This window comes from Bradyrhizobium sp. NBAIM03, from assembly GCF_020194055.1.
Lineage (GTDB): Bacteria > Pseudomonadota > Alphaproteobacteria > Rhizobiales > Xanthobacteraceae > Bradyrhizobium > Bradyrhizobium yuanmingense.
Genome location: NZ_JADYVS010000006.1, coordinates 1 through 347,719, shown reverse-complemented (window position 1 = coordinate 347,719; position 347,719 = coordinate 1). Strand labels below are relative to the sequence as shown.

The 347,719-nt window shown below is 64.9% G+C and carries 316 protein-coding genes, 1 pseudogene and 3 riboswitches; of the genes and pseudogenes, 189 read left to right on the top strand and 128 right to left on the bottom strand.

The genetic code is table 11. The annotated features are described in order from the left end of the window. Positions 1 to 113: 113 nt before the first annotated feature. Positions 114 to 1,106, bottom strand: a complete 993-nt coding sequence (locus I6F21_RS12130) for a tripartite tricarboxylate transporter substrate binding protein (protein WP_225139504.1) — start codon at positions 1,104 to 1,106, stop codon at positions 114 to 116. A gap of 217 nt (positions 1,107 to 1,323) precedes the next feature. Between I6F21_RS12130 and I6F21_RS12125 the strand changes: the two genes are divergently transcribed. Then, the gene (locus I6F21_RS12125) at positions 1,324 to 1,803 is read left to right on the top strand and encodes an SRPBCC family protein (RefSeq protein WP_128262638.1); all 480 of its coding nucleotides are present in this window, start codon (positions 1,324 to 1,326) and stop codon (positions 1,801 to 1,803) included. 7 nt (positions 1,804 to 1,810) lie between these two features. Here I6F21_RS12125 and I6F21_RS12120 read toward each other — a convergent pair whose 3' ends face one another. The 10 genes from I6F21_RS12120 to I6F21_RS12075 all read right to left on the bottom strand — a co-directional run bounded on the left by I6F21_RS12120 (position 1,811) and on the right by I6F21_RS12075 (position 10,294). Next, positions 1,811 to 2,590, bottom strand: a complete 780-nt coding sequence (locus I6F21_RS12120) for a DUF3298 and DUF4163 domain-containing protein (protein ID WP_225139503.1) — start codon at positions 2,588 to 2,590, stop codon at positions 1,811 to 1,813. Between the two features lie 22 nt (positions 2,591 to 2,612). Further along, positions 2,613 to 2,909 (bottom strand): nucleotidyltransferase domain-containing protein, encoded by a 297-nt coding sequence (locus I6F21_RS12115; RefSeq protein WP_225139502.1) that lies wholly within the window; start codon positions 2,907 to 2,909, stop codon positions 2,613 to 2,615. A 35-nt stretch (positions 2,910 to 2,944) separates the two neighbouring features. Continuing rightward, positions 2,945 to 5,101, bottom strand: coding sequence for a methylmalonyl-CoA mutase (gene scpA / locus I6F21_RS12110; protein WP_109145873.1), 2,157 nt, complete (start codon positions 5,099 to 5,101; stop codon positions 2,945 to 2,947). Between the two features lie 23 nt (positions 5,102 to 5,124). Further along, the gene (locus tag I6F21_RS12105) at positions 5,125 to 5,589 is read right to left on the bottom strand and encodes a GFA family protein (RefSeq protein ID WP_057027174.1); all 465 of its coding nucleotides are present in this window, start codon (positions 5,587 to 5,589) and stop codon (positions 5,125 to 5,127) included. After that, a complete protein-coding gene (locus I6F21_RS12100) occupies positions 5,586 to 7,457 on the bottom strand; it encodes a methylmalonyl-CoA mutase family protein (protein WP_225183151.1) in 1,872 nt (623 codons plus the stop codon). Before I6F21_RS12100 ends, I6F21_RS12105 begins: the two co-directional genes overlap by 4 nt. An 82-nt stretch (positions 7,458 to 7,539) precedes the next feature. Continuing rightward, positions 7,540 to 8,031, bottom strand: a complete 492-nt coding sequence (folK, locus tag I6F21_RS12095; RefSeq protein ID WP_036042932.1) for a 2-amino-4-hydroxy-6-hydroxymethyldihydropteridine diphosphokinase — start codon at positions 8,029 to 8,031, stop codon at positions 7,540 to 7,542. A gap of 1 nt (position 8,032) precedes the next feature. Continuing rightward, positions 8,033 to 8,401, bottom strand: coding sequence for a dihydroneopterin aldolase (folB, locus tag I6F21_RS12090; RefSeq protein WP_036005989.1), 369 nt, complete (start codon positions 8,399 to 8,401; stop codon positions 8,033 to 8,035). After that, a complete protein-coding gene (gene folP, locus I6F21_RS12085; RefSeq protein WP_225127230.1) occupies positions 8,398 to 9,258 on the bottom strand; it encodes a dihydropteroate synthase in 861 nt (286 codons plus the stop codon). Before folP ends, folB begins: the two co-directional genes overlap by 4 nt. Before the next feature lie 238 nt (positions 9,259 to 9,496). Further along, the gene (locus tag I6F21_RS12080) at positions 9,497 to 9,904 is read right to left on the bottom strand and encodes a DUF4332 domain-containing protein (protein WP_036005985.1); all 408 of its coding nucleotides are present in this window, start codon (positions 9,902 to 9,904) and stop codon (positions 9,497 to 9,499) included. 24 nt (positions 9,905 to 9,928) lie between these two features. Continuing rightward, on the bottom strand, positions 9,929 to 10,294 hold the full coding sequence (locus tag I6F21_RS12075; protein ID WP_225139500.1) for a DUF2267 domain-containing protein: 366 nt from the start codon (positions 10,292 to 10,294) through the stop codon (positions 9,929 to 9,931). A gap of 337 nt (positions 10,295 to 10,631) precedes the next feature. Between I6F21_RS12075 and I6F21_RS12070 the strand changes: the two genes are divergently transcribed. From I6F21_RS12070 to I6F21_RS12060, 3 genes are all read left to right on the top strand, one after another. Then, positions 10,632 to 12,260: a helicase HerA-like domain-containing protein gene (locus tag I6F21_RS12070; protein ID WP_057027177.1), complete on the top strand. Its 1,629-nt coding sequence runs from the start codon at positions 10,632 to 10,634 to the stop codon at positions 12,258 to 12,260. Between the two features lie 170 nt (positions 12,261 to 12,430). Further along, positions 12,431 to 13,777, top strand: a complete 1,347-nt coding sequence (locus I6F21_RS12065) for a glycosyltransferase family 87 protein (RefSeq protein ID WP_036042936.1) — start codon at positions 12,431 to 12,433, stop codon at positions 13,775 to 13,777. A 5-nt stretch (positions 13,778 to 13,782) separates the two neighbouring features. After that, a complete protein-coding gene (locus tag I6F21_RS12060) occupies positions 13,783 to 15,177 on the top strand; it encodes a M20/M25/M40 family metallo-hydrolase (protein WP_225139498.1) in 1,395 nt (464 codons plus the stop codon). A gap of 297 nt (positions 15,178 to 15,474) precedes the next feature. On the opposite strand, the gene I6F21_RS12055 is transcribed toward I6F21_RS12060, so the two are convergent. Continuing rightward, a complete protein-coding gene (locus I6F21_RS12055) occupies positions 15,475 to 16,254 on the bottom strand; it encodes a class II aldolase/adducin family protein (RefSeq protein ID WP_036005973.1) in 780 nt (259 codons plus the stop codon). Positions 16,255 to 16,462: 208 nt separating this feature from the next. Next, positions 16,463 to 18,112 carry a glycosyltransferase family 39 protein gene (locus I6F21_RS12050; RefSeq protein WP_074447486.1) on the bottom strand — a complete coding sequence of 550 codons (1,650 nt, stop codon included), beginning with the start codon at positions 18,110 to 18,112 and terminating at the stop codon, positions 16,463 to 16,465. A 329-nt stretch (positions 18,113 to 18,441) separates the two neighbouring features. Here I6F21_RS12050 and I6F21_RS12045 point away from each other — a divergent pair, with 329 nt between their 5' ends. After that, positions 18,442 to 19,308 (top strand): hypothetical protein, encoded by an 867-nt coding sequence (locus I6F21_RS12045; protein ID WP_074447485.1) that lies wholly within the window; start codon positions 18,442 to 18,444, stop codon positions 19,306 to 19,308. A 147-nt stretch (positions 19,309 to 19,455) separates the two neighbouring features. Further along, complete coding sequence (locus I6F21_RS12040; protein ID WP_036005917.1) at positions 19,456 to 19,872, top strand: MucR family transcriptional regulator; 417 nt, start codon at positions 19,456 to 19,458, stop codon at positions 19,870 to 19,872. Between the two features lie 111 nt (positions 19,873 to 19,983). Here the strand turns inward: I6F21_RS12040 and I6F21_RS12035 are convergent, their stop codons facing one another. Both I6F21_RS12035 and I6F21_RS12030 read right to left on the bottom strand, forming a co-directional pair. Continuing rightward, complete coding sequence (locus tag I6F21_RS12035) at positions 19,984 to 20,412, bottom strand: SufE family protein (protein ID WP_225139497.1); 429 nt, start codon at positions 20,410 to 20,412, stop codon at positions 19,984 to 19,986. Positions 20,413 to 20,482: 70 nt separating this feature from the next. Next, a complete protein-coding gene (locus I6F21_RS12030; RefSeq protein WP_036023185.1) occupies positions 20,483 to 20,941 on the bottom strand; it encodes a DUF5330 domain-containing protein in 459 nt (152 codons plus the stop codon). A 413-nt stretch (positions 20,942 to 21,354) separates the two neighbouring features. Between I6F21_RS12030 and I6F21_RS12025 the strand changes: the two genes are divergently transcribed. From I6F21_RS12025 to I6F21_RS12010, 4 genes are all read left to right on the top strand, one after another. Beyond that, on the top strand, positions 21,355 to 23,220 hold the full coding sequence (locus I6F21_RS12025) for an ATP-binding protein (RefSeq protein WP_225139496.1): 1,866 nt from the start codon (positions 21,355 to 21,357) through the stop codon (positions 23,218 to 23,220). Next, positions 23,213 to 23,917 carry a peptidoglycan-binding domain-containing protein gene (locus I6F21_RS12020; protein ID WP_036005910.1) on the top strand — a complete coding sequence of 235 codons (705 nt, stop codon included), beginning with the start codon at positions 23,213 to 23,215 and terminating at the stop codon, positions 23,915 to 23,917. The genes I6F21_RS12025 and I6F21_RS12020 overlap by 8 nt, the downstream gene beginning before the upstream one ends. A gap of 147 nt (positions 23,918 to 24,064) precedes the next feature. Next, on the top strand, positions 24,065 to 24,277 hold the full coding sequence (locus I6F21_RS12015) for a hypothetical protein (protein ID WP_024339804.1): 213 nt from the start codon (positions 24,065 to 24,067) through the stop codon (positions 24,275 to 24,277). Positions 24,278 to 24,323: 46 nt separating this feature from the next. Then, a complete protein-coding gene (locus tag I6F21_RS12010) occupies positions 24,324 to 24,668 on the top strand; it encodes a DUF1491 family protein (protein ID WP_036005907.1) in 345 nt (114 codons plus the stop codon). Between the two features lie 84 nt (positions 24,669 to 24,752). Here I6F21_RS12010 and I6F21_RS12005 read toward each other — a convergent pair whose 3' ends face one another. Continuing rightward, positions 24,753 to 25,727, bottom strand: a complete 975-nt coding sequence (locus I6F21_RS12005; protein WP_225139495.1) for a DUF2336 domain-containing protein — start codon at positions 25,725 to 25,727, stop codon at positions 24,753 to 24,755. A 255-nt stretch (positions 25,728 to 25,982) separates the two neighbouring features. Between I6F21_RS12005 and I6F21_RS12000 the strand changes: the two genes are divergently transcribed. The 6 genes from I6F21_RS12000 (at position 25,983) to I6F21_RS11975 (ending at position 32,017) form a co-directional block, all read left to right on the top strand. Continuing rightward, entirely contained in the window at positions 25,983 to 26,171 is a 189-nt protein-coding gene (locus tag I6F21_RS12000) for a hypothetical protein (RefSeq protein WP_036005903.1), read from the top strand. 16 nt (positions 26,172 to 26,187) lie between these two features. Next, positions 26,188 to 26,949, top strand: coding sequence for a hypothetical protein (locus I6F21_RS11995; protein WP_036023191.1), 762 nt, complete (start codon positions 26,188 to 26,190; stop codon positions 26,947 to 26,949). A 273-nt stretch (positions 26,950 to 27,222) separates the two neighbouring features. After that, entirely contained in the window at positions 27,223 to 30,564 is a 3,342-nt protein-coding gene (locus I6F21_RS11990) for a CHAT domain-containing protein (RefSeq protein WP_225139494.1), read from the top strand. Between the two features lie 24 nt (positions 30,565 to 30,588). Further along, positions 30,589 to 31,032: a hypothetical protein gene (locus tag I6F21_RS11985; protein ID WP_057027189.1), complete on the top strand. Its 444-nt coding sequence runs from the start codon at positions 30,589 to 30,591 to the stop codon at positions 31,030 to 31,032. Positions 31,033 to 31,040: 8 nt separating this feature from the next. Continuing rightward, a complete protein-coding gene (locus I6F21_RS11980) occupies positions 31,041 to 31,250 on the top strand; it encodes a hypothetical protein (RefSeq protein ID WP_036005954.1) in 210 nt (69 codons plus the stop codon). Between the two features lie 2 nt (positions 31,251 to 31,252). After that, positions 31,253 to 32,017 carry a hypothetical protein gene (locus I6F21_RS11975; protein ID WP_036005895.1) on the top strand — a complete coding sequence of 255 codons (765 nt, stop codon included), beginning with the start codon at positions 31,253 to 31,255 and terminating at the stop codon, positions 32,015 to 32,017. Positions 32,018 to 32,049: 32 nt separating this feature from the next. Here I6F21_RS11975 and arsC read toward each other — a convergent pair whose 3' ends face one another. Genes arsC through I6F21_RS11955 form a run of 4 tightly spaced genes read right to left on the bottom strand, consistent with a single transcriptional unit; the run spans position 32,050 to position 34,031 of the window. Next, complete coding sequence (arsC, locus tag I6F21_RS11970) at positions 32,050 to 32,451, bottom strand: arsenate reductase (glutaredoxin) (RefSeq protein ID WP_225139493.1); 402 nt, start codon at positions 32,449 to 32,451, stop codon at positions 32,050 to 32,052. Continuing rightward, positions 32,448 to 33,149, bottom strand: coding sequence for an MIP/aquaporin family protein (locus I6F21_RS11965; protein WP_225139492.1), 702 nt, complete (start codon positions 33,147 to 33,149; stop codon positions 32,448 to 32,450). Before I6F21_RS11965 ends, arsC begins: the two co-directional genes overlap by 4 nt. Next, a complete protein-coding gene (locus tag I6F21_RS11960; protein ID WP_225127215.1) occupies positions 33,149 to 33,676 on the bottom strand; it encodes an arsenate reductase ArsC in 528 nt (175 codons plus the stop codon). Before I6F21_RS11960 ends, I6F21_RS11965 begins: the two co-directional genes overlap by 1 nt. Then, on the bottom strand, positions 33,669 to 34,031 hold the full coding sequence (locus I6F21_RS11955) for a metalloregulator ArsR/SmtB family transcription factor (protein ID WP_225139491.1): 363 nt from the start codon (positions 34,029 to 34,031) through the stop codon (positions 33,669 to 33,671). Before I6F21_RS11955 ends, I6F21_RS11960 begins: the two co-directional genes overlap by 8 nt. Before the next feature lie 129 nt (positions 34,032 to 34,160). Here I6F21_RS11955 and I6F21_RS11950 point away from each other — a divergent pair, with 129 nt between their 5' ends. The 9 genes from I6F21_RS11950 (at position 34,161) to I6F21_RS11910 (ending at position 44,554) form a co-directional block, all read left to right on the top strand. Further along, a complete protein-coding gene (locus tag I6F21_RS11950; protein ID WP_109145872.1) occupies positions 34,161 to 34,478 on the top strand; it encodes a metalloregulator ArsR/SmtB family transcription factor in 318 nt (105 codons plus the stop codon). A 48-nt stretch (positions 34,479 to 34,526) separates the two neighbouring features. Next, positions 34,527 to 35,888 carry an NAD(P)-binding domain-containing protein gene (locus tag I6F21_RS11945; RefSeq protein WP_225139490.1) on the top strand — a complete coding sequence of 454 codons (1,362 nt, stop codon included), beginning with the start codon at positions 34,527 to 34,529 and terminating at the stop codon, positions 35,886 to 35,888. Then, a complete protein-coding gene (locus tag I6F21_RS11940) occupies positions 35,873 to 37,060 on the top strand; it encodes an MFS transporter (RefSeq protein ID WP_085968926.1) in 1,188 nt (395 codons plus the stop codon). Before I6F21_RS11945 ends, I6F21_RS11940 begins: the two co-directional genes overlap by 16 nt. Positions 37,061 to 37,120: 60 nt before the next feature. After that, positions 37,121 to 38,308, top strand: coding sequence for an MFS transporter (locus I6F21_RS11935; protein ID WP_225183152.1), 1,188 nt, complete (start codon positions 37,121 to 37,123; stop codon positions 38,306 to 38,308). A gap of 53 nt (positions 38,309 to 38,361) precedes the next feature. After that, entirely contained in the window at positions 38,362 to 38,823 is a 462-nt protein-coding gene (locus I6F21_RS11930; protein WP_346276206.1) for a hypothetical protein, read from the top strand. Between the two features lie 94 nt (positions 38,824 to 38,917). Beyond that, positions 38,918 to 39,310 (top strand): FixH family protein, encoded by a 393-nt coding sequence (locus I6F21_RS11925; protein ID WP_225139489.1) that lies wholly within the window; start codon positions 38,918 to 38,920, stop codon positions 39,308 to 39,310. A gap of 81 nt (positions 39,311 to 39,391) precedes the next feature. Then, entirely contained in the window at positions 39,392 to 40,813 is a 1,422-nt protein-coding gene (locus I6F21_RS11920; RefSeq protein ID WP_225139488.1) for an efflux RND transporter periplasmic adaptor subunit, read from the top strand. Further along, a complete protein-coding gene (locus tag I6F21_RS11915) occupies positions 40,810 to 44,001 on the top strand; it encodes an efflux RND transporter permease subunit (RefSeq protein ID WP_225139487.1) in 3,192 nt (1,063 codons plus the stop codon). The genes I6F21_RS11920 and I6F21_RS11915 overlap by 4 nt, the downstream gene beginning before the upstream one ends. A 73-nt stretch (positions 44,002 to 44,074) precedes the next feature. Next, positions 44,075 to 44,554, top strand: coding sequence for a DUF411 domain-containing protein (locus tag I6F21_RS11910; protein WP_225139486.1), 480 nt, complete (start codon positions 44,075 to 44,077; stop codon positions 44,552 to 44,554). Between the two features lie 237 nt (positions 44,555 to 44,791). On the opposite strand, the gene I6F21_RS11905 is transcribed toward I6F21_RS11910, so the two are convergent. The 6 genes from I6F21_RS11905 to I6F21_RS11880 all read right to left on the bottom strand — a co-directional run bounded on the left by I6F21_RS11905 (position 44,792) and on the right by I6F21_RS11880 (position 51,011). Further along, positions 44,792 to 45,199: a GFA family protein gene (locus I6F21_RS11905; RefSeq protein ID WP_225139485.1), complete on the bottom strand. Its 408-nt coding sequence runs from the start codon at positions 45,197 to 45,199 to the stop codon at positions 44,792 to 44,794. 130 nt (positions 45,200 to 45,329) lie between these two features. Further along, a complete protein-coding gene (locus I6F21_RS11900) occupies positions 45,330 to 46,409 on the bottom strand; it encodes a Cj0069 family protein (RefSeq protein WP_225139484.1) in 1,080 nt (359 codons plus the stop codon). A 142-nt stretch (positions 46,410 to 46,551) separates the two neighbouring features. After that, the gene (locus tag I6F21_RS11895; RefSeq protein WP_225139716.1) at positions 46,552 to 47,334 is read right to left on the bottom strand and encodes a sulfite exporter TauE/SafE family protein; all 783 of its coding nucleotides are present in this window, start codon (positions 47,332 to 47,334) and stop codon (positions 46,552 to 46,554) included. A gap of 218 nt (positions 47,335 to 47,552) precedes the next feature. Next, positions 47,553 to 48,137, bottom strand: a complete 585-nt coding sequence (locus I6F21_RS11890; protein WP_036005846.1) for a DUF1254 domain-containing protein — start codon at positions 48,135 to 48,137, stop codon at positions 47,553 to 47,555. Next, positions 48,134 to 48,712 carry a DUF1214 domain-containing protein gene (locus tag I6F21_RS11885; protein ID WP_036005844.1) on the bottom strand — a complete coding sequence of 193 codons (579 nt, stop codon included), beginning with the start codon at positions 48,710 to 48,712 and terminating at the stop codon, positions 48,134 to 48,136. The genes I6F21_RS11890 and I6F21_RS11885 overlap by 4 nt, the downstream gene beginning before the upstream one ends. A 10-nt stretch (positions 48,713 to 48,722) precedes the next feature. Continuing rightward, complete coding sequence (locus I6F21_RS11880; RefSeq protein ID WP_036005842.1) at positions 48,723 to 51,011, bottom strand: PBP1A family penicillin-binding protein; 2,289 nt, start codon at positions 51,009 to 51,011, stop codon at positions 48,723 to 48,725. Positions 51,012 to 51,304: 293 nt separating this feature from the next. Here I6F21_RS11880 and I6F21_RS11875 point away from each other — a divergent pair, with 293 nt between their 5' ends. The 5 genes from I6F21_RS11875 (at position 51,305) to I6F21_RS11855 (ending at position 58,249) form a co-directional block, all read left to right on the top strand. Beyond that, the gene (locus I6F21_RS11875; protein ID WP_036042979.1) at positions 51,305 to 51,814 is read left to right on the top strand and encodes a YcgN family cysteine cluster protein; all 510 of its coding nucleotides are present in this window, start codon (positions 51,305 to 51,307) and stop codon (positions 51,812 to 51,814) included. A gap of 137 nt (positions 51,815 to 51,951) precedes the next feature. After that, positions 51,952 to 53,085 (top strand): patatin-like phospholipase family protein, encoded by a 1,134-nt coding sequence (locus I6F21_RS11870; protein ID WP_109144373.1) that lies wholly within the window; start codon positions 51,952 to 51,954, stop codon positions 53,083 to 53,085. Between the two features lie 11 nt (positions 53,086 to 53,096). After that, positions 53,097 to 55,118, top strand: a complete 2,022-nt coding sequence (locus tag I6F21_RS11865; RefSeq protein ID WP_225139483.1) for a S8 family peptidase — start codon at positions 53,097 to 53,099, stop codon at positions 55,116 to 55,118. Positions 55,119 to 55,129: 11 nt separating this feature from the next. Continuing rightward, positions 55,130 to 56,467 (top strand): hypothetical protein, encoded by a 1,338-nt coding sequence (locus I6F21_RS11860; RefSeq protein ID WP_225139482.1) that lies wholly within the window; start codon positions 55,130 to 55,132, stop codon positions 56,465 to 56,467. A gap of 198 nt (positions 56,468 to 56,665) precedes the next feature. Next, positions 56,666 to 58,249 carry an MDR family MFS transporter gene (locus I6F21_RS11855; RefSeq protein WP_225139481.1) on the top strand — a complete coding sequence of 528 codons (1,584 nt, stop codon included), beginning with the start codon at positions 56,666 to 56,668 and terminating at the stop codon, positions 58,247 to 58,249. A 1-nt stretch (position 58,250) separates the two neighbouring features. On the opposite strand, the gene I6F21_RS11850 is transcribed toward I6F21_RS11855, so the two are convergent. From I6F21_RS11850 to I6F21_RS11815, 8 genes are all read right to left on the bottom strand, one after another. Next, complete coding sequence (locus I6F21_RS11850) at positions 58,251 to 59,900, bottom strand: alpha/beta-hydrolase family protein (protein WP_225139715.1); 1,650 nt, start codon at positions 59,898 to 59,900, stop codon at positions 58,251 to 58,253. Positions 59,901 to 59,983: 83 nt separating this feature from the next. Further along, positions 59,984 to 62,476, bottom strand: a complete 2,493-nt coding sequence (locus I6F21_RS11845; RefSeq protein ID WP_225139480.1) for a GAF domain-containing protein — start codon at positions 62,474 to 62,476, stop codon at positions 59,984 to 59,986. Between the two features lie 104 nt (positions 62,477 to 62,580). Continuing rightward, complete coding sequence (locus I6F21_RS11840) at positions 62,581 to 64,248, bottom strand: thiamine pyrophosphate-requiring protein (protein ID WP_225139714.1); 1,668 nt, start codon at positions 64,246 to 64,248, stop codon at positions 62,581 to 62,583. A gap of 75 nt (positions 64,249 to 64,323) precedes the next feature. Then, positions 64,324 to 67,245 (bottom strand): winged helix-turn-helix domain-containing protein, encoded by a 2,922-nt coding sequence (locus I6F21_RS11835; RefSeq protein WP_225183150.1) that lies wholly within the window; start codon positions 67,243 to 67,245, stop codon positions 64,324 to 64,326. A 161-nt stretch (positions 67,246 to 67,406) separates the two neighbouring features. Then, a complete protein-coding gene (locus I6F21_RS11830; RefSeq protein WP_225139478.1) occupies positions 67,407 to 67,817 on the bottom strand; it encodes a putative quinol monooxygenase in 411 nt (136 codons plus the stop codon). Positions 67,818 to 67,896: 79 nt separating this feature from the next. Beyond that, complete coding sequence (locus tag I6F21_RS11825; protein ID WP_225139477.1) at positions 67,897 to 68,730, bottom strand: VOC family protein; 834 nt, start codon at positions 68,728 to 68,730, stop codon at positions 67,897 to 67,899. Positions 68,731 to 68,760: 30 nt separating this feature from the next. After that, entirely contained in the window at positions 68,761 to 69,774 is a 1,014-nt protein-coding gene (locus I6F21_RS11820; RefSeq protein WP_225139476.1) for an aldo/keto reductase, read from the bottom strand. Positions 69,775 to 69,825: 51 nt separating this feature from the next. Continuing rightward, positions 69,826 to 70,581 (bottom strand): alpha/beta hydrolase, encoded by a 756-nt coding sequence (locus tag I6F21_RS11815; RefSeq protein WP_225111739.1) that lies wholly within the window; start codon positions 70,579 to 70,581, stop codon positions 69,826 to 69,828. A gap of 337 nt (positions 70,582 to 70,918) precedes the next feature. Between I6F21_RS11815 and I6F21_RS11810 the strand changes: the two genes are divergently transcribed. From I6F21_RS11810 to I6F21_RS11790, 5 genes are read left to right on the top strand one after another with little or no spacing between them, the layout of a single operon-like run. Then, the gene (locus I6F21_RS11810) at positions 70,919 to 71,917 is read left to right on the top strand and encodes an AraC family transcriptional regulator (RefSeq protein WP_225139475.1); all 999 of its coding nucleotides are present in this window, start codon (positions 70,919 to 70,921) and stop codon (positions 71,915 to 71,917) included. An 18-nt stretch (positions 71,918 to 71,935) separates the two neighbouring features. After that, complete coding sequence (locus I6F21_RS11805; protein ID WP_036023261.1) at positions 71,936 to 72,400, top strand: (2Fe-2S)-binding protein; 465 nt, start codon at positions 71,936 to 71,938, stop codon at positions 72,398 to 72,400. A 1-nt stretch (position 72,401) separates the two neighbouring features. After that, positions 72,402 to 74,657, top strand: a complete 2,256-nt coding sequence (locus I6F21_RS11800; protein ID WP_225139474.1) for a molybdopterin cofactor-binding domain-containing protein — start codon at positions 72,402 to 72,404, stop codon at positions 74,655 to 74,657. Between the two features lie 8 nt (positions 74,658 to 74,665). Continuing rightward, a complete protein-coding gene (locus I6F21_RS11795) occupies positions 74,666 to 75,298 on the top strand; it encodes a hypothetical protein (protein ID WP_036023264.1) in 633 nt (210 codons plus the stop codon). 58 nt (positions 75,299 to 75,356) lie between these two features. Then, positions 75,357 to 76,046, top strand: a complete 690-nt coding sequence (locus I6F21_RS11790; RefSeq protein ID WP_036005815.1) for a type 1 glutamine amidotransferase domain-containing protein — start codon at positions 75,357 to 75,359, stop codon at positions 76,044 to 76,046. An 833-nt stretch (positions 76,047 to 76,879) separates the two neighbouring features. Here the strand turns inward: I6F21_RS11790 and I6F21_RS11780 are convergent. The 5 genes from I6F21_RS11780 to I6F21_RS11760 all read right to left on the bottom strand — a co-directional run bounded on the left by I6F21_RS11780 (position 76,880) and on the right by I6F21_RS11760 (position 81,848). Beyond that, positions 76,880 to 78,475 (bottom strand): MBL fold metallo-hydrolase, encoded by a 1,596-nt coding sequence (locus I6F21_RS11780; RefSeq protein ID WP_225183149.1) that lies wholly within the window; start codon positions 78,473 to 78,475, stop codon positions 76,880 to 76,882. Between the two features lie 3 nt (positions 78,476 to 78,478). Next, positions 78,479 to 80,005: a thymidine phosphorylase family protein gene (locus tag I6F21_RS11775; RefSeq protein WP_225139471.1), complete on the bottom strand. Its 1,527-nt coding sequence runs from the start codon at positions 80,003 to 80,005 to the stop codon at positions 78,479 to 78,481. Positions 80,006 to 80,126: 121 nt separating this feature from the next. Next, the gene (locus I6F21_RS11770) at positions 80,127 to 80,291 is read right to left on the bottom strand and encodes a Flp family type IVb pilin (protein WP_036005811.1); all 165 of its coding nucleotides are present in this window, start codon (positions 80,289 to 80,291) and stop codon (positions 80,127 to 80,129) included. Positions 80,292 to 80,550: 259 nt separating this feature from the next. After that, the gene (locus I6F21_RS11765; protein ID WP_036023267.1) at positions 80,551 to 80,787 is read right to left on the bottom strand and encodes a hypothetical protein; all 237 of its coding nucleotides are present in this window, start codon (positions 80,785 to 80,787) and stop codon (positions 80,551 to 80,553) included. 59 nt (positions 80,788 to 80,846) lie between these two features. After that, positions 80,847 to 81,848 (bottom strand): Ku protein, encoded by a 1,002-nt coding sequence (locus tag I6F21_RS11760; protein ID WP_036005804.1) that lies wholly within the window; start codon positions 81,846 to 81,848, stop codon positions 80,847 to 80,849. Positions 81,849 to 82,065: 217 nt separating this feature from the next. Between I6F21_RS11760 and I6F21_RS11755 the strand changes: the two genes are divergently transcribed. The 21 genes from I6F21_RS11755 to I6F21_RS11655 all read left to right on the top strand — a co-directional run bounded on the left by I6F21_RS11755 (position 82,066) and on the right by I6F21_RS11655 (position 107,613). Further along, positions 82,066 to 82,221: a hypothetical protein gene (locus I6F21_RS11755; protein WP_167361642.1), complete on the top strand. Its 156-nt coding sequence runs from the start codon at positions 82,066 to 82,068 to the stop codon at positions 82,219 to 82,221. A 241-nt stretch (positions 82,222 to 82,462) separates the two neighbouring features. Further along, positions 82,463 to 83,137 (top strand): response regulator transcription factor, encoded by a 675-nt coding sequence (locus I6F21_RS11750; protein WP_036035233.1) that lies wholly within the window; start codon positions 82,463 to 82,465, stop codon positions 83,135 to 83,137. A gap of 109 nt (positions 83,138 to 83,246) precedes the next feature. Continuing rightward, positions 83,247 to 84,623, top strand: a complete 1,377-nt coding sequence (locus I6F21_RS11745; RefSeq protein WP_109144361.1) for a sensor histidine kinase — start codon at positions 83,247 to 83,249, stop codon at positions 84,621 to 84,623. A 161-nt stretch (positions 84,624 to 84,784) separates the two neighbouring features. Further along, positions 84,785 to 86,185 (top strand): hypothetical protein, encoded by a 1,401-nt coding sequence (locus tag I6F21_RS11740; protein WP_036023270.1) that lies wholly within the window; start codon positions 84,785 to 84,787, stop codon positions 86,183 to 86,185. Between the two features lie 99 nt (positions 86,186 to 86,284). Continuing rightward, positions 86,285 to 86,554, top strand: coding sequence for a hypothetical protein (locus tag I6F21_RS11735; RefSeq protein WP_057027207.1), 270 nt, complete (start codon positions 86,285 to 86,287; stop codon positions 86,552 to 86,554). Between the two features lie 131 nt (positions 86,555 to 86,685). After that, positions 86,686 to 87,792 carry a c-type cytochrome biogenesis protein CcmI gene (gene ccmI, locus I6F21_RS11730; protein WP_036005789.1) on the top strand — a complete coding sequence of 369 codons (1,107 nt, stop codon included), beginning with the start codon at positions 86,686 to 86,688 and terminating at the stop codon, positions 87,790 to 87,792. Between the two features lie 37 nt (positions 87,793 to 87,829). After that, positions 87,830 to 88,339, top strand: a complete 510-nt coding sequence (ccmE, locus tag I6F21_RS11725) for a cytochrome c maturation protein CcmE (RefSeq protein ID WP_036005786.1) — start codon at positions 87,830 to 87,832, stop codon at positions 88,337 to 88,339. Then, the gene (locus I6F21_RS11720) at positions 88,336 to 90,318 is read left to right on the top strand and encodes a heme lyase CcmF/NrfE family subunit (protein WP_225139470.1); all 1,983 of its coding nucleotides are present in this window, start codon (positions 88,336 to 88,338) and stop codon (positions 90,316 to 90,318) included. Before ccmE ends, I6F21_RS11720 begins: the two co-directional genes overlap by 4 nt. Positions 90,319 to 90,322: 4 nt before the next feature. Next, positions 90,323 to 90,805, top strand: a complete 483-nt coding sequence (locus I6F21_RS11715; protein WP_036005780.1) for a cytochrome c-type biogenesis protein — start codon at positions 90,323 to 90,325, stop codon at positions 90,803 to 90,805. Between the two features lie 112 nt (positions 90,806 to 90,917). Next, entirely contained in the window at positions 90,918 to 92,261 is a 1,344-nt protein-coding gene (locus I6F21_RS11710; protein WP_036005777.1) for a HAMP domain-containing methyl-accepting chemotaxis protein, read from the top strand. Positions 92,262 to 92,482: 221 nt separating this feature from the next. Then, a complete protein-coding gene (locus I6F21_RS11705; RefSeq protein ID WP_036035199.1) occupies positions 92,483 to 94,063 on the top strand; it encodes a Do family serine endopeptidase in 1,581 nt (526 codons plus the stop codon). 276 nt (positions 94,064 to 94,339) lie between these two features. Then, a complete protein-coding gene (locus I6F21_RS11700) occupies positions 94,340 to 95,020 on the top strand; it encodes a response regulator transcription factor (protein WP_036023302.1) in 681 nt (226 codons plus the stop codon). 181 nt (positions 95,021 to 95,201) lie between these two features. Then, positions 95,202 to 96,428 carry a TetR family transcriptional regulator gene (locus I6F21_RS11695; RefSeq protein ID WP_082641338.1) on the top strand — a complete coding sequence of 409 codons (1,227 nt, stop codon included), beginning with the start codon at positions 95,202 to 95,204 and terminating at the stop codon, positions 96,426 to 96,428. Positions 96,429 to 96,703: 275 nt separating this feature from the next. Next, positions 96,704 to 97,936: a branched-chain amino acid ABC transporter substrate-binding protein gene (locus I6F21_RS11690; protein ID WP_036005770.1), complete on the top strand. Its 1,233-nt coding sequence runs from the start codon at positions 96,704 to 96,706 to the stop codon at positions 97,934 to 97,936. A 114-nt stretch (positions 97,937 to 98,050) separates the two neighbouring features. Next, positions 98,051 to 98,998 (top strand): branched-chain amino acid ABC transporter permease, encoded by a 948-nt coding sequence (locus tag I6F21_RS11685; protein ID WP_036005767.1) that lies wholly within the window; start codon positions 98,051 to 98,053, stop codon positions 98,996 to 98,998. After that, positions 98,995 to 100,299: a branched-chain amino acid ABC transporter permease gene (locus I6F21_RS11680; protein ID WP_225111756.1), complete on the top strand. Its 1,305-nt coding sequence runs from the start codon at positions 98,995 to 98,997 to the stop codon at positions 100,297 to 100,299. Before I6F21_RS11685 ends, I6F21_RS11680 begins: the two co-directional genes overlap by 4 nt. After that, positions 100,296 to 101,045 (top strand): ABC transporter ATP-binding protein, encoded by a 750-nt coding sequence (locus I6F21_RS11675; RefSeq protein ID WP_036005761.1) that lies wholly within the window; start codon positions 100,296 to 100,298, stop codon positions 101,043 to 101,045. The genes I6F21_RS11680 and I6F21_RS11675 overlap by 4 nt, the downstream gene beginning before the upstream one ends. Beyond that, positions 101,045 to 101,740 (top strand): ABC transporter ATP-binding protein, encoded by a 696-nt coding sequence (locus tag I6F21_RS11670; RefSeq protein WP_036005758.1) that lies wholly within the window; start codon positions 101,045 to 101,047, stop codon positions 101,738 to 101,740. Before I6F21_RS11675 ends, I6F21_RS11670 begins: the two co-directional genes overlap by 1 nt. A 366-nt stretch (positions 101,741 to 102,106) precedes the next feature. Continuing rightward, entirely contained in the window at positions 102,107 to 103,567 is a 1,461-nt protein-coding gene (locus I6F21_RS11665) for an ATP-binding protein (RefSeq protein ID WP_036005755.1), read from the top strand. After that, positions 103,564 to 106,533, top strand: a complete 2,970-nt coding sequence (locus tag I6F21_RS11660) for a bifunctional [glutamine synthetase] adenylyltransferase/[glutamine synthetase]-adenylyl-L-tyrosine phosphorylase (RefSeq protein ID WP_225183148.1) — start codon at positions 103,564 to 103,566, stop codon at positions 106,531 to 106,533. Before I6F21_RS11665 ends, I6F21_RS11660 begins: the two co-directional genes overlap by 4 nt. Positions 106,534 to 106,719: 186 nt before the next feature. Beyond that, positions 106,720 to 107,613: a LysR family transcriptional regulator gene (locus tag I6F21_RS11655; protein WP_225139468.1), complete on the top strand. Its 894-nt coding sequence runs from the start codon at positions 106,720 to 106,722 to the stop codon at positions 107,611 to 107,613. A 227-nt stretch (positions 107,614 to 107,840) separates the two neighbouring features. On the opposite strand, the gene I6F21_RS11650 is transcribed toward I6F21_RS11655, so the two are convergent. The 15 genes from I6F21_RS11650 to I6F21_RS11580 all read right to left on the bottom strand — a co-directional run bounded on the left by I6F21_RS11650 (position 107,841) and on the right by I6F21_RS11580 (position 125,347). Continuing rightward, positions 107,841 to 110,171, bottom strand: coding sequence for a PAS domain-containing sensor histidine kinase (locus tag I6F21_RS11650; RefSeq protein WP_225139467.1), 2,331 nt, complete (start codon positions 110,169 to 110,171; stop codon positions 107,841 to 107,843). Between the two features lie 215 nt (positions 110,172 to 110,386). Beyond that, positions 110,387 to 111,760: a cation-efflux pump gene (locus I6F21_RS11645; RefSeq protein WP_225139466.1), complete on the bottom strand. Its 1,374-nt coding sequence runs from the start codon at positions 111,758 to 111,760 to the stop codon at positions 110,387 to 110,389. A 208-nt stretch (positions 111,761 to 111,968) separates the two neighbouring features. After that, on the bottom strand, positions 111,969 to 112,940 hold the full coding sequence (locus I6F21_RS11640) for a zinc-binding dehydrogenase (RefSeq protein WP_225139465.1): 972 nt from the start codon (positions 112,938 to 112,940) through the stop codon (positions 111,969 to 111,971). Between the two features lie 25 nt (positions 112,941 to 112,965). Further along, positions 112,966 to 113,961 carry a nitronate monooxygenase family protein gene (locus tag I6F21_RS11635; protein WP_036005739.1) on the bottom strand — a complete coding sequence of 332 codons (996 nt, stop codon included), beginning with the start codon at positions 113,959 to 113,961 and terminating at the stop codon, positions 112,966 to 112,968. Positions 113,962 to 114,273: 312 nt separating this feature from the next. Further along, the gene (locus I6F21_RS11630) at positions 114,274 to 114,936 is read right to left on the bottom strand and encodes a hypothetical protein (protein ID WP_225139464.1); all 663 of its coding nucleotides are present in this window, start codon (positions 114,934 to 114,936) and stop codon (positions 114,274 to 114,276) included. A 54-nt stretch (positions 114,937 to 114,990) separates the two neighbouring features. After that, a complete protein-coding gene (locus I6F21_RS11625) occupies positions 114,991 to 115,194 on the bottom strand; it encodes a hypothetical protein (protein ID WP_109145865.1) in 204 nt (67 codons plus the stop codon). A 562-nt stretch (positions 115,195 to 115,756) separates the two neighbouring features. After that, positions 115,757 to 116,539, bottom strand: coding sequence for a fumarylacetoacetate hydrolase family protein (locus tag I6F21_RS11620; RefSeq protein WP_225139463.1), 783 nt, complete (start codon positions 116,537 to 116,539; stop codon positions 115,757 to 115,759). Beyond that, positions 116,539 to 117,558 carry a 2-dehydropantoate 2-reductase gene (locus I6F21_RS11615; protein WP_225111762.1) on the bottom strand — a complete coding sequence of 340 codons (1,020 nt, stop codon included), beginning with the start codon at positions 117,556 to 117,558 and terminating at the stop codon, positions 116,539 to 116,541. Before I6F21_RS11615 ends, I6F21_RS11620 begins: the two co-directional genes overlap by 1 nt. 180 nt (positions 117,559 to 117,738) lie before the next feature. After that, positions 117,739 to 118,167, bottom strand: a complete 429-nt coding sequence (locus tag I6F21_RS11610) for a CBS domain-containing protein (RefSeq protein ID WP_036005729.1) — start codon at positions 118,165 to 118,167, stop codon at positions 117,739 to 117,741. A gap of 175 nt (positions 118,168 to 118,342) precedes the next feature. Next, complete coding sequence (oxlT, locus tag I6F21_RS11605) at positions 118,343 to 119,665, bottom strand: oxalate/formate MFS antiporter (protein ID WP_225111763.1); 1,323 nt, start codon at positions 119,663 to 119,665, stop codon at positions 118,343 to 118,345. A 244-nt stretch (positions 119,666 to 119,909) separates the two neighbouring features. Further along, complete coding sequence (oxlT, locus tag I6F21_RS11600; RefSeq protein WP_036005723.1) at positions 119,910 to 121,202, bottom strand: oxalate/formate MFS antiporter; 1,293 nt, start codon at positions 121,200 to 121,202, stop codon at positions 119,910 to 119,912. A 408-nt stretch (positions 121,203 to 121,610) separates the two neighbouring features. Next, positions 121,611 to 123,110 (bottom strand): tripartite tricarboxylate transporter permease, encoded by a 1,500-nt coding sequence (locus I6F21_RS11595; RefSeq protein ID WP_036005721.1) that lies wholly within the window; start codon positions 123,108 to 123,110, stop codon positions 121,611 to 121,613. A 42-nt stretch (positions 123,111 to 123,152) separates the two neighbouring features. Further along, complete coding sequence (locus I6F21_RS11590; protein WP_036005718.1) at positions 123,153 to 123,650, bottom strand: tripartite tricarboxylate transporter TctB family protein; 498 nt, start codon at positions 123,648 to 123,650, stop codon at positions 123,153 to 123,155. 85 nt (positions 123,651 to 123,735) lie between these two features. Next, a complete protein-coding gene (locus I6F21_RS11585) occupies positions 123,736 to 124,740 on the bottom strand; it encodes a tripartite tricarboxylate transporter substrate-binding protein (protein WP_036023325.1) in 1,005 nt (334 codons plus the stop codon). 469 nt (positions 124,741 to 125,209) lie between these two features. Continuing rightward, positions 125,210 to 125,347: a hypothetical protein gene (locus I6F21_RS11580; protein ID WP_167361641.1), complete on the bottom strand. Its 138-nt coding sequence runs from the start codon at positions 125,345 to 125,347 to the stop codon at positions 125,210 to 125,212. A 252-nt stretch (positions 125,348 to 125,599) separates the two neighbouring features. Between I6F21_RS11580 and zigA the strand changes: the two genes are divergently transcribed. Both zigA and I6F21_RS11570 read left to right on the top strand, forming a co-directional pair. Beyond that, positions 125,600 to 126,805, top strand: a complete 1,206-nt coding sequence (gene zigA / locus I6F21_RS11575) for a zinc metallochaperone GTPase ZigA (RefSeq protein ID WP_225111764.1) — start codon at positions 125,600 to 125,602, stop codon at positions 126,803 to 126,805. A 123-nt stretch (positions 126,806 to 126,928) separates the two neighbouring features. After that, positions 126,929 to 128,254: an Hsp70 family protein gene (locus I6F21_RS11570; RefSeq protein ID WP_225111765.1), complete on the top strand. Its 1,326-nt coding sequence runs from the start codon at positions 126,929 to 126,931 to the stop codon at positions 128,252 to 128,254. A gap of 41 nt (positions 128,255 to 128,295) precedes the next feature. Here I6F21_RS11570 and I6F21_RS11565 read toward each other — a convergent pair whose 3' ends face one another. Continuing rightward, on the bottom strand, positions 128,296 to 128,874 hold the full coding sequence (locus I6F21_RS11565; RefSeq protein WP_225111766.1) for a c-type cytochrome: 579 nt from the start codon (positions 128,872 to 128,874) through the stop codon (positions 128,296 to 128,298). 156 nt (positions 128,875 to 129,030) lie between these two features. Further along, complete coding sequence (locus I6F21_RS11560) at positions 129,031 to 129,474, bottom strand: SRPBCC family protein (protein ID WP_225111767.1); 444 nt, start codon at positions 129,472 to 129,474, stop codon at positions 129,031 to 129,033. A gap of 260 nt (positions 129,475 to 129,734) precedes the next feature. Between I6F21_RS11560 and I6F21_RS11555 the strand changes: the two genes are divergently transcribed. Then, on the top strand, positions 129,735 to 129,980 hold the full coding sequence (locus I6F21_RS11555) for a hypothetical protein (protein ID WP_036005707.1): 246 nt from the start codon (positions 129,735 to 129,737) through the stop codon (positions 129,978 to 129,980). Between the two features lie 109 nt (positions 129,981 to 130,089). Here the strand turns inward: I6F21_RS11555 and I6F21_RS11550 are convergent, their stop codons facing one another. Together I6F21_RS11550 and I6F21_RS11545 are read right to left on the bottom strand one after the other, a co-directional pair. Then, a complete protein-coding gene (locus I6F21_RS11550; RefSeq protein WP_225111768.1) occupies positions 130,090 to 130,776 on the bottom strand; it encodes a hypothetical protein in 687 nt (228 codons plus the stop codon). A gap of 283 nt (positions 130,777 to 131,059) precedes the next feature. Then, positions 131,060 to 132,037, bottom strand: coding sequence for an AraC family transcriptional regulator (locus I6F21_RS11545; RefSeq protein WP_109144350.1), 978 nt, complete (start codon positions 132,035 to 132,037; stop codon positions 131,060 to 131,062). Positions 132,038 to 132,421: 384 nt separating this feature from the next. Here I6F21_RS11545 and I6F21_RS11540 point away from each other — a divergent pair, with 384 nt between their 5' ends. From I6F21_RS11540 to I6F21_RS11515, 6 genes are all read left to right on the top strand, one after another. Further along, on the top strand, positions 132,422 to 135,724 hold the full coding sequence (locus I6F21_RS11540) for an outer membrane beta-barrel protein (RefSeq protein WP_225152804.1): 3,303 nt from the start codon (positions 132,422 to 132,424) through the stop codon (positions 135,722 to 135,724). Positions 135,725 to 135,848: 124 nt separating this feature from the next. Then, the gene (locus I6F21_RS11535) at positions 135,849 to 136,679 is read left to right on the top strand and encodes an outer membrane beta-barrel protein (RefSeq protein ID WP_225183147.1); all 831 of its coding nucleotides are present in this window, start codon (positions 135,849 to 135,851) and stop codon (positions 136,677 to 136,679) included. A 224-nt stretch (positions 136,680 to 136,903) separates the two neighbouring features. Next, the gene (locus I6F21_RS11530) at positions 136,904 to 137,626 is read left to right on the top strand and encodes a hypothetical protein (RefSeq protein WP_225128827.1); all 723 of its coding nucleotides are present in this window, start codon (positions 136,904 to 136,906) and stop codon (positions 137,624 to 137,626) included. Positions 137,627 to 138,287: 661 nt separating this feature from the next. After that, positions 138,288 to 138,674, top strand: a complete 387-nt coding sequence (locus I6F21_RS11525) for a hypothetical protein (RefSeq protein ID WP_050995893.1) — start codon at positions 138,288 to 138,290, stop codon at positions 138,672 to 138,674. 245 nt (positions 138,675 to 138,919) lie between these two features. Beyond that, on the top strand, positions 138,920 to 139,792 hold the full coding sequence (locus I6F21_RS11520; RefSeq protein ID WP_225141312.1) for an ABC transporter substrate-binding protein: 873 nt from the start codon (positions 138,920 to 138,922) through the stop codon (positions 139,790 to 139,792). A gap of 204 nt (positions 139,793 to 139,996) precedes the next feature. After that, complete coding sequence (locus I6F21_RS11515) at positions 139,997 to 140,560, top strand: group 1 truncated hemoglobin (RefSeq protein ID WP_225141313.1); 564 nt, start codon at positions 139,997 to 139,999, stop codon at positions 140,558 to 140,560. 432 nt (positions 140,561 to 140,992) lie between these two features. Here I6F21_RS11515 and frc read toward each other — a convergent pair whose 3' ends face one another. The 3 genes from frc to I6F21_RS11500 form a co-directional block, all read right to left on the bottom strand. Further along, a complete protein-coding gene (frc, locus tag I6F21_RS11510) occupies positions 140,993 to 142,270 on the bottom strand; it encodes a formyl-CoA transferase (RefSeq protein WP_036005670.1) in 1,278 nt (425 codons plus the stop codon). A 62-nt stretch (positions 142,271 to 142,332) separates the two neighbouring features. Further along, positions 142,333 to 144,066 (bottom strand): oxalyl-CoA decarboxylase, encoded by a 1,734-nt coding sequence (gene oxc / locus I6F21_RS11505; RefSeq protein ID WP_225111776.1) that lies wholly within the window; start codon positions 144,064 to 144,066, stop codon positions 142,333 to 142,335. A gap of 74 nt (positions 144,067 to 144,140) precedes the next feature. After that, positions 144,141 to 144,836 (bottom strand): GntR family transcriptional regulator, encoded by a 696-nt coding sequence (locus tag I6F21_RS11500; RefSeq protein ID WP_157282741.1) that lies wholly within the window; start codon positions 144,834 to 144,836, stop codon positions 144,141 to 144,143. 351 nt (positions 144,837 to 145,187) lie between these two features. Between I6F21_RS11500 and I6F21_RS11495 the strand changes: the two genes are divergently transcribed. The 10 genes from I6F21_RS11495 (at position 145,188) to I6F21_RS11450 (ending at position 157,553) form a co-directional block, all read left to right on the top strand. Beyond that, positions 145,188 to 147,317 (top strand): acetate--CoA ligase family protein, encoded by a 2,130-nt coding sequence (locus tag I6F21_RS11495; protein WP_036005664.1) that lies wholly within the window; start codon positions 145,188 to 145,190, stop codon positions 147,315 to 147,317. Positions 147,318 to 147,512: 195 nt separating this feature from the next. Then, positions 147,513 to 148,355, top strand: coding sequence for an IclR family transcriptional regulator (locus tag I6F21_RS11490; RefSeq protein WP_225141472.1), 843 nt, complete (start codon positions 147,513 to 147,515; stop codon positions 148,353 to 148,355). 105 nt (positions 148,356 to 148,460) lie between these two features. Beyond that, positions 148,461 to 149,429: a tripartite tricarboxylate transporter substrate binding protein gene (locus tag I6F21_RS11485; protein ID WP_036023339.1), complete on the top strand. Its 969-nt coding sequence runs from the start codon at positions 148,461 to 148,463 to the stop codon at positions 149,427 to 149,429. Further along, a complete protein-coding gene (locus I6F21_RS11480) occupies positions 149,426 to 149,911 on the top strand; it encodes a tripartite tricarboxylate transporter TctB family protein (protein WP_225141314.1) in 486 nt (161 codons plus the stop codon). The genes I6F21_RS11485 and I6F21_RS11480 overlap by 4 nt, the downstream gene beginning before the upstream one ends. Next, positions 149,911 to 151,410, top strand: a complete 1,500-nt coding sequence (locus I6F21_RS11475) for a tripartite tricarboxylate transporter permease (RefSeq protein WP_036023341.1) — start codon at positions 149,911 to 149,913, stop codon at positions 151,408 to 151,410. The genes I6F21_RS11480 and I6F21_RS11475 overlap by 1 nt, the downstream gene beginning before the upstream one ends. Before the next feature lie 120 nt (positions 151,411 to 151,530). Next, positions 151,531 to 153,333: an adenine deaminase C-terminal domain-containing protein gene (locus I6F21_RS11470; protein WP_225141315.1), complete on the top strand. Its 1,803-nt coding sequence runs from the start codon at positions 151,531 to 151,533 to the stop codon at positions 153,331 to 153,333. A 152-nt stretch (positions 153,334 to 153,485) separates the two neighbouring features. After that, the gene (gcl, locus tag I6F21_RS11465) at positions 153,486 to 155,270 is read left to right on the top strand and encodes a glyoxylate carboligase (protein WP_225141316.1); all 1,785 of its coding nucleotides are present in this window, start codon (positions 153,486 to 153,488) and stop codon (positions 155,268 to 155,270) included. Positions 155,271 to 155,283: 13 nt separating this feature from the next. Further along, positions 155,284 to 156,069, top strand: a complete 786-nt coding sequence (hyi, locus tag I6F21_RS11460; protein ID WP_036005630.1) for a hydroxypyruvate isomerase — start codon at positions 155,284 to 155,286, stop codon at positions 156,067 to 156,069. A gap of 100 nt (positions 156,070 to 156,169) precedes the next feature. Next, positions 156,170 to 157,057: a 2-hydroxy-3-oxopropionate reductase gene (locus I6F21_RS11455; RefSeq protein ID WP_225141317.1), complete on the top strand. Its 888-nt coding sequence runs from the start codon at positions 156,170 to 156,172 to the stop codon at positions 157,055 to 157,057. 112 nt (positions 157,058 to 157,169) lie between these two features. Beyond that, positions 157,170 to 157,553, top strand: coding sequence for a DUF1236 domain-containing protein (locus I6F21_RS11450; RefSeq protein WP_036005622.1), 384 nt, complete (start codon positions 157,170 to 157,172; stop codon positions 157,551 to 157,553). A gap of 38 nt (positions 157,554 to 157,591) precedes the next feature. On the opposite strand, the gene I6F21_RS11445 is transcribed toward I6F21_RS11450, so the two are convergent. The 3 genes from I6F21_RS11445 to I6F21_RS11435 form a co-directional block, all read right to left on the bottom strand. Then, complete coding sequence (locus tag I6F21_RS11445; protein ID WP_036005619.1) at positions 157,592 to 157,963, bottom strand: antibiotic resistance protein VanZ; 372 nt, start codon at positions 157,961 to 157,963, stop codon at positions 157,592 to 157,594. A gap of 77 nt (positions 157,964 to 158,040) precedes the next feature. After that, entirely contained in the window at positions 158,041 to 158,637 is a 597-nt protein-coding gene (locus I6F21_RS11440) for a thiamine pyrophosphate-dependent enzyme (protein WP_225141318.1), read from the bottom strand. Positions 158,638 to 158,645: 8 nt separating this feature from the next. Then, complete coding sequence (locus I6F21_RS11435) at positions 158,646 to 159,197, bottom strand: thiamine pyrophosphate-binding protein (protein WP_225141319.1); 552 nt, start codon at positions 159,195 to 159,197, stop codon at positions 158,646 to 158,648. A gap of 242 nt (positions 159,198 to 159,439) precedes the next feature. Between I6F21_RS11435 and I6F21_RS11430 the strand changes: the two genes are divergently transcribed. Together I6F21_RS11430 and I6F21_RS11425 are read left to right on the top strand one after the other, a co-directional pair. Then, positions 159,440 to 160,489 (top strand): hydroxyacid dehydrogenase, encoded by a 1,050-nt coding sequence (locus tag I6F21_RS11430; protein WP_036035094.1) that lies wholly within the window; start codon positions 159,440 to 159,442, stop codon positions 160,487 to 160,489. Positions 160,490 to 160,605: 116 nt separating this feature from the next. After that, positions 160,606 to 161,046, top strand: a complete 441-nt coding sequence (locus I6F21_RS11425) for a flagellar basal body protein (protein ID WP_036005608.1) — start codon at positions 160,606 to 160,608, stop codon at positions 161,044 to 161,046. 36 nt (positions 161,047 to 161,082) lie between these two features. Here the strand turns inward: I6F21_RS11425 and I6F21_RS11420 are convergent, their stop codons facing one another. After that, positions 161,083 to 162,024, bottom strand: coding sequence for a dehydrogenase (locus I6F21_RS11420; RefSeq protein WP_225141320.1), 942 nt, complete (start codon positions 162,022 to 162,024; stop codon positions 161,083 to 161,085). A 164-nt stretch (positions 162,025 to 162,188) separates the two neighbouring features. Here I6F21_RS11420 and I6F21_RS11415 point away from each other — a divergent pair, with 164 nt between their 5' ends. Further along, positions 162,189 to 162,401, top strand: coding sequence for a hypothetical protein (locus I6F21_RS11415; RefSeq protein ID WP_036005605.1), 213 nt, complete (start codon positions 162,189 to 162,191; stop codon positions 162,399 to 162,401). 3 nt (positions 162,402 to 162,404) lie between these two features. Here the strand turns inward: I6F21_RS11415 and I6F21_RS11410 are convergent, their stop codons facing one another. From I6F21_RS11410 to I6F21_RS11385, 6 genes are all read right to left on the bottom strand, one after another. Then, positions 162,405 to 162,980: a GNAT family N-acetyltransferase gene (locus I6F21_RS11410; RefSeq protein ID WP_036023349.1), complete on the bottom strand. Its 576-nt coding sequence runs from the start codon at positions 162,978 to 162,980 to the stop codon at positions 162,405 to 162,407. Positions 162,981 to 162,986: 6 nt separating this feature from the next. Beyond that, on the bottom strand, positions 162,987 to 165,344 hold the full coding sequence (locus I6F21_RS11405; protein ID WP_036023350.1) for an Orn/Lys/Arg decarboxylase N-terminal domain-containing protein: 2,358 nt from the start codon (positions 165,342 to 165,344) through the stop codon (positions 162,987 to 162,989). A gap of 96 nt (positions 165,345 to 165,440) precedes the next feature. Then, complete coding sequence (locus tag I6F21_RS11400) at positions 165,441 to 167,645, bottom strand: xanthine dehydrogenase family protein molybdopterin-binding subunit (RefSeq protein WP_225141321.1); 2,205 nt, start codon at positions 167,643 to 167,645, stop codon at positions 165,441 to 165,443. A gap of 7 nt (positions 167,646 to 167,652) precedes the next feature. Continuing rightward, a complete protein-coding gene (locus I6F21_RS11395; RefSeq protein WP_225141323.1) occupies positions 167,653 to 168,669 on the bottom strand; it encodes a xanthine dehydrogenase family protein subunit M in 1,017 nt (338 codons plus the stop codon). Next, entirely contained in the window at positions 168,666 to 169,151 is a 486-nt protein-coding gene (locus I6F21_RS11390) for a (2Fe-2S)-binding protein (protein WP_225141474.1), read from the bottom strand. Before I6F21_RS11390 ends, I6F21_RS11395 begins: the two co-directional genes overlap by 4 nt. A gap of 140 nt (positions 169,152 to 169,291) precedes the next feature. Further along, a complete protein-coding gene (locus tag I6F21_RS11385; RefSeq protein ID WP_025035213.1) occupies positions 169,292 to 169,771 on the bottom strand; it encodes an Lrp/AsnC family transcriptional regulator in 480 nt (159 codons plus the stop codon). Between the two features lie 143 nt (positions 169,772 to 169,914). Between I6F21_RS11385 and ald the strand changes: the two genes are divergently transcribed. The 3 genes from ald to I6F21_RS11370 all read left to right on the top strand — a co-directional run bounded on the left by ald (position 169,915) and on the right by I6F21_RS11370 (position 172,687). After that, on the top strand, positions 169,915 to 171,030 hold the full coding sequence (ald, locus tag I6F21_RS11380; RefSeq protein WP_225141325.1) for an alanine dehydrogenase: 1,116 nt from the start codon (positions 169,915 to 169,917) through the stop codon (positions 171,028 to 171,030). Positions 171,031 to 171,298: 268 nt separating this feature from the next. Next, entirely contained in the window at positions 171,299 to 171,517 is a 219-nt protein-coding gene (locus tag I6F21_RS11375) for a hypothetical protein (protein ID WP_225141327.1), read from the top strand. 111 nt (positions 171,518 to 171,628) lie between these two features. Next, positions 171,629 to 172,687, top strand: a complete 1,059-nt coding sequence (locus I6F21_RS11370; protein ID WP_225141329.1) for a putative sulfate exporter family transporter — start codon at positions 171,629 to 171,631, stop codon at positions 172,685 to 172,687. Positions 172,688 to 172,819: 132 nt separating this feature from the next. On the opposite strand, the gene I6F21_RS11365 is transcribed toward I6F21_RS11370, so the two are convergent. The 5 genes from I6F21_RS11365 to I6F21_RS11345 all read right to left on the bottom strand — a co-directional run bounded on the left by I6F21_RS11365 (position 172,820) and on the right by I6F21_RS11345 (position 177,370). Beyond that, entirely contained in the window at positions 172,820 to 173,692 is an 873-nt protein-coding gene (locus tag I6F21_RS11365) for an ABC transporter ATP-binding protein (protein WP_036005639.1), read from the bottom strand. Continuing rightward, complete coding sequence (locus I6F21_RS11360) at positions 173,689 to 174,561, bottom strand: ABC transporter permease (protein WP_050995895.1); 873 nt, start codon at positions 174,559 to 174,561, stop codon at positions 173,689 to 173,691. The genes I6F21_RS11365 and I6F21_RS11360 overlap by 4 nt, the downstream gene beginning before the upstream one ends. Positions 174,562 to 174,596: 35 nt before the next feature. Next, positions 174,597 to 176,018 carry an ABC transporter substrate-binding protein gene (locus I6F21_RS11355; protein ID WP_225183146.1) on the bottom strand — a complete coding sequence of 474 codons (1,422 nt, stop codon included), beginning with the start codon at positions 176,016 to 176,018 and terminating at the stop codon, positions 174,597 to 174,599. Between the two features lie 182 nt (positions 176,019 to 176,200). Continuing rightward, a complete protein-coding gene (locus I6F21_RS11350; RefSeq protein ID WP_036023359.1) occupies positions 176,201 to 176,974 on the bottom strand; it encodes a Crp/Fnr family transcriptional regulator in 774 nt (257 codons plus the stop codon). A gap of 99 nt (positions 176,975 to 177,073) precedes the next feature. Next, positions 177,074 to 177,370 carry a gamma-butyrobetaine hydroxylase-like domain-containing protein gene (locus I6F21_RS11345; protein ID WP_036023361.1) on the bottom strand — a complete coding sequence of 99 codons (297 nt, stop codon included), beginning with the start codon at positions 177,368 to 177,370 and terminating at the stop codon, positions 177,074 to 177,076. Positions 177,371 to 177,575: 205 nt separating this feature from the next. Between I6F21_RS11345 and I6F21_RS11340 the strand changes: the two genes are divergently transcribed. The 13 genes and pseudogenes from I6F21_RS11340 (at position 177,576) to mmsB (ending at position 191,115) form a co-directional block, all read left to right on the top strand. Next, the gene (locus tag I6F21_RS11340) at positions 177,576 to 178,349 is read left to right on the top strand and encodes a ferredoxin--NADP reductase (RefSeq protein WP_036035046.1); all 774 of its coding nucleotides are present in this window, start codon (positions 177,576 to 177,578) and stop codon (positions 178,347 to 178,349) included. A gap of 101 nt (positions 178,350 to 178,450) precedes the next feature. Next, positions 178,451 to 180,193, top strand: a complete 1,743-nt coding sequence (locus I6F21_RS11335) for a fumarate reductase/succinate dehydrogenase flavoprotein subunit (RefSeq protein ID WP_225141333.1) — start codon at positions 178,451 to 178,453, stop codon at positions 180,191 to 180,193. A 32-nt stretch (positions 180,194 to 180,225) separates the two neighbouring features. Continuing rightward, a complete protein-coding gene (locus tag I6F21_RS11330; RefSeq protein WP_007593252.1) occupies positions 180,226 to 180,459 on the top strand; it encodes a ferredoxin family protein in 234 nt (77 codons plus the stop codon). Between the two features lie 2 nt (positions 180,460 to 180,461). Then, positions 180,462 to 181,439, top strand: coding sequence for a HEAT repeat domain-containing protein (locus tag I6F21_RS11325; protein WP_036023369.1), 978 nt, complete (start codon positions 180,462 to 180,464; stop codon positions 181,437 to 181,439). 112 nt (positions 181,440 to 181,551) lie between these two features. Continuing rightward, a complete protein-coding gene (locus tag I6F21_RS11320; RefSeq protein WP_225141335.1) occupies positions 181,552 to 182,724 on the top strand; it encodes a fumarylacetoacetate hydrolase family protein in 1,173 nt (390 codons plus the stop codon). Between the two features lie 299 nt (positions 182,725 to 183,023). Beyond that, a pseudogene (locus I6F21_RS11315) lies at positions 183,024 to 183,161 on the top strand (sugar ABC transporter substrate-binding protein); the annotation flags it as partial. Between the two features lie 145 nt (positions 183,162 to 183,306). Beyond that, a complete protein-coding gene (locus I6F21_RS11310; RefSeq protein ID WP_036005559.1) occupies positions 183,307 to 184,083 on the top strand; it encodes a FadR/GntR family transcriptional regulator in 777 nt (258 codons plus the stop codon). Further along, positions 184,080 to 185,006 carry a Gfo/Idh/MocA family oxidoreductase gene (locus I6F21_RS11305; protein ID WP_225141337.1) on the top strand — a complete coding sequence of 309 codons (927 nt, stop codon included), beginning with the start codon at positions 184,080 to 184,082 and terminating at the stop codon, positions 185,004 to 185,006. Before I6F21_RS11310 ends, I6F21_RS11305 begins: the two co-directional genes overlap by 4 nt. Before the next feature lie 2 nt (positions 185,007 to 185,008). Beyond that, a complete protein-coding gene (locus I6F21_RS11300) occupies positions 185,009 to 186,085 on the top strand; it encodes an aldose epimerase family protein (protein WP_225128864.1) in 1,077 nt (358 codons plus the stop codon). Beyond that, positions 186,085 to 186,963, top strand: coding sequence for an SMP-30/gluconolactonase/LRE family protein (locus tag I6F21_RS11295; RefSeq protein WP_225141476.1), 879 nt, complete (start codon positions 186,085 to 186,087; stop codon positions 186,961 to 186,963). The genes I6F21_RS11300 and I6F21_RS11295 overlap by 1 nt, the downstream gene beginning before the upstream one ends. Positions 186,964 to 187,034: 71 nt before the next feature. Continuing rightward, positions 187,035 to 188,105, top strand: coding sequence for a multiple monosaccharide ABC transporter substrate-binding protein (gene chvE, locus I6F21_RS11290; protein ID WP_036005529.1), 1,071 nt, complete (start codon positions 187,035 to 187,037; stop codon positions 188,103 to 188,105). A 245-nt stretch (positions 188,106 to 188,350) separates the two neighbouring features. Further along, complete coding sequence (gene mmsA, locus I6F21_RS11285; protein WP_225141340.1) at positions 188,351 to 189,928, top strand: multiple monosaccharide ABC transporter ATP-binding protein; 1,578 nt, start codon at positions 188,351 to 188,353, stop codon at positions 189,926 to 189,928. Next, positions 189,925 to 191,115, top strand: coding sequence for a multiple monosaccharide ABC transporter permease (gene mmsB / locus I6F21_RS11280; RefSeq protein WP_036005525.1), 1,191 nt, complete (start codon positions 189,925 to 189,927; stop codon positions 191,113 to 191,115). Before mmsA ends, mmsB begins: the two co-directional genes overlap by 4 nt. A gap of 100 nt (positions 191,116 to 191,215) precedes the next feature. Here mmsB and I6F21_RS11275 read toward each other — a convergent pair whose 3' ends face one another. Further along, positions 191,216 to 191,383: a hypothetical protein gene (locus tag I6F21_RS11275; protein WP_085974376.1), complete on the bottom strand. Its 168-nt coding sequence runs from the start codon at positions 191,381 to 191,383 to the stop codon at positions 191,216 to 191,218. Positions 191,384 to 191,553: 170 nt separating this feature from the next. Here I6F21_RS11275 and I6F21_RS11270 point away from each other — a divergent pair, with 170 nt between their 5' ends. The 15 genes from I6F21_RS11270 to I6F21_RS11200 all read left to right on the top strand — a co-directional run bounded on the left by I6F21_RS11270 (position 191,554) and on the right by I6F21_RS11200 (position 206,583). Then, positions 191,554 to 192,129, top strand: a complete 576-nt coding sequence (locus I6F21_RS11270; RefSeq protein WP_225111792.1) for a cytochrome c oxidase subunit 3 family protein — start codon at positions 191,554 to 191,556, stop codon at positions 192,127 to 192,129. 2 nt (positions 192,130 to 192,131) lie between these two features. Continuing rightward, positions 192,132 to 192,392, top strand: coding sequence for a cytochrome C oxidase subunit IV family protein (locus I6F21_RS11265; protein ID WP_225141342.1), 261 nt, complete (start codon positions 192,132 to 192,134; stop codon positions 192,390 to 192,392). Between the two features lie 95 nt (positions 192,393 to 192,487). Continuing rightward, a complete protein-coding gene (locus tag I6F21_RS11260; protein WP_036005521.1) occupies positions 192,488 to 192,940 on the top strand; it encodes a cytochrome c in 453 nt (150 codons plus the stop codon). A 41-nt stretch (positions 192,941 to 192,981) separates the two neighbouring features. Next, complete coding sequence (locus I6F21_RS11255; protein ID WP_036023400.1) at positions 192,982 to 194,328, top strand: cbb3-type cytochrome c oxidase subunit I; 1,347 nt, start codon at positions 192,982 to 192,984, stop codon at positions 194,326 to 194,328. A gap of 63 nt (positions 194,329 to 194,391) precedes the next feature. Then, positions 194,392 to 195,204, top strand: a complete 813-nt coding sequence (locus I6F21_RS11250; protein WP_225133530.1) for a CbbQ/NirQ/NorQ/GpvN family protein — start codon at positions 194,392 to 194,394, stop codon at positions 195,202 to 195,204. A gap of 10 nt (positions 195,205 to 195,214) precedes the next feature. Next, positions 195,215 to 197,131 (top strand): VWA domain-containing protein, encoded by a 1,917-nt coding sequence (locus I6F21_RS11245; RefSeq protein WP_225141344.1) that lies wholly within the window; start codon positions 195,215 to 195,217, stop codon positions 197,129 to 197,131. Positions 197,132 to 197,195: 64 nt separating this feature from the next. Next, entirely contained in the window at positions 197,196 to 197,858 is a 663-nt protein-coding gene (locus tag I6F21_RS11240; RefSeq protein ID WP_225111795.1) for an HAD family hydrolase, read from the top strand. 6 nt (positions 197,859 to 197,864) lie between these two features. After that, the gene (locus tag I6F21_RS11235; protein ID WP_057030032.1) at positions 197,865 to 198,815 is read left to right on the top strand and encodes a sugar-binding domain-containing protein; all 951 of its coding nucleotides are present in this window, start codon (positions 197,865 to 197,867) and stop codon (positions 198,813 to 198,815) included. Between the two features lie 216 nt (positions 198,816 to 199,031). Next, positions 199,032 to 200,345: a sugar ABC transporter substrate-binding protein gene (locus I6F21_RS11230; RefSeq protein WP_225141346.1), complete on the top strand. Its 1,314-nt coding sequence runs from the start codon at positions 199,032 to 199,034 to the stop codon at positions 200,343 to 200,345. An 84-nt stretch (positions 200,346 to 200,429) separates the two neighbouring features. Beyond that, the gene (locus I6F21_RS11225) at positions 200,430 to 201,302 is read left to right on the top strand and encodes a sugar ABC transporter permease (RefSeq protein ID WP_225141348.1); all 873 of its coding nucleotides are present in this window, start codon (positions 200,430 to 200,432) and stop codon (positions 201,300 to 201,302) included. A 1-nt stretch (position 201,303) separates the two neighbouring features. Continuing rightward, on the top strand, positions 201,304 to 202,134 hold the full coding sequence (locus I6F21_RS11220) for a carbohydrate ABC transporter permease (RefSeq protein WP_036005504.1): 831 nt from the start codon (positions 201,304 to 201,306) through the stop codon (positions 202,132 to 202,134). Between the two features lie 14 nt (positions 202,135 to 202,148). Continuing rightward, complete coding sequence (locus I6F21_RS11215) at positions 202,149 to 203,156, top strand: ABC transporter ATP-binding protein (protein ID WP_036005503.1); 1,008 nt, start codon at positions 202,149 to 202,151, stop codon at positions 203,154 to 203,156. A gap of 31 nt (positions 203,157 to 203,187) precedes the next feature. Continuing rightward, positions 203,188 to 203,961, top strand: a complete 774-nt coding sequence (locus I6F21_RS11210) for an SDR family oxidoreductase (RefSeq protein ID WP_036023419.1) — start codon at positions 203,188 to 203,190, stop codon at positions 203,959 to 203,961. Between the two features lie 34 nt (positions 203,962 to 203,995). Next, positions 203,996 to 205,642 carry an FGGY-family carbohydrate kinase gene (locus tag I6F21_RS11205; RefSeq protein ID WP_225141350.1) on the top strand — a complete coding sequence of 549 codons (1,647 nt, stop codon included), beginning with the start codon at positions 203,996 to 203,998 and terminating at the stop codon, positions 205,640 to 205,642. 5 nt (positions 205,643 to 205,647) lie between these two features. Further along, positions 205,648 to 206,583: a carbohydrate kinase gene (locus tag I6F21_RS11200; protein WP_225141352.1), complete on the top strand. Its 936-nt coding sequence runs from the start codon at positions 205,648 to 205,650 to the stop codon at positions 206,581 to 206,583. 6 nt (positions 206,584 to 206,589) lie between these two features. Here the strand turns inward: I6F21_RS11200 and I6F21_RS11195 are convergent, their stop codons facing one another. Beyond that, positions 206,590 to 207,477 (bottom strand): LysR substrate-binding domain-containing protein, encoded by an 888-nt coding sequence (locus tag I6F21_RS11195; RefSeq protein ID WP_225141478.1) that lies wholly within the window; start codon positions 207,475 to 207,477, stop codon positions 206,590 to 206,592. A 124-nt stretch (positions 207,478 to 207,601) separates the two neighbouring features. Here I6F21_RS11195 and I6F21_RS11190 point away from each other — a divergent pair, with 124 nt between their 5' ends. The 8 genes from I6F21_RS11190 (at position 207,602) to I6F21_RS11155 (ending at position 216,976) form a co-directional block, all read left to right on the top strand. Then, on the top strand, positions 207,602 to 209,023 hold the full coding sequence (locus tag I6F21_RS11190; RefSeq protein WP_225183145.1) for an amidase family protein: 1,422 nt from the start codon (positions 207,602 to 207,604) through the stop codon (positions 209,021 to 209,023). Between the two features lie 84 nt (positions 209,024 to 209,107). After that, positions 209,108 to 210,058 carry an ABC transporter permease gene (locus I6F21_RS11185; RefSeq protein ID WP_036005490.1) on the top strand — a complete coding sequence of 317 codons (951 nt, stop codon included), beginning with the start codon at positions 209,108 to 209,110 and terminating at the stop codon, positions 210,056 to 210,058. Continuing rightward, positions 210,055 to 210,942 carry an ABC transporter permease gene (locus I6F21_RS11180; RefSeq protein WP_036005488.1) on the top strand — a complete coding sequence of 296 codons (888 nt, stop codon included), beginning with the start codon at positions 210,055 to 210,057 and terminating at the stop codon, positions 210,940 to 210,942. The genes I6F21_RS11185 and I6F21_RS11180 overlap by 4 nt, the downstream gene beginning before the upstream one ends. Before the next feature lie 2 nt (positions 210,943 to 210,944). Then, entirely contained in the window at positions 210,945 to 211,958 is a 1,014-nt protein-coding gene (locus tag I6F21_RS11175; RefSeq protein ID WP_225141354.1) for an ABC transporter ATP-binding protein, read from the top strand. After that, on the top strand, positions 211,955 to 212,959 hold the full coding sequence (locus tag I6F21_RS11170; protein ID WP_225128876.1) for an oligopeptide/dipeptide ABC transporter ATP-binding protein: 1,005 nt from the start codon (positions 211,955 to 211,957) through the stop codon (positions 212,957 to 212,959). The genes I6F21_RS11175 and I6F21_RS11170 overlap by 4 nt, the downstream gene beginning before the upstream one ends. 56 nt (positions 212,960 to 213,015) lie before the next feature. Further along, on the top strand, positions 213,016 to 214,512 hold the full coding sequence (locus I6F21_RS11165) for an ABC transporter substrate-binding protein (protein ID WP_225141355.1): 1,497 nt from the start codon (positions 213,016 to 213,018) through the stop codon (positions 214,510 to 214,512). Positions 214,513 to 214,738: 226 nt separating this feature from the next. Next, a complete protein-coding gene (locus I6F21_RS11160) occupies positions 214,739 to 216,379 on the top strand; it encodes an amidase family protein (protein WP_225141356.1) in 1,641 nt (546 codons plus the stop codon). A 210-nt stretch (positions 216,380 to 216,589) separates the two neighbouring features. Continuing rightward, complete coding sequence (locus I6F21_RS11155; RefSeq protein ID WP_036035076.1) at positions 216,590 to 216,976, top strand: nuclear transport factor 2 family protein; 387 nt, start codon at positions 216,590 to 216,592, stop codon at positions 216,974 to 216,976. Positions 216,977 to 217,112: 136 nt separating this feature from the next. Here the strand turns inward: I6F21_RS11155 and I6F21_RS11150 are convergent, their stop codons facing one another. Both I6F21_RS11150 and I6F21_RS11145 read right to left on the bottom strand, forming a co-directional pair. Continuing rightward, on the bottom strand, positions 217,113 to 217,355 hold the full coding sequence (locus I6F21_RS11150) for a hypothetical protein (RefSeq protein WP_051056887.1): 243 nt from the start codon (positions 217,353 to 217,355) through the stop codon (positions 217,113 to 217,115). A gap of 464 nt (positions 217,356 to 217,819) precedes the next feature. Continuing rightward, positions 217,820 to 218,716, bottom strand: a complete 897-nt coding sequence (locus I6F21_RS11145) for a LysR family transcriptional regulator (protein ID WP_225141357.1) — start codon at positions 218,714 to 218,716, stop codon at positions 217,820 to 217,822. 92 nt (positions 218,717 to 218,808) lie between these two features. On the opposite strand from I6F21_RS11145, the gene styA reads away from it, so the two are divergent. The 3 genes from styA to I6F21_RS11130 all read left to right on the top strand — a co-directional run bounded on the left by styA (position 218,809) and on the right by I6F21_RS11130 (position 220,958). Beyond that, entirely contained in the window at positions 218,809 to 220,059 is a 1,251-nt protein-coding gene (gene styA, locus I6F21_RS11140; protein ID WP_225141358.1) for a styrene monooxygenase subunit StyA, read from the top strand. Between the two features lie 69 nt (positions 220,060 to 220,128). Next, the gene (locus I6F21_RS11135) at positions 220,129 to 220,431 is read left to right on the top strand and encodes an EthD family reductase (RefSeq protein WP_225141359.1); all 303 of its coding nucleotides are present in this window, start codon (positions 220,129 to 220,131) and stop codon (positions 220,429 to 220,431) included. Continuing rightward, the gene (locus I6F21_RS11130) at positions 220,431 to 220,958 is read left to right on the top strand and encodes a flavin reductase family protein (protein ID WP_225141360.1); all 528 of its coding nucleotides are present in this window, start codon (positions 220,431 to 220,433) and stop codon (positions 220,956 to 220,958) included. The genes I6F21_RS11135 and I6F21_RS11130 overlap by 1 nt, the downstream gene beginning before the upstream one ends. 27 nt (positions 220,959 to 220,985) lie before the next feature. Here the strand turns inward: I6F21_RS11130 and I6F21_RS11125 are convergent, their stop codons facing one another. Further along, entirely contained in the window at positions 220,986 to 222,005 is a 1,020-nt protein-coding gene (locus tag I6F21_RS11125; RefSeq protein ID WP_225141361.1) for an arginase family protein, read from the bottom strand. A gap of 84 nt (positions 222,006 to 222,089) precedes the next feature. On the opposite strand from I6F21_RS11125, the gene I6F21_RS11120 reads away from it, so the two are divergent. Beyond that, on the top strand, positions 222,090 to 223,064 hold the full coding sequence (locus tag I6F21_RS11120; protein ID WP_036005440.1) for a magnesium transporter CorA family protein: 975 nt from the start codon (positions 222,090 to 222,092) through the stop codon (positions 223,062 to 223,064). Between the two features lie 40 nt (positions 223,065 to 223,104). Here I6F21_RS11120 and I6F21_RS11115 read toward each other — a convergent pair whose 3' ends face one another. Together I6F21_RS11115 and I6F21_RS11110 are read right to left on the bottom strand one after the other, a co-directional pair. Beyond that, a complete protein-coding gene (locus I6F21_RS11115) occupies positions 223,105 to 223,731 on the bottom strand; it encodes an alpha/beta hydrolase (protein WP_225141363.1) in 627 nt (208 codons plus the stop codon). Continuing rightward, positions 223,728 to 224,666: a ring-cleaving dioxygenase gene (locus I6F21_RS11110; protein ID WP_057030006.1), complete on the bottom strand. Its 939-nt coding sequence runs from the start codon at positions 224,664 to 224,666 to the stop codon at positions 223,728 to 223,730. Before I6F21_RS11110 ends, I6F21_RS11115 begins: the two co-directional genes overlap by 4 nt. A gap of 128 nt (positions 224,667 to 224,794) precedes the next feature. Between I6F21_RS11110 and I6F21_RS11105 the strand changes: the two genes are divergently transcribed. Further along, positions 224,795 to 225,724 carry a LysR family transcriptional regulator gene (locus tag I6F21_RS11105; RefSeq protein ID WP_225141365.1) on the top strand — a complete coding sequence of 310 codons (930 nt, stop codon included), beginning with the start codon at positions 224,795 to 224,797 and terminating at the stop codon, positions 225,722 to 225,724. Positions 225,725 to 226,133: 409 nt separating this feature from the next. Next, a complete protein-coding gene (locus I6F21_RS11100; protein WP_036005431.1) occupies positions 226,134 to 226,610 on the top strand; it encodes a hypothetical protein in 477 nt (158 codons plus the stop codon). 189 nt (positions 226,611 to 226,799) lie between these two features. On the opposite strand, the gene I6F21_RS11095 is transcribed toward I6F21_RS11100, so the two are convergent. The 5 genes from I6F21_RS11095 to cobU all read right to left on the bottom strand — a co-directional run bounded on the left by I6F21_RS11095 (position 226,800) and on the right by cobU (position 232,565). Further along, positions 226,800 to 229,493: a hybrid sensor histidine kinase/response regulator gene (locus I6F21_RS11095; RefSeq protein WP_225111816.1), complete on the bottom strand. Its 2,694-nt coding sequence runs from the start codon at positions 229,491 to 229,493 to the stop codon at positions 226,800 to 226,802. Then, a complete protein-coding gene (locus tag I6F21_RS11090; RefSeq protein ID WP_225141369.1) occupies positions 229,490 to 230,524 on the bottom strand; it encodes an ABC transporter substrate-binding protein in 1,035 nt (344 codons plus the stop codon). Before I6F21_RS11090 ends, I6F21_RS11095 begins: the two co-directional genes overlap by 4 nt. A gap of 121 nt (positions 230,525 to 230,645) precedes the next feature. After that, positions 230,646 to 231,278 carry a 5,6-dimethylbenzimidazole synthase gene (bluB, locus tag I6F21_RS11085; RefSeq protein ID WP_036034966.1) on the bottom strand — a complete coding sequence of 211 codons (633 nt, stop codon included), beginning with the start codon at positions 231,276 to 231,278 and terminating at the stop codon, positions 230,646 to 230,648. A gap of 4 nt (positions 231,279 to 231,282) precedes the next feature. Further along, positions 231,283 to 232,065: an adenosylcobinamide-GDP ribazoletransferase gene (gene cobS / locus I6F21_RS11080; protein WP_225141371.1), complete on the bottom strand. Its 783-nt coding sequence runs from the start codon at positions 232,063 to 232,065 to the stop codon at positions 231,283 to 231,285. Next, complete coding sequence (gene cobU, locus I6F21_RS11075) at positions 232,062 to 232,565, bottom strand: bifunctional adenosylcobinamide kinase/adenosylcobinamide-phosphate guanylyltransferase (protein ID WP_036035070.1); 504 nt, start codon at positions 232,563 to 232,565, stop codon at positions 232,062 to 232,064. The genes cobS and cobU overlap by 4 nt, the downstream gene beginning before the upstream one ends. Before the next feature lie 120 nt (positions 232,566 to 232,685). Between cobU and cbiB the strand changes: the two genes are divergently transcribed. Beyond that, positions 232,686 to 233,627, top strand: a complete 942-nt coding sequence (cbiB, locus tag I6F21_RS11070; protein ID WP_225141373.1) for an adenosylcobinamide-phosphate synthase CbiB — start codon at positions 232,686 to 232,688, stop codon at positions 233,625 to 233,627. Positions 233,628 to 233,638: 11 nt separating this feature from the next. Then, positions 233,639 to 234,604: a threonine-phosphate decarboxylase CobD gene (gene cobD / locus I6F21_RS11065; protein ID WP_225141375.1), complete on the top strand. Its 966-nt coding sequence runs from the start codon at positions 233,639 to 233,641 to the stop codon at positions 234,602 to 234,604. On the opposite strand, the gene I6F21_RS11060 is transcribed toward cobD, so the two are convergent. Together I6F21_RS11060 and cobO are read right to left on the bottom strand one after the other, a co-directional pair. Next, a complete protein-coding gene (locus I6F21_RS11060; protein WP_225141377.1) occupies positions 234,593 to 236,041 on the bottom strand; it encodes a cobyric acid synthase in 1,449 nt (482 codons plus the stop codon). The genes cobD and I6F21_RS11060 overlap by 12 nt on opposite strands. Positions 236,042 to 236,046: 5 nt before the next feature. Then, on the bottom strand, positions 236,047 to 236,682 hold the full coding sequence (cobO, locus tag I6F21_RS11055; RefSeq protein WP_225141378.1) for a cob(I)yrinic acid a,c-diamide adenosyltransferase: 636 nt from the start codon (positions 236,680 to 236,682) through the stop codon (positions 236,047 to 236,049). 40 nt (positions 236,683 to 236,722) lie between these two features. Then, a riboswitch (cobalamin riboswitch) is annotated at positions 236,723 to 236,945 on the top strand. 93 nt (positions 236,946 to 237,038) lie between these two features. Here cobO and I6F21_RS11050 point away from each other — a divergent pair. From I6F21_RS11050 to cobJ, 7 genes are read left to right on the top strand one after another with little or no spacing between them, the layout of a single operon-like run. Beyond that, entirely contained in the window at positions 237,039 to 237,413 is a 375-nt protein-coding gene (locus tag I6F21_RS11050; RefSeq protein ID WP_036005458.1) for a DUF1636 domain-containing protein, read from the top strand. Continuing rightward, a complete protein-coding gene (gene cobW / locus I6F21_RS11045) occupies positions 237,410 to 238,459 on the top strand; it encodes a cobalamin biosynthesis protein CobW (protein WP_109144295.1) in 1,050 nt (349 codons plus the stop codon). Before I6F21_RS11050 ends, cobW begins: the two co-directional genes overlap by 4 nt. Beyond that, a complete protein-coding gene (cobN, locus tag I6F21_RS11040; protein WP_225183144.1) occupies positions 238,459 to 241,704 on the top strand; it encodes a cobaltochelatase subunit CobN in 3,246 nt (1,081 codons plus the stop codon). Before cobW ends, cobN begins: the two co-directional genes overlap by 1 nt. Continuing rightward, positions 241,701 to 242,864, top strand: a complete 1,164-nt coding sequence (gene cobG / locus I6F21_RS11035; RefSeq protein ID WP_225141382.1) for a precorrin-3B synthase — start codon at positions 241,701 to 241,703, stop codon at positions 242,862 to 242,864. Before cobN ends, cobG begins: the two co-directional genes overlap by 4 nt. Further along, on the top strand, positions 242,864 to 243,493 hold the full coding sequence (locus I6F21_RS11030) for a precorrin-8X methylmutase (RefSeq protein WP_036005374.1): 630 nt from the start codon (positions 242,864 to 242,866) through the stop codon (positions 243,491 to 243,493). Before cobG ends, I6F21_RS11030 begins: the two co-directional genes overlap by 1 nt. A gap of 2 nt (positions 243,494 to 243,495) precedes the next feature. Continuing rightward, positions 243,496 to 244,227 carry a precorrin-2 C(20)-methyltransferase gene (locus I6F21_RS11025; RefSeq protein ID WP_036023524.1) on the top strand — a complete coding sequence of 244 codons (732 nt, stop codon included), beginning with the start codon at positions 243,496 to 243,498 and terminating at the stop codon, positions 244,225 to 244,227. Beyond that, positions 244,224 to 244,958: a precorrin-3B C(17)-methyltransferase gene (gene cobJ, locus I6F21_RS11020; protein WP_225141383.1), complete on the top strand. Its 735-nt coding sequence runs from the start codon at positions 244,224 to 244,226 to the stop codon at positions 244,956 to 244,958. The genes I6F21_RS11025 and cobJ overlap by 4 nt, the downstream gene beginning before the upstream one ends. On the opposite strand, the gene I6F21_RS11015 is transcribed toward cobJ, so the two are convergent. Continuing rightward, entirely contained in the window at positions 244,934 to 245,680 is a 747-nt protein-coding gene (locus tag I6F21_RS11015) for a cobalt-precorrin-6A reductase (RefSeq protein WP_225141384.1), read from the bottom strand. The genes cobJ and I6F21_RS11015 overlap by 25 nt on opposite strands. On the opposite strand from I6F21_RS11015, the gene cbiE reads away from it, so the two are divergent. The 8 genes from cbiE (at position 245,679) to cobT (ending at position 252,874) form a co-directional block, all read left to right on the top strand. Further along, positions 245,679 to 246,860, top strand: a complete 1,182-nt coding sequence (cbiE, locus tag I6F21_RS11010; RefSeq protein ID WP_225141385.1) for a precorrin-6y C5,15-methyltransferase (decarboxylating) subunit CbiE — start codon at positions 245,679 to 245,681, stop codon at positions 246,858 to 246,860. The two genes, I6F21_RS11015 and cbiE, sit on opposite strands and share 2 nt — an antisense overlap. After that, positions 246,857 to 247,225 carry a cobalamin biosynthesis protein gene (locus tag I6F21_RS11005; protein ID WP_036023534.1) on the top strand — a complete coding sequence of 123 codons (369 nt, stop codon included), beginning with the start codon at positions 246,857 to 246,859 and terminating at the stop codon, positions 247,223 to 247,225. Before cbiE ends, I6F21_RS11005 begins: the two co-directional genes overlap by 4 nt. Beyond that, positions 247,222 to 248,004 (top strand): precorrin-4 C(11)-methyltransferase, encoded by a 783-nt coding sequence (gene cobM, locus I6F21_RS11000; RefSeq protein WP_036023536.1) that lies wholly within the window; start codon positions 247,222 to 247,224, stop codon positions 248,002 to 248,004. The genes I6F21_RS11005 and cobM overlap by 4 nt, the downstream gene beginning before the upstream one ends. After that, positions 248,004 to 249,314 (top strand): cobyrinate a,c-diamide synthase, encoded by a 1,311-nt coding sequence (locus tag I6F21_RS10995; RefSeq protein WP_225141386.1) that lies wholly within the window; start codon positions 248,004 to 248,006, stop codon positions 249,312 to 249,314. Before cobM ends, I6F21_RS10995 begins: the two co-directional genes overlap by 1 nt. Continuing rightward, the gene (cobA, locus tag I6F21_RS10990) at positions 249,311 to 250,042 is read left to right on the top strand and encodes a uroporphyrinogen-III C-methyltransferase (RefSeq protein WP_036005341.1); all 732 of its coding nucleotides are present in this window, start codon (positions 249,311 to 249,313) and stop codon (positions 250,040 to 250,042) included. The genes I6F21_RS10995 and cobA overlap by 4 nt, the downstream gene beginning before the upstream one ends. Positions 250,043 to 250,087: 45 nt before the next feature. After that, positions 250,088 to 250,307: riboswitch (cobalamin riboswitch) on the top strand. Positions 250,308 to 250,343: 36 nt separating this feature from the next. Next, positions 250,344 to 251,021 (top strand): energy-coupling factor ABC transporter permease, encoded by a 678-nt coding sequence (locus tag I6F21_RS10985; RefSeq protein ID WP_036023541.1) that lies wholly within the window; start codon positions 250,344 to 250,346, stop codon positions 251,019 to 251,021. Between the two features lie 45 nt (positions 251,022 to 251,066). Continuing rightward, positions 251,067 to 251,816: a precorrin-6A synthase (deacetylating) gene (cobF, locus tag I6F21_RS10980; RefSeq protein ID WP_225141387.1), complete on the top strand. Its 750-nt coding sequence runs from the start codon at positions 251,067 to 251,069 to the stop codon at positions 251,814 to 251,816. A 5-nt stretch (positions 251,817 to 251,821) separates the two neighbouring features. Then, on the top strand, positions 251,822 to 252,874 hold the full coding sequence (gene cobT / locus I6F21_RS10975; protein ID WP_225141388.1) for a nicotinate-nucleotide--dimethylbenzimidazole phosphoribosyltransferase: 1,053 nt from the start codon (positions 251,822 to 251,824) through the stop codon (positions 252,872 to 252,874). Between the two features lie 6 nt (positions 252,875 to 252,880). Here the strand turns inward: cobT and I6F21_RS10970 are convergent, their stop codons facing one another. Further along, positions 252,881 to 253,453 carry a histidine phosphatase family protein gene (locus I6F21_RS10970; RefSeq protein ID WP_225111830.1) on the bottom strand — a complete coding sequence of 191 codons (573 nt, stop codon included), beginning with the start codon at positions 253,451 to 253,453 and terminating at the stop codon, positions 252,881 to 252,883. Positions 253,454 to 253,525: 72 nt separating this feature from the next. Then, a riboswitch (cobalamin riboswitch) is annotated at positions 253,526 to 253,729 on the top strand. A gap of 112 nt (positions 253,730 to 253,841) precedes the next feature. Between I6F21_RS10970 and I6F21_RS10965 the strand changes: the two genes are divergently transcribed. From I6F21_RS10965 to I6F21_RS10930, 8 genes are all read left to right on the top strand, one after another. Continuing rightward, positions 253,842 to 256,199, top strand: coding sequence for a TonB-dependent receptor (locus tag I6F21_RS10965; protein WP_225141389.1), 2,358 nt, complete (start codon positions 253,842 to 253,844; stop codon positions 256,197 to 256,199). Positions 256,200 to 256,211: 12 nt separating this feature from the next. Further along, a complete protein-coding gene (locus I6F21_RS10960) occupies positions 256,212 to 257,648 on the top strand; it encodes a PepSY domain-containing protein (protein ID WP_225141390.1) in 1,437 nt (478 codons plus the stop codon). A gap of 463 nt (positions 257,649 to 258,111) precedes the next feature. Continuing rightward, entirely contained in the window at positions 258,112 to 260,121 is a 2,010-nt protein-coding gene (locus tag I6F21_RS10955) for a hydantoinase/oxoprolinase family protein (protein ID WP_225141391.1), read from the top strand. Beyond that, positions 260,118 to 261,698 (top strand): hydantoinase B/oxoprolinase family protein, encoded by a 1,581-nt coding sequence (locus I6F21_RS10950; protein ID WP_225141392.1) that lies wholly within the window; start codon positions 260,118 to 260,120, stop codon positions 261,696 to 261,698. The genes I6F21_RS10955 and I6F21_RS10950 overlap by 4 nt, the downstream gene beginning before the upstream one ends. A gap of 10 nt (positions 261,699 to 261,708) precedes the next feature. Continuing rightward, on the top strand, positions 261,709 to 263,004 hold the full coding sequence (locus I6F21_RS10945; protein WP_225141394.1) for an aminotransferase class III-fold pyridoxal phosphate-dependent enzyme: 1,296 nt from the start codon (positions 261,709 to 261,711) through the stop codon (positions 263,002 to 263,004). Continuing rightward, on the top strand, positions 263,001 to 264,683 hold the full coding sequence (locus tag I6F21_RS10940) for a long-chain-fatty-acid--CoA ligase (protein ID WP_225141396.1): 1,683 nt from the start codon (positions 263,001 to 263,003) through the stop codon (positions 264,681 to 264,683). Before I6F21_RS10945 ends, I6F21_RS10940 begins: the two co-directional genes overlap by 4 nt. A gap of 103 nt (positions 264,684 to 264,786) precedes the next feature. Beyond that, positions 264,787 to 265,719 carry an N-carbamoyl-D-amino-acid hydrolase gene (locus I6F21_RS10935; protein ID WP_225141398.1) on the top strand — a complete coding sequence of 311 codons (933 nt, stop codon included), beginning with the start codon at positions 264,787 to 264,789 and terminating at the stop codon, positions 265,717 to 265,719. Positions 265,720 to 265,723: 4 nt separating this feature from the next. After that, positions 265,724 to 266,383 carry a flavin reductase family protein gene (locus I6F21_RS10930; protein WP_225141400.1) on the top strand — a complete coding sequence of 220 codons (660 nt, stop codon included), beginning with the start codon at positions 265,724 to 265,726 and terminating at the stop codon, positions 266,381 to 266,383. On the opposite strand, the gene I6F21_RS10925 is transcribed toward I6F21_RS10930, so the two are convergent. Continuing rightward, positions 266,380 to 267,042, bottom strand: coding sequence for an aspartate/glutamate racemase family protein (locus I6F21_RS10925; RefSeq protein WP_225141402.1), 663 nt, complete (start codon positions 267,040 to 267,042; stop codon positions 266,380 to 266,382). The genes I6F21_RS10930 and I6F21_RS10925 overlap by 4 nt on opposite strands. 56 nt (positions 267,043 to 267,098) lie before the next feature. Here I6F21_RS10925 and hydA point away from each other — a divergent pair, with 56 nt between their 5' ends. The 13 genes from hydA (at position 267,099) to I6F21_RS10860 (ending at position 282,701) form a co-directional block, all read left to right on the top strand. Continuing rightward, positions 267,099 to 268,568 (top strand): dihydropyrimidinase, encoded by a 1,470-nt coding sequence (gene hydA, locus I6F21_RS10920; protein ID WP_225141404.1) that lies wholly within the window; start codon positions 267,099 to 267,101, stop codon positions 268,566 to 268,568. Between the two features lie 16 nt (positions 268,569 to 268,584). Further along, a complete protein-coding gene (locus tag I6F21_RS10915) occupies positions 268,585 to 269,559 on the top strand; it encodes an NAD(P)-dependent oxidoreductase (RefSeq protein ID WP_036023563.1) in 975 nt (324 codons plus the stop codon). Between the two features lies 1 nt (position 269,560). Further along, positions 269,561 to 270,310 carry an SDR family oxidoreductase gene (locus I6F21_RS10910; protein WP_036023565.1) on the top strand — a complete coding sequence of 250 codons (750 nt, stop codon included), beginning with the start codon at positions 269,561 to 269,563 and terminating at the stop codon, positions 270,308 to 270,310. After that, positions 270,307 to 271,743: an NAD(P)/FAD-dependent oxidoreductase gene (locus tag I6F21_RS10905; protein WP_225141406.1), complete on the top strand. Its 1,437-nt coding sequence runs from the start codon at positions 270,307 to 270,309 to the stop codon at positions 271,741 to 271,743. Before I6F21_RS10910 ends, I6F21_RS10905 begins: the two co-directional genes overlap by 4 nt. A 119-nt stretch (positions 271,744 to 271,862) precedes the next feature. Then, entirely contained in the window at positions 271,863 to 273,482 is a 1,620-nt protein-coding gene (locus I6F21_RS10900; protein WP_225141408.1) for an ABC transporter substrate-binding protein, read from the top strand. 28 nt (positions 273,483 to 273,510) lie between these two features. Beyond that, complete coding sequence (locus I6F21_RS10895; RefSeq protein WP_036005288.1) at positions 273,511 to 274,545, top strand: ABC transporter permease; 1,035 nt, start codon at positions 273,511 to 273,513, stop codon at positions 274,543 to 274,545. Then, positions 274,542 to 275,390, top strand: a complete 849-nt coding sequence (locus I6F21_RS10890; RefSeq protein ID WP_036005271.1) for an ABC transporter permease — start codon at positions 274,542 to 274,544, stop codon at positions 275,388 to 275,390. The genes I6F21_RS10895 and I6F21_RS10890 overlap by 4 nt, the downstream gene beginning before the upstream one ends. Further along, positions 275,387 to 277,057 carry an ABC transporter ATP-binding protein gene (locus tag I6F21_RS10885; protein ID WP_057029970.1) on the top strand — a complete coding sequence of 557 codons (1,671 nt, stop codon included), beginning with the start codon at positions 275,387 to 275,389 and terminating at the stop codon, positions 277,055 to 277,057. The genes I6F21_RS10890 and I6F21_RS10885 overlap by 4 nt, the downstream gene beginning before the upstream one ends. Before the next feature lie 150 nt (positions 277,058 to 277,207). After that, entirely contained in the window at positions 277,208 to 278,812 is a 1,605-nt protein-coding gene (locus I6F21_RS10880; RefSeq protein WP_225127728.1) for an ABC transporter substrate-binding protein, read from the top strand. Between the two features lie 17 nt (positions 278,813 to 278,829). Then, positions 278,830 to 279,771 (top strand): ABC transporter permease, encoded by a 942-nt coding sequence (locus tag I6F21_RS10875; RefSeq protein WP_225141410.1) that lies wholly within the window; start codon positions 278,830 to 278,832, stop codon positions 279,769 to 279,771. Next, the gene (locus I6F21_RS10870) at positions 279,768 to 280,691 is read left to right on the top strand and encodes an ABC transporter permease (protein WP_036034858.1); all 924 of its coding nucleotides are present in this window, start codon (positions 279,768 to 279,770) and stop codon (positions 280,689 to 280,691) included. The genes I6F21_RS10875 and I6F21_RS10870 overlap by 4 nt, the downstream gene beginning before the upstream one ends. Before the next feature lie 31 nt (positions 280,692 to 280,722). Then, positions 280,723 to 281,712 carry an ABC transporter ATP-binding protein gene (locus tag I6F21_RS10865; RefSeq protein ID WP_192893254.1) on the top strand — a complete coding sequence of 330 codons (990 nt, stop codon included), beginning with the start codon at positions 280,723 to 280,725 and terminating at the stop codon, positions 281,710 to 281,712. Then, positions 281,709 to 282,701: an oligopeptide/dipeptide ABC transporter ATP-binding protein gene (locus tag I6F21_RS10860; RefSeq protein ID WP_225141412.1), complete on the top strand. Its 993-nt coding sequence runs from the start codon at positions 281,709 to 281,711 to the stop codon at positions 282,699 to 282,701. The genes I6F21_RS10865 and I6F21_RS10860 overlap by 4 nt, the downstream gene beginning before the upstream one ends. 249 nt (positions 282,702 to 282,950) lie before the next feature. On the opposite strand, the gene I6F21_RS10855 is transcribed toward I6F21_RS10860, so the two are convergent. The 11 genes from I6F21_RS10855 to I6F21_RS10805 form a co-directional block, all read right to left on the bottom strand. Next, positions 282,951 to 283,238 (bottom strand): YciI family protein, encoded by a 288-nt coding sequence (locus tag I6F21_RS10855; RefSeq protein WP_036005205.1) that lies wholly within the window; start codon positions 283,236 to 283,238, stop codon positions 282,951 to 282,953. A gap of 76 nt (positions 283,239 to 283,314) precedes the next feature. Then, a complete protein-coding gene (locus I6F21_RS10850) occupies positions 283,315 to 284,289 on the bottom strand; it encodes a sugar ABC transporter substrate-binding protein (protein WP_036005202.1) in 975 nt (324 codons plus the stop codon). 41 nt (positions 284,290 to 284,330) lie between these two features. Next, positions 284,331 to 285,308 (bottom strand): ABC transporter permease, encoded by a 978-nt coding sequence (locus tag I6F21_RS10845; RefSeq protein WP_036005199.1) that lies wholly within the window; start codon positions 285,306 to 285,308, stop codon positions 284,331 to 284,333. After that, entirely contained in the window at positions 285,305 to 286,255 is a 951-nt protein-coding gene (locus I6F21_RS10840; RefSeq protein WP_109144269.1) for an ABC transporter permease, read from the bottom strand. Before I6F21_RS10840 ends, I6F21_RS10845 begins: the two co-directional genes overlap by 4 nt. Next, positions 286,248 to 287,771 (bottom strand): sugar ABC transporter ATP-binding protein, encoded by a 1,524-nt coding sequence (locus I6F21_RS10835; RefSeq protein ID WP_109144268.1) that lies wholly within the window; start codon positions 287,769 to 287,771, stop codon positions 286,248 to 286,250. Before I6F21_RS10835 ends, I6F21_RS10840 begins: the two co-directional genes overlap by 8 nt. Before the next feature lie 10 nt (positions 287,772 to 287,781). Then, positions 287,782 to 289,176 carry an FAD-linked oxidase C-terminal domain-containing protein gene (locus tag I6F21_RS10830; protein WP_225141414.1) on the bottom strand — a complete coding sequence of 465 codons (1,395 nt, stop codon included), beginning with the start codon at positions 289,174 to 289,176 and terminating at the stop codon, positions 287,782 to 287,784. Between the two features lie 55 nt (positions 289,177 to 289,231). Continuing rightward, complete coding sequence (locus I6F21_RS10825) at positions 289,232 to 290,116, bottom strand: intradiol ring-cleavage dioxygenase (protein ID WP_225127740.1); 885 nt, start codon at positions 290,114 to 290,116, stop codon at positions 289,232 to 289,234. Between the two features lie 14 nt (positions 290,117 to 290,130). Further along, positions 290,131 to 291,033, bottom strand: a complete 903-nt coding sequence (locus tag I6F21_RS10820) for an NAD(P)-dependent oxidoreductase (RefSeq protein WP_225141416.1) — start codon at positions 291,031 to 291,033, stop codon at positions 290,131 to 290,133. 20 nt (positions 291,034 to 291,053) lie between these two features. Further along, positions 291,054 to 292,418 (bottom strand): amidohydrolase family protein, encoded by a 1,365-nt coding sequence (locus I6F21_RS10815; protein ID WP_225141418.1) that lies wholly within the window; start codon positions 292,416 to 292,418, stop codon positions 291,054 to 291,056. A 4-nt stretch (positions 292,419 to 292,422) separates the two neighbouring features. Further along, the gene (locus I6F21_RS10810) at positions 292,423 to 293,502 is read right to left on the bottom strand and encodes a maleylacetate reductase (RefSeq protein ID WP_225141420.1); all 1,080 of its coding nucleotides are present in this window, start codon (positions 293,500 to 293,502) and stop codon (positions 292,423 to 292,425) included. Continuing rightward, entirely contained in the window at positions 293,499 to 293,822 is a 324-nt protein-coding gene (locus I6F21_RS10805) for a Dabb family protein (protein ID WP_036005173.1), read from the bottom strand. The genes I6F21_RS10810 and I6F21_RS10805 overlap by 4 nt, the downstream gene beginning before the upstream one ends. Before the next feature lie 107 nt (positions 293,823 to 293,929). Between I6F21_RS10805 and I6F21_RS10800 the strand changes: the two genes are divergently transcribed. From I6F21_RS10800 to I6F21_RS10770, 7 genes are all read left to right on the top strand, one after another. Further along, positions 293,930 to 294,853: a LysR family transcriptional regulator gene (locus I6F21_RS10800; protein ID WP_036023604.1), complete on the top strand. Its 924-nt coding sequence runs from the start codon at positions 293,930 to 293,932 to the stop codon at positions 294,851 to 294,853. 13 nt (positions 294,854 to 294,866) lie between these two features. Continuing rightward, positions 294,867 to 296,312 carry a xylulokinase gene (gene xylB / locus I6F21_RS10795; RefSeq protein ID WP_225141422.1) on the top strand — a complete coding sequence of 482 codons (1,446 nt, stop codon included), beginning with the start codon at positions 294,867 to 294,869 and terminating at the stop codon, positions 296,310 to 296,312. A gap of 138 nt (positions 296,313 to 296,450) precedes the next feature. Continuing rightward, positions 296,451 to 297,974 (top strand): sugar ABC transporter ATP-binding protein, encoded by a 1,524-nt coding sequence (locus tag I6F21_RS10790; RefSeq protein ID WP_225141424.1) that lies wholly within the window; start codon positions 296,451 to 296,453, stop codon positions 297,972 to 297,974. Continuing rightward, positions 297,967 to 299,007: a ribose ABC transporter permease gene (locus tag I6F21_RS10785; protein WP_036005162.1), complete on the top strand. Its 1,041-nt coding sequence runs from the start codon at positions 297,967 to 297,969 to the stop codon at positions 299,005 to 299,007. The genes I6F21_RS10790 and I6F21_RS10785 overlap by 8 nt, the downstream gene beginning before the upstream one ends. Positions 299,008 to 299,108: 101 nt before the next feature. Further along, positions 299,109 to 300,056 (top strand): ABC transporter substrate-binding protein, encoded by a 948-nt coding sequence (locus I6F21_RS10780; protein ID WP_036023609.1) that lies wholly within the window; start codon positions 299,109 to 299,111, stop codon positions 300,054 to 300,056. Between the two features lie 150 nt (positions 300,057 to 300,206). Then, on the top strand, positions 300,207 to 300,674 hold the full coding sequence (locus I6F21_RS10775) for a MarR family transcriptional regulator (RefSeq protein WP_036005156.1): 468 nt from the start codon (positions 300,207 to 300,209) through the stop codon (positions 300,672 to 300,674). Positions 300,675 to 300,741: 67 nt separating this feature from the next. Next, complete coding sequence (locus I6F21_RS10770; protein ID WP_225141426.1) at positions 300,742 to 302,448, top strand: FAD-dependent oxidoreductase; 1,707 nt, start codon at positions 300,742 to 300,744, stop codon at positions 302,446 to 302,448. Here I6F21_RS10770 and I6F21_RS10765 read toward each other — a convergent pair. From I6F21_RS10765 to I6F21_RS10755, 3 genes are all read right to left on the bottom strand, one after another. Next, a complete protein-coding gene (locus I6F21_RS10765) occupies positions 302,413 to 303,948 on the bottom strand; it encodes a hypothetical protein (RefSeq protein WP_225141427.1) in 1,536 nt (511 codons plus the stop codon). The two genes, I6F21_RS10770 and I6F21_RS10765, sit on opposite strands and share 36 nt — an antisense overlap. A gap of 29 nt (positions 303,949 to 303,977) precedes the next feature. Continuing rightward, complete coding sequence (locus tag I6F21_RS10760; protein WP_109144259.1) at positions 303,978 to 305,153, bottom strand: glycosyltransferase family 4 protein; 1,176 nt, start codon at positions 305,151 to 305,153, stop codon at positions 303,978 to 303,980. A gap of 206 nt (positions 305,154 to 305,359) precedes the next feature. Further along, entirely contained in the window at positions 305,360 to 306,706 is a 1,347-nt protein-coding gene (locus I6F21_RS10755; protein WP_225141429.1) for a polysaccharide biosynthesis C-terminal domain-containing protein, read from the bottom strand. A 409-nt stretch (positions 306,707 to 307,115) separates the two neighbouring features. Between I6F21_RS10755 and I6F21_RS10750 the strand changes: the two genes are divergently transcribed. Further along, positions 307,116 to 308,333 carry an NAD(P)/FAD-dependent oxidoreductase gene (locus tag I6F21_RS10750; RefSeq protein WP_225141431.1) on the top strand — a complete coding sequence of 406 codons (1,218 nt, stop codon included), beginning with the start codon at positions 307,116 to 307,118 and terminating at the stop codon, positions 308,331 to 308,333. A 20-nt stretch (positions 308,334 to 308,353) separates the two neighbouring features. Here I6F21_RS10750 and I6F21_RS10745 read toward each other — a convergent pair whose 3' ends face one another. Beyond that, positions 308,354 to 309,490: a GNAT family N-acetyltransferase gene (locus I6F21_RS10745; protein WP_225141433.1), complete on the bottom strand. Its 1,137-nt coding sequence runs from the start codon at positions 309,488 to 309,490 to the stop codon at positions 308,354 to 308,356. A gap of 313 nt (positions 309,491 to 309,803) precedes the next feature. Then, positions 309,804 to 309,926, bottom strand: coding sequence for a hypothetical protein (locus I6F21_RS38810; RefSeq protein WP_260346694.1), 123 nt, complete (start codon positions 309,924 to 309,926; stop codon positions 309,804 to 309,806). Positions 309,927 to 310,162: 236 nt separating this feature from the next. On the opposite strand from I6F21_RS38810, the gene I6F21_RS10740 reads away from it, so the two are divergent. Then, positions 310,163 to 310,423, top strand: coding sequence for a hypothetical protein (locus I6F21_RS10740; protein ID WP_128262436.1), 261 nt, complete (start codon positions 310,163 to 310,165; stop codon positions 310,421 to 310,423). Between the two features lie 136 nt (positions 310,424 to 310,559). Then, positions 310,560 to 311,801 (top strand): c-type cytochrome, encoded by a 1,242-nt coding sequence (locus I6F21_RS10735; protein ID WP_225141480.1) that lies wholly within the window; start codon positions 310,560 to 310,562, stop codon positions 311,799 to 311,801. 30 nt (positions 311,802 to 311,831) lie between these two features. On the opposite strand, the gene I6F21_RS10730 is transcribed toward I6F21_RS10735, so the two are convergent. After that, positions 311,832 to 313,802: a 4Fe-4S binding protein gene (locus I6F21_RS10730; protein ID WP_225141435.1), complete on the bottom strand. Its 1,971-nt coding sequence runs from the start codon at positions 313,800 to 313,802 to the stop codon at positions 311,832 to 311,834. A gap of 164 nt (positions 313,803 to 313,966) precedes the next feature. Between I6F21_RS10730 and I6F21_RS10725 the strand changes: the two genes are divergently transcribed. The 10 genes from I6F21_RS10725 (at position 313,967) to I6F21_RS10680 (ending at position 323,137) form a co-directional block, all read left to right on the top strand. Then, complete coding sequence (locus tag I6F21_RS10725; RefSeq protein ID WP_225141437.1) at positions 313,967 to 314,707, top strand: biotin/lipoate--protein ligase family protein; 741 nt, start codon at positions 313,967 to 313,969, stop codon at positions 314,705 to 314,707. Further along, positions 314,704 to 315,243, top strand: coding sequence for a DUF6505 family protein (locus I6F21_RS10720; RefSeq protein WP_036005125.1), 540 nt, complete (start codon positions 314,704 to 314,706; stop codon positions 315,241 to 315,243). The genes I6F21_RS10725 and I6F21_RS10720 overlap by 4 nt, the downstream gene beginning before the upstream one ends. After that, positions 315,240 to 316,247 carry a DUF6352 family protein gene (locus I6F21_RS10715; protein ID WP_036005122.1) on the top strand — a complete coding sequence of 336 codons (1,008 nt, stop codon included), beginning with the start codon at positions 315,240 to 315,242 and terminating at the stop codon, positions 316,245 to 316,247. Before I6F21_RS10720 ends, I6F21_RS10715 begins: the two co-directional genes overlap by 4 nt. After that, positions 316,244 to 316,759: a DUF3305 domain-containing protein gene (locus I6F21_RS10710; RefSeq protein WP_036005120.1), complete on the top strand. Its 516-nt coding sequence runs from the start codon at positions 316,244 to 316,246 to the stop codon at positions 316,757 to 316,759. The genes I6F21_RS10715 and I6F21_RS10710 overlap by 4 nt, the downstream gene beginning before the upstream one ends. After that, positions 316,756 to 317,379 carry a DUF3306 domain-containing protein gene (locus tag I6F21_RS10705; protein WP_225133613.1) on the top strand — a complete coding sequence of 208 codons (624 nt, stop codon included), beginning with the start codon at positions 316,756 to 316,758 and terminating at the stop codon, positions 317,377 to 317,379. The genes I6F21_RS10710 and I6F21_RS10705 overlap by 4 nt, the downstream gene beginning before the upstream one ends. Positions 317,380 to 317,508: 129 nt before the next feature. Next, positions 317,509 to 318,288: a molecular chaperone TorD family protein gene (locus I6F21_RS10700; protein ID WP_225183143.1), complete on the top strand. Its 780-nt coding sequence runs from the start codon at positions 317,509 to 317,511 to the stop codon at positions 318,286 to 318,288. Between the two features lie 30 nt (positions 318,289 to 318,318). After that, positions 318,319 to 318,528 carry a twin-arginine translocation signal domain-containing protein gene (locus I6F21_RS10695; RefSeq protein ID WP_225141439.1) on the top strand — a complete coding sequence of 70 codons (210 nt, stop codon included), beginning with the start codon at positions 318,319 to 318,321 and terminating at the stop codon, positions 318,526 to 318,528. A gap of 14 nt (positions 318,529 to 318,542) precedes the next feature. Continuing rightward, positions 318,543 to 321,485: a formate dehydrogenase subunit alpha gene (locus tag I6F21_RS10690; protein WP_158284415.1), complete on the top strand. Its 2,943-nt coding sequence runs from the start codon at positions 318,543 to 318,545 to the stop codon at positions 321,483 to 321,485. A gap of 13 nt (positions 321,486 to 321,498) precedes the next feature. Beyond that, entirely contained in the window at positions 321,499 to 322,095 is a 597-nt protein-coding gene (gene fdh3B, locus I6F21_RS10685) for a formate dehydrogenase FDH3 subunit beta (protein WP_036005105.1), read from the top strand. Between the two features lie 40 nt (positions 322,096 to 322,135). Next, the gene (locus I6F21_RS10680; protein ID WP_225183142.1) at positions 322,136 to 323,137 is read left to right on the top strand and encodes a formate dehydrogenase subunit gamma; all 1,002 of its coding nucleotides are present in this window, start codon (positions 322,136 to 322,138) and stop codon (positions 323,135 to 323,137) included. A gap of 15 nt (positions 323,138 to 323,152) precedes the next feature. Here the strand turns inward: I6F21_RS10680 and I6F21_RS10675 are convergent, their stop codons facing one another. Then, complete coding sequence (locus I6F21_RS10675) at positions 323,153 to 323,353, bottom strand: hypothetical protein (protein ID WP_225111860.1); 201 nt, start codon at positions 323,351 to 323,353, stop codon at positions 323,153 to 323,155. Positions 323,354 to 323,425: 72 nt separating this feature from the next. Next, positions 323,426 to 323,578 (bottom strand): hypothetical protein, encoded by a 153-nt coding sequence (locus I6F21_RS10670; protein ID WP_225141442.1) that lies wholly within the window; start codon positions 323,576 to 323,578, stop codon positions 323,426 to 323,428. Positions 323,579 to 323,686: 108 nt separating this feature from the next. Between I6F21_RS10670 and I6F21_RS10665 the strand changes: the two genes are divergently transcribed. Both I6F21_RS10665 and I6F21_RS10660 read left to right on the top strand, forming a co-directional pair. Further along, positions 323,687 to 324,766, top strand: coding sequence for a HoxN/HupN/NixA family nickel/cobalt transporter (locus tag I6F21_RS10665; RefSeq protein ID WP_225141446.1), 1,080 nt, complete (start codon positions 323,687 to 323,689; stop codon positions 324,764 to 324,766). Then, positions 324,747 to 327,059: a TonB-dependent receptor gene (locus I6F21_RS10660; protein ID WP_225141447.1), complete on the top strand. Its 2,313-nt coding sequence runs from the start codon at positions 324,747 to 324,749 to the stop codon at positions 327,057 to 327,059. The genes I6F21_RS10665 and I6F21_RS10660 overlap by 20 nt, the downstream gene beginning before the upstream one ends. A 48-nt stretch (positions 327,060 to 327,107) precedes the next feature. On the opposite strand, the gene I6F21_RS10655 is transcribed toward I6F21_RS10660, so the two are convergent. The 15 genes from I6F21_RS10655 to I6F21_RS10585 form a co-directional block, all read right to left on the bottom strand. Beyond that, on the bottom strand, positions 327,108 to 328,172 hold the full coding sequence (locus tag I6F21_RS10655; protein WP_036034790.1) for a UDP-glucuronic acid decarboxylase family protein: 1,065 nt from the start codon (positions 328,170 to 328,172) through the stop codon (positions 327,108 to 327,110). An 11-nt stretch (positions 328,173 to 328,183) separates the two neighbouring features. Continuing rightward, on the bottom strand, positions 328,184 to 329,308 hold the full coding sequence (locus tag I6F21_RS10650) for a glycosyltransferase (RefSeq protein WP_225141449.1): 1,125 nt from the start codon (positions 329,306 to 329,308) through the stop codon (positions 328,184 to 328,186). Then, positions 329,305 to 330,393: a glycosyltransferase gene (locus I6F21_RS10645; RefSeq protein WP_225141451.1), complete on the bottom strand. Its 1,089-nt coding sequence runs from the start codon at positions 330,391 to 330,393 to the stop codon at positions 329,305 to 329,307. The genes I6F21_RS10650 and I6F21_RS10645 overlap by 4 nt, the downstream gene beginning before the upstream one ends. Continuing rightward, positions 330,390 to 331,520, bottom strand: coding sequence for a glycosyltransferase (locus I6F21_RS10640; protein ID WP_225141453.1), 1,131 nt, complete (start codon positions 331,518 to 331,520; stop codon positions 330,390 to 330,392). The genes I6F21_RS10645 and I6F21_RS10640 overlap by 4 nt, the downstream gene beginning before the upstream one ends. After that, on the bottom strand, positions 331,517 to 332,629 hold the full coding sequence (locus I6F21_RS10635) for a glycosyltransferase family 4 protein (RefSeq protein ID WP_225183141.1): 1,113 nt from the start codon (positions 332,627 to 332,629) through the stop codon (positions 331,517 to 331,519). Before I6F21_RS10635 ends, I6F21_RS10640 begins: the two co-directional genes overlap by 4 nt. Further along, the gene (locus I6F21_RS10630) at positions 332,626 to 333,912 is read right to left on the bottom strand and encodes a TIGR04295 family B12-binding domain-containing radical SAM protein (RefSeq protein WP_225141458.1); all 1,287 of its coding nucleotides are present in this window, start codon (positions 333,910 to 333,912) and stop codon (positions 332,626 to 332,628) included. The genes I6F21_RS10635 and I6F21_RS10630 overlap by 4 nt, the downstream gene beginning before the upstream one ends. Next, positions 333,909 to 334,970 (bottom strand): SDR family NAD(P)-dependent oxidoreductase, encoded by a 1,062-nt coding sequence (locus tag I6F21_RS10625; protein ID WP_225111869.1) that lies wholly within the window; start codon positions 334,968 to 334,970, stop codon positions 333,909 to 333,911. The genes I6F21_RS10630 and I6F21_RS10625 overlap by 4 nt, the downstream gene beginning before the upstream one ends. Next, positions 334,970 to 336,082, bottom strand: coding sequence for an NAD-dependent epimerase/dehydratase family protein (locus I6F21_RS10620; RefSeq protein WP_036023669.1), 1,113 nt, complete (start codon positions 336,080 to 336,082; stop codon positions 334,970 to 334,972). Before I6F21_RS10620 ends, I6F21_RS10625 begins: the two co-directional genes overlap by 1 nt. A 209-nt stretch (positions 336,083 to 336,291) precedes the next feature. Beyond that, the gene (locus I6F21_RS10615; RefSeq protein ID WP_225128989.1) at positions 336,292 to 337,497 is read right to left on the bottom strand and encodes a phosphopentomutase; all 1,206 of its coding nucleotides are present in this window, start codon (positions 337,495 to 337,497) and stop codon (positions 336,292 to 336,294) included. Then, a complete protein-coding gene (locus I6F21_RS10610; protein ID WP_225141460.1) occupies positions 337,485 to 338,435 on the bottom strand; it encodes a beta-xylosidase in 951 nt (316 codons plus the stop codon). The genes I6F21_RS10615 and I6F21_RS10610 overlap by 13 nt, the downstream gene beginning before the upstream one ends. Next, positions 338,432 to 339,199 (bottom strand): TIGR04290 family methyltransferase, encoded by a 768-nt coding sequence (locus I6F21_RS10605; protein WP_074448197.1) that lies wholly within the window; start codon positions 339,197 to 339,199, stop codon positions 338,432 to 338,434. The genes I6F21_RS10610 and I6F21_RS10605 overlap by 4 nt, the downstream gene beginning before the upstream one ends. Beyond that, entirely contained in the window at positions 339,196 to 339,996 is an 801-nt protein-coding gene (locus I6F21_RS10600; protein ID WP_036023674.1) for a nucleotidyltransferase family protein, read from the bottom strand. Before I6F21_RS10600 ends, I6F21_RS10605 begins: the two co-directional genes overlap by 4 nt. A 2-nt stretch (positions 339,997 to 339,998) precedes the next feature. After that, positions 339,999 to 341,102, bottom strand: a complete 1,104-nt coding sequence (locus I6F21_RS10595) for a glycosyltransferase (protein WP_225141462.1) — start codon at positions 341,100 to 341,102, stop codon at positions 339,999 to 340,001. Continuing rightward, positions 341,099 to 341,695, bottom strand: a complete 597-nt coding sequence (locus I6F21_RS10590) for a histidine phosphatase family protein (RefSeq protein WP_225141464.1) — start codon at positions 341,693 to 341,695, stop codon at positions 341,099 to 341,101. The genes I6F21_RS10595 and I6F21_RS10590 overlap by 4 nt, the downstream gene beginning before the upstream one ends. Then, positions 341,695 to 342,795 (bottom strand): inositol-3-phosphate synthase, encoded by a 1,101-nt coding sequence (locus tag I6F21_RS10585; protein WP_225111874.1) that lies wholly within the window; start codon positions 342,793 to 342,795, stop codon positions 341,695 to 341,697. Before I6F21_RS10585 ends, I6F21_RS10590 begins: the two co-directional genes overlap by 1 nt. 340 nt (positions 342,796 to 343,135) lie before the next feature. Between I6F21_RS10585 and I6F21_RS10580 the strand changes: the two genes are divergently transcribed. The 5 genes from I6F21_RS10580 (at position 343,136) to I6F21_RS10560 (ending at position 347,050) form a co-directional block, all read left to right on the top strand. After that, positions 343,136 to 343,423 (top strand): hypothetical protein, encoded by a 288-nt coding sequence (locus tag I6F21_RS10580; protein WP_057029924.1) that lies wholly within the window; start codon positions 343,136 to 343,138, stop codon positions 343,421 to 343,423. Between the two features lie 10 nt (positions 343,424 to 343,433). Next, positions 343,434 to 344,351 (top strand): hypothetical protein, encoded by a 918-nt coding sequence (locus I6F21_RS10575; protein ID WP_225141466.1) that lies wholly within the window; start codon positions 343,434 to 343,436, stop codon positions 344,349 to 344,351. An 87-nt stretch (positions 344,352 to 344,438) separates the two neighbouring features. After that, a complete protein-coding gene (locus I6F21_RS10570; RefSeq protein WP_225183140.1) occupies positions 344,439 to 346,205 on the top strand; it encodes an SDR family oxidoreductase in 1,767 nt (588 codons plus the stop codon). Between the two features lie 126 nt (positions 346,206 to 346,331). Next, a complete protein-coding gene (locus I6F21_RS10565; protein ID WP_036005044.1) occupies positions 346,332 to 346,550 on the top strand; it encodes a hypothetical protein in 219 nt (72 codons plus the stop codon). 14 nt (positions 346,551 to 346,564) lie between these two features. After that, on the top strand, positions 346,565 to 347,050 hold the full coding sequence (locus I6F21_RS10560; RefSeq protein ID WP_225141470.1) for a metallophosphoesterase family protein: 486 nt from the start codon (positions 346,565 to 346,567) through the stop codon (positions 347,048 to 347,050). Here I6F21_RS10560 and I6F21_RS10555 read toward each other — a convergent pair. After that, positions 347,047 to 347,235 (bottom strand): hypothetical protein, encoded by a 189-nt coding sequence (locus I6F21_RS10555; RefSeq protein WP_036005037.1) that lies wholly within the window; start codon positions 347,233 to 347,235, stop codon positions 347,047 to 347,049. The genes I6F21_RS10560 and I6F21_RS10555 overlap by 4 nt on opposite strands. A 184-nt stretch (positions 347,236 to 347,419) precedes the next feature. Here I6F21_RS10555 and I6F21_RS10550 point away from each other — a divergent pair, with 184 nt between their 5' ends. Further along, on the top strand, positions 347,420 to 347,593 hold the full coding sequence (locus I6F21_RS10550) for a hypothetical protein (protein ID WP_192893250.1): 174 nt from the start codon (positions 347,420 to 347,422) through the stop codon (positions 347,591 to 347,593). The last annotated feature ends 126 nt before the right edge of the window (positions 347,594 to 347,719 follow it).

Genomic DNA, 347,719 nt, shown 5'->3' with positions numbered 1-347,719 from the left:
CTCTCCCCGCTTGCGGGGAGAGGGTTGGGGTGAGGGGAAGTCTCCGCGGGGGAGGTGAGAGATGGACTCGCGGAGAGTTCCTCGCACCCCGATCACGGCGTCGCAGGTGCGGATCACGCCTTGCTCAGGCCCGCGGCCTTCATCGCCTGGCCCATCTGAGCGTCGCCCTTGTCCATGAAGCCCGCGAAATGGGCCGCATCGCCCCACACGGTGCCGAAGCCGCGATTGCTCATGAAGTCCTTGAACTCGGCGGAGTCGTAGACCTTCTTCAGCGCCGCCGTGAGCTTGGTTGCGATCTCCGGCGGCAGATTTTTCGGCCCGGCAATGCCGCGCCAGGCGCCGGTTGCGTAGTCGATGCCCATGGCCTCCTTCAGCGTCGGCACGTCCTTGAACACCGGATTGCGCGCGGGCGCCATGATGGCAAGGCTCCTGGCCTTGCCGGCCTCGATGATGGCGCGCGCTTCCGGCACCGAGCAGGTGGTGAGATCGACACCGCCGGCCGCGAGATCCTGCATTGCGGGTGCCGCGCCGTTCGACGGCACCCAGGCGACCTGGTTGGCGGGCAGGCCCATCGCCTGCATCCAGCCGACCAGCGCCAGATGCCAGATGCCGCCCTGGCCGGTGCCGGAAGCCTTGAACTTCCCCGGAGGCGCCGCCTTGATCGCGTCGGCGAGCTCCTTGACCGTCTTGTAGGGCGAGGAGGAGGAGACCTGGATGCCGGGCGGATCCTCGTTCATCAGCGCCAGCGGCGTGTAGCTCTTCGGCGTCAGGTCGGTGAGACCCTGCCAGTGCATCATTGAGATTTCGACGGTCAGCATGCCGATGGTGTAGCCGTCGGGCTGCGCGGTCGCGATCGCGCTATGGCCGACCACGCCGGAGCCGCCGGTGCGGTTGACCACGTTGAAGGGCTGGCCGAGGTCCTTCTCCAGCAGCGCTGCGACGATGCGCGCAGTGGCATCGGTGCCGCCGCCGGCGCCCCAGGGCACGATCACGGTGACGGGCCGCGCCGGATAGGCTTGTGCGAGCGCGGGCTTGAAGCCGAAAGCGGCGGAGGCCGCGATAGCGGCGGTGGAAGCCGCAAAGCTGCGGCGCGAAATCTTGGACATTTAATGCCTCCCAGCGGCGCCCGTGATGTCGGGCGCTCTTGTCAACTCCGGCATTCTAGTCGGCTTTACGTCGCCGCCGCAAGGTAGCGCTACCAACTGGAATCGCCATGTTGTGTGAAAGCAGACGGCCCGTCGAATGGGCGGTCGGAAATCGGGTGGGTTTTGTCCGCGCGCCTAGCCAACCTGTGCGCGCAACGAAACCAAAGGCAAGCCACCGATGACCCAAGCCTATTACAGCGCCGTGCTGGACCACCCGCTCGACGACGTCTGGTCCCTGATCCGCGATTTCAACAACTACCCCGCCTATATCGACGGCGTGAGCGAGAGCGAGATCGAAGACAACAGGCGCGGCGATGAAGTCGGCGCCGTCAGGCGCTTCTGCTATCTCGGAAACTGGATCCGCCAGCGCCTGGTCGATCACTCGGACCTGCAGCACAGCCTGACCTATGCCGGTCTCGAAGCGATACCCTATCCGCAAGACGACGCTAGCCCGAGTCCGGCGCCGACGCGCTACCAAGGCACCATGCATCTGCGTCCGATCATCGAGGGCAACCGAACCTTCATCGAATGGTCGGTTGCGCTCGAAACTGAACCTGCGGACGCCGAGCGCTGGAAAGCGCTGTTTGCCTCCTGGATTCCCGATTGGACGGATTCCCTCGCGCGGACATTGGCCCGGACCCGTTTGCGATCCCGTTAGCCTCAGCTCACGGCTCGTCCGCGTCGCCCTTGGGCCGCGCGCCGCCGAAGATGCGGGCGCCCTCCGATGTGAGGTGAGGTTTCAGCGTCTCCCACGGCACGAAAGCGACATACTCGCCCTCAGCGTAGGGGCCGACGGCATAGGGCGGATAGTGGAAGTTGAGGCCGGAACTCCTGCCGGCCTCGGTGGAGGGCGCGAGCGTCACCGCGCCGATCTTGAGGAGGCGCGGCTCCACGGACTTGAACCACTCGTCGGTCGCGGTCTCTCCGGCGCCGCGCTTCTTCTTCTCGTCCGTCAGCGAAGCGATGATGGCCTTCACCATCGCCTTCATGGTGGGGCCGCCATCGGCGGTCTCGGTGAAGAATGGACGGATCGAGATGCGCTTGTTGGCGGCCTTGTCCCACAGGATCGTGTTCACGTCCGAATTAGGATGGGCGCCGCGTGTGTTCATGTAGTCGTTGCGCAGGACGCTGACATAGCGGTCGGTAGCCACGGAGCGGATTTCATATTTGCGCTCGAACTCCCAGCCGCCCTCCTTGAAGAACTGCGGGTCCGCTTTGCGCGCGGCAGCGGCTTCCGCGGCATTCTTGTCGAGCCACTTCTTGCCCTCCGCGAGGCAGTCCGCCGCCAGCGCCGCATCCGCCTTGATCCTGTCGCCGAGGAAGACGCGCGCTTCGATGCTCTTGGTCTTGACGATCGCATCGGGTTTGGGATCGGCGGCGTGGGCGGAAAACGCACATGTTGCGCTCAGCGCCAGGGCGACGCTCAAACCGGCGATGAACTTCAAGGTTAGTGCTCCTGCGTGAGCGTCAGAATATTTCGACAATATCGACTGCGATCCGCTCCGCAAAGCGGGGAGAGATGGAGCGGCGAACAGTTGCCTGTGCTTGCAAGCCAGTCGCATCCTCGATGATGTGCTCGACATCGATCAAGTTGAGCAGGGAAAACGAGGTGTCCGGCTCGATCTCGACGAGCACGTCGATATCGCTATCAGGCCGATAATCGTTGCCGGCTCGCGAGCCGAAGATGGCAAGCTTTGCTACGCCCTTGCCTCGGATGGCATCCGCGTTCTTGCGTATCGCAGCGACGATTTCGTCACGCGTCATGGACACACCTGGCCGTCACACGGCCAGTCTATCATCTACTCCGCCGCCTCGCTATGCCCCAGCCGGGCGTTCAGCTTGCGGATCAGCTCCTCGGCGGCGTCCGCGATCACCGTGCCGGGCGGGAAGATCGCCTCGGCGCCGGCGGCATAGAGCGCATCGTAATCCTGCGGCGGCACCACGCCGCCGACGATGATCATGATGTCGTCGCGGCCCTGCTTCTTCAGTGCGGCTTTCAGCTCCGGCACTGCTGTGAGGTGGGCGGCGGCCAGCGAGGAGACACCGAGAATGTGCACGTCGTTCTCGACCGCCTGCCGCGCGGCTTCGTCGGCGGTGGCAAACAGCGGCCCGATGTCGACGTCGAAGCCGATATCGGCGAACGCCGAGGCGATCACCTTCTGGCCGCGGTCATGGCCGTCCTGGCCGATCTTGGCGACCAGGATGCGCGGGCGGCGGCCCTCGGCCTCCTCGAAGGCGTCGATCAGCGCCTGAACCTTTTCGACCTGGGTGCCCATGCTGGACGCCTCCCGCTTATAGACGCCGGTGATGGATTTGATCTCGGCGCGATGTCGGCCGAACACTTTCTCCATTGCGTCAGAAATTTCGCCAACGGTCGCCTTGGCGCGGGCCGCATCGATCGCGAGCGCCAGCAGATTGCCGTTGCCTTCGCCGGCCGAGCGCGTCAGCGCGGCGAGGGCGGCATCGACCTCCTGCTGGTTGCGCTCGGCTTTCAGTCGCTTGAGCTTGTCGATCTGAAGCCGGCGCACATTGGTGTTGTCGACCTTCAGGATCTCGATTTTGTCCTCGTCGGTCGGCTTGTACTTGTTGACGCCGATCACCGCCTGCTTGCCGGCGTCGATCCGCGCCTGCGTTTTGGCTGAGGCCTCCTCGATGCGCAGCTTTGGCACGCCGGCCTCGATCGCCTTCGCCATGCCGCCGAGTTCCTCGACCTCCTGGATGTGGCCCCAGGCTTTGGCGGCGAGGTCGCGCGTGAGCCGCTCGACATAATACGAGCCGCCCCAGGGATCGATGATGCGGGTGGTGCCGCTCTCCTGCTGCAGGAACAGCTGGGTGTTGCGGGCGATGCGCGCCGAGAAATCGGTCGGCAGCGCCAAGGCCTCGTCGAGCGCGTTGGTGTGGAGCGATTGGGTGTGGCCTTGGGTGGCCGCCATCGCCTCCACCGTAGTACGCATCACGTTGTTGAAGACGTCCTGCGCGGTCAGCGACCAGCCCGAGGTCTGGCTGTGCGTGCGCAGCGACAGTGAGCGCGGGTCTTTCGGGTTGAACGGCTTGAGCAGCTTGGCCCAAAGCAGGCGCGCCGCGCGCAGCTTGGCAACCTCCATGAAGAAGTTCATGCCGATCGCCCAGAAGAACGACAGCCGCGGCGCGAAGCGGTCGACGTCGAGCCCTGCGGCAAGGCCGGCGCGCAAATATTCGACGCCGTCAGCCAGCGTATAGGCGAGCTCGAGATCCTGCGTCGCACCGGCCTCCTGCATGTGATAGCCGGAGATCGAGATCGAATTGTACTTCGGCATCTTTTGAGAGGTGTAGGCGAAGATGTCCGAGATGATCCGCATCGAGGGCGCCGGCGGATAGATGTAGGTGTTGCGCACCATGAACTCTTTCAGAATGTCGTTCTGAATGGTGCCCGACAGCTTCTCCGGCGGCACGCCCTGTTCCTCGGCGGCGGCGACATAGAGCGCGAGGATCGGCAGCACCGCGCCGTTCATGGTCATGGACACGCTCATCTGGTCGAGCGGAATCCCTGCAAACAGCGTGCGCATGTCGTAGATGGAATCGATGGCAACGCCGGCCATGCCGACATCGCCGCCGACGCGCGGATGATCCGAGTCATAGCCGCGATGGGTGGCAAGATCGAACGCGACCGAGAGGCCCTTTTGCCCCGCCGCGAGATTGCGGCGATAGAACGCGTTGGAATCCTCCGCCGTGGAGAAGCCGGCATATTGCCTGACCGTCCAGGGCTGGTTGACATACATGGTCGGGTAGGGGCCGCGCAGATACGGCGCGATGCCCGGATAGGTCTCGAGGAAATCGAGCCCGGTCAGATCAGCCTCGCCATAAGCGGGCTTCACCAGGATGCCCTCCGGTGTCAGCCACGGCTCGGCGCTGCCAGTGGGCGCGGCGGTTGCGGTCCGCTCGAAGGCGACGTCGGCGAAATTCGGAATGCGGCTCATGGCTTCAACCATTTCATAAGCGCTCAATCATGATCCGGATGCTGATGGCTGACGATGGTCGCCATCTTCTCCGGTCCGTAGTTCTGTTGCGTGGTCTGGCTCGGCAGGTTGGCGATGCCGACCACCCAGCCGAGGCGGGATTCGATGCCGAACTGCCGCGTCGGCACGACCCGGTCAGGGCGATCGAAGGTACCGGTCATGATCTCGATGCGATCGCCGTCGATGCGGCCGAAGCTCAGCGGCGTGCCGCAGGCGGCGCAATAGCCGCGATCGGCGATCGAGGAGGAGCGGAAGAACGACGGCTTGCCCTTGGTCCAGGCGAAATCGGTCTTGTTGATGTCGGCCAAAGAGGCGAACGGCGCGCCGCTCGCCTTCTGGCACATCCGGCAGTGGCAGATCGAAATCCTGGTCGGCGCCGTCATGACCGCAAATCGCACGGCGCCGCATTGGCAGCCGCCGGTGAGAACGGGTTTGCTGGTGTCAGTCATCGCTGTTCCATCCGTCGGTAGGCGTCCTGCAGTGCCGCAAGCGCATCGCCTCCGGCGAAGACAAAGCCCGTGACGCCGGCGGCTCGCAGCGCCGCCTCGGCCTCGGCCGGCCGGCCCGCTAGGTAGATATGTCGCCCGCCGGCCAATTGCAGGGCCTTTGCCGCGGCTTCGGCGTGTTCCGCATAGACCTTGTCGCTGGAACACAGACAGGCCAGCTCGGCGCCGGAGGCCTTGAAGGCCGCAGCCAGCTTGGCCGGATCGGCAAAGCCCTCGCTGCCTGTGGCCTCAATGCCGCCCGCCTCGAAGAAGCTCTTCGCGAACGTCGCGCGCGCGGTGAAATCGGCGGGCGTGCCGAGATTGGCCAGGAACACCTTTGGCCGTGCGCCCCGAGCCTTCAAACTCGCGTCGGATTTGTCGCGCAGAGCCTCGAACGGTTCCGCGAGACGGATCGGAGGCAGCGCCTCGAACTTGTAGGTCTCTCCGCCGTAGGGCGGAAGCGCGATCGGCGCTGCCTTCAGGACAGTGGCTTCGCTCTCGTGCAGGTTCGGAAACTCGCTGGCGCCGGTCAGTATGTCCCGGCGCTTCGCGATATTGGCCTCGCGCGCCTTTCGCGTGGCCGCGACCTTGCTTTGGAACACACCCTGCTGAAGCGCCGCGAACGCGCCACCGGCGCTCTCGCTCTCCTGGAACAGGGCCCACGCGGCATCGCACAGCTGCGCCGTCAGCGTCTCGATGCCGCCAGCCCCCGCCGCGGGATCGCTGACCTTGGCGAGGTTGCATTCTTCCAGCAGCAGAAGCTGCGTGTTGCGCGCCACGCGCCGCGCGAACGGATCGGGCAGGCCGAGCGCCAGCGTATGCGGCAGCACGTTGATGGCGTTGGCACCGGCCAGTCCCGCGGCGAACGCCGCCATCGTCGCGCGCAGCATGTTCACGTAGGGATCGCGTTGCGTCAGCATGCGCCAGGCGGTATCGGCCGCGATGAACAGCGGTTTCGGCGTCAGTCCGCAAGCGGTCTCGATGCGCGCCCATAGCAGCCGCAGGGCGCGGAACTTGGCCATGGTCAGGAATTGGTCGGCATCGGCGGCGAGCCGCGCATAGACCATGTCCTGCGCGGCTTCCAGCGGAATGCCCGCGCCTTCGATCGCGCGCAGGTAAGCGACGCCGCAGGCGAGCACGAAAGCGAGCTCCTGCACCTCCGAGCCGCCGGCATCATGGACCACGCGGCCGTCGGCGGAGGCGAACGGCCCCTTGAAGCCGAGCCCGGCGAGGCCCTTGATGGCGCCCGTAATCGCGGGAGCAATTTCGTCCCAGGTATAGGGGCTGTGGCCCCACACCGCGCCCGCCGCGAGCGGATCGAGCCCGAAGCGGATGTTGCAGGTGCCGGGATCGAGGCCGTTGCTCTTCACATATTCCGCGACATGGATCGCGGCCATCCGCGATTGCGGTCCGATCTCGAGCTCGATGCCGATGCCGGCGTCGAGGTGAATGTCTTTCAGGATCTTTGCCACCGCCTCGGCCGACGGTTCCAGGCCGAAACCGCGCGCGCCATTGGCGCCGGCGAACACCAGCGCGAGCCCGGTCGCACCGTTCTCCAGATCCTGCAGTGCCTGCGCATTCGCGAGCGCCGCATCGGGATGGTCGATCCGCTGCACGACCTGCCACGGTGCGGCCGGCGGCCGGCCCATCACCGGCGCAACGCCCTTCGCGCGCGGATAGAGCGGTTCGATCTTGATGCCGTCATAGGTCTTGCCGACCAGCTTCTCGAACGGCGCGCCCTTCAGCACGCCGTCGACCAGCTTGCGCCAGTCCTCAGGCGTGGCCTTGGGAAAATCCGCCGCCAGCGGCAGGTCGTCAGTCACGGAGGTCATGCGGCGCGGGGCTCCCGAAACGTCTTGTTATTCGCAGGCGAAATTGCCACGGCGGACCGTTCCTGCAAACGGTTGTTTTTGGTTAACCGGTATCCGGAAGCCGCTCAATGCCTTGCGTCGAGACGCCGGCGAGCCCGTCACGCACACGAATGCCCGAGATCACGCGGTCAGGTGCGATTTCGGCCAGCGGCACCAGCACGAAGGCGCGTTCGAACAGGCGCGGATGCGGCAGCGTCAGGTCGGGCTTCCGCAAGGAGACATCGTCATAGGCGATCATATCGAGATCGAGCGTGCGCGGACCCCAGCGCCGCGCCTTGGTTCGCGCGCGGCCGAACTTCTGCTCGACTTTCTGCAGCACGAACAATAGCGCATGCGGATCGAGGCTGGTCTCGATCTCGATGCAGGCATTGATGAAGGGATCCTGGTCCTCGTCGCCCCAGGGCGGGGTCGTATAGTCGGACGAGCGCGCGATCAGCGCCGCCTGTGCCATGCCGCAGATATGAGCGATCGCCTTCTTGAACGTCGCGCGGACATCGCCGACATTGCCGCCGAGTGCGATCAGCACGCTCGCCATGCTAGGGATGCCGCGAGCGCGTCAGCACGATGCCGACATCGTCGAAGATCGCGGCGATCGGCGCATGCGGCTTGTGCACGGTGACCTTCACGGCGCGGATGCGCGGAAAGTGCGACAGGATGGCATCGGCCACCGCGCCGGCCGCGCGCTCCAGGAGTTTGTAATTGGTGTTCTTGAACGCCGCCGTCGTCGTCGCCACGACATCGGCGTAGGACACCGTGTCCGCGAGCCGGTCGCTGCGCGCAGGCTCGGACAGGTCGGTATAGAGCTCGAGATCGATGACGAAACGCTGGCCGACCTCGGTTTCGTGATCCATCACGCCGTGGCGGGCATGGATCGACAGGCCGGTGACGAAGATCGTGTCGGTCATTGCTTGCTCTCGATGGCCTGCGCCACCCGCAGGGCCTGCAGGGTTTCGGCGACGTCGTGGGTCCGGATGATCTTGGCGCCGCGCTGCGCGGCGATCAGATGCGCGGCGATCGAGCCGGCGAGCCGCTCCGATGGTTCCGACGGCGACACCGAGGCGATGAAGCGTTTTCGCGAGGCGCCGACCAGGATCGGCAGGCCGAACATGTCGAGCTCGCGCAAGCGCGCCAGCGCGGTCATGCTCTGCTCGGCGGTCTTGCCGAAGCCGATCCCGGGATCGAGCACGATTTTTTCGCGCGCGATACCTGCCTTCGCGGCAATATCGAGCGAGCGCAGGAAGAATGTCTTGATGTCAGCGACGATGTCGATGGCGGGATCGACGCTGTCGCGGTTGTGCATGACGATGACGGGCACGCCCCTCGCGGCGATCAGCGGCGCCATGGCGGTGTCGTTTTGCAGGCCCCAGACGTCGTTGGCGATCCCCGCGCCCTGGTCGAGCGCGAAGGCCACCACCTCCGCCTTCATGCTGTCGATCGAGACGGGCACACCGAGCGCCACGACGTCCGAGAGCACCGGCTTCAGCCGCGCGAGCTCTTCCGCCGCCGTGACTGGCCGGGCGCCCTTGTAGGGCCGGGTGGATTCGGCGCCGATATCGATGATGTCGACGCCGGCGGCGATCATCGCCCGCGCCCGCTCCAGCGCGCGCGCTGGCGCGATGAACTCGCCGCCGTCGGAGAAGGAATCCGGGGTGATGTTGAGCACGCCCATCACCGCAGGAAGCCGCCGGCCCACGAGCGTCCGCAGTGCGCCGATCCCGGCCGAGCCGGCCGGCGGGACGGAAGGGGAGGGCGAGGCATTCATGCGCGTGGCATTGCGCTGTCGGGCAGGGGGAGTCAAGACGGGATTGGGGCCATTCGCGGCCATTCCGATGCGTGCAGACGGCCGAGAGGATGCGATGTTCTTGCTCACCCTCCGTCATTGCGAGCGCAGCGAAGCAATCCAGACTGTCACCGCGGCAAGATTCTGGATTGCTTCGCTGCGCTCGCAATGACGATCTGGGAGCAGTGGTACCCCAACCTCTCCAGCTTGGTCCGCAGCGCTAATACGTAATCTTCGGCGGCAGCTTCTTGGCCTTGGCGATGATGTCGCCGACCGACTTCTCGGAAGGCAGGACGCGGACCAGCTTCTTCTTCTCGTTGGCCTCGCGCATGCTCTGCGCCAACCTTGCCGGATTTCGATAGGCGAGCTCCCGCACCGTCGTGACGCCGGCGGCGCGGACGAGCCCGACCTTGGCCCTGCCCATGCCGGGGATGCGCATGTAGTCGGAGACGTTGGCCCATTCCAGCAATTGCTGCTCGCTGATGCCGGTCTTGGCCGAAAGCGCCTTGCGGCCCTTCACGGTGGACGCCGCCTCGAGCAGCGCGTCGGTGGTGCGGATTCCTTGCGCCTTCAACTTGTTGGCGGCAAAGGCCGGCAGGCCCTCAATCTCGGAAATCGGATATGTCATGATGCTCGATGTGAAAAGCGTCGCTCAGGCGAACTGGCTGAGGCCCGGCGTCCCCGCGATGATCTTGCCCATCTGATCCGCTCCGATTTTGTCTCGCCCGTAGCGGAAAAGTTCACGGGCGACGTTTTGAATCTCGGACATGCCGAGCCCCAGGCTCATCAGGCGGGTGCCGACGGCCATCAAGCCGCCGCCCATCAGCCGCGACAGACCGCCACCGCTCTTGGAGGCTTCGCTCGCAGCTTCCGCTCCGGGGATCTGGTCGATCAGGGCCTGCACACTGTCGGAAGGGCCCTCGTTGCGAAGGAAGGCCAGGATAATGCCGACGGTCTTTTCAGCGACAGCACCATCTATGCTGGCGTTTGTCGCCAGCCGTCCGATCAGCTCGTCCATAAGACCCCGCCCCTCAGCCGGTTTGCATGCCGGAATATTGCTTTCGAGAATGATCTTGAGCCGGTGTGACGTGAAATACAAGCGATGAACGCAGGCGCCGTCGCGAACGCGCGAAAAGTGTTGCCGCCGTGCAAGAGCCTAGAACGAATCGGCGAAAAATTGCCGCTATGCGAACGCCTCGTTGCTACTTTGGGCTGATCGCGTCCGTCCGGTCCGACAATGTCGCATGCGCAGGAGCCGCTGAACCGATTTAATCGGCGCACGAGATGCGTTAAACTACGGATTGGTGCATTCGGGTTTCGCGACGCGAAACTCGGCAGAAAGATCAGAGAGAATAATGACCGCACAGGACAGCAAGCTCGGCGATACCGACGACAAGATCTTCGTCGGCAAGGGAGACGAGCAGGCTTGGCTGACGCTTGCGCTGGCCAATCGCCACGGCCTCGTCACGGGTGCAACCGGAACCGGCAAGACCGTGTCGCTGCAAGTGATGGCGGAAGGATTTGCGCGCGCCGGTGTTCCGGTCTTCGCGGCCGACATCAAGGGCGACCTCTCCGGCATCTCGGAAGTCGGCGAGGCCAAAGACTTCATCCTCAAGCGCGCCGGCGAAATGGGTCTCAAGTTTCAGCCGGACCAGTTCTCGACCGTGTTCTGGGACGTGTTCGGCGAGCAGGGCCACCCGGTGCGCGCGACCGTCACCGAAATGGGGCCGCTATTGCTGGCGCGGATGCTCGACCTGAACGAGGTGCAGGAAGGGGTTCTCAACGTCGCATTCCGCGTCGCGGACGAGAACGGCCTGCCATTGTTGGACATGAAGGATCTGCGATCGCTGTTGGATGCGATCGTGCCCGCCAGCGGCAAGAAGGGACCGGATGCTGAGGAAGATCCGTTAGCCGAGATCCGGAAGGCCGCGCAGAGCTTCGGCAATGTGAGCAAGGCGACGGTTGGAACCATTCAACGCCAGCTGCTGGTGCTGGAAAACCAGGGCGGAACGAAATTCTTCGGTGAGCCTGCACTGGAGCTGAAGGATTTCATGAAGACCGATAGCGACGGTCGCGGCATCGTCAACATCCTGGTTGCCGACAAGCTGATGGAGAGCCCCAGGCTCTACGCTACCTTTCTGTTGTGGTTGCTGTCGGAGTTGTTTGAGGAATTGCCGGAAGCCGGCGACCTGCCGAAGCCAAAACTAGTGTTCTTTTTCGACGAGGCGCATCTGCTGTTCAACGATGCGCCGAAGGCGTTGATGGACAAGATCGAGCAGGTGGTTCGTCTGATCCGTTCCAAGGGCGTCGGCGTCTATTTCGTCACCCAGAATCCGATCGACGTGCCGGACAAGGTGTTGGCCCAATTGGGTGGTCGCGTGCAGCATGCGCTGCGCGCCTTCACGCCGCGCGACCAGAAGGCGGTCGCCGCTGCGGCGCAGACCTTCCGGCCCAACCCGAAACTCGACACCGCCAAGGTGATCACGGAGCTCGGCAAGGGCGAGGCGCTGGTGTCCTTCCTCGAGGGCAACGGCACGCCTTCGATGGTGGAGCGGGTGATGATCCGGCCGCCGACGGCGCGGATCGGGCCGATCACGCCCGAGGAGCGCAAGGCGATCATGAGCAGGAGTCCGGTGAAGGGCAAATACGATACCGCGGTGGATCGTGAGTCCGCCAATGAGATGCTGCAGAAGCGCGTAGCCGGCACGGCTGCGCCTGCCGACGCACAAAATGGTGGAGCCGGCGCAGGCGGCGGAATCCTTGGCCAGATCGGCTCGATCGTGGGCACCATCTTCGGCACCAACGTCAAGCGGGGTCGTCTGTCGACCGGCCAGGTCATTGCCCGCGACGTGACGCGATCGGTCACCAACCAGGTGATCGGCGGGATGGCCGCCAATATCGGCAAGTCGCTCGGCGGCCAGCTCGGCGGCTCGATCGGCCGTACGCTGGTCCGCGGCGCGCTCGGCGGATTGCTACGGCGTTAGGCAGAGCGCCCGGTTTGAGGCAGTCGTCGTATCCGGTGAAGCTCTAGAACGTTGACCGTCGCCTGATATCTGCTCGTCCGAGCTACCACGGCGCACAAATTCAGGTGAAGGGCTCTGCAAGCCTTCGCCGGTCTGCTAGGTCCTGTGTCGTCGCCGCTCAGGACTACATCGTGACCCCGCCCGCCCCGTTGGCCAAGCCTGACGCACCCAGACGCCCGTCGCTGGGTGCGCCGCTGGATCTGCTTTTTCTGCTCTGCTGCGTCCTCCTGATCGCCGACGTGCTCGTCCCCGAGATTTTCGGCCGCGGCAAGACCAAGGACTACTCGCTCTGGTACTGGGCCGGACAGCAGGTCCTGGAGGGTGGGCCGCTGTATCCTGCCACGGCCGTCGAGCATTTCGATTTCATCTATCCACCGCTGCCGGCAATCCTGCTGGCGATCCCGAGCTGGTTCGGCAAGATCCCGCTCTATGTCGTCCTGTCGATCTTGAACGCCGTGGCGTGGTGGTACACCGCGGCGTTCTCCCAGGTCATGACCGGCTCGGACCGCGCGCCGGGTCGTTGGCTCGAGGCGCTGCCGGTCGTCGCCACCGTGACCTTCGTGTTCGACATGTTCGACCTCGGCCAGCCGAACCTCCTCCTTCTGGCGATGATGCTCTACGGCTTCTGGAGCTTGCGGCATCAGCGATCGTGGCTGGCCGGCTTCATGTTCGCGCTCGCCGCCGCCATCAAGGTGTTCCCGATCGCCGTGCTGCCCTATCTGGCCTGGCGGCGCAAATGGGCGGCCCTGGTCAGCGCGATCGTCTTCACCGGCATTCTTCTCTATGTCGTGCCGGCACCGATCCGCGGCTTCGAGCGCAACGCGGCCGAGCTGGCGACCTGGTACCAGGGCATGGTCGGGACCAGCTCGGAAAAGGGCTTTGGCCAGCGTGACGAGCAGAACTGGTCGTGGGTCAACCAGTCCCTCATTGCCGTCACGCATCGGCTGGTCCGGCCGATCAACTACAATCAGGACGATCCCAGCAAGCCGCCGCGCACCATGAATCTGATCGAGGTCGACTACAGGACGGCGAACTGGATCGTGCTCGCGCTGTCGGCGCTGCTCGGGCTCGGCTTCGTTGCGATCATGCCGCGGCAAGCGCGGCGGACGGCGCACTCGGATGCCGAGGAGCTCGGCATCTTGTTCTGCCTCATGACGGTCGCCTCGCCTCTGGCCCGGCAATACTATTTCATGTGGCTGTACTTCCCGGTGACGGTGTTGATGCATCGGGCCGCCTTCGACGAGCGAGCGCATGTGCGCCTGGGAACCTGGCTTGCCCTCAGTGCGGCCGGCATCCTCATGCTGTTGTCGCTGCCGTGGTTTCCGCTCGCCTTCCAGGCTTGGGGCAACAACCTCGCTGCGACCGCCATCCTCGCAGGGTGTCTCGCCTGGCACATCCGGCATCCGCCGCTTGCGGCTAGCCCTAAGGCCGCACCGGCGCTAAAACCCGGACCTCTTGAGACTCAACAATCAGGATAGCAATCATGGCCAACGCGCAGCTCCAATCCGTGCTCGACCACATCGACAAGGATTTCGATAACAGCCTGCAGCGCCTGTTCTCGTTGTTGCGGATCAAGTCGATCTCGGCCGATCCCGCCTTCGCCGATGATTGCAAGGCTGCCGCCGAGCATCTCGCCAGGGACATCGCCAGCCTCGGTGTTGCCACCGAGGTGAGGCCGACCGCGGGTCATCCCGCCGTCGTCGGCAAGACCCGCGCGGGCGGCCGGCCGCACGTGCTGTTCTACGGCCATTACGATGTGCAGCCGGTCGACCCGCTCGATCTCTGGCACCGTCCGCCGTTCGAGCCCGTCGTCACCGATCATGCCGACGGCCGCAAGATCATCGTCGCTCGCGGCGCCGAGGACGACAAAGGGCAGGTGATGACGTTCGTCGAGGCCTGCCGCGCCTGGAAGAAGGTGACGGGCTCGCTGCCGGTCGACGTCACCTTCCTGATCGAGGGCGAGGAGGAGGTCGGCTCGAAGAACTTCGTGCCCTTCATCGAGGCCAACAAGGACGAGTTCAAGGCCGATTACGTGCTGGTGTGCGACACCAGCATGTGGGACCGCAACACGCCGGCGATCACGACCTCGCTGCGCGGCCTGCTCTATGAAGAGCTCAAGATCACCGCCGCCAATCGCGATCTGCATTCCGGCGTGTTCGGCGGCACCGCGATGAACCCGATCCGCCTGCTCACGAAGATCCTGGGTGGCCTGTTCGACGACGACAACCGCATCACCATCCCCGGCTTCTATGACGGCGTGAAGGACACGCCGCCCGATATCCTGGAGCAGTGGAAGAAGCTCGATTTCACGCCCGAGACCTTTCTCAAGCCGGTCGGGCTGTCGCTCCCGGCTGGCGAGAAGGGCAGGCTGCTGGTCGAGCAGGCCTCGACGCGCCCGACCTGCGACGTCAACGGCATCTGGGGCGGCTATATCGGCGAGGGCTCCAAGACCGTGATCCCCTCGCATGCTTCGGCCAAGGTCTCGTTCCGCCTGGTTCAGGGCCAGGACCCGCAAAAGATCCGCAAGGCCTTCCGTGATTACGTGACGGCGCGCATTCCCGGCGACTGCAAGGTCGAGTTCGGCGACCATTCCGCCGCGCCCGCAGTCGCGCTCGACTGGACCATGAAGCCACTCGCCGCCGCCAGCAAGGCGCTCGCGGAGGAATGGGGCAAGGAGACCGTGCTGATGGGCTCGGGCGCCTCGATCCCGATCGTCGCCGACTTCAAGCGCACGCTCGGCCTCGACTCGCTGCTGGTGGGGTTTGGCCTCGACGACGACAACATCCACTCGCCGAACGAGAAATACGACCTGCAGAGCTTCCAGAAGGGCATCCGCTCCTGGGCAAGGATCCTCGCCGCGCTGGCGGAGGTGAAATAGGCACGGTGCGGTAGGGTGGGCAAAGGCGCAACGCGCCGTGCCCACCATCTCTCCGGAAGAAGACGTGGGCACGCTTCGCTTTGCCCACCCTACGAGAGTATTCGCTACGAAGACTCTCTCCCGTCATTGCGAGCGCAGCGAAGCAATCCAGACTATCTCCGCGGAGGGATTCTGGATTGCTTCGCTGCGCTCGCAATGACGGCTCAAACAAAAACGCCGCCCGGAATTGGGCGGCGTTTCATTCCAATACGTGCAGAGGTAGTTCGACGGAAACACTACCTCAATTTCGTGAATATCTCAAGACCGGTAGCCGGGATTGACGCGGTCGAGCTTGCGCAGCAAGGGCGGCCACACGAGGTTGTTTGCGCGCAGCTCGGCGCGGTCGCGGTTGGCGAGCAGCTCGGTGTTCTTCTCGATCGCGATCTCCTCGACCGGATAGACCGGCGTGCCGAGCGCGCGCGTGCGCACCTGCATCGAGCAGGCGCGCTCGAGATGGTACATGCGCTCGAACGCGGAGGCGACCGAGCGGCCGACCGTCAGCGTGCCGTGATTGCGCAGGAGCATGTGGTTGTGGTCGCCGAGATCCTTCTGCAGCCGTGGCCGCTCCTCGTGGTCGAGCGCGATGCCTTCATAGTCGTGATAGGCGAGGTCGTGGGTGACGAGCTGGGCGGTCTGGTTCAGGGGCAAGAGCCCTTCCGCGCTGCTCGACACCGCGGTTCCGTCGAGGGTGTGGAGATGCAGCACGCAGATCGCGTCCTCGCGCACCTCGTGGATCGCCGAATGGATGGTGAAGCCGGCAGGATTGATGCTGTACTCGCTCTCGGAGAGCTGATTGCCGTGCAGGTCGACCTTGACGAGGCTGGAGGCCGTGATTTCCTCGAACATCAGCCCGTAGGGATTGATCAGGAAGTGATGGTCGGGACCGGGCACGCGCGCGGAGATGTGGGTGTCGACCAGATCGTCCCAGCCGTACAGCGCGACCAGGCGATAGCATGCGGCGAGATTGACCCGTTGCTGCCACTCCGCCTCCGTCATGTTGGAGGGGACTTCCCTCAGGCGGGCTTCTGCTGGCGACATGGCTGATCTCTCCGAACCTCGTTGTTGCGGAGGAGGAGCGTAGTCGCGGGAGAGACTTGCGGCAAGGCGCGAGGAGCGTGGCTGTCAAGCGTGGCCCGCATGGAGCGCGTAGCCCGCATGGAGCGAAGCGGAATGCGGGGCAGCTCGCACGATGCCACAGGTCCCGGATTACGCTTCGCTCCATCCGGGCTACGGATACGGAGAAATCCTACGGTGCCGGGATCGACAGCAGGCTGGAAATGCCGCGCCCCCGGATGTCGTAGACGCGGGCGAACACCACGTCGTCGCGCTTGATCTCGACCATGACCGGGGCGGTGAGGCCCTTGCAGTAGAACTCGCCGAGCGTCATGGCGAAATCGGCCGCGTTGGAATCCCAGCCGATGGTGAAGTCGGGCCCGAGCGCCACCTGGGCCGGGCGCTGCGGACCGCACACCGCCACCTTCCATTTGCGGTTGCCGGGCGGCACTTCCTGGCGCTCGACGAGCTGCTCGCGCAATCCGTCGGAGGCCTGCTTCAAGGCGAGGCCCCAATAGTCCAGCATGAAGCGGTCGTCGGCGCCGCGCACGGTGCCGGCAATGTGGTTGAAGTGCGTGTATTGATAGGGGTGCAGCCGGATCATCTCGGCGAGCGACAGCGCAAGGCCGAAGCAGAAGGTGGCGAGCACGACCGGCTGCCAGGTGCGGTGATTGGCCCGCAGGCGCTCCATGGTCCAGGCGAAGGCGACGCCGCCGAGCACCGCCATCGGCGGGATCACGAAGACGAAATGGCGGATGCCGTTGTAGAGCGCCGGGCGCTTCACCATCGCGATCGCGAGCGGCAGGGTAGCAGCCAGCGTCAGCATCAGGAGGATGGTCTTGCGGCGTGCCGGAACCTCGCGCCGCGGCAGCATGGCGAAGGTGCTGACGATCGCACCGCCCATCAGAACCAGCATCACCTCGGGCAGCTGCAGGGCGAACAGCGTCGGCAGATACGACCAGGGCATGTCGGGCACCGACACGATCGCACCGTCGAACATCTCCTTCCATGGCTTCTCGAAGAAATGCGAGAAGTAGGTCAGCGCCGCCAAGGGATTGCCGGGCTCCATGATCGACCACGGCCAGATCAGGCCCATCACGAGGTAGCCGAGCACGAGGCCTGGCAGCAACACATAGACGACATGGGCGAAGCGGCGAACGGATTCGCGCGGACCTTCGGTGCGCAATTCCTCCAGGAACAGCGGCACGAAGCCGACCACGGCGTAGACCAGCGCGAGTCCGCCGAGAACACGGCAGCCGAGCGAAAGGCCGGCCCCCAAGCCGACGATCAGGATCGTGCGCGGCGATGGCTGCGGATATTCCTCGGCGAGCCGGACGAGGCCGAGCATCAGGACGACCATGGCGACCGCGAAGGGTGCATCCTTCGGGTTCATGAACATGTGGCCGTAAAAGGTCGGGCAGAGCGCAAGCAGGAGGAGGGAAGCCAGACCGGCAAGCGGTCCGCCGATGCGGCGGCCGAGCCGCCATGTCACGGCAAGCCCGATTACGCCAACGATGGCGCCGACCAGACGGCGGGTCTCGAACAGCTCGAGCGGAATGACCTTGTGCAGCAGGGCCGCGACCATGTCGAAGCCGCCGCCATACATGTAGAGATTGGCGAAGGAGAGCGCCGCGGTGTCCTTGAAGCCGGAACCGAACATGCGCAGCAGCAGGTCGGCATATTCGGCGTGGGTGTAGTCGTCCCAGCCGAGCCCGTAGTCGCGGAAGGTCAAGCCTGCAATGACGGCGACCGCGGCCAGCACCAGCATGGCGAGATCGTCGCAAGTCCGTTCGATCGAGCGCCGCTGAGGCGTGTCGATCGCCGAAGTCGTGATGGATGTCATGGCTATCGGTGCCCCGGAATCCCCTTTTGGCCCTGCTGGCGCGCGCGGGCCTCAACCCCGGACTCCCTATAGCGCAGTTCCATTACCAAGTAATTGGGCATTATGGCTAAATTCCTGATGCGACGCAGCAATTCCGGTTGGCACCCATTCAGATGACTTTGCGAGCAGCTTTAGCAGTAGCGAGCCCCGGCTGAAGGGAATGTGAATAAGTCCCTGATTTCCTTCCCTTTAGGAACACTGCCCAGAATTGGCCGTTGGCGTGGAACAGCGTATGACGGTATCGTGGCGTAGCGGTTCTCGCGCGTGATGCGCGGCCGGGGGTGAGTTCGATGAATTTGGCATTGCTGATCGTGGGGATTTGCGCCGTGCTGGCGGGTCTCCTCGCGGTGATTTTCGGCATGACGATCAGGGAATTCAGCCTCGGTGGGACTCTCATAGTCTCCGGCACCATTGGCGTCTGCTCCGGAATGTTACTGGTCGGCCTGCATCTGGTGCTGCTCGAGCTCAGGGGCATCGCACGCCGGCTGGCCGGTGCGGTCGCGCCATCGGAGGTTCGGGTCAGGCCCGCGCTGCCGGGCCTCGCTGTGCCTGGCGTAGTCGCGCCCGAGCCGGTGCCCGCTGCGGCGGTGAGAGCCGAGCCGGCGCCGCCGCCACCGCCCGCAAGTCCGCCGCCGTGGCAGAGCGAAGCTGCAGCGCGCGAGCGGCCGCGTGCCGAGGCACCGCAGCAGGAGCCGGAAGCCCCGACACCGCCTCCCGCTCCGGAAGCGTCGCGCCGGCGCAACCTGCTGTTCGCCTCGACCTCGCGCAAGGAGCGCGAGCGCGCGGAGGCAAAATCCACTGAAACTGCCCCGCCGTCTGCGGAGCCCAGCGAGGCCCCGAACCTTTCGCCCCCTGCGAGCTTCGACGTCGCCTGGCCGAAGCCGGACCGTGCGCGCCCGCCGGAGCCGCCGGCCGCCCAACGCCGTCCGCCGCCGCCGCGCTCGCCGTCGACCTTGGCGGAGACCGCTCCTGCGCCAGCGCCCGAGCCGCCGCCGCCCGTGGAGCCCCCGCCGGTGACGGTGCTCAAGTCCGGCGTCGTCGATGGCATGGCCTATTCGCTCTATTCCGATGGCTCCATCGAGGCGCAGATGCCGGAGGGCATGATGCGCTTTGCCTCGATCGACGAGCTCCGTGCCCATCTCGACCAGCGCGGTTAAAGCGACCGCGCGCTCAAGTAGACCGGCGCCTTTCACCAGTAATCAGTGCGTCGCCGTCAGTCATCGTGTTTCAGCCGAATGTATTCTTGACAGGGAATACTTCGGTGTCGTCAATCCTGTAAGCCACAAGCGGACAAGGGAGGGCGCATGTCGGATGCGGGGGCGAAGAATTTCATCGAGCTGACCGCGAGCATCGTGTCGGCCTATCTCAGCAACAATCCGACGCCGGCGGCCGAGATTCCGAACCTGATCAGTCAGGTGCATGGCGCCTTGGTGCGGGTTTCGTCAGGCCGCACCGAGACCGCGCCGCTGGAGCCGGCCAAGCCCGCCGTCTCGCTCAAGAAGTCGATCGCGCCCGATTATCTCGTGTGCCTCGAAGACGGCAAGCGCTTCAAGTCGCTGAAGCGCCATCTGCGCACGCAGTACAACATGACGCCGGAGCAGTACCGCGAGAAGTGGGGCTTGCCGGCCGACTATCCCATGGTCGCCCCGAACTATGCGGTGGCGCGCTCGCAACTGGCCAAGCAGATGGGCCTCGGGCAGCAGCAGCGGAAGCGGAAATAGTAGGAGGATTTCGTAGGGTGGGCAAAGGCGCAAAGCGCCGTGCCCACGCGTTTACGTTGATTGCACACAGAAGGTGGGCACGCTCCGCTTTGCCCACCCTACGAGAGCATCTTAGGTCGCTTCCGCGAGCGCCTCTCTCGCATCGGTCTTGATGCGCTCGACCATCGAGCGCAGGCCATTGGAGCGCTGCGGCGTCAGATGATCGCGAAAGCCGAACTCGTTGAACACGGCGATCGCGTCGGTATCGAGGATCTCCCGCGGCGTGCGGCCCGAATACAGCGCGAGCACGATCGCGACCAGCCCGCGCACGATATGGGCGTCACTGTCGCCGCGATATTTCAGGACCGGCTCGCCATTGCTGCGATCGACCGTCTTCTGCAGCCAGACCTGGCTGACGCAGCCCTGCACCTTGTTCTCGGCCGAGTGTTCCGCCTCCGGCAGCGGTTCCAGAGTGCGGCCGAGCTCGATGACGTACCGGTAGCGGTCGTCCCACTCGTCCAGAAGCTCGAAATTGTCCCTGATGTCGTCAATCGTCGTCATATCGGCCCGCAGTCCCCGCCTACCGCCAATATAGAGACGCGAAGCCCTGAAATCGATAGGGCCTGGACGCTTAATTCGCCGGCCCCGGTCCGCGCCATTCGAGCGCAAGGTCGTCCTGGGTCAGGGTATCGCGCGGCGCCTCGCTCGCTGCAAAATCGCCTTCGCCGGCCAGCGCGATCGAGCCGGTATGGTCGGGCGCCTTCTTGCTGTCGGTCTTGCTGCCGTCGTTCCTGCCGCCGTCGTTCTTGTCGTTGGTGATCTGCTCCTTCTTGTCGTTGATGATCTGATAGAGCTTCTTCGCGCCGTCCTGGGCGCGCTGGCCGATGATGGTCGCGGCCTGGCCGCCGACCTCGCAGGCCGCCGGCTGGCGCTTGCAGAATTGGGTCACGTCGGAAACGGCCGCGGTCGCGGCTTGCACCGCATCGGCGGCGCCGATCTGCGGCAGCTTGTCCGATTCGGGCGTCTTGTCCCGCGGCAGGAGCACCAGCACCAGCCCGAGCCAGAATGTGATGCGGAGCAGAAAGCGCATCTTATCGACCTGTCCGTTAGACTCCGCCCGCGGCGATCTCCCCGCGGATGTCGGACCTAGCGATCCTCGATAAATCGCAAGTGATTGCCTTGAGCTTAATTCGCGGAAAATTGACGCAAGATTCTTCGGGAGCGACGTTCCGGTAAATTTTCGATTGACGCCCGTACCCATGGTTCTGCCGGCCGCCCCCATCCACCAATTCGAAACCATGCGGAGCAGGGTGAAACCCCGCGTTCACCATTCGCAGCGAAGACGTCGCCAAATCGTCTAAAAAGCTCCGCGATAACGCGGTGTCCGGCCACACGCTGTGCCGCCTTAGCACTCGTTTAAGGTCGCTCTGACACGGTGGCTCAACGACAAGGAGGCGTTCCGGCGCGTCTTCCAAGAGACGATTGAGCCGAAGCGCGAGACCCGTGACAGTTTTGAGTATCATCCGCGATTGTCTCGATGCACTGCTGCATCCCTCTGCGCGCTACGATGCGCTGATGCGCGCGCGCCATCGCGCCTTCATGGCACCGCGGCTGCTCGGCAGCCTTGCCGCCTTCGCTGCATTTCCGGTCTATCTCGCCATGCGCGGCGCGCCGAGCGCGATCGAGGTCGCGGCCTTTGCCTGGCTGATCGCGCCGATCATGTTGTCCTGGTTCCTGTCGCGCACCGGCCGTTACGAGGGCGCACACGTGCTGTCGTCGCTGGCGCTCGCCGGCCTGATCATGGCTGTCGCGATCACGACAGGCGGCATCGAATCCTTCGCCGCGGTCTGGCTGATCGTGGTTCCGCTCGAAGCTGCGCTGTCGGCCTCGCGCCGCGTCGCGGCGTTTGCCTCGCTGCTTGCGCTGTCCTGCGCCGGAATGCTGATTCTGGTCAGCCAGCTCGGCTGGCTGCCGGTGGTTGAGCCGAGTGCCGCCGAGCGCGGCGTGCTGATGGCTTTCGGGGTCACGTCTGCCACTCTTTATGCCGCCGGCCTCGCCTTCGGCGCGGAATCGCTCGCGCGCACCAGCGTCGCGCTGTTGTCGCGCGAGGAGGAGCGTTACCGCCTGCTGGCGCGCAACATGAGCGATGTCATCTCGCGGCATCAGCGCAACGGTGCGGTGCAATTCATCTCGCCGGCGGTGGAGGCCATGCTCGGAGCGCAGGTGGCGCAACTACTCGGCCACGGCCTGTTCGACCGTGTCCATGTCGCCGATCGGCCGGCCTATCTCACGGCACTGTCCGACGCGGCGCGCGGCGAGGTGCGCAGCGTCGAGTTCAGGCTGCGGCGCGAGCCCGCCGCCGAGCGCGGCCAGGTCGATTTCATCTGGGTCGAGATGCGCTGCCGTCCGCTCGATCAGGACAGCGCGCGTGACGTCACGTGCGAAGCCGAAGTCGTCGCGGTGATGCGCGACGTCACCGACCGCAAGCTTTTCGAGCAGGCGCTGGACCAGGCGCGCAGCGCCGCCGAGGCGGCCGATGCCGCCAAGACGCGCTTCCTCGCCACCATGAGCCACGAGCTGCGCACGCCGCTCAACGCCATCATCGGCTTCTCCGAGATGATCGCGCAGGAGCAGGCCTTGATGCTGGGTGCTGCGCAGCGCAAGGAATACGCCCAGCTGATCAACGATTCCGGCCAGCACCTGCTGTCGGTCGTCAACGGCATCCTGGACATGTCGAAGATGGAATCGGGCAATTTCGAGATCGCGTCCGAGCCGTTCGCGCCGCGCGCTTCGCTATTGCATTGCTGCAATCTGCTGGCGCTGAAGGCGCGGGAGAACGGCATCGACCTGATCACCGACGCGCCGCAGGACCTGCCCGTCATGACCGGCGATCCCAGGGCCTTCAAGCAGATCGTGCTCAACCTCGTCGCCAACGCCATCAAGTTCACAGAGCGCGGCGGTCAGGTCTGCGTATCGGCCGCGGTGTCCGGCTCGCAGCTGACGCTGCGCATCAGCGACACCGGCGTCGGCATCGCGCCCGACGATCTCAAGCGCATCGGCGCGCCGTTCTTCCAGGCCGGCACGACCTATCAGCGCCGGCACGAGGGCACCGGCCTTGGACTTTCGATCGTGAAGAGTCTCGTGGCGTTGCATCTCGGCGAATTGACGGTACAAAGCAGGTTGGGCGAGGGCACGGCGGTCACCATCAAGCTGCCGCTCGTCTACACGCCGCCGCAAGCCAAGCCGGCCGAGCGCAAGATTGCGACGCTGACGCCTGTGCTGCGCCAGGATCTTCAAGACCAGGATCTTCAAGACCACGCTCACGACCAGTCTCAGGACCAACCCGCTCTGGTGAAGAAAAGTGCCTAAGAAGTCTGCCAAGGACGAAGCCGCTCCGCGCCGCCGTGGTGCCAAAGCTGCGGTTGTCGACGTCGAGACCGAGCGCAACCTCGTGATGCGCGTGCTGCTGCACAGCCCCAAGGACACGCTGGCCGGCCTCGTCGCCGTCGCCGCGATCGCCGCGATCGTTGCCAATGCGCTGTTCCTCCAGACCGGCCGGCATCCCGCGCCGATGTTCGGCACGGTGATCAATCTTCCCGCGCCGTCATCCGTGCCGCTGTCGAATCCCATGCCGCGTCCGCGCCCCGTCGGCGCCGATACCTCGCCGCTCGAGCCGCGCGCGACCGAGTTCCGTGTCGAGCCTAAGCCTGCCGAGCCCAAGCCCGCCGAGCGTGCTGCCGAAAAGCCGGTCGAGGCGACCGCCTCGACGCGCTCGAATGATCCGATGACCAATCTGGTCAAGGCGACCACCTCGACGCCGCCCGCGGCCCTGCGTCCGCCGGCGCCGATCCCGGCGCAAAGCCCGGCCGCACGCCGCATCGCCGGCGTGCAGCGCGCGCTGTCCGAATACGGCTACGGCAATCTGAAAATCACGGGCACCATGAGCGGCGAGACCCAGGCCGCGATCCAGAAGTTCGAGCGCGAGCACAAGATGCAGGTCACCGGCCAGGTCTCGGACCGGCTGCTGCGCGAGCTCGCCGCTGCGATCGGCCGCCCGGTCGAATAGCCGCACGTCGAGTGTCGTTGACGCAGGTCAATTGCCGGCGCCGGCACGATGGACCGGATCCGATACGATTGCGATTTGAGTGGGATCAATGACGGCCGGCGGCCGCAGGAACAAGATGGCTCATCTCATCAAGGAAGAGAGGTCGTCATGTTCAAGGTCTCGATTCTCGTCTGGATCATGCTCGGCACGACGCTGGCGGGCATCAGCCTCATCGTGGTGCTGATGGTCCCGAGTTTTGCCGCCGACGCCATCAGGAACATCCCCTATGCCGTGGCGGTAGGATTTGCACTCGCTATGCCGCTGTCATACTTCATCGCAACGCAGATTCGCGGTGGTCAGGACGGCACGCGCAAGGCGTGAGACGTAAAGCTGGCGTGAGGCCTCGCACTGGCCTATCGTCGAATTCATGCGTTTGAAATCCAATATTTGGGTGGCGGCTTACTTGCGCCGGTGCCAGACCGAGGGCGTGTTCGGCGCCGTGCGGCGTCGCGGTGCCGAGGAGGCGGGCGCGGTGTTCGTCAAGGTGTCGCTGCTCGACGGCCATGCCATGCTGTATGCGCCGGCGCCGCAGACCGTCTATGACGACGGCCGGCCGGTCGACCGCTTTTTCGTCCCTGTCGCGCCGCAGCCTCTGCCGGATCACACGATCGAGGAGCGGCTGACCAAGGAAATCCGCTTCGATCCGGATGCCTGGATCGTCGAGACCGAGGATCGCGCGGGCCGGCATTTTCTGGAATTGGCCAAGGCGTAGCCTCAACCGTCATTGCTCGCAATGACGGGGTTGGAGTTCGTTGCGTGCCTCACCGCTGCCGCTCGCTGAGGCGGCGTAAGCAAATCAGCGATCCGACGGATTAGTCCCCGTCCGCACCGCCGGGCTCGAGCCGGGCTGCACGCCCGGCCACGTCTGGCTCGCGCCGGCGCGTGCGCGCTGGCGCTCCCCGTCATGCAGCGAGGACTGATACTTCGCGCGGGTGACCGCGAGCGTCGAGCCGCGCCAGGCCGCCAGCATCACCAGCGCCGATCGCTCGGCGAGACGGTCATAGAGCCGCGACAGGCGGTACACGGCGTTCACGGACGTTCCGATCTCCGGCTTGAAGAACAAGAGAATGCGCTGGAACACCGGGCTCGGCATGTCGAGCGCGCGTGCGGCAACGGCAAGCGCCTCGCCGCCGGCATCGTCGACGATCTGGGCTGCGACGCGCGAGGGCAGGATCAGGCTGTCGCCGAGCTCGAAGGTGAAGCTTTCGATATCGCCCGCGATCGCCGCCATCTCCAGGATCTGGATCGCGCGCTTGGCGCGCACGGTCGGAATACGGGGGGCGGCTTTCAGCGGGGTCTGCGCCAGATTATGCAGGATCAGCGCGCGCTCGGAGGCGCCGGCGCGGAAGAACATGTCGTGGATCTCGGCCGCCTCTTTCGGCTGCATCGCCAAGTTGGCGGCCATGCATTGCTCGGCCTCGGTCGGCACGCGCGCCGGAGCAGACGCGCGCGGCGGGGCGGGGATCTCCCGGGCCAATGGAACCCTGCGGCCTTCCTGGGTCGCGACCAGGCCGAGCTTCTGCAGGATCGGGACGGGCGTCTGCGGATAGACCGCGAGGCGGGCCTTGACGGCCGCGCGCGTCGCATCGTCGACCTGGTCGATCAGCCGCGTGGCGAGCTCGACGAATTGCCGCTGCTCGTCGTCGCTGTGGGTGCTCGTCTGGACATAGAGGTCGGTCAGCACGCGCAGCAGCGTCGGACGGACATCGACACCTTCGCGACGGGACAGGGTCATCAGCCCGTCGAATCCGGGAAACAGCGACTTGGTCATGGAGGCGTACGCAACTCGGGAAAGATACTTGGGGGCGAGCCTAGCGCAGCTTCGTTTAAAGCCTCGTTAAGGAAAACGAGGCGTGAAGCCGGCCCTGCAATTTGAGGCGTTGTCGTGCCGCAACGGGACGGCGCGGCGCGGTCCGTGCGGCTACGGTTGAAGCGGCCCGTTTACACCCCGTTAACCATGAGCTGATCTTAATGAATGCATGTTGCTGGGGCGCGTTCGGTCGCGCGGCAATTGAAGAGAGCTGACATGGGGACCATCATCGAATTTCCGGCCGGTCGCCGGGTGGGCTCGTCCGGGGATGTCGCTCCGCGCGCGGACATGGGAACGGTTCTGATCCTTCCCGTGATTCGAATCGAGCGCGAGGCGGACGAAACCAGCGGCGATCGCGGACCGGAGCAGGGCACAGCGCCGGGGCGCCGTCGTCGCCGCCGCTGACATCCGGCTTCATGCAATGCCGGACGTCATCCGCCAGATCCGGCCTGTCCTATCGGCCGTCCTGCTCACGCTGCTGGGCGCTTTGCTCGCGGCGTGTAGCGGCGGCGACTTCGGCCGCACCCGCGAGAGCATGCGCAGCGACGACATGCATCGCTGGCTCGGTGCGGAGGTCACCTCCAGCGTCGGCCTGAGACCATCGCAGTTCCAGCTCACCGACGAAGAGCGCCAGCTTCGCGATCTCGCCTATCCCATGATCGAGCCGCCGCTGTCGCGCCCCGCATGGAAGAGCGTGTTCGGCGACTACAAGGCGCTGCCCTCGCCGTGGCGGCAGAAGGTCGTGTTCGACCGCACCATGTACGGGCGCACGCTGATCGACGAGCCGCACCGCTCGCATTCCTCGCGCTATGCGCAGCTGATCGAGGACGTGCGCAACGACATCACCCGATTCGAGCCGTTCTTCGCATCCGCGATCCGCGTCATCGATCTCGACAGGAAGCGCGATGCCAGCATGGCGCGCGTCTCCGCGCTGTCGCCTAGGGAGAGGGACGACGCGGTCGCGCGCATGCAGGAGAACTCGCTGATCATCCAGTGGGTGCAGCAATGCCTGGAGCAGCGAATCTCGTCCTACCGCTGGGCGCTGGAGCGCCTGGTGATCCAGGCCCCCGACGGCATGGCCGCCGATGCCGACCGCCTGATCGGCGAGCTCGCCGCCCAGACCGCCAATCCGCCGGTTCAGGGGCAACCGCCCTATGGTCGCGCGGTGGTCTCGAAGGGCTAAGCACGCGTCCTCAGCCCTTTGAGCGCGGCCGCCCCGCGGCCGATCGGCCCGATTCCCCGGGCCGCCTGACCGGTTCCACAGGAGTGCGCCGCCTGTCGCCGCCCACCAGTTGAGGTCCTCCGGGAACCGCATTGATTGCCCTTGTCCTTCCGCGCAGGCCGGATAGGATCACCACGTTTCTTTCGAATTCATTTTGTCCAAAGGTCCTTCGAGATGAGCTTAGACGCCGCGCGTCTGCGCAAGTGCCGTCGGGACATTTCCTCGCGCCGCCTGTTGGCAGTTGCCATTCTGCTCGGATCGACCGGCTCCGCAGCCGCGCTGACCAAGGAAGCAGCGCTCGAGAATTGCCGGATGAGCGTCGGCAAGCCGATCGTGCAGGCCTGCATGCGCGCTGGCGGCGCCAATCTCGAAGCTTGCCGCGCCAAGGCCTCGCCCCAGGTCAGGGCCTGCGTAATGGCGGCGCTGAACGCCGCCAATGGCCGCGCCAATGTCGCCGTCGAGCTTCCCAAGGAAACGGCGCCCAAGCTCGAGGCAGGCACGGCACTGCCGAAGGATTTCGTCGCCCCGCCGCGCAGCATCTCCGACATCACGGCGATCCTCGACGGCGACAAGCCCAACGAGAAGATGATCGCGGAATTGAAGTCGGAGGCCGACGCCGTGCCCACGGGCAAGGAGTCCCGCCAGGACCTCGCGCAGCTCTATTTCGATCGCGCCAATGCACGCGCGCAGCTCGGCCGGCTCGCCGAAGCGATGGCTGACGCGGACAAGGCCGTGGAGGTCGGGCGCGGCGCAGTCGGCCCGAATTTGCTGGGGCGCATGTTGCAGCTCCAGTCCCTGCAACACTCGCTCGCGGGCGATCCGAAGCGCGCGCTCGAGATCATGCAGAGACTTTTGCGCGAATCGGCCAGCATGCCGGGCGCCAAGGGATTTCAGTTCGTGACAAACCGCGGGATCGCGGTCGTTCTCATCCAGATGGGCGACCTCGCACAGGCCGAAGCCTATCTCCGCCGCACCCAGACCGCGATCCAGGAGGCCCGCACCAGCGGCCATCCCAATTGGCGTGCGGCCTATGCGAAGTTCGGCCAGAGCTGGGAAGGCGAGCTGGAGCTCACTCGCGCCGCGATCTTCGAGGCACGCGGACAGTTCGCCGATGCCGAGGCCGCCTATCGCACCGCCGAGCTGCGCAAGCGCGCAAGCACGAAGGCCATCATGGCGTCGGACAGTGCGCCGGCCGAGACCCTTCTGCTGCAGGCGATCGATGGCACCGTGTTGAGCCAGGCGCGCATGAAGGCGAAGCAGGGCAAGCTGGCCGAGGCCGAGGTGGATGCGCGCCGCGCGCTGCTGTCGCGCCTGAAGGATACCGGCAAGTACAATCCGGTCACGCCGCGCTTCGTCATGGGGCTGGCGGGCATTTTGGTCGACCAGGGCCGCTACGAAGAGGCCGAGAAGCTCGGCCGTGTCGCCCTCGACATCAACAAGACGGTGGGTGTGCCCGAGGATTCGCAGGCGACGGTGCAGTTGCTGTCGCAGCTTGCGGGCATCCTGACGCTTCGCCGCCAGAACGCCGAAGCGGGCGAAATGTTTGCGAGGATAGAAAAGGCCGTCGCCGGCTGGGACCCGCAGCGCCGCCAGGTGTTCGAGCTCAATCCCTCTCGCATCCTGTCCCTCTATGATTCCGGGCAGCTGGACGCCGGCATTGCCGCCGCGGAGCAGCTCGTGAAGAGGCAGATCGCGCGGGTGGGGGAGAATCATTTCGACGCCGCCTCGGCACGCGGCACGCTGGCGGTCGGATTGATGCGCGCCCGCCGCGATGCCGACGCGATCAGGGAGTTCAAGGCCGCCATTCCGGTGATGATGGCGAGCGCCAACGATAACGCCGACGACGAGAACACGACCGTGGTGGCCGCGCGCAGCCAGCGGCTGCAGACCATCGTCGAGAGCTATCTGCTGCTGCTCGGCAGGGTGGAAGGAGGCGGCACCAATGTCGGCGAAGAGACATTCAGCCTGGCCGATGCCGTCCGCGGCCGCTCGGTGCAGCAGGCGCTGGCTGCCTCGAGTGCGCGTGCGGCGGCAAAGGATCCCGCGCTCGCCGAGCTCGTGCGGAAAGAGCAGGATCTGAGCAAGCAGGTCAACGCCCAGCTCGGTACGCTTAACAACGTGCTCGCGCTTCCCGCAGCGGAACGCGACGAGAAAGGCGTGCAGCAGATACAGGCCTCGATCGCAGCGTTGCGCGGCCAGCGCGACAAGGCGCGCCAGGAGATCAAGCAGAAATTCCCGATCTATGCCGATCTCGTCTCGCCCAGGCCGCCGAGCGTCGCCGAGATCCGCGCGACGCTGACCGACGGCGAGGCCATGCTGTCGTTCTATTTCGGCCAGAACGGCAGCTTCGTCTGGGCCGTGCCGAAGTCGGGGCCGGTGGCATTCGCCGCCGTCCAGGCCAGGATCGGCGACATCGAGAGCAAGATACGCAAGCTGCGTGAAGCGCTCGAGCCGCAGGCCGCGATGATCTCGGACATTCCGCCCTTCGATCTCAAGCTCGGCCATGAGTTGTACGAGCTGCTGCTCAAGCCGGTCGAGAGCGGCTGGAAGCCGGCCAAGAACCTGATCGTTGTCACCAACGGTGCGCTGGGCCTGCTGCCGCTCGCCTTGTTGCCGACGGCACCGGCGGAGGTGGCCGCCGACGAAGACCCGCTCTTCGTCGGTTATCGCAACGTGCCGTGGCTGGCGCGAACCCATGCCGTGTCGACGGTGCCGTCGGCGGCGGCGCTGCGCACGCTGCGGCAGTTGCCGCCCGGCAAGCCCGGCCGCGGCGACCTCGTCGCGTTCGGCGATCCCTATTTCAACAGCGATCAGCACGCCGAGGCGGAAGGCACAGGTGAGAAGATTCAGCTGGCCGATGCCGGCGGCAACATCACGCGCGGCGGGCCGCTGAAGCGGCGCAACAGTCCCAAGCTCGACGGCGTCGATAGCGCCGAACTCGGTCTGTTGCCCCGTTTGCCCGACACCGCGGACGAGTTGAAGTCGATCGCGCTGGCCTTGCAGGCGGATCCCTCGAAGGTGCTGTTCCTCGGCAAGAGCGCGACCGAGAGCGCGGTGAAGACGATGAATCTCTCCGGCTTCAGGATCCTGGCCTTTGCGACCCATGGCCTCGTCCCGGGCGAGCTGAATGGGCTGACGCAGCCGGCGCTCGCTCTGTCGTCGCCGGTGGTGACGGGCGAGGGCGGCGACGGACTGCTGACGATGGAAGAGATTCTCGGTCTCAAGCTCGATGCGGACTGGGTCGTCCTGTCGGCCTGCAATACCGGCGCCGGCGCAGGCGCAGGGGCCGAGGCGGCCTCCGGGCTGGGCCGCGCGTTCTTCTACGCCGGCACGCGCGCCCTGCTGGTGACGAACTGGTCGGTGCACTCCCAGTCGGCGCGGCAATTGGTGACGGACCTGTTCAAGCGACAGGCCGACGATCCCAAGCTGTCGCGCAGCGAAGCGCTGCGCCAGGCGACGATGGCTCTTGTCGATGGTCCCGGCTATCTCAACAGCGAGGGCAAGACCGAGTTTGCCTATGCGCATCCGCTGTTCTGGGCGCCTTACACGATCATCGGCGATGGCGGCTTGCGTTGACGAATGGGAAAGGGGGCAAGGAAAATGAAGCGGAATGCTCTACTGGCTCTGGTGGTTGCAGGTCTGTTGGCCGCGGGATCCTCGCGCGCTGCGCCATTGATCACGGAAGAGGAGGCCAAGCTGCCGCCTCCCAAGGGCGCGGTCGCCGTCGATCAGCGCGGCATCATGCGCGGCCCGAAGATCGAGTTCGTCTCGCCGGGCGCTCCCGCGAATTCTCCTCTGCGGCTGGTGTTGAAATTCCAGTCCTATGGCGGGGCCAAGATCGATCCGGAATCGGTCAAGGTGATCTTCCTCCGAACGCCGAACGTCGACCTGACGCCTCGGGTCAGGCCCTTCGTGCAGCCAGATGGCATCAACATGCAGGATGCGGAGTTGCCGCCGGGCGAGTACACGATGCGTGTCGACATCAAGGACAGCGATGGCCGGCCGGGCACGACCGTCTTCACCCTGAAGGTTGCGCCCAAGTGAGCTCGCAGGTGAACTCGCAAGTGGCGTGCCTCTACTGCCGGTCGGAAAATGCCGAGGGTGCGCTGGTCTGCGCCTCGTGCGGGCGCGACATCGCCGTTCCCGCCACGTTGCTTGCCGAGCGCGACGATCTCTTGCGCAAGCGCGAGGATCTGCGCGATGAACTGAAGCGGGCCAGAGGCGAGATCGAAGCCATTATGAGGCGAGGGAAGTCGCGCTAGCGATGGAATGTCCGTTCTGCGCCGAGACGATCAAGGACGAAGCCATCGCGTGCAAGCATTGTTCGCGCGACTTGCGCGTCGTGCGACCGACGCTCCTCGAGATCGACGAGATCGTTGCCGAGCTGGACAAGCTCAGGCGGGATCTCGATCGCGTCAACGTCCGTCTCGAGCGCTACAACAATCCGCTGCGCTATTACGGAACGCATGCGGTGCTCTATGTGGTCATTCCAGCCCTGCTGCTGGTGATCGCGCACGTGCTCGTGACCATCACCTTCAACGTGTCCCCGATCCCGCTCCGGATTGCATCGATCGCCATACCGCTGCTGTTCGGCTTCGTGGCTTATCCGTTGCACCGGGTATCCGCCCTGACGGCGTTCGTGCTGGCGTTCCTGGCAGCGGCCGTCAGCGTCCTGTCAATGCTGACGGTTACGGGGATCCATGACCATGTTCCGATCCTTCCGACGATCTGGATCGAATGGCGTGAAGTGTTCGAATATGGCGCGAGCATCCTGCTCGCCTTCGTCTCCGGCAACATTCTCAGCGTCGTGATCTTCCAGATCCTGCCGCGTGTGCTGACGCAGGGAGGCAAGCCGAACGCTTTCGCATTCAGGGTGGCGCGGCTGCTCGGGCAGCATGTCGGCGAGGAACAGCTGCGCCGTCGTGCCCGCTTGATTCAGGATCTCATGCAGACCGTCGGGCCGCTCGCGGGCGTTGCTGCGACCGGTATCGGCTCGATCTATGCGGGGTTGAAGGGCTTGCTGGGATAGCTCGACTGCACCTTCGCAGGCGCGCTTGCAGCCTAGCGCGCTTCCACCACTTCGCCGTCCTCTTTCACGAACCGGCCAACCGGATTGTCCAGGAGATCGACCACGGCTTCCGACGGCCGGCACAAGCGCGTGCCCTTTGGCGTCACCACGATCGGCCGGTTGATGAGGATAGGGTGGGCGATCATGACATCGAGGAGCTGCTCATCGCTCCATTTGGGGTCGTCCAGGCCGAGCTCCTTGTAAGGCGTTCCCTTCTCGCGCAGCAGCGCGCGGACCGGAATGCCCATGCTCGCGATCAGTTCCTTGAGCTTGTCCAGCGAGGGTGGAGTCTTCAGATATTCGATGACATCAGGCTCGACGCCGCTCTGCCGGATCATCGCCAGCGTGTTGCGCGAGGTGCCACAGGCGGGATTGTGATAGATCGTGACGGTCATCGAACTGTCTCCGTGATTGCGACCGAGGCGGACGCGCGTGAGCGGCCGAGCAACCAGTTCATCAGCAGCATGCCCGCGAAGGCGCCGCAGAGTTCCGCGAGGATGAATCCGGGCAGGTCAGCGGGGCGAATGCCGGCGAACGTGTTCGTCAGCGACCTTGCGATGGCCACCGCAGGGTTGGCAAACGACGTGGAAGCCGTGAACCAATAGGCGGCCGTGATGTAAAGGCCGACCAGCCAGGGGATGGCCGTCCGCTGAAACCGGATGCCGGCCAGGATCGTCGCGACCAGCCCGAACGCAGCGACCGCTTCGGCGAACCATTGCGGCCCTCCGGTTCGGACCTTCGTCGCGAGGTCGAGCAGCGGCAGGCCGAACATCAGATGCGCCGCCAGCGTTCCCGCGATGCCGCCAGCGATCTGCGCGATCACGTAAAGCGCGGCCTCGTTGACCGGCAGCTCGCGCTTGCCGGTGAAGACGAGCGTCACTGCGGGATTGAAATGTGCGCCGGAGATCGGACCGAGCACCGTGATCAGGACAACCAGGATGGCCCCGGTCGGCAAGGTGTTGCAGAGCAGCGCAAGGGCGACGTCCTTGGTCAGCGTTTCCGCCATGATGCCGGAGCCGACCACGGTGGCGACCAGAATACCCGTGCCGAGCGCTTCAGCCGCGAGGCGCCGCGGGAGATCGAAACTGTCCATCAGCCGGCCTTCGGCGCCAAATCGGTTGCACCTTCGGAGCGGCCGATTTCGCGCAGCTTGATGCCGAGCGAAAGCTTGTCGATGCTCCTCAGCGGGAGGTTCACGAATGTAGCGATGCGGTTTCTCAGATAGCGAAACGCGGTGACGAATGCCGCCTGTTTCTCCAGTTCTGAACCCTCTGCCGCGGCAGGATCCTCGATGCCCCAATGTGCCGTCATCGGCTGGCCCGGCCAGATCGGACAGGACTCGCCCGCTGCGTTGTCGCAGACGGTGAAGACGAAATCCATCACCGGTGCATCCGGAGCGGCAAACTCCAGCCAGCTTTTCGAGCGCATTCCGTCGGTGGGATAGCCCGTCTGTTCCAGCGTGCGCAACGCCAGCGGATGAACTGCGCCTTTCGGGGCGCTGCCGGCGGAGAAGGACTGAAAGCGGCCGCCGCCGTCCTTGCGCAGGATCGACTCAGCCAAGATCGATCGCGCCGAGTTGCCGGTGCATAGGAACAAGACGTTAAACCTGTGATCAGACACGGCTTCGCTCCTTTCGTTTTGGCGAGCAGCACGATTGCAAGGTCTCGACGACGGGCTCGCAAACCTCCGGCCGTCCGCCGCAGCAATCGCGCAGCAGGAAGAGCGCGACGTCGCGGAATTCGTCGAGATTGGCGCGGTAGACGATCGAGCGACTGTGCCGCTCGGAGGACACGAGGCGGGCGCGGCTCAGAATCGACAGATGCGCCGACAGCGTGTTTTGCGGGACTTCCAACAGGCGGGCGAGATCGCCGGCCGCAAGACCCTCAGGCTCGTGCCTGACCAGCGTCCGGAACGCCTCCAGACGGGTCGATTGAGACAGCGCGGCGAGCGCCAAGACGGCTTGTCCTGTTTCCACATATCCAGATCTATGGAATTATAAGCGCCGAGTCAATGTGGAAGCCTCCGGTCACTGCGCGAACGGAAATTTCCAATATTCTAGAAATATCGTTTGACAGGGGAGCTGCACCGGCGCACCGTGTCGCTCATGAAGATCGACGACGCAGCAGCACGCCTGGAAGCCCTGGGGAATCGGACCCGCCTGCAGATTTATCGCGCGCTGGTTCGGGCCGGGCACGCGGGCATGCCGGTCGGCCGCTTGCAGGACAAGCTGAAGGTCCCGGCCTCGACGTTGTCGCACCACATCAAGACGCTGGTCTCGGTCGGATTGGTCAGTCAGATCAGGGAATCGACCACCCTGATCTGCCGCGCCAATTTCGACGCCATGCGCGGGCTGGTCGATTTCCTGGCCGCGGAGTGCTGTGCGGAAGAAGCGGGATGCAAGGCTGCGCAGACCGCAGCCTGACTCATTTGATCAGTTATTCCATAATTCTAGAAGGATGGAGAGTTCGGAATGGACAAGACGGTAGCCATCATCGGGGCGGGGCCGGTCGGCCTCGCGGCCGCCGCTCATGTGCTCGAACGCGGCATGTCCCCTGTCCTGCTCGAAGCCGGACCCGAGGCCGGGCATGCGGTACGGCAATGGCAGCACGTCCAGCTCTTCTCGCCGTGGGAATACAACGTCGACAAGGCCGCGGCGCGCCTGCTTGCGCCGACGGGATGGAATTCGCCGGATCCAAGCTCCTATCCGACCGGCGGCGAACTGATCGAGCGCTATCTCGCGCCGCTGGCAACGCGAACGCCGCTGCGCGAGACGATCCGGACCTCGAGCCGCGTCACGGCGATCAGCCGCGCCGGCTTCGACAAGGCGAAGACGAAGGGGCGGGACCAGACGCCGTTCGAAATCCGCTACCAGAACGGCAAAGGCGATGAGGTGCTGCGCGCCGATGCCGTCATCGACGTCTCCGGCACGTGGTTCTCGCCCAATCCCGCCGGCAGCAACGGTCTGCCGGCGCTCGGCGAACGCGAATGCGCCGGTCGCATCGCCTATGGCATGCCGGCGGTGCGCGGCTCCGCTCGCAGCAGATATGCGGGCAAGGCCGTGGCTGTGCTCGGTGCCGGCCATTCCGCGCTGGGCACGCTGATCGATCTCGCGCGGCTCGCCGAGGAGGCGCCCGGCACCAGGCCCGTTTGGCTGCTGCGCGGCGACGATCCGGCAAAGGCCTTTGGCGGCGGCCGCAACGACAAGCTTGCCGCGCGCGGCGAGCTGGGGTCAGCCTTCGCCGCGCTGGTGACTGCCGGAAAGATTGCGGTCGAGACCGGCTTCGCTGTCACTCACATTTCGGAGATCGAAGGCCGCCTCAGGATTTCGGCAGGCGCCGGCGTGGCTGCGCGGAGTGTGGTTGCCGATGAGCTGGTGGTGTCGACCGGCTTCCGGCCCGATCTCTCGCTTCTTTCCGAGCTGCGGCTGCGGCTCGATCCGGCGATCGAGGCGCCCCTCGCGCTCGCGCCGCTCATCGACCCCAACGAGCATAGCTGCGGAACGGTGCGGCCTCACGGCGCGCGCGAGCTGGCGCATGATGAGCCGGGCTTTTATCTCGCCGGCATGAAATCCTACGGACGTGCGCCGACCTTCCTGATGATGACCGGATACGAGCAGGTCCGATCGATCGTCGCCGACATCGCCGGCGACAAGAAGGCCGCGGCACGGGTCGAGCTCGTGCTCCCGGAGACCGGCGTCTGCACACGCGCCGGCGTGGAGTCCTCCGCCGCAGCGGGATGTTGCGGCGGCCCGGCCAAGGCCGAACCTTCGGCCTGCTGTGCCGCCGATGAATCCGCCAGGAAGGCGGGCGGTGCGGGGTGCGGCTGCTCATGAGCCGAGGCACTGCGGGCCCGCTCACCGTCGTCATCGCGCTCGGCACCGCGCAGACCATCGCGTGGGCGTCGAGCTACTATCTTCCTGCGATCCTGGCCGCGCCGATCGCGAGCGATCTCGGACTAGCGCCGACTTACGTGTTCGGCGCGCTGTCGGGAGCGCTCGTCATCTCCGGCCTGCTTGGTCCGCGCGTTGGGCACGCCATCGATACGTTCGGTGGGCGCGGCCTGCTTGCCGTCTCGAACCTCGTTTTCGCGGCGGGCTTGCTGCTGCTGTCCGTGGCCTATGGCGTAGCGGTGCTTATCGCAGCCTGGATCCTGCTCGGGATCGGCATGGGCATGGGCCTCTATGAAGCCGCGTTCGCGACGCTTGCGCGCATTTACGGCGCCAATGCGCGACGAACGATCACCGGCATCACCCTGATCGCCGGTTTCGCCAGCACACTCGGCTGGCCGCTCACGACATGGCTCGCCACGGAGTACGGCTGGCGCGCGGCCTGCCAGCTTTGGGCGGTGATCCACATCGGCCTTGCCTTGCCGCTCAACCTTGCGCTGCCCCGTGCCGCTCCGTTGCATCAGGAGGCCGGACCGAGCACGGGCGCAAGCCAGCAATCCGGCCGCCAGAGCGAAACCTTTGCAATGATATTGCTGGCGTACATGTTTGCGGCCGCGAGTTTTGTCAGCTCCGGAGTCTCGGCCATTCTGCCCACCATGCTGGTCGCGTTCGGTGCCACGCCGGCACAGGCGTTGCTGGCGGGAGCACTGGTCGGACCGGCGCAGGTCGGCGCCCGCCTTCTGGAAGCAGGATGGCTTGGCCGGTTTCATCCGCTGCTGTCGGCGCGGCTCGCCATGCTCATGAATCCGATCGGGGTGCTTGCGCTGGTTGCGGGCGGCCCTTTGCTCGCACCGCTCTTCACGGTGCTGTATGGCGCGGGCAACGGCATCATCACCATTGCCCGTGGTACGCTGCCGTTGGCGCTGTTTGGGCCGGTCGGGTTCGGCAGACGGGTCGGGATGATTTCGCTGCCTTCGAGGGCAACGGGCGCCTTCGCGCCGCTTGCGCTGGGACTGATGGTGGAGCATCTCGGCAGCAGCGCGCTCTGGATCGGCGCGCTGGCCTCGGTCTCTGCATTCTTCGCGCTTCTGCTGCTCCGTGGGGATCACACGACATGAGTCGCTGTCCGATGGGAGGGGAACATTCGTAGCTTGCGCGGCTGGCCGCTGATTGCGGTGATGTGTATCGGCCAGCTCGGCAATCTGCTGCCGCACGTGACGTTGTCCGCGAATTTGGCCCAGCATCTGATGCCGATGTGGGGATTGTCCGCCGCCGAAGGCGGGATGATGGCGAGCGGCTACGCGTTTGGCTACATGCTGGCGGTGCCCGTGCTGACGACACTGACCGATCGCATCGACGCACGGCTCGTGCTCCTCGGCGGCTCTGTCGTCAGCGGACTTGCGACCGTCGCGTTTGGCATCTTCGCGCAAGGCTTCTGGTCGGGGACCATCATCTGGTCGCTCGCCGGCCTTGGTTTTGCCGGTGCCTACATGCCGGGGATCAAGGCACTGACGGACCGGCTGCCCGCCGGCGACACCTCGCGGGCGGTCACGCTCTACACGTCGAGCTTCTCGGTGGGCGTCGGCCTGTCGTTCCTGATCGCCCAAGTCCTCGCCGACGGCTGGGGATGGCGGACCGCGTTCTACGTGACCGGCATCGGTCCCATCGCGATGGTGGTCGCGTGTCTCTTGATCGAGAGCCGCAGTCCCGCTCCAAGATCAGGACGCCTTTTGAACTTTGCGCCCGTCTTGGCCAACCGCAAGGCGCTCGGTTACATCTTCGGCTACGGCGCGCACTGCTTCGAGCTCTACGGCATTCGCACCTGGCTGGTCGGGTTCTGGACCTACGTCGTCGCGCATCAGGGTGCGCCCTCATGGCTGAGCCCGGTCCTGATGAGCTTCTGCTTTGCAGTGATCTCCATGCCGGCCAGCATCCTCGGCAACGAGGCCGCACTGAAATTCGGGCGACATCGGGCGATCACGGTGGTGATGATCGCCTCGGCTTGCGTTGCCCTCGTCATCGGCCTGAATGCGACGGCTCCGGCATGGGTGTTGGCGCTGCTGCTGATGATCTATGGCCTGACAGTGCCGGCGGATTCCGGTGCATTGACAGCCGGGATGTCGGCCGCGGCTGTCTCGGAGCATCGCGGGGCGACTCTGGCCCTGCATTCGACGGTCGGGTTCGGCCTATCGGCGATCGGAGCCTGGGGAACCGGGGTTGCCCTCGATGCCGCTGGCGGCCCGCAGAGTGCAGAGGGCTGGCTGCTGGCCTTCATCGTGCTCGCGGCCGGGATCGCGCTCGGCCCGCTCGCCTTGCTATGGTCGCGGACGGCGCGGTCCGGCGAGCTGGTATCGAAGTCGCGATAGGCGAGGCAGGATGCGGGCGGTCGGCCTGACAGGCCTCGGAGCCTCGGTCACGAATGCTTGACTTTGATCAAAGAATGCATTCGGCCGCAGACTATGGTACTCAGGCAACGTTGCGGTTCCCAAAGGTATCCAAAAGGTTAAAAGCACGTTTCATGCGGATCGTTCGGACCATCCTGGCATTCGCCATCGCCATCTCCCTGGCGATGCTGCCGGCTGGCGTGTCCGCTTCCGGCGTCGCGATGTCATCGGGTGACATGCAGGCGGCCATGCAGGTCGGCGGCGACGACGATATGTCGGTGCACGATTGTTGTCCCGACATGAAGGGAACGGGCTCCGACACCGGCTACCAATGCGGGATGGGCTTCTGCTGTGTCGGCGGCACCGTCGCACTGGCGGACATTCGTCCCCTGGCGTTCGAATTCCTTGCCGTCGCGGCAGCGGAAACCGCTATTCCTGCCGATCAAGTCGTCGACTCGCGCGGCGGCAGTCCTCCCTTCCGGCCTCCTCGAATCTGATCTCTCAAGACGCGCGCGGGCACGCCCCGCGCGGCGATGACTGGATGTGCGCATTCAAGCGTCGCGGTCGAGATCAATTCATGAGGACAGGACAATGCTTTCCAAGTTCAGCACCGCGGCTGTTGCCGCCACCCTTTCGCTCGCCGCTTCAGTCGCCTTGGCGGGTGCCGGCGATTACGCTTTCGAGCCGGTCAATCCCGAGATGAAGAAGGGCGACGACGTCACGCTCGCCATTCGCTTGACCAACAAGCAGACCGGCAAGCCGGTGCTTGATGCCGTCATCTTCAAGACGCGCGTCGACATGGCTCCGGACGGCATGGCCGAGATGGAATCGGCGGTCGCGCCACTGCCCTCCAAGGAGCCGGGCGTCTACGCCTTCAGGACGGACCTGCCGATGGCCGGCCGCTATCAGGTCACGCTCTCGGCGAAGGTGCAGGGCGAGCCTGAGACGGTCACCGGCAAGGTCATCGTCAAGGCGATCAAGTGAGCTTTCGGGCGCCGTCGGACGGTGCCCGAACTTTCTCTTTCCCATTCACATGGACGCGCGCTCCGAGCGCGCGAAACAACCATGAAGACGTTGCGTCTCTTGACGACTCTCGCGCTCGGCAGTGGCCTCGCCCTTGGCGCGTACTGGTTCTCGAACGAGGGGCGCTGGTCGGTCCATGCCGAGGTGACCCCGGCTGCGGCGCCAGCGGACCGGACTCCGCTCTACTATCGCGATCCGAGCGGCGCGCCGCTTTGGTCCGCCGGGCCAAAGAAGGACGACCGCGGGCGGGACTATCTGCCGGTCTACGATGACGACAAGGCCGCCCAGGCAGAGCCGAAGCCACCGCAGGCGGCTTCATCGCGAAAAATCCTCTACTACCGCAATCCGATGGGGTTGCCCGACACCTCGCCGGTGCCGAAGAAGGACCCGATGGGGATGAACTATGTCCCCGTCTACGAAGGCGACGACGCCGATGACGGCACGGTGAAACTGTCGCCCGGCAAGATCCAGCGCAGCGGCGTGAAGTCCGAGCCGGTGGCGCGGCGATCGGTCCAAGTCCTGGTCAAGGCGCCCGGTACGATCCAATTGGACGAGCGCCGCGTCTCGGTGATCGCGATGCGGGCCGAGAGCTTCGTGCAGAAGATCGCGGACGTCACCACCGGCTCCCGCGTCAAGGCGGGCCAGCCGCTGATGGAGATCTACAGCTCGGCGGTCGCCTCCGCGGCGGCCGACTATCTTGCGACCATCACCTCCAAGACCGTCGGCGGGGTCGAGATCTACGGCCGCGGCTCGCGGCAACGGCTGATCAATCTCGACGTCCCCGAGCGGGTGATCGCCGAGATGGAGAGAACGCGTGTCGCGCCCGTCACCATCCATTGGTCGGCGCCGCGCGACGGGATCGTGCTCGAGCGCAACGCGATCGAAGGCATGCGCGCCAATCCCGGCGACGTGCTGTTCCGCATCGCCGACACCTCGCTGGTCTGGGCGCTGGTCGACGTCGCCGAGCGCGATCTCGGCAACATCGCGGTCGGGCAGTCCGTCGCGGTGCGCGCGCGCAGCTTCCCCGGCCGAAGCTTCACCGGCAAGATCGCGGTGATCTATCCGCAGGTGAACCGCGAAACCCGGACGGTTCGCGTCCGCATCGAGCTCGCCAATCCCGAAGCGTTGCTGCTGCCGGACATGTATGTCGATGCCGACGTCGACACGGCCGATAGCGCGCTTGTCCTGACGATCCAGGACAGCGCGGTGCTCGACACCGGCACGCGGCAGGCCGTCCTCGTCGACAAGGGGGACGGGCGCTTCGAGCCGCGGGAAGTGAAGCTCGGCCGGCGCGGCGGCGGCTTTATCGAGGTGCGCGACGGCCTTGCCGAAGGCGAAGCGGTGGTCACATCAGCCAACTTCCTGATCGATGCGGAAAGCAATTTGAAGGCCGCGCTCAAAGGCTTTGCCGAGGCTGCGCCTCAAGCCTCCGACGCCGGCCATGCGACGGGAGAGCACAAATGATCGCCCGCATCATCGCCTGGTCGGCGCGCAACCTGCTGCTGGTGCTGTTCGGCACCGGCTTTGCGGCGGCCGCCGGCTTCTACGCGCTGCTGCATCTGCCGCTGGATGCGATCCCCGACCTCTCGGACACCCAGGTCATCGTCTACACCGAATATCCTGGCCAGGCGCCGCAGGTGATCGAGGACCAGGTCACCTATCCCTTGACGACGGCGATGCTGACCGTGCCGAAATCGAAGGTGGTGCGCGGCTTCTCCTTCTTCGGCGTGTCGTTCGTCTACGTGATCTTCGAGGACGGCACCGACATCTATTGGGCGCGCTCGCGCGTGATGGAGTTCCTGAACGGCGCCACGTCGCGGCTTCCCGTCGGCGTCACCCCGACCATCGGGCCCGATGCGACCGGCGTCGGCTGGGTCTACCAATACGCCGTGATGTCGAAAGAATTGAACCTCGCCGACACGCGCACGATCCAGGACTGGAATCTGAAATTCGCGCTCGCCAAGGCCGAAGGCGTGGCCGAGGTCGCCAGCATCGGCGGCTTCGTCAAGCAGTACAACGTGGTGCTCGACCCGCAACGCATGCGCGACCGCGGCATCAGCATGCAGAAGATCCGGGAGGCGATCCGTGCCAGCAATGCCGACGTCGGCGGCCGCACGGTCGAGCTGTCGGAGTTCGAATACGTCATTCGCGGCAAGGGCTACATCAAGAGCATCAACGATCTCGGCAACATCGTCCTGAAGACCAGCAACGGCACGCCGGTGCTGCTGCGGGACGTCGCCAATGTCGAGCTCGGACCCGACGAGCGGCGCGGCATTGCGGAGCTGAACGGCGAGGGCGAGGTCGCAAGCGGCATCGTGCTGCAGCGCTTCGGCGTCAACGCGCTCGACGTCATCGAAAACGTCAGGAAGCGTTTCAAGGAGATTGCGAGCAGCCTGCCGAAATCGGTCGAGATCGTCCCGGTCTACGACCGCTCGGGCCTGATCTATTCGGCGATCGACACGCTCAAGCACACGCTGTTCGAGGAGAGTCTCGTCGTCGCGCTCGTCTGCATCGTGTTCCTGCTCCATGTCCGCAGCGCGCTGGTCGCGATCCTGATGCTTCCGGTCGGCGTGCTGATGGCGTTCGGCGCCATGAAGCTGCTGGGCCTGGGATCCAACATCATGAGCCTCGGCGGCATCGCGATCGCGATCGGCGCCATGGTGGATGCCGCGATCGTCATGATCGAGAACGCGCACAAGCACCTTGAGCGCGCCGAGCCCGGTCAGTCGCGCGTCCAGATCCTGATCGACGCGGCATCCGAGGTCGGGCCGGCACTGTTCTTCAGCCTGCTCATCATCACTGTCTCGTTCATGCCGATCTTCACGCTGGAATCGCAGGAGGGGCGGCTGTTCAGCCCACTGGCGTTCACGAAGACCTTCGCGATGGCGGCCGCGGCCCTGTTGTCCGTCACGCTGGTGCCGGCGCTGATGGTGATCTTCGTCCGCGGCAGGATCGTGCCGGAGAGGAAAAACGTCATCAACCGCTTCCTGATCTTTATCTACCGCCCGGTCATCAAGGGCGTGCTGCGCGCCAAGACGCCGGTGATCCTGGCTTCGCTGGTCGTGCTCGCTGTTACGATCTGGCCGGCGCGGCAGCTCGGCACCGAGTTCATGCCGACGCTGAACGAGGGCACGCTGCTCTACATGCCGACGACGCTGCCCGGTATCTCCGTGACCAAGGCGGCCGAGCTGATGCAGACGCAGGACCGCATCATCAAGTCGTTCCCGGAGGTCGAATCGGTCTACGGCAAGGCGGGACGGGCGGCGACCGCGACCGATCCGGCCCCGACCGAGATGTTCGAGACGGTGGTCAGCCTGAAGCCAAAGGAGCTTTGGCGGGAAGGCGTCACCATCGACAGCCTGATCGCGGAGATGGACAAGGCGCTGCAATTTCCGGGCGTCTCCAACGCTTGGACCATGCCGATCAAGGCGCGCATCGACATGCTGTCCACCGGCATCCGCACCCCCGTCGGCGTCAAGGTGATGGGCACCGACCTCGTCGAGATCGACCGGCTGGCGAAGCAGGTCGAACGGGTGATCAAGACGGTGCCGGGCACCTCATCGGCCTATGCCGAGCGCGGCATCGGCGGCTACTATCTCGAGATCGTCCCGGATCGCGAGGCGCTCGCCCGCTATGGCATCCTGATCCAGGATGTTCAGGACACCATCGCGGCGGCGCTCGGCGGCCAGACCGTCACGACGACGGTGGAGGGGCGGCAGCGGTTCACGGTGAACATGCGCTATCCGCGCGACCTGCGCGACAATCCCAAGGCGATCGCCAGCGATATCCTGGTGCCGATGCCCGCAGGCGGCGCGGTGCCGCTCGGCGAGGTCGCGAAGGTCGAGCCGGCGCGGGGGCCGACCTCGATCCGGACCGAGAACGGCCAGCTCGCGACCTACGTCTACGTCGACATCCGCGATCGCGACATCGGCAGCTACGTCGCCGATGCGCAACGCGCCGTGACTGACAGCATCCAGTTCCCATCAGGATATTACGTGGTCTGGAGCGGTCAGTACGAATATCTCCAGCGCGCCGCGGCGCGCCTGAAGATCGTGGTGCCGGTGACGCTGACGATCATTTTCCTGCTGCTGTACCTGAATTTCAGGGCCATGACCGAAACCCTGATCGTGATGCTGTCGCTGCCCTTCGCGCTGGTCGGCGGCATCTGGATGATGTGGTGGCTCGGCTTCAACATGTCGGTCGCCGTCGCCGTCGGCTTCATCGCGCTTGCCGGCGTCGCCGCCGAGACCGGCGTCGTGATGCTGATCTATCTCGAGCATGCCCTGGCCGAGATCAAGGCGACGTGCAGCGCCGAGGGCAGGGGCCTCACCCGGCAGGATCTCCACGAGGCGATCATGGTGGGCGCGGTCGAGCGCGTCCGTCCCAAGATGATGACGGTCGTCGCCATCATGGCGGGCCTGCTGCCGATCATGTGGAGCACCGGAACCGGGTCGGAGATCATGCAACGAATCGCGGTGCCGATGATTGGCGGCATGATATCGTCGACGCTGCTGACGCTGATCGTGATCCCGGCGATCTTCGGGTTGGTGAAGGGTGTCCGCCTGCCGCCCACGCGCGAGGACAGAGAACAACCGGCTGAGATGCCCAAGCCGATCGGCGCCAGATTGCGCGTCGTGGAGCCGGCCGGATGAGGCGAGCCGTGACGCACGATCATATGTCAGGGCGACGGAGTGACAGAAGAGGAAGCCGAAGATGAAGCCGAAGATGAAGCAACGCGCATATCTGATGACCCGCCGGTCCCTTGTCGGGCTGATGGCCGCGGCAGCTTTTGCAAGGCCCGCCGCGGCAGCATCCGACGCAGCCGCGCTCACGGTGCACCGGGATCCGAGCTGCGGCTGCTGCGCCGGCTGGGTGCAGCATCTGCGGGACGCAGGATTTACCGCCCAGGTGGAGGAGACTCCCGACCTCGAGCCGATCCGGGCGCGTCTCGGCGTCCCCTCGAACCTGGTCGCGTGTCACACGGCAGAGGTCGCTGGCTATGTCGTCGAGGGGCACGTGCCGGCTGCGGCCGTGCGACGCCTCCTCGCGGAGCGTCCGAACGCGAAGGGAATAGCCGTGCCGGGCATGCCGGTCGGATCGCCGGGCATGGAAGGCGGCAAGTCGCAGCGTTACGAGGTCGTGCTGTTCGGTGCCGACGGTCAGAAGCCGTTCATGCGCTTCATCGGCGCGCAGGAAATTGATTGAGAGTGCTGCGCGAGGCTAGAGTGCGATGACATGAGCCCTGATCGCGCAACGACGGAGGTGCGCTCCCTCTCCCGCTCGCGGGAGAGGGTTGGGGAGAGGGTGCTTCCGCAATGGGACAATCCCCAAGAGGAGAAAGCCCTCACCCGGCGCTTCGCGTCGACCTCTCCCGCAAGCGGGAGAGGTTGCACCGAGCCCGTGGCAATCGATTCAACCTAAGGTCATTCCGCCTAGCCACCACTACGGCTGCGGCGGATAGCGCTCGAAGGTCGGCAATTCATGCGCATGCTCCATCCAGCGCAGGCGCTCGGCGACCTGGATCTGCATCGTGGCAGGCACGGCCTCGGGATCGTCGTAGGTCGCGCTCTGGATGTCGATGACCCCCGGCAGCATGCTGGCATTGACGTAGAACAGTCCGGTTCCGCACGCGCTGCAAAAGTGCCGCCGCCCGTGTTCCGAGGAGCGGTAAACCTTCGATTCGCCCTTGGTCACCTTGACCGCGCCGTCCGGGTACATCGTCCAGCCGACGACCGGAGCCCCGGCGTGTAGCCGGCAATCGCGGCAGTGGCAAAGCGCGTGCACGATCGCCTCGCCTTCGACCTCGTAACGGATTGCACCGCAGTGACAGCCGCCCGTGATTTTGCTCATGCGTTCCTCCGATCGAAGATAACTTCAGATCGATAGCTCTCGAGCGTTTTGGCTTCAACAATGCAACCAATTCGAGATTGCGTCCTACTGTCGCTGACAGCTGCTGCCATTTCCGACGAGCGCGACCAGGCTAAGTTCGCGCCCGTGTGCGCTCGATCCGCATCAGCCGTTGCTTCACCGTCCGCGCGATCGCAGCCGGCGCCTCCTCGGGGATCGCAAAGCACGAGCTCGCGTTGATCTCGCAGAGCACGTAGGTGTCTGCGCCGGCCGCATCTTTCGGCCCGTACAGGAAGTCCGCATCCCAGATCACCGGCAATGACGACTCATCGATGCCGAGCGTTGCCATCATCTGCGGCGTCCATTCGTCCTCCATCGCTCCTCGCAGCGCCTGGAATGGCGGAGCATCAGGCCCGTGCATGATCCGCGGCCCGGGCTGCGCCTCAGGCGCCTCCGGTCCCTCCGGCGGCGGCGGGATCAGCGCCTTGATCTTCTGGTGTCCGAAGCCTGCGACTTTGGCGCCGCTCATGTAGCAGCGGATCATGCCGTCGGGCAGGCGCGGTTGAAACGCCTGGTCGATGATGCAGCCGCCCCAACCGAAATAGCGCTCGCACCGTGCGAGCAGCGCATCGATCGGCATGTCCTCCGGCGTGCTGCCGCGCTGCGCATGCAGCACGCGAACCATGCCTTCGGTATCGGGCAGGGCCTCAACCTTCCAGACCCCTTGGCCGCCATTGCCGCGGTTCTGCTTCAGCACGCGCGGGCCGCTGGCACGAAGGCGCGCCGGAAACTGGCTGCGGAAGCTTATGGCGGTGTCATAGCGGTGCGTGTCGGCGCCCCAGCCCAGATGCCGTGTCCGGTAGAGCACCTCCTTGACGCCCATCTTCAGAATGATGTCCGGATGCGCGCTCACCCATGGCCCTTGCGCCGCGACGTCGCGCAGCAGGGCGTCGAGCTCGGCGCGGGTCTTGCCCTGGTGGATCGGATCGACCCAGACCAGCACGCCGTCGGCTGCAAGCAATTGGTCGCGGACCGCGCCCGCAAAGCTCTCGTCATAGATCACTGGGAAGGCGTCGATGCCCGCGGCGGCGAGCGCTTCGAAGACGCGGACGAAGCGGCTGTTCTGCGCCGTCGCCTCGCGCCGCGCGACAATGTCGCCGCGCGAGAGGATGGAGATGGTTCGGAGGGGAGAGGAGTGACGTTCGGTGTCCATGCGCAAGCTCCACGGAATTGCGTGCTGCGCAGAGCTTGGACCTGGGTCTCACGGGGAGTCTGCATCGTCCCCACGCGGACCATTTTACGTGAGATGGCCTTCAAGTTTCAAGAGTGGTCCCGCATAGTCACCCTGAGGCAGCCTACTCATGCCGCCAGATTCTCACTGCCGAAATGACCAGGATCACAGCCAATCCCGGCAGAAGAATCGAATTCGGGACGACGCCCAGAAGCAGGCCGCCTATGAATGTGCCGGTGATGGACCCGATGGCCATCGCAAGCATGAACTGCCAATTCGCGCGGAGCACCGAAAAGCTCTGGTCGCGACTATAGCGCGCAAATCCCACCAGCATGGTCGGCAGGCTCACCGCGAGTGAGAGACTGCCTGCCAGCTTCACGTCCGCGCCGAACAACAGGATGAGGGTGGGGATCAGGAATTCCCCTCCGGCAACGCCGAGCAACGATGCCACGATCCCGATCGCAAAGCCCGCTGCTATGCCCCCGACGATCAGGCTCGCGCCTGTCAGCGCCGGTGGGGTTGCCGCCTCGTTGCCATGTGCGAACAGAAGCATGCCGGCGATCAGGAGCAGCAGGACGGCAATGATCCTGTAGAGCGTCCCGGACTCCAGACGCGTCGCCCAGGATGCCCCCGCATAGGCGCCGACGAGGCTGCCCGCCAGCAGGTTCAGGATGATCGGCCAATGGGCATGTATCTCCGCGAACGGAACGGCGCGTGCGCGAAACGGCAGTGCGCTCGCCACCACGATCAGGCTCGTCGCCTTGTTCAGAATCACGGCCTCGAGGCCGCGAAATCCGAACAGGCTGATGAGCAGGGGCAGCCGAAATTCTGCACCGCCGAGACCAATCAAGCCGCCCAGAGTGCCGATGATTGTGCCCGAGCCGAACGCGGCAGGATTGTTTCGCATGGACACGGAAAGATGCGCCAAAGACAACACCCGCGACGGACGGCTCCGTGCGGGTGTGATCAACTCTCGATGATGCCAGTATGCCCCTGTTTTGCCCGACGAGTCAAAGGTACGCACGCGTCCCCGGCGGTATCGTTGCGGTCGGCGGAAGAGCGTAATGATTTCAACGCCCCGCTACTGTGCATGGGGTTGTTTTCGCACTTTGTTGGCGGCCGCGCTCACCGCCGGCTGCGCGGTGCCTCGGCCTTGGCCGGCGGCTCGGTCTGCGGGGCGCAGGTCGCAGCCTGGAGCGAGCCTTGCGCCTGCTGCATCAAGCCGGGCTCGGGCGCGAGCGCCTTCATCAGGATCAGGCCGGTCGTGGTCGGGGAATCGATGATCAGGCGGTCGGCCGCGGTGACCTCTTCGTCCTCCGGCAGCTCGCTATGCTGCGCTTCCGTCATCAGGTCGAGCTCGATCACCTTGCGGCCCGCGGAGCGGTCGTTGATGGCGTAATAGGCGATCTCGTTGCGGGTGTAGAACGACACCGAGGTGTAGGCCTGGCTCACCGGCACGGTGAGCTTGATCGGCCCGCCAGACAGATCATAACGACAGATCGCCAGCGCGAAGGCCGGATCCATGAACGGCATCGGCGAATTGTTGGGATCGGCGAGGGGAAGCTGGGTGACGGCGTTCACCCTGGTCATCGGCGTCAGCCGCGAATAGGCATCCTGTGTGGCAATCCGCGGCAGCGCCAGCACGCTGACGAGATGGACCACGAGGCCCAGCACCACGCCGGCGACGACGGTGAAGACGAGCCGGATCATGAGCAGCCCACCGTGGTGATGCTCGGCATCGGCGCATCGCGCTGGGTGCGCGTTCCAACGCCGACCGGCGTGTCGTAGAGACGCAGCATTAAGGCGTAGCGCTCGATGCCGCCGGTCGGCAGCCAATTGCCGGCGCGCGAGCGCGAGGCGATCCGGATCTCGAACGAGCCGTCGGAGGAGCGCACGATCTCCTGGCTGGTGAAGCCGTAGCGCTGCAGCGAATTGGCGACGAGATGGCCCTTGCGGTCGTAGAGCGTCAGCGTCCAGAACCGCGCCGGCGGCGTCACGCCGGAGACGACCACGTCGCAGCGGCCGTCGAGCGCCTTCTTCCTGTCGTCGGTGGTGGCGGTGAAGGCGACACCGTCGCCGGTGCCGATCGGCAGCTCGCCGTTGCGGACGATGGTGGCGCGCGAATAGGGATCGACGTCGGCGGTGCCGGTGCGCGGCCGTGCGGTCCAGGGGCCGATGGTCAGCGCGCCGATCTCGGTGCCGCGCGTCGTGGTCATCCACGTCGCGCCGACGCCGACGACCGTCGCGAGAAGAAGCGCCGTCAATGTGGTCAGGATCAGCCGCACTTGCTTTCGATCAGTTCTTGCGCGGGGCAGAGGTGTTGGCGTTGTCTTCCGCATAGTTCTGCGGGAAGGCGAGCGCGCTCGTCGACGAGGACGGCCTGGCCGGCTTGCTGTCATTCGCCGTCGATTTGTTCGCGGCCTTTGCCGCATCATCCAGCAGCTTCTCGACCCGCACCAGGATGTCCGCGCCGCGCTTGGTCAGCACCGGCGGCGGACCGGGCTTGGTCTCCAGCACCTTCGGCGCTGCGTTGGCCTGCGCGTTGCTCACATGCTGCGGCGGCAGCTTCTGGCCCATGCCGATGCCGGGAATCTCCCGGACCTCCACGCCCTGATGCGCCACGAGCATGATGTCGTGCCAGGTCTGCGCCGGCAGCGAGCCGCCGGTCATGCGGTTGGTCGGCGAGTAATCGTCGTTGCCGTACCACACCGCGCAAGTGAAATTGCCGGTGAAGCCGACGAACCAGGCGTCGCGATAGGCATTGGTCGTGCCGGTCTTGCCCGCGGTCGGAATGCCGTCCAGCGCGGCGCGCCGTGCGGTGCCTTCGCTGACGACGTGGCTCATCATGCCGGACATGTCGGCGGCGACGGAAGCGGGGATCGCCTGCCGCGGCTTCGGGCCGTCGCGGTCCCAGCGCCAGACCAGGTCGCCCGCGCCGGTGCGCACTTCCAGCACCGCATGCGGCGTCACCGCCTTGCCGCGATTGGGGAAGGTCGCGTATGCGACAGCGTGCTCGAGCACGTTGACCTCGTCCGAGCCGATCGGCAGCGACGGCGTGTCGGGCAGCGGCGCCTTGATGCCGAAGCGGCGCGCGACCTCGACGATCTTGGCGCGGCCGACCTTGGCGGGGTTCTGCGTCTTGGGCTCGTTCTTCCGGCCGATCTCGATCGACAGCTTCACCGGCACGACGTTGATCGAACGGGTGATCGCCTGCGTCAGCGTCACCGAGCCGGAATAGGAATGGCCATAATTCTGCGGGCACCAATTGCCGATGCAGACCGGGCCGTCGACCACGATCGAGTTGGGCGTGTAGCCGTTCAGCAGCGCGGTGGTGTAGACGTAGGGCTTGAACGAGGAGCCGGGCTGGCGATAGGCGTCGGTGGCGCGGTTGAACTGGCTGGCGCCGTAGTCGCGGCCGCCGACCATCGCGCGGATGCCGCCGTCGAGATCGGCGACGACGGTCGCGGCCTGCGTCGCGTGATAGTCGCGGCCGAACTGGCGCAGCTGGTTCTCGACAGCGTCTTCGGCCGCCTTCTGCACGTTGGCATCGATCGCGGTGCGCACCACGAAGACGCGCTCGGTGTAGGACTTCGGGAAGGTATCGACCAGCTTGCGCATCTCGTCGAAGGCGTAGTCGAGATAATAGTTCGGCGAGGCCTCGTCGCGGCGGTCGACCGCGAAGGCGGGGTTGCGGCGGGCGCCGAACACCTGGCCCTCGGTCATGAAGCCGGCATCGACGAGGTTGTCCAGCACGACGTTGGCGCGCGCGCGGGCGGCGGGCAGGTTGATGTGCGGGGCGTACTTGGTCGGCGCCTTGAACAGGCCGGCGAGCATCGCCGCTTCCGCCAGCGTCACGTCGCGCGCGGACTTGTTGAAGTAGAAATGCGCCGCGCCGTCGACGCCGAAGGTGCCGCCGCCCATATAGGCGCGGTCGAGATAGAGCTTGAGGATCTCGTTCTTGGTCAGGCGCCATTCCAGCCAGATCGCGAGGAAGGCCTCGTTGACCTTGCGCTCGATGGTGCGCTCGTTGCTCAGGAACAGGTTCTTGGCGAGCTGCTGGGTGATCGAGGAGCCGCCCTGGCGCACGCCGCCGGCTTGCGCGTTGGTGACGAGCGCGCGCGCAGTGCCGGCGATGTCGATGCCGAAATGCTCGTAGAAGCGGCGGTCCTCGGTCGCCAGCGTCGCCTTGATCAGCACGTCCGGAAAGTCTTCCAGCGGAATGGAGTCGTTGTGCTTGATGCCGCGGCTGCCGATCGGGTTGCCGTAGCGGTCGAGGAAGCTCACCGCGAGGTCGGACTTCTTCAGCCAGTCCTCGTCCGCGGTCTCGCGGAAGGCCGGAATGGCGAGGGCGAGCATCACGACAAGGCCGCCAAGCCCGAGGGTTGCGGCCTCCGAGAATGGCTCGATGAACACCCAGCGCTTCCACCGCCCGACATAGAAGCGGTCCATGAAGGTCGAGTAGCGCTCGTAGAGCTCGCGGATGCCCTTGGCCGAGGAGAACAGCGAGGAGTCGATGCGCGCATCGAGATCCAGGAAGAAATTCCGGATCCTCTGCTTCCAATGCGGTGGTATGATCTGGCGCACCTAGAACCCTTGCGGCTTGCTTCGAAAGCGTTCAAGCACCCGGCCGGGGCGGCATCGAGACGTCTTGCGGGTATGTTGCGGCAAACCCAAGGCGCCCGGCCAGCATCCGAGGGACTTGCTGTTCCTTCTAGCCGAGCGGGGCTCATAAACCAATGGCCACGCTCGCTATTTTGAACAACAGGCCTAATTGACCCCCGGTTCATTACGGGCCTCAAAGGGGCCTCGCTTGCACCATTGCCGCCGCGCGCCCTAGATGGCGTTGCCGTAGCTCTTTCGAACTGTTGTTGAGGCGCATGACCGCAGCTCCCAAACGATCTCAAGGCCAGGAAGGATTCTTCTGGAAAACCAAGACGTTGGAACAGATGTCGGAGCGCGAGTGGGAAAGCCTGTGCGACGGCTGCGGCCGCTGCTGCCTGAACAAGCTCGAAGACGAGGATACCGGGCAGATCTACTTCACCCATATCGGCTGCAAGCTGCTCGACGGGACGAGCTGCGCCTGCAAGGACTATCCGAATCGTTCCGACAAGGTTCCGGACTGCGTCCGCCTGACCCCGGCCAATGTCCGCACCCTGAACTGGCTGCCGCCGAGCTGCGGCTACAAGCTCGTCGCCGAAGGGCGCGACCTCTATTGGTGGCATCCGCTGGTTTCGGGTGACCCCAACACCGTGCACGAAGCCGGCGTCTCCGTGCGCGGCCGCGTGGAGGGCAGCGAGGAGGAGGTCCCGGACGAGGAGCTCGAGGACCACATCGTGCAATGGCCGGCGACCTTGCCGAAGCGGGCGCGTCTGAAGAAGCGACCTTGAACAGCTGTGCGCAGCGGTCGCATGCAGATGCGCTTCACATTCAGGGGTTGAGGTGCTAAGCTGGTTGTAGATTCTGCTATGGCTATATTCAGGTTGTTTTGAATTGCTGAAGGTACCCTAGGATTTTTGGGGGCCCCATGATTACCGATCCGGTTCACCCGATACCGACCGACGACGAGAACAAGCCGCTGAAACCAACCACTGCGCTCTGCCTTTCCGGCGGAGGATATCGCGCGATGGTGTTTCATGTCGGCGTCCTGTGGCGCCTATATGAAACAGGACTGCTGAAGAACGTCAGGCGCATATCGAGCGTTTCCGGCGGGTCGATCACTGCCGGCATGTTGGCGCTGGCGTGGCCGGGCCTCAGCTTCACACCCGACAGCGTCGACAGCGATTTCATTCCGAAATTCGTCGCGCCGTTGCGCGCCTTCGCCGGCATCACAATCGACGCCGAGTCGGTCATCCTGGGCGCACTGTTACCAGGCAGCATCGGCGACCGGATTGCCGAGGCGTATGACGATCACCTGTTTCGCGGCAAGACTCTGCAGGATATGCCTGACGAGCCGCGCTTCGTGATCAATGCGACGAACGTGCAGTCAGGCGCGCTCTGGCGCTTCATGAAGCCCTATATGCGCGACTACCGCGTCGGCGAGGTGAAGAATCCAGAAATTCTGCTGGCGCAAGCCGTGGCGGCGTCCTCCGCTTTTCCTCCGGTCCTCTCTCCCTTCGAATTGCGCCTCAAGGACAGCGATTTCGTGCCCGGTACCGGGCTCGACCTGCAGCGGCCTCCATTTACAACGCGCGTCGTTCTCAGCGATGGCGGCGTCTACGACAATCTCGGCCTCGAGACCGCATGGAAGCGCCACCAGACCGTTCTGGTCAGCGACGCCGGCGGCAAGATCGAGGCTGAGGAGGAGCCGGAGACGGACTGGCCGCGGCATTCCTACCGGATCCTCAATCTGATCGACAATCAGGTGCGTTCGCTGCGCAAGCGCCAGGTCATCGACTCCTTCAAATCGGGAACGCGCAAGGGCGCCTATTGGGGCATCCGCACCGACATCGCGAATTACGGGCTGGCCGATGCTCTGCCGTGTCCTTTCGAGCGTACATTGCAACTTGCGGAAGTGCCGACACGTCTGAAGCGGTTGGACGCGACGACGCAGGAAAGACTGATCAACTGGGGCTACGCCGTGTGTGATGCAGCCCTGCGCAAGCATCTCGCGGCGGTCGGGCCGCCGCCCGCCTTTCCCTATCCGCAGTCTGGTGTCTGAGGAAGACGACAATGGCGGACGACAAGGGGCGTAAGCGGCGTGCAAAACCGCAAAGCGGCACACCCAAGAGCCGCGGGCCGACTTGGCCGGTCTCGGCCGACGGAAGACCCAAGCAGTTCTCTGTTCCGCCCGAAGTGGTCGAACATATCCTCCTGGGTCCCCGCGACGACAGGCGCGTGCTGCAGGACTCGCCGCTGCTCGGCGATGTCTGGGCGGCTTACGCTCTCGATCCGGGCATCGCCCAGGACGTTCTGATTACGCCGCACAAGAATGCGACCGCGGTGAGCGTGGCCCGTACCATCGCAAGCGCGCTGAAAGTGCCGGTCGAATCTGCGCCGCCTGGCCGGCCTCCAACAAAGGCCAAGGTCGCCTATTTGCAGGGGCTCGTCGGTGCGCGGCTCTATTTCGACCAAGTGCTGCGCATCCTGGTGCCGCGGACACAATGGTGGCGCGAGCCGAAGGTGGCCGAAAGGATCGAAGGCGTGGATGCCGGCGATAATCAGGGGACGATCAAAAAGTTGCTCCAGCAAGGGCCGAAGAGATCCAACGCGCTGCGCGAACGCACATTGGACAATGCCACGTCGCTCCAAAGGTATATCGCGCTCGCCGGATTGATTTACTGGATTTGCAAGCTGGAACGTCCCGTCGGTTGGGACGAACCACTGGAGCCACTGACCTTTGAGCAGGCATTGGAACGATACCGGGACTATGCTGACGAGATTCTCTCCGGCATGTTCGCACTTTATGAAGTAGTCAAAGCGGACGAGAATGCTCGGCAGCAGAACGACGGCGTCGATACCAGGAGCGAGCCGGCGGAAGAGAGACCAACTTGTATTTTCCAGGTATCGCTCAACCGATCGGCCGTTCCCGCGCTCGATCGGTCGGTGCCAGCGGTCAAGGCCGACGCTGCGAGGTCGCTGTTCAACGTCCAGTGCAAGAACATCGTTTGGGCAGTTCTTGATTCCGGTATTCAAAACAATCACGACGCGTTCATGACGTCCGGCGAGAAGCCGACGTCGCGTGTCAGGAAAATCTTCGACTTCACGAATATTCGCGAGATCGTTAGCAGTGAGACGGGTGACGTCGATGCTCAAACCCGCGAAAAGCTGATCCGAACGTCCGGGCTCGCTGGAGCCGAGGTGGACGTCAATCTAGAGAAGATTGCCGAAGACTTCGAGAAGGAGCGCCCCATCAACTGGGCGACCGTCGAAAGGCTAATCACGGTCAAGAGGCCGGATCCAAACGACAAGTCTGAAAAGCTGCCCAGTTCGCACGGGACCCACGTTGCCGGAATCATCGGAGCGGACCAGAAGGACGGCAAATACGCTGGCGGCATGTGCCCGGACATCGGACTGTACGATTTCCGCGTGCTGGGTGCGAGCCTGGAGGAGACCGAGTTCGCCGTTATCGCTGCCATGCAGTACATCCGTTACGTCAACGAGCGGCACAACTACATCATGATTCACGGCGCGAATCTCAGCCTCTCAATTCCCCATAACGTGCGCAATTTTGCATGTGGGCGGACGCCGATTTGCAACGAATGCGAGCGTTTGGTCGAAAGCGGAGTGGTGGTCGTGGCCGCAGCGGGTAATCGCGGCTTTCAGAAATTCGAAACGAAGGACGGTCCGTTCGAAAATTACGCCGCCTTCAGTATTACCGATCCAGGAAACGCCGAGGGCGTCATCACGGTTGGATCGACCCACGGGAATTGGCCGCATACATACGGAATCAGCTTCTTCTCGAGCCGCGGTCCAACTGGCGATGGCCGCGCGAAGCCGGATCTCGTCGCGCCCGGTGAGCGAATTCTATCGACCGTTCCGAATGATGATTGGGCTCCGGAATCGGGCACCAGCATGGCGGCTCCCATGGTCAGTGGAGCCGCGGCGATGCTGCTCGCCCGATACGAAGAGCTGATCGGGCAGCCGCGTCGGGTCAAACGCATCCTGTGCGAGAGCGCGACGGATCTTGGCCGCGAGCGCAGCTTTCAGGGGCACGGCATGCTCGACGTGTTGCGGGCTCTTCAATCGATCTGAGGAGGAATGCGATGCATTTTAGCCTTGACGTCTTGCGTGCCCGCAAGGGCGATTGCCTGATCCTTCATTTCGGAACAGCTGACGATCCGCATCTGATGCTGATCGATGGAGGACCTGCCAAGGTCTATAAGCCACATCTGGCGCCGAGAATCGCGCAGATTCACCGTTCGCGCGAATTGGAGCCGAATGATCCCTTGCCGATAGACGTTGTGATGATCAGTCATATCGACGACGATCACATCAGGGGCATTCTCGAACTAACGGCGGATCAGCTGGGCAACAGTCCCGATCTCCGTCTCAAGGTCGCCAGCCTGTGGCACAACAGCTTTGACGATCTGCTTACGACTGCGCCTGAAGAACTGTTGTCCGGATTTGGGCCGGCGTCATTCGAGGCAGGCACTGCGCGCAGGCCGGATTTTGACGCAATTGAGCCCGACGAAGAATTCGACGAGGAAGAGGTGCATCAGACGGTGGATGTTCTCGCCGGCATTTCGCAAGGCCGTCAATTGCGTGATGATCGCGAAGTGTTGCAACGGCGCTCGCCAGCGCGTCGGCAATGGAAACTGAACCACAAATTCGACGGCGAGCTGATCGTCGCAACCGAGGATACGGAAGCGGTGACGTTGGATGGCGGTCTCAAGATGACCGTGGCAGGACCGATGCAGCCGGAATTGCTGGCCCTTCAGGAGGCCCATGACAAATGGCTGAGGGAGCAAAAGCAGGGGAAGAAAAACCCGGAAGCAATGCTGGCGGCATTCGTCGACAAGTCGGTGCCCAATCTCTCCAGCATCGTCGTTCTGGCTGAAATGGGCGGCAAGAGCATGCTGCTGACCGGCGACGCGCGCGGGGACAAGATTTTGGAAGGAATGGAGCTGGCGGGGCTCTTGGACGCGGACAAGAAGAAGGAGAACTGGAAACGGCATGTCCACGTCCTGAAAGTTCCTCACCACGGCAGCGACAACAATATGGAGACGATCTTCTTCGAACGTCTGCCTGCCGATCACTACGTCTTCTCAGGCGATGGCGAGCACGGTAACCCCGAACGAGCGACCCTGGAAATGCTGCTGAAAGCACGGGGCGTCGACGCCGAATACACAATCCACCTGACCTACCCGATTGACGAGATCGATATCGAGCGCCAAGCCGACTGGGAAAAGGAGCAGGCGAAGGAAAAGGCGCGCAAGAAGAAGAATCCGGCAACCAAGAAGCCGGTTCGAGAAAATTGGTCGCCGGAAAAGCACAGCCTCGGCGCTCTGTTCCGGAGCAATCCCAAGTTCGGCAAGAAAGTGGTCATCGTTGATCCCGGCAAACCGCATCTGATCAACTTGCTGGACCCCATTGAGCTTTAGTGGGCTTGGGGGCGCTCAGGCCCCAAGTAGTACCTCATACGGCGCCGCTCCGCCTGTCGATCACGGAGCCGCGAGGATGCGTCGGCGGGATGCACCCATGCGTCGCGGTGCCTGCCTGGGAAGAAATTTCCCCTCTACATTGGGCTGCATAGTACGAATCCTTCGCGGTATTGCACCGCGTCACGACGCCCGATCGAGATGAACAAGTTCGACCGGCAGAGCGATTCTGCCGACATCCAGGCCTTGCCCGACGACATTGCCGAAGAGCTGTCCCGCCTGCCGAGCGAGGTCATCAGCGTCGACGACGCGCCCTCGATCGCCCCGCCGGTGCCGCTGAGCTCCGACGAGGTCCGCACCATCGTCATCAGCCTGATGCTGACGATGTTCCTGGCCGCGCTCGACCAGACCATCGTGGCGACGGCGCTGCCGACCATCGGACGCCAGTTCCAGGACGTCTCCAATCTGTCCTGGGTGATCACCGCCTATCTGCTCGCCTCGACTGCGGTTGCGCCGGTGTTCGGCACGCTCAGCGACATCTACGGCCGCCGCGTCATGATCATCATCTCGCTCAGCCTGTTCGTCGCGGGCTCGGTGCTGTGCGCGATCGCGCCGAACATGCCGATGCTGATCCTGGCACGCGGGCTTCAGGGCCTCGGCGGCGGCGGCATCATGCCGGTGGTGCAGACCGTGATCTCCGACGTGGTGAGCCCGCGCGAGCGCGGGCAGTACCAGGCCTATTTCTCGAGCGTCTGGATGGTCGGCGGCATCCTCGGCCCGGTCATCGGCGGCGTGTTCGCGGAGCATCTGCACTGGTCGATGATCTTCTGGATCAACCTGCCGCTTGCGGCCGCAGCACTCGCATTGCTGCTGCCGAAGATGAAGAAGATCCCGGTGTTCCACCGCAAGCGCAAGGTCGACTGGCTCGGCGGCCTCTTGCTGATGGCGTCCGCCGTGGTCTTCATGCTGGTGCTGACCTGGGGCGGGACGCGCTATGCTTGGCTTTCGCCGACGGTGCTGGCGATGGTGGGCGGTGCCGTCGCGCTCGCGGTGACCTTCGTGTGGCACGCCCGGCGGGCCGACGAGCCGTTCTTGCCGCTGCCCTTGTTGACGGGATCGGTGGCGCCGTTCGCGCTGACCGCGGGCGGCTGCGGCCTCGGGGCGATCACCGGCCTGACCGTGCAGCTGCCGCTCTATTACGAGCAGGTCTATCATCTCACCGCCAGCGAGGCGGGGCTTGCGCTGATCCCGCTCGCGGCGGTCTCGACCGTCGGCGCGGCCGTCGCCGGCCGCACCATGGCTCGGGCCAAGCACTACAAGCGCGTCGCCATCATTGGCACGTCATGGGCCGCGCTGTGCGGTCTCGTTCTCACGGTCACCACCTTGCCGCTCTGGGGCCTGCTGCTGCTGATGGCCGCGTTCGCGCTGGGACTCGGCACGACTTTTCCGGTGTGCGTGGTCTCGCTGCAGAATTCGGTGGCGCGTCCGCAAGTCGGCACCATCACCGGCGCGATGAACTTCTTCCGCTCGCTGATGTCCTCGTTCACGGTGGCGGCCTTCGCCGCGATCCTGCTCATCGCGCTCGGCACCGACGTCCCGCTCGCCGGCGAGCATCACGCCGCGGGCGCCGTCGCGATACCCGCCGACGACATGCGGCACGCCTTCCGCTACGTGTTCGGCGCCGCCACCGCGCTGATGACGATCGCTGCGCTGTGCCTGATCGCGATGGAGGAGCGGCCGCTGGCCGGACCGTCGGCCAAGCAGCCCGTGGAGATGGCCGAGTAGGCTAGCCGCCTCGATCGGCGTAAGGCTCGTTTGCGACATTGCCCTCGGCGGCCTTTCGCGCCGCCGCTGCAAGATGGGTCTTGAGCTGCGCCAGCGCGTCGGGGGACCAATCATGGACATCGGTGACGGCGACCCAGGCATCGACGTAATGTTCGGGCGCATAGACATGGCCAAAGCCCATCGGCGTATTAGTCGCGACCGCCATGTCGAGGGCGAGCTGCAGCATCGTCACGACTGGATACCATCGCAGCTCCGGTGACACATCCGGCCCGCGCGGCGCCGTCATCCAGTCAGGGGGCCGATAGGCGTCGTGATAGGCGAAGAAGGTGATCGCGTCGCTCGCATATTGCAGATAGACGACGCGCATCGGACCCCAGGGCGCATCTGCCGGCACCGACGGTCCATTCTGGTTCATGAAGCGCACGAAGCGGCCGTCGCGGAATTCCGGCAGCCAGGCCGGCGTGCCCGGATTGCGGTTTGCCGTGATCGAGCGCCAGATGCGACTTTCGAACGGCGCGCCGCTCAAAAGTGCCCCCGCAATCGGATCGCCGATCATCTCAAACAGCTCTGCGGATTTTTCCGAGTTCATCGCGCCGAGGCTCAGTCCGTGCAGGTACAGCTTCGGCCGCCGGTTCTTCGGCAGCGTCGTCCAGTAGCCGTAAATTTCCGAAAACAGGGCGCGCGCCGCTTCTGCACCGGATTTGGGCTGAAACAGCAGCGTCAGCGGACTGTTGAGATAGGAATACTGCATCGCGACACTGGCGACGTCGCCATGGTGGAGATATTCGACGGTGTCCATCGCGGCAGGGTCGATCCAGCCGGTTCCGGTCGGCGTAACGACGATGAGTGTGTCGCGTTCAAACCCGTGCTGCCGCTTGAGCTCGTCGAGCGCAAGCCGGGCGCGCGCTTGCGCCGTCTCGGCGCCGCCAAGGCCGACATAGACCCGCACGGGCTCCAGCGCGGGCCTTCCTGTAATGGCGCTGATCTCCGTTGCGGTCGGCCCCGAGGCAATAAATCTGCGCCCCATGCGTCCAAGCTGCGTCCACTTCACCAGCGAGGCGGCACTTCCCGTTCGTTCGGGCGCGGTCGGCTGCGGCCGCTCGGGCTCGAGCAAGGCGTCGACTTCGCGAAAGGACACATCGAGCGCGTTGAACGCCGTGCGGATCAGGACATTGCTGGCGATTGACCAAAACAACAGGCCCGCGGCGAGCACGCCGATGACGTTCGCGATCCTCCGCGGAATGACGCGCCTCGCACGCGCGGCGATGAGGCGCACGGCAAGCGCGAACAGCCGCGCCAGCACCAGCAGCACGACGAACGTCATCACGGCGATGGCGCAGACCTTGAGCGGATGGGCGGTCTCGACTGGCGCCATCTTCATCACGGTGCGGATCGAGTTCTGCCATCCGGCCGCCCGCCACAGAAAAACAATGACGACGAGCAGGCAGGCGGCCGCCACCAGCGCGTTTGCGGTCGATCTCAGGCGCGCCGGCGGCTCGGGCAATTCCAGATAGTGCCACAGCCAGCGCCAGACGTTGCCGGCGAGATAGCCGATCCCGAAGCAGGCGCCGGCGATGGCGCCCTGCGTGAGATAGCTCCGCGGGATCAGCGTCGGCGTCAGCGCGGCTGCGAAGAACAGGGCACCGAGCATGAGGCCGACGCCGGAGAACGACAGCAATTGCCGCCGAATGAGCCACGCCAGTTTGCCGAAAGCACCCACCGCGCGATTCAACCTCAGCTATTGCCTGACAGACCACTCTTGCGCGGCAGCACGATCGTGAATTCAGTAAACTTGCCCGGCTCGGTCGCGACGTCGATCGTGCCGCCGTGCTGCTTCACGACGATGTCGTGGGTCATCGACAGCCCGAGGCCGGTGCCTTCGCCGGCTGGCTTGGTGGTGAAGAACGGATTGAACATTTTCTCCTTCACATCGTCGGCAATGCCGGTGCCGTTGTCGCGGATCGTGATCTCGACGTCATCGCCGCGATCGCGCGTCGCGGCGGTCACAATCGGCTCGTAACCGGCGGCACCGTCGGCCTTGCGCCTGATGACCGCGTGGAAGCCGTTCGAGATCAGGTTCAGGAGCACGCGGGTGATTTCCTGCGGAAACACTTCGGCCTGTCCGGCCGCTGGATCGAGCGCGCGCTTCAGCGTCACGTGGAATCCGGGCTTCTCGGCGCGTGCGCCGTGATAGGCGAGATTCAGGCTCTCCTCGACCAATGCATTGATGTCGCTCAGCCCATGCTCGCCGCCGCCTTCGCGCGAATGCAGCAGCATGTTCTTGACGATGGAATCGGCGCGGCGGCCGTGCTGCACGATCTTGCCGAGGTTGTCCTGCAGAAGCCCCGTCAGCTCGTCGACCTCGCCGCGGACGTTCTCGGGGAGCGGGACTGGCGCGAGCACCCCGTTCAGCTCCTCGGTCAGCTCGGCAGACAGCGAGGCGAAATTGTTGACGAAGTTGAGCGGGTTCTTGATCTCGTGCGCGATGCCGGCCGTGAGCTGGCCCAGTGACGCCAGCTTCTCGGTCTGGATCAGGCGGTCCTGCGCGGCGCGGAGATCATCGAGCGATCTGGCGAGCTCGCTGGTGCGGTCCTGAACCTCGTTGAACAGGCGCGTGTTCTCGACCGCGATCACGGCCTGGTCGGCAAAGGTCTTGAGCAGGTTGATGGCTTTGTCCGGAAAATAACCGGGCTCCCGCCGCGTGACGGCGATGGTGCCGATCGCAAGGCCATCGCGCAGCATCGGCACCACGAGGATGCTGCGATAACCGCGTGTTCGCGCCAGCTCCTTCATGGCCTCGGTAAGATCAGGCTCGTTCTGCATGTCGCTGCGGAAGGCATACTCGCCGCTGCTCGCCACCCGGCTGTGAATGCCCGATGAGGACAGCGGCGTCGGAAATGAGTTCAGCAGATCCGCATTGCCGGCCTCATTGTCGGTCGTGAAGGCGGCCAGATGCAGCATGCCGTCGACGACGCGGGTGACGGTGGAGGAGTGCGCTCCGATCAGCGCCTTGGCGCTGTCGGAAATGGCCTGGAACACCGGCGTGACATCGGACGGTGAAGCCGCGATCACCTTGAGAATGTCGGCAGTCGCAGTCTGACGTTCCAGTGCTTCCTTGGTCGCGTTGAACAGGCTGACATTCTTGATCGCGATCACGGCCTGGTCGGCGAAGGTCTGCAGCAGGCGCACATGATGCTCGGCGAAGTTGCCGGTCGCGCGTCGCGTCGCGATGATGATGCCGATGGCTTCGCCTTCGCTCATCAGAGGCGCGAACAGCATGCTGCGATAGCCGCGGGCCCGCGCGATGTCGCGCGCGGCCGGCTCGACCTCGGTGTCGGGCAATTGCGCCGCGGTACCATTGGCCACGAGCTGATAGGGCGGGAATTGTGCGAACGGCACCGGGAACGAGGCCTGGAGCACGCGGTCGCCCGCGGGATCCGTCGGGGTGAATGCCGCAAGGTGCACGGCGCCGTCGACATAACGCAGCACCGCGGTGGAGAAGCCGCCGATCAGCCGGTTGGCGTTGGTGGCGATGGCCTCGAATACCGGCTGCACGTCGGACGGGGAGGCCGCCATCACCTTCAGGATATCGGCCGTCGCGGTCTGGCGTTCCAGCGCCTCCTTCGTCTCGTTGAACAGGCGCGCGTTCTCAATCGCGATCACGGCCTGGTCGGCGAAGGTCTGCAGCAGCTGGACGAGGTCGGGCGCGAATGATCCTGGCTCGGCGCGGGTGACGCTGATCATGCCGACCGGCGCGCCCCGGTTCATCAGCGGCATGAATAGCACACTGCGGAAGCCGCGCAGCCGCGCCAGCTCCCGGTTCAGTTCAGGGACGTCGGCCGCCTCGCTGTCGGGAAACTGGATCGTCTGGCCCTCCCGCACGAGGCCAAAAGTCGGGAAGTCCGCGATCTTGCGCGGGAACGACGCCTTGAGCCCCGCGTCCGCCTCCGGATTGGTCGGCGTGAACGCCACGAGGTGAAGCTCGTCGCCGATGAACTGAAGCACGGTGGCGGAGAAGCCGCCGAGCAGGCGCTTTGCGCTGGCGGCGACCGCCGTAAAGACCGGCCGCGCATCGGACGGCGAGGCCGCGATGGTACGCAGGATCTCGGCGCTGGCGCTCTGGCGATCCCGAGCCGTCGCAAGCTCGGCCCGCAGCTGCGCAATCTCGGCGGTGGCCGACCGCAATCGGCGCTCGAGTTCCTCGATTTCCTGCAAAACGGTCGTCATTCCCGGTCCAGCTTGATGCCGCGGCGTGCGCGGCACCGGGCCGGATTATCACAACTTCTGCGGCCGGAGCCAGCGGCTCGCAGCCGTGCCCGCACCGGCTCCGCTCACGTGCCGGGCCGCGACACCTCGGTCTCCTTGGCTGTGATGAACTCCAGCAGCACCGGCACGCCTTCCCTCGTCTTCGCGATGCCGCGCTTGATCGCGGGCACGATGTCCTCCGGCCGCGTCACCCGCTCTCCGTAGCCGCCGAAGGCGCGGGCCATCGCGGCGTAGTCGCCGGAAATGTCGGTCGAGCGATATTTTTCGGTCGAGATCGGCATCACCTTCAGCTCGATCGCCATCGAGAAATTGTTGAGCAGGATCGACATGATCGGGATGCGCTCGCGCACCGCGGTCTCGAAATCCATGCCGGTGAAGCCGATCGCAGCATCGCCCCAGACGTTGATGCAGAGCTTGTCGGGCTTTGCCAGCTTGGCGCCCATCGCAAGACCGAGGCCGTAACCAAGCTGCGTGGTTTTGCCCCAGCCGAGATAGGTGAGGGGCTCGACCGATCGCCAGAACGGCGAGAGCTGGTCGCGCGGGCTGCCGGCATCGTGGGTGATGATCGTATTCGCGATGTCCACGGTGTGCTGGAGATCCCACAGCACGCGATAGGGGCTGAGCGGCGCGTCATTGCTGGTCAGCTTCGGCATCCATTTCGCCAGCCATTCCTTGTGCGAGGCTGCGATCTCGGCCGCGACGGCGGATGCATCGCGATCCGCGGTGACGGTCTTGCCGATCTCCTCCAGCAGCGCGTCGAGCACGAGGCCGGCATCGCCGACCAGGCCGATCTTCGCTTCGACGTCCTTGTTGAGATGATTGGGATCGAGCGTCGAATGAATGATGGTCTTTCCCTTCGGCATCGCGATGCCGAAATTGGTCTCGGTGAAGGAGCAGCCGATGCCGAAAATGACGTCGGCCTCGGCCAGAAATTTCGGCACCGCGCGCGGCACTGCAAGGCCGCCGGAGCCGAGCGACAGCGGATGCGTCTCCGGAAACGATGATTTGCCACCCAAGCTGGTGGTGACGGGGATCGCCAATCGCTCGGCGAGCCGTTTCAGCTGCGGCCAGGCCTGCGCGTAATGCACGCCCTGGCCGGCATAGATCACCGGCCGTTTTGCGTTCACCAGCAGGCTGGCGGCTTCCTTGACGTGAACGGGGTCGGCGCCGTAGCGGGTGCGCAACACCGGCGTATAGTTCAGTGGCTCCGACACCTCCTCGTTCCACATGTCCGAGGGGATCTCGACGATGACGGGCCCGCCGCGGCCGTTCTTCAGCTTGGTGAAGGCGCGGCGGAAGATGTTGACGACTTCGCTCGCGAGGATAATCGGCTCGGACGATTTCGCGAACGGCTTCATCGTCTCGCTGGAATTGAAGTTCGGCTCGATATGCGCCAGCCTGCGCTGATAGCCCATCGGCAGCACCAGCACGGGAACGGATTCGCCGAAGCACTGCGCCACGCCGCCCATCGCATTCTCCGCGCCCGGCCCGTGCTGCATGCAGAAGGCGCCGATGCTGCGCCCCGACGTCACCCGCGAGATGGCGTCCGCCATGTGGATGCCGACGCGCTCCTGCCGCACCATCACCGGCCGGATCTCGGCCTTGGCCGCGTGCTCGATCAGATGATTGACCGGATAGCCGCAGAGGATCTCGATCCCCTCGCGCCTCATGATTTCCGCAATGGCGGTGCCGAGCTTCATGGCGTCTCTCTCTCCCTGGCAAGGCCGGTTGATCCGGCTTGTTGGGAGGAGAGGATCAGGAATTTCCGGAAGCGTAAAGCGCGGGCGGCGAGCGCGGCGGTAGGCCAGCTATGCGTCGCGAGCGTGCACCGGCTCCATCCTGCGATGGTCGCTGCAGCCGCTCGCGGTCGGCTGCAGCAGGCGCTGGGCCGCAAGCAGATCCGGTGTCCCGAACCCCTCGGTGAACTCGTGATAGATCGGCGAGAGCAGCCGGACAGCCTTGGATCTGCGGTAGGTGGCGATCCAATGTGCCGCGAGATCGGTCGCGATCCGCAATTGGAACGTCAGCGCGCCTATCCTGCGCGCTTCCGCGAGCGCTTGCTGAAACCGCTTTTCGGCGCGCAGCGGCTCGCCGGTGTGGAGAAGGATCGCGGCGTCAACTCTCTGGAGCTCCGGACGGCACCAGCGCTCGCCTTGGCGTTCCTGATGCTCGATCGCCCGCGTGATGGCTTCTTGCGCCTCCGCGATCCGCCCTTGCCTCAGATAGGCGCGGGCGAGGACCGCGAGATAGCTGCCGATCCGCATCAAGAACCGGCATTCTGTCAGTTCGTCGATCGCGGCTCGAATATCCTCCACCGCGCGTGGATCGCCCCGCAGGTCGCGAAGGCATGCGGAGAAATAGCGCTCGACCGGAACCCAGCGTGAGATGCGCTCGCGTTCAAGGTTGCGACGCAATCGCTCAGTGTAGCTCGCGAGCGCGTCAAGATTGCCGGTTTCGAGCGCAACGGGAAGGGCGGCGAGCCCAAATGCGTTCGACTGTGACACCCAATGGCCGCTGCGGTCCGCGGCATCGATGGCGTCCTTGGCGAGTCTCGCCGCGTAGTCCGCTTGCCCTTGCATCCACGCGACGAAGGGCAGATTGAAGCGGACGGTGATGAACCGATAGACTTCGTTCGCGTCCTTGCGCGAACGCCCTTCGGCCAGCGAGTAGGTCGCTGCAAGACGGTCGAGAACAGGGCGGCTCCTGCTCAATTCGCCGGCAAAAGCGCGAGCCCAGGCCAGCGCGCGATCGGCTTCGGACGTCGCCGTCAGATCGCGATCGCGGTCGGCGAGCTCGGTGGCCTCTTCAAGATAAGATATGGCGCGCTCGACCTGGCCGATCTGCAGCAGGTAGAAGCCGAACCCGACCAGCGCCCGCTGCTGATATTCGATGTTGCCGGCCCGCTTTGCAAAGAGGATGGCATCGAGCCAGGCAATCTCGTTCTCATTCGACATCTTGCGGGCGTAGAAGAGGCTCCACCCAAGGGCGCAGGCGAGTTTTGTCTTCGACAGATCGTCGCACGGGACGGTCTTGGCCAATGCGAGCGCGTCCGCATACCGCGCCTGCGCTTCCGACAGGATCGACGTCTCCGACCACAAGGTGATCGCCGCAACCGTGAGCCTGATCCCGAGTACGGCATCGCCGTGCTCGCCGAACGCCCATGAAAGAGCGGCGCGCAAGTCGGCGATGCGGCCAAGGTAACGCTGGGTCCAATCGGCCGGCTCGCGCCAGTTCCACTCCTCCTCGGACTGCTCGAACAGCGTGAGGACACGTTGCGCATGACGGCGCAGCGCCTGGTCGCAGGCAGGATCGGCCCGGCGCCGCTCGCTCGCATAGCGGCATGTGCTGTCGAGCAGGCGATAGCGCAGGCTCGCGCCATGTGCCTGCGCGCTCAGGAGCGATTTGGCAACGAGACTGCCGAGGCCGGTGACGACGTCGACCGGCGTGAGCCCTGCCGCTTCGGCGACGAAGACCGCGTCCTCGACCTCGAATGCGTCGCTGAACACCGAGAGCAGGCCGAACAGTCTGGCTTCCCGCTGCGACAGCAGTCTGAAGCTCCAGTCGATCGTCGCCATCAGCGTTTCATGACGCGGCGGCGCGCCATCGGCGGCGGGGGCACGAAAACCCAAATTCTGGTCGAGCAACTCCACCAATTGGTGAGGATTGAACCTGCCGATCTGGGCTGCCGCCAATTCGATGGCCAGCGGGAGGCCGTCGAGCGAGTGGCAGATTGTGGCAACGGCCTCGCAATCATCATCGACGAATTGGTAGTCCGCCCATTCGGCGGCGCGGCTGACGAACAATTGCACTGCCGGAAACCTGACGGCTTGATCTGGGGTCAGGGCGTGGCCGGGTTTGGGTGAGACCAGGGAGCCGAGCCGGACGACGTGCTCGGTGGCGGTGCCGAGCGGTTCGCGGCTCGTCGCAAGCAGCTTGGACGGCGATGCCTCCGCCATGAACCTGCCGGCGAAGATCGTTGCGGCTGGCAGGACGTGCTCGCAATTGTCCAGAATGACCAGCATCTGCCGCGGTTTCAGATAGTCGATGGCCGCAGCCAGGCTGTTGTCCGGATTGCCCCTGATGCCCAATGCCGTCACCAGTGCGGCGCCGAACAGCGTCGGGTCGGAGATCGTTGCGAGATCGACGAAGCACACGCCGTCGCGGCACTGTGGCGCAAACGCCTGGGCTACAGCCAAGGCAACCGTCGTCTTGCCGATTCCTCCGGCGCCCGCCAGGGTCACGTGCCTGTTGCCGGTCAACAGACCGGTAATTTCGTCGATTTCCGCTTCACGACCAACGATGCCGCGCAGCAATGGCGGACTGGACGAGGGGAGCGGTTCGGCGAGCGCAAGATCGTCGTCGATCTCGCCGATGCTGATCTGCACCTGCGCGATGAACTTGTATCCACGGCGCGCCACGGTCGCGATGTAGAGGGGCTCGATCTGGGTGTCTCCCAGCGAACGCCGCAAGCTCCACATGTTGACCTTGAGATTGCTGTCGTGGACGAAGGTGCCCGGCCAGGCCGCCGCCATCAGTTCGGTCTTGCTGACCAGCTCGCCGCAGCGCTGTACCAGCACATGCAAGAGTTCGAATGCGCGTCCGCCCAGCTTGACCGGACGCCCGTCGAGAAGCAGCAACTGGCGGCGCGGAATCAGCCGAAAGGGGCCGAAGCAGTAAGTGAGCTCCCGTCGGTCCGTGCCCCGTTGGCGTGTCTCCGTGGCAGCCCGCATTGCTCATTCCAGTCGATCAATCAGATCGCCAGAATTATCATGCACTGCACAATAGTTAAAGAGAGCCGTTCGGAATTCGCCCGATTGCGCGGCTTTGTCCGAAACAGGGCTGCGACAAATTCGCTCGCGTGCTGCGGCGTGCTCGCTTGCGCAGCCTTCAGCTAATTTTTGGGCTTGCCAAGAACGGCCATGTGCATGACCTCGACGCCGCCGTCGGCGAGTTCTGGCAGCCTGGCGAACCAGTCCTTTACGTATGGCATCGCGTTGTGCGCGTCGAAATCGGCTCGGGTGGCGAAAATCTCGTAGAAGATGAAATGACCCGGCTTGGTGCGATCTTCCTGAAGGAAATATACCAGGTTTTTGGGATCGCCACGGACCAGCTCGATCAGCGGCAGGGTGGCCGCGCGCAGCAGATCCTCCTTTCCAGGCTTGGCTCGCACCTGCGCCACGACGGAATATGCGCCTTCCTGAACCTGTTGATAGCGAACGCCTGGCGCTTCCTGCACTGCGGCGGAAAGTGTCGTCGTGACGAGCAACAAGGCGGTTAGCAAGAAAAATCGGACAGTTTGCATGACGAGGTCCTCTGCAGGTAAGTAAGCCGCGGGCGGCCGGGTCAGGGGCGCTGACCGGTCGCCTGCCGCGTCCAAGGAATTAGCGCACGATCTTTTGCTGCCGCTTCGCCAAGGCCTCGCTGAAGCGCTTCTTGACGGGGCCGAGCGCCTTGACGAACTCGAGCTGTTCGCCTTCGGGCCCCTTGCAGTAGATCAGCTCCCAACCGTTCGAAGGTTCGGCGGTCACCCGGTTCGTGTTGGTGCTGCGGGGCGCGGCCTTGCGATCCGCTTCCGTCATGAGACGGATGGTGCGGTTCGCTCTCACCTGCGTCATGCCGCGGCGCGCCGATTCCGCTTCGAGATCGGCAATGAACTTGTTGAAGTCCACATCGTCGCGAACATAGAAGCAGATGTGCATCATGCGCGGGAAAGCAGGACTCATGTGCTCCAGCGGTTCGGCGAAGCTCTTGGCGCTGCCGACGGGCTGATCAGCCTCGCGATATTGCAGCAGCTCCAGCACCATGTTGTCGAACTGGATGAAGCGGACATCGAGCCGCTGTGCCCCGCTTCGCAAGTCGGGCACGCCGATGGTTCGCGGATTGACCCCACGTGCATTCGCCTCGATTTCCTGGTCGGCCAACAGCGTGTTCTGCACCCCGTCGCCCTGGAAGTCGCCGTGCCGGAACACCTCGGTGCCGCCAAGCACCTCCGTGTAGAACTGGTAGGCCCGCTCCATGTTCTGGACCGTCAGCCCGAAATGCTGGACGCCCTGGAGCCGCGCCCCGAGCGGCGCCTCGTCGCGCTCGCCATCCTGTGTCGCGGCCCGCGCGTCGATGGCCGTGCCGGCTATGATGCCGGTGACGACGGCGGCGCCGGCGGTCTGAAGCAGGGCGCGGCGGTCCATGCCGGTGGGGTTGTTGGTTTCATCTGTCATGTTGCTCTCCTTGGTCATTGGGTGGATTGGTCAATCGGCGGCGGGAAGCGGAGCTGCGGGGCTGACCAGCCCCTCGGAGCGCAGCTCGCGCCAGAACTCCGCCGGGATGGCTTCCTCGAGCGCCGCGCGATCCTCGGCGATGCGGCTTGGGCGGCTCGCACCGGGAATGACGGCGGCAACCACGGGATTGGCGAGCGCGAACTGCAGGCCGGCCGCCTTCATGCTGATCCGATAGCGGTCTGCGATCGCCTTGATCCGCGCCACCTTCTTGAGGATTTCGGGAGGCGCCGGCGCATATTCGAAGTTCGGGCCGCCGACGAGCGCGCCGGAACTGTAGGGGCCGCCGACCACGATCGCGAGCTCGTGCTCGGCGGCCATCGGCATCACCCGCTGCAGCGCCCTTGCGTGGTCGAGCAGCGTGTATCGGCCCGCGAGCAGGAAGCCGTCGGGGCGCGGCTCTTCGAGCGCGAGCAGCAGCTCGATCGGCTCGACCCGGTTGACACCGAGTCCCCACCCCTTAATCACGCCCTCGTCCCGCAGCTGGTCGAGGGCCTTGAACGCGCCCTTGCGGGCGCTTTCGAACACCGAGAGCCACTCGTCGCCGTAGAAGTCCTGCGCTACGTCGTGCACGAAGACGACGTCGATGTGGGAGGTGGCGAGCCGCTTCAGGCTGTCCTCGATCGAGCGCAACGTTCCGTCCCGGGAATAGTCGTTCACGATCCGATTCGGGCGTCCGTGTCTGAAGACGCCGCCCTTCTCGCCGAGGTCGCGGGCACCAACATCCTCGATCTCGTCCAGGATCAAGCGGCCGACCTTGGTGCTGAGCACGTAGTCGCTCCGCTTGCGGCCGGCGAGCGCGGCGCCGATGCGGATCTCGGCAAGCCCTGCGCCGTAGAACGGCGCGGTGTCGAAATAGCGGATGCCGTCCTCCCAGGCTGCGTTCACTGTCGCGAGCGCTTCCTGCTCCGGGATGTCGTGGAACATGTTTCCGAGCGGCGCTGCGCCGAACCCCAGTTTTCCCGGCAGAATATCCTTGAGCGCCATGGTGCGAATCCTTGTCTGCGACGGGCATGTCCGTGGGGGGCGCGGCCGATCTCACTGCGTCGCTGACGTGTCTGCGCTTCTGATGAACTCCGCGACCTCGCGCGGATGCGACAGCATGACCGCGTGGCTGCTCTTCATCTCCGTCACCTTCGCGCCCGAACGCTTGGCCATGGTGCGCTGTGCGGTCGGCGGGATCATGTGATCCTCGCTCGTCACCATGTAATAGGTCGGCTTGGTCTTCCAGGCCACGCGATCGACCTTGGTCTGCACCGCCTGCAATCCCCAGGGCAGCTGCGCGGCGCCCATGAAGCGGGTCGTGGCCGGGTCGACATCGGCCGCGAAAGAGGTGGGGAATTTTGCGCGGTCGACGAGCAGATAATTGCCCTCGGTGACCAGCGGAGCTTTGTGCTCGCCGGCGGGCACCGGGGCTTCCGCCAGCGTGCTGACGGACTCTCCGGCGTCAGGAGCAAAGGCAGCGAGATAGACCAGGCTGCGAACCTTGGGATTGTCGCCGGCTTCCGTGATGACCATCCCACCATAGGAATGCCCGACCAGAATGACGGGATGCCGCGCCTTGGCGATCACGCGCTCGGTCTCGGCGACATCGTCGCGAAGCGTGATCGTCGGCTGCTGAACGACGAGCACCTCATAGCCCGCCTCCGAGAGGATGCCGTAGGTGTCCTTCCAGCCCGAGCCATCGACGAAGGCGCCGTGCACGAGAACAATCGAAACATTTCGGTCGGCGGCGGCCGCGGGGACGGCGGTTGCGATCGACAATGCGGCAAGCGCGGAGGTAAGCGGCTTCATAGCAGGCTCCTATCCTCGATACGGCGACATTGCCGTTGATGCGCCTTTCACTAGCGCAGGCCCGCATTGCGATATTTCCGATTCCTGCGCGATGACGCACGCATCTTGCTGAGGTGCGAGGAGATCAAGCTTGCGAAGCCGAACACGTCTGGCGCCAAGCCTTTGCCTTGGCTGGCTTTTACCTCTTTTAACCGTGCCGCCTCTGGACTTCGCTGGCGCAGCTTGTGAGTAATTCGCGATCGGCGTGGCAGTGACCGGGGCTGCAACTCACCACCGGATGGAATGATCGCTCGCGCGATACGGGGCCGGGAATCGCCGCAACGAAGCGGAGGTCGTAATGGCGCTCGTGACGCATGGAGATCACAAGTACAAGAACAGCGAGAAGCTCGCGGGGGTCAATGATTGGCCGGGGCTGAGCATCGAGCATCGCAAGTTCGAGGCAGGCTGTCAGGCAACGCCCGTTCCCATCTGCACCGAGCTCGTCATGCTGCTGTCGGGCGGGGGCATGGTGTGCCGTGCCGGCAACGGCGAAATCCAGAAAAGTCTTGCGCGTCCGGGCATGACTTATCTCGTGCCCGTGGGGACGCAGGAGAGCCATCTCGAGCTTTCGGACCGGATGGAATGTCTTCATCTCTATCTGCCGTCGACACTGCTTGACCACAGCGCGCTTGCGGATTTCGGCATCGATCCGGCCAAGGTCGAGATCGCCTATGCTCACGGCCTGGCGGACCAGGTGCTCTTCCACATCTGCTCGCCGCTTCGCGATCTGCTCCATCGCCCGCGCCACCCGACCGACGCGCTGTTCGTGGAGGGGATCCAGGTCACCCTCGCGGCGCATCTCCTGGGCAATTACACGATCGACCGCTGGCGCGCGCCCGACAAGTCGCCGGCGCTCGACGCGCGACGCCTGCAGCGCGTGCTGGACTATATCGAGGCGTCTCTCGGCAGCGATATCAGGTTGGAGGATCTGGCGACCCAAGCCTGCCTCAGCCCCTATCATTTTTCCCGGCTGTTTCGCGAGGCGACCGGACTGTCACCGCACCGTTATGTCACCGATCGCCGCGTCCACGCCGCGCGAGAGGAGCTCGCGCGCGACCACCTGTCGCTGGTCGAGATTGCCCTGGAGTTCGGTTTCGGCTCGCAGGCCAATTTCACGCGCGTATTCCGCAAGGCCGCAAATCTCACCCCGGGGCAGTATCGCGAATTGTGCTGTGGCCAGGTCGAGGTGAAAGCCGATTGGCTCGAAAGCCATTCCGCAGGGATTGCGCATGATCCAGCAGGATTCGGAAATACGGCGCAATGGGCGTCGAGCATTGCTGTTGCAGCGACCAGGTAGGCGAGAGGACATATCGGCATGATCGAGCTCAAGGTGAACGGGATCAAGCGCCAGGTCGACGTCGTGCCCGAGATGCCCCTGTTGTGGGTGCTGCGTGACGAACTGGGCATCACCAGCGCCAAATACGGCTGCGGGGTCGCGCAATGCGGGGCCTGCACCGTTCACATCGACGGCAAGGCGGTGCGGTCCTGCCAGGCCCATATCGGCGAGGTCGCGGGCAAATCGGTCGTCACGCTCGAAGGCCTGCACAACAAGGACCAAAATCCGGTCTTGCAGGCCTGGATCGCGCATCAGGTGCCGCAATGCGGCTACTGCCAGACCGGTCAGATCATGCAGGCCATCTCGCTTCTTGCATCGATCCCAAAACCGACTGACGAGCAGATCAACCAGGTGATGTCCGGCAATCTCTGCCGCTGCGGCACCTATCCGCGCATTCGTGCGGCGATCCATGCGGCCGCCGCAAACAAGATGGCGGAGAAGTGAGATGGGCGACATGCAAACCCTTTCGCGTCGGGCTTTCGTGTTCGGCTCTGCCGCGGTCGCCGGTGGCATCGTTTTCGGTGCCTATGGTCCGGCCGAAGCGACCGCGCCGAGTGCCGATGGCAATCCGCTGGCCGCCGGACTCGGCCCGAATTCCGTCACCTTCAATCCATGGGTCGAGATCAGCCCCGACAAGATCACGCTGATCGCGCAACACGCCGACATCGGCCAGGGCGTCGGCTCGGTGCAGCCGATCATGATCGCCGAAGAGATGGACCTCGACCCCGGCCAGTTCGAAGTCCGCTTCGCCGGCCCGAGTCCCGCTTACTTCAACACCGGATTCAAGGAGGAACTGGCGCCGTTCCTGGCCGCGGACCAGAGTCCTGAGGCCGAAGCGGCACGCGCTGCTGCGCTGGAAAGTCTTCGAAAATCCGGCCTGCAGATGACGGGCGGCTCGAGCACGATCCCGGACACCTATGACAAGCTGCGCGTGGCAGGGGCAGTTGCGCGTGAGACGTTGAAGGCAGCTGCGGCCAAACGTTCGGGCGTCGCCGTCGCCGACATCCGCACGCAATCCGGCCACGTGATCCTGCCTGACGGAAGCAAAATTCCGTACGTCTCACTGGCGGCCGAGGCCGCAAGAATTCCGCCGGTGCTCGATGCGCAGCCGCGCGATCCCTCGACATGGCGCATGCTGGGCAAGCCGATGACGCGCCTCGACGTGCGCGCCAAAGTGATGGGCGAACTGCAATTCGGCATCGACCTGAAGATGGAGGGCATGCTCTACGCCTCCGTCAAACTGAACCCCGGCAAGGGACAGCCGCTGAAATCCTACGACGCCAGCAAGGCGCGCGCGATGCCGGGCGTGAAGAAGATCCTCGAGATCAAGAACGGCGTTGCGGTGATCGCCACCAACAGCTGGTACGCGATGAAAGCCGTCGACGCCATCGCTTGCGAGTGGGCGCCTTCGGCCTATCCCGCCGAGCAGGCCGATCATTGGAAAGTGCTGGAATCATCGTTCAAGCCCGAATTCCTCGGCAAGGAGTGGCGGACGATCGGCGACGTCGGAGCCGGCCTGAAGACGGGCAAGCTCGTCGAAGCCGAATATCGCGCCCCTTACGTGGCGCATCAGCCGCTCGAGCCGCTGAACGGGATCGGTCTCGTCACCGACAAGGGCATGGAAATCTGGGTTGGCCATCAGAGCCCGCAGGCGGTGCAAGCCATCGCGGCGAACGCTATCGGCCTCAAGCCGGAGCAGGTCACCTTCCACAATCAATGGACCGGCGGAAGCTTCGGCCATCGTCTCGAATTCGAGAACGTCCGCGTGCTCGCCGAGATCGCCAATCAGATGCGCGGGACGCCGATCAAGCTCGTCTTCTCGCGCGAGGAGGATTTCCTTCAGGATATTCCGCGGCAGATTGCGATCGCGCGTCACAGGGGAAGCGTCGCCAACGGCAAGATCGTTGCGACCGACCTGCAATTGGCATCGACGGCGCCGTTCAAGGGACTGCTCGAGCGCATGGGTGCACCCTCGAAGGATCCCGATCCTCAATTGGCCGCCGGCACGTGGAACGTCTATTACGACATCCCCAACTTCCGCGCCATCAGCTACGAGGCGCAAGGGCTGTCGCCGTGCACCACCTGGCGCTCCGTGGGAGCGTCCACGGCCGGCTTCTTCACCGAAAGCTTCATTGACGAATTGATCCACGCAGCCGGCCTCGATCCCATGAAGGCGCGCATCGCGATGTGCAATGTGCCGCATTATCGCAAGCTGCTGGAGACGGTCGCGGAGATGTCGACCTGGAAGGGGCCGCTCGGCAACGGCAGGGGCCGCGGCGTCGCCTTCGTCGAGTCGTTCGGGACACCGGTTGCCGAGGTCGTCGAGGTGACGGCGACGGACCGTGGCGTCCGGATCGACAAGGTCTGGGTCGCGGTCGACGTCGGCAAGGTGATCGATCCCGTCAATTTCGAGAACCAGGTCCAGGGCGGCGTCGTCTGGGGCCTAGGCCACGCGATCAATTGCGAAATCACCTACTCAAAAGGCGCGGCGCAGCAGACCAATTACAATCACCATGAGGCGATGCGGATCCACCAATGCCCGGTCATCGAAGTTCGCGGGCTCGAGAACGATCCGAAGGTGAGGGGCCTCGGAGAGCCGCCGGTGCCACCCGCCGCGCCTGCGCTTGCCAATGCGATCTTCGCGGCGACCGGAAAGCGCATCCGCGAAATGCCCTTCAACAAGTTCATCGATTTCGTGTGAGACACGCCATGCAGAGATCTCTGATCGCGTTGGTCTTGGCAGCGTCGGCCGTCGCCGCCCTGACCGGGATCGTCGCCGCGAAGGACGAGGCCGCCAAGGACCTGCTGCCGCCCGGTAGCGTCAGCCGCGCCGAGGGGCTGGAGGCGTGGAAGCGGATCGAAGCCGTCGTGACCCATCCACGGTGTGCCAACTGCCATGTCGATGCCAAGGCGATACCGATCTGGACGCCGGCCGGCGAAACCAAGCCTCGCCCGCATGGCATGAACATCCATGGCGGCGAGAGCCGCATCGGAGCGGAAGCGATCCCGTGCTCGACCTGCCACATGACCTCGACCCAGGCGAACGAGCCGGCGCCGTCGCCGCCGCGCGCCGGCATCGATTGGCAGCTCGCCCCGGTGGCTTTCATCTGGTTCGGCAAGAGCGGCGCCGAGATCTGCGCGCAGATGAAAGATCCCAAGCGCAACGGCGGTCGCGACGCCGCTGGTCTCGTCGGGCATTTGCGGCACGATGCCTCGCTGAGCGGCTTCATCCCGCGCGGCTGGGCGCCCGGAGCCGGCCGCTCAACGCCGCCCGGCACCTTCGAGGATCACGTCAAGGACATGGCGATGTGGGGCGCGGCCGGACAGCCCTGTCCGAATTGAGGCGGTCTCCGCACCGCGGCAAGGCGATCCCAGATAGCATTATCGAAAGGAGAAAACCATGACCCAACACGTCCTCTTCATTGTCACCAACGCAGCCGTGATCGGACCGCATAGTCGCAAGACCGGCTTCTTTTTCGCCGAGGTTGCCCATCCTTTCGAGGTGCTCGACAAGGCTGGGATCGCGGTGGAGTTCGCGTCGCCGGCCGGGGGGTGGACGCCTTACGATGCATATGACGAGAAAGATCCTGCTCAGAAGGATTTCCTCGCCAGCAAAGCCTTTCGCCGCCTGAATCACAGCCGTAAATTATCCGAGGTGGATGCCGCCGACTACGACGCCATCCTGATACCCGGCGGTCTTGGTCCCATGGTGGACATCCAGCGCAATGCGGCGGTCCAAAGTGCCGTTGTGCGAGCCTGGAGCACCGGCAAGCTCGTCGCCGCTGTCTGTCACGGGCCGTGCGCGCTGCTTGGCGTCGACCTCGGCGATGGCGTCCCGTTCGTGCGCGGCAAGAAGCTGACATCCTTTTCGAAGAAGGAAGAGTACGACTATGCGCGCGATGACGTACCTTACGAGCTCGAGGATGCGTTGAGGGCAGAGGGTGCCGAGTACTCGTCCGCGGCCAATTGGCAACCTCACGTCGTCGTCGATGGCCGGCTCATCACGGGCCAGAACCCCGCCTCTGCCGGAGCGCTCGGAAAAGAGTTGCTGGCCGCCCTCAAGGATAGGAGCAGCGGCGCGAAAACCTGAAGATTCGCAAGGACGAATTCGAGCGGGATGGGCGCGGCATCTGAAGCTGTGCTTACATCCCTCTTTGCAGCAGGGCTATCGCATTTGGGAGTTTCCCCGGCGGCCATCCTTCGAGACGCCCGCTATGGGCGGGCTCCTCAGGATGAGGGCGGAGTGCGCGGCAGCCATTTCAACGAGCACTGATGCTGACTAGCCTCATTCTGAGGAGGCGCGTCAGCGCCGTCCCGAAGGACGAGGCGTGCGCGCAGGCCGCCGCCACAAGTCATATCCGATTGCTCTGCTATTTGCAGCTCTGGCAGATCATCAGCTTTCGCTTCAACGCCTCATCTTCTTGATCGAGACCATCCGGATTGGACCTGGCGTCCCTTGCTGCGCGTGAACGCACGGCCGGCGTCACGCGGCTCGGAGTGCCAACGTCATCGACGGTGCCGACGCTGAAGCCATCGTAGTCGGCGGCTGGATTCGGTTGAGGCCGGCCAATCACGGAAGGCTCCCTGCTGGACGTCGCTGCTGGAGTTCCGTTCGTCGTTACCCGGGGGGGCTTGGTGGCACCCGGGCGTGGCGGCGCTGCATCGGGCCGAGCAAGCGAAACCGGCGGCGCGGCCGAAGTTTGGCCTCTGGCGCTGTCGTGCGGCCAGGCGACGACAGACATGAGGCCGATCGTCAGGAGCATCACGCGTCTCATCCGCATTCTCTCGGCAGCGCTGGTTGATCGATTGGCGGCATGGCTCGTCGAGCCCGTTCCGCCGGAGAATATCAGCACCCAGAGGGCCGTCAAAGCGCCGTAGCCTGGATGAAGCTAGGCGCAATCCGGATTATTGTTTCCGCGAGCGCTACGCCGTTTCCTGCAGCGCCCGCCGCAGCCTTCGGATGATGACGCCGCGGGCGCGGTCGTCGGCGGCGGCTGCGACGCGATCGTTGATGTCGAGCATCAGCTCGGACATCTCGTTGTGCCAGTCGAGACGCGTCACGGCCTCCGGCGACAGTCGCCGGCGATGATCGGCGTCGAGCACGCGCGGTTCGGGTGCCGCGAGCTCGAAAGTGTCGTCCAGCATCGGCTGGTAGATCCTGGCCGCGGGAATGATGCGCTCGGCGACGCGCTCGGCCAGGCCCGCAACCGCCGCTTCCTCGCCGTGGACCAGGAACAGCCCGCGCGCGATGGGACGACGCGCCGCGATCCAGCTGGCCATGCCGGCGCCGTCGGCATGACCCGAATATTCGTCGATCATGCGGATGCGGGCGGCGACCTTGATCTCGTCGCCCTGGATGCGGACGGCCTTGGCCCCGTTCTGAAGGAAGCGGCCGAGCGTGCCGTTGGCCTGGAAGCCGGCCAGAAGCACGGTCGCGCGCTCGTTCCACAGCCAGCGCTTCAGATGATGGCGGATCCGGCCCGCATCGCACATGCCGCTCGCAGCGATGATGATGTGAAATCCGGACAGACGCATGATCGCCTTGCTCTCGTCCGCGGTCTCGGTGAATTTCAGATGCGGCGAGTTGAGCAGGCGCGTGGCGTCGACCGACGGATCGAGGCTCTCGGAATGGCGGCGGAACACTTCGGTCGCGCGGATCGCGAGCGGTGAATCGAGGAAAATCGGCGCCGTCGGAATCTCGCGGTGCTCCATCAGGTCGACGAGATCGACGATCAGCTCCTGGGTGCGCTCGACCGCGAAGGCCGGCAGCAGCAGCGCGCCGCCGGCCGCCGCGGCATCGCGCACCTCGGCCGCGAGGTGCTTGCGGCGAAGCGCAGGTGTCGTGGCCTCGCGCGCGCGGTCGCCATAGGTCGATTCCGAGATGACGTAGTCGAAATCGCTCGGCGCTTCGGGATCGGGCTGGAGCAGCTTGGCCTCCGGCCCGACGTCGCCGGAGACGAGCACGCGCAGCGGCCGCGCCGCGCCTTGCTCGGCGATTTCCAGCTCGATCGACGCGGAGCCGAGCAAATGGCCGGCGTTCCAGTAGCGTGCGCGGACGCCGGGGATCACGTCGGTCCATCGTTCGTAGTCGACGGCGCGGAACGATCGCAGCGATGCGATCGCGTCGGCCTGCGTGTAGATCGGCTCGACCTCCTTGCGCCCGCGCGAGGCGTTGCGCCGGTTGAGCTGCTTGACCTCCGATTCCTGGATGTTGCCGGCATCGGGCAGCATGTAGGAGCAGAGGTCGATCGTGCCGCGCGTCGCCAGGATCGGCCCCTCGAAGCCCGCGCGCACGAGCTTCGGCAAGAGACCGCTATGGTCGATGTGAGCGTGCGTGAGCAGCACCGCATCGATGTCGGCGGGGCGAAACGGAAAGGCGCGATAATTGAGCTCCTTCAGCGTCTTCTGGCCCTGGAACAATCCGCAATCGACCAGGAAACAGCCGCTTGCGGTCTGGAACAGATAGCTCGAGCCGGTCACGGTGCGGGTGGCACCGCAGAATCGAACGGTGATGCTCATCTGTCATTCTCCGAGAGGCTTGCCGTTGATCGCATAGCCGTTGTCGGCCGCAGTCGCGCTGGCCGCCAAATCGTGCTCCGACCGGCCGAACGTGTAGACGCGATAGAGTGGCTCGCCCTGCTCGACGCGGTCGCCGATCTTCTTGAACAGGCGGATGCCTGCGCCCTTGTCGAGCGGCGCGCCGGCGGTGCGGGCGAGGCGGTTCAGACGCAGGCAGTCGATTGCGGACACGATGCCGTCATGCCTCGCCTCGACGTCGAAGCTGAGCGGTCCGAGCTCGTTGCTGCATGTCGAGGGGCCCTGTGCGTCGATGATCTTCTGCATCTGCTTCAGTGCCGCGCCGCTATCCAGCAGTTCGCGCGCCCGGGCATAGCCGGCCCCGCCGCGCAGCTTGGGATCGTATTCCAGCAGATGGGCGGCGAGCCGGAGCGACTTCTCGCGCAGATCGCGCGGCGCATCCTTGTCGTTGCCGAGCACCGCCATGACGTCGTTGGCCTCCAGCACCGGCCCGATGCCGTTGCCGATCGGCTGGCTGCCGTCGGTCGTGATCACCTCGACCGTCCGGCCGAAGCGGTCGCCGACGAATTCGAACAGCTTTCGCAGCCGCATGGCCTCGACGCCGCCGGTGACCTTCGCGGTCGGCCCGACCGGAATGTCGATCAGCAGATGGGTCGAGCCTGCCGCGATCTTCTTGGACATGATGGACGCGACCATCTGCTCGCGAGTATCCAGGCTCAGCGGGCGCTCGACCGAGATCAGGACGTCGTCGGCCGGCGACAGGTTCACGTGCCCGCCCCAGATCAGGCAGCCGTTGCAGGAGGAGACGATCGCCTTCATCTCCTCGACGGAGATATTCACCCGCGCCAGCACCTCCATCGTGTCGGCGGTGCCGGCCGGCGAGGTGATCGCGCGCGAGGAGGTCTTCGGGATCGGCAGGCCATGCGCGGCGACGATCGGCACCACCACCATCGAGGTGCGGTTGCCGGGGATGCCGCCGATGCAATGCTTGTCGACGACGACAGGGGTCGGCCAGACCAATTGCGTGCCGGCCTGCGCCATGGCCCCCGTGAGGGCGAGCAGCTCGTCGCTGGTGATGAAGCTCGCCGATCCGATCAGGAAGGCGGCGATCTCCATGTCGGAGTAGCGATAATGGGCAAGGTCGCTGATGATCGCGCCGATCTCGGCCTGGCTCAGAGTTCGTCCGCGGATCTTCGCACGCACCGCTTCCAGGCTCTCCGGAGGCGAGGCGGGCCTGACCGTGACCTCCGTTCCGACCGCTTCGGCGAAGCGCCGGAACGCAGGCTCGGAGAGGCCGATCTCGTCGGGAGCCGCGAGCGTATCGTCGTCCGTGATCAGCAGGGTCGCCAGCAGAACCTTGCCGCCCTGACGAAGCTCGACGCGGCTGAAACCGCGGAAGATCTCCGCGCGCAGCGCCTTGGAGCGCCTCGAGACGACGACGACGTTCTCACGGCCGGTGTCGAGGCGGACGCGGCGGATCTTCAGTTGGGAATGCGGAAGGTCTGGATGCATGGACGGGCCGGCAGCAGGGAGTCGGACCTCCATGCTTAGACGTCGCCGTCCCGATGCTGTTGACCCAGATCATGGCCCGCCGCTCCGGCGGGCAGCCGCTGCGCAGGCCGTTGGCCGGCGGTTACTTCATCGCCGTGCTGACCGAGTTGAACTTGTTGTTGAGCAGCGCAGCGCCCGTGCTGTTGACGATGGTCACGATTGCCAGAGCGATCCCTGCGGCGATCAGGCCGTACTCGATTGCGGTTGCGCCATTCTCATCGGCAAGGAAGGACCTAAGCAGACGCATTGCCAACTCCTGTTCATCCGATCCGATGGATGGTCGCGTCGTTATCGGACTTGCAAATCGATCGAATAAATCTCCGAGCGCGCCAGAACACGGCGATCGCACCTTACCTCGTACGACGGCATTCATTAAATTAGGGTTCCGTCGATCCGTTCAAATGAAGTCAAACCGACAGCCCGGTGCATTGCCCCCATTGGCTTGACCGCTTAACCGATTGTTGAGCCTGTTCGTCAACGAATAGGCAAGGATGTCTCGATCGCGCTCATCCGCGCCGGCCGTCCGTATTCAGCGCCCGCAACATCGCGATGCGGGCGAACATCACCCAGCCGCCGCCGGTCTCGGCCGCATTGATCAAGGTCTCGATCGCGGTCTGCCAATGCGCCTCGTGCTGGGCGTCCTCGGGCAGCTCCATGATGTAGTCGGCGGCTTCTTGAAGCGTGAGCAGCTTGCGCTTGTTGCTCACGCGAACGGGATCGTCGAACGCCGTCGACCAGGGCATGTCAGGCCGGCCGATCGGCGAGGAGAGACATCACGGCGTGATCGCGGGGCGTGGTGCTGTCAGCCGGCCTTCTTTGCCCGCGCCGGCGCGCGCACCGGCTTGTCGGCGGCCTTCTTCGGCGTGGTCGCAGCCTTCGCCGCAGCGTCCTTGCCGCCCTTGCCTGATATCGGCAGCAGCATCTCGCGCTGGCCCTCGACGCGCTTCTTCGGCTTCTTGGCCTTGGTGTCCTTGGCGGTCTCCTTGTCCGTGTCCCTGGCGACCTTCGCCGCGGGGGCCGCGTCCTTCTCGTTCGCGATGCTCTTCTTCAGCGCGTCCATCAAGCTGATGACGTTGCCGCCGGTCTTCGGTGCGGCCTTGGCGGTGATCGGCATGCCGCTGCGCTTCTTGTTGATGAGATCGATCAGAGCGGTCTCGTAATGATCCTCGAACAGCTCGGGCTCGAACGCGCCGGACTTCTTCTCGACGATGTGCTTGGCGAGGTCGAGCATGTCCCTCGTCAGCTTCACGTCCTGGATGTCGTCGAAATATTCCTTCTCGCTGCGGACCTCGTAGGGGTAGCGCAGCAGCGTGCCCATCAGCCCGTTCTCGAGCGGCTCCAGCGCGATGATGTGCTCGCGGTTGGTCAGCACCACGCGGCCGATCGCGACCTTGTCCATGCTGCGGATGGTCTCGCGGATCACCGCATAGGCGTCGTGGCCGACCTTGCCGTCCGGCACGAGGTAGTAGGGGCGGATCAGATAGCGGTTGTCGATGTCGGCCTTGGGCACGAACTCGTCGATCTCGATCGTGTGGGTGGAATCGAGCGCGATGTCGTCCAGCTCGTCCTTGGTGACCTCGATATAAGTGTCGGTGTCGACCTTGTAGCCCTTGACGATGTCCTCGGACGTCACCTCGTCGCCAGTCTCGGCATCGACCTTGAGATACTTGATGCGGTGGCCGGTCTTGCGGTTGATCTGGTTGAACGAAACCTTCTCCGTATCCGAAGTGGCCGGATAGAGCGCGACCGGGCAGGTCACGAGCGACAGACGCAGAAAACCCTTCCAATTGGCGCGGGGGGCCATGGGCTACTCCAGACGCAACAGCGGACAAGCTTTGAGGATACCATCGCCCAGTTGCGAATCATAGCAACCGCCGGCGCGGAATCTTGCAACGGCGTTAATCGCCGCCTGCGCCGTGTTTGCTGGACCGGAACATCGCCCGAGATGACGCGTTGCCCCGGCAATTCATCGCCGAGGAGGTCGCGGCCATCCGACGCGACAGCCACAGATCGAGGTCACCATGGCAACCAGGCGAGAGCAGAACCGGATCGTCGAAACTCCGACCGAGGCACGCCAGGGCGAGCCCGGACCATCGGTGGCGGCGCTGCTCGCCATCTCGACCGGGCTTGCGATCCTGATCCTCGCCGTCGTCTGGTTCGTGTTCTTCCGGACCTGACGGCCGGATCAGCACGCCGGCACCTTCCGGCTCGCCGCGCGATGCGGCACGTTGCGCCCACCATGCCACCGGCTCCTCCGGCGGCATGGTGGGCGCAGTCGCATTTGCGCGCGCCGGGTCGTATATGACCAAAAAGTAACGTAGCCCGGTTCCCTGCGTTCATATTCAGTTCACGCCGGAATTGCTCATCTGTGGCGGTGTTCATGTCGCCTGTTCTTGCAGCCTATCCTTGGAGAGAAGCGTGCGCCTGCTCGTTGTTGAGGACGACCCCGATCTCAATCGCCAGCTCACCAAGGCGCTGACCGACGCCGGCTATGTCGTCGATCGGGCTTTCGACGGGGAGGAGGGGCACTATCTCGGCGACAACGAGCCGTATGACGCCGTGGTGCTCGATATCGGCCTGCCGAAGAAGGACGGCATCTCGGTGCTGGAAGCCTGGCGCCGCAACGGCCGCACCATGCCGGTCCTGATCCTTACCGCACGTGACCGCTGGAGCGACAAGGTGCAGGGCTTCGATGCCGGCGCCGACGACTACGTCGCAAAGCCGTTCCACCTGGAGGAGGTGCTGGCGCGCATCCGCGCCCTGCTGCGCCGCTCCACCGGCCACGCCCAGAGCGAATTGACATGCGGGCCGGTGACGCTCGATACCCGAACCGGCCGGGTCAGCGTGTCGGGCAATCCCGTCAAGATGACCTCGCACGAATATCGGCTTCTGGCCTACTTGATGCACCATTCCGGGCGGGTGGTCTCGCGCACCGAGCTGGTCGAGCATCTCTACGACCAGGATTTCGACCGCGACTCCAACACCATCGAGGTCTTCGTCGGCCGCATCCGCAAGAAGCTCGACGTCGACATCATCCAGACCGTCCGCGGCCTGGGCTATCTCCTGACCCCGCCGCCGGCCCCGGGCGCCTGAGGCGTTCCGGCCTTTGAAGTATCTTGGCTTGACGGGAGGCCGAACAGGGCCCTTGGTCCGGTCATGACGTCCGACCACCTGCCATCCTGCGCCGCCCGGGATCATTCCGATGGCCGCTAGCTCGCTTGCGAACCGACTGTTCCTGTCGGCGACCGCCTGGCTCGTGGTGATCCTGGCCATCACAGGCGTGGTGCTGTCGTCGGTCTACAAGAACGCCACCGAGCGCGCCTTCGACCGCCGGCTCAATCTCTATCTGCGCACCCTCATCGCCGAGGTCGCAACGCCCGACGAGCCGCCGGACCGCCAGTTCCAGTCGCTTGGCGAGCCCCTGTTCGACCTGCCGCTGTCCGGCTGGTACTGGCAGATCACGCGGACCGACACCGAAAAGCCGGAAGTGCGCTCCTCGCGCTCGCTTTGGGACAAGAAGCTACCGAAGCTCGAAGAGCAGGGTGCCGAGCTCACCGCCGCCGGCATCCGCCTCGCCTATGTCGACGGGCCGGAAGGGCAGAATCTGCGCATGGTGGAACGGCCGGTCGATCTCGGTGCCGACGGCAAATTTCTGGTCAGCGTCGCCGGGGACGATACCGAGATTTTCGACGAGACACGCAGCTTCGACTACTATCTCGGCGGCACCTTCACGGCGCTCGGCATCGTGCTGCTGCTGACGACCGTGTTTCAGGTCCGTTTCGGCCTTGCACCGCTCAAGCGCATCTCGGACGCGATCGCCGACATCCGCTCCGGGCGGGCGGAACGGCTCGAGGGTGAATTCCCGGTCGAGATCGCGCCGCTGGCGCGCGAGACCAACGCGCTGATCGACGCCAATCGCGAGATCGTCGAGCGGGCGCGCACCCATGTCGGCAATCTCGCTCATGCGATCAAGACGCCGCTTTCGGTCATCGTCAACGAAGCCAGCGCGCATGCCGCCGATCCGTTCGCGGAGAAGGTGATGGAGCAGGCGGATGTGATGCGTGATCAGGTCGCCCATCATCTGGAGCGCGCCCGCATCGCGGCACGGGTCTCGGTGGTCGCGACCGTGACGGAGGTGGCGCCTGCCATCGAGGGACTGCGGCGGACCATGGAGAAGATCCATCGCGACCGCGGCATCGTGGTCGAGGCCAAGGCCGATCCATCCGCCAAGTTCCGGGGCGAGCGGCAGGATCTTGAGGAGATGGTCGGCAATCTCGTCGACAATGCCTGCAAATGGGCGGCCTCCCGCGTCCTCATTGAGGTCCTGGTCGAGCCGCAACAGCGGGCCGGCGCCGGCCCGCGTTTGCGGGTCATCGTCGACGACGACGGCCGTGGTCTGTCGGAAGCCGAGCGCGCCCAGGTCGCCCGGCGCGGCAAGCGCCTCGACGAGTCCAAGCCCGGGTCGGGACTGGGGCTGTCGATCGTGACCGACCTCGCGGCCCTCTATGGCGGCAGCCTTTCGCTCGGCAGCGCTCCGACTGGGGGTCTGCGCGCCGAGCTGGTTCTTCCCGGACTATAATCCCTTGTTTCGACGACAATTTTCGGCGCGGCCGAGGCTCCTCCAGCGAAGCATGGGAGGCATTCGAGGCAGCTTCCTAAACGGCTTCTTAAGTGGGGACCCCCTATGATCGCGCCGGACCCATCCCATGTCCGCCATTTTACCGTGCATTACCCGGGCGCATGAGCCAGACATCGATCGAGCGGCTGAGGGAATATCTCGCGCAGCTCCCGCCGCAGTCGCAGGCACTGCTGATGCGGGAGTTCGAGCGTGCGCTGGAGCGCGGCCAGGACACGGCGGTGGCCACCCTCGTGCTCGAGCAGCTGCGCAAGATCGTCCGCAAGAGCGAGGCCGACGAGGCTTTGCCGCCGCGCACGGACGATCTGTCGCGGCTCCTATTCCAGGTGTTGGAACCTTTCCTCGTCGAAGCGGGCACTCCTGTCAGGGCCGGCCAGATTCGCCGCTCCTCGCTGCAGCCAATCTGGCAGTGGCTTGGCCGTGACGGCGCACCGGACAAGGTGAACGAATTCGAGGCGGCGCTGGCGCGCATGCCGGCGGACAGTGCTGGGCAGGTCGAAGCCCTGGCGCAGAAGCTTCAGGCGGTGGCCGCGGACGCCATCTTCGAGCTGACGGGGCCGGGCGGCGGCGACAAGTCGCGGGCGCTGGCCCGGGTCGGACCGCCCAACGTGATCGAGGATCTCTATTCGATCGGTGCGGTGCTCCAGGTCCGGGACGCCATTGCGACATTGAACGAGAAATTACCGCGCACCTTGCGGGCCTTCGGGGATTCCCAGATCGCCTCGGTGACGTCGGCGCTCAACATTCCGGCGCTTCAGACGCCGCAGATGCTGCCTTTCGCCTTGTCGATCGTCGTGCAGCGGATGACCGCGCCCTGGCAGATCATCCGCCTTGCGGTCAAGATAGCGGCGTCCGATGACGAGATCCGCGTCGCGGCGACGCCCTACGGTATGGCCGTCACGATGGCCCTGCACGATTTGTCCTGCGTCGCCGCGGTCCTGCGCATGGACATCAAGCGCGGCCATTTCGACAATGTCGCCGGCAACCTCAAGACGCTGCACGACGGCGTGCGCGGACTGCGCACCGAGCTCGACCTGCGCAACGATTCGACCTGGGGCAAGCAACTGACGTCGATCCGGGCCGACATCTCCAATGCGCTGCAGTCCGAGATCGACAGCGTTCCCGGCCGCGTCCGCCGCATCCTACGCCAGCGCCCCGAAAAGGACATTCCGCCGGGCGCGCGGATCGACAGCACCGAAGTCGAGGAAACGGTGGCACTGATCGACTTCGTCGCGACGTGCCGCAACTATGCGAGCGAGCTTGCGATCAACGAGGTGACGCTGCGTACCTTCTCCGATCTCCAGCAATATGTGGAACGGTCGACCGAGCAGCTGGTGCAGTCGCTGCGTGCCGCCGATCACAAGGTTCGCACCTATCGGCAGCAGCAGGTGCAGGCCGCGATCCGCTTCTGCCAGGTGCTGTTCGGCGACGATTACGCCTCATTGATGAGCCGGGCCGCCGAAAATGCACTCACGGGCGAGCGCAAATCGTCGCGCGCAGGCTGATCGGCGCGCATTTTTCCTGATCACAATTTTAAGTTGACGACGCCGATGGCGCACCGTACTTTCGCGGGTGCAAGTCTGGAAATTTCCATCTGTAGGCGCATGAAACCGGTCATCAGCTCGATTGAAATTGAGAACCGCGTCATCGTTGCCAAGTATCAACGGCTGATGGTTGGAGCCAAGGTGGTGCTGGTCGAGAAGGCCAGCGATCGGCAGCTGCCTGAGACCGCCACCAGGGTTGCATCTCGGGTTCCGGTCGGAGCGCTGCGCATCAGATTGCCGGATGCAATCAAGCCGGGAACATACTTCCTAAAGGCCTTCGACGGGCACGGCGAGCAGGCCGCGCAAAGTGTCGACTTCGAGATCGGCTAAGGCGTTGGATTTTCACCTTTTCGGCACTACATGCGGTTGCGCCGCCTTGACAATTGTCAATTGCCGCATCGTCCGGCCGTGGTGTAAAGGCACCTACAGGCGCGGTTCGGGCGCCGCCGGAAGCTTGCCAGATGACGCTATGGTTCGTGTTCGCGCTGATGACGGTCGCGGCGATTTTCGCCGTGCTCTTGCCGCTTGGCCGCACCAGCCGCGCACAAGATCAGGGCAGCGAGGTCGCGGTCTACAAGGACCAGCTGGCCGAAATTGAGCGTGATCTCGCCGCAGGGTTGATCTTGGCGCCGGAGGCGGAGGCTGCGCGCGTCGAGGTCAGCCGCAGGCTGCTCGCGGCGGCGGCCAGCGAGCCGGCAACGGCGCCGAAGTCGAACCTCAAATGGCGCCGTGCGGCGGCCGTGCTGGCGCTTGCCGGACTGCCGCTCATCGCGGCCGGCGTCTACATGCCACTCGGCTCGCCCCGGCTGCAGGACTTTCCCCTTGCGCAGCGGGAGCGCGGGGGTGGCATGGCGCAGTCGCTCGAGAACCTCGTCGTGCAGGTCGAGCAGCATCTTGAGAAGAATCCGACGGACGGGCGCGGCTGGAACGTGCTCGCGCCGGTTCTGGAGCGGCTCGGCCGCTTCGACGACGCGGTGCGCGCCTATCGCAACTCGCTCACCTACAATGGCGAAAGCGCGGAGCGCAGGTCCGATCTCGGCGAAGCGATCTCGGCTGCCGCCGGCGGCGTGGTGACCGCCGAGGCCAAGGCCGAATTCGAGCGCGCACACGCCTTGAACGCCGACGATCCCAAGGCGAATTACTTTCTGGGCCTTGCCGCCGAGCAGGACGGCCGCAAGGACGACGCGGCCAATATCTGGCGCGCGCTGCTTGCGAAAGCGCCTGCGGATGCGCCGTGGCGTGCCCTGGTGCAGTCCTCGCTGGCGCGGGTCGGTGGCGGCGGCACGCTGCCGGCGCTGTCCGACGAGACGATTGCTGCCTCCAAGGACATGGCCGAAACCGATCGCAACGCCATGGTGCGCGGCATGGTCGATCGTCTCGCGACGCGGCTGAAACAGAACGGCGACGATGTCGAGGGCTGGCTGCGTCTCGTGCGCGCCTATCTGGTGATGGGCGAGCGGGACAAGGCAATGGGCGCTTCGGCCGATGCCCGGCAGGCGGTTGCCAGCAACGCCGAGCGGCTGCGCCAGCTCAACGAAGGCCTGAAGACTCTCGGGATCGGCGGATGATGATTTCGGGACGAGAGATGCGGAGAACGGATACGCCATGACGCGCAAGCAGCGACGTATGACCATCATCGGCGGATCGCTCGCCGTGCTCGCGCTCGCCGCCGCGCTGGTGCTCAACGCGCTGCGCGACTCCATCGTGTTCTTCTCGACCCCGACCATGGTCGCCGAGAAGCATGTCGAGCCCGGCAAGCGGTTTCGCCTCGGCGGCTTGGTGCAGCCCGGCTCGCTCCAGCGCGGCGACAATCTCGCGGTGACGTTCGAGGTCGCCGACGGCAACGCCAAGCTGCCGGTCGCCTTCAAAGGCATTCTGCCCGACCTATTTCGCGAAGGGCAGGGCGTCGTGGCGGAAGGCGCACTCGATGCCAACGGCGTGTTCAAGGCCGATACCGTCCTTGCCAAGCACGACGAGACCTACATGCCCAAGGACGTCGCCGATGCCCTGAAGAAGCAGGGGCACTGGAAGGACGATTACGGCGCCCAAGCTTCTGGCGCTGCCAAACCCGCGGCGACGACCGCCCAGGGCAATCCGCAGGGAGCGGTGCGGTGATCGCGGAATCAGGACATTACGCGCTGGTGCTGGCGCTCGCCCTCGCACTGATCCAGTCCGTCGTGCCGCTGGTCGGTGCGCGCCTTGGCGACGCCGCCCTGATGAACGTGGCGCGCTCCACCGCGCTCGCGCAGCTGCTATTCGTCGGCGCCTCGTTCACCGCGCTGGTGATGCTGCACGTGAACTCGGATTTCTCCGTCGCCAACGTCTACGAGAATTCCCACTCGATGAAGCCGCTGCTCTACAAGATTACCGGCGTGTGGGGAAACCATGAAGGCTCGATGCTGCTGTGGGTGTTGATCCTCGCGCTGTTCGGCGGCTTGGTCGCCAGCTTCGGCAATAATCTGCCGCTCTCGCTGCGCGCGCATGTGCTGGCTGTGCAGGCCTGGGTCGCCAGCGCGTTCTACCTCTTCATCCTGATGACATCGAACCCGTTCCTGCGCATCGCGAGCCCCCCGATCGAGGGACGCGATCTCAATCCCGTGCTCCAGGACATCGGTCTCGCCGTGCACCCGCCGATGCTCTATCTCGGCTATGTCGGCTTCTCGATCTCGTTCTCCTTCGCGATCGCGGCGCTGATGGAGGGACGGATCGATGCGGCCTGGGCGCGCTGGGTGCGGCCCTGGACGCTGGTCGCCTGGATCTTCCTGACCCTCGGCATCGCCATGGGCTCGTATTGGGCCTATTACGAGCTCGGCTGGGGCGGCTGGTGGTTCTGGGATCCGGTGGAGAACGCTTCGCTGATGCCCTGGCTCGCCGGCACCGCGCTATTGCATTCGGCGCTGGTGATGGAGAAGCGCAACGCGCTGAAGGTCTGGACCATCCTGCTCTCGATCCTGACCTTCTCGCTGTCGCTGCTCGGCACCTTTCTGGTGCGCTCGGGCGTCATCACCTCGGTGCACGCCTTCGCCACCGATCCGACCCGCGGCGTGTTCATCCTCTTGATCCTGTGCCTGTTCATCGGCGGCAGCCTGTCGCTGTTCGCGGGCCGCGCCACCTCGCTGAAGCAGGGCGGCCTGTTCGCACCGATCTCGCGCGAGGGCGCGCTGGTGCTGAACAATCTGCTGCTCACGGTGGCTTGCGCCGTGGTGCTGTTCGGCACGCTTTATCCGCTCGCGATGGAGATGCTCGCCGATTTCAAGATGTCGGTCGGCGCACCCTTCTACAATCTGAGCTTCGCGCCGCTGTTCGCGCTGCTGCTGCTCGCGGTGCCGTTCGGGCCGATGCTGGCGTGGAAGCGCGGCGACCTGCTCGGCGTGATGCAGCGCCTGCTCGCGGCCGGCGTTGCCGGGCTGGTCGTGGTCGCCATCGTCTGGGCCTGGGTGCGGGGCGGCAGCGCGCTGGCACCGCTCGCGATCGGGCTCGGCGTCTTCGTCATCGCCGGCGCGGTCACCGACCTCGTCGAACGGACGGGCCTGGTGCGCCTGCCGTTCGCAACGGTGCTGCACCGGGCGCGCGGCCTGCCGCGCTCGGCCTGGGGCACCGCGTTCGCGCATGCCGGCCTCGGCGTTGCGCTGATCGGGATCGTCTGCGAGACCACCTGGAACAGCGAATACATCGCGACCATGAAACCGAACGAGACTGCCCATGTCGCCGGCTACGATCTGAAGCTCGACGGGCTGTTTCAACGCCAGGGCCCGAACTACCGCGAGATGATCGCAGAGTTCAAGATCAGCCGCGATGGCGAGGCGGTCACGGTGATGACGCCGTCCAAGCGCAGCTTCACCACCCGCGGCTCCTCGACGACGGAGGCCGCGCTGTTGACCAGCGGCGCGAGCCAGCTCTACGTCTCGCTCGGCGACGCCACCGCCGAAGGCGCCATCGCCGTGCGCATCTATCACAAGCCGCTGGTTCTCCTGATCTGGTGGGGACCGGTGCTGATGGCGTTCGGCGGCGTGCTCTCACTCTCCGACCGCCGTCTGCGGGTCGGCGCGCCGAAGCCGGCGCGGGCCAAGCAGCGCCTCCAGCCCGCGGAATGACCCGATGCGCCGGATGATGGCCGCGTTCATCGCGTTGGTGTTGCTGGCTTTGCCGGCGGCCCACGCCGTGCAGCCCGACGAGATCATGCCGGATCCGGTGAAGGAATCGCGCGCGCGCGAATTGTCGCGCGAGCTTCGCTGCATGGTTTGCCAGAATCAGTCGATCGACGATTCCGATGCGCCGCTGGCACGCGATCTCAGACTGCTGGTGCGCGAGCGCATCGCGGCCGGCGACAGCAATTCGCAGGTGCTCGATTTCCTGGTGGCGCGGTACGGCGAGTTCGTGCTGCTCAAGCCGCGCTTCGAGCTGCAGACCCTGCTGCTGTGGCTGCTCGGGCCGGTGCTGCTGATCGGCGGCGGCCTGGCGCTGTGGCTGCAAATCCGCCGCCGCTCGCGAACTGGTGTGGACGTACCGGCACCGCCGCTCACGCCCGACGAGAAGGCACGGCTCGCGGCCTTGATGTCGGACGAACCCAAATCGCCCTGAAGCCGTCTACGTCGTGCACGCAGTGCGCGGCAACGGCTGCGTGGTTCATGCTAAATTGACCTTTGTCTGGAAGCTTGTCGCGAGATTTGATTCCAGCTCCTGAGTCCCCCCGATGTTCGCGAACAGCAATCTGACGATCCGCTTCCTGGTCGGCGCCGTCGTCGCTGCGTTATTGTTCCTGCTTGGCATCGGCGGCGGCACCGGCTTCATCGCGGTCCTCTATCTCAACAACGAGATCACCAGCCTGTCCTCGAACTTCGCCGCGCTGAGCGGCCCGGCGCGCGACCATGCCATGCAGATCTACCAGCAGGCGCAGACCGCGTTTTCTTATTTCCTGGTCGCCTGCGGCGTGATCGCCGTCGTCGCTTTCGCGATCTGCTTCACCACCTGGTTCGCCGTGCGCAACGGCATCCTCAATCCCCTCGCGGCCATCGTGCATGCCATGCGCGAGGTTGCCGACCAGAAGTTCGAGACATCAGTTCCGGGGCTCGGCCGCACCAACGAGATCGGCCTGCTCGCCGGTGCGCTGGAGGTGTTCAAGACCAACGGCATCGAGCGGCGCCGCCTCTCCGAGCAGCAGCTGCATGAAGCGCAGCATCAGGCCGAGCGGTCGAAATTCCTCGATAACAGGATCAAGCGCTTCAACGATCTCGTCGCCAGTGTCGTCGCCAGCGTGGCGTCATCGGCCGTGCATCTGAAGACCAACGCGGAGACGCTGTCGCGGACCGCCAACGACACCAGCACCAAGGCCAATGCGGTCGCGAGCGCGGCGAGCCAGGCCAGCGCCAGCGTGCAGACGGTTGCAGGGTCCGCCGAGGCGATGACGAACTCGATCGGCACGATCAGCCGCCGCGTCACGGACGCGACCCAGCGCGCCGAGGGCGCTGCAAGCCAGGCGGAGAAGAGCCGCGATACCATTCACACGCTGTCGGATGCCGCCGAAAAGATCGGCGAGGTCGTCCAGCTCGTCCAGGCGATCGCATCGCAGACCAATCTCCTGGCGCTCAACGCCACCATCGAGGCGGCACGGGCCGGCGAAGCGGGCAAGGGGTTTGCGGTGGTCGCCTCGGAAGTGAAGAACCTGGCGCATCAGACCAGCAAGGCGACGGAGGAGATCACCTCGCAGGTCGCCAGCATTCAGGGCATCACCGCGGAGACCCGCGGCGCGATCGACGGCATTTCCAGGACGCTGTCGGAGATCTCGTCGATTATGTCGGGCATCGAGGTCGATACCGCCCAGCAGCGCAACGCCACACAGGAGATCACGCGCAGCGCCCAGGACGCCGCGCGCGGAACCCTCGACGTCTCCAACCATATCGTCCAGATCACCTCCACCTCGGCCGAGACCGGCCGCATGGCGGCCGAAGCCAGGGATTCGGCCGTCGATCTGTCGCGGCAGGCCGAGACCTTGAAGCGCGAAGTCGACGAGTTCATCGTCAGTGTCAGGGCGAGCTGAGGGGCCAGAATTCGCGCCTGCCGCTTTGTCGGGGAACTCGATTAAGTTCCTGTAAGGCCACGATTTTTGGCCTGTGCTAAACTGCCGCATCCGCCTCGACACATCATTACGAAAGTTTAACCCCGCCGCCAGCGCGCGGTAAGGCGGGAGTCCCCATGTTCAGGTCCGCAAGGTGCCGGCATCCGGCACCAACAGGAATTCAGGGCTCTGGAGATTTCCGCATGAACGATCGTATCGACCTTTCGAACCTCCCGTCCTACCGGCAGCCGCGCCGGTCGGTGTTTTCCGCGCGCAAGCTCGCGCTGATGGCTTCGGTCGTCGCCGGTCTCGGCGCGGCTGTCTATGGCTTCAGCCCGTCGACCTCGCCGGCCGACCTGTTCTCCAGCCCGGCGCATGCGCAGGTCAACAACGAGGTCCGCAAGGTCGAGCGTCCGGTCGGATTCGCCGACGTCGTCGAGCGCGTGAAGCCTTCGGTGATCTCGGTCAAGGTCAACATGAAGGAGAAGACCGCCAGCAATGACGACGGCGACGATTCCTCCTCGCCGTTCCAGCCGGGCTCGCCGATGGAGCGCTTCTTCCGCCGCTTCGGTGGTCCGGATGGTTTGCCCCCCGGCCTGAAGGGCGGCCGTGGCCGCGTCGTGCAGGGGCAGGGCTCCGGCTTCTTCATCTCGGCTGACGGCTATGCCGTGACCAACAACCACGTGGTCGATGGCGCCGACAAGGTCGAGGTTACCACCGACGACGGCAAGACCTACACCGCCAAGGTGATCGGCACCGACCAGCGCACCGACCTCGCGCTGATCAAGGTCGAAGGCAGCACGAACTTCCCGTTCGCCAAGCTCGCCGACAGCAAACCGCGGATCGGCGACTGGGTGCTCGCGGTCGGCAATCCCTTCGGTCTCGGCGGCACCGTGACCGCGGGCATCGTCTCGGCGAGCGGCCGCGACATCGGCAACGGCCCGTATGACGATTTCATCCAGATCGACGCGCCCGTGAACAAGGGTAATTCCGGCGGTCCGGCCTTCGATACCAACGGCGAGGTGATGGGCGTCAACACCGCGATCTACTCGCCCTCCGGCGGCAGCGTCGGCATCGCGTTCTCGATCCCGGCCAACACCGTCAAGAGCGTGGTTGCGCAGCTCAAGGACAAGGGCTCGGTCAGCCGCGGCTGGATCGGCGTCCAGATCCAGCCCGTCACCTCCGACATCGCCGACAGCCTCGGCATGAAGAAGGCCGAAGGCGCGCTGGTGGCGGAGCCGCAGGCCAACGGTCCGGCCGCGAAGGCCGGCATCGAGTCCGGCGACGTGATCACCGCGGTCAACGGCGACCCCGTCAAGGATGCCCGCGAGCTCGCCCGCACGATCGGCGGCATGGCGCCCGGCGCGTCCGTGAAGCTCAACGTGCTGCACAAGGGCCAGGACAAGATCGTCAATCTCACCCTCGGCCAGTTGCCGAATACGGTCGAGGCCAAGGCCGATACCGACAAGGACAGCGGCAAGGGCGCCAGCAAGGGCACCGACGTGCCGAAGCTCGGCATGACCGTTGCGCCGGCCAATTCCGTGGCCGGTGCCGGCAAGGAAGGCGTCGTGGTCACCGAGGTCGATCCGAAGAGCGCGGCGGCCGAACGCGGCTTCAAGGAAGGCGACGTGATCCTCGAGGTCGGCGGCAAGAGCGTGGCGACCGCCGGCGAAGTCCGCGACGCCATCAATGCGGCGCGGACCGACAACAAGAACAGCGTCCTGATGCGCGTGAAGAGCGGCGGCCAGTCGCGCTTCGTCGCGGTGCCCATCGCCAAGGGCTGAGGCCTTCAGGAGGCCCACGAGATGAAGGGTACCGCCGGCATCAGTCGCCCCCGCCGCCGGTGCCCTTCGGGGAAGCAGCGCAACGCTGGCTTCCCTCATCTACCTTCCGGTGGAATTACGCCCCCCTCCGTCGGAAGGCCTAGGGCGGTGAGGTCCCCCCAGCTTCACCGCCCGCCTTTTTCCCCGCTTCGAGCCTCTCCTGCTCGGCTTGCATGCGGTCGCCGCTCGCGCCATGTTTAGAGAAGGTTGACCTCCTTGACCGCCGCCGAACGCACGATGCGCCTCCTCATCATCGAAGACGACCGTGAATCCGCCGATTACCTCGCCAAGGCGTTTCGCGAAGTCGGACACATCGCCGACCACGCCGCCGACGGCGAGGAAGGCCTCGCCATGGCAGAGAACGGCGAATACGACGTGCTGGTGGTCGACCGCATGCTGCCCAAGCGCGACGGGCTGTCGCTGATCGGCGCATTGCGCGACAAGGGCAATACGACGCCGGTGCTGATTCTCTCCGCGCTCGGGCAGGTCGATGACCGCATCAAGGGTCTGCGCGCCGGCGGCGACGATTATCTGCCGAAGCCCTATTCCTTCGCCGAGCTGCTGGCCCGCGTCGAAGTGCTGTCGCGCCGCCGCGGCGGTCCCGCCGAGGAGACGCTTTATCGCGTCGGCGATCTCGAGCTCGACCGGCTCTCGCATCGCGTCGCCCGCGGCAAGGACGAGCTGACGCTGCAGCCGCGCGAATTTCGCTTGCTCGAATACCTCATGAAGCACGCCGGCCAGGTGGTGACGCGGACCATGCTGCTGGAGAATGTCTGGGACTATCATTTCGATCCGCAGACCAACGTCATCGACGTGCACATCTCGCGGCTGCGCTCCAAGATCGACAAGGGCTTCGAGCGCCCGCTGCTGCACACGATCCGCGGCGCCGGATACATGATCCGTGACGGCATGAGATAGGGCGTTCGGCGTCGATCTACGGCGCGCCTGCAATCATCGGCTGCGTCTTCATTTGCACCGCCGTCCGAGGGTTGCGGGCGATACTGGCCTAACGCCTCGTCCGATGGCAAGAATATCCGACGTGTGGTAGTGGACGTTTCACCGGGGTGAATCCGTCCACGATCAGGAAGGATATTCAAGCTTGCAAGTCGCCGCCTTCCCGTCCGACCGAGCTGAAGAGATCCTCGTGTCGGCTTCCAAGCTGTTTGCCCGCCATAGCTATGCGAATGTGACGATGGAGCAGGTCGCAGCATCGGTTCGATCGGTGCCGGGAGCGCTGTACCACTACTTCCGCGACAAGGAAGACCTGATCTTTCACTGCTACCTGCGCGGTCTTGCGATCTACAGGCACGAAATCGAGACGGCGGCCGAACCCGGGATAGACGGGCTCGAAATCGTCAGGCGCTTCATAAGAGCCCGGCTGCGGCCTGAAGGCCAGCGCATGATCCTGTTCTCCGACATCGATGCACTGGCTGCGTCTTACAGCAAAGACGTGCATGCCAGGCGCTGGCAGAATGCCGCGCTGCTCGCCGACTTTCTGAAGCGTGGCATTGCCGACGGCTCGATTGCCTGCGAGGAGCCGCTCCTTACGGCCGTCGCCCTCATCTCCATCCTGGATTGGGTTCCGTTCTGGTTCTCCGAGCGCGACTATTATTCGCGCCAGCAGGCGATTGATGCCATTGACGACATCATCACGCATGGGGTGTATCGGCGTGAGATTGCCTTACCGGACATGCCTGAAGCGCCGAGCCTGGCACCATTTCTCCAGTCCCGCTCGAAATTGAACAAGCGCGCCGCGAAGCTGGACAGGATGCTCTCGATTGCTTCGGACAGTTTCAATCGAAGGGGCGCGTCCGGTACGTCGCTCGAGAGCATCGCGGCGGAGGCAGGCATGACCCGCGCCGGCATCTATTATCATTTCAGCGAGAAGGAGCGCCTCTTGCTGGCTTGCCTGCGAAGAGGTCTGGCCGGTGAGATCGGGATTCGAGAATATTTGCAGGACCTGAGGCTCGGGGCGTTCGATTACGTCGTCCAGAGAGTCCGCCTGTTGTTGATGCTGCACGATACCCCTTGCGGCCCGAAGGCGACCTACCACAACATCAACTATCTCAACGACGTTGACCGCAAGCACTATGTCAGGCAGGTGCTCGCAACGATCCAGCAGGACCAGAGAAACCACCAGTGTTGGATCGACGAGGGATACTTCCGCAGCGTCGACACTTACTTCGCCGAACGCGTTCTGACTGGAATGGGCCACTGGTACCCGATCTGGTTCAGGGACGAGCGGAGCTGGTCTCCGATGCAGATTGCCGATTATTTTTCGCGGCTGTTCCTTTTGGGGCTCAAGCCCCGTCGGGGAGTGGTATAAAGCAACCAATCTGAGACCCTGATCGCGCTCTTCATCCTTTCCCGTTCGGACTTGATGTCAGCCGCAGATTGAGCGCGGCTTTGATCCCAAAAGTTGCCTGTGAATTCAATATTCCGGACGGCGCGCGGCAATCTTCACGTTGAGGCCGCAATTACTTCTTGCACCAAAACTTTACACAGTATTCAATATTGGAGTAGCGAAGAGTGGGCGCGACCGACGTTGTGAGTCAGCTTCGATCGCCAAGGACAAGAACATACAAAAGGGAGAAGGCCAGGATGCACAAGCTCGCAATTGCTGCGGCGGCAGCGCTGACGATGCTCGGAGGAGCGGCATTCGCGCAGGAAACAATCAAGTTCGGCTACATCGATCCGCTGTCCGGCGGTGGCGCCAGCATCGGTGAAGGCGGCTTGAAGACGTTCCAGTATCTGGCTGACGAGATCAACGCCAAGGGCGGCATATTGGGCCGCAAGATCGAGATTCTGCCTCTCGACAACAAGACCAACCCGCAGGAAAGCCTGGTGCAGGCGCAGAAGGCCATCGATGCCGGCGCCCGCTTCATCACGCAAGGCAACGGCTCGTCGGTCGCCGCAGCGCTGTCCGACTTCGTTACCAAGAACAACACGCGCAATCCCGGCAAGGAAGTGCTCTACTTCAACTATGCCGCCGTAGATCCGAGCCTGACCAACGAAAAGTGCAGCTACTGGCATTTTCGCTGGGATGCGAGCTCCGACATCAAGATGGAAGCGCTCACCAGCTACATGAAGGATGTCCCCGCGATCAAGAAGGTGTACCTGATCAACCAGGACTACTCCTTCGGCCAGTCGGTGCGTGCGGATGCGCGCAAGATGCTGGGCGCCAAGCGGCCCGACATCCAAATCGTCGGTGACGAACTGCATCCGCTGTTGAAGATCACCGACTTCTCGCCTTATATCGCCAAGATCAAGGCTTCGGGCGCCGATAGCGTCGTGACCGGCAACTGGGGCCAGGACATCGCACTGCTGCTCAAAGCCGCGGCGGACGCCGGCCTGAAGGTCAATTGGTACACCTACTATGCCGGCGGCGCTGGTGGTCCGACCGCAATCAAGCAGACCGGTCTCGACCATCAGGTCTTCCAGATCACCGAGGGCTTTGCCAATTCCGGCCACCAGCCGGCGATGGACTTCGAAAAGACCTTCCGTGCCAAGGTCAACATGTCGCTTTGGTATCCGCGCGCCGTCAACGAGATGCGTATGTTCAAGGCCGCGGCCGAGAAGGCCAACTCGCTCGACCCGGTGAAGGTCGCGGCTGCCCTCGAGGATCTCAAGTTCGAGGTGCTGGATGGCGGTGAGGGCGTCATGCGCAAGGACGATCACCAGTTCTTCCAGCCGATCTACATCTCGTCCTTCGGCAAGCTCGCTGCAGACGAGCCGTTCGACGAGGAAGGCACCGGCTGGGGATGGCATCTGGTTTCCAAGATCGACACATCCAAGACGATGGTTCCCACAACCTGCAAGATGACCCGGCCGTAAGCCTGGAATAGCTTTGCCTTCCCGCAGCCGACAGCGGCTCGCGGGAAGGTTGCTGCTCGCATCCGGACCGACTTCGCCGGGGCCGTTTCTGTCCCGGCCAGAGGTGTGATTACTGTGCTTGAACTGATCGTTATATCGACGCTGAACGGTCTGCTGTTCGGCATGCTGCTGTTCCTGCTGTCGAGCGGCCTGACCGTCATCTTCAGCATGATGGGCGTGCTCAACTTCGCCCATGCCAGCTTTTACATGCTCGGCGCCTTCTTCGGTTTCCAGCTCACCAAATGGATTGGCTTCTGGCCGGCCCTGCTGCTGGCTCCGCTGCTGGTCGGCGCGATCGGCATGGCGGTCGAGCGCTACGGCCTGCGCAATACGCACAAGCACGGCCATGTGGCGGAGTTGCTCCTGACCTTCGGTCTTGCGTTCGCGATCGAAGAAATCGTGGCGATGATGTGGGGCAGGAGCCCCGTCGATTACCGCGTGCCGGCGCTGCTCGACTTTCCGGCCTTCACGATCTTCTCGACGAATTATCCCGCCTACAAGATTTTCATGCTGGCTGTGTCGATCCTGATATTCATCGTGTTGCTGATGGTGCTCAAGCGCACCAGGGTGGGCCTGATCGTTCAGGCCGCGCTGACGCATCCCCATATGGTGGGGCATCTCGGTCACAATGTCGGACGCATATTCATGCTGGTGTTCGGCGTCGGCAGCGCGCTGGCGGGAATTGCCGGCGTGATCGCCGGTCCGGCGCTGGTGACGCAGTCCGACATGGCCGCGGCGCTGGGACCGATCCTGTTCGTCGTCATCGTGTTTGGCGGCCTCGGCTCCTTGCCGGGCGCCTTCATCGCCTCGCTGGTGATCGGCCTGATACAGACCTTCGCGGTGGCGCTGAACGGTTCGTTGGCGAGCGCCTTCGGTCCGCTCGATCCGTCGGCAGGGCCGTCCGTGCTCACCGACATCTGGAACGTCACCATTGCCCAGGTGGCGCCGATCGTACCCTACCTGCTGCTGGTGATCATTCTGATCGTACGCCCCATGGGCCTGATGGGGACGCGCGAGACATGAACGCCAAAACGACATCGACGCCGACATCGACAATCGCAGGGAAGCCGGCCGGCGACGGCCTGCGCTTCTACGGCATATGGCTTGCCGGCATCGCCGTGCTGATCGTGCTGCCGCTGATCTTCTCCTCCGGCGGCTCGCTGACGTCCTTCAGCCTGATCGGCATCGCGATCGTGTTCGCGCTGTCCTACAACATCCTGCTCGGCCAGACCGGCCTCTTGTCGTTCGGCCATGCGGTGCATTACGGCCTCGGCGGCTTCGCAGCGTGCCACATGATGAATGCAGTGGTCTCGCACGGCTGGCCAATCCCGCTGCCGTTCATACCGCTGTTCGGTGGACTCGGCGGCCTCGTTTTCGCGATCATCATCGGCTGGCTGATGACCAAGCGGGCTGGTACCGTGTTCTCGATGATCTCGCTCGGCATTGCCGAACTGGTGGCGTCGTCCTCGCTGATCCTGCGTTCGGTGTTCGGCGGCGAGTCCGGAATATCGACCGACCGCACGGCTTTGCCGAAGATCTTCGGCTTGAGTTTCGGCCCGCAGCTTCAGGTCTATTATCTCATCGCGTTCTGGCTGGTGATCTCGGCCGTCGCGATGTATGCGCTGACGCGGACCCCGCTGGGGCGAATCAGCAATGCGGTGCGGGACAACCCCGAGCGCGTCCAGTTCATCGGTTATGATCCGCACGTGGTGCGCTACATCGCCTTCTGTTTTGCCGGCTTCTTCGCTGGCGTGGCAGGGGGCCTGGCCGCGATCAACTTCGAGATCGCCAACGCCGCCTATCTCGGCGCGATCCAATCCGGCCTCGTGCTGTTCTCGACCTTCATTGGCGGCGTCGCGTACTTCTTCGGACCCATCCTGGGTGCAATCCTCGTGACCTATCTTCAGCTCGGGCTGACCAGCGTCACCGGCGTGTGGCAGCTCTATTTCGGCATTATCTTCATCGGCATCGTGATGCTGTCCCCCGGCGGCATCGCCGGGCTGGTCATGATGCACCGGCCGCTGGTTCGCGCCGGAACTCTGCCGACGGTGATCCCTTCCTATCTGATCGCGGCGGTGCCGACCTTGGCACTGGCTTGCGGTGTGATCCTGACGATCGAATCGATCGCGCGCACGCATAGCGGTCAGGGCAATCCGATCAACCTGTTCGGCGTTGCCTTCAGTCCGGCGTCGCCGCTGACGTGGGCGAGCGCGGCGGTCCTCCTCATCGGCGGCTTCTTCGTCGCGCGCCTGAGCTGGCGGCGCGTCGCCGAGGCATGGGACCGCGCGGCGACGGTCGCGCGCGATCGGGGGTACTTGGCATGACGGCAGCGATCGAAGTCCGCGCCGTTGAGAAGCGCTTTGGCAATGTCGGCATCATCCGCGATCTCAATCTCAGCGTCGCGCAAGGTGAGCGTCACGCCATCATCGGTCCGAACGGTGCCGGGAAATCGACGACGTTCAATCTCATCAGTGGCCACATCAAGCCGACCTCGGGCGAGGTGAGACTGAACGGCGATGTGATCTCCGGCCTCAGGCCGTTCGAGATCAACCGGCGCGGCCTGTCGCGGTCGTTCCAGGTCACCAACGTATTCGCGCGCATGTCGGTCTGGGAGAACGTCCGCTGTGCCGTGCTGTGGGCGACGGGGCACCGATACGCCTTCTGGAAGAACGTCGATAGCCTGCCGGAGGTGCGCGAGCGCACGGCGCAAATCCTCGACGACATCCATCTGACGCATCGGCGCGATGTTCCGGCCGGCTTGTTGACCTACGCGGAGCAGCGCGAACTCGAGATCGGCATCACCATCGCCAGCGGCGCGACCGTCGTGCTGCTGGACGAACCGACGGCGGGCATGAGCCACGCCGAGACCGACCGCGCGGTGTCGCTGATCCGGCGCCTGACCGAGGGCAAGACCCTGGTCATCGTCGAACACGACATGAGCGTTGTGTTCGGCCTGGCCGACCGCATTTCCGTGCTGGTCTACGGCCACATCATTGCTTCCGGCACGCCGGAGGAGATCAGGCGGGACCCGAAAGTTAAGGAAGCCTATCTCGGCGAGGAGGCGCACTGATGCTGGAGGTCAGGGACCTGCACGCCTATTACGGCAAGAGCCACATTCTCCAGGGCGTCGATCTCGACGTTGCGGCAGGCGAGGTCGTCAGCCTGCTCGGCCGCAACGGCGTCGGACGTTCGACCACTGTCAAGGCGATCATGGGCGAGGTTGCGCCGCAAGGCACGATCCGCTTCAAAGGCAAGGACATCGCGGGGCTGCCGAGCTACAGGATCGCGCGCCTCGGTCTCGGCTATGTGCCAGAGCATCGGGACATCTTTCCGGGGCTGACGGTCCGCCAGAATCTGCTCCTCGGCATCAAGGATACGCGGCGTCCCGGCAAATGGCAGCTTCAGGACATGCTCGACATGTTTCCGAATCTTGCCGCGCGGGCAGATACGCCTGCGGGGGTGCTGTCAGGCGGCGAGAAGCAGATGCTCACGACGTGCCGGACCCTGATGGGCGACCCCGATCTCATCATGATCGACGAGCCGACCGAAGGTCTTGCGCCCTTGATCGTGCAGCAGGTCGGCGATCTCATCGCCCGCATTGCGCAGGCCGGCGTCGCAATTTTGCTCGTCGAGCAGAAGCTGTCGATTGCGATGAAGATCTCCAACCGCGTCTACGTCATGGGGCACGGTCGTGTGGTCTTCGAAGGTACGCCCGAGCAACTGAAATCAAACAGCGACGTTCGGGCGCAATGGCTGGAAGTGTGAGGGAAGCCGGCGGGTTTGACCGCAATGGCGCGATGCCCTCGACAAGGACGTCCGCCCGTAACGGCTGATGTTCCTCAGCGTGGTCGGAAGGGGAGGCCCACAGCGGATCACTGCTCCCGCAGGCTCCGTCCGGTGTCCGCATGGCCCGAGCTTGCGGGGATTTAACTTGGTTCCGATCGAGTGCCCCTTTAACGTTCCGCGTGCGCCTATCACGTGTGGTCACGAATGCCTTTCGCGTTGCTCGTTCCACAAGGGACCTAGGCGCAGGTGCGACAATCTATAGGCTATGTTATTGTAAACAAAGCGAAATACGTGAGTTTCGATGCTCGTGATGCAGGCGCGTGGCTGAAACTGGGTACATGATCCGTGACGGCATTCGGTAAACTCGTCCGCACCACGGCGTTCCGGCTGACGCTGGTCTATCTGCTGCTGTTCGCGATGTTCGCGGCCTCGCTGCTGGCCTATTTCGCCTGGAATACGCGGCGGCTGATCACCGAGGAGATCACGCAGACCGTCAATGCCGAGACCTCGGAGATCAACGAGATCTACGACCGCCGCGGCCTAGTCGGTCTCGTGCGCACGATCGAGTATCGGGCGCTGCGGCCAGGCGCCAATCTCTATCTCGTGACCACGCCGACGGGCCAGGCGATCGCCGGCAATGTCGGCTCGCTGGCGCCGGGCGTTATGGCGACGCGCGGCTGGTCGGAGACAGCCTACCGGCGGATCGAGGACAGCGATGACCGCGATCATCGCGCGCTCGTTCGCGTCACCGAATTGGAGAACGGCTTCCGGCTTCTGATCGGCCGCGACTTGGCCGAGCGGCGGCGCCTGTTCGGCATCGTCGCCAAGGCGGCGCAGTTTTCGGTCTTGATCGTCGTCGTGCTCGGCCTCGGCGGCGGCATCTTCGTCGCGCGGCGGGTGCTGAGGCGCATCGACGCGATGACCGGCACGGCGCAGCGGATCATGACCGGCGATCTCAGCGAGCGCCTGCCCGTGGGGCGCAGCGGCGACGAGATCGATCGCCTCGCCGAGAACCTGAACGCCATGCTGGAGCGGATCGAGGCGCTGATGGCGGGGCTGAAGGAGGTTTCCGACAACATCGCCCACGACCTCAAGACGCCGCTGACGCGGCTGCGCAATCGCGCCGAGGAGGCGCTGGCGAAATCGGGCTGCGAGGCGGATTATCGCGCCGCGCTGGAGCGGACCATCGAGGAGTCCGACGGGCTGATCCGGACCTTCAATGCGCTTCTGATGATCGCGCGCGCGGAATCCGGACAGGCGCGCGGCAACATGGACGACTTCGATGCCGCGGAGGTCGCGGAGGGCATCCACGAGCTCTACGAGCCGCTCGCCGAGGACGACGGCATGACCCTGAAGGTCAAGTGCGAGCCGACGCCGGTTCATGCCAATCGCGAGCTGATCAGCCAGGCGCTTGCCAATCTTGTCGAGAACGCGATCAAATACGGCCAGCCCGCGGCACAGCCGGCGGGAACCGTGGTCAGCATGGACGCGAGGCAAATCACGATCGAGGCGAGGCGCGAGGGCGACCAGGTGCTGCTCAGCGTCACCGATCGCGGCCCCGGCATCCCCGAAGCCGACCGCAAGCACGTCATCGAGCGATTCGTGCGGCTGGAGGCCAGCCGCACGCTGCCGGGCTCGGGCCTCGGCCTCAGCCTCGCCTCGGCGGTGGCGACGTTGCACGGCGGCGAATTGCGCTTGGGCGATGCCCATCCCGGCCTCGTCGCCACGCTCGTGCTGCCGGCGCGCGCGGGCGCCGGCGACAGGGTTGCTCCGCCAACACCGGATGTGCCACAGAAGGTGGCATGAACCACTCCGCGCCGGGAAACGCGGACAAGCATGGTGAGAGGCTGGCCGCACGCTTCGCGGAGGCTCCCCATGTTGCCGCTTCCGCAACCGATGAACCCCGTTTCGAAAGCTGGCTGGCCGAGCTCGAGCCGGCACAATCGGCCCGTCTCGAAACGCATCTCGGCCATCCCTTCGCCCGCGAGATCCTGACCGGGATTGCGGAATTCTCGCCCTATCTGTTCGAACTGGTGCGCGCCGATACCTTGCGCCTGATCCGGCTGCTCGAATGCGATCCGGATGCGCATCTGACGGCGCTGATCGCGGAGGCGCGCAGCGCGGTGCTCGCGGCTTCGGAGGAGGCCGAGGTGATGCGGCTGCTCCGCCGCATGAAGGCTGAGGCTGCGCTCCTGATCGCGCTGTGCGATATCGGCGGTGTCTGGCCGGTGATGCGGGTGACGGCGGCGCTGACCGATGTCGCGGTGTCCTCGGTGCAGGCGGCACTGCAATATCTGCTGCGGCAGGAAGCCGCACGCGGCAAGCTCTCACCGCCCAATCCCGAGGCACCCGAAGAGGGCTGCGGGCTGATCGTGCTCGCGATGGGCAAGATGGGTGCGGGCGAGCTGAACTATTCCAGCGATATCGATCTCATCGTGTTCTTCGATCCCGATGCGACGACCCTCGCGCCCGATATCGAGCCGCAGCCGTTCTTCGTCCGCGTGACGCAAGGCATGGCGCGCATCCTGCAGCAGCGCACCTATGATGGTTACGTCTTCCGCGTCGATTTGCGGCTGCGGCCCGATCCGTCCTCGACGCAGGTGGCGATCTCGCGGGACGCCGCGCTGAACTATTACGAGCGGGAAGGGCGCACCTGGGAGCGCGCCGCGATGATCAAGGCGCGGACCTGTGCCGGCGATTCAAAAGCGGGCGAGGCATTGCTCGCCGAGATCGGGCCGTTCGTCTGGCGCAAGCATCTCGACTTTGCCGCACTTGCCGACGTACACGACATGAAGCGGCAGATGCAGACCTATCGCGGCCAGAGCGAGGTTGCGGTCGAGGGCCACAACGTCAAGGTCGGACGCGGCGGCATTCGCGAGATCGAATTCTTCGCGCAGACCCAGCAATTGATTGCCGGCGGCCGCCATCCGGAATTGCGGGTGCGGCCGACACTGCGGGCGCTTGACGTGCTCGCCGCCAGCAACTGGATCACTGTGGCGGCGCGTGACGAGCTGGCGACCGCCTACGAATTCCTGCGCCGTGTCGAGCATCGCCTGCAGATGATCGCCGACGAGCAAACCCACACGCTGCCGGAGGACAAGCAAGCGGTCGAGCGCTTTGCGTGGTTCTTCGGCTATCGGACTCGGGAGGCCTTTGCGCGCGACCTCTTGCGCCAGCTCCAGATCGTCCAGGGCCATTACGAAAAACTGTTCGAGGGCGATGACCCCACCGGCACGGCGAGGCTGCCGGCGCTCGACTACGGTGCGGGCCCCGATGATCCGCGCCTGCTGCAGCACCTCGCGACGCTCGGCTTCAAGAAGCCCGCCGCGGTCGCGCAGACGGTGCGCGACTGGATCACCGGCGACTATCGCGTCTTCCGCGTTGAGGCGACGCGAAGCGCCTTCGTCGAGTTCGTGCCGGCCTTGATCGACGGCCTTGCCCATGCCGAAGAGCCGGATCGCGCCGTCGTTTCGTTCGATCATTTCCTCGGCGCGCTGCAGCGCGGCGGCCGGCTGATCACGCTGCTCGGCCAGAACCGCGATCTCGTCGCGCTGGTGGCGCTGGTGCTGGGAGCCGCGCCGCGGCTCGGCGACATGCTGGCGCGGCAGCCTCAGCTGATGGACGGCCTGATCGATCCGCGCTTCTTCGGCGCCATGCCCGACAGGCAGGAATTGTCGGGGCGGCTCGCGACCACCGTGCAGGACGCCGGCTCATACGAGGAGTTCCTCGATCGCCTGCGCCTGTTCGGGCAGGAGAGCCTGTTCCTGATCGGCACGCGCATCCTCTCCGGCACCGTCTCGGCGCAGCAGGCGAGCACGGCCTTCGCCGACGTCGCGGAGGGAATCGTCCACACCGTGCACGGTCTCGTCGCCGATCGCTTCGCCGCCCAGCACGGCCGCATCAAGGGTCAGGAGACCGCGATCGTCGCGATGGGCCGGCTCGGCAGCCGCGAGATGACGGCCTCGTCCGATCTCGACCTGATCCTGCTCTATGATTTCGACGGCGACCATCCGGACTCCGACGGGGTGAAATCGCTTCACGGCGCACACTATTTCGCCCGTTTCACCCAGCGCCTGATCAGCGCCTTCACGACCCGCACCAATTACGGCGTGCTCTACGAGATCGACATGCGGCTGCGGCCCTCGGGACGCGCAGGTCCGGTGGCTTCGAGCCTCGTCTCGTTCGCGGACTACCAGGCCAACGAAGCCTGGACCTGGGAGCACATGGCATTGACGCGTGCGCGCGTGGTCTCGGCTTCGCCCGAATTCCGGGAACGGATCGAGCGCGTCATCCGCGATGTCCTCACCCGCCGCCGCGATCCCGCCATCACCGCCAACGACGTCGCCGACATGCGGCGCGCGATCGCGCAGGAGAAGGGCGAGGCGGATTGCTGGGATCTCAAGCATGCCGCCGGCGGCATGGTCGATATCGACTTCATCGCGCAGTATCTCCAGCTCGTGCACGCGCACGACAAGCCCGAGATTCTCGACGTCAGCACCATGCAGGTGCTGGAGAACGCCTGCAGGATCGGCGTGCTCGCACAATCGGAGACGGAGATCCTGCGGGCCGCGGCGCGGCTCTATCACGACCTCACCCAGATCCTGCGGCTCTGCGTCAGCGAGCGCTTCAAGCCTGATACCGCCGGCACCGACCTGCAACGCGTCATGGCGCGCGCCGGCGACGCGCCGGATTTCTCCTCGCTGGAGGCGCGGGTGAAGGAGACCCAGAGCGAGGTGCGGCGCGTGTTCAGGGCGCTGCTGGAAGGGTCATAGCCTGCTTCAGCGCGGTGACCGAGCTCATCGCTCAGAAGCTGCGATTGCGGATTCTGATCGATTTGCAACCGCAATCGATCGATACGGATTGGTCATGAAAGTTCGGTCGGCTGCGGGTTTTTGCGTGTTGGTGCAGGCCCGGCGTGCTAGCTTGCGTGCCACGATGGAATCCGAGGGGACGGCCGGTTGATCGACAAGCTTGAACTATTGCTGGCGCTGGCGAAGGAGCGTCATTTCGGACGCGCGGCCGAGGCCTGCGGCGTGACGCAACCGACGATGTCGACCGGGCTCAAGCAGCTCGAGGAGATTCTCGGCGTGATGCTGGTCCAGCGCGGCTCGCGCTTTCAGGGATTTACCCCCGAAGGCGAGCGGGCGCTGGACTGGGCGCGGCGGATCGTCGGCGATGCCCGCGCAATGCGCGACGAGATCAACGGGCTGAAGCATCAGCTCTCCGGCGAGATCCGGATCGCGGCGGTCCCGACCGTGCTCGGCATGGTCGCCGCGCTGACGACGCCGTTCCGTGCCAAGCATCCGGACGTGCGCTTCCGCATCCAGTCCACCACCTCGTCCGAGGTGCTGGGGCTCTTGGAAAATCTCGAGGTCGATGCGGGGCTGACCTATATCGAGAACGAGCCGATCGGCAAGGTGCGCACCATCCCGCTCTACAACGAGAGCTATCGCCTGCTCACCGCGCCGGACGCGATGTTCGGCGATCGCGAGACGGTGACCTGGACCGAGGTCGGGCAAGTGCCGCTGTGCCTCTTGACGCCCGACATGCAGAACCGCCGCATCATCGACCGCGCGCTGCGATCGGTCGGCGCGGAGGCGACGCCGACGCTGACGTCGAATTCGCTGCTGGTGCTGTTCACACACGTCAAGACCGGGCGCTGGGCGAGTGTGATGCCGGCCAAGCTCGCCGAGACACTCGGCCTGTCCGACACCGTGCGGTCGATCCCGATCGTCGACCCCGAAGTCACTTACAGCATCGGCCTGGTGATCCCGCAGCGCGATCCCATGACGCCACTGATTGCAGCTCTGGTCAACGTCGCGCGCGAAGTCGCGCCGACGCTGCAATCGTAAGCGGAAGGTCTTTTGGCTGAGCCGAGTGAACCGAGAGCTCTTCTTCCCCTCTCCCCTTGTGGGAGAGGGTGGCTCGCCGCGTAGCGGCGAGACGGGTGAGGGGTATCTCTCCTCCCGAAAGTATTGCGCGTGGATAGACACCCCTCATCCGGCGCTTCGCGCCACCTTCTCCCACAAGGGGAGAAGGGCATCCCAGATCGAAACTGACTCGATCGTTGCTCGCGGTTTTAAGCCGCAGCCGATATCCCCGATCCCGCCTTCACCGCATCCCGCGGCAGGGTCACGCGCACGACGGTGCCGACGTCGATCTTCGAGCGCAGGCGCATCGAGCCGCCGTGGAGCTGCGCCAGCGAGCGGGCGATGGCGAGGCCGAGGCCCGAGCCGTGATAGGTCTTGGTGAGCTGGCTCTCGACCTGCTCGAACGGGCGCCCGAGCCGCGCCAGCGAATGCGGCGCGATGCCGATGCCGGTGTCGGCGATCATCAGCACGATCCTGTCGTCGAGCTGCCGGCTGCGCACCACGACGCGTCCGCCGTCCGGCGTGAACTTCACGGCATTGGAGAGCAGGTTGACGATGATCTGCTTGGTGGCGCGGCGGTCGGCGACGACCGAGATGGATTTTGCGATGTCGGCATCCAGCGTCAGGTGCTTGTCCTGCGCGCGGCCGGTGACGACGCGCAAGGATTCGGCGAGCGTCTGCGCGAGGTCGAGCTCCTCCATGTCGAGCTTCATGCGGCCGGCCTCGATCTTGGACATGTCGAGGATGTCGTTGATGACCTCGAGCAGATAATGGCCGCTGGTCAGGATGTCCTGGCAATATTCCTGGTACTTCTCGCTGCCGAGCTCGCCGAACATGCCCGAGCCCATGATCTCGGAGAAGCCGATGATGGCATTGAGCGGCGTGCGCAGCTCGTGGCTCATATTGGCGAGGAATTTCGACTTGGTCTGGTTGGCTTCCTCGGCGCGGGTCTTCTCGCGCTGGTACTTCTCGGCGAGGTCGGCGAGCTCGACCGCCTGGCGCTCCAGCGCGGCCTGCGAGCGCTTGAGATCGATGACGGTGGCGCGCAGGCGCAGATCATTGTCGACCAGCTTCTGCTCGTGCTCTTTGATACGGGTGATGTCGGTGCCGACCGAGACGTAGCCGCCGTCCTTGGTGCGGCGCTCGCTGATGTGCAGCCAGCTGCCGTCGTCGAGCTGCGCCTCGAAGGTGCGCGCCCCCGGGCCTTGGGCCGCGGTCTCGTTGTGGCGGGTGCGCACCTCCGGCATGCGGCCGACCTCGAGCACGGTCTCGTAGGAGGTGCCGGGGATGACGGCGCTGTCGGGCAGCTTGTGCAGGCGCTGGAAGTGCGAGTTGCAGAGCACCAGGCGGTCGCTCGCATCCCACAGCACGAAGGCCTCCGGAATGGTCTCGATCGCGTCGCGCAGGCGGAGGTCGGCTTCCACGGTCTTTTCGGCGAGGCTCTTCTGCTCGGTGATGTCGACGGCGATCCCGATCAGGTGGACGCTGGAATCGGTCGCCCCGCGCGTCTTCTCGCAGCGGACGCGGAGCCAGATCCAGTGGCCGTCGACATGCTGCATGCGGAAGGTCTGGTCGATATGGTCGATCTTCTCGGAGATGAGCTGGTCGGCGATCGCGAACAGGTCGATGTCGTCGGACTTCACCAGCGCATTGACCTCTCCGAAGGTGAGGAGTTCGTGACGGCCGTCGAGACCGAGGATCGAGAACATCGACTGCGACCAGAAGATCCGGCCGCGCGACAGGTCCCAGTCCCACAGCCCGCAGCGGCCGCGGTTGAGCGCCGTGTCGATGCGGCCGCGCACCGCGTCGTTGATGAGGTCGCCTTCGCGGGCGCGGGTCGACTGCCAGTGGAAGGCGAAGCCCAGGATCAGGACGACGAAGCCCGTGGTCGCCGACAGCGTCACTGAAAGCGCGGCGTCCGAGCCCCAGATCGGCTCGTTGCGCTCCTGGATCACGGTGACGAAGCCGGGCAGTGACTTGATCTGCCGCGAGGTCGCCATCGCCGCGTTGCCGCTCGGCAGCGTCAGGTCGGAGACGTTGGCGTCGCGTGGCGGCGCCGCGACCAGCTGCGCGGTCGTGATCGCATCGAGCAGGCGGTCGTTGCCGATCGGGTCGCTGTCGGCCGGGATGCGCGCGAGGATGCGGCGGTCGATGCCGGCGGAGGTGACGATGACGTGCCGGCCCGAGGCCGTGGCCCAGGACGGAATGAGATCAGGCAGCAGCGTCGGCAGGCCCTCGATGGTCTTGAGCCGCTCCTGGCGAACCGAAGTGAGGCGGTCGATGCGCTCGGCGAGCAGGTCGGCGAGCGCCGAAATGTCGTGTCGGATCACCAGCCGCTTCTGGCGCGTTTGATCGACCACCTGCACGAAGGCACCGAGGCAGATCGTGATCAGGAAGGCGATGATGAGCGTCGGCACGGCGCGACGCAGCGCCGGCTCCGCGATCAACAGCCGATGATAGGCAGGTTTCGCGATCGATTGCGCCAATCCCTTGATCGAATCGGATTGGACGCACGCGTTCGCGGCGTCTGCACGCGACATGCCTTCGGCCCCCTGAAAAACGAGTTCCGGAAGCAGCCCCACGTCACTTCCGAATCACACCGATTTGAATCCAGTTTTCGCGGGCTGTCGAGAGTCAACGAATCGTTAACGCGAAATTATTCTTATCCAACACGCAGTTTGTGCGTCGCGCGTCCGCAAAGGCACGGGTGCAACGAGTCCGAAACGAGAACGTGTGACTCGTCGCGCATTCTTCATCACGCCCGCGGCGGCTCGGCGTGGCTGATGACGCGCTTCACGCTCGGGAACGCGCGCCGCAACGCACGCTCGATCGCGTCGACATGCTCGTGCACCTTGATCACGCTCATCGACGGTGTTGCGCGGCAGTGGAAGTTGACGATCTCGCCGGCATCCGTGTTGCGGACGCGCACATTGTGGATGTCGTGGATCTCGCCGCCGGCGGCATATTCCGTCAGCGCGGCGGCGATGGTCCGCACCCGGTCCGGCGTGGCATCGACCCCGAACGGAAGTTCCGGTTCCAGCGGCTCGATGTGAACGTCGACCTCGACGTCCTCGCCAAACTCCTCCTGGATGTTGCGCTCCAGCGTGTTGGCGATGTCGTGCGCGGCCTCGAGCTGCATGTTGGCATCGACCTCGAGGTCGATGCTGACGATCAGCTTGACGCCGAGATCGTGCACCGTGACGTGGTGGACGGCGAGGGCGGAATTGCGCGCGATCACCATGATGCGGTCGCGCACGGTCTCGTTGTCGCGCGCGACGGGCACTGCGGCGAAGGTAAGGTCGGCATCGCCGAAAGCCTTGGCGACGGCGGCCTGCGCGTTGCGCTTGATGTCCTCGACCCGGTCGATCGGATAGGTCCGCGGCACCTTCGCAATAGTGTCGATGAACGTGGTCGCTCCGACCATGCGCACGCGCAAGCGTTCGACGTCGATCACGCCGGGCACACTGCGGATCGCCGCTTTGGCCTTCTCCTGCGCGCCTTCGGGAGCGCGATCGACCAGCGTCTGCACGGTCGAGCCGGCCATGCGCAGGCCGAGCGCTGCGATCATCACGGCAACCGCTGCGGCCGCCGCGGTGTCACCCCACCAGAAGCCGAGCCCGGCCAGGATCAGGCCCACGATCACGGCGCAGGAGCCCATCACGTCCGAGGCGAAATGCAACGCGTCGGCCGCCAAGGCCTGGCTTCTGGTCTCCCGCGCGGCACGGTGCAGGGCGCGGGCGCGCCAGAGATTGACGGCGATATCGATCACCAGCACCACGAACGGCACGGCCGAGATGGTCGGCGGCGGGGTTCCTTCGCGCAGCCGGCTATAGGCCTCGACCAGGATGCCCCCGGCCAGCACGTAGAGCAGGGCGGTGACGCCGAGCGCGGAGATGCTTTCCAGCTTGCCGTGGCCGTAATGGTGCTCCTCGTCGGCGGGCTTGTCGGACACCCGCACCACCGCCCAGGTGATGATGGTCGCAACCAGGTCGATTAGGGAATGCAGGGCTTCCGAGATCAGCGCCAGTGAGCCGATCGCGATCCCGACCGCGAACTTGGCCGCCGCCATGCCGCCGCTGGCGAAGATCGAGATGGCCGCGACCGAGGTTTTGTCATGCTGGGAGGTCATGGGCGGGGATTTAGCAGCCCCGTGTGGGACATCAAGCGATGATCCACAGGATGTAGTCGCTAGTGAGTTGCAGGAGCGGTCTACGCCTTGCTCCGGCCCCGTAGGGTGGGCAAAGGCGCGTTAGCGCCGTGCCCACCATTCGTCCGCGATGGATGCAGATCGTGGGCACGCTTCGCTTTGCCCACCCTACCGGGCCGCTGCCGGCGCCCTACGGCACCGTCACCACGATCTTCCCCAGATGCTTGTTCGCTTCCATGTGCTCGAACGCCTTGTCGATGTCGTCGAACGCGAACACCTTGTCGATCGGCAGTTGCAGCTTGCGCGATTCCACCGCGCCCCAGATGTCCCTGCGGACCTCGGCAAAGATCTCGCGGACCTCCTCGATGGTACGGGTACGGAAGGTGACGCCGACATAGTCGATGCGGCGGGCCGCGTGCAGGTCGAAATTGAAGTCGGCGTGGGTGCCGCCGAGGCGGCCGACATTGACGATGCGGCCCTTGATCTTCGTCGCGGCGAGGTTCTGGTTGGCGACCTTGCCCGAGACCTGGTCGACGACGAGGTCGACGCCTTCGCCGTTCGTCGCCTTCAGCGCCTCGTCGACCCATTTCGGATCGGAGCTGTCGACGGCGAGGCCGGCGCCATACTCCTTCAGCCGGCCGCGGCGATACGCGTCGGTGGACGAGCCGATCACCAGCTTCGCGCCCTTGAGCCGGGCGATCTGCATTGCCATCAGCCCGACGCCGGAGCTCGCACCCTGGACCAGCACGCTCTGGCCAGCCTGCACCCCGCCGATCGTGACGACGGCGTTGTGCATGGTCGCGAGCGCGACGGGGAGGGTGGCGGCCTCCTCGAAATTCATGTTCGAGGGCGCGTGAAACAGCCGGCCGTGATCGGCCAGCGTATATTCGGCGAACGCCGCGCCGCCCGATCCCATGATGCGGTCGCCGATCTTCACGCCCTTCGCATCGGGCCCGAGCTCGGCGACCTCACCGGCCCATTCCATGCCCAGCACGGTGCCGACGCCGCCGGCCGCGCCATGGGCGTGGCCCTTGCGCATGCCGGTGTCGGCGCGGTTGAGGCCGCAGGCGCGAACGCGGACGAGCACCTGCGTGCCTTTGGGCTTTGGTTGAGCGACGTCGGAAATCCTCGCGCCTTCAGGGCCGTAGACGTAGGCTTTCATGCAATACTCTCACGTCTTGCAGTGATTATTCCGCCGCTTCGCGTTGTGACTGAACGATCATCCCCTCGAGCCGGCTGCGAATGATCGCCTCCGCCTCGCGCACGATGCGGGAGACGAGCTCGGCACAGCTCGGGATGTCCTGGATCAGGCCCTGCACCTGGCCGGCCGACCAGATGCCTTCGTCGGAATTGCCGGTGGCATAGACCATCTTGCCGCGGGCACCGGCGACGAGCTCGCGGATGTCCTCGAACTTGGCGCCTTCCTTCTCCATCGCGACGACCTTGGTCGAGACCGCGTTCTTGGCCACGCGCGAGGTGTTGCGCATGGTGCGGAAGATCAGCTCGGTCTCGCGCTCGTCATTGGCGACGATCTTCTCCTTGATGAGCTGATGGATCGGGCTCTCCTTGGTGGCCATGAAACGGGTGCCCATGTTGATGCCCTCGGCTCCCAGCGCCAGCGCCGCGACCAGGCCGCGGCCATCGGCAAAGCCGCCCGAGGCGATCATCGGAATCTTGATCTTGTCGGCGGCGGCCGGGATCAGGATCAGGCCGGGCGTGTCGTCCTCGCCGGGATGGCCGGCGCATTCGAAGCCGTCGATCGAGATGGCGTCGACGCCCATCCGCTCGGCCGAGAGCGCGTGACGGACGCTGGTGCATTTGTGCACGACCTTGACGCCGTGTTTCCTGAATTCGTCGACATGCTCCTGCGGCTTGTTGCCGGCGGTCTCGACCACCTTGATGCCGCTCTCGATGATCGCGGCGCGGTATTCGGCATAGGGCGGCGGCTTGATCGCCGGCAGGATGGTGAGGTTGACGCCGAACGGCTTGTCCGTGAGGTCGCGGCAGCGCGCGATCTCCTTGGTCAGGTCCTCCGGCGTCGGCTGGGTCAGCGCGGTGATGAAGCCGAGCGCGCCGGCATTGGCGACGGCTGCGACCAGCTCGGCGCGTCCGACCCATTGCATGCCGCCCTGAACGATCGGGTGCTGGACGCCGACGAGCTTGGTGAACCGTGTCTGCAACATGATCTGTTTCCCCCCGCGCCCCGCGTGGCGCTTTGTTCTCGGTTGATGGCGGCAGGATGCCGCTGGGGGTGGGAAAAGTCTATTGCGCCGCCCGGCGGGGCGACCATGCGGAAGGCGAGGAGATTCCGCGGGGCGGATAATTGGGGTGCGCTGCTGCCTGATGAGGGCAAGCTCTTTCCTCAAACTCCGCCGTCATACCCCGCGAAGGCGGGGTATCCAGTACGCCGCGACCTCTCGGCTCTACCCTCGCAGTCTCTGGAATACTGGATTGCCCGCCTCTGCGGGCAATGACACCGAGTATGGGGCGAAGAGCTACTTCGCCGACAGCCGCACCATCTGGCGCCCGCCGTTGATTTCCTTGAGGCTGTTGACGAAGTTTTCCGGGCGCTGCCAGCGATGGGGGACCTTCAATCCCATGAACTCCGCGATGTCGCCGATGAAGCCGGTACAGTTTATGGTCTCGGCATTCCAGACTGGCGAGCTGGCCTGCAACTCCTTGATGTAGGCGAACACGCGCTTGGCGTCGGCTTCGTTGAGATAGACCCGATAGCTCGCGGTCAGATATTCCGGATCGAGATCGCCGTAGCTGGCGCCGGTCTCGGATGGCACAAAGGTAATGTGACCGAGCACGTAAGCGAGCGTATCGCCGGCCGGTGTCAGGCCCGCAACCTCGACGGCCTTCTCGCTGGTCTTGCCGTACCAGACGAAGGCATGGCCCCAGCTCGCGGCCGTGCGGGCGCGGAAGTCGACGTAATAGGGGCCTTTCTCTGCACGCGCGACGGAGCGCCGCGTCGATTGCGGCTGTGGCCGCGAGGCAGTGTCGGTCGTAGCAAGCGCGTTCGCATCGGCAACGCGCCTGTCGGTCTGCTTGTCGGTCTCATGGGCCGAGGCCGAGGGCGTCGTGCATGAGAGCATAGCTGCAAGAGCGAAGCCCGCGAGGATGCAGGATCCCGATCGACCAGCTTTGTTCGTCACGCTATTCCCCCTCGACCATCGAGCGCAAATGTCTGACGCGTATTTCGCTGCGCGTCAGTAGCGCGCGGCGACCGGGCCCGGCGCCTTGCCGATCGGGGCCTTTCCAATCGGGCTCTTGCCGATCGGCATCTTGCCGATTGGCGCCTGCTCGCCCGGATAAGCTGGCACCGGCTGCCGGCGCGGCAGATCCGCAGCGTTTGCAGCCGTCGCAAAAGCAAGCGTGGCACCCAGAGCAAATACAATCTTCTTCACAGTGATACCCCTAGAAGGTTTGGTCCAAACACGGTCATGCCGTGCCCCCAGACACGCCTCCCAAAAGGGCGGCCGAATGCGTCCAAGTTGCGGCGCGCACGGGACATGTTGGCGGCATTGCTCGGGCGCGCGAAGATGTGATGTGTCTGGATGTTTCGGAGCGCGACCGACCCTTGGTGCCGACAGGGGCCCGCTGGGCTTGCCGGGAGCGCGCAGCACCGGGATTCCGTCAACGCCAGGCGCTGCGGGAAGATGCGAGGTGGCGCCCACGTCCCTGTGCCGGCCCGCTTGCACCCAGGCCAGCCGCCAGCGCTAGGACGAAGCAACGTGCCCTGGGGCTATCGCTTCCCGAGCAAGTTCGACCGAATCCTATCGGCGAACCAGACCACGAAGATCGCGGCGAACGAGAGAGCGAAGTACAGCACGGTCCACAGCAGTGCGTTGCCGGCATTCGACATGTGCGTCCTCCCTTGCATCAGAAATCAATCTTTTGCCGGGGAGGGTAGCCTTGGCCGCGACGGCGGGTTTGCGCCAGATCAATTTTGCTGCTCTGCGGCGGCGAAAAAGTCTACAGCCGAAACTCGTTGGTGAGCTCGCCGATGCCGTCGATCGCGACGGTCACCGTGTTGACGGGCTCCTTCATCACGCCGACGCCGACCGAGGTGCCGACCGCGATGAGGTCGCCGGGCGAGAGGGTCATGTCGTGGGAGATCCTGCTCACCAGCTCCTGCGCGCTGAAGATCATGTCCGAGATCGGGTAGTTCTGCCGCTCCGCGCCGTTGAGGATGGTGCGAACCGTGAGTTTTGCTGGATCGAGACCGGTCGCGATCACAGGGCCGAACGGACCGTAATCGTCGATGCCCTTGGCGCGGGCCCATTGGGCGAAGGTGGGGTCGCGCGTCAGGATGTCGTTGGCGGTAATGTCGTTGACGCAGGTGTAGCCGAAGATGTAGCCGTCGGCCTCATCTGGCGAGACACGGGCGCAGGTCCTGCTGATGACAATGCCGAGCTCGCCCTCATAGGTGGTCTTGCCGTCGTAATAAGAGGGGCGGCGGATCACGGCGCCGGGTGCGGCGATGCTGGTGGTGGCCTTGAGCAGGTACAGCGGCTCCGGCGGTTCAGGCTGGTTCAGCTTGGCCGCGAGCGCGTGGAAATTATTCCAGAGCGCGACGATCTTGCTGGGCACGCAGGGCGCAAGCAGCTCGACCTCCGAGAGCGCCAAAATCTTGCCCGTTGCGGCGTTGCGACCGAACATGTCGCCCTCGTGCACGGTGATGCCGGAGGACGTCAGCGTGCCGAAGCCCGTCGTCCCGGCATGGCGGAAGCGCAGCCATTTGGTCACGCTCGTCATCACGCCACCGCCAGTGCGCGCGGATCAGCCGGTGTCGAGACGCCGTCATAGAGGCCGGCGATGCGGGCGCGCTGCGTCACCATGGCCAGCACCGAATCGAGCGCGGGCGTGGCGATGCCGGTGAGCCGGCCCATCTCCTGCACCACGGTGACGAGCGGATCGATCTCCATCGGGCGGCCGCGCTCGAGATCCTGCAGCATCGAGGTCTTGTGCGCGCCAACCTTGCGCGCCCCCTCGATGCGGCGCTCGACGTCGACGCGGAACTTGACGCCGAAGGTCTCGGCGATGGCTTGCGTCTCCACCATGATCGCGCGCGACAGCGCGCGCGTGGCGGGATCGGTGCAGATCACGTCGAGCGTGGCGTGGGTCAGCGCGCTGATCGGGTTGAAGCAGACATTGCCCCAAAGCTTCAACCAGATCTCGTCGCGGATGCGGTCGAGCACGGGAGCCTTCAGGCCGGCGGCGGCGAAGAGATCGGCGAGGCGCTGCACGTCGGAGGTGATCTCGCCCGAGGGCTCGCCGAGCGGAAAGTTGTTGCCGTAGACGTGGCGGATCACGCCGGGCGCCTCGATCTCGGTGGCGGGATAGACGATGCAGCCGATGGCGCGCTCGGCCCCCAGCTCACCCCACTGCCGGCCGCCGGGATCGATGCTCTCCAGCGTCGAGTTCTCGTATTGGCCGCCGTGCTTGTAGAAGTACCAATAGGGAATGCCGTTGACGGCGGTGACGATGCGGGTGTGAGGCCCGAGCAGCGGCTGCATCTTTTCGATTACGCCGGTGATCGAATGGGCCTTCAGCGTGATGATGATGAAGTCCTGCACGCCGAGCTCGGTGGGGTCATCGGTGCAGCGCGGATGAACGGTGTGCTTTTCCTCGCCCGCGAGCAGCGTCAGGCCGCGCTCGCGCATGGCGGCAAGGTGCGCGCCGCGTGCGATCAGGCTGACGTCGGCGCCCGCGCGCGCGAGCTGAACCCCGAGATATCCGCCGATCGCGCCGGCGCCGTAGATGCAGATCTTCATGAAATCCTCGCGAGCAGAGACGGATTTTGGGACGAAAGATCCGGTCCGGCTCGGAAGGATCCGAGCCGGGGCCGGCAGTCGCAGGGGGAAGTTTTGCCGCTCTAAAGCGCGATGCGCTTTAGTCTATTGTTTGAGCATGATCTTGTCGGAAAACCGCTGCGCGCTTTTCCGGATCATGCTTTAAGCCGCCGCTTGCGGCGTGCCGTTGAGCGCCTCGTCCATCGCCGCGGCGATGTCGCGCATGCTGATGACGGAGACGAGGCTGTAATCGTCGATCACGGGCAGATGGCGGATATGATGACGGTTCATCAGATGCCGGACGTGCTCGATCGTGTCGGTGGAGGTGCAGGACACCAGCTGCTGCACCGAGACCAGCTGGGAGACTTTGACGTTGACGGCGCCCGCGCCGTGCTCGGCGACGGCGCGCACCACGTCGCGCTCGGTGAACATGCCGACCGCGGTGTTGCCCTCGGAGCGGACCACATCCTTGACCACCAGCGCGCTGATATTGTTGGCGCGCATCAGCTTGGCCGCGATCCCCACCGTTTCGTTCATACGCACCGTGACAACGCGCGGCGTCTTCTTGCGCAGAATGTCTCCGACCAGCATTGCAACCTCCCTGGGTGAGTGGTGAGGAAGTGTGGTATACATAATGCCAATCGTCAAGCGCTGGATTTGGCGGATCCGAAAAATCTTGCGACAGGCGTACTGACATTATCGCCGTGCCCCAAAAAGAAAGGGGCGCATCGCTGCGCCCCTTCGCAAGCCGGCAAGGTTCAGCAGCTCACGCCGTCTCGGTCTTGGCAGTGCCGGTCGCTTTGTCCGTGCGCTCGGCTTCCTGGCCGTGGATGAAGGCGCGGCGCAGCGGCTTGATCACGAGCAGCGCCATCAGCGCCGCCATGGCATTCAGTGCCACCGCCAGCACGAACACGGCCTTCCAGCCATAGGCGGTCGAGATCACGCTCGCGAGCGGGACGAGCAGGGAAGCCGTGCCCTTCGCAGTGTAGAGCATGCCGTTGTTGGTGGTTGCGAACTTCGCACCGAAGGTATCGCCGCAGGTTGCGGGGAACAGCGAATAGATCTCGCCGAACACGCCGAAATACACCGCGGTCGCCAGCACGAAGACGACAGGCACCCGGCCATAGGCCGAGAGCGTCAGCAGCATCAAGGCGGCGGTGCCGAAGGCGATGAACATGGTGGGCTCGCGGCCGATCGTGTCGGAGACCCAGCCGAAGAAGGGTCGCCCGAATCCGTCGAAGATGCGGTCGAGCGAGATCGCGAAGGTCAGCGCCGCCATCTGGAAGCCGGCGAGCGTCACCGGCGTGTTGGCAATCCCGAAGTCGCGTGCGATCGGGGCGATCTGCGCCGCAGTGATCAGCCCGCCGGAAGCGACCATGACGAAGACGAGATACATCGCCCAGAAAACAGGGCTGCGCAGCACTTGCGGCGGGGTGAAATCGATCCTGGTCTGCGGCAGGTTGATCTGCTTCTTCTTCGGCGGAATGGAGAGGCGCGGCGGCTGGATGAAGAAGGCGAGCACGAACACGACGAGGCCCTGGGCGATGCCGAAGGTGAGGAAGGCGTGCTGATAGCCGCTCGAGGCGATCATGCTCGCGATCGGCACGATGGTGATCGCGGCCCCTGCGCCGAAGCCGGCAGCGGTCGCGCCCGCCGCGAGGCCGCGGCGGTCGGGAAACCATTTCAGCGCGTTGCCGACGCAGGTGCCGTACACGGCACCCGCGCCCATGCCGCCGACGATCGCCGCCGCATAGAGCAGGGTGAGGCTGTCAGCGGAGGCGTTGAGGATCCAGGACAGTGCGATCATCACGCCGCCGAACATGATGACGATGCGCGGGCCGTATTTGTCGACGAACCAGGCCTCGACCGGCACCAGCCAGGTCTCGGTGACGACGAAGATGGTGAAGGCGAGCTGGATCGCGGTGCGCCCCCAGTGGTGGGCGGCATCGATCGGATCGACGAACAGCGTCCAGCCATATTGCAGATTGGCGATCATCGCCATGCAGACGATGCCCATGCCGAGCTGGAGCCAGCGGAAACCGGTGCGAAGCGGCGCGGCGGTGACGGCGCCGTCCGGGCTGGAAATCATCGAGAACCTCCCAGCGCCTGATTGTCCGTGACACAGGATCGCAAGACGACCTGGTGTCGCGAGTATTGTGGCTTATCGTCGCAGGCGCGACGCGGAGATTGGTATACGATATTCCACATTGCAAGCCCTAACTTGTCACTTCTTGGTGGCTCCGCTCGCGCCCCGGCGAGGCGATGCGACGATCGCCAAAGAAAAACGCCCGGCCGTGAGGCCGGGCGTCGTGCTTGCTGAATTGTATCGCCGGTCAGATCGTCGATTTCGCGACCACGACCTTGCGCCAGGGCTTGAGCACCGCGATCGCCAGCACCGAAGCCAGGATGTTGGCGCCGGCCGCGATGATGAACACGCTGTCCCAGGTCCCCGATGTCTGCTGCATGTAGTTGGCGATCGGCACCAGCAGCGCGGCGGTGCCCTTCGCGGTGTAGAGCAGGCCGGCATTGGTGGTCGCGAACTTGGTGCCGAACGTGTCGGTGCAGGTCGAGGGGAATAGCGAGTAGATCTCACCCCAGGCGAAGAACACGAAGCCCGAGAGCAGCACGAACCAGACCGGATCGTGGCCCCAGAGGTAGAGCATCCAGATGCCGAACCCTTCCATGCCGAAGGCGATGAACATCGTGTTCTCGCGGCCGATCATGTCGGAGATCCAGCCGAAGAACGGACGCGTCAGGCCGTTGAGCACGCGGTCGATCGTGGCCGCGAAGGTCACCGCCGTCATCGTCACCGCCATCAGCGTCACAGGGACGCTGTCGACCTTCCAGTCAACCGCGATCGGCTTCAGGTTCGCGGTGACCATCAGTCCACCCGCGCCGACGATCACGAACATGAAGTACATCAGCCAGAAGATCGGCTGGCGCAGCACTTCGGTCGGCTGATAGTTGCGCCGGGTCTGGATGATATTAGCATTCGCCACCACGTGCGGCACCTGGCCCGCTTTCGGCGCGAGCAGGAAGAAGGCGAGGAGGCAGATGATGATGCCTTGCCCGAGGCCGAAATAGAGGAAGGTGGTCTGGAATCCGCTGTCCTTGATCATGGCCTGGATCGGCGCCACGGTCAGCGCGGAGCCTGCCCCGAAGCCGGCCGCCGTGATGCCGGCCGCAAGACCGCGCTTGTCCGGAAACCATTTCAGCGCGTTGCCGACGCAGGTGCCGTACACGCCGCCGGCGCCGATGCCTGCGATGATCATGCCGAGATAGTAGCCGTTCAGCGAGGTCGCCTGCGCGTTGATCGCCCAGCCGATAGCGCAGAGCACGCCGCCGACCAGCACCACGATGCGCGGGCCGTATTTGTCGACGAACCATCCTTCAACCGGCACCAGCCAGGTCTCGAACAACACGAAGAGCGTGAAGGCCCATTGGATCGAGGCACGATCCCAGCCGAACGTCTTCTGGATGTCGGGGACGAAGAACGTCCAGCCATATTGGTAGTTGGCGATCATCACCATCGCCGCCACACCGATCGCCAATTGCGCCCAGCGATAGGCATCGCTTACGCGCGCGGCACTCGGGGCCGCTGCTGCCGACTGCACCATGTCCGTCATCAAAAACCCTCCCAAACGCGCCCATCATTTTTATGCATGCGCTGGCGCGCACTCTGGTATGCAATATGCCAAGATTCAAGCGAGGACGGGAGGGTGCGGCGAAATAGCGCGGGCTTGTTCACATGCGCTATGAGCGCGGAAATGTAAAGCCCGATCGCGTCGGCGTGATGGCGGCGATTGCAGTTGATTAAAGCTAAGAGGCTGTTTTTACAGCGCTTTATCTCGGATCGTCGACGTCGCGGGGCGTTGTTGAAAGCCTATGCACTTGGCGTTCTTGCAGGCCTGCATTGGTCGCGTGCGCCGAGGCGCCGTCGGCGGGGACGGCGCAATCTCTGGAATTCTATATTCCAGAAGTCTGGAGTGCGGCAATTTGGCGTCGGTACCGATGCGGATTGCGCAGATCCCGCCTCACGCCATCGACGTGCGCAGCCGGCTGTAGCCTTCCTGGATCGCGGACCAGAACAGGGCGACCAAGCCGAGCGCCATGATGGTGCTGACGAGGCCGTTGGAGAAGAACACCCCGAGCGATCCTTGCGAGCCCAGCAGCGATTGTCGGAAGGCTTCCTCGGCCTTGTCGCCGAGCACGATGGCGAGCACCAGCGGCGCGAGCGGGTAATTGCACTTCTTCAGGAGATAGCCGATCACGCCGAACACCAACATCAGCATCACGTCGAAGGTGCTGTTGTGCACCGAATAGGCGCCGATCGCGCAGAGCACCAGGATCAACGGCGCGATGATGCCGAAGGGTACGCGCAGGATCGCGGCGAAGATCGGCACGCAGGTGAGTACGACGATGAGCCCGACGAGATTGCCGAGATACATCGAGGCGATCAGGCCCCAGACGAATTCCTTCTGCTCGACGAACAGCATCGGGCCAGGCTGCAGGCCCCAGATCAAGAGGCCGCCGAGCAGCACGGCGGCGGTCGGCGAGCCCGGCACGCCGAGCGACAGCATCGGCAGCAGCGCCGCGGTGCCGGCGGCGTGTGCGGCCGTCTCCGGCGCGATCACGCCCTCGATCTCGCCCTTGCCGAAATTGTTGCCGCGTCGCGCCAGTCGCTTGGCGATGCCGTAGCTCATGAAGGAAGCAGGCGTCGCGCCGGCCGGGGTGACGCCCATCCAGCAGCCGATCAGGCAGGACCGCAGCGATGTCATCCAATAGGCGGGCAACTCGCGCCAGGTCTGGAGCACGACACGAAGGTTGATGCTGGCTTTGCCGCCGCGGAAGGCGAGCCCTTCCTCCATGGTCAGCAGGATCTCGCCGATGCCGAACAGGCCGATCACGGCGATCAGGAAGTCGAAGCCGTTGAGCAGTTCGGTGATGCCGAAGGTCAGCCGCAATTGTCCGGTGATCGAGTCCAGCCCGACCGCCGCGAGCGCAAAGCCGATCATCATTGCGGCGATGGTCTTGAACGGCGGCTCCTTGCTGAGGCCGACGAAGGAGCAGAAGGCGAGGAAATACACCGCGAACTTCTCCGCCGGCCCAAATCGAAGCGCAAAGCCCGCGACGAGCGGCGCAACCAGCGTGATCATGACGACGGCAAACAGCGCGCCGACGAAGGAGGAGGTAAAGGCCGCCGTCAGGGCCTCGCCGGGCTTGCCCTGCTGGGCCATCGGATAGCCGTCGAAGGTGGTCGCCACCGACCATGGCTCGCCAGGGATGTTGAACAGGATCGAGGTGATGGCTCCCCCGAACAATGCGCCCCAATAGATGCAGGACAGCATGATGATGGCCGATGTCGGCGGCATGCTGAAGGTCAGCGGAAGCAGGATCGCGACGCCGTTGGCGCCCCCGAGCCCCGGCAGCACGCCGATGAGGACGCCGAGCGTGATGCCGATCACCATCAGCATGATGTTGTAGGGCTGCAGGGCGACCGCGAAGCCGTGAAACAGATTGGCCAACTCTTCCATGTCAAAACGTCCTGCAGCAGCAATTGAATGGGTGGATGGGTCTCACAGGCCGAGCCATTCCTCGAGCGGCCCCTTGGGCAGAGGGACGAGGAACCAGCGCTCGAAAACGAGGTAAGTCACGACCGGCATGCCGACCGCCACCGCTGCGACGGTCAGCCAGCGATAGCCGCCGAGCCAGCGCATGAACCAGGCGATGAAGAGCATTGAGCCGACGTAAAGGCCGATGAACGGCATTGTGCCGACGTAGATGGCGGTCGGCACCACGACGCTCATGACCTGGCGCAGCTGCCCCCATTCGGCGAACAACCGTCCGTCGTCGTCGCGCTGCGCGTTCCAGACGTTGATCGCACTCGCCGCGACGATGGCCGCGCCGATATAGAACGGGAAAAATCCGGCGCGCGGCCCCTCCGGGCCCCAATTGATGCCGGCCTTGAGGCTGCCGAAGATCACGATGAGGCCGAACACGCCGATCAGCAGCCCCATGCCGATTTCCAGCGTCTTGTGGGCGGGGCCGGATTCGGCTCGGGATCGTTCAGTCATGAGGCCTCCAGGCGGAAATGCAGTCTTTCGCAGTCGCTGCCGGCGCGAGGACGCACAGCATCCTCGGCCGTCATCGATGCCAGGCTCAATTCGATGCGAGGAAGCCGGCTTCCTTCATCAGGCTTTCGTGCCGCTTCTCCTCCGCCTCGATCCACTTGGCGTAATCGGCGCCGGTCAGGAAGGTCGTGTTGAAGGCGCCGCTCTTCATGAACTCCTGCCACTCCGGCGTGGCGCGGACCTTCTTGAACAGCTCGACGTAATATTCGACCTGGTCCTTCGTGGCCTTGGGCGACATGAAGATACCGCGCAGCATGAGATATTCCATCGCAAGGCCCTGCGACTTGCAGGTCGGAATGTCCTTCCAGGCCTTGCCGTCGGCGATCGGCTCGTCATAGGCCATCGGCTGGGCGTCGAACACGCAGAGCGGACGGAGCTTGCCGCCGCGCCATTGCGCGACCGCCTCGATCGGGTTGTTGACGGTCGAATCGACGTGGTTGCCGACCAGCTGCACCGCGACTTCGCCGCCGCCCTTGTAGGGAATGTAGGTGAACTTGGCGTCGATGGCCTTCTCGATCCCGACCGTGATGATCTGGTCTTCCTGCTTGGATCCAGTGCCGCCCATCTTGAACGTGCCGCTTGGTGCCTTCTTCGCGGCCTCGACATAGTCTTTCACGGAGCTGTACGGCTTCTCGGCATTCACCCAAAGCACGAACTCGTCGAGCGCGAGCATCGCAACCGGAGTCAAATCCTTCCAGTTGAAGGGGATGCCCGTCGCCAGCGGCGTCGTGAACAGGTTCGACAGCGTGATGATGATCTTGTGCGGATTGTTCGCCGACGTCTTCACATCGAGGAAGCCTTCACCGCCTGCGCCACCGGCCTTGTTGATGACGACCAGCGGCTGCTTCATCAGATTGTGCTTGGTGACGATGCCCTGGATGGTGCGCGCCATCTGGTCGGCGCCGCCGCCTGTGCCCGCGGGCACGATGAACTCGACCGGACGGACCGGCTCCCAGGCGGCACGGCTAGCGGTGCTGCTCGCGCACGACATCACCATTGCCGCCAACGCGACATTCAGAACGAATGGCTTCATCTTGTTCACTCCCTGTCGAACCCTCAACGCAGCCGCTCTTTGTCGGCTTGCGTTAGCCCATCCCGAGTCACATGCCCCGGGATTACCCTTGCGGTCTAGCACCCATGGCAGTCCCGATAGAAACTGTATGAGCAGGGATAACGCGCGGCATCCGCATCTTTCGGCTAAGGCTTCGCCAAGGGCGCGGCAAAACTTGCCACTCGGCCTTCCGTCCTGCGTTACGCTTCCCCGTCCTTACACTTTTGAATCGTGCAACCATTCTTGTTTGAATGGATGGTATGCGAAATGCCAGTAGACAAACAACCGGAATCGTCGGTTGGCCTCGGCGGACTAATCGTCGCAGTTCCGCTCGCCTGCGAGGGAGGGCGCTGCCAAACAGAAATGGCCCCGACAGGCGGGGCCATTTGGTCAAACACCGTGTTTTTGGCTTCTGTGCCGTCGCCCGTTCGGTGAGGCAGCGAAGGCCTTCTTACAGGCCGAAACGCGGCAAGTCCCCGTTGCGATTGGAGATTTCGGCGCTCGCCAGCAGCAAGCCGTCGATCGCGGCCATCAGCCGCGCGAACAGCGAGGAGGAGGGCGCAAGAGCGACGGAAGCGGTCTTCGACATCGGAAATCCCTTTCTTGAGAACAGTCAGTCTTGCTGTCTCATTTCTGGGAACAATCTATGTATGCCAGATGCCAGCGTCCATGCTCTTGTTTGCATAGCAGCATTCTTTCTTCCGCATTGCGGCATAGGCGGTGAACCGAGCGCCTTGACAGGGTCAGGTCGTATAGCGAATGTAATGTTATAACATTACATAGTGAGATGCCGTGTCTCGTCGTCCTCGGCCCATCCCCCTCAAGAGGCTGTTCGATCTCCATGCCCAAACTCCCCGTTACCGTCTTGTCCGGCTTCCTCGGGGCTGGAAAGACCACTTTGCTGAATCACGTCCTGAACAATCGGCACGGCTTGAAAGTGGCGGTAATCGTGAACGACATGAGCGAGGTGAACATCGATGCGGACCTGGTCCGCGATGGTGGTGCCAACCTCTCGCGGACTGATGAGAAACTGGTGGAGATGACCAACGGTTGCATCTGCTGCACCCTGCGCGACGATCTCCTGAGGGAAGTACGTGCGCTCGCCGAAAGCGGGCGCTTCGATTATCTGCTGATCGAATCGACGGGCATTTCGGAGCCGCTCCCCGTCGCAGCGACGTTCGATTTCCGCTCGGAAGAGGGCGAAAGCCTCTCCGATATCGCCCACCTGGACACGATGGTGACGGTGGTCGACGCCGCCAACCTGCTGAAGGACTATTCCTCGACCGAGTTCCTCGGCGAGCGCGGCGAGGCGCTGGACGGCGACAAGCGGACGCTGGTCGATCTCCTCGTGGAGCAGCTCGAGTTCGCCGACGTGATCGTCCTCAACAAGGTGGACGATGCCTCGCCGCAACAGCGCGAGGCGGCACGGCAGATCATCCGCTCGTTGAATCCCGAAGCCGACATCATCGAGGCCAATCACAGCCGCGTGCCGTTCGACCGCGTGCTCAACACCGGCCGGTTCGACTTCGAGAAGGCCCAGCAGCATCCGCTCTGGTACAAGGAGCTCTATGGTTTCGCCGACCACGTGCCTGAAACGCAGGAATATGGCGTCAAGAACTTCGTCTACCGCGCCCGCCGGCCGTTCGATCCGGCGAAGTTCGACAAGTTCGTCAAGGCATCCTGGCCAGGCGTGATCCGGGCGAAGGGTCATTTCTGGCTGGCGACGAGGCCGCAATGGCTCGGCGAGATCAGCCAGGCGGGAGCGATTGTGAGGACCGAAGCGCTGGGGTTCTGGTGGGCGAGCGTTCCAAAGGAGCGGTGGCCGAACGATGAGGCCTGGCGCAAGCGGCTCGGCCAGTATTGGGACAAGCTGTACGGCGATCGTCGCCAGGAGATCGTGTTCATCGGCACCGGCATGGACGAGGCCGAGATCCGTGGCAGGCTGGACGCATGCCTTGTCCCTGATACGTCCACCATGGACATCGCCGCATGGTCCGCTCTCGCCGATCCGTTTCCGGCCTGGCGTCGAGGCGATCAGTCCAACTGATCGACGTGCCTGCCAGCCACGCGACGTGAGGTCCGCGCTCGACCATCTCGGACCAGGTCTTGCAAGGGGACGGTAAAGCCGTTAGTGCTCTGCCCCCTTTCCAAGCATCATTCAGAGTGGTTCATGTCGAGCGCCTCGCCCGCCGTCTCGATCGGCATCGATTTTGGCACCAGCAACACGGTCGTTGCGCTGGCGGCGGACGACCGACGGGTCGAAGCCATTCGCTTCGACCATGGCGGGCAGCGTCACAGCGTCTACGTGTCGGCGCTGTGCTTCTGGGAGGACCGGCCGGGCGCCGGTGCCCAGGCGGAGGGCGGGCCATGGGCGATCGAGCAGTTTCTCGAAGGACGCCACGTCTACCGTTTCCTGCAATCGTTCAAGACCTTCGCAGCGAGCTCGAGCTTCAACACCACGCAAGTCTTCCGGCAGCGCTACAAATTCGAGGACATCCTGGCGGCGTTCCTGCGCACGCTGGCGCGCCATGGCGGGGACAAGTTCGGCTTCGAGGCGGCGAACATCACGGTCGGTCGCCCTGTGCGCTTTGCCGGCGGCAATCCCGACGAGGCGCTGGCGATGCAGCGCTACCGCGCCGCGTTCGAGCGCTTGGGCGCCGGCCACGCGCGCTATGTCTACGAGCCCGTGGGCGCGGCATTCTCGTTTGCCCGCAGGCTGGAGCGCGATGCCACCGTGCTGGTGGCCGATTTCGGCGGCGGCACCAGCGACTTTTCCGTGATGCGTTTCTCGCGTACGGGCGGCGTTCTTCGCGCCGAGCCGCTCGGCCATGCCGGCATCGGCGTTGCCGGCGACACCTTCGACTATCGCATCGTCGACCACATCGTGTCGCCGCGGCTCGGCAAGGGCTCCAGCTTCCGCTCGTTCGACAAGGTGCTGCCGGTCCCGACCGGGCACTACACGAACCTGGCGCGCTGGCATCAGCTCGCGATGATGAAGAGCAACGGCGATCTGCGCGAGCTCCGCGAGCTCGCGCGCACCGCGCTGAAGCCCGAGCTGCTCGAGGACTTCATCACTATCGTCGATCTCGACCTCGGCTTTGCGCTTTACCGCGCGGTGTCCGACGCCAAGGTGGCGCTCTCGGCGCAGGACGAGGTGGACTTCCGCTTTAGGGGCGGCGGCGTCGACATCGGCGCGGCCATCACGCGGAAGAAATTCGAAGCCTGGATTGCCGACGACATCGCCCGGTTAGGTGCCACCGTCGACAAGGTGCTGGCCGAGGCCCGCATCGCCTCGCGCGAGGTGGAGAAGGTGTTTCTGACCGGCGGCACCTCGTTTGTGCCTGCGGTCCGAAAATTGTTCGCCGACCGCTTCGGCAACGAGCGCCTGATGTCCGGCGACCAGTTCGAGTCGATCGCCTATGGCCTGGCGCTGATCGGGCACAGTCCGGATCCCGAGCGCTGGACGGCAGGCGGTGCACCTGCCGCGAAGGCATAGCAGGCGGCGTTCGGCGTCTGTGCGGCGACGCTGTTCGATCGCTATTTCTGCTGAATTCGGTTCAGGTAGTCGATCACGGCGAGAATCCGAGTCCGCACGACGACCTCCGGGTTCTGCTGCGGCCCTGCCTTTTGCCAGTAATAGGAATCCACGGCGTGAGGCAGGTTGACGATGGGGTTGAACCGCTCGCCCCAGATCGGCATTTCACGGGTGCCGTGCGCCGGGACCGATTTCGACCCATACAGGGTTTCGTAGACGGCGTTGGTGGGAAACACCCCGTTGTTGTTCTTGGTCAGCACGGTCAAGTCGGAAGGCCGGGTCTTGAGCTGGCTGCCGACGGGTCCGTTGCCCCTCGCGTCAGTGCCATGACAGCTCGCGCACGAAGACTGAAATTCCGCCTTGCCGATATCGACGTCTTCGCCCTTGGCGGCGGTGGCGAAACCGGCGGCAAGACCGGCAATGATCAACCATTCGACAGCAGATCGCATCATTTCGCCTCCGACGCGCGCAGGGAAGACGTCTGCTCCTAGCCGCTTCGCCGTCTTGACGGCTTGATGCATATCAAGACTGCACACCAGTGCCGCCGCGTGGGCAAAGGCGCGCTCCGCCGTGCGCGCCATCTGGCAAGTGCCGTTGGGTGGGCAAAGGCGCGCTCTTCGCGCGCCGTGCCCACCATCTTTGCGAGGTTGAGAGACCGTTGGTGGTGGGCACGCTTCCGCCTTCGCTCGTCGAGCTACGGCGGACAAGTCGCTTGGCCCACCCTACCATACTGACCGCTATTCATTGATCTCCGGCTCGACGAGCCTGGCCAGATTACGCAGCGATTCCTGCCAGCCGAGATAGCACGCCTCCGGTGGAATGACGTCGGGGATACCGGCCTGCGTGATGTCGATCTCGGTGCCGACCGAGACTTTCTTCAGGATCACGGTCACCTGGATTTCGCCGGGCAGGTTGGGGTCGTCGAATCTGTCGGTGTAGCGGAGACGTTCGCCCGGCACGAGCTCGAGATATTCGCCGCCGAACGAATGGCTGTTGCCCGTCGTGAAGTTCCGGAACGACATCTTGAACGTGCCGCCGACCTTGGGCTCGAAATGTTGCACGGTGCAGGTAAAGCCGTTCGGCGGAAGCCATTTCGCCATCGCGTCGGCTTCCAGGAAGGCGCGATAGACTTTCTCCGGGCTGGTGGCGAGAACGCGGTGCAGGCGGACGGTATTGGGCATGGTTGTTATCCTCAGTGTTGATGGGCCCGAGCTGGCCTCTATGGCCCATTCATGTCACGAGGACGACCGGGACGTCGCTGATCCGACAGGACTTTGCGGATTTTTTGTCGCGGGTGCCGGGACCGCGAACCCCTCATATGCGAGAACCCTGCCTGCGCAGGGACCGCAGAGCGCAGAAGCTCTCTCCTGGTTTAACCGCGCACGTGAGGAACACGGAGCGTATCGGCTTGTTGTTCGCGATCAGAACAGGAGACAGTCAGATGATCAAGAAGCTCATGCTGGGCGCAGTGATCGCCTCGATGATGGGATCCACCGCAATGGCGCAACCCAGTCAGCAACAGGGAGGCGCGCAATCCGGGGTGGGCGGAACAAGCGACACCACGAAGAACAATGACAAAACCAAAGGCGGCATGACGACCGGGACCTCGTCGACCGGCACCACGGACGGCTCGGGCAGCAGCACCCCTGGCGGACAATCCTCCAAGAAGAGCTCGACGCCCAAATGAGTTCAGGAGGCGCTCATTGTCGGTCTACGACCAAACGATGGGCGCAAACTTCAAGCCGCGGCAAGGAAGTTCTTTGCGGAGCAGCGGCGCGCTCTTTGATCGGCTCGGCCTAGGCCCCAACGTCATTCGGTGTCATTGTGAACGCCAATCTGTAACGACCTGGCGTCGGACCATCCTGCGCGCCCGCTCTTTGAAGCGATGGCGGCGAGAGCTGTCCGGCGATGACAGCGTCAACCGCATCGATATCGTAACCTGACACCAGAATGATCCAGTCGGCGGCACCGTCATTGCCGCGGATTTGCTGTTCAGTGGTGGGCGAACTCGTCTTGGGCGTATCGGTCAGGAGGAGGTGGGCGCCCGTCAGCCCCGGCTTGGAGGCGAGAGCGCCAAGCGTATCGAGAAGGTGGGCCTGTAGCTCGGCGGCCCGTCCGTTGAGCGGCGACAGCCTGATGGTGGCGAGCGCGCCTGCGATGCCGCCGCCAAAGCTCGCGGCGATCCGGCACTGGCTGCGCACCATGCCGAGATGATGTGGCATCATCTTCGTCGACCACGGCGTCGGCGCATTGAGCCGGTCGAGATATCCCTTCGACGTGAGAACGCCGTAGTGCTCGAGCTCGTAGAGCACGAAGAAGCCCTCGGCATCCGTCGCGCTGGTCCAGCGCGAACCCCGGCGAAAGCCGGGAATGCTCATCCGCTCGGGAAAGTGCTCGTGCGAATGCCAGTCACCGAACTCGCTGCGCTGCTCCGGGCGGACACTCCACCACATCGCGACGGCGGCCTTGCCGAGCAGTGACATGCTGACCTCCCTGCCTTGCGCGGGGCTATCGCATTTGAAAGCTTCTCCTTGCGGCCATCCTTCGAGATGCCCGCTTTAGGCGGGCTCTCAGGATGAGGGCTGAGTGCGCGCAGGCCGCCACTAGTCATATGCGATAGCCCTGACTTTCTTGCGGACACTTTGCCTCAACACCAACAGCGGCGGCAAGGTGTCTCCGCCTGGCAAGCCGCAGCCACGACACGATCGGAGGCGATCATGGTGCGTGGTGGACGCGAGCCAGCCGAGCGCCGGACTGCGCGTCCGATCACATCGGCTCGCCGACATCGCGGCGATAATGCCTCGGCGAAGTTCCGAAGCGGCGGCGGAAACAGCGGTTGAAGTAGGACACCTCGTTGAATCCGCAGGCATAGGCGATATCGCTGATCTTCGATCGGTTGTAGCGGGAATCGAGCAGCATCTTCCGTGCCTTCTGCAACCGCAGCTCGGTGACACGTTCGGTAAAGCTCGATCCGGTCTCCTGCAGCAGTTCCTGGACGTAACGCGGCGAAAGCCCTAACTTGCGTGCAAGTTCGCTCGGCGAAAACGACGGATCAGCGAAACGCCCCCTGATATCTGCGATCACGTCCTGCAGCCGCGCGGCACGCAACCCGCGCCGCGTCGCAAGCTCGGCTGAATCGCCGCGGGCGCCGAGGGCCAGCGCGACCAGATCGATGAGATGCGTGCCGATGTTCTCCTTCAGCACGAGGTCGGCATCGATGTCGGAGTCGATGACGATGGCGAGATAGCGCTCCAGGTGACGCAAGGCCGGCGATGCAGCCAACGGCGTCAAGGCAAGGTCCTCGAAATTCGGCAGCCGCTCGGCCAGCAGCGCGCGCGGCACCGTGATGCCGCGAAAGGCGATCGGCCCATCAAGTTGCGACGCGATCGGCGCGGCGTTGGTATAGAGCATCGCCTCCCCCGCGCCGCGAATGGCTTCGCGGCCTTCCTGCCTGATCAGCGTACTCACACCGTTGAACGTGGTGCCGATGATGTAGTCGCCGCGGGTATCGGCTTCGACGTGACGCTGGGTACGAACTGCCGTCTGAATATTAGCCTCAAGCTGGGTGACCGCGATATCGCCGAGTTTCAGGAATTCGGACCGCGAGTAAAACGGCGCATCGGGAAAGAACGAAATGTCCGCCGCGCACAAATGGTCGGTGAACAGGTCGAGCCACAGCCGCTGGCGCGCACCTTCGTCAAGATGCGCGGGAAGCTGATCCGAAGCGAATACGACCTTGGACATCGTTGCACGGCAAAGTTCAGGTGTAACTTGATACCGCCGCAGAGTTTATCGCGGCGCAAGCGCTACGTGTGCGGTAAAGCGCCGCATTCTCTGCGAGAACCAATTGGCTGCGCGCGCCAGTCTAAGTCGAGCACGTCGCTGTCAAACTTCGTCATGCTTTGAACGGGCGAATGTATCCACCGAGCAACATGGATTCCGAAAAGGGCAGACGATGCGGAATCGTTCAACTCGGGTGCAGGCCAGGACAAGAAGCCGATGGCCATGACGTGTCAGTAACTTAGCCATCAAACGACGGCGGCAAGGGCGTGGTGCGCTACGCCTTTTGACGGGGCGCGTTCCTGTGGTTTTGGAGCGCCTGCTTTGGAATTGGAATTGGGGGGTGGAGTGAAAAAGCTGACATCACTGACGGGCGCTTCATTGGCTGGCGCCTCGATCATGGTTTCTGCAGGAGCTCTGGCCGCCGACCTCTCTGTGAAGGCGCCACCCCGACCCGCTTGGGTGGATAGCTGGGCCGGGCCTTATATCGGCGCCTATTTCGGCGCGGGTGCCGGACGTGTGACGGAATCCTCGACGGGCCGTTTCGGTAACAGTTCTGTCTCGACAAACGCCGGTGTTGTGACGTCGAGCTCGACCCTGGCCGGAACGACTGCGAGCAATCTTGCGGGCGATGTGACCGGTTCGATGGTCGACCTGTTCGCGGGGTATAATTGGCAGGCCGGGAGTATCGTGGCGGGCGGACAGGTCGAAGGCACGGTCTTTTCCGATGTCGCGTTGAAGCCGTTCGGCAACGAGACGCTCAACAGCGTCAGCACCAACGTGCTGCTCGGGGCGGTGACCTCGACGGGTGCCCGCACGGCGATCGTGCAGAGCAACCAGCAGCTGCGCTCGCGGGTCGGGCTGATCGGCCGGGTCGGTTTTCTCGCGCGTCCGGATCTGCTGCTGTATGGCCTCGGCGGCCTCGAGCTCGGTCACTTTACCTTTGCCGACGGCGCCGATCCTTTCGGCGGTGACAACAACAAATGGGTGGCCGGCTACACGGTCGGCGCCGGCGGCGAGCTGAAGCTGACCGGCAATTGGTCGCTGCGCGGCGAGTATCGGTATCTGAACTTTGGCTTCAACCGGAGCGCAGCCGCCAGCTCAACGGCCAACTCGGCGACGGGCGCAACCACGTCCGTCTCGACTAGCAGTCAATCCTTTTCGTCACGCATAAATGCTGATTTCCACCTGGCCAAGATCGGTCTGGTCTACCAATTCGGTGATTCCGGGCCGCTGTCCGCAATGGCGGCGATACCTTCGGCAGCACGCGGGTCTTCATTCGCAGGCGCCTGGGGTGACAGCTGGGCCGGCCCCTATATCGGTGCTTACGTCAGCGCCGGCGCCGGACGGGCAAGGCAGACCTCCACGAGAATCGACGACGAAGGCAATGCCAGCAGTCTCGGCGGGTCGTCGGCGTTCACGCGATCAGGATTCGGCAATCTCGCCGGCGACATGACCGGTTCGATGGTCGATCTGTTCGCGGGCTACAATTGGCGAACCGGCAATGTCGTGGTCGGCGGGCAGATCGAAGGCACCCTGTTCAGCGACGTCACCACAAGGATGGTCGGCAACGAGGCATACAGCTCGGTGTCGAGCGACAACGGCGTCGTCACCTCGACAGAATCGGGGACGAACAGCATCGAGGACCGGCAGCAATTGCGCTCGAACGTCGGCGTGATCGGCCGGGCCGGTTATCTGGTGACACCGAATGTGCTGCTGTACGGCCTCGGAGGCCTGGCGCTGGGGCACCTGACCTATCCCGACAATTATCCCGACCCGGAAGCGCAGGTCAGCGACAAGAACGGCAAATGGGTGGCCGGTTATGTCGCGGGCGCGGGCGGCGAGGTCAAGCTGACGGACAGCTGGTCGCTGCGCGGCGAATACCGCTACATGCATTTCGGATATGACCGTAACGAGCCGTCAGGCAACTCGTCGACGTCCGTATCGGGCGGCGGCACCAACACGTCCACCAACAGCACCGTCCACCGGCGGCATATCGATGCCGATTTCCACGTCGGCAAGGTTGGACTGGTTTACCAATTCGGCGCGTCAGGCGCGCGGTCGGCGATGGCGGCACCGCCGGGCCCGGCCTGGAGCGACGGCTGGGCGGGACCCTATATCGGTGCCTATTTTGGTGCCGGTGCCGGACGTGCGGCGGAAACCATCGCAACGAACAACAGCAGGACCAGCACGACCACCAGCGTCGGGACCACGACCTCCACCAGCACTGAATCGGCGCGCGGCCGTCCCGTCGGGGACGTGACGGGCTCGATGGTCGATCTTTTCGCGGGCTACAATTGGCGCGCCGGCAATGTCGTGGCCGGCGGGCAGATCGAAGGCTCGGTGTTCTCCGACGTTACGTTCAACACCATCGGTCCTCAGACATTCACCTCAGTCGACACCTCGAACGGAGCTGTCACCTCGCGGTTCTCGGGCTCGCAAACCGCCGCGAGCCAGGCTCCGCAGCAGCTGCGTTCGAATGTCGGCGTGATCGGCCGGGCCGGTTATCTGGTGACACCGAACGTGCTGCTCTACGGCCTCGGGGGTCTGGCGCTGGGGCATTTCACTAACGCAGACGGGGACTTCAGCCGCGGCGATTCCAGCGGCAAGTGGGTGGCCGGCTACACATTGGGCGCCGGCGGCGAAGTGAAGCTGACAGGCAATTGGTCGCTGCGTGGCGAGTATCGCTATGCGCATTACGGCTTCGACCGCGACGAATCCAGCAAATTCGCATCGAACTCGCAATCGACCGGATCCTCCAGGACCTCTGTGTCCACCGACAGCACCCATCGTCAGATCAATGCCGATTTCCACACCGGGAAGATCGGCATGGTCTACCGGTTCGGTGAAGGCGGACCGCGTTCGGCCATGGCCGCGATGCCTGGCGCGCCCAGCGACCACTGGGCGGGCCCCTATCTCGGCGCCTATTTCGCTGCCGGCGCAGGCCGCGCCCGACAGAACCTCGCCTCGACGGCCGACTCCGCGCAGCAGAATTTCAATGGCGCCGTGCTAACGACGAATGGCGTCGTCAGCACGACGACCCGCGGCAATGCCGTCGGCGACACGATGGGCTCGATGGTCGACCTGTTCGCAGGCTACAATTGGCGAGCCGGCAATGTCGTGGCCGGCGGTCAGATCGAAGGCACGCTGTTCTCCGATGTCGCGTTCAAGACGGTCGGCGAGCAAACGAGGAATACCCGGCAAGTTTCCAACGGTGTCGTGACGACAGGTGTCAATCAGGTGGCGATGCAGGCCAGCGAGCAATTGCGCTCGAACGTCGGCGTGATCGGCCGGGCCGGCTATCTCGTGACCCCGAACTTGATGCTTTACGGTCTCGGCGGCCTGGCGCTGGGCCATTTCACTTTTCCCGATCCCGGCAATTTCGAAGGGCCCAACGGCAAGTGGGTGGCGGGTTATACGGCCGGCGCGGGCGGCGAGTTCAAGCTGACGCAGCGATGGTCATTGCGCGGCGAATATCGCTACATGCACTTCGACATCGACCGCAACGAGACACGGACCAGCTCGAGCACGCAGACCCTGGGCACCACGACCATTTTCAGGTCGAACGCAGACACCACGTCGCGAAAGACCAGTGCGGATATTCACATTGCGAAGATCGGTGCCGTCTATGGCTTCTGCTATTGCGACTAGGTGCACGGTGGCAAACGCGCATGCAGATGGTGGTTGCGATCACCTCTGTGAAATAGGCAGGCGAAAAGCCGCTACTGAATCGTTCCATGGGTGCGCCGCCTCTCGGCGCAATTTGAGGGAAGTCATGAAATCCATTGTCTCCGGTACTCTCCTGATCTCGGCTCTCTGTCTCTCCCACGCCGCCTCCGCGGCCGATCTCGGCAGGGCTTACACCAAGGCGCCGCCCGCGCCGGTCGCATTCAGCTGGACCGGTTTTTACGCCGGCGTGCATGGCGGTTATGGCTGGAGCGATCCGACGGCGACCTTCGATCCCGGCGCGCTCGCAACCGGGACGGTGCCCGGCTATGTCGTCACGGGTGGCACTGGGCCGTTCACCCTGGATGTGAGCCCCAAGGGCGGATTCGGCGGCGGCCAAATCGGCTATAACTGGCAGTCCGGCACCTTCGTGTACGGTCTGGAAGCGGATGTCAGCGGCGCAGCCATCAAGGAGACGGCGAGCCGCCCCTTCAGCGTCACCGGAACGATCGGCGGCGACAATGGCGCCTTCACCGGCGTATTCAATCTCAAGCAGGAAATCGATGTCTTCGGCACGGTTCGCGGACGCATCGGCTATGCCGCGAACAACCTGCTGATCTACGGTACCGGTGGCTTCGCCTGGGGCCACGTCAAGAACAGCATCTTCACCTCCAATCTCGCCACGCCGAACATTGCCAACTTCAATGGCTTCTTCCCGGCCCTGACGCGAAGCGCTTCCTCGTCGGAGGTCCAGGTGGGGTTCTCCGCGGGTGGCGGTCTTGAATGGGCATTCGATCCGCGCTGGACGTTCAAGGCCGAGTACATCTACATCAATCTCGGAAAGTCGAACGGCAATGCTCTTGCATTCCCCGGCGCGTCCTTCACGGACACCGAGGTTCAGCTTCATACGGCCAAGGGCGGCATCAATTATCGGTTTTGACTGAATGGATTTTGTGGTGCTTAGTGGTGGTAACGCAGGCGCGGCCAGTAGCGAACCACGGGCAGGGCAGAGCAAGTCTGCTCTGCCCCGAACTCAGACGTCAACTTGTTCGGCTATCGCGAGGGCGTCATCGACCCCGATGTCGAAATAATCGAACGGTACTCTCGGTCTTCCGAGACTAGCCGCTGAGCAAAAGAGGAGTCCGAGTCAATCGGTGGTGCCGGATGAACGAGTTATCAAGCACTTTCGACGGCCTCTTCAAAAGTGAATTCTCGATCAATCAAATGGTTGGCCGGAGCGTCACGTATGTGCGCCGGGGCAAGTTGCTGGGCGGCAATTCAGGGTTTGCTCATATCGGGAATTACCATGTCGAGGGGGACTCAATCCGTGTCGATGTGACCAGCCGACGACACAATTTTGGCGCTGATCATCAGTCTTTGCTGGGTTCCGATGTCTCGTCAATTTCCGTCGTTGGAAGAGCCGTTGGCAAGGCGTTTCACTTCGAGGGCAGTTCCCCGCAGGTGCCGGGTGCCGTCTTTCGATCCATCATGACCCCGCTGGATGAAAGCGACCTTCCGGCGCCCGGGATGATTGGTGAAGGTGGCATTTCCAACGGATTGTACTCCATCCATCTCAAAATCTTGGACGGCGTCCCCGGCGGCCTGACTGGAGTGATGCTATTGAACAACGGCCGTATCCTGGGTGGCGATGCCTTCTTCTACTATCTGGGGTCATATTCCTCCTCCAGCGGTCGATGGAGAGGGCAGATGGTCAATCAAGAGCATACGCCGGCGCGAGGGGAAGACCCGGTATTCGGCGGACACGAGATTGGAATTGGTTTTTCCGGGACGTGCGATGCCGAGGGCGGTTTCCTCGAGGGCACGGCGCTTGCGGGCAAGCGCAGCATCAGGTTCGAAGCTGATCTGAAATTGATCTGCGCTGCTTAGGGAGCGCGAAAGCCGAGGGCGCAGTTGCCGGGCGACGCTAGAAGATCGGTTTCGCTCGGAGTTGGTCCGTCCGCGTCAATAGCACTGAGCCCTGCAAGGGAGGCGAGAAGTGCACTCAAAGAAAAAACGAGCACTACTCTATGGACGCTGATCTTAATACTCGTCTCAATCTGGGGGGGCGCCTGGATTGAGGAGAAGCTGTTCGGCCACACGACCCACTTAGGCACCTTTATCGGGTGGATTGTCGGACTGACGATCCACTATGGCATAGATCACTTCCGAAATTCGAAACGGGACGCCATCGAGGGGGAGCGCCGGGGAGCCGGAGAGCAATGAACGTCAGGCTGAAGGGAATGCATCAGCTCCCCTGAGAGGAGTGACGGCGAGTGAAAATCGCCTATGGGCTCGTCGCTGACGTCCTTGCGCCTCGCGAGCCTGCGATGCCGCCGCCAAAGCTCGCGGCGATCCGGCACTGGCTGCGCAGCATGCAGAGATGATGCGGCATCATCTTTGTCGACCAGGGTGTCGGCGCATTGAGCCGGTCGAGATAGCCAACGAGCACGGACGCCGATGAACCTCATCCTGAGGAGGCGCGTGAGCGCCGTCTCGAAGGACGAGGCGTGCGCGCAGGCCGGCACCAGTCAATGCGAAGGACAGGGCCGTGATCGATCCTGCAAGGGTCGGCTTTGTCGGTTTCTCGCTCGGCGGGGCGACCGGCCTCGTGCTGATGGGGATCAAGCCGGATTTCGCCAGGGTCGCCAGCCTCTGCAAGGAGACGACCGGCATGTGCGCACAGCTTCACAACGGCGAGACGCCGCCCGAGCCGATACAGGACGCGCGCATTCGCGCCGCCGTCATCGTTGATCCCGCACCGGCGACCCTGACGCGAGACACCGCGGACGGTGTAATGCTAAGGGACACGACGAGCGACCATGGTGCGAGCTACGATCTGATTGCAATTAAGCCGGACCGCGCCCCAGTTGACCTCGCCTCCGTGCTGCCGCCGGCCCGTTTATTTGTGCGTGCCACCTGGGGAATACCTGATTAGTTCGGCTGTACTTCTTCCGCTTCTGGCCCTTGGCAGACCTATTGCGGCTTCGTGTTCGACAGCAGCTTTTGACCCGAAGCAGTCATTGCACCCGGTATAGTCTCACGAAAAAAGTGCTAAGCTGATCTTCCCACAGGCGTGATCCCTAGAGGGGAGCGACGCATGCGACGGCGGGAATTCATAGCCTTCAGCGGTGCCGTAGCAATCCTCCCATATACTGCGGGGCTCAGGCCCAAGTCCGCCGCGTGGGTGCGCTCCTAGCTAGCCCTCTAAGCAGGCCAATTCTCGAAAGAGTATTGAAGGAGAAAGGATGGCTGTTGGGTCAGAACCTGCTCATAGACTATTGCATAAGCGATGGCGATACTGAGGAGAGCCGCAAGTGCGCGCGCGAATTGATCTCGTTGAAGCCTGATGTCTTGTTCGCGGTTACCAACCCGTCGATGGCGTCACTGCAAGCTGAGGGGTCTAACATCCCGACCGTATTCGCGATGGTCAGCGATCCGATTGGAATGCGCTATGTCGAGACTTTCGCGCGGCCCGGTCGTAATGTTACCGGCTTCACTGCCTTTGTACCATCTCTCGGGGGTAAGTGGGTCTCCCTGCTGAAGGAAATCGCGCCGCAGATTGAGCGGATCGGCGCGATCTACAACCCAGAACCAGGGAATAACTCTGCTGCGTTTCTCGCTTCGATAAAGGCCGCCGCACAAACCTCCGGAGTGGTTTCGGTGGAGACGCCCCACGGCGATAGCTCCAGCATCGAACGGCTAATCGTATCTCTCCAAGACACGCGGAACGCTGGTCTTGTTTTTCTACCTGACGCACTGACTGCCGCACGACGGAAGGAAATGACCGCGCTTGTTGCTAAGTGCAGGTTGCCCGCGATCTACTTCCTACGACTATTCTGCGATGTAGGGGGTCTTGTTTCGTATGGAGTAAACCTCAATAAAATATATGCAGGCGCGGCATCCTACGTTGATCGAATTTTGCGCGGCGCCAATCCGGCAGACCTGCCAGTGCAAGCTCCGACCGAATTCGAATTCATCATCAACACCGCGAGAGTGCTCGGCTTGGAATTACCCGAAAGCCTCCTAGCCCGCGCCGATGAAATTATCGAATAGAGAGCCGACTTCCGCTTGTGGCCCATCGCAGACGTCCCGAGCGGCCATACGCGCCAATGTGCGGTGAATCGTTCTTAGCGTGTAACCCCGACGCTTCCATCTTAATCCATCGACCTAAAATTTAATGCCGGAAGAAAGTGACGAATTCTGACCGGCGGCATGCTCCCAACGGATTATCCTGTTGCCTCACCAGAGGAGGTGACCATGGTACAATTTATTCCGACTTCCATCACACGACGAAGCATGGTCGCAGGAATGGCGCTGACCGCCGCCCCGACGACTGCATTGCAGGGAGCGAGTAAGGCATACGCGCAGGCCCAGCAAACCTCGCCTGAGAAAAGTCTGTATGAGCGGCTGGGCGGCGTTTTTGCTATTGCGGCCGTGGTGGATCACTTCAGCGACGCTGTCGTGAAGAATCCCGTCGTGGGCCAGAAGTCCAAGAATCCGCAACTACGAGAATGGCACACCAAGAACCTGACAAGGTTGCCGGGCCTCAAGTTCATGCGGACGCTGTGGGTCTGCGACGTTTCGGGCGGGCCCCTTAAGTTCGCGGCCACCAAGCCTGGCGCGACGCCGCTCGGACTTGAGGAAGCGCACCGCAATCTCAGAATATCGCCGGCAGAGTTCGATGAGGTCGCGGCGGAACTCGGGCGGAGCCTCGACTTTGCCAAGCTCCCTAAGCGCGAGAAAGCCGAGGTGCTGGCTGCGTTTGCCGCGCACAAGGACGAGGTTACCGCCGGGTCTGCGACGGTCGGCAAGCGCGGCTGAAGGGTGATCTTCCCGGTCTTCGCTAGCACCGACTGGCTCCGGCTGGGCGGGCACGTTGGATCGCGCCGCGATCCGTCCAGTTGTGGCCCATGCTGACGTCCCTCAGGCTGACGTCCGATAAGCGCCCTTGGACTCCAGATCTCTGCAGCCCCTTCCGCGAACAGCGTGTGGTCGGGATCCGCTCCGATGTGCAGCAGCCAGCGCCTGATGTGCGCTCCCGGCATGATAGCCACGATGGCATAATACCCCTGTTTTGCCCGACGGGTCAGAAGTGTTTCGTCGAATCAGAAATATCGTTGCGTGCCAACGGGATGGCTACTGTGCATGGGGTTGTTTTCCAGTTTTGATTTTGAGCCTGCGATTGCACGCCTTCACAAGCAAAAGGGGCCGCCCCTTCGGACGGCCCCTTTGGTCTCGTGAAATGTGGTCCGCTTACTCCGCGGCCTGCTTCTGCGGCGGGTCGAGCGCGCCCGACTTGTGGATCTCGGCGACCTGGTGATCGCTGAAGCCGAGCACCGAGCGCAGGATCTCGTCGGTGTGCTCGCCGAGCAGCGGCGATCGCGTCACGTCTGCCGGGCTATCCGACAGCTTGATCGGGTTGCCGACCGAGACGTACTTGCCGCGGGTGGGGTGGTCGACCTCGACCACCGTGCCGGTGGCGCGCAGCGACTGGTCTTCCGCGATCTCCTTCATCGACAGGATCGGGCCGCACGGGATGTCGTCCTTGTTGAGGATCTCCATCGCCTCGAACTTTGTCTTCGTCATCGTCCACTGCTCGATGCGGGCGAAGATCTCGTTGAGGCGCGGCAGGCGCGCCGCCGGCTTGGCGTAGTTCGGATCGGTCTTCCAGGTGGGTTCGCCGATCACATCGCAGATCTTCTCCCAGACCGGGGCCTGGGTGATGAAGTAGATGTAGGCGTTGGGATCGGTCTCCCAGCCCTTGCACTTCAGGATGCGGCCGGGCTGGCCGCCGCCGGAATCGTTGCCGGCGCGCGGCACGGCGTCGCCGAACGGCACGCCTTCGCCGAACTGGCTGTATTCCTTCAGCGGGCCGTGGGCGAGGCGCTGCTGGTCGCGCAGCTTGACGCGGCAGAGGTTGAGCACGCCGTCCTGCATCGCGGCAGTGACGCGCTGGCCCTTGCCGCTGTGGGTGCGCTGGTAGAGCGCGGTGACGATGCCGAGCGCGAGGTGCAGGCCGGTGCCGCTATCGCCGATCTGCGCGCCGGTGACGAGCGGGACGCCGTCGCGGAAGCCGGTGGTGGAGGCGGCGCCGCCGGTGCACTGGGCGACGTTCTCATAGACCTTGCAGTCTTCATACGGTCCGGGGCCAAAACCCTTGATCGAGGCGACGATCATCTTCGGGTTGATCGCCTGGATCTTCTCCCAAGGAAAGCCCATGCGGTCGAGCACGCCGGGGCCGAAATTCTCCACCAGCACGTCGCACTTCTTGATCAACTCGGTGAGGACTTCCTTGCCCTTGGGGTTTTTGGTGTCGAGCGTGATCGAGCGCTTGTTGTGGTTGAGCATGGTGAAATACAGGCTGTCCACGTTCGGGATGTCCTGCAGCTGGCCGCGGGTGATGTCACCCACGCCCGGGCGTTCCACCTTGATCACGTCGGCGCCGAACCAGGCCAGCAGCTGCGTGCAGGTCGGTCCTGACTGGACGTGGGTGAAGTCGAGAATGCGAACGCCCTCGAGCGCTTTGGTCATCGTATTGCTCCGTACTCTGTCTGCCCCTGCACCCGGCAGGGAATAAGGGTTGAGGGGTGGACTTACTTCTTCTTCTGCAGAACGCTCTGTGGATTGAGGTTGCCGATGCGGCCGCTCTCCGAGCCGGCGGCCGGATCGATCACGGCGTTGATGAGCGTCGGCTTACCGGACTTCATGGCGTCGTTGACGGCACGCTTCAGCTCGTCCGGCGAGGTCGCGTTGACGCCGACGCCGCCGAAGGCTTCCATCATCTTGTCGTAGCGCGCGCCCTTGACGAACACGGTCGTTGCCGGATCGGAGTTGGCGCCGTTGACGTCGGTGCCGCGATAGATGCCGTCATTGTTGAAGATGACGACGCAGATCGGCAAATTGTAGCGGCAGATGGTCTCGACCTCCATGCCGGAGAAGCCGAACGCCGAGTCGCCTTCCACGGCCAGCACGGGGTGACCGGTCTCGAGCGCGGCCGCGATCGCCTGGCCCATGCCGATGCCCATCACGCCCCAGGTGCCGACGTCGAGACGCTTGCGGGGCTTGTACATGTCGATGACGCCGCGGGCGAGGTCGAGTGTGTTGGCGCCTTCGTTGACGAGGATCGCCTCGGGATAGTCCTTGATGACGTTCTTCAGCACACCGAGCGCGCCGTGATAATCCATCGGCGATTTGTTGTTCATGAGCTTCGGCGCCATCTTGGCGACGTTCTCTTCGCGCTTGGACGAGACCGCCTTGGTCCATTCGGCCGGCGGGGCGGTCCAGGATGATCCCATCGCCTGGTTGAAGGCGGAGACGACCGAGCCGATGTCGCCGACGACGGGCGCGACGATCTCGACGTTGGAATCCATCTCCTTCGGCTCGATGTCGACCTGGATGAACTTCTTCGGCGCCTCGCCCCAGCTCTTGCCCTTGCCGTGCGACAGCAGCCAGTTCAGCCGCGCGCCGATCAGCATGACGACGTCGGAGTCCTTCAGCACCGTCGAGCGGGCGGCGCCGGCGCATTGCGGATGGGTGTCGGGGAGCAGGCCCTTGGCCATGCTCATGGGCAGGAACGGAACGCCGCTCTTCTCGACGAAGCTCTTGATCTCCTCATCGGCCTGCGCGTAGGCCGCGCCCTTGCCGAGGATGATGAGGGGGCGCTTGGCGCTCTTGAGCACGTCGAGCGCGCGCTTCACGGATGCGGGCGAGGGGATCTGCGCGGGCGCCGCGTCTATCACCTTGACCAGCGACTTCTGGCCGGCCTCGGCGTTCATGACTTGGCCGAACAGTTTTGCCGGCAGGTCGAGATAGACGCCGCCCGGACGGCCTGAGACCGCAGCGCGGATGGCGCGGGCGAAGCCGATGCCGATGTCCTGGGCGTGCAGCACGCGATAGGCCGCCTTGCACAGCGGCTTTGCGATCGCAAGCTGGTCCATCTCCTCGTAGTCGCCCTGCTGGAGGTCGACGATCTCGCGCTCGGAAGAGCCGGAGACCAGGATCATCGGATAGCAATTGGTGGTGGCGTGGGCGAGGGCGGTGAGACCATTGAGGAAGCCGGGCGCCGACACCGTGAGGCAGACGCCGGGCTTCTTGGTGAGATAGCCGGCGATGCCGGCGGCGTAGCCGGCGTTCTGCTCGTGACGGAACGAGATCACGCGAATACCCGCGGCCTGCGCCATGCGGCCCAAATCCGTGATCGGGATGCCCGGCACATTATAGATGGTGTTGATGCCGTTCAGCTTGAGCGCGTCGATGACGAGATGGAAGCCATCCGTCAGTTCCTGCTCGGTGCCCGGTGCTTCGGACTTGGTCGCGGTATTCAGCATGGGCCTTGTCTCCCTGGTCTCAAGGTGCGGGGCGAATTGTTCGCCCTTCTGGTGAACGTTGCTTAAGTGAACAGTTACGTAAACAGTTCTTGGCCGTGCGCTTCGACGTAAGCGGCAAGGCCGAGGGTGTGATCGCGGGCGCGCTTCTCGGCAAGCTCGGTGTCGCGCGCTTCCAGCGCTTCGATAATGCCGAGATGCTCGGGCAGTGACGTCGCGGTGCGGTCCTTGCGTCCGATGGTCAACTGGCGATAGCCGCGCACGTGCAAGAGCAGGTCGTTGGTGAGATCGACCAGCACGGGGGATTCCGACAGCGAGATCAGCGCCTGGTGGAAGGCGATGTTGGCGCGCGAATATTCCTCGACGTGATCCTCGGGCAGTCGGTCCTTGCCGAAATCCTTGAAATAGTCGCGCAGCGCCGTGATGTCCTTCTTGCGCGCGGTGGTGGTGATGAGGCGGGCGGCCATGCTCTCCAGCGCCGCCCAGGCGCGGATCATGTCGACGATCTCGCTCTTGGTCCTGCGCACCACCATGATGCCGCGGCGGGGCACGGTCTTCACGAAACCGTCCTGCTCCAGCATCGCGATGGCCTCGCGGATCGGCGTGCGGCTGACGCCAAGCCTCTCAGACAATGCGCGCTCGTCGAGCATCACCGGCTCGGGCGTCGAGTAGATGTCCATCTTGAGGATGGCTTCCTTTAAGGCGTCATACGCCTTGTTCTTGAAGCTGCTCTCCGGGGCAATACGAACGATTGCGATGTCTGCCTCGGCCATGTTCGGCAACGCCTTGGTTGGTTTCCGTAGTGACACGACGAATCTCCTCCAGTGGGGAGTCGTCTTTTACAGGAATATTAACTGGAAAGTTTTTGGCATACCACATGCCAGAATGTCAAGCTGCCTATTTTTTGCGGCCTTCTAGGCCATGCACCAGCTTGACAAGTTGGCTTCTGGCATACCAAATGCCATCGCCAGCCATTTTTGATCCATGCCGGCGGAGTAGTCTTGAGGCTTATGCCACTCCGTACCGCCGCATGGAACAGAGCGCGGCGAATGGCAAGCATCATGGGCAGCCGCAAACACGCGCGCGCTTTGAAAAGAACGAACTGAGGTCAAGGGAGAAGCCACATGTCCAATTCCAAAGATGCCGTCCGCAAGGTGCTTGACCAGGTCAAGGCGGACAATCGCACCAGCCTGACGGCCCCGGAAGGCAAGCTGGTCTGCGACGCCTACGGCATTCCGGTGCCGAAGGAGGGCGTGGCCAAGTCGGCGGGCGAGGCCGGCAAGATGGCTTCGTCCATGGGCTTCCCCGTCGTGATGAAGATCGTCTCGCCGGACATTCTCCACAAAACCGAAGCCGGCGGCGTCATCGTCGGCCTCAAGACGACCGAGGAGGCCGAGAAGGCCTACGAGACCATCCTCGGCAACGCAAAGAAATATAAGTCCGATGCCAAGATCGAAGGTGTGCAGGTGCAGCAGATGTTGGCCGGCGGAACCGAGGTCATCGTCGGCTCGATCACCGACGGCTCGTTCGGCAAGCTGGTCGCCTTCGGCCTCGGCGGCGTGCTGGTCGAGGTGCTCAAGGACATCACCTTCCGCCTCGCGCCGGCGACCAAGGAAGACGCGCTCTCGATGCTCGACGGCATCCAGGCGCACGAGATCCTGAAAGGCGTGCGCGGCGGCGAGCCGGTGAACCGCAACGCGCTCGCCGACGTCATCGTCAAGGTCTCGCAGCTCGTCACCGATTTCCCTGAGATCGTCGAGCTCGACCTCAACCCGGTGTTCGCGACGCCGAAGGATGCCACGGCCGCAGACGTCCGCATCGTGGTCGACTTCGCCTACAAGCCCAAGCCGAAGCCGCGTCCGACCGATGAGATCGTCGCGGCGATGAACCGCATCATGCAGCCGAAGGCGGTCGCCGTGGTCGGCGCCTCCGCGGAGGACGGCAAGATCGGCAATTCCGTGATGAAGAACCTCATCAACGGCGGCTACAAGGGTGAGATCTATCCGATCCATCCCAAGGCCGCCGAGATCCTCGGCTACAAGGCCTACAAGAGCGTCAAGGACGTGCCTGGTGTGATCGACGTCGCGGTGTTCGCAATCCCCGCGAAATTCGTCGCGGCCGCGCTGACCGAATGCGGCGAGAAGAAGATCCCCGGCGCGGTGCTGATCCCGTCGGGCTTCGCTGAAGCCGGTGCGCCGGAGCTGCAGGCCGAGATCGTCGAGGTCGGCAAGAAGTACGACATCCGTCTGATGGGGCCGAACATCTACGGCTTCTATTATACGCCCGCCAATCTCTGCGCGACCTTCTGCACCGCCTATGACGTCAAGGGCCATGCGGCGCTGTCGTCGCAGTCGGGCGGCATCGGCATGGCCATCATCGGCTTCTCGCGCTCGGCCAAGATGGGCGTGTCCGCGATCGTCGGCCTCGGCAACAAGTCCGATATCGACGAGGACGATCTGCTCGCCTTCTTCGAGCAGGACCCGAACACCAATCTGATCGCCCAGCACTGCGAAGACCTCAAGGACGGCCGCGCCTTCGCGGAAGCCGCAAAGCGCGTGTCCAAGAAGAAGCCGGTGGTGGTGCTCAAGGCCGGCCGGACCTCGGCCGGCGCGAAGGCGGCGTCGTCCCACACCGGCGCGCTCGCCGGCAACGATCGCATCTATGAGGACGTGTTCAAGCAGTCCGGCGTGATCCGTGCCCGCTCACTTCGCCAGTTGCTCGAATTCGCCCGCGGCGTACCGGTGCTGCCGACGCCGAAGGGTGAGAACGTTCTCATCATCACCGGTGCCGGCGGCTCGGGCGTGCTGCTGTCGGACTCCTGCGTCGATAACGGCCTGTCGCTGATGTCGATGCCGCCGGATCTCGATGCGGCCTTCCGCAAGTTCATCCCGCCGTTTGGAGCGGCCGGCAATCCCGTGGATATCACCGGCGGCGAGCCGCCGATCACCTACGTCAACACCGTGAAGCTCGGCCTGTCGGATGAGCGCATCCACGCGCTGATCCTCGGCTATTGGCACACCATCGTCACGCCGCCGATGGTGTTCGCTCGCAACATGGTCGAGGTGAAGAAGGAGATGGAGGCCAAGGGTTTTGTGAAGCCGATGGTTGCCTCGCTCGCTGGCGACGTCGAGGTCGAGGAGGCCGCCGAATATCTCTATCAGAACGGCATCCCGGCTTACGCCTATTCGACCGAGCTACCGGTCGAGGTGCTTGGCGCCAAGTACAAGTGGGCGCGCGGGGCAGGGCTGCTCTGAGCTTGCGTTCACCTCTCCCCGCTTGCGGGGAGAGGCCGGAATTTGCACAGCAAATTCCGAGCGAGGGGGAGCTTCCGCGAGTCCAATTGCCACTGTCCTTGCGGAAGCTCCCTCTCACCCTGACCCTTTCAGAGCGAGCGTTGCTCGTCTCGGCCCCGCAAGCGGGAGAGGGGAAGAGAAGAAATGCAGGTCGCGATGAGCAAGAACGTGATCCGGCGCAAATCGCTCGAGCCCAAATCGGCCTCGGAGGCCGATCACGAGAGCCGCGAGGGTGGCGTGCAATCGGTCGACCGCGCGCTGTCGATCATCGAGACGCTGGCCGAGGACGACGAAGGCTATCGTCTGAGCGATCTCGCGATCCGCACCGGCCTGTCGGCGTCCACCGTGCACCGGCTGCTCGCAACGCTCGAAAGCCGCCGCTTCGTGCAGTTCGACCGTGGCGAATCCAAATGGCATGTCGGGGTGCGCAGCTTCACGGTCGGCGCCAGCTTTGCGCGGCGACGCAATTTCTCCGCACAGGCGATTCCATATTTGCGCAAGCTGCGCGATCTCACCCGCGAGACGGCCAATCTCGCCGTGGTCGACGATGAGTTCATCATCGTGCTGACCCGTATGGAAAGCCGCGAGATCATGCGCTCGCTGACCAAGGTCGGCGGCCGCGTCCCCATGGTGACCTCCGGCGTCGGCAAAGCGGTGCTCGCAACCTATTCAGACGAGGATGTCGGCGCCGTCATCCGTCATCACGGCATGCCCCGCCTGACCGAGAAGTCGATCGTGCGCCCGAGCGACCTGTTCAGGGAGCTCGAGAAAATCCGCAAACAGGGCTTTGCCGTCGACGATGAGGAGGCGCAGATCGGCCTGCGCTGCGTCGCCGCGGTGGTATACAACGCGCTGGCCGAACCGCTTGCGGCGATCTCTGTTTCCGGCCTGACGAGCCGCGTCACCGACGAACGGTTGCCGGAGATCGGCCAGATCGTCCGGGACGTCGCGGCGGAACTGACTGCCGCGCTCCGCGGGGTGATCCCGGCGCCCCGCTGACCAAAAACCCTGAGGCATGTCACTGGACAGCATCGGCCGTTTTGGTTGATATGCGACCAAACGACACAATGCGGCAAACGTCCGCATGAGCCTGGAGATGCCCTAATGTTCCGATTTCCCGTGCGCCTTGTCGGCGCAGCCGTCGCGTTGACTCTGGCGGCAGCCAATCCGGGCTTTGCCCAGCAGCTCGAGCTCAAGTTGATGGCGCCGGCGGCTCCGGGCGGAGGCTGGGACCAGACCGCGCGCTCGATGCAGCAGGCGCTGGTGGCTGCGGGCGTCGCCCGCAGCGTGCAGGTCACCAATGTTCCCGGTGCAGGTGGCAGCGTCGGCATCGCGCAGTTCGTCAACGGCGCCAAGGGCGACGGCAACCAGATGATGGTCAACGGCTTCGTCATGGTCGGCGCGCTCGCCATGAACAAGTCGCCAGTGACGCTGGAGCAGGTGACGCCGATCGCGCGCCTGACCGAGGAAATCCAGGTGATCGTGGTTCCCGCGAACTCACCGATCAAGACTGCGCAGGATCTGGCCGCCGCGGTGAAGGCCGATATCGCCAAGGTCACCTTTGCCGGCGGTTCGGCCGGCGGCGTCGACCATGTGATGGCGGCCTTGTTCGCTGGCGCCGTCGGTGCCGACGCCAAGAAGATCAATTACATCCCGTTCTCCGGCGGCGGCGAGTCGCTGGCGGCGATCCTCGGTGGCAAGGTCACCGCGGGCATTTCGGGGCTCAGCGAATATGAAGGGCAGATCAAGTCCGGCAAGCTGCGCGCGATCGGCGTGACCTCGGAGAAGCGCATCGCAGGCAGCGACATCCCCACGTTCAAGGAGCAGGGCATCGACCTCGTGATCGCCAATTGGCGTTCGGTGGTCGCGCCTCCCGGCATCACGCCGGAGCAGCGCAAGACCTTGAGCGATGCGGTCGAGAAGATGGTGAAGTCTGACGCCTGGAAAGAGATCCTCAAGCAGAAGGGCTGGGAGGATGCCTATCTCGGCGGCGATGCTTTTGCCGACTTCCTGAAGAAGGAAACGGCCCGTGTCACCGACGTGCTGAAATCGGTCGGCTTGGTCAAATCATGACCTCGGGCGATCCCGTCCAGCCGCCGCGGCGCGTCGACCGCGCCGGTCTCGTCATCGCGGCATCGCTTGCGGTGCTCGCGGTCGTGCTGGTCTGGGACGCGCGCGGCCTGCAATCTGCCGCGATGTACGGGATGGGGCCGGAGGCGATGCCGGTCGTGGTCGCCTGCGGCCTTGCGCTGCTTGCGATCGGCAATTTCGTCGATGCACTGCGCGGCAATCTGCCGGCACGCGAAAGCGCCGATCCCGTGCCTGTGGTTCTGATCCTCGTCGGTCTGGCGCTGCTGATCGCCATCATCGGCTTTGGCGGCGGCTTCATCCTAGCGACCTCGGCCCTGTTCGTGACGACCTCGACGGCCTTCGGGCGCCGTGCCATCCTCATCGACGCCATCATCGCTCTCGTGATGTCGACCCTCATCTATCTCGCGTTCGACCGGTTGTTGACGCTGAGCCTGCCTGCCGGCCCGCTGGAGCGACTGCTGTGATGGATACCTTTGCCGCGCTGGCTCACGGCATGGCGGTCGCCGTCCAGCCGATGAACCTGCTTTACGCGCTGATCGGCGTGTTCCTCGGCACGGCCGTGGGCGTTCTGCCCGGCATCGGCCCGGCATTGACGGTCGCGCTGCTGCTGCCAGTGACCTACAAGCTCGACCCCGGCGGTTCGCTGATCATGTTCGCCGGCATCTATTATGGCGGCATGTACGGCGGATCGACCACAGCGATCCTCATCAACACGCCGGGTGAAAGCGCCTCGATGGCGACCGCGCTCGAAGGCAACAAGATGGCCAAGGCCGGCCGCGGCGGGCCGGCGCTTGCGACCTCCGCAATCGGTTCCTTCGTCGCCGGCACCATCGCCACCATTGGCTTGGCTTTCCTTGCGCCATGGCTGGTCGATGTCGCCGTGCGCTTCGGTCCGGAGGATTATTTCGCGCTGATGTGCGTTGCCTTCGTCACGGTGTCGGCGACCTTCGGCGATTCCCCAATCCGCGGCCTGACCAGCCTGTTCATCGGTTTGACGCTCGGTCTCGTCGGCATCGACAAGTTGACCGGTCAGGCGCGGCTTGCGTTCGGCGTTCCTGAATTGCTCGACGGCGTTGAAGTCACAACGCTCGCGGTCGGCCTGTTCGCGGTGGGCGAGGCACTCTACGTCGCATCGCGCCGCCACCACACCGAGGAGAAGCTGGAGCCGGTGCGCGGCTCGCTGTGGATGACCAAGGAGGACTGGAAGCGGTCTTGGAAGCCATGGCTGCGCGGGACCATGTTCGGTTTCCCGATCGGTGCGCTCCCGGCCGGCGGCGCGGAGATCCCGACCTTCCTGTCCTATTCGACCGAGAAGCGGCTGACGAAGCATCCCGAAGAATTCGGCAAGGGCGCGATCGAAGGGGTCGCCGGCCCCGAAGCTGCCAACAACGCCTCCGCTGCCGGCACGCTGGTGCCGCTCTTGACGCTGGGCCTGCCGACCTCGGCGACCGCCGCGATGATGCTGGCGGGCTTCCAGCAATATGGTCTCAATCCGGGCCCGCTGCTGTTCGCCGAGCGGCCCGACCTCGTGTGGGGCCTGATCGCAAGTCTTTTCATCGCCAACATGATGCTGCTGGTGCTCAATCTGCCGCTGGTCGGCCTGTGGGTGCGGCTGCTCGCGATCCCGCAGCCCTGGCTCTATGCCGGCATCCTCGTGTTCGCGACCATGGGCACCATCGCGGCAAAGCCGTCGGTGGTGGAACTGTCGATGCTCGCCGGTTTCGGCGTGCTCGGCTTCCTGATGCGCCGGTTCGATTTCCCGATCGCGCCCGTCGTGGTCGGCCTGATCCTGGGCCCGATTGCCGAAAGCCAGCTGCGCCGCGCGCTCGCGATCAGCCTCGGCGATCCCATGACGCTGCTGCAGAGCCCGATCTCGGCAACGCTCCTCGGCGTCGCGCTGATCGCGCTGGTGGCGCCCTTCGTCTTGAAGGGGCTCGGGCGGTTCAAGGCGAATGAGGACTAGCGGAACTCATCAACGGCCAGTTTGCCCAATGCGTAAGCAAAGGTGCCGTTTTATTTGAGTTGCCCCTGCCGCCGTCGGGGGCAACCATCGCTGGGCTGTCCAATATCCGTGAGAGCCCCGATGACCAAACTCACCCGCTTCACCGTTGCTCCCCTGCACAGCATGACGCGGCGCTTGGCCGATGTTGCGTCGGCCCGCGTCGCGCCGGATCTCGTCGTCACGGGGGCGCGGGTGCTCTCGACCTATTCGGAGCGCATTCATCAGGGGCGGGAAGTCTGGATCACAGGCGGCCGCATCGCGGCGGTGAAACCGGCAGGCACAGCCAAGAAAGCCTGGAGCGATGTTCCGCTGTATGACGCCGCCGGTGGCATCATCGCGCCCGGCCTCGTCGATCCGCACATCCACATCGAATCCTCGATGGTGACGGCCTGCGCCTATGCCGAGGCTGCGTTGCTGAACGGCACCACCACGATCTTCTGCGACAGCCACGAGATCGGCAACGTCATGGACGTCGCCGGTGTGGAGGCGATGCTGGAAGATGCGCGCGAGGCGCCGCTGTCGATCTTCTTGACCGTGCCGAGCACGGTTCCCGCGACCTCGGCTGAACTGGAGACGGCGGGCGGCGACCTCACGCCGGACAAGATCGCCGGTCTGTTCGATCGCTGGCCCGAAGCGGTGGCGCTTGGCGAGAAGATGGATTTCGTGCCTGTCACGATGGGCGACGAGCGCAGCCATGCCATCCTCTCCGCAGCCTTAAAGCGGGGGCGTCCCGTTTCCGGGCATGTCTACGGCCGCGAATTCGTTGCGGCCTATGCAGCATCCGGCGTCACCGACACCCATGAGGCGATCGACCGCGACATCGCCGATGACCTGCTCGATGCCGGCGTTTGGGTGTTTTTGCGCGGGGGACCGCCGACCACGCCCTGGCATTCGCTGCCGCAAGCGATCCGAACGATCACCGAGCTCGGGGCCTCGCACAAGCGCACCACCGTTTGCACCGACGATCGCGATGCCGACGATCTCCTGCTGTTCGGTCTCGACTGGGTGGTGCGCGAGGCCGTGAAGGCGGGGATGTCGCCCGAGCAGGCCTGGTCAATGGGCTCTCTGCATGGAGCGACCCGCTTCGGGATGGAAGGCGATATCGGCGGGCTTGGCGGCGGCCGCCGCGCCGATCTCGTGCTGATGGACGATCAGCTCGAGCCACAATGCACCTGGTATGGTGGCGAGCTCGTGGTCGAGCACGGCAAGATCACCCCGCGTCTCGATCAGGCGCTGTCGCATCGCTACCAATATCCCAAGGGAGCCTATGCGACCGTCAAGCTGCCGCAGACGATGAAGCTGACGCCCGAATTGCCCGCGAAGGCCTGCACCGTCAACGCCATCAAGACCGCGCTGCCTGGCATCACGCTGATCCACGAGAAAGTGGAGATCGAACCCGCAAAAGACTGGCCGTCGCTGTTCGCGCGCTACGGTCTCTGCTTCGTCGCCGTGGTCGAGCGTCATGGCAAATCCGCCGGGAACGTTGCCCATGGGCTCCTGAAGGATTTCGGCCTGAAGCGCGGCGCGGTCGCCTCCAGCGTCGGACACGACAGCCACAATCTCATCGTCGCTGGCACCAACGAGGGCGACATGCAGGTCGCCATCGCCGCCATCAAGGAGCGGCAGGGCGGCGTCTGCGTCGTCGCCGACGGCGAGGTGAGGGCGCTGGTTCCGCTGCCGATCGCAGGACTCCTGTCCGACAAACGTGTCACCGAAGTGGCGGAAGAGGTGAAGGTGCTGAAGAAGGAATGGGCCGAGGCCGGCTGCACCATCCCGTACATGGGCTTCAATTTGATTCCGCTATCGGTCATTCCGGAAATTCGCATCACCGATAAGGGACTCGTGCTGGTGCCGCAGATGCAGCTGGTGCCGCTGTTCGAGTGAGCTGCTTTCACGCATCTGTTGATCTAACCGATTGACACGTCCACGATTTTCTCGTGGTTGCCGCATCGTGGAAAATAAAATCGGTCTCGTTGAGATCGGCTTCTGCGTATCTGATGATCTCGCTCGCTGACGCAATTTGAGCGAGGTCCGATATGGCGAAGATGCGAGCTGTCGATGCGGCCGTGCGTATCCTGGAGAAGGAAGGTATATCGACGGCCTTCGGTGTTCCCGGCGCTGCAATCAATCCGCTTTACTCGGCGCTGAAGAAGCGCGGCTCGATCCGCCACATCCTGGCGCGCCATGTCGAGGGCGCTTCGCACATGGCCGAAGGCTATACACGCGCCAAGGCCGGCAATATCGGGGTCTGTATCGGCACCTCCGGGCCGGCTGGCACCGACATGATCACCGGTCTTTACTCCGCGATCGCCGATTCCATCCCGATCCTCTGCATTACGGGGCAGGCGCCGCGCGCGCGGCTCTACAAGGAGGATTTCCAGGCGGTCGACATCGAGTCGATTGCAAAGCCTGTCACGAAGTGGGCACTGACGGTACGTGAGCCGGCGCTGGTGCCGCGTGTGTTCAGCCAAGCCTTTCACGTGATGCGCTCAGGCAGGCCGGGGCCGGTGCTGATCGACATGCCCCTCGACGTACAGCTCGCCGAGATCGAATTCGATGACGAGACCTACGAGCCGCTGCCGGTCTATAAGCCCGCCGCGACGCGCAAGCAGGTCGAGAAGGCGCTGGAGATGCTCAACGCCGCCGAACGGCCGCTGATCGTCGCGGGCGGCGGCATCATCAACGCCGACGCCTCGGACCTGCTGGTCGAGTTCGCCGAAATCGCCAACATACCCGTCGTGCCGACGCTGATGGGATGGGGCGCGATCCCCGATGATCACGTGCTGATGGCCGGCATGGTGGGTCTCCAGACCAGCCACCGCTATGGTAATGCCACGCTGCTGGAGTCCGACTTCGTGCTCGGCATCGGCAATCGCTGGGCCAACCGCCACACCGGCTCGGTCGAGACCTACACCAAGGGTCGCAAATTCGTTCACGTGGACATCGAGCCGACGCAGATCGGGCGCGTGTTCAATCCCGATCTCGGCATCGTCTCGGACGCAAAGGCCGCGCTCGAACTGTTCGTCGCCGTCGCCAGGGAGTGGCGGCGGTCAGGCAGGCTCCGCGAGCGCCAGGCGTGGCCTGCGGCCTGCCGCGACCGCAAGAAGACGATGCTGCGCAAGAGCCATTTCGACAACGTCCCGATCAAGCCGCAGCGCGTCTACGAGGAAATGAACAAGGCGTTCGGCCGCGACACCACCTATGTCACCGTGATCGGCCTGTCGCAGATCGCCGGCGCGCAGTTCCTCGGCGTCTACAAGCCCCGCAACTGGATCAATGCCGGGCAGGCGGGGCCGCTCGGCTGGACGCTGCCGGCCGCGCTCGGCGTGCGCGCGGCGTGCCCGGAGCGCGAGATCGTCGCGCTCTCCGGCGACTACGATTTCCAGTTCCTGATCGAGGAGCTCGCGGTCGGCGCGCAGTTCAATCTGCCCTACATCCACGTCGTCGTGAACAATTCCTATCTCGGCCTGATCCGACAGGCCCAGCGCGGCTTCGACATGGACTATCACGTCCAGCTCTCCTTCGAGAACATCAACGCGCCCGAGATCGGCGTCTACGGCGTCGACCATGTCGCGGTCGCCGAAGGCCTCGGCTGCAAGGCCATCCGCGTCACCGACTCGAAGGACACGCAGGCAGCGTTTGCGACCGCCCGCGAATTGATGGCCAAGCACCGCGTGCCTGTGGTGGTCGAGTTCATCCTCGAACGGGTCACCAACATCGCGATGGGCACGGAGATCGACAACATCGTCGAGTTCGAGGAGGTGCTGGACCTTCCGCTCGACGAAGTCGAGACCACGCGCGTGCTGCAGCCGGCGGAATAGGGGAAGAAGCACCATGCCGAAATTTGCCGCCAATCTCACCATGCTCTTCAACGAGATGCCGTTCCTCGACCGCTTTGCGGCGGCGAAGGCGGCGGGCTTTGCCGGGGTCGAATATCTCTTCCCCTATGATTTCGACAAGGCGCAGCTGCGCGAGCAGCTCGAGGCGCATGGCTTGACTCAGGTGCTGCACAATCTCCCCGCCGGCAACTGGGCGGGGGGCGAGCGCGGCATTGCGATCCTGCCCGACCGCATCGCCGAATTCCGCGACGGCGTGTTCCGCGCGATCGATTATGCCAGGGCGCTCGATTGCGAGCAGCTCAACTGCCTCGTCGGCATCGCCCCTGTCGACGCCGATCCGCACGAGCTTCGGGAGACGCTGGTCGGGAATCTGCGTTTTGCAGCTTCGTCGCTGGCGCGAGAGAACATCAAGCTATTGGTCGAGCCCATCAACACGCTCGACATTCCCGGCTTCTTCCTCAACGGCACCGAGCAGGCGGTGCAGCTGATCTCCGAGGTGAGATCGAACAACCTCTTCATCCAGTACGACATCTACCACATGCAGATCATGGAAGGCGATCTCGCCCGCACCATGCAGGAATATCTGCCTCAGATTGCTCACGTCCAACTTGCCGACAATCCCGGCCGTCACGAGCCCGGCACCGGCGAGATCAACTATCCCTTCCTGTTCCGCCACCTCGACGCGATCGGCTATCGCGGCTGGATCGGCTGCGAATACAAGCCGCGCACCACGACGCTGGAGGGCCTGTCGTGGCATGCGGCACAGACGTTTGAGACCTGAGAATATTGCCACGTCGGCGGTGCGCTCCCTCTCCCGCTAGCGGGAGAGGTGCACCGAGTGCGCGGATGAATTTTGCTACTTCAACTGTGAGAAATCAAACATGACCAACATCGGCTTCATCGGACTTGGCACCATGGGACGGCCGATGGCCGGCCATCTCCTGGCCGCGGGCCATCGCGTTCTCCTGCATGACGTTGCGCCGATCGCGCCAGAGCTGATGTCCGCGGGCGGCATCGCCTGCACATCCGCCAGCAAGGTCGCGGAGCAGGCGGACGCGGTCATCATCATGGTGCCGGATACGCCGCATGTGGAGGCCGTGCTGTTCGGCAAGGAGGGTGTCGCTAGCGGCATCTCCAAGGGCAAGATCGTCGTCGACATGAGCTCGATCTCGCCGCTGGCGACGAAGGAGTTTGCGAGGAAGATCGAGGCGCTCGGCGCCGATTATCTCGATGCGCCGGTGTCGGGCGGGGAGGTCGGCGCCAAGGCGGCGAGCCTCACCATCATGGTCGGCGGGCCCGAGCGGGCCTTTGGCACCATGAAGCCGATCTTCGACAAGATGGGCAAGAACGTCACGCATGTCGGCGCCAACGGCGACGGGCAGACGACAAAGGTTGCCAACCAGATCATCGTCGCGCTCACCATCGAAGCCGTGAGCGAGGCCCTGTTGTTCGCATCCAAGGCCGGTGCGAATCCCGCGCTGGTGCGCAAGGCGCTGATGGGCGGCTTCGCGTCCTCGCGAATTCTGGAGGTGCATGGCGAGCGCATGGTGAAGCGCAATTTCGATCCTGGCTTCCGCATCGAGCTGCACCAGAAGGATCTCAATCTCGCGCTCGAAGGTGCGCGTGCACTCGGCCTGTCGCTGCCGAGCACGGCGGTGGCGCAGCAATTGTTCTCGTCCTGCACTGCACATGGCGGCAAGGCCTGGGATCACTCCGCCATGGTGCGGGCGCTGGAACTGATGGCGGGGCATGAGATCGCCAGGGCCTGAACTGTTACGCGGTAACACTGTCCAGTGATGCATCTTTCGTCGCAGGGGAACCGGAACAATGCTCCGGCCCCGCGGGTTGAAGGCGCAGGACAATCACTGGAGACAAAACACCATGAAAACCCGTCTTGCGATTACGTTGGCTGCAGCGTCGCTGCTGGCGTCGAGCGCAGCCTTTGCTCAGTCGACGACCGAACAGGGCGCCAGGGACGGCGCGCGTGCAGGTGGCGACATCGGCGGCCCGATCGGTGCAATGGTTGGCGGCACCGTGGGTGCAGCCGTCGGCGCCGGTCTCGAAATTCCGAATGCGGTCCTCGGCGGAATTCCTCGCAGCGACTCCGTCGTGGTCCAGGAGCGCGTCGTGGTCGGCGAGCCGCTGCCTCCGACCGTGGTGCTGCGGCCCGTGCCGAACTACACCGAATATCGCTATGCGGTCGTGAACGATCGCCGGGTGATCGTCGAGCCGCGCACACGCCGCGTGGTCAAGATCATCGACTGATCGACGCAATTTTGTGCTGAGCAGGGCCCTGCGGAGCATCACTCCGCGGGGCCTTCGCTTGTCATGGCGGAGCTGGTGCGAAAGCGCGAGAGTAGCCGGTCTGCGGCGGCGGCGAGTGCAAAGCCGAGGCACGCGGTGGCAGCATCGACCAAAAAATCCACCAGCCGCGCGTGACGGCCGGGTGCCCAAAATTGCATCAGCTCGAGAACGCCGATCAGGACGACCGCGGCCGCTGCGCTCAGCAGGCGCCGGCGTGGATAGGCGAGGCCGAAGGCCAATCCCACCATGACGAAGGCAAGCGCATGTTCGCCGTCCTGACCGAGGTCGGAATGGGGGCGAAGGCCGGGAGGACCGAGGGTGGCGAACGTAACGGCAGCGGCGAGCAGCCAGGCAAAGGTACGAATGAACATCCGGGTCGCTTAGCACGAATTTGGTCGGGTTGTCGCGAGGCTCGTATCAGATCGCCGTGTAGTTAATGACAAAAATGTTAAAGCGGATAGCGCACGCCGAGGCCATGCATGAAGCGTTCCCGGATCTGCACGGGGTCGCGCCGGGTGGTGCCCACGCCGGGCTTGTCGTCAATCCTGACCGCGATCAGGCTCGGCTCGGAAGCGGCCATGGCGTCGTCGACCAGCCGCTCGAAATCTTCCTCGTCCGCGGCCCAGGCGCTGCTCGCAAGACCAGAGCCAATGGCAATGGCGACGATGTCGGCAACGTTCGCTGCCGGCGTCGGCTGCGCCCCGGTGATTTGGTAGATGCCGTTGTCCATCACGATCATCGTGAGGTTCTTCGGCTTCAAGGCTGCAATCGTCGAGAGCGCACCGAGCTGCATCAGGAGCGAGCCGTCGCCTTCCAGCGCGAAGACGCGGCGGTCGGGCTGCGCCAGCGCGACGCCGAGCGCGATCGGAAAGGCGAGTCCCATGCTGCCCAGCATGTAGAAGTTCTGCGGGCGGTGGCCGGCGGCCCACAGGTCGAAATTGGTGTTGCCGATGCCGCCGATCACGGCTTCCTCGTGCTTCAGCTTCGCGATCAGCCGCGAGGTGACGTCGAAACGGTTCATCACCTTGGTGTTGCCAGTGTTCATCGCCGGCCTCACTTGTCGAAGACCTTGCCGCCCGTCAGCAGCGGGTTGAGGATCAACGCCACCGGCGCCTGCGTGGTGACGGCCTGCTTGATCGAGCGGTCGGTGATGAATTCGAGCTCGTCGAGCCGGGTGATGGTGTGATGCTCCAGCGCCAGCGAATTCAGCACCGGTCGCATGGTGCGGCAGACCAGGGACTGGCCGTAGTTGAATTCGCCGAGCGTGCCGCGCTCAGAGACGAGCATGATCAGCGGAATCTGGTAGGGCACTGCGAGCGAGGCCAGCACGTTTGCGAGCGTCGCAAAGCCGGAGGTCTGCATCAGCACCGCGCCGCGCCGACCGCCCATCCAGGCGCCGGCGACGATGCCGACGGCCTCTTCCTCACGGGCGGTCGCGAAAGTGGTGAAGAAGGGATCGGCGTGCAGGTTCTTGATCAGCGGCGTCAGCACGCGGTCCGGCACGTAAGGGATCAGGTTGATCTCGTTCCGCTTCAAGGTTTGCAGGACGATGCCGTGCCAGCTTCCGTCGCTGCTCCCCTGCGGCTGCTGTTCCGCAATCGCCATCGCGCTCTCCCTAGGGCCGCGCATACTTCTTGGTTCTTGCCGTCGCGGCGGTCTGCCGAACTTGACGCGGGCAGCGGGATTGTCAACATGTCCGCCCCGTCACCGTGATCTGCGCCAGCAGGCCTGCCGTGGCCGGCACCGCCATGGCATAAGCGGCGACAACCAGAACACGGGAGGGGCATAGGAGGGCGCGCATCGCGCTGACCTTGCGGATCTCCCGCGAACGAGCCGGAAGGGTCCTGATGTCCGTCAACAACAAGCGCGTCGTCTACTCCAATTATTTGGCCAATCCGATCTATATCGATATCCTGAAGGCCCGGCCCGACGTCCGGCTCGATCGCATCGAAAATGGAAGCCCCGAGGATGTTTATGGCCCGCTCCTCGGCGCTGCCCACGTCTACCAGGTCGGCGCCGCCCGCGATGAGCTCGCCCCGCATTTCCATGTCGATGCCGCCTTCCTGAAGCGGACGCCGAATTTGCTGCTGGTCTCCAGCAATGGTGCCGGCTTCGATCCCGTCGACGTCGAGGCCTGCACGGAGGCAGGCGTCGTAGTCGTCAACCAGTCCGGCGGCAACGCCCATTCGGTCGCCGAGCACGCGCTGGCGATGATGCTGACGCTGTCCAAGCGCATCATCCAGTCGGATCGCCGGCTGCGCCGCGAGCGCGACGTGAACCGCAACGATCTCGTCGGCAACGAGGTCGAGGGCAAGACCGTCGGCATCATCGGCCTCGGTAATGTCGGCCGGCGCATCGCCGCCTTGTGCAAGGGCCTGCTCGGCATGACAGTGCTTGCCTACGATCCGTATTTGTCGGCTGAGGTGATGGCCGAGCGGGGCGGGGAGAAGGTCGAGCTCGACGAGCTGTTGCGCCGCGCCGATTTCGTCTCGATCTCATGCCCGCTCAACAAGGGCAGCCGCAACTTGATCAGCACACGCGAATTCGCGCTGATGCAGCCGCATGCCTATTTCATCACCACCGCACGCGGCTTCATTCACGACGAGGACGCGCTGCTGCAGGCGCTGCGCGACAAGCGCATCGCCGGTGCCGGCCTCGACGTCTGGTCCAAGGAGCCGCCGCCGCCGGAGCATCCGCTGCTCCAGTTCGACAACGTGCTGGCGAGCCCGCACACGGCAGGCGTCACCATCGAGGCGCGCCAGAACATGGGCCGGATCGCCGCCGAGCAGGTGCTGGATGTGCTCGACGGGAAGCGCCCGCCGCGCATCATCAATCCCGAAGCCTGGCCGCGCTATGCCGAGCGCTTCAAGCAGGCTTTTGGCGTGACGCCGGGGTAGGGCGCGCGAAGCCCAGTCGCGCGCCGATCCTTGGTTATCAGGATGAAAACGGAGCGCGGTGGATTTTACTGATGGCGTGAATGAACGCGTATGACCTCTCCTGTAGATCAGGGAGCATGAGCATACTTTCGATTGCGACATCCGGACTTTCTGCGGCGAGTTTGCGCGTGAACGTGGCGGCGAGCAATATCGCCAACATCAGCACGACCGGCCCACTACCCGCGTCAGGCGGGTCGAGCGCATCGGCCGGTGCGGGCATTGCTCCAACGTTTCCTGCAGCCTACGTGCCCTTGCGGGTCGATCAGGTCTCCCAGTCGAGCGGTTCGACGCCGGGCGGTACGGTTGCGACCGTATCGACGGTATCGCCGAGCTATACCGCGCAATCCGACCCGAGCGCTCCCTTCGCAAACCAGGACGGCCTGGTGGCAGCGCCGAATGTCGATCTTGCTAGCGAATTCGCTCAGCTGGTGACCGCAAAATACAGCTTCGTTGCCAATGCGAAGGTCATTCAGGCCTACGCCGAGACGCAAGACACGCTCCTCGACATCAAGGCGTGAGGGCTGACGTCGGCCGTGTCTCGCCAGCCTGGGCCACTACCCCAGCTTTGCGCCGAGCTGCTGGAACACGGCCTCGCAGGTCATGAGGTCGAGATGGCCGCCGCCCGCGTTCTTGAAGAACGTGATGTCGGACGGTGACGTTCGCCCCTGCACAAGGCCGCCGACGAGGTCGTAGAGGTCGCCGAGGACGTCTGCCTCGCTGATCGCGCCGCTCGCGATCGGCTGCAGGATGTCGCCGACGCCGTGGAAGGCGGATTCCCGCCGGTCCACGAAGACGCGGGAGCGCTTGGCCGCCTCGTCATCAGCCTCCCGGGTTTGCGGTGTGTAGCCGCCGACGAGGTCCAGATGCGTGCCCGGCCGCAGATTGAGGCCCTTGATCAGCGGCTGATGCGCGCGGGTGCAGGTGGTAATGACATCGGCCTCGCGCGTCGCGGCGTCGAGATCCGTGATTGCTTCCGCCTTGATGCCGGCCTTCGCCAAGCGCTGAGCGAGATCCACGCCCCGGTCCGGGCTGCGATTCCAGATCAGCACGCGCTCCAGTGACGGCCGCACGGTGCGATGACCCCGGATCAGCCATTCGGACATCTCGCCGGCCCCGACGCAGAGCAGCGTCTCGGGATTGGGCGGGGCGAGCAGTTTCGTGGCCAACGCGGAGTCGGCTGCGGTGCGCCAATGCGTGATCTCGGTCCCGTCCATCGCCGCCAGCGGCCGGCCGTTGGTGCCGTCGAACAGCACGCACACGGCCTGCACCGCCGGCATCCTGCCTTCGGCCAGATTGGCTGGAAAGCTGGTGAACATCTTGCTGGCCATGTATCGGCCGGGATCGACGGCGCTGCGGATGACGTATTGCCCCCTCTCGTCTCCAAGGAAGGCGTCCAGCACCTCCATCTTCGGCCGGCGATGCGCTTCTTCGAGGGCCTCAATCAGGATCGGAAAGGTCAGAGCCTTCGTGACTTCGGTATCGGAGAAAAAGTGCAAGGCAAGTTCCTCATTGGCGACCGGCATTTGCCCATAAACCCGCGCGGCAGGTTCCGCAACGAATCTTCCGCCGGGACTGGACAAGCCTTGATCCGCGTCAAAATCTCCTTTCCCCGTCCGGCCTAAATGGGACTAGAGTGCCGGCGGGCAGGCAGGGAGGTCCCATGTCAACTTATGTCGTCAGGTTCATGAAGGACGTGCTCGGCGAATACGGCCGGCAATGCGAGGTCTGCCAAGGCACGCTCGAGATCGACGCCGCCGACGAGGACGAGGCCAGGGAACGGGCGAAAGCGAGGTTCTGCAAGGACCAGGCGTTGCATCACTGGTCACTGCATGCCGACCGCATCCATGTCAGACCCGCCGACTTCCCGTCGTAGCGACTAGCGCCCGGGTGCCGTGACGGGCGGGGGCGTCGTCGTCCCCGCGCCGAGCGAGCGTTGCACCATGACGGTGTCGGACCAGCGGCCGTGGCGGTAGGCAACGCCGCTGAGCAGGCCGGCGCGTGCGAAACCGAACCGCTCGTGCAGCGCCAGCGAGGGCGCGTTATCTGCATCGATATAGCCGATCATCTGGCGGAAGCCGGCCGCCGCGCAGGCGTCGATCAATTCCTGCAGCAACAGCCGTCCGACCCCGCGGCCGAGATGGGCGTGGTGGACGTAGATCGAGTGCTTGGCGGTGTAGCGATAGGCCGGCCTTTTGCGGAACAGCACGGCATAGGCATAGCCGACGACCTCGCCGCGCCAGGTCGCAACCAGATGCGGCAGGCGGGTCTGCTTCAGGTTCTTGCGCCGGTCGCGCAGATCGTCCGGCTCCGGCGCACCGGTTCCTTCGACATCGCGCGGCACGCCGCTGCGGACGTGATGGCGGTAGATCGCCAGCATCGCCTCGATGTCGCTTTCGCGTGATGGCCGAACCAGGACGGGTTCATCGCTCGCGCGCGCAGCTGCTTCGTTCATCGGCACCTACTCGGTCACGACATAAGTGTAGAGCCCGATGCGCCCATTCGCATCGACCTCCTTGTAGACGCCCTGGATCTCGACGTCGAAGCCCGGAAATGTGTTGAAGCAGGTCTCGAACATCTTGAGATAATCGATCATGGGCTTGGCTCGTTCCGTCAGCCGCTCGCCGGGCACGATGGTGGCGATGCCGGGCGGGTAGACCACGAACGGCGTGGTCGCGATTCGGCCGGCGATCGCCTCGATCGGGAGGTAGTCGACGTCGTTCTTGAACAGATAGCGCGCGGCATCGCGGGGCGACATCGCGATCTCGGGCATATGCTCGGGCATGAACTGCCGCGCCTGGAGCGCGCTGACATCGGCGGTGCGGAAGAAACGGTGCATCTCGCCGCAGAGGTCACGCAGCCGTGCACCGGCGTAGCGCGCCTGCCGCCTCTGATAGAATTCGGGGATGACGTCGGCGAGCAGCGCATTGTCGTCGTGCAGTCGCTTGAACGCGACGAGGCCGGAGATCAGCGTGCCCGCCTTGCTCGCCTCGACGCCGGGCGTGAGCAGGAAGAGCAGGGAGTTGAGGTCGTTCTTCTCGGGGACGATGCGGTTCTCGCGCAGATATTGCGCGACGACCGGCGCGGGAATGCCGTGCTCGGCATAAGCTCCCGTCGCACGATCGAACCCGGGCGTGAGCAGCGTCAGCTTGTTCGGATCGGTCATGGCAAAGCCTTCCGCGAGATCGGGAAAGCCGTGCCAGTTGGTATCCGGGGAGAGCTGCCACAGCGCGGGGTTGGTGGCGAGCTCGTCGGTCGAGAGGGTCTCCCAGGCGACGTTATGCGCCGCGCCGGGACGGCTGACATCGGCAATGGCGACGCGATCGGGAACGAAGGGCTCGAAGAACCAGCGGCGATCCGGGTTCTGCTCCTTCTCCTCGAACTCCTGGCGCATCGCGCGGATCTTCTTGCGCAGCTCGATGCCGAGCCGGATCGTGTCGTCCCACAGCACTTCGCCGGAGCGGCCCTTCATCATCTGTGCGCCGACGTCGAGCGAGGCGAACAGCGGGTAGAACGGCGAGGTCGAGGCGTGCTGCATGAAGCTCTCGTTGAAGCGGCGGTGCTCGACGCGACGCTTCTGGCCGCGGATATGGCGGTCCTTGATGTGGATCTGCGAGGCCTGCGAGAAGCTTGCCAGCTGCTTGTGGGTCGACTGCGTCGCGATGATGCCGGGGGCGTCGGGCGAGAGATTTACCAGCCCCATGGCGAAGCGGCCGGCATAAAGGGGGTGGAATTTCATGAAGCCGGCCCAAGCCTCGTCGAACAGGATGTAGTCGCAGAGATGGCCGATACGCTTGATGATCATCTCGGCGCTGTGGATCGAGCCGTCATATGTGCACTGCTCGACCACGGCGACACGGAACGGCCGCTCCTTGCGCCAAGCGTCGCGATCGTTCACCAGGGGATGGTTGCGGATCGCCTCGCGCAAGCTCTTCTCTTCGAGCCGGTCCCAGCGCATCGGGCCGATCAGTCCCCAGGCGTTGCGAACGGTCGGCACATAGACCGGGATGCCGCCATTGATCATCAGCGCGCCGTGATGGGCGGCCTTGTGGTTGTTGCGGTCGAACAGCACGAGATCGCCGTCGGTGACGAGGGCGCCCAGCGCGACCTTGTTCGAGGTCGAGGTGCCGTTGAGCACGAAATAGGTCTTTTCCGCCCCGAAGATCGCCGCCGCTTCTTTCTGCGCCCTCAGCGCCGGGCCCTCATGGGTGAGGAGGTCGCCGAGGTCGAGCACGGAATTGTCGAGGTCGTCGCGGAACACGGACTCGCCGAGATGCTCGACGAACACGCGCCCGATCGGGCTGCGGTTGTAGAACACGCCGCCATTGTGGCCCGGGCAGGTCCAGAGCTGGTTGCCTTCCTCGGCATAGTCGACCAGCGCGCCGAAGAACGGCGTCTTCAGCGTCTCGGCATATTGCTTCAGCCGGCTGATCAGGTTCTTTGCGATGAAGGTTGGCGTCTCCTCGGACAGGAAGACATAGCCATCGATGAAATCGAGCACCTCGACCGGCAAATCCTCGAACCGCTTGCGACGGATCAGCAGGATGATCGGGAAGTCGAGGCCGCGGCGGCGCATCAGATTGATCAGCGCCGAGGTCTTGCCTTCCAGGCCCTTCTTGCCCCAGTCCACCACCATGCAGCCGATCGCGGCATCGGTCTGCACCGCCATCTCGGCATCCTCCAGCTTGCGGGCCCGGACCACCTCGAAGCCGGAGCGCTGGATCTCCTCGATGATCTGGTTGAAGCGGACGCCTTCGAGATCGTCGGCATCGAACACAGGGGCGGCGAACAGGAAGTTGAAGCGCTTGAAATAGTCCATGGCAGGTCCCGAATGTGCAGGAAGATACAGCTCTCTGCACATTCGATGACATCTGGATGACATGCCCGAGTGCTGCGGCAAGGTTAGCCTGACGCTTCACTCCAGCAGCTTGTCCAGTGTGATCGGGAAGCGCCGGATGCGCTTGCCGGTGGCATGATAGACGGCGTTCGCAATTGCGGCCGGGACGCCGACGATGCCGATCTCGCCGAGCCCCTTGATTCCCAACCGGTTGATGCGGTCGTCGGGCTCGTCGACGAAAATGACGTCAATGTCGTGGACGTCGGCGTTCACGGGAATGTGGTATTCGGCAATGTTCGCGTTCATGATGCGGCCGAAGCGGTGATCCATCACCGTTTCCTCGTGCAGCGCCATTCCAATACCCCAGACCACCCCGCCCATGATCTGGCTGCGGCCGGTCTTGGTGTTCAGGATGCGCCCGGCCGCGACCGCATTCACGATCCGGGTGACGCGGATAATTCCCAGCTCCTCGTCGATCTTCACCTCCGCGAAGACCGCCGAATGTGTGTTGCGGGCATGCGATTTATCCTCCGCGAATTGGTTGAGCTTCTCCTTTTCGATCCGCTCGAGCTTGCTGTGGCGCATGACATCCGCAATCGAGACAGCGGCCCCGCGACCGTCGCTGCTGGCGATCATGCCGTCAGTCAGGGTGACGTCGGCGGCGTCGAGGTCAGCGAGCGGTGTGCCCGGCATGGCCTTGGCAAGACGTGCGAGTTCCCAGCGAATTTCTTCGGCCGCTCCCAAGACCGCATGCGCGCTTGATGCCGCCATCCAGGAGCCGCCCTCGACGGGGGCTTGCGGCAAGGTCGAATCGGCGAGCCGGACGCTGATATTCTCGATCGGCAGCCCGAGAGCATCGGCCGCGACCTGCGCCACGATGGTGTAGGTGCCGGTGCCGATATCGGACGCGGCGCAGGAGACCTCGGCATGGCCGTTGGCCGTCAGCACGATGCGGACGGCGACCGGCATCTGCAGCGCCTCCCACACCCCGGTCGCCATGCCCCAGCCGACCAGTTCCTTGCCGTCTCGCATGGAACGCGGCGCCGGATTACGCCGGCTCCAGCCGAACGCTTCGACGCCGCGGGCGTAGCATTCGCGCAGCTGCTTGCTGGTGTAAGGCAGGCCTTGGCTCTGGTCGCGATCCGAGTAGCACCTCAGGCGCAGCTCGACCGGATCGAGCTTCAGCGCGACGGCCAATTCGTCCATGGCGCATTCGAGCGCGCAGACGCCCGTGGCCGCACCCGGCGCGCGCATGTCGCAGGGTGTCGAAACGTCGAGGTCCACCAGCTTATGGGAAAAGTTGCTGTTAGGACTCTTGTAAAGCTGCTCGGCCCAGCCCGTATCGTTGCGCGAAAAATCCTCATAACGTGAGGTCACGGCAACGGCTTCGTGGGTGATCGCATCGAGCGTGCCGTCCGGCTTTGCACCGAGCGCAACGCGCTCGATGGTCATGGGACGATAGCCCAGGCCATACATTTGTTGCCTCGTCAGCACGACGCGGACGGACCGCTTCAGTGCGAGCGCGGCAAGGGTTGCCAGCACCACCTGGTGCTGCGGCCGCAGGCCCGAGCCGAAGGCGCCGCCGACATAAGGCGAGATCACGCGGATGTCGTCCGGTTCCTTGCCGAAAACACTGCAGAGAAACTTCTGGACGTTCTGGACGCCCTGCGTCTTGTCGTAGACCGTGAGCCCGCCACTGCCGTTCCAGACGGCTGTCGTCGCGAAGAGCTCCATGGGGTTGTGGTGCTCGGTCGGAATGACGTAATCCGCCTCGTGGCGCACGGCCGCGCGCGTCAGGGCTGCTGCGGCATCACCACGCGGCTTGTGCGGTTGATCCACTTTTTCGGCCTTGCCGCGTTCGGATTCAAGATCGGTCGAAAACGCCTCCTGCTCATATTCGACGCGAACGCGGGTTGCGGCGAACTTGGCGATCTCCCAGTCCTCCGCGACGACCAGTGCGATCGGCTGGCCGTTGAACTTGACCCTCTCATCATAGAGCGGCCGGAACGGCGAGCCCTTCTCCGGCGCCACCTCATCCTTCCAGGCTTCGTCCTTGTCGGCGAGGGGCGGCCGATGTTCATGCGTGAGCACGTCGACCACGCCCTTCACCTTCAGCGCCTCGCTGGTATCGAGACGAGCGACGCGCCCACGCGCGATGCTGGCCTCGACGACGAAGCCGTGAAGGAGACCGTCTGCTGCGAATTCGCCAGCATATTTGGCGGCCCCGGTGACCTTGGCGCGGCCGTCGACGCGCGACGTTGGTGTTCCGACATAGGCGTTCATCGGGTCCTCATGCGATCTTCTTGTGAGCTTGTGATTGCGGCGTGGCGCTTGCGGCCTGCATCAGCGCACGCACGACGGCTCGGCGCGCCAGGTCGATCTTGAACCCGTTGTGGAAGCGTGCCGTCGCTCCCTGCAGCAGCAGGTCGGCGGCGCGCCCGAAATGATCCGGTGTTGCCGCCTGACCGCGCAATGCGGCTTCGGCCTCGAGGCTTCGCCAGGGCTTGTGGGCCACGCCACCGAGCGCAAGGCGCGCTTCGCTGATCGCGTTGCCCTCCAGGTCGACCGCGGCCGCGACCGAGACCAGAGCAAAGGCGTAGGACAGCCGGTCGCGGATCTTCAGATAGCTGTAGTTCCGGGCAAAGCCGTTCGGCGGCAGCTCGATGGCGATAATGATCTCGCCGCTGCCGAGATTGGTATCGAGATGAGGCTTGTCCTCGGGAAGCCGATGGAAATCCGTCAGCGCGATGGTGCGCTGCCCCGAGGGGCGTGCGATATGTACGAGCGCGCCGAGCGCGGCCAGCGCCACGCTCATGTCGGATGGATTGGTCGCGATGCAGGAGTTGCTGGTGCCGAGGATGGCATGGTTGCGGTTGAGGCCATCGACGGCCGAGCAGCCCGTGCCGGGGCTTCGCTTGTTGCAGGGTGTCGTGGTGTCATAGAAGTAGGGGCAGCGCGTACGTTGCATCAGATTGCCGCCGACCGAGGCCATGTTGCGCAGTTGCGCGGAGGCGCCGGCCAGGATGGCGCTGGCAAGGAGGGGATAGCGCTGCTCGATCAACGGATGGTAGGCGAGGTCCGAATTCGGCACCAAGGCGCCGATGCGCAGACCGCCGTCCGCTGTCTCCTCGACGTCGCGGAGCGGAAGGCGAGAGATGTCGATCAGCCGGGAGGGCCGTTCGACGTTCTCCTTCATCAGATCGATCAGGTTGGTGCCGCCGGCGATCAACTTCGCACCGGGATCGGCGGCGAGCAGGCGGATGGCGTCGGCAACATCGCTTGCGCGGGAATATTGGAAGTTGTTCATGACCGGCTCATTGCCTGCTCGATCGCAGCCACGATGTTGGTGTAGGCACCGCAGCGACAGAGGTTTCCGCTCATCAGCTCCCGGATCTCATCCGCATCGCGCGCACGGCCTTCGGCCAACAGGCCCGCGGCAGAGCAAATCTGCCCCGGCGTGCAATAACCGCACTGAAAGGCATCGTGGTCGATGAAGGCCTGTTGCAGGGGATGCAGCGCGCCGTCCCTGGCCAAGCCTTCGATAGTCGTGATCTCGGCGCCATCCTTCATGACGGCCAGGGTCAGGCAGGAATTGACCCGTCTTCCGTCGATCAGCACGGTACAGGCGCCGCATTGGCCGTGATCGCAGCCTTTCTTGGTGCCGGTCAGCTGCAGACGGTCACGCAGCGCATCCAGAAGCGTGGTCCATGGCACGACCTCGAGCGCGCGGCTTTCGCCATTGACGACGAGGTTGATCGGAATGCGTTCGGGGATCGTAAGGTCGGCCATGGTGTATTTCCCTGCGGAAAGGCCGAGCCGGGCAAATTGTGCAAATGACGCGAGACTGCGTTGCCGCCGCTGGCCGATAGCGCCCAACGGATGACGAGTTGCTTGGTTCCCAATCGGTTCTCCCGATTGGATTTACGAGATCAGCGCTTGGTCTCGCCGAACACCACGGTCGGCACCGCGCGGTTGACGATCTCGCGCAGCGCGAAGCTCGATTGCACCCGCGCGACGCGGGGCAGGCGGGACAGCTCGGTGCGATGGATGCGCTCGAAATCCTGGATGTCGCGGGCGAGCACGATCAGGATGTAGTCGTCCGTCCCCGACATCAGGAAGCAGCGCACGACAGAGGGGCATTTCGTCACCTCTGCCTCGAACGCCTTCAGTGCCTCGTCGCTCTGGCTCTCCAGCGCGATGCGAACCAGCACCGTGGTGGTGAGGCCGAACTGGGCCAGGTCGAGCGCGGCCTGGTAGGCCTGGATGTAGCCGTCATCCTCCAGCGCCTTCTGCCGCCGCGCCAGCGCCGTGCTCGACAAGCCGATCTTGTTGGCAAGCTCGGTGTGGCTGGCTCGCGCATTGGTCGTGAGTTCCGCGAGGATGGCGAGGTCTTTCCGGTCGAGGGCCAAGGTTTCGTTTCCAGCGTCAAAGGACCATTTCGCGCCGGAAACCGGCGCGGGCGCTGCCAAGGTAGCGGATATTTGCACGAAACCAAACCGACCCTCTCGCTACGATCAACAATGGAATCAAAGCATTGGCGAGGGAGATCAAGATGCGCGTCGGAGTCCCGAAGGAAATCAAGGTGCAGGAATATCGGGTCGGGCTCACCCCAGGTGCGGTCCGCGAATACGTTGCCGCCGGGCACCAGGTGACGGTCGAGAGCGGCGCCGGCAGCGGCATCGGTGCGTCCGACGAGGTGTACCGGCGGGCAGGGGCGTCCATTGCCGAGACCGCTCCCGAGATCTTTGCAAAGTCCGACATGATCGTGAAGGTGAAGGAGCCGCAGAAGAGCGAATGGGCTCAGCTTCGCGAAGGCCAGATCCTTTTTACTTACCTTCATCTTGCGCCGGATCCCGACCAGGCCAAGGGCCTGCTTGCTTCCGGCTGCACCGCAATCGCCTATGAAACCGTCACGGACGCGAGCGGTCACCTCCCGCTGCTCGCCCCGATGAGCGAAGTCGCCGGCCGCCTGGCCATCGAGGCCGCCGGCGCCGCGCTCAAGCGTTCCAGCGGCGGCCGCGGCCTGCTGCTCGGCGGCGTGCCCGGCGTGCAGCCGGCACGCGTCATCGTGCTCGGCGGCGGCGTGGTCGGAACGCAGGCGGCACGCATGGCCGCCGGCTTAGGTGCCGAAGTCACCGTGATCGACCGCTCGATCCCGCGCCTGCGCGAACTAGACGATCTGTTTGTTGGACGCGTACGCACCCGTTTCTCCACCATCGAGGCGGTCGAGGACGAGGTGTTCGCCGCCGACGTCGTGATCGGTGCAGTGCTGGTGCCTGGCGCCAGCGCGCCGAAGCTCGTCACCCGTGCGATGCTGAAATCGATGCGGCCGGGAGCCGTGCTGGTCGACGTCGCGATCGACCAGGGCGGCTGCTTCGAGACCTCGCACCCGACCACGCACGCGGAGCCGACCTACGAGGTCGACGGCGTCGTTCACTATTGCGTCGCCAACATGCCGGGAGCCGTGCCGGTGACCTCGAGCCAAGCCCTGAACAACGCCACGCTGCCGTTCGGCCTGATGCTCGCCAACAAGGGATTTGCGGCCATCTTGGAGAATCCGCATCTGCGCAACGGGCTCAACGTGCATCGCGGCCGGGTGACGAACAAGGCGGTGGCGGAGAGTCTGGGGCTGGAGTTTGCGCCAGTAGAGAGCGGACTGGCGGCGTAGCGAGATGGGCCATCGTCGGTGCGGCGCCATCAACCGACTGGAAGATGGCGCTGCCGCCGTGCTCCCGAGCCCTCGGGGAATCCCGACGCGGTGAAGGCGTTGTGACCGGAGCGGCGGTGTCCAAATAGGCGGAAAGAAGAAAACTATTGCCGTGGTCCTGTCAGGAGGAAGGAGTTTCCCCTTCCGAGCGCAAAAACGCCAATCGCTTCCATTGCTGTTTGCAGCCGAAACGACGACATTTCCGCCAGAAATTGGTGGATCGGCAGCCATGGAACGCACTGGATTTGAGCCCTTCGGCGAGCAACTGGTGTCCGCAACGGACACACAGCCGAAGTCGCGCGCCTCGAAGCTCCTGCTGCGGGCCGGCACCACCGTGTTCTGGTCGCTGGTCGCGGGCATCGTGCTGGCCCGTGCAGCCTTTTTCGAGCCCGGCATCTATGACGGTTTCAGCCGCGTCGCCTCGCTGGCCAAGAACCTGATCTTCTGAGGCCGTTTATTCCGGTCCGAGGACAGAACTTCTCTCGGCCCTGATATGTCGAAAACATATTTCCCAATCGGGTCGTGGTGCGTATAAATCTTTCTCCTTGGGGAGAGATTTGTGTCGCAGAATCAAGCATCCAGCCCGGCCGATTCCAAGCCGGTCACCACCGCGGGCCGTATTGCGGCGCTGATTCCGGGCATCCTCCTCTGCGTTCTCGTGGCCGGTGTGTCGGCCCTGCTCGAGCGGGCCGAACTGGGCATGTTCGAGCACCCCTATGTCGAGGCGCTGGTCATGGCGATTCTGCTCGGCATGGCGGTGCGCAGCTTCTGGAAGCCGGCCCCGCGGTGGCAGGCCGGCATCGCCTTCAGCGCCAAGCAACTGCTGGAAGTCGCGGTGATGCTGCTCGGGGCCTCCATCAGCTTTGCCGCGATCGCGGCTTCCGGCATTGCGCTGCTCGCCTCCATCGCCGCGGTCGTCGTGGTCGCGCTCTGCGTCTCCTTCGGCCTCAGCCGGCTACTCGGCCTGTCGACGCGGCTGTCGATCCTGATCGCCTGCGGCAACTCGATCTGCGGCAATTCCGCCATCGCCGCGGTGGCGCCCATCATCGGCGCCAGCAACGACGAGATTGCATCCTCGATCTCCTTTACGGCGATCCTTGGCGTGATGATGGTGCTGGGCCTGCCGCTGCTGATCCCGCTGCTCCAATTGTCCGCAACGCAGTACGGCATTCTCGCCGGGCTCACCGTTTACGCAGTGCCGCAGGTGCTCGCCGCGACGGTGCCGGCAGGTCTCGTCTCAACCCAGATCGGCACGCTGGTGAAGCTGATGCGTGTCCTGATGCTCGGCCCGGTCGTCGTCGGCCTGTCGCTGGTCGCTTCGCGCTGGCAGAGCGATGCCAAGAAAACCAGCGTCGGCTTCTTCCGCCTGGTCCCCTGGTTCATCCTCGGCTTCCTTGCGCTTGCGACCCTGCGCTCGCTGGAGATCGTGCCGGCGACGGTGGTTGGCCCCGTGACGACGATCACGAGCTTTCTCACGGTGGTCTCGATGGCCGCCCTCGGCCTTGGCGTCGACGTGCGCGTGCTCGCCAATGTCGGCGGCCGGGTGACGGCGGCCGTGACGCTGTCGCTGCTGCTGCTGCTGGGGATCAGCATCGCGCTGGTGCACTGGTTCAAGTGATCAGGGCAAAGCTGCAGTAGGGTGGGCAAAGGGGCGCAAGCGCCGTGCCGACGGTTCTATAAGAGACGGAGAACCGTGGGCACGCTTTCGCTTTGCCCACCCTACGAGACCGTCATTGCTGCGAGCGGTAAGCTAAATCACGTCCGCGAGCGAGTGGCCGTGCAGCTCGATGTTCAGCCCCTGCATGCCCAAGTCGTTGATCTCGCCGCCCATCGCCTTCAGGCTCTCTTCGCGGATCAGCGACATCAGCCCGCGGCGGAGCGCCAAGAATTCCGACGACATCATCATCGATTGCTGCCGCGGCCGCTCCAGCGGGATCGGGATCTCCGCCTTGATCGAGCCCGGCCGCGCGGTCATGCAATAGACGCGGTCGGACAGGAAGATGGCTTCGTCAATGTCGTGGGTGACAAACAGCACCGAGATCTTCAGCCGCTGCCACATATTGGTGAGGATCTGCTGCATGATGACGCGCGTCTGCGCGTCGAGCGCGCCGAAGGGCTCGTCCAGCAACAGCACTTTCGGTCCCGTCGCGAGCGCGCGGACGATGCCGACGCGCTGCTTCATGCCGCCGGAGAGCTTTTCCGGATAATGCTTTTCGAACGCTTCGAGTCCCGCAAGCCCCAACAGCGTGCGCGCGGCGCGTTCGCGCTGCGAGCGCGGCATGCCGCGCATCTTCAGGCCGAACTCGACGTTCTCGCGCACGGTTTTCCACGGAAAAAGAGAATATTGCTGAAACACCATGCCGCGTTCGGCGCTCGGACCGTTTACCCGCTCGCCGTCGACGGTAACTACACCGGTCGTCGGCTTGAGGAAGCCTGCGACCGCATTGAGCAGCGTCGACTTTCCGCAGCCGGACGGGCCGACGATCGACACGAACTCGCCGGGCCGCACATGGATCTGCGTGTCGGTGACAGCCTGCACCGCGCCCTCGATGGTCTCGTAGGCGAGGGAGAAGTTCTTGACTTCGATGTGGCCTTTTGGGCTGTTCGCTAGCACCTCGCTCATGTCGATCTCCACGGCATCACCAATTGCCCCGCGCCCCGGATCAGCAGGCTCGATCCGAGGCCGAGCACCCCGATCGCGATCATGCCGAGCGCGATGTCGGCATATTGGACCAGCGAATAAGCTTCCCAGGTGAAGTAACCGATGCCGTACTGACCGGAGATCATCTCGGCCGCGATCAGCGACACCCAGGCGACGCCCATGCCGACGGTGAGGCCGGTGAAGATGTGCGGCAGCGAGGCTGGGAAATAGACCTCCCGAAAGATCGAGCGTTCGCGCGCGCCGAGACATTGTGCGGCGCGTACCAGCACGGGGTCGACCAGCGACATGCCGTGCAGGGTGTTGACGAGAATCGGGAAGAACGAACCGAGGAAGGTGATGTAGACGATGCTCTGCTCGTTGGTCGGCCACAGCATGATCGCCATCGGCACCCAGGCGATTGCCGGGATCGGCCGCAGCACTTCGGCGACTGGGAAAATCACCTCATGCACCAGCTTGAAGCGCCCCATGATCAGGCCGAGCGGCACGCCGACGATCGCCGCGAGCGAGAATCCGATGAAGATGCGCCGGCAACTGAGCAGGATGTGCATCAGGAATTTAGGATCGTGAATCGCCTTTATGAAGCTGTCATAGACCGCGAGCGGCGAGGGCACGTTGGTGAAGCGCACGAAGAACACGACCCGATAGGTCGTGAGCAGATGCCAGACCAGCAGAAAGGCGAGCAGCGAAATCACGCCGATTGCCGCCGCGCGCAGACCTGCCCGATTGAGCCGGTACCAGCGCAACCCCAGTGTGGCGAAGGAAGGCGGCGTCGAAGGCCGGATGATGGCGGCGGGCGCGGAGCCCGCCTCAGCAAGTGCTGTTGCCGGCATGCTGTCCTCGGGCTGTCTGACGAGGGCGGGGCTGCTCACGTCTTGCCTCCGCCGACGGCGGCCTTCATCGCTTCATCGAAGCCGAGCACCTTGCCGCTGATCTTGGCAGCGTAGGCTTCGGCGTCCTTCTTCAGCAGGAACGGGGCGACCTCGCTATTGCCGACCGCGAAGAAGGCCTGATCGGCGAACAGCTTGATGCCGCGCGTGGTGTCGAAGACGTAGGCGACGTTGATCTTCTTGCCCTTGGCCTTGTAGTCGGCATAGGCGCCGAGCGTGCAGCTGGCGGACGAGAAGGGCATGATGCCGGCACCGTCGACCCAAACTTCGCCCGCCTTGCGCGGATCGGTGATGGGCTTCTTGCAGAAGCTGTCCTCGCCCGAGATCTCATAGTTGCTGGTGCTCGCGAGCTGGGCGTTGTAGTCGAGCTTCATTTCGGCATAGGCCTTGCGGATGTATTTGTCGTCGACCCATTTCTTCGGATCGAACTCCTTCATGCGGCCGAGATTCTGTAGCACCTTGACGTCGGTCGTGGCCGCATCGATCAGCGCTGGCTTGATCGTCGGATCGGTCGTCATATTGCCGCTGGGCCCTAAGAAGATGTAGACGACCTCCTTGTTGATGCCGGTCCATTCCTGGATCTTCTCGGCGGCCAGCTTGGGATCCGCGCGCAGCCACTGATTGGCGGCGATTAGCGCCTTGAAATAGGCGACGACGACCTCGGGATATTTTTCGGCGAAGTCGGTGCGAACCACGATGCCGTGGAAGGTCGGCAAGTTCGTTTCGACGCCGTCGAAGATCTTCCGCGCGAAGCCGCGGAACGGCAACAGCTCGGCGAAGGGGACGAAATCGGCGTGCCCGTCGATCTTCTTCTCCTGCAGATTGGTCGAGCCGACCTCCGGGCTCTGGCTGACGAGCTGGAAGAAATCGGACGCATAGCCGCGATCCTGCATCGCTTTCAGCACCATGCCGTGCGCGGCGGAGCCGAAAGGCACGCTGACGAGCTTACCCTTGAGATCGGCGAGGTCGTAATAGGGTGAGTCCTTGTGGACGACGAGGCCGTTGCCCGAGCCGGACAGGCTGTAGGCGGCGATGCCGACGAGGCGGCTCTTGCTCTCCGGATTGCTCTCGAAGGTGAATCCGTTCACGATGAGCGGGTAGTCGCCCATCATCCCGATCTGCAGCTTGTTCGCCATCATCGCGTTGGTGACGGGCGGACCGGAGGTGAAGTTCTGCCATTCGAGCTCGAACTTGATGTTGGCGTATTTGCCGTCCTTCGGCAGGTACTTCTCGAGCAGTTGCAATTGGCGGATGACGACGCCTGCGGTGACCGTGTTGGTCGTGGTATCCTGCGTTCCGATGCCGAGCTTGACGGTTTCCGCAGAAGCCGGCTGCGCGACGAGCAGCGCCAGCGACGTCACCGACATCGCGATCGAGAGCGTGGGAAGATGGCGGACCATTCTCATCCTCATTCGGTTGGATGTGCTGTGGGTGCCATGATTGGGGGAGGGCGCAAGCAGGGCAAATCCGGAGTGGCCGCCGCAGTCGATTAGTTGCCGGGAAAAGCTGATTGCATACTCCTTGGGCAGTCCTGCACTATAAAGCCGCTTGCCTGTGCATCGGCCATGGTCGCGGGCCCCCTTCAATCCGTCGCCTGGCCGCGCATCTCCTCGAGAATGTCGGTCCGGCAGACCACGATCTGCGACCGTTTGGTCAGCACGATTCCCTTCTCCTGCATCCGCTTCAGGCTGATCGTGACCCATTGCCTGGTGGCGCCGACCATGTGGGCGATGTCGGCGTGGGTGAAGGCCGCGGCGATCACCGTGCCGTCGGCATCCTCGACGCCGTAGAGCTCGACGAGATGCAGCAAGAGATGGGCGAGACGTTGCGTGATCGAGCGCGTCCCCAGCATCTGGGCCAGCGCCGAATAGCATTTGCCCTTGAACGTCAGGCCTTCGATCAGGCCAATCGCGAGGTTCGGGATCTCTGTAGCAAGGGACCGCAGTTCCTTTCCGGGCAGGTGCACGACGCTGCAATTACTGGAGGCAACGCCGGACCATTGATGTACGGTGCCTTCGAACACTTCGGGACCGCCGACGAAATTGCCAACATGCCAATAGGCCAGCGTGATTTCGCGTCCAAGTGGCGAGGTGTAGAACACGCGGATGCGGCCGCTCTCGATCAGCCAGATGCCGTCATGCTTGCCGCCCTGGCTGAACAGCGTCTGGCCGCGGTTGAGGACCTTGCGGCGGCCCTGCTTTAGCACCAACTCGCGCTCGCGAGGTGAGAGCTTGTCCATCAACGGTGGTGGACCGCCGATCCATTGCTGGTTCTCGGTGAGCAGTAGCGAGGAGCTGCCGGCAGGCCGTATCGCTGCGGGAACAGCCCCGCGCACCGCATTCGCCGCCTGCAACATCGCCTGCCTCCCGAACGTTCAAATCGTTCTAAAGAGGAGCAATGTCCGTGCCAGATGGGGGCAGACGCCTCGCGCGGGGAAATGACACCGAAGACCGGGTCACCGCCCCGCCAAGTTCAGCAGATACGACTTCGGATATATTCCCCGGTTGTGCCCATCCGAGAACGAGATGTTCAGCCCATAGCCGAGATCGCCGATGTCGGTGATCGCAATTCCCGGAAACGCTTTGGGGAAGCGGCCGTCGAAGCGGGCGCGGGTGCAATGGGCGCATTTGCAGGAGAGGCGGAGTGTTTCGGCAGAAACGCTGAGCGCGTCGTCCTGCGCCGTGCGGACCAGGAGCGAAGCGAGATCGGCGCTGGCTTCGTAGCCGGCAACGGTCGGTGCCACCAATGTCATTATCATGACGAACCTCTGACTTCATTCTACGTCGAGACGGGAACGCACGAATAGCAACTAATTGCCGGTGCGGGCGGGATCGCGAGCCTGTTCTTCGAGCAACCCACGCGAAATGTGAAACTAATCCACCGGGAATTTCACTTCAGAATTGCCGGACTCTCCTCTCTCCGAAACCTTGCGCGTCATCGATGACCAAGGAGAGACGATGAGTGCATTTCAGAAGGAAACGGTTCTGTCGGTCAGGCACTGGACCGATTCCCTGTTCAGCTTCACCGCGACGCGCGATCCCGGCTTCCGCTTCCAGAACGGCCAGTTCGCAATGATTGGTCTGGAGGTCGGGGGCAAGCCGTTGATGCGGGCCTACAGCATGGCCAGCGCCAATCACGAGGAGGCGCTCGAATTCTTCTCGATCAAGGTGCAGGACGGCCCGCTCACCTCTCGCCTTCAGAAGATAAGGGAAGGCGACATCATCCTGGTCGGTCGCAAGGCGACGGGCACGCTGATCACCGGCAACCTCATTCCGGGAAAACGCCTGCTGCTGCTTTCAACTGGAACGGGCCTGGCGCCCTTCGCCAGCCTGATCAAGGACCCCGACGTCTATGAGAATTACGAGACCATCGTGCTCGCCCATGGCTGCCGCCAGGTCTCGGAACTCGCCTATGGCGAGCACCTCGTCGAGGACCTGCGCAATCACGAATTCTTCGGCCCCTTGATCCGCGACAAGCTCGTCTACTACCCGACCGTCACCCGCGAGCCGTTCCGGAATCGCGGCCGCATCACCGACCTGATCGCCTCGAACCAGCTCTTCGAGGATATCGGACAAGCGAGCCTCGACATCGAAACTGACCGCATCATGCTGTGCGGCAGCCCGGCGATGCTCGAGGAACTCCACGCGATGTTCGCGGCGCGCGGCTTTGTCGAGGGCAACCATAGCCAGCCCGGCCATTTCGTCATCGAAAAAGCCTTCGTCGAGCGCTGAGCTACAAATCGCGTCCCAGCGACAACTAATTGCTATCGCGGCGACGCCCCCTGAACAAATCTGACGCAAAGGCGCCGGGATCGGCGAACCAGGAGCAAGCGATGGCACTAGATCAGATCGTCGACGGACTTTCGGAAGTTTCCTGCGATGTGCTGGTGATCGGCGGCGGCACAGCCGGCCCGATGGCGGCACTGAAGGCGAAGCTGAAGAACCCGAAGGCCAATGTCGTCCTGCTCGAGAAGGCGAACGTCAAGCGCTCCGGCGCGATCTCGATGGGTATGGATGGGCTCAACAACGCCGTCATCCCCGGTTACGCGACGCCCGAGCAGTACACCAAGGAAATCACCATCGCCAATGACGGCATCGTCGACCAGAAGGCGGTCTATAAATACGCGCAGAACTGCTACAGCATCATCGAGGAGCTCGACAGTTTCGGCATCCGCTTCCTGAAGAACGAGAACGGCGACTATGCCGTCAAGAAGGTGCACCACATCGGCACTTACGTTCTGCCCATGCCGAACGGCGAGACCGTGAAGAAGGCGCTGTACCGTCAGCTCCGCCGCGCCCGCATCCTCATTTCCAACCGCTACATGGCGACGCGCCTGGTCAAATCGGCCGACGGCCGCATCGCCGGGGCCATCAGCGTCAATACGCGGACCGCCGAGATGCTGGTGATCAAGGCCAAGGCCGTGATCCTCTGCATGGGCGCCGCCGGTCGCCTCGGTCTGCCGACGTCCGGCTACATGTTCGGCACCTACGAGAACGCCGCCAATTCCGGCGACGGTTACGCCATGGCCTATCACGCCGGCGCAGCGCTCGCGAACCTCGAATGCTTCCAGATCAACCCGCTGATCAAGGACTATAACGGCCCGGCCTGCGCCTATGTCGCCGGCCCGTTCGGCGCATATACGGCAAACAACGAAGGCTCGCGCTTCATCGAATGCGACTACTGGTCCGGCCAGATGATGCTGGAGTTCTACAACGAGCTCCTCTCGGGCAAGGGTCCGGTGTTCCTCCAGCTCAAGCATCTCCACCCCGACACGATTTCCGAGATCGAATCCACGCTGCACAAGGTCGAGCGTCCGACGCGCGGCCTGTTCCAGCAGGGGCGCGGGGTCGACTACCGCAGTGAGTCCATCGAGATGCATATCTCCGAGATCGGCTTCTGCTCCGGCCACAGCGCGTCAGGCGTGTTCGTCGACGACAATGCCCGCACCACCGTACCCGGCCTCTATGCCGCCGGCGACATGGCGAGCGTCCCGCACAATTACATGCTCGGCGCCTTCACCAACGGCTCGGTCGCAGGCATCGACGCGATGGAGTTCGCCGACAACCATGATTTCGCGGAGTTCGACGCGGCCGAGGTCGCCATGGAACGCGACCGCGTGATGGCGCCGACCAAGCGCGAGGACGGCATTCCGCCGAACCAGATCGAGTACAAGACCCGCCGCCTGGTCAACGACTACCTCCAGCCGCCAAAGGTCACGCGCAAATATGAGCTCGGCATGCGGCGGCTCGCCGAAGCGCGTGAGGATATGCAGGAGCGCATGATCGCGCGCAACGCGCACGAATTGCTGCGCGCGCTCGAAGTGCAGTCGATCCTGGACTGCGCCGATATGGCCGCACACGCTTCGCTCTATCGCGAAGAGAGCCGCTGGGGTCTCTATCACTGGCGGACGGACTTCCCGGAGAAGGACAATGAGAACTGGTTTTGCCACACGCTGCTGTCCAAGCAGGACGGCAGGATGACCAGCGAGAAGCGCGCAGTCGAGCCCTATGTCGTGCCGATCGCGGACGACGAGAAGGACCTCTACGACAAGCAGCGCATTCGCGCCTCGGCCTGATCCACCAGAACATAGCCAACAGGAGACATCACATGCCTCTCGCGTCCTATCAGACATCGGTTCCGGTGGTGGTCGACGACGCCAAATGCATCGCGGACAAGGGCTGCACGGTGTGCGTCGATGTCTGCCCGCTCGACGTGCTGCGCATCAGCGACATGACCAACAAGGCCTACATGGCCTATGACGAGTGCTGGTATTGCATGCCCTGCGAAGCGGATTGTCCGACCGGCGCCGTCACCGTCAACATTCCCTATCTGTTGAGGTGATCATGTCGAGCCCGTTCGAATCCTATGACGATCTCGAAGACGCCGACGAGCGGCTGCAGGCGGCCGATCCCGCCGAACGCCGCGTCGCCATCATTGCACTCGGTCATTCCGGCGATCCCGCCGCGGTCGCACATCTCGCCAAAATGGTCACCGATCCCGATGCCGGTGTGCGCCAGCAGGTCGCGATGGCGCTCGGCGAGTTCGACGGACCGGAGGCAGCAAGCGCGCTGGTGAAGCTGCTCGTCGATCCCGAGAGGATCGTCGCGGCGGCTGCGGCCGACAGCATGGCTGAATTCAAGGATCCCGCCTGCGCCGACGCGATCCTGCCGCTGGTCAGGCATACCCACGCTTTCGTCCGCATGGGCGCTCTGCGCGCGCTGAAGGAACTGCGCCGCAGGGATACACTCAAGCCCGCGCTGGAAGCGCTCCAGGACCCTGACGCCGCCGTCCGTGTGCAGGCGATCGGCGTGATCGGCTTTCTCAAGCTGGAAGAATCCATTCCGGCGCTAACCGCGCTGATCAACGATCCCGATGCCCATGTGCGCCGCGCCGCCGTGAGCGCATTGGCCTTTTCGCAGATGAAGCCGGCGGCGGAGACCATCACCCGCGCGCTGAAGGATGCCGACTGGATGGTCCGCGAGATGGCAGCGGAGACGCTGGGTCTCAACGTGAATGGTGCAATCGCGGCTGATCAGCTCGTCGGCTGCCTCGCGGACGAGTTCTGGCAGGTGCGGCTGAAGGCGATCCGCAGCCTTGGCAAGATGAAGATCGAACGCGCGGTGCGGCCGATCGGCAATTGCGTCAATCACGACCAGGCGAATTTGCGCAAAGAGGCCGCCGCCGCGCTAGGTGAGATCGGCCACCCTGACGGCGAGGCATTCCTGGCCGTGATCGCCGACGATCCTGATCCTGATGTCCGCAAGAATGCGCGCTGGGCACTGCACCAGATTGCAGCGCGAAAGGCGCGGGCAGGGGCATAATTGCACGGCGCGTCGCCGCTCTGGACTTCCAGCGCCAGACGTTTATTGGTCTTCGCTCACGGGAACGGCCGCTGCGAATGCGGCCGTTCCTTAGAACAGCGAGGACGCGGCCATGACGACATTGACTGTAAAGGACCTTCTCCCCGAGGACGGCACGAAGGGAACGCTGGTCGGCCGCGTCTGGCTGCCGCAGGTCAACGGTCCGGCCATCGTCGCCGTGCGCGGTGACGGCGTGTATGACGTCACAGCAAAATTTCCGACCATCAGCGCGCTCTGCGAGATGGACGATCCCGCCAAGGCGCTTGCCGCCACCAAGGGCGAGCGCATCGGTGATCTCGAGGCGATCGTGGCCAACACCCCGCCGGACGGGCGCGATCCCCAAAAGGCCTGGCTGCTCGCGCCCGTCGATCTCCAGACGCTGAAGGCCGCCGGGGTCACCTTTGCGATCTCGATGCTCGAACGTGTCATCGAAGAGCGCGCCAAGGGCAATCCGGCCTCGGCCGAAGCGATCCGGAAAGAAGTGACGCGCCTGATCGGCGACGATCTGTCAAAGCTCAAGCCGGGCTCGGATCAGGCGATGCACCTGAAGCAAGTGCTGATCGATCAGAATGCCTGGAGCCAATATCTTGAGGTCGGCATCGGTCCGGATGCCGAGGTTTTCACCAAGGCGCCCACCTTGTCGTCGGTCGGCACCGGCATGGATGCCGGCCTGCACCCGAAATCGACCTGGAACAATCCCGAGCCCGAGCTCGTGCTGTTCGTGTCGAGCCGCGGCGAGATCGTCGGGGGCGCGCTCGGCAACGACGTGAACCTGCGCGACTTCGAGGGCCGCTCGGCGCTGCTGTTGTCGAAGGCCAAGGACAACAACGCGTCCTGCTCGATCGGCCCGCTGCTGCGCCTGTTCGACGACACCTTCACGCTCGACGACGCGCGCAGGCTGGACATCAGCCTGAATGTCACGGGCGCGGACGGCTTCGTTCTCGACGGCCATTCCTCGATCAGCAAGATCAGCCGCGATCCGACCGATCTCGTCGCGCAGACCATCGGCAAGGTGCATCAATATCCTGACGGCTTCGTGCTGTTCCTCGGCACCATGTTCGCACCCGTGAAGGATCGCGATGCGCCGGGGCAGGGATTCACCCACAAGCGCGACGACATTGTCACTATCGCAGCGCCTCAGCTCGGCAAGCTCGTCAACCGCATGCGCACCAGCGACGAGTGCGAGCCCTGGACGTTCGGCATCGGCGCACTGATGAAGAACCTGGCGCAGCGGAAGCTGATCTAGCGCTGCTGCCCTTCGCCTCCCGCAAGCGGGGGCGCACCTTCGCCCCGCTGACAGCTGAGGCTCCATCGCGCCGCCTAATTTTTTCATCCCTCCGTTGCATGAAGGGAGCAAAATCGCGCTGAACGTGTCATAACTCAGCTCGCCCCACCTCGCCTGCTTTGCTCCAAATAGTCAAATAATATGACTAGTCGGAACTCAACTTCCGTGAAATAGTGCCCGCCGCTGGTGCGAAGGCCGGCCTGTGGGTGCCATGCTACCAATCGGCGCCCCCGGATAAAACATCTTGGGAGACGCGCCTGATGCCCCCTAAAGCTCTCTGTGCGGCCAGCGCCATGGCCGCCTTGTTGCTCGCGACGCCGGCCAGCGCCCAGCTCACGATCGGCTTCTCGCAGATTGGATCGGAATCCGGCTGGCGCGCGGCCGAAACGTCCGTCTCAGCATGAAGTCGACCTCCTGCACCGCGCCAAAGCTCTTGCTGATCCCCCGCACCTCGGGCGTGCTTCTATTCGCCTTCATTGTCCTGCTGCAGGGGCTGGTCGCGCTTGCGCGCCGGCCGGCGGCGAAGCATGCGGGAGCGGCGTCATGACCTCGCGGATCGTCGTCATCCCGACGCGGCGGGCCCATTCCAACCATGCGGAGGTGGCGCGTTCGATCGGCGTCGACATCATCGCCGGCCGCTATGCGGAAGGCACGCGCCTGCCGGGGGATGCCGAGATGATCGCAATGTTCGGCGTGTCGCGGCCGGTGCTGCGCGAGAGCGTCAAGACGCTGGTCGCCAAGGGCCTGCTCACCACCAAGGCGCGGGTCGGCACCGTCGTGCGCGAGCGAGGTGCCTGGAACATGTTCGACGCAGACGTGCTGGCCTGGCACCTCGATGCCGGCATCGACAAGCGCTTCCTTGACGACCTCGCCGAGATCCGTCTCGCCGTGGAGCCGCGCGCGGCGATGCTGGCGGCAACACAGCGATCCGAGCAAGACATCAGCGAGCTGCGCCGCAGCATGGATCGGATGCGGCATGAAGCGTCCGACTCGGTCGGTTTTGCAGATGCAGATCTCGCGCTTCATGTTGCCGTGGCGCGTGCCTCGGGCAATCTGTTCATGCGCTCGATTGGGCATGTCATTGAAGCAGCGCTGCGCGCCTCTTTCCTGCTCAGCGCTCCGGTCGAGCCGGAGGATCGCGATACCGTGCTGCTCTGGCATCAGAAGATCGTCGATGCCATCGTCGCGGGCGATGCCCATGCCGCATCCGAGGCCATGGTCTATGTCATTCACAACGGCATGCGCCGCCATGACAGTACGGCGATCGAAACCGCCCCGGCCGAGCCGCCACCGTCGGCCGACACTGGAGAACAAGCGTGACAGACCTTCGCATCGCCATCGTCGGCTTCGGCAAGATCGCGCGGGACCAGCATGTGGCGGCGATCGCCGCCACACCGGGCGCAACGCTTGCCGCCGTGGCGAGCCGCAACGCCTCGCTGCAGGGGGTGCCGCATTTTGCGACCATCGAGGAATTGCTTCAGAAGGGGCCGCCGATCGACGCGGTCTCGCTCTGCACGCCGCCGCAGGTGCGACGGGCCCAGGCCGCGGCGGCGCTCGCCGCCGGCAAGCACGTCATGCTGGAGAAGCCGCCGGGCAACGGCGTTGCCGAGCTTGATCCGTTGATCGCGATGGCGGCGGGTGCGAAGCGGACATTGTTTGCGACCTGGCATTCGCGCTATGCGCCGGCGGTGGAGCCGGCCCGGCAATGGCTCACTGATCGGCACATCAAATCCGTTCACATCAGCTGGAAGGAAGACGTGCGTGTCTGGCATCCCGGGCAGGGCTGGATCTGGGAGCCCGGCGGCCTCGGCGTGTTCGATCCGGGCATCAATGCGCTGTCGATCCTGACCAGGATTCTGCCGAAGCCCGTGTTCGTCACCGCGGCCGAGCTGGCCTTTCCAGCCAATTGCCAGGCGCCGATCGCGGCGAACGTGAACCTGACGGATATCAGCGGCCTGCCCGTGACCGCCGAGTTCGACTTCCGCCAGACCGGGCCGCAGAGCTGGGATATCCTCGTCGAAACCGATCAGGGCCGGCTGACGCTGTCCAGCGGTGGCGCGCGCATGGCCGTCGACGGCAAGGTGCTTGTCGAAGGGCCCGATGAGGAATATCGCGGGCTCTACCGACGCTTCGTCGCGCTCGCAGCAACCGGCGCAAGTGACGTCGATCTGACGCCGCTCCGTCTCGTCGCCGACGCCTTCCTGCTCGGCAAGCGCACGATCGTCGAACCGTTTGTGGATTGAGCATGGCCGCATCAACAATCACAAGAGACGTGTTCGGGACGCTGCCCGACGGCCGCGAGGTCGAGCGCGTCGTGCTGCGCGGGGAGGGCGGCTTCGAGGCGCGCATCATCAGCTACGGCGCGGTGCTGCAGGCGTTGATCGCGCCGGATGCCAACGGCGGATATGACGACGTCGTGCTTGGCCATGATGCCTTCGCCGGCTATCTCGCCGAACGGAAGTTTCTGGGCGCCACCGTCGGCCGCTATGCCAACCGCATCGCCAAGGGACAGTTTTCGCTTCAAGGCGAGACGGTGCAGCTAGCGGTCAACAACGGTCCGAATGCGTTGCACGGCGGGCTCGAGGGTTTTGATCGCAAGCTCTGGGAGATCGCGGAGATCGACGGAGGCGCCGAGCCCGCGGTGACGCTCACCTATGTCAGCCCGCACGGGGAGGAGAGTTATCCCGGTAGGCTCGACGTTCGCGTGACCTATCGCATCACCGGGCCGACCGAGCTGTCGCTGCTGATGGAAGCGCGGACCGACCGGCCGACCGTCGTCAATTTGACCAACCACAGCTTCTTCAATCTCGAGGGTGCGACGTCAGAGACGTCCATTCTCGACCACCGCCTGATGGTCGCCGCCGAGCAATTCCTCGCCATAGATGCCACCGCCATTCCGCTGCCGGAGTCGCCGCGCAGCGTGGCCGGCACGCCGTTCGATTTCCGCAAACCGTGGCCGGTGGGCGAGCGCATCCGCGAAGGCGACCCGCAATTGCAAAACGGCAGGGGCTACGACCACACCTATTGTCTCGGGCGCGACGGCAAGCTTGCGCTCGCGGCGCGGCTGGAGGCGCCGCGCTCCGGGCGCATCATGGAGCTGCTCACCGATCAGCCCGGACTTCAGGTCTATTCGGGCAATTATCTCGACGGTACGATGTCCGGCAAGGGCGGCAAGCTGATCCGGCAATCGGACGCCATGTGCCTGGAGCCGCACATCTGGCCCGACGCGCCGAACCGGCCGGATTTCCCGAGCCCGCGCCTCTATCCCGGAGGGGTCTATCGCCATCACACGGTCTATCGCTTTTCAGTGAGGTCGCCATGATGGAGCAGGTGCCAACGACTGTCCTCTCGGATCATCCTTGCCATCTCGGCGAAGGTCCGACCTATGACGTGACCACCGACACGGCCTGGTGGTTCGACATTCGCGAAGGCAAGCTGTTCGAGGCGCAACTCGGCACCGGCACTGTCCGCAGCCACGCGCTCGGGCGGATGGCGAGCGCGCTGGGGCGTATCGACGCCGAGCGGCAGCTGATCGTCGCCGAAGATGGCCTCTACATTCGCAAGCTCGCTGATGGTTCGATGACGCTGTTCTGTCCGCTCGAAGCGGACAATCCGATGACGCGCTCAAACGATTGCCGCGTGCATCAATCGGGTACGTTCTGGATCGGCACTATGGGCAAGAAAGCCGAGCCGAAGGCGGGCGCGATCTACGCGCTTCATCGCGGCAAGATCTCGACGCTGTTTCCCGGCATCAGCATTCCCAATTCGATCTGCTTCTCGCCCGACGGCGCCACCGGCTACTTCACCGACACGCCGCGTGCGGTGCTCTATGCCGTGCCGCTCAACCCCGCGACCGGCCTGCCGCGCGGCGAGCCGGAGGTGCTGTTGCGCCACAGCGGCATCGGCGGTCTCGACGGTTCGGTATGCGACGCCGACGGGCAGATCTGGAATGCGTGCTGGGGCGCGAGCCGGATCGACGTCTACTCGCCGCAAGGCGAGCGCCTGCGTTCGCTTAGCGTGCCGGCGAAGCAGGCGAGCTGCCCCGCCTTCGTCGGCCCCGACCTGTCGCGCCTGCTCGTCACGTCGGCCTGGCAGGATATGGACACGGCGGCACGCGCTGCCGATCCGCAAGCCGGCTGCACCTTTCTGCTCGAAGCAGCCGCGCGCGGACGCGCGGAACCCGACGTCAAGCTGGCATAGGAGGCCCAAGCCGTACACGACCGTCGTTCTCGACACCACGAAGAAAGTCTGACACCCAAAGGGAGTGAAACATGCTGAAACTGAAGACAACATTTCTCGCGCTGGCGTTGGCCAGTGCCGCCACGATGGCCACAGGCGTCGCTGCCTTCGCCCAGAAGGCGACGGTCGGCATCGCCATGCCGACGAAGTCCTCGGCGCGCTGGATCGACGACGGCAATAACATGGTCAAGGTGCTGAAGGAGCGCGGCTACAACACCGACCTGCAATATGCCGAGGACGACATCCCGAACCAGCTCTCCCAGGTCGAGAACATGGTGACCAAGGGCGCCAAGGCGCTGGTGATCGCCGCGATCGACGGTACCACCTTGTCCGACGTGCTCAAGCAGGCGAAAGCAAAAGGCATCACCGTGATCGCCTATGACCGCCTGATCCGCGGCACGCCGAACGTCGACTATTACGCGACCTTCGACAACTTCCAGGTCGGCGTGCTCCAGGCGGAGTCGATCGTGCAAGGTCTCGGCCTGAAGGACGGCAAGGGCCCCTTCAACATCGAGCTGTTCGGCGGCTCGCCCGACGACAACAATGCCTACTTCTTCTACAACGGCGCCATGAGCGTGCTGAAGCCGTATATCGACAGCGGCAAGCTCGTCGTCGTGTCCGGCCAGATGGGCATGGATAAGGTCGCGACCCTGCGCTGGGACGGCGCCACGGCGCAGGCCCGCATGGACAACCTGCTCAGCGCCTACTACGGCAACAAGAAGGTCAACGCCGTGCTGTCGCCCTATGACGGCCTCTCGATCGGCATCATCTCCTCGCTGAAGGGCGTCGGCTACGGGAGTGCCGGCCAGCCGATGCCCATCATCTCGGGCCAGGATGCCGAAGTGCCCTCGATCAAGGCCATGCTGCGCGGCGACCAGTACTCGACCATCTTCAAGGACACCCGCGACCTCGCCAAGGTGACCGCTGACATGGTCGACGCCGCGCTCGCCGGCAAGCAGGTCACCGTCAACGACACCAAGACCTACGAGAACGGTGTCAAGACCGTGCCGTCCTATCTGCTGAAGCCGGTTGTGGTCTACAAGGACAATTGGGAGAAGACCCTGGTCGACAGCGGCTACTACAAGAAGTCGCAGTTCCAGTAAGACTCTCTCTTTTTCCCCTCTCCACGCTTGCGGGGAGAGGGTTAGGGTGAGGGGCCTCTTTCCATACGGGCAGTGGTTGGTATGCACTCCGTCATTGCGAGCGCAGCGAAGCAATCCAGTCTGCCACCGCGGAAATTGTCTGGATTGCTTCGCTGCGCTCGCAATGACGATGTGGATGCAGCGATATCAGTCAACCTCTCCCCGCACGCGGGGAGAGACGAAGTAACGCAAGGGACACCAAAGCCATGACCGCCATGCTGGAGATGCGCAACGTCAGCAAGAGCTTTGCCGGCGTGCAGGCATTGCGCGACGTCAACTTCTCGGTTCGCGCCGGGCAGATCCATGCGCTCGTCGGCGAGAACGGCGCCGGCAAGTCGACGCTGATGAAGGTGCTGAGCGGGGTCTATCCGCACGGCAGCTACGAGGGCACCATCGTCTTCGAGGGCGAGGAGCGCCGCTTCCGCGACATCAATGATTCCGAGGCGCTGGGCATCATCATCATCCATCAGGAGCTGGCGCTGATCCCGCTGATGTCGATCGCGGAGAACATCTTCCTGTCGCATCCGCCGTCGAAGTTGGGGGTGATCGACCGCGACGAGGTCTACCGGCGCACGCGCGAGCTGCTGGCGCAGGTCGGCCTGAAGGAATCGCCGGATACGCTGATCACCGATCTCGGCGTCGGCAAGCAGCAGCTCGTCGAGATCGCCAAGGCGCTGTCCAAGCGGGTGCGGATGCTGATCCTGGACGAGCCGACCGCGAGCCTTAACGAGGCCGACAGCGCCGCGCTGCTCGAACGCCTGATGACCTTCCGCGAGCAGGGCATCGGCTCGATCCTGATCTCACACAAGCTGAACGAGGTCGCCAAGGTCGCCGACCACATCACCGTGCTGCGCGATGGCCGCACGGTGGACAGCATCGACTGCCATGCCGAGCCGATCCAGGAAGACCGCATCATCCGCAGCATGGTCAACCGCGATATGGCGCACCGCTTCCCGGAGCGCAACGTGAAGATCGGCGAGCCCGTGCTCGACGTCGAGAACTGGTCGGTCTATCACCCCATCCATCCCGAGCGGCAGGTGATCAAGAACGTCAGTTTCGGTGTCAAGCGCGGCGAGGTCGTGGGCATTGCCGGGCTTATGGGGGCAGGGCGCACCGAGTTCGCCATGAGCCTGTTCGGCCGCTCCTGGGGCACCAATATCAGCGGCACTATCCGGCTCGAAGGCCGTGAGATCGCGCTGCCGAGCGTCGCCGCCGCGATCGACGCCGGCCTAGCCTACGTCACCGAGGACCGCAAGCAGCTCGGCCTGATCCTTGCCGACGACGTCCGCAAGAACATTACGCTGGCGAGCCTCGACCAGGTTGCACCTGGCAGGGTGATCGACGACATCGCCGAGCTCAAGGTCGCCAGCGACTACCGCAACCGCATGCGCATCCGCTGCTCCGACGTCTACCAGGAGACCGGCCAGCTCTCCGGCGGCAACCAGCAAAAGGTCGTGCTGTCGAAATGGCTGATGACCGACCCGAAGGTCCTGATCCTGGACGAGCCGACCAGGGGTATCGACGTCGGTGCCAAATATGAGATTTACTGTATCATCAACGAGCTTGCGGAAGCCGGCCGCGGCGTCGTGGTGATCTCCTCGGAGATGCCCGAGCTGCTCGGCATCTGCGATCGCATCTGCGTCATGAACGACGGCGCCTTCGTCGGCGAGTTCAAGGGCTCAGAGGCGACACAGGAAAAGATCATGCGCGCCATCATGCGCAACGAACGAAGCATTGGGAACGCCGCGCCCGCGGCCGCGGAGATGGGAGGATCGCAGCTATGACCGACAAGACGGTTTCGCTGCCCGAGGAGCGCCGGCACGGCAGCTTCATCAAGAACAATTTGCGCAATTACGGCATGTTGATGTCGCTGGTTGCAATTATGCTGTTCTTCCAGGTCGTGACCGGCGGCACGCTGCTGCAGCCGCTCAACCTCACCAACTTGGTGCTGCAGAACAGCTACATCGTCATCATGGCGCTGGGCATGCTGCTGGTCATCGTCACTGGCCATATCGACCTTTCGGTCGGCTCGGTCGCAGGCTTCATCGGCGCCGTGGCGGCCTTGCTGATGGTGACCTACAAGGTCGATTATACGCTCGCCTTCATCGCTTGCCTCGCGCTCGGTGGCGCGATCGGTGCGGCGCAGGGCTATTGGGTGGCCTATTTCAAGATCCCCTCCTTCATCGTGACGTTGGCGGGCATGCTGGTGTTCAAGGGCCTAGCGCTCGCGGTGTTGCAGGGCCAGTCGCTCGGGCCGTTCCCGGCCACCTTCCAGAAGCTGTCCTCGGGTTTCATTCCGGAACTGCTGCCCGAGGCCGGCACGCTGCATCCGACCTCGATGCTGATCGGCGCCGTTCTCGCGCTCGGGCTCGTCTATGCCAGCGCCAAGGGAAGGTCGCGCGAGCAGTCGCACGGCATCGAGGTCGAACCCTATGCGTTCTTCCTCGGCAAGAGCATCTTGCTCGCCTGCGCCGTGCTGTATTTCACCTATCTGATCGCCTCGCATCGCGGCCTGCCGAACGTGCTGGTGATCATGACCGCGCTGATCGCGCTCTACGGCTTCGTCACCCGCCGCACCGTGATTGGCCGGCAGATCTACGCCGTCGGCGGCAACGCCAAGGCGGCGAGCCTGTCGGGCATCAAGACGGAGCGCCTGACCTTCCTCACCTTCGTCAACATGGGCGTGCTCGCCGCGCTTGCCGGCCTCGTCTTCGCCGCGCGGCTCAACACGGCGACTCCGAAGGCCGGCCTCGGCTTCGAGCTCGACGTCATTGCCGCCTGCTTCATCGGCGGCGCCTCGGCCTATGGCGGTGTCGGGCGAGTCGGCGGTGCCGTGGTCGGCGCCATGATCATGGGCGTGATGAACAACGGCATGTCCATCCTCGGCATCGGCATCGACTATCAGCAGGTCATCAAGGGCCTGGTGCTGCTGGGCGCGGTGTGCATCGACGTGTACAATCAGCGGCGGTAGCGCTTCGTAGCCCGGATGCAGCGCAGCGTAATCCGGGTCTCTGCGCTTGGTGAGATTTCCCGGATTGCGCTGCGCTGCATCCGGGCTACGGTCCTAAGCACTACGGCAGCGGTGATTGCGTCGTGAACAGCACGGTCGCGATCCCGATCGAGAGCCCCACCGCCGATACGGTTCCCACCGTCGACAGCACGCCCATGCGCCTGAGCGCGATGGCGAAGGCAATGATGATGGGTGTTGCGGTCATCAGCCCGATCTGTGCATCGCTCATGGGATCGTCCGGCGCTCCGTGAAGCTCTGAGCCGGTTCGTACCGCGAAACGGCTGGCTGAACGTTGTGTCGGCGCAAACAGGAGCCCTGCAGTCCTCCAGTTTGTCCGGCAACAAATTCGGAACCGGGTGGCCGAGCTAAGTCTGACCGGTGTCCTGATCCGGAAAGACGATGTCGACGGCCGAGTGCGAACAGCAGGAAACAGGCTGGGGAATCCTGCAGGATCTCCCCGGCGATCCCATGATCTGGGTGCTGATCTTCAGCGAACTCGTCGCCTTCGGCCTGCTCCTCGGCGCCTTCTCTGTCGCCCGCGCGATTCACCCCGCGATGTTCGCGGCCGGGCAGGCCACGCTCGATTCGCATCTCGCCGGCCTCAATACCGTCGTGCTGGTGACCAGCGGCTGGGCGGCGGCCCGGGCGACCAAGGCCGTGCGGAATGGACAACGGGCAACGACACGATACTGGCTTCTCGGCGCCATGGCGCTCGGCTGCCTTTTCATCGCGATCAAGCTCGCAGAGTACGCCGAAGAAACCGGGCGCGGGGTCGGGCTTGAGACCAATCCCTTCTTCACGCTCTACTTCCTGCTGACCGGCTTTCATCTCCTGCACGTTGGCCTCGGCATCATCATTCTCGCCGTGGTCTGCCGCCGAGCCGGGATATCAGGCGTCGAGACGGGAACGGCCTTCTGGCACATGGTCGATCTGGTCTGGATCGTGATGTTCCCGATCCTGTATCTGGTGAAATGACGATGCCAGATCGTGTCGACGTCACCTGGATCGCCTTGATCGGCCTTGCGCTTGCGACCGTCCTGCTGCCGCCGCTGATACCACGGACGCTGCTCGGCAACGCTCTGCTGCTTGCCTTCGCCGCGCTCAAGGGGCATCGCATCGCGCTCGACTTCATGGATCTTCGCGCCGTCCTCGCACTCTGGCGTGGTCTCGTCGCGAGCTGGATCCTCATCGTGCTGCTGCTTGCCTGGCTCGCCTCGGCGCTCGTCGCCCTGATCTGACGCGCTCATTGCGCCCTGACAAAGAACGGGCCGGGCAAAGCGGCAATAAATCACACCATCGCAATTTCGCAGGAATCAACCGGAAAGGATTGGCAATGGCTGAACGCCTGACCAAGTCGGCCGCTCGAAACGTCTTCTACGGCGGCTCGGCCTTTTTCTTCGCCATCTTCATAGGGCTAACGGCGCACAGCCATTACTACATGGCCACGACATCGACCGACGCAGCCACGCTGACGTCTTCGGTTGCCCGCGGCAAGCACGTCTGGGAGAAGAATTCTTGCATCAACTGTCATACCCTGCTGGGCGAGGGCGCCTACTTTGCGCCTGAAGTCGGCAATGTCTGGGATCGCTGGGGTGGCAACGAGGATCCGGCCGCCGCGCGCGAGACATTGAAGGCCTGGATGCAGTCGCAGCCTTCGGGCGCACCGGGCCGCCGGCAGATGCCTCAATTCAACCTCACCGACCAGGAGCTCGATGATCTCGCCGACTTCCTGCAATGGACCAGCAAGATCAAGCGCCAAGAGTGGCCGCCGAACAAGGCGGGCTGAGCGCATCGCTTCCTGAAATCCCTCAAGACAGAGAGCCTGAGATGAAATATCAGACCCAGAAAGTCGCGATGCTGTATTTCTACGGCGCGCTGACCCTGTTCGTGGCGCAGGTCCTATTCGGCCTCGTCGCTGGAACGATCTACGTCCTGCCCAACACGCTGTCGACCCTGCTGCCGTTCAACGTCGTCAGGATGATCCACACCAACGCGCTGATCGTGTGGTCGTTGATCGGCTTCATGGGCGCGACCTACTTCCTGCTGCCCGAGGAAACCGAGACAGAGCTCTACAGCCCGCTGCTGGCCAAGATCCAGTTCTGGATGTTTTTCGGTGCTGCGGGTGTAGCTGTGGTCGGTTATCTCTTCCAATACCACGAGGGCCGCGAATTCCTCGAACAGCCCTTCATCATCAAGGTCGGCATCGTCGTCGTCTGCCTGATGTTCCTGTTCAACGTCACCATGACGGCGCTGAAGGGCCGTAAGACCACGATCACCAACATCCTGCTATTCGGGCTGTGGGGCGTTGCGATCTTCTTCCTGTTCGCCTTTTACAACCCGGTAAATCTCGCGGTCGACAAGATGTACTGGTGGTATGTTGTTCATCTCTGGGTCGAGGGCGTCTGGGAGCTGATCATGGCCTCCGTGCTCGCTTATCTCATGATCAAGCTCAACGGCATCGACCGCGAAGTGGTCGAGAAGTGGCTCTACGTCATCATCGGGCTGGCGCTGTTCTCCGGCATCCTCGGCACCGGCCATCATTTCTACTGGATCGGCGCGCCCGGTTACTGGCAGTGGATCGGCTCGCTGTTCTCCACGCTCGAGGTCGCGCCGTTCTTCACCATGGTGATCTTCACGGTGCAGATGACCTGGAAGGCCGGCCGCAAGCACCCGAACCGCGCTGCATTGTTGTGGTCGGTCGGCTGCTCGGTCATGGCGTTCCTCGGCGCCGGTGTCTGGGGTTTCCTGCACACCCTGTCCTCGGTCAACTACTACACCCACGGCACCCAGGTTACCGCCGCGCACGGCCATCTCGCCTTCTTCGGCGCCTATGTGATGCTGAACCTGTCCGTGATGGCCTATGCGATCCCACAGATCAGAGGGCGTGCGCCCTACAATCAATGGCTCTCCATGGCGAGCTTCTGGATCATGTGCACCGCCATGATGGTGATGACCTTCGCGCTGACCTTCGCCGGCGTGGTCCAGGTCCATCTCCAGCGCGTGCTCGGCCAGGGCTACATGGACGTGCAGGACCAACTCGCGATGTTTTACTGGGTCCGGCTGGGGTCCGGCGTGTTCGTCGCGATCTCCGCGCTGATGTTCGTGTGGGCCGTGCTTGTGCCCGGTCGCGCCCGTCAGCCGGTCATCCCCGGCGCGTTGCAGCCGGCCGAGTGAGCGCCCAAAGGCGGCCGTGGCTCGCTGCGGCCGCCGTCACTATGTGAATTCCGGAGAAAGACCATGAATGCAGCACTTCTCGCCGTGGCGAAGCCCGAACCTCAGCCGCCCGCCTATATTGCCAGTGGCAACGAATGCGCGCTGTTCGAGCACGCTTGGCGCAATCAGCTGCCGGTGCTGCTGAAGGGGCCGACCGGCTGCGGCAAGACGCGCTTCGTCACGCATATGGCGGCGCGGCTGGGATTGCCGCTGCACACCGTCGCCTGCCACGACGATCTCACCGCGGCCGATCTCACCGGCCGCTATCTGCTCAGGGGCGGCGATACCGTGTGGAGCGATGGCCCGTTGACGCGGGCGGTGCGCGAGGGCGGCATCTGCTATCTCGACGAGGTCGTGGAGGCGCGCAAGGACGTAACGGTGGTGCTGCATCCCCTGACCGACGATCGCCGCATCCTGCCTCTGGAGCGTACCGGCGAGCAGCTTGCTGCGCCGAACAGCTTCATGCTCGTCGTCTCCTACAATCCAGGCTATCAGACGCTGCTCAAGGCGCTCAAGCCGTCGACGCGGCAGCGCTTTGTCGCGATCGAGTTCGGCTTCCTGCCGCCGGAGCAGGAGATTGCGGTGGTCGCCGCCGAGAGCGGACTATCGCCGGAGCGCGTGCGGCCGCTGGTCGGGCTGGCTGGCCGGCTGCGCGCGCTGAAGGGCCACGACCTGGAGGAGGGTGTCTCGACCCGGCTCGTCGTCTATTGCGCGACCCTGATTGCGGCCGGCATGCCGACGGCCGATGCCGTGCTCGCTGGCATGATCGAGCCGCTGACCGACGATGCCGATGTCAAGGCGGCGCTGCTGGACGTCGCGCGTGCCGTGATCGGCTGAGGCGGCTCCGATGCTCGATTTCCTCGAACTGGAAGAGACCGTCGGCCGCGCCTGGCACCGCATGGTCGGTGGCACCGCCAGCTATCCGGTTCATGCCGAGCATGCGGTCTCGCTTGCGGAAATGAGAAACAGGCTCGCGGTGATGTTCCGCGCGCTGGGCGGTGAGGCGGGTGTGCAGATCGCCGGTGCCGGCGCGCGCAAGTCCGGGCATCGGCTCGGCTGGCGGCAACGCATCGGTCTCGGTGACGAGCGCCTGGAGCAGCCGGGCCGCGATGCCACCTCCATCTTCCTTCCTGAAAGCATCGCGATCTTTCCCGACAACGCGCTGAATGCAGCGCTCTATCGCTGGCTCGCGACATGGTTCGCAGCCGCGCCGATCGAAACCATCACCGAATCCGATCCGCTGCGGCGGGATCTTCTGGTGTTGCGCCGGGCCAGCGAGACGGCGGTCTTCGTGCTCGCGCAATTTCCCGGCCTCGTCGACGACTATGCGCAACTCGCCGCAGCAACTGCCGAAGCCAGGCCGCGTCGCCCCTTGCCGCGCATCGAGCAGGAGGTCGAGCAGATCGTGCTGGGGCTACTCGGAACCGGAAAGGCGCCTGCGGGCAAGCTGTGGCCCGCGATGATGGGAACGGAGCCGCTGCTGGTCAAGGCGCCGCCTGGCTATCGCTCGATGCTTCCGTGCCGGCTGTGGGGCGATTGCTGGACCCGCGAGCTGTCGCCTGCGCATGCGGGCGTGGATGAATGCGCCGATGGTGCGGAGGCCGCGAGCGAGGACAATCGCAAGCACTTTGCCGTGCGCGAGCGCGAGGACGGCGCCAATCGCCGCGATCCCTTCGTACTCAACCGCTTCGAGAAAATTCTCGCGATGGCCGAGATGGTCAATGTCGACCGCCCCACCGATGACAGTGAGGAGGAGGATGCGCAGAAGGCGGCGGACGATCTCGAGGAGATAACGCTCAGCCGCCGCAGCGGCAAGCCGGCGGGCCGGTTCAAGTTTGATCTCGACCTCCCGCCGGAGGCCCTCGATGCCTCGCGCTTGACTGCGGACCTGACCTATCCGGAGTGGGATTATCGCAGCGGCTCCTATTTGCCGGATCATTGCCGCGTACTCGCATCTGCCGCCCCCGAGAATGGGGAAAGCTGGACGCCCAACGAGACCATGCGCCGGCACATCCGCCAGGTGCGCCGCCGCTTCGAGGTCCTGCGGCCGCGCCATGAGTTGATGCGGGCTCAGGCCGACGGGCATGATCTGGATCTAGACGCGCTGGTGCGTGCGCGGTGCGATCTCCGCGCCGGCAGCAGCAGCGGTCTTGATCGCGTCCATTTGGCGATGCGCCCGCAAGGTCACGATCTCGCTGTCACGCTGCTGGTCGACGTCTCGCTCTCCACGGACGCCTGGGCCAATGGCTACCGCGTGCTCGACGTCGAGAAGGAGGCGCTGCTCGTGCTTGCCCACGGCCTATCCGCCTGCGGCGATCACCACAACATCCTGACCTTCACCTCGCGCCGGCGCTCCTGGGTGCGGCTCGAGACGGTTAAGGCGTTCGGCGAGCCGATGAGTGACGTGGTCGAGCGCTGCATTGGCGCGCTCAAGCCCGGCTATTACACGCGGATCGGTGCGGCGGTACGGCATGCCGCCGCCGAGCTTGCACGCCAGCCGCAGCGCAAGAAGCTGCTGCTCGTCCTCACCGACGGCAAACCGAACGACGTCGACCACTATGAAGGGCGCTTTGCGGTCGAAGACACCAGAAAGTCCGTGCAGGAAGCGCGCCGGCTCGGGATCACGGTGTTCGGCGTAACGATCGACGCGGGGGCGCAATCCTATTTTCCGGCCCTGTTCGGGCGCAGCGGCTATGCGATCGTCGGCAACATCAAACGATTGCCCGCGGCACTGCCGGCGATCTACCGGCAGGTGGCACACTGATGCGGTTCATGCAACTGGGCGTTGGGCTATTGCTCAAGGCTTGGGTATATGATCGAATGGCCGGATGGAGCAGGGCCGGCCAAATCCCGATCTGATCATCTTCGACTGTGATGGTGTGCTCGTCGACAGCGAACTCTTGAGCTGCCGCTGCCTGTCCGAGGTCCTGGCGGAATTCGGTCTCGTGCTCAGCGAGGAGCAGGCGCTCGAGCTGTTTCTCGGACGCAGCACCAAGGCCGTCGAGCAGCATTATCGCGATCTCGGGCACTCGCTGACGGACGCCTTCCCGCCCCGACTGAAGTCGCGTGTGCTGGAGAATTTTGCCGCCTCGCTCGCGCCGATTCCCGGGGTGGAGGCGGCGATCTCCGGACTGACCGTGCCGTTCTGCGTGGCCTCGTCGAGCGATCTCGACCGCGTCTCGCTCTCGCTCGACGTCACCAGTCTTCGGGCATATTTCGGCGATCGGATCTACACCGCGCAGATGGTCAGGCACGGCAAGCCGGCGCCTGATCTCTTTCTTCATGCGGCCGAGAGCATGCGCACGCCGCCATCGCGCACGCTGGTGATCGAGGATAGCGTCAGCGGCGTGCAGGCGGGTAAGGCGGCCGGCATGACCGTCTGGGGATTTGTCGGCGGCGGCCATTATCGCAGCCGCGATGGCCGGGCTATATTATCGGCCGCCGGGGCCGATCGGGTCTTTACACATATGAGCGATCTCTGGGAGGTGTGAGCGCGCATGGCCGCCGAGAACGACAAGTCGAGACTCGACGACGCCGCGCGCGCCGGCTGGCTCTATTTCATTGCCGGTCACACACAGGACGAGATCGCAAAGATGCTTCAGGTGTCGCGGGCTTCGGCGCAGCGGCTGGTCTCGTTGTGCCTCGCCGAGCGGCTCATCACCTTCCGGCTCGAGCACCCCATCGCAGCCTGCATGGAGCTGGCGGCGCGCTTGAAGCAACGGTTCGACCTCGTTCATTGCGAGGTGGTGCCGGCCGATCCGGCCGCGCCGCAGGCGGTGGCTGGAATCGCCGAGCGCTGCGCCAATTTGCTCGATTCCACGCTGCGTTCGGAGACGCCCGTGATCGTCGCGCTCGGCACGGGCCGGGCGGTGCGTGCCGCCGTCGAGCGCGTCACGCCGATCGAGCGGCCCAATCACCAGATCGTCTCGCTGGTCGGCAATATCTCCGCCGACGGCTCGGCGAGCTTCTACGACACCGTCGGCCGGCTCGCCGACCGCACCGGCGCGCGGCACTATCCGATGCCGCTGCCGTTCCTGATGTCGTCGGAAGACGAGCGCAACAGGATGGTGCGCATCGAGCCGATCGCGAAGGTGAAGGCGGTCGCGGCAAGGGCTGACTTGCGCCTCGTCGGCATCGGCCAGATGGATCAGAAGGCGCAGGTGCACGTCGACGGCTTCGTCACCCGCGACGAATTGTTCGAGATGATGCGGCTTGGCGCCATCGGCGAGATCACCGGCTGGGCCTATGACGCCAAGGGGCGCCTGCTCAAGGCCGGCACCAACAAGCGCCTCACCAGCATTCCGCCGGAAGTGCCGGCGAAGACCACGACCATCGGTGCGGCGGTGGGCGCAGCCAAGGTGGCGGCGATTGCAGCCGCGCTGAGCGGCGGGCTGATCAACGGATTGATCACGGACGAGGCGACGGCAAGAGCGATTCTGGAGCGGTAAAGCGCTCACGCTTCGCGTGCCTACCACACTGGATGCTCCGCGTTCGCGGAGCACGACAGCCGTGGGTGAAGCAAAACCTCCCCATCCTTCCCGCACCGCAGCACTCACAAGTTGCTGGAATGCCCACGCGCCTGCTTGACAACGTGCCGCCCTTGCGCTGAACATACGCCCAACGCGTGGGCATATGCCCAAAACGCGAATTGAGGGGAGGTCACCGTGAAACATGTCCTGGGCGCCGTCTGCGGCGCGTCTTGCCTGCTGCTGGCCGTCCCGGCGATGGCCGAAACGACCCTGACGATCGCCACCGTCAACAATGGCGACATGATCCGCATGCAGGGGCTGACGGGTGAGTTCACCAAGAAGAACCCTGACATCACCGTGAAATGGGTGACGCTGGAGGAGAACGTGCTGCGCCAGCGCGTCACCACCGATATCGCCACCAAGGGTGGCCAGTTCGATGTCCTCACCATCGGCACCTACGAGGTGCCGATCTGGGCCAAGAAGGGCTGGCTGGTACCGCTCGCCAACCTCGGCGCCGATTACGACGTCGCCGACCTCCTGCCCAAGATCAAGGACGCGGTCTCCGCCGACGGCAAGCTCTACGCCGCGCCGTTCTACGGCGAGAGTTCGATGGTGATGTACCGCACCGATCTGTTCGAGAAGGCCGGCCTGAAGATGCCGGAAAAGCCGAGCTGGGATTTCGTGATCGATGCGGCCAAGAAGCTGACCGACAAGAGCGCCGGCACCTACGGCATCTGCCTGCGCGGCAAGGCAGGCTGGGGCGAGAACATGGCGTTCCTCTCGGCAATGGCCAATTCCTATGGCGCGCGCTGGTTCGACGAAAAGTGGCAGCCGCAGTTCAACACGCCGGAATGGAAGACGACACTCACCACCTACGTCAACCTGATGAAGGAAGCCGGGCCTCCCGGCGCCAGCTCCAACGGCTTCAACGAGAATCTGGCGCTATTCAACGCCGGCAAATGCGCGATGTGGATCGACGCCACGGTCGCGGCGTCCTTCGTCACCAACCCCAAGGAGTCCAAGGTCGCCGACAAGGTCGGCTTCGCGCTCGCGCCCAACACCGGGCTCGGCAAGAACGCCAACTGGCTGTGGGCCTGGAATCTCGCAATCCCTGCCGGCTCCAAGAAGACGGAAGCAGCCGAGAAGTTCATCGCCTGGGCCACCAGCAAGGACTACACCAAGCTGGTGGCCTCGAAGGAGGGCTGGGCCAACGTGCCGCCGGGCACGCGTACCTCGCTCTACCAGAACGATGAGTACCTGAAGGTCGCGCCGTTTGCGAAACTGACGCTGGCCTCGATCAACGCCGCCGATCCCAACAAGCCGACGGTGAAGCCCGTTCCCTACGTCGGCGTGCAATACGCCGCCATCCCTGAATTCCAGGGCATCGGCACGCAGGTGGGCCAGCAGTTCTCGGCGGCGCTTGCGGGATCGATGACGGTCGATGCGGCGCTCACGGCTGCGCAGTCCGCTACCGAGCGCGAGATGAAGCGCGCCGGCTACATCAAGTGAACCCGGGCTCTCCCTGAGCTCAAACTTGCGGCCATCCATCCTTGCTGGATGGCCGCCCTTCTTCCTCCGAGCGGAGCGCCAAGAATGGCAACCCGGCAGACGCAGCTTCTTGCGCGGTCGCTCCTGACCCCGGCCGTCGGACTGCTGTTCATCTGGATGATCGTCCCGCTGGCGCTGACGATCTACTTCTCGACGCTGCATTACAGCCTGCTCGATCCCGGCTCGGAATCGTTCGTCGGCCTTGAAAACTTCCGCTACTTCCTCACCGATCCTGCCTTCCTCGCCTCGCTTCAGAACACGCTGGTGCTGGTCGGCTCGGTGCTGGCGCTGACCATCCTGCTCGGCATTCCCCTGGCGCTGCTGATGGACCAACCCGTGGTCGGCCGCAATTTCGTGCGGCTGATGGTGATTGCGCCGTTCTTCGTGATGCCCACGGTGAGCGCGCTGGTCTGGAAGAACCTGTTGATGCATCCGGTGTCGGGATTGTTCGCCTGGCTCGCTTCGCTGTTCGGCCTGACGCCGATCGATTGGTTCAACGACGTGCCGCTGTTTGCGGTGATTTTGATCGTGACCTGGCAATGGCTGCCGTTCGCGACCCTGATCCTGCTCACCGCGCTGCAATCGCTCGACGAAGAGCAGAAGGAAGCCGCCGAGATGGACGGCGCCAGCGCCGTCTCGACCTTCATCTACATCACGCTGCCGCACCTCGCGCGTCCCATCACGGTGGTGATCCTGATCGAGACCATCTTCCTGCTCACGGTGTTCGCCGAGATCTTCGTCACCACCGGCGGCGGGCCGGGCCTGCAAACCACCAACATCGCCTTCCTGATCTATTCGCAGGCGCTGATCCAGTTCGACGTCGGCAGCGCCTCGGCGGGCGGGCTCGTCGCGGTGGTCATCGCCAACATCGTCGCCTTCTTCCTGGTCCGCATCGTCGGCCGCAACCTGGAGGCCTGACATGGCACGGATGGCGACGACGCGGCGGGTGATGATATCGACGGCGGCGGCCTGGCTGTTCGGCTTCCTGATCTTCTTTCCGATCCTGTGGATGGGGCTGGCGAGCTTCAAGACTGAGCTCGAGGCCTTCGCGATCCCGCCATCCTTCCTGTTCTTCCACTGGACCACCGAAAACTACGCGACCGTGCAGGAACGCAGCGATTATCTGCACCACGCGATGAACTCGATCATCATCGCCGGCGGCTCGACGCTCATTGCGCTGCTGATCGCCATTCCGGCGGCCTGGTCGATGGCGTTCTCGCCAACCAAGCGCACCAAGGACATCCTGCTCTGGATGCTCTCGACCAAGATGATGCCGCCGGTCGGCGTGTTGGTGCCGATCTACCTGATCTACAAGAGCCTCGGGCTGCTCGATTCCCGCATCGGCCTCGTCTTCATCCTCTGCCTCGGGAATCTGCCGATCGTCATCTGGATGCTCTTCACATATTTCAAGGAGATCCCGCGCGACATCTTAGAGGCCGCGCGCATGGACGGCGCCACGATCGGCCGCGAGCTGGTCTATGTGCTGACGCCGATGGCGATCCCGGGACTGGCGTCCACGCTGTTGCTCAATCTGATCCTGGCCTGGAACGAGGCGTTCTGGACGCTGAACCTGTCCACCTCGAGCGCTGCGCCGCTCACCACGTTCATCGCCTCCTATTCGAGCCCCGAAGGGCTGTTCTGGGCAAAACTGTCGGCGGCGTCCACGCTGGCGATCGCGCCCATTCTCGTCCTGGGTTGGTTCAGCCAGAAGCAGCTCGTGCGCGGGCTCACCTTTGGCGCGGTGAAATAGGGGGCTGCCGGATCATGGGTCAGATCACACTTCAGGGCGTGCAGAAATCCTTCGGCCCCGTGCACATCATCAAGGGCGCCGACCTCGAGATCGCCGATGGCTCCTTCGTGGTGTTCGTCGGTCCCTCCGGCTGCGGCAAGACCACGCTGCTGCGGCTGATCGCGGGGCTCGAGGACGTCAGCGGCGGCAAGATCCTGATCGACGGCAAGAACGTCGTCGATACGCCGCCCGCCAAGCGCGGGCTGTCGATGGTGTTCCAGTCCTACGCGCTCTATCCGCATATGAGCGTGCGCGGCAATATCGGCTTCGGCCTCAAGATGGCGGGCTTGCCGAAGGACGAGATCAACCGCAAGGTCGAGGCGGCCGCCGCGACGCTGAATCTCACGCCCTACCTCGACCGCAAGCCGCGCGAGCTCTCCGGCGGCCAGCGCCAGCGCGTCGCGATCGGCCGCGCCATCGTCCGCGAGCCCAAGGCATTCCTGTTCGACGAGCCGCTCTCCAACCTCGACGCCGCGCTGCGCGTGCAGATGCGCATCGAGGTGACGCGACTTCAGAAGCAGCTCGGCACCACCGCGATCTACGTCACCCACGACCAGGTCGAGGCCATGACCATGGCAGACAAGATCGTCGTGCTCAACGGCGGCAAGATCGAGCAATATGGCTCGCCGCTGGAACTTTACGAGCGACCCGCCAATCTCTTCGTCGCCGGCTTCATCGGCTCGCCCAAGATGAATTTCGTCACCGGCGAGCCCGCTTTGCAGAAGGGGGCAGCGACGATCGGCGTCCGGCCGGAGCATCTGAAGATCGAGCGCGACGGCGGTGGCGGCTGGCAGGGCACCATTGCGGTGGCCGAGCATCTCGGCAGTGACACCTTCCTCTACGTCGACGCCGGTGCGCTCGGCATGCTGACGGCGCGCTACATCGGCGAATTGAGCCTGCATGCCGGCGACCGGGTGTCGCTGATGCCCGACCCTGCACGCATTCACCGCTTCGACGAGAGCGGCAACGCTCTTCGGGGCTGACAAGAAACGGCAAGAAGACGGAAAGACGACCATGTATCTGGAAAAATTCAGGCTGAGCGGCAAGACCGCGTTCATCACCGGCGGCGGCCAGGGCATCGGCCTCGCCTGCGCGGAGGCGCTGGCCGAGGCCGGCGCGAAGGTCATCATCGGCGACCGCGACGGCAAGGTCGCCGACGGCGCCAAAGCCAGCCTGAGGGCGAAGGGCTACGACATCGAGACCGCAATCATGGACGTCACCAACACCACACGCGTGGCGGAGGTGGCAAATGATCTCGTCGCCCGCCATGGCAAGGTCGACATCCTCGTCAACAATGCCGGCATCGCGCGGAGCGAGACGCCGGCCGAGACCGTTACCGACGAGCACTGGCTCAACGTCATCGACGTCAATCTCAACGGCACCTTCTGGTGCTGCCGCGAGTTCGGCAAGCACATGTTGAAGGCTGGAAGCGGCGCCATCGTCAATGTCGGCTCGATGAGCGGCTTCATCGTCAACAAACCGCAGGAGCAGTGCTTCTACAACGCCTCCAAGGCCGCCGTGCACCATCTGACCAAGTCGCTGGCCGCCGAATGGGGCGCGCGCGGCATCCGCGTCAACGCGGTGGCGCCGACCTATATCGAGACGCCGCTCAACGCCTTCGTGAAGAGCAATCCGAAAATGTATGACGCCTGGATCGGTGGAACTCCGATGGCGCGCATGGGGCAGGTCGAGGAGATCGCCTCCGTCGTGCTGTTCCTCTCGTCCGAGGCCGCGAGCCTGATGACTGGCAGCATCGTGCTGGTGGATGGCGGCTACACTTGCTGGTAGGCTCACCGTCAAAACGGACGGACCGGGAGAGACCATGCCGCGAGCGTATATCGGCGTCGACGTGGGGACCACGAGCACGCGGGCAGGGGTGTTTGACGAGGCCGGCACGCTGCTCGCGACGGCCCGGCATCCGATCAGGATCTGGCACGAGGCCGGCGACATCGTCGAGCAGTCGTCGGAGGACATCTGGCAGGCCTGCGCCAAATCGGTGCGCGCGGCGATGTCGGAAGCAGCGATTACGCCGGGCAGCATCGGCGGCATCGGTTTCGACGCCACCTGTTCCCTCGTGGTGCTCGATCCGCAAGGCGTGCCGCTCACCGTCAGCACCTCCGGCGAGGCGCAGCGCAACGTCATCGTCTGGATGGACCATCGCGCCACGGCCGAAGCGCGGCTGATCAACGAGACCGAGGATGCCGTGCTGCGCTATGTCGGCGGCTCGATCTCGCCGGAGATGGAGATGCCGAAGCTGCTATGGCTGAAGCGGCATCTGCGCGCGAGTTTCGATGCCGCCGGTCACTTCTTCGACCTGGCCGATTATCTGACCTGGCGGGCGACCGGCGCGCTGCAGCGCTCGACCTGCACCGTCACCTGCAAGTGGAACTATCTCGCCCATGACGGCGGCGGCTGGAGCGCGCCGTTCTTCAAGCGCATCGGCCTGTCCGACTTCGTCGCCGAAAAATATGCGCGCATCGGCACCGAAATCGTTGCGCCCGGTACGCGCCTCGGCGTCGGGCTCACGCCGGCAGCAGCATTCGAGCTCGGCCTTCCTCCCGGCACCCCGGTCGGCGCCTCCCTGATCGACGCCCATGCCGGCGGTATCGGTGCGATTGGCGGCCGTGACGGGGCAGGCGGCCCGAGCGATGTCGGCGATCGTCTCGCCTACATCATGGGAACGTCGGCCTGCATCATGGCGACGACGAAGGAGCCGTGCTTCGTGCCGGGCGTGTGGGGTCCCTATTATTCCGGCATGGTGCCGGAGTTCTGGCTCAATGAAGGCGGGCAGTCCGCCGCGGGCGCTGCGATCGATCATCTCCTCAAGTCGCATCCCGGCCATGGCGAGGCGAGCGCGGCGGCACGCAGCGAAGGCCTCGATCTCATCGATTTCCTCGAGCGCCGCATCATCGCGCGCGCCGGCGGTGCCAGCCGCGCCGCGCTGCTGGCGCGCGACGTCCACGTGCTGCCGGAATTCATTGGCAACCGCTCGCCCTATGCCGATCCCGACACGCGCGCGGTGATCGCGGGCCTTGATCTCGACACCGACATCGCCGCGATGGAACGGCTGTTCGTCGCCGGCCTCTGCGGTCTTGCCTACGGGCTTGCGGAGGTCATCGAGGCTTTTGCCGCGCATGGGGTCCGCTCCAGCATCATGATCATGGGTGGCGGTGCCAGCCGCAGTCCTTTGGTGCGGCAGATCATGGCGGATACCACCGGTCTCACGGTCGCGTTGCCGCAGACGAAGGAGCCGGTGCTGCTGGGCGCCGCGATGCTAGGGGCGGTCGCCGGTGGCGCCTATGCCTCGATCGGTGAGACCATGGCCAAAATGTCGGCGCTGGGACGCAAGAGCGAGCCGACCGCGCCTGATATGGCCGCGTTTCACGCCCGCAAGCGCGAGGTCTACAAGCTGCTGCGCGAGCTCGATCGCGGCAGCCGTGCCGCGATGCGCAGCGTCGCGAGAGGTTGAAGGACATGCTGATTGCCTGCGGCGACGCGCTGATCGATTTCGTGCCGATGCGAAACGTCGAAGGGCGCGAAGCGGTGATGCCCGCGGTCGGCGGCTCCTGCCTCAACGTCGCGATCGGCATGGCGCGGCTGGGCGCGCCGACTGGTTTCGTCGGCGGCATCTCGACCGACCTGTTCGGGCGCATGATCGCCGACCATGCCTCCGCATCGAAGGTTGCACTCGATCTCGCCACCCGCAGCGACCACCAGACCACGCTCGCCTTTGTCCGCATTGTCGAGGGCGAGTCGCACTACGCCTTCTACGATGCCGAGACCGCGACGCGGAACTGGACTTACCGGCATGGGTCCATTCCGTTCGATACTGTCGAGGCCGTCCATGTCGGCTCGACCACGCTGGTCAACGACCAGGGTGCGGCCGAGACCAAGGCGCTGATCGCAGACGCGCGGGCGTCGTCCACGATCTCCTTCGATCCGAACTGCCGACCGAACCTCGTCAAGGACAAGCCAACCTATCTCGGCCGAATGGCCGAGTTCGCCGGAAGCGCCGATCTCATCAAGATGTCGGACGTCGATTTCGCCTATCTCTTCGGCGAGGAGCCGTATCAGCAGCGCGCGAGCACATTGCTGGGGCAGGGGACGAGCCTCGTCGTCATCACCCGCGGCAACAACGGTGCCATAGCCTGGCATGCGCAAGCAGGGCAGATCGAAGTGCAAGCACCGAAGGTCGAGGTGGCGGACACTATTGGCGCCGGCGACAGCTTTCAGGCGGCGCTGCTGTTGGCACTTTACAAGCAGGATCGCATCGCCCGGCCGAGATTGAAGGACATCGGCGCGGACGAGCTCCGCCGTGCGCTTTCCTTCGCCGCCAATTGTGCCGGCCTGACCTGCACCCGTCCGGGCGCCGATCCGCCTTGGAGCCACGAGATCAATTGGGACTGGTAGCCCACGTCACATCCGCGCGACGGCCTTCTCGGCACATTTGAGGAAGGTTCCGATCAACGGACTGTGGGAGTCCCGCCGCCAACAGACTGCGATGTCGAGGGAATCGGCGACGTCACGCAGGGGTCTGAACACGACTCCGCGTGGCGCGCCGAGCTGTGCGCAGGCCGGCAGGATGGCGAGACCTTCGCCGGCCAGGACCAGGCTCATCGCCGAATGCACCGTCTCCACCCGGCTGGCGATCGGCATCACCACCTGGTGCCGACGCAATAAAGGGACGACCGCGGAGGAGGCGGGCCCATGGTCCGGATGCGGGAGTGCGATCAGCGGGCGGCCCTGCAGCCGGGCCATCGGCACCGAACTCAAGCGGGCGAGTGGCGAGCGGATCGGCATGGCCAGCATGAAAGGCTGTGCACCGATCTTTGCCACCTGTATCTCGGGATGATTGATTGCGGGCATACACAGCGCGACTGTGACGCTGCGGTCGAGCACGCGGGCCTCGCGCGTCGAGGCGCTCAGCTCAACGAAGCTGAGATCGACGCCGGGAACTGCGCGGCGCAGTTCGGGGATGAGTCGCGGCAACATCGCATTCGCCAGCACGAACATGTAACCGACTGACAGCCGGCCGCGCCGTCCCGAAGCAACCGCGCGTGCGGCTTCGGCGCCGTCCGCTGCCAACGCCAGCGCTTCGCTGGCGCGCGCCAGCAATGCCTGGCCGGCCTCGGTCAGATCCATGCCACGGGTGCCGCGGCGGAACAGCGGCGCGCCGATCTCGGCCTCGAGCTTGCGGATCTGGACCGAGAGCGGCGGCTGCGCCATCCGGAGCTGCTCGGCCGCCTTGCCGATGCTGCGCGCCTCGGCGACGGCGACAAAATAGCGGAGCCGGCGAAGATCCATTGGCATACCGAGAGCGTATGGGTTGGCGATAAAAATGGTATTGGACGGCGAGTTAACAAAACTGTCATTCTCGCTGTCAATGTCTTCGGGCCAATGGCGGCCCGCTTCGGAGCGTGATGTGACGATGAACGGCGATCCCTGTCTGTTGTCCGCGACCGAGCTGCGCGGTCTCGTCGCGGCAAAGCGGATTTCGCCAGTCGAGCTCACCCGCGCTGTGCTTGCCCGCGCCGAGGCCCTCCAGCCCGAATTGAACTGCTTCATCACGTTGTGCGGCGACGAGGCGACCGCAGCGGCGCGCGAAGCCGAGCGCAAGGTGATGGCGGGCGAACCGCTCGGCCTGCTGCACGGCATCCCCGTAACCGTCAAGGACATCGTCAATACCAAGGGGGTCAAGACCACCTTCGGCGCCGTTCCCTACAAGGATAATGTGCCGGCCGAGGATGCCGTCGCCGTCGCGCGGTTGCGCAGCGAAGGCGCGATCCTGATCGGCAAGACCACGACGCCGGAGTTCGGCAGCAAGTGCCTCACCGATTCACCCTTGTTCGGCCGGACCCGCAATGCGTGGGACGCCTGCCGTTCCTCCGGCGGCTCCAGCGGCGGCGCGGCGGTCGCTGTGGCGAGCGGCATCGCGCCGCTCGCTATTGCGACCGACGGCGGCGGCTCGACACGAATTCCGGCCGCCTGCAACGGCGTGGTGGGCCTGAAGCAGAGCAACGGCGTGATCCCGCACAGCCAGGCGCTCGACGTGTTCGGCAACCAGACATATGTCACGCCGACCACCCGGACCGTCGCCGATACTGCGCTGATGATGCAGGCGATGGCGGGCGAAGATCCTATCGATCCCTGGTCGATCGGCGTGCCCGTGCCCGACTTCATCGGCACCGCCGCCCCGCATGGTGATTTGCGCGGGCTGAGGATCCTGTACTGCCTGACGCCGCCGGGCCGTCCGGTATCCGCCGAAGTCGCCGCCAATTTCAAGGTGAGCCTCGACCGGCTGGCCGGGTTAGGGGCCGAGCTCGAGGAATTCTCCGGTGAGGGGTTCGACATCGAGCCGATCTGGCGCGCCATCAACCACACCGTCTGGCGCACGCGCTTTGCCAAGCTTGCGGCCGAGCATCGGGACGAACTGAGCGAGGCCTTCCTCAAGCAGCTCGCGCTCGCCAGCGAAGTCAGCGGCATCGACTATCAGGAGGCGATGTTCGCGCGCACCGCGTTGTTCCGCCGCGTGCAATCGCTGCTTGCGCGCGGTCACCTGCTGGCGATGCCGACGCTGACGCGCACCGCGCTGCCGATCAAGCAGGACCTGTTCGGCAATATCGAGATCGACGGCAGGCATTACGACAGCGTCCGGCCGCATTGGTTCCCCTGGACAATGCCGTTCAACATGACCGGTCACCCCGCGATCAGCCTTCCCTCGGGCTTTGCCCGCGACGGGCTGCCGATCGGGCTCCAACTGGTCGGCCGTTTCCGGGCCGATGCGGAATTGCTGCGCGTGAGCGCTCTGTTCGAGGCGTCAAGCGACCTTCTGTCCCGCTGGCCGTCTTGAGGAGATGGAGATGCAGCAAAGAGCTTGCTTAAGGCGTCCGGACATGTTGATCGTGGCCTGGGTGAGCCCTGAAGCCGAGCGCGCATGAGCGTCTTTGTCCTCCGACGTCTGTTGACTCTGCTGGCGACGCTGGTCGGCGCATCGCTGATCATCTTCCTGGTGCTGGACGCGCTGCCCGGCAACGCAGCGCAGATGCTAATGGGCGCCGATGCTTCGCCCGACGCGGTGCGCGCGCTCACCGTCAAGCTCGGGCTCGACCAGCCGCTGGCGGTTCGCTATTTGCAGTGGATCAAGGGCCTCCTCGTCGGCGATCTCGGCAATTCCTACGTCTACGGCACCCCGGTCGGCAGCCTGATCGCCGAGCGGCTGGTGCTGACCATTCCGCTCGCGATCATGGCCATGACGATCACGGTGACGCTGGCGCTCTCGGCCGGTATCTACACCGCCGCCAACCACAACAAGCTCGGCGATGTCGGCGTGATGTCGTTGACCCAAGTGGGCATCGCGCTGCCGAATTTCTGGTTCGCGATTCTCCTGGTGCTGCTGTTCTCGGTGCGGCTGCAATGGCTTTCGGCCGGTGGCTTTGCCGGCTGGGAGGACGGCATCTGGCCGGGGATCAGGTCGCTGCTGTTGCCTGCGATCTCGCTCGCGGTGGTGCAGGCCGCGATCCTCGCGCGCGTCACGCGTTCGGCCGTGCTCGAAGTGCTGCGCGAGGATTTCGTCCGCACCGCCCGCGCAAAGGGCCTCGGCAAGCGCGAGGTGCTGTGGAGCCACGTGCTGCGGAATGCCATGATCCCCGTGATGACCGTGATGGGCCTGCAATTCGCCAATCTGCTCGCCGGCACCATCGTGATCGAGAACGTGTTCTACCTGCCGGGCCTCGGCCGCCTGATCTTCCAGTCGATCGCCAACCGCGACCTGATCGTGGTGCGCAATTGCGTGATGTTGCTCGCCGCGATGGTGGTGATCGTCAATTTCGTGGTCGATGTGCTCTATGCCTTCATCGATCCCCGCATCAAGGTGCACGACCTGTGAGCGCGCCCATCACCATCGACGCGCCCGTCGCAACGCGTCCGCTGCCGGCGCGCACGTTCTGGCGCCGCGCGCTGCGCCACCGCAGCTTCGTCCTCGGTGGCACGCTGAGCCTTCTGGTGCTGGCTTCGGCACTGTTGTCGCTGGTATGGACGCCGTGGTCGCCTTACGAAATCGACATCGCCGCAAAGCTCCGCCCGCCCTCGGCGGCGCATTGGCTCGGCACCGATTCCTTCGGCCGCGACATCGTCTCGCTGCTGCTTGCGGGCGCCCGATCCACCATCATGGTCGGTGTCATCGCCGTCAGCATCGGTCTTACCTTCGGCGTCACTCTGGGTCTGATCGCCTCGGCCCGGCGCGGCTGGACGGAGGAGATCATCATGCGCTTTTCCGATTTCACCTTCGCCTTTCCGGCCGTGCTGTCCGCGATCATGCTCGCCGCCGTCGTGGGGCCGGGCATGGTGACCTCGATCGTCGCGATCGGCATCTTCCAGATCCCGACCTTGACCCGGCTGACGCGCGGCTCGGCCAATGCGATCTGGGCGCGTGAATTCGTGCTGGCGGCACGGGCGGCGGGCAAGGGGCGCTTCCGCATCACCATCGAGCATGTGCTGCCGAACATCCTGTCGATCCTGATCGTGCAGGTCACCATCCAGTTCGCGCTCGCCATTCTCGCCGAGGCCGCGCTGTCCTATCTCGGCCTCGGCACGCAGCCGCCGCAGCCATCCTGGGGACGGATGCTGAACGATGCGCAGACGTTGCTGTTCCAGTCGCCGATGCTCGCGGTCTATCCGGGCGTTGCGATCGCAATCTCGGTGCTCGGCCTCAACCTGCTCGGTGACGGATTGCGCGACCTGCTCGATCCCCGGCTGGCGCGGGAGCGATGACGATGGCCGAGCGCTCCAACATGCCGCTAATCGAGGTCGACAATCTCGGTGTCCGCCTCAACACCAGCCGCGGGCCGGCGCAGGCCGTGCGCGGTGTCAGCTTTGCGCTGACGCGCGGCGAGACGCTCGGGCTCGTGGGCGAGTCCGGCTGCGGCAAGTCGGTCACGGCGTTGTCGTTGATGGGGTTGCTGCCGGACAGTGCCGTCGTGACCGGCAGCATCAAGCTGGACGGCGATGAACTCGTCGGACTTCCGGATTCCGACTATTGCCGCCTGCGCGGCAACCGCATCAGCATGATCTTCCAGGAGCCGATGACAGCGCTCAATCCGATGCACACGATCGGCACCCAGGTCGCCGAGCCGCTGCGCCGTCACAAGAATTATTCGGCGGCGCAGGCTCGTCGGGAAGCAATCGCCTTGCTCGACCGCGTCGGGCTGCCCGACCCCGCGCGTCGTGTCGATGCCTATCCGCATCAGTTCTCCGGCGGCCAGCGCCAGCGCGTCACCATCGCGATGGCGCTCGCGTGCGAGCCGGACCTGTTGATCGCGGACGAGCCGACCACCGCGCTCGACGTCACCATCCAGGGCCAGATCCTCGACCTCATCGCCGATCTCGTCGAGGAGCGCGGCATGTCCATGATCCTGATCTCGCACGATCTCGGCGTCATTGCAGAGAACGTCCAGCGCATGATGGTGATGTATGGCGGCACCGTCGTCGAGAGCGGCCCGACCGACGAGGTGTTCCGTCGCATGGGCCATCCCTACACGCAGGGCCTGTTCCGTGCCCGGCCCAAGCTCGGCGCGCGTAAGGGGACGCGGCTGAAGACGATCGCGGGCACGGTGCCGGAGCTCGCCGATCTGCCGTCCGGCTGCACCTTCTCCGATCGCTGCCCGCTGGTGATCGACCAATGCCGCGTCGCGCTGCCGCCGATGGTGGACGTCGGGCCCGGCCATTTTGCGCGCTGCATAAGAACGGACGTGTCGATGGCCGAACGCGTCGGAGCGCTGACCGCATGAGCACCGCGCCGCTTCTCGACGTCAGGGATCTCGAACAGCGCTACACGCTCCCGCGCGAGAGCCTGTTCCGTCCGCCGGGGCAGGTGCGCGCGCTCAACGGCGTCAGTGTGCAGGTCCGAGCCGGCAAGAGCCTCGGCATCGTCGGCGAGTCCGGCTCCGGCAAGTCCACCTTCGCGCGCGTCGTGATGGCGCTGGAGCGGCCGACCGCAGGACAGGTCGCGCTGCTCGGGCGCGATCTCAACCGCTTGCCGGCCGACGAGCTGCGCCGCGCCCGGCGTGATTTCCAGATGGTGTTCCAGGATCCCTACGGCTCGCTCGATCCGCGGCAGACCATCGCGCGGATCGTCGCCGAGCCGCTGACCGTGCTGGAAGGTGCCGACCGCACCACGTTCCGCGACCGCGTCGCCGCGGTGCTGCGCCAGGTCGGCTTGCGCGATGCGGACATGGAAAAATATCCGCACGAATTCTCCGGCGGCCAGCGCCAGCGCATCGCGATTGCGCGTGCGCTGATCACCCAGCCGAAGCTGATCGTTGCCGACGAGCCGGTCTCGGCGCTCGACGTCTCCGTGCAGGCCCAGGTGCTGAACCTGATGCAGGACCTCCAGGAGCAGTTCGGCCTGAGCTACATCCTGATCAGCCATGACCTCGCCGTGGTCGACTATCTCTGCGACGAGGTCGCGGTGATGTATCTCGGCCGCATCGTCGAGCAGGGGCGGCCAGAGGATTTGTTCGAGCGCTGCGCCCATCCCTATACGCGGGCGCTGCTGGAGGCGGTGCCGCGGGCTCGCGCCGGGGGTGGCCGCCGCCGGCGCGGGGCCCAGGCGATCGCCTCGCACTCGGCGGTGACGACCGGATGCCCCTATGCATCGCGCTGCCCGCTTGCCGACCAGCATTGCCGCGAGGTTCCGCCTGCGTTACGCAAGGTGGGCGAGGGGCACCTTGCCGCCTGCCACAAGGCCGAGGCTGTGATGGCGTTGCCGCAGGCGGCCATGGAAGGTTAGTGTCCGGGGCAGGATTGGCGTTAAGCTGGAAACAGGATTGGCAGGGGAGTTTGCGCATGTTCAGGAAACTATCGATCGTCGCCTTTGCCGCTGCGCTCGTCGCGGCGCCCTTGCCGGTGCTGGCGCAGAGCAAGAAGGACAGCGTCGTCATGGCGATGGCGCTGGAGCCGCCGGGGCTCGACCCGACCAATGCGGCCGCCGCCGCGATCGCCGAGGTCACGCTCTACAACATCTATGAGACGCTGACCAAGATCAACGAGGACGGCTCGGTCTCGCCGCTGCTGGCCGAGAGCTGGACCGCTTCGCCCGATCTGAAGACCTATACGTTCAAGCTGCGCAAGGGCGTCAAATTCCACAATGGCGAAGCGTTCGATTCCGCTGCGGTGAAGTTCTCGTTCGAGCGCAACGCGGCGCCGACCAGCACCAACAAGGACAAGAGCCTGTACCAGGCCTTCGAGAAGGTCGAGACGCCCGATGCCGACACCGTCGTGATCACCGTGAAATATTCCGAGCCGAACCTGCCGTTCCTGCTCGGGCAGGCGGGCGGCTCGATCGTCGAACCGAAGAGCGCGGGCACCAATGTCACGCAGCCGGTCGGGACCGGACCGTACCAGCTTGGCGGCTGGGCTAAGGGCTCTTCGCTCACGCTGACCAAATGGGCCGACTACCGCAACGCCTCCGCGATCAAGCTGTCCAAGGTGACGATTCGCTTCATCTCGGATCCGGCGGCGCAGGTGGCGGCGCTGCTGTCGGGTGACGTCGATGCATTCCCGCGCGTCGCCGCGGCGCGCGCCTTGGCACAGTTCAAGGCGGATCCGCGCTTCACGGTGCTGGTCGGCGGCTCCCGGGCCAAGACCATCGTCGCCATCAACCACCGCAAGAAGCCGCTGGACGACGTCCGCGTCCGCCGCGCCATCCTTGCCGCGATCGACCGCAAGGCCATGATCGACGGCGCCGTCGACGGCTTCGGCACGCCGATCGGCAGCTTCTACGTGCCGGGCGCGCTCGGCTATGTCGACACCACCGGCATCAACCCCTATGACCCCGAGAAGGCCAAGAAGCTGCTCGCGGAGGCCGGCGTCACCACGCCGCTCGAATTGTCGCTCAAGCTGCCGCCGCCGTCCTATGCGCGGCAGGGCGGCGAGATCGCCGCGGCCCAGCTCGCCAAGGTCGGTATCATCGCCAAGATCGAGAACGTCGAATGGGCGCAGTGGCTGTCGCAGGTGTTCGCCGGCAATGGTCCGCACAATTTCGATCTCACCATCGTCAGCCATGTCGAGCCGTTCGACCTCGTCAAGATCACCGAGCCGGACTACTACCTCGGTTACAACAACGAGAAGTTCAACGCGCTCTACAAGCAGATCGTCTCGACGCCGGACGAAGCCGGCCGCGCCAAGCTGCTTGGCGATGCCCAGCGCATGCTGGCGACCGATGCGGTCTCCGCCTACCTGTTCCAGCCGCAGCTCATCACCATCACCAACAAGAAGCTGAAGGGCGTCTGGAAGGAAGTCCCGCAATTCGAGAACGACTTCTCCGCCTGGTATTGGGAATAGGCGGCGTCCATTGCTGTGCCCTCTCCACGCGTTGGAGAGGGCAGCTCCAAACAAAACCTGAAAAACAACCCCATGCACAGTAGCCGGGGTCAGTCATTTCAATGGTTTACACGTCGCGCCTGTACGATCGACGCGATTCGCCTAGAAGTTGACCCGTCGGGCAAAACACTGGCATGATGGCATGCTCGCGTCTCGTGGTGGAGATGCGCCGTCGGGCGAGGCAGAAGTGCAGAAATCATCCCGCCGCGATGCAGGCATTGCCGCGGCGGCCATCACCGCCGAGGCGCCGATCTCCTTGAAGCTCGATCATGCGCCGATGAGCGATATCACTCATGCCTTGGCCAGTGGGCATGTCACGGCCACGGCGCTGGTCGAAGCCTATCTCGCGCGCATCGAAGCCTACGACCGCGACGGGCCCAAGCTCAACGCGGTCCGCGCGCTCAATCCCGACGCGCTCGCGATCGCGGGCAGGCTCGACGGCGCCGAGCCGTCGGCCGAGCGGCCGCTGGCCGGCATCTCGATCCTGGTGAAGGACAACATCGCAACCGGCGACGCGCAGCCGACCACGGCGGGCTCGCTGGCGCTGGAAGGCGCACGCGCACGCGACGATGCGACGCTCGTCAAGCTGCTGCGCGAGGCCGGCGCGGTGATCCTCGGCAAGGCGAATCTGACCGAGTTCTCCAACATGCTCGCGGTCGACATGCCTTCCGGCTATTCGTCGCTGGGCGGTCAGGTCAAGAATCCCTATGCGCCGGCGCTGGCCGACGATCACGGCATCCCCGTCGTGTCCCCGGGCGGCTCGAGCGCGGGTTCGGCGGTCGCGGTGGCGGCGGGCTTGTGTGCGGCCTCGATCGGCACGGAGACCTCGGGCTCGCTGCTCTTTCCCGCCAGCCAGAATGGCCTCGTCACCGTGAAGCCGACGGTCGGGCTCATCAGCCGTGCCGGCATCGTGCCGATCTCGCATAGTCAGGACACCGCGGGGCCGATGACGCGGACCGTGCGCGACGCGGCGCTGCTGCTCAACGCGCTCGCGGCCAAGGACCCGCTCGATCCGGCGACGCAAAAGCAGCGGCGGCCGGCCGATTACACCGCCGGTCTGACGCGCGATGCGATGAAAGGTGCGCGCATCGGCGTGCCGAGCGATCCCGCCGATCCGCTGAATGATCCCTTCTTCCGCAAGCTGCCCCCCAAAGGAGCGAAGGTGGTAGGGGAAGCGATCAAGGTGCTGGAGGATCTCGGCGCCGTGATCGTGCGCGCCAGCATTCCGACAGCCGGCTGGATGAGCGGACCGGGTACGATCATGGCCGTGCTCAACCGCAATCCGCTGAGCGCCAACAGGGGCAATGCGGTCCCGCAGCGGATCGTCTTCATCTACGAGTTGAAACGAGATCTCAACCTCTACCTGAGGGATTGGGCGACCAACACCACCATCAAGACCATGACCGACATCGTGGCCTTCAACGAAGCCAATGCGGGCAAGGCGCTCCGCTTCGGCCAGGACAACTTCCTCGCAGCCGACCTCACCCGGGGCGACCTGAGCGAACGCGAGTACAAGGCGGCACTCGCCATGGACCTGCTCAGCGCCAGGACCCGCGGCATGGATGCCTACATGAACCAGCACAAGCTCGACGCCGTGCTGTTCCCGGGCAGCGAAGGCGCCGCGATCGCCGCCAGGGCGGGCTATCCCAGTGTCCTCGTGCCGTGCGGCTTCGTCGCCGGCGTCGACGGCAAGGATACGCCCGATTATCCGTTCGGCGTCACCTTCGCAGGCCGCGCCTGGAGCGAGCACAAGCTGCTTCGCCTGGCCTACGCTTATGAGCAGGCCTCCGCCAAGCGCAAGCCGCCGCCTGGCTTGCCGGCGCTTTAGAGTGCACTGTGCATGTGCCGGTTGGTGGCGGTGGCATGCGCTGACAAATCCGTTGTCTGTTCTCACCGATATGGCGGACGTGCCGTCCTGCCCTGGGGAGGGCGCTTTGTGACCCGAAGGCGCCATCGACCAGACGTCTAATCGGCCCTTCAACTCACCTGTGTGCCCTTGTGTTATTGTATCCCTTCCGGGAACTCGATGGAGGGAAGGATGGACATTCGATCGAAATTGACGGCGCTGTGTGAAGCGTTCAACGCGCACGACTTGGATTCCATCATGGAGTTCTTTGCTGACGATTGTGTCTTGGAGATGCCGAGGGGAAGCAAGCCTTGGGGCTCCCGCTTCGAGGGCAAACGCAACGTACGAGACGGGCTCGCGACGCGCTTTGAAGGCTTACCGGATGTTCACTACGGCGACGCCGAGCATTTTGTGGATACGATGGCAAACACGGGCATTTCAAAATGGACGCTAACGGGCACTACAGGCGAAGGAAAAAAGATCGAGGTCCGAGGATGTGACTTTTACACTTTTCGCGCGGACGAGGTGATCCGCAAGGACTCGTATTGGAAGATTGTTGAAGGACCTTCGTCAGCCTAACGACGCACATGTCCGAATGTGGCCCAGAGGTGCAGGTCCAGGCAGCGTCTCTGTTCTCGGCTCATCGCGGAAATCGGAAGTAACCTGCGTGCCGACAATTGGCGCTCGGACGGCAGAGCGCGCAGGCAGAACGCTTTCATACATTTCCTTTCCAGATCAGCCATCGGTAGACGCCGAACACGTTGATAAGTGTCACCACCACGTTTTGCACCATCAGCGCATATTCCGCTGTTAGATAGCCGACGACGATCCAGATCACCGATGCACCGCTCAGTACGACGAAGGCCCAGCCGGTAATGAGTGGCCGCGCCCGGGCAGCTAGGATCAGCCCGGCGCCGATCGTGCCGACTGTCGCCACCCAACGCAGGATTTCATCCATGACGCGTGTGCTCCCCGAAAACCGACGTCGGAGCGTCGTTCCGCGATTTGCCTATACGGACGCAGTCACAGGCAGGCCGTCGGAGTGGAACTTTCCGTCTCGTGCCGACCACCATGCGACCCACCGCCCGAGCGACTTGGCTCCACAGTGGCGGCGGAAGGTCAGGCGCCAGTGTGGTGATCCCGTGCGGTATCAACTCCGCTGCGCCGAAATCGGAAGCTCCTTTTTTCTCATCCCCGAACTGCGTTTCCATCAACCGGCGTGCTGGCACATTGCCCCGGGCTGCCGAAATGAAATCTGAGCCGAGGACTTATCTGCACAACGAGCTGATCGAATGAGCGCGACTTCCGCGTTTGCTCAACCTGAGTTCTTCGCGTTGTGACCCTTTACAGACGCCGAACACTCAACGGAACGAGCCAGTTTCCCTGGTTGCCGAAGGGGCGAGATCGGCGTTTCGAACGCGATCAGGCGAGCGCAAAGACGTCCGCACGTTCGATGATCAGATCGCGGAACAGTCGCGCCCGGTGTGACATCCATTGCGGGTCGGGATAGACGATGTGCATGGGCAGCGGCGGCACGACGAAGTCGGGCAGCACATGGACGAGACGGCCGGCCGCGATGTGCTCGGCGGTGCACCAGTTCGGCAGCACGGCGACGCCTATCCCCTCCAATGCAGCCAGCGTCATCACGTCCGCATCGTCGCAGGTCATCGCCGGCGCGATGTCGACGACGTAACGGCCGGTTTCGGATTCGAACGTCCACTGGTTCTTCTGCGACAGGCGTGAGTAGGTGACGCAGGGCATGCGGCGCAGATGATCCGGCAACGAGGGTACCTGATGACGCGCAAGCAGCGCGGGCGCCGCCACCAGCAGGCGTTTAATGGTGCCCACCCGCCGCGCCACCAGCGAGCTCGAATTGAGGCTGCCGATCCGTATCGCAAGCTCGGTCCCGGTTTCGATGAGGTCGACGAACTGTTCCGTAAAACTGACGTCCAGCCGGACATCAGGATAGCGGCGGGTATATTCGGCGAAGATCTCACGGAAGAAGAAGCGGCCGAACGACGTCGGCACCGTCATGCGCAACGTCCCTGACGGATTGCCAATCCGGCTTTGCGTCGGCGCGCCGGCGCTCTCGAGCAGCGCGACGATGTCCTTGGCGTATTTCAACACGCGGTCGGCTTCCGGGGTCGGCCGCAGCTTGCGCGTGGTGCGCACGAACAGCCGGCAGCGAAACTCGGCTTCCAGCAGCGCGATGCGCTTGCTGATCGCCGGCTGACCCAAACCGAGGTCGTCGGCGGCCTGGGTGAAACTCCCTGCCTCCATCACCCGGATGAAGGTCTGCAGCGCCTCGATCCGGTCCATTCATTCCTCGCCGGAATTTATATTATTCTGACCATTCCATATACGGCATGGCTGGTCCGGTCTAGCCTTCCTGCGTTCAGGGGAGGACACGAATGAGCAAATCGATCGGCATTCTCGGGGCCGGCATCGGCGGCCTGCATCTGGCGCTCTACCTGCAGAAGCAGGGCATTGCGGCAACCGTGCTGACGGACCGCGCCCCGGAGCAGTATGCGGCGACACGGCTGATGAACACCGTCGCGCATCACAGCGTCACCATCGCGCGGGAGAACGAGCTTGGCGTGAACCACTGGGATGATCCCCAAGTGGTCTATCACCACCACGATCATTTCTTCAATTTCCCCGACGGCGGGCTCCTGTTCCGCGGTGCATTTCAGCGGCCGAGCCGCGCGGTGGATTATCGGATCTACCTGCCGGCACTGATGAAGGACTTCGAGGATCGTGGCGGCCTGATCGAGTATGCGAGCATTCAGGATGACGACATCCCCGCGCTGGTCTCGCGCTTCGACCTTCTCGTCGTCTCCACCGGCAAGGGCGCCCTCGGGCGCATGTTCGCTCACCGGCCCGAACTCTCTCCGTACACGCGGCCGCAGCGCCTGCTTTGCGTCGGCCTGTACGATGGCGTCGATCACGGCAGCCCCGATGGTGACGATCCACGCGGTGTCACCCTGTCCGTCTCGCCCGGCCATGGCGAGATGATCGTCATTCCCACGCTGAGCTTCGGCGGGATGAAAACGGCGCTGTTGATGGAAAACATTCCAGGCGGCGACATGGCCGACCTGGTCTCGCTCAGCTACGATGCCAACCCGGCAGCATTCCGGCAGACCCTTCTGGACAAGCTGGAAAAGCATCATCCGCACACCTACAACCGGATCGACACGCACCGCTTCGGGCTGGCCCAGCCGCTCGACCTGCTGCAAGGCGCGGTGGTGCCGACGGTGCGGCAGTCCTGGGTAGCTTTCGACGGCGACAAGCTCGCCATTGCCTTGGGCGACGTTCACTCCGTCGTCGATCCCTTGATGGGCCAGGGCGCCAACATGGCCTCATATGCGGCCTTCGAGCTCGGCAAGGCGATCGCCGATGCGGTGGCATTCGATGCGCGCTTCGTCGAGGACGTCGACCGTGCGCGCGAGAACCGCGTGCTTGCCGCTGCCCGCTGGACCAACATGATGCTGCAGCCGCCATCGGAAGCCATGGGCCGGCTGATCTTCGCCATGTCGCAGGACCGGGAGCTTTGCGACGAGTTCACCGAGAACTTCAATTATCCGGAGCGCCAGTGGGATCGTCTGGCGAGCGACAAACGCATCCACGCCTGGATCGATAGAAGCGGCAGGATCGCCGCCTGACGACGAACCGCCGTACGGACTCAGTTCCGCTCCTGGGCGGATGCTGAACCATGTCTGAGAGGAACACCAATGCATTGCCTGACCGTTCTTTACCCGACGCCCGACGATCCATCGGCCTTCAGGGCCTACTACGTCGACAAGCATGCCCCCCTGGCAGCGACGCTCCCTGGTCTGGTGCGTCATCATTACGCTTTCCCCCAACGACTCGGACCGGGGGAGGCGCCGTTCTGCATCTTCCAGGCATTCTTCTCCGATGCGGCTGCGATGGACGCGGCGCTCGGCTCAAGCATCGGCCGGAAGGTCGCAGCCGACGTGCCGAACTATTCGCCCAAGGGTGCGACGCTCTGCCATTTCAAGATCGAAGGCGCGTAATGGGTCACGTTGCCGAACCGGCCGGTTTTCGGGCAGCCGCATCGCGGTTCGCGACGGGCATTACGGTCGTCGCGACCGTCGATGAGGATGGCGCGCCGCTCGGCATGACCGCCAACAGCTTCACGACTGTTTCGGCGGATCCGCCAACTGTGCTTGTCTCTCTCATGCACGGGCGGACTTGGCAGGCTGTGGCCAAGTCCGGCATCTATTCCGTCAATGTCCTGCATGCGGAAGATGCTGCGCTCTGCGCGCACTTCGCCGGAAGGCCCTTGTTGCGCGACGCTCCGCCGCTCGTCGCTCGCCAAGGATTTTTCGTGCTCCCGCAGGCGATCGCGCAGTTCGCCTGCGAGGTGGTCCAATCGATCGATATCGCTGACCACACGCTCTTCATCGGCGAGGTGCGCTGGTGCCGGCACAACGAGGGAACACCTCTCGCATTCTACGCCAGCCGTCTTCGAAGGGGCGTCGGGATGGAAATCTCTTCCGCGGATCGTGTTGCCTATCCCGGTGACGGATGGTGGACCTGAGACGACTGTGCTCGGAAGGGTGAACCACTATACCTTCCGTCTCCCAATGCAACCCAGCGCATTGCATATGATCCGCGCGATCGCAATCGCTCCAAGATTCTGCACATCGCGCTCGGGAACGAATTCGACGATGTCCAGGCCGACTATTCTGGACTTTGCCGCGACACCCCGTATGAGATCGACAACGTCGAAATAGGACAGGCCGCCGGGCTGTGGGACGAGCACGCCGGGGATGACCGATGGATCGAGACCGTCGCAATCGATGGTCATCAGGCACTCGCCGTCATCCTCGATCGCGTCGAGCACGCTTGCGATCCCGTGATGCTGGACATGTCTTGCCGTGAAGATCTTCGCGCCCCACGCCTTTGCATCGTCGAATTCGGCGCGACCGGAGCCGCCGATGCCGCGCAAGCCGACCTGCACGATGCGCTTGACCCAGGGCAATTCGCTGGCGCGCCGCATCGTGCTGGAGAAGGTATAGCCCGATCCGTTTCGCTGATCCCGCCAATCAAGGTGGGCGTCGATCTGCACGACTGTCAGTCCCTTGCAGTCCTGGAACGCCTCGAAGAAAGGAATGGGGACGGAATCATCACCGCCCAGGAGGATCGGAACGGCGCCGACCGAAAGGACGGCCTGCGTGGCTGCTCTGATGGCATCACGGTTGCTCTCCGGAGTCATTGGGTCGGTCGGGACGTTTCCACCGTCCAAGACCGTCATTTTGCTCGGATCGAGCAGCTCGGCGTCCTGATCGAAATCCCAGCGGGTGAGATCGCTCTCATAGTGACGCAGCGCGCGACGGATGCCGTCGGGCGCTCTTGCGGCATGGCTGGTCTGACCTGCGAGGTACGGGGTGGCATCCGACGCGCCGAACAGGATCGCGTCGGCCGCCGGCGGTGGGGCGGTCAGGTCGCAGGCCTCAACACCCAGGAATGTCGTCATGTCGGGATGCACTACGCGTATCCATGGATCACCCGCGCGTCCGTCAACGTGCATCGCTCGACCGTGTTCCGGTCGGTATCTCGTTGTCCCCTGGAATGCCGCTGTCACTTGGAGGGTCTTGAACGTCTGGAACTCTCATGCGTTAGTCGGCGGCGCCATCCGGCATGACGATGCGGCCACGGAGTTCGGTTCTTGCTCAGACTTTACAGGTGGCCGTCCGACGACTGGCACGGCATCGGCGCGGAAATGCCCACGGAGGTCATCTGGGCCGATCTTCTAAACGGTACCGACGAGGAAAAGCAGTTCGTCGAGCGGCTGCTCGGCATCCGCATTCCCTCGGAAGACTCGCTCAGCGAGATCGAGGCGTCGAGCCGCCTGATCTTCGACCACGGCACGCTCTATCTCAGTTCGCCCGCGGTCCGGGTCACCGAGGCCGACGAGGCCGAGATCACGCCGGTGGGCTTCGTCATCGGTCCGCATGTGCTGGTGACGGTGCGCTTCGCAGAGCTGCCGATCTTCGACGACATCGGCAAGCGCATCGGCTCCGATGACAGCCTGGAGAACGGCATGTGCGTGTTCGTCAGCCTGCTCGAGGCCATGATCGATCGCGGCGCCGATGTCCTGGAGCATCTCGGCGGCAAGGTCGACCAGCTCTCGCGCGGTGTCTTTAGGGGCGGGCTGGTGCGCACCCAGCGCCCGGTGCGCTCCAGCCGCAGGATGCGGGAGGCCCTGGAGACTGTCGGCGAGCTGGCCGACCGGCTCGCCAAGGCGCGCGATGTCCTGCTCGGGGTGGGCCGCGTTGCCGCGTTTGCCGGCGACGTCGGCAGCGAGTGGATCACGGCATCCTCGAAGAAGCGTCTGGAAGCCGTGTCCAAGGACGTCGTCTCGCTCAGCGATTACGAGACGCGATTGTCGGACAAGATCCAGCTGCTGCTCGATGCCGTGCTCGGCTTCATCAACATCCAGCAGAACGAGCTGTTCAAGATCCTGACGATCGTCTCAGTCGTCGGCGTGCCGCCAACCATCATGGTCGGCGTCTGGGGCATGAACTTCAAGCACATGCCCGAATTGGACTGGAGCTTCGGCTATCCGCTGGCCTGGCTCGCAATCATCGCCAGCGGCCTGTTGCCGCTGATCTGGTTCAAGCGGCGCGGCTGGTTCGAGTGATGGCAGCGGCGCATCGTTCAAACGATGCGCCGCTGCTCGATCATGCGGCCTTGGCGTCCGCCTTGCTGATCCAGTCGCGGGCGAGCGTCACGTCAGCTTGCGACAATAGATGGCCTGCCGGCAGCACCTTGTGGGTGACGCTCGCACCTGCCTGCGACAGCAGTGCGGCGAGCCGTGCCGAATTGCTCGCCGGCACGATTGGATCAGCCTGCCCGGAGAGCAGCAGCACCGGCTTGCCGCCGAGCGCAGCCTTGGGCGGATCCGACAACGGCACCATCGCGCGCAGCAGGATTGCGCCGGCCAGCACGTCCGGCTGCAGCAGCAACAGCGCGGCCGCGATGTTGGCGCCGTTGGAGAATCCGACTGCGATCGGCGCGGCGAGGCCGTAGCGTTGCCGCGCCTCTGTGACGAACTCGCCCAGCTCGTGCGCGCGACGGCGCACGTCCTCCTCGTCGAACACGCCTTCGGCGAGACGGCGGAAGAAGCGCGGCATGCCGTGCTCGAGCACGCGGCCGCGGGGTGAAAGCAGGGCGGAGCCCGGCGAGATCATCTTGCCGAGGCCGAGCAGGTCGTTCTCGTCGCCGCCGGTGCCGTGCAGCAGCAGCAGAGGTGGAGAGCCCGCGTCGCCTGCGGGCTCGAAACGATGGATGAATGCAGTCTCCGTCATGACGCGGTCTCTTCCAGATTCGGCAGAACGCCCTCGATCTGCTTACGGTGCGGTTCGAGGAAAGCAGGCAGCTTCAGCTCGCGCCCGAGGCTCGCCACGGGCTCGTCGACCGCGAAGCCGGGGATGTCGGTCGCGATCTCGAACAGCACGCCGCCAGGCTCGCGGAAGTAGATCGAGCGGAAGTAGTTGCGGTCGCGCTGCTCGGTCGGGTGCAGGCCGTGATTGCTCACGAGCCTCTCGGCCATCTGGCCCTGCTCGGCATCGTCGGCCGCGCGGAAGGCGATGTGGTGCACCGAACCGCCGCCCTGGTGCCCGCGCAAGAAGCCCTTGGCCTCGTAGATGTCGACGACGCTGCCCTCTGCATCGCCGGGTGCCTTGAAGCGGATCACCGAGCCCTCACGCCCGCTCTCCTTGAAGCCGAACACGTCGGTGAGGATGGCCGCCGTCTTCGCCGCGCTGTCGAGCAGCAGGGTCACGCCGTGGAAGCCGCGGATCGCATGCTCGGCCGGCACGTCGCCATTGCTCCAGCCCGGCTCGTTTTCGGCACCGGGAATGCCGACCAGCGCGAGCGCCATGCCATCAGGATCGGTGAACGGCAGGACGGACTCGCCGAAGCGCTTCTCCAGCGCCTCGTACCGAATGCCCTTCTCGGTGAAGCGCTGCGTCCAGTAGCCGAGCGAGCGCTGCGGAACGCGGAAGGCGGTCTGATGGGTCTCGCCGACGCCGCGGCGGCCGGCCGAGACGCCGGCCCACGGAAAGAAGGTCAAGATGGTGCCGGGGCGGCCGGTCTCGTCGCCATAATAGAAGTGGTAGGTGCCGGGATCGTCGAAATTGACCGTCTTCTTGACGAAGCGCAGGCCAAGATCCCGCGTGTAGAAGCCGAAATTGCGGATGGGATCGCCAGCAATCGCGGTGACATGGTGCAGTCCAGACATTGTCGTCCTCCAAATTCGGGGAGCGGTCTTGCTCTGGCCGGAAATATCGTTCCGCTTTGGATTGGAGACAATCCATGCAAATATGACGGCTATGTCTACGATTTGGAAACAGTCGACGGGGCGATCCCTTGGATAAGCTCGGCAGCCTCCGGGCCTTCGTGAAGGTGGTGGAAAGCGGCAGCTTTGCCGAGGCCGGCCGGCAGCTGCGGCTGTCGCGCTCGGCGATCAGCAAATACATCGCCGACCTCGAGGAGAGCCTCGGGGTCCAGCTTCTGAACCGCACCACAAGGCACGCCAGCCCGACCGAGAACGGCCAGCGCTATTTCGAGCGCGCGGTCGTGATCCTCTCGGAGATCGAAGCGGCGGACCAGGCGGTGACGCAGGCGCAATCGGCGCCGCGGGGACTGCTCCGCGTCAACGCGCCGATGTCGTTCGGCACGATGCGGCTCGGGCCGGTCCTCGCCGATTTCATGACGCGCTTCCCGGAGCTGCAGCTCCAGATCGTGCTCAGCGACGATCTGCTCGATCCCGTGCAGGACGGCTTTGACGTGACGTTGCGGATCGCGGAGCTGGAATCGTCGAGCCTGATCGCGCGCAAAATCATGCCGGTGGGGCGCATGATCTGCGCGTCGCCGGATTATCTCGCCCGGCACGGCACGCCGAAGCATCCGCAGGATCTGCGCGAGCATGCTTCGCTGACCTACGGCTTCCTGCTCACGGGTAATCAGTGGAAGCTCACCGGCCGCGACGGCGACCACTGGATCCAGCCGGCCTGGTCGCTCTGCGTCAACAATGCCGAGGTGCTGCGCGATGTCGCCATCAAGGGCAGGGGACTGGCGCTGCTGCCGGAGTTCATTGCGGCCGATGCGTTGCGGAAAGGCGAGTTGCGGACAGTGCTGGATGATTATTCCGCGCCGCCGCTGGCGCTCTATGCGGTCTATCCGCCGACGCGGCACCTGTCCGTGAAGGTGCGGTTGTTCATCGACTTCCTGGTCGAGCGGTTCGGGCGGGAGGATGAGGAAGTTGGCGGGCGCAGACGTGCGGAGGCTGGGTCGTGAAGCCACGAATCTGCCGGGGCAACGGCTCGCAGCGCCAGTCTAGGGACTCTGCCGCTGAAATTGTGAGTGGCATGGGTTCTCCCATTGTCAGCGTTGTTGACAGTGATTCCTCGGAATTACTCTAGCGCGAATGATAAGATGAAGTCCGGCAACCAGCAGAGGCCATGATGATTGTGCCTCTGCTGAGAGTCCCGCGCAGTGGCTGGATAAGATTATATCGCAACGGAGACTTGAACTTTCTTCCCGTGGCTTGGGACTCATATTCGCGTCCCGACTTCGCCTCAGGACAGAGAGAGTTCAGCCGCTGTCGGGCGTTGCCGAGGGCTCTCTTCCGTGCCACCGCGAAGAGCCTGGCTCGATGAGTCGCCCGCACTTCTCGACTTGGTTTCAACAAGCGCAGGAGGAAGCTATGCGGAAGTCTCTCACCTTTTTCCTTTCTGGTGTGGCATTGGCCGTCGCGGCGTCAACCGCCGTAGCCGGTGAGCGGGTGCTCGAGTTCAAGCTCGTCACCAAGCCGCTCGACCTCAAGGTCATAGAGGCCGCAAACGTTGAAGGACAGACGGTCGTGTCCGGAAAATTCTTCGGAGTGGCCGTCTTCAGCGATGGCCGTATCGGCGTGAAAGAGTTCGTCAATAGTTCGGACCAGCTCAAAGGGTCTGGCCCCTTCTTCGGCTATAGCACTTACACGTTCGAGGAAGGCTCGATTACGGCGCGCTACACCGGATCGGCCAAAGACGGCAAATCGACGGGCGAATACACGATTCTGTCGGGCACTGGTGCCTACGCGAATGCAACGGGTACGGGAACCATCGAAAGCGCGCCGAACCCATTCAAGGGTGTCAACCTGCTCAACATAAAGCTGGTCGTTAAAACTTCGGGCTCGTGATAGCGAATGCTAAACAGGTCCCGCACGAAGGTAGTTGATCTCTTGGGGGGCGCGCTGGCCCGGCCGGAAACACAGCGCCGGCCGGGCGACCTGCTGAAGAACCGGCTGGAGTCGTGGGATTGATCTTTCCGCTTGGCCAGCCGCTGGTGCCGCAGGAGAGAACGCTTGGGAGCTCCGACCTGCGCAAATCTAGCTGACAGATTGCTGTCCGGCAGGTTCAAGCAGATCATTCAGCGCTTGCATCGACGCCTGTCGAATCTCGGCGAGTTCGCGTGCGGCACTGTCGAGTTCGGCAGGTGACATCGCGGGTGCCGCCAGCTCGACGTCGCGGCTGCGCTCGAACAGGCGGACGAGGCCGAGCGCACTTGCCGCGCTGCCAAGTTGATGCGCGGATCGTGCGAGGTGCTTGTGATCGCCCGCCGCCGCGGCGTCGGCGATGTCGTGGATCAATCGTTCTCCCGTCTGCTGGAGCAGATGGTGGAGCTTGTCGATTTGCGCGGCGCCCAGCAGCTCCCGCTGGTCGTCGAGGAAAGGCCGATCGATCAGTTCGGTCGCCGGGCGTTGCGCGGCTGCCGGCTCGGCCACCAGATCATCCTCGATCGCCTCGCGCAGCGCGTTGACCAGGATCGGCTTGCTGACGACCTTGGCGATGCCGGCGCCGGCAAGCCGATCGCGGGCGCGGCCGGAGACGTCGGCGGTCACGGCGATGAGGCGCGGCATCTTGGCAAGTCCGAGCTCGCCGATCCGGAAGGCCGCCTCCACGCCGTCCATGTCGGGCATGTGCAGATCCATCAGGATGACGTCGAAGGCCTGATCGCGGGCGAGCTCGACGGCTGCGGCGCCGTTCCTGGCGATCGTCGTGTGGTGGCCGAGCCGGTGCAGGATCGCTGCGCCGACCTCGCAATTGACGGGGTCATCGTCGACCAGAAGCACGCGGAGCTGCCGCGACGGCGGCGCAAGCGCGCCTTGCGCCACGCTGCTTCCGGCAAGCCCGAGCGGCACTTCGAGCGTGAACGTGCTGCCCGCGCCGGGCGCGCTCTCGACCTTGAGCTCGCCGCGCATCAGGCGGGTGAGACGGCGCGCGATCGCAAGGCCGAGGCCGGTGCCGCCGAAGCGACGCGCGATGCTGTCGTCGGCCTGGACGAAATCCTCGAAAATCCGCTCGTGCAGCCCGGGCGCGATGCCGATGCCGGTGTCGCGCACGATGATGCACAGCAGGAGGTGATCGCCGCGCCGCTCGGTTGCCGCGCTCACGCCGATGCCGCCGCTCGGGGTGAACTTGATCGCGTTGCCGATCAGGTTGAGCAGGATGCGGTTGAGCCTGACGGGATCGCCATGCGCGGCGGTGTCGACCGTGTCATCGCAGGCGAGATCGAAGCTCAGGCCCTTGTCGAGGGCTTGCGGACGCATCAGGTCGCCGGCGGCTTCGATCAACTGGTCGAGACGGAAGTCGCGCGTCTCCAGCATTTCCGTGCTGGCCTCGAGACGCGCATATTCCAGCACCGCATCGACCAGCGCGATCAGCGTTTCGCCCGACGCCGCCGCGGTGGCAAGATGGCGGCGCTGGGCCTCGCTGAGGCTGCCGTCGTCCAAGAGTTGCAGCACGCCCATGACGCCGTTGAGCGGCGTGCGCAACTCATGGCTGACGACGGCGAGGAAGCGCGACTTGGTCTCATTGGCCGCGACCGCCGCGCGGCGCGCGCGCTCGGCGGCGTCGTGCTCGGCGAGCGCGTGGTCGCGGGCCTTCTCCAGCTCGGAGGTGCGCTCGATCACCTTGCGCTCGAGCGTGGCGTAGGATTCGCGCAAATGCGCCGCCATGCGGTTGAACTGCTCGCCGAGCGCCTCCAGCTCGTCGCCGGTCTTGATCGCGAGCCGCGAGTTGAGGTCGCCGCTGCCGATCCGCCTGGCTCCTTGGGTCAGCAGCTGGATCGGCACGGTCATGCGCCGGCTGAGAATGAGCGAGACCAGCACCGCGCAGGCGAGCAGGATCACGAGCAGGAAGGTCGAGCGGCCGATCGAGGCATAGATCGGCGCGTAGGCTTCGGTAAGCGGCAGCTCGACGAACACCAGCCAGCCGAGCGAGGGCACGGTCGCATAGGTCGACAGCACGCGCTGGCCGGAGAGATCCTCCTTGACGAGGCCGCCCGAAGGCGGCCCGATGCCGTCGAGCGCGGCGCGGACGTCGGCATGGCCGGAGAGATCGCTGCGCTGGAGCGCCCGCCATAAATCGGGATGCGCGATCAACACGCCCATGCGGTCGACGACATAGGCCTTGCCGGTGTTGCCGACCCTGATTCCCGTGACGAGGTCCCAGATGAAGCGCAGATTGACCTCGGCGACGATCACATCGGGAGCGCGCCCGGTGCCGCGCGTGGCGAGCGTCATGAAGGGCTCGGTGTCGCCGAAGAAATAGACGGGACCGTAATAGGCCCGGCTGTCATTGGCACCGCGGAAGGCGGCTGAAGCGGAGAGATCGGCGTTGCTGCCGACCTTGTCGGCGATCCGGCGCGATACGCGCAGCTGCTCGCGGCCTTCCGAATTGAGCTGGGCGATCTCCGCGATCGCAGGCGAGAGGCGCAGGAGGCGGATGGCGTTCAGCCGCTCGTCCTCGTGGGTCGACAGCTCCGGCGGCAGGCGCGCGAGCCACCTGATCTGGTTCTCGATCTGGCCGATGAACTGGCCGATCTGAATCGCTGCGGAGGCGGCCTGTTCGCGCTGGGTCGCCGCCAGCAGCTGCTTCTGCTCGCGATAGGAGAACCAGACGTCGAAGCTGGTGTTGATGGCGAGCGCGGCGAAGGCGAGGGCGACGATCGAGTAGAGATATTTCCTGAACAGCCGGCCGGAAGGCGTGCGCGAAGGTTCCTGGTCGCCGGGATCGTTCACTCGCGGATCTCGTCGGCGCGCGCGAGCAGCGTGAACGGGATCGTCAAGCCGAACGAGCGGGCGACCGTGCGGTTGATCAACAGCTCGTATTTGCGCGGCGATTGCACTGGAAGGTCGCCGGGCTTGGTGCCGCGCAGGATCAGGTCGACGTAATCGGCCGAGCGCACCTCGAGCGTTGGGCCGTAGCTCATCAGCCCGCCGGCATCGATGAAGTAATGGAACGGATAGATCGTGGGCACGCGGTAATTGGCGGCGGCCGCGACCACCGCCTTGCGGTTGACCACGAGGAAGCTGTCGACCAGCGCCACCATCGCCGCCTTGGGCAGTTCGGAAAAGCGCTTGACGGCGTCGTCGATCTCCGCGGGCGCGTTGACGGGCGCGGGGATCACGGAGACGCCGGATGCGGCAGCCTCCTGCTCGATCGATTCGAGGAAGAAGCGTCCGCCGCGCGGCGTGGTCGCGGGGTTGAACAGGATGCCGACGCGCGCGACGTCGGGCACGGCCTCGCGGATCAGCTGGAGCCACTTGCCGCCCATCTCGGCGCTGCTGTTGGTGAAGCCGGTGGCGTTGCCGCGGGGATGCGCGAGGCTTTCGACGAAGCCGTTGCCGACCGGATCGTTCGCGGTCGCAAACACGACCGGGATGGCCTTGGTGGCGGCAAGGACGGCGGCGGTCTCGATCGTCGACCCCGTCAGGATCACGTCCGGCTTGAGGTCGAGCAATTCCTGGACGGCCATCTTCAGCCGGTCCGGCGCGCCGAAGGTGGAACGGAGCTCGAGGCGGAAGTTGACGCCTTCGACCCAGCCGCGCTGCCGCAAGCCGGCGACGAGGTTGCCCAGGCGAGAGCTTGCGCTGTCGATCATGCCGCGTCTGGTCAGCTCGTCGTCGAGCGGCAATGCGGTGAGCGAGGCGACGATCCGCACGCGATTGTCGGTTGCGCCGAGCGCGATCGATCCCGCGACCGACGCAGTCGCGAGGCGAATGAAGCCGCGGCGATTGACCGCCGAGGAAACGAAAGATCGCCCCGTCATGGACTAAGTTGCACGATCGCCTTGCTTTGCTCGATGCTTAGCGCGAAAGCGGGGTGCCCACAATCGGCGAAAGGCGCATGTGAATGTTCGTTCGCAGGCTTTCGATCTGGTGCCCGGCGGCCTAGCGCCGCAGCGTGAACGCGTCCGCGCTGCGCCGTTGCTCCCATTTCGCCTGCTCCAGCTCGGGCCGGTCGCACTCGATCTCGGGATAGCCGATGCAGAGATAGGCGATGAACTTCCAGCTGTCAGGCACGTCGAGAACAGCGTGCATGCGCGCAGGGTTCAGTATCGACACCCAGCCGAGGCCGATGCCCTCGGCGCGGGCGGCGAGCCACATCGCGGTGATGGCGGCGACCACGGAATATTCCGTCGTTTCAGGCATGGTCGCGCGGCCGAGGCCGTGGCCGATGTCGCTGCCCTTGTCGGCGAACACGGCAAGATGGCCGGGCGCCTGCTCGAGGCCGGACAGTTTCAAGGTGGCATAGCGTGCGGCGCGGTCGCCGGAGTAGCAGCTCAGCGCGTCGGCATTGCACGTCCTGAAATCTTCGACCACGGCGCGGCGCGTTGCAGTATCATTGACGATCACGAAGCGCCAGGGCTGGCTGAGGCCGACCGAAGGCGAGAGGCAGGCGGTCTCGATCAGGCGATCGATCGCCCCCTCCGGCAGCGGATCGCTGCGGAAGCGGCGCACGTCGCGGCGCCACACGAACAGCTCGCGTAAGTGCTGGCGGAAGCTATCGTCGAACTCGACCATGAGGTCATCGCCCCATTTGGAAGGACGCCGCCACCAGCAGGATCAGGATCTCGCCCGTCTGCTCGAACGCGCCGAGGATGTCGCCGGTCTGCCCCCCGATTTGGCGGATGGCAAGCCGCGCCAGCAGCAGGCCGGCCAGTGACAGCAGGATCAGGCCGACCAGCGCCTTGCCCGGCCCCAACGTCAGGGCAAGCGCAAGCGTTCCAAGCGCGAAGGCTATGGCCACGCTGCGCCCGGGCGGCGCCCCGGCGCCGGCAGAGAGGCCATCAGGCCGCGCCGACGGGACTAGCGACATGAAGGCCGGCAGGCCGGCACGGGCAGCAACGTGCGCCGCGCACAGCGCGAGCATGACGGCCCATGGATTTGCGATCGTCGCAAGCGCGCTCCAGCGCAGGCCGAACGATAGGATCAGGGCGCAGACGCCATAGGTCCCGATCCGGCTGTCGCGCATGATCTCGAGCTTGCGCTCGCGCGTGCGGCCGCCGCCGAGGCCGTCCGCGGTGTCGGCAAGTCCGTCCTCGTGCAGCGCGCCGGTGATGAGGGCGGTCGTGGCTAGCACGAGGAGGGCGGCAAGGCTCGGCGTCAGTCCGAAGCGAATGGCGATCTTGTAAGTGAGGGCGCCGGCGAGGCCGACCAGCAGCCCCGCGACCGGCAGCGCCCACGTTGCCCGCGCAACGGCGCCGTCGCCCGCAGGCTTCGAGGATGCCACCGGCAGGATCGTCACGAACGATGTCGCCATCTTGAGATCGGCGAGGATGTCCTTGAGAAGCTCGGCGCGCGGGATCATTTCAGCTTCAACGGCAGGCCGGCGACGACGAACTCGACCTCGTCGGCGGCACCGGCAATGATCTGGTTCATGATTCCGGCGGCATCGCGGAAGCTGCGCGCCAGCGCATTGTCGGGCACGATGCCGAGGCCGACCTCGTTGGTGACGAGCACGACGGGGCTGTTGAGGCGGGGCAGCGTGTCGGCGAGCTCTCTTACGTCTCGCTCCCAATCGCGCGCCGCATGCATCAGGTTGGAGAGCCACAGCGTCAGGCAGTCCACGAGCCTTGCGCCGCCGCCTTCGGTCGAGAGCAGCGCGGGCACAAGATCGAGCGGCACCTCGCGCTCGATCCAATCGGCTCCGCGCCGCGCGCGATGTCTTGCGATGCGTTCCTGCATTTCGCCATCGAGCGCCTCGGCCGTCGCGACGTAGACGGGCTGGCCGGCAAAGCTGCGCGCGCGCGCTTCGGCCCGGGTACTCTTGCCCGATCGCGCCCCACCGGTGATCAAGATGACGGCCATGAAGGTCTCCTGCGGCAGCACTAATCATCAAACGCGGCCAAAGACAAAGCCGAAATCAGGCGGCGAGGGGCTTGCGCTCAGCCGCCGTCTTGCGCAACAGGGGCGGGACAGGAGCTAGATGTGGACTTTGCGGGCGCGATGGTGGTGGCGATGGCGGTGGATGCCCTTCTGGGCTGGCCGGCCTGGCTGTTCGCGCGGATCGGGCATCCCGTCACCTGGCTGGGCGGGCTGATTGCCGGCATCGACACCGCCTTGAATCGCGCGTCCGATCCGCCGGCGTTGCGCCGAGCCGCGGGCGTCGCCGGCGCGCTTGCGGTGATCGCGCTCTCCGTAGCGCTCGGCTGGGCGCTGCAATCACTGCTTCCTTCGGGTTGGGTCCAGATCGTGCTGATTGGCATCCTGGCCTGGCCATTGGTCGCGCTGCGCTCGCTGCATGATCATGTGGCTGCCGTCGCCATGCCCTTGCTGGCCGGCGACGTTGCCGCCGCGCGCGAAGCGGTCTCGCGCATCGTCGGCCGCGATCCCGCAAGCCTCGATGACGCCGGCATCGCGCGCGCGGCGATCGAGAGTCTTGCCGAAAACACTTCCGACGGCATCGTCGCGCCGGTGTTCTGGGGCGCGCTGTTAGGCTTGCCCGGTATCCTCGGCTACAAGGCGATCAACACGCTGGACTCCATGATCGGCCACCGCAGCGAACGGCACGAAGCCTTTGGATGGGCGGCAGCGCGCATCGACGATGTCGCCAATTTCATCCCGGCGCGGCTGACCGGATTTCTGGTCGTGCTGCTGGCGCCGCGAAGATCGGACGCGCTGGCGTGCATGACGCGCGATGCGCGCCGGCATCGCTCGCCCAATGCCGGCTGGCCGGAAGCGGCGATGGCGGGCGGACTCGGCGTGCGGCTCAGCGGCCCCCGCATCTATCACGGCAACGCGACCAACGAGCCCTGGCTGAACGAGGGTGCGCGCGATCCGCGCGCCGCCGATATCACCGAGGCGCTGACAGTCTATCGCCGCGCCATGCTGCTGGTCGGCGGCGTGCTTGCGATCCTGGCTTTCGCGTGAAACAACGGGGCATGCGCGAGCACGGTGGAAATCTCGATCTGGCCCAGCGGCGTTTCGGCGGACGCGCAGAGGATTGGATCGATCTGTCGACCGGGATCAACCGGATGCCCTATCCCGTGGGCGAGGTAAGCGCACGCGCGTGGAGCGCGCTGCCGTCACGCGCCGAGATCGAGGCATTGCATCAGGCGGCGCGGCACGGCTACCGCACGAGCGCACCGATCGTTGCGATGGGCGGTGCTCAGGCCGCCATTCAATTGCTGCCGCAACTCGCGGCGCCCGGGCGCGCGCGTATCCTCGCGCCGACCTACAATGAATATGCCGGCGTCCTGTCGGCCGCCGGCCGGGACGTCCAGGAGGTTGCCGAGCTCGATGCGCTGGCGGGTGCGGACCTCGCCATCGTCGTCAATCCCAACAATCCCGACGGGCGGTGCCATTCGCGCAAGGATCTGCTCGCGCTGTTGCCGCGCGTCGGCCGTCTCGTCGTAGACGAGAGCTTTGCGGACCCGATTCCGCAATTGTCGCTTGCACCCGACGCGGATCGACCGGGACTGTTGATCCTGCGGTCGTTCGGAAAGTTTTATGGCTTGGCCGGCCTGCGGCTCGGCTTCGCCATCGGTCATGCCGCCGACATCGACAAGCTTGCCGCCGTGTCGGGTCCATGGCCTGTTTCGGGCGCGGCGATCGAAATCGGCTGCCGTGCCTTGCGCGATGAGGCCTGGACCGAGGTTACGTCGGCGCGGCTCGCGCGCGACTGTGTTCGCCTCGACGCATTGGCGCATGCGCAAGGCTGGCGGCTCATCGGCGGCACGTCGCTGTTTCGCTTGTACGAAACGCCTGACGCACTGGCTGCACAGGAAAGGCTCGCGCGCGTCCACATCTGGTCCCGCGTCTTCGCGCAACAGCCGACATGGCTGCGCCTCGGGCTCCCCGGCAGCGAAGCCGAATGGACGCGCCTTGCCGAGGCCCTAGCGCGCTAGCGCGAGCAGGCCTTCGACGTCGAGATGCTTTTCGATGTGATCGGCCAGCGCCTCGAGCGCGCTCTCGACCCTGGCGTGATAGGGCTCGTCGCCCGCGGGAATGTCGAGCTTGGCGAGGTAGGCCTTGCGGAAATCATCCGACGTGAACAGGCCGTGCAGATAGCTGCCCTGCACACGGCCGTCGCGCGAGATCGCGCCTTCAGGCTCGCCGTCCAGCCTCGCGAAGGGACGGGCGCGATCCGGGCCGTCGGTGCGGCCGATGTGGATCTCGTAAGCCTGGATCGGCTGATCCGTCGCGGCATGCACGGCCGCGACGCGCGTGAGGGTCTTTTGCGGGCTCATCACCGTCTCGACATCGAGAAGCCCGAGGCCCGGCGTGTCGCCCGCAGGCCCTTCGATGCCTTCGGGGTCGGCGACGCTGCGTCCCAGCATCTGATAGCCGCCGCAGAGGCCGAGCACGTGGCCGCCGCGGCGGTGGTGCGCGAGCAGGTCGATGTCCCAGCCCTGCGCGCGCAGGAATGCGAGGTCGCCGCGGGTGGATTTGGAGCCAGGAATGATGACGAGGCGCACGTCGCCCGGGATCGCCTCACCGGGATGCACCATCACGAGATCGACACCAGGCTCGAGCTTGAGCGGATCGAGATCGTCGAAATTGGCGATTCGCGACAGCGCAAGGCAGGCGATCTTGCACTGGCCCGGCCTGCGGGCGTCGCGCAGGCCGAGCGCATCCTCGGCCGGCAGCTCACCGGCGCGCGGAAACCAGGGCAGCACGCCGAGGCCGCGCCATGCGGTCTTTTGCTCGATCAGCCTGTAGCCGTCGTCGAACAGCGTGGGATCGCCGCGGAACTTGTTGATGACGAAGCCAGAGATCATCGCGGCATCGTCGGGGTCGATCACCGTCCTGATGCCGACCAGCTGGGCGATGACACCGCCACGGTCGATGTCGCCGACCAGCACGACCGGCGCATTCGCCTTGCGGGCAAAGCCCATATTGGCGATGTCGGACTTGCGCAAATTCACCTCGGCCGGGCTGCCGGCGCCTTCGACCAGCACCAGATCGGCGCGCTCCTTCAGCCGTTCGAAACTCTCCAGCACCGCGCCCATCAGCGACGGTTTCATCGCCGCGTAGTCGCGCGCGCGTGCGGTCGCGATGCGCTTGCCGTGGACCACGACCTGCGCGCCGACATCGGTCTCGGGTTTGAGCAGCACCGGGTTCATGTCGGTGTGCGGCTCGACACCGGCGGCGAGGGCCTGCAGCGCCTGGGCGCGGCCGATCTCACCGCCATCGACGGTGACCGCGGCGTTGTTCGACATGTTCTGCGGCTTGAACGGCAGCACGCGCAGACCACGGCGCGTAAAGGCGCGCGCGAGGCCGGCGACGATGAGCGACTTGCCCACGTCCGAGCCGGCGCCCTGAATCATCAATGCGCGTGCCATTGAAGCTAGAACTCGACGCCGGCCTGCGCCTTGATGCCGGAGCGGAAGGGATGCTTGACCAGCGTCATCTCGGTGACGAGGTCGGCGATCTCGATCAGCTGGTCCTTGGCGTTGCGCCCGGTGAGCACGACATGCGTCATCGCAGGCTTTTGCGTCGTCAGGAAATCGACGACTTCGGCGATGTCGAGATAGTCGTAGCGCAGCGCGATGTTGATCTCGTCGAGCACGACCATGCGCAGCCGCTCGTCGAGGATCAGCTCCTTGGCTTTCTCCCAGCCGGCGCGCGCGGCAGCGATGTCGCGGGTGCGGTCTTGGGTCTCCCAGGTGAAGCCTTCGCCCATCGCGTGGAACTGACAGAGTTCGCCGAAATGGTCGGTGAGCAGGCGCCGTTCGCCCGTATCCCAGGCACCCTTGATGAATTGCACCACCGCACAAGGGAAGCCATGCGCGACGCAGCGGACGATCATGCCGAAAGCCGAGGAGGATTTGCCCTTGCCGGCGCCGGTATGGACGATGATCAGGCCCTTTTCGCCGCTCTTGGTCGCCATGATCTTGTCGCGAGCGGCCTTCTTCTTCGCCATTTTGGCGGCGTGGCGGGCGTCGGTTTCCTCGGTCGTGTGGGTTTCCGGTTCAGGCGTCATCGGTCCCGGTCCTTCGGCTTGACAAGTGGCGGCCACCGGCAAATGGTGGCCTGGCGTTGGTTCCTGTCCTATGACAGGCGAAGAGGGAATGCGATAGGGTCCGAATCCGCAAAGATTTGGGTCCAAACTGCAGCCGCCCCCGCGACCGTGACCGGAGAGATGCCCGAAGCCACTGATTCCTTTTGGGATCGGGAAGGCGGGGATCGAAGGGCCAAAACCCTGCTCCGCAAGCCGGGAGACCTGCCAGCGCGGACGAGTTTTGGACCGGCGGACGGGGTGTTCCGCGACGGGGAAGCGGGCCTTCAGGAGAATGGTCCGTGCGCCTCATCGCCTCCCGCTGTTATCTGGAAGAGGCGATGACCGTCACACTTCATGTCTGCATCACCTGCCGCGCCGGCCAGACGCTCGGCGAGGGCGAGACGACGCCCGGCAAGCGCCTGCATGGCGCGATCCTCGAGGCCGGCGTGCCCGAGGGCGTCAGCGTGGTTCCCGTCGAATGCCTGTCGGCGTGCAGCCAGGGCTGCTCGGTCGCGCTCAGCGCGCCCGGCCGCTGGTCCTATGTCTATGGCCGCCTGTCCGATGCGAATGCGCAGGACGTGGTCGCAGGTGCTGCGGCCTACGCGGCGGCGCCCGACGGAATCGTGCCCTGGCGCAGCCGTCCCGAAATCTTCCGCAAGCAGTCGCTTGCCCGTATTCCCCCTGTTACCGTCGTGCCGGAGGCCGCTGAATGAACTCGCTCGCAAAAGTCCCGGTTACGGTCGTCACGGGTTTCCTGGGCTCCGGCAAGACGACGCTGATCCAGCATCTGCTCAGCAATGCCGGCGGCAAGAAGCTCGCCGTGCTCGTCAACGAGTTCGGCAGCGAAGGCGTCGACGGCGAGATCCTGAAGTCCTGCGCCGATGCGAATTGCCCGGAGGAGAACATCGTCGAGCTCGCCAATGGCTGCATCTGCTGCACCGTCGCCGACGATTTCATTCCGACCATGGAGCAACTCTTGGCGCGCCCGGTGCGGCCCGATCACATCCTGATCGAGACCTCGGGCCTGGCGCTGCCAAAGCCGCTGCTGAAGGCGTTCGACTGGCCGGAGATCCGCTCGCGCATCACGGTCGACGGCGTGATCGCGCTGGCCGACGCCGAGGCCGTCGCGGCCGGCCGCTTCGCGCCGGATCCGGCTGCGGTGGAAGCGCAGCGCGCGGCGGACGACAATCTCGATCACGAGACGCCGCTGTCAGAAGTGTTCGAGGACCAGATCGCCTGCGCCGACATCGTGCTGCTGACCAAGGCCGATCTTGCGGGCGCAGCCGGAATCGAAGCCGCAAAAGCGGCGATCACCGCCGAGATGCCGCGCCGCGTGCCGATGCTGCCGGTCACCGACGGTGCGATCGATGCGCGCGTCATTCTCGGCCTCGGCGCTGCCGCCGAGAATGATCTCGCCGCGCGGCCATCGCATCATGACGGCGAGGAGGAGCACGAGCACGATGATTTTGCCTCGGTCGTGATTGATCTTCCGGAGGTCGCCGACATCGACGCGCTGGTCGCATCGGTCCAGAAACTGGCGCGCGAGCAGAACGTGCTGCGGGCGAAGGGGTACATCGCGGTCGCTGGCAAGCCGATGCGCCTGTTGTTGCAGGCGGTCGGCGAGCGGGTGCGCCATCAGTTCGACAAGCCCTGGGGCGCGGGTCTCAGACAGTCGAAGCTCGTCGTGATCGGCGAGCATGGCGATATCGACGAGGCCGCCATCAAGGCAGGACTTGGTCTTTCAGGATCTGGCATCTGATGCACGTCGTCTTCCGCGAGAGCCGCGGTCTCGAGGAGACCGCGACGCCAAGAGACATCGGCCAGGACCCGGCCGATCTCGTGGTGCTCTCGTATTCGGATTCCGATTTGGCCGCGTTTGCGGCCGGCTGGCGCCGCGGTCGGGGCAGCCTGCCGTCGCTGCGGCTGGCCAATCTCGCGGAGCTGCGTCATCCGCTGTCGGTCGACACCTATATCGAACGGACGCTGTCGCAGGCGCGGGGCATATTGGTGCGCCTGATCGGCGGGGAGTCCTATTGGGCATACGGGCTCGCGGCGCTCCAGCAACTCGCGCAAGAGCGCAACATCGTGCTCGCCGTGCTGCCGGCGGACGGCCGCGACGACGCGCGGCTGGATGCGTACTCGACCCTGCCGGTCTCGACGCTGCGGCGGCTCAAGGTGCTCTGCGACTCCGGTGGCCCGGTCGCCGCGCAAGCCGCGATCGCGCAGCTCGCGCTGGCCTCAGGCCTTTATGCCGGCCCGGTCATCGGCGAGATGACCGTGCCCGAGATGGGATTCTATGATCCCGCGCGCGGTGTCATTGCCGCGCCAGTTGGCGAGGGCAAGCCGCGCGCACTCGTGACGTTCTATCGCTCCTATCTCACCGCCGCCGATACGGGGCCCGTCGACGCCTTGATTGCGGCGCTGCGCGAGAAGGGATTTGACGCCTACGGCGTGTTCGTCACCTCGCTGAAGGCGCCGGGCGCTGCCGACTGGCTGCGCGCGCATCTGGCACAACATCCTGCGGCGGCGATCGTCAATGCGACGGCGTTCTCGGCCCTTGGCGACGACGGCACCACGCCATTCGATGCCGCGTCCTGTCCGGTGTTCCAGGTTGCGCTCTCCACGGCGCGGCGCGAGGATTGGGCGGAATCACTGCGCGGCCTGTCGCCCGGCGATCTCGCGATGCATGTCGTGCTGCCGGAGGTCGATGGCCGCCTGTTCGCAGGCGTGGTGAGCTTCAAATCGGCCGGTCAGCGCGATCCCGATCTGCAATTCGCGCATCTAGCGCACAGGCCCGACGAAGAGCGCGTCAACGCCGTTGCCACGCGCGTCGCGGCTTGGCGTCGCCTCGCGGAGAAGCCCGCCGGCGAGAAGCGGCTGGCGATCGTGCTGTCGAACTATCCGGGCCGGCCGCATCAGATCGCGCACGCCGTCGGGCTCGACGCGCTGGCGTCGGTCGAGGCGTTGATCTCCGATCTCGCGGAGGTCGGCTTCGACGTTGCGCCGGTCGATGCGCTCGGCGCAAAACTATTGAAGCAGAGCTTGACCTGGAGCGTCGCCGAATATCGCACGGGGCTGGCGCGCCTGCCGCAATCCTTGCAGGACGATCTCGTGCAGGCCTGGGGCGCACCGGAGAACGATCCGAGCTGCCGCGACGGCGCGTTCTACTTCGCTGCGATCCAATGCGGCCGGTCGATCATCGCAGTCCAGCCCGAGCGCGGCGACGCGGCCTCGCGCGATGCCGATTATCACGATCTCGCCTGCACGCCGCGCCACGCCTATGTCGCGTTCTATCTCTGGCTCCGGCAGCAAGGCTGCGATGCCGTCGTGCATATGGGCGCGCACGGCACGCTGGAATGGCTGCCCGGAAAATCCGTGGCGCTGTCGCAAGCGTGCTGGCCGGAAGCGCTGATCGGCGATCTCCCCGTCATCTATCCCTTCATCGTCAACGATCCCGGCGAGGCCGCGCAGGCCAAGCGGCGCATCGGCGCGGTCACGATCGGCCATCTGCCGCCGCCGCTTGAGACATCCGCGGTGCCGGAGGGCCTGCGCCGGCTCGAACGCCTGCTCGACGAATATTCGACCGCCGATGGTCTCGATCCCGCGCGCCGCCAGCGGCTGATCGCGGCGATCCGTGACGAGGCGCGGGCGGCGGGTCTCGAAGACGATCTCGGCCTCGATGCAATGGCCGCACCGGCCGAAGCCATCCCGCGGATCGACCGCTTCGTCTGCGACCTCAAGGAGAGCCAGTTCGGCGATGGCCTGCACGTGTTCGGCCGCGGTGCCTGCGGCGAAGCGGAGCGCGATGCATTGCGTTCCGTGCTCGCCGGAAAACGCGTTGCCCCCGGGCCGTCGGGCTCTCCGTATCGCGGGCGTCAGGATGTGCTGCCGACAGGGCGCAACCTCTTCGCCGTCGACCCGCGTGCGGTGCCGACGCCGTCGGCGCATGCGCAGGGGATAAAACTCGCCGAAGAGCTGTTGCGCCGTCATCTGCAGAATCACGGCGACTGGCCGAAGGGCCTCGTGGTGGATCTCTGGGGCTCGGCGACGATGCGCACCGCAGGCGAAGAGTTCGCGATGGCGTTGCATCTGGCCGGCCTCGCGCCGCGCTGGGATCACGCTTCCGGCCGTGTCACCGGTTACGACATCATCGCCCCGGCCGAGCTCGGCCGTCCGCGCATCGACGTCACGCTGCGCGTATCCGGCCTGTTCCGCGATGTCTTCGCAGGGCTGGCGCAATTGTTCGAAGCCGCCGCCGAGGCGCTCGCCGCGCGCGAGGACGAGGGCGATGAGAATCCCTATCGCCAGCGTGCGTCCCGCGTGTTCGCGCCGCGGCCGGGACAATACGGCGTCGGCCTCTCGGCTATCCCGGATGCCTTCACGCCGGACACGCGCGAGGCCGCAGGCGAAGCGTGGCTGTCGGCATCGTCCTGGGCGTTCTCTGCCGATGGCGCGATGCAGCCGGATCGCGCTGGTATCGAACAGCGTCTCGCGTCCGCCGATGCTTTTGTCCATGTCCAGGACTTGCCCGAAACCGATCTGCTGCTGGCCGCCGACTATGCCGCGCATGAGGCAGGCATCGCCGCGGCAGCCGCGAACCTCGGCGCAGGCGTGCCGTCGCTCTATCACCTCGATGCGACGCGGCCCGGCGAGCCGCATGCGCGCACGCTGACGGAAGAGATCTCGCGCGTCGTTCGCGCACGGGCGGCCAATCCGGCCTGGATCTCCGGCATGATGCGCCACGGTTTCCGCGGCGCCGCCGAGATCACCGCGACGCTGGAGCACATGGCCGCCTTCGCGCATCTCGCCGGCGCGGTGCCGCCGCATCTGTTCGACCTCTATTACGACGCGACACTCGGCAACGACGACGTCCGCGCCTTCATGGCGCACGAAAATCCGTCCGCACTCGCCGCGATGGAAACCTGCTTCACGCGCCTGCGCGAAGCCTCGCTCTGGCGAACCCGCCGCAATTCGATTGCAGCGGCGCTGCGGGAGGCCTCATGAGCGCGACCACGGTCAAGGGTTGGTGTCCCGGCGCGCTGCGCCCGATGCAATCGGGCGACGGGCTCGTGGTGCGCGTGCGTCCGTTCGGGGGACGCCTTGAAGCACCACAAATCTCCGGGCTTGCGGAACTCGCCGAGCGCTTCGGCAACGGTCTAATCGACGTCACGAGCCGGGCCAATCTGCAGATCAGGGGCGTTCAGGAGGACGGCCATCGGCCGTTGCTCGATGGTCTGGCGCAACTGGCGCTGCTCGATCCCGACGCCGACATCGAAGCCAGGCGCAACATCCTGGTGACGCCGTTCTGGAGCAACGGCGACGAAACGCAGTCGCTCGCCGCGGAGCTCGAGGAGGCGCTTGCCGATTCTGGCCTGGCGCTTCCCACCAAGTTCGGCTTCGCCATCGATGACGGGCGGTCGCGTGTTCTCGCCGGCGATTCCGCCGACATCCGCATCGAGCGCGACCGCTCGGGCGGTCTCCTGGTGCGGGCCGATGGCGCCAAGCTCGGTCGTTCCGTTGAACGCGGACAGGCCGTGAGCGCGGCGCTGGCGCTCGCAAGCTGGTTCATCATCTCCGGCGGTGCAAACGGCGGGCGAGGGCGCATGGCAGCCCACATCGCATCCGGCGCCGTGTTGCCTCAATCCTTGCGCGGCGAGACCGAGCCTGCGCCGGTGATGGCCGCGGTGCGTCCCGGGCACTATCCGCAAGGCGCAATGGTCGGGGTGGCGTTCGGGCAGATGCTGCACGCGACGCTGCATCAATTCTCTGCTTGCGGCCATGCGCTGCGCATGACGCCCTGGCGGATGGTGCTGAGCGAGGGCAAGCGCGAGATGCCGAGCGCGGCGGGGCTCATCACCGAGCCGTTCGATCCGGCGCTGCGCGTCATCGCCTGCAGCGGCGCGCCGCGTTGCCGCGAAGCCCATGCCGATACGCGCGCGCTGGCCGCGGCGCTGGCGCCGCGCATCCCCGCCGACGCGCGGCTCCATGTCTCCGGCTGCGGCAAGGGCTGCGCCCATTCCGGCGCGGCTGCAGTCACGCTGATTGCGACGCGCGCCGGGTTCGATCTCGTCCGCGACGGCTCGACCCGCGACGCGCCGGTGCTGCGCGGGTTGAACGGCGCCGACATCGTCAGCGATCCCTCCATCCTGGTCGGAGGGAACTGATGCCGCACACCTACGAGACCGACGGCGCTGTGATCTACCGGCAATCCTTTGCCACCATCCGGGCCGAGGCCGATCTCGCGCGCTTCACGTCGGACGAGGAGCAGGTGGTGGTGCGGATGATCCATGCCGCCGGGATGGTTGGCCTCGAGGCGCATATCCGCTTCACCCCTGATATGGCGATTGCCGCGCGCGCGGCCTTGCAGAAGGGGGCGCCGATCCTGTGCGACGCGCGCATGGTGTCCGAAGGCATTACGCGGGCAAGACTGCCCGCGGCCAATGCCGTGATCTGCACGCTCGGCGATCCCGCCGTGCCCGCGCTGGCGCAGTCCATGCGCAACACGCGCTCGGCCGCGGCTCTGGAGCTGTGGCGGCCGCATCTTGATGGCGCGATCATCGCGATCGGCAATGCACCGACCGCGCTGTTTCATCTGCTCAACATGCTGGAGGATCGCGACTGCCCGCGGCCGGCTGCGATCATCGGCTGTCCGGTCGGCTTCGTCGGCGCGGCCGAATCCAAGGCCGCGCTGATGGCCGATCCGCCGGCACCGGCGCTCACCGTCGAAGGCCGCCTCGGCGGCTCCGCCATCACGGTTGCTGCCGTGAACGCGCTGGCAAGCCGGAGCGAATAGCCATGGGACGCATCATCTGCTGCGGTCTCGGCCCCGGCGATCCTGATCTGATGAGCGTGCGTGCCGATCGTACGGTGCGGGGCGCCAGCCACGTCGCCTATTTTCGCAAGAAGGGCAGGCCCGGTCAGGCGCGCCGCATCGTCGATGGCATGCTGGCTGCGGGCGTTACCGAATATCCCATGGAATATCCTGTTACGACGGAGATCGCTTTCGACAGCCCCGAATATGTCCAGCTGCTCGCCGGCTTCTACGACGAATGGGCCGAGCGCCTGGCGCGGCTTTCGCGCGCCGTCGACGTCGTCGTGCTCTGCGAGGGCGATCCCTACTTTTACGGATCGTTCATGCATCTGCACACGCGCCTGCAGGGCCGCGTCGAGATCGAGGTGATCGCCGGCATCCCCGGCATGGTCGGTTGCTGGAACGGCGTCGGCCGGCCGATCGCGCTCGGCGACGACGTGACGACGGTGCTGATGGGCACGCTGCCCGAGGCCGAGCTCGAACGCCGCATGCGCGATTCCGATGCACTGGTCGTCATGAAGACCGGCCGCAATCTCGCAAAAGTGCGCCGCGCGCTCAGCTCCGCCGGGCGGCTCGCCGATGCCTGGCTGGTTGAGCGTGGCACCATGCCAGGCGAGCGCGTGGTGCGGCTCGCCGAGATCGATGCGGCCGACTGTCCCTATTTCGCGATCGTGCTCGTGCACGGCAAGGGCCGGCATCTGGATGCCGCCGAATGACAGGCACACTGACCATCGCGGGCCTCGGGCCGGGCAGCGACGCGCTGGTGACGCCGGAAGTTTCCGCCGCGCTTGCGACGGCGACCGACATTCTGGGCTATGCGCCCTATGTCGCGCGCGTGCCGCCGCGGCCTGGGCTCACTCTGCATCCATCCGACAATCGCGAAGAGCTGCAACGCGCGAGCGAAGCCCTGCGGCTTGCCGCCGAAGGCGGTCAGGTCGTCGTCGTCTCTTCCGGCGATCCCGGCGTGTTCGCGATGGCATCCGCCGTGTTCGAGACGCTCGAGCAGGCGCCGGAATTTCGTGAACTTTCGATCCGTGTGCTGCCCGGCGTCACCGCGATGCTGGCGGCCGCCGCGCGTGCCGGCGCGCCGCTCGGCCATGATTTCTGTGCGATCAACCTCTCCGACAATCTCAAGCCGTGGGCGGTGATCGAGAAGCGCCTGCGCCTCGCGGCGGAAGCCGATTTTGCCATCGCGATGTACAACCCGCGCTCGGCCAGCCGCCCGGAAGGATTCGGCCGTGCGCTTGCGCTGCTTCGCGAAGCCGGCTGCGGCGAGCGTCTCATGATCTTCGCGCGCGCGATCAGCGCGGCTGATGAAAAGATCGAGATCGTGACGCTGAACCAGGCGACGCCCGAGATGGCCGACATGCGCACGCTTGTCATCGTCGGCAATTCGCAGACGCGCCGCATCGGCCGCTGGGTCTATGCGCCGAGGCGCGCAGAATGACCGAGCCATTGCATCACGTCAGTGACACTCTCGACCCTTTGGCGCTCGGGCAGCTCTGGTCGCGAGATCATGATTACGGGAAGGCCGAGCCTGCGCGCCGCGTCGATCTTGGCGCGCGCGCCGTCGCCGCCGGAATTGCGGGCGACGATCCAGGCGATGCCGCGCGTGTGCAGCATCTCCAACTCGCCGTCGAGGGTGAAGGGGCCACGCGATACGATCACATCGGCCGCGAAGGGCAGCGACGCTTCGGGCGGATCGACGAAACGCAGCGTGTAGGCATGTTGCGGCTTGGCCGCGAACGGCGCGATGTGCTGACGGCCGATGGCGAGGAACACGTTTGCCGGGGCGTCGGGCAGTGCGGAGACGGCAGCATTGACATCCGCCACCTCGATCCAGTTGTCGGTGGACGCCTTGATCCAGGGCGCGCGCTCCAGCGCAAGCAACGGCGTGCCCGTCTCGGTGCAAGCCGCAACGGCGTTGCGGCTCATTTCCGCGGCGAAGGGATGCGTTGCATCGATCACATGCGTGATGCCTTCGGCGCGGATGTAATCCGCAAGTCCGCTCACGCCGCCAAACCCGCCGATGCGCGTCGGCAGCGGCTGATCGGCGGGCGCGCGGGTGCGGCCGCCATAGGAATAGATGGCATCGATGCCGGCGCGCGCGATCTCCGCGGCGAGCAGGCTCGCATCGGCCGTTCCGCCCAGAATGAGGGCGCGAATCATGTCTGATCCCTGGCTGACCATCATCGGTATCGGCGAAGATGGCCTTGCCAGGCTGTCGGAGGCAAGCCGAAAGGCGCTTGCCAAGGCCGAAACCGTGTTCGGCGGCGAGCGCCATCTTGCGCTTGCCGAAATTGGCAGCCGCGGTCGTCCATGGCCGGTGCCGTTCGATGCGGATGTCGTGCTGAGCTGTCGCGGCAGGCCGACGGTGGTGCTCGCCTCCGGCGATCCGTTCTGGCATGGCGCCGGCGCGAGCCTTGCCGAGAAGCTCGGTGGCGACGAGTGGATCGCGCATCCTGCTCCGTCCACCTTCTCGCTCGCCGCCGCGCGGCTGGGCTGGCGACTCGAATCCACCGTCTGCCTCGGGCTTCACGCCGCACCGTTCGAGCGTCTCGGTCCGCATCTGGCGCGAGGGGCGCGCATCATCTGTCTCGTGCGCGATGGGAAAGCGGCTGGCGATCTGGCTAGGTGGTTGAGCGAGCGCGGGTGGGGCGCCTCGGCCTTCTGGATGCTCGCCGCCCTCGGTGGCCCGCGCGAAAGCGTCACAGAATATCGCGCCGATAGTCTTGCCGGTGATCTCGCCGGAAACCTGGTCACCGTCGCCGTCGAGGCGAAGGGCGGACAGGGGATGCCCCGCAGTTCGGGATTATCGGACGACCTCTTCATGCATGACGGCCAGATCACCAAGCGGCCGGTACGTGCGCTCGCGCTCTCGGCGTTGGCGCCGCGGCCCGGCGAACGGTTGTGGGATATCGGCGCAGGTTCAGGCTCGATCTCCGTGGAGTGGGCGCTGTGTGGTGGGACGGCGAGTGCAGTCGAAGCGCGCGAGGATCGCGCCGCGAACATCCGCAAGAATGCAGCCGCCTTCGGTTTGGCACATCGGATCACAGTCGTCACGGGCAGGGCACCGGAAGCTCTTGCCGGGTTGGAAGCGGCGGATGCCGTCTTCATTGGCGGTGGTCTCGACGAAGTGTTATTTGATGCGATCTGGCCGCGGTTCTCGCCGGGTGCGCGGCTCGTGGCGCATGCTGTGACGCTGGAGACGGAAGCTCTGCTCGGCGAGCTGCATCGGCGTCACGGCGGCGAACTGATGCGGGCCGAAATTTCGCATGCCGCCCCGCTCGGCCGCTATCGGTCGTGGGAGGCAGCACGCCCCGTGGTGCAGTGGAGTGTGGTGCGATGAAGGTCGCCGGACTCGGCTTCAAGCGCGATGTGACGCTGGCTTCGCTGCGTGAAGCGCTGCTCGCTGCGGGCGGTGCGGAAGGGCTTGCGGCGATGGCAACCGTCAGCGATAAGGCCGACATCGAGGCGCTGAAGCAACTCGCACGTGAATGCGGCGTGCCGATCAGGGCCGTTCCGGCCGCGACACTGGCCGGCATCGACACGCCCACGCAATCGAAGCTCGTCGCGGAGAAATTTGGCACCGGATCTGTAGCCGAGGCTGCGGCGCTCGCGGTCGCCGGTCCGCGCGCGCGGTTGATTGCAGCACGGGTTGTCTCGCAGGATCGCACCGCGACCGCCGCGATTGCCGAAGGAGACGGCCCATGACGGTGCATTTCATCGGTGCCGGGCCGGGCGCACCCGATCTGCTGACGTTGCGCGGCCGCGATCTGATCGCGGCCAGTCCGGTTTGTCTCTATGCCGGCTCGCTGGTGCCGGAGGGCGTGCTGGCGCATTGCCCGCCCGGCGCACGTATCGTCAACACCGCGCCAATGTCGCTCGACGAGATCATCGCCGAGATCGCAGGCGCGCATGCGGCAGGCCTGGATGTCGCGCGGCTGCATTCCGGTGATCTCTCAATCTGGTCGGCGATGGGCGAGCAGCTCCGCCGTTTGCGTGCGCTCGGGATTCCCTACTCGGTGACACCCGGCGTTCCCTCGTTCTCGGCTGCCGCGGCCGCGCTGGAGGCCGAGCTGACGCTGCCCGGTCTTGCTCAGACGGTCGTGCTGACGCGCACGCCGGGCCGTGCCAGCGCGATGCCCGAGGGCGAGAAGCTCGCCGCGTTCGCCGCGACCGGCGCGGTGCTCGCGATCCACCTGTCGATCCATCTGCTCGACCAGGTCGTCGCCGAGCTGACGCCGCACTACGGCGCGGATTGCCCGGTCGCGATCGTCTGGCGCGCGAGCTGGCCGGAGCAGCGCATCGTGCGCGCGACGCTTGCAACGCTCGGTGCGTTCGTGGGTGGCGAGATGGAGCGCACGGCGCTGATCCTGGTCGGCAAGACGCTTGGCGCTGCCGATTTTGACGAGAGCCGCCTCTATGCCGCCGACTACGACCGCCGCTACCGGCCGGTCGGTGCCGAGCCGCGCTTTCCGGAGGCGTCGTGATGCCGGCGAGCCTTGTCATCTCCGCGCCGGCCTCCGGCGTCGGCAAGACCACGCTGACGCTGGCGCTCGCCCGCGCCTGGCGCAAGCGCGGCCTGAACGTGCAGTGCTTCAAGAGCGGCCCCGACTATATCGATCCCGCCTTCCACGCCGCAGCCACGGGACGCGCCTCGGTCAACGTCGACAGCTGGGCGATGGATCGCGGCACCATCGCGCATCTCGTCAGCCGTGGCGGCAATGCAGATGTCGTTCTCGCCGAGGGATCGATGGGCCTGTTCGACGGTGTCGCCGCGCGCGGTGTCTCCGGCACCGGAGCGACCGCTGATATCGCGGAGATGCTGGGCTGGCCAGTGGTTCTGGTGATCGATCCCTCCGGCCAGGCGCAGACTGCGGCAGCGATCGCCGCCGGCCTTCGCGATTACCGCGCCGGCGTGCGCCTTGGCGGCGTCGTGCTCAATCGCGTCGCCAGCCCCCGCCATGAGGATCTGGTGCGGCGCGCGCTGAACGAGGCCGGCATCAAAGTGTTCGGCGCGCTGCCGCGCCATGCCGAGATCAGCCTGCCGAAGCGGCATCTCGGTCTCGTGCAGGCCGAGGAGCAGGCCGAGATCGGCAAGCTGATCGACGAGGCCGCGCGCTTTGTCGCCGAGCACGTCGATCTCGATGCGGTGCTCCACTCGGCAGGCCAATGGTCGCCGCAAGCTGCGGCGAACGGATTGAACGTGACGCCGCCCGGCCAGCGCATCGCGCTGGCGCGCGATGCGGCGTTCTCCTTCGTCTATCCGCATATGCTGGAAGCTTGGCGCGCCGCGGGCGCCGAGATCGTGCCGTTCTCGCCGCTGGCCGATGAAGCGCCCGATGCGAGCGCCAACGTGTGTTGGCTGCCCGGCGGCTATCCCGAGCTTCATGCAGGAAAGATCGCGGCCAATGCGCGCTTTCGCAGCGGCTTGCGCGCTTTCGCCGAGACGCGGCCGGTGCATGGCGAATGCGGAGGCTATATGGTGCTGGGCGCAGGCCTGACCGACGCCGACGGTATCAGCCATGAGATGGCGGGGCTGCTTGGCCTCGAGACCAGCTTTGCCAAGCGCCGCATGCATCTCGGCTATCGTCTTGCTGAACTGGCTGCGCCGATGCCGGGGCATCAGCCTGGCGCGCGCCTGCGCGGCCACGAGTTCCACTATTCGACCATCCTCGCCCAGCCCGATACGCCGCTCGCGGTCGTGCACGATGCCACCGGCGCGGTCATTGCCGAAACCGGCTCGCGCCGTGGCCATGCCACCGGCACGTTCTTCCATCTGATCGCGGAGGACCGGTGAGCGGTTTTGTCTCTTTCGTTTCCGCCGGTCCGGGCGATCCCGAGCTCCTCACGGTGAAGGGCGCCACGCGGCTGCGCGAGGCCGACGTCGTGCTTTATGACGATCTTGCCTCCGGCGCGATCCTCGATCTCGCACGGCCCGGCGCCAATCTCGTCGCGGTGGGAAAGCGGGCCGGGCGTCCTTCGACCAAGCAGCACCACGTCAACCGTCTCCTGGTCGACTATGCCGCAACCGGCGCGCGCGTGGTGCGGCTCAAGTCCGGCGATGCCGGCATTTTCGGCCGGCTGGAGGAGGAGATCGAGACGCTGCGCGAGGCCGGCATCGGCTACGAGATCGTTCCCGGCGTCACCTCCGCCTGTGTCGCCGCCGCCCAGGCCGGCATTCCCCTGACCCGCCGGTATACCTCCCGCCGGGTGCAGTTCATCACCGGCGCTGACGTCACGGGCGAGCTGCCGCCCAATCTGAATTGGGCGGCACTGGCCGACCCCGAGGCCACGACCGTGGTCTATATGGGCCGGCGCACCTTTCCGGCGCTTGCCGCAAAATTGATCGCGCACGGCCTCGCTCCCAGCACTCCGGCGCTGTTCGCCGAATCTCTCGGGCGTCCCGACGAACGGCTGGTCCGCACCACGATTGCCGAGCTCGCGGAGCAGCTTGGGCGCGGCGGCGCCGCTTCCACTGCGGCCGTCATCCTGTTCGGCGCGCTGGCGGGAGAATATCCGGCATGACGGCTCCGGCAGCGGTTCGCCCCTTGACGCCCGCGATACGAAAGGGGCACACAAGAGCGGCATGGTGCTCGACGCGGCGCAAAGCGCCGGAGCATAATCGGGAATGGGGATGGGCGGACCCAGTTGCGGCGCCCAAAACCCCAGCCGCCCCCGCGACTGTAAGCGGTGAGGGCCTCCGAACCGCCACTGGACCGCAAGGTCCGGGAAGGCCGGAGAACCCAGTGAACCGCGAGCCAGGAGACCGGCCGTGCACGTTTTGAGGCCAAGGCCGTCGGGTGTGACGGCGGAAAGGAATTGAGCCATGCATATCGAACCCGGGATCGTGACGGGCGCCAAGCTCGTGTTGAGTTACGCAACCGGCATCGCCGCAGGCGGCGTTGCCTTGAAGCTCGCGGTCGAGACCGTGCGCGAGCAGGGCGCCGGCTCGTTCGCGGCGCGGACACTGGCCACCACCGCTCTCGTCTTCGTCTTCTTCGAAATCCTGCCGCACTTTCCGGTTGGGGTATCAGAGGTGCACTTCATCCTCGGCTCGACCTTGTTCCTGCTCTTTGGTGCTGCGCCCGCCGCCTTCGGCCTTGCATTTGGCCTGCTGCTTCAGGGCATGCTGCTGGAGCCAGTCGATCTGCCGCAATACGGCATGAACGTCACCACGCTTCTGGTGCCGCTGTTCGCGATCCAGGCGATCGCCAAGCGGATCATTGCCCGCAACACCGCCTATGTCGATTTGAAGTACGGTCAGGCGCTGGCGCTTTCGACGACCTACCAGGCCGGCGTGATCGCATGGGTGGCGTTCTGGGCGCTCTATGGCTCCGGCTTTGCGATGAGCAATCTCGCCAGCGTCGGGACGTTCGCTGCCGCTTATGCGCTGGTGATCGTGATCGAACCGCTCGCCGATCTCGCGGTGCTGGCGCTGGCGAAGTCGCTGCGCGGCGTCACCGCGCCCGGCCTCGTCACCCCGCGCCTGCACAACGCGGCGTAAGAGATCAGCGATGGGCCGCCGGTGTGGCCGCCCATCGCGCTCGCGATGCTAACGCTCTCCCTGATCGGCATCGGTTGCGGCGATCCCGCGCAGCTCACGCGCGCCGCCGTTGACGCCATCAACGCCGCCGATCTCATCCTGATCCCGCGCAAGGGAACGGCGAAATCCGATCTCGCAGATCTCAGGCGAACGATCTGCGCCGGTGTGCTCACCAACAAAACGACGCGCATCGCCGAATTCGATCTTCCCGTGCGCGATGCGACCGAGGCGGACTACCGCAAGGGCGTCGACGATTGGCACGATGCGGTGGCCGCGATTTGGTCGCAGACGATCGCTGGGCATCTCGAAGATGAGGGCAAGGTCGCGCTGCTGATCTGGGGCGATCCTTCGCTCTATGATTCTTCGCTGCGCATTGCGCGGCGGCTCGATCCATTGCCGACAATCGAGGTCGTGCCGGGGATCACCTCGATCCAGGCGCTGTGCGCGGCGCATGCGCTGCCGCTCAACGACATCGGCGAGCCGTTCCTGGTCACGACAGGGCGGCGCTTGCGCGAAGGCGGCTGGCCGCAGGGCGTCGACACCGTCGTCGTGATGCTCGATGGCGGCACGGCGTTCCAATCGCTGGATCCAGAAGGCCTGCAGATCTGGTGGGGTGCCTATCTCGGCATGCCCGATCAGATCATCATGTCCGGCGCGCTGGCTGAACTGGGCGCGCGCATTGCCGCCGTGCGGCAGGACGCACGCGAGCGGCACGGCTGGATCATGGACAGCTACATCATCAAACGCAGGCGTTGAGCAGCATGCTTCCCGAATGGGTTACCCAGAACTGCCCAGAGGTCTCCGCTGTTCATCGTGAGGCGGCCATTGCGCGGCAGGCGCAACTGACGAAGCCGACCGGTGCGCTCGGCCGGCTCGAGCAGCTCGCAATCGAGCTTGCGGGCTTGCAGGCCACCGAGCAGCCGCGCGCCGCGCGGGTGCCGATCATCATCTTCGCCGGCGACCACGGCATCGTCGCGCAGGGCGTGTCGGCCTATCCGCAAGCCGTCACCATCGCGATGATGGCGAATTTTGCCGCCGGTGGCGCCGCGATCTCGGTGCTGGCGCGCGAGCTGGGTTCGAGCCTCGAGGTGGTCGACGCCGGCACGCTGGCCGAGGCGCAGATCGCGGGAATCGTCACCGACAAGCCGCGCAGCGGCACCCGCGATTTCAGTGTCGAGGCCGCGCTCACGCCGGCGGAATTGGCCTTCGCCTTCGAGGCCGGGCAGCGCGCGGTGGTGCGCGCCGAGGCCGGCCGGCCTGATCTCTTGATCTTCGGCGAGATGGGGATCGGCAACACCACGACCTCAGCAGCGATTGCTGCGAGCCTGCTCGGTGTGAGTGCCGACGAGATCGCGGGCAGCGGCACCGGCGTCGATGCGTCGGGCCGCGCGCACAAGGTGCGGGTGATCGATGCGGCGATCGCGCATCACGGCGTTGCGGGGGCGTCACCCGAAAAAATCCTGTGCGCGGTCGGCGGCCTCGAGATTGCGGCGATCTCGGGTGCGATCATCGCGGCCGCGCAACGCCGCATCCCCGTGTTGATCGACGGCTTTATCGTCTCGGTGGCGGCGCTGACGGCGGTGCGCCTCAACCCGTCCTGCCAGCCGTTCCTGTTGCCTTCGCATCAATCGGCCGAGCAGGGACATCGGCTGGTGTTGCGCGCGCTGAACGTGCAGCCGCTGATCAGCCTCGATCTCAGGCTCGGCGAGGGATCGGGCGCCGCCATCGCGCTGCCGCTGGTGCGCTCGGCGTGCGCACTTCACAATGGCATGGCGACGTTCGCGCAGGCCAATGTGCCGGATCGGTCTTCTTGATGCGGCTCAAGCCACGCGCTGGTTGACCGACACGACGCGCCAACCGCCCGCCAGCCGGTCGATCCGGGTCAGCGACAGCGGATCGACGACGAAGCGCAGCGCGGCTTCCGGTGTGAGATCGAGCGCGATGCAGAGCGCAGCGCGTATGGTGCCGGAATGGACGACCAGTGCTGCGGAGCCTGCGCCAATCTGGGCCAGGCCCAGGCGGACGCGGGCGACCTGATCCGCAAAGCTCTCGCCATTCGGCGGCCGTCCGTGCGCCGGATCGCGCCAGACCTGCGCGTAGGCCTCGCCACCGGTCGCGGCGAGCTCGTCATGCCGATGGCCGGTCCAGTCGCCGAAATCCTGCTCGCGAAACTCGCTGATCAGCTCCGGTTCGAGCCCCAGCGCGCGCGCCGTCTCGACCGTGCGCCGCGACGGGCTGGCATAGCCGGCGAGATCCGCGGGCAACAGCTGCCTTAGGGCCGCCAATGCAGCGTGATCGCCGAGGTCGGCCCGCGCATCGGCCGCATGGATCGTCCCGGGCACGCCCGCGACGGCCGCATGCCTGATCAACCAGAGGAAGGTCTCGCCTTCCATGCTCATCTCCAAGGAAGTTGGTTGCTGTGGCCCCAACGCCGCAACTGGCACATTGACTCTGTCTTGGTGGTAATCCTAGATGCTCGCGACGGTTTTCCCGAGAGGGAATGAAAAGGGAATGCGGTGCGGGGAAAATTGTCCCCAATGCCGCGGCTGCCCCCGCAACTGTAAGCGGTGAATCCTTCGTCACGAGCCACTGGGTCCTCGGTCCCGGGAAGGCGACGAAGCGGTCACGACCCGCGAGCCAGGAGACCTGCCGTCAGCCGTGGTCACACGCGAAGATGTCGGTCGGGGAGTACAGACATTGCTTCATCGGACGGCTGCAAGGCCAAAGGTGAGACCTCGTTCGCTGTGACGTGCCACTGACGTCATACCGAGGTTTTCACCTGTGTCTTCCATCCGTATCGCACGACCGCGCCGCGTCCTGCTTGCCTCCGCCGCGTTCACGTCCTTTGCCGCTCTTGGTCTGCCGGCCGCTCTGGCGCAGCAGGCCCGAGAGCCGCTGCCACCCGTCGAGGTGTCGCCCGCCCAGGTACGCAAGCCGGCCAAACCGGCAGCAGGAACGGCGCAGGGCGCGCGCCGCGCGGCAGCGCGCAGGCCGGCGGCTGTATCCGCAGCGCCAAGACCCGTCACGCCGGATTCGACGCCGCAAACGCCGCTCAACTCCAACGCCGTTGCCGAAAGCGCCTCGCGGCTCGGCCTGACGGTGCGGCAGACGCCCGCGACCGTCGAAGTTGTCTCCGCCGAAACCATGCGCGAGCAGGGCTATCGCACCGTGTCCGAGGTGGCGCAGGGCGCCGTCGGCGTCACCTCCGGCGACAACCCGGCCGAACCTTCCGCCTTCTCCATGCGCGGCTTCACCAACAGCCAGATCAACACGCTCTACAACGGCATCAAGATCGGTCCGCAGAACATGACCTCGCGGATCGTGGATACCGCCAATCTGGAGGCTGTGGAATTCCTCAAGGGCCCGGCCTCGCTGATTTCGGGCGAGGGCGCCGCGGGCGGTGCCATCAACTTCGTCACCAAGCAGCCCCACACCGGACCTGTCCGTAACGATGCCAATTTCTCCTGGGATTCGCTGAACTCGTTCCGTGCCCATTACGGCTCCGGCGGCAGCACCAATGTGCAAGGCCTGGACTATCGCTTCGACATCAGCCGTTCCGCCCTCAACGGCTTTGCCGATGACACCAATGTCAAGACGTTCGGCACGTCCGGCCAGCTCAACTACCGTGTTTCCGACAGCCTCAGGATCTGGGGTGCGGTCGAATATCGTGAAGACCGCTCGAAGGCCTATTGGGGCGCGCCGCTGGTGCCGGTGGCCTTCAGCGGTTCGCATGCGACGACGGGGATCGTCTCCGGCAATTACGTCTCGAATTACAACGGAACGAATCTCGGTGCCGTCACCATCGACGACCGCACCTTCAACACCAATTACAACGTTCTCGATAACCGCAACGTGGCGCAGGAAGTGTGGCTGCGTGGCGGCTTCGAGCTGAAGCTCGCGCCTGACCTCACGCTGAAAAGTCAGGCCTATGGCTATGGCGCGGAACGGACCTGGTTCAATAACGAGATCGAGGCGTTCAATTCCACCACGAACCTGGTCGATCGCGAGCGTTTCTATGTCGCCCACAGTCAGCGACTGGTCGGCAACATCACCGACCTGATCTGGGATACAAATATTGCGGGCTTCGACAACCGGCTGGTCACGACGCTGTCGTCGAGCTATCTCGATTTCGTCAGGCCCGGCGCGGCAAACTTTCCCGGCGATTCCGTTTCGCTGGTCGACCCCAACCGCGGTTTCTACGGCCTGCTCACGACGCAGCAGCAGACCGCGCGCATCGACAACGAGGCGCTGTCATTCGAGGACAGGCTCAAGCTGACGCGCAGCTTCGCGCTGATCGGCGGTCTTCGTGTCGAGCATATCGGGCTCGACCGCAATTCGACCGACAAGAACGGGATCGTGAAGGCGGGCTTTCCATTCACGAAAGACTGGGCGCCGGTCACGGGGCGCATCGGCTACACCTGGGAGGCCGTTCCCGGCCTGACCTTCTTCAGCCAATACGCCACCGGCGCCGACGTCGCAGCCAACAACATCTTCCTGCTCTCGCCCACCCAGCCGCTCGATCTGACCACCGCGCGCACCTATGAGACCGGTGTCAAGCACTTGTTCTGGGACAACCGGGCGGAATGGTCGTTCTCGGCCTACGACGTCCTGCGCAAGAACGTCTATGCGGCCGCCGGCGGCATGCAACTCAACATCGCCGGACGACAGGAGTCGAAAGGCGTCGAGCTTGCCGCCTCGATACGCCCGATCGAGCCGCTGCGGCTGTGGGGCAACATCGCCTATGTCGATGCGCGCTATGCCGACTACAATTTTGCCGGCGGCTCGTTCTCCGGCAACACGCCGCCAAACGTGCCGCGTATCGTCGCCAATGCCGGCGCGTCGTATCGCTTCTTCACACCATGGCCGGTAGAGCTTGGCATCACCGGCCGTCATGTCGGCGACCGCTACAACACCGACGCCAACGTCGTGACGATGAAGGCTTACACCGTGGCCGACGTCTACGCCTTCGTCGACATCCCCAAGACGGCGTTCAATGCGGTCGACCAGGCCCGCCTGACCTTCCGTGTCCGCAACATCACTGATAAGCGCTACGCGATCTGGGGCGATCCGTTCTATCCGGACCAGATCCTCCTGGGCGCGCCGCGCACCTATGAAATATCGGCCGCGTTCAAATGGTGAGACCTTGAGCGCATGATGAGCGCGATCGTCCTCACGCATCGCTGGCTCGGCATCGCGTTCTGTCTGCTGTTCGCGATGTGGTTCGCGAGCGGGATCGTCATGCACTTCGTCCCGTTTCCGTCGCTGACGGAAGCGGAGCGATTTGCCGGACTTGTGCCGGTCGATCGCGACGGGACGAGGATCTCGGTCGCGGACGCCGTTGCGGCGAGCGGGATTGCCGATGGCAGGCGTGTTCGGCTGATCCAGCGGAGCGATGGACCGGTCTACGTCGTCTCGGGCTCCATAGGTTCGCGAGCGGTTCGCGCCTCCGATGGAGGAGACGCGTCGGTGACATCAGCCGATGTCGCGCTCACCATCGTGCAAGCTTATTCACGTCAGCGCGGGCTTGAGGCGGTGCGCGCTGCGATCGTCGCGCGGTCGGATTACGATCAATGGAGCGTGCCGAACGGTTTTGATCGCCATCGCCCCTTGTTTCGCGCCGCTCTCGGCGATGCCCCTGGAACGGAGGTCTACGTTTCGTCGCTGACCGGCGAAGTCGTCCTGGATACGACGCGCAGCGAGCGCGCGTGGAACTGGGCCGGCAGCGTGCTGCACTGGATCTATCCGACAATTCTGCGCAGCAGCTGGGCGCTGTGGGATGGCGTGGTCTGGACGCTGTCGCTGCTGGCCCTAATCGCGGCATTGCTTGGTGCGGTGCTCGGAATCGTGCGTGTGAAAATGCGGGGACGCCAGCTCTCGTCGCCCTATCGGGGCTGGCACGCCCTGCATCACATCATCGGTCTCGTCGCGACCGTGTTCGTGCTGAGCTGGATCTTCAGCGGCTGGCTGTCGATGGATCACGGCCGCCTGTTCTCGCGCGGGCAACTGACTCCGACAGAGGCCGGCGTGGTCGATGCCGCCCCGGATTGGCGAGACGCGTCGTCGCTCGATCCGCAGCCAATATCGCCGTTGGCCCGCGAGGTCGAATGGTTCGCCTTCAACGGCCATGTCTATCGGCGCGACCGGGTTGGTCTCGGCCGTCAGGCGTTGATCAGGGCAGGGGACGCGCCGCGCGATGGACCGGCGGCATACCTGGATAGGCAGGAGATCGGCGGCCTGACGGCGCGCCTTGGCACCGGCTGTGCCGCACCGTTCCTGCTCGCCGGCAACGACGACTATCCGGCGCAATCCGCACTTCCGGGGGCCCCCGTCTACCGGACGACCTGCGGCGATCTCTGGTTCGATGTCGATGCTGCCGATGGCAAGCTGCTGCAAAGACTGGACCCGTCGCGCCGCGCCTATCGCTGGCTTTACAGTGCGCTGCACACGCTTGATTTCCCGATTCTGCTGGCTCATGCGCGGCTGCGTGACGCTCTCATTGTCGGGCTCTGTACGCTCGGGCTGATGTTCTCCATCACCGGCATCGTCATCGGTTGGCGGCGCTTGCGGGCATGGCTGGCGAGCGCATAGCCAGTCGCGAAATCTCCGTACCCGGCGCGACCCGTTCGGCGCGCCGGGTTATCGACCAGCGGCCGGTGATGTCCTCGCTTACCGACCGTACAATAAAGAGAGGCTGAGCCGACCTGCGTGCATAGCTCTTGGTCAGTGCTGTCTCCCGCACCGCCGACCGATCGCCTGCAAATTAGACAAACGGCCTTGTGCGATCCGATTGCAGTGCAACGGGCGCTTCTATTTGCCTCGAAGAATCCAAGGGTGCGCTGCACATTTTGACTTCGCGGCCTTCTGCTCTCTGCGCGAGCAGCGCTGCACGGAAACGTGCAGCCGATGCTGCGCCGCGCAAGGCCGGTGGCTTGCTAGCGCTTTGGTTTGCGACAACTCTGACCCTATCCCGCGGCCATCGCTCTGTCGCACGCTCGCACGTGATGGCATGACAGGGAATGATGATGAACGTCACGCGTAGCTGATTGTGCAGATGAGCGATCCCGGCAATCATTGGGAGGTCGGCACCGATATCGGTGGCACCTTCACCGACATCATCGCGATACGGCGCGATTCCGCGGAGGCGCGGATTGCGAAGGTGCCTTCGCGCCCCGTCGCACCGGTGCAGGCGATGTTGGAGGCGATCGAGGCGGTCGGCCTGCGCAAGAGCGAGGTGAAGCGCTTCGTCCACGGCACCACGCGCGTGACCAACGCGATCGTCGAGAACCGGCTGCCGAAGGTGGCGCTGGTCGCGACCGAAGGCTTTGCCGACGTGCTCGAGATCGCCCGCTATCGCCGACGCGATCTCTATCGGCTCGACATTCCGCCGAAATCGCCGCCTTTGGTGCCGCCTGAACGCTGCTTTGGGCTCGCCGAGCGCCTCGATCATGAGGGGCGGGTGCTGAAGGCGCTCGAGGAAGCGGAGGTCGAACGTCTGGTGGCGTGGGTGAAGGGGACCGGCGTGCAGAGCGTCGCGGTTGCCCTGCTTCACGCCTATGCCAATCCGGTGCATGAAAAGATGCTGGGCGAGCGGCTCAGGGGCGTCGTCGCCCACGTCTCGCTCTCGCACGAGGTCAATCCCGAGGCGCGCGAATATGAGCGAACCTCGGCAACCGTGTTCAACGCGGCCGCGATGCCGATCGCGGTGGAATATCTCAGCGAGCTGGAGCAGCGGCTGCCGATCGGGCCCGGCCTGCAGGTGTTTCACTCCGCCGGCGCCATGGTGCCGATTTCGGCGGTGAAGCAGCGTCCGCTGGTGATGGCGATGTCGGGCCCGGCGGCCGGCGTCTCGGCGTCGGTCAGCATTGCGCGCCAGCTCGACTGCGCGCGGATGCTGACCTTCGACATGGGCGGCACCACGACGGACGTGTGCCTGATCGTCGACGGCCAGGCCGAGATGACCGACGGCCGCATGCTCGGCGACAAGCCGCTGCGCCAGCCGATGCTCGCGGTGCACTCGATCGGTGCCGGCGGTGGATCGATCGTGCGCAACGGTCCCGGCGGGCTGACGGTCGGGCCGGAGAGCGCCGGCTCCGAGCCGGGCCCGGCCTGCTATGGCCGCGGCGGCACGGAGCCGACCATCACCGATGCCAATGCGGTGCTCGGCTATCTCAATCCTGAGACCAAGCTTGGCGACCGCATCGGCATCGACATCGCGGCCGCAAAGCGCGTCATCGCGCCGATTGCCCGCGCGCTCGGGCTGAGCCTGACGGAGACGGCGCTCGGCATCATCAAGGTCGCGAACGCGACCATGGCCCGCGCGCTCCGCCGCGTCACGGTCGAGCGCGGCATCGACGGGCGCGATTGCACGCTGCTGGCCTTCGGCGGCGGCGGCCCGATGCATGCCGCGGGCCTTGCCGATCTCTACGGCATTGCGGAGGTGGTCGTGCCCAGTGCCTCGAGCGCATTCTCGGCGCTGGGCTGCCTCACCGCCGATTTCAGCTTCCTGCAGCAGCAGACCCTTCGCGCCGCCCTTGACGGCATCGATCTCGCGCGCGTCTCGGAACGGATCGAGGCCCTGATTGCCGATGCCTCGGCGCCGCTTCTCGCCAACAATGTTGCGAAGGCCGAGATCCAGGTCGAGCCGGTGGCCTTGATGCGCTACGCGGCGCAGAACGACGCCATTCCGGTATCCTTCACGCTGCCGCTCGACGTCGCCAGGCTGAAGCAGGACTTCCTGACGCGGCATCATGAGCTGTTCGGCTATGCGACCGGCGAGCCCTGCGTCATCGAATCGGTGCGGGTGCAGGCGCGTCGCCCGTCGACGACAATTGTCAGCCGGCCGGCGACTGCGGCGAGGGCAGTGTCTATGAGCACGCGCACCTGCTCGTTCGACGGCTTCCACGATATCGCAACCGAGATCGTCGACCGCGCCTCGCTCACCGAGACCATCAATGGTCCCGCCATCATCGAAGACGCCTGGTCGACAGTGGTGGTGCCGCCGGGCTGGCAGGCAAAGCCCTATACATCAGGCAATTTGTTCCTGACGCGGAGGGCGGCATGAAGCTCGATCCGTTCGTCGTCGAGGTCATCAGGCACGGGCTCTCCGCCGCGGCCGAGGAGATGAGCCTCGTCATGACGCGCTCGGCGCGCTCGCCGCTCTTGCGCGAGGCGGGCGACCTCTCGTCGGCGATCACCGACGGCCACGGCGGCCTGGTCGGGCAGGGCCGCGACATTCCGATTCATCTCGGCGCGATGGCCTACACCATCCCCGAACTCTTGAAGGTGATGCCGCGCGATGGCCTGAACGACGGCGACGTCGTCATCTACAATGTCGGCGCGCTTGGCGGCAATCATCTCAACGACGTCAAGGTCGTGCGTCCCGTCTTCTTCGACGGCGAGATCGTCGCCTTTGCAGTCAGCCTCGCGCATTGGCCAGACATCGGCGGCACCTGGCCTGGCAGCTATTTCGCCAAGGCGGTCGATACGTTCCAGGAGGCGATGCGGATTCCGCCGGTGCTGATCGCAACCGCAGCCGGCCTCAACGCGCCGATCGTGCAGCTGCTCAAGGCCAATGTCCGCGATGCCGAATCCTGCGAGGGCGATCTTCTTGCCCAGATCGCGGCGACCAAGGCCGGCGAGAAGCGCATCGTCGAGCTCTGCCGCGAGCATGGCAAGGCGGTCTTCATGGCGGTGCAGTCGCGTCTGCACGACCTCTCCGAAATTGAGATGCGCGAGGCGCTGCGCGATCTTCCTGATGGCGTTTACGAGGGTGAGGATTATCTTGACGACGGCAGCGCGAACAACGCACCCGCACGGATCCATGTGAAGATCACCATTCGCGGCGATGAAGCGACCTTCGATCTCTCCGGAAGCTGCGATCGCGTCTCCAATTTCTGCAACACCACGCCGTTCATGGCGCGCTCGGCTGTCGCCTATGCCGCGCGCATCATGAGCGGACGCGACATGCAGCAGAATGCCGGTGCGCTGCGCCCTCTGACCATCATCACGCGCCCGGGCTCTATCCTCGAGCCCGGCTGGACCGCCTCCGTTGCCGCCGGCAATCACGAGACCTCCATGCGCATCGTCGATGCGATTTTCCGTGCCATGCAGGACACCATTCCCGAGCGCCTGTCCGCGGGCGGGGCAACCACCGCGGGTGTGCTGTTCTTCGCCGAGCCGCGGCCGAACGGGTCGTGGAAGATGCTCTATGAAGTCCATGGCGGTGGCGAAGGCGCGCGGCACGATCGGGCCGGCACGTCCGCGACCCGCGTGCATCTGTCCAACACCTCGAACACGCCGGTCGAGGTGATCGAGGCGAATTACGCGATCCGGCTCGAGCAGCAGGCCATCCGCCGGAATTCCGGCGGCGCGGGCGCGCATCGCGGCGGTGACGGCTCGGTCCGCACCTACCGCATCCTGGCGCCCTCGATGCACCTGACCACCTGCGTCGAACGCATGGTGATGGCGCCGTGGGGCATGCAGGGCGGCTCTCCCGGCAAGGCCTGCCGCATCTCGCTGGTCCGGCAGGGCGCCAACGTCGCCATCGACGGCAAGTCGAACCTGGTGTTGCAGCAAGGCGATCTCGTCACGATCGAGATGTGCGGTGGCGGTGGCTACGGCGCCGTTCCGGCGGAGTGAGGCAGTGGCGATGAGCAGATTGTTGCGAACCGGGCTGAATGCGGGCGAGGCCGCGCCGATGGCCGTGGTCGGCGGCGAGGGCGTCTACTTTCATCTTGCGGATGGCCGCAAGCTGATCGACGGCAGCAATACCGGCGGCGGTCTCGGCCATCGCCATCCTGCAATGGTGGAGGCGATCCGCCGCGCGGCCGATACGCCCGTCGTCAACGAAGGCTGGACCTGGGTCGGCCGCGAGCAGGCCGCCGACGATCTGATGGCTATCGCCTTCATGGGCGAAGAGGACTGGGTCGGCGCGGTGCGCTTCTGCATCAGCGGCAGCGAGGCCAATGACATGGCGCTGTCGCTCTGCCAGGCGCTGACACAGCGCTCGGCGCTGGCAACGCGCGAGCGCGCCTATCACGGCATCACCGGGCTGTCGCGCAGCATGACGGTGCAGCCGCAATGGCACGGTGGCCTTGCGGTGCACGCCGGCGGCTCGAAACTACCGGCACCGATGGCGCCGGTGCGGATCCTGCCGGCGCCGGATGGGGCGATCTATGGCGCGCCGGCCATCAACACCCCGCCCAGCGAATATCTCGCGGACGCCCCGCGCCTGCTCTCGGACACGGCGGCGACGATCATCGACTATACGCAAGGCGGCATCTATTACGACGGGGCCTATCAGGACGAGGTCGCGCGCTGCGCGCGGCAGGCCGGCTCTTACTGGATCGCGGACGAGGTCGTCACCGGCGCGGGCCGCGCGGGGCGCTGGTTCGCGTTCCAGGGCGCGCAGAGCCGGCCCGATATCGTGACGCTCGGAAAGTCGCTCGGCGGCGGCGCGGCGGCCGTGGCCGCTGTCGTGGTGTCCAAAGACATCGTCGAGCGGCTGAAGGGCACGAGCTGGCAGAACTACGGCACGCTGCGTGGCCATCCGATTAGCATGGCGGCGGTGAGCGCTTATCTGAAGGTCATCAGTGAGGACAGGATTCTGGACCACGTGCACAATCTAGAGAAGCTGTTCACCCGCCGCCTCCTCGCAATAGCGCAAAAGCACCCCAGCGTGCAGCGCGTGGCCGGGCAGGGGCTGCACTGGACGGTGGAGCTGCATGGCCCGGATTGGCGCAGCTGGCATGCCGACACCACCGAGGTGCCGATCGCTTCGCGCGTCGCGGAGCGCGCACTGGAAGCCGGAGCCGTGATCGGCACCAGCGGCGAGCAGACCTCGCTGTTCCTGGCGCCGCCACTGGTGATCTCCGAGCGCGAGGCGACGCTGCTGCTCGATGCGCTCGACCACGGCCTCGAAATTGCCGATAAGGAGCACGGGTGATCGCGGACCACGCAGCACCTCGTCGTTCGCCGGCCTGGCCGGCGGATGAGCCGTGGCATCTCGCGATGCCGGAGGGGACGCTCTACGACGCGCTGGCGCGCGCTGCAGGTGAACGGCCAACGCATCCGGCCACAATGTTCTACGGGGCGAGCCTGAGCTACGCCGAGCTGCGCGACCGGGTCGATGCCATGGCCGGCTTTCTGCAAGGCGTTTGCGGAGTGAAGCGCGGCGACCGCGTCATGATCGCGCTGCAGAATTCGCCGCAATACGTCATCGCTTACTATGCGACGATGCGGGCGAACGCCGTGATCGTGCCGGTCAATCCCATGAACAAGACCGCCGAGATCGCGTATCTCGCCGTGGACAGCGGCGCCAGGGTTGCAATCATCGGCAGCGAGCTAAGCGATGTGTTTGCACCGCTGGTGGGCGAGGCGATTACGCATGCGATTGTCGCGCAATACCGCGACGAAGTTCCAGCCGCGACGCCCGACACACTGCCATCATGCGTGACCGAGGCGCCGTTGGAGCCGCCGTCATCGCCGGGCTGGTATTCGTGGTCGCCCGCGATAGTGCAGGGCCTGCAGCCGGGTGCGATGGAGGCGGGGCCGGCGGATCTGATGATCCTGCCCTACACGTCCGGCACGACGGGTAAGCCCAAGGCGTGCATGCACACCCATCGCAGCGCGCTGTTCACCGCCGTGTTGCAAGCGCGCTGGTATGGGCTCAACGGCAGCGACGTGATGACCGGCTTCATGCCGCTGTTCCATGTCGCGGGCATGCAGGGCTCGATGAATGCCGCCATCGTCTCCGGCGCCACGCTGCTGCTGATGGCGCGCTGGGACAAGGATCTGCTGCCGGATTTGTTCGAGACCTATGGCGTCACGTTCTGGAACGCTGCGCCGACCATGATCGTGGATGTGCTCGCCAGCGCCAGCTTCCGCGACAAATGTTTTGCGAAGCTCAAGGTGCTGACTGGTGGCGGCGCGGCGATGCCGACAGCCGTCGCGGAACGGCTGAAGGGGCGGTTTGGGCTCGATTTCGTCGAGGGCTACGGCATGACCGAGACGATGTCTCCGACGCACCTCAATCCGATGGCGGCGCCGAAGCGGCAGTGCCTCGGCATCGCCGTGCACGAGATCGACGCCAGGGTGATCGATCCCGAGAGCCTGATCGAGCTCGACGACAATGTGGTCGGCGAGATCATCGTGCACGGGCCGCAGGTGCTGCAGGGTTACTGGAATAGGCCGGAGGCGGATGCCGAAGCCTTCATCGAACGGGACGGCAAGCGGTTCCTGCGCACGGGCGATCTCGGCTATCGCGATGCCGACGGCTATTTCTTCGCCGTCGACCGCCTCAAGCGCATGATCAATGTCAGCGGCTTCAAGGTGTGGCCGGCCGAGGTCGAGGCGGCGATGTACCAGAACCGCGCCATCCGGGAATGCTGCATCGTTTCCGCGCCGGACGGCTATCGCGGTGAGACCGTCAAGGCGCTAGTGGTGCTCGATGACGCCGCGCGCGCGACGACGTCGGAGGGCGACATCGTCGGCTGGGCGCGCAGCGCGATGGCGAGCTACAAGGCGCCGCGCGCCGTCGTCTTCGTCGAGTCCCTGCCGCGCACCGCCAGCAACAAGATCAACTGGCGGCTGTTGCAGGATGCCGAATGGGGGCGGACGGCATGAAAGCTGCTTGGCTGGAATATCGGCACGGAGCCGCGTTATGCTCGGCGCCGCGGAAGATCCTGCAAGCCGACGCTTCCCCCCAGACATCACCAGGAACTCGCTGATGCGCATCGTCAATGTCGCCGCCGCCCAGATGGGCCCGATTCAGAAAGCCGACAGCCGCGAGGCGGTGGTCAAGCGCATGATCGCGCTGATGGACGAAGCCAAGAGCAAGGGTGCCGACCTGATCGTCTATCCCGAGCTGGCGCTGACGACGTTCTTCCCGCGCTGGTACGTCGAGGACCGCGCCGAGTTCGACATCTGGTTCGAGCGCGAAATGCCGAACGCGGCGACCAGGCCGCTGTTCGAGCGCGCGGCGCAGCACGGAATGGCGATGAATTTCGGCTATGCCGAGCTGACGCCCGATGGCCACCACTTCAACACCGCGATCCTGACCGACAAAACCGGCAGGATCGTCGGCAAATACCGCAAGGTGCATCTGCCTGGCCATGTGGAATACGACAGCAAGCGCTCGCACCAGCACCTGGAGAAGCGCTATTTCGAGCCGGGCGATCTCGGCTTCAAGGTCTGGCGCGAGCTCGGCGGCATCATCGGCATGGCGATCTGCAACGACCGCCGCTGGCCCGAGACCTATCGCGTCATGGGCCTGCAGGGCGTCGAAATGGTGCTGATCGGCTACAATACGCCGTCGGTGAATGCCGAGAAGAGCGAGGAGGGCGTCGAGAAGCGCCTGTTCCACAACCGCCTCTCGGTGCAGGCCGGCGCCTATCAGAACGCGACCTGGGTGGTCGCGGTGGCCAAGGCCGGAAATGAGGATGGCCACCCGCTGTTCGGCGGCAGCCTGATCGTCGATCCCAATGGCGAGATCGTTGCCGAGGCCAAGACGGAGGACGACGAGGTGCTGGTCCACGCCTGCGACCTCGATGCCACGGCTTTCGGCAAGACCACGATCTTCGATTTCGCCCGGCATCGCCGCATCGAGCATTACGGTCTGATCACCAGCCAGACCGGCGCGGTGCCGCCGCCGGAGAAGTGACGCCATGGCTGACAAGGGCATATCCCTGCGTGAACTCGATCCGCGCGATCGCTACAAGCTGCTGTGCGGCGTGGTGGTGCCGCGGCCGATCGCGCTGGTGACGACGCTGGATGAGAACGGGGCGGTGAATGCCGCGCCGTTCAGCTTCTTCAACGTGTTCTCCGAAAGTCCGGCGCTGATCGTGCTCGGGCTGCAGCACAAGCCGGATCACTCGCCGAAGGACACCACCCGCAACATCCATCGCGACGGCGAGTTCGTGGTGCACATGGTCGACGAGGCGCTGTCGGGCGCGATGAACGACTGCGCGGTCGATTTCCCCTCCGGCGACAGCGAGGTCGCCGCGACGGGCCTGGCGACGCTACCTTCGGTCGACGTGAAGGTGCCGCGTCTCGCCGCGGCGCCCTTCGCGCTGGAATGCCGGCGCCATGTCGTGCTGACCTTCTCGCCGGAACGCGAGCTGCTGGTTGGCGAGGTCGTGCGGGTTCACGCCCGCGGGGGGCTAGTCGACACCGCCAACATGTATGTCGATCTCGACGCCTATCGGCCGATCGGCCGCATGTTCGGCAATCTCTACACCACGCAGCGGGACACGTTTGCTCTTGTCCGCGAGAGCCATGCGCAATGGCTCGCGCGCCAGGATTCCAAAGAGCTGAAGGACGCCTAGTGAGCCGAGAACTGCACCGTACCCAGCGCCATCGTGACGGCCGCCTGCGTCGGGTCGATCACGGGAATCCGCAGCGCGTCTTCCAGCGCACGGCGGTGGCGGGCCATGCCGGCGCAGCCCATCACGATGGCGCGGGCGCCGTCCTCGTCGCGCAGCGTGCGGCCGATCTCGATCATCTTGGCGAGCGTGCCTTCGCCCGAGGCGGTTTCGGCGACGCTCATGTTCAGCGGCCGCTCGCCGGAAAAGCGGTCGGTCAGGCCCATCTGCCTGAGATAGCGCATGTGACGCGGGATCGAACGCTGGGCGATCGCGATGACGCCAAAAGTCTCCGCGCGGGAAAGCGCCGTCAGCACGCCGCACTCGGCGATGCCGAACACCGGGCGGTCGGTGCCTTCGCGGCAAACCTGCAGTCCGGGATCGCTGTAGCAGGCAATGACGAAGGCGGCCGAGCTGTTGTCGCTTTCGACCAGCTTTCGCAGCGGGATCGCAACGCTATCGGCGTCCGCCTGGCTTTCAATGCCGAACGGACCCTCGGCCAGCGTCTGGCAGACCACCTCGGGCCCGCCCTCGAAATCGAGCGGCTTCAACGCGTCCTCCAGTCCCTGCGTGACCTTGTGGTTGGAGTTCGGGTTGATGACGAGAATGCGCGGCCGGGACATGATGATCTTCCTGCGAGATTTAGCGAACGTGCCTTGAGCCTATCACGGAGTGCCTCATGACTGAACCCGCTTACGACCTGATCATCCGCGGCGGCCGCGTCGCCACCACGGCCGACGTCTTCGAGGCCGACGTCGCCATCTCCGGCGAGACCATTGCGGCCATCGGCCGCGGGCTTCCGCCCGCAAAGCGCGAGATCGACGCGCGCGGCAAGCTGGTGCTGCCCGGCGGCGTCGACAGCCACGCGCATATCGAGCAGCTGTCGGCCGCCGGCATCATGAACGCCGATACGTTCGAGAGCGCCACCGTCTCCGCCGCCTTCGGCGGCACCACCACGGTGATTCCGTTCGCGGCTCAACATGTCGGCATGAAGCTGCCTGAGGTCGTCGCGGATTATCACGCCCTGGCAAAGAAGGGCGCCGTGATCGACTACGCTTTTCACATGATTATTGCGGACGCGACCAAGGAGACGGTCGAGGAGCACATTCCCGCGCTGGTGAAGCAGGGCCATGCCTCGATCAAGATATTCATGACCTATGACCGCCTCAAGGTCGATGACGAGCCGCTGCTCGACATCCTGCTGGCGGCGCGCCAGTCCGGCGCGATGCTGTGCGCCCATGCCGAGAACCACGGCATCATCGCCTGGATGGTGAAGCGGCTGCTCGCACGTGGCTACACCATGCCGAAATACCACGCCGTCAGCCACGCCCGCGTGTCGGAAGCCGAAGCCTTCACCCGGCTGATCGGCATGGCCGCGCTGATCGACCAGCCGATCATGATCTTCCACGTCTCGACCGCCGAAGGCGCCAAGGTGATCCGCGACGCGCGCGGGCAGGGGCTCAAGATCTTTGCCGAGACCTGCCCGCAATATCTGTTCCTGACCGCTGGCGATCTCGACAAGCCCGGCTCGGAGGGTGCCAAGTGGATGTGCAGTCCGCCGCCGCGCTCGCATGCCGACCAGGAGGCGCTGTGGCAGGCGCTCTCGCTCGGCGATCTCCAGACCATCTCGTCGGACCACGCGCCGTATCGCTACGACGAGACCGGCAAGCTGCGCGCCGGCCCCAATCCGAATTTCAAGCAGGTCGCCAACGGCCTGCCGGGCCTGGAGCTGCGGCTGCCGCTGTTGTTCGACGCGATGGTGTCGAAGGGCCGGCTGGGCCTGGAGAAATTCGTCGAGCTGACCGCGACCGCCCCGGCAAAGATCTACAACCTGCACCCGCGCAAGGGCTCGATCGCCGTCGGGGCCGACGCCGATATCGCGATCTGGGATCCCAACCGCGAGGTCACCATCGCGGACGAGATGATGCACGACCTCGCCGGCTACACGCCGTTCGCGGGTCGCAAGCTGAAGGGCTGGCCGGTGTCGGTGCTTTCGCGCGGCCGCGTGATCATCGAGGGCGACAAGTGCCTCGCGAGCGCCGGCAGCGGAAAGTTCCTCGCGCGCAGCGGCGGCGAGGCGGCCAGGCCGACCGGCCGGCTCGTCGCCGACATGGATCCCGAACGGAATTTTGGGGCAGAGCTGCTGTGATGGTGGATCGCGCGCGATGAGGATCGTCATCTTCGGCGGCACCGGCTTTGTCGGCCTCAATCTCGCCGAGGTGCTGCTCGCGCGCGGGCATGAGGTGACGCTGTATGATCGTAAGCAACTGCCGGCTGGAGCGGAGCGATCCTTTGCCGACTACCGGGAGCGGCTCACGATTATTCAGGGCGAGATCTCGGACGTCGAGAGGATCGAAACGCTTGTAAAGCAGGGCTTTGACGCGATTGTCCTTGGCGCTGCCATAACTGCCGGGGATCAGCTCGAGCGGTCCACGACCTCGAGCATTCTCGAGATCAATGTGATGGCTCAGTTCCCGATTCTGAGCGCTGCGATCCGCCGCGGTGTTCGGCGTGTGATCAATCTGTCGTCAGCATCTGCCTATGGAGCCGCGGGGCAACGCTATCCGATATTGGACGAGGAGACGCCGTGCGATCCCGTCTCCTTCTACGCCGTCAGCAAATTCACGTCAGAGAGATCCGTGGCGCGGCTTGCCGAGTTGTGGGGAGGCGATTTTCTGAGTGTGCGCTTAAGCGCAGTGTTCGGTCCGTGGGAACGCATCGGGAAGGTGCGCGATACGCCAAGCCTCCAGTTTCAGATTCTAGCCGCATTCGCGCGCAGCGAGCCGGCGCTGCTGCCGGCGCCAGGCATCAAGGATTGGACCTACGCGCCGGACGCCGCCGAGGCCGTGGCTGTGCTGATCGAAGCCGAGCGGCCGCGCCATCGGCTCTACAATATCTCCAGCGGCGCGGCCTGGTCGGCGCTGCAATGGGGCGAGGCTTTTGCGGCCCTGCATCCCGGGCTGGAGTGTCGGCTGGCGGAGCCGGGCGAGAAGACCTTCATCAAGCTTCATGGAGGCGATCGCGCGCCGCTCTCAGTGAGGCGAATGGCCGACGAATTCGGCTGGCGCGCGCGGTTCGGCTGTGCGGAGTCAGCTGCCGCGATGAGCGCCTGGTGGATGCAGCACAGGGAGGGGATCTGACATGCGGCTGCAGGGGCGCACGGCCATCATCACCGGCGCAGGCTCGGGCATCGGCCGCGCCAGCGCAAAACTGTTCGCGGAGGAGGGCGCGCGCCTTGCTTTGGTCGATCGTGACGCCGCGGGCCTCGAGGAAACGCTGAGCCTTATCGGCGAAGCGACGACGCATATCGGCGACGTCGGCGATGGCGCATTCGCCGAAACCGTCGTCGGCGACGTCGTGGCCCGGCATGGTCGGCTCGATATCCTCATGACCGCGGCTGGCTTCTCCTGTGGTGGCACGGTGCTGACCACGAGCCTGGACGACTGGGATGCGGTGTTCCGCGCCAATGTCGGCGGCACCTGGCTGTGGGCGCGGGCTGCGGTGCCGCAGATGCAGCGGCAGAACAGCGGCTCGATCATCACGCTGGCATCGCAGCTCGCCATTGCCGGCGGCAAGGGCAACAGCGCCTATATCGCGGCCAAGGGCGCGATCATCAGCCTGACGCGGACCATGGCGGTGGATTTCGCAACGGATGGCATCCGTGTCAACGCGATCGCGCCCGGCGCAATCGACACGCCGATGCTTCGCCGCAGCTTTGCCCGGCACGCCAATTCCGAGCAAGTGCGCGAGGCCTCGCGCAACCGCCACGCCATGAAGCGCTTCGGCGTGCCTGAGGAGATCGCGCAAACCGCACTGCATCTCGCGAGCGATGCCTCGTCGTTCACGACCGGCACCGTGATGGTGGTCGACGGAGGCTGGCTCGCCGCATGAGTGAGACGCTGACCCAGCTCGAAGCCGACATTCACGCCGATCTCGCTCGGATCGCGCATCCCGGCGCGGCGTGGCTCGAACCGAAAGCGGGGCCAGACGGCAAGCCGGCGCTGGATGTTCTCATCGTCGGCGCCGGCCAGTCCGGCATCGCCATCGGCTTCGGCCTGCTGCGCTCGCGCGTCAGCAACATCCTGCTGATCGACAAGGCCGAAGAGGGCAAGGAGGGCCCGTGGCTCACCTACGCCCGGATGCCGACGCTCCGCAGCCCGAAGGACTACACCGGGCCCGACCTCGACATCCCCGGCCTGACGTACCAGTCCTGGCACGAGGCCCGCTTCGGCAAGGCGAGCTGGCAGGAGCTCGGCCTGATCGCGCGCGAGCATTGGGCGGAGTATCTGCTCTGGCTGCGGCGCGCGGTCGGCTTGCCGGTGCGCAACGCTTGCGAGCTCAAGGAGATCGCGCCGGCGGCTGACGGCCTGCTCGCTGCGCGCGTGAAACGGGCAGCAGAGGTCGAAACGCTCTATGCCCGCAAAATCGTGCTGGCGACAGGGCAGGAGGGCATGGGCGGCTGGATGATTCCGGAGCAGCTGGTGCATCTGCCGGCGAGCTCTGTTGCAACCGTCGCCGACGACATCGATTTCGAAAGCCTGCGCGGCAAGCGCGTCGCCGTGATCGGTGCCGGCGCCTCCGCTTTCGACAATGCGGCGACTGCGCTGGAGGCCGGTGCCGCTGAAGTGCGCCTGCTGTGCCGACGCGCTCAGATCCAGGTGATCCAGCCCTATCGCTGGCTGACCTTTCGCGGCTTCCTGCGCCATCTCAGCGATCTCGACGATGCCTGGCGCTGGCGCTTCATGCGCAAGATCCTCGAGATGCGGGAAGGATTTCCGCAGCCGACCTATGACCGCTGCGCGCGTCACGCCAACTTCACACTGCACGAGGGCGCGCCGGTCGAAGCCGCGCGCAAGACTGATAACGGCGTTGAACTCCAGACGCCGCGCGGCGCCATCACCGCCGATTTCGTCATCTGCGGCACCGGCATCGACATGGACTTTGCCGGCCGCGGCGAGCTCGCCCAATGTGCCGGCAACATCGCGACCTGGGCCGACCGCTACCAGCCGCCGGAAGACGAACGCAACGAACGGCTCGGCCGCTTTCCCTATCTCGCCGACGACTATGCCTTCACCGAGCGCGAGCCGGGAACGACGCCGTGGATCGCCGACATCCATCTGTTCGCCATCGCCTCCACCATGAGCTTCGGTCCGTCGGGGTCGTCGATCAATGCGATGACGACCGCCGTTCCAAAGCTGGTCCACGGCCTGACGCGCGGCCTGTTTCGCGCCGATGTCGAACGGCACTGGGATTCGCTCAGCGCCTATGACGTGCCGCAGGCCGTGGTGACGCGTCATGCGCGAGAAATGGGGGAATCGCTGTGATCACCCATGCGCCGTCGCGACCTCGCGTCCCTCGAAATGTCCGATCGGACTGGCGCGCAACTTGCTTCCTTCTGAACCTGCCTTGCTGGCGTTCTCGTTCGAAATTCAGGGAAAAACCAATGCGTTTTGTGTCTTTCAGACTGGCGACCTCAGTTCTCGCTACCACTGCGCTGCTGCTCATCGCCACTGCGCCGTCGCAAGCGCAAACCAGGGCAGAGACCTTGCGCTACGTCACCGGCGCCTCCGTCAACACGCTCGATCCCAACATCCCCGGCTCGACCCGCGAATCCTTCGCGTTGAGCATGAGCACCTATGACCGGCTGGTGGCATTCGGCCGCAAGCAGCTCAACGGCAAATGGGTGTTCGACCTCGACACGATCACCGGCGAGCTCGCCGAATCCTATGACGTCAGTCCTGACGGCCTTAAGATCACCTTCCGCCTGCGCAAGGATGCAAAGTTCCAGGACGGCTCGCCTGTTACGGCCGAGGATGTCAAGTGGTCGCTCGACCGCTGCGTCACGGCGCCGATCCTCGGCAAGGCGCAGTTGCTCACGGGCTCGCTGACCTCGGCCGATCAGTTCAAGGTGATCGATCCCCTCACCATCGAGGTGACGCTGCCAAAACCCGACAAGCTTGCGCTGCCTAATCTTGCCACCGTCTATCCGATGATCATCAACTCGAAAGTGGCGAAACAGCACGCCACGCCTGACGATCCCTGGGCCACGGCTTGGCTGAAGGAGAACACCGCCGGCAGCGGCGCCTATGCGGTCGAGAGCTTCAAGCCGGGCGAGCAGGTGATCATCAAGCGCAACGAGGCCTGGAACCGCGGATCGCCGGGCAAGCCGGCGTTCTTCAAGCGCGTCATCGTGCAGTCGGTGCCGGAGCCGGCGACCCGCGCGAACCTCGTCGAGCGCGGCGATGCCGATCTCGTGCTCGACCTGCAGGCGAGCGACGTGCAGTCGCTGGAGGCCAAGGGCAAGCTCAAGGTAATCTCGACGCCGCAATACAATGCGGTCACCTACGTCTCGATGAACAACCAGATCCCGCCCTTCGACAACGTCAATGTCCGCCGCGCCATCGCTTCCGCGCTGCCCTATGAGGACATGTTCAAGGCGGCCCTGTTCGGCCGTGGTGCCCCGCTGTTCGGTGCGACCTGGCCGGACGGCAAGCCGCTGAACGGCATCTATCCGTTCCAGCAGCCGCTGAAGCTCGATCTCGACAAGGCCAGGGAGTACCTCAAGGCCGCCGGTCTTCCCGAGGGATTCTCGACCACCTTCAGCTTCAATGTCGGCCAGGCCGCGACGGCCGAGCCGATGGCCGCTCTCGTCAAGGAGTCTCTTGGCAAGATCGGCATCAAGGTCGACATCCAGAAGCTGCCGGACGCGCAGATGTCGACGCAGATCAACGAGAAGAAGCTGCCGTTCTTCACCGAAGGCATCGTCGCCTGGCTGCCGTCGACCGACTATTTCTACCGCAACTTCTACACCGGCACTCAGCGCTGGAATTACTCTTCGATCAACAATCCGGACCTTGCCGCGATTGCGCAGGAGGCCCGCTTCGAGCCCGATAAGGCCAAGTACGAGGCAGCCGGCCGCAAGCTCAACGCGATGCATGTCGACCTGATGCCGCAGATCATGCTGTGGCAGCCCAATCAGGACGCGGTGATGGCGCCGTCGATCGAAGGCTACACCTATGAGTTCCACCGCCAGGTGGACTATCGCGATGTCAGCCGCAAGTGACATCCGCGGCGAGCAGGGACGCTGAATGGTGACGACCGGTCTTGGTGCAACGATGGTGCGGGCGGGCAGGCGGCTCTTGTCGTCGCTGCCGGCACTGTTCGGTGTGCTGGTCTTCACCTTCCTGTTGATGCGCGTCCTGCCCGGCGACCCCGCGGTGTTCTTCGCCTCGGGGCCCAATGCCGGCAAGGAGGAGATCGAGCAGATCCGCAAGCAGATGGGGCTCGACAAATCCGTGCCGGAGCAGCTCGTGTTCTATCTCTCCGACATCGGCCACGGCAATCTCGGCCGCTCGATGATGACGGGACAGCCGGTGCTGAAGGACCTGCGCGAGCGATTGCCGGCTTCGCTGGAGCTCACCTTCACCGCACTGCTGATCGCGCTCATCGCGGCAGTGCCGCTTGGGGTGCTGGCGGCGCTGCGGCCGGGATCGATCATCGATCACGGCGTTCGGCTGTTCTGCGCACTCGGCGTCTGCGTGCCGACTTTCGTTTCGGGTCTGCTCTTGATCTATGTCTTCTATTATCTGTTCGGGCTGGCCCCTGATCCGACCGGGCGCATCGACGTCTTCACCTCGCTGCCGCCGCAGCGCACCGGCTTCCTCTCGATCGATTTCCTGCTCGCCGGCGACGTCGAGGGCTGGTGGGCGGCCTGCAGGCAGTTGATCCTGCCGGCGGTGAGCATGGCGCTGTTCGTGATCGCGCCGCTGGCGCGGATCACGCGGGCCTCGATGCTGGTCTCGCTCGGCAGCGATTTCGTGCGCACTGCGCGCTCGGTCGGATTGTCCTGGCGCAAGGTGGTCGTCACCTATGCGCTCCGCAATGCGATCCTGCCCGTCATCACCATCGCCGGCATCGTGTTCTCGACCATGCTGGGCGCCAACGTGCTGGTGGAGAAAGTGTTCTCCTGGCCGGGCGTGGCCTCTTATGCGCTCGACGCGTTGCTGTCCTCCGACTATGCGCCGGTGCAGGGTTTCGTGCTGCTGATGGCCAGCCTGTTCGTGCTGGTCAATCTCGTCGTGGACATCTGCTACGGCATCGCCGATCCCAGGGTGTCGATCGAATGACCAGCGCCACACTTCGCCATTCGGTCTGGATCCTGCGCGGCAATCCGCTCACGGCGGTGGCCGCGGCCGGGGTGACGCTGTTCGTCTTGGTCGCGATCTTCGGACCGTGGATCGTGCCTTACGACCCCGTGGCCTCGAACGTGTCGGAGGCCCTGCTGCCGCCGAGTGCGGCGCACATTGCCGGCACGGACCAGCTCGGCCGCGACGTGTTCAGCCGTCTCATCATCGCTGCACGGCTCGACCTTGCCATCGCAGTCTCCGCGGTTGGCATCTCCTTCGTGATCGGGGCCGTCGTCGGCGCGTTCTGCGGCTATGCCGGCGGGCGGCTCGATCGCGCCGTCGGCCGCTTCGTCGACGTGATGATGGCCTTTCCGCTGTTCGTGCTGGCAATGGCGATGGTCGCCGCGCTCGGCAACCGGATCGAGAACATCGTGATCGCGACCGCGATCATCAATCTTCCGTTCTACATCCGCTTCGCGCGCGCCGAGGTCAATGTCCGCCGCAATGTCGGCTGGGTCGAAGCCGCGCGCGCCTGCGGCGAGAGCCATTTCTCGGTGGTGCTGCGCTTCCTGCTGCCGAACATCCTGCCGGCGATGGCTGTGCAGATCTCGCTCAATCTCGGCTGGGCCATTCTCAATGCCGCCGGCCTGTCGTTCATCGGTCTCGGCGTCAAGCCGCCGACGCCGGAATGGGGCATCATGGTCGCGGAAGGCGCGCGCTTCATCTCCACCGGACGCTGGTGGCTGGTGGCCTTTCCCGGCCTCGCACTGATGCTGGCCGTGCTGTGTTTCAACCTCCTCGGCGACGGCATGCGGGACATTCTCGATCCGCGGATGCGCACATGAGCGAGGACCTGCTCAGGATCGACGACCTCCACGTCGCGTTCTCGACGCGGCGGGGCATGGTCGAGGCCGTGCGCGGCGTCACGCTCACGGTGAAGGCCGGCGAGATGCTCGGCCTCGTCGGCGAGAGCGGCTCGGGCAAGTCGGTCACCGGCTTTGCGACGACGCGGCTGCTCGATGCAGCCGGCCGCGTCACCGGCGGCAAGATTCTGTTCCGTGGGCAGGACGTCACCAAGCTCCGCGGCGATGATCTGCGACAGCTGCAGGGCGCCGCGATGTCGATGATCTTCCAGAATCCGCGGGCGGCGCTCAATCCGATCCGCGCGATCGGCCTGCAGATCGCGGACGCGATCCTCACCCACAAGCGTATCTCGAAAGAGGCCGCGCGTGCCGAGGCGCTGGACCTGCTGCGCGCCGTTCAGATCCGCGATCCCGAGGCGCGGATGAACGCCTATCCGCACGAGCTCTCCGGCGGCATGTGCCAGCGCGTCATGATCGCGATCGCGATCTCCTGCAATCCTGCGCTGTTGATCGCGGACGAGCCGACCACCGGCCTCGACGTTACCACGCAGAAGGTGGTGATGGATCTGCTGGCAGACATTGCCGCCGCGCGAGGCATGGCCACGATCCTGATCACGCACGACCTCGGCCTTGCGGCACGCTACTGCCGCCGCATTGCCGTGATGGAGCGCGGCCGCATCGTCGAGGAGGCGAGCCCCGGCATTCTCTTCAGCGCGCCGCAGCACGCCTATACCAGACGCCTGGTAGCGGCGTCGCCGACGGCGACGTCACGGATCGAAGATCTCGTGACGGAGGAGGACAGAGAGCGTTACGCCAACGTCGTCACCAGACCCAGGCAGGAGCGAGCGCACGGCACGCCGCCGCTCCTGGAAGTGCGCAAGCTCGCCAAGCGTTTCGATCAGGGCTCCGCTGCGGTTGCCGACTTCTCGATGACGATGGCGGGCGGCGAGAGTGTCGGGCTGGTTGGCGAGTCCGGCTCGGGCAAGAGCACGACCTCGCGCATGATCTGCCGCCTGATCGATCCGAGCGAGGGCGACATCGTGTTCGACGGGCAGTCGATCGGGCACGTGGCGGCGCGCGATTTCCACCGCTCGCCGTTGCGCAAAGACATCCAGATGGTCTTTCAGGACCCGAACGAAAGCCTCAACCCGCGCTTCACGGCGTTCGATTGCATTGCCCATCCCTTGATGCGGCTCGACGGCATGCGCGCGGGCGAAGGCTTGCGCAAACGGGTGGAAGAATGCGCCGAGCGAGTCGGGCTGCCGCTCGATCTGTTGCCGCGGTTTCCGCATCAGCTCTCCGGCGGGCAGAAGGCCCGCGTCGGCATCGCCCGCGCCATCGCCTGCCGGCCGCGGCTGCTGGTGCTGGACGAGCCGACCGCCGCGCTTGACGTCTCGGTGCAGGCGGTGGTGCTGCAACTGCTCGATCGCCTCAGGCGCGAGAACGACATTGCGCTGCTGTTCGTCAGCCACGATCTCAACGTCGTGCGCATGCTGTGCGACCGCACCATCGTGCTGCGCAACGGCGGCATCGTGGAGCAGGGCGAGAGCCGGGCGTTATTTGATAATCCAAAGACCGACTACACGCGCAAACTGGTCGAGGCGATCCCGCATATCGAGACCGGGCCGACGCTGGCGGCCGCTCTGTGAGCCCCGAACTCGCATTCCTGGCCCGCCAAATGGCGAGATCCCGCTGGCGAAGCCGCATTTAGTGGCATACCATTTGCTTGCAAATGGGCTCGGTTTCACTTGCCCTTTGCCAATGAACAGCTGGCATCACGGCATTTCTGGGAGGACTTCATGGATCGCAGGACGGTATTGAAGGGACTGGCTGGCGCGGGCAGCCTGGCGTTGACGGGTGGCCTGTCGGCCCCGGCGATCGCCCAGGGTGCGGCGGCGCGCACCCTGCGATTCGTGCCCCAGGCCAATCTCGCCAATTTCGACCCGATCTGGGGCACGCAATATGTCGTGCGCAATGCCGCCGCGATGGTTTGGGACACGCTCTACGGCATCGATTCCTCGTTCCGGCCGCAGCGGCAGATGGTCGAGTCCGAGGAAGTGACCGACGACGGCACCACCTGGACGTTCAAGCTGCGGCCCGGCCTCAAGTTCCACGATGGCGAGCCGGTGCTCAGCAAGGACGTCGTGGCAAGTCTGACGCGCTGGTCGGCGCGCGATCCGATGGGCCTGATGATCAAGGCGCTCCAGCAGGAGCTCACGGCCGTCGACGACCGCACCTTCAAATGGGTGCTGAAGCAGCCCTTCCCGAAATTGCTCTACGCGCTCGGCAAGAACAATTCGCCTTGCAGCTTCATCATGCCGGAGCGCATCGCGCAGACCGATCCGTTCAAGCAGATTTCCGAATATATCGGCTCCGGTCCGCTGAAGTTCGCCAAGAGCGAGTGGGTCCCCGGTGCGAAGGCCGTGTTCGAGAAATTCGCCGACTATTCACCGCGGCAGGAGAAGGCGTCCTGGCTTGCTGGCGGCAAGCAGGTGATGGTCGACCGCGTCGAGTGGGTGATCATGCCGGATCCGGCAACCGCGGCGGCCGCGTTGCAGAACGGCGAGATCGACTGGTGGGAGAACCCGATCGCGGATCTCGTTCCGGTTCTGAAGAAGAACAAGAATATCAGCGTCGATATCGGCGATCCCCTCGGCAATATCGGCTCGTTCCGCATGAACTTCCTCTATCCGCCGTTCAATGACGTCAAGGCGCGGCGTGCGGTGCTGATGGCGCTCAGCCAGGAAGACTACATGCGCGCGATCGTCGGCGACGACAATTCGCTGTGGAAGCCGCTGCCCGGCTACTTCACGCCGGATACGCCGCTCTACACCGAAGTGGGCGGCGAGATCCTGAAGGGCAAGCGCGATCTGGACGCCGCCAAGAAGCTGCTCGCCGAGAGCGGCTATTCCGGCCAGCCGGTGACGTGCCTCGTCGCGCAGGACCAGCCAATCACCAAGGCGATGGGCGACGTCACCGCCGATCTTCTCAAGAAGCTCGGCATGAATGTCGACTTCGTCGCAACCGATTGGGGCACGGTCGGCTCCCGCCGCGCGCAGAAGACACCTCCGGGACAGGGCGGCTGGAACATGTTCCACACCTGGCACGCCGGCGCGGATTGCGTCAATCCGGCTCCCTACACCGCCATTCGTGCCAACGGCGACAAGGCCTGGTTCGGCTGGCCCACCAGCGCGGCCACCGAAAAGGAGGTCGCCTCGTGGTTCGAGGCCAAGAACGTCGACGAAGAGAAGGCCGCCATGGGCCGCCTCAACAAGGCGGCGATCGATGACGTCGTCTACGCGCCCACGGGCTTCTTCCTGAGCTACACCGCGTGGCGCAAGAACGTCTCCGGCGTTGCCAAGGGACCGCTGCCGTTCTTCTGGGGCGTGTCGAAGTCCGCATGATCCTGCGCTGAGGCCAGATGCTCTCTTACATCCTCCGTCGCATCGTCGCGACCTTGCCAGTCATGGCGATCGTCGCGCTGTTCGTGTTCAGCCTGCTTTATATCGCGCCGGGCGATCCGGCCGTGGTGATCGCGGGTGATCAGGCAAGCCCGGAGGATGTGGAGCGCATCCGCCAGAGCCTCGGGCTGGACCGGCCCTTCCTGGTCCAGTTCGGAAGCTGGGTCTGGCGCATCCTGCACGGCGATCTCGGCACCTCGATCTTCACCAACCTGCCGGTCTCCGCGATGATCGGGCAGCGTCTCGGACCGACGCTGTCGCTGATGATCGTCACGCTGCTGCTGACGATCGTGGTGGCGGTGCCGCTCGGCGTGGTGGCGGCATGGAAGGCCGGCAGCCTGATCGATCGCGTCATCATGGGCTTTGCCGTGTTCGGATTCTCGCTGCCGGTCTTCGTGGTCGGCTATATGCTCGCCTACATCTTCGCGCTGGAGCTGGAATGGCTGCCGGTGCAGGGCTACACGCCGCTGGCCCAGGGTTTCTGGCCATGGCTGGAAAACCTGATCCTGCCGGCGATCGCGCTCGGCTGCGTCTACATCGCGCTGGTCGCCCGCATCACGCGGGCAGCCATGCTCGAAGTGCTGCAGCAGGACTATATCCGCACCGCCAAGGCCAAGGGCCTCGGGCAGGGCGGCATCCTGTTCATTCACGCCCTGAAGAACGCGGCGGTGCCGATCGTCACCGTGATCGGGATCGGCATCGCGCTCCTGATCGGCGGCGCGGTCGTCACCGAGAGCGTGTTCGCGATCCCCGGCCTTGGCCGCCTCACCATCGATGCCATCCTGCGCCGTGACTATCCGGTGATTCAGGGCATCGTGCTGCTGTTCAGCTTCGTCTACGTCCTCGTCAATCTGATGATCGACGTCGTCTACACGCTCGTTGACCCGAGGATCCGCTATTGACCGACACCACCGTCAATCCGCATTCGCTTCCGGCCGGCCTCGTCCTTGCGCCGCAACTGCCCGAGATCCTGCGGCCGGTCAGGATACGGCGCGGCTTCGTCGGCCTCCTGCGCGGCCACCCGACGGTCGCGATCGGCGGCGCGCTGCTGCTGATGCTGGTGCTGATCGCGATCTTTGCGCCATACCTCGGCACGGTCGATCCGACCGCGCTTGCGCCCGCCAAGCGCACCCGCGCGCCGTCGGCCGATTTCTGGTTCGGCACCGACGTGCTCGGCCGCGACATCTATTCGCGCGTGCTGTTCGGCGCGCGCGTCTCGCTCACGGTCGGCCTCTCGGTCGCGATCTGCGCCTCGGCGATCGGCCTTGCCATCGGCATGGTATCCGGCTTCATCCGCTGGGCCGACGGCATCCTGATGCGGTTCATGGACGGGCTGATGTCGATCCCGCCGATCCTACTGGCGATCGCGCTCATGGCCCTGACGCGCGGCAGCGTCGGCAACGTCATCCTGGCGATCACCATCGCCGAGATTCCGCGCGTCTCGCGCCTCGTCCGCAGCGTCGTGCTGTCCTTGCGCGAACAGCCCTATGTGGACGCGGCCGTGGCCTGCGGCACGCGCACGCCGATGATCATCCTGCGCCACATCCTGCCCAACACGGTTGCGCCGATGCTGGTCCAGGCAACTTACATCTGCGCCAGCGCCATGATCACGGAGGCGATCCTGTCCTTCATCGGCGCCGGCACGCCGCCGACCATCCCGTCCTGGGGCAACATCATGGCCGAGGGCCGCGCGCTTTGGCAGGTGAAGCCCTACATCGTGTTCTTCCCGGCGGCGTTCCTGTCCGTCACCGTGCTCGCCGTGAATCTGCTCGGCGACGGCCTTCGCGATGCGCTCGACCCGCGCATGGCCAAAAGCCTGTGATGTTGTCTGTGATGGATCGAGGCTGATTGCGATGGCTTTGCTCGAAGTCGAGAACCTCCAGACCCATTTCCGCACGCCCGGCGGCATCAACCGCGCGGTCGACGGGGTATCCTTCCATGTCAACGAGGGTGAGACGCTCGCCATCGTCGGCGAATCCGGTTGCGGCAAGTCGGTGACGTCGATGTCCTTGATGCGGCTGATTCCGGAGCCGCCGGGCCGGATCGCAGGCAGCATCCGCTTCGCGGGCAGGGATCTGCTGAAATTGTCCGACCGCGAGATGCGCGCGATCCGCGGCAACGACATCTCGATGATCTTTCAGGAACCGATGACGAGCCTGAACCCGGTGCTCACCGTCGGCCGCCAGATCCGCGAGACCTTGATGATCCATCAGGGCCTCGACAAGCAGGCGGCGGAGGCGCATGCGGTGGAGATGCTGACACTGGTCGGCATTCCCGAGCCGAAACGGCGCGTCGGCGAATATCCGCACCAGCTGTCCGGCGGCATGCGCCAGCGCGTGATGATCGCGGTTGCGCTGGCCTGCAATCCGAAGCTTCTCATTGCAGACGAGCCGACAACCGCCCTCGACGTGACAATCCAGGCGCAGATCCTCAAGCTGATGTTGGACCTGAAGCGCCGGGTCGGCGCCGCCATCATCCTGATCACCCACGATCTCGGCGTCGTCGCCGAGATCGCCGAGCGCGTTATGGTGATGTACGCCGGCCGCAAGGTCGAGGAGGCGCCGGTGGCCGAGCTGTTCCGATCCCCGCGTCATCCCTATACGCAAGGCCTGTTGGGCGCGGTGCCGAAGCTCGGCTCCTCGCTCGCGGGCACCGCGACCCGCCTTGCCGAGATCCCGGGGCAAGTGCCGGATCTCCGCAAGCCCATTATCGGCTGCGTCTTCGCCGGCCGCTGTGCGCTCGCGACCGACGTCTGCCGGCAATATGCGCCCGGACTTGAAGAGAAGGGCCCGCGCCACGTCGCCGCCTGCCATTACGCCGCCAAGGGAGCCGTCGCGGCATGAGTCCTCCGCTGCTCCAGGTCAACGACCTCAAGAAACATTTTCCGGTCAAGAGCGGCCTGTTCGGCCGCAAGTCCGAATTCGTCTACGCGGTGGACGGCGTCTCCTTCGAGATCGCGCGCGGCGAGACGCTGTCGCTGGTCGGGGAGTCCGGCTGCGGAAAATCGACGGTCGGCCGCGCCATCCTGCGGCTGTTCGAGATCACCTCGGGCCAGGTCATCCTCGACGGCCAGAGGATCGACGACGCAGCACCTGGCACGATGCGCCAGATGCGCCGCCGCGTGCAGGTCGTGTTCCAGGACCCGTTCTCCAGCCTCAATCCGCGCATGCGTGTGCGCGACATTCTCGCCGAGCCGATCCGCAATTTCGGCCTCGCCAAGTCCGCAGAGGATCTCGAGGTCCGTGTCACATCACTGATGGACACGGTGCGCCTGCCGCGCGAGGCGCTGAATCGCAGGCCGCACGAATTCTCCGGCGGCCAGCGTCAGCGCATTGGCATTGCGCGGGCGCTGGCTGCCGAGCCCGAGCTGATCGTCTGCGACGAGGCGGTCTCCGCGCTCGACGTTTCGGTCAAGGCGCAGATCGTCAATCTACTGCAGGATCTGCAGCGCGAGTTCGGCCTCGCGCTGCTCTTCATCAGCCACGATCTTGCCATCGTCGAGCACATGACCCATCGCGTCGCGGTGATGTATCTCGGTAAGATCGTCGAGGTCGCCCCGCGCCGCGAGATCTTTGCCGCGCCAAGGCATCCCTACACCAAGGCGCTGCTTTCGGCCGTGCCGCTGCCGGAGCCCGGAGCCCAGCGCAATCCCATCATCCTCAAGGGCGACGTGCCGAGCCCGATCAATCCGCCGAAGGGGTGTCGCTTTCACACCCGTTGCCCGTTCGTGTTCGATCGTTGCCGGACCGAGGAGCCGACGCTGCGCGCGGCCGGAGCCGAGCAGTGGGTGGCGTGTCACCTGGAAGAGGCTGCGCCGGCAGTCAGCGGTTAAGGACCTGACTCCAGTCCGCGTCGCACACCGCGCCGACGCTGGGCAGGTGCCTGGATGGCGGGCGCAACTGACATCGGGTGATGATTACATTATGCCCCTGTTTTGCCCGACGAGTCAAAATCCACCGCCGATCCGGGTCGGCATTGGCCTCGGATGCGAGGTCGCGCGGTGCATCGGAAATTCGTAAGCGAAAACAAGCCCCGTTGTACTGTGCATGGGGTTGTTTTCGCACTTTGTCGTGGCGGACCCTCAACCCTGCCGGCGCAGGAAGCCGGTGATCGTCACCTTGTCCCAGATGCCGGCCGCGGCAAACGGATCGGCGCGATTGAAGGCCTCGACCTCGCTACGGCTAGGGGCCTCGATCAGGAACAGGCTGCCGATCATGGTCTGGCCGTCGTCGGAGACGAGCGGACCGGACATCACGATCTTGACGCCGAAGCGCGAGGTGTCGCTGAGGAAAGCCTTGTGGGCGTCGTAATTGGCGAGCCGCGTCGGCAACGCGCCGGTGCGGTCGAGGGCGTGAATGGCGAACAGCATGCTGTCTCCGTTTCTTGGCTTCATTCTTGGGACGGCCGCGGGCTGCGGCCGTCCGGTCTTGATGTGGGGGGATGGCCTACTTCGCGCTGAGCTTGCCGGCGTCCTCGAAGGTGGGGCAGGTCCGCTGCTCCAGCGGCACGTCGAACGGCCCGTAATTGTCCTTGGTGATCACCGTCGGCTTCAGCACGATCTCGCTGATGACAGGCTGGCCCCGCAAGGAGCGGATCGCCATCATGGTGCCGAGGCAGCCTTGCGCAAAGCCGTTGTAGTCGCCGCTCGCCAGCAGCTTGCCGGACTTGATCGCGTCGATCGCCTCCTTGGTGCCGTTGATGCCGATCACCTGCGCCTTGCGGTTGGCACCGTCGAGCGCCTCGATCGCGCCGACCGCCATGGCATCGTTGGCGGCTAACACGCCGTCGATCTGCGAATTCGACTGCATCAAGTTCTCCATCACCTGGAGCGCCTGGAGCCGCTGGTAGTTGCCGGGCTGCGAGGCCAAAAGCTTGGCGCCGGGGGCTTCCTTCAGCGCGTCGTTGAAGCCGCGGACGCGGTCGACATTGGTCAGCGAGCCCTTGACGCCTTCGATGATGACGATGTTGCCCTTGCCGCCGAGCGTCTTGAGCAGGAAGCGCGCGGTCTCCAGCCCAAGGCTGTAATCGTCGGCGCCGACGAAGGACAGGAACTTGCCGCCGGCCGAACGGTCGGTGATGTTGACGACCGGGATCTTGGCTTCGTTGATCTTCTCGACCCCGGGGACCATCGCCTTGTAGTCGACCGGCGTGAACACGATCGCGCTCGGCTTCTTCACCACGACGTCCTCGATCTGGCTGAGCTGCTCGGGGATCGAGTCCGGCTTGGTCGGGATGTATTGCAGCGTCTTCGCGTTCAGCACCTTCGCCATGTTGTCGGCGCCGACCCGCACCGTCTGGAAGAACGGATTGGTCTGGTTCTTGGTGAAGACGGCGATGGTCTCGCCGTCGGCACGCGCCGCAGTGGTGAGCGCGGTCGCCATCAGCAACGGCAGCGCCACATAGCCAATTGTCTTTCTCATATTGCCTCCATCCCTCATTTTGCTTGTTGGATTGCTGGAACTCATTGCGCGCGGCGGCGGGTCTTCATGTCGAGCCAGACCGCGAGAATGACGATGACGCCGGTGACGAGCGGCTGCCAATTGGCGCTGACCGCGAGCAGGTTCATGCCGTTCAGCACCAGGGTCAGGATCAGCGCGCCGATGAAGGTGCCGAACACGGTGCCGACGCCGCCGAACAGCGAGGTGCCCCCGATCAGAACGGCCGCGATCGCCGGCAGCGTCAGGCTCTCGCCGATATCGGCCTCGGCCGAATTGAGCCGCGACAGGAAGATGATCGAGGCAAGTCCCGCCATGGTGCCTGAGACCGCGTAGACCAGCAGTAGGCGGCGCGCGACGGGAATGCCTGATAGTCGTGCGGCGACAGGATTGGCGCCGATCGCGTAGATCTCCTGGCCCCAGACCGTGCGCTGCGCGAAGAACGTCCCGATGCCGAGGAACACCAGGAGCAGGTAGACCGGAATGGGCAGGCCGAACAGATAGCCGCTGCCGATCTGGCGGAAGCCGGCCGGGAAGCCGTGCAGGGTCTCGCCCGCCATGTACCAATAGGTGAGGCCGTTCAGCACCCAGAGCATGCCATAGGTGGCGATGAAGGAGGGAATGCGGAGCGCCGTGACCATGACGCCGTTGATCAGGCCGACGAGCCCGCCGCAGGCAAGTCCGGTGAGGATGCCGAGCGCAGGCGAACCGGTCGTGTGGATCACGGTACCGGCGAGGCAGGCGGACAGCGCGACATTGGCGCCGACGGAGAGATCGAGGCCTGCGGTCAGCACCACCAGCGTCAGGCCGGAGGCGATGAAGAAGGTCAAGCTTGCCTGCCTCAGCACGTTGAGGATGTTGCCGAGGCTCAGGAAGGAATCGCTGAGCACGGCCAGCACCGCGCAGATCAGGAAAGCCGCGAGCAGGCGATAGAATAGCTGGACCGCGTCCTGCGACAGGAAGGAGCGGGGCGGCGCCATGGCGCCCTTGGTGATGTCGGTCATGTGCGGCTCCTGAGGCCGTCGAGGAACAGGGCAACGATGACGAGCACGCCGACGCTGGCGACCTGCACCGAGGAGGGGAGCGAGATCAGGTTCAGCCCGTTGCGCAACACGCCGACGGAAAGGACTCCGAGCAGCGTACCGAGTAGCCAACCATTCCCGCGCTCGAACGAGGTGCCGCCGACGGCAACGGCCGCGATGGCATCGAATTCCAGGCCGAGGCCGGCGGTGGGATGGCCGGAGTTCATGCGTGCGGTCATCAACAGGCCTGCGATTCCGGCCATGGCGCCGCCGATCGCGTAGACCGCGATCAGCAGCCTGTTGGGGGATAGCCCGGCATAGCGCAGCGCCTCGCGGTTGCCGCCGAGGGCGAAGATGTAGGTGCCGAAGCGGGTGTGATAGAGCAGGCCGTGAAAGGCCGCATATGTCACCAGCGCCATCACGATCGGCACGGGAATGCCGAGCAGCGTCGCCGAGTAGATGTCGCGCACGCTGTGGGGAATGCCGACCACGCTCTGGCCGTCGCTGACGATCAGCGACAGGCCCTGCGCCATGCCGAGCGTGCCGAGCGTCGCGACGAAGGGCGGTATGCCGAGAATCGCGACCAGCCAGCCGTTGGCGAGGCCGAAGGCGGTGCCGACCAGAAGGCCGGCGCCGAGGCCCAGCAGCATCGACTTGGTCGCAAGCGACACGATCGCGACGCAGAGCGAGGTCAGCGTCAGCACCGCGCCCATCGACAGGTCCAGCCCCTCCGTCATGATGATCAGGGTCATCGGCAGCGCGAGCATGGTCAGGATGGTCGACTGCACCAGCACGTTGGAGAGGTTGGCGACCGACAGGAAGCCGGGCGCGATCACGCTGAACAGCACGATCAGCAGCACCAGCACCATGGCAACGCCGGGAATGCGCTGCAGCGGATTGGGCTCTGAGACGATCGCGGCTTCACGCATGATGCATCCCCAGTCGCACGATGTTCTCCTCGGTCAATTCGTTGCGTGACAAATGTCCCGCGATGCGCCCCTCGCGCATCACATAGGCGCGGTCGCAGACATGGCAGATCTCGACCTGCTCGGACGAGATCATCAGGGCCGCGGCGCCGTCCGCGACGAGGCGGTCGATCAGCGCGAAGATCTCCGACTTGGCGCCGATATCGATGCCGCGCGTCGGCTCGTCGAAGATGAAGAGCTTCGAGCCGGCTGCCAGCCATTTGCCGATCACGACTTTCTGCTGGTTGCCGCCCGAGAGCAGTCCGACGGTCTGGCGTGCGCTCGGTGTCGCGATGCGGAGCTGCCGGATCAGGCCGTCGGCGGTGCGCTGTGCCGAGCGTTGGTCGAACAGCCCGCTCGGAAACAGCTTTTTCAGCGCCGACACCACCAGATTGTCGCTGACGGATCGCAGCAGCGCGAGGCCTTCGCTCTTGCGGCTCTCAGGGATCAGCGCGATGCCGCGGCGGGCGGCGAGATCCGGCTCGCCGGAAATGCTCTTGCCGTCGAAGATGATCTCCCCCGATGTCACGGGATCGGCGCCGAAGATGGCGCGGGCGACCTCGCTGCGGCCGGAGCCGACCAGCCCGCACAGCCCAACGATCTCGCCGCGGCGCACCTCGATGTTGATGTCGGAGATGCCGGTGGACGCGGAGAGGCCCTTGACCTCGAGCAGCACCTCGCCGGGCTTGTCGGCGAAATTCCGCGGATAGGTCATGTCAACGTTGCGGCCGACCATCATGCGGACCAGCTGGTCCGGCGTGACGTCGGCAGGCCGGACACCGTCGATGCGGCGGCCGTCGCGCAGCACGGTGATGCGATCGCCGAGCGCGAACACCTCGGCCATGCGGTGGGAGATGTAGACGATGGCGACGCCATCGGCCTTCAGCCGCGCGATCAGCGCGAACAAGAGCTCGGTCTCGCGATCGGACAGGGCTGCGGTGGGCTCGTCCATGACGAGGATGCGGGCATTCTGGCTGATCGCCTTGGCGATCTCGACCATCTGCTGCTGGGCGACGCCAAGCTTGTCGACGGTGGTGGCGGGATCGATGTCGAAGCCGATCGTGTCGAGCACGCGCTTTGCGTCGGCCAATATCCTGCGGCGGTCGATGGTGCCGGGAATGCGGCCCTTTGGCTCGCGGCCGAGGAAGATGTTCTGGGCAATGTCGAGATAGGGGACGAGCGAGAATTCCTGGAAGATCACGGCGATGCCGAGCTTCTGCGCATCGGCGGTCGAGGAGATCGCGACTCTTTCGCCATTGTAATAGAACTCGCCGGTGTCGGCGCGATAGGCGCCGCACAGCACTTTCATCAGGCTCGACTTGCCGGCACCGTTCTCGCCCAGCAGCATATGGACTTCGCCGGGGTAGACGGCAAAGGACACGTCGTCCAGTGCCTTGACGCCCGGAAACTCCTTGCTGATGCCGCGCAATTCCAGCAGCGGCGTGGGCGAGGTGACCTCGATCGGGAGCGCGTCGCTCATGGCTTGTTGCTCATGTTTTGGCTCTGCCAGCAAAGATCTTTCCGGGGTTCATCAATCCGTCAGGATCGAGCGCCGTCTTGATCGATCGCATCACATCCACGGCCTCGCCGAGCTCGTCGGTGAGATAGCCGATCTTGCCGAGCCCGATGCCGTGCTCGCCGGTGCAAGTGCCGTCCATGGCGATGGCGCGCGCGACCATGCGGGCCTGCAGCGCCTTGGCGCCTTCGGCCTCCTCGGGCTTTGTCGGGTCGATCAGGATCAGCATGTGGAAATTGCCGTCACCGACATGGCCGACGATCGGTGCGGTGAAGCCGTGCTCGTCACCGTCGCGACGCGTCTCGATCAGGCATTCCGCCAGACGCGAGATCGGCACGCAGACGTCGGTGATCACAGCGCGCGCGCCGGGCCGCAAGCCAAGGCCGGCGTACAGGGTGTTGTCGCGGGCATGCCAGAGCCGGCTGCGGTCTTCCGGCGCCTTGGCCCAGGCAAAGCCATGGCCGCCATGCTCGGCCGCGATCGCCTGCGCGGCTTCGGCCTGCTCGGCGACGGAGGTCTCGGAGCCATGGAATTCGAAGAACAGGGTGGGGGCCTCGCGATAGCCGAGCTTGGCGTAGGCGTTGATGCCGCGCATCATGACATCGTCGAGCAGCTCGATGCGGGCCACGGGGATCGCGGACTGGATCACGGAGATCGCGGTGTCCACCGCATCGTGCAGGGTGTCGAAGCTGCAGACTGCCGCCGAGATCGCCTGCGGCACCGGGTGTACCTTCAGCGTGATCTCCGTGATGACGCCGAGCGTGCCTTCCGCACCGACGAACATGCGCGTGAGGTCGTAGCCGGCCGCCGATTTGCGCGCGCGCCGGGCGGTACGGATCACGCGGCCGTCGGCCAACACCACCTCCAGCGCCATGACATTGTCCTTCATGGTACCGTAGCGCACCGCCATCGTGCCCGAGGCGCGCGTCGACGTCATGCCGCCGATCGAGGCATCGGCGCCCGGATCGATCGGGAAGAACAAGCCGGTGTTGCGCAGCTCCGCATTGAGCTGCTTGCGCGTGATGCCGGGCTGCACCACGACGTCCATGTCGCTGTCGTGCAGGCTGAGCACCTTGTTCATGCGCGCGAAGTCGAAGCAGACGCCGCCGGCGACCGCGGCCGCATTGCCTTCGAGCGAGGTCCCGGCGCCGAACGGGACGATCGGCATGCCCGCGCCGGCGCAGAGCTTGACGATTTCAGCGACCTCCTGCGTCGTCTCAGGGAAGACGACGATGTCCGGCGGCAGGCTGCGATAATGCGACTCGCTCTGCCCATGCTGATCGAGCACGCCGCGCGCGACGCTCGCGCGCGGTCCGATCATGCCGGCGAGGCGCTCGGCCAATATGTCCGTGCTGACCCGCGGTCCCATCCGTAAGCTCCCGTTTGCTCCCTGTCTCCGGACTCTTGTTGGTCCGTCGTTCAGCTTAAGCGGCTCTTGCGTTGCTTGCGACCTGCTTCAGGCCGAAATCATAGTTGAGATGAAAATAGTCGCGCTCCACCATGCGACCATCCGGCGCACGGCCGGCGGGATGACGGACGAATTCGCGGATCAGGCTGTCCTTGACGCCGAACACCACGTCGCTGTCGAGATATTGGTCGCCGGCAACGAACACGTGCGTCACCAGCTGCTCGAAACCGGGCGCTGAGATCATGAAGTGCACGTGCGCCGGGCGCCAGGGATGGCGTCCCTGCACCTCCAGCATCTCGCCGACCGGTCCATCATGCGGAATCGGGTAGGCGGCCGGCTTGATCGACCAGAAATGGAAGCGGCCGTTGGCGTCGGTATGGAAGCGGGCGCGCATCGCGAGATCGCCGATCTCATCGAGCTGCTGCACGTCGTAATAACCGTCGTCGTCGGAGTGCCAGACGTCGACGATGGCGCCGGCGAGCGGCTTTCCGTCCACGGCCGAGACCGAGCCGGTGACCAGCATCGGATCGCCATCCATCGGCCCGGAGATGTCAGCGCCGCTGTCCTTCTCCGGCGCGGCCTGGACGAAGAACGGCCCGAGCACCGTGGTCTCGGTCGCGCCTTCGGGCACCGGATGGTTGATAGCGTCGACCAGCATGGAGACGCCGAGCGTGTCCGACAGCAGGATGAACTCCTGGCGCTTGTCGTTGCACATGTGCCCGGTGCGGGTCAGGAAGTCGATGCCGTATTCCCACTCCTTCTGGGTCGGCCGCACCTCGCGGACGAAGGCGTGAAGATGCCGCACCAGCGCCTCGCTCACCTGCTTGATGCGTGGATCGGTCGCGCCCGCGATCCGCTCCAGAACGGCGTCCGTGATCGTGTTTTCGTTGAAGTTACGCATGTGTATCTCCGCGATCAGGGTTTTGGTTCGCCGAGGCCGGACAGCCGTTCGAGATGCTTGACGGTCGCGATGAAGTCGGTATCACCGTCGCCCTGCGCGACCAGCGCGCCATAGGTCTCGCGCACTTGCGCGGCGAGCTGCAACGGCACGCCGACGGCGTGGCCGGCGCCCAGGATTAGGTCGAGATCCTTGGCCATCTGCCTGCAGGAGAAGGTGGACTCGAAGTCGCGAGTCCGCAGCGGCGCGGTCTTGTACTTCACCATGGGGGAGGCGACCGCGCTGTCGTCGAGCACTTTCAGGATGTCCTGCCAGGCGATGCCGCCCTTGCGCGCCAGCGCCAGACTCTCCGCCATCATCGCCGCCGACACGGCGATCATCAGATTGACCGAGAGTTTTGCAAAGCGCGCTTCCTCGGCGGAGCCGAGATAGGTCTGGGCGCGGGTGAAAGCTGCGAACAGCGGCTTGACGCTCTCGAAGGCGTCCTTCGGCCCCGACACGAAGCAGGTCAGCGCGCCTGTGTGCACGATGCTGGCATTGCCGGAGACCGGCGCGCGCAAATAGGCAATGCCACGCGCCTGCGCGGCGGCCGCAACCTCAGCCGAGACGTCGACACTCACGGTGCTGGTTTCGATCAAGACGGCACCTTGTGCCATCGCGGCGATCAGGCCGGCGGAGCCGAGCAATGCGCCGCGCAAAGCGGCGTCGTCGGGCAGGGACGTGATCACAGCGGCCTTGCCGCTCACGGCCTCGGCCGGCGAGGCGGCAATCGCAATGCGCTGCGCGCGTGCCTCGTCGATGCGCGCCGCGCTCTGGTCGAACGCGGTAACGGCGAAGCCCGCCTTGGCGACGAGCACCGACATCGGCAGGCCCATCTTGCCGATCCCGATGAAACCAACTGTTTTCAGAGCGTCAGTCATTGTTCTTGTCCATTGGCGCCTCAGGCGGCGCGTCCCTGTCGTTCAATATCCTGCACCAGCCGCCGGCCGGATTGCGCCAGCAGCTCCTTCTTCGTCTCGAGTCCCTCGATCAATAGCCGCCCGTTCTGCTTCTTCCAGGCACCGCCGATCATGACGGCCTCGATGTTGGCGAGGCTCGTCTGCATCACGACGGTTGCGACGGGATCATGCACTGGATGGAGATTGAGGTCGGAGGCGTTGATGATGACGAGGTCGGCGAGCTTGCCCGGCGTCAGCGAGCCGATCTGGTGCTCGCGGCCGAGCATGCGGGCGCCTTCCGTCGTGATCCAGCGCAGCGCTTCGCGCACGGGAATCGTGGTCGTCGCCGGAATGGCGCCACTTGCTTTGCGCGATTCCACATTGTCCAGTGCCCGCTGCATCGACAGCGCAACGCGCGCGGCGGAGAGGAGATCGCCGGCCAGGACGGACTCCAGGTCGATGCCGATGGTCGGCCGCACGCCGCGCTTCAGAAGGCGGCCGGTGATCGGAAAGCCATGGCCCTGGATCATCTCGTTCTCGGGCGTCACCGAGAACGATACGCCGAGATCGACGAGACGATCGAGCAGATCATCCGGCAGATCGTTGCCGTGGATGATGTTAATGCCGGGACCGACGAGGCCGGCCTCGAGCAGCTTCTCCCAGCCGCCGGGCGTCTTGGCCGGACCGCCGCCCTGATGCATCGATGCGATCAGCTTCAGCTCCCGCGCCAGGCGGAAATCGTGCATGGCGACGTCGAGCGTCGAATAATGCGGACCGAGGATGGCGAGCCCGAGCGTGACGAGGCCGTCGCGGTCGGCGAGGGGCCCGGCCAGCAGCCGCTCGACCTCGCGGCGCGGATGCGGCACTTCCGAGAAATGCGGCTCGCCCGGCTTCGGCTCGGGCTTCGGCGAGCCGTGGAAGAACGCGGCGCGGACGCCGCTTTCGATCAGGCCGCGCACGGCTGCGTCGGTATGATCCGGCGTCGGGTTGTTGTGGCACCAATCGACCAGCGTAGTGACGCCGTGATTGATCTGGTTCAGCGCGCCGACAAGCGTCGCGATGTAGATGTCGTCGGGCCGGAACACGGTGGCAAGGCCCGCATGCATGCGGCGGAAATATTCCAGCAGCGTCCAGTTCGCGGCGAAGCCGCGCAAGCCCGTCTGCCAAGTGTGCATATGTGCGTTGATCAGGCCGGGAATGACGATGCGGCCCGTGCCGTCGACGACCGCCGTGTCGGCCGCAGCGTCGATCGACGGGCGCACCTCGGCGATCCGGCTGCCCTCGACCAGCACATCGCCGGTCGAGAGATCGCCGATCGCGTCATCCATGCTGATGACGGTCGCGGATCTGATCAGGGTGCGCCGCATCGCTTCAAGCTGCCGCTTTGATGGTGCCGGGTGGTTCGCCGGCGAAGGCGCGTGCAATCAAGTCGCGAATGGCGCCACGCTCGAGCGGGCGCGGGTTCCAATAGGCGTTGGTGACGGCGAGATCGGCCGCCTTGTCGATGCCGCCCTCGGGCATGCCGACATCGCGTAGCGCGACCTTCGCACCCAGCCGCTTCGCAAGTTCGAAAAGCCCCCGAGCTGCATCGGCTGCCCCGATCGCGCGCGCGATCCGCACCATCGCGTCGGGCACGGCCGGCGCGTTGTAGGCCAGCGCATGCGGCAGCACGATGGTGTGGGTTTCGGCGTGCGGCAGGTCGAAGGTGCCGCCGAGCGTATGGCAGAGCTTGTGATGCAGCGCCATGCCGACAGTGCCGAGGCAGACACCGCACAGCCAGGCGCCATAGAGCGCCTCGGTGCGAGCCTCGCGATCGTCGCTCCTGGCGGCAATGGCGGGCAGGGCGCGCGCCAGCGCGCGGATGCCTTCTTCGGCCATCAGCGAGGTGACAGGGTTGGCATCGCGCGCGTAAAGCGCCTCGACGGCATGGGCGATCGCGTTGATGCCGGAGGTCGCTGCGAGGCCTGCCGGCAGCGTCAGCGTCAAGTCGACGTCGTAGATCACCGTCTCCGGCAGCACGGCGGCATCGCGCACCGTGGTCTTCAGCCCGTTCTCGGTCTGGCCGACGATCGGCGTCATCTCCGAGCCGGCATAGGTGGTGGGAATGCAGAGCTGGTTGACGCCGGTGCGCAAGGCCAAGGCCTTGCCGAGCCCGGTGGTCGAGCCGCCGCCGAGCGAAACGACGCAATCGGCTTCGCATGCCTTCATTGCCGCGAGCGCGCGTTCCGTGACCTCGACCGGCGTGTGCATGGTGGCGCCGGAAAAGATGCCGGCATAGAGCGGGCCGAGCGCGGCTCCCAAGCTCTTGCCTTGTGCCTCCTGCTGCGGCGTCGTCAGCACCAGCGCACGCTTGCCGCCGAGCCGCTCGACCTCGGCCTTGGCTGAGGCAAGCGTGCCGCTGCCGAACACGACGCGGCAGGGCAGGTTTTCGAAGGTGAACGAACCGATCATGCGCCGGTCTCTTTGATGGGATAATCGACCTGGAAGCGCCCGATCCGCAAGTCGCCCAGCGCCTCGCGCACGCGCAGATGCTCCGGGTGGTTGGCATAGGCGGCGAGCGCCGCCTGGTCGGTGAATTCGGAGAACAGCACCACGTCGCAGGCATAATCGACCGCGCTGACGTCCATGCCGACTTCGATATGGGTGAGGCCGTCGATCCGGCCTTTAAGGCCCTCGAACAGGGTCTTGACCTTGAGCCGGGCGGCCGAGCGCTCCTCAGGGCTCTCCCCGCGCAGTCGCCACATCACGATGTGCCTGATCGGGCCCGACATTTCCTGATTTCCTCGCCTGCTATGGTGCTTTGTTGGCGCCATTTTGCCTTGCAGAAAACGGAAATAAAGGTCAAAATTTGTAAGTCTCTTTTCCTCTTTATGCAAAAATGGACCGGCTGCTTCAACTCGAGGTGTTCTCCAAAACCGCTGAGCTCGGCAGCCTTTCCAAGGCCGCCGAAATCCTGCGGATGTCGAACGCCGCTGCGAGCCGCCATCTCAGTGCGCTGGAGGAGCGGCTTGCGGTCCGGCTGATCGAGCGCAACACGCGCCGGCAATGGCTGACCGAAGCGGGACAGGAACTGCTGCAGCGGTGCAGCACGCTTCTGAACGAGCTCGCCGAAGCCGAGGACGCCGTCTCCGATCGCGCGCTGTCGCCGAAGGGCATGCTGCGCGTCACGTCTTCGCTGTCCTTTGCGATGATCTACCTCGCGCCGATGCTGCCCGCCTTCCGTGCGCTCTATCCTGATCTCAGCGTGCAGATCATCAGCGCGAACCGCTACCTCGACTTCATCGAAGCCGGCATTGACGTTGCGATCCGTACCCGCGAGCACGAACCGGATTCCAACATCATCGTGCGCCGCATCGGGCAAATGCACCGCGTGCTCGCGGCCGCTCCGTCCTATCTGGAGAAGCACGGCCGGCCCGAGCATCCCGCCGATCTCGCCCGGCACAACATGCTGATCTACAATCTCGCCAATGATCCCTATTCGCTACGGCTGAGCCAGGGCAGCACGACGCAGACGATCCGGATCGCGCCGACGCTCGACAGCAACGACGGCCAGATCATCTGTGGTGCGGCGCGCGCGGGGCTCGGCATCCTGATCCAGCCGCTCTATATCGTGCAGGGCGATATCGCGGCCGGGCGGCTGGTGCCTGTCCTGAGCGATTGGCAGCTGCCGTTGCTCACCATGAACATCGCCTATCAGAACCGCGTCAGGCTGCCTGCCAAGATCAGGGTGTTCTCCGACTTCCTCGTCAGCTACATCCGGGAGCATTCAGAGCCGGGGATCTGGATCGACGCGGCGAAGTGAGCGGGAAGCAGCCATGTATCTCGGCATCGATCTCGGCACGTCGGCGGTCAAGACGGTTCTCGTCGATGATGCCCAGCGCGTGATCGCAAGCGAGAGCCGGTCGCTCGCGACCGTCTCGCCGCAACCGGGCTATTCCGAGCAGGATCCGGCGCAGTGGATCGATGCGACCTTCGCCACGCTGGATGCCCTCAAGGCGTCGCATGCCGATGCGTTGGCGGCGGTCGCAGGCATCGGGCTGTCCGGCCAGATGCATGGCGCCACGCTGCTCGATGCGAGCTCTAGGCCGCTGCGGCCCTGCATCCTCTGGAACGACGGACGCTCTGCGACTGAGTGCCGTGTCCTGGAGCAACGCTGGCCCGCCTTGCGCGAGGTGACGGGCAACAAGGCGATGCCGGGCTTCACCGCGCCAAAACTGCTCTGGATCGCCGCGCACGAGCCCGAGATCTTTGCGGCGACGAAACTCGTTCTTCTGCCAAAGGCCTATCTGCGACTAGTGCTATCGGGCGAGGCCGTCGAGGATGTCTCGGATGCCTCGGGATCCCTGTGGCTCGACATCGCGCGCCGCGATTGGTCGGACGCAGCGCTGGCAGCGAGCGGCTTGTCGCGCGAGCACATGCCGCGCCTGGTCGAGGGATGCGCGCCCGCAACCACGCTGCGCAGCGAACTCGCGCGGCGCTGGGGGATGATCAGGCAGCCGGTGATCGCGGGTGGGGCCGGCGACAATCCCGCGGGCGCCATCGGCATCGGCGCAATCCGGCCGGGAGCCGCTTTCGTGTCGCTGGGAACCTCGGGTGCGCTCATGGTCCCGACCGACCGGATCGCCGCCAATCCCGACCGTGTCGTGCACACGTTCTGCCACGCCATTCCAGGGATGTGGATTCAGGCCGGCGCGATCCTCTCGGCCGCTTCCTGCCTTGCCTGGCTCGCGCGCCTGTTCGGCGCCGCCGAGGCCGAGCTGCTGGCGCCGCTTGGAGCACGACCGCAGGCGCCGTCGCCCGTGAGCTTCCTGCCTTATCTCGCCGGTGAGCGGACGCCGCACGACGATCCCGTTGTGCGCGGCATGCTGGATGGCCTGAGCCATGGCACCGATCGCGCGGCGATCGTGCGGGCGGTGCTCGAAGGCGTTGCCTTCGCGCTTGCCGATTGCCGCGATGCGCTCGCGGATGCCGGCATCGGGATTGCGGAGGCCGACGTGATTGGCGGCGGTTCACGCTCTACCTTCTGGCTCTCGGTGCTGGCGAACGTGCTGAGCATTCCGATCCATCGCTTTGCCGGAGGTGAAACCGGCGCCGCGTTCGGTGCGGCGAGATTGGGGCGGCTTGCTGTCACGGGTGAGGCAATCGGTGACGTATGCATGCAGCCGCAGCGCATCGAAACATTCGAGCCCGACGCTGCACTGGTCGATGCCTACGCTGAACGGCTTCCCGCCTGGCGCGACCTGTATCGGCCGCGCCACTAGCTGGCCCAATCTGGTTTGCATACTTCGGTATATTCGCCTTCGGTATTGCCCTGCGTCACCCGCTTTTGTTTAATGACCAAACCGCGTTGCCGAGAAACGAGACGCGGGTGGGAAACGCATTGTGCGCCGGGAGGCACGATGAACGATCCGATCCTCGAGATGCGCGGGGTCTCGAAGACCTTCTTCGGCATCAAGGCGCTGCGGGCCGTCGATCTCACCGTCTATCCCGGCGAAATTCACGCCCTGATGGGTGAGAACGGCGCCGGCAAGTCGACGCTGATGAAGATCCTGTCCGGCGCCTACCGGCCCGACCCGGGCGGCGAGATCCGCATCGAGGGCAGGGCGGTGCGGATCGAAGGCCCGCTCGGCGGCCGCGCGGCGGGCATCTCCATCATCTACCAGGAGCTGTCGCTCGCTCCCAATCTCAGCGTTGCCGAGAACATCTATCTGGGACGGGAGATATCGCGGTCAGGCTTGCTGGCGCGCGGCACAATGCGCGAGGGCGTCGGCCCGATCCTGAAGCGCCTGGGCGCGGACTTCCTGCCCTCGACGCTGGTGGCGCATCTGTCCATGGGGCAGCGGCAGCTGGTCGAGATCGCCCGTGCGCTGCACGTCAGATCGAAAATCCTCATCATGGACGAGCCGACCACCTCGTTGTCGGCCGCCGAAAGTGAGCGGCTGTTCGCGTTGATCCGCCAGCTTCGCGCCGAGGGCCTTGCCATCATCTACATCTCGCATCGCATGGACGAGGTCTATGCGCTCGGCGATCGCGTCACCGTGCTGCGCGACGGCCGCCTGGTCGGCTCGCTCGACAAGCCCGAGATCCGCGCCGACACCATCGTGCGCTTGATGGTCGGTCGCGACGTCTCCTCGTTCTACAAGAAGGACCATGATCCGGAGGCGGGGCGGGGGCATCCCGTGCTCGCGGCGATCGACATGGCCGATGGCGGGCGCGTCAAGGGCTGCTCTCTCACCGTGCATGCGGGTGAGGTGGTCGGCCTCGCCGGCCTGATCGGCGCCGGTCGCACCGAGCTTGCGCATCTCATCATCGGCGCGTCGCCAAAAACCTCCGGCCGGCTCGAGCTGGAGGGGCGTCCGGTCGAGATCCGCACGCCGGGCGAGGCGCTCGAGGCCGGCATCGCCTATCTGACCGAAGACAGGAAGGCGCTCGGCCTGTTTCTCGACATGTCGTGTCTTGATAACATCAACCTCGCCGTGCTCGGCCGCGATGCGAAGCTCGGCTGGTTTCTCGATCGCGACAAGGCCCGCGAGCGCGCCGACCGCGCCTTTGCAGGCCTCAGCATCCGCGCCGCCAATCCCGGCGTTCCCGCCGGCGGCCTGTCAGGGGGCAACCAGCAGAAGGTGCTGCTGTCGCGGCTGCTCGCCATCGCGCCGAAGGTCCTCATTCTCGACGAGCCGACGCGCGGCGTCGATGTCGGTGCCAAGTCGGAAATCTATTCGATCATCGACAATCTCGCCAAGGCCGGCACCGCGATCCTCGTCATCTCGTCCGATCTGCCCGAGATCATCGGCATCTGCGACCGCGTCATCGTGATGCGTGCCGGGCACATTGCCGGCGAGGTCAGCCGCGGTCCGAATTCGCCGCTGGCGCAGGAAGACATCATGGGGCTTGCCACGGGGATGGAGCATCTCGATGCCTGACAATGGTGCTGCGGAGGCAAAGCCGGCATCGACGACGACCAATGGCGCTGCCGCGGAGACAAGACGCCAGCGGATGAGGATGCTGATCAGCGCGCTCGGCATGTTGCCGGTGCTGCTGATCCTCTGCATCGGCTTCAACGTGCTGTCGGAAGGCCGCTTCTTCACCGGACAAAATCTCGGCATCGTATTGCAGCAGGCCGCGGTGAACACCGTGCTCGCCGCCGGCATGACCTTCGTCATCCTCACCGGCGGCATCGACCTGTCGGTCGGCTCGATCCTGGCGGCCTCCGCGATGGCGGGTTTGACGCTCTCCAAGATGCCGGAGCTCGGCTTGCTGTGGCTGCCGGCCGCACTGCTCACCGGCCTCGTCTTCGGCATCGTCAACGGCGCGCTGATTGCGCTGCTGCGCCTGCCGCCCTTCATCGTCACGCTCGGCTCGCTCACCGCAGTGCGCGGCCTGGCGCGGCTGCTCGGGGCTGACACCACCGTGTTCAATCCCTCCATTCCCTATGCCTTCATCGGCAACGGCTCGTTGACGCTCATTCCCGGAGTCGCGTCGATCCCATGGCTCTCGGTAATCGCCTTGCTCGTCATTCTCGTCTCCTGGCTGGTGCTGCGCCGGACCGTGCTCGGCGTGCATATCTATGCCGTGGGCGGAAACGAGAGCGCAGCGCGGCTTGCCGGCATCAAGGTCTGGGCCGTCCTGATCTTCGTCTACGGCATCTCCGGACTTTTCGCCGGGCTCGGCGGCGCCATGCAGGCGGCGCGGCTCTACGCAGCCAACGGACTCCAGCTCGGCCAGTCCTATGAGCTCGATGCAATCACCGCGGTGATCCTCGGCGGTACCTCGTTCGTCGGCGGCATCGGCTCGATCTGGGGCACGCTGGTCGGTGCGCTCATCATCGCCGTGCTCTCGAACGGGCTCATCCTGATCGGTGTCTCCGACATCTGGCAATATGTGATCAAGGGCCTGGTGATCATCGGTGCCGTGGCGCTGGACCGCTACCGGCTGCAAGGCTCCGCGAGAACGTGAAAGGTCTGGCCCGCAACGGCGTGCGCATGGCTTGAGACGAGATTCCGTTGCGGCAACTGGTCTGCCGCGCCGGGGACGAAGACAGACCAGGGAGGAAGTCCATGTTGAAGACGATCATGCTCGCCGGCGCCGCCATGGCGCTTGCCCTCACCACCGCACCATCCTTCGCCAAGGAGCTCAAGTCGATCGGCGTCTCGCTGGGATCGATGGGCAATCCGTTCTTCGTCGCGCTGTCGAAGGGCGCCGAGTTCGAGGCCAAGAAGACCAATCCCAACGTGAAGATCACGACGGTCGGCTTCGAATACGACCTCGGCAAGCAGGTCACCCAGATCGACAATTTCATCGCCGCTGGCGTCGACCTGATCCTGCTCAATCCCGGCGATCCCAAGGCGATCGGGCCGGCCATCAAGAAGGCGCAGGCCGCAGGCATCGTCGTCGTCGCTGTCGACACCGCGGCCGAAGGCGCCGATGCCACCGTGACCACGAACAACGTGCAGGCCGGCGAGATCTCCTGCCAGTACATCGTCGACAAATTGGGCGGCAAGGGTGACGTCATCATCGAGAACGGGCCGCAGGTCTCCGCCGTGATCGACCGTGTGGTCGGCTGCAAGAACGTGTTCGCGAAGAATCCCGGCATCAAGGTGTTGTCGAGCGACCAGGACGGCAAGGGCTCGCGCGAGGGCGGCCTCACCGTCGCGCAGGGCTATCTGACCCGCTTCCCCAAGATCGACGCCATCTTCGCCATCAACGATCCGCAGGCGATCGGCACCGACCTTGCGGCACGCCAGCAGAACCGAACCGGCATGATCATCACCGCCGTCGACGGCGCGCCCGATATCGAGGCCGCGCTGAAAGATCCGCAGTCGCCGCAGATTCAGGCGTCCGCGTCGCAGGATCCGTTCTTCATGGCGCGGCGGGCCGTGCAGGTCGGCGTCGGCATTCTCAACGGCCAGAAGCCGGCTTCGACCGTCGAGCTGCTGCCGTCCAAGCTGGTGACCAGGGACAACGTTGCCGCGTACAAGGGCTGGACCTCGGATCGCTCGCAGTAAGGCATCGGGGCGTTCGAAGCACGAGAGATGGCGGGTGGCGGTTCGATCGCGCCGCCCGCCGCCGATACCTCGCGTGCTCACCAGTAGCACGCAGCAATGCCTGTGCTAGCTTTCCACGATCTCGTTCGGTCGATTCGGAAAGCAGATCCGGTGAAATCCACGACGTCAGGCACCGCGTGGCGGCATGCCAATATCGGCCGCCTGCTCAATAACGCGGTGCGGCGCTTCGAAGGCCGTGTGCTCGAATTGATGACCGAGCGGGGCCACGACGAGACGCGCATCGCCCATGTCAGCCTCACGCGCAATCTGGACGTGGAGGGGACGCGGCTCACCGAGCTCGCCCGCCGCGCCTCCATGAGCAAGCAGGCGATGGGCGAGCTGGTCGACCAATGCGCCGCGCTCGGCCTCGTCGATCGCATCGCCGATCCGACCGACCGGCGCGCGCGCATCGTCGTGTTCACGCCCACGGGGCGCAAATGGCTCGATGCGTTCCGTGATGCCGTCGACATCGCCGAGCGGGAGATGCGCGTCGAGCTCGGCAAGGCCACGATGGATGCAATCCTGAAGGGGCTCGCGGTGTATGGCACGGAATTCGACACGCTCGATGACCCGGATTAGTCAGGCAGCTTGACGAAATAGTCAGGTGTCCTTACCATGCAGGTTGGCGTTGGTAGGGAGAAGCAGCTTGGAAATTCGTCTGACGGCCGCGGTGCTCATCGTTGGCGGGGGCCCTTGCGGGCTGATGCTGGCCAACGAGCTCGGCCGCCGCGGCGTGTCCGCGATCCTGGTCGACGAAAAGCCGGGCACGGCCTTCAACCCGCAAGCCAATGCGACGCAGGCGCGCTCGATGGAGCATTATCGGCGGCTGGGCTTTGCCGACGAGATCAGGCGCGAAGGTCTGCCCGCGGACTACCCGACCGATGTCGCATATTTCACGCGCTATACCGGATACGAGCTGGCGCGGTTCGCGCTGCCGTCAGCGTCGCGGGCGGGTGAGCTGATCAAGGGCATGTCAGGCTCCTGGAGCGCGGCGGAGCTGCCGCATCGGGTCTCGCAGAAATATGTCGAGGCGGTGCTGCGCCGCCACGCCGAACGGCTGCCCGGAATCCAGCTCAACTACAGTCACCGGCTGATCGGCTACACGGAAAGTGATGACGGTATCGCCGGCAATATCGAATGTCTCGACGATGGCAGCCGCTTTCGGGTCCGCGCCGACTTCCTGGTCGGGGCCGACGGGCCGCGCTCGATGGTCCGGCAATCGCTCGGGATCGTCTATGGCGGCGAGAGCGGGACGCAGCGCGACTTCATGGGCGGCCGCATGCTGGCGGTCTATCTCCGCTCGCCCGATTTCTACGCGCGCGTTCCCCACGCGAAAGCGTGGATGTACAATTGCTTCAACGGCGACCGCCGCGCCTTCATGGCCTCGGTGAACGGTCGTGATGAGTTTGCATTCCACACCCAGTTGCGACCGGGCGAGGACGAAACTGCGATCACGATCAACCAGGCCAAAGCCGCGTTCCAGCGCGCCTGCGGTGCGCCGATCGATTGCGAAGTTCTGTCCTTCCTGACCTGGACCGCCGGTCACGCATTGGTGGCAAGCGGGATGCAGCGGGGCAGGGTCTTCCTCGGCGGCGACGCGGCGCATCTGTTCACGCCGACCGGCGGGCTCGGCTACAACACCGCCATCGAGGATGCGGTCAATCTCGGCTGGAAGCTCGCAAGCGTCGTCAAGGGCGTGAGCCCGGCGGCACTGCTCAATAGTTACGAGGTCGAGCGGCGTCCGGTGGCGCTCCGCAACACCGATCATGCGCGCTGCTTCGCCGATTCGCTTGGCCTCTTCGCGCCGGCGCCGGAGATCGAGGATGCCACGGAGGCCGGCCACAAGGCGCGGCGAATCGCGGGTGCCTATCTCAATCAGCACGCCCGTGCCGAGTTCAACATCCCCGGCGTCACCTTCGGCGGACGCTACGACGGCTCCCCAATCATCGTCCCCGATGGTAGCGAGCCGCCGCCGGATGCTGCCAACGTCTACGTTCCCACCGCCTCTCCCGGTGGCCGCCCACCGCATGCGTGGCTGGAGGACGGCATGTCGCTATACGACCAGTTCGGATTCGAATGGACCTTGCTTCAGTTTGGGGACGTCATGTCGGCCCATGCGTCATTCGCTGACACCATTCGCGCGATCGGGGCCGACGTAAAGCTCGTCACGCTACCCAGATCGTTGCGCGATCTCTATGAGGCGGATCTCGCCCTGATACGTCCCGACCAGATCGTGGCTTGGCGCGGCAACGCATCGCAGGCCGGAACGATCGCACGCGTTCTTAGCCGCGTACTCGGGCGCGAAGACGCGCGGCTGCTAGCCGGCGGTGGAGGGATTGGTTCGCGCAGGTGACACGGCCGATGGAATTGCGCTCGTAAAGAGACTGGTCTTGGGCTGGACGCGCGATCCGTCGATCAGCTCGAGCCGCCCGCAGCGATTCAAGGTGTGCAGCTTCCTGCCCGGCCATGCCGGGCCGGGTTTCAGAGTGTGGCGGACGACCTGCTTGAATACCGTCGGCGACAGCTCGACCACTTCCGCCAGGGCAAGCGCTGCGCCGTATCCGTCGGTGCAATCCTGGACCGGTCGCCACAGTTTGTCATCGAGCGTGACGAAGTTTCCTGCCGGCCGCGTGCTGGCGCGGTCGATCAAGACGGGATGGCTGGCGTGGGGAAGCCAAGGCCCCAAGAGCCGATCGGCGTAATAGATCGCCAGCGAATCCGAATAGCCACCCGTTCCGTCGCGCCAGGCGCCAAACAGATAATACAGGCCGTTGTGGCGCGTGATCGTGACGTCGGCCAGCTCGAGGCCGGAAAGGAGCGTTGCGTATCGCTCCCATTTGTCCGGAAACCGAGTGCATTTGTAGAGAGCGACGTCCCCGCGGGTCGAGCTCTCCGGGATCATCCACAGCTCGCCATCGTCCTCGATCAGGAACGGATAGGAGAGGTGACAGGGCTCCTCCAGCACCGGCATCACCTCGCCGATCGGCCCCGCGTCGTTGAACGCGATCGCGGAAATGATACCTTTTCCGACACGGTGATCGAGATCCTCGAAGAAGGCGAAGGTCCGTCCCTGCCACGTGACGGGAAAGGGATCGGCGTAGAAGTGGTTTCCAGGATCTCCCAGAACGTTCCAGCTTGGACCTGACAGGTCTCCGGTCTGCCAGACGCCCGGGCCGTCGTTGAAGCGCCATCCGATATGCCAATGCGGGGCATAGCAGCAGAGGCGATAGATCTCCTTGGCGATCGATACGGCAAGGCCGCGCGCCACGTAGCCAACGGGTCCGCGGTGCGGGACAGTTGAAGCGGGGCGCGGCAGGTGCGGCACGATGCGCGGCCTTCCCGACAGGATCGCCGCCAGCATGGTGAGGGTCCGCGCCATGATCGTTTCGAGCGCACCACTGAGGCCCGCAGCAATCTCACCGGACGGATGGCCGCGGTCGAGGACCGAACCGTCGATCTCGTTGACGATCTCGATCACGGGCAGGTCGCCGGCGAGGATGGCGGCGAGCGCGGCATTTTCGCCTGCGACGCCGTTGAACAGCGGCCGCAGATACAGCCGGGCCGGGCTCGCCGGATCGCGCGGGGCATTCGTGAAATCGACGATTACGTCGGCGGTGCCGATGCTGACCCGTGCTGGTTCGGAGCTGATCGTCAGCCTGTCGGCGGCGCTGTGCTTGCCCTTGTGCAACACGATGCGTTCGAGCTCGAACAGCGCATCGAGACCTGCCGGCCGCGGCTCCGCCGTTGCCGTCCATGCAACTTGCACCGACATGTCCCGGCCGTCGACCGACAGCGTCCTGCGGTCCATCCAGCGCCGCGCATAGTCACGTTCACAGCGAAACTCGATGATCATGTCGAGCCAATCTGTTCCGACGTATCAGGTCAAACGACCCGGTCGAGAATCCGGACGTATTCCTCGACCATGGCATCTACCGAATAGCGCAGCCGCAGGCCTTTGGCGTTTTGTCGCAGCTCGTCACGTAATTGCTTGTCGGTTACCAGCCTGGAGACCGCCGCGGAGAGCTTCGCATGATCGGAGGCATCGACGAAGAGCGCCGTCGGTCTGCCCTCGTAGGACAATACCTCGCGCAGGACGGGAAGATCGGTCACGACGGAGGGAACACCGGCGTTGGCGGCCTCGACCGCGGCCAGACCGAAGGTCTCGGCCTGGGTCGGAAAGACGAACACGTCGAGACAAGCAAGGAAGTCCGCCATCCGGCCAGGAGGAATCTCTCCCAGCAAATGCAGACGGTCCGCGACGTTCAAGTCGTTCGCGAGCTGCCTCAGCCGGGCCTCGTCGGCTCCCTGGCCGGCCAGCGCAAGATGCCAGGACGGTTGATCCGGCAGCAGACCGATCGCCAGATCGAGCCGCTTATGCGGATGCAGCCGTGCCGCGCAACCGAGCAGGACGCGGTCCGGTGGCAGGTTGAATTGACCTCGTGCCGCCTCCTTCGACAGGGTAAGGGCCTTGTCGTCGAAGCCGTGCGGCACATGCACCATGCGCGACCGGTAAGCCGCGGGGTAGCGCGAATATTCGCGCTCCATGTCCTGCGAATTGAGCGTGATGCAGTCGAAGAAGCCGAGGCTGCCCATGGCGATGTCGGCGGTGCGGACCGGCCAGCTCATCGCCAGCGCGGATGAAACCTGATTGGCGACGACGGGTGCACGGCTGACGAGGCGCGTGACGCCGGCGCCGATGACGTTGCCGAAATGCTGGAAGGTCAGGACGGCGTCGGGCCTGGTGGTTCTGATGTGGCGGCCGAGCGTCCACAGCATCCGCAGCAGCGCCAGCGGATTGCCCGGCCGGCTCGGCGCGCAGTAGAGCGTGGCGGGCGGTTCGTCAAAGGAGTCCGATTTGCGGAAGAAGAACAGATTGGTGACCCGGTGACCGCGCGCGGTCAGCCCGGCGCCGAGCAGCCGCGAGATCTCCTGTGCACCGGCGTTCTCGGCCTGGGTTTGCGCAAGAAGCACGTGGAGTTTTCGCCCACTGCCGTTCGGCCGCGCAGGTGCCGTCGCGCTCGTCTCGTCCAGGTCCTTGTTCGGCTGATAATGGAGCACGGATCCCGACCCGCTAAAGCAACGAAATCTTCACCTTCTTAACTCCGTACCTATCATGCGGGCATCCCGCGGACACCGGCTAGCAACAAACGGAGTTAATGCGGCGCGATGGCCACGGTGTCGTTGGCGCAGCATTTCCGCTGGTTCCCGGCTGGCGCGTTAACCAATCGGTCCTGCGCGTTCACCCCGGCGGCGCGTGCTGACACCTAGTCACGCGAGTCCGCGCTACGAACGGCATAATTGCCGCGCCTCGATGCTGGGAAGCGCAAGAGCACCAGAACGGAAGGATCCACCCCGCTGCGCCGGCGGCAGAGGACGTTCAGGGCGATGGTCGCGAGCGCGAGCGACACGGTCGTCGAAATCGCCGCGCCAAGCACGCCGAGGAAGGGGACCAGGACGAGAAATCCGACGAGCCGCAGCCCGACGTTGGCAGCGACCACCGGCACATAGATTCGTTCATGACCGGTCAGCTGCAGGATCGCAGCAGCCGGGCCGCCCGCCGCCTGGATGGCGGTTCCGATTGCAAGCACGATCAGGACCGAATGCTGCTCGGCGAAATGAGGTCCGAACAGGTTGAGGAGATAGGGGCCGCCGATCCAGATCGTGGCGAGACCGGCGACGACGCAGAGCCCAGTCACTTCCGCCATCAAGCGCGAGGTCCGCTCGAACTCCCCGTGGTTCTTGCTGAAATAGAGCGACGGGAGCCGGCGCGCACCGAACGTGTAAAGCGCCGCGGACACCATGGCGAAAATGTTGGCGAGGCGCGAGGCGGCAAAGTAGATTCCCGCGGTCGTCGGATCCAGCATCCAGTAGACCAGAATGACGTCGAGATACTGATTGGCGACTTCGAGGATCGATGCGAGCCAGAAGTGCAGGGCACTTGATCGCCAGCGTGACGTCTCCGAGCGCGCCGGCGTACTGCGCAGATCCGGCAGCACGCGCGCGACGGATACGATCTGCGCAACAAGGCCAACCGACATGGCGACCGTCATCGCCGCGAACAGCTCGGCCGGATCGAGTTGGCGATGGGCGAGCAGCATGACGAGCAGGAACACGACGACGAGGGCCCGCCAAAGGAACTCGCGGTTTCCTTCGCCCATGAGAATGCTGACCAGCGAGCGCGCGATTTGGCTGCCGAGCATCAATCCGGCATTGACGGCCGTGTAGGCCGACACCGCAAGGATCAGCAGCCACCAGTCGCCTCTCATGCTCGCGACGATCGCGATCCCGCCGATCACGATCAGCATTGCGACCGAGGCGATCTTCAAGCTCGATTGCAGCACGCCTTTGGTAAGGTCCGGCCTTTCGCCGACCTGATATTCGTTCAGGAATCGCACCAGCAGGGATTCCTGGCCGACCAGTCCCACGACGGCTGCGATCTGCGCGACCGACAGCCAGGTCGCAAAGATGCCGAAGCCGTCAGGCGACATCGTCCGCGCAGCCAGCGAGAACAACGCGAACGCGAGCACGCCGCTGCCGACCTTGAGCAGGATGGTCCCGGCAACGCCGCGCGTGACGTCGCGCCGCATGAACTGGAGAATGGATGCGATCATGGAAGGGTTAAGGGAGCCGCGCTCCCCTGACGAGACATGTTCCGATACCGGCGAGAACCTAGCATGTCGAGCAATCGCGAGTGTTAATGGACGAGTTGGAGGATTTCGGCGATCGCGGTGATACGGGTTGCTTCGTTCTGGAACATCGCTGTCTCCATTGTCCAACATCTGCGAGTTTCAACTCGCGCGACGGACGGCATAACGCCGCATCGACGACTGAGAAGGCGAGATCCGGGGCTCGCGTGCAGAATGGTTTCGGGACAGCAAGACGCGTGCCGCGGCGAGTCGGCGAACTGGGCACCTGCGGTCATTAACCTCAATCTCAGGAAATGTTCGCACCCGGCCCTGCGATGCGACATCAGGCGAGAGAATTGCACTGCAGACGCTGTTAACCGTGGGAGCCGGAGCCATGACGAGAACCGTGACCGAGCCGGTCGACGGGGACGAGACCGCAACCATCGACTCGGACGTCGCCATCGTCGGTGGCGGTCTTGCGGGATCGCTTGCGGCGGCCGTGCTGGCGCGGGCAGGGCGTCGCGTCGCTCTGATCGACAAGCGGGCAGTCCATCCGGATGAGTTTCGGGTCGAGAAGATCGGCGGCCATCAGCTGGAGCTGTTCGGCAAGCTCGGCTTTCTCGATGCGCTCGAAGATGTCGCGTGCCGATATGATCAAGTGCTCAACATCCGTGAGGGCAAGGTGGTCGATGTCAGCGTCGGCAGGGCTTACGGATTTGCCTATGCCGATCTCGTCGCAATGGCGCGTCGCCAGCTTCCGGATCCTTCCAACCTGATCGTCGACGAGGTCACAGCGATTGGCAGCAGCGGCGATGTCCAGCATCTCGAGCTCGCCTCCGGACGGCGCGTGGCGGCGCGCCTCGTCGTTCTGGCCACCGGCATGGCGGGAGCCCTGGGCTACAAGCTCGGCATCAGGCGGCGCGTGCTTGCCGAGCGCCATTCGGTGTCGTTCGGTTTCACGATCGCTCGCCAGGATGGCACCCCGTTCGATTTCGAGGCGTTGACCTGTTACGGCGAACGCACCGTCGATGGCATCGACTATCTCAGCCTGTTTCCCGTCCACGCCGGAATGCGTGCCAATCTCTTCATGTTCCGCGATCCGACCGATCCTGTTATGCGCGAGTTGCGCCGCGAACCGGAGGCGACAGTTTTGCGCCTGCTGCCGGGATTGCGGAGCTACCTCGGCGATTTCCGTGTGACCGATCGCGTCCAGAACTGGGTGATGGATCTGACCGTCGTCGAGGGGCATCTCCGGCCCGGAATCGTGCTGATCGGCGATGCGTTCCAGACCAATTGTCCCGCGGCCGGAACGGGTGTCGCCCGCCTGCTCGTGGACGTCGACCGTCTCTGCACCGAATATGTGCCGCGATGGCTCATGACTGCAGGCATGGGCCTGGAGAAGATCTCGCAATTCTATGCCGATCGCGACAAGATCGCGGCGGATCAGCAATCGCTGAAGATGGCACGCTTCCGCCAGGCGCTGACCTCGCGCAACGATATCGGCTGGGACGTGCGGCGACGGTTGCACTTCCTGCGGCGCAGTCTTGCACACCGCGTCGATCAGATGCATCCGGGCTGGCTTGGCCGCGTCCGCGGCGTATTGCGCGCCTGATCTCTGCGACCCCCCGCCGGTCAGCGCGTGGGCCTCGCGGTGTGGGCGGGCTGAACCTTCAAATCGGAGAGCCGCTTGGCCGCCAGCTTGAGCCAGGGCGCCTGCTTCAGCGCGAAGAGGGCGATCGCGCCTACGGCGCTGCCGACCTGCGTGACCTCCCACATCGGTGAAGCCTGTGCGCCGAACGATTTCTTGTATGGCTCGTCGCCGATGGTGAAGTCGAGCATCTGATCTCCGCGCTCGATACAATCCCGCGCCACTTGTTCGAACATCAGCGCGCCGATGGACTGGCTCTTGTAGCCGGCGATGTCGAAGGCGCTCATGATGACGAGGAAGCTGTCGCGGTGGCACAATCCGAGCACGGCGGCGATCACTTCGCCGTCCATCTTCATGGCATAGAGGCGAACGAAGGAGCCAAGGCCCCGAAGGGCGACGTCGGAATAGAAGCCGTAATATTCGGGCCGCTGCAGCAGGTCTCCGTCGCCTTGTGCGTGAAAGCGCGGGCCGCGAAACTTCCTCATCACCTCCATCGTCTCGAGCACGGCGGCGCTGTCGCTGCAGCATGAGAAGCTCAGCGCGCCCTTCTTCTGCAGCTGACGATATTTCTTGGCGAGTTCCTTCTGATAGGAGCGATCCATCGCACTGGCCCGCCATTGCTCGTAAGGCGCGACCAGAACCGTGGCATAAGCATTGGTGTTCATCGAGACACGGCGGGACGTGGCCAGGAGGTCCTCGATCGGAAGCCGTCCGTCGGGCAGCTTGGCCATCCGGAGCAGATCGAAGGGGCGGACAAGGCGCCGAATCTGCGCGCATGCGGCCGCATCATCGAGCAATCGTGAAAACACGTCCGGGCTGCAAACCGGTGCCAGATAATCGGAGACGCGGAGGTCGGCGAACTCGATGGTTCGTATCGGACCGCGCCGGATTCGGAGCAGCGGTAACACCATCGCAAGCGTGCCGGTGTCGCGGTCGCGCACGATGACGACCAGGGCCGTTGCACCCGTTTCAGGCGCGAGCCTGGTGTAGAGGCTATGCAACCAGACCGGATGCTGGAAGGCTGTGGCAGCCGAACGATCGAACAGCTCTGCATATTCCGGAGACAGAAAGTCGAACGACGGCTCGATGGCGATGTCGAACGTGTTGCTGGGCTTATTCATGCGCACAAGGAAACCGGATCATCCGCGAACGTCGTTCGAACCGTAGCTGCGCTTATACCAAGGCCGTTACAGGTCAGACACTGCCGCTGCGCGATTTGCGCCAATGCGTTCAACCATGCTCGTATGGTTACCAAATTCTGAAGCCGGAGGCGGAAATGGCGCATGGAGCGCACCTTGCGCGGCGCCATCGTCTGCATGGCGCAGGCAATGATCTACGATCCTCGGCTGCAGGAAAGCTATGGTTCGCAAGGTCGAGCTCGTTCCCTCCGCTCCGATCCTCGGGCCGATCGGGCTCAAGCGCGAGTGAGACTTCTTAGAGCCGCACCCCGGTGGTGGCAAACGCGTGCGCGGCGGGCTCCTGCACGCGATCGAGGATCACCATCCCACCAACCGCGATCACCACGGCCGCGACGCAGCCAAGCAAAAAAGCCTTCATCCTCAGCCTCCCTCGATTGGACCACGCCATCTATACGACAGGGCCTGCGGCGAGCAAGCTCGTCGATCGCATCAGCCATCCGCCCGCTATGGGCTTTTGAACACGGGATCGGCGGAAAGACGCATCGCCCATCGAGCCAAGGGACCGGAGCTCGGCGCTGCTGCGCTGCACGATCCGGAACGGATGCGGGTCTTGCAAGTTTTCTGCAGGCCTGGTGAGCGCATCGGAGGCTTGGCGTGAAATTACCGAGAACGATCCTGTGCTTCGCAGCACTTTGCATTGTCGAGGGCGCCCTGGCCCAGCCGGCGCAAACCAACTCGCCGACGGGGCAAACGCCTCCCGAGGACAAGGGCCAGCTCCAGCCGCAAGGTTGGACGGGTCCGATCAATACCGGCTCGGGTGGTGCGCCGCCCGAAAGCCCCCAGGGCCAGAGTCCGCCCGGAATGCAGCCCGCGCCGGAGGGGTCGTCCAAGACCACGACGGCACCGGCCAAGTAGACTGTTTCAAGTAGACCGTTCCAGGATATTCATTTCCGTTGCCTCTTCTGGCAATCTCGAGCGGGTGAATGTCAGCAGGCGGCCAGGAATGAACAGATCGGCTCTGTGCACGAAGGTGGCCGCATTGCTGTGGACCATGTTTGCCGCATCGACGGTGCATGCCGACATGGTCGGACACGGCGGCCCGATACGGGCACTCGCCGTGTCGCCCGATGGCGACAGCCTTCTTTCCGGCAGCTTCGACACCGCCGTCATCCGCTGGTCGCTGAGGACAGATACGGCAGAGCACGTGCTGCGGTATCATGCCGATGGCGTCAACGCCGTCGCCTTTCTCAAAGATGGCCGCATGATCACGGCCGGAGCCGATGCGCGCATTGCGGTGTGGACGGCGGGCCGGCCCGAGCCGGACCGGGTGCTGGAGGGACATGTCGCACCGATCGCGGCGCTTGCTGTGTCGTCCGACGGGACGCTTCTCGCATCGGCGTCATGGGACCAGACAGTGCGGCTCTGGTCGCTGTCGGACGGCACATCCCGCGTGCTCGAAGGGCATACGCAGAACGTCAATGGGGTCGCTTTCCTGCCGGACGGCAGGCTCGTCAGTGTCGGCTACGATCTTGCGCTGCGCATCTGGCGTTTGCCGGATGGCCAACCTGACATCGTGACTTTGCCGGCGCCGCTGAACGCGGTGGCTGTCGCGCCGGATGGTGAAATCGTCACGGGCGCGGTCGATGGCAGGCTGCGCATGCTGACAACGGACGGCAAGGTCAGCAGCGAGGTCGCGGCCAGTCCGACGCCGGTGGTGGCCTTGGCCATGTCGGCGGACGGTGCGCTGGTCGCTGCGGCCGGGATCGGCGGCACGGTGGCGATCATCGATCGCAAGTCGCGCAACTTGCTGCGCACCCTGGTTGGGCCCGGGCTGCCGGTGTGGGCGGTCGCCTTCCTTGCCGATCGCGAGACACTGATGACGGGTGGTGCGGACGGCAGGATCAGGCGCTGGAATGCCCGCACCGGCAATCCCATCGGTTCAAGCCTGGTCGGCACACCGGCCGACCCGCTTGCGGCCTATGCCGGCGATCACGGCGCCGATGTGTTTCGGGCCTGTGTTGCCTGCCACACGCTCTCGGACAAGGAGGTGCAGCGCGCGGGTCCCACACTTGCGGGACTCTACGGCCGCAAGATCGCTTCGGTGCCGGGATATCGCTTCTCTGATGCACTGAAGACGATGGACATCGTCTGGACGCCGGAAACCGTCGCACGATTGTTCGAAATCGGGCCGAATGCCTACACCCCCGGCACCAAGATGCCGGAGCAGCGCATCGGCTCGGCCGAGGACCGGCGCGCGCTGACCGACTTTCTGGGCCGCGCGACGTCGCGATGATTGCCTTGCGCCGATTCGACGGCGTCCGCTTTAGTCCTTGCCGTTGCGTTCGCGGAGATAATCATCCGTCGTTCGCGGCGGCGTTCGTTCCGGAACGCCCTTGAACGGATCGAATTGTTGTTCGCTCATGACCACGACGCGGCAGTCCGCGCACATCCTGAGCGCCTCGATTCGCTTGTCGCCGGCCGGATACATCCAGTGCCGGCCTTCGAGCTTGGCGGCGATGCGGTCGATCGTGCTCTTGACGCCGAAGGGCGTGCCGCAGCGGACGCAGAGCGCGGGCTCCTCTTCCTTGATGACAACGGCGGGCGCGCGCGCCGCCCGGAAATCGATCTGCGGCTTGAGGCTGATCACCTTCTCCGGACAGGTGCTCTGGCACAGGCCGCACTGGACGCAGGCATCCTCGATGAATTTCAGCACCGGCCGCTCGGGATCGTCGCGCAGCGCGCCGGTCGGGCAGGCCGAGACGCAGGATAGGCACAGCGTGCAGCCATCGGTCTCGACGCTGATTGCGCCGACGGGCGCACCTTGCGGCAGCGCGATGACGTCGACGGGCTGCGGCGCCAGCCGGTGCAACTCGCTGAGGGCGAACCGCAAGAGATCGCGCCGCTTGCCGACGGTCTTGAAAGTTGCCGGCGTCGGTACCGCGGCGAGCGTGCCGATATCAGTCAAATGCGCGCCGAGCGCGTCGGGATCGTCGGTTTCCATCGTAGCGAGGCGACGGCCCGCAAATCCAAGGCCGCCGAGGATCGCCTCAGCCATCGCGATCGTCTGCGTCAATCCGGTCACGTCGTGGCGCGGCTTGCCACGGAGCAGGAAGCGCACGGCAGAGACGCCATAGGCGAAGGCGCCGACGATCGCCTCCAGCCCGACCTGCGTGAGCTCGTTGACGGCAAAGGGAAGCACGTTCGCCGGCAGGCCGTCGCCATGCCGCGCGAGGGCGTCGATCAACCGCGTGCCGTGCGGGCTGTCGTGAAAGAGCAGCACCGCATTCGCGCCGCCGGCCTCGCGATAGGCGAGCAGCATGGCGCGAAGTTTATGGAGCAGCGTATCGGCGGGCGGCAGCGCGTAGGAGACCGCGCTGGTAGGGCAGGCCGCCGCGCATTGGCCGCAGCCCGCGCAGATATTCGGATCGATTGCGATATGATCGCCGACGGGCGTGATCGCCCCGGTCGGGCAAAGATCGAGACAGCGATGGCAGCCCGTACGCTTCGAGCGCGAATGGGCGCAAAGCGCCGGCGCAACCTCGACATATCTCGGCTTGTCGAAGCTGCCGACGAGATCGCGCGCGGTCAGCACCGCGCGCAGCACCGCGGCGGGATCTTTCGTGTCGGCGCGGAGATAGCCGTCGCGCAGGTCGTGGGCGGGAAACATTGGCAGACCGCCGGAAAGATCGAGCACGATATCGCAGCGCGAGGTGACCCCGCTTCGCGGCGAGTCGAGCACGAAGCGATCGCGCGAGGAGGGGCGGGGACGCGCATAATCGTCGATGACAAGCTCGAACGCGCCGAAATGTCCCTTCGCGGAGCGGATCGTGCCCTTCACGATCGGGAACACCGTGGCAACCGGCGGCACCGTGTCATCGAGCTGCTTCAGCATCACGGTGACGTCGAGGTGATCGGCAAGCAGGCGGCCGGCCTCGATCGCGGCCTCATCGCGCCCGTAGATCAGGATGACGCCCTCGCTCGACAAGGTGACGAGCGGATAGTCCGGGGCGGGGATGGAGGCGGATGCGAGCAGGGCGGCCATTTTTGCGCCGGCGTGCGCGCCGTCGCGGGACCAGCCAGCCGTCTCGCGGATATTGACGAAGCCGATCGCGTCAGGCCGCTCGCCGGCCTCGTCCGAAAACTGCGCCGCCTGCTGCGTGCAGGCGACCGTCAACACGCCTTCTGTCGCGGCCATGTTGCGGAAATGATCGAGCTCCGCCCCGCAGAGGTGGCGGAAGCTCTTGACCTCGCTGTTCGGACATGCGCGCCGGATTGCAGCCACGTCGAGGCGCATCGTGTCTTCGCACGAGCAGATCAGGATGGTCTTCGACGGCTGCTCCAGGTTAACTCCTCCGCCTTTCGGACGACGACGACGGACTCGCGCGGGCCCTTCGCCTCGTATAGACATTATCCATCGGGAAGAAAAGGAAAGCGGAGGACGGTCTGCCGTCGATCCCAGTGAGCCATGTTTCCACGGCGGAACCGATCCACCTGCCGCCGCCGTTCACATTGGTGCGATTGCGCGAGAGCGGCGACGCTTTTGCCCATGCATGCCGCATCGCACCGGAGAGCGGCGCCGGAACGCTCGTCTATGTCGGCCGCTTCGACCTCGCCGAGTTCGCCGTGGTGCTCGAGCCGGCCGAGCCGTTGCGCAGCGCGCGGCGTGCGTTCTACGCAGGCATGGTCGCGCTCACCGACGCGCTTCGCGCCTATGCACCGCCGAGCAAGCCGATCACGATCGGCTGGCCGGATGCGGTCAGGATCGACGGGGGGCTGGTCGGCGGCGGACGGATGGGTTGGTGTTCCGGAGCTGACGAGGACGCGCCGCCGCCCTGGCTGGTCTTCGGCGCGATGATACGGACGGTTGCCATGAATGATGACGATCCAGGCGTCCACCCGCTGGCCTCGGCGCTTGACCAGGAAGGCTTTGGCGAGGCGGGCGCGGCGCAGATCACGGAAAGCTTCGCCCGGCATCTGATGCTGGCGCTGGACGGCTGGCGGGTCGACGGCTTCGACAGCGTCGCGCGCGACTATCTCACGCGGATGCCGCGTGAAAGGCGGACGATACAGCGCATAGATGATTGCGGCGACCTCCTGACGCGCCGCATCGGGACGGAGACGATCGAACGAAGCGACCTGGTCCGGGCGCTCGCGGTGCCGTCCTGGCTCGATCCGGCCCTCGGAGGACCGCGCCTGTGAAACTCCTGCGCACGATCGCGCTCGATCCCTCGGACACTTTCGTGTTCGACGTGGCGGCAGAGCCGGGCGAATGGGCCGTTTCCGGCGCCTTCCGCTTCTGGGATTGCGATGGCGCGAAGCTCGAGGGCAAGGCCCGCGCGGCGTTTCGCGGTGGGTTCCTCGGGGTGCAATCCTGGGGCTGGTCGACGCTGGCGCAGATCGTTCCGGCGACCGCGGACGATTACCACGGCCTGGTCGATCTGCTGGCGAGGCAATTGGTCGATCGTTTCGGCGCGCCGGATATGGCGGCGGCGAAAACGGCGGCCGAAGAGGAGGTCGCTTTTGCCCAGTCGCTCTGCAGCCATCCCATCAGCTCGCTTATTGCAGTGCACCGTACCTCGAGCGACGGGGAGGTCCGCGAGTCGTTCCGCCGGCTGCAGCTTCGGGAAGGCCAGGGGCATGGCAAGGCGTTCTCGTTCATCGAGATGGAGGACGACGTCGAGCCGGACGGCGATCTCAGGCTTGCAGATCTCGGCCGGGAGCCGACCGTCCGATGAACGATTTCTGGATCTCCTGTGGTCACCACCTGCTCGATCGCGACGAGGGCGGCGGCCTGCGTGTCACGGACGAATTTCTCAAAGCCTATTTTGCCCGTCCCGAGCTGATGCCGCCGGACGACGCGTGCCCGGTCGAACGCCGGCTGCATCGCGATCTGCTCGCCGACCCGCGCCAGGCCGTCGGCGCCGGCGAGATCGCCGCGATTGCCGATGCTGATGCCAGGGAGAATTGGCAGTTCGTGCTGGCGTTCCGCGATCTTCTGCTGCGGCATCCGACGCTCGAAGCGGCCTATCTTGCCTGGCTCCGCTCAGGGGCGAACGATCTGCCGCCGCTGTTCGTCAACCAGCTCGTGCACGTCATCCTGCGCAACGCGCTCGACGGCTGCGACGACCCGTTCGTGCTGCGCGCGGCCGAATTGTTCTTCCGGATCCAGCGCGTTCTCCCACATGAGCACGCTTTGTTGCTGGGAGACGAGGAGGTCGTCGGCGGCCGGAGCCCGACCCCGGTGCTCTCGCTGATGTCGATGCTCGGCGCCACCACCGATGCGGTGGTCGAGGTGTTGGGCGAGGAGAATGCCGAGGCCTATTGGCACCGGAGCGACCAGTTCGACATGGCCCTCGACCTGACCGCCGACGGCCGCGGACCTGTAGCGCTGGCGCAGGCGATGACGCGTTGGGTCTCCCATCTGCTCGGCATCGATGTCGTGATCGAGCCGCTACGGGCGCTGCACGAGGCGAAGCTGAGCTGGTATGTCGGGCTCGATGCCGATGCCACGAGGCTCGGCGACCGTCTGTGGCACGGCGAAGAGCTCGGCGAGCGCGACGCCGATCGCGTGCTGGCGCTGTTCCGGCTGACGTTTGCGGATTCCAGCCGTGCCCTCGACGATGTCGGGGATGAGCCGGTCTACCTGATCCTGTCGATGACGGCGGATCAGAAGCTGCGGATGAAGCCACAGAATCTGCTGACCGGGTTGCCGGTGAAGCGGCTGGAGATGGCGACGTGAGCCCCGCGGCATTGCCGTCCCTCTCGATTGCCGTCGGCGTCGTAGTCGAGCGGCGCAAGGCCGACTCGCCTTGGGTCGATTTCATCTGGCGCGGAATTGCTGTCCTGCCGGACGAGCCGTCGACCGAGCCATGGACCGTGCTTCGCGAGCAGGACGGCACGACCCTGTTCTATGCCGGAAGTGCGACCATCGATCTCTATCCGTCGGAGACGGCGCGCTATCGCGACAATCTCGCCTCCGGCGGTCCGAGCATCTGGGTCGTGTTGTCGCCTGCGGAAGGCGTCTGGCCCTATGCAGTCACCGCGGTGACCGCCGACCCCGCCGAGGGCGAAGGCTTTACCGAAGCCGCCGACAATCTCGTCGAGGCCGTGCCGATGCCGGAAGTGCTGCGCGAGGCGATTGAAAGCTTCGTGGCCGAGCACCATGTCGAGCGCGAATTCGTCAAACGCAAGCGGCGCCGTGCCGATCCGGAGGCGCTGGCGCGGCGCGAACATGAAGGCGGAAAGGAATGAGTGAGGAGGACTTCCTTGCGCGTTGGTCCCGCCGCAAACAGCAGTCGCGAGCGGAGCCGGCGAAACCTGCCCCGGCGCAGCCGACGCCGCCGTCCGAGGACAAAGAGGACGAGACGGAGTTCGATCTGTCGAGCCTGCCGTCGATCGACGAGATCAATGCTGCCACCGACATCACGGCCTTCCTCGGCAAGGGGATTCCTCGCGAGTTGAGCCTTGCGGCTCTTCGCCGCGCTTGGGCGACCGATCCCGCGATTCGCGACTTCGTCGGGCTCGCGGAGAATGCATGGGACTTCAACGACCCGACGGCGATGCCGGGATTTGGCCCGCTGGATTGTTCCTCGGAGGAGCTGGCCGCACTGGTCGATCGCATTGTCGGCGGCGTGCGCGAGGCGGCCAAGTCTGCGGCCCAGACTCTTGCTGAGGCGTCGATCGAAACGGCGGATTCTCCGGCGGAATCGCATCAAGCCGATGTGGCACTTGTTTCCAATGTCGTCGAGCCGCCCGATGAGACGCAGCACCTGGCAATCCCTGCTGCAGTGCAACCGACAGTGGGTGAAAGACCTGCGGATTCTGCAGAGCCTGTGAGGTCCCGCACGCATGGTGGTGCACTGCCGCGCTGAACCACGACCAAAGACTATAGGTACAGGCTATGGCAGGCGATTGACCGTTGCTGGAACCCGGATTACGCTACCTACTGCTTTGTAACAAAAGCGATAATCAAGCAGACGGGACTGGGATGGGAGGTCCACGTGCGCGATGACGGACTTGATCGAGCGATCGATGCCGCAGGCGGCATCGCTCAGCTTGCACGCAAAATAGGCATCAGCCAGCCCTCCGTCTCGAATTGGACCCGTGTGCCCGCACAACGGGTGGTTGCAGTCGAAACGGCGACCGGCGTCTCCCGAAACGATCTGCGGCCCGATCTTTACGGTGAGCAAGCCGGCTCCGCCGAGCTCGTCGATCCCATCGATGCGGCGCGCGCGCAGGAATACGTCTTGCTCGCGGGCCTGCTGTCTGCGCCTCCGTCGAAGCGCCTGCTCGATCAGCTCGCCGCGCTCAGCGGAGACGCGACGCCGCTCGGTCGCGCGCATGCGGCGCTTGCCGAGGCCGCCTCGAACGCCGTCCCAGCGAAGGTCGAGCGGGAGTATTTCGATTTGTTTGTCGGGCTCGGCCGCGGTGAATTGCTGCCCTATGCTTCCTATTATCTCACGGGCTTTCTCAACGAACGGCCTTTGTCGCGCCTGCGCGGCGACCTGATGACGCTCGGCATCGAGCGTATCGCCAACGATTCCGAACCCGAAGATCACGCTGCCATCCTGTGCGAGATCATGTCGGGCCTTGCCGATGGCCGCTTCGATGCCTCACACGAGGCGCAGCGCGCCTTCTTCGAAAAGCACGTGTCGCCATGGATGGGGCGGTTGTTCGCCGACATCGAGAACGCGGGGACTGCCCGTTTCTATCGCGCAGTCGGCGCGCTCGGCCGCACTTTCATCGAAATCGAGACGGAAGCATTTACATTCGCCAGCTGACCGAGGGCGCTTCGGTCCGGGAGAGATGCGATGAGTGACGAGACGAGAGCAAAGGTCGGACGCCGCGATTTCCTGCGCAAGGTCGGCTTGGGTACCGCCGGTGCCGGCGCGGCGCTTGCAACACCGTTGGTCGGGTCCGCCCAGGCCGACAGTGAAACCAACGATGAGAAGCGCAAGGCGCGCTACAAGGAATCCGATCACGTGAAGACGTTCTACCGCGTCAATCGTTATCCGGCCTGAGAGGGAGGCTGCCCGTGCTTATCAAGCGAACACACCAGCGTTCCGATCGCCGCGGTTCCGTCGCCGAATCCCTTGCGGGGCAGGGCGGGGGACTTGATCGCCGCACGTTCCTGCGCAAGTCCGGCCTGGCCGGCGGCGCGCTCGCCGCGCTCGGGGCCATGCCGGTGGGCAACGTGCGAAAGGCGGAGGCGGCCGCCGCCGGCCCGCTCGCGGCCGGCGCCACCGTCAAGAAGAGCATCTGCACGCATTGTGCCGTGGGCTGCACGGTGACGGCGGAAGTCCTCAACGGAGTCTGGATCGGGCAGGAACCGAGCTGGGATTCGCCGATCAACCGTGGCTCGCATTGCGCCAAGGGCGCCTCGGTGCGCGAGCTCGTGCACAGCGATCGCCGCCTGCGCTATCCGATGAAGCTGGTGAACGGGCAGTGGACGCGCGTGTCGTGGGACACGGCGGTGAACGAGATCGGCGACAAGCTGCTGCAGGTTCGCGAGAAGTCGGGCAGCGATTCGGTCTATTGGCTCGGCTCGGCCAAGATGACCAACGAAGGAGCCTACCTGTTCCGCAAGTTGGGCGCGTTCTGGGGCACCAACAACACCGATCACCAGGCGCGGATCTGCCACTCCACCACCGTCACCGGCGTCGCCAATACCTGGGGCTACGGCGCGATGACGAACAGCATCAACGACATGCGCAACTCCAAGACGATGCTGTTTATCGGCAGCAACGCGGCGGAAGCGCATCCGGTCAGCATGCAGCACCTGCTCGAATCCAAGGAGCTCAACAAGGCGAATTTCATCGTCTTCGATCCGCGCCTGACCCGCACCGCGGCACATGCCACCGAATATGTCCGCATCCGTCCCGGCACCGACATTCCCGTGCTCTACGGCATGATGTGGCACATCCTGAAGAACGGCTGGGAGGACAAGGAATTCATCGCCCAGCGCGTCTACGGCTTCGACGACCTGCGCAAGGAGGTCGAGAAATGGAATCCGCAGGAGGTCGAGCGCGTCACCGGTGTGCCCGCCGCGCAGCTCGAGCGCGTCGCCAAGACATTCGCGACGGTCAAGCCCGCGACCATCATCTGGTGCATGGGCCAGACCCAGCACACGGTCGGCACCGCCAACGTGCGGGCGAGCTGCATCGCGCTGCTGATGACGGGCAACGTCGGCAAGGCCGGGGCCGGCGCCAACATCCTGCGCGGCCATGACAACGTGCAGGGCGCGACCGATGTCGGCCTCGATATCGTGACGTTGCCGTTCTATTACGGCCTCGCGGAGGGCGCCTGGAAGCACTGGTCCCGGGTCTGGGAGGTCGACTACGACTATCTCGTCTCGCGCTTCGACGAGAAGAAGCAGATGGAGACTCCAGGCATCCCGCTGACGCGCTGGTTCGATGCGGCGCTGTTGCCGAAGGCCGACGTCGCACAGAAGGACAACGTCAAGGCCGTGTTCGTGCAAGGCCACGCCAGCAACAGCATCACGCGCATTCCCGAATCGCTGAAGGGCCTGAAGGCGCTGGAGCTGCTGGTGATCGCCGATCCGCACCCGACCACCTGGGCGTCTCTGGCGGTCGAGGCCGGACGCAAGGACGGCGTCTATATCCTGCCCGTGGCGACGCAGTTCGAATGCGCGGGATCGCGCGTCGCCTCCAACCGCTCGATGCAATGGGGCGAGCAGATCGTCAAGCCGATCTTCGAATCCAAGGACGACCTCGAGATCATCTATCTGCTGGCGAAGAAGTTCGGCTTCGCCGACAAGATGTTCAAGAACATCAAGGTCGAGAACAACCTTCCGGTCCCCGAGGACGTGCTGCGCGAGATCAACCGTGGAAGCTGGTCGACCGGTTATTGCGGCCAGTCGCCGGAGCGCATCAAGGCGCACATGAAGAACCAGCACAAGTTCGACCTGGTGACGATGCGCGCCCCCAAGGACGATCCGGAAGTCGGCGGCGATTATTATGGCCTGCCTTGGCCGTGCTGGGGCTCGCCCGAGGTGAAGCATCCCGGCTCGCCGCTGCTCTACAACAACAATCTGCACGTCATGGACGGCGGCGGCGCATTCCGTCCGCGCTTCGGCATCGAGCGCGAGGAGAAGCTGCCCGACGGCACGACGCGGAAGGTGAGCCTGCTCGCCGACAAGTCCTTCTCCAAGGGCTCGGAGATCGAGGACGGCTATCCCGAGTTCACGCTGGCGAGCCTGAAGAAGCTCGGTTGGGACAAGGATCTCACCGAGGCCGAGATGGCGACGATCCAGCGGGTCAACCCGGCCAATCCGGATGCGGTGTCCTGGGCGCTCGACCTCTCCGGCGGCATCCAGCGCGTCGCGCTGAAGCATGGCTGCGTGCCCTTCGGCAACGGCAAGGCGCGCATGAATGCGTTCGGTCTGCCGGATCCAATCCCGGTGCACCGCGAGCCGATCTACACGCCGCGCGTCGACCTCGTCGAGAAGTATCCGACCTTGCCCGATGCCAAGCAGTTCCGTCTGCCCAACATCGGCTTCTCGGTGCAGAAGGCGGCGGTGGAGAAGGGGATCGCCAAGCAGTTCCCGCTGATCCTCTCCTCCGGACGTCTCGTCGAATACGAAGGCGGCGGCGAGGAAACCCGCACCAATCCGTGGCTCGCCGAATTGCAACAGGACATGTTCATCGAGATCAGCCCGGCTGATGCCGCCGATCGCGGCATCAAGGACGGCGGCTGGGTCTGGGTGAGCGGCGCTGAGAACAACTCGCGGGCCAAGATGAAGGCGATGGTGACCGAACGCGTCGGCAAGGGCGTCGCCTGGATGCCGTTCCATTTCGGCGGCTGGCTCGGCGGTAACGACCTGCGCAAGAACTATCCTGCCGGCACCGATCCGATCGTGCTGGGCGAGAGCGCCAACACGATCACGAGCTACGGCTACGATCCTGCAACCGGCATGCAGGAGCCGAAGGTCACGCTTTGTCAGATCGTCGCAGCCTGAGAGGAGCACGCACATGGCTCGGATGAAATTTCTCTGCGACGCTGATCGCTGCATCGAGTGCAACGCCTGCGTCACCGCCTGCAAGAACGAGCACGAGGTGCCCTGGGGCATCAACCGGCGGCGTGTCGTCACCATCAACGACGGCAAGCCGGGCGAGCGCTCGATCTCGATGGCCTGCATGCACTGCACGGACGCGCCCTGCGCGGCGGTCTGTCCGGTGAACTGCTTCTACACCACGGCCGATGCCGTGGTGCTGCACTCCAAGGACCTCTGCATCGGCTGCGGCTATTGCTTCTACGCCTGTCCGTTCGGCGCGCCGCAATATCCAAAGGTCGGAAACTTCGGCTCCCGCGGCAAGATGGACAAATGCACCTATTGCGCCGGCGGCCCGGAGGCCGACGGCAGCAAGGAGGAATACGCGAAATACGGTGCGAACCGGCTGGCCGAAGGCAAGCTGCCGCTCTGCGCGGAAATGTGCTCGACCAAATCCTTGCTTGCGGGCGACGGCGAGATCATCGCGCAGATCTACAAGGAGCGCGTCATGAAGCGCGGCTATGGCTCGGGTGCATGGGGCTGGAAGACCGCTTATCGCGAGGCGATCGAGTCCTGAAGTGGCAACAGAAGGGCGCGCAAATACCGGGGAGGACGTGATGGCGTCATTTGGAAGGTTCATTCGCCTGGCGTTCGGCGTTTGCACGCTGCTTCTCTTGGCGATGGCGGCGCCTGCGAGTGCTCAGCAGGTCAATCCGACTGCAAGCTCGGTCAAGGAGCAGCAGCTTCTGCAGGAGCTGAACCGGATTCAAGGGCGTGTCAGCATTCCGGATCAGCGGTCCGGCGTTCTCGAGCAGCCGCAGGGGCGGGAATGGCGGGAATTCCGCATGGTGACGCTGCCCTGGATCGGCGGCGTTGCCATCATCGGCGTGATCGCCCTGATCATGATCTTCTATCTCACCCGCGGCATGGTTCGGCTGGAAAGCGGCCACTCGGGCCGCACCATCGTGCGCTTCAACGGTTTCGAACGTTTCGTGCACTGGATGACGGCAACCTGCTTCATCATCCTGGCGATCTCCGGCCTCAACGTCACCTTTGGCCGGCAACTGCTTTTGCCGCTGATCGGTTTCGAGGCCTTTTCCGAATGGTCGCAATGGGCCAAATACGCCCACAATTATCTGAGTTTCCCGTTCACGCTGGGGGTCGTGCTGATCTTCCTGATGTGGATCGGCGGCAACATTCCCAGCAAGGTGGATATCGAATGGGCCAAGCGGGGTGGCGGCCTGATCGGGCATGACCATCCGCCGGCCAATCGCTTCAATGGCGGCCAGAAGATGATCTACTGGATCGTCGTGATCGGTGGTGGGCTCGTCGCGGCGAGCGGCTATGCGCTGATGTTCCCGTTCTACGGCACGGGTATCGAAAGCATGCAGATGGCCCAGATCGTCCACTCCATTGTGGCGGTCCTGTTCGTCGCGGCGATGATCGGGCACATCTATATCGGCACTATCGGCATGGAAGGTGCGTTCGCCGCCATGGGCTCGGGCGAAGTCGACGTCAACTGGGCGCGCGAGCACCACAGCCTCTGGCTCGACGAGCAGATGGCGCGAACGGGACCGAACGATGGGCAGCGGCAACCTGCGACCGCAGCGGCCGAATAAAGCGAGCCTGCCGGCCTACCGCAGCTCTTTCGCAAACAAGACGGAGCGGTCCTGCAGCTCCTGCTCGGGAAGCTTGTCGGCTTGGCCCGTCTGCATGTCTTGAATGGACGCCATGCCGGGCTGACCGAAGTGAGGTACTGCATGCGGCCTGAACACGCTATTGGCCGCACCGGCGAGAAGCATGGCTGCGATTAGCGAGAGCATGAGGAATTTCATGCGCGTCTCCGTCTGCCATCTCCACCCGGCACGATGAATACATCGGGATCGTCGAATCGGATGTGAGCGGCTTCACAGCAACGGGTTCCAGTTGCGTGGGTCGAGCTCCCCCTGACGACCGTCAACTTCGGCGTCAAACTGGATATCTGCTTGCCAATGCGAGCGCCCATCCCGCATCGGCGCGGTGATCCCGCTGACGCGGAATTCCTTCATCAGGCCCGCCATTTGGCTCGCATTCCGTCGGCTCGTCAGGGGGCAGACCGAAACTGGTCCGGCTCTTGCTCTTGCCAGTATGAGAAATTTTGATAAACGTCATACTGTAAGGGCGAGCGAATGGAACGAGCAGCGATGCGGACTTTGCGGGCGGTCGAGCCCGGAACGGTGGCGCTGCTTGGCGGGCTCGTCGCCGCCAACATCGCCGCATGGGCCTGGGCCTTCACGCTGTTCGGCGACCGGCCGACGGTGATGGCGACGGCCTTGCTGGCCTGGGTGTTCGGCCTGCGTCATGCCGTCGATGCCGACCACATTGCCGCGATCGACAACGTCGTGCGCAAGCTGATGCAAGGCGCCGAGACGCCGCGCAGCGTCGGCCTCTATTTCGCGCTCGGCCATTCCACCGTCGTCGTGGTGGCGACCATGCTGCTGGCACTGGGCGTCGTGAGCCTCGGCGGCGACAGCCTGCTCAAGGAGATCGGCGGTCTCATCGGCACCTCAGTCTCGGCGCTGTTCCTGCTTGCGGTTGCCGCGATCAACCTCGTCATTTTCGTCGGCCTGTGGCGGACGTTTCGCGCGGCGCGGGACCAGGGCGTTCACGATGCTGCGCAGCTCGATGCGCTGCTTGCCAGCCGCGGTATTCTGGCCCGGCTGCTCGGCCCGATGTTCCGCCTGGTGACGAAGCCCTCGCACATGTACCCGCTCGGCTTCCTGTTCGGCCTCGGCTTCGACACCGCGACGGAGATCAGCCTGCTCAGCATCTCCGCCAGCGAAGCCGCGCGCGGCGCCTCGCTCGCCGATGTGCTGGTTTTCCCCGCGCTGTTCGCTGCAGGCATGGCGCTGGTCGACACTGCCGATTCCGCGCTGATGGTGAGCGCCTATCGCTGGGCCTTCGTCGATCCCTTGCGCAAGCTCTGGTACAATCTCACGATCACCGGCGCCTCCGTCGCGGTTGCACTGTTCATCGGCGGGATCGAAGCGCTCGGCCTGATCGGCGAGCGGCTCGGTCTCTCCGGCGGCGCATGGGTGCTGGTCGAGGACCTCAACGAGTCGCTTGCCAATGTCGGCTTTGTCGTGATCGCGCTGTTTGCGGTCGCATGGCTCGTCTCGGTCGTGCTCTATCGCCGCATGTTCGGGAACGAGCCTCGCCGCGCCGGCACGAAAGTTTTGGAATGCACCGATGCGACCGAGGCGGCCTGAGCACGGTCGTCGCGGCGGCGCTTTGACGGCACTCTCGGTCCTGGCGCTGCTCGCGGATGACGGCCGCGCCCTCGCACAGAGCAATGACACCTCACGCGAACTGCCGCCGGTCGAGGTCAGTGGCGGCGCCACGCCCGGGCGCAAGATGACGGCCGCATCGCGCCGTGCCGCCAGATCGCCCGCGGCCGGCCGCCGCATCTTCGTGTCTCCCGCGACGACGCAGGCGTCCGATCCGCGCAGTGCCGGCTCGGGTCCAAGGGCCGCAGCCGGCATGGCCAGCGAGATCACTGTCTCCGGCGACGAGATCAACGCGCGCCCTTTCACACGGCCGGGCGAGGCGCTCGAAGCCGTGCCCGGTCTGATCGTGACGCAGCATTCCGGCGAGGGCAAAGCCAACCAGTATTTCCTGCGCGGGTACAATCTCGACCACGGCACCGATCTGGCGATCATCGTCGACGGCGTCCCCGTCAACATGCGCACCCACGCGCATGGTCAGGGCTATGCCGATCTCAACTGGCTGATCCCGGAAACCATCGCCGCAATGGACGCGCGCAAGGGACCTTACTTCGCCGACGAAGGCGACTTCGCCTCGGTCGGAAGCGTTCACATCGGCCTGATCGACAGCACCCGGCGGCTGGCGCAGGTGAGCGCCGGCAGCTTCGGTTACCGCCGTCTGCTCGGCATGGATTCCGCGAAAGTCGGCGACGGTTCGCTGCTGGTGGCCGGCGAGATCGGGACCTACGACGGCCCGTGGGACAATCCGGACAAATTGCGAAAGCTCAACGGCCTCGTGCGCTACAGCCAGGGCACCGCGACCGACGGCATGTCGCTCACCGGCATGGCCTACGTCAACAAATGGAACGCGACCGACCAGGTGCCGCAGCGCGCCATCACCAGCGGCTTGCTCGGCCGGTACGGTTCGGAAGATCCGAGCGACGGCGGTCATGCCAACCGCTTTGCGCTGTCCGGGCGCATCGCGCAGACCGACGACATCGGTTCATGGAAGGTCAACGCCTATCTGGTGAAGAGCCAACTCGACCTCTTCAATAATTTCACTTACTTCCTTGACGATCCCGTGCTCGGCGACCAGTTCCACCAGCACGACGACCGCTTGATGGCGGGCGCCAATGTCTCGCGCACGCTGGACGGCTCCTTGGCCGGCCTGCCGATGCAGACCACCTTCGGTCTGCAATCGCGTTATGATGCGATCGACCTCGCGCTCACCAATACGTTCCGTCGCGGCTTCATCGGCAATATCCGCAGCGACAAGGTCGGCGAGGGCAGCGTCGGGGTCTATGCCGAGAACACGGTGCGCTGGACCGACTGGCTCAGGACGACGTTGGGCTGGCGCGGCGATTATTACGCCGCCGACGTCATCTCTCTGTTCAACGCCGCAAATTCCGGTCGCGCCGATGCCGCGCTCGGCAGCCCGAAATTCAGGATGGTGCTTGGTCCGTTCAATCATACGGAATTCTTCCTCGGCGCCGGCTACGGCATGCACTCGAACGATGCCCGCGGTGCGACCACGACGGAGGATCCCACCGATCCCGCGACAAGGCTCACGCCGTCGCCGCTCCTGGTGCGCACCAGAGGCGCGGAGGTCGGGGTTCGCAGCAGGATCGTTCCCGGCCTCGAGAGCTCTCTCAGCCTCTTCATCCTGGACCAGGATTCCGAGATCCTGTTCTCCGGCGATGCCGGCGATACCTCGGCAACCCGCGCCAGCCGCCGCTACGGCTTCGAGTGGACCAACCATTACCGGCCGCGGTCCTGGATCGACATCGATGTGGATCTTGCAATGACGCATGCGCGCTTCCGTGGCCATGACGGCGAGCAGGCCGCGGTCTATGCCTCGCTCGCCGGCTATCCCGAGGCGCAAATCGGCAATGCGCCCGGCAACTACATTCCCAACGCCCCGGCGATGGTGGCATCGGCCGGAATAACGCTTGGCGAAAAGACGGGGTGGTTCGGCAGCGCGCGCTGGCGCTATATCGGCGCGAGCCCGTTGACCGAGGACAATGCGTTCCGCTCGCGGCCGACCGGCATCGCCAACGCGCGGCTCGGCTACCGCAGCGAGAACGGCTGGCGCATCCAGTTCGACGTGCTCAACCTGTTCAACAGCAAGGCGAACCAGATCACCTATGCCTATGGCTCGCTGTTGAAGACCGACACGCTCTACAATCTCTGCACATCAGGTACCGCGCCGGCGGCCGTTTGTCAGAACGGCGTCATGGACTACGTGCTGCATCCGGCGGAGCCGCTGACGTTCCGCGTCACTGTGGCCGGGACGTTCTAGGTTCATTGCGGGAGCGGTTCACCGGGCGAGCCTGCCAAGCAATGACCTTCACGGTTGCTCGGACATCGTCAGGCGGCCGCGTGCTGGAGGGCGTGTCCTGCGCGTGGCGATGGCCGGCACGAGCGTGGGCGATTCCCCGGCGAGACGGAGCGCAAAATAGGCAATGGTCGCTTGAAGGCCGTCCTTCAATGCCACCCTCGGACGCCATCCCAGAATCTTCTCGGCGGCATCGATCACGGGCTTGCGCCGTCTGGGATCGTCCTTCGGCAGGGGCTCGAAGCGCAGCGGGGACGCAGATTCGGTGCATGCCAGCACCTCACGGGCGATGGCCTCGATCGTGACCTCGTGCGGATTGCCGAGATTGCACGGACCGCTGACCGAGGCGGGGCTCTCCATCAGGAGCTGAAGCCCCCGCACGAGATCGTCGACGAAGCAGAAGCTGCGGGTTTGCGTGCCCTGGCCGTAGATCGTGATCGGCTCGCCACGCAGCGCCTGCACGATGAAGTTGGACACGACGCGGCCGTCATTCTCGAGCATGCGCGGGCCGTAGGTGTTGAAGATGCGCGCGACCTTGATCTCCGTCCCGTGCATCCGCCGGTAGTCGAACATCAGCGTCTCCGCGGCCCGCTTGCCTTCGTCGTAACAGGCCCGCGGCCCGACGGGATTGACGTTGCCGAGATAGGATTCCGGCTGCGGATGCACCTCCGGGTCGCCGTAGACCTCGCTGGTGGAGGCCTGAAGAATCCGGGAGCCCTTCTGCCGCGCCAGTTCGAGCAGGTTGATCGAGCCGAGCACGCATGTCTTCATCGTTCCGACCGGATCGACTTGATAATGGCGGGGCGAGGCTGGGCAGGCGAGGCTGTAGATCCGGTCGATCTCGCCCTCGATCTCGATGGAATCGCGCACGTCATGCTCGATGAAGCGGAAGTTCGGATGGTTGAGCAGGGGCCGGATGTTGTCGGTGGTTCCCGTGAACAAATTGTCCAGGCAGATCACCATGCTGCCGCGTTGCAGGAGCGCGTCGCAGAGATGCGATCCGATGAAGCCGGCGCCGCCGGCGACCAGGACCGTCGGCGAGCGGCGGGACGCGTGGATGCGGGTCTGGAGCGTCATGACGTGGCCTTTCAGAGTTGGGCGACCTGCATAGGGCGAACGACGGGGAGTGGCGCCGTCTTGCGGCGGCGCCGCGCGGCTGCCTCGGTGTAATAGGTCTCCAGCTGCCGTGCGCGATGGTCGGGCGTGTGATCGGCGAGAACCCGCCGCCGCGCGTTGTGGGCGATCGTGCGCCGTTGCTCTTCCGGCATGTCGCGCAGGATCTCGACGACCTCGCGCGGGCTGGCTGCCAGCAGGATTTCCTTCGAGGGCGCGAAGATCGTCTCGATCCCGGGCCACCGGTCCGAGATCACGGGCGTGCCGCAGGCGGCGGCCTCGAACAGCCGGACGCTGGGGGAGAAGCCCAGCGCCTTCATGTCGGCGCGGGTGGCGTTCAGCGTGAAACGCTGCGCCGCGTAGAACTCCGGGTGCTGCTTCGGCGAGAGGTGCTCGATCCGGGCGACGTTGGCGGGCCAGGCGATATTGCCCGGATATTGCGCGCCGGCGACGACGAATTGATCGCTCGGCAGCGTGCGCGCCGGAGCCAGCAGCAGCTCCTCGAGAACGGGCTGCCGGTCCTCGCTGTAGGTCCCGAGATAGCCGAGCGCCCATTTCGGCGGCGCCTGCTTCGGCGCGTAGATCTCCGCGTCTGCGCTGCAGTAAAGCACACGCGCGAGCGGACTGCCGTAGCTCTGCTCGATCAGGCCGGGCACCGGTCCGCCGGTGAACGACAGATAGAGATCGAAGCGCGGGATCATTGCCGCCGAGAGATAGTCGAGGCCTTGCTCGAGCCGCGCCAGAGTGACTGGCGTGTCGATGTCGTAGAACGCGGTGATGCCCCTCGCGTGCGTCGTGGTCCATTCGGCGAGCGCGATCCCGTCAGGAACATAAGAGCCGATGATCACCAGATCGGCATCGCGGATCAGCTTGCCGAACTGGCGCGGAACATCTTTCGAAGATTGGTACAATTCGACAGTCCAGGCAGAGGGCTTGGTCAGGTCGCGGTGATCCCGATACCAGGGCACGTCCCGCTCCAGGAACGTGACGCGGTGACCTCGTCGCGCCAGCGCTTCGATCAGGGCGCGGTAGGTCGTGGCATGACCGTTGCCCCAGGACGACGTGACCGAAAGACCGATGACGACGATGGAGAGGTTCATTCTGCTGCCTCGATTCGGGAACTGTGGGCGACGAAGAGATCGTTGAACTGGCGGGCGCGCTGCCGGTAGGTGTGCTGGCTGAGAATGCGGGCGCGGGCGCGGCGGGCGATCGACCGGGCCCGCTCGGGATCGAGCGCGGTGAGGTGCTCGGCCACCTCGGCGCCGTCGGCGGCGACCAGCACCTCGCGGCCGGGTTCGAGGAAATGATCGATGCCGGCCCACTCGTCGGTGATCAGGCAGGCACCGGCGCCGATCGCTTCGAACACCCGTGTCGGCGGCGAGAAGCCATAGCGCGCCATGCTGTCGCGATTGACGTTGAGCGTGGCGAGCCCGGAGCCGAAGAACGCGTTGTGATCGGCGGTGCCGACATGGCCGACCTTGCGCAGATTGGCGGAGGCGTCCTTGTCGTCCCAGCCGGAGCCGCCGAGCACGAAGGACTTTCCGGGCAGATGGCGTGCAACGTCGAGGAAGAAATGCTCGACGCGCTTCTCGCGGTCGGGCAGGCGGTTCGCCAGCAGGCTGAGATCGCAGGCGAAGCGCGGATTGGGCGGCGACGGAAAATGCGTGGCCGGATCGAGTGCGTTGTAGATAGGCACGCAGTCCCGCGCGCCCACGGATCGATACGCGGAGACGACGGGCTCGCCGCCGCCATAGGTCAGGACCATGTCGTAGTATGGGATCGCGCGACGCAGATGATGCTGCGGATCGCTTTCCATCGCCTCGAGCGTGGCGGGAGCATCGACGTCCCAATAGATCCGCGTCAGCCGCGAGGGCAGCGCGGCGACGGCGTTCTCCAGCTCGAGATCAAAGACGCCGACGCCGCTGGCCTTGACCAGCATGTCGGCCGATTGTGCGGCTGTGTCGAGCGAGCGGCGCCAGCCGTCGGCGGTCGCGGGATAGACCACCACCCTGGCCCAATCCGGCTCGTCGATGTCGCGATGCGACTGGCGGTCGAAGGCGTCGGGCTCGTAGAAGGTGACCTCATGGCCCAGCGCCGCGATCTCCTTCAGCATGCCACGGTAGTAGGTGGCAGCGCCATTCCAATAGGACGAGACGAGGCTGGATCCGAAGAAGCAGATCTTCATGCGACGGCTCCGATGTCGTGCTGAGGCCGTGCCGAACGGCTGGAATCCCTGAGGTCGGTGACGATGTCGATGAGCTGCTCGGCGCGGTGGCGGCAGGTATGACGATCCCTGATGACCTTCAGGCCGGTCTCCACCATCGCGGCAGAGAATTCCGGATCGTCGATGACGGACCGAAGCGCATGCTTCATCTGTTGGCCATCGCCAACGCTGAGATAAGCGCCCTCGGGGAACAGGCCTTCCTCATCCGACCAGGGTGCCGAAACCAGGGGAATGCCGCAGGCCAGCGCCTCGAACACGCGGATGGTCGGGATGCCCGGCAGCAGGGCGACGTAAGGCCCGCGCGGCACGTGAATGGTTGCGCGCGCGCCGGCGAAGGCGACGGGGGCCCAGTACGCCGGCAGCCAGCCGCCATAGCGGATGCCTGCGCTCCTGATGGTGCGGAGCGCATCATCCGAATAGCGCACGCCATGGACGCTGGCGCGGAGCTTCATCTCCGCCACGGGCTCGACCAGGAACTCGTTCAGCTCGGCGCTGCGCTCGCCGTCGCCCCAATTGCCGATCCAGACCAGATCGTCGGTCCGCTCGACCTGGGGCAACGGGTGATACAGCGCAACGTCCGCTGCCTCGTGCCATGTGAAGACCCGGTCTGCCCAGCCGAGCTTCAGATAGATCTGCCGAAGCACCTCGCCGAAGGCGAGCACGCCGTCGAATCCGTCGAGATCGAATTGCGCAAGCTCGTCGGGCGCGCTGACCGCACGGTGATGGGTATCGTGAAAGAGCAGGGTGAAGGACCCGCCTTGCACCCGCCTGCGCCCGATCTGCGCGATGAGATCGGGCGAATTCCATTCATGCACGATGACGAGATCCGCGCCATCAAGCGCCCGCTCGAGATCGAGGCTGGTGTCGTAGCGGCGGATGTCGATGCCGGGGAAGAGGGCGGGAATGTCCTCCATCGCATGACTCCCGCCTTCCCGGATCGCGTTCAGCCGGCTCCAGCCGTCGATGGGTTCGAACACGACGACCTCGTGTCCGAGCGCATGGAGCTCGCGCGCGTAGCCACGCAGGAAATGCGCGTTGCCGTTGTTCCAGCAGGAGGTGAAGGCATGATAGAACAGGACGCATTTCATGCGCGCACCTCGATTTGGCTGGCCGCCGCGCTCGTGCGGCGCGATGCGATCAGGTCCTGGTAGAGACCGAGATAGGCGCTCGTCATGCGCGTCAACGAATAGGTCAGGGATTGCTCATAGGCGGCGCGCTGCAGCTTTGCCCGGCCGATATCGTCAGCGCAAAGCTCTGCCAGAGCCCGATGCAGCGCGTCGCTGTCGGCGGGATCGACGAACAAGGCGGCGCCGCGCCACAATTCCCGGAACGTCGGGATGTCGGAGAGGACCAGCGCGCAGCCCGCGGCGGCGGCTTCCAGCACCGAGAGGCCGAACGGTTCATAGAGCGCAGGGCTGACGAAGATCGCTGCATGCTGCAAACGCGTCTCCAGCGCTGTGTGCGGCAGCTCCCCGAGCCAGCTGACACCCGCTGGCGGATGTGCGTCGATCGGACCAGCCACCTCGACCGGCCATTCCAGCCCGGGCGCGGCGCCGGCGAGCGCTTCGATGTTCTTGGCTCGGTCCCACAGCCGTCCTGCCGCGAAAATCAGGTCCTGCTTTCGCCCAGACGGGGCGCGTGGCGAAATTCCGTTCCAGATCACCGCGCCGCGCGATCGCGGCTGGTAGATCGCCGTGATGTCGTCGTGGAAGGCCCGGCTCGGACAGACCCAGGCCTGCGCCGCGTCGAGCGCGGCGGCGACCCGCTCGCTGTAGCGGCGCCATTTGGGCTCGCCAAGCCAGGCCGTATCGTGGCAGGCGAGTGCCCACGAATTTACGCAGGAATGCGCCACCAGCACTGTCGGGGCCTGCCAGGCAAAGGTCGCCTCGCGGAAGCTGTTGAGATGCACAACGTCGGGCATCAATCTGGCTTCCAGGTTTGCAAGCACGCGCCTTCCGTCGGAAACGTTTTGGCCCTCCGGGTCCTGCCATTCGAGTGCGAGGTCCGTCTCGATCAGGTGAACGCTGGTCTCGTGCAGCATCTGACGCTGATCGACGCGCGCCCGCGGGCCCAGCGTCACCAGCGTGACGTCGGCCCCGGACGCAGCGAGACTTGTGGCGAGGGCGCAGGAATAGGTCCACACGCCGCCAACCGTGTCGGTCGTCATCATGATCCTGATGTCGGCGCCACGGTTCATGAGGCCACCTGGAGTTCGAGGCTGTCGAGTGGCATCGGGCGACCGTTCTGCACGTCGCTGAACTGGTCGAACATCGCGAGATAGTGCCGGTGTGCGCGCTCCCAGGCGACATCGTCGGGCTCGCCCCAGAGCTTGCGGTAGTCGGGAGAGCCGGGATAGGGGTAGAGCGGCACGGGATCGTTGGCCCAGACGCCGGCATCCTGCATGGTGCGGCGCCAGCGCTGCACCACGGGATCGTCGTCCTCGGGCACCTCGATCAAATTGGCCTGCACGAAGGGGACGTGGCGGCGAGCTTCGACCAGCCGGTCGGCGAGCTGATCCGTCGTCATCTTGCAATTCTTGGCGAGGGCCGCGCGCCCTTCCACGGTGAGGCTCTCGATGCCGGCTTCGATCGAGACGCAGCCGGCGCGCCCGAGCAGGGCGAGCATGTCGGGCTTCCAGAGGTCGATCCGCGTCTGCACGCCGAACTTCAGCCCGCGCGTCGTCAAACCTTCCAAAAGTTCGCGATTGGGAAGAAAGATCTCGTCGATGAAGTAGACGTACTCGATGCCATGGCGGCGCAGACGATCGATCTCGTCGAGAATGACGGCGGGCGGCCGCTTGCGATAGGCGTTGCGGAAATTCTCCTTGGCGCAGAACGTGCAGTTGTAGGGGCAGCCGCGCGAGGCCTCCACCTCGGCGCCCGGTGCGGTCGGCGCGGCCTCGAAGCGGTGATGGTGGTGATGGTGACGCCTGATCATCTCGTCAGGCCAGTCGAGCGCGGGCTGATCGCTGAACGCGACCGCCTGCGGGCCGCCATTGGCCCGGAGCGAAGCACCGTCGGCGAAGCACAGGCCGGGAAAGTCTCGCTCGCCATTGGCGAGACGCAGCAGGGACGCCTCGCACTCGCCCATCACGACGATATCGACGCCAAGCTTCCTCAGGGCGGTCTTCGGCGTACTCGAACCATGCGGGCCGACCGCGATCAGGGTCGGCGCAAGGTCCCGCACCGCGATGGCGAGTTGCTGCGGCACGCGCAGCTCGGGCGGCGCGCAGCGCCAGAACAGATAGGTCGGTGCGGTGGTGAAGACGATCTGGTCGGGATCAAAGGCGCGCAGCTCGGCCTCGATCTCAGCGAGGGAGAGATCGAACATATGCGCATCGAGCAGCAACGTTTCGTGGCCGGCCGCCTTTAGATAGTGTTGGGAGATGCCGAGCTCGAGCGGCAGGTGAGGCGAGCGGCAGCCGAAATAGATGCTGCCCGAAAAATCCCAGTTCGGATTGATGAGGGCGACCCGCGTCATGCCAGGGCCTCGCTTCTATTCTGTGATCCGAAGCGGCTGTCGAGCCAGGTGTGGAGCGAGCGCAGGCCATCGGCGAGAGGCATTTGCGGCGTCCAGCCGAGCGCGGTGGCGAGCGCCCGCGTGTCGGTCACGTACCAGGGCTGATCGCCCGGTCGCCAGTCCGCAAAGCGATAGCTGACCTTGCGGCCCGTCAGCTCTGTGATGCGGTCGATCAACTCGAGCAGGCTGATCGCATTCGCAGGACCGCCGCCGAGATTGAAGACGCGCCCGCGCGCCAGCGCGATGTGGTCGAGCGCCGCGAGCCAGGCGCTCACAGCGTCCGACACGTGCAGCGCGTCGCGGACCTGCTTGCCATCGCCATAGATCGTCAGCGGATTGCCGCTTATGGCGCTGAGCAGGAAGTGTGCGATCCAGCCCTGGTCCTCAGTGCCGAATTGCCGCGGCCCGTAGATGCAGCTCATGCGCATCACCACGGTCTGCAGCCCGAACACCCGGGCATAGTCGTGGACGTATTGATCGGCGGTGCCCTTTGAGCATCCATAGGGACTGTAGAAGTCCAACGGCGCGTTCTCCGAAATGCCGCCGGCGAGCAGATCGTTGACCGGCGTGTAGCGACGGCCGGTGAGCGCGATCTCGCTGTCCTCGATCAGGCGCCCGTAGACCTTGTTGGTCGAGGCGAAGATCACCGGGGCCGAGGCGTTGTGCAGGCGGACGGCTTCGAGCACGTTCAGCGTGCCACGGGCGTTGATCTCGAAATCGGCCGAGGGATCGCTGACGCTGTCGGTGACGGCGACCTGGGCCGCGAGGTGCAGCACGGCGCGTGCCTCGCGCACGGCGTCGATCACCGGAATGGGGTCGCGGATATCGGCCACCGTGATCGCGACGCGCTCGCCATGCCGGGATTTCAGCCATTGCGCGTTCTCGCGCACGCCGGCGCGGGCGAGATTGTCCAGCACCAGCACACGGTCGCCGCGCTCGGCCAGACGGTCGGCGAGATTGCAGCCGATGAAGCCGCAGCCGCCGGTGACCAGGACAGGTCTGTTGTCTTGTTCACTCATCACGCGACCAACCCTCGTTGCAGCAGCTCACGGGTCGCCCGCTCCGCCTGATCGTCGGCGATCTGGTCGGCGAGGTACCCGGCGAGCTCTTCGAGCCCGTCCTTGAACGCGACATGCGGCTCGAAGCCGAGCAGGTCGCGTGATTTGCCGATGTCGGCGAAGCAGTGCCGGATGTCGCCAGCACGGTATTTCCGTGTGATCTCGGCAGCGATCTCGCACCGTCCCATCACCTGGGCAAGATCCTCGGCTACCGACAGAATGGTGCGGCTCTGGCCCGAGCCGACGTTGAAGACGTCCTGGGCGTGGTCGGATTCGAGCGCCATGCGGCAGGCGCGGGCGACATCGTGCACGTGGACGAAGTCGCGCCGCTGCAGGCCGTCTTCGAAGACGAGCGGCGGCCGGCCATTGAGCAGCCGCGCGGCGAAGATGGCCAGCACCCCGGTATAGGGATTCGACAGCGCTTGCCGCGGACCGAACACGTTGAAGAAGCGCAAGCCGACCGTCGGAATGCCGTAGGCCTTGCCCGTGATCAGGCACATCCGCTCCTGCGCATATTTGTTCAGCGCGTAGATCGAGCTCAAAGACGGCTGCTTGGTCTCAGGCGTAGGCACGGGATCGAGCGCATGGCCTGCATGATCCCGCAGTTCCCACTCTCCTTGGCGAAGCTGCCCGATCGGTCGTTCGTCGCAAGCCACGACGTTGCCGACGGCATCACGATACAGGCCCTCGCCGTAGATGCTCATCGAGGACGCCACAACCAGCCGTGCGACCGGTCGCTTCGCCAGCGCCTGCAGCAGCACGGCGGTGCCGAGCTCGTTCGTCCTGACATAGGGCTCGATGTCGTACATGCTCTGGCCGACGCCGACGGCGGAGGCGAGATGCAGGACCATGTCGGCGCCGCGCAAGGCCTGTTCGACGGCGACGCTGTCCGTGACGTCGCCGACCACGAGCTCGGCATCGTCCGCGAGATAAGCGGGCCGCTGACGGTTGCCGCCATGGACCTGCGGAGAGAGATTGTCGAGAAGGCGGACCTCATAGCCAGCCGCAAGCAGCACGTCGGCCGTATGCGAACCGATGAATCCCGCGCCTCCGGTAATCAATACTCGCGTCATTCACCGCTCCGTGCCGCATGGGACCGATCCGTTCGGGACCAGCCGATGATGAGAGTTGAAGCGCGCCTTTGCTTGGTCGGGCGACCTGCGCGCCAGTCACGTCTGGGAGTTAGAAGCGGTGCAAGGAATGTTCGTTCCTGCGAAACCTACAAACGAAAATTTCTCTAACCTGGATCAATAACCCAAGTGAATCCCAGCTAGAATCCCGGCTAGAAATGCGCGCCATGAAGTGGCGCCGGCAGGTCGAGATGTCTTGCAACCGTCGCGCCGATGTCGGCAAAGCCGGCGCGTCGGCCGATCGGAGCCGTTGACTGCGCGGTCCACGCCAGGATCGGGACCTGCTCGCGCGTATGATCGGTGCCGCTCCAGGTCGGATCGCAGCCATGATCGGCGGTGATGATGAGGAGATCGTCGCTTCGCAGCCGGCTCAGCAGCTCGGGGAGGCGGGCGTCGAAAGCTTCGAGCGCCGCTGCGTAGCCGGCGACGTCGCGGCGGTGGCCGTAGAGCGTGTCGAAATCGATGAAGTTGGCGAACAAAAGCCCGCCTTCTGCAAGGCCTCCAAGCCCATCGAGCGTGGCATCGAACAGCGCTGCATTGCCGTCGCCGCGCAGGTTTCTCCCGGTGCCGCGATGAGCGAAGATGTCGTCGATCTTGCCGATCGTGACGATGTCGCGGCCGGCAGTTTCTGCAAGGTCGAGGATGGTTCGCTCGGGCGGCGGAACCGAGAAATCGCGCCGGTGCGAGCTGCGCTTGAAATTGCCTGCGTCCGTTCCGACGAACGGACGCGCGATGACGCGGCCGATGTTCAGGGGATCGACCAGCCGTCTCGCGATCGTGCAAACGTCGTAAAGCCGCTCAAGCCCGAACGTCTCCTCGTGCGCCGCGATCTGGAACACGCTGTCGGCCGAGGTGTAGCAGATCGGCTCGCCGCTGCGCATGTGGCGCTCGCCGAATTCGGCGATGATGTCGGTGCCGGAGGCGTGGCAGTTGCCGAGGATGCCGGGCAGTCCGGCTTGTTCGCACAGCTTTGTTACGAGATCGCGCGGGAAGCAGGGCTGGATCTTTGGAAAATAGCCCCAGTCGAACGCGACAGGCACGCCGGCGATCTCCCAATGGCCGGATGGCGTGTCCTTGCCCCTCGATATCTCGCTGGCGCATCCATGGCGCGCACCCTGAACCCGGCCGTCGAGCCCGGGCGGGACGCGCCCCGTCGCAAGGCGGCAGGCCTCGCCGAGGCCGAGCACCACGAGATTTGGCAGGCACAGCGGCCCCTCCCGCTGCGGACTATTGGCACGCCCGGCCATGCATGCATCCGCAATGTGGCCGATGGTGTCGGCACCTTCGTCGCCGTAATTGGCGGCGTCGGGCGCGGCGCCGATTCCGACGGAATCCATCACCAGGATCAGGGCACGCATGTCGGCTCCCTGATCGGCGGGGAGACGCCACTAGAGGAGGCGAGACCGGTCTTCGTGCAATAGCGCTCGACCATCTGCGCGGAGAAATCGGCGAACTCGTTCACGTCGAGCGGCGGGCTGGTGTGATGCGGTTCGAGACCGCGGTGCTCCGGCGTGAAGCAGAACGTCACAGTGATCTCGAACTCGGCCAGCGCATCCATCTGGCGGTCGAACCAGTCCAGTGCGTTGGGGCGGAAGCTGTCGGCCCATGACAGGCCGGTCCGCAAGTGCCGCACGCCGAACCGTCGCATCCAGCGCACGGCATCATCGAGACGATGGTCCTCGAAATGAAACCACTGGCAGAGGCCCATGTCGGCGGCGTATTGGCCGAACAGCTCCGCCGCGGCTTTCGGCGTTCCATCCTCGCGCAGCAGGCCCATGTGGAAATGCCGGTAATAGGAGGACCCCTCGGCCTCCTTGTGCCGCGTGGTCGCCTCCCAGGCCGAAGGGAGATCATAGAGGCTGTACCAGTGGATGCGCGGCGCGCGGCCGATCAGAAGGTCGGCGGTGCGCGACAGGCCCCAGGCTTGCACCTCCTCGGCGCCGAACGAGGAGACGCCGACCTCGGTCACCCAGACCGGGAGCGAGGTGACGGCCTTGATCTCCTCGATCTTGGCCGGCCATTCTCCGATCTGCCATAAATTCCAGTCGAGCGGAAAGCCGTGCACGGCGACGGCGTCGACGTGGTCGAGCACGCCGCGCGCCTGCATGCTGCGCATGAAGGACGGGTCGATCGGCGAAATGCCGCCGAGCACGCGCGGCAAGGTCGGATGCGCGCTGCGCATAGCCTTTCCCGCCGCGAGGGCAAGATTCGCGAACATCGCCCAGTCCGGGTCGATCAGCAGGTCCCAATGCGACTTGTTGTTGGGCTCGTTCCAGATCTTGGCAGCCTCGATCATCGGCTCGCCTCCCGTGACGGATAAACCGGCCCGTCGACCTGCGGCCGCGTCGTGCGCTTGCACAGATAGACCTCCTCTTCCGGATGGGCCGCGATGGCAAAGCCGGCGCTGCGCAGCATGGCCTCGACGCAGGCGCGATTGGGCACCCACCAATTGGTGGGGTCGTCGGCATATTTGTGCTCGATGAAGTGCAGCTTCGGGTAGCCGGAGGAATCGAACTGATCGGTAGTCCAGAAGTCGTAATTCTTCTCGATCGCATCGACCCGGCTGTCGCCGCGCAGCATCGACTGAAACAGGAGGAGATCGCCGGCGACGTGCTCATGGATCAGGTCCAGCGCCAGCAGCGGGTGTCGCAGATGATAGAGCACGCCCATGAAGATCACGAGGTCGAACTTTTCGCGCAGCTGCCCGACATCATAGGCCGACATCTTGCGGAATTCGATCCTGAGCCCGTTCACCTCGGCCGCGAAGCGGGCCTGGGCCAGATATTCTTCGTCGGTGTCGAGGCCGAGCACGCGTTCGGCGCCGCGCCGCTTCATCTCCATTGCGTAGAAGCCGGCATTGCAGCCGATATCGAGCACGGTCTTGCCTTCGAGCCGGTCCGGAATGATGCCGGAGAAGCGCTGCCACTTCACATTGGGGTAGTCGCCGAGAAAGTGCGACGGCGCTGTCGGCACGCCCTTGAGGTCGAGATTGTGAAACCATGGCCCCAGCGCATCGACGCGCTGGCGGATTTCCTCGCGGGAGAGGGCGCCTCTGGTCATGCAATCGCTCCGTTATTCATTGAGACCGGCCGGGCCCCGTCCGATGAGGCGCGGGTCCGCGACTTGGAACGGCCCTCGACGCCCTCGGCGAGCAGGGCCATTGCCGTGCGATAGCCGTCGATGGTGCCGACATCGACGTAGGATTCGCCGGCCTTGACCCCGATGCCGTTGCCGCCGGCCGAAAGGTACGCATTGACCAGCGTCCCGAAATATTCGTCGCGGCGTTCGCGTGCGTGCCACAGCGCCTGGAGCTGGCGGAAGCCGTGGGCCGACATCTTGAAAGCACCCCAGATCCAGCGCGAGGCTGCATTCGGCTGCTTGACCTGGATCTCCGTCACCTGCTCGCCGTCCAGCACCACCGCATCGAAGAATTCGGGGTGCTCGACCGGGAACAGCAGGAACGAGAGGTCTGCCTCGGGCAGGGATTGCAGGGCCGCCTTGGGAAACCACACCGTGTCGGGCAAGCCGACCATGACGTCTTCGTGCCGCCCGACGACGGTGCTTGCCCTGAACACCGCGTCGCACAGGCCGGAGGCTTCGGGCTGCACCACATAGGCGAGCTCGGCGCTGCCGTAATGGTCGCCGAAATATTCGAGGATGTCGGACTTGCCGGGCGAGATCACGAAGCAGATCTTGTCCGCGCCGCCGAGGATGAGGCGCTCCAGCAGATATTCGGAGACCGCGCAGGGACGGTCGGTACCGTCGTCATGCCGGCTGCCGACCGGCAGCAATTCCTTCGAGAACGCAAGCGGCTGGATACGGCTGCCGCGGCCCGCGGCCGGAACGATGCCCCACATGATCAGGCCTCCTCGATTTGTTGCCGGCTGATGCGGCTCGACGCAATCTGCTCGAGCATCGAGATCAGTTCACGCGCCCGCTTGTCGGATGTGTGCTGGTCCATGGTGCGCTCATAGGCGCGCAGGGCCATGCGCCTGAGCTCGGCATCCGGCATCGCGAGTGCGGCAAGCGCGTCGTGCTCGTCGCGTGCGATCAGGATCTCTTCTCCGGGCGCGAAGAAGTCCGCTATTCCGGGCCAGTCGTCGCTCAGCAGCGGGGCACCGCAGGCCGCGGCCTCGAACAGCCGGCCGGACGGGCACCAGCCCATCTCCGCCATGGCCCGGCGGGTGACGTTGAGGGTCAGCCGCGATGAGGCAAAGAACGGCGCGTGCTCGGACGGCGGCAGGTGCCGCACGAAATAAATGTTGGGCGACCATGGGAAATCGTCCGGGTACTGCGCGCCGCCGATCAGGAAGCGGAGATCCTGGCGCGCCCGCGCGGGCGCAACGAAAAGCGCCTCGAGCGTGTGCTGGCGGTCTTCGGAGTAGGTGCCGAGATAGGACAAATCGGCGCGATAATGCGGCTGCGGCGCGACCGGATGGTGGATGTCTGTGTCGACATGCCCATAAAGCGGCCGCGTGTCGCGCGCGCCGAGCCTGTTGCGGAATTCGTCCGCAACGTGAGGCCCGCCGGTAAAGCTGAGCACCAGCGCGAAGTCCCGCAGGCCGCGCGGGCCGATATAGGGAACGGCCTCGCCGGCGATGAGCCTTGCCAGCGTGACCGGAGTATCGAGGTCGTAGAACACGGGAACGGCACGATCCTCAGCAAGGATCAGCTCGGTCGCGGCGATCGCATCGGGGCAATAGGAGGTCACGATCGCAACGTCGGCGTCACGGACCTCCGCGCTTGCCGCCTGCCGCACATCGTCCCAGTTCGCGAACAGTCGGAGCGCGCCGCCCGGCAGCTCGTAGAGATCCCGGGCACCGGAATAATAGGGCACGTCGCGCTCGAAGAAGACGACGCTGTGTCCCGAACGCGCGAGATGCTTGCAGAGGCCGCGCCACAAGGTGGCGTGACCGTTGCCCCAGGAAGACGAGATTGTCAGGCCGAAGATGATGATCTTCACGCCGTCACCCGTTGGTTGATCCTGGTGATCTTCATGCCGCTTCTGTCGGCGCGGAGCGTGCTGATGCTGGCCGGATCGATCTCGATCGAAAGAAACTGGTCGAGCGGCGTGCGCGAATAGTGCAGCAGCGCGGCGCGGATCGGCTCGGCGTGGCTGACGAGGACCACGGCGTCGAGATTGCGATCGCCACGCAGCTGCTCCAGATGAGCGACCATGCGGTTCTGAAGCGACCGCATGCTCTCGCCACCGGGCGGACGGCTGGTGCCGCGGCGCCCATTCCAGCGCGACCATCTGGGATCCGGCGCCAGCTCATCGAACGATCGTCCGGTCCATTCGCCATAATCGATTTCGTCGAGGGCGGGAACGATCTCGACCGGCAGCCTGAAATGCGCCGCGAGGATGCAGGCCGACTGCATGCAGCGCCGTTGCGGACTGGACTGAATGAGCGATGGCCGCGGCGCGATGGTGCCGGCACAGCGCGCCATTTCCGCACAGCCGAGATCGTCGAGCGCGACGCCTTTCATCCGGCCGCACAGGATGCGGCCGAGCAGGGCATGATGCCCGTGCCGGACGAGATGGATGATCCCAGCCATCACGCAAACGCCTTGTCGTCGATGAAGGCGCGTGTCCGCCGTCCGGCCTCCTCGTCGGTGAACTGCTGCGGCGGCGATTTCATGAAATAGCTCGAAGGGCCGGTCAGCGCTCCGGCCTGGCCGCGGTCCATGGCGAGCTTGGCACAGCGCACCGCGTCGATCACGACGCCTGCCGAATTCGGGGAGTCCCAGACCTCGAGCTTGACCTCGGCGCTCAGGGGAACGCCGCCAAAGGTCGTTCCCTCCAGGCGGATGAAGGCGAGCTTGCGATCGGTGAGCCACGGCACGTGGTCGCTCGGTCCGACATGGATGTTGTCGGGGTCCATGGGGACGTCGAACTGGCTGGTCACGGCCTGGGTCTTGGAGATCTTCTTCGAGGCCAGCCGCTCGCGCTCGAGCATGTTCTTGAAATCGGTGTTGCCGCCGACATTGAGCTGGTAAGTGCGGTCGAGCCGCACCCCGCGATCGCGGAACAGATTGGCGAGCACGCGATGCAGGATGGTGGCACCGACCTGGCTCTTGATGTCGTCGCCGACGATCGGCAGGCCGGCCTCCTCGAAGCGGCGCTGCCATTCGGGATTGGAGGCGATGAAGACCGGAATGCAATTGACGTAGCCGCAGCCGGCCTCGATGGCGCGCGCCGCATACCACTCGCTGGCACGCTGCGAGCCGACCGGAAGATAGGAGACCAGAACGTCGGTGCGGGACATCGCCAGCACTTCGGACACGTCGGCCTCCGGCACCTCCGCAATCGGAACGTCGTCGGTGAGATAATGCCCGATGCCGTCCAGGACCGGTCCGCGCTGCACGATCACGCCTGTCGGCGCGACGTCGGAGAAACGGTGCGTGTTGTTGGGCGCGGCGAAGATCGCATCGGCGACGTCGCGGCCGACCTTGTTGGCGTTGACGTCGAACGCCGAAGCGATCTGGATATCGCTGATATGGTAACCGCCGAGGTCTGCATTCATCAGTCCCGGGACCGGCTCGTTCGACTTGGCGTTCCGGTAGTAGGTGAGGCCCTGGACGAAGGAGCTCGCGCAATTGCCGACGCCGACGAGTCCGACGCGCACGCGGCGCCTGTGTTGGAGACGAGAATGCATGGAATGAAGCCCTCCGGAAGCATGCGGCGTCGGTGCAAGAGTCGGTGTAAGTACGTCGGCGAACGTGTGGAAGGTATGTTCGTTCCTGGGAAGGAGATGCGAGCGGCACGCCGTGGGCCGATTCATCGCGACAAAATGCGACGCGCTTAACATGGGATAAAGTCCCGTACCGCCAGCTCGGAACGAACGACTTTCATGATGAAGATGAAGAAGATGATGCTCGCCTCACGCGGACCGTTTCGTATCTGCCGCGAAGAACCAATCACTGCGGCCCGCGTTTGTCGGCCAATGGTTCGATGCGGTGCGGCGTTCATCGCACGCCTAGTGAACGAGGTGTGACATGACATCCAAGGCACAGAACAGCGAAGCCCACGAGACCACCGATCACAACGTCATCCAGAAATGGGCCGAAGAACGCGGCGGGAAGCCGGCGACCGTGAAGGCGACGGAGGAGGGTGGCCACGCCGGAATCCTGCGTATTGATTTCGATCCGCCGGATGAAGCGTTGGATCGCATCAGCTGGGATGCGTTCTTCGAGAAGTTCGATGAAGCCGGCATCGCGTTCCTGCATCAGGATCGAACCAAGGACGGCAAGCTCAGTCGATTCCACAAGTTCGTGCGACACTAGCGACCGCGACATGGCGGGCGGCTGGGCGGAAGCGATCAGGGCGGGCGATTTTGGGCGCGCCTGGCGGATCAACGATCGAGATTTGCTGGAGATCGCGCATCCGCCCAAGCACACTGGCCCGCGCCATCTCCAGCGGATCTGGCGCGGCGAGGACCTGCAAGATAAGCACGTGCTGGTGCGCTGCTATCACGGACTCGGCGACACCATCCAGTTCCTGCGCTTCATGAAGCCGCTTCGCGCGATTGCGCGCAGCGTCACCCTGTGGTGTCAACCCGAGCTGCTGCCGATGGTCGAGGGCGCAGCGGGCGTCGATCGCGCCATCCCGCTGCATGATGGTGCGCCCGAGAGCGCTTTCGAGGTCGACATCGAGATCATGGAGGTGCCGCACGCTATCAGAGCGCGCCGCGATGAGGTCGAGATGCGCGTTCCCTACCTGATGCTCCCTCCTGTTGCCGTACAACCGCTTCGGCTGCAAAGTCTGGCCGTCGGCCTGGTCTGGAAAGTCGGTGAGTGGGACAAGCGGCGGGAGGTTCCGGCCGTCTTGCTGCGCAATCTCGCTGGATCCGGCGTGACGCTCCATTCGCTCCAGCGCGGCGCCAGCACCGAAGAGCTCGCGGCGATCGGGGCACGGGACATCAGCACGCCTGATATCGTCGCTCTCGGCCATCGCCTGCGGCAGCTCGATCTCGTCGTCTGTGTCGACACCATGGTGGCACACCTTGCGGGCGCGCTGGGATGCGAGGCCTGGGTCTTGCTGCATGCCGATTGCGACTGGCGCTGGCCCCAATCCGGAGCGCGTTCGTTCTGGTATCCGAGCCTGCGGCTGTTTCATCAAACACGGCCGGGCGATTGGGTCGATGTCATCGCCGACGCCCGCAACGCGCTACGGGTGCGGCTCGAAGGAGGTCGAACGACCGCGGCGATGTGATTTCCAGACGTTCTTTCCAAGACATTGATGAGGAACGAGCGCCGCCCACGCGCTTTGGTGCAACGCCCTCGCAATGGAAAGACGCTCATGCAAAGTTCCGACGCCGGTGTGTCGACTGCCAGCCTGTCGCAGGTGACCGACGATATCTGGATCGTGAACGACAAGCCGATCAACGCCGCCGGCCTGCAACTGCCCGTGCGGATGACTGTCATCCGCCTGTCGAACGGCGACCTCGTGCTGCATTCGCCGGTGAGATATTCGCCGGCTTTGCGCGAAGAGCTGGAGCGGCTGGGCACGATCAGATACCTGCTGGCGCCGAATATTGCGCACTGGATGTTCCTGCCAGAATGGCAAAGGCAGCTGCCGCAGGCCGCGATCTTTGCTGCGCGCGGCCTTGCGGCGCGCAGGCAGGTGCGGGCGGCCGGCCTCCGCGTCGATCGCGAGCTTGGAGACACGACGCCGGAGGAATGGGCCGCCGACCTCGAAACGGTGTCGGTGAATGCTCCGATGTTCTCGGAGGTCGAGCTGTTCGACAGGCGGAGCCGGACGCTGGTTCTGACGGATATCGTGCAGAACCTCGATCCCCACCACCTCAGCGCCTCGAATACAGCCGTGGCGAGTCTGCTCGGCATTGCCAAGCCGGACGGGAAGGCCCCGGTCTATCTGCGGCTGCTGCTCCGCCTCGGCGGCCGTTCGGCGCGGGCTGCGGGCGAGCGGCTCGTGAAGCTGGCTCCGGAGCGGGTGATCTTTGCGCATGGCGACTGGTTCGAAACACAGGGAACGGCACGCCTGCGGCGATCCCTGCGCTGGCTGCTTCCCGCGGACGTCTCGGGACGCGAGCACGGGCAGATGGTCGGCACGCGCGTCGTCATCACCGGCGCCTCCAGTGGAATCGGCCGCGCCGCGGCGCTGGCCTTTGCCCGCGAGGGCGCAAGCGTGGTCCTCGCCGCACGCCGCGGCGAGGTCTTGATGCGGCTTGCTGCCGAGTGTGAGGCGCTCGGAGGCCGGGCCCTGGCCGTGCCAACCGACGTCACTGACGCGGAGGCGGTGCAGCGTCTGGCCGGTGCGGCGGACGAGTCCTTTGGCGGCATCGACGTCTGGATCAACAACGCCGGCACGGGCGTGTTCGGGGCCTATCAGGACGCAGACATCGCGCTTCATCGCCGGACCATCGAGGTCAATCTGCTCGGCACCATGCATGGTGCGTTCGCGGTGCTTCCGATCTTCCTTCGCCAGAACCGCGGTGTCCTGATCAACAACATCTCGCTCGACGGCTGGGCGCCGACGCCCTTTGCCGCAGCCTACACCGCCAGCAAGTTCGGCCTGCGCGGCTTCACCGCAAGCTTGCGTCAGGAGCTCCGGGCTCATCCCGACATTCACGTCTGTGGCGTCTTTCCGTCCATGGTCGATACGCCGGGCTTCGTCCACGGCGCCAACGTTTCCGGACGAAGGCTCGATCCTGGCCCGCTGCTTTATCAATCCGAAGATGTAGCCCAGACCCTCCTGAGCCTCGTCCGCGCGCCGCGTGACGAGATGGCCGTGGGGTGGCCGGCGCGCGCCGGGCAACTGGCCTATGCGATTGCCCCTGAGATCACCGAGAATATCCTAGGAGCTGCATTCCGCTGGCTGCTGTCGCGCGCGCGTCCCGCAGCAAGGAACGAAGGCACCTTGCTCGAAGCGGGTCCGCAGGGCACGTCCGTCGACGGCGGCTGGCTGGTGCGGAAGCAGGTTCCGCCGGCCGCTGTGCTCAGCAAGGGGCTCGTGGTGCTCGGGATCGCTGCCGGCTTGGCATTCGCGGCATCGAGGGCGGGCCGTTCCAGACCCCGCGCGAGGACGCGGCGGCGCCGCTCCTGAGGCCCGCGGGCAGTTCCCTCGCCGAGGATCGACGGCGATGCCCGCCCGCCGGACCGCAGATGGCTCCGGCGCCGGAACGAAGCCCTGAGACCGCGCGTTCCTGCGGGAACACCCGAGGACCAGACGTTGCCGCGCTATCATTTTGATTTGGTGGATTCTGAAACCGTAGCCGACGAGGGAGGTGCCGATTTGCCGGACGACATCAAGGCTCTGGATGTCGCCGAAGAGATTGCGCGGCGCCTGCTCGAGGAGCGTCCCGAGCTCAAGGGCCGCCACCTCTCGATCCTCGTCACGAATGAGGATGGTGAGGAAATCGGCCGGATGCCGCTGGATGTAGTGCACTGAAGCCGTGATCTGACATGACGTTCATGATTGGGGTGATCGCCGACACACATGGACTGCTGAGGCCCGAGGCGGAGCGCTGCCTCGCCGGCGTCTCGCACATCATCCACGCCGGCGACATCGGCGCCCAGGCGGTGATGGACGGGCTTTGCCGCATCGCACCCGTCACCGCGATCAGGGGAAATGTCGACCGGGGCACGTGGGCTGAACGCTTTCCCGAAACACAAACGCTGCGCCTCGGCGGCCGCAGCTTCCACGTCCTGCACGACCTCAACGAGCTGACGATCGATCCTGCCCAGCTCGGGATAGATGTTGTGGTCTCAGGGCATTCCCACCGCGCGCGGATCGAAACCATCAACGGCGTGCTCTATCTGAATCCAGGCAGCGCAGGGAAGCGCCGCTTCAAGCTGCCGATTACGCTGGCAACGATGGAACTGCACTCCGGCGGGCCGCTGCGGCCGGTCATTCACGATCTCGACACGCCAGCAGGCCTCCGCTGCTAGTGCGTCTTCGATTTCTGCCACCGCTCCAGATCCAGCGGCGGCCGTTCCGGATCGATCTGTTCCTTCTCGGGATTGCCTTGCCAAGGCTTATCCGTCTGCCGGTGCGTCGGCATATCGGTCTTCCGGCGCGGATCGTCGAGCGGTGTCTCTCGCGGATCGGTTTCAGGTTCAGTCGCCTTTGGCATGTGTTTCCCCGTCGAGAGTTTCCCTGTCGAGCTCGCAGGATGGGCTGCGGCAGCACCCTCTGATCAACCCGGGACGCAGCGCGGTGTTCCCTGTCTCGCGCTGCGGCGATCGGCGCAGGAACGACCCCTGCGACAACTCATTGTTCTATTTCGACATTGCGAACCATCGACACAGGAGCAGCACATGTCAAAGATGCCTCCAGTCCCCGAAGAACAGCGGAGCAACAAGGGACCCGGTTCCGATCCGGCCGTCGAGCCGACAGAACGGGAGCCGGGCCGCGAGAATTTCGATACCCAGGGCCGCCACGGCAACATCAAGCAGAACACGACCAACCAGGGCTACCAGCAGGATCGATGATGCTCGACCTCAACAGATGCACCAAGAGACAGTCGATGAGCAGGACAGGTCTGGTGCTGCTCGCCGTGCTGGCGACCGCCTCCGCCGGAGCGGCATTCGGGCAGGGAGGTGGCGGCGGCGGGGGAG

Excerpts from the sequence above, each read along its gene's own strand:
- I6F21_RS12130 (WP_225139504.1), bottom strand. The coding sequence starts at position 1,106 with ATGTCCAAGATTTCGCGCCGCAGCTTTGCGGCTTCCACCGCCGCTATC.
- I6F21_RS12125 (WP_128262638.1), top strand. The coding sequence starts at position 1,324 with ATGACCCAAGCCTATTACAGCGCCGTGCTGGACCACCCGCTCGACGAC.
- I6F21_RS12115 (WP_225139502.1), bottom strand. The coding sequence starts at position 2,909 with ATGACGCGTGACGAAATCGTCGCTGCGATACGCAAGAACGCGGATGCC.
- scpA (WP_109145873.1), bottom strand. The coding sequence starts at position 5,101 with ATGAGCCGCATTCCGAATTTCGCCGACGTCGCCTTCGAGCGGACCGCA.
- I6F21_RS12105 (WP_057027174.1), bottom strand. The coding sequence starts at position 5,589 with ATGACTGACACCAGCAAACCCGTTCTCACCGGCGGCTGCCAATGCGGC.
- I6F21_RS12100 (WP_225183151.1), bottom strand. The coding sequence starts at position 7,457 with ATGACCTCCGTGACTGACGACCTGCCGCTGGCGGCGGATTTTCCCAAG.
- folK (WP_036042932.1), bottom strand. The coding sequence starts at position 8,031 with ATGGCGAGCGTGCTGATCGCACTCGGCGGCAATGTCGGCGATGTCCGC.
- folB (WP_036005989.1), bottom strand. The coding sequence starts at position 8,401 with ATGACCGACACGATCTTCGTCACCGGCCTGTCGATCCATGCCCGCCAC.
- folP (WP_225127230.1), bottom strand. The coding sequence starts at position 9,258 with ATGAATGCCTCGCCCTCCCCTTCCGTCCCGCCGGCCGGCTCGGCCGGG.
- I6F21_RS12080 (WP_036005985.1), bottom strand. The coding sequence starts at position 9,904 with ATGACATATCCGATTTCCGAGATTGAGGGCCTGCCGGCCTTTGCCGCC.
- I6F21_RS12075 (WP_225139500.1), bottom strand. The coding sequence starts at position 10,294 with ATGGACGAGCTGATCGGACGGCTGGCGACAAACGCCAGCATAGATGGT.
- I6F21_RS12070 (WP_057027177.1), top strand. The coding sequence starts at position 10,632 with ATGACCGCACAGGACAGCAAGCTCGGCGATACCGACGACAAGATCTTC.
- I6F21_RS12060 (WP_225139498.1), top strand. The coding sequence starts at position 13,783 with ATGGCCAACGCGCAGCTCCAATCCGTGCTCGACCACATCGACAAGGAT.
- I6F21_RS12055 (WP_036005973.1), bottom strand. The coding sequence starts at position 16,254 with ATGTCGCCAGCAGAAGCCCGCCTGAGGGAAGTCCCCTCCAACATGACG.
- I6F21_RS12050 (WP_074447486.1), bottom strand. The coding sequence starts at position 18,112 with ATGACATCCATCACGACTTCGGCGATCGACACGCCTCAGCGGCGCTCG.
- I6F21_RS12045 (WP_074447485.1), top strand. The coding sequence starts at position 18,442 with ATGAATTTGGCATTGCTGATCGTGGGGATTTGCGCCGTGCTGGCGGGT.
- I6F21_RS12040 (WP_036005917.1), top strand. The coding sequence starts at position 19,456 with ATGTCGGATGCGGGGGCGAAGAATTTCATCGAGCTGACCGCGAGCATC.
- I6F21_RS12035 (WP_225139497.1), bottom strand. The coding sequence starts at position 20,412 with ATGACGACGATTGACGACATCAGGGACAATTTCGAGCTTCTGGACGAG.
- I6F21_RS12030 (WP_036023185.1), bottom strand. The coding sequence starts at position 20,941 with ATGCGCTTTCTGCTCCGCATCACATTCTGGCTCGGGCTGGTGCTGGTG.
- I6F21_RS12015 (WP_024339804.1), top strand. The coding sequence starts at position 24,065 with ATGTTCAAGGTCTCGATTCTCGTCTGGATCATGCTCGGCACGACGCTG.
- I6F21_RS12010 (WP_036005907.1), top strand. The coding sequence starts at position 24,324 with ATGCGTTTGAAATCCAATATTTGGGTGGCGGCTTACTTGCGCCGGTGC.
- I6F21_RS12005 (WP_225139495.1), bottom strand. The coding sequence starts at position 25,727 with ATGACCAAGTCGCTGTTTCCCGGATTCGACGGGCTGATGACCCTGTCC.
- I6F21_RS12000 (WP_036005903.1), top strand. The coding sequence starts at position 25,983 with ATGGGGACCATCATCGAATTTCCGGCCGGTCGCCGGGTGGGCTCGTCC.
- I6F21_RS11995 (WP_036023191.1), top strand. The coding sequence starts at position 26,188 with ATGCCGGACGTCATCCGCCAGATCCGGCCTGTCCTATCGGCCGTCCTG.
- I6F21_RS11985 (WP_057027189.1), top strand. The coding sequence starts at position 30,589 with ATGAAGCGGAATGCTCTACTGGCTCTGGTGGTTGCAGGTCTGTTGGCC.
- I6F21_RS11975 (WP_036005895.1), top strand. The coding sequence starts at position 31,253 with ATGGAATGTCCGTTCTGCGCCGAGACGATCAAGGACGAAGCCATCGCG.
- arsC (WP_225139493.1), bottom strand. The coding sequence starts at position 32,451 with ATGACCGTCACGATCTATCACAATCCCGCCTGTGGCACCTCGCGCAAC.
- I6F21_RS11965 (WP_225139492.1), bottom strand. The coding sequence starts at position 33,149 with ATGGACAGTTTCGATCTCCCGCGGCGCCTCGCGGCTGAAGCGCTCGGC.
- I6F21_RS11950 (WP_109145872.1), top strand. The coding sequence starts at position 34,161 with ATGAAGATCGACGACGCAGCAGCACGCCTGGAAGCCCTGGGGAATCGG.
- I6F21_RS11945 (WP_225139490.1), top strand. The coding sequence starts at position 34,527 with ATGGACAAGACGGTAGCCATCATCGGGGCGGGGCCGGTCGGCCTCGCG.
- I6F21_RS11935 (WP_225183152.1), top strand. The coding sequence starts at position 37,121 with ATGTGTATCGGCCAGCTCGGCAATCTGCTGCCGCACGTGACGTTGTCC.
- I6F21_RS11930 (WP_346276206.1), top strand. The coding sequence starts at position 38,362 with ATGCTTGACTTTGATCAAAGAATGCATTCGGCCGCAGACTATGGTACT.
- I6F21_RS11925 (WP_225139489.1), top strand. The coding sequence starts at position 38,918 with ATGCTTTCCAAGTTCAGCACCGCGGCTGTTGCCGCCACCCTTTCGCTC.
- I6F21_RS11920 (WP_225139488.1), top strand. The coding sequence starts at position 39,392 with ATGAAGACGTTGCGTCTCTTGACGACTCTCGCGCTCGGCAGTGGCCTC.
- I6F21_RS11915 (WP_225139487.1), top strand. The coding sequence starts at position 40,810 with ATGATCGCCCGCATCATCGCCTGGTCGGCGCGCAACCTGCTGCTGGTG.
- I6F21_RS11910 (WP_225139486.1), top strand. The coding sequence starts at position 44,075 with ATGAAGCAACGCGCATATCTGATGACCCGCCGGTCCCTTGTCGGGCTG.
- I6F21_RS11905 (WP_225139485.1), bottom strand. The coding sequence starts at position 45,199 with ATGAGCAAAATCACGGGCGGCTGTCACTGCGGTGCAATCCGTTACGAG.
- I6F21_RS11900 (WP_225139484.1), bottom strand. The coding sequence starts at position 46,409 with ATGGACACCGAACGTCACTCCTCTCCCCTCCGAACCATCTCCATCCTC.
- I6F21_RS11895 (WP_225139716.1), bottom strand. The coding sequence starts at position 47,334 with ATGCGAAACAATCCTGCCGCGTTCGGCTCGGGCACAATCATCGGCACT.
- I6F21_RS11890 (WP_036005846.1), bottom strand. The coding sequence starts at position 48,137 with ATGATCCGGCTCGTCTTCACCGTCGTCGCCGGCGTGGTGCTGGGCCTC.
- I6F21_RS11875 (WP_036042979.1), top strand. The coding sequence starts at position 51,305 with ATGACCGCAGCTCCCAAACGATCTCAAGGCCAGGAAGGATTCTTCTGG.
- I6F21_RS11870 (WP_109144373.1), top strand. The coding sequence starts at position 51,952 with ATGATTACCGATCCGGTTCACCCGATACCGACCGACGACGAGAACAAG.
- I6F21_RS11865 (WP_225139483.1), top strand. The coding sequence starts at position 53,097 with ATGGCGGACGACAAGGGGCGTAAGCGGCGTGCAAAACCGCAAAGCGGC.
- I6F21_RS11860 (WP_225139482.1), top strand. The coding sequence starts at position 55,130 with ATGCATTTTAGCCTTGACGTCTTGCGTGCCCGCAAGGGCGATTGCCTG.
- I6F21_RS11855 (WP_225139481.1), top strand. The coding sequence starts at position 56,666 with ATGAACAAGTTCGACCGGCAGAGCGATTCTGCCGACATCCAGGCCTTG.
- I6F21_RS11850 (WP_225139715.1), bottom strand. The coding sequence starts at position 59,900 with ATGCTCGGTGCCCTGTTCTTCGCAGCCGCGCTGACGCCGACGCTGATC.
- I6F21_RS11845 (WP_225139480.1), bottom strand. The coding sequence starts at position 62,476 with ATGACGACCGTTTTGCAGGAAATCGAGGAACTCGAGCGCCGATTGCGG.
- I6F21_RS11835 (WP_225183150.1), bottom strand. The coding sequence starts at position 67,245 with ATGCGGGCTGCCACGGAGACACGCCAACGGGGCACGGACCGACGGGAG.
- I6F21_RS11830 (WP_225139478.1), bottom strand. The coding sequence starts at position 67,817 with ATGCAAACTGTCCGATTTTTCTTGCTAACCGCCTTGTTGCTCGTCACG.
- I6F21_RS11825 (WP_225139477.1), bottom strand. The coding sequence starts at position 68,730 with ATGACAGATGAAACCAACAACCCCACCGGCATGGACCGCCGCGCCCTG.
- I6F21_RS11820 (WP_225139476.1), bottom strand. The coding sequence starts at position 69,774 with ATGGCGCTCAAGGATATTCTGCCGGGAAAACTGGGGTTCGGCGCAGCG.
- I6F21_RS11815 (WP_225111739.1), bottom strand. The coding sequence starts at position 70,581 with ATGAAGCCGCTTACCTCCGCGCTTGCCGCATTGTCGATCGCAACCGCC.
- I6F21_RS11810 (WP_225139475.1), top strand. The coding sequence starts at position 70,919 with ATGGCGCTCGTGACGCATGGAGATCACAAGTACAAGAACAGCGAGAAG.
- I6F21_RS11805 (WP_036023261.1), top strand. The coding sequence starts at position 71,936 with ATGATCGAGCTCAAGGTGAACGGGATCAAGCGCCAGGTCGACGTCGTG.
- I6F21_RS11800 (WP_225139474.1), top strand. The coding sequence starts at position 72,402 with ATGGGCGACATGCAAACCCTTTCGCGTCGGGCTTTCGTGTTCGGCTCT.
- I6F21_RS11795 (WP_036023264.1), top strand. The coding sequence starts at position 74,666 with ATGCAGAGATCTCTGATCGCGTTGGTCTTGGCAGCGTCGGCCGTCGCC.
- I6F21_RS11790 (WP_036005815.1), top strand. The coding sequence starts at position 75,357 with ATGACCCAACACGTCCTCTTCATTGTCACCAACGCAGCCGTGATCGGA.
- I6F21_RS11780 (WP_225183149.1), bottom strand. The coding sequence starts at position 78,475 with ATGAGCATCACCGTTCGATTCTGCGGTGCCACCCGCACCGTGACCGGC.
- I6F21_RS11775 (WP_225139471.1), bottom strand. The coding sequence starts at position 80,005 with ATGCATCCAGACCTTCCGCATTCCCAACTGAAGATCCGCCGCGTCCGC.
- I6F21_RS11770 (WP_036005811.1), bottom strand. The coding sequence starts at position 80,291 with ATGCGTCTGCTTAGGTCCTTCCTTGCCGATGAGAATGGCGCAACCGCA.
- I6F21_RS11765 (WP_036023267.1), bottom strand. The coding sequence starts at position 80,787 with ATGCCCTGGTCGACGGCGTTCGACGATCCCGTTCGCGTGAGCAACAAG.
- I6F21_RS11760 (WP_036005804.1), bottom strand. The coding sequence starts at position 81,848 with ATGGCCCCCCGCGCCAATTGGAAGGGTTTTCTGCGTCTGTCGCTCGTG.
- I6F21_RS11755 (WP_167361642.1), top strand. The coding sequence starts at position 82,066 with ATGGCAACCAGGCGAGAGCAGAACCGGATCGTCGAAACTCCGACCGAG.
- I6F21_RS11745 (WP_109144361.1), top strand. The coding sequence starts at position 83,247 with ATGGCCGCTAGCTCGCTTGCGAACCGACTGTTCCTGTCGGCGACCGCC.
- I6F21_RS11740 (WP_036023270.1), top strand. The coding sequence starts at position 84,785 with ATGAGCCAGACATCGATCGAGCGGCTGAGGGAATATCTCGCGCAGCTC.
- I6F21_RS11735 (WP_057027207.1), top strand. The coding sequence starts at position 86,285 with ATGAAACCGGTCATCAGCTCGATTGAAATTGAGAACCGCGTCATCGTT.
- ccmI (WP_036005789.1), top strand. The coding sequence starts at position 86,686 with ATGACGCTATGGTTCGTGTTCGCGCTGATGACGGTCGCGGCGATTTTC.
- ccmE (WP_036005786.1), top strand. The coding sequence starts at position 87,830 with ATGACGCGCAAGCAGCGACGTATGACCATCATCGGCGGATCGCTCGCC.
- I6F21_RS11715 (WP_036005780.1), top strand. The coding sequence starts at position 90,323 with ATGCGCCGGATGATGGCCGCGTTCATCGCGTTGGTGTTGCTGGCTTTG.
- I6F21_RS11710 (WP_036005777.1), top strand. The coding sequence starts at position 90,918 with ATGTTCGCGAACAGCAATCTGACGATCCGCTTCCTGGTCGGCGCCGTC.
- I6F21_RS11705 (WP_036035199.1), top strand. The coding sequence starts at position 92,483 with ATGAACGATCGTATCGACCTTTCGAACCTCCCGTCCTACCGGCAGCCG.
- I6F21_RS11700 (WP_036023302.1), top strand. The coding sequence starts at position 94,340 with ATGCGCCTCCTCATCATCGAAGACGACCGTGAATCCGCCGATTACCTC.
- I6F21_RS11690 (WP_036005770.1), top strand. The coding sequence starts at position 96,704 with ATGCACAAGCTCGCAATTGCTGCGGCGGCAGCGCTGACGATGCTCGGA.
- I6F21_RS11680 (WP_225111756.1), top strand. The coding sequence starts at position 98,995 with ATGAACGCCAAAACGACATCGACGCCGACATCGACAATCGCAGGGAAG.
- I6F21_RS11675 (WP_036005761.1), top strand. The coding sequence starts at position 100,296 with ATGACGGCAGCGATCGAAGTCCGCGCCGTTGAGAAGCGCTTTGGCAAT.
- I6F21_RS11670 (WP_036005758.1), top strand. The coding sequence starts at position 101,045 with ATGCTGGAGGTCAGGGACCTGCACGCCTATTACGGCAAGAGCCACATT.
- I6F21_RS11660 (WP_225183148.1), top strand. The coding sequence starts at position 103,564 with ATGAACCACTCCGCGCCGGGAAACGCGGACAAGCATGGTGAGAGGCTG.
- I6F21_RS11650 (WP_225139467.1), bottom strand. The coding sequence starts at position 110,171 with ATGTCGCGTGCAGACGCCGCGAACGCGTGCGTCCAATCCGATTCGATC.
- I6F21_RS11645 (WP_225139466.1), bottom strand. The coding sequence starts at position 111,760 with ATGACCTCCCAGCATGACAAAACCTCGGTCGCGGCCATCTCGATCTTC.
- I6F21_RS11640 (WP_225139465.1), bottom strand. The coding sequence starts at position 112,940 with ATGAAAGCCTACGTCTACGGCCCTGAAGGCGCGAGGATTTCCGACGTC.
- I6F21_RS11635 (WP_036005739.1), bottom strand. The coding sequence starts at position 113,961 with ATGTTGCAGACACGGTTCACCAAGCTCGTCGGCGTCCAGCACCCGATC.
- I6F21_RS11620 (WP_225139463.1), bottom strand. The coding sequence starts at position 116,539 with ATGACGAGCGTGACCAAATGGCTGCGCTTCCGCCATGCCGGGACGACG.
- I6F21_RS11615 (WP_225111762.1), bottom strand. The coding sequence starts at position 117,558 with ATGAAGATCTGCATCTACGGCGCCGGCGCGATCGGCGGATATCTCGGG.
- I6F21_RS11610 (WP_036005729.1), bottom strand. The coding sequence starts at position 118,167 with ATGCTGGTCGGAGACATTCTGCGCAAGAAGACGCCGCGCGTTGTCACG.
- oxlT (WP_225111763.1), bottom strand. The coding sequence starts at position 119,665 with ATGATTTCCAGCCCGGACGGCGCCGTCACCGCCGCGCCGCTTCGCACC.
- oxlT (WP_036005723.1), bottom strand. The coding sequence starts at position 121,202 with ATGACGGACATGGTGCAGTCGGCAGCAGCGGCCCCGAGTGCCGCGCGC.
- I6F21_RS11595 (WP_036005721.1), bottom strand. The coding sequence starts at position 123,110 with ATGGAAGAGTTGGCCAATCTGTTTCACGGCTTCGCGGTCGCCCTGCAG.
- I6F21_RS11590 (WP_036005718.1), bottom strand. The coding sequence starts at position 123,650 with ATGACTGAACGATCCCGAGCCGAATCCGGCCCCGCCCACAAGACGCTG.
- I6F21_RS11585 (WP_036023325.1), bottom strand. The coding sequence starts at position 124,740 with ATGAAGCCATTCGTTCTGAATGTCGCGTTGGCGGCAATGGTGATGTCG.
- I6F21_RS11580 (WP_167361641.1), bottom strand. The coding sequence starts at position 125,347 with ATGTCGAAGACCGCTTCCGTCGCTCTTGCGCCCTCCTCCTCGCTGTTC.
- zigA (WP_225111764.1), top strand. The coding sequence starts at position 125,600 with ATGCCCAAACTCCCCGTTACCGTCTTGTCCGGCTTCCTCGGGGCTGGA.
- I6F21_RS11570 (WP_225111765.1), top strand. The coding sequence starts at position 126,929 with ATGTCGAGCGCCTCGCCCGCCGTCTCGATCGGCATCGATTTTGGCACC.
- I6F21_RS11565 (WP_225111766.1), bottom strand. The coding sequence starts at position 128,874 with ATGGCGCGCACGGCGGAGCGCGCCTTTGCCCACGCGGCGGCACTGGTG.
- I6F21_RS11560 (WP_225111767.1), bottom strand. The coding sequence starts at position 129,474 with ATGCCCAATACCGTCCGCCTGCACCGCGTTCTCGCCACCAGCCCGGAG.
- I6F21_RS11555 (WP_036005707.1), top strand. The coding sequence starts at position 129,735 with ATGATCAAGAAGCTCATGCTGGGCGCAGTGATCGCCTCGATGATGGGA.
- I6F21_RS11550 (WP_225111768.1), bottom strand. The coding sequence starts at position 130,776 with ATGTCACTGCTCGGCAAGGCCGCCGTCGCGATGTGGTGGAGTGTCCGC.
- I6F21_RS11545 (WP_109144350.1), bottom strand. The coding sequence starts at position 132,037 with ATGTCCAAGGTCGTATTCGCTTCGGATCAGCTTCCCGCGCATCTTGAC.
- I6F21_RS11535 (WP_225183147.1), top strand. The coding sequence starts at position 135,849 with ATGAAATCCATTGTCTCCGGTACTCTCCTGATCTCGGCTCTCTGTCTC.
- I6F21_RS11530 (WP_225128827.1), top strand. The coding sequence starts at position 136,904 with ATGAACGAGTTATCAAGCACTTTCGACGGCCTCTTCAAAAGTGAATTC.
- I6F21_RS11515 (WP_225141313.1), top strand. The coding sequence starts at position 139,997 with ATGGTACAATTTATTCCGACTTCCATCACACGACGAAGCATGGTCGCA.
- frc (WP_036005670.1), bottom strand. The coding sequence starts at position 142,270 with ATGACCAAAGCGCTCGAGGGCGTTCGCATTCTCGACTTCACCCACGTC.
- oxc (WP_225111776.1), bottom strand. The coding sequence starts at position 144,066 with ATGCTGAATACCGCGACCAAGTCCGAAGCACCGGGCACCGAGCAGGAA.
- I6F21_RS11500 (WP_157282741.1), bottom strand. The coding sequence starts at position 144,836 with ATGGCCGAGGCAGACATCGCAATCGTTCGTATTGCCCCGGAGAGCAGC.
- I6F21_RS11495 (WP_036005664.1), top strand. The coding sequence starts at position 145,188 with ATGTCCAATTCCAAAGATGCCGTCCGCAAGGTGCTTGACCAGGTCAAG.
- I6F21_RS11490 (WP_225141472.1), top strand. The coding sequence starts at position 147,513 with ATGAGCAAGAACGTGATCCGGCGCAAATCGCTCGAGCCCAAATCGGCC.
- I6F21_RS11485 (WP_036023339.1), top strand. The coding sequence starts at position 148,461 with ATGTTCCGATTTCCCGTGCGCCTTGTCGGCGCAGCCGTCGCGTTGACT.
- I6F21_RS11480 (WP_225141314.1), top strand. The coding sequence starts at position 149,426 with ATGACCTCGGGCGATCCCGTCCAGCCGCCGCGGCGCGTCGACCGCGCC.
- I6F21_RS11475 (WP_036023341.1), top strand. The coding sequence starts at position 149,911 with ATGGATACCTTTGCCGCGCTGGCTCACGGCATGGCGGTCGCCGTCCAG.
- I6F21_RS11470 (WP_225141315.1), top strand. The coding sequence starts at position 151,531 with ATGACCAAACTCACCCGCTTCACCGTTGCTCCCCTGCACAGCATGACG.
- gcl (WP_225141316.1), top strand. The coding sequence starts at position 153,486 with ATGGCGAAGATGCGAGCTGTCGATGCGGCCGTGCGTATCCTGGAGAAG.
- hyi (WP_036005630.1), top strand. The coding sequence starts at position 155,284 with ATGCCGAAATTTGCCGCCAATCTCACCATGCTCTTCAACGAGATGCCG.
- I6F21_RS11455 (WP_225141317.1), top strand. The coding sequence starts at position 156,170 with ATGACCAACATCGGCTTCATCGGACTTGGCACCATGGGACGGCCGATG.
- I6F21_RS11450 (WP_036005622.1), top strand. The coding sequence starts at position 157,170 with ATGAAAACCCGTCTTGCGATTACGTTGGCTGCAGCGTCGCTGCTGGCG.
- I6F21_RS11445 (WP_036005619.1), bottom strand. The coding sequence starts at position 157,963 with ATGTTCATTCGTACCTTTGCCTGGCTGCTCGCCGCTGCCGTTACGTTC.
- I6F21_RS11440 (WP_225141318.1), bottom strand. The coding sequence starts at position 158,637 with ATGAACACTGGCAACACCAAGGTGATGAACCGTTTCGACGTCACCTCG.
- I6F21_RS11435 (WP_225141319.1), bottom strand. The coding sequence starts at position 159,197 with ATGGCGATTGCGGAACAGCAGCCGCAGGGGAGCAGCGACGGAAGCTGG.
- I6F21_RS11430 (WP_036035094.1), top strand. The coding sequence starts at position 159,440 with ATGTCCGTCAACAACAAGCGCGTCGTCTACTCCAATTATTTGGCCAAT.
- I6F21_RS11425 (WP_036005608.1), top strand. The coding sequence starts at position 160,606 with ATGAGCATACTTTCGATTGCGACATCCGGACTTTCTGCGGCGAGTTTG.
- I6F21_RS11415 (WP_036005605.1), top strand. The coding sequence starts at position 162,189 with ATGTCAACTTATGTCGTCAGGTTCATGAAGGACGTGCTCGGCGAATAC.
- I6F21_RS11410 (WP_036023349.1), bottom strand. The coding sequence starts at position 162,980 with ATGAACGAAGCAGCTGCGCGCGCGAGCGATGAACCCGTCCTGGTTCGG.
- I6F21_RS11405 (WP_036023350.1), bottom strand. The coding sequence starts at position 165,344 with ATGGACTATTTCAAGCGCTTCAACTTCCTGTTCGCCGCCCCTGTGTTC.
- I6F21_RS11400 (WP_225141321.1), bottom strand. The coding sequence starts at position 167,645 with ATGAACGCCTATGTCGGAACACCAACGTCGCGCGTCGACGGCCGCGCC.
- I6F21_RS11395 (WP_225141323.1), bottom strand. The coding sequence starts at position 168,669 with ATGAACAACTTCCAATATTCCCGCGCAAGCGATGTTGCCGACGCCATC.
- I6F21_RS11390 (WP_225141474.1), bottom strand. The coding sequence starts at position 169,151 with ATGGCCGACCTTACGATCCCCGAACGCATTCCGATCAACCTCGTCGTC.
- ald (WP_225141325.1), top strand. The coding sequence starts at position 169,915 with ATGCGCGTCGGAGTCCCGAAGGAAATCAAGGTGCAGGAATATCGGGTC.
- I6F21_RS11375 (WP_225141327.1), top strand. The coding sequence starts at position 171,299 with ATGGAACGCACTGGATTTGAGCCCTTCGGCGAGCAACTGGTGTCCGCA.
- I6F21_RS11365 (WP_036005639.1), bottom strand. The coding sequence starts at position 173,692 with ATGAGCGAGGTGCTAGCGAACAGCCCAAAAGGCCACATCGAAGTCAAG.
- I6F21_RS11360 (WP_050995895.1), bottom strand. The coding sequence starts at position 174,561 with ATGCCGGCAACAGCACTTGCTGAGGCGGGCTCCGCGCCCGCCGCCATC.
- I6F21_RS11355 (WP_225183146.1), bottom strand. The coding sequence starts at position 176,018 with ATGGTCCGCCATCTTCCCACGCTCTCGATCGCGATGTCGGTGACGTCG.
- I6F21_RS11350 (WP_036023359.1), bottom strand. The coding sequence starts at position 176,974 with ATGTTGCAGGCGGCGAATGCGGTGCGCGGGGCTGTTCCCGCAGCGATA.
- I6F21_RS11345 (WP_036023361.1), bottom strand. The coding sequence starts at position 177,370 with ATGACATTGGTGGCACCGACCGTTGCCGGCTACGAAGCCAGCGCCGAT.
- I6F21_RS11340 (WP_036035046.1), top strand. The coding sequence starts at position 177,576 with ATGAGTGCATTTCAGAAGGAAACGGTTCTGTCGGTCAGGCACTGGACC.
- I6F21_RS11335 (WP_225141333.1), top strand. The coding sequence starts at position 178,451 with ATGGCACTAGATCAGATCGTCGACGGACTTTCGGAAGTTTCCTGCGAT.
- I6F21_RS11330 (WP_007593252.1), top strand. The coding sequence starts at position 180,226 with ATGCCTCTCGCGTCCTATCAGACATCGGTTCCGGTGGTGGTCGACGAC.
- I6F21_RS11325 (WP_036023369.1), top strand. The coding sequence starts at position 180,462 with ATGTCGAGCCCGTTCGAATCCTATGACGATCTCGAAGACGCCGACGAG.
- I6F21_RS11320 (WP_225141335.1), top strand. The coding sequence starts at position 181,552 with ATGACGACATTGACTGTAAAGGACCTTCTCCCCGAGGACGGCACGAAG.
- I6F21_RS11310 (WP_036005559.1), top strand. The coding sequence starts at position 183,307 with ATGACCTCGCGGATCGTCGTCATCCCGACGCGGCGGGCCCATTCCAAC.
- I6F21_RS11300 (WP_225128864.1), top strand. The coding sequence starts at position 185,009 with ATGGCCGCATCAACAATCACAAGAGACGTGTTCGGGACGCTGCCCGAC.
- I6F21_RS11295 (WP_225141476.1), top strand. The coding sequence starts at position 186,085 with ATGGAGCAGGTGCCAACGACTGTCCTCTCGGATCATCCTTGCCATCTC.
- chvE (WP_036005529.1), top strand. The coding sequence starts at position 187,035 with ATGCTGAAACTGAAGACAACATTTCTCGCGCTGGCGTTGGCCAGTGCC.
- mmsA (WP_225141340.1), top strand. The coding sequence starts at position 188,351 with ATGACCGCCATGCTGGAGATGCGCAACGTCAGCAAGAGCTTTGCCGGC.
- mmsB (WP_036005525.1), top strand. The coding sequence starts at position 189,925 with ATGACCGACAAGACGGTTTCGCTGCCCGAGGAGCGCCGGCACGGCAGC.
- I6F21_RS11275 (WP_085974376.1), bottom strand. The coding sequence starts at position 191,383 with ATGAGCGATGCACAGATCGGGCTGATGACCGCAACACCCATCATCATT.
- I6F21_RS11270 (WP_225111792.1), top strand. The coding sequence starts at position 191,554 with ATGTCGACGGCCGAGTGCGAACAGCAGGAAACAGGCTGGGGAATCCTG.
- I6F21_RS11265 (WP_225141342.1), top strand. The coding sequence starts at position 192,132 with ATGCCAGATCGTGTCGACGTCACCTGGATCGCCTTGATCGGCCTTGCG.
- I6F21_RS11260 (WP_036005521.1), top strand. The coding sequence starts at position 192,488 with ATGGCTGAACGCCTGACCAAGTCGGCCGCTCGAAACGTCTTCTACGGC.
- I6F21_RS11255 (WP_036023400.1), top strand. The coding sequence starts at position 192,982 with ATGAAATATCAGACCCAGAAAGTCGCGATGCTGTATTTCTACGGCGCG.
- I6F21_RS11250 (WP_225133530.1), top strand. The coding sequence starts at position 194,392 with ATGAATGCAGCACTTCTCGCCGTGGCGAAGCCCGAACCTCAGCCGCCC.
- I6F21_RS11245 (WP_225141344.1), top strand. The coding sequence starts at position 195,215 with ATGCTCGATTTCCTCGAACTGGAAGAGACCGTCGGCCGCGCCTGGCAC.
- I6F21_RS11240 (WP_225111795.1), top strand. The coding sequence starts at position 197,196 with ATGGAGCAGGGCCGGCCAAATCCCGATCTGATCATCTTCGACTGTGAT.
- I6F21_RS11235 (WP_057030032.1), top strand. The coding sequence starts at position 197,865 with ATGGCCGCCGAGAACGACAAGTCGAGACTCGACGACGCCGCGCGCGCC.
- I6F21_RS11225 (WP_225141348.1), top strand. The coding sequence starts at position 200,430 with ATGGCAACCCGGCAGACGCAGCTTCTTGCGCGGTCGCTCCTGACCCCG.
- I6F21_RS11220 (WP_036005504.1), top strand. The coding sequence starts at position 201,304 with ATGGCACGGATGGCGACGACGCGGCGGGTGATGATATCGACGGCGGCG.
- I6F21_RS11215 (WP_036005503.1), top strand. The coding sequence starts at position 202,149 with ATGGGTCAGATCACACTTCAGGGCGTGCAGAAATCCTTCGGCCCCGTG.
- I6F21_RS11210 (WP_036023419.1), top strand. The coding sequence starts at position 203,188 with ATGTATCTGGAAAAATTCAGGCTGAGCGGCAAGACCGCGTTCATCACC.
- I6F21_RS11205 (WP_225141350.1), top strand. The coding sequence starts at position 203,996 with ATGCCGCGAGCGTATATCGGCGTCGACGTGGGGACCACGAGCACGCGG.
- I6F21_RS11200 (WP_225141352.1), top strand. The coding sequence starts at position 205,648 with ATGCTGATTGCCTGCGGCGACGCGCTGATCGATTTCGTGCCGATGCGA.
- I6F21_RS11195 (WP_225141478.1), bottom strand. The coding sequence starts at position 207,477 with ATGGATCTTCGCCGGCTCCGCTATTTTGTCGCCGTCGCCGAGGCGCGC.
- I6F21_RS11190 (WP_225183145.1), top strand. The coding sequence starts at position 207,602 with ATGAACGGCGATCCCTGTCTGTTGTCCGCGACCGAGCTGCGCGGTCTC.
- I6F21_RS11185 (WP_036005490.1), top strand. The coding sequence starts at position 209,108 with ATGAGCGTCTTTGTCCTCCGACGTCTGTTGACTCTGCTGGCGACGCTG.
- I6F21_RS11175 (WP_225141354.1), top strand. The coding sequence starts at position 210,945 with ATGGCCGAGCGCTCCAACATGCCGCTAATCGAGGTCGACAATCTCGGT.
- I6F21_RS11170 (WP_225128876.1), top strand. The coding sequence starts at position 211,955 with ATGAGCACCGCGCCGCTTCTCGACGTCAGGGATCTCGAACAGCGCTAC.
- I6F21_RS11165 (WP_225141355.1), top strand. The coding sequence starts at position 213,016 with ATGTTCAGGAAACTATCGATCGTCGCCTTTGCCGCTGCGCTCGTCGCG.
- I6F21_RS11155 (WP_036035076.1), top strand. The coding sequence starts at position 216,590 with ATGGACATTCGATCGAAATTGACGGCGCTGTGTGAAGCGTTCAACGCG.
- I6F21_RS11150 (WP_051056887.1), bottom strand. The coding sequence starts at position 217,355 with ATGGATGAAATCCTGCGTTGGGTGGCGACAGTCGGCACGATCGGCGCC.
- I6F21_RS11145 (WP_225141357.1), bottom strand. The coding sequence starts at position 218,716 with ATGGACCGGATCGAGGCGCTGCAGACCTTCATCCGGGTGATGGAGGCA.
- styA (WP_225141358.1), top strand. The coding sequence starts at position 218,809 with ATGAGCAAATCGATCGGCATTCTCGGGGCCGGCATCGGCGGCCTGCAT.
- I6F21_RS11135 (WP_225141359.1), top strand. The coding sequence starts at position 220,129 with ATGCATTGCCTGACCGTTCTTTACCCGACGCCCGACGATCCATCGGCC.
- I6F21_RS11130 (WP_225141360.1), top strand. The coding sequence starts at position 220,431 with ATGGGTCACGTTGCCGAACCGGCCGGTTTTCGGGCAGCCGCATCGCGG.
- I6F21_RS11115 (WP_225141363.1), bottom strand. The coding sequence starts at position 223,731 with ATGACGGAGACTGCATTCATCCATCGTTTCGAGCCCGCAGGCGACGCG.
- I6F21_RS11110 (WP_057030006.1), bottom strand. The coding sequence starts at position 224,666 with ATGTCTGGACTGCACCATGTCACCGCGATTGCTGGCGATCCCATCCGC.
- I6F21_RS11100 (WP_036005431.1), top strand. The coding sequence starts at position 226,134 with ATGCGGAAGTCTCTCACCTTTTTCCTTTCTGGTGTGGCATTGGCCGTC.
- I6F21_RS11090 (WP_225141369.1), bottom strand. The coding sequence starts at position 230,524 with ATGACGGGGCGATCTTTCGTTTCCTCGGCGGTCAATCGCCGCGGCTTC.
- bluB (WP_036034966.1), bottom strand. The coding sequence starts at position 231,278 with ATGGTCGAGTTCGACGATAGCTTCCGCCAGCACTTACGCGAGCTGTTC.
- cobS (WP_225141371.1), bottom strand. The coding sequence starts at position 232,065 with ATGATCCCGCGCGCCGAGCTTCTCAAGGACATCCTCGCCGATCTCAAG.
- cobU (WP_036035070.1), bottom strand. The coding sequence starts at position 232,565 with ATGGCCGTCATCTTGATCACCGGTGGGGCGCGATCGGGCAAGAGTACC.
- cobD (WP_225141375.1), top strand. The coding sequence starts at position 233,639 with ATGCGCGAGCACGGTGGAAATCTCGATCTGGCCCAGCGGCGTTTCGGC.
- I6F21_RS11060 (WP_225141377.1), bottom strand. The coding sequence starts at position 236,041 with ATGGCACGCGCATTGATGATTCAGGGCGCCGGCTCGGACGTGGGCAAG.
- cobO (WP_225141378.1), bottom strand. The coding sequence starts at position 236,682 with ATGACGCCTGAACCGGAAACCCACACGACCGAGGAAACCGACGCCCGC.
- I6F21_RS11050 (WP_036005458.1), top strand. The coding sequence starts at position 237,039 with ATGACCGTCACACTTCATGTCTGCATCACCTGCCGCGCCGGCCAGACG.
- cobW (WP_109144295.1), top strand. The coding sequence starts at position 237,410 with ATGAACTCGCTCGCAAAAGTCCCGGTTACGGTCGTCACGGGTTTCCTG.
- cobN (WP_225183144.1), top strand. The coding sequence starts at position 238,459 with ATGCACGTCGTCTTCCGCGAGAGCCGCGGTCTCGAGGAGACCGCGACG.
- cobG (WP_225141382.1), top strand. The coding sequence starts at position 241,701 with ATGAGCGCGACCACGGTCAAGGGTTGGTGTCCCGGCGCGCTGCGCCCG.
- I6F21_RS11030 (WP_036005374.1), top strand. The coding sequence starts at position 242,864 with ATGCCGCACACCTACGAGACCGACGGCGCTGTGATCTACCGGCAATCC.
- I6F21_RS11025 (WP_036023524.1), top strand. The coding sequence starts at position 243,496 with ATGGGACGCATCATCTGCTGCGGTCTCGGCCCCGGCGATCCTGATCTG.
- cobJ (WP_225141383.1), top strand. The coding sequence starts at position 244,224 with ATGACAGGCACACTGACCATCGCGGGCCTCGGGCCGGGCAGCGACGCG.
- cbiE (WP_225141385.1), top strand. The coding sequence starts at position 245,679 with ATGTCTGATCCCTGGCTGACCATCATCGGTATCGGCGAAGATGGCCTT.
- I6F21_RS11015 (WP_225141384.1), bottom strand. The coding sequence starts at position 245,680 with ATGATTCGCGCCCTCATTCTGGGCGGAACGGCCGATGCGAGCCTGCTC.
- I6F21_RS11005 (WP_036023534.1), top strand. The coding sequence starts at position 246,857 with ATGAAGGTCGCCGGACTCGGCTTCAAGCGCGATGTGACGCTGGCTTCG.
- cobM (WP_036023536.1), top strand. The coding sequence starts at position 247,222 with ATGACGGTGCATTTCATCGGTGCCGGGCCGGGCGCACCCGATCTGCTG.
- I6F21_RS10995 (WP_225141386.1), top strand. The coding sequence starts at position 248,004 with ATGCCGGCGAGCCTTGTCATCTCCGCGCCGGCCTCCGGCGTCGGCAAG.
- I6F21_RS10985 (WP_036023541.1), top strand. The coding sequence starts at position 250,344 with ATGCATATCGAACCCGGGATCGTGACGGGCGCCAAGCTCGTGTTGAGT.
- cobF (WP_225141387.1), top strand. The coding sequence starts at position 251,067 with ATGCTAACGCTCTCCCTGATCGGCATCGGTTGCGGCGATCCCGCGCAG.
- cobT (WP_225141388.1), top strand. The coding sequence starts at position 251,822 with ATGCTTCCCGAATGGGTTACCCAGAACTGCCCAGAGGTCTCCGCTGTT.
- I6F21_RS10970 (WP_225111830.1), bottom strand. The coding sequence starts at position 253,453 with ATGGAAGGCGAGACCTTCCTCTGGTTGATCAGGCATGCGGCCGTCGCG.
- I6F21_RS10960 (WP_225141390.1), top strand. The coding sequence starts at position 256,212 with ATGATGAGCGCGATCGTCCTCACGCATCGCTGGCTCGGCATCGCGTTC.
- I6F21_RS10955 (WP_225141391.1), top strand. The coding sequence starts at position 258,112 with ATGAGCGATCCCGGCAATCATTGGGAGGTCGGCACCGATATCGGTGGC.
- I6F21_RS10950 (WP_225141392.1), top strand. The coding sequence starts at position 260,118 with ATGAAGCTCGATCCGTTCGTCGTCGAGGTCATCAGGCACGGGCTCTCC.
- I6F21_RS10945 (WP_225141394.1), top strand. The coding sequence starts at position 261,709 with ATGAGCAGATTGTTGCGAACCGGGCTGAATGCGGGCGAGGCCGCGCCG.
- I6F21_RS10935 (WP_225141398.1), top strand. The coding sequence starts at position 264,787 with ATGCGCATCGTCAATGTCGCCGCCGCCCAGATGGGCCCGATTCAGAAA.
- I6F21_RS10930 (WP_225141400.1), top strand. The coding sequence starts at position 265,724 with ATGGCTGACAAGGGCATATCCCTGCGTGAACTCGATCCGCGCGATCGC.
- I6F21_RS10925 (WP_225141402.1), bottom strand. The coding sequence starts at position 267,042 with ATGTCCCGGCCGCGCATTCTCGTCATCAACCCGAACTCCAACCACAAG.
- hydA (WP_225141404.1), top strand. The coding sequence starts at position 267,099 with ATGACTGAACCCGCTTACGACCTGATCATCCGCGGCGGCCGCGTCGCC.
- I6F21_RS10915 (WP_036023563.1), top strand. The coding sequence starts at position 268,585 with ATGAGGATCGTCATCTTCGGCGGCACCGGCTTTGTCGGCCTCAATCTC.
- I6F21_RS10910 (WP_036023565.1), top strand. The coding sequence starts at position 269,561 with ATGCGGCTGCAGGGGCGCACGGCCATCATCACCGGCGCAGGCTCGGGC.
- I6F21_RS10905 (WP_225141406.1), top strand. The coding sequence starts at position 270,307 with ATGAGTGAGACGCTGACCCAGCTCGAAGCCGACATTCACGCCGATCTC.
- I6F21_RS10900 (WP_225141408.1), top strand. The coding sequence starts at position 271,863 with ATGCGTTTTGTGTCTTTCAGACTGGCGACCTCAGTTCTCGCTACCACT.
- I6F21_RS10890 (WP_036005271.1), top strand. The coding sequence starts at position 274,542 with ATGACCAGCGCCACACTTCGCCATTCGGTCTGGATCCTGCGCGGCAAT.
- I6F21_RS10885 (WP_057029970.1), top strand. The coding sequence starts at position 275,387 with ATGAGCGAGGACCTGCTCAGGATCGACGACCTCCACGTCGCGTTCTCG.
- I6F21_RS10880 (WP_225127728.1), top strand. The coding sequence starts at position 277,208 with ATGGATCGCAGGACGGTATTGAAGGGACTGGCTGGCGCGGGCAGCCTG.
- I6F21_RS10875 (WP_225141410.1), top strand. The coding sequence starts at position 278,830 with ATGCTCTCTTACATCCTCCGTCGCATCGTCGCGACCTTGCCAGTCATG.
- I6F21_RS10865 (WP_192893254.1), top strand. The coding sequence starts at position 280,723 with ATGGCTTTGCTCGAAGTCGAGAACCTCCAGACCCATTTCCGCACGCCC.
- I6F21_RS10860 (WP_225141412.1), top strand. The coding sequence starts at position 281,709 with ATGAGTCCTCCGCTGCTCCAGGTCAACGACCTCAAGAAACATTTTCCG.
- I6F21_RS10855 (WP_036005205.1), bottom strand. The coding sequence starts at position 283,238 with ATGCTGTTCGCCATTCACGCCCTCGACCGCACCGGCGCGTTGCCGACG.
- I6F21_RS10850 (WP_036005202.1), bottom strand. The coding sequence starts at position 284,289 with ATGAGAAAGACAATTGGCTATGTGGCGCTGCCGTTGCTGATGGCGACC.
- I6F21_RS10845 (WP_036005199.1), bottom strand. The coding sequence starts at position 285,308 with ATGACCGACATCACCAAGGGCGCCATGGCGCCGCCCCGCTCCTTCCTG.
- I6F21_RS10840 (WP_109144269.1), bottom strand. The coding sequence starts at position 286,255 with ATGCGTGAAGCCGCGATCGTCTCAGAGCCCAATCCGCTGCAGCGCATT.
- I6F21_RS10835 (WP_109144268.1), bottom strand. The coding sequence starts at position 287,771 with ATGAGCGACGCGCTCCCGATCGAGGTCACCTCGCCCACGCCGCTGCTG.
- I6F21_RS10830 (WP_225141414.1), bottom strand. The coding sequence starts at position 289,176 with ATGGGACCGCGGGTCAGCACGGACATATTGGCCGAGCGCCTCGCCGGC.
- I6F21_RS10825 (WP_225127740.1), bottom strand. The coding sequence starts at position 290,116 with ATGCGTAACTTCAACGAAAACACGATCACGGACGCCGTTCTGGAGCGG.
- I6F21_RS10820 (WP_225141416.1), bottom strand. The coding sequence starts at position 291,033 with ATGACTGACGCTCTGAAAACAGTTGGTTTCATCGGGATCGGCAAGATG.
- I6F21_RS10815 (WP_225141418.1), bottom strand. The coding sequence starts at position 292,418 with ATGCGGCGCACCCTGATCAGATCCGCGACCGTCATCAGCATGGATGAC.
- I6F21_RS10810 (WP_225141420.1), bottom strand. The coding sequence starts at position 293,502 with ATGATCGGTTCGTTCACCTTCGAAAACCTGCCCTGCCGCGTCGTGTTC.
- I6F21_RS10805 (WP_036005173.1), bottom strand. The coding sequence starts at position 293,822 with ATGTCGGGCCCGATCAGGCACATCGTGATGTGGCGACTGCGCGGGGAG.
- I6F21_RS10800 (WP_036023604.1), top strand. The coding sequence starts at position 293,930 with ATGGACCGGCTGCTTCAACTCGAGGTGTTCTCCAAAACCGCTGAGCTC.
- xylB (WP_225141422.1), top strand. The coding sequence starts at position 294,867 with ATGTATCTCGGCATCGATCTCGGCACGTCGGCGGTCAAGACGGTTCTC.
- I6F21_RS10790 (WP_225141424.1), top strand. The coding sequence starts at position 296,451 with ATGAACGATCCGATCCTCGAGATGCGCGGGGTCTCGAAGACCTTCTTC.
- I6F21_RS10785 (WP_036005162.1), top strand. The coding sequence starts at position 297,967 with ATGCCTGACAATGGTGCTGCGGAGGCAAAGCCGGCATCGACGACGACC.
- I6F21_RS10780 (WP_036023609.1), top strand. The coding sequence starts at position 299,109 with ATGTTGAAGACGATCATGCTCGCCGGCGCCGCCATGGCGCTTGCCCTC.
- I6F21_RS10765 (WP_225141427.1), bottom strand. The coding sequence starts at position 303,948 with ATGATCATCGAGTTTCGCTGTGAACGTGACTATGCGCGGCGCTGGATG.
- I6F21_RS10755 (WP_225141429.1), bottom strand. The coding sequence starts at position 306,706 with ATGATCGCATCCATTCTCCAGTTCATGCGGCGCGACGTCACGCGCGGC.
- I6F21_RS10750 (WP_225141431.1), top strand. The coding sequence starts at position 307,116 with ATGACGAGAACCGTGACCGAGCCGGTCGACGGGGACGAGACCGCAACC.
- I6F21_RS10745 (WP_225141433.1), bottom strand. The coding sequence starts at position 309,490 with ATGAATAAGCCCAGCAACACGTTCGACATCGCCATCGAGCCGTCGTTC.
- I6F21_RS38810 (WP_260346694.1), bottom strand. The coding sequence starts at position 309,926 with ATGAAGGCTTTTTTGCTTGGCTGCGTCGCGGCCGTGGTGATCGCGGTT.
- I6F21_RS10735 (WP_225141480.1), top strand. The coding sequence starts at position 310,560 with ATGTTTGCCGCATCGACGGTGCATGCCGACATGGTCGGACACGGCGGC.
- I6F21_RS10730 (WP_225141435.1), bottom strand. The coding sequence starts at position 313,802 with ATGCGCCTCGACGTGGCTGCAATCCGGCGCGCATGTCCGAACAGCGAG.
- I6F21_RS10715 (WP_036005122.1), top strand. The coding sequence starts at position 315,240 with ATGAACGATTTCTGGATCTCCTGTGGTCACCACCTGCTCGATCGCGAC.
- I6F21_RS10705 (WP_225133613.1), top strand. The coding sequence starts at position 316,756 with ATGAGTGAGGAGGACTTCCTTGCGCGTTGGTCCCGCCGCAAACAGCAG.
- I6F21_RS10695 (WP_225141439.1), top strand. The coding sequence starts at position 318,319 with ATGAGTGACGAGACGAGAGCAAAGGTCGGACGCCGCGATTTCCTGCGC.
- fdh3B (WP_036005105.1), top strand. The coding sequence starts at position 321,499 with ATGGCTCGGATGAAATTTCTCTGCGACGCTGATCGCTGCATCGAGTGC.
- I6F21_RS10680 (WP_225183142.1), top strand. The coding sequence starts at position 322,136 with ATGGCGTCATTTGGAAGGTTCATTCGCCTGGCGTTCGGCGTTTGCACG.
- I6F21_RS10675 (WP_225111860.1), bottom strand. The coding sequence starts at position 323,353 with ATGAAATTCCTCATGCTCTCGCTAATCGCAGCCATGCTTCTCGCCGGT.
- I6F21_RS10670 (WP_225141442.1), bottom strand. The coding sequence starts at position 323,578 with ATGGCGGGCCTGATGAAGGAATTCCGCGTCAGCGGGATCACCGCGCCG.
- I6F21_RS10665 (WP_225141446.1), top strand. The coding sequence starts at position 323,687 with ATGGAACGAGCAGCGATGCGGACTTTGCGGGCGGTCGAGCCCGGAACG.
- I6F21_RS10660 (WP_225141447.1), top strand. The coding sequence starts at position 324,747 with ATGCGACCGAGGCGGCCTGAGCACGGTCGTCGCGGCGGCGCTTTGACG.
- I6F21_RS10655 (WP_036034790.1), bottom strand. The coding sequence starts at position 328,172 with ATGACGCTCCAGACCCGCATCCACGCGTCCCGCCGCTCGCCGACGGTC.
- I6F21_RS10650 (WP_225141449.1), bottom strand. The coding sequence starts at position 329,308 with ATGAACCTCTCCATCGTCGTCATCGGTCTTTCGGTCACGTCGTCCTGG.
- I6F21_RS10645 (WP_225141451.1), bottom strand. The coding sequence starts at position 330,393 with ATGAAGATCTGCTTCTTCGGATCCAGCCTCGTCTCGTCCTATTGGAAT.
- I6F21_RS10640 (WP_225141453.1), bottom strand. The coding sequence starts at position 331,520 with ATGAAATGCGTCCTGTTCTATCATGCCTTCACCTCCTGCTGGAACAAC.
- I6F21_RS10635 (WP_225183141.1), bottom strand. The coding sequence starts at position 332,629 with ATGAACCGTGGCGCCGACATCAGGATCATGATGACGACCGACACGGTT.
- I6F21_RS10630 (WP_225141458.1), bottom strand. The coding sequence starts at position 333,912 with ATGACGCGGGTCGCCCTCATCAATCCGAACTGGGATTTTTCGGGCAGC.
- I6F21_RS10625 (WP_225111869.1), bottom strand. The coding sequence starts at position 334,970 with ATGAGTGAACAAGACAACAGACCTGTCCTGGTCACCGGCGGCTGCGGC.
- I6F21_RS10620 (WP_036023669.1), bottom strand. The coding sequence starts at position 336,082 with ATGACGCGAGTATTGATTACCGGAGGCGCGGGATTCATCGGTTCGCAT.
- I6F21_RS10615 (WP_225128989.1), bottom strand. The coding sequence starts at position 337,497 with ATGCGTGCCCTGATCCTGGTGATGGATTCCGTCGGAATCGGCGCCGCG.
- I6F21_RS10610 (WP_225141460.1), bottom strand. The coding sequence starts at position 338,435 with ATGATCGAGGCTGCCAAGATCTGGAACGAGCCCAACAACAAGTCGCAT.
- I6F21_RS10605 (WP_074448197.1), bottom strand. The coding sequence starts at position 339,199 with ATGACCAGAGGCGCCCTCTCCCGCGAGGAAATCCGCCAGCGCGTCGAT.
- I6F21_RS10600 (WP_036023674.1), bottom strand. The coding sequence starts at position 339,996 with ATGTGGGGCATCGTTCCGGCCGCGGGCCGCGGCAGCCGTATCCAGCCG.
- I6F21_RS10590 (WP_225141464.1), bottom strand. The coding sequence starts at position 341,695 with ATGGCTGGGATCATCCATCTCGTCCGGCACGGGCATCATGCCCTGCTC.
- I6F21_RS10585 (WP_225111874.1), bottom strand. The coding sequence starts at position 342,795 with ATGCATTCTCGTCTCCAACACAGGCGCCGCGTGCGCGTCGGACTCGTC.
- I6F21_RS10580 (WP_057029924.1), top strand. The coding sequence starts at position 343,136 with ATGACATCCAAGGCACAGAACAGCGAAGCCCACGAGACCACCGATCAC.
- I6F21_RS10575 (WP_225141466.1), top strand. The coding sequence starts at position 343,434 with ATGGCGGGCGGCTGGGCGGAAGCGATCAGGGCGGGCGATTTTGGGCGC.
- I6F21_RS10570 (WP_225183140.1), top strand. The coding sequence starts at position 344,439 with ATGCAAAGTTCCGACGCCGGTGTGTCGACTGCCAGCCTGTCGCAGGTG.
- I6F21_RS10560 (WP_225141470.1), top strand. The coding sequence starts at position 346,565 with ATGACGTTCATGATTGGGGTGATCGCCGACACACATGGACTGCTGAGG.
- I6F21_RS10555 (WP_036005037.1), bottom strand. The coding sequence starts at position 347,235 with ATGCCAAAGGCGACTGAACCTGAAACCGATCCGCGAGAGACACCGCTC.
- I6F21_RS10550 (WP_192893250.1), top strand. The coding sequence starts at position 347,420 with ATGTCAAAGATGCCTCCAGTCCCCGAAGAACAGCGGAGCAACAAGGGA.